The 461373-nt window shown below is 67.9% G+C and carries 402 protein-coding genes, 7 tRNA genes, 19 pseudogenes and 1 riboswitch (2 of these 429 cut by a window edge); of the genes and pseudogenes, 238 read left to right on the forward strand and 190 right to left on the reverse strand.

Going from position 1 to position 461373, the window contains the following annotated elements; genetic code table 11:
• The 6 genes from MVF96_RS05705 to MVF96_RS05730 all read left to right on the forward strand — a co-directional run.
• Positions 1 to 887 carry the 3' portion of an O-antigen ligase family protein gene (locus MVF96_RS05705; protein ID WP_247451615.1) on the forward strand. The gene continues 403 nt to the left of window position 1, outside the view, so the window shows 887 of its 1290 coding nt (coding positions 404–1290); its start codon lies beyond the left edge, outside the window; the stop codon is at positions 885 to 887.
• Entirely contained in the window at positions 868 to 2031 is a 1164-nt protein-coding gene (locus MVF96_RS05710) for a polysaccharide pyruvyl transferase family protein (protein WP_247451616.1), read from the forward strand. Before MVF96_RS05705 ends, MVF96_RS05710 begins: the two co-directional genes overlap by 20 nt.
• A complete protein-coding gene (locus MVF96_RS05715) occupies positions 2028 to 3536 on the forward strand; it encodes a lipopolysaccharide biosynthesis protein (protein WP_247451617.1) in 1509 nt (502 codons plus the stop codon). The genes MVF96_RS05710 and MVF96_RS05715 overlap by 4 nt, the downstream gene beginning before the upstream one ends.
• Positions 3514 to 4509, forward strand: coding sequence for a nitroreductase family protein (locus MVF96_RS05720; protein WP_247451618.1), 996 nt, complete (start codon positions 3514 to 3516; stop codon positions 4507 to 4509). Before MVF96_RS05715 ends, MVF96_RS05720 begins: the two co-directional genes overlap by 23 nt.
• Positions 4510 to 4654: 145 nt before the next feature.
• Positions 4655 to 6133 (forward strand): tyrosine-protein kinase domain-containing protein, encoded by a 1479-nt coding sequence (locus tag MVF96_RS05725; protein ID WP_247451619.1) that lies wholly within the window; start codon positions 4655 to 4657, stop codon positions 6131 to 6133.
• A 259-nt stretch (positions 6134 to 6392) separates the two neighbouring features.
• The gene (locus MVF96_RS05730) at positions 6393 to 6797 is read left to right on the forward strand and encodes an acyltransferase (protein ID WP_247451620.1); all 405 of its coding nucleotides are present in this window, start codon (positions 6393 to 6395) and stop codon (positions 6795 to 6797) included.
• Between the two features lie 92 nt (positions 6798 to 6889).
• Here the strand turns inward: MVF96_RS05730 and MVF96_RS05735 are convergent, their stop codons facing one another.
• Together MVF96_RS05735 and MVF96_RS05740 are read right to left on the reverse strand one after the other, a co-directional pair.
• Positions 6890 to 10423, reverse strand: a complete 3534-nt coding sequence (locus MVF96_RS05735; protein WP_247451621.1) for an Ig-like domain-containing protein — start codon at positions 10421 to 10423, stop codon at positions 6890 to 6892.
• A gap of 628 nt (positions 10424 to 11051) precedes the next feature.
• The gene (locus MVF96_RS05740) at positions 11052 to 11891 is read right to left on the reverse strand and encodes an SGNH/GDSL hydrolase family protein (protein WP_247451622.1); all 840 of its coding nucleotides are present in this window, start codon (positions 11889 to 11891) and stop codon (positions 11052 to 11054) included.
• 232 nt (positions 11892 to 12123) lie between these two features.
• On the opposite strand from MVF96_RS05740, the gene MVF96_RS05745 reads away from it, so the two are divergent.
• The 6 genes from MVF96_RS05745 to MVF96_RS05770 all read left to right on the forward strand — a co-directional run bounded on the left by MVF96_RS05745 (position 12124) and on the right by MVF96_RS05770 (position 17204).
• Complete coding sequence (locus MVF96_RS05745) at positions 12124 to 12789, forward strand: response regulator transcription factor (RefSeq protein ID WP_068971245.1); 666 nt, start codon at positions 12124 to 12126, stop codon at positions 12787 to 12789.
• Entirely contained in the window at positions 12750 to 13574 is an 825-nt protein-coding gene (locus MVF96_RS05750) for a hypothetical protein (RefSeq protein WP_247451623.1), read from the forward strand. Before MVF96_RS05745 ends, MVF96_RS05750 begins: the two co-directional genes overlap by 40 nt.
• The gene (locus MVF96_RS05755) at positions 13571 to 13966 is read left to right on the forward strand and encodes a sensor histidine kinase (protein WP_247451624.1); all 396 of its coding nucleotides are present in this window, start codon (positions 13571 to 13573) and stop codon (positions 13964 to 13966) included. Before MVF96_RS05750 ends, MVF96_RS05755 begins: the two co-directional genes overlap by 4 nt.
• Complete coding sequence (locus MVF96_RS05760) at positions 13966 to 15042, forward strand: hypothetical protein (RefSeq protein ID WP_247451625.1); 1077 nt, start codon at positions 13966 to 13968, stop codon at positions 15040 to 15042. Before MVF96_RS05755 ends, MVF96_RS05760 begins: the two co-directional genes overlap by 1 nt.
• Before the next feature lie 124 nt (positions 15043 to 15166).
• Positions 15167 to 15502, forward strand: coding sequence for a LuxR C-terminal-related transcriptional regulator (locus tag MVF96_RS05765; protein WP_247451626.1), 336 nt, complete (start codon positions 15167 to 15169; stop codon positions 15500 to 15502).
• Between the two features lie 298 nt (positions 15503 to 15800).
• Entirely contained in the window at positions 15801 to 17204 is a 1404-nt protein-coding gene (locus MVF96_RS05770) for a lipase family protein (protein ID WP_247451627.1), read from the forward strand.
• Positions 17205 to 17272: 68 nt separating this feature from the next.
• On the opposite strand, the gene MVF96_RS05775 is transcribed toward MVF96_RS05770, so the two are convergent.
• The 4 genes from MVF96_RS05775 to MVF96_RS05790 all read right to left on the reverse strand — a co-directional run bounded on the left by MVF96_RS05775 (position 17273) and on the right by MVF96_RS05790 (position 22206).
• Positions 17273 to 18112 (reverse strand): SGNH/GDSL hydrolase family protein, encoded by an 840-nt coding sequence (locus MVF96_RS05775; RefSeq protein WP_247451628.1) that lies wholly within the window; start codon positions 18110 to 18112, stop codon positions 17273 to 17275.
• 72 nt (positions 18113 to 18184) lie between these two features.
• Positions 18185 to 19813 (reverse strand): vWA domain-containing protein, encoded by a 1629-nt coding sequence (locus tag MVF96_RS05780; RefSeq protein ID WP_247451629.1) that lies wholly within the window; start codon positions 19811 to 19813, stop codon positions 18185 to 18187.
• A gap of 544 nt (positions 19814 to 20357) precedes the next feature.
• On the reverse strand, positions 20358 to 21260 hold the full coding sequence (locus MVF96_RS05785; RefSeq protein WP_247451630.1) for a site-specific integrase: 903 nt from the start codon (positions 21258 to 21260) through the stop codon (positions 20358 to 20360).
• A 241-nt stretch (positions 21261 to 21501) separates the two neighbouring features.
• The gene (locus tag MVF96_RS05790) at positions 21502 to 22206 is read right to left on the reverse strand and encodes a helix-turn-helix domain-containing protein (RefSeq protein ID WP_247451631.1); all 705 of its coding nucleotides are present in this window, start codon (positions 22204 to 22206) and stop codon (positions 21502 to 21504) included.
• A 129-nt stretch (positions 22207 to 22335) separates the two neighbouring features.
• Between MVF96_RS05790 and MVF96_RS05795 the strand changes: the two genes are divergently transcribed.
• From MVF96_RS05795 to MVF96_RS05855, 13 genes are all read left to right on the forward strand, one after another.
• Complete coding sequence (locus MVF96_RS05795) at positions 22336 to 22506, forward strand: hypothetical protein (RefSeq protein ID WP_247451632.1); 171 nt, start codon at positions 22336 to 22338, stop codon at positions 22504 to 22506.
• Positions 22507 to 22668: 162 nt separating this feature from the next.
• The gene (locus MVF96_RS05800) at positions 22669 to 22863 is read left to right on the forward strand and encodes a hypothetical protein (protein ID WP_247451633.1); all 195 of its coding nucleotides are present in this window, start codon (positions 22669 to 22671) and stop codon (positions 22861 to 22863) included.
• Entirely contained in the window at positions 22860 to 23219 is a 360-nt protein-coding gene (locus tag MVF96_RS05805; protein WP_247451634.1) for a hypothetical protein, read from the forward strand. Before MVF96_RS05800 ends, MVF96_RS05805 begins: the two co-directional genes overlap by 4 nt.
• Positions 23220 to 23612, forward strand: coding sequence for a hypothetical protein (locus MVF96_RS05810; protein ID WP_247451635.1), 393 nt, complete (start codon positions 23220 to 23222; stop codon positions 23610 to 23612). It begins immediately after the preceding gene.
• On the forward strand, positions 23612 to 23938 hold the full coding sequence (locus MVF96_RS05815; protein ID WP_247451636.1) for a DUF2742 domain-containing protein: 327 nt from the start codon (positions 23612 to 23614) through the stop codon (positions 23936 to 23938). The genes MVF96_RS05810 and MVF96_RS05815 overlap by 1 nt, the downstream gene beginning before the upstream one ends.
• Positions 23935 to 25548 carry a hypothetical protein gene (locus MVF96_RS05820; RefSeq protein WP_247451637.1) on the forward strand — a complete coding sequence of 538 codons (1614 nt, stop codon included), beginning with the start codon at positions 23935 to 23937 and terminating at the stop codon, positions 25546 to 25548. Before MVF96_RS05815 ends, MVF96_RS05820 begins: the two co-directional genes overlap by 4 nt.
• On the forward strand, positions 25545 to 25787 hold the full coding sequence (locus MVF96_RS05825; RefSeq protein ID WP_247451638.1) for a hypothetical protein: 243 nt from the start codon (positions 25545 to 25547) through the stop codon (positions 25785 to 25787). Before MVF96_RS05820 ends, MVF96_RS05825 begins: the two co-directional genes overlap by 4 nt.
• Positions 25788 to 25959: 172 nt before the next feature.
• Positions 25960 to 26208: a hypothetical protein gene (locus MVF96_RS05830; RefSeq protein WP_247451639.1), complete on the forward strand. Its 249-nt coding sequence runs from the start codon at positions 25960 to 25962 to the stop codon at positions 26206 to 26208.
• Between the two features lie 367 nt (positions 26209 to 26575).
• The gene (locus MVF96_RS05835) at positions 26576 to 26785 is read left to right on the forward strand and encodes a hypothetical protein (protein ID WP_247451640.1); all 210 of its coding nucleotides are present in this window, start codon (positions 26576 to 26578) and stop codon (positions 26783 to 26785) included.
• Positions 26785 to 27681 carry a hypothetical protein gene (locus MVF96_RS05840; RefSeq protein ID WP_247451641.1) on the forward strand — a complete coding sequence of 299 codons (897 nt, stop codon included), beginning with the start codon at positions 26785 to 26787 and terminating at the stop codon, positions 27679 to 27681. Before MVF96_RS05835 ends, MVF96_RS05840 begins: the two co-directional genes overlap by 1 nt.
• A 164-nt stretch (positions 27682 to 27845) precedes the next feature.
• Positions 27846 to 28160 (forward strand): hypothetical protein, encoded by a 315-nt coding sequence (locus MVF96_RS05845; RefSeq protein WP_247451642.1) that lies wholly within the window; start codon positions 27846 to 27848, stop codon positions 28158 to 28160.
• A gap of 59 nt (positions 28161 to 28219) precedes the next feature.
• On the forward strand, positions 28220 to 28486 hold the full coding sequence (locus tag MVF96_RS05850; RefSeq protein WP_247451643.1) for a hypothetical protein: 267 nt from the start codon (positions 28220 to 28222) through the stop codon (positions 28484 to 28486).
• A 131-nt stretch (positions 28487 to 28617) separates the two neighbouring features.
• Positions 28618 to 33090: an aggregation-promoting factor C-terminal-like domain-containing protein gene (locus MVF96_RS05855; protein ID WP_247451644.1), complete on the forward strand. Its 4473-nt coding sequence runs from the start codon at positions 28618 to 28620 to the stop codon at positions 33088 to 33090.
• A gap of 181 nt (positions 33091 to 33271) precedes the next feature.
• Here the strand turns inward: MVF96_RS05855 and MVF96_RS05860 are convergent.
• Positions 33272 to 33344 (reverse strand) — tRNA-Lys (locus MVF96_RS05860).
• Between the two features lie 182 nt (positions 33345 to 33526).
• Between MVF96_RS05860 and MVF96_RS05865 the strand changes: the two genes are divergently transcribed.
• From MVF96_RS05865 to MVF96_RS05875, 3 genes are all read left to right on the forward strand, one after another.
• A tRNA-Glu gene (locus MVF96_RS05865) sits at positions 33527 to 33599 on the forward strand.
• 47 nt (positions 33600 to 33646) lie between these two features.
• Positions 33647 to 33723, forward strand: a tRNA-Asp gene (locus MVF96_RS05870).
• 33 nt (positions 33724 to 33756) lie between these two features.
• Positions 33757 to 33833, forward strand: a tRNA-Phe gene (locus MVF96_RS05875).
• 605 nt (positions 33834 to 34438) lie between these two features.
• Here the strand turns inward: MVF96_RS05875 and MVF96_RS05880 are convergent.
• Together MVF96_RS05880 and MVF96_RS05885 are read right to left on the reverse strand one after the other, a co-directional pair.
• Positions 34439 to 35923, reverse strand: coding sequence for a PE-PPE domain-containing protein (locus MVF96_RS05880; protein ID WP_247451645.1), 1485 nt, complete (start codon positions 35921 to 35923; stop codon positions 34439 to 34441).
• Positions 35924 to 36079: 156 nt separating this feature from the next.
• Positions 36080 to 37767 (reverse strand): annotated as a pseudogene (locus MVF96_RS05885) (HNH endonuclease signature motif containing protein).
• A gap of 628 nt (positions 37768 to 38395) precedes the next feature.
• On the opposite strand from MVF96_RS05885, the gene MVF96_RS05890 reads away from it, so the two are divergent.
• Both MVF96_RS05890 and MVF96_RS05895 read left to right on the forward strand, forming a co-directional pair.
• Entirely contained in the window at positions 38396 to 39442 is a 1047-nt protein-coding gene (locus MVF96_RS05890) for a hypothetical protein (RefSeq protein ID WP_247452064.1), read from the forward strand.
• Positions 39439 to 40041: an NUDIX hydrolase gene (locus MVF96_RS05895; RefSeq protein WP_065631735.1), complete on the forward strand. Its 603-nt coding sequence runs from the start codon at positions 39439 to 39441 to the stop codon at positions 40039 to 40041. The genes MVF96_RS05890 and MVF96_RS05895 overlap by 4 nt, the downstream gene beginning before the upstream one ends.
• 4 nt (positions 40042 to 40045) lie before the next feature.
• Here the strand turns inward: MVF96_RS05895 and MVF96_RS05900 are convergent, their stop codons facing one another.
• Positions 40046 to 41479, reverse strand: a complete 1434-nt coding sequence (locus tag MVF96_RS05900) for an ATP-binding protein (RefSeq protein WP_247451646.1) — start codon at positions 41477 to 41479, stop codon at positions 40046 to 40048.
• A gap of 98 nt (positions 41480 to 41577) precedes the next feature.
• The gene (locus tag MVF96_RS05905) at positions 41578 to 43332 is read right to left on the reverse strand and encodes an ATP-binding protein (RefSeq protein WP_247451647.1); all 1755 of its coding nucleotides are present in this window, start codon (positions 43330 to 43332) and stop codon (positions 41578 to 41580) included.
• Positions 43333 to 43406: 74 nt separating this feature from the next.
• On the opposite strand from MVF96_RS05905, the gene MVF96_RS05910 reads away from it, so the two are divergent.
• The 6 genes from MVF96_RS05910 (at position 43407) to MVF96_RS05935 (ending at position 48562) form a co-directional block, all read left to right on the forward strand.
• Positions 43407 to 44102 (forward strand): hypothetical protein, encoded by a 696-nt coding sequence (locus MVF96_RS05910; protein WP_247451648.1) that lies wholly within the window; start codon positions 43407 to 43409, stop codon positions 44100 to 44102.
• Positions 44103 to 44227: 125 nt separating this feature from the next.
• Positions 44228 to 44779, forward strand: a complete 552-nt coding sequence (locus MVF96_RS05915) for a YceI family protein (protein WP_065631738.1) — start codon at positions 44228 to 44230, stop codon at positions 44777 to 44779.
• Between the two features lie 306 nt (positions 44780 to 45085).
• Complete coding sequence (locus tag MVF96_RS05920; RefSeq protein WP_058253918.1) at positions 45086 to 46801, forward strand: adenylate/guanylate cyclase domain-containing protein; 1716 nt, start codon at positions 45086 to 45088, stop codon at positions 46799 to 46801.
• A gap of 120 nt (positions 46802 to 46921) precedes the next feature.
• On the forward strand, positions 46922 to 47812 hold the full coding sequence (locus tag MVF96_RS05925) for an oxidoreductase (RefSeq protein ID WP_078113519.1): 891 nt from the start codon (positions 46922 to 46924) through the stop codon (positions 47810 to 47812).
• Positions 47813 to 47906: 94 nt separating this feature from the next.
• A complete protein-coding gene (locus MVF96_RS05930; RefSeq protein WP_078113520.1) occupies positions 47907 to 48242 on the forward strand; it encodes a hypothetical protein in 336 nt (111 codons plus the stop codon).
• Positions 48203 to 48562 carry a hypothetical protein gene (locus tag MVF96_RS05935; RefSeq protein WP_238995029.1) on the forward strand — a complete coding sequence of 120 codons (360 nt, stop codon included), beginning with the start codon at positions 48203 to 48205 and terminating at the stop codon, positions 48560 to 48562. The genes MVF96_RS05930 and MVF96_RS05935 overlap by 40 nt, the downstream gene beginning before the upstream one ends.
• Before the next feature lie 20 nt (positions 48563 to 48582).
• Here MVF96_RS05935 and MVF96_RS05940 read toward each other — a convergent pair.
• The 6 genes and pseudogenes from MVF96_RS05940 to MVF96_RS05965 form a co-directional block, all read right to left on the reverse strand.
• Positions 48583 to 49103 (reverse strand): annotated as a pseudogene (locus MVF96_RS05940) (hypothetical protein).
• A gap of 199 nt (positions 49104 to 49302) precedes the next feature.
• Positions 49303 to 49932, reverse strand: coding sequence for an alpha-ketoglutarate-dependent dioxygenase AlkB (locus MVF96_RS05945; RefSeq protein ID WP_068970695.1), 630 nt, complete (start codon positions 49930 to 49932; stop codon positions 49303 to 49305).
• A 41-nt stretch (positions 49933 to 49973) separates the two neighbouring features.
• Positions 49974 to 50258 carry a GIY-YIG nuclease family protein gene (locus MVF96_RS05950; protein ID WP_065631742.1) on the reverse strand — a complete coding sequence of 95 codons (285 nt, stop codon included), beginning with the start codon at positions 50256 to 50258 and terminating at the stop codon, positions 49974 to 49976.
• Positions 50259 to 50766: 508 nt separating this feature from the next.
• The gene (locus tag MVF96_RS05955) at positions 50767 to 52485 is read right to left on the reverse strand and encodes a GMC family oxidoreductase N-terminal domain-containing protein (protein ID WP_247451649.1); all 1719 of its coding nucleotides are present in this window, start codon (positions 52483 to 52485) and stop codon (positions 50767 to 50769) included.
• Positions 52482 to 54068: a flavin-containing monooxygenase gene (locus MVF96_RS05960; protein ID WP_247451650.1), complete on the reverse strand. Its 1587-nt coding sequence runs from the start codon at positions 54066 to 54068 to the stop codon at positions 52482 to 52484. The genes MVF96_RS05955 and MVF96_RS05960 overlap by 4 nt, the downstream gene beginning before the upstream one ends.
• Positions 54061 to 54642, reverse strand: a complete 582-nt coding sequence (locus tag MVF96_RS05965; protein ID WP_247451651.1) for a TetR/AcrR family transcriptional regulator — start codon at positions 54640 to 54642, stop codon at positions 54061 to 54063. Before MVF96_RS05965 ends, MVF96_RS05960 begins: the two co-directional genes overlap by 8 nt.
• Positions 54643 to 54717: 75 nt before the next feature.
• On the opposite strand from MVF96_RS05965, the gene MVF96_RS05970 reads away from it, so the two are divergent.
• Positions 54718 to 55701 (forward strand): LLM class F420-dependent oxidoreductase, encoded by a 984-nt coding sequence (locus MVF96_RS05970; protein ID WP_247451652.1) that lies wholly within the window; start codon positions 54718 to 54720, stop codon positions 55699 to 55701.
• A gap of 223 nt (positions 55702 to 55924) precedes the next feature.
• Here MVF96_RS05970 and MVF96_RS05975 read toward each other — a convergent pair whose 3' ends face one another.
• Positions 55925 to 57091, reverse strand: coding sequence for a pyridoxal phosphate-dependent aminotransferase (locus tag MVF96_RS05975; RefSeq protein ID WP_247451653.1), 1167 nt, complete (start codon positions 57089 to 57091; stop codon positions 55925 to 55927).
• A gap of 97 nt (positions 57092 to 57188) precedes the next feature.
• On the opposite strand from MVF96_RS05975, the gene MVF96_RS05980 reads away from it, so the two are divergent.
• The 3 genes from MVF96_RS05980 to MVF96_RS05990 all read left to right on the forward strand — a co-directional run bounded on the left by MVF96_RS05980 (position 57189) and on the right by MVF96_RS05990 (position 59677).
• The gene (locus MVF96_RS05980; RefSeq protein WP_247451654.1) at positions 57189 to 58862 is read left to right on the forward strand and encodes a serine/threonine-protein kinase; all 1674 of its coding nucleotides are present in this window, start codon (positions 57189 to 57191) and stop codon (positions 58860 to 58862) included.
• A gap of 141 nt (positions 58863 to 59003) precedes the next feature.
• Positions 59004 to 59276 (forward strand): type II toxin-antitoxin system Phd/YefM family antitoxin, encoded by a 273-nt coding sequence (locus tag MVF96_RS05985; RefSeq protein ID WP_247451655.1) that lies wholly within the window; start codon positions 59004 to 59006, stop codon positions 59274 to 59276.
• Positions 59273 to 59677, forward strand: a complete 405-nt coding sequence (locus MVF96_RS05990) for a type II toxin-antitoxin system VapC family toxin (RefSeq protein ID WP_247451656.1) — start codon at positions 59273 to 59275, stop codon at positions 59675 to 59677. Before MVF96_RS05985 ends, MVF96_RS05990 begins: the two co-directional genes overlap by 4 nt.
• A gap of 1 nt (position 59678) precedes the next feature.
• On the opposite strand, the gene MVF96_RS05995 is transcribed toward MVF96_RS05990, so the two are convergent.
• From MVF96_RS05995 to allB, 4 genes are all read right to left on the reverse strand, one after another.
• A complete protein-coding gene (locus tag MVF96_RS05995; protein WP_321179980.1) occupies positions 59679 to 61346 on the reverse strand; it encodes a DNA repair helicase XPB in 1668 nt (555 codons plus the stop codon).
• A gap of 75 nt (positions 61347 to 61421) precedes the next feature.
• A complete protein-coding gene (locus tag MVF96_RS06000) occupies positions 61422 to 62351 on the reverse strand; it encodes an oxygenase MpaB family protein (protein WP_058251650.1) in 930 nt (309 codons plus the stop codon).
• Between the two features lie 55 nt (positions 62352 to 62406).
• Entirely contained in the window at positions 62407 to 64755 is a 2349-nt protein-coding gene (locus tag MVF96_RS06005; RefSeq protein WP_247451657.1) for a helicase-associated domain-containing protein, read from the reverse strand.
• Between the two features lie 42 nt (positions 64756 to 64797).
• Positions 64798 to 66171 (reverse strand): allantoinase AllB, encoded by a 1374-nt coding sequence (gene allB / locus MVF96_RS06010; protein WP_247451658.1) that lies wholly within the window; start codon positions 66169 to 66171, stop codon positions 64798 to 64800.
• A gap of 246 nt (positions 66172 to 66417) precedes the next feature.
• Between allB and MVF96_RS06015 the strand changes: the two genes are divergently transcribed.
• Positions 66418 to 67929 carry an NCS1 family nucleobase:cation symporter-1 gene (locus MVF96_RS06015; protein WP_247451659.1) on the forward strand — a complete coding sequence of 504 codons (1512 nt, stop codon included), beginning with the start codon at positions 66418 to 66420 and terminating at the stop codon, positions 67927 to 67929.
• 18 nt (positions 67930 to 67947) lie between these two features.
• Positions 67948 to 68670, forward strand: a complete 723-nt coding sequence (locus MVF96_RS06020) for an aspartate/glutamate racemase family protein (protein WP_068970589.1) — start codon at positions 67948 to 67950, stop codon at positions 68668 to 68670.
• On the opposite strand, the gene MVF96_RS06025 is transcribed toward MVF96_RS06020, so the two are convergent.
• A complete protein-coding gene (locus tag MVF96_RS06025; RefSeq protein ID WP_068970588.1) occupies positions 68667 to 69275 on the reverse strand; it encodes a TIGR03086 family metal-binding protein in 609 nt (202 codons plus the stop codon). The genes MVF96_RS06020 and MVF96_RS06025 overlap by 4 nt on opposite strands.
• A gap of 94 nt (positions 69276 to 69369) precedes the next feature.
• On the opposite strand from MVF96_RS06025, the gene MVF96_RS06030 reads away from it, so the two are divergent.
• Positions 69370 to 70134, forward strand: coding sequence for an alpha/beta fold hydrolase (locus MVF96_RS06030; protein WP_068970596.1), 765 nt, complete (start codon positions 69370 to 69372; stop codon positions 70132 to 70134).
• 10 nt (positions 70135 to 70144) lie between these two features.
• Here MVF96_RS06030 and MVF96_RS06035 read toward each other — a convergent pair whose 3' ends face one another.
• Both MVF96_RS06035 and MVF96_RS06040 read right to left on the reverse strand, forming a co-directional pair.
• Positions 70145 to 70555, reverse strand: coding sequence for an STAS domain-containing protein (locus MVF96_RS06035; protein ID WP_137810531.1), 411 nt, complete (start codon positions 70553 to 70555; stop codon positions 70145 to 70147).
• An 87-nt stretch (positions 70556 to 70642) separates the two neighbouring features.
• Complete coding sequence (locus MVF96_RS06040) at positions 70643 to 71098, reverse strand: hypothetical protein (RefSeq protein ID WP_058251642.1); 456 nt, start codon at positions 71096 to 71098, stop codon at positions 70643 to 70645.
• 94 nt (positions 71099 to 71192) lie between these two features.
• On the opposite strand from MVF96_RS06040, the gene MVF96_RS06045 reads away from it, so the two are divergent.
• The 4 genes and pseudogenes from MVF96_RS06045 (at position 71193) to MVF96_RS06060 (ending at position 73845) form a co-directional block, all read left to right on the forward strand.
• A complete protein-coding gene (locus MVF96_RS06045; RefSeq protein WP_058251692.1) occupies positions 71193 to 71585 on the forward strand; it encodes a winged helix-turn-helix transcriptional regulator in 393 nt (130 codons plus the stop codon).
• Between the two features lie 146 nt (positions 71586 to 71731).
• Positions 71732 to 72049: an AraC family transcriptional regulator ligand-binding domain-containing protein gene (locus MVF96_RS06050; protein WP_159370262.1), complete on the forward strand. Its 318-nt coding sequence runs from the start codon at positions 71732 to 71734 to the stop codon at positions 72047 to 72049.
• A gap of 23 nt (positions 72050 to 72072) precedes the next feature.
• Complete coding sequence (locus MVF96_RS06055) at positions 72073 to 72300, forward strand: helix-turn-helix domain-containing protein (RefSeq protein WP_159370263.1); 228 nt, start codon at positions 72073 to 72075, stop codon at positions 72298 to 72300.
• Between the two features lie 151 nt (positions 72301 to 72451).
• Positions 72452 to 73845 (forward strand): annotated as a pseudogene (locus MVF96_RS06060) (HNH endonuclease).
• On the opposite strand, the gene MVF96_RS06065 reads toward MVF96_RS06060, so the two are convergent.
• From MVF96_RS06065 to MVF96_RS06100, 8 genes are all read right to left on the reverse strand, one after another.
• Positions 73846 to 74832 carry an alpha/beta hydrolase gene (locus tag MVF96_RS06065; RefSeq protein ID WP_247451660.1) on the reverse strand — a complete coding sequence of 329 codons (987 nt, stop codon included), beginning with the start codon at positions 74830 to 74832 and terminating at the stop codon, positions 73846 to 73848.
• 4 nt (positions 74833 to 74836) lie between these two features.
• Positions 74837 to 75487 (reverse strand): LGFP repeat-containing protein, encoded by a 651-nt coding sequence (locus MVF96_RS06070; RefSeq protein ID WP_068972653.1) that lies wholly within the window; start codon positions 75485 to 75487, stop codon positions 74837 to 74839.
• Positions 75488 to 75560: 73 nt separating this feature from the next.
• The gene (locus tag MVF96_RS06075) at positions 75561 to 76499 is read right to left on the reverse strand and encodes a TAXI family TRAP transporter solute-binding subunit (protein ID WP_247451661.1); all 939 of its coding nucleotides are present in this window, start codon (positions 76497 to 76499) and stop codon (positions 75561 to 75563) included.
• Between the two features lie 9 nt (positions 76500 to 76508).
• Positions 76509 to 77900: an MFS transporter gene (locus MVF96_RS06080; protein ID WP_226512702.1), complete on the reverse strand. Its 1392-nt coding sequence runs from the start codon at positions 77898 to 77900 to the stop codon at positions 76509 to 76511.
• A 136-nt stretch (positions 77901 to 78036) separates the two neighbouring features.
• Positions 78037 to 79458, reverse strand: coding sequence for a sensor histidine kinase (locus MVF96_RS06085; RefSeq protein ID WP_247451662.1), 1422 nt, complete (start codon positions 79456 to 79458; stop codon positions 78037 to 78039).
• Positions 79459 to 79461: 3 nt separating this feature from the next.
• Complete coding sequence (locus MVF96_RS06090) at positions 79462 to 80124, reverse strand: response regulator transcription factor (RefSeq protein ID WP_068972650.1); 663 nt, start codon at positions 80122 to 80124, stop codon at positions 79462 to 79464.
• Positions 80125 to 80161: 37 nt separating this feature from the next.
• Complete coding sequence (locus MVF96_RS06095; protein WP_247451663.1) at positions 80162 to 80977, reverse strand: bifunctional allantoicase/(S)-ureidoglycine aminohydrolase; 816 nt, start codon at positions 80975 to 80977, stop codon at positions 80162 to 80164.
• Positions 80974 to 82248, reverse strand: a complete 1275-nt coding sequence (locus MVF96_RS06100; protein ID WP_137810525.1) for a DUF6986 family protein — start codon at positions 82246 to 82248, stop codon at positions 80974 to 80976. Before MVF96_RS06100 ends, MVF96_RS06095 begins: the two co-directional genes overlap by 4 nt.
• A 153-nt stretch (positions 82249 to 82401) precedes the next feature.
• Between MVF96_RS06100 and MVF96_RS06105 the strand changes: the two genes are divergently transcribed.
• Positions 82402 to 83160 (forward strand): IclR family transcriptional regulator, encoded by a 759-nt coding sequence (locus MVF96_RS06105; protein WP_065631960.1) that lies wholly within the window; start codon positions 82402 to 82404, stop codon positions 83158 to 83160.
• A gap of 52 nt (positions 83161 to 83212) precedes the next feature.
• Here the strand turns inward: MVF96_RS06105 and MVF96_RS06110 are convergent, their stop codons facing one another.
• Both MVF96_RS06110 and MVF96_RS06115 read right to left on the reverse strand, forming a co-directional pair.
• A complete protein-coding gene (locus MVF96_RS06110; RefSeq protein ID WP_247451664.1) occupies positions 83213 to 85585 on the reverse strand; it encodes a protein kinase domain-containing protein in 2373 nt (790 codons plus the stop codon).
• 126 nt (positions 85586 to 85711) lie between these two features.
• Positions 85712 to 87823 carry an RCC1 domain-containing protein gene (locus MVF96_RS06115; protein WP_247451665.1) on the reverse strand — a complete coding sequence of 704 codons (2112 nt, stop codon included), beginning with the start codon at positions 87821 to 87823 and terminating at the stop codon, positions 85712 to 85714.
• 101 nt (positions 87824 to 87924) lie between these two features.
• On the opposite strand from MVF96_RS06115, the gene MVF96_RS06120 reads away from it, so the two are divergent.
• From MVF96_RS06120 to MVF96_RS06135, 4 genes are read left to right on the forward strand one after another with little or no spacing between them, the layout of a single operon-like run.
• Positions 87925 to 88197 carry a hypothetical protein gene (locus MVF96_RS06120; RefSeq protein WP_058251633.1) on the forward strand — a complete coding sequence of 91 codons (273 nt, stop codon included), beginning with the start codon at positions 87925 to 87927 and terminating at the stop codon, positions 88195 to 88197.
• Between the two features lie 5 nt (positions 88198 to 88202).
• Positions 88203 to 88754 carry a cyclic pyranopterin monophosphate synthase MoaC gene (gene moaC / locus MVF96_RS06125; RefSeq protein WP_058251632.1) on the forward strand — a complete coding sequence of 184 codons (552 nt, stop codon included), beginning with the start codon at positions 88203 to 88205 and terminating at the stop codon, positions 88752 to 88754.
• Positions 88747 to 89238, forward strand: coding sequence for a MogA/MoaB family molybdenum cofactor biosynthesis protein (locus MVF96_RS06130; RefSeq protein ID WP_247451666.1), 492 nt, complete (start codon positions 88747 to 88749; stop codon positions 89236 to 89238). The genes moaC and MVF96_RS06130 overlap by 8 nt, the downstream gene beginning before the upstream one ends.
• Positions 89235 to 89681 carry a molybdenum cofactor biosynthesis protein MoaE gene (locus tag MVF96_RS06135; RefSeq protein WP_065631944.1) on the forward strand — a complete coding sequence of 149 codons (447 nt, stop codon included), beginning with the start codon at positions 89235 to 89237 and terminating at the stop codon, positions 89679 to 89681. The genes MVF96_RS06130 and MVF96_RS06135 overlap by 4 nt, the downstream gene beginning before the upstream one ends.
• Positions 89682 to 89846: 165 nt before the next feature.
• Here the strand turns inward: MVF96_RS06135 and MVF96_RS06140 are convergent, their stop codons facing one another.
• The 5 genes from MVF96_RS06140 to MVF96_RS06160 all read right to left on the reverse strand — a co-directional run bounded on the left by MVF96_RS06140 (position 89847) and on the right by MVF96_RS06160 (position 93038).
• The gene (locus MVF96_RS06140) at positions 89847 to 90467 is read right to left on the reverse strand and encodes a transglycosylase family protein (protein WP_058251629.1); all 621 of its coding nucleotides are present in this window, start codon (positions 90465 to 90467) and stop codon (positions 89847 to 89849) included.
• Positions 90468 to 90473: 6 nt separating this feature from the next.
• Positions 90474 to 90658: riboswitch (cyclic di-AMP (ydaO/yuaA leader) on the reverse strand.
• Between the two features lie 257 nt (positions 90659 to 90915).
• Entirely contained in the window at positions 90916 to 91164 is a 249-nt protein-coding gene (locus tag MVF96_RS06145; protein ID WP_058251628.1) for a tumor necrosis factor receptor family protein, read from the reverse strand.
• Between the two features lie 11 nt (positions 91165 to 91175).
• Positions 91176 to 92264, reverse strand: coding sequence for a GTP 3',8-cyclase MoaA (gene moaA / locus MVF96_RS06150; protein ID WP_247451667.1), 1089 nt, complete (start codon positions 92262 to 92264; stop codon positions 91176 to 91178).
• A gap of 13 nt (positions 92265 to 92277) precedes the next feature.
• Complete coding sequence (locus tag MVF96_RS06155) at positions 92278 to 92823, reverse strand: flavin reductase family protein (RefSeq protein WP_058251687.1); 546 nt, start codon at positions 92821 to 92823, stop codon at positions 92278 to 92280.
• 5 nt (positions 92824 to 92828) lie between these two features.
• Positions 92829 to 93038, reverse strand: a complete 210-nt coding sequence (locus tag MVF96_RS06160; protein ID WP_058251626.1) for a hypothetical protein — start codon at positions 93036 to 93038, stop codon at positions 92829 to 92831.
• 230 nt (positions 93039 to 93268) lie between these two features.
• Here MVF96_RS06160 and MVF96_RS06165 point away from each other — a divergent pair, with 230 nt between their 5' ends.
• A complete protein-coding gene (locus MVF96_RS06165; protein ID WP_004020198.1) occupies positions 93269 to 93682 on the forward strand; it encodes a cold-shock protein in 414 nt (137 codons plus the stop codon).
• 6 nt (positions 93683 to 93688) lie between these two features.
• Here MVF96_RS06165 and MVF96_RS06170 read toward each other — a convergent pair whose 3' ends face one another.
• Entirely contained in the window at positions 93689 to 94201 is a 513-nt protein-coding gene (locus MVF96_RS06170; protein WP_058251625.1) for a DUF2771 family protein, read from the reverse strand.
• Complete coding sequence (locus MVF96_RS06175) at positions 94198 to 96204, reverse strand: MFS transporter (RefSeq protein WP_418930421.1); 2007 nt, start codon at positions 96202 to 96204, stop codon at positions 94198 to 94200. The genes MVF96_RS06170 and MVF96_RS06175 overlap by 4 nt, the downstream gene beginning before the upstream one ends.
• Positions 96205 to 96291: 87 nt before the next feature.
• Between MVF96_RS06175 and MVF96_RS06180 the strand changes: the two genes are divergently transcribed.
• Positions 96292 to 97098 (forward strand): DUF3027 domain-containing protein, encoded by an 807-nt coding sequence (locus MVF96_RS06180; RefSeq protein WP_058251623.1) that lies wholly within the window; start codon positions 96292 to 96294, stop codon positions 97096 to 97098.
• A 17-nt stretch (positions 97099 to 97115) separates the two neighbouring features.
• Positions 97116 to 99932 carry a sacsin N-terminal ATP-binding-like domain-containing protein gene (locus MVF96_RS06185; protein WP_247451668.1) on the forward strand — a complete coding sequence of 939 codons (2817 nt, stop codon included), beginning with the start codon at positions 97116 to 97118 and terminating at the stop codon, positions 99930 to 99932.
• Here MVF96_RS06185 and MVF96_RS06190 read toward each other — a convergent pair.
• Positions 99889 to 100485 (reverse strand): TetR/AcrR family transcriptional regulator, encoded by a 597-nt coding sequence (locus MVF96_RS06190; RefSeq protein ID WP_068971694.1) that lies wholly within the window; start codon positions 100483 to 100485, stop codon positions 99889 to 99891. The two genes, MVF96_RS06185 and MVF96_RS06190, sit on opposite strands and share 44 nt — an antisense overlap.
• Positions 100486 to 100574: 89 nt before the next feature.
• On the opposite strand from MVF96_RS06190, the gene MVF96_RS06195 reads away from it, so the two are divergent.
• Positions 100575 to 101714 (forward strand): acyl-CoA dehydrogenase family protein, encoded by a 1140-nt coding sequence (locus tag MVF96_RS06195; protein WP_247451669.1) that lies wholly within the window; start codon positions 100575 to 100577, stop codon positions 101712 to 101714.
• Between the two features lie 19 nt (positions 101715 to 101733).
• Here MVF96_RS06195 and MVF96_RS06200 read toward each other — a convergent pair whose 3' ends face one another.
• Entirely contained in the window at positions 101734 to 102456 is a 723-nt protein-coding gene (locus MVF96_RS06200; protein WP_247451670.1) for a hemerythrin domain-containing protein, read from the reverse strand.
• 110 nt (positions 102457 to 102566) lie between these two features.
• Between MVF96_RS06200 and MVF96_RS06205 the strand changes: the two genes are divergently transcribed.
• Positions 102567 to 103148, forward strand: a complete 582-nt coding sequence (locus MVF96_RS06205) for a phosphatase PAP2 family protein (RefSeq protein ID WP_247451671.1) — start codon at positions 102567 to 102569, stop codon at positions 103146 to 103148.
• Between the two features lie 271 nt (positions 103149 to 103419).
• Positions 103420 to 103990: pseudogene (locus MVF96_RS06210) on the forward strand (SPASM domain-containing protein); the annotation flags it as partial.
• A 156-nt stretch (positions 103991 to 104146) separates the two neighbouring features.
• On the opposite strand, the gene MVF96_RS06215 reads toward MVF96_RS06210, so the two are convergent.
• Positions 104147 to 105406: an HNH endonuclease signature motif containing protein gene (locus tag MVF96_RS06215; RefSeq protein ID WP_247451672.1), complete on the reverse strand. Its 1260-nt coding sequence runs from the start codon at positions 105404 to 105406 to the stop codon at positions 104147 to 104149.
• 327 nt (positions 105407 to 105733) lie between these two features.
• On the opposite strand from MVF96_RS06215, the gene MVF96_RS06220 reads away from it, so the two are divergent.
• From MVF96_RS06220 to MVF96_RS06235, 4 genes are all read left to right on the forward strand, one after another.
• Complete coding sequence (locus MVF96_RS06220) at positions 105734 to 108319, forward strand: outer membrane protein assembly factor BamB family protein (protein WP_247451673.1); 2586 nt, start codon at positions 105734 to 105736, stop codon at positions 108317 to 108319.
• Positions 108320 to 108389: 70 nt separating this feature from the next.
• A complete protein-coding gene (locus MVF96_RS06225) occupies positions 108390 to 109640 on the forward strand; it encodes an acyl-CoA dehydrogenase family protein (RefSeq protein WP_065631957.1) in 1251 nt (416 codons plus the stop codon).
• 13 nt (positions 109641 to 109653) lie between these two features.
• Positions 109654 to 110724: a phosphotransferase family protein gene (locus tag MVF96_RS06230; protein ID WP_247451674.1), complete on the forward strand. Its 1071-nt coding sequence runs from the start codon at positions 109654 to 109656 to the stop codon at positions 110722 to 110724.
• A 22-nt stretch (positions 110725 to 110746) separates the two neighbouring features.
• The gene (locus MVF96_RS06235; RefSeq protein WP_247451675.1) at positions 110747 to 112258 is read left to right on the forward strand and encodes an APC family permease; all 1512 of its coding nucleotides are present in this window, start codon (positions 110747 to 110749) and stop codon (positions 112256 to 112258) included.
• Here the strand turns inward: MVF96_RS06235 and MVF96_RS06240 are convergent.
• Entirely contained in the window at positions 112255 to 112503 is a 249-nt protein-coding gene (locus tag MVF96_RS06240) for a DUF2530 domain-containing protein (protein ID WP_159370284.1), read from the reverse strand. The two genes, MVF96_RS06235 and MVF96_RS06240, sit on opposite strands and share 4 nt — an antisense overlap.
• 24 nt (positions 112504 to 112527) lie before the next feature.
• Here MVF96_RS06240 and MVF96_RS06245 point away from each other — a divergent pair, with 24 nt between their 5' ends.
• Together MVF96_RS06245 and MVF96_RS06250 are read left to right on the forward strand one after the other, a co-directional pair.
• The gene (locus MVF96_RS06245; RefSeq protein ID WP_247451676.1) at positions 112528 to 114096 is read left to right on the forward strand and encodes an NCS2 family permease; all 1569 of its coding nucleotides are present in this window, start codon (positions 112528 to 112530) and stop codon (positions 114094 to 114096) included.
• Between the two features lie 105 nt (positions 114097 to 114201).
• The gene (locus MVF96_RS06250) at positions 114202 to 114666 is read left to right on the forward strand and encodes a MarR family winged helix-turn-helix transcriptional regulator (protein ID WP_247451677.1); all 465 of its coding nucleotides are present in this window, start codon (positions 114202 to 114204) and stop codon (positions 114664 to 114666) included.
• Position 114667: 1 nt separating this feature from the next.
• On the opposite strand, the gene MVF96_RS06255 is transcribed toward MVF96_RS06250, so the two are convergent.
• Positions 114668 to 115891, reverse strand: coding sequence for a GNAT family N-acetyltransferase (locus MVF96_RS06255; protein WP_247452066.1), 1224 nt, complete (start codon positions 115889 to 115891; stop codon positions 114668 to 114670).
• An 80-nt stretch (positions 115892 to 115971) separates the two neighbouring features.
• On the opposite strand from MVF96_RS06255, the gene MVF96_RS06260 reads away from it, so the two are divergent.
• Both MVF96_RS06260 and MVF96_RS06265 read left to right on the forward strand, forming a co-directional pair.
• The gene (locus MVF96_RS06260) at positions 115972 to 116826 is read left to right on the forward strand and encodes a TrmH family RNA methyltransferase (RefSeq protein WP_211540756.1); all 855 of its coding nucleotides are present in this window, start codon (positions 115972 to 115974) and stop codon (positions 116824 to 116826) included.
• Positions 116823 to 117122 (forward strand): DUF2537 domain-containing protein, encoded by a 300-nt coding sequence (locus tag MVF96_RS06265; RefSeq protein ID WP_058251607.1) that lies wholly within the window; start codon positions 116823 to 116825, stop codon positions 117120 to 117122. Before MVF96_RS06260 ends, MVF96_RS06265 begins: the two co-directional genes overlap by 4 nt.
• Here MVF96_RS06265 and MVF96_RS06270 read toward each other — a convergent pair.
• The 5 genes from MVF96_RS06270 to MVF96_RS06290 form a co-directional block, all read right to left on the reverse strand.
• The gene (locus MVF96_RS06270; RefSeq protein ID WP_247451678.1) at positions 117119 to 117886 is read right to left on the reverse strand and encodes a DUF6928 family protein; all 768 of its coding nucleotides are present in this window, start codon (positions 117884 to 117886) and stop codon (positions 117119 to 117121) included. The genes MVF96_RS06265 and MVF96_RS06270 overlap by 4 nt on opposite strands.
• A complete protein-coding gene (gene sepH / locus MVF96_RS06275) occupies positions 117887 to 118852 on the reverse strand; it encodes a septation protein SepH (RefSeq protein WP_247451679.1) in 966 nt (321 codons plus the stop codon).
• Between the two features lie 233 nt (positions 118853 to 119085).
• Complete coding sequence (serC, locus tag MVF96_RS06280; RefSeq protein ID WP_159370288.1) at positions 119086 to 120231, reverse strand: phosphoserine transaminase; 1146 nt, start codon at positions 120229 to 120231, stop codon at positions 119086 to 119088.
• A 185-nt stretch (positions 120232 to 120416) separates the two neighbouring features.
• Positions 120417 to 121313 carry a hypothetical protein gene (locus MVF96_RS06285; protein ID WP_226512719.1) on the reverse strand — a complete coding sequence of 299 codons (897 nt, stop codon included), beginning with the start codon at positions 121311 to 121313 and terminating at the stop codon, positions 120417 to 120419.
• Positions 121314 to 121488: 175 nt separating this feature from the next.
• On the reverse strand, positions 121489 to 122616 hold the full coding sequence (locus MVF96_RS06290) for a citrate synthase 2 (RefSeq protein WP_065630762.1): 1128 nt from the start codon (positions 122614 to 122616) through the stop codon (positions 121489 to 121491).
• A gap of 167 nt (positions 122617 to 122783) precedes the next feature.
• Here MVF96_RS06290 and pdxH point away from each other — a divergent pair, with 167 nt between their 5' ends.
• The gene (pdxH, locus tag MVF96_RS06295) at positions 122784 to 123479 is read left to right on the forward strand and encodes a pyridoxamine 5'-phosphate oxidase (protein WP_374612790.1); all 696 of its coding nucleotides are present in this window, start codon (positions 122784 to 122786) and stop codon (positions 123477 to 123479) included.
• A gap of 25 nt (positions 123480 to 123504) precedes the next feature.
• Here pdxH and MVF96_RS06300 read toward each other — a convergent pair whose 3' ends face one another.
• The gene (locus MVF96_RS06300) at positions 123505 to 123951 is read right to left on the reverse strand and encodes a hypothetical protein (protein WP_137810790.1); all 447 of its coding nucleotides are present in this window, start codon (positions 123949 to 123951) and stop codon (positions 123505 to 123507) included.
• A gap of 158 nt (positions 123952 to 124109) precedes the next feature.
• On the opposite strand from MVF96_RS06300, the gene MVF96_RS06305 reads away from it, so the two are divergent.
• Positions 124110 to 125378 carry an MFS transporter gene (locus MVF96_RS06305; protein ID WP_247451680.1) on the forward strand — a complete coding sequence of 423 codons (1269 nt, stop codon included), beginning with the start codon at positions 124110 to 124112 and terminating at the stop codon, positions 125376 to 125378.
• Positions 125379 to 125422: 44 nt separating this feature from the next.
• Positions 125423 to 126496 (forward strand): isopenicillin N synthase family dioxygenase, encoded by a 1074-nt coding sequence (locus tag MVF96_RS06310; protein WP_205334258.1) that lies wholly within the window; start codon positions 125423 to 125425, stop codon positions 126494 to 126496.
• A gap of 15 nt (positions 126497 to 126511) precedes the next feature.
• On the opposite strand, the gene MVF96_RS06315 is transcribed toward MVF96_RS06310, so the two are convergent.
• The 6 genes from MVF96_RS06315 to MVF96_RS06340 form a co-directional block, all read right to left on the reverse strand.
• Positions 126512 to 127576, reverse strand: a complete 1065-nt coding sequence (locus MVF96_RS06315) for an oxygenase MpaB family protein (protein WP_247451681.1) — start codon at positions 127574 to 127576, stop codon at positions 126512 to 126514.
• Between the two features lie 54 nt (positions 127577 to 127630).
• Entirely contained in the window at positions 127631 to 127900 is a 270-nt protein-coding gene (locus MVF96_RS06320; protein ID WP_058251595.1) for a DUF4235 domain-containing protein, read from the reverse strand.
• A 65-nt stretch (positions 127901 to 127965) separates the two neighbouring features.
• Positions 127966 to 128223: a DUF3618 domain-containing protein gene (locus MVF96_RS06325; RefSeq protein ID WP_065630768.1), complete on the reverse strand. Its 258-nt coding sequence runs from the start codon at positions 128221 to 128223 to the stop codon at positions 127966 to 127968.
• Entirely contained in the window at positions 128224 to 128619 is a 396-nt protein-coding gene (locus MVF96_RS06330) for a phage holin family protein (protein WP_035718303.1), read from the reverse strand.
• 99 nt (positions 128620 to 128718) lie between these two features.
• On the reverse strand, positions 128719 to 129591 hold the full coding sequence (locus MVF96_RS06335) for a 5-oxoprolinase subunit C family protein (RefSeq protein ID WP_247451682.1): 873 nt from the start codon (positions 129589 to 129591) through the stop codon (positions 128719 to 128721).
• Entirely contained in the window at positions 129588 to 130253 is a 666-nt protein-coding gene (locus MVF96_RS06340) for a 5-oxoprolinase subunit B family protein (protein ID WP_165630393.1), read from the reverse strand. Before MVF96_RS06340 ends, MVF96_RS06335 begins: the two co-directional genes overlap by 4 nt.
• 125 nt (positions 130254 to 130378) lie before the next feature.
• On the opposite strand from MVF96_RS06340, the gene MVF96_RS06345 reads away from it, so the two are divergent.
• From MVF96_RS06345 to MVF96_RS06360, 4 genes are all read left to right on the forward strand, one after another.
• Positions 130379 to 131329 carry a carbohydrate kinase family protein gene (locus MVF96_RS06345; protein ID WP_247451683.1) on the forward strand — a complete coding sequence of 317 codons (951 nt, stop codon included), beginning with the start codon at positions 130379 to 130381 and terminating at the stop codon, positions 131327 to 131329.
• 61 nt (positions 131330 to 131390) lie between these two features.
• Positions 131391 to 132713, forward strand: coding sequence for a citrate synthase (locus MVF96_RS06350; protein WP_078113443.1), 1323 nt, complete (start codon positions 131391 to 131393; stop codon positions 132711 to 132713).
• 56 nt (positions 132714 to 132769) lie between these two features.
• Positions 132770 to 133138: an FKBP-type peptidyl-prolyl cis-trans isomerase gene (locus tag MVF96_RS06355; RefSeq protein ID WP_205334261.1), complete on the forward strand. Its 369-nt coding sequence runs from the start codon at positions 132770 to 132772 to the stop codon at positions 133136 to 133138.
• Positions 133139 to 133152: 14 nt separating this feature from the next.
• A complete protein-coding gene (locus MVF96_RS06360) occupies positions 133153 to 134442 on the forward strand; it encodes a cryptochrome/photolyase family protein (protein WP_272499254.1) in 1290 nt (429 codons plus the stop codon).
• A gap of 22 nt (positions 134443 to 134464) precedes the next feature.
• On the opposite strand, the pseudogene MVF96_RS06365 reads toward MVF96_RS06360, so the two are convergent.
• The 8 genes and pseudogenes from MVF96_RS06365 to MVF96_RS06400 form a co-directional block, all read right to left on the reverse strand.
• Positions 134465 to 135514: pseudogene (locus MVF96_RS06365) on the reverse strand (HNH endonuclease signature motif containing protein); the annotation flags it as partial.
• Positions 135513 to 136813, reverse strand: a protein-coding gene (locus tag MVF96_RS06370; RefSeq protein ID WP_137809017.1) for an IS3 family transposase whose coding sequence is annotated in 2 segments (ribosomal slippage) — positions 135513 to 136540 and positions 136540 to 136813 — 1302 coding nt in all. Because the reading frame shifts where the segments join, the coding sequence is not laid out codon by codon here. The pseudogene MVF96_RS06365 and the gene MVF96_RS06370, both read right to left, overlap by 2 nt.
• Before the next feature lie 53 nt (positions 136814 to 136866).
• Positions 136867 to 137538, reverse strand: a pseudogene (locus MVF96_RS06375) (DUF222 domain-containing protein); the annotation flags it as partial.
• A gap of 485 nt (positions 137539 to 138023) precedes the next feature.
• On the reverse strand, positions 138024 to 139253 hold the full coding sequence (locus MVF96_RS06380; RefSeq protein ID WP_211540088.1) for an ABC transporter permease: 1230 nt from the start codon (positions 139251 to 139253) through the stop codon (positions 138024 to 138026).
• Positions 139250 to 140146 (reverse strand): ABC transporter ATP-binding protein, encoded by an 897-nt coding sequence (locus tag MVF96_RS06385; protein WP_211540090.1) that lies wholly within the window; start codon positions 140144 to 140146, stop codon positions 139250 to 139252. The genes MVF96_RS06380 and MVF96_RS06385 overlap by 4 nt, the downstream gene beginning before the upstream one ends.
• A complete protein-coding gene (locus MVF96_RS06390) occupies positions 140143 to 140757 on the reverse strand; it encodes a hypothetical protein (RefSeq protein ID WP_247451684.1) in 615 nt (204 codons plus the stop codon). The genes MVF96_RS06385 and MVF96_RS06390 overlap by 4 nt, the downstream gene beginning before the upstream one ends.
• The gene (locus tag MVF96_RS06395) at positions 140754 to 141077 is read right to left on the reverse strand and encodes a helix-turn-helix transcriptional regulator (RefSeq protein WP_058251583.1); all 324 of its coding nucleotides are present in this window, start codon (positions 141075 to 141077) and stop codon (positions 140754 to 140756) included. The genes MVF96_RS06390 and MVF96_RS06395 overlap by 4 nt, the downstream gene beginning before the upstream one ends.
• A gap of 46 nt (positions 141078 to 141123) precedes the next feature.
• A complete protein-coding gene (locus tag MVF96_RS06400; protein ID WP_247451685.1) occupies positions 141124 to 142293 on the reverse strand; it encodes an NAD(P)-binding domain-containing protein in 1170 nt (389 codons plus the stop codon).
• 53 nt (positions 142294 to 142346) lie between these two features.
• Between MVF96_RS06400 and MVF96_RS06405 the strand changes: the two genes are divergently transcribed.
• Positions 142347 to 143078, forward strand: coding sequence for an enoyl-CoA hydratase (locus MVF96_RS06405; protein WP_137810982.1), 732 nt, complete (start codon positions 142347 to 142349; stop codon positions 143076 to 143078).
• A 14-nt stretch (positions 143079 to 143092) separates the two neighbouring features.
• Here MVF96_RS06405 and MVF96_RS06410 read toward each other — a convergent pair whose 3' ends face one another.
• From MVF96_RS06410 to MVF96_RS06455, 10 genes and pseudogenes are all read right to left on the reverse strand, one after another.
• Positions 143093 to 144187: an XdhC family protein gene (locus MVF96_RS06410; RefSeq protein WP_247451686.1), complete on the reverse strand. Its 1095-nt coding sequence runs from the start codon at positions 144185 to 144187 to the stop codon at positions 143093 to 143095.
• Between the two features lie 58 nt (positions 144188 to 144245).
• Complete coding sequence (locus tag MVF96_RS06415; RefSeq protein ID WP_247451687.1) at positions 144246 to 145061, reverse strand: IclR family transcriptional regulator; 816 nt, start codon at positions 145059 to 145061, stop codon at positions 144246 to 144248.
• A gap of 107 nt (positions 145062 to 145168) precedes the next feature.
• Positions 145169 to 147625, reverse strand: coding sequence for a GcvT family protein (locus tag MVF96_RS06420; protein ID WP_247451688.1), 2457 nt, complete (start codon positions 147623 to 147625; stop codon positions 145169 to 145171).
• A 45-nt stretch (positions 147626 to 147670) separates the two neighbouring features.
• Positions 147671 to 148519 (reverse strand): formyltetrahydrofolate deformylase, encoded by an 849-nt coding sequence (gene purU / locus MVF96_RS06425; protein ID WP_068972041.1) that lies wholly within the window; start codon positions 148517 to 148519, stop codon positions 147671 to 147673.
• Positions 148520 to 148528: 9 nt separating this feature from the next.
• The gene (locus MVF96_RS06430) at positions 148529 to 149128 is read right to left on the reverse strand and encodes a sarcosine oxidase subunit gamma (protein WP_247451689.1); all 600 of its coding nucleotides are present in this window, start codon (positions 149126 to 149128) and stop codon (positions 148529 to 148531) included.
• Positions 149121 to 151958 (reverse strand): 2Fe-2S iron-sulfur cluster-binding protein, encoded by a 2838-nt coding sequence (locus tag MVF96_RS06435; RefSeq protein WP_247451690.1) that lies wholly within the window; start codon positions 151956 to 151958, stop codon positions 149121 to 149123. Before MVF96_RS06435 ends, MVF96_RS06430 begins: the two co-directional genes overlap by 8 nt.
• Complete coding sequence (locus tag MVF96_RS06440; RefSeq protein WP_247451691.1) at positions 151955 to 152263, reverse strand: sarcosine oxidase subunit delta; 309 nt, start codon at positions 152261 to 152263, stop codon at positions 151955 to 151957. The genes MVF96_RS06435 and MVF96_RS06440 overlap by 4 nt, the downstream gene beginning before the upstream one ends.
• Positions 152264 to 152288: 25 nt before the next feature.
• Positions 152289 to 153548: a sarcosine oxidase subunit beta family protein gene (locus tag MVF96_RS06445; RefSeq protein ID WP_226512729.1), complete on the reverse strand. Its 1260-nt coding sequence runs from the start codon at positions 153546 to 153548 to the stop codon at positions 152289 to 152291.
• Between the two features lie 13 nt (positions 153549 to 153561).
• A pseudogene (locus MVF96_RS06450) lies at positions 153562 to 154634 on the reverse strand (FAD-binding oxidoreductase).
• Positions 154635 to 154642: 8 nt separating this feature from the next.
• Positions 154643 to 155959, reverse strand: a complete 1317-nt coding sequence (locus MVF96_RS06455) for an aromatic ring-hydroxylating oxygenase subunit alpha (RefSeq protein ID WP_247451692.1) — start codon at positions 155957 to 155959, stop codon at positions 154643 to 154645.
• 320 nt (positions 155960 to 156279) lie between these two features.
• Here MVF96_RS06455 and MVF96_RS06460 point away from each other — a divergent pair.
• Positions 156280 to 156612, forward strand: a pseudogene (locus MVF96_RS06460) (L-serine ammonia-lyase, iron-sulfur-dependent, subunit alpha); the annotation flags it as partial.
• 32 nt (positions 156613 to 156644) lie between these two features.
• On the opposite strand, the gene MVF96_RS06465 reads toward MVF96_RS06460, so the two are convergent.
• From MVF96_RS06465 to MVF96_RS06475, 3 genes are read right to left on the reverse strand one after another with little or no spacing between them, the layout of a single operon-like run.
• Complete coding sequence (locus MVF96_RS06465) at positions 156645 to 157967, reverse strand: D-arabinono-1,4-lactone oxidase (protein WP_418930422.1); 1323 nt, start codon at positions 157965 to 157967, stop codon at positions 156645 to 156647.
• The gene (locus MVF96_RS06470; RefSeq protein WP_078113429.1) at positions 157964 to 159250 is read right to left on the reverse strand and encodes an alanine racemase; all 1287 of its coding nucleotides are present in this window, start codon (positions 159248 to 159250) and stop codon (positions 157964 to 157966) included. The genes MVF96_RS06465 and MVF96_RS06470 overlap by 4 nt, the downstream gene beginning before the upstream one ends.
• Entirely contained in the window at positions 159234 to 159857 is a 624-nt protein-coding gene (locus tag MVF96_RS06475; RefSeq protein WP_065630789.1) for a TetR/AcrR family transcriptional regulator, read from the reverse strand. The genes MVF96_RS06470 and MVF96_RS06475 overlap by 17 nt, the downstream gene beginning before the upstream one ends.
• Before the next feature lie 195 nt (positions 159858 to 160052).
• Here MVF96_RS06475 and MVF96_RS06480 point away from each other — a divergent pair.
• The 3 genes and pseudogenes from MVF96_RS06480 (at position 160053) to MVF96_RS06490 (ending at position 164096) form a co-directional block, all read left to right on the forward strand.
• Positions 160053 to 161236: pseudogene (locus MVF96_RS06480) on the forward strand (MBL fold metallo-hydrolase).
• A complete protein-coding gene (locus MVF96_RS06485) occupies positions 161233 to 163746 on the forward strand; it encodes an HAD-IC family P-type ATPase (protein WP_247451693.1) in 2514 nt (837 codons plus the stop codon). The pseudogene MVF96_RS06480 and the gene MVF96_RS06485 overlap by 4 nt, the downstream one beginning before the upstream one ends.
• A gap of 53 nt (positions 163747 to 163799) precedes the next feature.
• Positions 163800 to 164096, forward strand: coding sequence for an antitoxin (locus MVF96_RS06490; RefSeq protein ID WP_058251574.1), 297 nt, complete (start codon positions 163800 to 163802; stop codon positions 164094 to 164096).
• A 12-nt stretch (positions 164097 to 164108) separates the two neighbouring features.
• On the opposite strand, the gene MVF96_RS06495 is transcribed toward MVF96_RS06490, so the two are convergent.
• Complete coding sequence (locus tag MVF96_RS06495; protein ID WP_137810898.1) at positions 164109 to 164729, reverse strand: DNA-3-methyladenine glycosylase; 621 nt, start codon at positions 164727 to 164729, stop codon at positions 164109 to 164111.
• On the opposite strand from MVF96_RS06495, the gene MVF96_RS06500 reads away from it, so the two are divergent.
• The 6 genes from MVF96_RS06500 to MVF96_RS06525 all read left to right on the forward strand — a co-directional run bounded on the left by MVF96_RS06500 (position 164707) and on the right by MVF96_RS06525 (position 170654).
• Complete coding sequence (locus tag MVF96_RS06500; RefSeq protein ID WP_058251681.1) at positions 164707 to 165144, forward strand: type II toxin-antitoxin system Rv0910 family toxin; 438 nt, start codon at positions 164707 to 164709, stop codon at positions 165142 to 165144. The two genes, MVF96_RS06495 and MVF96_RS06500, sit on opposite strands and share 23 nt — an antisense overlap.
• 113 nt (positions 165145 to 165257) lie before the next feature.
• A complete protein-coding gene (locus tag MVF96_RS06505) occupies positions 165258 to 167009 on the forward strand; it encodes a substrate-binding domain-containing protein (RefSeq protein ID WP_159370306.1) in 1752 nt (583 codons plus the stop codon).
• A 65-nt stretch (positions 167010 to 167074) separates the two neighbouring features.
• Complete coding sequence (locus MVF96_RS06510; protein WP_137810899.1) at positions 167075 to 167641, forward strand: FMN-binding protein; 567 nt, start codon at positions 167075 to 167077, stop codon at positions 167639 to 167641.
• Between the two features lie 38 nt (positions 167642 to 167679).
• Positions 167680 to 168525, forward strand: coding sequence for an FAD:protein FMN transferase (locus MVF96_RS06515; RefSeq protein WP_159371845.1), 846 nt, complete (start codon positions 167680 to 167682; stop codon positions 168523 to 168525).
• Complete coding sequence (locus MVF96_RS06520) at positions 168522 to 170096, forward strand: FAD-dependent oxidoreductase (protein WP_065630795.1); 1575 nt, start codon at positions 168522 to 168524, stop codon at positions 170094 to 170096. The genes MVF96_RS06515 and MVF96_RS06520 overlap by 4 nt, the downstream gene beginning before the upstream one ends.
• 9 nt (positions 170097 to 170105) lie before the next feature.
• A complete protein-coding gene (locus tag MVF96_RS06525) occupies positions 170106 to 170654 on the forward strand; it encodes a molybdenum cofactor biosysynthesis protein (protein ID WP_247451694.1) in 549 nt (182 codons plus the stop codon).
• 165 nt (positions 170655 to 170819) lie between these two features.
• Here MVF96_RS06525 and MVF96_RS06530 read toward each other — a convergent pair whose 3' ends face one another.
• The 3 genes from MVF96_RS06530 to pruA form a co-directional block, all read right to left on the reverse strand.
• Complete coding sequence (locus MVF96_RS06530) at positions 170820 to 172079, reverse strand: HNH endonuclease signature motif containing protein (RefSeq protein ID WP_247451695.1); 1260 nt, start codon at positions 172077 to 172079, stop codon at positions 170820 to 170822.
• 352 nt (positions 172080 to 172431) lie between these two features.
• Positions 172432 to 173382, reverse strand: coding sequence for a proline dehydrogenase family protein (locus tag MVF96_RS06535; protein WP_247451696.1), 951 nt, complete (start codon positions 173380 to 173382; stop codon positions 172432 to 172434).
• On the reverse strand, positions 173382 to 175028 hold the full coding sequence (pruA, locus tag MVF96_RS06540; protein WP_247451697.1) for an L-glutamate gamma-semialdehyde dehydrogenase: 1647 nt from the start codon (positions 175026 to 175028) through the stop codon (positions 173382 to 173384). The genes MVF96_RS06535 and pruA overlap by 1 nt, the downstream gene beginning before the upstream one ends.
• A 74-nt stretch (positions 175029 to 175102) precedes the next feature.
• Here pruA and MVF96_RS06545 point away from each other — a divergent pair, with 74 nt between their 5' ends.
• Together MVF96_RS06545 and MVF96_RS06550 are read left to right on the forward strand one after the other, a co-directional pair.
• On the forward strand, positions 175103 to 176701 hold the full coding sequence (locus MVF96_RS06545; protein WP_247451698.1) for a PucR family transcriptional regulator: 1599 nt from the start codon (positions 175103 to 175105) through the stop codon (positions 176699 to 176701).
• Between the two features lie 75 nt (positions 176702 to 176776).
• Positions 176777 to 177655 carry an SDR family NAD(P)-dependent oxidoreductase gene (locus MVF96_RS06550; RefSeq protein WP_247451699.1) on the forward strand — a complete coding sequence of 293 codons (879 nt, stop codon included), beginning with the start codon at positions 176777 to 176779 and terminating at the stop codon, positions 177653 to 177655.
• A 20-nt stretch (positions 177656 to 177675) separates the two neighbouring features.
• Here the strand turns inward: MVF96_RS06550 and MVF96_RS06555 are convergent, their stop codons facing one another.
• From MVF96_RS06555 to MVF96_RS06570, 4 genes and pseudogenes are all read right to left on the reverse strand, one after another.
• Positions 177676 to 178089: a MerR family transcriptional regulator gene (locus tag MVF96_RS06555; protein ID WP_247451700.1), complete on the reverse strand. Its 414-nt coding sequence runs from the start codon at positions 178087 to 178089 to the stop codon at positions 177676 to 177678.
• Between the two features lie 20 nt (positions 178090 to 178109).
• Entirely contained in the window at positions 178110 to 179609 is a 1500-nt protein-coding gene (locus MVF96_RS06560) for a SulP family inorganic anion transporter (protein ID WP_065630823.1), read from the reverse strand.
• A gap of 238 nt (positions 179610 to 179847) precedes the next feature.
• A complete protein-coding gene (locus MVF96_RS06565) occupies positions 179848 to 182019 on the reverse strand; it encodes a glutamine synthetase III family protein (protein ID WP_058251564.1) in 2172 nt (723 codons plus the stop codon).
• Between the two features lie 201 nt (positions 182020 to 182220).
• A pseudogene (locus MVF96_RS06570) lies at positions 182221 to 183431 on the reverse strand (gamma-glutamyltransferase family protein); the annotation flags it as partial.
• Here MVF96_RS06570 and MVF96_RS06575 point away from each other — a divergent pair.
• A pseudogene (locus tag MVF96_RS06575) lies at positions 183429 to 183767 on the forward strand (SRPBCC family protein); the annotation flags it as partial. The pseudogenes MVF96_RS06570 and MVF96_RS06575 sit on opposite strands and share 3 nt — an antisense overlap.
• Here the strand turns inward: MVF96_RS06575 and MVF96_RS06580 are convergent.
• Positions 183764 to 185410, reverse strand: a complete 1647-nt coding sequence (locus MVF96_RS06580) for an MFS transporter (RefSeq protein WP_247451701.1) — start codon at positions 185408 to 185410, stop codon at positions 183764 to 183766. The pseudogene MVF96_RS06575 and the gene MVF96_RS06580 sit on opposite strands and share 4 nt — an antisense overlap.
• Positions 185411 to 185462: 52 nt before the next feature.
• Positions 185463 to 186128, reverse strand: a complete 666-nt coding sequence (locus MVF96_RS06585; protein ID WP_068972455.1) for a TetR/AcrR family transcriptional regulator — start codon at positions 186126 to 186128, stop codon at positions 185463 to 185465.
• A gap of 151 nt (positions 186129 to 186279) precedes the next feature.
• On the opposite strand from MVF96_RS06585, the gene MVF96_RS06590 reads away from it, so the two are divergent.
• Complete coding sequence (locus MVF96_RS06590; protein ID WP_058251559.1) at positions 186280 to 187503, forward strand: oxygenase MpaB family protein; 1224 nt, start codon at positions 186280 to 186282, stop codon at positions 187501 to 187503.
• Positions 187504 to 187510: 7 nt separating this feature from the next.
• Here the strand turns inward: MVF96_RS06590 and MVF96_RS06595 are convergent.
• Positions 187511 to 188844, reverse strand: a pseudogene (locus tag MVF96_RS06595) (acyltransferase).
• Between the two features lie 318 nt (positions 188845 to 189162).
• Here MVF96_RS06595 and MVF96_RS06600 point away from each other — a divergent pair.
• A tRNA-Arg gene (locus MVF96_RS06600) sits at positions 189163 to 189238 on the forward strand.
• A 45-nt stretch (positions 189239 to 189283) separates the two neighbouring features.
• Here the strand turns inward: MVF96_RS06600 and MVF96_RS06605 are convergent.
• Complete coding sequence (locus MVF96_RS06605; protein ID WP_247451702.1) at positions 189284 to 190246, reverse strand: GlxA family transcriptional regulator; 963 nt, start codon at positions 190244 to 190246, stop codon at positions 189284 to 189286.
• A gap of 82 nt (positions 190247 to 190328) precedes the next feature.
• On the opposite strand from MVF96_RS06605, the gene MVF96_RS06610 reads away from it, so the two are divergent.
• The 4 genes from MVF96_RS06610 (at position 190329) to MVF96_RS06625 (ending at position 193702) form a co-directional block, all read left to right on the forward strand.
• Complete coding sequence (locus tag MVF96_RS06610; protein ID WP_058251556.1) at positions 190329 to 190553, forward strand: hypothetical protein; 225 nt, start codon at positions 190329 to 190331, stop codon at positions 190551 to 190553.
• Between the two features lie 30 nt (positions 190554 to 190583).
• On the forward strand, positions 190584 to 191393 hold the full coding sequence (locus tag MVF96_RS06615; RefSeq protein WP_247451703.1) for an SDR family oxidoreductase: 810 nt from the start codon (positions 190584 to 190586) through the stop codon (positions 191391 to 191393).
• 2 nt (positions 191394 to 191395) lie between these two features.
• Positions 191396 to 192157 (forward strand): precorrin-6A synthase (deacetylating), encoded by a 762-nt coding sequence (gene cobF / locus MVF96_RS06620; RefSeq protein ID WP_247451704.1) that lies wholly within the window; start codon positions 191396 to 191398, stop codon positions 192155 to 192157.
• A gap of 156 nt (positions 192158 to 192313) precedes the next feature.
• A complete protein-coding gene (locus MVF96_RS06625) occupies positions 192314 to 193702 on the forward strand; it encodes an IS1380 family transposase (RefSeq protein ID WP_247451705.1) in 1389 nt (462 codons plus the stop codon).
• A gap of 257 nt (positions 193703 to 193959) precedes the next feature.
• Here the strand turns inward: MVF96_RS06625 and MVF96_RS06630 are convergent, their stop codons facing one another.
• Both MVF96_RS06630 and MVF96_RS06635 read right to left on the reverse strand, forming a co-directional pair.
• On the reverse strand, positions 193960 to 194709 hold the full coding sequence (locus MVF96_RS06630; RefSeq protein WP_247451706.1) for an ABC transporter permease: 750 nt from the start codon (positions 194707 to 194709) through the stop codon (positions 193960 to 193962).
• Positions 194710 to 194718: 9 nt separating this feature from the next.
• On the reverse strand, positions 194719 to 195459 hold the full coding sequence (locus tag MVF96_RS06635; RefSeq protein WP_078113407.1) for a 3'(2'),5'-bisphosphate nucleotidase CysQ: 741 nt from the start codon (positions 195457 to 195459) through the stop codon (positions 194719 to 194721).
• A gap of 25 nt (positions 195460 to 195484) precedes the next feature.
• Here MVF96_RS06635 and MVF96_RS06640 point away from each other — a divergent pair, with 25 nt between their 5' ends.
• The 4 genes from MVF96_RS06640 to MVF96_RS06655 all read left to right on the forward strand — a co-directional run bounded on the left by MVF96_RS06640 (position 195485) and on the right by MVF96_RS06655 (position 198328).
• The gene (locus MVF96_RS06640) at positions 195485 to 196375 is read left to right on the forward strand and encodes a DNA-formamidopyrimidine glycosylase family protein (RefSeq protein ID WP_247451707.1); all 891 of its coding nucleotides are present in this window, start codon (positions 195485 to 195487) and stop codon (positions 196373 to 196375) included.
• A gap of 53 nt (positions 196376 to 196428) precedes the next feature.
• Positions 196429 to 197172 (forward strand): SDR family oxidoreductase, encoded by a 744-nt coding sequence (locus MVF96_RS06645; RefSeq protein WP_159370319.1) that lies wholly within the window; start codon positions 196429 to 196431, stop codon positions 197170 to 197172.
• A gap of 66 nt (positions 197173 to 197238) precedes the next feature.
• Positions 197239 to 197775, forward strand: coding sequence for a hypothetical protein (locus MVF96_RS06650; RefSeq protein ID WP_159370320.1), 537 nt, complete (start codon positions 197239 to 197241; stop codon positions 197773 to 197775).
• A 19-nt stretch (positions 197776 to 197794) separates the two neighbouring features.
• A complete protein-coding gene (locus MVF96_RS06655) occupies positions 197795 to 198328 on the forward strand; it encodes a hypothetical protein (RefSeq protein WP_247451708.1) in 534 nt (177 codons plus the stop codon).
• A 47-nt stretch (positions 198329 to 198375) separates the two neighbouring features.
• Here MVF96_RS06655 and pgi read toward each other — a convergent pair whose 3' ends face one another.
• Both pgi and MVF96_RS06665 read right to left on the reverse strand, forming a co-directional pair.
• Complete coding sequence (pgi, locus tag MVF96_RS06660; RefSeq protein ID WP_247451709.1) at positions 198376 to 200073, reverse strand: glucose-6-phosphate isomerase; 1698 nt, start codon at positions 200071 to 200073, stop codon at positions 198376 to 198378.
• 102 nt (positions 200074 to 200175) lie between these two features.
• A complete protein-coding gene (locus MVF96_RS06665; protein WP_033203695.1) occupies positions 200176 to 200535 on the reverse strand; it encodes a chorismate mutase in 360 nt (119 codons plus the stop codon).
• A gap of 98 nt (positions 200536 to 200633) precedes the next feature.
• Here MVF96_RS06665 and MVF96_RS06670 point away from each other — a divergent pair, with 98 nt between their 5' ends.
• Positions 200634 to 202472, forward strand: a complete 1839-nt coding sequence (locus MVF96_RS06670) for a hypothetical protein (protein ID WP_247451710.1) — start codon at positions 200634 to 200636, stop codon at positions 202470 to 202472.
• A gap of 3 nt (positions 202473 to 202475) precedes the next feature.
• On the opposite strand, the gene MVF96_RS06675 is transcribed toward MVF96_RS06670, so the two are convergent.
• Complete coding sequence (locus tag MVF96_RS06675) at positions 202476 to 204032, reverse strand: hypothetical protein (RefSeq protein WP_247451711.1); 1557 nt, start codon at positions 204030 to 204032, stop codon at positions 202476 to 202478.
• 217 nt (positions 204033 to 204249) lie between these two features.
• On the opposite strand from MVF96_RS06675, the gene MVF96_RS06680 reads away from it, so the two are divergent.
• Positions 204250 to 206751, forward strand: a complete 2502-nt coding sequence (locus tag MVF96_RS06680; protein WP_247451712.1) for a UvrD-helicase domain-containing protein — start codon at positions 204250 to 204252, stop codon at positions 206749 to 206751.
• 261 nt (positions 206752 to 207012) lie between these two features.
• Here MVF96_RS06680 and MVF96_RS06685 read toward each other — a convergent pair.
• Positions 207013 to 208186 (reverse strand): annotated as a pseudogene (locus MVF96_RS06685) (M23 family metallopeptidase).
• 437 nt (positions 208187 to 208623) lie between these two features.
• Here MVF96_RS06685 and sucC point away from each other — a divergent pair.
• The 4 genes from sucC to MVF96_RS06705 all read left to right on the forward strand — a co-directional run bounded on the left by sucC (position 208624) and on the right by MVF96_RS06705 (position 212017).
• Positions 208624 to 209787 (forward strand): ADP-forming succinate--CoA ligase subunit beta, encoded by a 1164-nt coding sequence (sucC, locus tag MVF96_RS06690; protein ID WP_004020101.1) that lies wholly within the window; start codon positions 208624 to 208626, stop codon positions 209785 to 209787.
• Positions 209788 to 209801: 14 nt separating this feature from the next.
• Positions 209802 to 210704 carry a succinate--CoA ligase subunit alpha gene (sucD, locus tag MVF96_RS06695; protein ID WP_058251543.1) on the forward strand — a complete coding sequence of 301 codons (903 nt, stop codon included), beginning with the start codon at positions 209802 to 209804 and terminating at the stop codon, positions 210702 to 210704.
• A gap of 93 nt (positions 210705 to 210797) precedes the next feature.
• Positions 210798 to 211508 (forward strand): hypothetical protein, encoded by a 711-nt coding sequence (locus MVF96_RS06700; RefSeq protein ID WP_247451713.1) that lies wholly within the window; start codon positions 210798 to 210800, stop codon positions 211506 to 211508.
• Positions 211505 to 212017, forward strand: a complete 513-nt coding sequence (locus MVF96_RS06705) for an RDD family protein (RefSeq protein ID WP_247451714.1) — start codon at positions 211505 to 211507, stop codon at positions 212015 to 212017. The genes MVF96_RS06700 and MVF96_RS06705 overlap by 4 nt, the downstream gene beginning before the upstream one ends.
• On the opposite strand, the gene MVF96_RS06710 is transcribed toward MVF96_RS06705, so the two are convergent.
• Positions 212001 to 212465, reverse strand: a complete 465-nt coding sequence (locus tag MVF96_RS06710; protein WP_247451715.1) for an SRPBCC family protein — start codon at positions 212463 to 212465, stop codon at positions 212001 to 212003. The genes MVF96_RS06705 and MVF96_RS06710 overlap by 17 nt on opposite strands.
• Positions 212466 to 212624: 159 nt before the next feature.
• On the opposite strand from MVF96_RS06710, the gene MVF96_RS06715 reads away from it, so the two are divergent.
• From MVF96_RS06715 to MVF96_RS06725, 3 genes are all read left to right on the forward strand, one after another.
• On the forward strand, positions 212625 to 214097 hold the full coding sequence (locus tag MVF96_RS06715) for an acetyl-CoA carboxylase carboxyltransferase subunit alpha/beta (RefSeq protein ID WP_247451716.1): 1473 nt from the start codon (positions 212625 to 212627) through the stop codon (positions 214095 to 214097).
• Positions 214094 to 214504: an NUDIX hydrolase gene (locus MVF96_RS06720; protein ID WP_247451717.1), complete on the forward strand. Its 411-nt coding sequence runs from the start codon at positions 214094 to 214096 to the stop codon at positions 214502 to 214504. The genes MVF96_RS06715 and MVF96_RS06720 overlap by 4 nt, the downstream gene beginning before the upstream one ends.
• A gap of 73 nt (positions 214505 to 214577) precedes the next feature.
• On the forward strand, positions 214578 to 215198 hold the full coding sequence (locus MVF96_RS06725) for a nitroreductase family protein (protein ID WP_137808939.1): 621 nt from the start codon (positions 214578 to 214580) through the stop codon (positions 215196 to 215198).
• Positions 215199 to 215213: 15 nt separating this feature from the next.
• Here the strand turns inward: MVF96_RS06725 and MVF96_RS06730 are convergent, their stop codons facing one another.
• Positions 215214 to 215867 carry a TetR/AcrR family transcriptional regulator gene (locus MVF96_RS06730; RefSeq protein ID WP_247451718.1) on the reverse strand — a complete coding sequence of 218 codons (654 nt, stop codon included), beginning with the start codon at positions 215865 to 215867 and terminating at the stop codon, positions 215214 to 215216.
• 219 nt (positions 215868 to 216086) lie between these two features.
• On the opposite strand from MVF96_RS06730, the gene MVF96_RS06735 reads away from it, so the two are divergent.
• On the forward strand, positions 216087 to 216752 hold the full coding sequence (locus MVF96_RS06735; protein WP_247451720.1) for a DUF5336 domain-containing protein: 666 nt from the start codon (positions 216087 to 216089) through the stop codon (positions 216750 to 216752).
• Entirely contained in the window at positions 216733 to 217533 is an 801-nt protein-coding gene (locus MVF96_RS06740; RefSeq protein WP_247451721.1) for a N5-glutamine methyltransferase family protein, read from the forward strand. The genes MVF96_RS06735 and MVF96_RS06740 overlap by 20 nt, the downstream gene beginning before the upstream one ends.
• Positions 217534 to 217633: 100 nt before the next feature.
• Here the strand turns inward: MVF96_RS06740 and MVF96_RS06745 are convergent, their stop codons facing one another.
• Positions 217634 to 221206, reverse strand: a complete 3573-nt coding sequence (locus MVF96_RS06745; protein WP_247451722.1) for an indolepyruvate ferredoxin oxidoreductase family protein — start codon at positions 221204 to 221206, stop codon at positions 217634 to 217636.
• Positions 221207 to 221430: 224 nt separating this feature from the next.
• Between MVF96_RS06745 and MVF96_RS06750 the strand changes: the two genes are divergently transcribed.
• From MVF96_RS06750 to MVF96_RS06805, 12 genes are all read left to right on the forward strand, one after another.
• Entirely contained in the window at positions 221431 to 223008 is a 1578-nt protein-coding gene (locus tag MVF96_RS06750; RefSeq protein ID WP_065631772.1) for a carboxyl transferase domain-containing protein, read from the forward strand.
• Positions 223009 to 223052: 44 nt separating this feature from the next.
• Complete coding sequence (locus MVF96_RS06755; protein WP_247451723.1) at positions 223053 to 225089, forward strand: acetyl/propionyl/methylcrotonyl-CoA carboxylase subunit alpha; 2037 nt, start codon at positions 223053 to 223055, stop codon at positions 225087 to 225089.
• Positions 225090 to 225206: 117 nt separating this feature from the next.
• Positions 225207 to 226352 (forward strand): acyl-CoA dehydrogenase family protein, encoded by a 1146-nt coding sequence (locus tag MVF96_RS06760; protein WP_058251531.1) that lies wholly within the window; start codon positions 225207 to 225209, stop codon positions 226350 to 226352.
• Positions 226349 to 226843 carry a MaoC family dehydratase gene (locus tag MVF96_RS06765; RefSeq protein ID WP_065631769.1) on the forward strand — a complete coding sequence of 165 codons (495 nt, stop codon included), beginning with the start codon at positions 226349 to 226351 and terminating at the stop codon, positions 226841 to 226843. Before MVF96_RS06760 ends, MVF96_RS06765 begins: the two co-directional genes overlap by 4 nt.
• Positions 226844 to 226848: 5 nt before the next feature.
• Positions 226849 to 227763 (forward strand): HpcH/HpaI aldolase/citrate lyase family protein, encoded by a 915-nt coding sequence (locus MVF96_RS06770; protein ID WP_078113460.1) that lies wholly within the window; start codon positions 226849 to 226851, stop codon positions 227761 to 227763.
• 54 nt (positions 227764 to 227817) lie between these two features.
• Positions 227818 to 229461, forward strand: a complete 1644-nt coding sequence (locus MVF96_RS06775) for an AMP-binding protein (protein WP_078113395.1) — start codon at positions 227818 to 227820, stop codon at positions 229459 to 229461.
• Positions 229462 to 229499: 38 nt separating this feature from the next.
• A complete protein-coding gene (locus MVF96_RS06780) occupies positions 229500 to 231452 on the forward strand; it encodes an acetoacetate--CoA ligase (RefSeq protein ID WP_396275654.1) in 1953 nt (650 codons plus the stop codon).
• A gap of 171 nt (positions 231453 to 231623) precedes the next feature.
• Positions 231624 to 232808 (forward strand): DUF5336 domain-containing protein, encoded by a 1185-nt coding sequence (locus MVF96_RS06785; RefSeq protein WP_247452068.1) that lies wholly within the window; start codon positions 231624 to 231626, stop codon positions 232806 to 232808.
• A gap of 144 nt (positions 232809 to 232952) precedes the next feature.
• Positions 232953 to 234569 (forward strand): cell division protein PerM, encoded by a 1617-nt coding sequence (locus MVF96_RS06790; protein WP_247451725.1) that lies wholly within the window; start codon positions 232953 to 232955, stop codon positions 234567 to 234569.
• Between the two features lie 77 nt (positions 234570 to 234646).
• Positions 234647 to 235270 (forward strand): phosphoribosylglycinamide formyltransferase, encoded by a 624-nt coding sequence (gene purN / locus MVF96_RS06795; RefSeq protein WP_058251526.1) that lies wholly within the window; start codon positions 234647 to 234649, stop codon positions 235268 to 235270.
• A complete protein-coding gene (gene purH / locus MVF96_RS06800; RefSeq protein ID WP_247451727.1) occupies positions 235267 to 236841 on the forward strand; it encodes a bifunctional phosphoribosylaminoimidazolecarboxamide formyltransferase/IMP cyclohydrolase in 1575 nt (524 codons plus the stop codon). The genes purN and purH overlap by 4 nt, the downstream gene beginning before the upstream one ends.
• Positions 236828 to 237571 (forward strand): sulfite exporter TauE/SafE family protein, encoded by a 744-nt coding sequence (locus tag MVF96_RS06805; protein ID WP_247452069.1) that lies wholly within the window; start codon positions 236828 to 236830, stop codon positions 237569 to 237571. Before purH ends, MVF96_RS06805 begins: the two co-directional genes overlap by 14 nt.
• A 750-nt stretch (positions 237572 to 238321) precedes the next feature.
• On the opposite strand, the gene MVF96_RS06810 is transcribed toward MVF96_RS06805, so the two are convergent.
• Positions 238322 to 239581, reverse strand: a complete 1260-nt coding sequence (locus MVF96_RS06810) for an HNH endonuclease (protein ID WP_247451728.1) — start codon at positions 239579 to 239581, stop codon at positions 238322 to 238324.
• Between the two features lie 406 nt (positions 239582 to 239987).
• Positions 239988 to 241064, reverse strand: coding sequence for an IS110 family RNA-guided transposase (locus MVF96_RS06815; RefSeq protein WP_247451729.1), 1077 nt, complete (start codon positions 241062 to 241064; stop codon positions 239988 to 239990).
• Between the two features lie 514 nt (positions 241065 to 241578).
• On the opposite strand from MVF96_RS06815, the gene MVF96_RS06820 reads away from it, so the two are divergent.
• The 10 genes from MVF96_RS06820 (at position 241579) to MVF96_RS06865 (ending at position 251635) form a co-directional block, all read left to right on the forward strand.
• A complete protein-coding gene (locus MVF96_RS06820) occupies positions 241579 to 242211 on the forward strand; it encodes a hypothetical protein (protein WP_247451730.1) in 633 nt (210 codons plus the stop codon).
• A 138-nt stretch (positions 242212 to 242349) separates the two neighbouring features.
• Positions 242350 to 243216, forward strand: coding sequence for an ABC transporter permease (locus MVF96_RS06825; RefSeq protein ID WP_078112196.1), 867 nt, complete (start codon positions 242350 to 242352; stop codon positions 243214 to 243216).
• A 5-nt stretch (positions 243217 to 243221) separates the two neighbouring features.
• Positions 243222 to 244295: a taurine ABC transporter substrate-binding protein gene (locus MVF96_RS06830; protein ID WP_247451731.1), complete on the forward strand. Its 1074-nt coding sequence runs from the start codon at positions 243222 to 243224 to the stop codon at positions 244293 to 244295.
• On the forward strand, positions 244276 to 245118 hold the full coding sequence (locus tag MVF96_RS06835; RefSeq protein ID WP_078112195.1) for an ABC transporter ATP-binding protein: 843 nt from the start codon (positions 244276 to 244278) through the stop codon (positions 245116 to 245118). The genes MVF96_RS06830 and MVF96_RS06835 overlap by 20 nt, the downstream gene beginning before the upstream one ends.
• A gap of 335 nt (positions 245119 to 245453) precedes the next feature.
• Positions 245454 to 246359, forward strand: a complete 906-nt coding sequence (locus MVF96_RS06840; protein ID WP_058251518.1) for a TauD/TfdA dioxygenase family protein — start codon at positions 245454 to 245456, stop codon at positions 246357 to 246359.
• 176 nt (positions 246360 to 246535) lie between these two features.
• Positions 246536 to 246931 (forward strand): ArsR/SmtB family transcription factor, encoded by a 396-nt coding sequence (locus MVF96_RS06845; protein ID WP_058251517.1) that lies wholly within the window; start codon positions 246536 to 246538, stop codon positions 246929 to 246931.
• Complete coding sequence (locus MVF96_RS06850; protein WP_247451732.1) at positions 246928 to 247422, forward strand: SRPBCC domain-containing protein; 495 nt, start codon at positions 246928 to 246930, stop codon at positions 247420 to 247422. Before MVF96_RS06845 ends, MVF96_RS06850 begins: the two co-directional genes overlap by 4 nt.
• Positions 247423 to 247433: 11 nt before the next feature.
• On the forward strand, positions 247434 to 248042 hold the full coding sequence (locus MVF96_RS06855) for a DinB family protein (RefSeq protein WP_058251671.1): 609 nt from the start codon (positions 247434 to 247436) through the stop codon (positions 248040 to 248042).
• The gene (locus MVF96_RS06860) at positions 248011 to 249489 is read left to right on the forward strand and encodes a sigma 54-interacting transcriptional regulator (protein WP_058251515.1); all 1479 of its coding nucleotides are present in this window, start codon (positions 248011 to 248013) and stop codon (positions 249487 to 249489) included. The genes MVF96_RS06855 and MVF96_RS06860 overlap by 32 nt, the downstream gene beginning before the upstream one ends.
• A 142-nt stretch (positions 249490 to 249631) precedes the next feature.
• On the forward strand, positions 249632 to 251635 hold the full coding sequence (locus MVF96_RS06865; protein WP_058251514.1) for a VWA domain-containing protein: 2004 nt from the start codon (positions 249632 to 249634) through the stop codon (positions 251633 to 251635).
• 60 nt (positions 251636 to 251695) lie between these two features.
• Here MVF96_RS06865 and MVF96_RS06870 read toward each other — a convergent pair whose 3' ends face one another.
• Positions 251696 to 252394 (reverse strand): hypothetical protein, encoded by a 699-nt coding sequence (locus tag MVF96_RS06870; protein ID WP_058251513.1) that lies wholly within the window; start codon positions 252392 to 252394, stop codon positions 251696 to 251698.
• A 193-nt stretch (positions 252395 to 252587) separates the two neighbouring features.
• Between MVF96_RS06870 and MVF96_RS06875 the strand changes: the two genes are divergently transcribed.
• On the forward strand, positions 252588 to 253226 hold the full coding sequence (locus MVF96_RS06875) for a DUF1707 SHOCT-like domain-containing protein (protein WP_175404315.1): 639 nt from the start codon (positions 252588 to 252590) through the stop codon (positions 253224 to 253226).
• 6 nt (positions 253227 to 253232) lie between these two features.
• On the opposite strand, the gene MVF96_RS06880 is transcribed toward MVF96_RS06875, so the two are convergent.
• Complete coding sequence (locus MVF96_RS06880) at positions 253233 to 254168, reverse strand: AEC family transporter (RefSeq protein ID WP_058251512.1); 936 nt, start codon at positions 254166 to 254168, stop codon at positions 253233 to 253235.
• Between the two features lie 61 nt (positions 254169 to 254229).
• Here MVF96_RS06880 and MVF96_RS06885 point away from each other — a divergent pair, with 61 nt between their 5' ends.
• The 4 genes from MVF96_RS06885 (at position 254230) to MVF96_RS06900 (ending at position 257147) form a co-directional block, all read left to right on the forward strand.
• Positions 254230 to 254964 carry a DUF4190 domain-containing protein gene (locus MVF96_RS06885; RefSeq protein WP_058251511.1) on the forward strand — a complete coding sequence of 245 codons (735 nt, stop codon included), beginning with the start codon at positions 254230 to 254232 and terminating at the stop codon, positions 254962 to 254964.
• 151 nt (positions 254965 to 255115) lie between these two features.
• Positions 255116 to 256066: a DUF4190 domain-containing protein gene (locus MVF96_RS06890; RefSeq protein ID WP_058251510.1), complete on the forward strand. Its 951-nt coding sequence runs from the start codon at positions 255116 to 255118 to the stop codon at positions 256064 to 256066.
• Positions 256067 to 256246: 180 nt separating this feature from the next.
• Positions 256247 to 256420, forward strand: coding sequence for a 50S ribosomal protein L32 (gene rpmF / locus MVF96_RS06895; protein WP_004020060.1), 174 nt, complete (start codon positions 256247 to 256249; stop codon positions 256418 to 256420).
• Between the two features lie 118 nt (positions 256421 to 256538).
• A complete protein-coding gene (locus MVF96_RS06900; RefSeq protein ID WP_247451733.1) occupies positions 256539 to 257147 on the forward strand; it encodes a trimeric intracellular cation channel family protein in 609 nt (202 codons plus the stop codon).
• 63 nt (positions 257148 to 257210) lie between these two features.
• Here the strand turns inward: MVF96_RS06900 and MVF96_RS06905 are convergent, their stop codons facing one another.
• A complete protein-coding gene (locus MVF96_RS06905) occupies positions 257211 to 257708 on the reverse strand; it encodes a hypothetical protein (protein WP_247451734.1) in 498 nt (165 codons plus the stop codon).
• A gap of 193 nt (positions 257709 to 257901) precedes the next feature.
• Between MVF96_RS06905 and MVF96_RS06910 the strand changes: the two genes are divergently transcribed.
• The gene (locus MVF96_RS06910; protein ID WP_247451735.1) at positions 257902 to 258126 is read left to right on the forward strand and encodes a hypothetical protein; all 225 of its coding nucleotides are present in this window, start codon (positions 257902 to 257904) and stop codon (positions 258124 to 258126) included.
• 133 nt (positions 258127 to 258259) lie between these two features.
• Here the strand turns inward: MVF96_RS06910 and MVF96_RS06915 are convergent, their stop codons facing one another.
• Positions 258260 to 259030: an SDR family oxidoreductase gene (locus MVF96_RS06915; RefSeq protein ID WP_159370345.1), complete on the reverse strand. Its 771-nt coding sequence runs from the start codon at positions 259028 to 259030 to the stop codon at positions 258260 to 258262.
• A 193-nt stretch (positions 259031 to 259223) separates the two neighbouring features.
• Here MVF96_RS06915 and MVF96_RS06920 point away from each other — a divergent pair, with 193 nt between their 5' ends.
• From MVF96_RS06920 to MVF96_RS06945, 6 genes are all read left to right on the forward strand, one after another.
• Complete coding sequence (locus MVF96_RS06920; protein ID WP_004020056.1) at positions 259224 to 260147, forward strand: AurF N-oxygenase family protein; 924 nt, start codon at positions 259224 to 259226, stop codon at positions 260145 to 260147.
• Entirely contained in the window at positions 260147 to 261766 is a 1620-nt protein-coding gene (locus MVF96_RS06925) for an FAD-dependent oxidoreductase (protein WP_247451736.1), read from the forward strand. Before MVF96_RS06920 ends, MVF96_RS06925 begins: the two co-directional genes overlap by 1 nt.
• A 79-nt stretch (positions 261767 to 261845) precedes the next feature.
• Positions 261846 to 262196: a DUF2834 domain-containing protein gene (locus MVF96_RS06930; RefSeq protein ID WP_065630220.1), complete on the forward strand. Its 351-nt coding sequence runs from the start codon at positions 261846 to 261848 to the stop codon at positions 262194 to 262196.
• 117 nt (positions 262197 to 262313) lie between these two features.
• The gene (locus MVF96_RS06935; RefSeq protein WP_065630247.1) at positions 262314 to 262661 is read left to right on the forward strand and encodes a molybdopterin oxidoreductase; all 348 of its coding nucleotides are present in this window, start codon (positions 262314 to 262316) and stop codon (positions 262659 to 262661) included.
• Complete coding sequence (nirB, locus tag MVF96_RS06940; protein WP_247451738.1) at positions 262661 to 265168, forward strand: nitrite reductase large subunit NirB; 2508 nt, start codon at positions 262661 to 262663, stop codon at positions 265166 to 265168. Before MVF96_RS06935 ends, nirB begins: the two co-directional genes overlap by 1 nt.
• Complete coding sequence (locus MVF96_RS06945) at positions 265165 to 265533, forward strand: Rieske (2Fe-2S) protein (protein WP_068970435.1); 369 nt, start codon at positions 265165 to 265167, stop codon at positions 265531 to 265533. The genes nirB and MVF96_RS06945 overlap by 4 nt, the downstream gene beginning before the upstream one ends.
• Positions 265534 to 265775: 242 nt before the next feature.
• Here MVF96_RS06945 and MVF96_RS06950 read toward each other — a convergent pair whose 3' ends face one another.
• On the reverse strand, positions 265776 to 266060 hold the full coding sequence (locus tag MVF96_RS06950; protein WP_065630217.1) for a GIY-YIG nuclease family protein: 285 nt from the start codon (positions 266058 to 266060) through the stop codon (positions 265776 to 265778).
• A 390-nt stretch (positions 266061 to 266450) separates the two neighbouring features.
• Positions 266451 to 270567 (reverse strand): annotated as a pseudogene (locus MVF96_RS06955) (molybdopterin-dependent oxidoreductase).
• A 240-nt stretch (positions 270568 to 270807) separates the two neighbouring features.
• Between MVF96_RS06955 and MVF96_RS06960 the strand changes: the two are divergent.
• The 7 genes and pseudogenes from MVF96_RS06960 to MVF96_RS06990 form a co-directional block, all read left to right on the forward strand.
• Complete coding sequence (locus MVF96_RS06960) at positions 270808 to 271494, forward strand: response regulator transcription factor (protein ID WP_058251501.1); 687 nt, start codon at positions 270808 to 270810, stop codon at positions 271492 to 271494.
• Positions 271494 to 273032: a sensor histidine kinase gene (locus MVF96_RS06965; RefSeq protein WP_247451739.1), complete on the forward strand. Its 1539-nt coding sequence runs from the start codon at positions 271494 to 271496 to the stop codon at positions 273030 to 273032. The genes MVF96_RS06960 and MVF96_RS06965 overlap by 1 nt, the downstream gene beginning before the upstream one ends.
• Positions 273033 to 273238: 206 nt before the next feature.
• A complete protein-coding gene (locus MVF96_RS06970; RefSeq protein ID WP_247451740.1) occupies positions 273239 to 274723 on the forward strand; it encodes a S1C family serine protease in 1485 nt (494 codons plus the stop codon).
• 112 nt (positions 274724 to 274835) lie between these two features.
• A complete protein-coding gene (locus MVF96_RS06975; protein ID WP_247451741.1) occupies positions 274836 to 275513 on the forward strand; it encodes a MogA/MoaB family molybdenum cofactor biosynthesis protein in 678 nt (225 codons plus the stop codon).
• Between the two features lie 634 nt (positions 275514 to 276147).
• Positions 276148 to 276798, forward strand: coding sequence for an MspA family porin (locus tag MVF96_RS06980; protein ID WP_247451742.1), 651 nt, complete (start codon positions 276148 to 276150; stop codon positions 276796 to 276798).
• A 70-nt stretch (positions 276799 to 276868) separates the two neighbouring features.
• Entirely contained in the window at positions 276869 to 277525 is a 657-nt protein-coding gene (locus MVF96_RS06985; protein ID WP_247451743.1) for an MspA family porin, read from the forward strand.
• Between the two features lie 521 nt (positions 277526 to 278046).
• Positions 278047 to 279096, forward strand: a pseudogene (locus MVF96_RS06990) (ISL3 family transposase); the annotation flags it as partial.
• Between the two features lie 46 nt (positions 279097 to 279142).
• Here the strand turns inward: MVF96_RS06990 and MVF96_RS06995 are convergent.
• Positions 279143 to 280527, reverse strand: a pseudogene (locus MVF96_RS06995) (IS256 family transposase).
• A 43-nt stretch (positions 280528 to 280570) separates the two neighbouring features.
• Here MVF96_RS06995 and MVF96_RS07000 point away from each other — a divergent pair.
• Together MVF96_RS07000 and MVF96_RS07005 are read left to right on the forward strand one after the other, a co-directional pair.
• Positions 280571 to 280795, forward strand: coding sequence for a transposase (locus MVF96_RS07000; RefSeq protein WP_472924653.1), 225 nt, complete (start codon positions 280571 to 280573; stop codon positions 280793 to 280795).
• An 88-nt stretch (positions 280796 to 280883) separates the two neighbouring features.
• Positions 280884 to 282509, forward strand: a complete 1626-nt coding sequence (locus MVF96_RS07005) for an ABC transporter ATP-binding protein (RefSeq protein ID WP_418930436.1) — start codon at positions 280884 to 280886, stop codon at positions 282507 to 282509.
• On the opposite strand, the gene MVF96_RS07010 is transcribed toward MVF96_RS07005, so the two are convergent.
• The 3 genes from MVF96_RS07010 to MVF96_RS07020 all read right to left on the reverse strand — a co-directional run bounded on the left by MVF96_RS07010 (position 282444) and on the right by MVF96_RS07020 (position 287144).
• Positions 282444 to 283397, reverse strand: coding sequence for an alpha/beta hydrolase (locus MVF96_RS07010; RefSeq protein ID WP_418930437.1), 954 nt, complete (start codon positions 283395 to 283397; stop codon positions 282444 to 282446). The two genes, MVF96_RS07005 and MVF96_RS07010, sit on opposite strands and share 66 nt — an antisense overlap.
• Before the next feature lie 89 nt (positions 283398 to 283486).
• A complete protein-coding gene (locus MVF96_RS07015; protein ID WP_247451747.1) occupies positions 283487 to 285388 on the reverse strand; it encodes an ABC transporter ATP-binding protein in 1902 nt (633 codons plus the stop codon).
• Positions 285381 to 287144 carry an ABC transporter ATP-binding protein gene (locus tag MVF96_RS07020; RefSeq protein ID WP_247451748.1) on the reverse strand — a complete coding sequence of 588 codons (1764 nt, stop codon included), beginning with the start codon at positions 287142 to 287144 and terminating at the stop codon, positions 285381 to 285383. The genes MVF96_RS07015 and MVF96_RS07020 overlap by 8 nt, the downstream gene beginning before the upstream one ends.
• 637 nt (positions 287145 to 287781) lie before the next feature.
• Between MVF96_RS07020 and MVF96_RS07025 the strand changes: the two genes are divergently transcribed.
• Positions 287782 to 288405, forward strand: coding sequence for a hypothetical protein (locus MVF96_RS07025; RefSeq protein WP_065630205.1), 624 nt, complete (start codon positions 287782 to 287784; stop codon positions 288403 to 288405).
• A 703-nt stretch (positions 288406 to 289108) separates the two neighbouring features.
• Here the strand turns inward: MVF96_RS07025 and mscL are convergent.
• Positions 289109 to 289942: a large conductance mechanosensitive channel protein MscL gene (mscL, locus tag MVF96_RS07030; protein WP_247452071.1), complete on the reverse strand. Its 834-nt coding sequence runs from the start codon at positions 289940 to 289942 to the stop codon at positions 289109 to 289111.
• Between the two features lie 177 nt (positions 289943 to 290119).
• Positions 290120 to 290791 carry an SAF domain-containing protein gene (locus MVF96_RS07035; protein ID WP_159370357.1) on the reverse strand — a complete coding sequence of 224 codons (672 nt, stop codon included), beginning with the start codon at positions 290789 to 290791 and terminating at the stop codon, positions 290120 to 290122.
• A 229-nt stretch (positions 290792 to 291020) separates the two neighbouring features.
• Here MVF96_RS07035 and nhaA point away from each other — a divergent pair, with 229 nt between their 5' ends.
• On the forward strand, positions 291021 to 292280 hold the full coding sequence (gene nhaA / locus MVF96_RS07040; RefSeq protein ID WP_247451750.1) for a Na+/H+ antiporter NhaA: 1260 nt from the start codon (positions 291021 to 291023) through the stop codon (positions 292278 to 292280).
• A gap of 57 nt (positions 292281 to 292337) precedes the next feature.
• Here the strand turns inward: nhaA and MVF96_RS07045 are convergent, their stop codons facing one another.
• The gene (locus MVF96_RS07045) at positions 292338 to 293888 is read right to left on the reverse strand and encodes an alanine/glycine:cation symporter family protein (RefSeq protein ID WP_165630333.1); all 1551 of its coding nucleotides are present in this window, start codon (positions 293886 to 293888) and stop codon (positions 292338 to 292340) included.
• Between the two features lie 224 nt (positions 293889 to 294112).
• On the opposite strand from MVF96_RS07045, the gene MVF96_RS07050 reads away from it, so the two are divergent.
• Positions 294113 to 294442: an FmdB family zinc ribbon protein gene (locus MVF96_RS07050; RefSeq protein WP_247451751.1), complete on the forward strand. Its 330-nt coding sequence runs from the start codon at positions 294113 to 294115 to the stop codon at positions 294440 to 294442.
• Positions 294443 to 294524: 82 nt separating this feature from the next.
• Here the strand turns inward: MVF96_RS07050 and MVF96_RS07055 are convergent, their stop codons facing one another.
• A complete protein-coding gene (locus MVF96_RS07055; RefSeq protein WP_247451752.1) occupies positions 294525 to 295103 on the reverse strand; it encodes a 5-formyltetrahydrofolate cyclo-ligase in 579 nt (192 codons plus the stop codon).
• Between the two features lie 163 nt (positions 295104 to 295266).
• Between MVF96_RS07055 and MVF96_RS07060 the strand changes: the two genes are divergently transcribed.
• The 3 genes and pseudogenes from MVF96_RS07060 to MVF96_RS07070 all read left to right on the forward strand — a co-directional run bounded on the left by MVF96_RS07060 (position 295267) and on the right by MVF96_RS07070 (position 298533).
• Entirely contained in the window at positions 295267 to 296211 is a 945-nt protein-coding gene (locus MVF96_RS07060) for a UTP--glucose-1-phosphate uridylyltransferase (protein ID WP_247451753.1), read from the forward strand.
• Between the two features lie 159 nt (positions 296212 to 296370).
• Positions 296371 to 297674: pseudogene (gene glp, locus MVF96_RS07065) on the forward strand (molybdotransferase-like divisome protein Glp).
• Between the two features lie 202 nt (positions 297675 to 297876).
• Positions 297877 to 298533, forward strand: a complete 657-nt coding sequence (locus MVF96_RS07070) for a GNAT family N-acetyltransferase (protein WP_065630199.1) — start codon at positions 297877 to 297879, stop codon at positions 298531 to 298533.
• A 44-nt stretch (positions 298534 to 298577) separates the two neighbouring features.
• Here MVF96_RS07070 and MVF96_RS07075 read toward each other — a convergent pair whose 3' ends face one another.
• Positions 298578 to 299348, reverse strand: coding sequence for an ankyrin repeat domain-containing protein (locus tag MVF96_RS07075; protein ID WP_065630198.1), 771 nt, complete (start codon positions 299346 to 299348; stop codon positions 298578 to 298580).
• 89 nt (positions 299349 to 299437) lie between these two features.
• On the opposite strand from MVF96_RS07075, the gene MVF96_RS07080 reads away from it, so the two are divergent.
• Together MVF96_RS07080 and sepX are read left to right on the forward strand one after the other, a co-directional pair.
• Positions 299438 to 300103, forward strand: coding sequence for an SIMPL domain-containing protein (locus tag MVF96_RS07080; protein WP_247451754.1), 666 nt, complete (start codon positions 299438 to 299440; stop codon positions 300101 to 300103).
• 148 nt (positions 300104 to 300251) lie between these two features.
• Positions 300252 to 301540, forward strand: a pseudogene (gene sepX, locus MVF96_RS07085) (divisome protein SepX/GlpR).
• An 80-nt stretch (positions 301541 to 301620) separates the two neighbouring features.
• Here the strand turns inward: sepX and MVF96_RS07090 are convergent.
• A complete protein-coding gene (locus MVF96_RS07090) occupies positions 301621 to 302364 on the reverse strand; it encodes a hypothetical protein (RefSeq protein WP_065630195.1) in 744 nt (247 codons plus the stop codon).
• Positions 302365 to 302439: 75 nt separating this feature from the next.
• On the opposite strand from MVF96_RS07090, the gene MVF96_RS07095 reads away from it, so the two are divergent.
• The 6 genes from MVF96_RS07095 (at position 302440) to MVF96_RS07120 (ending at position 306733) form a co-directional block, all read left to right on the forward strand.
• Positions 302440 to 302512 (forward strand) — tRNA-Ala (locus MVF96_RS07095).
• Positions 302513 to 302612: 100 nt separating this feature from the next.
• Positions 302613 to 302918: a nucleotidyltransferase family protein gene (locus tag MVF96_RS07100; protein WP_247451755.1), complete on the forward strand. Its 306-nt coding sequence runs from the start codon at positions 302613 to 302615 to the stop codon at positions 302916 to 302918.
• 476 nt (positions 302919 to 303394) lie between these two features.
• Positions 303395 to 303883, forward strand: coding sequence for a DUF5994 family protein (locus tag MVF96_RS07105; protein ID WP_242696991.1), 489 nt, complete (start codon positions 303395 to 303397; stop codon positions 303881 to 303883).
• Positions 303884 to 303892: 9 nt separating this feature from the next.
• Positions 303893 to 304336: a hypothetical protein gene (locus MVF96_RS07110; protein ID WP_247451756.1), complete on the forward strand. Its 444-nt coding sequence runs from the start codon at positions 303893 to 303895 to the stop codon at positions 304334 to 304336.
• Positions 304337 to 304445: 109 nt separating this feature from the next.
• On the forward strand, positions 304446 to 305390 hold the full coding sequence (locus MVF96_RS07115) for an esterase/lipase family protein (RefSeq protein ID WP_247451757.1): 945 nt from the start codon (positions 304446 to 304448) through the stop codon (positions 305388 to 305390).
• A 59-nt stretch (positions 305391 to 305449) separates the two neighbouring features.
• Positions 305450 to 306733: a family 1 glycosylhydrolase gene (locus MVF96_RS07120; protein WP_247452072.1), complete on the forward strand. Its 1284-nt coding sequence runs from the start codon at positions 305450 to 305452 to the stop codon at positions 306731 to 306733.
• 15 nt (positions 306734 to 306748) lie between these two features.
• Here MVF96_RS07120 and MVF96_RS07125 read toward each other — a convergent pair whose 3' ends face one another.
• Both MVF96_RS07125 and MVF96_RS07130 read right to left on the reverse strand, forming a co-directional pair.
• Complete coding sequence (locus MVF96_RS07125; protein WP_065630192.1) at positions 306749 to 307072, reverse strand: AzlD domain-containing protein; 324 nt, start codon at positions 307070 to 307072, stop codon at positions 306749 to 306751.
• Positions 307069 to 307851: an AzlC family ABC transporter permease gene (locus tag MVF96_RS07130; RefSeq protein ID WP_247451758.1), complete on the reverse strand. Its 783-nt coding sequence runs from the start codon at positions 307849 to 307851 to the stop codon at positions 307069 to 307071. Before MVF96_RS07130 ends, MVF96_RS07125 begins: the two co-directional genes overlap by 4 nt.
• A gap of 57 nt (positions 307852 to 307908) precedes the next feature.
• On the opposite strand from MVF96_RS07130, the gene MVF96_RS07135 reads away from it, so the two are divergent.
• Together MVF96_RS07135 and MVF96_RS07140 are read left to right on the forward strand one after the other, a co-directional pair.
• Positions 307909 to 308472 (forward strand): helix-turn-helix domain-containing protein, encoded by a 564-nt coding sequence (locus MVF96_RS07135; protein ID WP_247451759.1) that lies wholly within the window; start codon positions 307909 to 307911, stop codon positions 308470 to 308472.
• 411 nt (positions 308473 to 308883) lie between these two features.
• The gene (locus MVF96_RS07140) at positions 308884 to 310509 is read left to right on the forward strand and encodes a DEAD/DEAH box helicase (protein WP_247451761.1); all 1626 of its coding nucleotides are present in this window, start codon (positions 308884 to 308886) and stop codon (positions 310507 to 310509) included.
• 364 nt (positions 310510 to 310873) lie between these two features.
• Here the strand turns inward: MVF96_RS07140 and MVF96_RS07145 are convergent, their stop codons facing one another.
• The 5 genes from MVF96_RS07145 to MVF96_RS07165 all read right to left on the reverse strand — a co-directional run bounded on the left by MVF96_RS07145 (position 310874) and on the right by MVF96_RS07165 (position 315938).
• On the reverse strand, positions 310874 to 311671 hold the full coding sequence (locus MVF96_RS07145) for a maleylpyruvate isomerase N-terminal domain-containing protein (protein ID WP_247451762.1): 798 nt from the start codon (positions 311669 to 311671) through the stop codon (positions 310874 to 310876).
• A 147-nt stretch (positions 311672 to 311818) separates the two neighbouring features.
• Complete coding sequence (locus MVF96_RS07150) at positions 311819 to 312781, reverse strand: EamA family transporter (protein WP_247451763.1); 963 nt, start codon at positions 312779 to 312781, stop codon at positions 311819 to 311821.
• Positions 312778 to 313263: a hypothetical protein gene (locus MVF96_RS07155; RefSeq protein WP_247451764.1), complete on the reverse strand. Its 486-nt coding sequence runs from the start codon at positions 313261 to 313263 to the stop codon at positions 312778 to 312780. The genes MVF96_RS07150 and MVF96_RS07155 overlap by 4 nt, the downstream gene beginning before the upstream one ends.
• A 25-nt stretch (positions 313264 to 313288) precedes the next feature.
• The gene (locus tag MVF96_RS07160) at positions 313289 to 314869 is read right to left on the reverse strand and encodes a 4Fe-4S binding protein (protein ID WP_247451765.1); all 1581 of its coding nucleotides are present in this window, start codon (positions 314867 to 314869) and stop codon (positions 313289 to 313291) included.
• Between the two features lie 34 nt (positions 314870 to 314903).
• On the reverse strand, positions 314904 to 315938 hold the full coding sequence (locus tag MVF96_RS07165) for an AurF N-oxygenase family protein (protein ID WP_247451766.1): 1035 nt from the start codon (positions 315936 to 315938) through the stop codon (positions 314904 to 314906).
• Positions 315939 to 316273: 335 nt separating this feature from the next.
• Here MVF96_RS07165 and MVF96_RS07170 point away from each other — a divergent pair, with 335 nt between their 5' ends.
• From MVF96_RS07170 to MVF96_RS07190, 5 genes are read left to right on the forward strand one after another with little or no spacing between them, the layout of a single operon-like run.
• A complete protein-coding gene (locus MVF96_RS07170; protein WP_418930423.1) occupies positions 316274 to 318103 on the forward strand; it encodes an FAD/NAD(P)-binding protein in 1830 nt (609 codons plus the stop codon).
• A 1-nt stretch (position 318104) separates the two neighbouring features.
• Positions 318105 to 318554: a hypothetical protein gene (locus MVF96_RS07175; protein ID WP_065630183.1), complete on the forward strand. Its 450-nt coding sequence runs from the start codon at positions 318105 to 318107 to the stop codon at positions 318552 to 318554.
• Positions 318551 to 320059, forward strand: coding sequence for an FHA domain-containing protein (locus tag MVF96_RS07180; RefSeq protein WP_247451767.1), 1509 nt, complete (start codon positions 318551 to 318553; stop codon positions 320057 to 320059). The genes MVF96_RS07175 and MVF96_RS07180 overlap by 4 nt, the downstream gene beginning before the upstream one ends.
• Positions 320060 to 320075: 16 nt before the next feature.
• Positions 320076 to 322202 carry a cation:proton antiporter gene (locus MVF96_RS07185; protein WP_247451768.1) on the forward strand — a complete coding sequence of 709 codons (2127 nt, stop codon included), beginning with the start codon at positions 320076 to 320078 and terminating at the stop codon, positions 322200 to 322202.
• A 1-nt stretch (position 322203) separates the two neighbouring features.
• Complete coding sequence (locus MVF96_RS07190; RefSeq protein WP_247451769.1) at positions 322204 to 323016, forward strand: protein kinase domain-containing protein; 813 nt, start codon at positions 322204 to 322206, stop codon at positions 323014 to 323016.
• Between the two features lie 77 nt (positions 323017 to 323093).
• Here MVF96_RS07190 and MVF96_RS07195 read toward each other — a convergent pair whose 3' ends face one another.
• A complete protein-coding gene (locus MVF96_RS07195) occupies positions 323094 to 324668 on the reverse strand; it encodes a serine/threonine protein kinase (protein WP_247451770.1) in 1575 nt (524 codons plus the stop codon).
• Between the two features lie 90 nt (positions 324669 to 324758).
• Positions 324759 to 325064 carry a hypothetical protein gene (locus MVF96_RS07200; protein ID WP_058251465.1) on the reverse strand — a complete coding sequence of 102 codons (306 nt, stop codon included), beginning with the start codon at positions 325062 to 325064 and terminating at the stop codon, positions 324759 to 324761.
• A gap of 203 nt (positions 325065 to 325267) precedes the next feature.
• Here MVF96_RS07200 and MVF96_RS07205 point away from each other — a divergent pair, with 203 nt between their 5' ends.
• The 7 genes from MVF96_RS07205 to MVF96_RS07235 all read left to right on the forward strand — a co-directional run bounded on the left by MVF96_RS07205 (position 325268) and on the right by MVF96_RS07235 (position 332448).
• Positions 325268 to 326131: a universal stress protein gene (locus tag MVF96_RS07205; RefSeq protein ID WP_247451771.1), complete on the forward strand. Its 864-nt coding sequence runs from the start codon at positions 325268 to 325270 to the stop codon at positions 326129 to 326131.
• Positions 326132 to 326207: 76 nt separating this feature from the next.
• A complete protein-coding gene (gene soxR / locus MVF96_RS07210; protein WP_065630178.1) occupies positions 326208 to 326657 on the forward strand; it encodes a redox-sensitive transcriptional activator SoxR in 450 nt (149 codons plus the stop codon).
• 56 nt (positions 326658 to 326713) lie between these two features.
• The gene (locus MVF96_RS07215; protein WP_247451772.1) at positions 326714 to 327742 is read left to right on the forward strand and encodes a patatin-like phospholipase family protein; all 1029 of its coding nucleotides are present in this window, start codon (positions 326714 to 326716) and stop codon (positions 327740 to 327742) included.
• Positions 327739 to 328968, forward strand: a complete 1230-nt coding sequence (locus tag MVF96_RS07220) for an MFS transporter (protein WP_058251462.1) — start codon at positions 327739 to 327741, stop codon at positions 328966 to 328968. The genes MVF96_RS07215 and MVF96_RS07220 overlap by 4 nt, the downstream gene beginning before the upstream one ends.
• Before the next feature lie 34 nt (positions 328969 to 329002).
• Positions 329003 to 330235 (forward strand): arginine deiminase, encoded by a 1233-nt coding sequence (locus tag MVF96_RS07225; RefSeq protein ID WP_247451773.1) that lies wholly within the window; start codon positions 329003 to 329005, stop codon positions 330233 to 330235.
• Between the two features lie 13 nt (positions 330236 to 330248).
• Positions 330249 to 330635 (forward strand): GntR family transcriptional regulator, encoded by a 387-nt coding sequence (locus MVF96_RS07230; protein ID WP_065630240.1) that lies wholly within the window; start codon positions 330249 to 330251, stop codon positions 330633 to 330635.
• Between the two features lie 31 nt (positions 330636 to 330666).
• Entirely contained in the window at positions 330667 to 332448 is a 1782-nt protein-coding gene (locus MVF96_RS07235; protein WP_176455887.1) for a BCCT family transporter, read from the forward strand.
• Between the two features lie 62 nt (positions 332449 to 332510).
• Here MVF96_RS07235 and MVF96_RS07240 read toward each other — a convergent pair whose 3' ends face one another.
• On the reverse strand, positions 332511 to 333824 hold the full coding sequence (locus tag MVF96_RS07240) for an aminotransferase class I/II-fold pyridoxal phosphate-dependent enzyme (protein ID WP_078112218.1): 1314 nt from the start codon (positions 333822 to 333824) through the stop codon (positions 332511 to 332513).
• Between the two features lie 91 nt (positions 333825 to 333915).
• On the opposite strand from MVF96_RS07240, the gene MVF96_RS07245 reads away from it, so the two are divergent.
• The gene (locus tag MVF96_RS07245; RefSeq protein WP_068972385.1) at positions 333916 to 334332 is read left to right on the forward strand and encodes a DUF5313 domain-containing protein; all 417 of its coding nucleotides are present in this window, start codon (positions 333916 to 333918) and stop codon (positions 334330 to 334332) included.
• Positions 334333 to 334356: 24 nt separating this feature from the next.
• Here the strand turns inward: MVF96_RS07245 and MVF96_RS07250 are convergent, their stop codons facing one another.
• Complete coding sequence (locus tag MVF96_RS07250; protein ID WP_418930438.1) at positions 334357 to 335886, reverse strand: dolichyl-phosphate-mannose--protein mannosyltransferase; 1530 nt, start codon at positions 335884 to 335886, stop codon at positions 334357 to 334359.
• Between the two features lie 29 nt (positions 335887 to 335915).
• Between MVF96_RS07250 and rsmI the strand changes: the two genes are divergently transcribed.
• Positions 335916 to 336860 carry a 16S rRNA (cytidine(1402)-2'-O)-methyltransferase gene (gene rsmI / locus MVF96_RS07255; protein ID WP_272499046.1) on the forward strand — a complete coding sequence of 315 codons (945 nt, stop codon included), beginning with the start codon at positions 335916 to 335918 and terminating at the stop codon, positions 336858 to 336860.
• Here the strand turns inward: rsmI and MVF96_RS07260 are convergent.
• The 7 genes from MVF96_RS07260 to MVF96_RS07290 all read right to left on the reverse strand — a co-directional run bounded on the left by MVF96_RS07260 (position 336784) and on the right by MVF96_RS07290 (position 345859).
• Positions 336784 to 338031 carry a helix-turn-helix domain-containing protein gene (locus MVF96_RS07260; protein WP_247451775.1) on the reverse strand — a complete coding sequence of 416 codons (1248 nt, stop codon included), beginning with the start codon at positions 338029 to 338031 and terminating at the stop codon, positions 336784 to 336786. The two genes, rsmI and MVF96_RS07260, sit on opposite strands and share 77 nt — an antisense overlap.
• 29 nt (positions 338032 to 338060) lie before the next feature.
• On the reverse strand, positions 338061 to 339284 hold the full coding sequence (locus tag MVF96_RS07265; RefSeq protein ID WP_159370381.1) for an aminodeoxychorismate synthase component I: 1224 nt from the start codon (positions 339282 to 339284) through the stop codon (positions 338061 to 338063).
• A gap of 15 nt (positions 339285 to 339299) precedes the next feature.
• Positions 339300 to 340874 (reverse strand): methionine--tRNA ligase, encoded by a 1575-nt coding sequence (gene metG, locus MVF96_RS07270; RefSeq protein WP_247451776.1) that lies wholly within the window; start codon positions 340872 to 340874, stop codon positions 339300 to 339302.
• A gap of 155 nt (positions 340875 to 341029) precedes the next feature.
• Entirely contained in the window at positions 341030 to 342019 is a 990-nt protein-coding gene (locus tag MVF96_RS07275) for a HEAT repeat domain-containing protein (RefSeq protein ID WP_247451777.1), read from the reverse strand.
• Positions 342020 to 342021: 2 nt separating this feature from the next.
• The gene (locus tag MVF96_RS07280) at positions 342022 to 342717 is read right to left on the reverse strand and encodes a HEAT repeat domain-containing protein (RefSeq protein WP_247451778.1); all 696 of its coding nucleotides are present in this window, start codon (positions 342715 to 342717) and stop codon (positions 342022 to 342024) included.
• A gap of 65 nt (positions 342718 to 342782) precedes the next feature.
• Complete coding sequence (locus MVF96_RS07285) at positions 342783 to 345140, reverse strand: glycoside hydrolase family 65 protein (protein WP_058251451.1); 2358 nt, start codon at positions 345138 to 345140, stop codon at positions 342783 to 342785.
• Complete coding sequence (locus MVF96_RS07290; protein WP_058251450.1) at positions 345137 to 345859, reverse strand: HAD family hydrolase; 723 nt, start codon at positions 345857 to 345859, stop codon at positions 345137 to 345139. The genes MVF96_RS07285 and MVF96_RS07290 overlap by 4 nt, the downstream gene beginning before the upstream one ends.
• A gap of 180 nt (positions 345860 to 346039) precedes the next feature.
• Here MVF96_RS07290 and MVF96_RS07295 point away from each other — a divergent pair, with 180 nt between their 5' ends.
• From MVF96_RS07295 to MVF96_RS07315, 5 genes are all read left to right on the forward strand, one after another.
• Positions 346040 to 346873, forward strand: coding sequence for a PhzF family phenazine biosynthesis protein (locus tag MVF96_RS07295; RefSeq protein WP_247451779.1), 834 nt, complete (start codon positions 346040 to 346042; stop codon positions 346871 to 346873).
• A 215-nt stretch (positions 346874 to 347088) separates the two neighbouring features.
• Positions 347089 to 348006, forward strand: coding sequence for a TatD family hydrolase (locus MVF96_RS07300; protein ID WP_247451780.1), 918 nt, complete (start codon positions 347089 to 347091; stop codon positions 348004 to 348006).
• A 136-nt stretch (positions 348007 to 348142) separates the two neighbouring features.
• Complete coding sequence (locus MVF96_RS07305) at positions 348143 to 349294, forward strand: resuscitation-promoting factor (RefSeq protein WP_247452073.1); 1152 nt, start codon at positions 348143 to 348145, stop codon at positions 349292 to 349294.
• Positions 349258 to 350184 (forward strand): 16S rRNA (adenine(1518)-N(6)/adenine(1519)-N(6))-dimethyltransferase RsmA, encoded by a 927-nt coding sequence (gene rsmA / locus MVF96_RS07310; protein ID WP_247451781.1) that lies wholly within the window; start codon positions 349258 to 349260, stop codon positions 350182 to 350184. Before MVF96_RS07305 ends, rsmA begins: the two co-directional genes overlap by 37 nt.
• A 130-nt stretch (positions 350185 to 350314) precedes the next feature.
• Positions 350315 to 350932 carry a GNAT family N-acetyltransferase gene (locus MVF96_RS07315; RefSeq protein ID WP_247451782.1) on the forward strand — a complete coding sequence of 206 codons (618 nt, stop codon included), beginning with the start codon at positions 350315 to 350317 and terminating at the stop codon, positions 350930 to 350932.
• Here the strand turns inward: MVF96_RS07315 and MVF96_RS07320 are convergent.
• Complete coding sequence (locus MVF96_RS07320) at positions 350900 to 351892, reverse strand: LLM class F420-dependent oxidoreductase (protein WP_058251659.1); 993 nt, start codon at positions 351890 to 351892, stop codon at positions 350900 to 350902. The two genes, MVF96_RS07315 and MVF96_RS07320, sit on opposite strands and share 33 nt — an antisense overlap.
• A 141-nt stretch (positions 351893 to 352033) precedes the next feature.
• Here MVF96_RS07320 and MVF96_RS07325 point away from each other — a divergent pair, with 141 nt between their 5' ends.
• From MVF96_RS07325 to MVF96_RS07335, 3 genes and pseudogenes are all read left to right on the forward strand, one after another.
• A complete protein-coding gene (locus MVF96_RS07325; RefSeq protein WP_247451783.1) occupies positions 352034 to 352702 on the forward strand; it encodes an HAD family hydrolase in 669 nt (222 codons plus the stop codon).
• Between the two features lie 76 nt (positions 352703 to 352778).
• Entirely contained in the window at positions 352779 to 353744 is a 966-nt protein-coding gene (locus MVF96_RS07330; RefSeq protein ID WP_247451784.1) for a 4-(cytidine 5'-diphospho)-2-C-methyl-D-erythritol kinase, read from the forward strand.
• Between the two features lie 17 nt (positions 353745 to 353761).
• Positions 353762 to 354917, forward strand: a pseudogene (locus MVF96_RS07335) (lipase family protein).
• Between the two features lie 30 nt (positions 354918 to 354947).
• On the opposite strand, the gene MVF96_RS07340 reads toward MVF96_RS07335, so the two are convergent.
• Together MVF96_RS07340 and MVF96_RS07345 are read right to left on the reverse strand one after the other, a co-directional pair.
• Positions 354948 to 356774, reverse strand: a complete 1827-nt coding sequence (locus MVF96_RS07340) for an ABC-F family ATP-binding cassette domain-containing protein (protein WP_247451785.1) — start codon at positions 356772 to 356774, stop codon at positions 354948 to 354950.
• A 32-nt stretch (positions 356775 to 356806) separates the two neighbouring features.
• Positions 356807 to 357619 carry an SGNH/GDSL hydrolase family protein gene (locus tag MVF96_RS07345; protein WP_418930439.1) on the reverse strand — a complete coding sequence of 271 codons (813 nt, stop codon included), beginning with the start codon at positions 357617 to 357619 and terminating at the stop codon, positions 356807 to 356809.
• A 227-nt stretch (positions 357620 to 357846) separates the two neighbouring features.
• Here MVF96_RS07345 and MVF96_RS07350 point away from each other — a divergent pair, with 227 nt between their 5' ends.
• The gene (locus tag MVF96_RS07350) at positions 357847 to 358239 is read left to right on the forward strand and encodes a type IV toxin-antitoxin system AbiEi family antitoxin domain-containing protein (RefSeq protein ID WP_247451786.1); all 393 of its coding nucleotides are present in this window, start codon (positions 357847 to 357849) and stop codon (positions 358237 to 358239) included.
• Positions 358240 to 358622: 383 nt separating this feature from the next.
• Here the strand turns inward: MVF96_RS07350 and MVF96_RS07355 are convergent, their stop codons facing one another.
• Together MVF96_RS07355 and MVF96_RS07360 are read right to left on the reverse strand one after the other, a co-directional pair.
• Positions 358623 to 359780, reverse strand: coding sequence for an acyl-CoA dehydrogenase family protein (locus tag MVF96_RS07355; protein WP_247451787.1), 1158 nt, complete (start codon positions 359778 to 359780; stop codon positions 358623 to 358625).
• Positions 359781 to 359835: 55 nt separating this feature from the next.
• Positions 359836 to 361032 carry an acyl-CoA dehydrogenase family protein gene (locus tag MVF96_RS07360; RefSeq protein WP_247451788.1) on the reverse strand — a complete coding sequence of 399 codons (1197 nt, stop codon included), beginning with the start codon at positions 361030 to 361032 and terminating at the stop codon, positions 359836 to 359838.
• Positions 361033 to 361396: 364 nt separating this feature from the next.
• On the opposite strand from MVF96_RS07360, the gene MVF96_RS07365 reads away from it, so the two are divergent.
• The 4 genes from MVF96_RS07365 (at position 361397) to MVF96_RS07380 (ending at position 366872) form a co-directional block, all read left to right on the forward strand.
• Entirely contained in the window at positions 361397 to 362821 is a 1425-nt protein-coding gene (locus MVF96_RS07365; protein ID WP_065630895.1) for an MFS transporter, read from the forward strand.
• A 161-nt stretch (positions 362822 to 362982) separates the two neighbouring features.
• Complete coding sequence (locus MVF96_RS07370) at positions 362983 to 364116, forward strand: thiolase family protein (protein ID WP_065630896.1); 1134 nt, start codon at positions 362983 to 362985, stop codon at positions 364114 to 364116.
• A 283-nt stretch (positions 364117 to 364399) separates the two neighbouring features.
• Complete coding sequence (locus tag MVF96_RS07375; RefSeq protein WP_247451789.1) at positions 364400 to 365164, forward strand: SDR family NAD(P)-dependent oxidoreductase; 765 nt, start codon at positions 364400 to 364402, stop codon at positions 365162 to 365164.
• Positions 365165 to 365225: 61 nt separating this feature from the next.
• Positions 365226 to 366872: a class I adenylate-forming enzyme family protein gene (locus MVF96_RS07380; RefSeq protein ID WP_247451790.1), complete on the forward strand. Its 1647-nt coding sequence runs from the start codon at positions 365226 to 365228 to the stop codon at positions 366870 to 366872.
• A 45-nt stretch (positions 366873 to 366917) separates the two neighbouring features.
• Here MVF96_RS07380 and MVF96_RS07385 read toward each other — a convergent pair whose 3' ends face one another.
• The gene (locus MVF96_RS07385; protein ID WP_247451791.1) at positions 366918 to 368108 is read right to left on the reverse strand and encodes an acyl-CoA dehydrogenase family protein; all 1191 of its coding nucleotides are present in this window, start codon (positions 368106 to 368108) and stop codon (positions 366918 to 366920) included.
• Between the two features lie 200 nt (positions 368109 to 368308).
• Here MVF96_RS07385 and fabG (MVF96_RS07390) point away from each other — a divergent pair, with 200 nt between their 5' ends.
• Entirely contained in the window at positions 368309 to 369070 is a 762-nt protein-coding gene (fabG, locus tag MVF96_RS07390; protein ID WP_078112146.1) for a 3-oxoacyl-ACP reductase FabG, read from the forward strand.
• Positions 369071 to 369115: 45 nt separating this feature from the next.
• Positions 369116 to 370375 (forward strand): acetyl-CoA C-acetyltransferase, encoded by a 1260-nt coding sequence (locus MVF96_RS07395; RefSeq protein WP_247451792.1) that lies wholly within the window; start codon positions 369116 to 369118, stop codon positions 370373 to 370375.
• A gap of 58 nt (positions 370376 to 370433) precedes the next feature.
• Here MVF96_RS07395 and MVF96_RS07400 read toward each other — a convergent pair whose 3' ends face one another.
• The 6 genes from MVF96_RS07400 to MVF96_RS07425 form a co-directional block, all read right to left on the reverse strand.
• Positions 370434 to 371306, reverse strand: coding sequence for a LysR family transcriptional regulator (locus MVF96_RS07400; RefSeq protein ID WP_159370401.1), 873 nt, complete (start codon positions 371304 to 371306; stop codon positions 370434 to 370436).
• 6 nt (positions 371307 to 371312) lie between these two features.
• Complete coding sequence (locus tag MVF96_RS07405) at positions 371313 to 372215, reverse strand: LysR family transcriptional regulator (protein ID WP_247451793.1); 903 nt, start codon at positions 372213 to 372215, stop codon at positions 371313 to 371315.
• A gap of 102 nt (positions 372216 to 372317) precedes the next feature.
• Positions 372318 to 373079: a crotonase/enoyl-CoA hydratase family protein gene (locus tag MVF96_RS07410; RefSeq protein ID WP_211538215.1), complete on the reverse strand. Its 762-nt coding sequence runs from the start codon at positions 373077 to 373079 to the stop codon at positions 372318 to 372320.
• A 34-nt stretch (positions 373080 to 373113) separates the two neighbouring features.
• The gene (locus MVF96_RS07415) at positions 373114 to 374238 is read right to left on the reverse strand and encodes an MBL fold metallo-hydrolase (protein WP_247452075.1); all 1125 of its coding nucleotides are present in this window, start codon (positions 374236 to 374238) and stop codon (positions 373114 to 373116) included.
• Positions 374239 to 374364: 126 nt separating this feature from the next.
• Positions 374365 to 375150 (reverse strand): alpha/beta fold hydrolase, encoded by a 786-nt coding sequence (locus tag MVF96_RS07420; RefSeq protein WP_165630294.1) that lies wholly within the window; start codon positions 375148 to 375150, stop codon positions 374365 to 374367.
• 56 nt (positions 375151 to 375206) lie between these two features.
• Positions 375207 to 376811 (reverse strand): ABC-F family ATP-binding cassette domain-containing protein, encoded by a 1605-nt coding sequence (locus tag MVF96_RS07425; protein ID WP_240198837.1) that lies wholly within the window; start codon positions 376809 to 376811, stop codon positions 375207 to 375209.
• Between the two features lie 213 nt (positions 376812 to 377024).
• Between MVF96_RS07425 and MVF96_RS07430 the strand changes: the two genes are divergently transcribed.
• Entirely contained in the window at positions 377025 to 378035 is a 1011-nt protein-coding gene (locus MVF96_RS07430) for an enoyl-CoA hydratase/isomerase family protein (protein ID WP_165630293.1), read from the forward strand.
• A 230-nt stretch (positions 378036 to 378265) separates the two neighbouring features.
• Here MVF96_RS07430 and MVF96_RS07435 read toward each other — a convergent pair whose 3' ends face one another.
• Positions 378266 to 378994 carry a hypothetical protein gene (locus tag MVF96_RS07435; RefSeq protein ID WP_242696990.1) on the reverse strand — a complete coding sequence of 243 codons (729 nt, stop codon included), beginning with the start codon at positions 378992 to 378994 and terminating at the stop codon, positions 378266 to 378268.
• Between the two features lie 28 nt (positions 378995 to 379022).
• Positions 379023 to 380633: a peptide chain release factor 3 gene (locus tag MVF96_RS07440; RefSeq protein WP_247451794.1), complete on the reverse strand. Its 1611-nt coding sequence runs from the start codon at positions 380631 to 380633 to the stop codon at positions 379023 to 379025.
• Between the two features lie 142 nt (positions 380634 to 380775).
• Between MVF96_RS07440 and MVF96_RS07445 the strand changes: the two genes are divergently transcribed.
• Positions 380776 to 381663, forward strand: coding sequence for a DUF559 domain-containing protein (locus tag MVF96_RS07445; protein ID WP_247452076.1), 888 nt, complete (start codon positions 380776 to 380778; stop codon positions 381661 to 381663).
• 63 nt (positions 381664 to 381726) lie between these two features.
• Here the strand turns inward: MVF96_RS07445 and MVF96_RS07450 are convergent, their stop codons facing one another.
• Complete coding sequence (locus MVF96_RS07450; RefSeq protein WP_137808847.1) at positions 381727 to 382743, reverse strand: beta-ketoacyl-ACP synthase III; 1017 nt, start codon at positions 382741 to 382743, stop codon at positions 381727 to 381729.
• 102 nt (positions 382744 to 382845) lie between these two features.
• Positions 382846 to 382992: a hypothetical protein gene (locus tag MVF96_RS07455; RefSeq protein WP_171011540.1), complete on the reverse strand. Its 147-nt coding sequence runs from the start codon at positions 382990 to 382992 to the stop codon at positions 382846 to 382848.
• A gap of 42 nt (positions 382993 to 383034) precedes the next feature.
• Here MVF96_RS07455 and MVF96_RS07460 point away from each other — a divergent pair, with 42 nt between their 5' ends.
• Positions 383035 to 384102: an ATP-binding cassette domain-containing protein gene (locus tag MVF96_RS07460; protein ID WP_247451795.1), complete on the forward strand. Its 1068-nt coding sequence runs from the start codon at positions 383035 to 383037 to the stop codon at positions 384100 to 384102.
• A complete protein-coding gene (locus MVF96_RS07465) occupies positions 384099 to 384863 on the forward strand; it encodes an ABC transporter permease (protein ID WP_058250851.1) in 765 nt (254 codons plus the stop codon). The genes MVF96_RS07460 and MVF96_RS07465 overlap by 4 nt, the downstream gene beginning before the upstream one ends.
• 159 nt (positions 384864 to 385022) lie before the next feature.
• Here the strand turns inward: MVF96_RS07465 and MVF96_RS07470 are convergent, their stop codons facing one another.
• The 3 genes from MVF96_RS07470 to MVF96_RS07480 form a co-directional block, all read right to left on the reverse strand.
• Positions 385023 to 386042 carry a beta-ketoacyl-ACP synthase 3 gene (locus tag MVF96_RS07470; RefSeq protein WP_247452077.1) on the reverse strand — a complete coding sequence of 340 codons (1020 nt, stop codon included), beginning with the start codon at positions 386040 to 386042 and terminating at the stop codon, positions 385023 to 385025.
• A 111-nt stretch (positions 386043 to 386153) separates the two neighbouring features.
• Complete coding sequence (gene pth, locus MVF96_RS07475; protein ID WP_058250849.1) at positions 386154 to 386720, reverse strand: aminoacyl-tRNA hydrolase; 567 nt, start codon at positions 386718 to 386720, stop codon at positions 386154 to 386156.
• A 45-nt stretch (positions 386721 to 386765) separates the two neighbouring features.
• Complete coding sequence (locus MVF96_RS07480; protein ID WP_137808845.1) at positions 386766 to 387413, reverse strand: 50S ribosomal protein L25/general stress protein Ctc; 648 nt, start codon at positions 387411 to 387413, stop codon at positions 386766 to 386768.
• Between the two features lie 238 nt (positions 387414 to 387651).
• On the opposite strand from MVF96_RS07480, the gene MVF96_RS07485 reads away from it, so the two are divergent.
• On the forward strand, positions 387652 to 388098 hold the full coding sequence (locus tag MVF96_RS07485; protein WP_247451796.1) for a limonene-1,2-epoxide hydrolase family protein: 447 nt from the start codon (positions 387652 to 387654) through the stop codon (positions 388096 to 388098).
• 24 nt (positions 388099 to 388122) lie between these two features.
• On the opposite strand, the gene arsC is transcribed toward MVF96_RS07485, so the two are convergent.
• From arsC to glmU, 3 genes are all read right to left on the reverse strand, one after another.
• Positions 388123 to 388464 (reverse strand): arsenate reductase (glutaredoxin), encoded by a 342-nt coding sequence (gene arsC / locus MVF96_RS07490; protein WP_137808843.1) that lies wholly within the window; start codon positions 388462 to 388464, stop codon positions 388123 to 388125.
• Between the two features lie 191 nt (positions 388465 to 388655).
• Positions 388656 to 389633 carry a ribose-phosphate diphosphokinase gene (locus MVF96_RS07495; RefSeq protein WP_004022643.1) on the reverse strand — a complete coding sequence of 326 codons (978 nt, stop codon included), beginning with the start codon at positions 389631 to 389633 and terminating at the stop codon, positions 388656 to 388658.
• Between the two features lie 57 nt (positions 389634 to 389690).
• A complete protein-coding gene (glmU, locus tag MVF96_RS07500) occupies positions 389691 to 391151 on the reverse strand; it encodes a bifunctional UDP-N-acetylglucosamine diphosphorylase/glucosamine-1-phosphate N-acetyltransferase GlmU (RefSeq protein ID WP_068971934.1) in 1461 nt (486 codons plus the stop codon).
• 316 nt (positions 391152 to 391467) lie between these two features.
• Here glmU and fabG (MVF96_RS07505) point away from each other — a divergent pair, with 316 nt between their 5' ends.
• Positions 391468 to 392223 carry a 3-oxoacyl-ACP reductase FabG gene (gene fabG / locus MVF96_RS07505; RefSeq protein WP_101819216.1) on the forward strand — a complete coding sequence of 252 codons (756 nt, stop codon included), beginning with the start codon at positions 391468 to 391470 and terminating at the stop codon, positions 392221 to 392223.
• A 112-nt stretch (positions 392224 to 392335) separates the two neighbouring features.
• Positions 392336 to 392407, forward strand: a tRNA-Gln gene (locus MVF96_RS07510).
• Between the two features lie 66 nt (positions 392408 to 392473).
• Here MVF96_RS07510 and MVF96_RS07515 read toward each other — a convergent pair.
• Both MVF96_RS07515 and MVF96_RS07520 read right to left on the reverse strand, forming a co-directional pair.
• Positions 392474 to 393814 (reverse strand): NtaA/DmoA family FMN-dependent monooxygenase, encoded by a 1341-nt coding sequence (locus MVF96_RS07515; protein ID WP_247451797.1) that lies wholly within the window; start codon positions 393812 to 393814, stop codon positions 392474 to 392476.
• A complete protein-coding gene (locus MVF96_RS07520; protein WP_247451798.1) occupies positions 393811 to 394983 on the reverse strand; it encodes an LLM class flavin-dependent oxidoreductase in 1173 nt (390 codons plus the stop codon). The genes MVF96_RS07515 and MVF96_RS07520 overlap by 4 nt, the downstream gene beginning before the upstream one ends.
• A 187-nt stretch (positions 394984 to 395170) precedes the next feature.
• On the opposite strand from MVF96_RS07520, the gene MVF96_RS07525 reads away from it, so the two are divergent.
• From MVF96_RS07525 to MVF96_RS07535, 3 genes are all read left to right on the forward strand, one after another.
• Positions 395171 to 396313: an LLM class flavin-dependent oxidoreductase gene (locus tag MVF96_RS07525; RefSeq protein ID WP_247451799.1), complete on the forward strand. Its 1143-nt coding sequence runs from the start codon at positions 395171 to 395173 to the stop codon at positions 396311 to 396313.
• Position 396314: 1 nt separating this feature from the next.
• The gene (locus MVF96_RS07530) at positions 396315 to 396509 is read left to right on the forward strand and encodes a hypothetical protein (protein ID WP_247451800.1); all 195 of its coding nucleotides are present in this window, start codon (positions 396315 to 396317) and stop codon (positions 396507 to 396509) included.
• Positions 396510 to 396584: 75 nt separating this feature from the next.
• On the forward strand, positions 396585 to 397094 hold the full coding sequence (locus MVF96_RS07535) for a pyridoxamine 5'-phosphate oxidase family protein (protein ID WP_068971917.1): 510 nt from the start codon (positions 396585 to 396587) through the stop codon (positions 397092 to 397094).
• A gap of 14 nt (positions 397095 to 397108) precedes the next feature.
• Here MVF96_RS07535 and MVF96_RS07540 read toward each other — a convergent pair whose 3' ends face one another.
• The 4 genes from MVF96_RS07540 to MVF96_RS07555 all read right to left on the reverse strand — a co-directional run bounded on the left by MVF96_RS07540 (position 397109) and on the right by MVF96_RS07555 (position 400909).
• Positions 397109 to 398044 (reverse strand): glycine betaine ABC transporter substrate-binding protein, encoded by a 936-nt coding sequence (locus MVF96_RS07540; protein ID WP_418930440.1) that lies wholly within the window; start codon positions 398042 to 398044, stop codon positions 397109 to 397111.
• Between the two features lie 74 nt (positions 398045 to 398118).
• Positions 398119 to 398937 (reverse strand): ABC transporter permease, encoded by an 819-nt coding sequence (locus MVF96_RS07545; RefSeq protein WP_068971916.1) that lies wholly within the window; start codon positions 398935 to 398937, stop codon positions 398119 to 398121.
• Positions 398934 to 400268: an ATP-binding cassette domain-containing protein gene (locus MVF96_RS07550; protein ID WP_247451802.1), complete on the reverse strand. Its 1335-nt coding sequence runs from the start codon at positions 400266 to 400268 to the stop codon at positions 398934 to 398936. Before MVF96_RS07550 ends, MVF96_RS07545 begins: the two co-directional genes overlap by 4 nt.
• Entirely contained in the window at positions 400265 to 400909 is a 645-nt protein-coding gene (locus MVF96_RS07555) for an ABC transporter permease (RefSeq protein ID WP_058250824.1), read from the reverse strand. The genes MVF96_RS07550 and MVF96_RS07555 overlap by 4 nt, the downstream gene beginning before the upstream one ends.
• Before the next feature lie 149 nt (positions 400910 to 401058).
• Between MVF96_RS07555 and MVF96_RS07560 the strand changes: the two genes are divergently transcribed.
• The 3 genes from MVF96_RS07560 (at position 401059) to MVF96_RS07570 (ending at position 404220) form a co-directional block, all read left to right on the forward strand.
• Positions 401059 to 401709 (forward strand): vitamin K epoxide reductase family protein, encoded by a 651-nt coding sequence (locus MVF96_RS07560; protein ID WP_247451803.1) that lies wholly within the window; start codon positions 401059 to 401061, stop codon positions 401707 to 401709.
• 56 nt (positions 401710 to 401765) lie between these two features.
• The gene (locus tag MVF96_RS07565; protein WP_068971913.1) at positions 401766 to 402467 is read left to right on the forward strand and encodes a TetR/AcrR family transcriptional regulator; all 702 of its coding nucleotides are present in this window, start codon (positions 401766 to 401768) and stop codon (positions 402465 to 402467) included.
• A gap of 169 nt (positions 402468 to 402636) precedes the next feature.
• Complete coding sequence (locus MVF96_RS07570; protein ID WP_159370414.1) at positions 402637 to 404220, forward strand: cation:proton antiporter family protein; 1584 nt, start codon at positions 402637 to 402639, stop codon at positions 404218 to 404220.
• A 34-nt stretch (positions 404221 to 404254) separates the two neighbouring features.
• On the opposite strand, the gene MVF96_RS07575 is transcribed toward MVF96_RS07570, so the two are convergent.
• Positions 404255 to 404827 carry a GNAT family N-acetyltransferase gene (locus MVF96_RS07575; RefSeq protein WP_247451804.1) on the reverse strand — a complete coding sequence of 191 codons (573 nt, stop codon included), beginning with the start codon at positions 404825 to 404827 and terminating at the stop codon, positions 404255 to 404257.
• A 102-nt stretch (positions 404828 to 404929) separates the two neighbouring features.
• On the opposite strand from MVF96_RS07575, the gene mfd reads away from it, so the two are divergent.
• A complete protein-coding gene (gene mfd / locus MVF96_RS07580; RefSeq protein ID WP_247451805.1) occupies positions 404930 to 408508 on the forward strand; it encodes a transcription-repair coupling factor in 3579 nt (1192 codons plus the stop codon).
• Between the two features lie 94 nt (positions 408509 to 408602).
• On the forward strand, positions 408603 to 409511 hold the full coding sequence (locus MVF96_RS07585) for a nucleoside triphosphate pyrophosphohydrolase (RefSeq protein WP_247451806.1): 909 nt from the start codon (positions 408603 to 408605) through the stop codon (positions 409509 to 409511).
• 94 nt (positions 409512 to 409605) lie between these two features.
• Here MVF96_RS07585 and MVF96_RS07590 read toward each other — a convergent pair whose 3' ends face one another.
• The 3 genes from MVF96_RS07590 to MVF96_RS07600 are packed head-to-tail and all read right to left on the reverse strand — an operon-like array spanning position 409606 to position 413160.
• Positions 409606 to 410943 (reverse strand): amidohydrolase family protein, encoded by a 1338-nt coding sequence (locus tag MVF96_RS07590; RefSeq protein ID WP_238995042.1) that lies wholly within the window; start codon positions 410941 to 410943, stop codon positions 409606 to 409608.
• A complete protein-coding gene (locus MVF96_RS07595; protein ID WP_159370418.1) occupies positions 410940 to 411953 on the reverse strand; it encodes an isopenicillin N synthase family dioxygenase in 1014 nt (337 codons plus the stop codon). Before MVF96_RS07595 ends, MVF96_RS07590 begins: the two co-directional genes overlap by 4 nt.
• Before the next feature lie 40 nt (positions 411954 to 411993).
• Positions 411994 to 413160 carry a nitrate ABC transporter substrate-binding protein gene (locus MVF96_RS07600; protein WP_137810728.1) on the reverse strand — a complete coding sequence of 389 codons (1167 nt, stop codon included), beginning with the start codon at positions 413158 to 413160 and terminating at the stop codon, positions 411994 to 411996.
• A 58-nt stretch (positions 413161 to 413218) separates the two neighbouring features.
• Here MVF96_RS07600 and MVF96_RS07605 point away from each other — a divergent pair, with 58 nt between their 5' ends.
• The 15 genes from MVF96_RS07605 to MVF96_RS07675 all read left to right on the forward strand — a co-directional run bounded on the left by MVF96_RS07605 (position 413219) and on the right by MVF96_RS07675 (position 427862).
• Positions 413219 to 413998 (forward strand): ABC transporter ATP-binding protein, encoded by a 780-nt coding sequence (locus MVF96_RS07605; protein WP_065630925.1) that lies wholly within the window; start codon positions 413219 to 413221, stop codon positions 413996 to 413998.
• Entirely contained in the window at positions 413995 to 414882 is an 888-nt protein-coding gene (locus tag MVF96_RS07610; RefSeq protein WP_247451807.1) for an ABC transporter permease, read from the forward strand. The genes MVF96_RS07605 and MVF96_RS07610 overlap by 4 nt, the downstream gene beginning before the upstream one ends.
• A gap of 51 nt (positions 414883 to 414933) precedes the next feature.
• A complete protein-coding gene (locus tag MVF96_RS07615) occupies positions 414934 to 415965 on the forward strand; it encodes an isopenicillin N synthase family dioxygenase (RefSeq protein ID WP_247451808.1) in 1032 nt (343 codons plus the stop codon).
• A gap of 34 nt (positions 415966 to 415999) precedes the next feature.
• Complete coding sequence (locus MVF96_RS07620; RefSeq protein WP_247451809.1) at positions 416000 to 416650, forward strand: GntR family transcriptional regulator; 651 nt, start codon at positions 416000 to 416002, stop codon at positions 416648 to 416650.
• A 145-nt stretch (positions 416651 to 416795) separates the two neighbouring features.
• Positions 416796 to 418202: a sulfatase family protein gene (locus MVF96_RS07625; protein ID WP_247451810.1), complete on the forward strand. Its 1407-nt coding sequence runs from the start codon at positions 416796 to 416798 to the stop codon at positions 418200 to 418202.
• A 140-nt stretch (positions 418203 to 418342) separates the two neighbouring features.
• The gene (gene stf0 / locus MVF96_RS07630; protein ID WP_058250810.1) at positions 418343 to 419152 is read left to right on the forward strand and encodes a trehalose 2-sulfotransferase; all 810 of its coding nucleotides are present in this window, start codon (positions 418343 to 418345) and stop codon (positions 419150 to 419152) included.
• Positions 419149 to 420138 carry a sulfate adenylyltransferase subunit CysD gene (gene cysD / locus MVF96_RS07635; RefSeq protein ID WP_264186743.1) on the forward strand — a complete coding sequence of 330 codons (990 nt, stop codon included), beginning with the start codon at positions 419149 to 419151 and terminating at the stop codon, positions 420136 to 420138. Before stf0 ends, cysD begins: the two co-directional genes overlap by 4 nt.
• A complete protein-coding gene (gene cysC, locus MVF96_RS07640; RefSeq protein ID WP_247451811.1) occupies positions 420138 to 422060 on the forward strand; it encodes an adenylyl-sulfate kinase in 1923 nt (640 codons plus the stop codon). The genes cysD and cysC overlap by 1 nt, the downstream gene beginning before the upstream one ends.
• Positions 422057 to 422986, forward strand: a complete 930-nt coding sequence (locus tag MVF96_RS07645; protein ID WP_418930424.1) for a formylglycine-generating enzyme family protein — start codon at positions 422057 to 422059, stop codon at positions 422984 to 422986. The genes cysC and MVF96_RS07645 overlap by 4 nt, the downstream gene beginning before the upstream one ends.
• Before the next feature lie 248 nt (positions 422987 to 423234).
• Entirely contained in the window at positions 423235 to 424023 is a 789-nt protein-coding gene (locus tag MVF96_RS07650) for a lytic transglycosylase domain-containing protein (RefSeq protein ID WP_065631991.1), read from the forward strand.
• A gap of 184 nt (positions 424024 to 424207) precedes the next feature.
• Complete coding sequence (eno, locus tag MVF96_RS07655; protein WP_058250807.1) at positions 424208 to 425491, forward strand: phosphopyruvate hydratase; 1284 nt, start codon at positions 424208 to 424210, stop codon at positions 425489 to 425491.
• 12 nt (positions 425492 to 425503) lie between these two features.
• The gene (locus tag MVF96_RS07660) at positions 425504 to 426178 is read left to right on the forward strand and encodes a septum formation initiator family protein (RefSeq protein WP_247451812.1); all 675 of its coding nucleotides are present in this window, start codon (positions 425504 to 425506) and stop codon (positions 426176 to 426178) included.
• On the forward strand, positions 426175 to 426711 hold the full coding sequence (locus MVF96_RS07665) for a DUF501 domain-containing protein (protein ID WP_165630283.1): 537 nt from the start codon (positions 426175 to 426177) through the stop codon (positions 426709 to 426711). Before MVF96_RS07660 ends, MVF96_RS07665 begins: the two co-directional genes overlap by 4 nt.
• Positions 426708 to 427655, forward strand: coding sequence for a Ppx/GppA phosphatase family protein (locus tag MVF96_RS07670; RefSeq protein WP_165630282.1), 948 nt, complete (start codon positions 426708 to 426710; stop codon positions 427653 to 427655). The genes MVF96_RS07665 and MVF96_RS07670 overlap by 4 nt, the downstream gene beginning before the upstream one ends.
• A 30-nt stretch (positions 427656 to 427685) precedes the next feature.
• Entirely contained in the window at positions 427686 to 427862 is a 177-nt protein-coding gene (locus tag MVF96_RS07675) for a hypothetical protein (protein WP_171011688.1), read from the forward strand.
• An 11-nt stretch (positions 427863 to 427873) separates the two neighbouring features.
• Here MVF96_RS07675 and MVF96_RS07680 read toward each other — a convergent pair whose 3' ends face one another.
• The 4 genes from MVF96_RS07680 to MVF96_RS07695 all read right to left on the reverse strand — a co-directional run bounded on the left by MVF96_RS07680 (position 427874) and on the right by MVF96_RS07695 (position 431453).
• Positions 427874 to 428371 (reverse strand): DUF4395 domain-containing protein, encoded by a 498-nt coding sequence (locus MVF96_RS07680; protein WP_205333102.1) that lies wholly within the window; start codon positions 428369 to 428371, stop codon positions 427874 to 427876.
• Between the two features lie 101 nt (positions 428372 to 428472).
• The gene (locus tag MVF96_RS07685) at positions 428473 to 428964 is read right to left on the reverse strand and encodes a hypothetical protein (protein WP_205333103.1); all 492 of its coding nucleotides are present in this window, start codon (positions 428962 to 428964) and stop codon (positions 428473 to 428475) included.
• A gap of 89 nt (positions 428965 to 429053) precedes the next feature.
• Positions 429054 to 430268 carry a fatty acid desaturase family protein gene (locus MVF96_RS07690; RefSeq protein ID WP_205333104.1) on the reverse strand — a complete coding sequence of 405 codons (1215 nt, stop codon included), beginning with the start codon at positions 430266 to 430268 and terminating at the stop codon, positions 429054 to 429056.
• A 69-nt stretch (positions 430269 to 430337) separates the two neighbouring features.
• Entirely contained in the window at positions 430338 to 431453 is a 1116-nt protein-coding gene (locus MVF96_RS07695) for a ferredoxin reductase (protein WP_205333105.1), read from the reverse strand.
• 161 nt (positions 431454 to 431614) lie between these two features.
• Here MVF96_RS07695 and MVF96_RS07700 point away from each other — a divergent pair, with 161 nt between their 5' ends.
• Positions 431615 to 432277 (forward strand): TetR family transcriptional regulator, encoded by a 663-nt coding sequence (locus MVF96_RS07700; RefSeq protein ID WP_058250799.1) that lies wholly within the window; start codon positions 431615 to 431617, stop codon positions 432275 to 432277.
• Positions 432278 to 432311: 34 nt separating this feature from the next.
• Here the strand turns inward: MVF96_RS07700 and MVF96_RS07705 are convergent, their stop codons facing one another.
• Positions 432312 to 432695 (reverse strand): Lrp/AsnC family transcriptional regulator, encoded by a 384-nt coding sequence (locus tag MVF96_RS07705; protein WP_247451813.1) that lies wholly within the window; start codon positions 432693 to 432695, stop codon positions 432312 to 432314.
• Positions 432696 to 432713: 18 nt separating this feature from the next.
• On the opposite strand from MVF96_RS07705, the gene MVF96_RS07710 reads away from it, so the two are divergent.
• From MVF96_RS07710 to MVF96_RS07725, 4 genes are all read left to right on the forward strand, one after another.
• On the forward strand, positions 432714 to 433052 hold the full coding sequence (locus tag MVF96_RS07710; protein ID WP_247451814.1) for a rhodanese-like domain-containing protein: 339 nt from the start codon (positions 432714 to 432716) through the stop codon (positions 433050 to 433052).
• Between the two features lie 199 nt (positions 433053 to 433251).
• Positions 433252 to 434430 carry an LLM class flavin-dependent oxidoreductase gene (locus tag MVF96_RS07715; RefSeq protein WP_078112211.1) on the forward strand — a complete coding sequence of 393 codons (1179 nt, stop codon included), beginning with the start codon at positions 433252 to 433254 and terminating at the stop codon, positions 434428 to 434430.
• 67 nt (positions 434431 to 434497) lie between these two features.
• Positions 434498 to 435625: a dimethylsulfone monooxygenase SfnG gene (gene sfnG, locus MVF96_RS07720; protein ID WP_247451815.1), complete on the forward strand. Its 1128-nt coding sequence runs from the start codon at positions 434498 to 434500 to the stop codon at positions 435623 to 435625.
• The gene (locus MVF96_RS07725; protein WP_247451816.1) at positions 435622 to 436872 is read left to right on the forward strand and encodes an SfnB family sulfur acquisition oxidoreductase; all 1251 of its coding nucleotides are present in this window, start codon (positions 435622 to 435624) and stop codon (positions 436870 to 436872) included. The genes sfnG and MVF96_RS07725 overlap by 4 nt, the downstream gene beginning before the upstream one ends.
• 23 nt (positions 436873 to 436895) lie before the next feature.
• Here MVF96_RS07725 and MVF96_RS07730 read toward each other — a convergent pair whose 3' ends face one another.
• Positions 436896 to 438110: a TerD family protein gene (locus MVF96_RS07730; protein WP_247451817.1), complete on the reverse strand. Its 1215-nt coding sequence runs from the start codon at positions 438108 to 438110 to the stop codon at positions 436896 to 436898.
• 306 nt (positions 438111 to 438416) lie between these two features.
• On the opposite strand from MVF96_RS07730, the gene MVF96_RS07735 reads away from it, so the two are divergent.
• Positions 438417 to 439262, forward strand: a complete 846-nt coding sequence (locus tag MVF96_RS07735) for a hypothetical protein (RefSeq protein ID WP_176455889.1) — start codon at positions 438417 to 438419, stop codon at positions 439260 to 439262.
• Between the two features lie 15 nt (positions 439263 to 439277).
• On the opposite strand, the gene MVF96_RS07740 is transcribed toward MVF96_RS07735, so the two are convergent.
• The 5 genes from MVF96_RS07740 to MVF96_RS07760 all read right to left on the reverse strand — a co-directional run bounded on the left by MVF96_RS07740 (position 439278) and on the right by MVF96_RS07760 (position 445043).
• On the reverse strand, positions 439278 to 440615 hold the full coding sequence (locus MVF96_RS07740; RefSeq protein ID WP_078112113.1) for a YibE/F family protein: 1338 nt from the start codon (positions 440613 to 440615) through the stop codon (positions 439278 to 439280).
• 83 nt (positions 440616 to 440698) lie between these two features.
• Positions 440699 to 441637, reverse strand: a complete 939-nt coding sequence (locus MVF96_RS07745) for a MetQ/NlpA family ABC transporter substrate-binding protein (RefSeq protein ID WP_058250790.1) — start codon at positions 441635 to 441637, stop codon at positions 440699 to 440701.
• An 87-nt stretch (positions 441638 to 441724) separates the two neighbouring features.
• Complete coding sequence (locus MVF96_RS07750; protein WP_078112112.1) at positions 441725 to 442432, reverse strand: methionine ABC transporter permease; 708 nt, start codon at positions 442430 to 442432, stop codon at positions 441725 to 441727.
• A complete protein-coding gene (locus MVF96_RS07755) occupies positions 442429 to 443472 on the reverse strand; it encodes a methionine ABC transporter ATP-binding protein (protein WP_078112111.1) in 1044 nt (347 codons plus the stop codon). The genes MVF96_RS07750 and MVF96_RS07755 overlap by 4 nt, the downstream gene beginning before the upstream one ends.
• Positions 443469 to 445043 (reverse strand): LLM class flavin-dependent oxidoreductase, encoded by a 1575-nt coding sequence (locus tag MVF96_RS07760; protein ID WP_217700279.1) that lies wholly within the window; start codon positions 445041 to 445043, stop codon positions 443469 to 443471. Before MVF96_RS07760 ends, MVF96_RS07755 begins: the two co-directional genes overlap by 4 nt.
• 69 nt (positions 445044 to 445112) lie before the next feature.
• Here MVF96_RS07760 and MVF96_RS07765 point away from each other — a divergent pair, with 69 nt between their 5' ends.
• Positions 445113 to 445616, forward strand: coding sequence for a mycothiol transferase (locus MVF96_RS07765; RefSeq protein ID WP_078112110.1), 504 nt, complete (start codon positions 445113 to 445115; stop codon positions 445614 to 445616).
• Positions 445617 to 445739: 123 nt separating this feature from the next.
• On the opposite strand, the gene MVF96_RS07770 is transcribed toward MVF96_RS07765, so the two are convergent.
• Complete coding sequence (locus MVF96_RS07770; protein ID WP_247451818.1) at positions 445740 to 446153, reverse strand: hypothetical protein; 414 nt, start codon at positions 446151 to 446153, stop codon at positions 445740 to 445742.
• Between the two features lie 129 nt (positions 446154 to 446282).
• Between MVF96_RS07770 and MVF96_RS07775 the strand changes: the two genes are divergently transcribed.
• The 3 genes from MVF96_RS07775 (at position 446283) to MVF96_RS07785 (ending at position 448850) form a co-directional block, all read left to right on the forward strand.
• Positions 446283 to 447212, forward strand: a complete 930-nt coding sequence (locus MVF96_RS07775; RefSeq protein WP_247451819.1) for an LLM class F420-dependent oxidoreductase — start codon at positions 446283 to 446285, stop codon at positions 447210 to 447212.
• A 390-nt stretch (positions 447213 to 447602) separates the two neighbouring features.
• Entirely contained in the window at positions 447603 to 447992 is a 390-nt protein-coding gene (locus MVF96_RS07780; protein WP_078112108.1) for a hypothetical protein, read from the forward strand.
• Between the two features lie 21 nt (positions 447993 to 448013).
• Positions 448014 to 448850, forward strand: coding sequence for an alpha/beta hydrolase (locus MVF96_RS07785; RefSeq protein ID WP_078112107.1), 837 nt, complete (start codon positions 448014 to 448016; stop codon positions 448848 to 448850).
• Positions 448851 to 448865: 15 nt separating this feature from the next.
• On the opposite strand, the gene MVF96_RS07790 is transcribed toward MVF96_RS07785, so the two are convergent.
• From MVF96_RS07790 to MVF96_RS07810, 5 genes are all read right to left on the reverse strand, one after another.
• Positions 448866 to 449312, reverse strand: coding sequence for a hypothetical protein (locus MVF96_RS07790; protein WP_078112106.1), 447 nt, complete (start codon positions 449310 to 449312; stop codon positions 448866 to 448868).
• Positions 449313 to 449422: 110 nt separating this feature from the next.
• Positions 449423 to 450904, reverse strand: a complete 1482-nt coding sequence (locus tag MVF96_RS07795) for an alpha/beta hydrolase (protein ID WP_247451820.1) — start codon at positions 450902 to 450904, stop codon at positions 449423 to 449425.
• A gap of 75 nt (positions 450905 to 450979) precedes the next feature.
• Positions 450980 to 451789 carry an alpha/beta fold hydrolase gene (locus MVF96_RS07800; RefSeq protein ID WP_068971046.1) on the reverse strand — a complete coding sequence of 270 codons (810 nt, stop codon included), beginning with the start codon at positions 451787 to 451789 and terminating at the stop codon, positions 450980 to 450982.
• Positions 451790 to 451833: 44 nt separating this feature from the next.
• Positions 451834 to 452766, reverse strand: a complete 933-nt coding sequence (locus MVF96_RS07805) for an alpha/beta hydrolase (protein WP_418930441.1) — start codon at positions 452764 to 452766, stop codon at positions 451834 to 451836.
• Between the two features lie 290 nt (positions 452767 to 453056).
• Positions 453057 to 454481 carry an aldehyde dehydrogenase family protein gene (locus MVF96_RS07810; protein ID WP_068971039.1) on the reverse strand — a complete coding sequence of 475 codons (1425 nt, stop codon included), beginning with the start codon at positions 454479 to 454481 and terminating at the stop codon, positions 453057 to 453059.
• A 184-nt stretch (positions 454482 to 454665) separates the two neighbouring features.
• Here MVF96_RS07810 and MVF96_RS07815 point away from each other — a divergent pair, with 184 nt between their 5' ends.
• Positions 454666 to 454986, forward strand: coding sequence for a putative quinol monooxygenase (locus MVF96_RS07815; protein ID WP_068971038.1), 321 nt, complete (start codon positions 454666 to 454668; stop codon positions 454984 to 454986).
• A 6-nt stretch (positions 454987 to 454992) separates the two neighbouring features.
• Here MVF96_RS07815 and MVF96_RS07820 read toward each other — a convergent pair whose 3' ends face one another.
• The 3 genes from MVF96_RS07820 to MVF96_RS07830 all read right to left on the reverse strand — a co-directional run bounded on the left by MVF96_RS07820 (position 454993) and on the right by MVF96_RS07830 (position 459135).
• Complete coding sequence (locus tag MVF96_RS07820) at positions 454993 to 457356, reverse strand: MMPL family transporter (RefSeq protein WP_137809269.1); 2364 nt, start codon at positions 457354 to 457356, stop codon at positions 454993 to 454995.
• Between the two features lies 1 nt (position 457357).
• A complete protein-coding gene (locus tag MVF96_RS07825) occupies positions 457358 to 458017 on the reverse strand; it encodes a TetR/AcrR family transcriptional regulator (protein ID WP_247451822.1) in 660 nt (219 codons plus the stop codon).
• Between the two features lie 104 nt (positions 458018 to 458121).
• Positions 458122 to 459135 carry a LacI family DNA-binding transcriptional regulator gene (locus tag MVF96_RS07830; RefSeq protein ID WP_247451823.1) on the reverse strand — a complete coding sequence of 338 codons (1014 nt, stop codon included), beginning with the start codon at positions 459133 to 459135 and terminating at the stop codon, positions 458122 to 458124.
• A gap of 119 nt (positions 459136 to 459254) precedes the next feature.
• On the opposite strand from MVF96_RS07830, the gene MVF96_RS07835 reads away from it, so the two are divergent.
• Positions 459255 to 460712, forward strand: coding sequence for an MFS transporter (locus tag MVF96_RS07835; RefSeq protein WP_055474929.1), 1458 nt, complete (start codon positions 459255 to 459257; stop codon positions 460710 to 460712).
• A 40-nt stretch (positions 460713 to 460752) separates the two neighbouring features.
• On the opposite strand, the gene MVF96_RS07840 is transcribed toward MVF96_RS07835, so the two are convergent.
• On the reverse strand, positions 460753 to 461373 hold the 3' portion of the coding sequence (locus tag MVF96_RS07840) for an alpha-hydroxy acid oxidase (RefSeq protein WP_058250776.1). Its footprint extends 615 nt past the window's final position; the window shows 621 of its 1236 coding nt (coding positions 616–1236); its start codon lies beyond the right edge, outside the window — the gene reads right to left on this strand; the stop codon is at positions 460753 to 460755.

Consider the following 461373-nt stretch of genomic DNA (forward strand, 5'->3'; position numbering starts at 1 on the left):
TCGCCCCGGCCCTCATCGCGCTCACCGTCGTGAACACGGCCTCCGTGAGACAACTCGACCTGTTCGTCGTCATCCTGCTGGCCCGCTACGCGCTGTACTTCGTGCTCGCGTTCTCCAGCGACCTGAGCCTCAGCAGTCTCACGGCCATCAGCTGGTCGTCGTCGAGCTCACCGTTCGAATCGTCCTTCGCCCACGACCTGCTGATCATCGAGGCGTACTTCGTCTTCCGGAACCGGAAGGTCCTCGCGCTCATCAGCGCCGGTATGACCATGCTGTCGCTCAAGCGCGCCTCGTTTCTGCTGGCGCCTGCGCTGCTCATCGGATCGCGATGGTTGCGCTCGGAGAAGCCGGCCTCTCGTCGCTACCTCTACGCGCTGGCGGCTCTCGGTCTGGCGAGTCCGTTCATGGTGATGCACGCCTACTCGCCCGGCTTCGTCGGGTACATGTCCGACCGGTTCGGCATCGACGTGAACACGATCACCACCGGTCGGCTCGAGATTTATCAGGTCGTGACGGGGATCCTGCCCGAGACAACAGGATTCGGGTCGCTGAACCAGATGCTGACGATGTTCGTGGACAGCCAGTTCGGAACCTCGTGGAACTCGCTGTTACACAACGACACCCTGCGGGTCTACCTCGAGGTCGGCATCATCGGATTCGCCGCGTACATGTGCGCGCTGGTCTACCTCGGTCGGAGTTCGCGAATCGCGGCGCTCCTCATCACCTACACCGTCTTCGTGCTGATCACCTCCCGGCTGATCACCCACACCTCCTACTGGGTGGTTCTGTTCCTCGTCCTCGCTCTCATCGAACGCTGGATCCATGAACGCAAGGTCGCAGACAAGCAGGAAAGGAGCGACGTCGATCATGTACTCCAATCGCGGTAAGCCCCGTGTCGGCATCGTCACTCTGACCCAGTCCGAGAACTACGGCACGGTCCTGCAGGCCTACGCCACGCACAAACTCCTGTCCGAGTGCGCACCGGACATCGATTTCGAGCTGGTGCCAACAGATGTGGGCGCTGTGCGACGACGACGAGTGATGTCCATCGTCAACCCGGCCAACCCAACTTTCGGTGTGTCTCGAGCGATGAACTTCGTGTCCATGCGTCGATTCATCCGGCCCGTCCTCCCGCGGGGCACGTCTCGCTGGGTCAACATCGAGGACAGGGTTTCGGCGATCGAGTTCTTGGCGAATCGTTACGACGGATACATCACCGGGTCGGACGAGGTGTGGAACCTCGCGCACATCGGGATCGACAGCATCTACTACCTTCCGAGTGAGCTTTCCGGCCCCAAAGCCAGTTTCGCCACCTCTGCAAACCGGCTGGATCCCAGCTCGCTGCAGCCCTCCGACCGAAGCAAGCTGAAAGACTCGCTCGAGGGCTACTCGTACATCACCGTCCGCGACGGCACCACGCGTCGGCTCGTTGACGAGCTGACATCGCGGACGGTGCCGGAGATCATCGATCCCACTCTGCAGTGCCGGTCGCTGACGCCGGCAGGCGAGCCGGTGACAGTTCCCAAGCAATCGAACGCCCGGCCGCGAATCCTGCTGATGATCAGAAATCGCAGTGTCGGAAAGCAGATCTCACGGCGCTTCGCACACCGCGCCGACGTGTACTCCTGCTTCATCCGGCAGGACGACACCCGGTTCATTCGCATGAGTCCGCACCAATTCGCGGGCGCATTCGCCGAGTTCGATTGCGTGGTGACCGACTTCTTTCATGGGACGTGCATGAGCATCCGTTCGGCTGCCCGATTCGTGTCCTTCGATACCGAGGCGACTTATGGGCGCTACGAGAGCAAGATCAAGAACGTCCTCACCAAACTCGAGTGCCAAGAACGGTACTTCGATCTCACGACCGTCAGCCCCGACCGTGTCGAGGCGATGATGGGCACCGTCGAGCAGCTGGCATTCAGCGGTTCCTGCGACGCCGACGAGAAGATCGCTGCGAATCTGGAACGCGAACGTGCGCACGCGACCCTCATCACCAAAGAGATGGTGGAATCTCTTCGGGGCGGTCTATGACCACAAATGTTCGTCCCGCGGTGGCGAGGAACTCGACGATCTACATCGCCGCTTCGCTGCTGCAGAAGTTGTCTGCAGCGATCTTGCTGCCCGTGTACACGCGCCTGCTCACCCCGGATGAGTATGGCTACTTCAGCATGCTCGTCACAGCAACGCTGTTGATGTCTACCGTCGCGACACTCGGACTCGACTTCGGCGTGATGCGGTACTGCCACCTCGGTGTCACCGAGCGAGAGGACGCCGCCGCCCTCCGTCGGCGGCGGGTGGCGCTGTCAGCGGTGGTGAGTGTGCTCCTGGCGACCGGTGGACTGTTGGCCCTGGTCTTGCTGGTAGCTGCACCGCTGTACGGAGCAGCTGTCTTTCCAGGCCTCGACTTCTATCCGGCGGTTGCGCTGGCTGTCGTCGCCGTCGCCTTCCAGCCCATCACGCTGGTCTATCTGTCCTTCCTGCAGACATCCGAGGCGCCGAACCGATTGGTCGTCTGCTCGGTCGGCTACTTCCTCCTGAATGCGACGTTCACGATTGTGTTCGTTGGCCCAGCCCAAATGAGCGTCACGGGAACTACTTTGGCGCTCCTCTGCGCGAACGGCGTGACCGCGCTGCTATGCATTGCCGACGCCATGCGGACAGGCGCACTGTGGGCGAGATTCCGCGCAACGGACGTACGTGAGATCCTGGCCTACTCGCTGCCTATGGTTCCGCATTCGGTCTCTCTGCAGGCCACGGCGTTCGCCACTCGGTTGATCATCCTGCGAATACTCGATGCCGCCGCTGTGGGTCTGTTCAATATTGCGATGTATGTGGTCAACGTGATCGACGCTGTACAGACTGCGATGCACCGTGCGTTCATGCCGTTCTACTTCAGTGAGGCAAAACGTGCGGCTCCCGGTTGGCGGTCTCGGATGCGGGACCTGATCGCAGGATTCGTGGCTGTGAACATGGTCATCGCGGGGGCGGCGGCGATCTTCAGTCCAGAACTTCTGGCGATACTCACACCCGCTCCTTTTCACGATGCAGCCACGATCGTGCCTGTTCTCGCGTTGTCGATGATGGTCAAGTCTGTGTACTACCCCTCGTTGACCGAGCTCCTGTTCCTCGAACGGGGGACCCGACCCGCAATGGTGGTCTCCACCAGTTCGAGCGTTCTGTCGCTCGCCGCTGCAATTCCGCTGTGTTACTGGTGGGGATTGATGGGTGTCGCGGTCGCGCAACTGATCCAGAGGCTAGCGATGAGCGGCCTGGCATGCCGGCTGGCCCTGCGATCGGAGGGCGTCGGAATCCCCTGGGCCCGTGTGCTTCGCCTGCAGTTCATCGGGTGCGTGAGTATCGGGTTCGCCCTGCTGCTGCAGATTCCGGCGATCACCGACTCGCTGGGAACTGTCTGGACGCTGGCGCTCAAGACAGCGTTCTTCCTCCTCTTTTCGCTCGCCGTGATGGCGAGCGAACCGTCGATATTCAAGCTCATTCGAGAGAAGGTGACCAATGAATCTGAACGCGCGCCTTAAGAAAATGCAGGGTCTTCGCCGGGCCGTGAAGAGGGCCAAGGTCTACAAGGAGTATTTCGCCGACGCGACGTTCATGAGTCGCCATCTGCTTGATGGCGGCCCCGATCCTGAACACGAGCAGTACCGCATCATGATTCTCTCGCACTCGTTGGAGAAGGGGCTCTCGTACCGCAACGCGCGTGTGTTCGGTCGTAGCAAGGCCGAGGATCTGATGGCTCGCCTGGAGAAGTCATCCGACAGCACGCGCCTCTCGTCGGCGTATTCCATCGGGGTCGAGGTCCTGCGGTCCTGGACCGATTTCATCAAGGCCCGCGAGGTCGACGACGTGCAGGCCGCCTCGATCCGCGGCCGGCTCGACGCCCTCTTCGAGACGTCGGTACCGAGAGACTGCGGGTTCCGTGCAGGCGTTGCGACTGCAACGCATCTCGACGCCGCATCGTGGGAGAACCTGCCGTTCGAGGATTTCGTGCGGGGACGACACTCGACTCGGCGCTTCACGGATGTGCCGGTGTCCGACGATGACCTCCAACTGTGTATCGAACTGGCGATGCGCTCGCCGTCGGCGTGCAACCGGCAGATGGTTGGGTTGCGAGTCTTCGACGATCCGAGTTCGAAAGAACTGCTGTACAAGACACTTCATGGAACGGGTGGGGTCGATTTCGACACCTGCCGGCTGGCAGTCGTCACCTTCGATGCGCGCAGCCTGGACTTCTACGGTGAGCGCAATCAGGGCTACCTCAACGCCGGGTTGTTCGCCATGACTCTGGTCTACGCCCTGCAATGGAAAGGGATCGGCTCTTGTCTGCTGCAGTTCGGCAACACCTTCGCCGAAGAGCGAACTCTGGCCGAAGGGCTGTCGCTGCAACCCGGCGAACGGATCGCCGTGGGTATCGCGTTCGGTGTTCCCGAGCCTGACGGTGTCGTACCGGCGAGTGTCCGGCGAGAGGTCTCGGAGGTGTTCAGCGTTCGATGAGTCTCAGAACGTGGGCCAGGACGGCCTGTTTATTGGTAATTCCCCGGCCTGAGCAGGTGGCCGATCCGACGGTTTCACAAGGAGCGCAACAATGACTGCGGTATTCAATGGGTCGGCCCCACTTCACTCGTCACCCGATTCACACTTGCCGGGAGCCGCCGCCGGCACGGCACAAAAACGGCTACGCCGGGTTCGTGCCATCGTGTTGCGGCGGTGGTGGGTTGTTGTCACCTGCATCCTCATCGGCGCATTGGCCGGCTTCGGCGTGAGCCTGATGACCACGCCGACCTACGAGTCGCAGGCGACGCTGTATGCCACGTCGGCAACCGACACCAATGCTCAGAGCGCCTACCAGGGTTCGCTCGCGTCGCAGCAACGCATGGTGTCCTATGCCGAGCTGGCACAGTCGGACGTGATCCTGGGTCGCGCAATCGCAGATTCGGCACTTCCGCTGACGATTTCGGAGGCGCGCGCACAGACGTCGGTGACCAGTAAGCCGGGCACTGTGTTGCTCACCATCGCCGCCGTCGACGCGAACAGCGACGAGGCCGCGAATCTCGCCAATGCAGTGGCGAACTCGATGGTGGGGTATGTGGCGTCGCTCGAGCGGCCGATCGACGGGGGCAGGCCTGTGGCTGCGCTGACCGTCATCACGCCGGCTTCCGCAAGCGCTGATGTCGTGTCCCCGAACACGCCGTTCAACATCGTGTTGGGCGCGCTCGGCGGCCTGCTCGTAGCTGCTGCCCTGATGCTCGGCTTCTATCGGCTCGACACTCGCATCCGTACCGAGGAGGATCTCTCGACCAACGGGCTGGGTCCGGTTCTGGCGACCATCCCGAGCTCTGACGAGCTGGACGCCGACCGCACCGCCGACTTCGCCGGCGGCGCATCGCCGACCGCCGAGTCGTACCGTCGTCTGCGCACCAACTTGAAGTTCGTGTCGGTCAAGTCGACCTGCCCGCGAATTCTCGTGACGAGTCCGACCCCGGGTGATGGAAAAACCACGACAGCGGTGAATCTCAGTCTCGCGCTGGCCGAACTCGGCAAGAAGGTGGTGCTCGTCGGCGCCGATCTGCGTAAACCCGGTCTGGGGAGTCGCGTCCGCGTCGACGGCGCGGTGGGCCTGACGGACTTCCTCAGAGGCGACGCGGAAATGCAGGATGTGCTGCAGGCGAGTGGGCATCGGAATCTCGATATCGTCGCATCCGGTCCCATCCCGCCGAACGCAGGTGAATTGCTGGCTTCCGAACGTGCCGGTGAGGGTTTCGACGAGTTGGCTTCGTTGTACGACTTCGTGATAGTCGACACACCTCCGGTGCTCCCGGTGGCCGACGCAGTCGCTGTGGGGCAGTGGATGGATGGTGTCCTACTGGTTGCCCGTTCGGGCAGTACCACTCGGCCCCAGCTCGACCAGGTGGCCGCGCAGCTCCAGTTGGCCCAGTTGAAGGTTCTCGGTTGTGTACTCAACGGCGCCGCGGGTCGTGACACCGAGTACAGCTACGCCTACTACGGCGCAGACATTCCGGAGAAGGCCGGCGCCAGTTCAGACCACAAGGTGAGCCTGGACACCGCTGCGCCAACCCGCTCGACGACATCGAGAATGGCGGAGTCGTCGCGCATGTGACGCTTCAGTCGTGCCGGGCGTCCCGAGTGGGCGCCCGGTTCTCGGTCGCAGATCACTGATCGCGACGGCGACGTCGGGGCATCTCTCGCCGTCAAATTCGTCCGATCGGCGGACACCGCAGAATTCGGAATATTCGGGCGGCATCGAAGATGATGTCTGGGTGGGAGGATTCAGACGCAGCTCTGACGGGGGTCGGCGCGGCCAACCAGCCAGGAAATTCTCGGCATTTCGGCTCGTGCCGCGTGCGATGCGGTGGCGAGTGCTCCGCGCGGCCGGTCTCAGCATCGCGCGCAGCTCGATCGGGGACCGTGTGGTAATCGATGGTCGGGATGTCTTCGTCAGTGAAGGGGTCGACCTCGGCGCAGATGTATTTATCGACGCCACCGCCCCGGTCTACCTCGGGGCCGGGGTGCGTGTAGGTCCCGGCGCGAAGATCCTCACGTCTGTCGATTTTGCCCACAATGCCGTCGAAGGGGATGACGGAGTTGCGGCCAAACCGGTGCTCATCGGCGAAGGCGCTCAGATCGGCGCGCGAGTTGTCGTCTTCCCTGGTGTCACCATCGGCGAACGAGCGGTTATCAGCGATGACTCCGAAGTCCGCGAGAACTGCAGACCCGATGCGACCTACGCGGGCGCTCCGGCCCGGCTTGTGGGCGAGTTCTGATCCATGACATGACCGAGGGCTGTCGGCCGCCGATCCGACGGGCGTCTGTCGACCGAAGATCCTGGGTTGCCCCCGTGCAATGTCCGTTGGACTTAGAACGGCCACCAGTCACGAGCGTTCGCGGGTTGCTCCAGAGCCCCTTGGAACGCGTCTCGAAAGTTTTCGTTCAAGCTGAGCTCTGCTCCGATGGACAACCCGAGTCCGATCGCGGTGCCGGCGATCGCACCGATGTTCAATCCGACCAGTGCTGCGCCTGGGCCTCCGATCACGCCCAGCAGAACTGCACCGGTAGCCGCCATCACTGCTGGAGTCGCGGCACTGAGTAGTTCGATCTGCGCGAGCAGTTCCTCGTTCGGTGTATCCGCGTCGTTGAGCTGTGCGGTGGCGATACCGAGACTCAGCAGAGTTCCGACCGGGCCGATCGTTTTGAAGACATACTTCGAGTACTTGAGGATGGGGGCGTCGTCCGAGACCGTTTCGAGTTTGCTGAGCTGGTCGCTCAGCTTGGCTGCGAAGTCTTCGAAGTCGTCGTAGGCGAGCATCGTCGACCACACTTCGCCGAGGTTGTGTATGAAGTCGAACGATCCGAGTAGTTCGAGTAGGAAGTTGTCGACGTCTCCGGCAGAAGCAGGTTCATCATCGGCGTCGTACCCCGGAAGTTCGTATTCGCCGTCGCCTGGAATCCAAGGGCCTGGTTCACCCCAGTCGGGCCCCTCGGGTTCGGGCTCTGGGGCGTTGAGGGCGTCCTCGTACGCCTGCAGCATCTGTCGGTAATCGCCGAACTCCCCAGCAATTGAGGAGTTCTCGAGTTCCTCGACGAAGGCACGAGCCTGTTCGTAATCGTAGGGGTAGACAACGACGCGCTCTCCGTGACGCTCGAGAGGAGTGTCCGGGTAGGTCATATCGAACTCGGTGAAGACCAGGACCTCGCCTCTGCCTTCGTCCACCCACACGACGTTCGTCGTGTTCATCACGCGCACTGTTCTTGAAGTCGTGTATGTGCCACCGTGCCCGTCGTCGCCGACGACGGTGATTCTGTCGGCGTAGTACGCATCTCCAATCCCGGGATTGGGCGTGTAGTGGAGGACCCCATCGACGATGGTGATGGTTGCCCCCCGTTCCGATGTAGCGGACACGATCGTGACGGTGTCGTTCTCGTCATCGAACGTGGTGATCTCGTAGGTCCCGGTGCCCGATCCGACACCGCCGGAGGGATCGTGAAGATAGACATACGGGTTGGTGTTGTAGAACGGCACGTGGACCGTGATCGTCTCAGAAACGGTTCCGCCATGGCCGTCGTCGAAGGTGACGGTGAATTCGTCGTCGTAGGCACTTTCGTGCGCGCGGACAAGGTCGGGCTCGTAGGTCACGACGAACTGGCCTGGGACCACGGTGTAGGCACCGCTGATGGGGTCGACGTCGCCGTTGACCGGTGTCACTGTGATCACGCCGTAAGTCGGGCGATCGAAGCCGTCGATGCCGATGGGATCACCGTCGGGATCGCTGACCACGAAATGCCAGCCACCACCGCCGAGGTCGTTGACACCACCAACGACCGACTCGATGGCCGGTGCCTCGTTTACGTTTGCGAAGCCGTAGTAGACGAACGCCGGCGCCAGTGCGGTACCGCCGCGCCCGTCTGAGATCTGAATCAAGAATTGGTCGTCGACGAACCCCTCATGGAGATCGTCGGGATCGGTTGGGGTGTACGTGAAGGTGCCGTCACCGTTGTCTGTCAGCGTGCCTCGGGACGGAGGAGTGTGAATGCTGAAAGTCAGTGTGTCGCCGTTAATGTCGAATCCCTCGACCGAATACACCCGCTCGCGTTGATCGGCGGGCTTCGGCTGCGCGACCACTTCACCAGTGGGAGCGTGATTCTCCGGTAGGGGAGTATGTCGTAGCGGGATTGCCGGGTAGCCGTCGTACGGCGCGGTGCCGGTGATGGTTCCGTCGAATGGGGACTTCATGACTCCGCCGAGCAGTACCGGTTTACCGTCGGCGCCTCGTTCGGCTTGGACCGACACCATCGCGTAACCGCCGGGCACCGAGCCGTATACCTTCGACTCGCCCGGTGCCAAAATGTCGAACCCGAGCAATTGTCCGCCCGGTGTACTTTGCATGACGGCAATAGCCCCGGTGCCGTCGTTGTGGATCCGGATGGTGTCGTCGTCGACCACGGAGTAGGTGACGCCGGCGGTCTCGGGGTTGCCGTACGACGGCTCGAGGGCGCTGCCGGGCGCCAGATAGTCGCTCGGATCGAGGAATCGGTCGCCGGGATCGATGCCGTCGGTATCGATCGGCGCCGTTCCCCTCAGCGGGAGCCATCGGCTCTGGTCGGGATGGCCTTCCGCCGCGGGCGCAACCAGGACCTGGCCACCCGCCGTGATCACCTGCGCAATGACCACCGATCGACCGTCCTGGCGCTCGCCCTGAACCCAGTACGCGTTGAAACCCAGAGGGTTGGTTGCAGTTTCCGAGATGGTGTAGCTCTGCCCGGGTCGGAGCACCGCCAGACCCTGATCAGACCACACTCCGTGGTAGGGGCTGATGACCGCGATGTCGACGTCGCTGTCGTTGTGGATCGTGACCGATCCGTCTTCGCCGACGCTGTAGCTTGTCCCCGGTGGAGGCGTGGCGTCGACGTCGGTGGACCATCCGGTCCCCCAATCCGAGTCGGACGGATCGAGGAAGCGATTGTCGGGATCATCTCCGTCGGTGCTGGACACTGCAACCAGTGCGCGGTCGAAGAATTGCGTGAGGGTGGACGACGTCAGATTTTCTGAGTCTGCTTCCTCGTTCCATGCGTGCTTGCCGAGCGAACCCTCGGCGACGACTCGAGCCGGGAGGAAGCGGCTCTCACCGGGTCCCAGGAGCGCGGCGTAGTCCTGTCCGTTGCTGCGGCCGCGTCGGCTGAGGACTCCCAACATCATCGCGCTCTGGTTGAAGAGGATCAGGCCTTCTGTGCCGGTCCCGTGCGTGAGCTGATAGAGGATCGACCCCTCGTCGTTCGCTGCCACGATCGGTTCGGCGGCTGAGATGACTGGATTCGATGACGGTATTGCGTCAGCGGCGTCGAGCGTGATCTGGAACGCGGGCGGAGCGGTGTGGTCGACGAGCGGGCCTGGTGCCGGTGTGTGGGTGTCGACCGAGTTGTCTGAGGTGCCGTCGGTAGGCGCGTCTTCATCGACGTATTCGACAACGTCCTCTGCGGGCACCTCGGGTAACGGGAAGTTCGGGTACTGCGTCGGCGCAACCGGTTCGACCGGATCGGGAGAATCCGACGACCCGGCGGGCGCAGGCTCCGGTGTCGTGGACGAGTCACCAGGGGACTCGGGGGCGATCGCGCCGTCGGTAGGGTCGCTGTCCTGGTCGGCAGTGGTTTCGACGTCGGTGCTGAATTCGGCGTCCTCCACGCCCGCATCTGAGCCGGGGGAGTTGTCGCCGTCCTCCGCGTCGCCCTCTGCTGTGGAGACGCCGGTACTCGTCGACGAGTCGGACGTCGTGCTCGTCCCATCGTCGGCGGCCGCGACCGCGACGGGGCCGGCGACGAACAGGGCGGCGGCAATGCCCGACGACGCGACGACGCGACGCGTCAGGGTGAACCTCTTGATTGATGACGCAGACATGCAGTGGCTCTCCCCAGTCGTGGTCCGATGTGGACGAATCGGACATGACGAATCTAGTTGGTGCACAACCGACATGCCATGCCTCGGCTGTCACCCGTTCAGGTGAACTTCGTGCTCGAGCCTCACAGTGCGGAGCCGAGGTAGCCGGCTGCGACATAGGACGCGTGGTCATCGAGTGCCTGGCGTCCACGGTCATATGTGTTCAACGTGGTCGAGAGTTCAGCGTGACGCGCAGAAAGTTGCACCGTTCGTGGGGGAACCCTGCGTCGAGTGCCAGAACCACGAAGGTGTGCCGCAGGGTGTGGGGTGACACGGTGATTGCGGTAATCCGTGCGGCTTTCGCACACCGCTTCACCACCCTGTCAGCGGATCGCCTGGTCATGCGCGATCCGTCACGCCTCTGAACAACGGGGCCTGAGGTGCGCCCGGCTATCGCGGCGTCGACGGCACGCTGGACCGCGGGCGGCATCGGGACCATGGCCGAAGTTATGAGCGGTTCGTTACCCGCCGGCGCGGTCGGGCGCGCCCCGGTGTGCGCTGGCAGGCGTCGGCGTGGCTCACTCAACGCGCCGGGCATAACGTGCGTCGGCGACCGTAATCGGCGCGAGTCCGAACACGGACCGCTTGGTCAGAGTGCTCGCGCGATCAGGCTCGCGATCGCACGGCTGCCGAGTGGCGTCGGGTGGCGGGGTTGGGTCTGGGACTGCGAGGCGTTCCCTTCGAACCAGCGGGCTGCGCCGGCGCATGCGTCGTGCCCGACGGCGGCGGAGGCGACGTCGACGAAAGTCATCGATCGTGTGACGGCGGCGGTTCGGAGGATGGCGTCGAATCGTTTGAAGAAGCTCTGGAGGTACGCGGCGTCGGCGTTGCTGATGTTCGCCTGGCCGGGGCAGCCGGTTCGACCGTAGTAGCCACCGTGTCCGACGAGGACCACGCGGGCGAGGGGTGCGCGGGCGGCGATGGTGCTCAGAGTTGCGCCGATCTTCGGTGCGACTGCGGTGAGGGCCGAGGTCATCCGGTCGGCCATGACTCGATCGTGTCGACACCGGGCATCTTGGCCGAACCTGGGCGTGAAGCAGGAGGAGACGATCGACCACCAGCGGAGGTCGTTGCCGCCAATCGAGAGAGTCACGAGGCGTGTGGACCACGACAGTGCGTTGATCTGGACGGGCCGGGCGCCGAATGATGTCGTCTGTCGGCGGGTCGTGACGTCTGCCGTGGTGGCGTTCACACAGGCAACGGAGGTGTAGCTCATCCGGAGCTGGGAGGCGAGGTGCGTCGGGTAGGCGTCGCGGGTACGTCCGCACCCGTCCGGATGTTGCGCCGAGGTCAGCGTCGGCGCTGCGGCGCGTGAGTCTCCCAAGGCGACGTATGCGGGTGCCGCCGGCACGGCGAGAACCGACGGTACCGACACGCAGCTGATCGCGATGGCGAGAACGGCGACGAGTGCGAGGCGGAATCGGGTCACGGCAGGAGTATCCCAGCAGTGTCGTCGAACGTTACGAGGGGTCTGGGCACCGTCTGACAGGCCCGTCCGATGGCGCCCGGTGGCCGACTGAGAACAGCCCGTTCAGTCGATACAGAGCTTCGAGTCGACGGGCTAGCGTCGGTGATGTCAACACGCGTTCCCCGAGGCGCGAACGGATGTGATCCGTGCAACTTTGCCACCGTGGTCGAGGGGCGTCGGTCATGATTGCGCCATGGTGGTGCGACGGGGCGAGCGCGCGCGGATCGGAGTCGTCGATGATCACCCGTCGATCGTCGCCGGGCTGCGGGCGATTCTCGGGGACCAGCCGGACCTGGAGTTCACCGCCGGCGCAGCGACAGTGTCGAAGTTGCTGACAGAGACCCGAGATCTCGATTTGGTCGTCCTCGATCTGCGGTTGGAGGATGGGAGTTCACCGCAGATCAACGTCGACCGTCTCGCTGAACTCGACATCCCGGCTGTTGCCTACACCTCCGGAGACGAACCCTATCTGGTCCGGTTGGCAGCCAGTGCGGGGGTGAAGGCGGTGTTGCGCAAGAACGTTGACGACGACGTACTTCTGGCCGCTATCCGAGCGGTGCTCTCGGGCGAGGAGACTCCGACGGTGGATTGGGCGGCTGCGATCGATGCCGACGACGACTTCGTCGACCTACCACCACAGCTGCGACGTGTGCTCGAGCTGTATGCCGCAGGTGAATCCACTGCCGGAGTTGCCAAATCCATGAACCTGTCCCCAGACACGGTCAGTGACTACGTCGGTCGGATCAGAACGAAGTACGCCGCAGTGGGGCGACCCGCGCCGACTCGGCAGCATTTGATGTTTCGAGCGATAGAGGACGGATGGCTACCGATACCGCGGCGGCTGCGACGGCGGAGTTAGCGGCTGATCGCGACGTCGCACTCGACGAGTCCGCGGGTCAGCGGATTCTGCGGCAGTTCGCTGTCTTCATCGCCTGTGGCTACCTGGTGTACCTGGTGCTCACGGGACCGGCTATCGCCGCGTCGTTGGGAGTGATGCACACGTGGTGGACGGTCCCCGCGCTGGCTGCCGTGTTCGGTCCCGGGCTCGCACTGGGGCCGCTCGCGTGGCGAGGGTCGGCTCGAGCGCTACGGGTGTGTGCGGCGGTTGCTGCCGGCGGATATCTGATGGCGGTGGCCACCTGGGGTTTCGGCTGGAACGGCGCGCATCTTTCCGGAACCACCGACATATGGTTCTTCTATTTCTGTGGATTGGCGGCGATTGCTGCCGCGTTGGCCATGCGTCCGACCTACGCCTTCGTCGTGCTTGTGGTGGTGGTGGTTTCGGCCGTCACGATCAACTACGTGGTCCGTGACGTTGCGCGCAGCGGCCTATATGTCGCGGACATGGCGTGGGCGTTCGCATTCTCGCTCGTGTACTTCGCCGCCGCCGTCATGGGGATGCGTACCGCAGCCGTTCTCGATGACACGCGGGCGCAGGCGTACCGAACGGCGGCGGCCGCCGCGGCGTCGCAGGCTCGTGCCAACGAGCGGCAACGGTTCAATCAACTCACCCACGACGGCGTCATGGCGACCTTGCTGGTCGCTGCTCGCCGAGGAACTCCACGCAGTTGGCAGCTCAAGCCCAGGCCACCTTGCGCGCGCTCGATCGGATCCGAGGCGACACCGACACCGACGGCACGATGACCGTCGACGTTGTTTTGACGCATCTCAGCGAGGTGACGGTCACGGTGGACCCCACCCGGCGTTTCGAGGTTCGCCGGACAATCGACAGCTCAGACGCCGGCTATCCCGCCACGGTGGTCCATACGATCGCGGCAGCGGCAGGGGAGGCAGTGCGCAACAGCGGCCGTCACGCGCGGGCGTCGAAGACGATTGTCTCGGTGGAGATCACAGATGACCGGCTTCAGGTAGAAGTAGCCGACGACGGGCAAGGTTTCGAACCGTCGACGGTGCCGGCCGACCGACTCGGAATCGCCATCAGCATCCGTGAACGGATGTCGCAGATCGGTGGTTCCGCCACCATCGAGTCGGCGCCGATGCGCGGTACTCGTGTGTGCTTGGAGTGGGAGCGGTGATGCTGACCCCGACCGGTGGGCGCGAGGACATTCGCGACTTGCTCGGAATGCGAACGCGCGGTGCATGGCTCATCATCGGCAGCTACCTCATCGCGATGGTCATCGTGACCGTGGCCACGGTCAACAGTTACACCACTCCCTGGGTGGCGGCACTGGGACCGGTCATCCTGATAGCTGCGACGCTCGCGCTCGTCCTCGTCCCCGGCGATCCGCTCCCGTTCGGGACGACGCTGATGCTGACCGCCTCGGGGCCGGTGGCCTGTGCGATTGTGTTGTCGGCGACCCCCGCGGTTCTCAGTTCACCTCTGCAGACCTGGATACACGGCGGCGGGACGTCGATCTACTGCTTCATGAATGTCCGCGGCCGGCGGATCGCGCCCTGGATCGGCTTACTCGGAATGGTGCTTGTGTTCGCAGTGTGGGCCGTCGCTGATGGTCGGGGCGCTGCGTACGGCATCAGTTTTGTTGCCATCGACGCAGCCCCCCTGGCAATGGCGACTCTCCTGTCGTTCACTCTTCGGCCCACGGCGAAGGCGGTGTTCTCGCTGCGGGCGCAGACAACCGAACGCGTCGCCGAACTGGCTGCGCAAACCGCCGGTGCCGATGAGCGTGAGAAGCAATCGAGCCACCTCGATCGCCTAGCCCGTCCGATGATCGAGAAGATCGCGTCAGGCGAGACCCTCACGAGAGCAGAGCAAGCAGAGTGCGCTCTGCTCGAGGCCCACCTGCGCGACCGGCTGAGAGCGCCGATTCTGTCCACCCTCGAACTCGACGAAGCCGCGTACAGCGCGCGACAGCGGGGCGTGGAGGTCATCTTTCTCGACGACTCCGGTACGCCGGAACAGGACCCCGCCGTCATAGCGTCAGTGCGTGACGCCGCCGCACACGCCCTGCAGGAGGCGGCCGGCGGGCGCGTATGCGTACGCATGTGGCCATCCGGCCGGGAAACCGTGGCCTCGGTACTCGTGACCGATGCCGCCGGCACACGACGCACCGAGATCACCGCCGATGAGGTAGAGGAGCTTCCTCGTCTCGGAACCCAGGCCGTCTCACGTACGGGCAGACCGTTCGCTTGACTATCTATGCCCCCCGGGGCGGTGGCACCATCGCGGGTGCCCCCGCAAGATCGGTCTGTCGCCGACACCGCGACCGTCTTAACGTCACTCCCATCAGCCACAGCAGACCAGCAGGAGTGCAACGATGACGATTCAGGCTCTTGATTCGGTAGGGCGGCCTGCCCTCAGCAAGCGCGAGATCGAGGTGCTGACCGTGTGGCTCGCGTGTGATTCCAAGCAGCAAGCCGCCCGACGACTCTTCGTCGGTGAATCCACGGTGCATACTCACCTCACTCGGATCCGCGACAAGTACCGAGTCGTGGGCCGACCCGCGCCGTCAAAGATCGCCCTGCTCATCAGGGCCATCGAAGACGGAATCTGCACCCTCGAACAGATAGCCAGCCTTACTGCGTTTTTTGACAAGGCAACTGAAGCGCAACGCAGGCAACAACATCCGAGTAACGGTCGGAACCTCGCCTGAAGAGACTCCGCGATGACTGAAGGTCCTCTGAGCGTGTTCAGGATCAAATTGCGATTGCTCTACTTCCGAGCGGCGTCGGACGCCACGTCGACGAAGGTCATCGATCGGGTGACGGCGGCCGATCGGAGGATCGCGTCGAACAGTCCGAACGGCGGTCCGGCGTCGGACAGTCAACAGGGCCGTTGCCGACCGTTAACGCCAACCCTTTACCATGACGGGGTTCGATTTCGATGCGAGAAGTGGCTGACCAGCGGGGTGTTCCAGTCCGGGATTGCTTGTGTGACAAGGAGTATCGGCGATGCTGGCATGGTGTAACCTGCGGGGCTGGGCGCTGCGCGCAGCGATTTCTGCAGTGATTGCGACGGGGATGACGATCGGTGCGATCGGAGGAACTGCGGAGGTGTCGGCCGAGCCGCCGAATCTCGGTCCGGCGCCTGCCGCGGTTCCCGAGGCCATCGACGCCGCTGTGCCGGCACCGCCGGTGAAGAGGTTGCACCGGATACCTGCGCGCTCGGTGACCCCCGGCGCCTCCCACGAGCTGCAGGAACTTCGCGAGACGGTCATGCCCTCGCCGAGCGGCGACCGGTTCTTCGATCAATGGCCGGCCGACCTCGCACGCCGTGCTGCCGGAGATGTGATCGCCACTCGCGATGTCATGCGCACGGCGCAGTTGCTGATGACGGTTCCGCTGCAATCGGCTCGGCAGATCAAGTTCCGGAGCGTCGACGCCGGCGATCAGCCGATCTTCGGTACCGCGACCCTCCTCGTCCCCGCCAAGGCGTGGAAGGGACCGCGGTCGCGTCCGGTGCTGGTTCACAATTCGCCGATCGTCGCGCTCGGGACGAAGTGCACGCCCGGTTACACGCTTGCTCACGGCTACCACGCCGACACCAACACCACCGACCTCATCCCGCCGTTCGCGCAGTTGGCCTTGGACCGCGGCTACGCGGTGATCATGCCCGACCACACCGGACCCCGGATGGCGTACGCCGAACCGTACGTCGCAGCGCACGTGATCATGGACTCGCTGCGGGCGGCAGGCCGGCTCGACCCCGACAACTTCGCCACCGGACCGATCGCCATGCACGGATACTCCGGTGGCGCGATTGCCACGAATGCCGCGGCGAAGCTTGCCGATTCCTACGCCCCGGAGCAGGCCGGGCGGATCGTCGGCGCGGCGTACGGCGGCGTACCGGCCGACTACCGCTCCCTGGCCGGGGCCATGAACGCCAACCTCGGTTCCGGGGTGTTCCACGCCGCCATGCTCGGTGTCGCACGGGAACGTCCCCAAGTCCTTGCGATGGCAAACAACGCGGCACGCTGGTTGGCCACGTCTCCGATGCGGGACCTGTGTACCAGTGGGATGGGTGCCCTGGGTGTGTCGCACATACCCACTCAGGTTCTGTCGGCCGACCCCGATCCTTACCGTTCACCCGTCGCCGAGCGTCTTTTCGCGATCACCTCGATGAAAGATCACCGGGCGACGATGCCGCTGCGGATCTACCACGGAACCTACGAGTGGTGGATACCGGCGAGTCAGGCTCGCGCCCTGTTCGCCGAGCAGTGCGCGCTCGGGGCGTCCGCGTCGTACCGCGAGTACCCGGCCGAACACATGACCGGGATCTTCGCCGGCCTGCCCGACACGTTGACGTGGCTCGACGATCGTCTGCGCGGGAAACCCGCGCGGAGTGAGTGCCGCTGACAGGACGACCTGGGGTGGCTCTGACTCGACGCCTCGCTCCGCTGGAGTCGGCGCAACCACGGGTCGGGTCAGAGCGCCGCGACGACCAGGTCTGCGATGGCCTTGCTGCCGAGCGGGGTGGGGTGGCGTACCTGGGTTGCCGACCGCGAGATGTTCCCCTCGAACCATCGAGCTGAACCTGCGCATGCGTCATGTCCGGCGGCAGGCCCGGCCACGTCGACGAAAACAACCGAGTGTGCTCGAGCGGAGTGTCGGAGCACTGCGTTGAAGCGCTCGAAGAACCGTAGGACGAATGCAGCGTCAGCGGTGCTGATGTTCGCCTGACCTGGGCAGCCGGTTTGACCGTAGTAGCCGCCGTGGCCGACGAGAACGACGCGTGCGTTGGGAGCGCGCTGTCCTATCCGGGTCAGCGTGGCGTCGATCTTGGGTGCGAGTGAGACCAGACCGGAGTTGATTCGTCTTGTCACCGAGGCGTTGTCGCGGCAGCGCGCATCGCGGCCGAACTTCCTCGTTAAGCAGGACGACACCAGGGACCACCACTGCAGGTCGATACCGCCGATCGACAGAGTGACCAGCCGCGTCGACCGCGACAGCGCGTGTGTTTGAACGAGGCGCGGACCGTACAGCGTCAGCTGTGGCGTCGTCGTGACATTGGCGGTGGTGGCGTTGACGCAGGCGACGGACCGCAGGCTCAGTCCGAGGCGCGCGGCCACATGTACGGGGTAGCCGTCATCTGTGCGCCCGCATCCGTCTGGGCGCAGGCTGGAGCCGTTCGTTGGCGCGGCAGCGCGCGAGTCGCCCAACGCGACGTATTCGGGGCCACTCGGGGTCGCTGTCGCGGGCACCGCCAGGACGGTGCTGAGCAGACAGACGAGGGCTGCGAAAGTCGCGGCTCGGACGCGGGACATCAGGGAGCTGTGGCCGTCGAGCATGATAATGTTCCGGTTTCTCTTGCGGGACGAGGGGGCGCGTTGCCTTCTTCAGCAGAAGGCCTTCAGGTTCTGTTTCGAGTTGAACTCCGTCAAAGTGACCGAGCCGCTGTCGGCAGCCTCAGATAGTTGAGCTCCTTCCCATCGAAGCGCCTCGGCGGGAAACTGCTGGGCGAGTTCACCAAGTCTCGCAACGGCTTCCAGACCACCCGATGGGCCGCGAGAGTTGATGAGATTCCTGGTGCGGTAGAGGTCAGAGACCTTTTGCCAGGCGTCGCAGACCTGCTGCTTCGTCGGGGCCGTGTTCTCCGTCGAAGCGCCTCTCGGTTCCTCGACCGTGACCTGTGCGCCGTCGGGTCGGGTGCACCGGATGACCGGCTCGCCCGCCTCGATTTCCGCGGCGCCGAGGATGTTGCATCCCCACGAATCGAGTTGCGCGCCGCGATCACCGCGTTGGGTGCGGGGATCGTCGACGTAGCGTTCGACGAGCCGGAGCGCGGTCTGGCAGTCAACACCTCTGGCGACGACCCGAAGCTTCGGGAAATCGGCTGTGGGCCCGCAGTTGTCGGCCTCGTCCTGTGAAGCCGGTTTCGGCAGGCACGTGCACAGGGTGAGAGTCTTGACGGTACCGCTGGCGACATCGCCGTCGTAGGAAACCTTGAGCGCGATACCGCGGGGTTCATCTGCGGCGAAATATGCTGTGGACGTGGCCTTGTCGTCACGAACCGGCTTGCCGAACAGTTCGACGACGCGACTCATCGGAGTGCCGACCGTCACCCCGTCGACTGTCGTGACCGCCGATCCGAGCGGGCGGATCTCGACCAGGACGCCGTCGGCGAATACCCACTCGCAGTCCCGCCAGCGCACGACTACGCGGTCGCCGTCCACGGTTCCCGTGGACAGCTCCGGGAAGCCAGGTGTCGTCGCTCGGATCTCGTCGGCCCGAGACCCCAGGTTGACCCCGGCCAGGCCGGTGTTGGTCAGCTTCGTCGACGCCGAGTCGGCGTCACGGGCGGCGGCAATCCGTGCGGCGAGCTGTTGCGAGTTGTCTGCCGTGATGTACACACCGCCGCCCTCGCGGGCGATGCACTCCAGCTGGATGTTCGTCGCACGGAAGCCGATGGTGCTGATCGTGACGTCGGGGTAGCGAGCGCGCAGCTGCTGGGCCGTGTCGCAGGGATCGGGCGGGCAGTTTGCCTCTCCGTCGGAGACCAGAACGACGGACCCTCCGCTGCCCGCCAGCAGCTCGACACCTTGGGTGAGAGCCTTCGATAGCGGGGTCCATCCCTGGGCCTCGACACCGGCGATGGCTTCGGTTGCTGCCCCCTTGTCGATGGGTGCCAGATCCATGATCGTCGTGACGTCCTGGCAGCCGGCCGCCTGGCGCGTCGTTTTCGCGCTGAGCGTGTTCCCGTAGGCGACGAGTCCGAACGGTGTGCCGTCGGGGAGGCCCGTCGCAAAATCCGTCACGGCGGCGCGTGCAGCGTCGATGCGGGGGCCGGGAGCGTCGGCAGTCAGCATCGACTCTGATCCGTCGAGCACGACCACGACAGGGGAGGTGTCGGCGGACGCGGTCGTGCTCTCCGACGGGGAGCTCGGGCTGCCGTCGCCCGACGTGCTACATGCGGCCACAAGGAGACAGAGGATGGCCAGAGAGCCCAACCGGGCGGATAGCGTCACCTGAGAATCGTAGTCAGGCACCGTCGTTCCACGAGCCCCGTGAAGACAGAGTTCGTCCGATCAGGTGACACCGAGTCTCGCTGTGCTCCAGGCGAGTTCGCACATTTCCCGGCGAAGGGCCAGACTGAATCCGCGCCGACTCGGGCGCGAAGGCAGGCGGTCGTGCCTCCGGTTCAGAACGGCCGCGCGGGCAGAACTACTGGTCTGCCATCGGGACGGTATTCGGCATATCTGAACTGCGGTTCTGGGCGGCAAGCAGAATCTGATTGTGTCCGGAAGCCCGTCGGGTACGCCGACGAGCGTCCTGGTGGTACCGCAGCGGGAATCGACGCTCACCTCGGCACTGGACCTCTTCGGATCGTCATGATGGTGCCCCCACCAGGGCTCGAACCTGGGACCTGCGGATTAGCGAACCGAGTTCACGTGAGTTGTCCTGGGTCTCGTATCATGTAGCCGCAGCACGCATCTCGCCGGATTTGCGTGTACGACGGTTCGTGTGCATACACCGTCGTCTACCACCATTTTCGATGAATAAGCGATGGATTCAGCGCACGATCCTGTCGATCGCTGCGGCCACCTCGGCGTGGACGACGCCCCGTTTCCAGTACACATCCTGGGTCATCGAGGGCCGTGCATGCCCGAGCTGGTCGGCGCCGACGCGGGCTGAGAGACCGGCCTCGTCGATCACAGTCGCCAGCGTCTTCCGCCAGGAGTGAGACGTCACAGACTCGAGATCGAACAGGCCACGCGCTCGCCGCCACTGCTTGTTGAAGTTGTCAGGGTCCCGCAACGTACCTGCCGACGACGGGAACACCCACACGTCCGACGACCGCCGCTTCCGCCGCTCAGCTAGCGCGTCGACGACGAACGTCGGCAACGGCACCGTCCGGCCTGGGGCGCCACTCTTCGTCGCAGAGAGCCACACCAGGCCGTCCGCCTTGACCCTGACGACCCGGCCCGCGATGGTCGCTGTCCTAGCCTCCAGGTCTACGTCCGTCCACCGGATGCCCAACACCTCACTGCGCCGCACGCCCGTCCCCATGAGCGTCAGCACCGGGTCGCGGAGATCCGCCCGCCGGCAATACGCAGACGTCCTCACCCGCTTGAAGGCCCGCAACACCTCGGCGGGGTCCAGAGCCGGCGCACCCTTCGGCCCGTCGCCGCGACGTCGCACCTTTCCGAGCTCCCTCATCGGATTAGAGTCGATCGCCTTCGCCATCACCGCCCTGGTCAGCACAGCGTTCAGGACAGCGCGCACAGCCCGTTCCCGATCGCCGTGGGCACGCCGAATCCCCGCCAGCAAATCCTGCAAGAGAGCCGGGTCCAGGTCGGACACTTTCAGTCCAGCCATCCGGGGACGAACCGCGGCGACGGCGCGGTCGTAGACGTCGATCGAGACGGGGGACAGGTCGCCGTCCGCGCGTAGACGCTCGATGTGGGCCGTCATCAAATCGACCACGAGGGTGGATGCCGACACGTCGGCGCTCGGTGGGCGACGCCCGTCTAGTGCTGCGACTAGCTCGGCCTCGGCCTTGGCGCCGTACTTGTCCACGCCGCCCGCAGGAGACCTGCGCTCGACGAGTCTTGTCACCCCGTCACGGTCTCGGAATCGACACCGCGCCAACCAGATCCCGTCGCCCAGATCTTTCCGGGTGATCTTCCCGTGCTGCCCGATCCGCAGCGGTGGTCTACCCGCCATCGCTGCCCCTCGTGAGGTCCTCGCCGCGGTCTAGTGCTTCCTCGAACAGGTCCAGATCACTGTCGGCGTGGTACCGAACGATCGTCCTGACTGCCTCCGCGATCTGATCGGGGTATCGACCGAGATCGATGCTCAAGCCGCTCAGTATCGCCAGTGCGATACGGCCGGCAAGCGCTTGGCGCCGCGTCTTTTCGAGCGTCTGTGCTAGCGCGACTTCGGGATCGGGAGCGTTGTCTGTTCTCGACTTGTCGACTTGCTCAACCGCCCGCAGCCAGTTCTGATGATCGGCTTCAATCCGGCGCGCGTCGCTGATCGGTAGGTCGGTAGTCAGCGCGTCGGTCAACCAATCCCGCTTGCCGTTGTAGCGCAGTCCACCTTCACCTGAGAACCACTGCGCCGCATCGATCGACCGGACTTGGGTCCCCGGCCACACCTCAACTTTGCCGTCGGGTTGGTCCGGGTAGATTAACCCGAGCGGCGGGACGTCAAGTGCCCGAGCCAACACGATCAGTTCGGCCAAATCGAATGAGCTACGGCCCTTTTCGATCTTCGACAGTGTCGTGCGGTGGATCGGTAGACCTAGCTTCTCGCACTTGGTAGACAGCTCGACCGCGCTCATCTCACCCCGAGCGGACTTCACCGCTTCGCCCACCCTCTTCGCCAGTGCGCGCTGCCAATTCTCGTGTTGCTCCATGTCGACATCGTACGCATGAATGTGTGCTTGTCGTTGACACGTTCGAGAGCGTGTGGGAAAGTCGCTTCAGGGCGACAATTCACCCATTCAAATGTCGCTCAGGGGAAATACCTAGAGGAGGTCCGACGAGTGAACGACTGGGAAGCGACGTCATCGCGGCTCGGTGGGATCAGCAGATCCACCGTGTTCGCGCTCTGGGCGTCGAAACAGCTCGGGTCGGTGAAAATCGGCAAACTGCGCTTCAGCACCGACAGGCAGATCGAGGAGTACATCGAGCGTCTTGAATCCGGCGCCGCCTGATGGACCGGTACTCCGACATCCGCGACCGCGAAGACCTGGGGGGCATCGAGATGTTCCCCGACCACACTGACGATCTCGTCGGTGCTCAAAAAATGGCCCGGAACCGGCTGCAACCAGTTCCGAGCCCGAAGTCCATACCCACGCCAGTGAGGAGAACTACCAATGACCATAGTGCACACCCCCGACAGGACGCGAGTCCCCGTCGACCCAGCAGCCGACATGTTGCGCACGCTGCTCGCCGACATCACGCCGCGCAACATGGACGACCTGCTCGACCTGGCCGGTCTCGTCGGTGAGGTCGATGGCGGGCACATGACGGCTCAGACCATCGTCACCACCACGGCGGTGACCCAGTGAGCCACTACAACGCCACTGAGGACTTCCTGATCGCACTCGAGAAGTTCCCCACGCTGCCCAACGGGGAGCGTGGGGAGTGGGTGCACGTCGTCGCGTCACGGTGGATCGACGGTGTCTTCTGGCGCGACCGCCAGGACCCGAACGTCATCGTCGAGCTGTGCCGGATGGCGAACAACCAGACGGAGTTCGACGCGCCGGTGATCTCCTACGAAGTCCGGGTGCCGTTCGCCGGCGGTGAGCTGACTATGTCGCCGGACGCCGCGCTGTACCTCGGTAGGCATCTCGTCGAGATCGGTGCCTTCGGGGTCCGCGACCGAGCACGGCACGCCTCGTTCCTCTCCGGCGAGGAGGTCTAGATGTCCAGGACAGCCTTCCACGAACAGGCGTGGTGCGAAACCTGTCAGGCCGCTGACCGCTCGTGCTCGGGCGAACACAACTCCGCACCGATGAGCACGCCGCTGACCGGAGCCGGATGGCACGACACCGACTACGGTGCCGAGCTTCCTCGGATCGACGTGTTCACCATTTGGGCAGAGTACGAGGAAGACCATGGTGTGCCAGCAATTTACGTTGCGGCGGTCTCACCACGGGGGTTGCACAACGAAGACGATCGGCTGATCCAGGGCTACCTGCCATTGGATCTCGCTGAGCACCTTCGGGACTCACTGACCACGGCGATCGACAATGCGCGGCTGACGTTGTCGGCCAACCATCACCTGCTGTGCGACTGCGGAGACGAGCGCGACTGATGTCCTACGGCGTCAACTGGGGGGCGGTGCGCGACTTCGTGTGCCGCCTCCCGGCGCGTCCCAAAACCACCATCATCGCGGGCAGCCCGGAGTGGTGCGCCCTCGACGACGACGACCCCGCTAAGCTCGCTGCCCTCATCACCGCCGGATCTCGGTGGGTCCTGGAGACCGAGTGCACCGAGATCCAGAACCGCCGAGACGCCGAGAAAGCCGCGGCCGTCGACCTCGCACAAGCACGTGACTGGGCAGCGGTCGCCCAACGAATCCGAGATCGAGACACCGCACTGCGCAACGGCGCCTACATCGCAAGGAAAGCAGCATCGTGAAACCCGACGAATTCTTCGACGCCACACCACAACTGCAGACCATCCGACAATGGGCGAGAGCGCGCTACGCCGCACCCTGGGCAGTGTTCGGTGCCGTCCTGCTCCGCGTCGCCGCCAGCACCGGACCCGAGGTACAGCTACCCGGCATCATCGGTGGCCGCGCCAGCCTCAACCTGCTCGCCGCGTTCGTCAGCCCATCCGGCGGAGGCAAGGGCATCTCCGACAAGGTCGCTCGACTGGCTTGGCCCGCAACAATCATCGAACGGCCCATCGGCTCCGGCGAAGGCATCGCAGCAACATTCATGCCGCCCAAGAAGGAGGGCCAAGAGCCGATCAGCCGCGCGATCGTCTCCGTCCCCGAGATCGACACCCTCGCCGGCCTAGCAGCCCGACAAGGCTCCGTCCTACTCGCTCAGCTCAAGTCCGCGGCCATGGGCGAACAGCTCGGCCAGTCGAACGCGTCGGAGGCGACCACGCGGATCATCGAACCGCACACCTACCGGCTGTGCATGAGCGTCGGCGCCCAACCGGCACACACCGGGGTCCTGTTCAACGACACCACCGGCGGCACCCCGCAGAGGTTCCTGTGGTTCCTGACGATCGACCCGGACATGCCTGGCGACGTCATCGAGGACCCCGAACCCCTCGACACTCGTCTGCCGTTCTGGACCCCCGGCGACGACGGCGTGGTGCAGATCGAATACGGCCCCGAGGAGATCGCGGAGACAGTCCGGACGGCGCACCTGGCGCGGCAACGCGGCGACGCTGACGCCCTCGACGGACACGCGATGCTCACCCGCTGCAAGGTCGCCGCCACGCTCGCAGTCCTGCATCACCGCTCGGTGGTCTCCGGCCTCGACTGGCAACTGTCCGAGACCGTCATGGCCGAATCCACCCGAGTCCGAGACTGGATCGTCGCCGAGTCACGCAAGGCCGAACGGAAGAAGAACAATGCCCGCGCAGTGACTCGTGCCGACGCCGAGGAGGTCTACGAGCAACGGCGCATGGACCAGATCCGGAGCCGAGTGCTGGGCATGTTGAAGCGCGACGGTGAACAGACGATGAGTGGTCTCCGCAAGCGGTTCGGCACCAAGGAAAAGCGGCTCATGTTCGACGCTGTCTCGACGGCGCTGGAAGACGAGGGAGTCATCGTTCTGACGCCAGGGGCATCGAGGGGTACCGCGGGTTATCGAGTCCGTTTGGCCGACTCAGAAGCTGGTCACCCTTTGAATTCTGGTCACCCTATAGAAACCGCAGGTCAGGACACATTTTCAACTGGTCACCCTTTAGACGGTGACCCAAAGGGTGACCAACAAAAGCCCAGGTCAGAAAAGGGTGACCAGGGTGACCAGGGTGACCAGCCCATTCCGGCGCAAACACCGCCGAAACCGGCGTCGGTGCCCCGACAAGGCACCTGCCCCGGGTGCTTCGTCGTCATGCCCCTCGACCCCGAAACCGGGCGCTGCGAAGAGTGTGACGACCCCGCCCACAAGGTCCCCGAGCGTGCTCCAGAGAGGCCAATGGCCGTCGTCCATTCCGGGGCCACCCGGACCGATAACGAGAACCTGCGGCTGCTCGCAGCAACCATCCTCCCGAAGGAGACAGCATGACTGACAACTACACAGTGATCGACGACGTGACTCGCGGACGTTTTATCTCCGAGATCGTCGCGAACGCGGGCCCCGAGGGCATGTCGGACGAGGACCTCAACGCCGCGCTGGCGGAGTTCATCGAGATGCACATCACCGCTGCCGCCCTCGAACTCTGGAACCAACACCGAATGCGCATCGCGTGGAGGGACGGCCAGATGCTCTGGCGGTCGGCGGCCAACGAAGGGACGAACCGATGACCGCCCACGTCTGCCAGAAGTGTTCAGGCCCGTGCCGAGTCCACGCCGGTAGCGCCCACGGTTGGACCTGCCGAGCTTGCTTGCAGGACTACATCGATCGGCAGCGCGACGCCACCCCGCAACGGATCAACACCGTCGCCCGCCAAGCCCAAACCACCGAGGAGAACCGACCATGAGCTACCAGTACAGCGACGCCGACAAACGCGCCATCGGACACGTCGCCGACCTACTCGCCGCAGCATCCCGACAAGACGACCCCACACCCGTCATCGCAGACATCGACGCCGCCGACGCCGCCGCGGTCATCGCCGTCCTCACAACCAGCGCTTGGAACTGGCTCCTCGAAGCGTCCCGCAACGACTACGACACCGCAGCACTGAAAGTCGAGGCACTGCGACGGTTCGGGAGCCGCCGCCGATGACTGCCCGCGCGCTGGGTGGCGTCGTCCAGATCGAGGGCGACGTCCACCTTCGCGCGCTCGTGGTCGCTCTCTCCGCAGCGAAGAACGCCTACCGGCTCGACGGCCGATCATCCGGCCCACAGTTCGACGACATCGTCGCCGCAGCCTCACAAGCCATGTCCGCCAACGGACTTACGGACGTCCGCACCACCCCTGTTCCGGCAGTGTCCCTTACAGACCCGATTGGGGTCGACGAGGCAGCCAACATCCTCGGATGCAGCACCCGCCACATCCGACGGATCGCGACCACCCTCGACGGCCGGAAGGTCTCCAGACACTGGAGTTTCGAGCGCCACACAGTGCTCGACTACCGAGACAGGGAACGCGAATGCCAGACCTCAACCCCACCGAAGTCGAGGAATACCTAGCCAACCTCGACGACGATGAGTACACCGACCTCGCCCGCCGAGCCCGAGCGATCGACCGCACCGCCTCCGGTATCGACCTCGCCCTCGAAGTCGCCCGCAGCCGGGGATGGAACGCCACGCCAGGAACACCCGGACATGCCGGCGTCATTCCCTCGAAGCGGGGCAACTGATGTCCATCTCATTCCGCAGCATCACGAAAGCGTGCAGCACCAACCCCCACCTCGACCGTGCAGTCCGCACACTCGACGGATTCGCCACCGCCATCAGCGTGCAGCAGCAAGCCACCGAACGGCTCAGGGGCCTGGTATCAACCAAGGCAACCGTGGAGTTCGAGCCCATGCTTTCCGGTGACATCACCGATAAGTGGCTCGACACCGCTGTCCGCGACCGAGTCCAGGCCCGCGACACCGACATCCGGATCGAGCTGCTCGAGAACCTGCGCATCGCCGCCGAATCCGACGCCGCCAACATCGTCGAGCTCGGCGCCGACACCGTCCTCGCCGCCCTCGACACCGAGCTGCAGACCCTCGTCGCCAACGCATCCGATGCCGCGCAACTCCTGTCCGGCGCAACCACCGCCACCGAAGCCATCAGCCGCGGCGCACACGCAGCGTGGGCAGAACTCACCAAGTGGGCCGAGCAGTACGCCGACCTCCGTATCGCGCAACGCCACATCATCACGTCGATGAGCCCGGACCTCGTCATTGCCAGCCAGACCGGCAACCAGCCCGACGCACACGCCTCCGACCTGTTCATCGGCAACCTCGACGAGCTGTGGCCCAATTGGCGGCGGCCCGAGGCGTACGGGCACGCCGGATACAGCGGCGACAACGGTTACGGAAACACGACACCGTGGCCCAACGAACCCGTCGAACAACTCGTCTGGATGGTCACCCACAACGCGCAACTGTGGATACCAACCATGGCCAAGCTCGAACAGCTGCACACCAGTCGCCGAGCTGTACCCGTCCGATCCGAAGGCGTGACCGTGCCCGCCGCCGAACAAGGCCAGACCAAACGCCGGATCGACGCCGCCATCGAACTCGCCCACCAGTACGCAGAGTGAGACGGACTCCGACGATGACGACAACACCCAGGGGCACCACCCCCTCCCGCCCCACCAGACGGAAGCCGCAACGCTCTGTGGAAACCGCCACGCGCAATGCGTGGGAAATCCCCGGATTGGGGGGTCTGATGGCTGGTTTGCGTAGGTCGGCGGAGGCTCGTCGGGTGCTCGATGCGTTGGAAACGCGCAGGCAGCAGCTCGAAGACGAGCTGAATTTGCCGTACGAGTGGGACGAGCGGGAGCAGGTTGTGATCCGCCTGTTGGGGGACCAAATCGACCGTCGTGAGGCGCTGAAACGTCAGTTTGCGGATGTGGAGAAGCCGTCTCAGGGCGCGAAGCTGTCGGCGGAGTTGCGGCAGTTGGAACGGTCGATCACTGACCTGTTGGGGCGCCTGGATCTTGAGGGTGCGGGTGCGGTGAAGTCGCGTCAGCATCAGCGGGCGGCGAACACTCGGTGGCAGCGGAGGGCAGCGCAGTGAGAGTTGCTGGTGGTGCCCGTGCCCGGTCTGCGGGCCTGTACCGGTTTCTGGGGGAGCTGATGGTCTCCCGGTCGCAGCATCATTGCGCGGTCCGCGCCTCCCTCGCTGAGGGTCGTGGAGTTCTCCTCGGCACCAGCTACACGCAGGGTGTGGCCGAGGCGTTCGAGGCGGGTCGGCCGATTCGTGTGCCGGCGTGGATGTTCAACGGTCATTCGATGCGTGAGGCGGGGATTCGTAACCCGTTGCCGAAGGACCGTGTGCAGCGCGCGCGTACGTACCTGGTGTCACCGGATGACAGTGTCCAGCCGATCGAGGGAGACCGGTAAGAGCCGGGTTGAGTTTCACAACTTCATAGCTTTCGACGCCTATCACCCCACCGTGTAGCTCCGGCTGCAAGGGCCTTGAGCCCAGGGCGTCACTCAGGTTGGCCGTCTGCGGGATTCGTGGATGGTCCTCAGTGACAGGACGAGTGGGGATGGCTGTTTACAGCGCAGGTAGTGCGAAGGTCGACATCGAACCGAACATGGCGGGTTTTGCCCGTGAGGTTCGGTCGACGTTGGAGCGGATGGCTGTCGAGTACGACATCGACGTCGGCGCCGACCTCACTCGGCTCCGGGCGCAGCTTCGCGCATTGCGGGACGAATCAGTCGACATCCGGATCGATCTCGATGGGGCATCGCAGGCCGAGATCGAGTCGACTGCACGGTCGTTGCGGGACCTGTCGCAGGAGATGTCCCGGATCAAGGCCATCGGTGACGTGAACGCCACGAACCGAGTCACGTTCTCTAGCAACCTGTCCACGGCCGAGCTCGAGACCACGTCTCGTGCGTTGCGGGACCTGGCCGCTGCCGTCACCCGGTTGCAGGCCGTCGGCAACGTCCGGACGGTTGTCGACGTCGATGTCCGTGGCATCCAGAACATCCTGCTGCTTCAGTCCCTCCTGGCGGGTCTCGATCGTCGGATCAACATCGACGTGAACACGACCAGTCTCGGCCGTGTGTCGGGTCAGGCGAACTCGGCGCACAACTCGCTGCGGTCGATGTCGATGGTCAAGTTCGGCGCCCTCGCCGCGGGTATCACCGCGTTGGTGCCGGCGCTTGCCGGTGTCGCGGGCGCTGCAGGTGGAGCTGCCGCCGCCCTCGGCGCTATGGGAGCGGTCGGCATCGTCGGCGGTGTCGGCATCGGTGACGCTTTCTCGGCTCTCAGCGAGCAGACCGCGAACGCCGGATCAGCAGCACAAGAGCTGGCCGACAGTCAGGACGCCGTCGCTGACGCGATGCGGGGCGTGGAAGACGCGCAGCAGGGTGTCACCGACGCCCAACGCGCCGCCGCCGACGCACAACGCGATCTCAACGACTCCTACGAGGAAGCGTCCCGGTACCTGCGGGACATGAACGACGAGCTCGTGTCGGCCGAGATCGCGCAGGAGCGAGCCGAGATCAGCCTGGCGCGTGCACGGCAACGGCAGATCGAGGTCAACAACGATCCGCGGTCGACACGTCTGGATCGGGCCGACGCCGCGGTCGATGTCCGTGACGCCGAGCAACGGTTGCGCGAGTCGAAGTCCAAGACCGCCGACCAACGCGTCGACACCTCTCGAGCCAATCAGGCGGGTATCGGTGGCTCCGACATCGTGCAGCAGGCCAAGCAGCGCAGCGACGCCGCGAACCGGGCTGTGGTGGACGCTCAGACCCAACTGGCCGAGGCCACACGCCAGTTGGCCGACGCGCAGAATCAGGCCACGACGTCGGCCGCTGGTGGGGTGGACAAGTTCGCTCAGGCGATGGCGCGTCTTGCGCCGGCCGCGCAAGACTTCGTGCTGCAGATGCGTGCCCTCGGACCGGCGTGGACTGAGCTGCGTAAAGCTACCCAGCAGGCCATGTTTGATGGTCTCGGCGACTCGGTCACCCAGTTCGCGAACCAAAACATGGGCGGGTTCCGGACGGTGATGGTGGACATCGCCGGGTTCATCAACACCACCTTCAAAGACACCCTGTCGCAACTGTCCGATGTGTTCGCCCGGCTGTCGGCGAACGGCGGGATGCAAGCGTTCCTGTCCGGTACGCAGGCGATGATGTCCGGCCTCGCACCCATGATCGCCGGCATCACCGAGGGATTCATCCAGATGGGTGCCGCCGCCGGCCCCGGTATGGGAATCCTGTTCGAGTCGATCGGCCAACTCGTCGCCACGACAGGTCCGTTCCTCGGGCAACTCGGCAACATTCTCGCGCAGTCGCTGGCGAGCATCATGCCCACCCTCGGAGAGTTCATCAACGCCGTCGCGGTCGGCCTCGGACCTGTCCTGCCCGTACTCGCGGACCTAATCTCGGGTCTCGGCCAGGCACTCCTGCCCGTCCTGCCGCCACTGGGTGAACTACTTTCCACCCTTGGGCAGGCGCTGACACCCTTGCTCGCACCACTCGGCGAAGCGCTCGCACAGCTAGGCCCGCCTTTGTCGGCTCTCGTCGCCGCCGCGGGCGATCTACTCCTCGCGTTCGCCCCCATGTTGCCGCTCATGGCCGACCTGGTCGCGCAGATCCTGACCCCCCTGGCCAGTGCTCTCGGTACCGCGTTCCAGGCGCTGCAGCCGTTCGTCGCGCAGTGGGCCGAACAGCTAGCACCATTGCTGCAGACACTCGCACCGGCTTTCACGGAGATCGGCACGATCTTGTCCGGGGCGCTGGTGCAGGCGGTGCAGGCGTTGATGCCGCATCTGGTGACCATCGCTCAGGCGCAGATGGATTGGTACATGGCGATTGTGCCGCTCCTGCCTCAGTTGACGGAGCTGGCCCTGTCGCTTCTGCCGGTCATGATTCAGTTCCTCGAGATCGCGCTACCCGTGATCGCGACTGTCATCAACGTGTTCGCCCAGCTTGCGACGAACGTGGTGCCAAGGGTTGTTGATGCGCTCGGTTTCGTTGTCGGCGCTATCCAGCGGGTGACGGAGACGGCGCAGTGGTTCGTTGACCTCTGGGGCGACATCTGGGCGACCGTGACGAACACCCTCACGGGCAAGAAGGACGAGATCGTCGGCACAGCAGGCGAACTCGTCCGCTTCTTCCAGGACATGCCCGCTCGAGTCCGCAACGCTGTCGCCGGAATCTGGGACCCGCTCAAGGACACCTTCAAGGGCGCCTTGAACTGGATCATCGACGCCTGGAACAACTTCAACATCTCGATGAAGGTCCCCGACCACATCCCGTGGATCGGCGGTAAGGGCTTCACGATCGAGACTCCGAACATCAACCCCCTCGCGGCCGGTGGCCCCGTGTCGGGTCCCGGTGGTCCTCGAGACGACGTGATCCCGGCGATGCTGTCCAACGGCGAATACGTCGTCAACGCAGCATCGGTCGGAAAGTACGGCGTCGGGTTCATGGACCAGATCAACGCCGGCAAGTTCGCCGACGGAGGCCTGGTCGGCACCTACGGGTTGCCGTCGCACTCAGATCCATTCCCGCAGTGGGTCAACGACCTCGGCGCCAAGTACAACGTCGAACCGTCCACCTACGCAGGCCACCAGTCGGATGACCGAGCAGAAGCCGGTTTTGCACCCAACCCGCAAGGTCTCAACCGCGGCATCGACTGGGGTGGCGCGGTCGACGCCATGCAAGGCTTCGCCGAATACCTGTTCAGCATCGCCCCGACATCACCCGAGGTCGAGCAGATCATCTGGATGAACCCTGCGACCGGGCAAAAGATCGGCTGGGCCGGGCGGTCAGACGTGTCCAACACCGGCTACTACGACGCCAACTATGGCGGTCACCAGGATCACGTGCACTCGCGGTTCAGCGGGCCCGTCGGTGTGGCACCACGCCCGAACCCCTACGAGGCGAACCCGCTGGGGCAGCAAACCCCCGACACGGTGCCGTCGTTCAACAACCAGGACGGTCGCAGCGACGCACCGAAGTACGCTCCCGAACCGGACACCACCACGACAAAGACGACGACGCCCGAAAAGGCGTACCCGACATCGTTCTCCGGGTGGGCCGAGCTCGGTGCATCCAGCTTCATCGGCGGACAGCTGAAGTCGCTGTTCGGGGTCCTCGGGATCAACGACTCACCCGCGTTCCTCACGGCCGGAAAGATGTTCCAGGAGAACATCTACAACGTCGAGGACCGCAAGCGCGAGCAAGACCAGCAGGAGATGGAACGTCAGCGTCAGCTCCGAGCTGGGCAGTCACCGACGACACCCCCGGCCACCACGACAACGCCACCGAGCAGCGTCACGCCGCCGGCCACGCCTGCACCGGCCCCGGCACCTGCAGGCCCGGCGATGCTCACCAACACACCCGAGGGTGGCATCGCCGACGGTTCCCCCGGCGCGAAGCAAGCGTTCTGGAACGAGTGGGCTAACTACCCCGGCTGGCAAGTTGGCGAGCAGTGGCTCGACACCCTGCGCCTGTTCCATGAGGAGTCCGGGTGGAATGCCACCGCGCAGAACCCGTCCTCGACAGCGTTCGGTGTGGGCCAGTTCCTTGACCAGACGTGGGCAACCGTGGGGGAGACCAAGTCGTCCGATCCGGTCGTCCAGGCCCGTGCGACCGGCAAGTACATTGCGCAGCGCCAGGACTACGGCAACCCCTCAGCGGCATGGGATCTGTGGCAGTCCCGCTCCCCGCACTGGTACGCCGACGGCGGCCCCGTCATCGGTCCGGGCGGACCGCGCGACGACCTGATTCCCGCGTTCCTGTCCAACGGCGAGTACGTGGTGAACGCGATGGCCGCACGGAACAACATGCCGCTGCTCGAGACGATCAACGCCCGCCGGCCGATGCCCTCGGTGACGCCCAAGCAGGTCGGTGGGCCGGCCACTGCGCAGCGGTACCGGGACCACATCGAGTTCCATGTCCAGGCATCCCCGATGGACGCCATCCAGGCGGCACGACGGGAAGAGGACCGACGCTCGGCGGCACAGCTCGCCGGTTTCTGAGATCACCCAGGGCTGGAAGGGTCGCACCCGAAATGCGACCCTTCCAGCGCCTGGCGGCCACAGGTTCAAGACGAACCTGGCTGCAGCGGAACCGGATACGCGATAGCCATAAACGGTGAATAAACGATGGATCGACCCGTGCTGAGCAGCGGGCCGATCCTCGTTTTGCCTGGTAAAGCGGTGCCCCCACCAGGGCTCGAACCTGGGACCTGCGGATTAAAAGTCCGTAGCTCTACCAACTGAGCTATAGGGGCAGGGCCCCGGCGAGCCGGGGCGTCGATGAGTTTACAACGTGTGCAAACGGTGCGAACGTGACCCTCGGTGTGCGTGTCGTCGAGCTGGTCGCGATGCTTCGTTTATGGGGCTGACCAGTCGATTTGTGGTTTGCGCGAGACCTGTCATAAGCTATGCGAGCTCCCAACGGAGAACACGACCGGCCCCCTTCGTCTAGCGGCCTAGGACGCCGCCCTTTCAAGGCGGTAGCGCGGGTTCGAATCCCGTAGGGGGTACGCCTGCGCGGCACTCGGTAACGAGGTCCGCGCAGATAATTTAACAAGGCCCTGTGGCGCAGTTGGTTAGCGCGCCGCCCTGTCACGGCGGAGGTCGCGGGTTCGAGTCCCGTCAGGGTCGCCAAAGGTTTCGGTTCATCGTCAACCGGTACCTTCCGGCCAGGTAGCTCAGTTGGTACGAGCGTCCGCCTGAAAAGCGGAAGGTCGTCGGTTCGATCCCGACTCTGGCCACCACAAAAATCCCCAGCAGTCCGAGACTGCTGGGGATTTTTTGTTCAAGCGAACCCCGGACGTGTGAGATACGGGGGTTCGAGCCGTGATTATGGTCCAAATCGCAACGGCCACAACGGATTCACCCGATCGTACGACGCACGCGAGGTGCGGAATCTCCGTGACGCGGGCATGATGGTCCGGTGAACGCGATACCGGGGGGTACGCCGCGTCTACCCTCACATGACCAATTCCCGGAACAGTCCGACAATCGGTCGGCACGACGTGCTGCCGCCGTGAACTCCAGCCCACCGACATACAGGTACGAGTACAAAGACCCGTACGCGCCCATGTCGACCGCCAAACAGGTGATGCTCGGGTGCGCGATCTCGTTGGTGCTCATCGCCTTTGCGGTGGCGGCGTTCCTCATCGGACAGGGGTGATGGGGTCGTCGCAAGGCGCGGCTCTGATCGACGAATAGAGCCCGGCGCGGGGCCGAGGGGGTGAGTTGACTCGGCCCCGCGCCGGGACTCGTAGCCGCTCCCTCCGGAGGCTGGGGGAGCGGCGATACCGCCAGAGTGGTCTCTTCGGTGACTCCGAACGTTGCGTCGCGGAGTGGGTGTCAGCTGTCAGGCTGCTGCGCTGGACTCGCCGTCACTCGAGTCGGAAGACGAATCGCTCTCGGTCTCCGTGTTCGACACGTCCGACGAGTCCTCCTCCGATGTGGACGTGTCGGTGGAATCTGCGTCGGCAGAATCGGTGTCAGCGGCATCGGTGTCGGCTGCGTGCCGCCCGCTGCCCGTGAGGCGATGCCGGCCGCCCTCTGACGGGGTCGCCTCGGGGGTTGATGTGTCAGCGTCGGCAGTCTCAGGCGCGCGATGACGACCGCCCGACGAGACTTCGGTGTCTGAGGCAGGGACGTCGGCGCCAACAGTGGGCGCCGGCGCCGGCGATTCGGCCGGCGGATCTTCGGGGTCGGCAGAGTCCACAAGACGGGCGACGGCTGGTGGGTCGTACTCAGACGACGACTCCACCGGCACCGCGGCGTTCGACTCTGTCGGCGTGACCAGCGGGTAGAAGGCGTTGTTGACCGCGTCCCATCGCTCGAGATCGTCTTCACTCGGCTCGATACCCACCGCGTCGTTGAGGATCATCGCGACCAACGTGAGCGGGTGGTGTTTCGGTTGATAGACGACGTACGTCGTATTGCCGTCGCGGCTTTTCATCGTCGTCGGCGCTGTGGTGTAGTCGATGAGATTGCCGTAGTTCTCTTCGCCCAGGCCCGAATGGATCGCGATGAATCCGGCCGCGTTCACGAGCAGCGAACTCACCGGCCGGAGTGTTCGCCACTGGAAGTTGGCAACCGGGTCGCCGACCACGATGACGGACACCACGGGGAGGTCGTCGCCGGTGGCACCGGGATCGCGGGCGCCGTTGCTCTCGGCGCCGAACAGCTCGAACACCGAACCGACGACGTTGTTGTCGGCCCACGCCTTCAGGCCCCACGGGCTCCGCGGATCGGAGATGAGCAGGATCATCGAGTTGTCGACGTCGATCCCGTTAGGCTGACCGACAGCGACCTCCGCAGCATTGCCCAGAGCTTCAGCTCCCTGCGAGTAGCCGGTGTAGACGATGTAGGGCTGCCCGTCGGTCTGCTGTGCAAACGCCCGCATTACTTTGAGGTTGTTGTCGACGGCGACGTCCCGAGAGGCGTCGTAACTCGGTGCGAAGAACGGCAGGATTGCGCCGGAGCGGCCAGAAATCAACGGGCCGAGTGCTTCTGGATAGTCGATGACCAGCGTCTGACGGCCCGCACGAAGACCCCTGATGCGCGGATACATGGAGCCGTCGTCGGTTCCTGGGGTCACCACCACGATTGTGTCACCGTTGACGTGCGGGAATGTCGTCGACAACCAGTCAGGACCGAGCCCGTCGTCGGGTTCTGCTGGGCGGAACACACCCTCGCCGTTCAGCTCGTCGATGGTGTCGAGCGTCTCGGCCGAAAGGGCCGGTGCGGCCGCAGCGGTCGCGGGCAGGGCCATCGGGACGACCATGCCGAGGCACAGCGCACAACCCACCGTGGACGCGCGCAGCGTCCGTCGAAAACCGTTCATGTGTTCCGCCCCACTGGCAGTTCGCCTCCTGGCCACTGGCCTCGACAAGCTTGATTTGATTCCAAGGATCATGAAACCCGGCTAAGTGTCCATGGCCGCGCGACGCCCCAGCAACTTACCGACCGGTTTTCACCCGTTCAGGGGAACGGCATGTCTTCAGAAGGGTGGTGGGTCGAGGCGGTCGAGTTCTTCGCGGGCTCGTTTGTTGCGGGCGCGTTCTTGTCGCCGGCGGGCCAGTTTGGCGTCCAGTCGGCTGGTTGTGCGCTCCGGGTTGTCGGAGGCGATGACCCGTGGTGTGGGTGGGGCTTGGGCGGCTTGTTCGAACCGGATCCGCCGAAGGTTGGGGAAGGTGTCTTCGAGGGTTTCGGCGTCGCCGGGCAGGGTGACCCCTTCGGGGGTTTCGTATTCGGTGACCAGGCGGCCGTCGTCGTCGCGGTATTGCACATCGACCCAGTCCCCGTGGGTTTTGAACAGGTGACTAGGTCGGCATTTGGCGTTGAGGTTCTCACTCGACGTTGCCCCACCGCGGGCGGGGTCGGTGTGGTCGTATTCGGTGACGTGGTCGAGATCGCACGCGAACGCTGAACGGGTGCAGCCGGGTTCGGTGCAGTAGCCGTCGCGTACGCGTACGAAGTCAGCGCACGACGTGGTGGGCCGGTACCCGTTGCCGGGATGGGTCGCTGGATACACCACCGCGACACTCGCGGTGGTCTCGACGGGTCGATCGGGTTCGGCTGCGTCCGTTCCGTCTTCACCGTGTGCGCCGGTCGTGGCGTCGTCGGCACGGATGTCCTCGGCCGGCGCCGGGCGCTGCGCGCTCCGCCGCTGGTCATCGTCGTTGCCACTGCCGGCCACATAGGTGGGCGCGGTGCGGGCTGGGGTGACTGGGGTGAGGGTGGCGTCGGGGCGGGCGGCGAGGTCACGGACATGTTCGTCGCTGATGATGCCGTGTTCGTCGAGGAACCCGACCCCGGGTGCCCCGGCCAGGGTCGCGGCATCGGTCACCACATGGATCACGATCTCGGCGTGGATCGCGTCGAGGACGCTCTGCGGGTCGGGGATGTCGGCGGTGCACGGCTGTTCGTCGTCGCACTGGCAGTCGAAGCTGGTGCGGGTCAACAGCGCGAACATCGCATCGGATCGTCGTATCCCTGGGTGCGGCCGTCTCGCTTACAGACGGAGTCGGCGAGGATGGCGACGGCTTTGGCGGAGATCCGCACGTTTTCCGCCGACATGACGGCGGTGAGTTCGGCGGTGCCGTCGGGCAGTTCGTGGGTCCATACCCCACGCTGATCCATCGCGTCTTTGCGGCGTTGACGTACTGCGTCGGGGTCGTGGCGGAAGACGAGGCGGTCGACCATGTCCCGCAACCGCGCCCGATCCCACACACCCTTACGGCGGCGCACCGTGTCGGCGATCTCGGCATCCAACGCGGGGGTGATGGGGTCATCGGTGGGGATCAGTTCGGTGCGGGAGATGACCAACCGGATCTGCCATTGCGACAGGACCCCGTCACGCAGCGTGTCCGCTACCTCGGGGAGCCGATCCCGTAGTGCGAGGGCCTCGTCGATGAGGGTTTCGGCGTGCCGGCGGGACACCCCGGCTTGGCGGGCGATGCGGGCGGCGCAGTCGGCGTGGCCGTCCATCACGAACCCGGACGCGCTGGTGGTGATCAGGCGGTCGGTCATCGCCGCGATCGTCTGATAGCGGTGCCAGGCGAGGTAGGACTCGCCGCGTCGTGTGGCGTCGAGGCCGGCCATCAACATCACCATGTCGGTCTCGGCGGCGTGGGCAGGATCGACCCCGGCGATGTACTCGCTCGGTAGATCGGTCCACGCCTTCACAACGCCCCCGACGCTTGTTTCGTCACCCCGGTGACCGGGGCGTGTTCTGTTACAGACCAATCTAAACCCGACCACCGACAATTCCGGATGAGCCTCCACAGCGCATCATCGTCGTTGACGAAATAATCCCTGCGAGTAGCGATATGGTGCCGTCCGGGTGGGCGGCGGCTGAGTTCCTTGGGTCGCCAGGTGGTTTCGACACGGCGCCTCGCTTCGCTCGGGGCCGGCTCAACCAGCGGGGGTGGGCGCCTCGCTTCGCTCGTTGCCGGCTCAACCAGCGGGGGTGGGCGACTCGCCCAGCGGCTCGTTGCCGGCTCAACCAGCGGGGGTGGGCGACTCGCCTGGCGGCTCGTTGCCGGCTCAGCCAGCGGGGGAAGAGGTGGTCGCCAGGTGGTTTCGACACGGCGACTCGCCTAGCGGCTCGTTGCCGGCTCAACCAGCGGGGGTGGGCGACTCGCCCAGCGGCTCGGTGCCGGCTCAACCAGCGGGGGTGGGCGACTCGCCTAGCGGCTCGGGGCCGGCTCAACCAGCGGAGGGGTGCCGGCTCGACCAGCGGCAACGGCGCAATCGTGCCGCTTCCGTTCGTCGGACCGGCCATACTCATTCGATGAGAACTCGCACGACCAGGGTGGTCGTCCGCAGCGTGTACGGTACCGCCGCCGTCGAGTGGTTCTTGATCCTCGCGATCGCGACGATCATCGTCACGCGCCTGTATCTGCACCTCACCGGGTATCCGCAGGTCGGAAGCGGAACACTGCACATCGCGCACGCGCTGTGGGGTGGCGCGCTGATGATGCTGGCGCTCATCACCGGATGGTTGTTCCTCGGGGCGACGGCGCGGATCATCGCGATCGTGCTGGGCGGTATAGGTTTCGGGTTGTTTCTCGACGAGGTCGGCAAGTTCGTCACCCGCTCCAACGACTACTTCTATGGGCCGTCGGCGGAGATCATGTACGTGCTCGTCGTGATGATCCTGTTGATCAGCCGCGTCGTCCGGGATGTCAAGCGGCCCACCGGCGCCGAGGCGCTCGCCAACGCGGCGGTCATCGCGGCCGACGGTGTCGCGCACGGGCTTCCGGAACGTCGTCGACGCCAGGCCGAAGAGTTTCTCGTGGTGGCCGAGAGCAAGGGGCTCGACGCCGAGACGATCGGACACATCCGAGCGCTCCTCGAATCCAGCGAGGGTACGCCGGATCGGCTGATGCGACTCCGCGACCGGGCGGTCGCCCTGATCCCGGACTTCTTCCGCAGTCCCCGATGGATTCCGGTCGTCGGTTGGGGGTTGGTCATCGCGTCCGCACTCACCGTCATCGTCGGCGTGCTGAGCTTCTACTTCTCCGGAGACCGCAGCGAAGAACTCGACATCTACATCGAACTCGCCGGCAGCACGCCCGCCACCTGGATTCTGTTGATCAGCGGGATCGCGACACTCGCCCTGGCGCTTCCGGCGATGGTCGCGCGCCGGCGCGGTGTGGAGCCGGCCGGGCCGCTACGAGGGCTGCGTATCGCCGCCCTGGTGTTCATGCTGTCGAACGCTCTCGTCGACTTCGCGCTCGAGGGCTTCGGCGCCCTGTTCAATCTCGCCCTGGGTTTGTTCGCCCTCAGCATCGTGAGTTACCACCTCGCGCAGGCGTCCGTCGCGTCGGACGGCAGTCGTGATCAACTGAGGGTGTGACTCATCTCGATCGGACTGTGGCTGCCGCGCGTGTCGAGGGCTTCGACCGGCGGACCGCGGACGTCCCGGGCGCACGGGCCGCCTCGGTCGTCCTCGCGGTAGCGGAGAAGGACGGCCGTCAGGGGATCTGGCTGTGCAAGCGTCCCACGACGATGCGACGCCACGCCGCCCAATTCGCACTCCCCGGTGGCCGGCTCGACCCCGGTGAGGACCATGTCACGGCCGGCCTACGCGAACTCGACGAAGAACTCGGCATCCAGCTGCCGCCGAGCTCGGTGCTCGGGGCGCTCGACGACTATCCGACGCGCTCGGGTTTCGTGATCACCCCGATCGTCTGCTGGGCCGAGGAATACCAGGAGCCGACGCCCAATCCCGACGAGGTGGCGCTGCTGTTCTTCGTCACCTTCGAGGAACTGCTCGTCGAACCGCGGTTCCTCACGATCCCGCAGTCGGATCTCCCGGTCATCCAGTTGCCCATCGTCGGGTCCCTCGTCCACGCGCCGACCGCCGCGGTGATCTACCAGTTCGCCGAGGTGGTCCTGCGGAACCGGCAGACACGGGTCGACGGCTTCGAGCAGCCGGTCTTCGCCTGGAAATAGCCGCTCAGCCGGTGACGAGTCGCTGCTCGGCCCGACGCACGTAGGGCCGGGCTCCCGTGTCGCGGGCCACCCGGACGGCATCCTGCAGGTCGGCGGTTCCATCCAGCCCGACGACCTCGCGCGCGGTTCCGCGGTACAGCGTCGCGGGTCCCAGACACACGAGTCCGGGCCATTGCACCACCAGGCCCGACGACCAGTCGGCGGTGAACGGCTCGATGCGGCGGCAGATCTCACCAGCGGCGTCGCGGTGACGGGAATCGCGTGAGACCGCGTAGAGCGTCTCGACGAGCAGTGGAACGCGCGCCACCACGCGCGAACCGGCCCACTGGTCGGCGTCCGCGGTCAGCTCCGTCGCGAGTTCGAGGGCACGGTCGAGGTCGCCGCTCTCGGCGGCGCCCAGTGCGATCACCAGGGTGAAATCCTCGTCCACCTCTTCCGCGAGCGCATCGAACGGCGGCAACGCCGAGGCGAGCTCGCCGCGGTGCCACGCGGCGATCGACGCGCTGGTCGCCATCGACGACTCGGCGAGAAGTCGTGCACGGTCGGACAGCCCGCCGACCGTCGCAGCGAACCTCTGGGTCAGTGCCGTGCTGGTGTCGTAGTCGCCGTGCAACAGCGCGATCATCACCTGCCACCACACCTGCATCGTCTCGACATCGGTGCCGCCGATACGTCCGGCGAGCCGGGTGAACTCGGTGGACAGGCGTCGCGCCAGACGCAGATCAGCCGCCTCCAACGCGCAGACGCGTTGCAGATGCAGCGCGGTGGCGCGTTTGTGGAGGTCGCCGGCCGACAGTTCGTACAGCTCCCGGGCGATCTTGCGTCGATCCGCCAGACGGTCGGGAACCCACCGGACGAGGAACTCGGCGAGGTCGATCTCGAAATCCACGGCACCGCTGTCGTGGACGACACGTGCGGCACCGAGATGGTCGTCGGCGCCCGGCAAGCCGAGGACGGTCAACCGGGCTGCTTCCGACGCATGAAGGCGCGCAACCACTTCGGGGTCCAGGGCCTCGCCGTGTGTCAGTGCCTCGCGGGCGAGCGCGGCATGGTCGGTCTGGACGACGCCGTAACCGGACCAGTAGCCCGCGACCCCGTTCGGTGCCGACAGCAGTGCGGTCTCGGCGAGCGCGGGCCAATCCCGCGTCAGCCGACTCACCGTCGCCGCCGATTCGAAAGAGTCCGCAGCCGAATCGAACTCCCCGATGCGCAGCGCGGCGGTGCCGGCGATCCGGCGCAATTCGACGGTCGAGTCGGGGTCGAGTCCGGGCAGACCGAGCCCACGTCGTGCCAGGTCGAGCGCACGATGATCGGCCGTTGCCGAGAGTGCGCGGTGAGCCGCCCCGATGCATGTGCGAGCGGCGACGGCGGTCGAGTCCTCGTCGACGGCGCACTCGACGCGGTGCACGGCCAGTGACTCGAGATCGTCGGGACGCACCGCTTCAAACGCAGCGGCGAGCCGCGCGTGCGCCTCGATCCGTTGCTCGCGCGAGAGGTTGTCGGCGAGCCCCTTCGTGACGCTCGCAAGCTCGCTCCTCAGGGGCTGGTGGTGATGCTCGCAAGCTCGCTCCTCAGGGGGCTGGTGGTGATGCTCGCTAGCTCGCTCCTCAGGGGGCTGGTGGTGATGCTCGCTAGCTCGCTCCTCAGGGGGCTGATGAGCCCGCTGCGGACTGCCTCGTCGGCCACGCCCTGACCGAGGGTGCGGGCCACCTCGGTGAACACATCGTCGGGGAGATCGCCGCCTGCGATCGTCACGGCCGTGACGAGCGCACGAGCGGCAGGGGAGAGATCGTCGAACCGCGTCGAGTACATCGATCGGGCGGGATGGTCCCGGTCCGGCGGCGCCCCGGTCCAGGCGATGGCGCACAGTTGTTGCGCCACAGCAGGATTGCCGAATGACTGCGCGACCAGCGCGTCAGCGTCGACCCGGTCCGTGTCACCGAGCTGCTCGAGACGCCGAACGATCAACGCGCGCATGTCGTCGGAGCCGAGTTCGGTCAGACGCACCTCGGCGACCGGCCCGTGCCGGTTCAGTGTCGACCGGAGGATCTCGACGGGCTCGGCGTCGGGGTCGCGGCAGGTGACCAGGACCGTCATCGGTGCCTGTCCGATACCTGCAAGCACGCGTCCCAGCACAAGAGCCGAGTCGGCGTCGAGCCACTGGGCGTCGTCGACAAGTAACACCGATAGCCCGTGCTCGGCGACGTCGGACCAGATGCGGGCGGTGAGGTCGGCGACGATTCGCGTCGTCGGTACGGAGACCGGGGACTCGCCGAAGAGTTCCTCGAGGCCGCCAAACGTCGGTCCGGGCGGGCCGGGTCGGCCGATGAAACGGCGGGCCGCGGCACTGTGCCGTGCGATGAGGTGCTCGACCAGCGCGGTCTTCCCGATGCCCGACGGGCCGATGAGGACCACACCCGCGGGACGGTCCGCGCCGGTTTGCCAGACCTGTTCGAGCACTGCGTGTTCGGCGACTCGGCCGATGAGTTCGCGTACCGGCTGCGGCGTGGCGGAGGTGGCGGAGAGCGGCGAGACCGCGGGAGACGGGTCGAGCAGGTCGTCTTCCAGCGCGACCGTGTCGGGATGCGGATCGAGACCCAGGTCGTCACGGAGGGCCTGCCGGAGTCGGCGCAGTACGCCGAGGGCGTCGACCGTGCGTCCGTCGTCGTGCAGCGCACGAGCGAGGGTCCGCGCGGCGCCCTCGCGGTAGGGGTCCCGTTGACACAGCGGCGTCAGCAACGCGACCGAGCGACGGTACTCGCCGACCGTGCGCAGCGCGTCGGCTGCGGTCTCGGTGAACTCGGCACGTATCTCCGCGAGCCGGACGAGTTCGGGTGCGATGTCGGCGATGTCGGCGATCTCCGGAAGCGGTTCGCCCCGCCATAGTTCGAGCGCTCGGCACAACACCTCTGCGCCGGCCCGGGGGTCGGACCGGACGAGCTGCAATCCCTCCTGGCCGAACTGGTCCAGCAGATCGAGGTCGGTGACTGCGCCGTCGCAGTGCAGTAGGTATCCCGCGGGGACGGTGTCGATGCGGACGACGCCGGTCGGGGCGAGCGAGCGTCGAAGCCGGGACACATACCCGTGCAGCGTGCTCGCCGCCGACGCCGGTGGACGACCACGCCACAGGAGCTCGGTCACCCGCTCAGGCGAGCACGCGGTCCGTTCCGCGGCGAGGATGGCAAGCAGCTCGGCGTGCTTGCGGGCTGTCATCGGGATCGGCGACCCGTCGGCAGCCGTGACCGACAGTGGACCCAGGACCCGGATCGCCAGATGTGGTTCAGAAGCCAACTCACGCGCCGTTCGTCGGGTCGCACCAGTCGCGCACAAGGCTAACACCAGCGCGGGTTGTCAGCGTTGCCGTCATGACAACCACTGCACACACCCAGAACCAGAACCACGACGCGTCGGATGGCGACACACCCGGCCCGTTTCGCAGCCCGAGCTGGCCGGTCCTACGCCGTCTCAGCGGCGGAGCCCTGACCCTCGGCGGAGTCGCCTGCATCGCCGGCGGGACGTTGCATCCCATCGTCGACGGCGAGGCCCACTCCGTGGAGGCGCTTCAAGCGGCGGGCTCACCGTGGGCGCAGATCCTGCTCGCCGTCGGCACGACGCTGCTACTGCTCGGCCTGCCCGGGATGTACGCGTGGCTGGCACCCCGGAACGGGATCGCCGGGCTGATAGGCCTCGTCGCCTACGCGGTCGGCAATCTCGTCACCGCGACCGGGCACCTCATCGTCGAGCTGTTCGTCGCGTACCCGTTCGCGAATGACCCGGACAAGGCCGCGCTCATCGCCGCCGACGACTCGATGCTGGGCACCACCGCGTTCGAGCTACTCAACACGGTCGGCGGGCTCGTGATGCTGGTCGGTATGGGGATGTTCGGCGCCAGCCTCATTTGCAACCGAGCGGTCCCGCTCTGGATCGGCATCCTCACCGTCGTCGGCATGGTCGGTTTCATGCTGCCGATTCCCGCGGTCGCCGGAATCTCGGGATTCATCTACGAGGCGCCGCGTGGAATCGCCATCGCCGCGATCGGAGCACTGATGGTTCGACGGTGATGTAGATCACAAAGCCGGTGGGGATGAAATCGGACCGCGGTCCGGTTAGTGCTTGGTGATGGGTCGCGAAGGCCCACCAGCCATCGATCGAGACCCGAACCGAAAATTTCTGGAAGGACCACGACATGACCTCCGCCACCACCGTCAAGGCACCCATCCCCGCCGGCACCTGGACCATCGACACCGTGCACTCCGCGGTGAACTTCTCCGTGAAGCACCTCATGGTCAGCAAGGTCCGCGGCAGCTTCGACACCTTCTCCGGCACCATCACCGTCGACGAGAACGGCACCCCCGCCGTCCAGGCCGAGATCGACGTCACCTCGATCAACACCCGCAACGAGCAGCGCGACGGCCACATCAAGTCCGCTGACTTCTTCGACGCCGAGAAGTACCCGAAGGCCACCTTCGTCTCCACCGGCGTCCGCCAGAACGGCGACGACTACCTCCTCGACGGCGACTTCACCCTCAAGGGCGTCACCAAGCCCGTCACGCTCGAGCTCGAGTTCGAGGGCACCAACCCCGGCATGGGCCAGGGCGCCGTCGCCGGCTTCGAGGCGAAGGTCGTCATCAACCGCAAGGACTTCGGCATCGACATCGAGATGCCGCTCGAGGGCGGTGGCGTCGTCGTCGGCGACAAGATCACCATCACGCTCGAGATTGAGGCCCTGCAGGCCTGATCCGCACGATCCCCGATGGACCGGCACCGTGAGGTGCCGGTCCATTTGTGGTTTCGACACGCCGCGTGGCCGCTTCGCGTCCGCGTGGCGGCTCAACCAGCGGGGGATGGCCGCGTGGCCGCTTCGCGTCCGCGTGGCGGCTCAACCAGCGGGGATGGCTGCGTGGCCGCTTCGCGTCCGCGTGGCGGCTCAACCAGCGGGGGATGGTCGTGTGGCCGCTTCGCGTCCGCGTGGCGGCTCAACCAGCGGGATGGTCGGCTCTCCCTTGGGTAGGCTGCGGGGAACGCCGTCAGGCAGGAGAAGCCGATGGGACGACCACGCCGGACCCGTCGTGGTGTGCCGTGGACACGTCTGCGCCGACGCACCGCGGGTTTCTTGTGGGGCACCTCGACGGTTCCGAGCCCCCGGGGATGGGCCCGGATCGGCCCGCCCATGCGCAGCAAGATCGCCCTGCACGCCACCGTCACCGCGATGACCGCCGTGATCGCCAGCAATACGGTGATCGGCGTCGAGACCTTCTTGCTCGTCCAACTCGCCTTCAACGGCGGCCAACTCACCTTCGACGAGACGCTGGGCGCGCCGAATTTTCCCGTGGTCGTGGGTGCGATCATCGTCGGCATCCTGACGAATCTGCTGCTGGGGATGCTGGCCGTCCGGCCCCAGCTGCGCTGGTTCATCAGCTGCCAACCCGCCGACCATGCCCGTCGACGCGCCGTACAGCGGATACCGATCGTGCAGCTCGGAGTCACGGTCGTCTCGTGGAGCGCGGCGGCGCTGTTCTACGTGTTCATCGCCGAAGAGCTCACGACCGCGACCGTCGCCGGCGTCGCGGTCGCATTCGCGCTGGCCGGTATGTCGAGTGCCTGTCTCACCTATCTGTTCGCCGAACGCGCCGCCCGCCCCCTGGCCGTCGTCGTCCTCGAGGACTTCCCCACGAACCACGTCATGAACGGTGTGCGCGTGCGGATGCTGGCCGTGTGGGCGGTGAGCTCGGCGGTGCCGATGGTCGGTTTGTTGACGGTCAACGCGGGGCGCTGGACCGGTCTGCTGCCCGATGTCTACGGCGCGGTCGACTGGACGACCGTGATCCTCTGCCTGGTGGGCCTCGCATCCGGAGCCCGTGTCATCGCGCTTGTGGGACAGGCGATCACCGATCCGCTGACGGAGATGCGCCGGGCGGTGCACCGCGTGGACCACGGCGACTACAAGGCTCGCGTGCCCGTGTACGACTCCTCGGAACTCGGTGTGCTGCAACACGGTTTCAACAGGATGGTCGAAGGTCTCGCCGAACGGGACCGCATGCGTGAGATATTCGCGCGACACGTCGGCGACACCGTGGCCGAGCTCGCGATCTCCGACGGTGTCGGCATGCACGGCACCAACACTCGCGTCGGTGTCCTGTTCGTCGACATCGTCGGCTCGACGGGGCTGGCGCAGCAGCGTAGTCCCGACGACACCGCCGCCCTGCTCAATGCCTTCTTCAGCATCGTCGCCGACGTCGTCGATCAACATTCGGGCTTCGTCAACAAATTCGAGGGCGACGCCGCGCTCGCCGTCTTCGGCGCGCCCGTCGAGATCGACGACCCGGCGGGCGCCGCGCTCGGCGCCGCCCGCGACCTCGCCGACCGGCTGGCCAGCAGCCTCGACATCCGTTGGGGGATCGGCGTTTCCTACGGGGAAGCGTTCGCCGGCAACATCGGCGCCGAACGACGCTACGAGTACACCGTCATCGGCGACCCGGTCAACGAGTGCGCACGCCTGTCCGACATGGCCAAGACCGGACGCATCCCGGCTCTGGCCAGCGGCGCGGCGATCGACGCCGCCGGCGAGGAAGCGCAGGAGTGGAAGCTGCTCGGCACGCGGATCATGCGCGGCCGCTCCGAGCCCACCGCCTTCCATGCGCCGATCGAACTCGTCGAGCGGTTGGGGACGTCGACCAACCTCATCGCGGAATTGCTACGGCCCGCACGTCGCATCGTCGGCGCCAACCCGTTGCGGCTGACCACATTCTTCGGCGGGTGAAGGCTTCGCTGCGCTCGGCGGAAGAGATGAATCGTTGACGCCGTCCCTATGCGTCAATAGCGTGGGCCGCACGGTCCCGGTTAGGTTGCCGGGCATGACGACGCATCCCAGGGGGTCGCGATGAGTGGTTGGACGACAGCGGACGTGACGGACCAGACGGGCCGGACGTTCGTGGTGACCGGTGCCAACAGCGGACTCGGGTATCAGACCGCGAAGGTGCTCGTCCGCGCCGGTGCCGAGGTGGTGCTGGCGTGCCGCAACACTGCCAAGGCCGATGCCGTGGCGTCGGAGCTGGGGCCGAAGGCGACCGTCGCCAAACTGGACCTCGCCGACCTCGAATCCGTGCGCGCCTTCGCCGCCGGGGTGACCGGCGCCGACGTGCTGATCAACAATGCGGGACTGATGGCGGTCCCATTCCGACGCACCACCGACGGTTTCGAGATGCAGATCGGCACCAATCATCTCGGCCATTTCGCCCTCACGGCGCTGCTGCTGCCGAAGATCACCGAACGGGTGGTCACCGTGTCGTCGACGATGCACCAGATCGGCGACATCCAGCTCGACGACCTGAACTGGGAACAACGCCGCTACCGGCGCTGGCGGGCCTACGGCGACTCCAAGATGGCCAACCTGATGTTCGGCAAGGAGCTCGCCGCACGGCTGGCGGCGGCCGGGTCGTCGAAGAAGTCGTTGATCGCCCATCCGGGTTACGCCTCAACGGAATTGCAGGGCAGAAGCGAGAACTTCTCCGACTTCTTCGCGAAGCTGGGCAACAAGCTGCCGATCGCCCAGCCGGCGGCCGACGGGGCGCTGCCCCAGCTGTACGCGGCGACCCTGCCGGATGCGAGATCCGGGACGTTCTACGGGCCGACGCAGTTCTTCGGGATGCGCGGCGCCCCCGGACGCAGCGATTACAAGAAAGCTGCCGACGACGTCGAGTTCCGGACCGCGCTCTGGGAGGAATCGGAGCGGCTCACGGGGGAGAAGTTCGACGTCGGGGCCGTCGGCTGACGATCGGAGGCACCGCCTCGTCCGTTCCCATGATCGGACGAATCATGTTCGAGATAGAGAACTTCGGACGCTTGCGTGCCTTAGATTTCTCGGCATGACTCTCTCGAAACGTTCCTTGCGCATCGTCCTGGCCGGAGCGGCATGCGTTGCCGGCGCGACCTTCTCCACCGTCGCGGCCCCGTCGGCCTCGGCCGAACCCACCGGTTGCGTCGCCGGGGCGGCCGTCGTCGTCGCCGCGTCCTACTGCAGTGGTGGTACGGGGGAGCATCGGGTGCAGGCTGCATGTCTGGACTCGACCATGGTCGCGACACTCACCAACGCAAACGGCCCCTGGCGCGCACCGGGGCAGCTGTCGGTCGTGACCATCGGCGCTCAGACGAACGTCGGGAAGTGCATACTCCCGGTCATCGCGATCACCGGCGTGCGGTGATCCTGGCGCGCACCCTGGTTGTCGGCGCCCTGTGCGTCGGCAGTGCTGCGCTGTCGGCGGTGTCCGCGTCCTCGGCATCGGCCGAACCCACCGGTTGCGTGGCGGGGTCGGCGATCGTCGTCTCGGCGTCGTACTGCAGTGGTGGCACCGGTGAGCACCGGGTGGAGGCGGGCTGCATCGTTCCGGCGCTCTACGCCACGACCTTCGAAGCGTATGGGCCCTGGAGAAGCCCGGGGCAACTGTCGGTCGTGACCACCGGAGCGCCGACGAGAGCGGGGGAGTGCATTCTCCCCATCCAGGTCTTCGTCGGGGTGCGCTGAACCGGTTGAAAAAGGCCCGACTACTGGACGCTGAACGCGATGCTGTTCGACGCGCCCGAGATGGTGTCGGTGACGCGGATCGTGAAATCGCCTGCGCCCTTGAAGAAGTAGGACTTCACCGCGGTGCAGTCCTGGGTCTTGAACAGCGAGGCCTGCTTGGGGACCTTCGGTCCGGACAGGCGGACCTCCATGCGGCACTCGTTGCCGTCGACGATCGGCCCGGCGTCGATGATCGAGTTCCAGCGCACGCCCAGACGCGAGTTCTTCGGATAGGTGTTGGGCACGACGGCCGCGGTGTTGTTCGGTGTGTACACCCAGACGTTGATCGACTTGATGCCGTTCGGTGCGCCGGGGCGGCCGAGCTTGCCGTAGTGCGTGACCTTGTCGCCGCCGGACGAGCCGAGCGCGGCGCTGCCGGAGTCGAGGCTGCCGCGCTCGCGCTTCCGAAGAGTGTGTCGAGCGGGTTGGCGGTCGCCGGTGCGACGGGCAGTGCCAGTGCGGCGGTGGCGAGCAGGGCGGCGGCGATACGGGTGCGCTTCATCGACTTCTCTCGGTCCTCACGTTTATAACGAAATGATTAAAGCACGAGGATCGGCGTGTGCGTAGACAACTGCCCCTGCTGGTTGAACCGGCTCCGAGCGGAGCGAGGCGCCGTGTCGAAGCCACTTGGTGACCTCGACGGGCGCGGCGTTCTCGCTGCGCTCGGTCGACGCTGCTCGGCCAGCGGAGGGCGGCCCAGGTCACCACACCCCGGGCGGCCGCAGTTGAATGCTGATCCGGGCACCGACGCCGCGCACCTTGGGAACCGCGTGCTCCCAGGTGCGCTGACAACTGCCGCCCATGACGAGTAGGTCGCCCGACGACAGCGTGAATTTCAGTGACCGCCCGCCACCGCGGGGTCTGAGCATCAGTGGCCGAGGTGAACCGAGCGAGATGATGGCGACCATCGTGTCGTGTGTGGATGCCCGGCCGATGCGATCGCCGTGCCACGCAACCGAGTCATTGCCGTCGCGATAGAGGCTGATCCCGGCAGTCGCGAATCCCTCCGGCAGTTCGGCGCGGTAGTGCTCGGTCAATGCGGCGCGTGCGCCGGTGATGATCGGGTCGGGGAATCGGTCATCGGCCTGGTGGATCGAGACGAGCCGCGGGACCTCGACCACCCGCTCGTACATACGACGACGCTCGGCCCGCCAGGGGACGCACTCGCGGAGGCGGTCGAAGAGCTCGTCGGCACCACTGATCCAACCGGGACACAGGTCGACCCACGCCCCCTCGGTCAGCGGACGGCGCGAGATCGATGTCGACAGGTCGCCGAGCGTCGGCTCTGCAGCCTGCTCGGAGAACAAAGAGCCCTGGGTGCCGAGAGACATGACTTCAGGCTACACCCAGGTCGCACGTGTGTTCGAGCGCCTTATCCAGGATTCGTGCGCGACAGTTCCGGAAGCAGGTCGAACCGTCCTGCGACGAGGGCGGACCGTTTCGCGCGAGACCAGCCGTGGACACGGCGCTCGGCCGCGTAAGCCTCGCCGATGTTGGGAAACTCCTGCTGGAATACGAGCCGGACCGGCCGACGAGGACGCGTGTAGCGCGAGCCGTTTCCGGTCTGGTGCTGGTCGACTCGATGCTCGACGTTCCGAGTGCTCCCGACGTACAGCGTGCCGTCGGAACATTCGAGGATGTAGAGAAAGCCACTCATGGTGTGACTGTCGAGGATTGCTGCGACAAATCGGTCGATGCCTCCACAGCCAGCGGATCGTGGTGAGTCTGTCCACAGGGTCGTTGGCAGGTTTCGCAGATCGGTCGCCAAGTGGCTTCGACTCGGCGCCTCGCTTCGCTCGGTGCCGGCTCAACCAGCGGGGGTTGGCCGAGCGTCGCGGGGAGGTCGCGTGCGTTGAGGTCACTTCGCATGATCGGTCGCCAAGTGGCTTCGACTCACGGCGCCTCGCTTCGCTCGGTGCCGGCTCAACCAGCGGGGGTTGGCCGAGCGTCGCGGGGAGGTCGCGTGCGTTGAGGTCACCTCGCATGATCGGTCGCCAGGTGGTTTCGACTCGGCGCCTCGCTTCGCTCGGTGCCGGCTCAACCAGCGGGGGTGGGCTCTGCTCGCCAAGTGGCTTCGACTCGGCGCCTCGACCTCGACGCGCTCCTTTGTCGCTTGCTCGGCCCGGCGGCTTCGCTCGGTGCCGGCTCAACCCGCGGGGGTCGGGTCAGCCGGCGCGAGTGGCGTCGGAGACCGGCGTGATCGGGAGGCGCAGCGCGCCGGGCGCGTGGGCGGGGACCGTCGGGTGGTGGGGCTCCACCGGCTGGACGGGCCGGTACGCCGCACCGAGCTCGGGCCGCGGGTCGGCCTCGCCGGCATTGGGCCACATCGCCAGGGCGCGTTCGGCCTGCGCGGTGATGGTCAGCGACGGGTTGACGCCGAGGTTGGCCGAGACGGTCGCGCCGTCGACAATGTGCAGCCCCGGGTGGTTGAACACCCGGTGGTACGGGTCCACCACGCCGTCGGCCGCCGAGCGTCCGATCGAGCAGCCGCCCAGGAAGTGGGCCGTCATCGGGATGTTCAGCAGGTCGACGATGGAACCGCCGGCGTCGCCGTCGATCTCGCGTGCGACGGCGCGCACCGCCTCGTGTCCCTCCGGGATCCACGTCGGCGGGGGATCGCCCTCGCCCTGCCGGCTGCGCAGCATCGGGCCGAAACGACCTCGGCGCGAGAACAACTCGAGCGAGTTGTCGGCGGTCTGCATGACGAGTGCGATGATGGTGCGCTCCGACCAGCGTCGTACCGAGAGTCCGCGCAGCGTGATCACCGGGTGACGGACCATCTCGATCAGCGCCTGCAGCAGTCGCGGCAGCGGACCGCCACCGTCGACGAGAATGGCCTGCAACATGCCGATGAGGTTGCTGCCCTTGCCATATCGCACGGGTTCGATGTGCGTGTGGTCGTTGGGGTGGAACGACGACGTGATCGCGACACCCTCGGTGTAGTCGATGTCGAGGTCGCGTGCGGTGGCGGCCAGGACCGCCTCGGAGTTGGTGCGGACCACCTTGCCCAGGCGCGACGACAGCCCGGGCAGGTGGCCGCCCTGCTGCATGTCCAGCAGCAGCTTGTTGGTGCCGTACGTCCCGGCGGCGAACACCACGTGATCGGCGGTGAAGGTGCGGCGCCCGCGGCGCGACCAGCGTCGGCCCGACCGGTGCGACTCCACGACGTACCCGCCGCCCGAACGCGGCCGGACGGTGTCCACGGTCGTCATCGGAATGATCTCGGCACCGGCCTGTTCGGCCAGGTAGAGGTAGTTCTTGACGAGCGTGTTCTTCGCTCCCACCGGACATCCCGTCATGCAGGCGCCGCAGTCGGTGCACCCGGTGCGTGCCGGGCCGGCGCCGCCGAAGAACGGGTCGTCGACCGTCTTGCCCGCCTCGCCGAAGAACACGCCGACCGGGGTGTGGACGAAGGTGTCGCCGACTCCCATCTCCTCGGCGACCTTGCGGATCACGCGGTCGGCGGGCGTCACCTTCGGATACGTGGTCACGCCGAGCATGCGTGAGGCCTGGTCGTAGTACGGGTCGAGCTCGGATGCCCAGTCGGTGATCGATCCCCAATGCGGGTCGTCGAAGAACGCCGGCAGCGGACGGTACAGGGTGTTCGCGTAGTTCAGCGATCCACCGCCGACGCCCGCACCGGCCATCACGAGCACGTCGCGCAGCAGGTGCATGCGCTGCACCCCGAACAGTCCGAGCGCGGGTGCCCAGACGTAGTCCTTGAGGCGCCAGCTCGTCTTGGGCAGCTCGCCGTCGGAGAAACGCCGACCGGACTCGATGACCGCGACGCGGTAGCCCTTCTCGGTGAGTCGCAGGGCCGCAACCGATCCGCCGAAACCGGAGCCGATGACGATGGCGTCGTAATGGTCAGGGGTGGAACTCACGGTGCGACGGTCCTCTCGGTGTCGGATTCGGTGGCGTCGGATGCGGCGTCTGATCCGGTGGTGACTGCCTGGTCGACGGGTGCGGCGGGGATCGCGGCGTCGAAGCGGTGGTCGGTGGGTTCGAAGGACGACATCATCCGGCGGAAGTCGCTCGTGAACTTCGGCCACATCACCGAGTTGCGACCGGTGGAGTCGAGGTACCAGCTCGAGCAGCCACCCGAATTCCAGACGGTGCGTTCGAGTTCGGGATCGAGTTCGGAGTTGTAGCGGTCCTGTGCATCCTCGGTGACCTCGAAGGTCGACCGGCCGCTACGCGAGAGTTCGGCGAGTGCCTTGCTCATGTAGTACGCCTGCGGCTCCAGCATCAGCACGATCGAGCTGTGACCGAGATTGGTGTTGGGGCCGTACAGGAAGAACAGATTGGGGAAGCCGTGGACCTCGACCCCGCGGTAGGCGCGCGGTGAACCCTTCCACGCGTGGGCCAGCGTGCGGCCGTCGCGCCCGGTGATCGCCGACGCGATGGGCGGCTCGGTGGGGGTGAACCCGGTCGCGAAGACGACCGTGTCGACCTCGTGCTCGCGACCCTGGTCGTCGACGGCACCGCGTGCGGTGAGGCGGGTGATTGCTCCAGTGACGGTCGCGTTGTCGCGCTGGAGGGCGGGGAACCACTTGTTGGTCAACAACATCCGCTTGCAGCCGATGGTGTAGTCGGGGGTGAGCCGACGGCGTAGCGCACGGTCGCGGACCTGGACACGCAGCTGGGCCAGCGCGATGGTCTTCGCGATCGGCAGCAGCTTGGGATTGCGGGCCATCATGAGGACGTAGGCCTCGCGATAGGTCCACACCATCCGCCGGACCAGTCGGTGGATACCGGGAACCCGACGATAGAGCGCGCGTTCGAGGGTGCCGATGTTGCGGTCCAGACGCGGGACGACCCAGGCGGGGGTGCGCTGGAAGACCGTGAGATGCCCGACCTCGTCCACGATCTCGGGCACGATCTGGATCGCCGACGCGCCGGTGCCGACGACCGCGACGCGTCGACCGTGCAGGTCGTGGGAATGATCCCAGTCGGCGGAGTGGAACATCGTGCCGGTGAACTCGTCGGCGCCGGGGACGGTCGGCAGGCCGGGTTCGGACAGGGCGCCGGGCGCGGCGACCAGGTAGCGGCACCGGATCTCACCGTCGGTGGTGTCGACGACCCACTCCTGCATGCCACCGTCCCAGCGCGCCGACGTCAGCGCGCAGTTGTATCGGATCTGATCGGCGAAATCGACTGCGACCGAGCGTAGATACCGATGGATCTCGTCGCGACGCCCGTAGGTGTGCGACCACTCTGGGTTGGGTGCGAACGACAACGAGTACAAGGACGTCGGGACGTCGCAGGCCGCGCCCGGGTAGTCGTTCTCGCGCCAGACACCACCCGCGCCGTCGCCGCGCTCGATCGCCAGGGTCTGCAGCTGCGGATGGTCCTTTCGCAGACGATGCAGGGCGGCGAGGCCGCCGAATCCGACACCGACGACGAGGACGTCGACGCGCCGGGGCAGCGTGTTCTGCTGCGCGAGGGTCGGACTGGGTTCAGTCATGAGACAGGAGTTCCTTCCATACGGGCAGGAGTCGGTCGAGCAGCGCGCGGTCGGCGTCGGGCGAGCGCAGGATGCGCGACACCGCGAGTCCGCGTGCGAGTTCGATGGAGAGTTCGAGTTCCGCGGCGGTGTATCGGTCGCCGAACAACTCGGCACAACCGACGGCGAGGGCGTCGGAGACCTGTTGTTCGAGCGGGATGATCGCGGTTCGTAGCCCGACGTCGCAGCGGGCGGCGACCCACAACTCGAGAGCGGCGTCGAACAGCGGGCCGCTGAACGCCTCGACGAGGATCTCGAGTCCCTCGTCGCCCGTGCGGGGCCGCGACAGGATCTCTGCCAGCCGGCGTTCGACGAGGTGCCCGACCGCGGCGACCACCAGCGATTCCCGGGTGGGGAAGTGATGCAGCAGGGCGCCGCGCGAGATGCCCGCGCGGCGGTTCACCTCCTGCGTGGTGGTGGCTGCGTAGCCGACGTCGACGAGGGCGTCGACGGCCGCGTCGAGGATGAGCGCACGGGTGGTCGCGGTGCGTTCGGCCTGCGTACGACGACGCGGGGCGCGGGTGGGGTCGGTCACATCAGTGACGATAGCACAAACAGTCCGGACTGCTTGTAAGTTTGTGAAGAGTTTTCCACCGGTACGTTGGACCTCATGCGATTCGGACTCTTCATTCCCCAGGGCTGGCGTCTCGATCTCGTGGGTGTGGAACCCGCGGACCAGTGGGGGGTGATGTCGTCGGTCGCCGACCGCGCCGAGTCGGGCGGCTGGGACTCGATCTGGGTGTACGACCACTTCCACACCGTCCCGCTGCCCACCGACGAGGCCACGCATGAGGCGTGGACTCTCGTGGCCGCCCTGGCCGCCACCACGAGTCGGGTCGAGATCGGCCAGATGTGCACCGCGATGGGTTATCGCAACCCGATGTACCTCGCGAAGGTCGCCGCCACCGCGGACCTGATCTCCGGCGGTCGCGTGCAGATGGGCATCGGTGGCGGCTGGTACGAACACGAATGGCGTGCATACGGTTACGGATTCCCGTCGGCGGGTGAGCGGCTGGCGCGGCTCGACGAGGGAGTGCAGATCATGAAGCAGGCCTGGGAGACCGGACGGGCGACGCTCGACGGCAAGCACTACACCGTCGACGACGCCATCTGCGCCCCGCAGCCCACGGCCGGACGGCTGCCACTATGGATCGCCGGCGGCGGGGAGAAGAAGACGTTGCGGATCGCGGCGAAGTACGCCGACTACACCAACTTCGACGGCACGCCGGACGGGTTCGCGCACAAATCGTCGGTCCTGCAACAACATTGCGCCGACCTCGGACGCGACTTCGAGTCGATCACCCGCTCGGCCAATTACAACGTGATGCTCGGCGAGACCGAGGCCGACGTGGAGCGCAAGCTCACCGACCTCGAAGCCCGGCTGAGCAAGATCGTCGGGCCCGACGCGGCGTCCGGCAGCATGGGCGCGTTTCGGGGTATGCCTGCGGTCGGGACACCCGAGCAGGTCGCCGAGAACCTTCGCGGGCTCGCCGACGCCGGGATGTCCTACGGGATCTGCTACTTCCCGAACATCGCCGTCGATCGCGAGGACCTCGAGATGTTCGAGCAGCGGGTGATCCCGGCGTTGCGCTGAGCCGCATTGCCCCGCCCGCTGGCCGAGCCTCCTTCCGCTGGCCGAGCTTGTCGAGGTCACCAAGTGGCTTCGACTCGGCGCCTCGCTGCGCTCGGGGCCGGCTCAACCAGCGGGGGTGGTCACCAAGTGGCTTCGACTCGGCGCCTCGACCTCGACGCGCTCCTTCGTCGCTTGCTCGGCCCGGCGGCTGCGCTCGGGGCCGGCTCAACCAGCGGGGGTGGAGTCACAACCGGCGCAACCGCTCGGCGGCCTCGGCGATCACGTCGTCGCGTTTGGCGAACGCGAACCGGAGCATGTGGTGCCAGGGTTCGCGGTCGTCGGTGAACACACTGACCGGTACCGCGGCCACGCCGATGCGTTCGGGCAGCGTTCGGCAGAACTCGATGCCGTCGTCGACGCCGAGGGGACGAGGGTCGGCACAGACGAAATAGGTTGCCTCGCTACGGTGTACGACGAAACCGGCGTCGGACAGCGCGGTCGAGATCAGGTCGCGTTTGGCCTGCAGCCCCCGCGCCGACTCGCGGACCCAGTCCAACTCGTGCTCCAGCGCGTGTGCCACCGCGGGTTGGAACGGCCCGGAGCCGACATAGGACATGTATTGCTTCGCCGTCCGCGCCGCGCCGACGAGCTCGGGCGGACCGCTCACCCAGCCGACCTTCCAGCCGGTGCAGTTGAAGGTCTTGCCGGAGCTGGAGATACGCAGCGTGCGTTCCCGCATACCCGGTAGCGCCGCGAGCGGGGTGTGCGTCCGTCCGTCGAAGACGAGGTATTCGTAGACCTCGTCGGTGACGGCGATGACGTCGTGCTCGACGCACAGCCGTGCGATCTCGGCGAGGTCGTCGGTCGACAGCACGGTCCCCGTCGGATTGTGCGGGCTGTTCACCACCACCATCGACGTCTTCGGCCCGAAGGCCGCGGCGAGCCGCTCGCGATCAAGACGGAAGCCGTCGCCGTCGGGGACCAGCGGCACGACGCGCCGCACACCCCCGGCCATCGCGACAGCGGCGGCGTAGGCGTCGTAGTAGGGCTCGATCATGATGACCTCGTCACCCGGCTCCACCAGACCGACGACGGCACCGGCGATCGCCTCGGTCGCGCCGACCGTGATCAACACCTCGCGGTCGGGGTCGTAGTCCAGGCCGTACCGGTCACGCTGCTGCCGCGCGACCGCGTGCCGCAACTCCGGCACACCGATACCCGGCGGGTACTGATTGCGACCGTCACTGATGGCTTCGCGCGCGGCATCGAGCATCGATGCCGGCCCGTCGGTGTCGGGAAAGCCCTGTCCGAGGTTCACGGCGTCGTGCTCGACGGCCAGCGCCGACATCTCGGCGAAGATCGTCGTGGTGAACGGACGCAGGCGGTCGACTGTCCGGTTCGCGGATGACATGTTCCCACAGTGGCACAGGTCCTCTCTTCAACGGTCGCGGTGGGCGCTGCGGGGGTGACAGACTGACCCCAGTCGCCGACACGGGTGAGGAGGAGCGATGCCGCGCAATCCCGGCGAGCACTTCGCCGGCTACACCATCATCCGACTCGTCGGCCGGGGTGGCATGGGCGAGATCTACCTCGCGCGGCATCCCCACCTGCCGCGGAACGAGGCACTGAAGGTGTTGCCCGCCGATCTCAGTCGCGACCCGATGTACCGGCAGCGGTTCGTCAAAGAGGCCGAGCACGCGTCGAGCGTCGTCCACCCGTCGATCGTGACGATCTTCAATTCCGGTGAGTACGACGGCCACCTGTGGATCGCGATGGAGTACATCGACGGCATCGATGCGCTGAAGCTGCTTCGGCAGAACCCGCGGGGACTCGACACCGCGACGGTGATCGCGATCGTGCGTGCGGTGGGCGCCGCGCTCGACCGGGCCCACGCGACGGGGCTGCTTCATCGCGACGTCAAGCCGGCCAACATCCTGCTGCAGGGCGCGGGTGGTCCGGAGCCGCGCGTGTTGCTCGCGGACTTCGGGATCGCCAAGTCGGAGCAGGACGTCAGTCATCTCACCTGGACCAACGTCTTCCTCGGCACCGTCGCGTATGCCTCACCCGAACAGTTGCTCGGCGATCCGGTCGACGGTCGCGCCGACCAGTACGCGCTCGCGGCCACCGTCTTCGAACTGCTCACCGGGCGGCCGCCGTTCCAGGGTGCCGGCACCGCCTCGATCATCGCCGGCCACCTGCAGGCGATGCCGCCGCGACCGTCCACCCTGCGTCCGGGTATTTCGGGCGATGTCGACGCGGTGTTCGGTCGCGCCCTCGCGAAAGAGCCGGACCGCCGGTACGGGTCGTGCCGCGACTTCGCCGTCGACCTCGAACGCGCGCTCACCGTTCCTCAGCTGTCCAAGGAGCCGACGGTGCGCGCGCCGTCGCCCGTGCCGCCGGTTCCGGCGGCCCCGCCCGTTCCGGTGAACCCCGTGTCCTATTCCCAAGGGCCGCAGCAGTATTCGCCGTATCAGTCGCAGCCGGGGACCTACCCCGGCGGGTTCCCCTCGCAGGGTGGCTACGCGCCACCACCGAAGAAGCGGTCCGGGCTGCTGATCGCACTGGGGTCGCTCGCGGCCGTCCTCGTGCTCGCGATCGCGGCCGGGGTCGTCTACGTCGTGACGCAGGTGTCGAGCGCCCCCACCGCGAGCGACACCTCGACGTCGCGGTCCACCACAGCCGCTGGGCCGCAGACCCCGACATCCGCCGCCGGCACGTCTGCGCCCCGCACCACCGACTCCTCGACGTCGCCGGTCAACGGACCGGGTGACGTGCAGGTCGGCGAGTGCATCGGCATCGCGACCGACGCCGCGTCGTCAACGAGCGTGAACGCGTCGAAGGTCGACTGCGACTCGGCCGGTCTCAACTTCTACACCGCGTCGAAGATCGCCGCGGCGTCGTCGTGCGCGAGCCCGCAGAACTCGACGCTCACCTTCCCGGGAAGTTCCGACAAGGTCTGTCTCACACCGAATTTCTACGAGGACCTGTGTTACCTGGTGCCGCTGTCGGGCGGCTCCCTGGCCGACTACCGGGAAGCCCCCTGTACGAGCGCCGCAACGGCGCAGACCGTCCTCGCCCGTGTCACGACGCGGTCGGATGCGTCGGTGACTTGCCCGGGCGGGGAGACGACATGGGTCTTCTACGAGCCGGAGTCGATCGGGTATTGCCTCGTAGAGATCTGACCCTTCGTGACGCGCCCTCCGCAGGCTCCGGGCGCTCCTCAGGGAGCAGGGGGCAGGTCGTTCTTCCGGATCAGGGAGCGGAAGGTGAGGCTCCTCCGGAAGCACGGGGTCAAGTAGCACTTCAGGTGCTACCCTGCAGGAATGAGGACGATCGGTATCCGCGAGCTCAGGCAGCACGCCTCGCAGTATCTGGCGCAAGTCGAGGCCGGGGAAGAGTTGGCCATCACCAACCGAGGCCGCACGGTTGCGCGGTTGGTCCCGGTGTCTGCCGGGGAACGCAGCAGAGACGCGCTCATCGAGGCCGGGATACTCGTGCCGGCCCGCCGTGCGGGCGGCATAACCGGGCTGCACCCCGAGACGTTGCCGACGCGCGCGCTCACCGAAGTCCTCGAGCAGGTTCGCGAGGATCGTTGATCTATCTCGACACCTCGGCGATGGTGAAACTCGTGGTGCGCGAGGCGGAGACCGCACCGCTGATCGAGTGGCTCGGGAAGTATCCCGGGGTCCCGATCGTGACGAGTGCGCTGGGACGGGTCGAATTGATGCGCACGGCCTTGCATGATGGCAGTCCGGGCCTTCAGGAGCGAGCGCGTGATCTTCTCGATTCTCTGGACGTCGTCCCGCTCAGCGACGCCGTCATCGACATCGCCGAATCGATCGGCCCGTCTTCGCTCCGTTCGCTCGACGCGTTGCATCTGGCCTCTGCCAGCGTGATTCGCGCTGAGATGAGCGCATTTGTGGCCTACGACCATCGACTCATCGCAGGCGCGTCCGCGCTCGGCTATCCGACCGTCGCTCCGGGCGCCGAGTTGTGATTCAGCCGGCTGAACCCTCACCGATCGTCGGGCCCAGGAGGTCGTCGGCGTCGGTGATCCGGTAGGCGTATCCCTGTTCGGCGAGGAACCGCTGGCGGTGGGCCGCGTAGTCGGCGTCGAGGGTGTCGCGCGACACCACCGAGTAGAAATGTGCCTGTCCGCCATCGCGTTTCGGTCGCAGCAACCGGCCGAGGCGCTGGGCCTCCTCCTGGCGTGACCCGAACGTCCCCGACACCTGCACCGCGACCGACGCCTCGGGAAGGTCGATGGAGAAGTTCGCCACCTTCGACACGACGAGGGTCTGCAACTCGCCGGAGCGGAACCGGTCGAACAGGACCTCGCGTTCCTTGTTCTTCGTCGATCCCTGGATCACCGGGGCATCGAGTTCGCGGCCCAGTTCCTCGAGCTGGTCGATGTAGGCGCCGATGATCAGGGTCTGCTGACCCCGGTGCTTGTCGAGGATCGCCTTGACCACGTTGACCTTCGTGTGGGCCGTCGAGCAGAGCTTGTACTTCTCCTCGGGCTCGGCGACCGCGTACTGCAGGCGTTCCTCGTCGGTCAGGGTCACCCGGACCTCGACGCAGTCGGCCGGCGCGATCCAGCCCTGTGCCTCGATGTCCTTCCACGGGGCGTCGTAGCGCTTGGGTCCGATGAGGCTGAAGACGTCGCCCTCGCGGCCGTCCTCGCGGACCAGGGTCGCGGTGAGGCCGAGTCGACGACGCGATTGCAGGTCGGCGGTCATCCGGAAGACGGGGGCGGGGAGGAGGTGGACCTCGTCGTAGATGATCAGGCCCCAGTCGCGGGAGTCGAACAGGTCGAGATTCTTGTACTCGCCCTTCGACTTCCGCGTCATCACCTGGTACGTGGCGATGGTGACGGGACGGATCTCCTTGCGCTCGCCGGAGTACTCGCCGATCTCCTCCTCGGTGAGCGTCGTGCGCGCGATGAGTTCACGTTTCCACTGGCGGCCGGCGACCGTGTTGGTCACCAGGATCAGCGTCGTCGCGCCGGCCTTGGCCATCGCCGCCGCACCGACCATCGTCTTGCCGGCACCACAGGGGAGCACCACCACACCCGAGCCGCCGGCCCAGAACGAGTCGGCTGCCATCTCCTGGTAGTCACGCAGCTGCCAGTCGTCCTGGGCGAGGTCGATGGCGTGGGCCTCACCGTCGACGTACCCGGCGAGGTCCTCGGCCGGCCAGCCGACCTTCAGCAGCACCTGCTTGAGGCGGCCCCGCTCGGACGGGTGCACGATGACCGTGTCGTCGTCGATGCGCGCACCCAGCATCGGGGCGACCTTCTTGTTGCGCATCACCTCGATGAGGACGGCCTGGTCGAGGCTGACGAGGGTCAACCCGTGCGCCGGATGCTTGACCAGTTGCAGGCGACCGAACCGGCCCATGGTGTCGACGACGTCCATCAGCAGCGGCTGGGGCACCGCGTACCGCGAGTACGTCACGAGTGCATCGACGACCTGTTCGGCGTCGTGACCTGCGGCGCGGGCGTTCCACAGTGCGAGCGGGGTGACCCGGTAGGTGTGGACGTGCTCGGGGGCGCGTTCGAGTTCGGCGAAGGGTGCGATCGCCGCGCGCGCCGCCGCGGCGTCGGGGTGATCCACCTCGAGCAGCAGCGTCTTGTCGGATTGCACGATCAGGGGTCCATCGGTCACCCGCTCCATTGTCCAGATCGCACCGACGATTGTCAGCGTCGGGCCTGCGCTGTGACGAGAGTGACCTCGGCGAAGTCAGAAGACGGGGATACCGAGCTTGCGGCGCACCCGCAGATCGATGATGTTGAGCCGGAAGATCCCGCGCAGTACGGGTGCCACCAGTGGGTCGACGCGGCGGAAGCCGGCGAGCGCCCGCTGATAGCGGCGTTCGTCGCGTTCGGTCCACCGCCACCGCATCATCGTGCGGAACTCCGGCGGCAGCCCGGCCTTGATCGCGTACGCGAGCGACGGCCCGATCGTGGCATGGAGCAGCGTGCCGAGCTTTCCGACGCGGTACTCCAGGAAGGACAGGTCGGCGAGGCTGCGGAGCTCGTCGCGCACCGGGTCGTCGATGCGCAGCGAGGACAGTTCGGCGTTCCAGTAGACGAGCAGATCGTCGTAGGTCGCCGGCCACTTGTCCCGGGGAACGTTGAGTGCGGTTCCCAGCGGGTGCGCCTCGGTGAGCACCATCTGCTTCTCCTCGGCGCTCAGCGGACCGTAGAGCAGTTCGTACTGGTCGATGAAGTACTTGAGCAGACACACCGCGACCCACAGCTGCAGACGCGAGTCGTTCCCGCTGTAGCGGACGGGACTCGACTGGGTGGAGTACACCTCGTCGTGGATGCGGCCGACGGCTTCGTGGATGTAGGCCTTGTCGTCGTCGGAGCCCATCAGTGCGACGGCGAGGAACGTGCCGGTGGTGCGCCCCCGTTTGATGGGCCGCTTGATCGCGTTGCCCGACGGCACGCGGCTCTCGTGGACGCCGTACCCGACCTTCGGGTTGGCGAGCTGCATGATCACGTTGGTGCCGGCGAGAGAAGGCCCGATGGCGGTGACCAGATCGGCGGGTCGGGTCACCCGGGGGCGCTTGCGCGAGGGTTTCATCCGGGTGACGAGGTCGTGCTGATACGTGTCAGCCACGCCGCCGGGTGGTTGTCCTGCGGAGATCTCGCGTGCCGCGGTCATACCCGAGGGTACCAAGGATGAGACGTCTTTCACATGATGTCTCTACCCGCTGGACTCAGGCGTCGAGCAGCTCGACGCTGGTGAGGCGGTGCAGCGAGAACCGTTGCTCGTCATCACTGCCCTCCTCGACGGCCACGAGCTGGCCGGCGCCGAGGATCTTCGGGGTCACCACATGCCGGCTCGCCGATCCCTGTGCGTCGACGTATCCCACGCGCAGCCTGCGGTTGGCGCGCAGTGCGAGCTGGATGAGCGCGGTGGCGGATTCGCCCGCACCGGTGGCCCGGACCGGGGTCGTCGTGGCGGTGCTCCGAACAGGTGTCGCCGCGGCTGCGCGATCGGTCGAGCGAATCCGGGTGACCACCGACCGCAATTGGGCCTCCGATGGCGCGTTCCGGCGCGGTTGGCTCTGTCGTCGTGCCCGCGACACCGTGACCCGGCTGCCGCGTTCGCGGAGGTCGACCAGGGCTCCGGACGAGTCTTCGCCCGCCGGAGCGAATCCCGCCGCCCGCAGCTGATCGATGACGTCGCGGACCTCCGACGGCGACACCGCGACCGTGGGGGCCAGTGCGCGAAGCGCGAGCGGTTCGGCGGCTGCGCTGCGCAGCACGGCGGCCAGCACCGTCGGGTCCTCGCAGCGGATGAACGCCGACGCGACGCCCACGCGCAACTGGCCGTGGCGTCGTGCGACGTCGTCGATGAGATACGTGAGTGACTGTGGCACCGGGGTTCTCGAGTGTTTCGTGAACATCGAGAGCAATTCGTTGCTGCTGCGGCCCGCGTCGAGCGCACGGCGCACGCTCTCCGGTGAGACCCGATAGACCGACGCCGCACCGCCCGATTCCAGATCGGCGACGAGCTCCACCTGTTCGGCGAGTTCGGGTGTCATCGGGCCGGGGACGGTCAGCGTCAGATCGGCCTGGGTCAGGAAGTGGTCCACCGGTTCGGGCAGGGCCTTGCGCATCGCGGCGAGCACCGCTGCGTCGACGTCGGCGGGGTCGGAGTCCGGCGACTCCTCCACTGTGTACGCGCGACCGACGGTGGTCAGGGCATCGTGCGCGACCAGGCCCAATTCCCGTGCCTCACGCAAGGTCTCGGCGACGACGCGGCGGCTGAAGCGCCGGATCTGACGGGGGCGGTGCCAGTGCAGGTTCGCGAGGAGGGTGTCGGCGGGGACGCCCACCGCGGGGTCGGCGTGGGCGAGGGTGGACAGGATGAGCTGACGCTGCACCGGGGCGTAGGCGTCGTGGAGGTCGGAGCCGAGCGTCGGCAGCGCGTTGCCGTCCCGATCGGGTTCGCCGACCTGCCAGGCGCGGCGCGGCATGTGCATCCAGGCGTCGGCCAGCGCGAGCCACTGGCGCTCGCGCGGCTGGTGCAGCCAGGTGTCGGCGGTGGAGGTGGGCGCGAAGGACTGTTCGCCGGAATCGTTGGGCGGCGGGGGATCCGGGAAGCCCGCGTCGATGAGCCGGAGATAGGCGGCGAGTTCGACGAGGAACGCCACCCGCTGTGTCTCGAGACCGGTCAGCTTACCCAGACGACGGAGCTCGCGGACGCCGAGCGCGCCGGAGCGGAGCACCGCCGCCGGCGTCGCGCCGAGGACCGCGATCAGCTGGGTGAGGTGACGGATGAGTTCGAGTGCCTCGCCGCCGGCGGCCGCGTCGACCGCCTTGGCCCCGAAACGGGGCTTGGCGCCGGGTTCGTGGAGCGGTGGCGGCTCCAACACGTCTGTGCGCCAAGCAGGTTCCTCGCGGAGCACGGCGCCCACCATCGGCGGTAGCTCGACGGTCTGATCGTCGATGCGCGCGAGGAGGCCCGACGAGATCAGTCGGGCGACCGGGGAGGACGGGTCGGCGTCGTGGGCCGCATCGCGACTGCGGCCCAGGGCCGGACCGCGGGCGAGGGTGTGCAGCAGACCGAGGGGTCGCTCGTCGAGATCGGCGATCATCGCCGCGATCTCCTCGCCCGACAGTCCGACGAGCGGACCGCTGAGGTGCTTGGCCTTCCACGGCATCGCGGAGTCGACGTGTTCACCGGCGCCGAGGGAGGAGTCCTCGCCCCAGAGGATCGCGCGGCGTCGGAGGAGATCGAGACGGGCGCGCACCTCGGCCGCATCGGCGCGGCCGGACAGGGTCTTGACGATCGTGGTGACCGACGGACGCCGCGACTTCTTCGGGCTGCGGCTGTGGCGGGCGGCAACCTCTTCCAGAACCGCGACGGCAAGGACGTCGAGATCCTCGCCGGCCAGGGCCAACGACGCCGCCGACAGGGCCCGTTGCGCCAGTACCCGCGTCCCCGACGGCGTCGGTGAGGCGAGGTCGGGGCGCTCGAGGAGGAGCTCGGTCAGCGCGTCGTCGGAACGCGCCGCCAACTCATCGGCCAGGCCGGTGTGCTGGTCATCCGAACTCATTCGGCCCAGCTTACCGGGGGCTCAGGCAGCGGGGACCGGGGCTCAGACGTCGCCGCGGCGGAGCATGCGACCGCGGGCGGTCTCGAAGTCCACCCTCTGCCCGCGAACCCAGGTGCCCCTGACCACGCCGGCGAGCGCACGGCCGTCGTACGGGCTCACCGGATTCTTGTGGTGGAGGCGGTTGACGTCGACGATCTGCGCGGACTCCGGCTCGAAGATCGCGAAGTCGGCGTCGCAACCGAGGGCGATGCGGCCCTTCGTCGGCAGACCGGCGAGGTCGGCGGGCTTCGACGCCATCCACTCGATGACCTGCGGCAGATCGATGCCGCGCTTCTTGGCCTCCGACCAGATGAGCGACAATCCCAGCTGCAACGACGCCACGCCACCCCAGGCGACCCCGAAGTCGCCGTTCTCGGGATCCTTCAGGTCGACGGTCGACGGGGAGTGGTCGGAGACGATGCAGTCGATGGTGCCGGCCAGCAATCCCTCCCACAGCAGTTCACGGTTGCCGGCCTCGCGGATGGGCGGGCAGCATTTGAAGGCCGTCGCGCCGTTGGGCACCTCCTCGGCCAGCAAAGTGAGGTAGTGCGGGCAGGTCTCGACGGTGATCTTTACCCCGTCGCGCTTCGCGCTGGCGAGCATCGGCAGGGCATCCGACGACGACAGGTGGAGCACGTGGGCGCGCACGCCGGTCCAGCGCGCCCGCTCGATCACCTCGGCGATCGCCAGGTTCTCGGCGCCGCGCGGGCGCGAGGCGAGGAAGCGGGTGTACTCATCGCCCTCCGGGGAGGGTGCCTTGTCGATGGCGCGCGAGTCCTCGGCGTGGACGATCATCAGCGAGTCGAACTCGGCGAGCTTCGCCATGTCGGCTTCCATCTCGTCGGCCGTCAGGTGTGGGAACTCGTCCACACCCGAGTGCAGCAGGAAGCACTTGAAGCCGAACACGCCGGCGTCGTGCAGGCCGCGCAGGTCGTCTTCGTTACCCGGGATGGCGCCACCCCAGAAGCCGACGTCGATGTGTGTCTTTCCCTGCGCCGCAGCCCGCTTCTCGGCCAACGCGTCGACGTTGACGGTCGGCGGGATCGAGTTGAGTGGCATGTCGATGAGGGTGGTGACGCCACCGGCTGCGGCTGCCCGGGTGGCCGAGTCGAAACCCTCCCACTCGGTGCGTCCGGGCTCGTTGACGTGTACGTGGGTGTCCACGAGTCCGGGGATCATGACCTGATCGTCGGCGAGCTCGATGACCTCGGCCCCGGTCAGTCCGCTGCCGAGGGGCTCGATCGCGACGATCCGACCGTCGCGGATACCGATCTCGCGGGCCACGATGCCGGCCGTGGTGAGAGTCTGTTCACCCCGCACGACCAGGTCGAACGGTGCGTCGGAAGTAGCGGCCGGGGCATCGGGTGTTGCGGTCATGGGGCGGGACTCCTTGCTGGTGCCGTGTCCGGTGTCGTTCCAGAGACTAACCCAGGTTATTCCTCATCATGGAATGAAGCTGCGTCATTTCGGAACTCAACTCGCGAGTAGGCCGGTGTCGTGCTATTGACAACGGCCTCGATCGTCAGGCTAACTGTCACGAACGCGGAAAATTCATTCCACATCACGGAACTCCGCGAGTGTAGGAGCGCGGTCATCGATGACCGTCCGACCGAAAGTGCAGACATGAGCACTGAGCAGCACACAGCCCCCGTCGACGGACCGGTTTCGGAGGTCACCGGCACCGTCCCGGCCGGGCTGAGTCCGAAGCTGTACAACGACGACCTGGCACCGACCAGCCGCGTCGGACGACGCTGGAACACCTACAACATCTTCACGTTGTGGGCCAACGACGTACACAGTCTCGGCAACTACGCCTTCGCCATCGGTCTGTTCGCGCTCGGGCTCGGCGGGTGGCAGATCCTGACCGCCCTGGTGCTGGGTGGGGTGTTCCTCTTCCTGCTGCTGAATCTCTCCGGCTTCATGGGGGAGAAGACGGGCGTGCCGTTCCCGGTCATGAGCCGCATCTCGTTCGGGTTCCGCGGCGCCCAGATCCCCGCCCTCATCCGCGGTGGGGTGGCGATCGCGTGGTTCGGCATCCAGACCTACCTCGCGTCGGTCGTCCTGCGAATCATGCTGGTGGCGCTGTTCCCCGGCGCCGCCGACCTGGACACCAATCGTTTCCTCGGGCTCTCCACCCTGGGCTGGATCTCGTTCGTCTCGCTGTGGGTGATCCAGGTGATCATCGTCAGTTACGGCATGGAGATGATCCGTCGCTACGAGGCCTTCGCCGGTCCGGTCATCCTGGTCACCATGGTCGCCCTGGCCGTCTGGATGCTGAGCAACGCCGACTGGACCATCGCGTGGTCGACGCCCTATTCGCTGACCGGCGTGGACATGTGGCTCCAGATCATCGGCGGCGCGAGCCTGTGGGTGGCGATCTACGGGACCTTCGTCCTCAACTTCTGTGACTTCACCCGCAACGCGGAATCGCGAAAAGCGATCGTGCGCGGGAACTTCTGGGGCATCCCGCTGAACATGCTGCTCTTCGGCGCCATCGTGATCACCCTCGCCGGAGCGCAGTTCCGCATCAACGGCACAGTCATCGAGTCGCCGTCGGACATCGTCCAGACCGTTCCCAACACGTTCCTGCTGGTGCTGGCCTGCCTCGCGCTGCTGATCCTCACTGTCGCCGTGAACCTCATGGCCAACTTCGTCGCGCCGATCTACGCGCTGTCCAACCTGTTCCCGCGCCACCTCGACTTCCGGCGCGCGGCGCTCGTCGCCGCGATCATCGGCTTGGTCATCCTGCCGTGGAACCTCTACAACTCGCCGGCGGTGATCAACTACTTCCTCGGCGGACTCGGTGCCCTTCTCGGCCCGCTGTTCGGTATCGTCATGGCCGATTACTGGCTCGTCCGCCGTTCGCGAATCGACGTGCCCGCGTTGTTCACCGAGGCACCGGGCGCCGCCTACCACTACCGGAACGGGGTCAACATGCGGGCGATCCTCGCGCTCGTCCCGACTGCGGCCATCGCCCTGGTGATGGCCTTCGTCCCGGCCTTCGAGGTGATCTCGGAGTTCTCCTGGTTCATCGGCGCCGGTCTCGGTGCGATCGTGTACCTGGCGGTCGCCGACCGTCGCGGTCCGTTCGCCGAGGTGTCGGGCGAGTCGATCTCCGTCGCCAGCACTCACTGACCCACAAAGGACATCACCGTGCGCATCCTGGTCGCCAACGTCAACACCACCGTGTCGATGACCGAGGCCATCGCCGACTCGGCCCGCTCGGTCGCCTCCCCGGGGACCGAGATCGTGGGGATCACACCGCGTTTCGGCGCCGACTCGTGTGAGGGGAATTTCGAGTCCTACCTCGCCGCGATCGCCGTGATGGACGCGATCCTCGCCTACCCCGAACCGTATGACGCGGTCATCCAGGCCGGTTACGGCGAACACGGCCGAGAGGGACTCCAGGAGCTCCTCGAGGTGCCGGTCGTCGACATCACCGAGGCCGCGGCGTCGACGGCGATGTATCTGGGACACCGCTTCTCGGTGGTGACGACCCTGGACCGGACGGTCCCGCTCATCGAGGACCGGCTCAAGCTCGCCGGCCTCGACCAGCGGTGCGCATCGGTGCGGGCGTCGGGACTCGGTGTGCTGGAACTCGAGTCGGACCCGGAGCGGGCCGTGAAGGCGATCGTGGAACAGTCCACGCGTGCGGTCAGCGACGACCACGCCGAGGTGATCTGCCTCGGGTGCGGCGGCATGGCCGAACTCGAGGAGCAGGTTCGTGAGGCGACCGGAGTGCCGATCGTCGACGGTGTGCGGGCGGCGGTCACGATCGCCGAAGGTCTTGTCCGAATGGGGCTCTCGACGTCGAAGATACGGACCTACGCCCCGCCGCGGGAGAAGAAGATCACCGGCTGGCCGTTCAACCGCTAGTCCGCCTTCGCCGCCTGCGGCCACCGGGGATCCCGTCCGGTCAAGGCGGCGAGGCGGTCGACGAGGGGTGCGTCGTCGGGTACCTCGACCACCGGCCCGAACATGCCGTCGCGCTCTTCCTGCGGTTGGGGTGGGTAGTGGAGGTCGAAGACGACCTGGAGGATGTCGTCGGAGATGTCGAACGGGATGCCCATGGCACGTGCGATGTCCCATCCGTGCAGCACGAGTTCCGACAGCGCCACGAGTCCCATGATCTCGGCCGGCAGTTCGACACCGCCCGCCCGGGTCATGCCGTCCCAGGCGGCGGGGTCATCCCAGGAGTCGGCGAGGTCGTGGACGTGGCGACGCAGGTCGTCGCGCCACTGCGTCGAGAGCTGACTCTGCGCTGGGTCCGGCGGCGTCGAGGTCAGCGGTCCGAAGTCCTTCCGCGCCGCGGCCGCGAAGGCCTGGGACAGGCCGTCGACGTGGGCGACCAGCGCGGCGAGGTCCATGTCGCCGCAGGGGGTCGGACGGCCCAGGTCGGCGTCGGCGACTGTGGCGGTCAGAGCGAGCATGTGATCGGCGGCCGCCGATATCGATCGTGCCTGCGTGGTGTCGGTGGGCATGGGACTCCCTCTCGTCGTGTGTGCACTCAACAAGGCTGACCCGCTCGACGCCGGTTTCTCATCGGCCGCACCGATGCCCCCGTACGGTGGTCACGTGACCTCTCCGATCCGCGAGTACACGACCATCAGTCATCCGACGCCGAATACCCGTGTCTGGCACGAGATCCAGGGCGCCGGGCAGCCGCTCGTGCTGCTCCACGGCGCCTTCTCGGGTGCATCGTCGTGGGGCGGGCAGGTGCCGGCCCTTGTGGACGCGGGGTGGAAGGTGTTCTGTCCGGAGCGTCACGGTCACGGACACAGCCCGGACGTGACCGACGAGTTCCACTACGCGGACATGGCCGAGGAGACGATCGCCTACCTCGACGAGGTGGTCGGTGGTCCCGCCGAGATCGTCGGGTGGAGCGATGGCGCGGTGGTGGGTGTGCTGGTCGCGCTGCGCCGGCCCGACCTGGTCCGGCATCTGGTACTGATCGGCCAGTACTACAACAGTTCGGGCCGGGCGGTCGGCGGCATCCTCGACGCGCTCGATTCCGCCGATGACGAGCTGATGAAGTTCTTCGCTGCGGACTACGCGTCCGAATCCCCGGACGGGGCAGAACATTTCCAGGTCATCTTCGACAAGACGATGGCCATGATCAACTCCGAACCCGAAATCGATCTCCGTGATCTGGCCGCGATCACCGCACCGACGCTGGTCATGCAGGGTGACCGCGACGAGGTGACGCTCGAGCACAGCCGCGACGTCGTCGCCGCCATTCCGGGTGCCCGGCTGGCCGTGATCCCCGGGACGCACCTCATCCCGATCGAGGCGCCGCAGGCGGTGAACGCGGTCCTCGTCCAGTTTCTCGGCGCGGAGTGAGCCGGCGCCCTCAGTCCGGGACCATCGCCGAGAACGCGTCGGCCAGGGTGGGGTAGAGGTCGAGAGTGTCATCCAGGCCCGTCAGCCGCAGGGGCCGAGTGATGGCGGGATGCCCGCCGACGACGCCGAACCGGCCGCCGGCCGGGGTGACGGCCGCGTGCGCGGCGAGGAGCGCGGCGATGCCGGACGACGCGAGGAAGTCGGTGGCGGTGAGGTCGACGATCAGCCCCCGGGGTCGCTCGCTCACTGCTTCCAGCACGGCCGCACCCAACTGCGGGACGGTGAGCAGGTCGATGCTGCCGTGCACAGTCAGGATTATGAGTTGATCGCGCTGCGTCGAGATCACTGCCAGCGCGCGACCTGCCCGGGACGCGTCCTGGTCATCGTCGACGACCACCGGTTCGAAGCTGTCTGCCCTCATGTAGCCCTGCCTCCCTGTTCGCTCGAAGTCGCCCGTCCGTGAGATGGCAGCGCCTCGAGGTCCGCCTGGTGGCGTCGGCAGTTGGCTTCACCGGTGCCTTGGTGTGTCCTCGATATGACGTTCGGCGCCGTCGAAGACGCGGATGGCTGCGTGCCCCTCCCCGAGCACCGCGACATACCCGGCGACAGCTACTGCGCTGATGAGGAGCAGGTACCAGCCGGCAGCGTGATCGAAGGCCAGCAGGTAGAGCGCGGTCAGTGTCGCGGCGCAGATCGCCGCGGCCGGCAGTGCCGGAAGCCATCGTCTGTCTCGCAGGACGAGTATCGCCGCCTGACACTGCACGGCGATCTGCATCAGGGCCAGGAGCGCCCCGGCGCCGGCCATCCCGAGCAACCCCGGCAGTGTTCCGGTGTCGGAGAGGGCCGCAGTCGCGACGGTCGCGAGAATCGCGACCGAGCCGAGGGCTGCTCCGACCGTCGGGGAGGTGAAGCGCGCGAAGTCCTGGTCTACAGAGGTCTCGGGGTTGTCGACGGAAAGGTGCATGACTTCTGTCTAACGCCTGATGCACTTCGGCGGTAGTATGCACAATATTGTCCATATGGACGAGGATGTCCACGCCGACGGCAGGGGTCTGACGATGGAGAACGAGGGCGAGTCCGTTCTGCGCGACCCGGTTCGACGTGCCTACGAGGTGTGCCCCGTCGAGGTGAGCGTCGCCGTGCTCGGCGGTTCCTGGAAGATGACCATCGTCAAGAACCTTCTCGAGGGGCCGTTGCGATACGGCGCCCTCGGGCGGGCAGTCGGTCCGGTCACGCCACGAGTGCTCACCCGCCAGCTACGTGAACTCGAATGCGACGGCATCGTGCAGCGCACGGCCTATCCCGAAGTCCCTCCGAGAGTTGAGTATTCGCTCACCGAACAGGGACGGGCGCTGCGCCCCTTCGTCACCGCCCTCAACGAGTGGGGGAAGACCTACGCGACCGAGGTGATCGAACCCAAGGTCGCGCAGCGGGAGAGTGCGGCGAGCTGAGTCGAGGTCGGAGTTGGTCCGAGGAGGTGTCAACACAGCGGACCTCCCGGCGACTGCGGCAACCGCCGCGCCGGCGACCTCCGAGCCACCGAGTCATTGAGCCCTTCGCTCCACGTCACCGTACGAAGCGTCGGGTCTCAGAAGGAATGACCGCTGGGACGAAAGCCGAATCCGGGCTACAACCGGCCGATCTGGAGGACGACGATCTCGAGGTCGAGGCGGTTCAAGAGTTGGCCGTTGCGCGCAACCTCGTCGAAACCTGCGGCGTTCGACCCGGTCTCGGCACCGAGATGGCGACGCGCCTCTCGCTCACCAACTTCGGTTTGCTCGGATTCGCAATGCTCAGCAGTGCGAATGCAAGGGAGGCGCTTTGGGTCGCCCCGCAGGCGCTACAGATAGGCAACCGGTTCGTCGACATCAGCGTCGACATGAGTCAGTCGGTCGGACATATCGAGTTGCTTTGACGAGACACCCTGCCCGTCTGAACATGGGCCGCCGAACACTGCATCGACGCCTCGAACAGGAGGGGACAACCTTTCGGGTCCTGACCGAGGAGGTTCGTCATGAGGTCGCGGTCGACTTACTCGGCGTCCTCGGCGTCCTCGGCCTCACCGTTCAGGAGGCCGCCTCGCGTCTGGGCTACTCGATTGCCGCGGCCTCCAGCCGATCCTTCACCCGGTGGACGGGCAACCCTCCCAGTACTTATAGAAGGTGATCCCGAAGTGTTCCGCGGAACACTCTCGACCTCGGGTTGAGGCTCGAGGAATTGTCGGTGCCTGGCGATACCTTGTTCCTGTACTTCTCGCTCGGTTCAGGGGGTTGCGTTGGGGTTCAGTGCTTTTCGTTGCGGTGGAGATGCGTCGTCGATGTTCGATGGTGCGGATCCTGAGTCGCTGACGGATGAGGTGCTCGAGGCGCGGGTGCTGGGTATGCCGCTCGGATCACGGCTTTGACAGCGGACTTCCTTGAACTGGTGGCAGAACTGGATGGGCGGGAGTCGTGGCGGGGGCCGGGGATTCATTCGCTGGCGCACTGGTTGTCGTGGAAGGCGGGCATCGCACCGCGAACGGCGCATGAGCAGTTGAGGGTCGCCAAGGCGATACGGGAATTGCCGGTGATCCGCACGGCGTTTCGCGAGGGTCGGCTGACGTATTCGAAGGTCCGCGCCCTGACACGGGTGGCTACGCCGGAGCGGGAGGCGGAGTTGGTGAATCTGGCGTTGTCGTGCACGGCGAGTCAGTTGGATCGGGCGGTACGGGCGATGGGCCAGGTCGACCGCAACTGTGGCGTCGAAGAGGAAAGCCGGCCACCGGTGGAGTCGACGGGCCGGTGGAAGTGGAACGATGACGGGTCGTTGTCGGTGTCGCTGCGGTTGAGTCCGTTGGATGGGGCGCGGTTTTTGGCCGGGACGGTGCGTGCGGAGTATGAACGCACCCGGACCTGCGATGATCCGGATCTACCGTCGGCTGAGAGTGTTCCGCGGAACACTGACGCCGGTTCGGCACCTGAGGATTCGGAGGTGGTTCCGTCTCGGCGTCGGGATCTGTGGCGGCAGGTGCCGTCGAATGTTGCGCCGGCGGTGGTGGCGATGGCCGACATGGTGCATGACGGGATCGCGATGCCCGATCTTGCGCCGGGTGCGGAGATCCTGATTCATGCCGGTGACGGGGTGGAGTCGGCTCATCTCGATGACGGTCCGGCGTTGTCGGAGGTTGAGGTGGCCGAAGCTCGGTGTGGGGCGTCGACGCGGGAGGTGGTGAGCCGCGGGGTGCCTGGGCGGCCGGGGAAGTTGGCGTTGTTGGGGGTGGGTCGTCGGAAGCGGGCGCCGAACAAGGCGTTGGTGCGGGCGTTGTTCGTGCGGGATCGGTGTTGTCAGGTGCCGGGGTGTGGGCGGACGCGTCATCTGCATGCCCATCATGTGGTGTTCTGGTCGGCGGGTGGGCGGACGGATCCGGACAATCTGATCTTGTTGTGTGGGTCGTGTCATCGGTCGTTGCATCGGGGCGAGTTCGCGATCACCGCGCATGGGTTGCAGCGGTTCAGCTTTCATCGGCCGGACGGGACGGAGATCGAGGTGGCGCCACCGACTTCGAGGCCGGGCGGGTGGCGACCCGATCAACGGATCGGGGTAGATGCGACGGTGCCGATCGGTGGGGGTCGGATGGATTTGGGTTACACCACCGAGGTGCTCTACGCGGTGTGGGAATGGAAGCAGCGCAACGAGACTCGCTCAGCACCAGTCGTCCGAGAGGCGGCGTAGCTATTCGTCGCGCAGCTCATCGATGTCGGTCCGCGTGATCTCGGTGAGCCGGTCGAGGATTCGGGTGTAGGACGGGGACTGGCGGTGGACGAGGGAGGTGTGGGTCTCGCCGTCGAACATGTGCAGCTCGGCCGAGCCGCCGGCGGCGTCAAGGGCGGTCGCGTAGCGGCGGGAGTTGGTCGGGTCGACATCGTCGTCGGCCAGTCCGTGGAACAAGGTGACCGGTAGCGCCGGATCGAGATTGCGGATGGGGTCGACCGAGTCATAGCGCGCGGGGACCTGTCGTGGTGTGCCACCCAGGACATGGGTGATCACCCGGTTGTTGCCGTGGTCGACGGCGTAGCGCATGTCCAGCGGGCCGGAGATGGACACCGCCCGGGATGGAACGAAGGCCGGACGCGAACCCACTTCGTCATCGGTGAGGCGATGGCGCGTGCCGCCCCACACGGCCAATTGCGCACCGGCGCTGTGACCGACCACCAGCTCGTCGTCGATTCGCAACTGCGGGTAGGTCTCGGCCATCGCGGGCACATGGTCGAGTGCTCGGGCCACGTCGTGGAAGGTCGTGGGCCACCCTCCGCCGGTGCCCAGACGTCGGTACTCCACGTTGTAGACGGCCAACCCCCGGTCGGCGAGGTCTCTGGCCATCTCGTCGAATTGCTCTGCACCGGCCCGGCTTTCCCAACCGCCACCGTGGATGATCGTCACCAGCGGCAGCGAGTCGTCGTCGCGGGCGCCCGCAGGCAGGTACAGATCGGCCCAGTTCTCGGCGGGGTCGGCATCGTCGGAATCGAGATACTCGACGCGGACGACGTCGAAGGATTCGGTCCCCGCGGGGACCGGGGGAGCCGTCGCGGGTCCGTGCGCAGCCGATGGCGTACCGAAAGACGTTGATGGCGTTGACGACTGCTGGTCCGGCGGAGTCGAGCAACCACCGGCCACGAGCGCGATCACGCTGACAGCCACCGCGACAATCCGACGTCTCATCGCCTCACCGCAAACCGGAGGGCACGATCTTGCCGTTGACCGTGACGGTCACCTCGCCGGTCTCGGTGTTCTCGGAGATCTCGCCGTGCTCGAAGGTGACCACCTCGAGGTCACCGTCGACCGTCACGTCGCTCGTGGGCACACCGAGCGGCCCGGCCGAGCCGTTGGTGCCGAGGAGCAACGGGGTGCCGTCCGGAGCGCGCTCGGTGTTCCAGGCGTCCCGGATCTTGCCGGAGGTGACGATGTACCCGGGCGTTGCGGGGTCGCTGTCCCTCGCGATGATCACGCCACCGCGGAACTGTTGGTAGACAACGCCACTCTCTCGTGTCCCCGCGTTGTGATCCCCGGTCAACGGCTTGCCCAGGGCGGCCCGCTGTGCCTCGGTCGCCGACGCGTACTTCGTTGCGATCGGACCGGTGAGGGTCACCTCGACATCGTCCTCGCCCATGACCGTCGTCTCGGTGGGCTTCGCGTTTTCCACGACAGGAACGGGGCCCGTCGTGTCGCCGGCCGCTGAGGTCGTCGTCGAACCCCCGGTCGTCGAGGCTCCGGAGGGTGACTCGTCGGCGTCTGACGTGCCGCAACCGGCGGCGATCAGTGTGATCGCGAACAATCCGGCGACCAACTCGGAGCGGCGGGATGCCACCAGTTTCATGTGATCCTCTCGACCCTCGACTCGTCGGCCTAGGTGTATCACGGACCGCGACCCGTCGCCGAGCGGCTGCGGTTCACCCGTGCCGACGGCGGTACTCGCCCGCGGCACCCGGATGCAGGGGGATGGGTCCGGTGAGGATCAACGACTGCGCGTCGAGGAACTGGCTGCCGATCGCCTGGGCGGGCACGAGGTGAGCAGCCTGGTCGAGCAGGACGTCGGCGATGGCCGCGGCGGTCGCATCCGGTACATCCCGACGGGCGAGCAGGAGATTCGCGATCCCGACGGTGGTGACCGCGGGGTGCCGGCCGTAGATGTCGGCCGGGATGCGTACGGGCTCGTATGCGGGTCCGAACCGCTGTCGTAGGCCCGCGACTACGCCACCGAGGTCGAGCAGGACGATCGGCACGCGCAAGTCGGTGAACGCCGGGGTCGGCAGACCGCCCGCCCACATGACGGCGTCGACCTCTCCCGCGGCAAGGGCGGCGCCAGCGTCGGCCATCGTCTGCTGGACCGGGCGGATGTCGCGGCCGGCATCGAGGCCGGCTGCGGCGAGTACCCGCTCGGAGAGTCCGGCGGCGCCGGACCCCGGTGCTCCGACACTCACCGACCGCCCGCGCAGGTCGGCGACCGTCGCGATCCCGGACCCGGTGCGGACCGCCACCTGAAAGTAGTTCTCGTACACGCATCCGAGCGCCGTCAGCTGTGGGCCCGCGCGCTCGATGGCCGTGTCGCTGAGACTGATGGCGAGTTCCGCGGAACCGTCCGCCAGGGCGTCGAGGTTCTCAGCAGAGCCGCCGGATTGCCGCGGGCGGATCTCCGGCGCGCCGGACCGGTCCGCCGCCGCGGCGAGAAGACCGGCGAACTCCCAGAAGAACCCGCCGGGCTCTCCCGCCGCGAGGCGGACCGGTGCGCCGCGTTCGGTTCCGCACGCGGTCAGGAGAAGCAGCGCGCCCAGGCCGGTGGCCCCGCGGAGCATAGTCCGCCGGTCCACCGGCCCGCGCGCGAACGACATGATGACACCTTAGGCCCGCCGGGCAACGGCCTCTGCGTCGAGGAATGCCCGCCCCTGCTCGCGATCGAGCGGGGTCTCCGCCTTGTTGCGCAAGACGAAGATGTAGACCATCAGCGACACCGCGATCACGACGGTGACGTAGGCGATGAACCACGGGACATGACCGCCGTTCTTCGCGGCCTGGTAGATCAGCGGTGCGGTGCCGCCGAACGCCGAGTTCGCGAGCGCGTAGCCCAGACCCACTCCCAGCGCGCGGACGTGAGAGGGGAAGAGCTCCGCCTTCACGATCGCGTTGATGGAGGTGTAGCCGGTGAGGATGATGTAGCCGATGGCGAGCAGGGTCAACGACGTTGCCACCGAGGTTGTTTGGGGCAGGTAGGTGATCAGGACGTAGGTGTACAGGACACCGCCGACGCCGAAGAAGATGAGGACGGGTTTGCGTCCGACCTTGTCGCTGATCATTCCGCCGATCGGCTGCAACACCATCAGGAAGATCAAACCGATGAGGTTGATCCAGGTCCCGGTGCGACCGTGGTCCTCGTAGGCGGTCTTGACGATGGCCGGTGCGTTGACGCTGTAGGTGTAGAAGGCGATGGTGCCGCCGATGGTGACCAGGAAGCAGACCAGCAGGGGTCGCCAGTAGTTCAGGACGAGTTCGCGGATCGAGCCGGACTCGGAGTCGGCCCCGCTGCGGACGGCCTCCAACTGCTCCGGGGTGAGCGACTCGTCCATGCTGCGGCGCAGCCAGAAGACGACCACGGCGGCCACGCCGCCGATGAGAAACGCGATGCGCCAACCGAAGTCGGAGATCTGGTCCTTGTCGAGGAAGCCCTGCATCACCAGCAGGGTGAGCTGCGCCAGTACGTGTCCGCCGATGAGTGTGACGTACTGGAACGACGAGAAGAAGCCGCGACGCTCGCGGGTGGCCGCCTCGGACATGTAGGTGGCCGACGCGCCGTACTCACCGCCGGTCGCGAACCCCTGTACCAGTCGACAGAGCACCAGGACGACCGCCGCCCACACGCCGATCGACTCGCGACCCGGTGTCAGCGCGATGACGAGGGAGCACGCCGCCATCAACGACACGCTGAACGTCAGCGCCGCCCGGCGGCCCCGACGGTCCGCGTACCGACCGAAGAACCAGGAGCCGACCGGCCGCATCAGGAAGGTGACGGCGAAGATGGCATACACGTAGACGGTCGAGTTCTTGTCGGCCGAGTCGAAGAACTGGCTCTCGAAGTACGTCGCGAAGACGGTGTAGACGTAGACGTCGTACCACTCGACGAGGTTGCCGGAGGACCCGCGCAGGGTGTTGAGCACGGCACGACGCGTCGCCGCGGCCGACGACGTCGGCGGTGCGCTCCGGGCGTTCGCGGGCTGCCGGGTGGGCGAGTCGGTCATCAGGGTCCTCCAGGTCGTCGAACGTGCACCCGACCCGGTCCGGCGTCGGTGCCCCTAACACTGTGAACGCAGTCACAGGCGGAACGGAAGCCGATCGCCGTTTCCTAACAGTCCCTTAGGACAGGTCGTCCACGGCCTAGTGGAATGGGACGTCGGCCGCCGGGATCCAGAGGTCCACCCGCAGTCCCGCGGGGCGTCCGGCGGTCACCTCCAGTTCGCCGCCGGCTCCTTCGACAAGGGCCGCGGCGATGGCCAATCCGAGTCCGGAGCCCGGCCCGCTGCCGGACGACGCGCGGAAGAACCGCTCCGTGATCCGTGGCAAGTCGTCGGCCGTCACGCCCTGTCCGGTGTCGGCGACCCAGACCCGGATACGCGCTCCCTCGGATCGACAGCCCAGCTCTACGTGGGCACCTTCCCCGGCGTGGTTGACCGCGTTGCTCATCAGGACGTCCATCGCCCGGATGAGGTCGTCCTCGTCGAGCGCGGCGATCACCGACCCGGGCCGGGGCGGCGAAGTGATCGACGCCGACATCCCCGCGTCGGCGAGCGCGTCCGCCCAGAAATCGTGGCGCTCGACCAGCACGGCGGCGACGTCGCAGACCCCTGTGGTGGAACCGGCGGGCCGCGACTCGGCGGTGGCGAGGACGAGTAGGTCGTCGACGATGCGGTCGAGCCGGTCGATCTCCACGATGGTCTTCTGATGCGATTCCAGCGAGCGGCCGGTCAATCCGAGGCCGAGGGTGTCGAGGCGAAAGCGGACCGCTGCCAAGGGATTACGAAGTGCGTGCGCGGTGTCGGCGACCAGGCGGCGTTGGGCGGCGGTGGCGTTCTCGACGTCGTCCGCCATCGCGTCGAAGATCCGGGCCAGCTCGCGGACCTCCGGTGGGCCGGTGTGCCGTTGACCGGGCGGCCCACCCGGGGGCGTGTCGTGCGCTGACGGGCCGCTGTCGATGATCGAGGCGCGCAGCGAGCGCACCCGTGCCGACAACGCCGTGAGTGGGCGAACCGTCCACCGCGACAACGCAACCGCGATCATCGACCCGATCACGAGCATCGCGAGGGCCCCGGCGGCGATCACTGCCCACGTTCCGACGACATCGCGTTTCGCCGCCGTCGTCGATGCCTCGATGACGACCGCGCCGTCGACCTGGGTGCCCGTGCCGATCGGCATGGCCACGAGTACCGAGTCGGGCGACCAGGGTGTCAACCCCGACGCGATCCGGGTGCGTTGATTGCGCAGTGCCTCGGAGACGGCCTCGGCGACCTCGGGTGACCGGGCCGAGAGGCCGGCCGAGGCGCGCGTCGTGCCGGCTCGATCGACCACCAGGACACCTTCGTCGTAGAGGTCGCGGTAGCGCTCGGCGGCCCGCTGGAGTTCCGTACCCCGCATCTCCGGGTCTCGATCCGCGAGGTCGGTGAAATAGACCGCGGACGCGGTCCGGCTCTCGGTGAACCGTTGCAGCCGTTCACGACTCGCCGTCGTCGCGAGAGGTACCGCCAGGCCCAGGACCACGATCGCCGAATAGACGACGAGCACGAGCAGTACGCGGCGCCACATCGTTCAGGAACCCCAGCGGTAGCCGTACCCGCGGATCGTCTCGATCACGCCCGGCCTGCCGAGCTTGGCCCGGAGCGCGGTCATGTGGACGTCGAGGCTGCGCGAGATGGCGACGTAGGCGTCGCCCCAGATCGCGTCCATCAACTGTTCGCGGCTCACCGCCTCCCCCCGGCGGGTGACGAGGTGCGCGAGGAGTTCGAACTCCTTGGGAGTGAGGGCGACGTCGGTGCCGGCCACGGTCACCAGTCGCGCGTCGAGATCGACGACGATGTCGCCGGTGGCGATCTGTCGCGCCGCGGGTGGAGGTGCGTCGGCGGTGCGCCGACGGGCGGCCACCTCCAGGCGGGCCATCAGCTCGCCGAGGCGCGCCGGTTTCACCACATAGTCGTCGGCGCCCCCGCGCAGCGCACGCACCACCGACCTCTCGTCCTGCCGCGCGGTGAGCACCACGACCGGCATCTCACTCACCGCCCGCAGCCTGCGCAGCACGGTCAGCCCGTCCTCGTCGGGCAGCCCCAGGTCGAGAAGCGCGAGGTCGAAGTCCCGGTGACCCAGGAGGAGATCGGCGCCGCGGCGCATGCGACGGGGCTCGTGCCCGACCTCGTTCAGGGCGTCGACGAGTGCGTCACCGACCCCGTCGTCGTCTTCCACCACCGCGATACGCATCGTCTCTCACGGTACGACAGGAACCGGAGGCGACCTCTCAGAGCACGATCTGCCGATTCACGTCCTTGTATAGGAGGTACCGGAAGTTCGACGGCCCGCCGGCGTAGCAGGCCTGCGGGCAGAAGGCGCGCAGGGACATGTAGTCGCCCTCCTGGACCTCCACCCAGTCCTCGTTGAGCCGGTAGACGGCTTTGCCCTCCAGGACGTAGAGGCCGTGTTCCATCACGTGGGTCTCGGCGAAGGGGATCGACGCGCCGGGCTCGAAGGTCACGATGTTGACGTGCATGTCGTAGGCGAGGTCCTGGGGATCGAGCATTCTCGTTGTGCGCCACGCGCCGTCGGTGTCGGGCATCGGGGAGGGCTCGATGTCGCGCTCGTTGCCGAACTTCGGGGCCGGCTCGTGGCCCGCGATGGGCTCGTAGCGCTTTCGGATCCAGTGGAAGGAGACGGGGACATCGCCGCGGTTGTGTGCCGACCACGGTGTGCCCGCGGGCAGGTAGCCGAAGCCGCCGTCGGTCAGGACGTGTTCCTCGCCCGCGATGGTCACGGTCAGCGATCCGGCGGTGACGAAGACGAAACCCTCGACCTCCGACTGCGGTTCGGGCGCAGCCGATCCGCCGCCCGGGGCGACCTCGACGATGGTCTGGGCGAAGGTCTGCGCGCCACCGGGTACCGGGCGGTTGAGCACCCAGGCGCGGGTGTCGGTCCACTCCGGGAAGACCGAGGTGACGATGTCGCGGAGCACGCCGCGCGGGATCACCGTGTACGCCTCGGTGACGACCGCGCGGTCGCTCAGCAGGTCGGTCTGCGGCGGGAGTCCACCGGCGGGGGTGTAGTACGGCGTCGCGTTCATCGGGTTGTCCTTTGTGAGTGGGGGAGTGCGAAGTCGCGCACCTTCTCGATGGGCAGATCGGTCGCGGTCTCGACCTCGTCGACGGTCAGTGCGCCGCACACCTCGCCGCGTCGGATGAAGCCGGCGAGTGCGCGGGCCGTCGCCGGTTCGTCGAGCACCGACGACTCGAGCTTGTGCGCGTAGTTGCGCAGACGCACTGCGGCGGAATCGAATCCGTCGCGATAGAAGGCGTATGTGGCCAGGAAGCGGGTGACGAGCTGCGCGGGGTGGAGGTCCCACCCCTGATAGAAGCCGCGCTCGAGGTGGCGCCGGACCAGTCGCGCGTGCAACGCCCAGCCGGCTTCGACGGCCTCGGCGTCTCCGACGGGGAGGATGTTCGTCGATCCGTCCGACAACCGCACACCGGTGCCGGCCGCGGCGAGTTGCATCACGGCCTTCGCGTGGTCGGCGACGGGATGTTCCATCGACTGATACGCCGCGGCGATGCCGAGGGATGCCGAATAGTCGTAGGTTCCGTAGTGCAGTGCGGTCACCCGGCCCTCGCCGGCCTGGATCATCGCCGCCACGGCCGCGGTGCCGTCGGCGCTCATCACCGACTGCGGGGTCTCCACCTGGATCTCGAAACCGATGCGACCCTGCGGAAGTCCGTGAACCCGCTCGAGTTCGCGGGCGACGGCGACCATCGCGACGACCTGGTCGGTCGAGGTGACCTTGGGCAGCGTGAGCGTCAGACCCGCCGGGAGGTCCCCGGTGTCCGCCAGGCCGGCGACGAACAGATCGAGGGTGCGCAGGCCGCGGGCGCGGACGTCGGCCTCGAAACACTTGAAGCGGATGCCGAGGAACGGCGGTGAGGCGTCGCCGGCCGCCCGGATCGCGGCGACGGCGGCGCTGACGTGCGCGTCCTCCTCGTCATCGGCGCGGACACCGTAACCGTCCTCGAAGTCGATGCGCAGATCCTCGATGGGCTCGGTGCGCAGCTTGTTCTCGACGAGATCCGCGAGCGCGGTGGCCGCCGAGTCGGTCCGGGCGACGGTCGAGCGGGCGATCGCGGCGAGGCCGCCGTGGTCGGCGGCTGCCTCCAGGGCGGAATGGCCCCACTCCCGGGCGAGCTCGGCGGTGTACCGGTCGGCGGGAACGTAGACCGTGTGGACCGGCTGCCGGCTCCCGTCGTCGCCCGGATACCGATCGGATAGCACCGCGTCCGACGGTGCGAGGGCGGCCTCGATCTCAGCGAGGAAGGTCGCGCCGAGGCGACCGGGTTGCACGCTCATGGCGCCCCTTCGTGTCGGATCAATGGAAATCAAATTCCGCAGAGCGGAGTTTACTCCAGAACTGTCGGATGCGACCACCCGTGTGCGCAGACGGACCCTGATTGTGGTTTCACATCATGGAACGTAGCGTGATGCCGGACTGTGGAGGTGGCGATGGCGGGGAACTCCGGCGGTGTGCAATCCGTCGAGCGCGCATTCGAACTGCTCGAGCTCATCGGGCGCGCCGGCGGCGAGTGCTCACTGAGCCATCTGTCGGCGGAATCCCCGCTTCCGCCCCCGACCATCCACCGGCTGCTGCGAACACTCGTGGGAATCGGGTATGTCCGGCAGCTCCCGAACCGGTCGTACGCCCTGGGCCCCCGGCTCATCCGACTCGGCGAGGTGGCCAACCGGCAGCTCGGCGCGGTCGCCGCACCCGTCCTCGCCTCCCTGGTCGGCGAACTCAGCGAGACCGCAAGTCTCGCCGTCCTCGACGGCGACATGGTCATCTACGTGGCGCAGGTTCCGTCCCCGCACAGCATGCGCACCAACAACGAGGTCGGCCGTCGGGTCACGATGCACAACACCGCGGTCGGCAAGGCCGTGCTCGCCGAACTCGACGATGCGCGCATCCTCAAACACGTCACGCAGGCCGGGCTCACCCCCGCCACCCAATGGAGCGTCACGTCGCTGTCGGGTGTGTTCGCGGCCGTCGAGCAGGTACGGGCGAGCGGGGTCGCCACCGACGAACAGGAACACGAGGTCGGCGTCTGCGGGATGGCGGTCGCCGTCCCCGGTGCGCCCACGCCCATGGCGGTCGGGATCTCCGGGCCGGTCGCCCGATTCGACGACGGGCTCCGGGCCCGCGCGGTCGGGGCGCTCCGCACGGCCGCGGAGACCGTGTCCGAGGCACTGATCGGGTCGCGCGAGTAGGCCTTCGGCAAGCTCAGGCGGCAGGGGTGCGGCTCAGGCGGCGGCAAAAGAGCTAGATGGTCAGTTTCGTGGGCGTCGTGCGGTTGGCGCCGTCGCCGCTGGAACCATCGCCGACCTGACCGTCGTTGTTGAATCCCCAGCAGTACACCGACTTGGCCGCCATCGCGCACGACGTCCCGTTGCCGGTCGAGATCGAGGTGACGTCGGTCAGCGTCGAGACCTCGCGGGGGATCTTCACCGACCCGCCGGACGAGCCGAGCTGGCTGCGGTCGTCGTCTCCCCAGCAGAAGGCCCGGTTGTCGGAGACCGCGCAGGTGGTGCCCCAGTCGGTGGAGATGGCCGAGACGCCGCTCAGATTGCCGACCTGAACGGGGGCCTGGCGGGTCTCGGTGGTGCCGTCGCCGATCTGGCCGTAGGCGTTGGAACCCCAGCACCACGCGTCGCCACCGGCGACCGCACAGGTCGTCTGGAAGTACGTGCTGGTGTTGGTGTTCGGATCGTCGTCGTCGGATGCCTCGTGGTAGCCGCCGACGGTGATGTCGGTGACGTCGGTCAGCGCGCCGACCTTCACCGGCGCCGAGCGCGCCGTCGTGCTGCCGTCACCGATCTGCCCGTTGTCGTTGGCGCCCCAGCAGAACGCCGAGCCGTCCGACACCGCGCAGGTGGTGCCGTAGGCGGTGGTGATGTCGGTGACGACGCCGAGTCCGGGGACCTTGGTCGGCGCCGAGACCGGGTCGGTGCCGCCGCCGGTGCCGAGCTGGCCGTATTCGTTGTTCCCCCAGCAGTAGGCGTCGGTGCCGGCGACCGCGCAGGTGGTGCCCCAGCCGGTGGAGATCGCCTTGACGTCGGAGATGGCGCCGACCTTGGTCGCGGAGTCCACGGTCGAACCGCTGGAACCGTTGCCGACTTCGCCGTAATGGTTGTTGCCCCAACAGAATGCGTCGCCGGCGGCGATGGCGCAGGCCGTCGAGACGTAGGCGTTCTCGCCGGTGAGGTAGCCGCCGGTGGTGACCGCGGTCGCGTTGGCGACCCCGGTCACCGCCACCGGTCGGGTGTGCGGCGTCGTGGAACCGTCGCCGAGCTGACCGGAGTCGTTGTCGCCCCAGCAGTGCACGCTGCCGTTGACCACTGCGCAGCTGCTGCCGAAGTTCGTGCTCACCACCGGCTGCGCGACGGTCGCCTTCTCCGGGTCGGCGACGGTACTGCCCAGGACGGCGAGTCCCACGACGGCGGCGACCACCAGCAGCAACACGGCGCCGAGGACGCCGGCGACGATGAGGCCGGTCCGCTTCTTCTTTTTCGGCGGGACCGGCGGCATACCCGGGTAGCCGACCTGGGGATGCCCGGGCTGCGCGTGCGGGCCCGAGAGGTGAGGGGCCGAGGAGTACATCGGCTGGGGCCCCGACGGCTTGTTCATCAGCGGCTGCGGGCCCGACGGTCCGGTCATCGTCGGCTGCGGCGGCGGGGTGTATTGGCCATGGGGTGGGCCGAACTGCTGCTGGGGTGCCGAGGGGTGACCCGTGGACGGGCCGCCGGTGCCACCGCCGACGAGGGTGGGCGGCGGAACCGAACCCGCGATCATCGTGTTGCCCTGTGCAGCAGGGGATTCGAGCGCCGACTTCAAGGCGGCCGCGAAACTGCGGCAGTCGGGATAGCGGGATGCGGGATTCTTCGACAGGGCGCGCTGGAACACCGGGTCGAGGTGCGCGAGGTCGCCGCGCAGCTGGCCGATGTGGGGGACCGGGCGCTGGATGTGGCCCAGCATCACCGACGGTTCGGACTGTCCGACGAAGGGCGGCTGCCCCGCGAGCATCGCGTAGGCCGTGCAGGCCAGCGAGTACTGGTCCGACCGGGCCGTGGCGTCGGCGCCCTCGAGTGTCTCCGGGGCCGAGAAGGCGACCGTCCCGATGAACGAATGGGTGCCGGTCAGGTTGGCCGAGCCGGCGAGCTTGGCGATGCCGAAGTCGAGCACGAGGGCGCGTTCGACGGCGTTCGTCGCCGGATCGCGCGTGACCAGGATGTTGGCGGGCTTGATGTCCCGGTGCACCACGTGGTGGCGGTGCGCGTAGTCGAGGGCATCGGCCACCTGTCCGACGACCGTCGACACCTCCGCCGGCGTCAGACGTTCCTCGGTGAGGTCCTTGCCCTCGACGTAACTCATCGAGAACCAGGGCGAGCCGTCCTCGATGCCGTACTGGTGGATGGTGATGATGCTGCGGTGGTCGAGCTTCGCGGTGGTGCGGGCCTCGTTGGTGAAGCGCTGGTTGAACCCGGGCTGGGCACTGACCGCCGTGGAGATGACCTTCAGGGCCTCCCGCCGCTCGAGTTGCAGGTTCTCGACGAGGTACACCTCGCCCATACCGCCCGCGCCGAGCTGGGAGACCACGCGATAACCGGCGATGTGGGTGCCGGGACTCAACGGCACGGCGTCACCTCTTTCTGGCTTGGCGGGAGAGCGGCTGCCAAATGGCTGCTCTCGCAGACGTATGCAGGGACGATACCGAACCGGGAAAGGTCCGGGGCACCCTTCAACCGGATGACGGAGCCGACGCTAGAACGTGACCTGAGTGGGGGTCAGACGGTCGTCGGTGCCCCCGATGCCGAGCTGTCCGGTGGCGTTGAAACCCCAGCACCACAGGTATGACGACGCAAGCGCGCACGTGGTTCGTTCGCCGGTGGACACCGCGCCGACATCGGACAATCCGTTCACCCGGGTGGGCGCCGGCCGGTCGGTCAGGGTGCCGTCGCCGACCGAGCCCCAGGCGTTGGCGCCCCAGCAGTACGCGACCCCGGCCGCGAGTGCGCAGGTGGTGTTCGACGTGCCGGTGCTGATGGCCTCGACTCCGTCCAGGCCGGACACCGGCGTCGCCGTGCGTCGGCCGTAGGTGGTGCCGTCGCCGAGTTGGCCGAACGCGTTGTCGCCCCAGCAATATGCACTCGCCCCGGCGATCGCGCAGGCGGTCGCGGCGCCCGCGGAGACCGACGTCGCGCCGTCCAGGTCGGCGACCCGGGTCGGGCGGGCCCGGTTGGTGGTCGTGCCGTCGCCGACCTGTCCGTTGTCGTTGAGCCCCCAGCAGTAGGCGTCACCGGTCGCGACGGCACACGTGAAGTTCACGCCGACGCTGATGGCGGTCACGTCGTCGAGCCCGGCAACCCGGACCGGCCGGTACTGATTCGCGGTCGAACCGTCGCCGAGCTGGTCGAAGTCGTTGGTGCCCCAGCAGTACGCCGAGCCCGCCGAGATCGCGCACGTGGCCCAGTTGGCGGTCGAGATGGCGGTGACATCGGCGAGACCGGCGACCCGGGTCGGCGTCAGCCGCGCGTCGGTCGTGCCGTCGCCGATCTGCCCGTAGTCGTTGTTCCCCCAGCAGTACGCGAGTCCCTCGGCGATCGCACAGCTGTTGGGTCCACCGGTGCTGATCGCGGTGACGCCGCTGAGATCGGCGACCGGCGTGGGCGTCTGGCGCGCCTCGGTCGTGCCGTCGCCGAGTTGACCGGCCGCGTTGTCGCCCCAGCAATAGGCGGTCCCGTCCCGGATCGAACACGTGGCACCGAGCCCGGCGCTGAGCTGGGCGCCGGCATCGGCCGCCGCGATCGGCGACGACGGGGCGCCGGAAGTGTCCCCGCCATCGCCGCCGAGGGTGAGGACCCCGATCGCGACGACGACGGCCAGCACCGCGACCACGGCGACCGCGGCGAGGGCGAGCGGCCACCGTCGCCGGCGGGTGTGCGTCGGGGGCGCGGGGGATGGGGCGACCCACGGTTGGGTCGGCTTCGCCGGTGGAGGCGGGGTGATGACCTGGGTCGCAGCCACGGGCGCGGGTGGCCGGTTGTCGGAGTGGGTTCGCCCCAGCGCGGCGCCCAGATCCGCGGCGAACGCACCGCAGGTGGGGTAGCGGTCGAGGGGGCCGCGCGCGAGCGCACGGTCGAAGACGGGATCGAGGGCGGCGAGCTCGGGGCGGTGGGTGCTGATCGGCGCCGGGCGTGTCGTGAGCTTGGCGACGATGTGACGGGTCTGCGTGTCGGCATCGAACGGGGTTGCGCCGGAGAGCAATTCGTAGGCGGTGCAGGCCAGCGCGTACTGATCCGATGCGGGGCCCGCGGGTTTGCCGTCGAGGATCTCCGGCGCGGCGTAGACGAGGGTGCCCACGAACGACGACGGCGCCGTCAGAGTGGTCGCGGTGGTGAGCTTCGCGATCCCGAAGTCGAGCACGACGACGCGGTCGAGGGCGTCGTCCATCGCGCGGCGCGTGACCATGATGTTGCCCGGTTTGATGTCGCGGTGGATCACGCCGTGCTCGTGTGCGTAGTCGAGGGCGTCGGCGACGCGGGAGACGACGGCCACCACCTCGTCGGGGCGGAGCGAGGCGCGTCGGAGGTCACGGCCGTCGAGGTAGGCCATCGTGAACCAGGGGTCGCCGTCGGCGACGCCGTAGTGGTAGATCGTGACGATCGAAGGATGGTCGAGGGCTGCCGCGGTCTGTGCTTCGCGACTGAACCGGCGGGCGAACTCCTCGTCGACGGTCTCGGCGATCGAGATCACCTTGAGGGCCTCGCGCCGACGTAGCTGCGGATTCTCGACCAGGTAGACGGTGCCCATTCCGCCGCTCCCCAGCCGCGTGATCACCCGGTAGCCGGCGACCTGGACCGGTTGGGCGACCATGGGCGCCTCCTGGGGGCGTGACCTGTGTTGCGACGACCATAGCCCCGGCACGGGACTTCCGCCCCGGACACGGCTCTTGTTCATTCGAACGGCATGGCACAATGCACGACGTGGCAAACAAATCTGGCGCTGAAACACCCTCCTCCGGCGAAGCGGGGGCCGGCACCGGCAAGGTCGTCGAATCTGCCAAGGGCAAGAAGCACTACGTCGACAACGGCTGGCCGCAGGACGAGAACGGCGACGCCGCCGAGCACGCGGTCTCCGAACTCGCGACCCACATCTCGGGTGCGTTGTCGCCGTTCGGCGACACGGAGTTCCCGCTTCCGGTCGACGACCTGCCGTTCGTGCAGTCGAAGACCATCGTCAACCGCTGACGTCGATGCCGCCCACCGGGACTGACGAAGGTGGGTCGGACGCCCGGGACACCGGGCCGGCCGGCGGCTCCCGGCTGAGTCATCTGGACGAGTCCGGAACGGCCCGCATGGTCGACGTCGGCGCCAAGCCGACGACGAAGCGTCGCGCCGTCGCCGCTGGCACGTTCCACACCACCGCCGAGGTGATCGGTCTCCTGAGCGAGTCGCGGCTGCCCAAAGGAGATGTGCTGGCCACGGCGCGCATCGCCGGGATCATGGCGGCCAAACGCACCGACGAGCTGATCCCGCTGTGCCATCAGTTGGCGTTGTCGTCGGTGGAGGTCGACTTCGCGATCGGCGCCGACACCATCGAGGTCACCGCGACCGTGGCCACCTCCGGCCAGACGGGTGTGGAGATGGAGGCGTTGACCGCGGTCGCAGTCGCCGGGCTGACACTCCACGACATGGTCAAGGCCGTCGACCGACGGGCGCAGATGGACGGCATCCGCCTGCTCGCCAAGACCGGCGGCAAATCCGGCGACTGGTACCGCGAACCGTCTGACCCGGCTCATGACTGACCGGAATTCTTCCCGTGTCGCGCGCGTCGTCGTCGCGTCGAACCGCGCCAGCAGCGGTGTCTACGAAGACCGGTCCGGACCGATCATCGAGGCCTGGCTGGTCGAGCAGGGCTTCACCGTCGACGAGTGCGACGTCGTCGCCGACGGCCCGCCGGTCGGCGAGGCCCTCCGCGCCGCGATCTGCGCCGAGGTCGACCTCGTCATCACCACGGGCGGAACGGGTTTGACGCCCACGGACCGGACTCCGGAACAGACCCGCCCGCTCCTCGACGTCGAGATCCCGGGTCTGGCCGACGTCATCCGCTCGGCTGGGCTGCCGACGGTGCCCACCGCGGTCCTCTCACGCGGACTCGCCGGAATCGCCGGGACGACCCTCGTCGTGAACCTGCCCGGTTCGACCGGCGGGGTCCGCGACGGGCTCGGCGTCCTCGCCGGGGTCGTCCACCACGCGCTCGATCAGATCCGCGGAGGCGACCACCGATGACCCGAGAGGCCGGCTCGCACGTGGTGCACACCGCGGTCGTCGACGAGCCGATCACGCTGGCCGACCACGAGGCGATGGTCATCGACGCCGCCGACGGCAAAGCCGGTGCGGTGGTCGGGTTCGTGGGCGCGGTCCGCGACCACGACGGCGGCCGCACCGTGACCGCGCTGCATTACTCGGGGCATCCCACGGCGACGAAGGTCCTGGCCGAGGTCGTCGCGGAGGTCTCCGCGGTCGACGGGGTGCGCGCGGTCGCGGTGTCCCACCGGGTCGGCGACCTCGTCATCGGCGACATCGCGTTCGTGGTCGCGGTGGCGGCCGACCATCGTCGGGCGGCGTTCGATACCTGCTCGCGCCTCGTCGACGAGGTCAAGGCCCGCCTGCCGGTCTGGAAACACCAGTTCTTCGACGACGGCACCGACGAATGGGTCAACTCGGCCTGACCCCGCCCCACTGGTTGAGCTGACCCCGCTGGTTGAGCTGACCCCGCTGGTTGAGCTGACCCCCCGCTGGTTGAGCTTGTCGAAACCAATGGAAAAGGGCCCCGCACGGATGGTTCATCGTGCGGGGCCCTTCGTCTGGGTCCCAGATCAGGCGTCGAGCGGCGATCAGGGGTTGGGCAGCAGGTGCTTGTTGTCGTTGAACAGCTTGATCTGATCCTGGTTCAGCGTGACGCCGCTGTCCTTGGCCGCCTGCCAGAGGTTCTTGATCTCGGGGCTGACGCCGGCCTCGGTGAGGGCGTCGGTGACCTGGTTGGCGACGTCCTCGGTGGTCTTCGCCAGATCGACGCTGCCGTTGCCGCCGGGGAGCACCGGGGCGATCTCACGCGGGGTGTCGGTCGGCGCGCTGCGCGGGGTCGAGCCCGACAGGCCGGTGCCACAGGTGGGCCAGGCGCCCTTGCCCTGCGAACCGAGCACACGCTCGGCGACGACGATCTGCTCCTCGCGCGAGGCCTGATCCGCGGTCGGGGCGAACTCGCCGCCGCCGTGGCCGGTCCAGGTGCTCGGGGAGAACTGCAGGCCGCCGTGGTAGCCGTTGCCGGTCGCGATGGCCCAGTTGCCACCGGATTCGCACTGCGCGACCTGGTTCCACTCGGCGTCGGTGGCCGCATTGGCGGTACCGGTGCCCAGGAGGGCTGCTCCGCCGCCGAGGACCGCGCCGGTGAGGGCGACCTTGGTGATGGTCTTGGCGGCCGTGCTGGTCGTCTGCTTGCGATGACGTCCGGACATGTCTGTGTTTCCTCTCTCCACGCGCCTACGAGGTCAGCTGTCGGGTTCGAGCGAGAGGTGCTCGGTCCCGGGTCGTCGTGGTGGTCGCCGCGACTTCCGGGACTTAACCCCGAGGACACCTGGTGTGGTGCCCGGTCTCAGGGGATGAGGTTGGGTCCCCCGTCCTCGTTCCTAGATTGCTTGTCGTTCCCACCGGCGGAACGAGGCTCGGCGCGGCCGGTGGGACGTTATGTCTTGGTTGCTGTGTCGTGACCTCCGAGGAGGACGCTTCGAACAGTACGTCGTTCGTTGGACTGAATCACCTGCTTGGACGCAAGCGATTTTCGGCCTGGATCCGGGTCTTCCGACCCACTTCGGCCGTCATCCCAGTTCAACGGGTTAGTAGCCGTCCCGTGCCCATCCTGTTACCGCACCGTGATGTGACTAAGGTCACAGGCCGGGTGTGGCGTCAGCCACCGGCAAACGGGGGGAGGACGTCGAGTGTCGTGCACGTGCCGAGCGCACGCGTCCGATCGGAGAACGCGATCTCGTCGCGCAGATACGAGCAGCGTTCGAGAACCGTGGCGAGGGAGGGGTTTCCGGCGGCGAGGATGCCCTCGAGGGCGCCGAGCGGGGTCGACGGGTCGACGTCGATCACCTTCTCCTCGGCACCGGCCGCGGCGCGCGCGGCCGCGAAGAAGCGAACTGTGAGCTGCATCGGACGCGAGCCTAGCCGCCGATCGCCGACATCGGCCGATCCGGTTGGGTGAAGCCCGCCGCGTTCACTTCGTGGCCCGCCGCTTTCGCCCACATGTTCGCGCGCCACAGGCGCGCGAGGGCGGCGTCGATCTCGTCGTCGGGGAGGGTGCGCAACGCGTGCCGCACGTCGGTTTCCGACGTCGCGAACAGGCAGTTGCGCAGTGATCCGTCCGCGGTGAGCCGGGTGCGGTCGCAGTCCCCGCAGAACGGCCGGGTGACCGACGCGATCACCCCGACGCGTGCCGGGCCGTGCGCGCCGCGGTGGCCGTCGACGAGCCACGTGGCGGCGGGCGCGCTCCCACGTGGCGCAGGGTCGGGCAGCAGGGTGAACCGCTTCCGCAGGGTCGCGAGGATCTCCTGTGCGGTCACCATCTGTGCTCGCTGCCACGCATGGTCGGCGTCGAGTGGCATCTGTTCGATGATGCGCAGCTCGTAACCGTGCTCGAGACAGTAGGCGAGCAGGTCGGGGACTCCGGGCAGGTCGCTGCGGTCGGGTACCACGGCGTTGACCTTGACCGGGTCGAGCCCGGCGCGGCGGGCCGCCGCCAGGCCGTCGAGCACATCGGACAGACGGTCCCGGCGCGTGATCTCGGCGAAGCGGGCCGGGTCGATGGTGTCCAGCGAGATGTTGATACGGCCGAGGCCGGCGTCGACCAGACCGCCGACCCGCCGGGTCAGTCCGAGTCCGTTCGTCGTCATCGCGATCTCGGGCGACTGCGGGAGGCCCGCGACGGCGGCGATGACGTCCTCGAGGTCGCGGCGCAGCAGTGGTTCGCCGCCGGTGAACCGGATGCGCTCGATTCCCAGGTCGCGCACGGCGACGGTGAGTACCCGGATCAGTTCGTCGGTGGAGAGCACCTGGTCGGTGGGCATCCAGTCGAGGCCCTCGGCCGGCATGCAGTACGAGCACCGCAGATTGCAGCGGTCGGTGACCGAGACCCGGAGATCCTTCGCGACCCGACCGAAGGTGTCGAGCAACGGCCCGTCGGTGGGCGCGTCGGAGGTCGCTGCTTCCCGCGGGGAGCGGGGCAGCGGCAGTCCGAGGCCGACCGTGCTCATGGTGCTGGGCGACTCACTTCCGGGTCGGGTCCGTGCGCGCCTCCAGGGCGCGGAAGGTGCTGGCGTGGAAGACCAGGGGCTCGATGTCGGGATCGGCGCGCAAGGTCTCGATCTCCAGCAACACGACGGTGTGGTCGCCGGCCTGGATCTCGTTGTGGATCGTGCACGACAGGTGGGCGGCCGCGTCGGGCACGAAGACCGCCCCGCGATCGGTGCTCAGCGGCGTGATGCCGTCGAACCGGTGCTCCGACGACCCGGCGAGCTGCTTGCAGAGTTCGATCTGGTCGCCGGCGAACACGCTGACCCCGATGGCCGGTGCGGTACGGATCCGCGGCCAGGTCGTCGAGGTGTTCTGGACGCAGACCGAGACGAGCGGCGGGTCGAGCGACACGGTGGTGAACGAGCTCGCGGCCATTCCGATCAATGTGGTCGAATCCCCGTCACGCTGTTCGCAACACACCGCCACGACGCCCGACGGGAAACAGCTGTACGCGTCGCGCAGCGCCCGCCCGTCGGAGACGGGGGAGAGATCGGGGGTGGTGTCGATGGTTGTGGTCACGGTCCTCACCTGGCTCGGCGTCCGGCACGGAGTGCGTACACCAGGCCCAGGACGAAGCCCAGCGGTGCGCACATGGTCAGCAGATAGACGGCGGTCGGCGCGGTGTCGCCGCCGGTCACCAACGGTGTCAGGAACAACGCCACGATCGCCAGAATTCCGATCATGAACACGACCCCGGCAGCCTGCAGCAACCGCGGGGAGGATGTCTTCTGCATACCCGCCACGGTAGTGCAACGCCGGCCGGTGCGACGCCGCGCGATCCGTGCCCGCCGGGTAATGGTGTGACCGCGCGGCGGGGCGTTGGCTAAGATGGTCCGAAGCAGGCGCCTTGCATCCGTCTGGGCTCGCACGGTCTTCCGCCGTCCGGGCCGCGAGATGGGTGACGGCGTCTTTTGTCGTGACGGGTCGTTTTTCGACAGATCTAGAACAGATGAGGGTGAGCACAGTGCCGACCGGCAAGGTGAAGTGGTACGACGCGGACAAGGGCTTCGGCTTCCTCTCCCAGGAGAGCGGTGAGGACGTCTACGTCCGTTCGGCAGCGTTGCCCGACGGAGTCGAGGCGCTCAAGCCGGGCCAGCGCGTCGAGTTCGGCATGGCCGCCGGTCGTCGCGGCCCGCAGGCGTTGAGCGTGAAAGTGCTCGAACCCGCACCCAGCGTCTCCAAGAACGTGCGCGAAGCCGCCCGCAAGGACGTGAAGCGGCACACCCCCGACGAACTGCACGGGATGGTCGCCGACCTCATCACCCTGCTCGAGGGCAAGGTCCAGCCGGACCTGCGCAAGGGGCGTTACCCCGACCGCAAGACCGCACAGCGGATCTCCGAAGTCGTGCGTGCCGTCGCGCGGGAGCTCGACTCCTAGGGCCGATTACGCGGCGGGCGCGGTCTGAACCGCGAGCTCGCCGCGCGGCAGGACGTCGTCGGCGGGGGTGAGCCGCGCCGACGCCGAGATCACGGTGAACCCGACCAGCACGCGGTCCGGTTCCGACCGGAGCGTCAGGGTGAAGGTGTCGTCCGCACCCTGCTGCTGCTCGTCCTCGACGATCCCGCGCGGAGTCCGATAGACCGCCGCGAGGTTCCACGGACCCTGCGCGATCTCGCTCGAGACCGTCAGCATGATCGTCGAACCCACCGGCACCGGTACGGTTGCGGTCTCGTTCGGCGCGGTGATCTCGGGATCGCACGCGGTCAGCATCAGGTCGCACCACCAGCGCGGATCGACGGTGTGCAACTCATCGCCGACCGCGACGTGCAGGTAGGGCTGATCGTCGTGCGCCGCGTTGCGGGTCAGCAGGAACACCGACGTCCCCACCACCGCGACGAACAGCACGACGACGATCGCGATGATCGACAGAGCCTTCTTCTCACCACTGCTGATCACTGACGACGTTGTCCTGTCTGGTTGGGCGGCGGGTGATCGCCGGGGCTGTACGGGCGCTCACCCCGGGTCTCGAACGGGGCGGTCGACGGGGTCCGGGTGGGCATGCGGGCGGTCGAGGGCCGCGCGGCGTGCGGTCGGGTGTCGGCGTCCGCCGGACCGGTCCGGGTGGCCGATCGGGCATCTGCCGCGCGGAAGGCGACGGTGGGCGCGGCGTGGTTGGGGCGTCGACCGCCCAGACCGGGGACCAGTGACTTGCCGCGGGTGGTCATCACCGTCTGCAGCAGCCCGAGGCCGAGCAGTACCGAGACGACCGTGAACCCGATCCACAGGGTCGGCGGCAGCAGCACCCCGAGCGAGGCGCCGAAGACCCACGACAGCTGCAGCACCGTCTCCGACCGGCCGAACGCCGAGGCGCGGGACTCGTCGGGCAGGTCGTCCTGGATGGACGAGTCGAGGCACACCTTCCCGATCGCGCTGGTGCCGGAGGCGACCAGGGCTGCCACGGCGGCCGCGGCGATGTTGCCGAAGATGGCGGCCAGGACCGCGACGACGAAGCAGGCGGCGGTCGCGCCGACGACGATGTTCGGCGGGTTCTTCAGCTCAAGGCGGGTGCCGACGCCGTTGCCGATCATGTTGCCGACGCCGGCGGCGGCGCCGACCGCGCCGAGGAGGAGCAGCTGGGTCCAGTCCGAGGCGTCGCCCTGCTGGGCCTTGGCGTAGAACGCCACGAACAGCGTCAGGAAGCCGGTCAGGATGCGGATCGTGCCGTTGCCCCACAACCCGGCGACGACCTTGCGTCCGAGTGGCTGGCGCATCTTCGCCGCGATCATCTTCGCGCCGTCGCGAGCGCTCGTCGGCTGCTCGGAGTCGCCGGGGGCCGATCGCGCGGGCTCGCCGTGGTAGGTGAGGGTCGTCGGGATCTCGCCCTCGGTGGACTCGACCCACGCCGGGATGCGCATGCACAGGTAGGCGCCGGCGGCGGCGACGACGGCCAGCCACACCATCGCGCCGGGCAGATGCAGTGGGAGCAGCTGGCCGAGGAGGAACTCGATGGCTGCGGCGACCGCGCCGCCCACGATCGTGCCGCCGATGAGGCCGAAGGTGGTCAGCCGTGAATTGACCCGGGGGAGGTCGATGGTCGGCGGCACCACACGCGGCGTGACGGCCGACTTGAGGACGCCGAACGACTTGGACAGCACCAGCAGACCGAGGGCACAGGGATAGAGCACCCATGGGTCGTATTCCAGCTGCTGGGTCACGTCGTTCCACTGGACGTTGGTCATGATCAGCAGGGCCAGGACGACGCGCAGTCCGAAGGTCGTGGCCATGGCGATCCGTCGGCCGCGCTGCAGTCGGTCGAGGAGCGGGCCGATGAGCGGAGCGATGAGGGCGAACGGCGCGATGGTCAGTGCCAGGTACAAGGCCACATTGGTCTTCGACTCACCGGTCGCGGCGGCGAAGAACAGCGTGTTCGCGAGCGCGACGGCCATCGCGGCGTCGGCGGCGAAGTTGGCGATCACCGGCAGCGTCAGCGCGGTCAGGCCCGACTGGTCGGCGCCGTCGGCGGTGGCCGCCCGGTGGATCTTGCCGATCCCCCTGCCGGTCAGCTCGCGACTCCGCATCGCCGCGACCCGCATCACCGTCAGCTTCTTGGGTGTACGGCTTCCACCGTTCTGGGGCCCGTGGTCGGTCGGCATCGCCCGGGTCGCCTCGTCGGCCGGCGGACGGGCGCGGTCGTCGAGCGGCGGGAGATGCGGATTGTGGGTCGGCGGGGGGAGGTAGGCGTTGCGGCCGGGACCCGGCCCGGACGGCGGCTCTCCCCATCCCGGCGCCGGTCGCCGGGTCCGCATCTGCCGCGTCTCGTCGGCCGGATAGTTCGTCGAACCGGGGTGCTGCGCGGCGCGTCGTGCGCGACCGTCGGGTGGCGGTTGCCGAGGGTGCTGGTCGGCGGGACCCCTGGGGGCCCCGCGCCCCTCGTCGTGTCGGGAACTCCGTGGGATCACGCAGACGATTGTTCCTCATCTCCGACTGTGGTCGCTTGAAGCGGGTCGGTTGTGTGGCACACGTCGGCGGTATTGCACACTGGAGCGGTGACTCAGGTTGGTGACGGCGAACGGCACGGTGACACCGAACGGCTGCTGGCAGCCGTCGACATCGCGCGGTCCGCGCTGCTCGATGAAGGTCAGCGGCCCGGAGCGCACCGGCGCAGTGTCGCCGAGGGCGACTGGGCCGCCGCGCACTACTTCGATGCCGAGCTGACGGGCTACCGGGGCTGGCAGTGGTGCGTCGTGCTGGCGGGCTCCCCGGGCAGCGACGAGATCACGCTCAGCGAGGTCGTGCTGCTTCCGGGTGACGGCTCGCTGCTCGCGCCGCCGTGGGTGCCGTGGTCGGAGCGGGTCGCGTCGGGCGATCTCGCACCGGGCGATCTGCTCGCCGCCGAACCTGACGACCCGCGTCTCGTCCCGAACCAGATCGACACCGGCGACGAGTTCCGATTCGAGTCCGAGTCCGTGGAACCCGACGACATCGGTCAGGTCGCGGGCGAGCTGGGCCTCGGCCGCAAGAGACTCCTGAGCCCGGAGGGACGCGCCGAGGCTGCGCAGCGCTGGTACGACGGCGACTTCGGTCCCGGCTCGGAGATGGCGCAGGCCGCGCCGTACTCGTGCTGTACCTGTGGTTTCTACGTCCCGCTCGCGGGTGCGCTGCGCGCCGGATTCGGCGCCTGCACCAACGAACTGGCCGCCGACGGGCGCGTGGTGTCGGCCGAATACGGATGCGGTGCGCACTCGGACGTGCAGGGCCCCAAGGGGAACGGATCGCCCGCGTACGACGCCTACGACGACGGCGCGATCGAGGTCGTCGAGATCTCCCGGGACGCGGAACCGGCCCGGACCTGATCCGGCGCGAATCGACCGTGACCGACGATCCGTTCGGCACCGCGACATTGCGGTCGTCGACCCTGGATGCGTGGGCGGCGTCGCCGACCCGGTTGGCCGAGGACGCGGCCGCCGAAGCGGATCTGGTGACCGTCGGCTACCGGGATCGACTGCTGACCGAACTGGCCGCGAACGCCGCCGACGCGGCCGCGGCGGCCGGTGTCGAGGGCCGGCTGGCGGTCTGGGTGGACGGCACCGAGTTACATGTCGCCAACACCGGCGCCCCGCTGACCGATGCGGGGGTGCGTTCACTCGCCGCGTTGCGGGTGTCGGCGAAGACCGCGGACGACTCGGGCGCCCGGCAGATCGGGCGGTTCGGGGTCGGCTTCACCGCCACCGCGACGGTCGCCGATCGCATCGAGATCCGTTCGCGCAGTGGGTCGGTGGTCTTCGACCGAGCGGACGCGATGGACGCCGCGCGCGCTGCCGGGATCTCCGTCGACGGGCCCGCCGATGTGCCGGTGCTGCGGCTGGTGTGGCCGACGGATCAGACGCCGACTGATGGCTTCGACACCGAGGTGGTCCTGCACCTCCGCGAGGAACCCGGCCCGCTCCTCGACGCCATGCTCGGCCAGGCGCCGGACCTGGTCGTCGAACTGACTGCGCTGCAACGGATCAGCGTCGGTGATGTCGAGGTGTCGGCCGAACGGTCGGCGGGGCCGGACGTCGACGACGATGACGCGCGCGCGGTCGTGACGACGGTGTCCGTCGTCGGTGCGCCGGACGCGACCGACCTGCCGTCGACGCGCCGATGGCTCGAGGTCGCCCGGGGCGGCACCCGCTGGCTCGTCGACGCCGACGGTGAGCCCGCGGCGGCTGGCGAGGTCCTGCGCGCCCCGACGCCCACCGACATCGAACTCAGCCTGCCATGCCGGTGCATCACCGACCTGGCACTCACGCCGGATCGACGGCACCTCCATCCACGTGCCGAGATCGGCGATGCAGCAGCGGGTTACGTCGATCTCGTGCGGCTCGTCGAACCGGTGCGCAGGGTCGAGCTGGTACCCGAACTGCATCTCGCGCGTAATCCCGACGACGCGCGCCTGATCGAGGCGGTTCGTCGCGAACTGCGGGATGTCGCGTGGCTTCCGGCGGCGGCCGGTGCCGACCTGGTGCCACCGCGCGGGGTGATGCTCGTGGGTCTGACCGATCGGCTCGCGGAGATCCTCGGCGACCTGTTCGGTGACCTGATCCACCCGGATCTGTCGCTGACACAACATCTCCCGACGCTGGGCCGGCTGGGTGTGTCGGAGCTCGGGCTCGCGGAGCTCGCCGAACGTCTCGTCGGCGTCGACCGTGAACCGTCGTGGTGGCACGACCTGTACGACGCCCTGTCGCCCCTGGTGTCGACCGGCCGCGAGGTGGAGGAACTCGGCGCCCTGCCGATCCCGAGATCGGACGGACGGACGGCGATCGGGGTGCGCGGACTCTTTGTCAGTGACCGGATCTCGACCCCCATGCGGTGGATCCCCACCGTGCATCCCGAGGCGCGCCACGAACTGCTGACCCGACTCGGCGTCGCGGATCTGACGGTCGCGCAGGCAGTCTCGGACCCGGCGCTGCGCAGCCTCGTCGACGATGTCGACTTCGATTCGGCCGGCCCCGACGATGACCGGCTCGCCGTCGAGGTGTGTGCGGTGTTGCGGGCCGATCCGGAAGCACCGGTGCCGTCGTGGCTCTCGGCGCTCGCGCTCCCCGACGCCGACGGCGAGTTGCGGCCGGCCGACGAACTCCTGCTGCCGGGCAGCCCGCTGCTCGAGGTCTTGGTCGACGATCACCCGTTCGGTGTGGTCGACGCCGAGGTGGTCGCCGAGTGCGGCGTCGAGGAACTGCGGCGGATCGGCGTCGGCTGGGGTTTCGTGACCGTCGACGACGACCTGCCCGTCGCGCCCGAGCATGACCTGCCCGACGAGGAGGACTGGTGGGCCACCCTCCCGGACGCGCCCGAGAAGCTCAGTGCGGTGCGGGATCTCGACTTGATCGAGGACGGGCGCTGGCCGGAGGCGTTGACCATGATGGCCACCGACGAACGCATCCGGCCGCTGCTCGCCGACCGGACGGGCTACACCGCGTGGTGGTTACGACGCCATGCGGAGATCGACGGTCTGCTGCTGGGGGAGTACCGGTCGCCATCGGATGACGTTCTCGAGAACATCATCGATCCCCTCGACCACCCGTATGCCGACGAGCTCGCCGGCACCCTCGCCCGGCTGGAACCCGACTCCGCCGACGACGCGACGCTGCTGCTGACCCGGCTCGGCGATCGGGAACGTGTGATCAGTGCGGGCGCAACGGTGTCCGTGCATGCCGCCGTCGTCGCGGCGTGCCGGAGCGGCACCGTCGATGCGCACGACGTCGAGGTGCCCGAGCGGGTGCGCACCCTCGCCGGCACAACCGCCGACCGCGCGGTGGTCGTCGACCGGCCGTGGTTCCTGCAGGCGCTGGCCGACGATGAGGCGGTGCTCGCCGGACCCACCGTGGTCTCGGCCGACGCCGACCTGCTGGGCACGCTGCTCGACCTGCCGCTCGCGAGCGAGGAGTATTCGGCGACGGTGTCCGCGCCGGGGGAGGCAGTCGGCTGGGCGCACCCGGCGGTGGTGCGCTTCGGGGCGTCGCGGGGGATCGAGATCCCGCACGGCGATGTCCGGCTACACGACGAACTGTGGATCGCGTTGCGCAGCAACGACGGCGGAGACGGCCCCGATGTCGCACGGGAAGTGCGGGTCGACTGGTGGGTCGACGACGCGGGTGTCACCCACCTCGAGCGTCCGGGCCGGCGTCGATCCCCGCGGTGAGGATCGACGCGAGCTGGCGGTAGGCGGCCGCGTCGTCGAGTCCGGTCGCGGCCCACACCTCGCGACGCTGGATCCGGCTCATCATCGATGAGGCGAGGTCGGCGGCGAACGCGGCGTCGACGTTGCGGAACTCGCCGGCCGACACCCCGTCGGCGATGAGCGCTTGAACCCGGGACGATGCCGCCGCGGTGTTGCGCTCGTACAGCGCGCGTGCCGGTTCGAACGCGTCGAGATCGCGCATGAACGCCTCCGAGGCCGGCGCCAGCGCCTCACCCACCGCCACCAGATAGACGATGACCCGTTCGCGCGGACTGGACGACGCCGCGACACGTGACTCGACTTGTTCGGTCGCGCTGCGGAAGAAGTGCGTCACGGTGGCGGTGACCAGTTGTTCCTTGCTGGCGGCGAGGGTGTACAACGTCGACTTCGAGCAACGGAGTTCGGCCGCGATGGAACCGATCGACAGGTGTGCGAACCCCTCGCGCAGGATCAGCTCGAGAAGGGCGTCGAACAGCGCGGCACGTCGGCGGGTGGCGAAACCCTGGGTGGCCATGCGTGCTCCCTTCCGGCTGTACGTACGCTGCCTGAAATAGTACTGTGAAGAAGACCTGAGTACTAGTTTCGTAACCCTGGAGGTCTGGAATGCCGGTCGATCGCCTGCTCCCCAACGACGAGGCGCGCGACCTGATCGCGCTGGTCCGCGACATCGCCGACAAGCGCATGGCGCCGATCGTCGACCAGCACGAGAAGGACCGCCAGTACCCGGACGGGTTGTTCGCCGAACTGGGTGAGGCGGGATTGCTCGGGCTGCCGTACCCGACGGAGTGGGACGGCGGCGGCCAGCCGTATGAGGTCTACCTGCAGGTGCTCGAGGAGCTCGGCGCGCGCTGGGCTGCGGTCGCCGTGGCGGTCAGCGTGCACGGGCTGGCCTGCCATCCGCTGTTCAACTTCGGCACCGACGAGCAGAAGCAGCAGTGGCTGCCGGACCTGTTGAACGGCAAGCTGATCGGGGCCTACAGCCTGAGCGAACCCCAGGCCGGCTCCGACGCCGCGGCCCTCGCGTGCCGCGCGGTATCGACCGACGGCGGCTACTCGATGACGGGTTCGAAAGCCTGGATCACGCACGGCGGCATCGCCGATGTGTACAACGTCTTCGCCCGCACGGGTGAGGGTTCCAAGGGGGTGTCCTGCTTCTTCGTCGCCCGGGACACCGAGGGGCTCAGCTTCGGCAAGCCGGAGGACAAGATGGGCCTGCATGCGGTCCCGACGACCGGCGCCACCTACGACGACGCGTTCGTCGAGGAGGGACGCCGGCTGGGGGCGGAGGGGCAGGGGCTGCAGATCGCCTTCTCCGCGCTCGATTCCGGACGCCTGGGCATCGCTGCGGTGGCCACCGGCCTGGCGCAGGCGGCGCTCGACGCCGCCGTCGACTACGCGCAGGAACGAGCCGCGTTCGGCCGCAAGATCATCGACCACCAGGGGCTGTCGTTCGTGCTGGCCGACATGGCCGCCGCGGTCGACTCGGCCCGCGCGACCTACCTCGACGCCGCTCGACGCCGCGACGCCGGCATCGACTACACGCGGGCGGCGGCGACCGCCAAACTGGTGGCCACCGACGCCGCGATGAAGGTCACCACCGATGCGGTCCAGGTGTTCGGCGGTTACGGCTTCACCCGCGACTTCCCGGTCGAGCGCTACATGCGCGAGGCGAAGATCACCCAGATCTTCGAGGGCACCAACCAGATCCAGCGGTTGGTGATCGGTCGGTCGCTGGCGCGGTGAGTTCGCCGGCCGTCGGTGTTCAGCGCGGGTTGTAGTAGAACGCGCGGTCGTCGAGGCGCCGGAACTTCGGTCCGCCGAGGCTGATCATCAGCCGCAGGATGGCGGGGATGCGGGCGTAGACCGCGTCGCGGTCGGGACCGGTCAGCCCTTTCGCCATCAGCGGGCACGTCCGCAGGGTCTCTGCCAGACCCGCGCGCTTGCTCATCTTCTCCTCGAAGGCGTCCCAGTCCTGCGGCGTCAGGCGGCGCTGCACGATGGCGATGGCGTCGGTCTCCTCATGGGCCAGGTGCCTGCCGAGGACCTCCTGGGCGCGGTGCAGCGCGTCCGCGAGGGTGGCTCGGGTCTGTTCGTCGGCGCGTTCGGCCATCCGCGCGAAGCCGGCCGCGCACTCCTCGAGCAGCGGATCGATCTCGTCGTGCTCGTCCTCCATCGCCTGCAGGATCTCCGCCTCGGCGTTGTCGCACCGCTCGAGCAGCAGCGGCCACAGTTCCAGGTCCTCGCCGGTGTGGTGGTGGTGCAGCGCATGGGCGAACATCGCCCATCGACGGGATAGCGCACGCCAGGTCCCCGCGTCGTCGACGGGGGTGACCGGAACGGTGGCGGCGAAGTCGGCGAGGTCTCGCCGGAATCCGTGGTGCAGGACGTACATCATGAACGGGTCGAGCGGTCCGTCGGGCGCGGCCGCCTGGCCGGGGAGCCGGAGTTGGATCGGGTGAGCGGTGCGGGCGGGGTGGGTCGTCATCGTGCGGGTCCTCATCGATAGGGGTCGGGCGGGTTCGAGGACCACACTGGGCGGTGACGCTTGCGGCGTACTTGAGGGCGACTTGAGCGACGCCTGGATAGGGTGGCGGGATGTTCCCCTCTCCGACGACGATCGACGAGAACATCCTGAACTGGGTGGTCGAGAACCGTTCGGAGCCGTGGGTCTCGATCGCCGAAGTGGTGACGGTGCTCGGCAACACGGTGACGATGTTGGTGCTGACATGTGCGGTCGTGGTGACACTCGCCGTGACCCGGCACCGGGTCGACGCGGTCTTCGTCGGCGCCGGAGTGCTTTTCGGATACGGTCTGATGCAGGCACTCAAGTACTCGTTCGCGCGGGACCGGCCACCCGTCGAAGACCGTCTACTGAACATCGACACCTTCTCGTTCCCCTCCGGGCACGCGATGATGACGATGGTCGTGTTCGGGCTGTTCGCTGTCACGGCGTTTCGCTGCTCGCCCTGGGTGCGGGCGCATCGCTGGATCCTCGTGATCGCCCCCGTGCTGTCGATCCTCGTCGGCCTCACCCGAATACAACTCGCCGTGCACTGGGCCACGGACGTCGTGGCCGGATGGTTGTTCGGGGCGATCTGGGTGGTGTTCTGTACCTGGATACTGCTCCGGTACGAATCACGCCGCGGCTCCGGCGTTCTCGTCGGGAACCGGCAATAGGTCACGCGTTCACCCGGACCATCCGCCGCGACATCTCCGGAAGCGGGGGCAGTTTGGTTCGACATGCGACTCATATTGCCCCCTGCTTGTGCGAGGATTTCGGGCCCAGGGGTTGGCAGACATGTTCTTCCTACTCATTGATCCATACATGGAGACCAGTTGGCTCTCATGGAGACGGGGCGCCGGTTCTGACGACGGCGCGCCCCGTGGTGTTCCGCGGGCGATCTACCGCGCGGCGGGGTGAACCCGGCGAGCGGGTTCTCGTCACAGGATTTGGTGGGACGCGACCGTCACCGAGGCGCAGCGCCGCGCCAAGAAGCGGCTGCCCAAATCGGTGTACTCGTCGCTGGTCGCCGGCACGCAGGCCGGTGTCACCGTCGACGACAACGTCCGCGCGTTCTCCGAACTGGGCTGGGCGCCGCATGCCGTCGGTGCGCAGTCCGATCGCGAGATGACGACAACGGTGATGGGAGAGGAGATCTCGTTCCATCTGTCGGCGTTCGGTTCCGATTCCAGCGGCGGCCTCCCCGGCCTCAATCTGTGTGGTGCGGGACGCGTGGTCTGCCTCATCGACCCGGTCGGCGACGTGTACGCGTGCCCGTTCGCGATCCACGAGAACTTCCTCGCCGGGAACATCCTGTCCGACGGCGGACCTGTTCACCGAATTGCGCGAACCGCACGCCGGCGCCTGCACTAAGTGTGCGCATTTCGACGCCGGCCGCGGCGGCTGCATGGCCGCGAAGTTCTTCACCGGCCTCCCGCTCGCCGGCCCCGACCCGGAGTGCGTGCAGGGTTATGGCGAGGAACTCCTCGCCGGCGACCGCACGAAACCGACCGCCAACCCGCCTAGCTTTTCGACCCGGGTCCGGCCTGGTTGCGAGCGGGGTGAATTCGACTGGGGTGTCACTGTGGAGTTGTCAAGGGACTGATGCGGTCCCGGGTGTGGCCCGGGTGCGGAAGGTGCTACGCGAAAGTCTGGTGGTCTGTGGCGGCAGCGGTCAGGCGGCGTCGTCGAGTCGCATGGTGCGTCTGTTGTAAGCGGGTAGTGGTCGGCGCTGCGGATCGATGGTCGCGGGTGGGACAAGCCAGGGATGACGGTCGAAACCCATCACGATGTCCCAGCCGTGGTGGTGGACCTGCGTATGGCAGCGCTGACACAGCAAACAGCCGTTGTCGAGGTCGGTGGGTCCACCGTCGGCCCACGACTTGATGTGGTGGACCTGGGTATATGACGGTGGTGCACCACATTTGATGCAGCAGGCGTCGCGGACGATGATTGCCTTGCGGAGGTGTGCCGGATACAACCGACGGGTGTGACCCATCTGCAGCGGTACGCCCTCACTGTCGAGGACGATCTCGGTCAGGGATCCGTCGCAGGAGACCTGTTTCGCGATGGCATGGCTGACCGTCCCGGTCCACGGCAGCGTTGCGAGTTCTCCGGTGGCGGGGATGGTCAGCATCAGTTGCGTGCGTGGACTTCCGACGGTATCGATGGTCGCGCCGATCGCGGCTTGGTCGAGGATCAACTCGAAAGCGTCGGCACGGCGCTGCTCGGCGGTGCGACGATCTTCGGCGCCGTCGGGTTCGGGCCGTGGACGCGATCGTTCGTCGATCATGGCCTGGAACTTCTCGCCGACGATCTGGGTGAGGTCGGCCCGGATTTCGACGCGGCCGTCGTCGGTGGTGTGGGCGTTCACCGAGTTCAGCGATGGGTCGGCGGCGGCGGGGACTCCGGTATCGGAAGCGTCGGCAAGGCCGTTGGCGACGGCTCGGGCGAACTTGAGCACTTCTGCCGGTGTCGCGCCCGACAGTGCTTGGGCGATGAGCTCGATCTCGTACTCGGAGCGCTCGTCATCGGAAATGCCGTCGGCGCAGCACTTCTCGATCTGGTTCATTCCACGAATGATGGCATCGACGATCTCGCTGGACACCCGCCCGTCGGCGGCGTGACGCGCCAGGGCCGGCAACGTCGGCAGGGCATCGACACTCCGCATGGTGCGAAGAGCGGCGGCCGGCGCATGGCCTGACTCGATCAGCAGCTTCTTGGTGGTGCTGCCGGCTTTCTGGGCGATACGGAGTTCGTCGAGTTGCGATGTGTGGGTGACGATCTGGTGGTCGACGGTGTTGCGGATCAGGCGCAGCGTCTCGAGTGCGTCGAACGTCGCTCTGCCCGTGGGGTCATCGGCGGGTGGTGTGGTTTCGATGAGCTGATCGAGGAGAGTGGCGAGCTCTGGCATGACTCCAAGGTACAGGAACATACATTCGTGGATCTCGAGGTTTCTCCACAGGCTCGAGATCCCGAAATTGTCGACTGTGCAGTCGATTTCGTTGAATGCGCGTTGATCGTTGACAGTTATGAACTTCAGTCACACCCGTTTCGATTTCCGGTCGAAAAGTGGTGGGTTTGTCACGAACAAAGGCCTCGACGGTCGCTCGGGGTCGCTCGGCGGGCGCGAGCTATTCAGCCGGGGCGCACCCGGGCTCGCTGTGCAGATGCGGGAACTGCTCGGTCGGTGTGAGCGGCCGCCGAAATTCCCCCGGGTGGGGGACAGTCGAACCGCGTCGGACTGGGATTCACTGGACGGATGTCGAATGCGGGGCCACCCGACGATGACGCGACCGTGCCCGGACCAGCCGACCGGGACGAGTCGCCGACGACGATCCAACCTGCCCGCCCGACGGTGGTCCCGGGGGTGTCGCTGAACAAGGCCCCGGCGCCGGACCCCTACGCCGCCACGCAGACGGGCCCGACGCCGCAGTACCCACCGCCGTATCAACAACCGCCGACTGGCTATCCGCCGCCACCCGGACAGCCCCAGTACGGCTACCCGCCGCCGGGCTACCCACCGCCGGGTTACCCACGACCGGGGTACCCCCAGCCCGGATATCCCCAGCCCGGGTACCCGCGCAGGTCCAATCGGCGCGCGTACCTGATCACGGGCGTCGCGTTGGTCTGTGTCCTCGCGCTGGTCCTCGGGGGCGTCGTGTGGTGGAAGGCGTCCTCGTCGAGTGGCAATTCCGACGACACGCCGGACCTCGTCGCCGGTCAGCTCACCGGTTCGTTCCCGACCGCGCCGAGTCCAGCCTGGAGCGTCGACGCGAGTTCGTTGGGTGGTACGGGGTACGTCTCCGGTCTGCCGCTCGAGGCGACGTACAGGACTCAGGGTGCGGTCTACGACGACCACACATTGGTGACGCTCGTGCAGGTAGGTGACTCCACGAACGGCCCGGCACTGCGGCCCATCGGGATAGACGCCGAGTCCGGCCGGGCGTGGTCGTTCGACGAACCCGTGTCCGGGTGCTCGGACTCCATCGTGGACAGCACCATCGCCTGCCTGGGTCGGGGCGCCGCGTATTTCATCGACGTCCGGACAGGTCGCGAGATCGGCCGTGCTCCCGCTCCGCCGCAGGCGTTCGGGATCGCGTTCAACGGGAAGGCGGCGTTCGTCCGCGATTTCAGTGGTGGCAACGAACGCCAGGTCGTGTTCCACAAGGTCACACCAGGAGGCGTGGAGTGGCACCGCACGATCGACCTGCCCGAAGCGCTTCCGAGCGGGGACGCCTCGCAGTTCATCGCCACCGACGAGCTCGTCGCGAGCGCCGACGGCGTGGTCGCCGTCATCTCGGCCGACGACGGCCGGGAGATCTTCACGAGTCCGGGCCGTACCGGGATGGTGCCGCGCCCGGACGGATCGGTCCTCGTGGTGACGGGCAGCATGACAAGCGGCGCCCCGACGAATGGTCCGGTCGTCGTGGTCCGGCCGGACGGCACCACCAGCGACTTGGCGGGTATGAGCGTGGAGTCCGCTGCTGTCATGACTCCGACCCAGAGCGGGCGTGTGCTCATCGACGGTGCATACACCGACGTCGCGGACGGGGCGCGGATCTGGACGACGACTGATCTCCCGGCCCACACCTCGCCGACCGTCGTGCTGGCCGATGACCGTGAAGTCGTGTGGACGACGCACGACGCTGTCACTGCAGTCGATGCCATCTCCGGCCAGACGTTGTGGACGACTCCGACCGGGCCGGTCTACGGGTCGACCGGCCACGCCGTCACCGACGGCGAACGCCTCATCGCGCCCATGGCCGACGGCGGCGTGACCGCCCTGGATCTGGTGGGCGGTGCGCCGGTGTGGTCGGTGCCCCCGTCCACGATCGGCAACACCCCCGCCGCGGGTGTCACCGAACCGCGTCCGGCATTGACGTTCGCCGTCGGCGACCGCCTGGTCACGATGACCGCGACCACGATCACCGGCTTCGCGCCCACCGGTCCGGAGGCCATCGTTCCGGGCACGACTCGCGAGGCCGGCACCGCCGACGGCGGCGAACCCGAGTACGTCACGCCGTGCGGGGCGCCCCCGGTGTTCACGCCGCAGTCGTTCCGCACGTCGGCGGGTGGGCTGGGCGTGACGATGAAGGTCACCGCGAAGTGTCCGGGCGGCGACGTCCTGTACGGGCCGCAGACACGCATCACCATCTCCGACGGCAGCGGCATCGTCGCGTCGGGCAACTTCGACTTCCAGCGGGCACCGGTCGCGGTGCCCTCGCTCGACGGGGCGGGCGAGGCGCTGACGATGGAACTCACCTATCCGCCCGGGAGCTTCTTCCGGCTGCCGGACACGCTCGGTGCCCAGGGGAGTGCGGCCGGCGACGGCCGCTACCTCGTCGACTGCGACAAGGGCCCGACCTCCGGGGCCGCGCCGAAGCTCGCGACTCCGCAGTCGGGAACGGCCGCGTCGTCGACCGCCACCGGGGTGTCGTTCCCGGCCGGAGCCGACGTGACGGCGAGCAGCGTCAGCGCCCTCCGTCTGCAGGCCGACGCGGATCGGGCCTTCATCGTGGCGAACCTGAACAACCGGTGGGTGGCGCAGCTGAGCTCCAAACGGCCGGGTCTCGTCGCCGAGGGGCGGACCTGGACCGACCAGGCCATCCTCGACGAGTTCCTGGCACTCCGGTTGCGGTTCAACGACGTTCGGCTCCTGTGGAGTGACGAGTGGCCGGTGTTCTCGTACCGCGGCTGGTGGGTGACGGTGGCCGCGGCGACCTTCCCGGGCCCGGTCGAGGCCAACAACTGGTGTCGCGCCCAGGGATTCGGCCCGGACAACTGCTTCGCGAAACTGGTGAGCACCACGGCCGGACCGGAGCGGACGACCCTCTACTGGAAGTGACGGTGCCCGACGCCGCGCCGGTTTGCTCGGAACGATGACGAGTAATCGGTTCATCGCGATACGGTCGGGTATGGATTTCTCTCCGTCAGCGCGGTCGGCCGAACTCACCGAACGCGTGCGCACCTTCGTGACCACCGAGATCGAGCCGGTCGAACCCGAGATCCATCGGGACATCAAGACCCGCCGCGACGAGAACGGCAACCCGTGGACGCCGTCGCCGATCATCGCCGAACTGCAGAAGAAGGCCCGCTCGGAGGGGCTGTGGAACCTTTTCCTGCCCGCCGAGCACGCCGGCCGCTACGCCGCCGACTTCGGCACCGACGGCGGCGCCGGGTTGACCAACTCCGAGTACGCGCCGATCGCGGAGGCGATGGGATCGTCCGGGCTCGCGCCGGTGATCTTCAACTGCAACGCCCCCGACACCGGCAACATGGAGGTGTTGCTGCGCTACGGCACCGACGAGCAGCGCAAACAGTGGCTCGAACCCCTTCTGACCGCGGAGATCCGCAGCGCCTTCTGCATGACCGAGCCGGCCGTCGCGTCGTCGGACGCCACCAACATGGCCGCGACCGCCGTGCTCGACGGCGATGACGTCGTCATCAACGGGACCAAGTGGTTCTCCACCGGTGTCGGCCATCCGGACTGCAAGGTCCTCATCTTCATGGGCGTCACCGACGCCGAGGCCGACCGGAAGTCGCGGCACACGATGGTGCTCATCCCGATCGACGCCCCCGGGGTCACGATCGACCGGATGCTCACCACCATGGGCTACTTCGACGAGCCGTTCGGCCACGGCGAGGTCAGCTTCGACAACGTGCGCGTCCCGGCGTCGAACATCCTGCTCGGACCCGGCCGCGCCTTCGAGATCGCCCAGGGCCGGCTCGGTCCGGGTCGCGTGCACCACTGCATGCGGGCGATCGGACTCGCCGAGCGCGCGCTGGAACTCGGTGTGCGTCGCGCACTCTCGCGGGAGGCGTTCGGCAAGCAACTCGCCCGGCTCGGCGGCAACAGCGAGCGCATCGCCGACGCCCGCATCGCGATCAACCGGTCGCGGCTCCTCGTCCACCACGCGGCCTGGTTGCTCGACCAGGGCATGTCCCGCGAAGCCCTGTCGGCGGTCAGCGAGATCAAGGTCGAGGTACCCAACATGGCACTCGACGTCATCGACCTCGCCATCCAGTTGCACGGCGGCGCCGGTCTCACCGACGACTTCCCGCTCGCGCAGGCCTGGGTGGGCGCGCGGTCGCTCCGACTCGCCGACGGCCCGGACGAGGTGCACCGCAACGTGGTTGCGCGCATCGAGTTCGGCAAGTACCGCTGATCGGGGGACGAGGATGATAAACGAGGTGGCCGGTGCGGGCGAGGTCCGCACCGAGGATGCATTCGACGTCGAGGCGATGGCCAAGTGGCTGGAGGCCAACGCCGCGGACCCGACCGGTCTCGACGCCGTGCCGGAGGTCCGTCAATTCGGCGGTGGCGCTTCGAATCTCACGTACCTGCTGCGCTATCCGTCCAAGGACCTGATCCTGCGCCGGGCGCCCCGGGGTACCAAGGCGCGGGGCGCGCACGACATGGCACGCGAGTACCGGATCCAGTCCGAACTCGCGACCGCCATCCGCTACATCGCGCCGATGATCGCCTTCTGCGACGACGAGTCGGTCCTGGGCGCGGACTTCTACGTGATGGGCCGCATCGACGGTGTCATCCCGCGGACCGAGTGGCCCGCCGACGTCCCGCTCGACGCCGAGCAGGCACGCCGGCTCTGTCTGAACTTCATCGACACCCTGGTCGAGGTCCACTCGGTCGATCCGAGCACGACCGGACTCGCTGATCTCGGCAAGGGGCCGGGTTATGTGCGACGGCAGGTCGAGGGCTGGTCGGCGCGATTCCGCAACGCGCACACCGATGACGTGCCCGACTTCGAGTCGACGATGACGTGGCTGGCCGACAACCAGCCCGACGACGTCGCCAACTGCGTCATCCACAACGACTTCAAGCTCGACAACGTCGTCCTCGACAAAGACGATCCCACCCGGGTGATCGGCATCCTGGACTGGGAGATGGCGACCCTCGGCGATCCCCTGATGGATGTCGCGGGTTCGATGGCCTACTGGATCCAGGCCGACGACCCGGATGCCATGCAGCTCATGCGACGTGTCCCGACGCACCTGTCCGGCATGCTCAGTCGTGCTGAGTTCGTCGAGAACTATTGCGAGCGCATGGGATTCGACATGACACCGGAACGCTGGCGCTGGTATGAGGTGTTCGGACTGTTCCGGGCGGGGGTGATCGCCCAACAGATCTACTACCGCTACTACCACGGCCAGACCACCAACAAGGCGTTCGAACGTCTCGGATACGCGGTCGGGATCATCGCGCAACGGCTGGACGACCTGCTCGTGTAACCACCCGACGAAAGGGACCGCCATGGCGGAGGACGTGGTCACCCCGGCGGGTGCCGGCAGCGGATCACCCGACGAGATCCGCATCAGCGGCTACCGTCCGGAGCTGCGCCGGACGCTCGGCGGGTTCGCGGTGTTCGCGATCTCCTTCGCGTTCATCTCCGTCGCGGTCGGAATCTTCGCCACCTACGGCAGCGTGCTCACCACGGCGGGTCCGGTCGGGATCTGGTTGTGGATCGTCGCCGCAGTCGGCCAGACCCTGATCGCGCTGGTCGTCGCCCAATTCGCCGCCCGGATCGCACTGAGCGGGTCGTCGTATCAGTGGGCGTCGAGGCTGGCGAACCCGAAGATCGGCTGGTTCTTCGGCTGGCTGAGCTTCTGGTACCTGGCGATCGGCGTGGTCGCCATGGACAACGCGCTGGCCAGTCAGGCGCTGATGCCGCTCGCCGGGATGGCCGAGGACGAGGACGTCGCCCGCGTCATCACGCTCGTCGTGCTCGTCATCCAGGCCGTGCTGGTGATCGCGTCGACCCGCTTGCTCGGCCTGTTCACCTCCGGCGCGGTCGCGGTCGAGTTGGCGATCGTGGCGATCCTGATCCTGGTGCTCGCGGCGGTGATGGTGTTCAGCGGAAGCGGTCACCCGGGCAACCTGGTGTCCGAGGGAGTGGCCGCCGGTGCGCCGGACTATTGGGCGATCGGTGGCGGGGTGATGGCCGCGATGGTCATGGGACTCACCACCCTGGTCGGGTTCGATTCCGCGGCCAACCTCGCCGAGGAGGCGAAGGATCCGTTCCGCAGCGTGCCCCGGGCGATCGTCGGATCGGTGGTGGCCGCCGCGGTCCTGGGACTGGTCTTCCTCATCGTCCTGACCACGGCGATCGAGGACGTCCAGGCGGTCACGGCCGACGGGTCGCCGGTCGCCGCGATCATCCGGGAACAACTCGGGCCGGTCGCCGAGCGAATCCTGCTCGCCTGCATCGTCTTCGCGATGTTCGGCGCCGGCATGGTGGTGATGGCGGCCTGCGCCCGGCAGGTCTTCGCGATGGCCCGCGACCGGCGCTTCCCGGCGCACCGGCTGATGGCCAGGGTCAACCCCCGGACCCAGACCCCGGTACCGGCGACGCTGCTCATCCTCGGCGTCGGAGTGGTGCTGATGCTGGCCCTGCCCGGGGCTGCGCTGATCGAGCTGATCATCGCGTCGACGATCCTGCCCGCGCTCATCTACGGCGGGACCGTCGTGCTGTACCTGGTCGTCCGAAAGCGCCTGGAGCGCAAGTCCGGTGGGTTCAGTCTCGGACGCCTCGAGATGCCGGTCGCGGTCGCCGCGCTGATCTGGGTGGGGGTCGCCCTGTTCGTGCTCGTCACGCCCGACGACGCGCGGGTGCCGACCCTGATCGTGCTCGGGCTGATCGCGGCGGGCGGCATCTACTTCGTCGCCCTGCTTTTCGGGCCCGGTCGCGTCCTCGAACACGAACCCGGTGTCGACGAATTCGCCGCGGCCGCAGAACCGGACGGGGCTGAACCGGACAGAAGCTAGTCGAGACCTTCCTGCGCACCTCGATCACCGCGTCGGACACCGGCGCGCTGGACGAGGACGATCGTCGTCCCGAGCAGACCGACGGCCAGGCCCACCAGGCACACCGGCAGCGCGCGGTCGCCACCGAGATCGGTGACCGCGACGATCACGGTCGCCACCACCCACCCGATCATCCCGACCACGATCACCGGCTCCGGGGCGCGCAACGCGCGGGGGAGTTCGGGGATCTCGAGTGTCGTGGACATGGACAACAGGGTAGCTTTCGGAACGTGCCACACGATGAGCCGAGTGAGTCTCGCGATCTGAGGTCCTCCGACACCCCGGGTGCGGACATGTCGAAGGGGAACCTCCCCACCGAGCCCGACTTTCCCGCGACCACCCCGGGGCCGGATTCTGCGGTCCCGCGCGGCCCGCTCGACCGGTTCTTCAAGATCTCCGAACGCGGTTCGACGATCAACCGCGAGTTCCGCGGTGGCCTGGTCACGTTCTTCACGATGGCCTACATCGTGGTGCTCAACCCGATCATCATCGGCGGTATCCCGGGCGGGGACAAGAACACCGACGTCCTGGGCGACGTCCTGCCGCTGGCGCAGGTCGCCGCGGTCACCGCGCTCGTCGCGGGCGTGATGTCGATCCTGTTCGGCCTGGTCGCCAACTATCCGTTCGCGATCGCGGCGGGTCTCGGCATCAACAGCCTGCTGGCGGTGTCCATCGCGCCGCAGGTGACCTGGCCCGAGGCAATGGGTCTGGTGGTCGTCGACGGCATCATCATCGTCCTGCTGGCCGTCACCGGATTCCGCACCGCGGTGTTCAACGCGGTGCCCCCCGAACTGAAAGCCGCGATCGCGGCGGGGATCGGTCTGTTCATCGCCTTCATCGGTTTCGTCGACGCGGGATTCGTCAAGCGCATCCCCGATGCCGCCGGCACCACCGTCCCGGTGCAGCTGGGCAGCGACAACTCGATCTCCACGATCCCCACACTGATCTTCGCGGTCGGGGTGCTGCTGATGGGCGTCCTGGTGGTGCGTCGGGTCCCCGGTGGCCTGTTGATCGGTATCGCCATCACGACGCTGCTGTCGATCGTGCTGGAGCGGATCTTCGATTACGGGTCCAGCGTCGACAACCCCTCCGGCTGGGGTCTCAGCGTGCCCGACATCCCCAGCGCCCTCGGCGGTCTGCCCGATCTCAGCCTGGTCGGTGACGTCGACCTGTTCGGCGCGTTCACCCGGATCGGTGTGCTCGCGGCATCGGTGCTGGTCTTCGCGCTGGTGCTCTCCAACTTCTTCGACGCCATGGGCACGATGACCGGCCTCGGCAAGGAGGCCGGACTCGCCGACGAGAAGGGCAACCTGCCCGGTATCGGCCGAGCGCTCGTCGTCGAGGGGACCGGCGCCATCGCCGGCGGTGCCGCCTCGGCGTCGTCGAACACAGTGTTCGTCGAGTCTGCGTCCGGTATCGCCGAAGGTGCGCGCACCGGCCTCGCCAACGTGGTGACCGGAATCCTGTTCCTGGTGGCGATGTTCCTGACACCGCTCTACGAGGTGATCCCGCTCGAGGCGGTCGCCCCCGCGCTGGTGGTCGTCGGCGCCATGATGATCGGCCAGCTCACGTCCATCGATTTCAAACGGCTCGACTACGCGCTGCCGGCCTTCCTGACGGTCGTCTCGATGCCGTTCACGTACTCGATCGCCAACGGTATCGGCATCGGCTTCATCAGCTGGGTCGTGATGGCGACCGCGGCGGGCAAGGCCCGCACTGTGCATCCGTTGCTCTGGTTCGTCGCCGCGATCTTCGTCGCCTACTTCGCGCGCGGACCGATCTCCGACCTCATCGGCTGACGGACTTGGTCGTCTGTCCGGGTTTGCCCGTTTCGGTGTCGTCCACCCGGTTCAATTTCGTCGCGGACGGGCAGCGAGGCCGATTTCCTGGCCTACGATTTGGCAATGCATGCACCTTATGGTGACGGAAGTCTGTCCGGCGACCTGTCCCTCGCCGTGGTGCGCCTGGCGCGCCGACTCCGAGGTCGGCGGGAGAACAAGCTGGTCTCGCTCACTCAGCTGTCCGCCCTCAACACGCTGCACCACGAGGGCCCGATGACACCAGGTGCGCTCGCGGCCGCCGAGCGGGTTCGCCCGCCGTCGATGACCAGGGTCATCGCCTCGCTGTCGGATCTCGGGATGATCAAGCGCGAACCCCATCCCACCGACGGCCGTCAGGCCATCGTGACGTTGTCCCCGGAAGGCGTCGACGTCGTGACCGACGAACTCGCCGCCCGCAAGGCATGGTTGAGCGACCGCCTCGCGGAACTGTCCGCCGAGGAGCGGGACATCCTGCGCGAGGCCGTGCGCATCGCCAACAAGATCCTCGGGCAGGCCGACACCGACGTCCCGCGCTCACGCGCGATCTGACTCAGAAGAACGTGCCCGAGAACGGGGCGCGGTCGGTCATGAACGCGTGGTCCAGCGCGCGCAGCGTCGCCGGGGAGTCGACGCGCAGGCGTCCCGCCGCCGCGAAGGCCGAGGGCCGGATCCCGCCGAGATAGATGCTCGACAACACCGAGATGTCGAGCGAGACGGTGGGCGTCGCTCCCGACTTCGCCGGCGCGACGATCGCCCCGCCCTCGCGTACCGAGATGTCGAAAACGCCTCCGTGCCCGCGGAATTCGTCGGTCACCTCGATCACGGCGTCCAGGTCGGCGGCATAGTGTCGGGCGCCGAGGGCGGCCGGGACGTCGAGGATGCGCAGCCACATCGTGTCGGCGGTCCCGGTGACCGACACCGACCGCGGATTCACGAGTTTCTGTGACAGCGGGTCGTCGACCGGGATGGTCGCGGTGAGCGAGGGGATGAGGTCGAGGCTGATCAGGACGCGCCACAGATCGGTGTGTGCGTCGTCGGTGACCGCGAAGACCTCGTTGACCTCGCCGCGCACCGCGCCGGTCTCGTCCTTGTAGATGCGGTAGCTCGCGTAGCCGTCGGCGTGCAGCAGGTAGTGCAGACCGCTCGCCGACAGCGGCCGCTCCGACGCCCGGTCGGCCAGGATGGGATTCCACCAGGCGGGGGTGCGGGTGAGCGCGCCCGGGGTGGTCAGCGTCCACCGTGCGTGGAGGTCGGGGATCGCGGCGGCCACCGCGTCGGCGTCGGCATACCGGACGGTGGCATCGTCGGGCTGGGCCGCGCGCATCTGGGCGCCCGGGCTCAGCGACACCGAGTTCGCGAAGCATGCCGGTCCGAAGCCGAAGCGTTCGTAGATGGTGCCCTCACTCGCGGTGAGGATTCCGAAGGTGTACTTCTCCGATTCCCACTGCTCGACGAGTTCGGTGAGCATGCGGCGGAGGATGCCACGCCGCCGGTGGGTCGACGCCACCGAGACCCACGACAGTCCGGCCGCGTCGGACACGCCACCGCCGGGCAGTGACATCGACATCCGGTAGAACATCGCCACCCCGACGAGGGGCCGCCTGTCCAACCCGGTGTCGCGCACCAGTACGACGTCGTCGTCGGCGACCTTGCCGCGCAGATCGGCGACCTCGTCGTCGGGCAGCGGGTTGCGCATGGCGAACGCGCGGGCATCGGTGGTGATGATGTCGGCCCAGTCCGCGTCGGTGGCGCGGGCGAGGGACAGACGTGACATCGGAGTCGAATCGCTGGTCACGCCCTCCACAGTTTCACACCCGTGCGCTGCCGGTTTCGTCCGGGTGGCAGACTGTTGCGGTGCCCGGGCTCGCAGTGAACGTGATCGACATCGACGACCCGGAGGACCCGCGCGTCGACGACTTCCGCGACCTCAACTCCGTCGACCGCCGGCCCGATCTCCCGGTTCTGCCCGGCGGGCGCCCGGGCCGCGGTCTGGTCATCGCCGAAGGTGTTCTCGTCGCCCAGCGGATGATCGCGTCACGGTTCGCGACCCACGCCTTCCTCGGTGTCGCGAAACGCCTCGACGAGCTCGACGCCGATCTCCGTGATCCCGGGCTGGCCGGTGTCCCGTTCTTCCGCGCCACCGCCGAGGTCATGGCCGAGATCGTCGGCTTCCACCTCAACCGCGGCGTGCTCGCCGTGTCGCGCCGACCGCCCGTGCTCACGGTGCCGGAGGTCCTCGAGAGCGCGCGGACCGTTGCGATCCTCGAAGGTGTGAACGACCACGAGAACATCGGGTCGATCTTCCGCAACGCCGCCGGATTGGGTGTCGACGCAGTGCTTTTCGGTCAGGGTTGCGCCGACCCGCTGTACCGCCGATGCGTGCGGGTGTCGATGGGCCATGCACTGCTCGTGCCGTTCGCGAGATTCGACGACTGGCCGCGCGGCCTGGACGTGGTGCGGGAACGCGACTTCCAGCTGGTCTCGTTGACGCCCGATCCCGCCGCCGTGACCCTGGCCGAAGCCGTCACCGCCGAGAAGGTCGGCTTCCTGGTCGGTGCGGAGGGCCCCGGTCTCACCGCGTCGGCGATGGCGGCCACCGACGTGAAGGCGCGCATCCCGATGAGCCGGGGCACCGACTCGCTGAACGTGGCGACCGCTGCGGCCGTTGCGTTCTACGAGCGCGCCCGGTCGGGCACCATGGGATCGTGACCGTCGAGCGGGAGGGTGTCGAACCGACGCCGTGGGCCCTGGGGCTGATCGTCGGTGCCTCGTGCGCGCTGTTCGCCGCATTCGTCTTGGTCGGCGTCTACCTGCTCATCGGCGAGATCCTGCGGTTCCTCGGGATCGCCGCCGTATTGGTCGTCGCGGGCGGACTCGGATGGACCCTCTGGGAGTTCCGGGCGCGGCCCGTGTGGCGGTGGGTCGTGTGGGGACTGCTTCTCGGCTTCCTCGCCGGGGTCGCGTCGTCGATCGCGTTGCTCGCGCTGGGACGTCCCGCACCCTAGAACCCGAAGTACTCGCGGATGCGCCCGCGCTTGCGAGCGTCCTGACCTGGCGATCCCGTCCGCTCCCGGGCGCGCGAAGCCGTTGCGGCGCGGTAGTTCTCGTAGTCGGCCGCGGTCGGTTCGTATTCGGCCGGATGCAACGCGAAGCAGGTGACGGTGATCTGGGCCGGGTCGAGATCGGACTCCGCGAGCGGGTGGGTGTAGCGGAACCCGAGCCACGCACGGTTCGATTCCTCGGCGAGGTGCGCGGGATGGAAGGGGAGCGACATGGGTGCGGTGGGCACGCCCTCGGCGTGGCTGAGCGGGTGTTCGCCACCCCAGAACGGCTTCTCGAACGTGAACGGCAGGCCGTGGTCCTCGTGGATGGTGACCGGGTCGGCGGCGAAGGAGCGTCGGAGCGTCCCCGACTCCCACCGGGCGAACACTCCGAGTGAGGAGTCGGGCTCGGTGTAGAGGAGGGTCGTGGTCGCGCTGGGGCGGATCCGTGCGAGCGCGCGGGTCAGCGTCGACGGCGTGGTCGTCTCGAACAGCGAACACGACACGACGGCGAGCGAACCGTAGAACCCGGCGTAGACGTGGGTGTCGCGGACCGCGGCAGCGGACGCGAGGTCGGTGTCGACGAGCGGGACCAGGACGCTGTCACCGAAGACGGTCGTCGCAACCTGCTGGGCGTGTTGGGAGTCGTTGGCCGGACGCGAGCGGAGAATCGCGGCCGGGTCGTCGGTGTCGATGAACCAGACCGTGGCCGCGCGCGCGGAGGACACTCAGCTGTTCCCGTTGCTGCGCACGCCGAGCAGGACATCCTCCCACGCCGGGACCGCCGGTTTACGTGTCTTCTTGCGGCGCGGACGTTCGGGGCCGGACGACGGTGCGGGAACCGAGTCGTCGGCCTCGGCGTCGTCGGCGTTGGAAGTGGCCGCCGCGTCGTCCGTGTCCGAGGCTTCGGCGGTGTCGGCGGACGGCTCGTCGTCGAATCCGAAGTCGAACGGCACGGCGCCGTCGTCCTCGGCCGCGGTGCGGCGGTCGTGCCGGGCGCGCTGCGCACCGATGATCGAGGCCGCGTCGATGGTGACCTCTTCGCGACCGTCCGGGGTCGTCTCGACGGCGACTTCGGGGGTGGCGACCGGGGTCAGCCGACGACGGGGCGCGATGGTCTCGGGATGGGTGAGCTCGTCGGCCAGGTCGTCGAGCGGGTCGACGCTGCCACCGTGCGATCCCGGCTGGTAGCGCCAGTGCGCCAGGTTGTCGGTGCGTCCGACGCTCCACGCGACCTGGACCACCCAGTACCCGTCGTCGCCCTTCCATGCGTCCCAGTCGGCGTCGTTGGGATTCTGGCCGTAGGCGAGGAGTCCCTCGGCGACCGACTCGACCAGGGTCGCCACTGCCGGGCCGTCATGGCGGATGGGATGCGCGGCGCCGGCGAGTTCGGTGGCGCGGCTGCGTTCGAGGAGGACCGGGTGGGCGAAACGTTCGATCTTGTCCACACCCACCCCGGCTGCGGCCGCCACCTCGGCGACGGTTGCACCCGCTCGGATTCGTGCCTGGATTTCGCGTGGCCGCAATGCACTCTCCATCTCGATCTCGATCTGTCCCAGTCGTGAGATGTCGCCGCGGGCGGCGGCGCGGAGGCGTTCGTCGGAGGCGATGCGGAATTTCTCGCCCGATTGCGGGTCCTGGCAGATGACATGGGAGCCGTCGGTTTCCACCCCGACGACGCGGAGCTCACGCATCTGCTCCTCCTCCGGTCGGTGCACGCATTGGGGTCACATTAACTCACCGATCTGCCGGTTCACTGTGGGACACGCGGCAAAACCGCAGTTCAGCACGCGTGGGGCGCAAGCGACGCCAGCGATCGATGCGTCATATGTGGTCTGTGGGAACCAGGCTACCGGTTCGGTGAAGCACCACCGGCGCGCCGCAACGATCTGTGCGGCGCGCCGGCGACGAGGTGTCGAGCAGGGGATCAGAGGCGCTCGACGATGTAGTCGATGCACTGGGTGAGCTTGCTGACGTCCTCCGGCTCGATGGCCGGGAACATGCCGATGCGCAGCTGGTTCCGGCCGAGCTTGCGGTACGGCTCGGTGTCGACGACCCCGTGCGCGCGAAGGATCTTCGCGACGGCCGCGGCGTCGACATCGTCGTGGAAATCGATGGTGCCGACGACCTGGCTGCGGTTGGTCGCCTCGGTGACGAACGGCGTCGCGAACTCGCTCGCCTCGGCCCACTGGTAGAGACGCGAGCTGGAATCGGCGGTGCGCGAGACGCACCAGTCGAGGCCGCCGTTGTTGTTCATCCACTCGATCTGGTTGGCGAACAGCAGCAGCGATCCGACGGCCGGGGTGTTGTAGGTCTGGTTCTTGCTGCTGTTGTCGACGGCGGTCGGCAGCGACAAGAACTCCGGGCACCAGCGATCGGTCTCGGCGATCTCGGCGATGCGTGCGAGCGCGCGCGGGCTCATCAGCGCGACCCAGAGCCCGCCGTCGGCGGCGAAGCACTTCTGCGGCGCGAAGTAGTAGACGTCGGCGTCGGCGACGTTGACGGGCAGACCGCCCGCGCCCGAGGTGGCGTCGATGGCGATGAGCGCGTCATCCGAACCGGCGGGACGGACGACGGGCACCGCGACGCCCGTCGAGGTCTCGTTGTGTGCCCAGCCGATGAGGTCGACGCCGCCGAAGTCGTCGACGGTCAGCGCGGCCGGGTCGGGCGCGGTGCCGGGGTCGGTCGAGATGACCGCGGGCGAGTCGAGGAAGGGGGCCTTCTTCGAGACCGTCGCGAACTTCGACGAGAACTCGCCATAGGTGAGGTGCAGCGAACGCTGCTTGATCAGGCCGAACGCCGCGGCGTCCCAGAATGCCGTGGTGCCGCCGTTGGAGATCACGACCTCGTAGCCCTCGGGCAGCGAGAACAGGTTCGACAGCCCCTCGCGGATCGAGCCGACGACGTTCTTCACCGGTGCCTGACGGTGGCTGGTGCCGAACACCGACGCGCCGGTGTCGACGAGGGACTGCAACTGCTCGGGGCGAACCTTCGACGGCCCGCAACCGAAGCGGCCGTCCGACGGCAGCAGGTCGGCGGGCAGGGTGATGGATGCGGTGGCGGCTTCGCTCATGACGGCAATTCTAGGGAGTGGCCCTCGCCACCTGTGGGGGCGCCTCGGGTTAGGTGTCGGCAGCCGGGTGGTGCAGCGGCGATCTCTGCGCCGGTGGCCCCATGCAGAATCGCTGTTTCATCGAAAGGTGCGCTACCTGGAAGTAGCGCACCTCTGGGTCGAGTAGGGCTTCTGGGGCGGGCACGTCAGACGAGTCCCGCATCGCGGAGGGCACCTGTGATGAGGCCACGGAAGTGATGCGGGTCCAGGAGGTCCTGCCACGTCCACCGCACGACGAGCCGCCCCGTTCGCCGGATGGCGTCCTCACGTCGTTTCTCGTCGACCACCGTTTCCGACGCGGGCGTGCCGAACTGTCCCGAGTACTTGACCTTGCCGTCGAACTCGCCGATGACCTTGTCGTCCCAGCCGAAGTCGCCGCGGGCAACGAACCTGCCGTCGCCGTCGAGGATGGTCACCTGGAGGTCGGGGAGCGGGAGTCCGACGGCGATCATCGTTGCGCGGCTGAAGGATTCGCCTACGCTTTCGGATCGTGCGTCGGCCATCGAGAGCGCCTGACGCAGTTGTCGGATGCCCTTCATCTTGATGCTCGACGCCACGACGGCCTGGATCTCGGCGTGTGTGATGCCGGAGCGGAGACCACTGTCGAGGCAGCAGACTGCCTGTTCGAACGTCCCCAGGCGGGCCACGTCGGCGACCGTGCGGGCCGGCGTCGTCACCCGGACGTTGTCGACGGACATCACCTGCTCGTCCGGCAGGTTGTCGCGGTGTATGTGGATCTTGTCCCCGGTACGACCGGTCTTGGACGAGGTGAAGTGGACTGTGGTCATGTCCGGTCGGAGGAGGGGGATGCCGTGGAGCGCGGCGGCGGACTCGTGGCTGACCACGCGTCCGTTCCCGCCGACGGCCACGGCGCCGCGGATCTTCAGGCGATAGCGTTCGAGCTCGTCGTCGGGCGCGGGTCCGAGGTGCACCGCACCTCGCCATACGCTCCGCAGCGCGCCAGTCTCCTGACGCAACCGGATCTCGTCCTCGCCGAGACGGGCTGCGAGAGCGGACCGTCGGATCACGTGATTGTCGGGCATGCGCTCGATGGTGAGGCCGCCCCGGTCCGATTGCGGGTGCCTCGGCGTCCCTGTGGAATTCACTCAGACGTTGTCCACAGCCGATTGGCCTCCACAGGGTCGCTACCTCGACCACAGATTCGCTATCTGTGAATAGCGAATCTGTGGGGGAAGTAGCGATTCTGGTGGAACGGACCTACAGGCCCGGCTTCACGACGTCACCCCAGCCCTCGACGTCCTCGGGGCGACGGGGGCTCGGGCCGGTGTAGATCGCGGCCGGGCGGACCAGCTTGCCGAGGCGCTTCTGCTCGAGGATGTGCGCACACCAGCCGGCGGTCCGGCCGCAGGTGAACATCGCCGGCATCATGTGCGTCGGCACCTCGGCGAAGTCGAGGATGACCGCCGCCCAGAACTCGACGTTGGTCTCGATGGCGCGGTCGGGGCGTCGTTCCCGGAGTTCGGTGAGCGCGGCCTGCTCGAGTGCGGCGGCGATCTCGAAGCGGGGGACGCCCAATTCCTGGGCGGTGCGGCGGAGCACGCGGGCACGCGGGTCCTCGGCGCGGTAGACGCGGTGCCCGAAGCCCATGAGCTTCTCCTTGCGGTCGAGGATCCCCTTCACGAGTCCACGTGCGTCGCCGGTGTTCTCGACCTCTTCGATCATCGGCAGCACGCGTGCGGGGGCGCCGCCGTGGAGGGGGCCGGACATGGCGCCGATCGCACCCGACAGCGAGGCCGCGACATCGGCTCCGGTGGAGGCGATCACCCGTGCGGTGAACGTCGACGCGTTCATGCCGTGCTCGGCGGCGCTGACCCAGTAGGCGTCGATCGCGGCGATGTGCCGGGGATCGGGGTCGCCCTTCCAGCGGGTCATGAAACGTGCGGTGACGGTGTCGCATTCGTCGATGACGTGCTGGGGGACCGCGGGCTGGTGGATGCCGCGCGCGGACTGCGCCACGTACGACAACGCCATCACCGACGCGCGGGCGAGGTTGTCGCGGGCGGTTTCGTCGTCGATGTCGAGCAGCGGCTGGTAGCCCCAGATCGGGGCGAGCATGGCGAGCGCGGCCTGGACGTCGACGCGCACGTCACCGGTGTGGATCGGCAGCGGAAACGGTTCGGCCGGCGGCAGGCCGTCGCCGAACTTGCCGTCGACCAGGAGGGCCCACACGTCGGCGAAGGTCACCTTGTTCTCGACCAGGTCCTCGATGTCGACGCCGCGGTAGCGGAGGTTGCCGCCGTTCTTGTCCGGTTCGGCGATGTCGGTCGTGAAGGCCACCACGCCCTCGAGTCCGGCGACGAAATCCTCGGGAACAGTGTTGGCCATGGCAACCCACCTCACTCGACGTCCGTGTCGTGCATCCACGAGGATGCAATCCACGACGAACTGTAGATCAGCACGACGCCCCGCGTGTACCCCGGAGTAACGAGCACGGTCGGAGTAGCGTCAGGAAAGTGCTGGACGAGTCGCGCGACCCCATCGACCTGCCGAACATGCGCGTCGGATATGGCGGCGGCATCCCACCGAACATCGGCGAGGGCGACCGCGCCGCCGGTGCCGACGGCATCCGCGAGAACCTCGACCCGAGCTGGCTGCGGGGCGACCCGCCGTGGCTCGACCTCTTCCACGTCTGGCTCCGCGAAGCCGTCGACGCTCGGATCGCCGAGCCCAACGCGATGGTCCTCGGCACCGCCGACGCCGAGGGCAGGCCGTCGACCCGCACCGTCCTGTGCAAGGGGGTCGACGCGAACGGCGTTGTCTTCTTCACCGGGTACGACTCCGACAAAGGCCGACACCTGGCCGCGAATCCGTATGCCTCGGTGACGTTTCCCTGGATCGCGCTGGAACGGCAGGTGCACTTCCGCGGACCGGTCGAACACGTCAGCGCCCTAGAGATCCAGGCGTACTGGGAGCTTCGACCCCGCGGGTCGCAGCTCTCGGCGGCCGCGTCCGAGCAATCACGGCCCATCGGCAGCCGCGTCGAACTCGAGCAGAAGGCCGCCGAACTCGCCGAGGCCTACGGCGGGTTCGACGAGGGTGCCGAGGTCCCGGTCCCGTCCGATTGGGGTGGGTACCGCATCGTCCCGGTCGAGGTCGAGTTCTGGCAGGGGCGAGCGAACCGCCTGCACAACCGGGTTCGGCTGACCCACGTCGATCACTCCTGGCGGGCCGAACGGCTGCAGCCCTGAGCGTCGACACCCGTTCTGCGGGCCGTCAGCGGTAGTCGAGGCGGTTCGGGTCGAGTCTGGCGATACCGCACTGCGCCTGGGCGAAGATCGGTGCCCGGTACACATGGTGCGCGACGCGTACGCCGTTCACCCAGATCGTGCAGCGGGCATAACCGCCCCACGACGTGATGTTCGCGGCTGTCTGCTGTCGCTGCTTGTGTGAGGTGAAAGTGGTTGTGGTCGACCACAACCGGGTCTTCGGATCGTAGTCGCGCAGGCTCATGCCCACGCGGCCCCCGCGAGGCGACATCCGGTTGTGACCGTCGACCCACCAGAAGCCGTACGCGCTCTGCTGATCCGACGCGACCTGCACCGTGATGCGATCGCCGGCCGTCGGATACCGCGGACCGGCCTGTGCCGTCCCCGGAACCGCGAGGCCGAGTACGACGGCCACCGCGACCGTCACCACCGTCATCCAGCGTCGAACACCCATGTGCATCCCCTTCTCCGAGCCCCGACCAAGGTGCGAGGTGCGCCTCGGGCGGAATGACCATAGCGGAGGGCAGCGACCATGCGACGGCACTGTCCACAGGCGGCCTTGTGGAGTGCCTGCGTGGCCGGACGTCGGCGGGCGGTCCTAGCATCATCGAAATGCCCCGCCTCCTCGCCGACACCGCGCCGCTGCGCAACCAGTACTTCCGGCGACTGTGGCTGGCGAACATCGTCACCGTCATCGGCGCGCAGTTGAGTATGGTCGCGGTGCCAGCCCAGATCTACGAGGTCACCGGTAGCTCTGCATACGTCGGACTGACCGGTGTCTTCGGCCTGGTGCCGCTCGTCGTGTTCGGGCTGTGGGGTGGGGCGCTGGCCGACGTCGTCGACCGCCGGACCCTGCTGATCATCACGACCGTCGGCCTCATCGTCTGCAGCGCCCTGTTCTGGGCGCAGGCCGCGGCGGGCGGGCAGAACGTGTGGATCGTGTTGGTGCTCTTCGCCGTTCAGCAGGCGTTCTTCGCCGTGAACCAGCCGACGCGGACGGCGGTGCTACCGCGGCTGCTCGACGCCAAGGACCTGCCCGCCGCGCTGTCGCTGAACATGACGGTCATGCAGGCCGGCGCCATCGCCGGGCCACTCGTCGGCGGCGCCCTGATCCCCGTCCTCGGCTATTCGCTGTTGTATTTCGTGGACACGATCTTCCTGCTGCCGACGCTCATCGCCGTCGCGATGCTGCCGTCGCTGCGGCCGGAGAGCGATGCCGCGCCCAAGGTGGCCGGCCTGCGTTCGGTCCTCGAAGGGCTGCGGTATCTCGCCGGGCACAAGATCCTCCTGGCGTCGTTCCTGGTCGACCTGATCGCCATGATCTTCGGCATGCCGCGGGCGCTCTTCCCGCAGATGGCCCACGAGAACTTCGGCGGCCCCGAGGGCGGCGGCATCGCCTTCGCCCTGCTGTTCACGGCGATCTCCGCGGGAGCCGTCGTCGGTGGGATCTTCTCGGGCTGGGTCGCCCGCGTGCAGCGCCAGGGCCTGGCGGTCATCGTGTGCATCATCATCTGGGGTCTGGCGATCACCGGAACCGGGATCGCGGTGTCGTTCGCCGACGGCACAGCCATGCCGATGCTCCTCGTCGCGGTGGTGTTGCTGATGATCGGCGGTGCGGCCGACATGGCGTCGGCGGCGTTCCGGCAGTCGATCCTGCTCACCGCCGCGACCGACGAGGTCCGCGGCCGACTCCAGGGCGTGTTCATCGTCGTGGTCGCCGGCGGGCCCCGGATCGCCGACGTCGCCCACGGCGCCGCGGCCGCCTCGATCGGGGTCGCCGCCGCGACCGCGTTCGGCGGTATCGCGGTCGTCGTCGCGACCATCATCGCGGCGTTGCTGATCCCCGCCTTCGTGCACTACCGCGCCGGTCAGCGCACCTGAGAACGGGTTCCGCCGACCAGCGCGGTCTCGCGATCGGTGCCACCATGGACGCCATGACCGCCGCCGCCACCGGATTCGACGTACCGCTCATCGACATCTCGCCGTACACGCGGAACGGTGACCCGGCCGATCGGGCCGTGGTGGCGGCCAGGTTCGACGACGCGGCGAGTTCGGTCGGCTTCATCCAGGTCGTCGGACACGAGATCCCCGCCGCCGTCATCGACGAGTTCACCGCCGCCATGGACGTCTTCTTCGCGCTGCCACTGGAGCTGAAGAAGACCTACCGCACGCCGCCGGAGATCAATCGGGGATACGCGCCCCCGAAGTCGGAATCCCTGTCGTTGTCGCTGGGGGTCGAGTCCGCGGCACGCATGAACGACTTCTTCGAGGCCTTCAACGTCGGCGTGGAGGCGACGCAGTACCCGGAACTCGATCTACCCGCCGACCACTACGCGACGAACACGTGGCCGGCCGTCGAGCATTTCCAGGCGGCGGTGTCGGCATACTTCAACGAGGCACGACGCGTCGCCCACACGCTCACCAGGATCTTCGCCGATGCCCTCGACCTACCCGCCGACTTCTTCGAGGGATTCACCGACCATTCGCTCGACGTGCTCCGGATGAACAACTATGCGCTGCCGCCCGGTGAGATCGAGCTGGACGGCGACCCCACCGGCATGGGGGAGCACACCGACTACGGCATCGTGACCGTGTTGTGGGCCGACCAGGTCAAGGGTCTGCAAGTTCTCGACCAGCACGGTGACTGGCACGACGTGAGTCCCGCCGACGGTGCGTTGCTGATCAACCTGGGTGATCTGATGGCGCGCTGGACCAACGAGCGGTGGATGTCCACCTTGCACCGGGTGAAGCCGCCCGTCGTCGACGGAACGGTGGAGCGGCGTCGTTCGGCTGCCTATTTCCACGACGGCAACCTCGACGCGATGATCTCGACCCTGCCGTCGTGCGTGGGGGCGGGCAGCCGCTATTCGCCGATCACCGTGGGCGAACACATCGGTGCGAAGCTCGCCGGCTCCCGAGCGGGCCGTCCGAACCCGCACGCCCCTCGGGAGGCCGGACGTGTCCGGCAGGCGATGCGCCGAAGCCAGGGGCAGCAGTAGTCGTTCGGGCGTATGTCAGTCCGCGGTGAGCACACCCGGGTACGACGCCCGCCGTGCCGCGGTCACCGGGCAATAGTGCATCGGGTTGCCGCGCTCGCTCTGCGGCGGGAGATTGCGCGTCGGCGTGTGCACGATCGGTGCATCCACGGCGACCTTGCCGTGCACGCGATCCCACGCATCGCGCGGTCGGGGGTGGCGCAGCGCTCGCTTGGGTAGGAGCTTGTGCATCACGAGGTTGATGCCCTTACCCACCAGACGGAATAGACGTTCGTCCTTGTCGGTCCACTCGAGCCCGAGGATCTCGCGGATCGGCTCGTCGTAGAACCCGGTGGTCAGCCACATGAACAGTTTCTGGTTCTGCGGCACTAGGTACCGGTCCCACAGCCACGTCGGGATGAAGCTCAGGAACGGCGGGGGCGGCAGCTGGGTGATGTCGAGGACCGTGCGGACCGATACGTGATCACGAAGCACGTTGCGGCACATGTGGTCCCAATACTCCAGGAAGTCCTCGTAGGTCTCCGGGACGGGACGCATGGAGACGCCGTACTGGGCGTACCAGGCTTTGGACTCCTCGAAGAGCTGCCGCTTCTGGTCCTCGGTGAGGAAGGGTCCGAAGCGTTCGCACAGTCGGACGTTGCCGTACCAGAACGTGGCGTGGGCCCAGTAGAAGACGTCGGGATCCAATGCGTGATAGCGGGACCCGTCCTCCATGGTGCCCTTGACGGCGAGGTGGTAGTCGCGCACCTCTTCCCCCGTCCGGGCACCCGGGATGACGGAATCGAAGACGACGCCGCTGATCGGGTACAGGGAGCGCATCAGGCGCTGCCACCGTTCGCCGAAGAAGTCCGAATGGTCCCACACCGCCGCACCCAGCTTGGGATGCATGTTCTGGATCGACCCGGCCCACAAGCCCTGGAACATCCCCGTCCAGGTCCCCCAGATCTGCCAGGTCAGCGAATCCGGGCCAAGGGGTTCGTACCCGTGTGTCGCCGACGACGCCGCGCCGGCCGGGCAGGTGGCCTCGGCCGACGCGGCGTCGACGGGACAGGTGTCCTGGGAAGCGTGCAGAACCTCGGCCATGAGACGAAACGATAGGTTCGTCTCACTCGGGTGTCAACCGAGGTCTACCGAGAGTCACTCCGGATTCTCGTGGGTCACCGCCCGGTACCCGCGCGCTCCGGCGCGGTCGACGGCGGCGCGAACGAGACCGAACACGAGTCCTTGCAGCGCGGCGGCCACGAGAACCTCTGTGTTGCTGCGCTCGAGATCCTTGGGATCGGGCGCCGACTCGTCGTCGGAGATCCGCTTCCAGATCTGCCCGAACACCGCGCCCGCGGCGATACCGCCGAGCACGCTGGTCGCGAGGGACATCGGTTTGTACATCGCCTTCGATACGGCACTCATGACAGCTCCTTGCTCTTGGCTCGACTACAACCGCCCGACGGCGGCCTCTCAGCGACGACGGCCGGTCAGCGACGACGGCGGCGGATCACGATGAACGCGCCCAGCGCCACCACCGCGGCGACGGCCGCACCGATCAACACGGTCTGGTTCTCCTGGGCCTTCACCTGCGCGGTATGCGCGGTTTTCGACGCCGCCTCGTTCACCCGTGCCGGGACATCCAGCTTGGCCGCGAGAGCGTCGACCGTCTCGGCCAGCTCCTCCCGCTGTTGTTCGATCGGCGGCGGATCGTCGGTCGGATTCTGGTCGGGATGTGTCTCACTCATCTACAGGTGCTCCTTCACAGTCGCCACGTCACGCTGGACACTCTCGACGGTTCGCTCCGGTGCCGGGGGCACAGCGGATTTGGCGCGCTTGGCGCCGATCGCCGCGGCGGCCCCGCCGATGACCAGCAGCACGACGCCGACGATCACCGCTGCCAGCCACGCCGGCACGGCGTTCGCCAGTCCGAGCACGGCCGCCGCGACCAGCGTGCCGAGCCCGAACAACACCAGCAGCGTGCCCGCGCCGGAAATCCCCGCACCCACCCCGATGCGGGTGCCCTTACCCTTCATCTCCGCGACGGCGTGCTGTAGTTCGGTCTTCACCAGGGTCGTCGTCTGCTGTTGCAGACGTTCGACGAGTTGCACGGTCGACAAGTCGTTCACAGACGGATCACTCACGCTCGTACCTCCTATCGGGACGCTCGTATGCGTTCCCGCGGCGGTCGAAGGCGAAACATCGTGTCCGCGCGATCAGCACTGACGAAATCGGATCTCCGATCAGCACCGACGAAATCGGATCTCCGATCCGGGCACCAGCTGCGCGGCCAGGTCCACCGCGCCCGCGGCGAGGACCGCCACCACGGGGTAGCCGCCGGTGACCGGGTGATCGGCGAGGAAGATCACCGGACGGCCGCTGGGCGGGACCTGGACCGACCCGTGGGCGATCCCCTCCGAACGGAGCTCGGCGGCGCCGGCGCGATGGGCGAGGAGCGGCTGCGCCGACCCCTCCGCGCGGTCGATCCGCACCCCGACCCGATTGCTGTCGGACCCGACCAGCCACGTTCCGACGAACAGATCGGACGGCGACTCGAGATGCCCGGCCCGCGGACCCTCGTGGCACTCCAGCGCGACGACAGGAGGGTGGTCGCGGTCTGCGGGGGCGGACAACGCGGTGGGCCAATCGCCCGCCGCATGGCCCACGGGCAGACGGTCGTCCGTGCCGAGAGGTGGCGGTCCGAGCCCGGACAGCGTATCGGTCGACCGGGAACCCAGTACGGGCTCGACGTCGATCCCACCCCGCACGGCGATGTAGTTGCGCAACCCCCAACCGGGGGTGTCGAGGGCCAGCTCGTCACCGGCGCGCAGCACCAGTGCCGCGGCGAGCCCCGCGGGGACCCCGTTGTGGCGCACCACGGTATCCGCCCCGGTGACCGCGACCAGGACGTCGGCGTCGACGCGTGCCCGGAACCCGCCCATCGTCGTCTCGACGACTGCCGCCCACTCCGCGTTGCCCACAAGGCGATTGGCCAGCGCGAGGGCCCCACGATCAGCACCGCCGGAACCGGGGACACCGAGATCGGCGTAGCCGGGTCGGCCGTGGTCCTGAACAGTCGCGAGGGGTCCCGTCGCGAGAACGGTCAGCGAGGTCATGTGTCGTCGCGTCCGGCGTCGACGAAGCGGACCACCCGGCCCGCAGCGAGCCGGGCGGGGGGATCGGCACCGGCATCCCACAGCCGAACATGGGTGCGGCCCAGCAACTGCCACCCGCCGGGACTCGACCTCGGGTACACCGCGCTGTACCCGGCGGCAATCGCGACCGACCCCTCCGGAACATTCGTGCGGGCCTCCCGGCGTCGGCCGACGGCGTCGAACGGATGCGCTGCCTCGTCGTCGGCGACGAGATACCCGAAACCCGGTGCGAAGCCCATGAACTGGACGCGCCATCGGGTGCGACAGTGCAGCCCGATCACCTCGTCGGTCGTCATCTCCAGTGCCGCAGCGACATCCGGGAGGTCGGCGCCGTCGTACGCGACCGGGATGACGATCTCGTCGGTGCTGTGGGTGTCGGGATCGGCCGCGCTCTTCCGACGCCGGAGCGCCCGGCGGACACCGAGTTCATCCAGCCCGCGGCCGGGACGGGCCTGGACCAGGACGGTGTGCGCGCTGGGCACGAGGTCGGTGACCTCGGGGAGTTCACCACCCCGGATCGCTTCGCGGAGCGCCGCGACCGCGCTGAGTACCGCGGCCGACGGTGAGTCGTCGGCCGAGAAGTCGAGGACCACCGCGTCGGGGCCCGCCGGCAGCTCGTGCATCCAACGAACTTACCCCGCGCGACACGGTGTCCCACCGATTGAACTCGGGCGGAGGGGCCTGCGTCCGGTGGCAGACTCAGAGAGGACGGGCGCGGGATGGCCGACGCGGAACGTGAGGAGAGACAGTGAGAGAGATCGTCGTCTGCGGTGAGGCGCTCGTCGATGTCGTACAGCAGGGCGGTGGCCGGCACGACGCGACCGCCGGCGGTCTCGCGCCGCTCCAGCCGGCACTGGGTGGCGGCCCGTTCAACGTCGCAATTACGCTGGGACGGTTGGGGAGTGCGGTCTCACTGCTGTCCGCGGTGTCCACCGACACCTATGGCGATGCGGTCCTCGACGCACTCCGGGCCGCCGGCGTGGGAACCGCGTTGGTCCAGCGTCGTGACGAGCCCACCTCGTTGGCCCTGGCGACCATCGCCGACGACGGTTCGGCGCACTACTCCTTCTATGTGGAGGGCACCGCGGATCGCGCGATCGGCGATCCCGGCGCACTGCCGCCGACGGTCGCGGCGGTGACCTTCGGAACCCTCTCGCTGGTCCTGGAACCCGGTGCCACGGTGTACGAGAACCTGATGCGCAGATGCCGGGCCGAGGGCCGAGTCGTGGTGTTGGACCCGAACATCCGGCCCGCGGTCATCGCCGACCCCGAGGCCTATCGACGGCGCTTCCGGAGCTGGATGTCGTCGGTGGACGTGGTCAAACTGTCCGACGAGGACGCGGCCTGGCTCAACAAGGGGTCCGCGGGGAGTTCGACGACAGACTGGCTGGCCGACGGCGTCGCCGCGGTGGTCACCACGGCGGGAGCCGCGGGCATCACCGTTCGCACCGCGGCCGGTGAGGTGACCGCACCGGCTCCGGCCGTCGATGTCGTCGACACGATCGGCGCCGGGGACAGCGTGCTCGGGGGCCTCGTCAACCACCTGGATCGGCGTGGTCGACTCACGCCCGGAGCAGTGCGTTCCCTGACCCTCCAGCAGTGGCGGGAAGCGGCTGAATTCGCAGCTCACGTGGCTGCGGTGACGGTCTCGAGGCCCGGCGCCGACCCTCCGTGGGCGGGCGAGCTGAGAAGCGACTAGGTTGTACCTGTGTGTCCTACCCGGTCACTGTAAAAATCTCTGATCTGAATAAGGGGTTCGTGTGTCTGCTGAAACAGTCCCAGCCGACCAGGCGTCCGACACGGCCTCAGCGACCTTCACCTACCCCGGTGGACAGCTGGAGCTCCCGATCCTGAAGGCCACCGAGGGCACCGACTCGGTCGCGCTCGGCAAATTCCTGGCCGAGACCAATCTGACCACCTTCGACGGTGGCTTCGTGAACACCGCGTCGACCAAGTCGGCCATCACCTACATCGACGGTGACGCCGGCATCCTGCGCTACCGCGGAATCCCGATCGACCAGCTGGCCGAGAAGTCGACCTTCATCGAGGTGAGCTACCTGCTCATCTACGGGGAGCTCCCGACTCCGTCGCAGCTCGAGGACTTCACCACCAAGATCCAGCGCCACACCCTCCTGCACGAGGATCTCAAGCGCTTCTTCGACGGATTCCCCCGCAACGCGCACCCGATGCCGGTGCTGTCGAGTGCGGTCAACGCGCTGTCGGCCTACTACCAGGACTCGCTCGATCCCAAGGACGACGAGCAGGTCGAGCTGTCGACGATCCGCCTCCTCGCGAAGCTGCCGACCATCGCGGCGTACGCGTACAAGAAGTCGGCGGGACAGCCGTTCCTGTATCCCGACAACTCGCTGAGCCTCGTCGAGAACTTCCTGCGGATGACCTTCGGCTTCCCCGCGGAGCCCTACGAGGTCAACCCCGAGGTCGCCAAGGCCCTCGACATGCTGTTCATCCTGCATGCCGATCACGAGCAGAACTGTTCCACCTCGACCGTCCGCCTGGTGGGCTCGTCGCAGGCCAACCTGTTCACGTCGATCTCCGGCGGCATCAACGCGCTCTGGGGCCCGCTGCACGGCGGCGCCAACCAGGCCGTGCTCGAGATGCTCGACGACATCCGGGCCGACGGTGGCGACACCAAGGACTTCATGAAGCGGGTGAAGAACAAGGAGGCCGGCGTCAAGCTGATGGGCTTCGGTCACCGCGTCTACAAGAACTACGACCCGCGCGCCGCCATCGTGAAGAAGACCGCCGACACGATCCTGGAATCGCTTGGCGTGCAGGACGACCTGCTCGACATCGCCAAGGGTCTCGAAGAGGTCGCCCTCAACGACGACTACTTCATCGAGCGCAAGCTGTACCCGAACGTGGATTTCTACACCGGTGTCATCTACCGTGCGATGGGCTTCCCGACGCGCATGTTCACCGTGCTGTTCGCGCTGGGACGCCTGCCGGGATGGATCGCGCACTGGCGCGAGATGCACGAGGACCCGACCACCAAGATCGGCCGTCCGCGTCAGCTCTACACCGGCTACACCGAACGCGACTACGTGCAGATGGGCGATCGCTGAGCGACCGTTCCGACGCACCGCCTGACCGCCGAACACCCGACTCAAAGGAGAGTCCAGTGACCAGCACCGAGAAGCCAGTGGTCGAGTTCCAGGCGGGACCCCCGCCGACCGACCTCACCATCTCCGACCTCATCGTCGGCGAGGGCGAGGAAGCCGCTCGCGGCGGCATCGTCGACGTCCACTACGTCGGGGTCGACTACGAGACGGGCGAAGAGTTCGATTCGTCGTGGGATCGCGGCCAGTCGGCCAACTTCCCGCTGGACCGGTTGATCCCGGGCTGGCAGGAAGGCATCCCCGGGATGAAGGTCGGCGGACGCCGCCAGCTGACGGTTCCGCCCGAGCTGGCCTACGGCTCGGCCGGTGCCGGACACCGTCTCTCGGGACGGACCCTCGTGTTCGTCATCGACCTGCTCGGAGTGGGCTGACGTCCGCCACCGAACTGGTCTGGCTCAGGCGCGATCTACGCCTGAGTGACCTCCCGCCGCTCGCCGCGGCCGCCTCGAGGACCGATTCGTCGGTCCTCGTGTGCTTCGTGGTGGACCCGCGGCTGGAGAAGTCCGCGGGCGAGCGGCGGCTCGCGTTCCTGTTCGACTCCCTGCGGGAACTGGACGACAAGCTCGACGGCAAGCTGCTCGTCGTGCGGGGCCGACCCGAGGTCGAGATCCCGAAGCTGGCCCGGGCGGTCGACGCCGAACGGGTGCACATCTCCGAGGACTTCGCCCCGTTCGGCCGCCGACGCGACGAGGCCGTCGCCGACGCGCTCGGCGACATCGAGCTCGTGGCCACCGGGTCGCCGTACCTCGTCTCACCCGGTCGTGTCACCAAAGACGACGGCGAGCCGTACAAGGTCTTCACCCCGTACTTCAAGCGGTGGCGTGACCACGGCTGGCGTGCGCCCGCCGACTCGTCGGTGCCTGCGAAGAAGATCGTCGATCCGTCCGAGCTGACGAAGACCGGGCGCATCAAGATACCGAAGTCGCCGACCGGGTTGTCGTTGCCCGCCGGTGAGGACGCGGCGCTCGAGCGGTGGGCCGAGTACGTCGACGACGGTCTCGCCGACTACGACTCCGGCCGCAACGATCCCGCGGGTGACAGCACCAGCCGGATGTCGGCGTATCTCAAGTACGGCAACATCCATCCCCGCACGATGGTCGCCGATCTCGGCAAGGGTAAGGGGCCGCAAGCGTATCTACGCGAACTCGCCTTCCGCGACTTCTACGCCGACGTGCTGTTCCACTGGCCACATAGCTTGTGGCACAACTGGAATCGACAGTTCGACGGCATCGACCTCGACACCGACAAGAAGGCCTACGAGCGTTTCGACGCATGGAAGGCAGGGCGTACCGGTTTTCCGCTCGTCGACGCCGGGATGCGTCAGCTCGCGGAGACCGGGTACATGCACAATCGGGTGCGCATGGTGACCGCGTCCTTCCTCGTCAAGGACCTGCACCTGCCGTGGTGGTGGGGAGCGGAATGGTTCCTCGAGCAGCTCATCGACGGTGACATGGCGTCGAACAACCACGGCTGGCAGTGGGCCGCCGGTACGGGAACCGATGCGGCGCCGTACTTCCGGGTGTTCAACCCCGAGGCGCAGGCCAAGAAGTTCGATCCCGACGGCGAGTACGTCCGACGCTGGGTCGGTGACGTCGACGCCGACGACTATCCCGAGCCGATGGTCGATCACAAGGCCGAGCGCGAGGAAGCGCTCCGGCGTTTCGGCCAGATCTAGCTGATCTCAGAGGACGAGTCCGTCAGAATGGTGGCGGGTTCTCGAGGAAGTCGCGACGGTCGGCTTCGAGTTCGGCCTCGCGTCGTTTCTTGTTTCGGGCGCGTTCTTGTCGCCGGCGGGCCAGTTTGGCGTCCAGTCGGCTGTGTGTGCGCTCTGGGTTGTCGGTGGTGATCACCCGCGGGGTGGGTGGGGCTTGGGCGGCTTGGTCGAACCGGATCCGCCGCAGGTTGGGGAAGGTGTCTTCCAGCGTTTCGGCATCCCCGGGCAGGGTGACCCCTTCGGGGGTCTCGTAGTCGGTGACCAGGCGTCCGTCGTCGTCGCGGTACTGCACATCGACCCAGTCCCCGTGGGTTTTCAACAGGTGACCGGGGCGGCATTTGGCGTTGAGGTTCTCACTCGACGTCGCCCCACCGCGGGCGGGGTCGGTGTGGTCGTATTTGGTGACGTGGTCGAGATCGCACGCGAACGCTGAACGGGTGCAGCCGGGTTCGGTGCAGTATCCGTCCCGCACGCGTACGAAGTCGGCGCACGACGTGGTCGGCCGGTACCCGTTGCCGGGGTGCGTAGCCGGATACACCACCGCGACACTCGCGGTGGTCTCGACGGGTCGATCGGGTTCGGCTGCGTCCGTCTCGTTTTCGCCGTGTGCGCCGGTCGTGTCATCGTCGGCGCGGGTGTCCTCGGTTGGTGCCGGGCGCTGGGCGCTCCGCCGCTGGTCATCGTCATTGTTGCTGCCGGTCACGTAGGTGGGTTGGGTGCGGGCGGGGGTGACCGGGGACAGCGTGGCGTCGGGGCGGGCGGCGAGGTCACGGACATGCTCATCGCTGATGATGCCGTGCTCGTCGAGGAACCCCACCCCGGGCGCCCCGGCCAGGGTGGCGGCATCGGTCACCACATGAATCACGACCTCGGCGCGGATCGCGTCGAGCACACTCTGCGGATCCGGGATGTCGGCGGTGCACGGCTGTTCGTTGTCGCATTGGCACTCGAATGGCGTGCGGGTCAGCAGGGCGAACATCGCATCGGATCGTCGTATCCCCTGGGTGCGGCCGTCTCGCTTACAGACTGAATCACCCTAGGTTTTGTGCCGCCTCCAATGTGGGCTGGTCCTCGGGGCCGAGGCCAGCGTAGTGAAGCGTTTCGAGCTCGGTCGGGGGGATCTGGCCGATACTCGAGTGCAGCCTGCTGTTGTTGTACCAGTCGACCCAACCAGCGGTCGCGAACTCGACGTCGGAGACTGTCTTGTACGGACCGGAGTGGAAGATCGTGGTCCGGATGCACTCGGTCTTGTACAAGCCGTTCACCGACTCGGCCAGCGCGTTGTCGTAGGCGTCCCCGACCGTTCCGATCGACGCGGCGATGTCTTCGAGTCGCAGACGTTCAGTCAGTGTAACCGATGTGTACTGACTTCCCGCATCCGAATGATGAATCAGCTCAGCAGCTTTCACCGGATGCCCTTCCCGCTTGCGCTGCCACAGCGCCATCCGAAGCGGGACCGTCACCAGCTCGACTGTCTTCGATGTCGATGCGTGCCACGCCACGATTCGACGGGAGAACACGTCGATGATGAACACCACGTACACCCACCCAGCCCAGGTCCGGCAGTAGGTGAAATCGGTCACCCAGACCCGGTTCGGTTCGGCGGCACTGAACTGTCGGTTCAGCAAATCCTCCGCGCGTACACCGTCAGCGGAGCGGACGGTCGTGCGGACCCCTTTGGATCTTCGAATTCCGTTGTGGCCTAGCATTTTCATTGCTCGATCAACAGCACCATACGACACCCCCGGCAGCATTGTGCGGTGCAGATGGGCGCGCATCTTCACCCGCCCGTAGAGGCCCTCGGGAGTCATCTTCCGTCGGCCGTCGTCATCGGTGCGCCAGACGACATTGCGCACCGCATCGACGACGTGAGCGTCGGAGACGGTACGAGCAGCAGGCATTCGTGTTCGCCATGCCCGGTAGGTTCGTGCGGCAACCATGCAGCCCTGCTCACGCAGGACCCGGCAGATCGACTCGACCGCAAAACCGTTGCTGCGCATCTGATCTATGAACGCCACGATCATCGGTTGCGGGGGTCGAGTTCCCCCGCGAAGAAAGTCGTCGCTGCTTTCAGAATGGCAACGTCTTCTCGCAGCTGCTTGTTCTCCGCCTTGAGGTGCTTGATCTCGGCGGACTCCTTCGAGGTGGTCCCGGAGCGGGCGCCGGCATCGACTTGGGCCTGCACGGCCCAGCGGCGTACCGTCTCCCCGCCGACACCGACTTGCTTGGCGATCGCTTCGGCAGCGGCAGTCAACGACGTGTACTCGCCGCCGTGGGCCTCCAGCAGCCGCAAGGCCCTCGAACGGACCTCTGGGTCGATTTTCTTAGGCATGTGCTCATCCTTCCTGACTCAGAAGGAAGCGGCATCAAACCTGGGGTGATTCAGACGGAGTCGGCGAGGATGGCGACGGCTTTGGCCGAGATCCGCACGTTTTCCGCCGACATCACCGCGGTGAGTTCGGCGGTGCCGTCGGGCAGTTCGTGGGTCCACACCCCACGCTGATCCATCGCGTCTTTACGGCGTTCCCGCACCGCGTCGGGGTCGTGGCGGAACACGAGGCGGTCGACCATGTCCCGCAACCGGGCCCGATCCCACACACCTGTCCGGCGGCGCACCGTGTCGGCGATCTCGGCATCCAACGCGGGGGTGATCGGGTCATCGGCGGGGATCAACTCGGTGCGGGAGATGACCAACCGGATCTGCCACTGCGACAGGATCCCGTCACGCAACGTGTCGGCAACCTCGGGGAGCCGGTCGCGTAGTGCGATGGCCTCGTCGATCAGTGTTTCGGCGTGCCGGCGGGACACCCCGGCTTGGCGGGCGATGCGGGCGGCGCAGTCGGCGTGGCCGTCCATGACGAACCCCTGCGCGCTGGTGGTGATCAGGCGGTCGGTCATCACCGCGATCGTCTGATAGCGGTGCCAGGCGAGGTAGGACTCTCCTCGTCGGGTGGCGTCGAGGCCGGCCATCAACAACACCATGTCGGTCTCGGCGGCGTGGGCAGGATCGACCCCGGCGACGTACTCGCCCGGTAGATCGGTCCACGCCTTCACCACGCCCCCCGACGCCTGTCCGACCCACCCCTTTTCCGGGGTGTGTTCTGTTACCAACCAATCTAAACCCGACCACCGACAGAAACCGGAGGGTCGACTCGCTGGTCGGTCTGGTAGTCAGAAGTATTGGTGTGCAGACCGATTCGTGGGATTTGGCCTGGAGCGGCTCGGTTCGTCTGGTCGCCAGGTGGTTTCGACTCGGCGCCTCGCTCCGCTCGGGGCCGGCTCAACCAGCGGGGGTGGGCGACTCGCCTAGCGGCTCGTTGCCGGCTCAACCAGCGGAGGGGGTGCCGGCTCAACCAGCGGAGGGGGTGCCGGCTCAACCAGCGGAGGGGGTATCGGCTCAAACAGCGGAGGGGGGTATCGGCTCAACCAGCGGAGGGCGCGGCGAAGGGTCCTGTCACGCATCGCAACAGGACCCTTCGTGACGCTCGCAAGCTCGCTCCTCAGGGATCGGAGGGTGACGCTCGCAAGCTCGCTCCTCAGGCTCAGCGAGCGAGCTTGAGCACCTCGCCCCAGCCGATCCGCGAGCCGGTGCGCAGGATGGACCGCTGGTAGATCCGCGCGGCGATCCAGGTGGCGGCCGCGCACGCGGCGCCCATCAGGCCGAAGGTGACGATGATCTGGACGGCATCGGTGTCACCGGTCGCGATGCGCATCGGCATGAGTGCCGCGCTGAACGGCGGTATCCAGCTGAGCACCTCGATCAACGTCGAATCCATTGCCTGCACACCGAAGATGCCGGAGTACAGCACCGCGACCGCGAGGAATGTCAGCGGCGCGGACGACGAGTTCAGCTCCTCCTGCCGGGAGACGATGGCCCCGGTTGCCGCGTAGAGCGAGGAGAAGAACAGGAAGCCGAGGAGGAACCAGGCGATCACCGCCGCGAACATCCCGATGGCGGCGCCCGGAAGGGTGAGGATTCCGGTCGCGGTGCCCGCGATCAGCGCGGTGGCACCGAGCAGCACCACCTGCCCGAGGGCGACCACACCGATGCCGATGATCTTGCCCCACAGCAGATGCAGCGGCTTGATGGTCGCCAGGAGCAGTTCCACGACGCGCGACGTCTTCTCCTCGACGACGCCGACGGCGACCATCGTGCCGCCCATCATGATCGCGGTGACGAGCAGCACCACCCCGACCATCGCGATGAGCAGGCGCTGTCCCTCGTCGGGGTTGTCCGGTTCGGTCTGCGAGACCGAGATGTCCACGGTCGGCAGGGTGGCGGAATCGACACCGCGTTCGGCCAGTGCCGCAGAGAGATTCGCCTGCGACACCGCGGTGCGGATCGGGCCCTCCACAGCCGGTTCGAGGCTGTCCTTGGTGATGATCACATACGATCCCGGCGTCTCTCCGGGCACCAGCGCGGCCTTCACGTCGCCGCTGTTGACCCGATCGCGTGCCTGTTCGACGGTGTCGGCCGGCTCGGTGGCGATCGTCGTGCCGGAGGCCTCACCGATGGAGACGATGGATTCGGTGACGGCGGCCGGCTGACCCACGACGGCGACCTTCTCGACGTCGTCGCCGCCGGAGAACAGGTTGATGATGATGGACCCGGCGACGATCACGATCATCAGCAGCGCGGTACTGACGACGAAGGACTTGGTCTTGGCGCGCGTGGTGATCTCGCGGCCGGCGACGAGTCGGATCGCCTGTGCGGCAGATGCTCTCGGATCGGAACCGGTGGTTGCCACCGGGGTGTCGGGTAGCGTGGTCATGCGGAAACCACCTCTCGGAACAGGTCGGTCAGGGACGGGGTCGAGGTCGCGAACCGGTGCACCGGCCCGTTCCGGAGGGCGGTCGCCAGGATCAGCTGATCGTCGGCGATATCCGGGTCGATCAGCAGGCGGGTCGTCTCGCCGTAGTCGACGCCGCGGACACCGGGCAGGGAGTCGGCCCACGCGACATCGGCACGCGGCCCGGTGATCTCGAGGGTGATGCCCTCGCGTGCACGCAGGTCGTCGACCGTGCCGAGGGCGCGCATCTCACCGCGCGCGATGATGCCGACACGGTTGCAGAGCCGCTGGACGAGGTCGAGTTGGTGCGAGGAGAAGATCACCGGGATGCCCTCGGCTGCCTTCTCTTTGAGCACGTCGCTCATCACGTCGACCGCGACGGGGTCCAGGCCGGAGAAGGGCTCGTCGAGTACCAGGACGCTGGGATCGTGGACCAGGGCGGCGGCGAGCTGGACCCGCTGCTGGTTGCCGAGGCTCAGGTCGGCGACGTTGTCGTCGTGGCGGGCGCCCACGCCGAGGCGGTCGGTCCACCGCTTGACGGAGTCCTGCGCCTCGGCCGCCGACATCCCGTGCAGCCGTGCGAGAAAGGTCAGCTGTTCGCCGACTTTCATCTTGGGGTACAGGCCTCGCTCCTCGGGCATGTACCCGATTCGACGACGCAGATCGAGGTCGATCGGCTGGGTGCCGAGGCGAACCTCTCCGGCATCGGCGGCCAGCACGCCGAGGATGATGCGCATGGTGGTGGACTTGCCGGCGCCGTTGCTGCCGACGAACCCGAAGATCTCACCCGGGTCGACGGAAAAGGTCATGTCGCGCAGCGCGATGAGGTCTCCATACCGTTTGTGGAGCCCGTCGACGATCAGTGGTGCGGTCATTGCGCACTCTCCTCACTGGGAATGGTTGTCGTATCCGATGGCAGTGCTTCGAGATCCTCGGGGTCCGGATCCGCCATCCACCAGGCGGTGAGCATGGTCGGTACGCAGATCGCGGCCAGGACGAGCGTGATGAGCAGGATGGCCGATCCGTAGACCGCCTGGCCGGACACCTGGTCGTCGAAGCTGAGGACGACCAGCACCGCGTACGGGATGAACATCAGGCTGTACAGAACGGTGAAACCGATGGAACGCGCCGAATTGCGTTGCGCCACCTGGATCTCGTCGAGAGCGGTGACCGGCGTGTCGGCGATCGACCCGGTGACGATCCGCGTCAGGTACAGGGTCGTGATGATGCCGGCGAGTCCGATCAGGAAGGGCGCGAGGAAGATACCGGTGTCGAAGAACGCGAGAATCGAGCTGAGGATCAGCAGGATGGCGAAGAACGCCTGCACGAGCACGAGTCGTCGATAGGTTCGCCGGGTGCGCCACGAGGTGAGGCGGTGTGCGTTCTTGTCGTTGAACTCCTGGTGCCGGCGGCCCCGCCACTCCTCGTAGCGGCGCCAGAGGGCGGGTGTGGCCTCCTCGGGGATGGCCGAATTGGGGTCGTTCATCGTTCACCTCCGGACTCGTCGGTGTGGGTGGCTGGGTGCAGTTCTTGACGGGGCGACGATTGGCGCCGGTACAGCGCCGACGACATCGCCTCGAACTCGTGCCGGCTGAACACCGCCTCCACCGGTAAATCGAAGACGTCGCAGATGCGGAACGCCAGGTCGAGGCTGGGGTAGTTGTCGCCGCGCTCGAGTGCGCCCACCGATTGGACGTTGATGCCGACGACTGCGGCGAGTTCGGCCCGCGACATCCGACGCTCCGCCCGCAGCACGCCGATGCGGTTGTAGATGGGGAGCTTTTCCCCACGGCGTATTGGACTCACCTGACTCAGTGTTGTGAAAACACAACACCTTGTCAAGTGGTGACAACTACGCGGTGTTCCCAGAAGAGCGTAAGGGCACCCCGAGCAGCTCGGCCGCGACCCGTGCCGCCTCCCGCCCGGCGCGATTGGCCCCGATCGTCGAGGCCGACGGGCCGTAGCCGAGCAGTTGGATCCGGGGATCGGCGTCGACGACCGTCGCGAGGCGGCCGGCCATCGTGATGCCGCCACCCGGCGCGCGCAGGCGTAACGGGGCGAGATGGTCGATGGCGCTGCGAAAACCGGTGTTCCAGAAGATGACGTCGACATCCAGGTGCTCCGGGACGTCCGGGTGATCGGGGGAGTCGCCGGATGGTCCGTCGCAGTCCCAGCACACCCCGGTCTCGGTGATGCGTGTGAACATCGGGCGCCACGCGAGGATTCCGTCGCGCTGCGCGGCCGCGATCGCGGGGGTGAGTGCCAGCCCGGTGACCGACACCACCGAGGTGGGTGGGAGCCCGGCGCGCACCCGCCGTTCGACGCGGGCGACGGCCTCGCGCCCCTGCTCGGGGGTGAACGGTTCCGGGTTGAAGACGGGCTCGCGCCGGGAACACCAGAACGTCTCGCTGCCGGGCGCCTCCCGGGCGATCTCGATCAACAATTGGATGGCGGAGATGCCCGCGCCGACGACCAGGACCCGCTTGCCCTCGAACTCCGCGGGCGAGGTGTAGTCGTGCGTGTGCAGCTGCCGGCCGCGGAAATCGGCGGCCCCGGGGATATGTGGGATGAACGGACGGTCCCAGGTGCCGGTGGCGTTGACGATGAGTTTCGAGGTGACCGACCCGCCGTCGCCCAGCTCGGCGCGGAAGCCGTCGTCCTCGCGGCGCACGGCGCGCACGTGCACGGGTCTATGCACGGTCAGACCGAACTTCTCCTCGTACCGCCCGAAGTACTCGGGGACGGCGGTGGCCGCCGGGAGCTCGTCACAGTCCAGGCCGAGAGCCTCGACGAGGCCCCACCCCGGCAGGTCGTGGACGCGGTTGGCGGTGGCGAGGGTGAGCGTCGGCCACCGGAACTGCCAGGCCCCGCCGGGCCCGGGGGCGTGGTCGAGGATCTGGTAGCGAGCGCCGAGGCCGAACCGCCCGAGAAAATAGGCCGCCGACAGTGCGGCCTGTCCGCCGCCGATGATCAACACATCCGAGTGCGGTGCGGGCGCTGCGCCGGCCGGGGAAATCTGCACGTCCCCACCTTGTCACGACGTGTCGAATGGGTGCGGTGGGTAGGTTGGGGCCCATGATTCACTCCACCACCGACGGGGCGGTCGTCACGATCGAGCTGGACCGGGCCGACAAGCGCAACGCCCTGAACGACGAGATGCTCGCGGGCCTGTCCGATGCGTTCGACGCCGCACTCGGGTCCGGCGCACGCGCCATCGTGGTGACCGGGCGGGGGCCGGTGTTCAGTGCCGGCGCCGACCTGTCCGGTCCCGTGTACGAGAAGGGCTTCCTCGACACCCTCGTCGGGACGCTGAAGAAGATCGAGTCATCCCCGGTGCCCGTGCTCGCGGCGCTGAACGGCTCTGCGATCGGCGCAGGATTGCAGCTGGCGATGGCCGCCGACCTCCGGGTGATGGCGCCGGATGCGATCGCGGGCATACCGGCGGCGAAACTCGGTGTCGCCGTTGACGAATGGACCATCCGACGCCTGGTGTCGCTGGTGGGGGCGGGGCAGGCCCGGGGGATGTTGATCGGGTGCGATCCGCTGACCGCCGACCGTGCGCACGCACTCGGGTTCGCCAACCGCATCGGCGACCTCGCCGACGCGCAGCACTGGGCGGAGACGATCGCCGGCCTCGCCCCGTTGACGCTGCAGCATTACAAGCTCGTCCTGAACGGCGACGGTGCGCGCGACGCCGCGCCCGAGGATCGGGCGGCGGCGATGATGCGTGCGTGGGAGAGCGACGACCTGCGGGAGGGCCGCGCGGCCCGGGCCGAGAAGCGTCCGCCGCGGTTCACCGGGTCCTGACCCGGAGGCCGACGCTACCGGCGGTGGATCGGTCCGTCGCCGGCGTGCAGCGGTGCGCCGGTGGCGCAGTGCCGCTCGGCGATGAGTTGCGCCGCGATGGCGACTGCGACCTCGCCCGGGGTGTGCCCGCCGAGATCGAGGCCCAGGGGTGAGCGCAGCCGGTCGAGTTGGATGTCGTCGACGCCCGCCTCGCGGAGGCGTTGGTCGCGATCGGCGACCGTCCGCCGCGACCCGAGTGCACCGACGAAGCCGAGTTGCCGGCAGCCGAGTGCCACCTGCAGGGTCGGTACGTCGAATTTCGGGTCGTGCGTCATCACGCAGACCGCCGTCGACGGACCCGCCCGGCCGTCCCGGATCTGTTCCGCCAGATAGCGATCCGGCCAGGAGACGACGACCTCGTCGGCGTCGGGGAAGCGTTCGGGGGTGGCGAACACCGGTCGTGCGTCGACGACCGTCACCCGCATGCCGAGACCGGCCCCGATCGAACTGAGTGCACGCACGAAGTCGTTGGCGCCGACCAGGATCAACCGGGCCGGCGGCCCGAAGGTCTGCACGAAGGTCCGGGGACGTTCGTCGGACGGGGCATCGCAGTCGTCGATGCCGATGAGGCCGCTCCGGCCGGTGGCGAGGAGGTCGGCGACGTCGCGGTCGAGGCGGCGCCACGGCTGCTGTGAGGCGGCGGTGGCGAAGTACCAGTCGGTCTCGTCGGTGAGGGTCGTGGCCCACGAGACGGGTTCGCCGGCATCGATCGCCGCCGCGAGTCGGTCGAGCTGGCCGCGCCGACCGCTGCTCGGTGCGACACGTTCGACGAGAACTTCGATCTGCCCGCCGCAGGTCAGACCCGGCGCGGGACTGTCGGGATCGTCGACGCCGTACTGTTCGACGATCGCGACCCCGCCGGTGAGGACGTCGCGGGCGGTGTGCACGAGAGCTGATTCGACGCAGCCACCGGAGACCGAACCGATCACGGTGTCGTCCTCGGTCACGATCATGGCCGCGCCGAGCTCGCGGGGTGCCGATCCCGACGCGCCGACGACCCGGCAGAGTGCCACCGGACGCGCGTCGTCGCCGTCGAGGAGTTCGGTCAGGGACCGCAGGACGTCGCGCATGTACTCCAGTGGACCAGATCTCCCCGACTGCGGCCACGTGGGCGGTGGCCGACCGACGTCACGACTTCTCGATGATCCCGGGGGCGCTGGCCGAACCCGCCGCACGGTAGCCGAACATGCGGCTGAGATCGGCGGCCGCCGAGACGACGGTCGCGGTCAGCTTTTTCGTGTCGTCCGGGTCGAGCCGATAGCGCGGGCCGGAGACGCTCAGGGCCCACACAATGGTGCCCGTGTGATCGCGTACCGGTGCGGCAATCGCCACCAGGCCGACCTCGAGTTCCTCCACCGCCATCGCCCAACCCCGGCGCTCGACCTCGCGCAGGTCGGCGACGAGGTCGTCGATGTCGACGACCGTGTGGTCGGTGAACCTGGTCAACCCGCCCGCGAAGGTCTCGCGCACCTCGTCTTCGGACAGACCGGCGAGCAGGACCTTCCCCGAGGACGTCGCGTGAGCGGGGGAGGCCTGGCCCACCCAGGTGCGGAGGGCGACCGCGGACGGTCCTTTGGCCTCGACGACGTTGATGGCCTGCGACTCGGCGAGGACGGCGAGATTGGTGGTCTCACCGGTCTGCGCGGCCAGCGCGTCACAGGTGTCCTGCCCACATCTGGTCATGTCGAGGGTTGCCATCGTCGACCCGGCGAGGCGGACCACCGTGAGGCCGATCCGGTACTTGCGACCGTCCGGTACCTGCTCGACGAAACTGCGTGCCTCGAGTGACGAGACGATTCGGGAGACGGTGGATTTGTGGACGCCGAGCTCGACGGCGAGTTCGGTGATGCCGGCCGACCCGGCGGACCCGATGAGCTCCAACACCTGCAGTGCCCGATCGACCGCGCCCCCCGGACGTTCGGTCTCCGCACTCTGCTCAGTCATCGCAGCGCCCAGGGTACCGGTCGGGGCGGGTGGGACCGGAACCGCGTCGCGAACCGCGGCAAGCCGTCCCGGGCGGGTCACGGGCGTCGGTGGGTACCCGGAACCGCTCATCTCCGGATCCGGGTCATCTGGGGATCGACCACCGGGTCGGCGATGACGACGGCCGTGTGATGGGTGGTCTGGTAGGCGACGTCGACCGAGGTGTCGTCGGGGAGATCGGCGGGCAACCAGGCGTAGGCCAGGCACGCGCCGACCGTCGCCGACCACCCGGCGCTGGTGACGTAGCCGACGACCAGGCCGCCCACCGATACCGGCTCCTTGCCCAGGACGACCGCCGCCGGATCGGTGAAACGCAGGGTGCGCAGCGTGTTCGGCGCATCACGCTCGGCCAGGGCGGCGCGGCCGAGGAAGTCGTCCGCGGTCTTGCGGATGGCGAAACCGAGCCCGGCAGCAGCGGGCGTGTGCTCGGTGGTCATGTCGGAACCGGCCGCCCGGTAACCCTTCTCGATCCGCAGGCTGTTGAAGGCGATCCGGCCGGCCGCGATGATGCCGTGGGGATCGCCCGCCGCTGCCACCGCGTCCCACAGCGCCGGTCCGTCGGCCGCGGAAGTGTAGATCTCCCAACCGAGTTCGCCCACGTACGAGACACGCATCAGGGTCATCGGGATTCCGGCGACGGTGGTGGTGAGCGCACGGAAGTAGCGGAGGCCGCCGTTGGTGAGGTCGGCCGGCGTGAGCGGTGCCAGCACGTCGCGCGCCAGCGGGCCCCAGAGACCGAGACAGCAGGTGGCCGTGGTGATGTCGCGCATGACGACCGAGCCGTCCGCCGGGAGGTGCCGGCTGATCCAGTCGAAGTCCAGCGGACCGTTGGCGCCCACCTGGAACACGTCGTCGGCGAGCCGGGCGACGGTCAGATCCGAACGGATGCCGCCCTTCTCGTCGAGCATCAGCGTGTAGGTCACCGAACCGACGGACTTGTCCATCTTGTTGGTGGTGAGGTGTTGGAGAAGGGCGAGCGCACCCGGACCCGACAGCTCGAACCGGGTCAGCGGGGTCATGTCGTACATCGCGACGTGGCTGCGGGTGTGCGCCGCCTCGGCGACGGAGACAGGCGACCAGTGCCGGGCCGACCAGCTGTCGCGCTCCGGTATGACGAGCCCGTCGGCGAGCTTCTGATCGAGCAGCGGACGGTTGGCCTCGTACCAGGCGGGTCGTTCCCAGAGCCCGCTCTCCCAGAACTCGGCGCCGAGTGCGGCCTCGCGGTCGTGGAACGGGCTGAGACGCACGTTGCGCGGGGCCTTGCGCTGATCGTGCGGGTGGATGATGTCGTAGACCTCCACGAAGGCCTGCGAACTCGTGGTCAGGATGAAGTCATCGGTGAGGGCCTCGTCTTCGAAGCGGTACAGGTCGGTCTCGTGGACGTCGATACCGGGAGTGCCGTCGATCATCCACTCCGCCATCGTCTTCGCGACGCCCGCCGAGTGGGTCACCCACACGGCCTCGGCGACCCAGAAACCGGCCAGGTCGCGATGTTCGCCCATGACCGAATGGCCGTCGGGGGTGAACGAGAAGATCCCGTTGAAGCCCTCCTCGACCTTGCCGTTGCCGAGTTCGGGTAGAAGGGCCACCGAGTGCTGCCACGCGTCGTCGAAGTCCTCCGGGGTGAACATGAGCTTGGAGGGCATGTCCGCCAACGTGATCGCGGTGTCGTGGTCCAGATCGCCCACGTCCGAGGGCATCGGCCGGTGACCGTAATAGCCGATGCCGATCCGGTCGCCGTGTTCGCGGTAGTACAGGTCGCGGTCCTGGTGGCGCAGGATCGGCAACGTCGCCTCGGCCAAAGCGGAGTTGACGCCCCTGCGAGAGGCGACGGAGGTGGTGATCGCGTATTGATGGGCCATCGGTACCAACGGGATGGTCAGTCCCACCCGGCGGCCGAATTCGCGGCCCCAGAAACCGGTGCAGCACACCACGATGTCGGCGTCGACGACTCCGGTCGAGGTGCGCACCCCGCGCACCTCGCCGTTGGCCTCGACCACGTCGATGACCTCTTGTCCGCCACGGAACTCGGCGCCGCGCGCCATCGCGCGGCGGGCCTGGGCCTCGACCGCGCGCAGCGCTTTCGCGAGGCCGTCGTTCGGCGTGTGCAAGCCGCCGAGGACGGCATCGCGTTCGAGGAGCGGATGCATCGCAGCGCATTCCGCGGGGTCGACGAGTCGGTGTTCGATGCCACGAGCGGCCGCCCACCCGGCCTTGCGATGCAGGTCCTCCCACCGTTCCGGGGTGGTGGCCACTTCCAGTCCGCCCACCGGGTTGAAGCACCAGCCGTCGGGATGAGTGAGCGCGGAGAACTTCTCGATCGTGTAGGAGGCGAGCGCGGTCATCGTCTTGGACGGTGTCGTCGCGAAGACGAGGCCCGGCGCATGCGAGGTCGACCCGCCGGTGGCGAAGAGCGGGCCGCGGTCGAGGACGGTGACGTCGGTCCAACCGCGCTCGGTGAGCTCGTCGGCGAGTGAGGTACCGACGATGCCGGCGCCGACAATCACGACTTTCGGTGCAGCCATGGGGAACAATCCTTTTCGGGCTGGTGTGGGGTCTGTAGGGGCCGGTCAGGTGAAGACGACGGTGCTGGTCCCGTTCATCAACACTCGGTACTCGCTGTGCCACCGCACGGCGCGCGACAGGGCCAGCGCCTCGGCGTCGCTGCCGACAGTGGCGAGTCGGCGCGGATCGTGGGTGTGGTCGATGCGGATGACCTCCTGCTCGATGATCGGGCCCTCGTCGAGGTCGGGGGTCACGTAGTGCGCGGTCGCGCCGACGTACTTGACTCCGCGCTGATGTGCCTGGTGATACGGCTTGGCGCCCTTGAAGCCCGGCAGGAACGAGTGGTGGATGTTGATGGCCCGGCCGCGCAGTGCCGAACAGGTCTCGTCGGAGATGATCTGCATGTACCGGGCGAGGACGACCAGATCGACGTCGTAGGACGACACCAGGTCGAGCATCGCGTTCTCGGCCGCCGGCTTGGTCTCCGGGGAGACCGGTAGATGGTGAAACGGAAGGCCGGCCGATTCGGTCATCGGGGCCAGATCGGCGTGGTTGGAGGCGACGGCGACCAGCTCACCGCCGAGGGTGCCCGAACGCCAGCGGAAGATCAGGTCGTTGAGGCAGTGCCCCAGTCGAGAGACCATCACCAGGATCCGCTGCGGTGTCTGGTCGTTGATCGAGTATTCGGCGCCCAGACCGGTGGCGAGATGATCGAAAGCCGCCGACAGCTGCTGCGAGCCGGACTCGTGGGCGGACGCGAATTCGGTACGTACGAAGAGGGTGTGGGTCATCGGGTCGTCGTACTGCTGATGGTCGAGCACCTCGCAACCGTGGCTGTAGAGGAACGAGCTGATCGCGTGCGTGACGCCGCTGCGCGACGGGCATCGCAGGGTGAGGGTGAATCGATGAGACATGGGGTTCCTCTACGGCAGCGGGGAAGGAGCGGGCACGATGGCGTACTCGGTGGCGGCGTCGACGAGCCACGCGGCGAGGTAGTCGGCGTAGGAGCTGCGGACGAGGACGGCGAATCCGTCCGGAACGCGATGCACGATCACCGCGGCCTGGGCCAGCAGTGTCTGGGCCACGTCGTCGGGCCCGAAGCTCCTCGGCGACAGATCGATCGCGCAACCATGGGCGAGGATCGTCTCGGCGTGCGGGCCGCCGAGGACCAGGCGGGTGCGCTGGCCGGAGGCATCGGCGACATACGCGCCGCCCTGCGCACGGTCGGCCATCGCCGCGGCGAACTCGTGCGGTGCGATGCTGGCCGCGTAGGCGAGATACTCGTCAGGACCCAGCCAGACGACCGTGGTGTCCCCGTCGCGCGTCATCCGGCAGGCGCCGGGCAGGTCGAGCCGCTCCGCCGCGGCGGGTTCAGTCGGTCGGATCACCGTCTGCGCCACCGGGGTCGGGCGCAGTAGTACGGCCGGGGCCAGTTCGGCGAATCGCGCCAACCAGTTCTGCAACGGTGGGACCGGTTCGAGCGCGCCGGTGTCCGGCAGAGAGTGCACGGTGGTGTCAGCCATCGCGTCGGGCTCCTTCCGCGTCGACGAAAACGGTTGTGGTGATCTCGACTTCGCACAGCGTGTCCCCGATGGGGACATCGAGCCGGCTGCCGATGAGGTCGCGACCGCCCTTCACCAGCGCAAGGGCGAACGGGCGGTCCAGCTCGGCGCTGCGATAGCTCGACGTCACGTGCCCCAGCATCGGCACCGGCGGCGGTGGCAGGGTGCGGTCGACGCGGTGGGAGATGATCTGCGAACCCTCGGGGAGCCGGGTGCTGCCGTCGACCGGCAGCAGTCCGACGAGGTGCTTGCGGTCGGGTGCCGTCGCGGATTCACGCGCGAATGATCGCTTGCCGATGAAGTCCGGCTTCTTCTTCGAGACCGCCCAGCTCATCCCGAGGTCGTGGGGCGTGACGGTGCCGTCGGTGTCCTGGCCGATGATGGGATAGCCCTTCTCGGCGCGCAGGACGTGCATCGTCTCGGTCCCGTAGGGGGTGATGGCGTGCGGTTCACCGGCGTCGATGAGTGTCTGCCACACCGCCTGGGCATAACCGGCCCCGACGTTCACCTCGTAGGCGAGTTCCCCGGAGAAGCTGATCCGCCCGATCCGCACGGGCACGCCGCGAAAGGTGGTGTCCCGCCACGTCATGAACCCGAACGCATCGTTCGAGACGTCCAGATCGGGGAACACGGTGCCCACCACGTCGCGCGAGCGTGGGCCGACCACCGGGAACGTGGCCACCTGGTCGGTCAGCGAGGTCATCCACACCCGGAGGTCCGGCCATTCGGTCTGATGCCATTCCTCCATCCAGTCGAGGACGGCCGCGGCGTTGCCGGTCGTGGTGTACAGGGTGTAGCGGTCGTCGGCGATCCGCATCACGGTGCCGTCGTCGAACACCATGCCGTCCGCGCCGCACATGACGCCGTAGCGGACCTTGCCGACTGCGAGGGTGCTCATCATGTTGGTGTAGAGCAGGTCGAGGAAGGCCGGGGCGTCGGGCCCGGCGACATCGATCACGCCGAGGGTCGAGCCGTCGAGGATGCCCACTCCCGTTCGTACGGAGGCACATTCGCGGAGGACCGCGTCGTGCATGTCCTCGCCGCCACGAGGGTAGTACCGCGGCCGTTTCCACTGGCCGACGTCTTCGAAGACGGCGCCGCGCTCGACGTGCCAGTCGTGGATCGGGGTCCGCCGCACCGGGTCGTACCGTTGGCCGCGATCACGTCCGGCGAGCGCGGCGAAGGTCACCGGGGTGTAGGGAGGACGGAAGGTGGTGGTGCCGGCGTCGTTCACGGCGATGCCGAGCATCTCCGCGACGATGCCGGAGGTGACGATGCCCGAGGTCTTGCCCTGGTCGTGCCCGGTGCCGATGGTGGTGTAGCGCTTGACGTGTTCCACCGATCGCATCCCGGCACCCAGCGCCCGGGCGATGTCGGCGACGGTCGCGTCGCGCTGGAGGTCGACGAACGAGCGGGTGTCGTCGTCGGGACTGCCGGGCACGTACCAGCAGACGGCCGGCGCGGCCGGAATCCGCTCGGTGACGCGCGGGATGGCGCGCAACTCGGGTGGCGCCATACCGAGTCCGGCGAGGGTCGCCACCGCACCGCGTCGACCGTCGGCCAGGCAGTCACCCAGTGTGGTCGAACCCGCTGCGGCACCGACGATCTCGGTCTCTGACACGGTTCCCGTGGGCAGGAAGGTCGCGGCTCGGTCGTCGAAGGCGATGGTTCCGCGCAGTTGACTCCAGAGGTGTACCGCCGGATTCCAACCGCCACTGACCAGGACGGTGTCGCAGACCAGGGACGAGCCGTCGCTGAGGTCGATCCCGGTGACCGCATCGGTGCCGTGCGCTCGGATCACGGTCGTACCCGCGAGGATCGGGATGCCGCGCCGGCGGGCCTTCTCGCCCAGGTCCGCGCTGACGGCCGGGCGGACGTCGACGACGGCGGGAACCGAGACCCCGGCATCGACGAGCGCGAAGGCCGCGGTGTAGGCGGAATCGCATGCGGTGAAGACCACGGCCGTCCGGCCGACCCGGACGCCGTAGCGGCTGAGGTAGTCACCGCCGGCGCCGGCCAGCATGACCCCGGGCACGTCGTTGCCGGCGAAGACGATCGGTCGCTCGTGGGCGCCGGTGGCGAGAACGAGACGACGAGCCCGGATACGGTGCACCCGTTGCCGGGAGAGGTGTGCGGGGGCGTCGCTGCCGAGGTGGTCGGTGCGGTGCTGGACGGCCAGGACGAAACCGTCGTCGTAGGCACCGAACGCAGTCGTACGGGTCAGGCGCCTGACGTGCGGGTGCGAATCGAGTTCGGCGACGGCTTCGGCCACCCAGCCGACGCCGGGAGTACGGCCACCGGGTTCGCTGCGCTCGTCGACCAGGAGAACGTGGGCTCCGCCACGGGCGCAATTGAGGGCCGCCATCAGGCCCGCGGCGCCCGCACCGACGACGAGCACGTCCGGATGGTGGTGCAGCGAGTCGTATCGGGCGTCGTCGACGGTGCTGCTCAGCTTTCCCCAGCCCGGTACCCCGTGGGCGACGAGGCCGGGACACAGGGCGACGGTGGTGGCCGGCACCATCGGTTCCACGAACGGGGCGTCGATGCCGACCTGCGCGGTGGCGTCCTCGGCCCAGGCTCCGGTGACGCCGCGCGGGCGCCCGAGGTTGACGCTGGTGGTGACCACCCGCACCCCGTTGGCGAGCAGGGCCGACGCGAGGGTGTCGCCCGCGTAGCCACGGTAGGTGACCCCGTCGAAGACGAAGTCGATCGGGGTGCTCCGGTCGATGCGTCCACCGGCTCCGGTCCGGAACGGCTGAGCGGGAGTGGATTTCGGGTCGGTGGTGCTCATCGGGCTGCTCCGGATGCGGGTTCGGTGGGGGATGCGGTGGCGGGCGACCGCGAGGGCACCGTCTCGCCGGTGAAGGCGTGCGTGCGTGTGTCGCGCTCGACGGTGAACCACTGGCGGCACCCGGTGGTGTGGCACCACCGTTCGGTCATCGACCCCTTGGGATTGGGCCGGAAGAACAAGTAGTGTGCCCACGCGGTGTCGTCGAGGTCGGCGGGTCGCTCGGGATAGGCGACACCGGCCGCGGCACCGTAGTGGAACTCGGTTTCCTCGCGGGGCCCGCAGTGCGGGCAGCGGATCATCTGCATCGTGGTGTCCTCGGCGGTGGCGGGTTCAGTGGGCGACGGCGGCCGCGCCGTGCTCGTCGATGAGGCGGCCGGTGACGAACCGGTCGAGGGTGAACGGTGCGTTGACGGCGTGCGGGCTGCCGGTGGCGATCGTGTGCGCCAGCGCCCAACCGACGCCCGGGGTCGCCTTGAATCCGCCGGTGCCCCAGCCACAGTTGAGGTAGAGGTTCTCGTACGGGGTGGCACCGACGATGGGTGAGGCGTCGGGGGTGACGTCGACGATCCCGCCCCAGGTCCGCAGGAGGCGGGCCCGCCCGAACACCGGGAACAGCTCCACCGCGGCAGCCATCTGACGCTCGATGATGTGGAAGGCGCCGCGCTGCCCGTATCCGTTGTAGGAGTCGACCCCGGCGCCCATCACCAGTTCACCCTTGTGGGCCTGGGACACGTAGACGTGCACCGCGTTCGACATCACCACGGTCGGGTGGATGGGCTCGAGGAGTTCGGACACCAGGGCCTGCAGCGGATGACTCTGGATCGGAACCCGGAAACCGAGCTGGTCGGTGAGCGTCGAGGTGTGTCCGGCGGCGCACAGCGCGACGGTGCCCGCAGCGATGCGGCCGCGGGTGGTCTCGACGCCGACCACCCGGTCGCCGTCGGTGACGAACCCGGTGACCTCGCAGTTCTGGATGATGTCGACGCCCGCATCGCTGGCGCTGCGGGCGAAACCCCAGGCGACGTAGTCGTGTTTGGCAATGCCGCCACGGGGTTGAAAGGTCGCGCCCAGCACCGGATAACGGATGTCGGAGGAGGTGTTGACGATCGGGCACACCTCCGCGACCTGCTTGGGATCCAGCCATTCGGCATCGATGCCGTTCAGCCGATTGGCCTCCACCCGCCGGATGCTGTCGCGCACATCCTGTTCGGTGTGGGCGAGGTTGAGTACGCCGCGCTGGCTGAAGAGGATGGGGTATCCGAGCTCGTCCTCGAGACCCTCCCACAGCTTCAGCGAGTGCTCGTAGATCCCGGCGCTCTCGTCCCAGAGATAGTTGGATCGGATCAGGGTGGTGTTGCGCGCCATGTTGCCGCCGGCCAGCCAACCCCGTTCCAGGACGGCGACATCGGTGATGCCGTGGACGCGGGCGAGGTAGTGGGCCGTGGCGAGACCGTGGCCGCCGCCTCCCACGATGACGACATCGTAGGAGGACTTGGGTTCTGGTGCGCGCCAGAGGAACTCGGGGTGGTGGGGGAGGTGGGCGCCCGGGGGCGCCGTGCCCGCGGGACGCGGTGTCTTCTGGCTTGTCATCGTCGGGTCTCCCTCAGAAATCGATCACGACCGGGGACAGGGGTTCGGCGCAGCAGAGCAGGATCTTGCCCTGCGCGATCTCTCGTGGGCGGATACCGCCCTGGTGGTTCATGACCACGTCGCCGGAGATCTTGCGGACCTTGCAGGAACCGCACAGGCCCACACCACACGTCGATGGCAGGGTGACGCCCGCTTTGGCGGCGGCGGCGAGGATCGTGGTGCCGGGACCCACGGTGACCCGCCGGGCGCGTCGGGAGAAAGCGACGACCACGCCGGTGTCGGACTCCGACTCGTCATCGGTGGGCAGGCTGAACCCGAAGCTCTCCTCGTGGATCCGAGCGAGAGCCGAGCCGGCCGACACCAGTGCGCCGCGCACCTCGCTGCGAAAACGCCCGGGCCCGCAGAGAAACACCTCGCGGTCACCGAGGTCGGGGCAGACCCGTTCGAGCATCGCGCGGTCGATGCGCCCGCGGTGTCCGGTCCAGTCGGGGAAGTCGCCGGCGGCCATGCGCGTCGCCGCGAACGCCAGTGTCACGTTCGGATGCCGACGGGCGAGTTCCTCGAGTTCGTCCCGGAATGGGATGTCGTCGACATTGCGCGCACTGTGCACGAAGGCGATGTCGAGCGGGGACTCGCTGTCGGTGACCGATCGGAGCATGGACATCACCGGCGTGATGCCACTCCCGGCCGAGACGAACAGGTACTTCTCGGCCGGACGGGCGGTGTAGGTGAATCGACCCAGCGGTCCGGAGGCGGTGATCGCCATGCCTTCGACCATGTTGTCGTGCAACCAGTTCGAGACGTGACCCCCGGCCACGCGTTTCACCGAGATCGACAGGCCCCCGGCCGGGTCGGGGGTGAGGAGATGCTGTAGCAGCGCTGGACGGGCCGGCCGTCGATCTCCACGGTCATCGCCAGGAACTGACCGGGGGCGAAGACGAAGGTCCGGTGGTCGTCCGGGTCGCCGGCCGGATCCCCGGCAGCGGAGCGCGACGGCGACCCGCCCGCGACCCGGAAGGTGAACGTCGCCATGTCCCGGGTGGTGTCGGTGCGGGACACGCACTGGAGGAAAATGTTGTCGGCCATGGTCGCTCTCAGGCTCCCGCCGCGTCGAAAGGGCCGTCGGCGGCCGGGATGTCGAGTCGGCGGCGCAGCATCGTGACATACCAGTTGACGAAGGCCTCGACCTGGATCTCCGACGTACTGTAAGGGCCGGGAACGTAAGCGGGATCGCTGATGCCGCTGTGCGCGAGCGCAACGAGGTCGGCGTCCTGCTGATTCGTCTTCTCCCAGACCCCGGTGAGCTGGTCGAGGTCATAGTCGACGCCCTCCACGGCGTCACGATGGACGAGCCAGGTGGTGCGCACCAGGGTCTGATCGGCGGAGACCGGGATGACCGCGAAGAGCACGGCGTGGTCGCTCGTCACGTGCAGCCACATGTTGGGCTGCAGGTGCATCGACAGCCGGCCGAGTCGCGCGTCGGGGATGTCGGTGAGGAGGCGGCCGCAGGCCGCGGAGCCGTCGAGGGTGAACGACTCGCCGGCGAGGTCGAGTGCGTCGCGCTCGATGTGGAACCCTGTTGCGCGCGTGTCGAGTTCTACGACCCGGGTGTGGGGTAGGCCATGCCGGTCCCAGATCTCGGTCTGTTCCGCGTTGGCGCGGTGGAACCGGTCGAACGCCGGCGCCAACCGGCTGGGGATGGCGTCGGTGTCGCTGTATCCCCAGGTCGGGAAGAACACGTTGAGGAGTTCCGGATGGCCACCGCAGTGGTAGCACTCGCGGTTGTTCTCCATCGTCAGTTTCCAGTTGCCGTCTTCGACGATGTCGACCTGTTTGGCCACCTTGGCCTCGGCGAGACGGTGCGGCGTCAGATAGGGCTCGACGACGGCGGCGACCTCGTCGATGTCGGCCGGCGGGTCGTCGGCCAGGCAGATGAACACCAGGCCGCCGATCGTGCGGACATGTACCGAGCGCAGCGAGTAACAGGACTTGTCGAAGCCGGGCGCCTGGTCATCGGCGAACTCGAGGCGCCCGTCCATCCCGTAGGTCCACGAGTGGTAGGTGCACACCAGGGTCCCGGTCGAACCGCTGGGCTCGGTGAGCAGGCGGGCCCCTCGATGCCGGCACACGTTGTGGTGGGCCCGGACCCGGCCGTCGTCGTCTCGGACGACGATGACCGACCGGGTCGAGAAGGTGATGGTGACATAGTCACCGGGATCGGTGATCTCGGCTTCGGTGGCCACGAAAATCCATGACCGAGAGAAGATCTCGTCGACATCGAGGTCGAAGAACTCCCGGCTCACATAGAACTCCGCCGGCAGGCTCTCGCCTGCGCGGCGGTCGGCGATCAGAGCGCGGGTGCCGGTTTCCGGTGCCCTGGTGGCGGCATGCGCGACGAATGGTGCAGTCATCAGCAGTGCGGGCCTCTCTGCACGGTCGGTGACGGATCTGTCGGGATGGCGGTTACATCGAGATCAACTGCATTGCAGTCGATCTCGAGACAGTCGGACGGCACGTGGATTCGGCCGGGCCAAGCTGGGGGACTGTTGACTTGTTGCGTCATACGCAACGACGCGCATGCTATGCAACAAGTGTGCGTCTCGGGTCTTGCGGTGTCAAGCGGGACGTGCGACCGTTTCTCCACGAGCCACACAGGCGTCGAGGGACCGTCGCGAGCCAGGCTCGGCCGCTCTACCCGACAGGGGTCGCATCATGACCGTGCGCGAACGACATCGGTTGCCATCCGCGGGTCATCCGTCCGCGGCACCCGAACGCGATGGAACTGCGGGCATCCACCCGGGGCGGTGCGCGACTGCCTGCTGAACGGTATTACTCGGTCGGCGGCGGTTTCGTCGTGACCGACGCGAGTCCGACAATCCGTCGGTTGGTACGGACGTACCATTCGGCAACGGCTCCCGACGACGTGACCGTCCGGTTCCTGTTGGCCGCGGGTGCGATCGGCGGGCTCATCAAATCGGGGGCGTCGATCTCGGGTGCCGACGTGGGTTGCCAGGGCGAGGTGGGTTCCGCGGCGGCGATGGCCGCCGGTGCACTGGCCGAGATCCGCTCAGCGTGGTGGAGTGCTGAAGCCGGACGCTAGTCGCCCAGCACCCGCCGCAGGTAGTCGTTGGCGAACACGCGGGACGGGTCGTATCGGTCCCGGACGGAACGGAATTCGTCGAACCGTGGATAGACGCCGCGTAGATACTCGGCGTCTCGGGCGTGCATCTTTCCCCAGTGGGGCCGGCCGCCGAGACCGGTGAGGATGGCTTCGACGTCGGCGAAGTAGGCATCGGAGTCGGCGGGATCGTCGCGGTGATAACGGTGTACGGCGATGTAGCCGCTGGTGCGTCCGGAGGCGGTGGAGAGCATGAGGTCATCGGCCGCGGCGGCGCGGACCTCGATGGGGAAGCTGACGAGGTGGTCGCGCCGGTCGAGGAGGGCGCGGATCTCGCGCAGCGCCTCCGGCACGGCCTCGAGGTCGACGGCGTACTCCATCTCGCGGAACCGGACGTCGCGGTCGGAGACGAAGACCCCGGTGGAGGAGTCGGTGAACTCTCGTGCGGAGAGCGCGCGACCGGTGACCCCGTTGATCGTCGGCACCAAACGCGGCGCGCGCGCACCGATCTCGCACAGCAGACGAAGGGCCTTGTTGCTCAACAGTTCGTCGTCGATGTAGCGCTTGACGCGCGACGGCCCGGTGACCGGGGCGTCGGGACCGACCCGCGTGTTCGTCTTCACCAGAGCGCAATTGGTGTGCGGGAACAGGTAGAACTCGTGGTGGTCGGTGGTCGCGACGCGCTCCTGGAAGGCGGCGATCGCCGCATCGGCCGTCTCGGGACCCTCGACCGCGTGCAGCCGGAACTCGTCGACACAGTCGATGGTCAGTTCCACAACGACTCCGAGCGCGCCGAGGCCGAGTGCGACGGCCTGCATGTCGGCGTCGTCGGCGGTCACGGTGACGATCTCGCCGGAGCCGGTGACGATGGTCGCGCCGACGATCTGGGTGCTGATGCCGCCGAAGGCGAGCCCGGTGCCGTGGGTTCCGGTCGAGGTGGCGCCGGCGATCGTCTGACGATCGACGTCGCCGAGATTGGTCATCGCGAGTCCGAAAGGTGCCAGGATCCCCGGGATCTCGTGCAGGTGTGTGCCGGCGCGCACGGTCACTCGGTGGCCGTCGACCGCGACCAGACCACGCAGGCGCGACAGGTCGAGTTGCACGTCGTCGGCCACGGCGATGGGGGAGAAGCTGTGTCCCGCGCCGACGGTCTTCACCGTGCCGCCGCGAGCGGCCGTCTCCCGGACGATGGCGGCGATCTCGGCGGCACTCGCCGGGTGCAGCACCTGGTTCGGCGTGCAGGCCGCGGTGCCGCCCCAGTTGCGCCAGCCGGGCGCCGAACGCGCAGCGGTCCTGCTCACAGGAAGCACCTGCCCTCTCCTCGGTAGGTCGGTACGACCTCATCGACCACCGCGTGCCCGGCGTCGTCGCGGCCGACGATCGCGACCTCGCGCGCTCGTTCGCACACCTCGCCGGACTTGGTGTGCCGGAACCACACCCGACTCCCGACGGCGATCTCGTCCGCGACCGCACCTCGCAGTGGGGTCTGCACCTCGCCGGCGGCCTCGGTACCGACGTAGGTGAGTCCGTGCGGCCACACGGGTGTGGGCAACCGGTCGGCAGCGGGCGGGCCGGACGCGATCCAACCGCCGCCCGCGCAGGTCACGACGCCGGGCGCCGGGCGGCGGACGACGTCGAGACCGAAGGACAGCGCGGGGGCGGGACGGAACCGCGCGTACCCGTCGAACAGATGGCCGCCGAACAGACCGCTGCCCGCGGCGATGTCGGTGACCGAGCGGTCGCGCGCGGTCTCCTCCAGGGAACCGGTGCCGCCTCCGTTGACGAACTCCAGGTCGGCGATCCGGCGCACGTCGTCGATCACCTTGCCGCGGCGACGGCGCAATTCGGCCATCGAATGTCGTTGCATCGCGCGAATGGCCCGGTTGGCCAACGCCTTACCGGGCGCCGCATCGGCCACCCCGGCCACCTGCGCTTCGTAGGACATGACCCCGACGAGATCGAAGCCGGGCCGTGCCACGATGATCCGTGCCAGCTCGAGTGCGTCACGACGGGAGTGCACCGGCGAGCGGCGAACCCCGATGTGCACCCGCCCGCCCAGTAGACGGTATGACGCGTCGAGGTCGATCGCGACGCGGATCGGCGGCCGGGCGGACGGAGGCACGACGGCGTCGATGAGGTCGAGTTGGTCGACGGAATCGACGAGCACACTCACCCGACGGGTCGCGACCTCGTCGGCGGCCAAGGCCGCCAGCGCATCCCGCCGCACACTGGGGTATCCCATCAGCACGTCGTCGATCCCCGAGGTCGTGGCGAGCCAGTGTGCCTCGGCCACGTCGTAGGCGAGCACCCCCGCGAAACCGGCGCGCGCGGTGATGTCGTCGATGACCGAGCGGACACGGACGGATTTCGTGGCCAGGCGGATCGGGACACCCGCCGACCGACGGGTGAGATCGGCGACGTTGTGCTCCAGGGCGGCCCGGTCGAGTGCGAGGACCGGTGCGTCGAGTCCCGCATCGGCGACCGCTTGATCAATTGCCGCCCAATAGGATTCGGGATCACTCAGCCACGGCGCGGGCGTCGGCGTCACCGGTGCCGCGTCGGGCGCCTCACCCGAAGCTGACATGGGTCATGAGCTGATCGGTGATCGAGCGGATGATCGCGTCGACGACCTTGTCGTCGGCGGTGCTGAGGTAGACGAGTGTGATCGAGTTCGTCGCCGCGATGATCAGCGGACCGAGGTCCTCGACCGGCGTGGTCCACTCCATGGGCGTCAGGTCGGCCATCGACCGCAGCCCGGCCGAGGCCACCCGGTAGAGCTGCTCGTACATGTGCTTGCCGACCTGCTGCAGCTCCGGGTGATTGTGCGCATAGATGCCGAGCGCGATGGTCGCCTGCATCCGGCCGGGATCGGCTTTGAGCAGGTCGTAGAACGCGTGGAACTGGCTCACCATGCTCGACCGCATCGTCTCCACGCCCGGCTCGGGTCCGTAGTCGGCGGCGGGCAGCACCGCGTGCAGCATGCGCTCGATGTCGGTGGGGACCGCCGTCTCCATGACCGCGCACAACAGTGCGGTGCGACTCTCGAAGGCATAGTGGAAACTTGCGAGCGGCATGCCGGCGTGGGCGCAGATGCGACGCGTGGTCGCGCCCTCGACCCCATGGTCGGCGATCACACGGTACGCCGATTCGAGAAGCGCGCTTCGACGTTGGTCGACGGACATCCGTGCCACTGCGGTATCTTCCTGACCACATGCGCCGGCGCATGCTCGGGTGGACAATATCGCCGCAGCCTATCAGTGCCGGTGAGGCGCACAATGCCGTTCACCCGGAAGAAATCGCAGATCACACCGGGGACACTCGGGAGGCGTGCACCGCACGGCGCGACCGCCGTCTGCCCAAGGTGACGCCACCGAACCCACTACTGTGTGAACGTGACCTCCACGACCGGTAGAAAAGGCACCAACGACCTGCGCCGCGACGTCCTCGCGCGTGCGGGTTCGGCGGGAGTGGCGGTGGCCGACGCCGTCGTGGCGCGGCTCGCCGCCGAGGGACTCGGTCCCGCCCGCGCGCTGGGCGCCTCCCGCGACCAGATAGCGCCGCACGTGCGGCGGAGCCCGCATCTGCGGAACGGCGCCTTCGTCAACCCGGAACCCCCGTCGATCGCCGATCCGAGCCTGCAGGTCCTCACCGACATGGCCCGGCGGCCCGGCCGGCCGCGCCGACCGGTCATGGTGACGGTCCCACGCTTCGAGGCCCCCGGCGACCTCGCCGTCACCTGGCTCGGCCACGCCACCGCCGTCGTCGACATCGACGGCGCGCGGGTCATCACCGATCCGGTCCTCAGCCGCCGCTGCTCGCCCAGCCAACTCGTCGGGCCCGGACGCATGCACTCCGCCCCACTGGCGCCGTCACAGTTGCCGCCACTCGACGTCGTCCTGATCAGTCACGACCACTACGACCATCTCGACATGGACACCGTCGTCACGATCGCCGACACCCAGCCCGACGCGGTGTTCGTCACGACGATCGGGGTCGGCGCGCACCTGGCCTCCTGGGGGATCGCGGAAGATCGCATCCGGCAGGCGGATTGGTGGGATGAGGTGGTGGTGCCGACCGGCGCGGGCGAGCTGCGGTTCACCTGCGGTCCGGCGCGACACTTCTCGGGCCGGTGGCTGGAGCGGAATCTCACCCAGTGGGGCAGCTGGGCGATCACCGGACGGGAGCACAAGGTCTTCTTCTCCGGGGACACCGGCCACAGCGAGCGCTTCGCCGATGTCGGCGACCGACTCGGCCCGTTCGACCTCACCCTCATCGCCGTCGGAGCCTACGACGTGATGTGGCCGGACATCCACGTGAACCCCGAGGAGGCCCTGTCGATCCACCGGATGGTCTCGCCCGGTACCGGATCCGACTCGGTCTTCATCCCGATCCACTGGGGCACGTTCAACCTCGCGCGCCATCCCTGGGGGAGCCCATCGCGCGGTTACAGGCGGACGCCGGGCCGGACAAGCCGACGATCCTGGTGCCGCAACCGGGCGGTTCGATCGACCTGATGACGCGGACCGGCAGCGGTGTGGCACAACCCAATTGGTGGGAGGCTTCGGCGTGAGCTCGCCGACGGAGATCGCGGACGCCGGCCTGACCGCGGCCGAGGTGGCGCAGCGGGTCGCGGCCGGCCAGGTCAACGCGCTGCCCGACCGGTCCGGCCGCAGTGTGGCCGACATCGTCCGCGCGAATGTCTTCACCCGGATCAACGCGATCCTCGGGGTGCTGTTCGCGATCGTGGTGTTCACCGGATCACTCATCAACGGCCTGTTCGGACTGCTGATCATCGCCAATTCCGGGATCGGCATCATCCAGGAGGTCCGGGCCAAGCGGACACTCGACAAGCTCGCGATCGTCGGCCAGACCCGTCCCCGGGTCCGGCGCGATGGCGAGGTCACCGAGGTACCGCCGGACGAGGTGGTGCTCGACGACATCATCGAGATCGGTGCCGGCGATCAGATCGTCGTCGACGGCGAGGTCGTCGAGGCCATCGCACTCGACGTCGACGAGTCACTGCTCACCGGCGAGGCCGACCCGATCGACAAGGACCCGGGAGACGCGGTGCTGTCGGGCAGCTTCGTGGTCGCCGGCGGTGGCGCGTACCGCGCCACCAAGGTCGGCGCCGATGCCTACGCGGCCCAGCTCGCGGCCGAGGCGTCGAAGTTCACGCTGGTCTCCTCCGAGTTGCGCTCCGGCATCGATCAGATCCTGCGGGTGATCACCTGGTTGCTGATCCCGGCCGGTGTCCTGACCATCGTCAACCAACTCTTCGTCAGCGACAACGGGTTGCGGCGGTCCCTGCTCGGCATGGTCGCCGCGCTGGTGCCGATGGTGCCCGAGGGGCTCGTCCTGATGACCTCGATCGCCTTCGCGGTGGGTGTGGTGCGGCTCGGTCAGCGGCAGTGTCTGGTGAACGAACTCCCGGCCATCGAAGGGCTCGCGCGCGTCAATGTGGTCTGTGCGGACAAGACCGGCACCCTGACGGAGAACGGGATGCGGCTGGCCGAGGTGCGTTCCCTCGGGACGGTGCCCGCCGAGACCGCGGGACAGGTGCTGGCCGCGCTCGCCGCCCTCGATCCGCGGCCCAACGCCAGCATGATCGCGATCGCCGAGGCACATCCGATCCCACCCGACTGGTCGGTGGCGGCCATCAAACCGTTCACCTCGGCCACCAAGTGGAGCGGGATGTCGTTCCGCGGGAGCGGGTCCGGCCCGACCGCCGGCACCGACGACGGTCACTGGCTCATCGGTGCGCCCGACGTCCTGCTGGACCCGGAGGGCGAGACGGCCCGCCTCGCCTCCGACATCGGCGCCGCCGGACTCCGCGTGCTGCTGCTGGCCTGCACCGACGTGGCCGTGGACACCGAACCCGCGCCGGGTCAGGTCGCTCCGGGAACCGTCTCGCCGGTGGCCCTCGTGGTCCTCGAACAGCGGGTCCGGCCCGATGCGCGCGACACGATCGACTACTTCGGACAGCAGCACGTCGCGGTGAAGGTCATCTCCGGAGACAACGCCCGGTCGGTGGGGGCGGTCGCCGCGTCGCTGGGCCTCGGATCGGCCGAGTCCTCGGTCGACGCGCGCGAGTTGCCCTCGGAGACGGGCGAACTCGCCGACGTCGTCGAACGGGGCGTCACGTTCGGGCGGGTCCGGCCGGATCAGAAGCGGGCCATGGTGAAGGCGCTGCAATCGCGGGACAACACCGTCGCGATGACCGGCGACGGAGTCAACGACGTCCTCGCGCTCAAGGACGCCGACATCGGCGTGGCGATGGGCTCGGGCAGCTCGGCCGCCCGGTCGGTGGCGCAGATCGTGTTGCTGGACAACAAGTTCGCGACCCTGCCGTATGTGGTGGGCGAAGGTCGGCGTGTGATCGGCAACATCGAGCGCGTCTCCAATCTGTTCCTGACCAAGACCGTGTACGCGGTGTTGCTCGCACTGTTCGTCGGCGTCGGCGGACTTCTCGGCGCACTGTTCGGGTCCGACCCGCTCAGTTATCCGTTCCAGCCGATCCACGTGACGATCTCGGCCTGGTTCACCATCGGCATCCCGGCGTTCGTCTTGTCGCTGGCCCCCAACAACGAGCGGGCCCGGCGTGGTTTCGTACGGCGGGTGCTGCTCAGCGCCGTGCCCAACGGCATCATCGTCGGCCTGTGCACCTTCGTGACCTACGTGATCGTCAACCCCGGCGGCGCCGGCGTCGAGGTGGGTGGTGACGCCGTCGAACTCTCGCAGCCTCAGACGCAGGCCGCCACCGCGGCGCTGATGACGCTGATCGCGATCGCGGTCTACGTCCTCGCCGTGGTCGCCCGTCCGTACAACTGGTGGAAGGCGGTGCTCCTCGCGGTCTCCGCCGCCGCATACGTGCTGATCTTCGCGTGGCCGTTCACCCAGGACCTGTTCCGGCTCGACTCGTCGAACTGGGGGATGAACACGGTGGCCCTGCTCTCGGCGGCGGTCGGCATCGCGTGTGTCGAGGTCGTCTCGCGGGTGGCGCCCCGATGGGTCGCCACGCATGACAACGATCAGCACGGGGACGAAGCGCAGGTCAGCGGGGTGCTCACGTCCGACCGATAGAATCTGCGGCAAGTGGCCGGAAGGTGTCCGGCACGTCGATCAGAGGAGACGTCATGGATCTCAAGGGACTCGTCAACAAGGCCAGGGCCACGCTGCAGAAGAATCCGAGCCTGATCGAGAAGGGCGGCGACGCCATCGACAAGGTCACCAAGAACAAGTACTCGGGTCAGGTGGACAAGGCGCAGGACGCCGTGCGCAAGGCCGTCGGCGCGCCGGGACAGGGAAACCCGGGACAGACTCCGCCGACCAATCCCACCAACCCCGGGGAGCCGCTACCGGGTCAGCAGAGCCCGCAGCCCCAGAATCCCCGGCCGCAGAACCCCCAGCAGCCGCAGCACCCGCAGCGGTAGTCCGAGTAGTTTTCAGAGCTGCGCCCGCGGATGTCGGCGATACGCCGACACCGTGGGATCGGCGTCGATCCAGAACCGCCACGCCAGGTCGGCAGCGCGGCGGACCCCGACCCGAGGCCCCGCGACGACGCGTTCCCCCGGACGCGGTGCCCCGGGGTCGAGGGTGACCGGGGTCGACGGGTCGGCGAGATCGGTGTCGAGGTCGGCCATCGTGAGCCCGAGGGCACGGCACAGGTTGCCCGGCCCGCTGGCGAGCTTGGCGTCGGGGACCGGCCCCGAGCGCGTCGCACCGCGCCGGGCGCGTGCGAGGTCGACGCCGTCGACCACCGCGCCCGCGCGCAGCAACACCGCAGCAGCGGGTCCCGGCCCGGCGACGACGACGTTCGCGCAATGGTGGCCGTGGATGCGATAGACGTACAACCGTCCCGGGGGCCCGTACATGATCTCCGAGCGGGCGGTTCGGGTGTAGGCATGCGACGCCGGGTCGTCGGGACCGGCGTACGCCTCGACCTCGGTCAGCCGGATCGTCACCCCGTGCCCGGTCACCTGCGAGCCCAGCAGCGAACGTGCCTGTTCGGCGGCGGAGGCGGGGGCACTACTCTCTTGGGTCATGGCGAAGACGAGTGACTCCATCGGCGTTGATCTGTCACCGGAAGATACCTGGGCCGCGGCATCGGATCTCTCGCGGTACAGCGAATGGCTGGTGATCCACGAGACGTGGCGCAGCCCGATCCCAGCGTCCGCCGACCTTCGCAAGGGCACCGAGGTCTCCTCGATCGTGCGGGTCAAAGGCACCCGCGTCCGCTTCGACTGGGTGGTCGAGAAGTTCGAGCCGGTCTCGCACGTCCGCCTCAAGGGCAACGGCAAAGGCGGGGTCAAGGCGAAGCTGGATCTGGGCATCGCTCCCACTTCCAGCGGATCGGAAGTAACCTTCACTGTTGATCTGGGTGGGCTGCCGCTGATCGGGCCCGTGGGTAAGACCGCGGCCATGGCGGTGTCGGGGGATCTGCGTAAGTCGCTGCTGAAATTCCGCGAGGTGTTCGGCTGAGCCACGCGTGAACACGCGGGCCGCGACCGCCGATGCGTCGATGCGTCGTGCGGCGACCACGCGAGAGGCGGGTCTGCAGACCGCCGCCGTACGAGGGGAACGGGAAAAGAACAATGGGGCGTCACAGCTCCGGCGCCGATCGCGCCGGAAACGAGTGGAACGGGAACGACCGGTCGGGTGGGGCGGTTCCGCCACGCGCCCAGACTTCATCGGACAGAGGCAGGTCGAACGATGCCCGGTCGGGAAGCGATGACGACTTCGGCTTCGAGCACCGCAACACCGATGGGGGCCGCCGCGGGGGATGGCTGTGGGCGGGTGCGGTCCTGCTGGTCGTCGTAGCCCTGGTCACCGGCGTCATCATCTGGCAGACGGGTGCGGGTGGCTGCGGGGACCGGACCCGGGTCGCCGTCGCGTCGGACTCGGCGATGACCGGTCCGCTGCGCGAGGTGGCGCGGCAGGCGTCCGCGGACTCGTGTTTCGACTACGACGTGCAGACGGCCGCGGGTGCGGATGTGCCCGGCCTGCTCACCCAGGGTGCAGCGGCTCCGGACCTCTGGGTCGCGGACTCGCAGGTGCAGGCCCGCCGGGTGACGACCCAGGTGCGTCGTGACCTCGATATGGTGTCGCCGTCGATCGCGTCGACCCCGACCGTCGTCGCCGGCACCGACGTACCCGAGCTGGGCACCTGGGTCGAGGTCATGAAGTTGCCTGATCTGCGAACCGGCAGCCCGGTGGACACCAGCACGGGCGACGCCCCGATCATCGGCGCTCTCGCCGCGGTCGACTCCGGCGAGCTCGCCGACGAGGACTTCACCGAGGCGATGACCATCCTCGCCATCCAGCAGAACAATGCGCGCCTGGCCAACGACAACGAGGGCACACGTCTGAACCTCGCCAACACCTCGGGCGTCCCGGTGGTCACCACCGAGCAACAGTTCGATCTGTTCATGCGCACGCACCAGGGTTCGCAGTTGACGTCGACGATCCCCGCGGCGGGCACGGTCATGCTCGACTATCCGCTGGTCAACACGGCTCCTGCGGCGCGCCAGCAGGCGGCCGCCGACGCCGGGGCGGCCCTCGTCACCGCGCTGAACACCGATGCCGGGCGCGCAGCGCTGGCCGACTCGGGATACCGCGACGCCGACGGAAACGGCGTCGGTCAGCCGGTCAAGGAACTGGAGCTGCGCGACCCGTCGTCCGTCGACAAGGCATTGCGGCAGTGGCAGGTACTGGGTGTGCCGATCCGCTCGCTGATCGTCCAGGACACCTCCGGCTCGATGGAGACACCGGCCGGCGGCACCACCCGGGCGGGCCTGCTCATCGACGCCTCTCAGACCGGACTCAAGCTCTTCCCGAACAACACGATGATCGGCGGCTGGGCGTTCAGCGTGAACAAAGGCGGGCCCGGACAGGACTGGGAGGAGCTCGCCCCGATCCGCCGCCTCGATGCCCGTTCGGGGAGCGGTACGCATCGGGACGCGCTCGGTCGGGCCGTCGAAGAGGGGTTGTCGGACCTCGGGGGCGGGACGGGTCTCTACGACACGACCCTCGCCGCATTCAAGAAGGTGCAGGACACCTACGACCCGAACTACTCCAACAGTGTCATCATCATGACCGACGGACAGAACGAGGACCCCGACAGCATCACGCTCGACAATCTGCTCGCCGAACTGAAGCGCCTGGAGGATCCGGCACGACCGGTGCTGGTGCTGACGATCGGTATCTCCGACGACGCCGACTCCGATGCGCTGAAGCAGATCGCCGAGGCCACGGGTGGCACCACCTACGTCGCGGAGAACGCGGCCGACATCCGCACCGTCTTCGTCGACGCCATCCAGGCGAGGGTCGCAGCCGCGGGACGCTGAGACAGTTCGGAACGCCCCGCGGCCGTCGCCGGGACCAATGGCCGCGCAATCGGCACAATTGGTGCATGACGCACACCCCAGAGCCCACCGAGACCCTCGACCCGAGCACGATCGCCGAACCCGGCCCCCGTTCTTCGCGCCCGTCCCGCAGCCCGCGGGGATCGTCCGTCCTCGCCCGCACCGGCGGGGTGGTCGCGGCGATGGCGGTGGTCGGACTCGTGGCGGGCGCATGCTCGTCCGAGGACTCCGGGTCGGACGACTCGGCCACCGGCACGACGACCGGCGCCGCGACGGGCAGCTCCGCTGCCACCGAGGCCGCCGACGCGGGCTCCGGCGAGTACGAGGACGGCGAGTACACGGCGCGCGGTGAGTACATCTCGCCGGGTGGTCCGCAGAGCGTCGGGGTCACCGTCACGTTGTCGAACTCGGTCATCACCGCCGTGTCGGTGGACACCAGCCAGACCAAGGGCCCGTCGCTCGAGTACCAGGGCAAGTTCGCCGGCGGCATCTCCGACGTCGTGGTGGGCAAGAACATCGACGAGATCGAGGTCGACAAGGTGTCCGGCTCGTCGCTCACCTCCGGCGGTTTCAACGAGGCGATCGAACAGATCAAACAGGAGGCGCAGGCCTGACCTCCGTCGGCACCGGGCACCACTGGGCGTTCGAGGCGATCGGCACCCGGTGGACGATCAGCACCCCGGAACCACTCCCCGCCGATGTCGTCGACGCGGTGAACACCGAGATCGACCGGATCGACCGGGCCTGGTCACGGTTCCGGGACGATTCGACGGTCGCGCAGATGGCCAGGGAGGCGGGGCGATACCCGATCGCCGACTCCGACCAGGCGCTGGTCGACTGGTACCGCCGTCTGTACGGCCTCACCGGCGGCGCGGTGTCGCCGTTGGTGGGGCGCACGCTCGCCGAGGCCGGTTACGACGCGGCGTACACGCTCCGCGCGTCGGCGCCGGTGCCGACGGCGCCGGCCTGGGAGGCGGTGATCGGTGAGCATGTCGGTGCGCTGGAGATTCGCGAACCGGCTCTGCTCGACGTGGGTGCGGCCGGAAAGGGATTCGCGGTCGACCGGGTGGCGGAGATCGTCGGCGGCCACGTCGACGACTTCGTGGTCGACGCAGGTGGGGACATGGTGATATCGCCGCGTTCCCGCGGACTGCGGGTGGCGCTGGAGCATCCGCTGGACACGACGAAGGCGATCGGCGTCGTGTCCGTTGCCGGCGGCGCGATCTGCGCCTCGGCGAGCAATCGGCGGGTGTGGGCCGACTGGCACCACATCGTCGATCCGCGTACCGCCTCGCCCGCGCGGGAGGTGCTGGCGACCTGGGTGATCGCGCCGTCGGCGATGGAGGCCGACGGCTTGGCGACGGCGCTGTTCTTCACGCCCGCGGCGTTCCTGCGCGGCGATTTCGACCATCACCGTGAGGGCTTTCATCACGTGACCATCCGACGCAACGGGAGTGTCGAACACACCGCCATCCCCGGATTGGAGTTGTTCCTGTGACAACGCTTCTGCCGCAGCTGCTCTCGCCGATCGACGCGGCCCGGCGGCACCTGACCCCGTATCGGGCGGTGCTCTGCGGGCTGGTGGTGCTGTCCGCAGTCGCTTTCGTCGTTTCGGCGACCGATGCCGACTTCGGTTACGGTCCGGATGAATTGGCGGTGTGGCTGGTCGTCGCGGTCGGGTTCAGCGGGGTCGTGAGCTACGTCTGCGCCGGCGTGCTGCGGGTGCCGCCGAACTCGGATTCGTGGCTGATCACGGGACTGATCCTGTTCTTCGTCCTGCCCGGCGGCTCGGAGGACACCGCCGTCGCCACCGTCGCGGTGGGCGCCGCCATCGCCGCGGCGTCGAAATATGTTCTCGCATGGCGTCGTCGGCTGATCGTCAATCCCGCGGTCGCGGGTGCGGTCGGTTGTTACGCGCTGGCATACGCCGGTGTCGAGGGCATCAGCTTCCCGTTCTGGTGGGTGGCCGCCGATCCGCTGTTCGTCCCGATGGTCGTGATCGGTGCGGTGGTCGTGACGTTGATCCGCGAGTGGCGACTGGCCCTGGTGTTCATCGGCGCCTCCCTTGTCACGATCGGGGTCGTCGAACTGGTACGCGGCGGCCAGGATCTGTCCACATGGGTGGTGTCGAGTCCGATGCTGTTCGTGGCGGCGATCATGCTGCCCGAGCCGCTGACGTCGCCGGCCACCGAGCTGCACCGACTGGTGTATGCGGCGTTGGTCGGTGTGCTCATGCACTGCCAGTACACGATTGCGATCACCGACGCGTACACGTTGGCGTTCGTGCCCGAGGTGGCGTTGCTCGTCGGATGCCTGTACGCGTTCCTCGTCCGACTGGTGTCGGGCACTGCGCGCCGGGTGCCGCTCGACGTCGTCACCGTCCCGGTGGCCGACCGAACCTACGTGGTGCGCGGTGAACCGGTCGGTGGCGCAGCGGTGTTCCGGGCGGGGCAGTGGTCGAGTGTCAGTGTGCCGCGGTGGTCGGCGCCGGTGTGGTCGGGTTCGCGGCGGGTCTTCTCGTTCGTGTCCGCGCCCCGGCAGCAACCGGTGGAGTTCGGCTTCACCGTCGCCGCGGCGCTGTCGACCTACAAGGCAGCGCTGGTCGACGGCAGCGTACGCCGGGTCTACGTCGACGAGATCGGTGGGGACTTCGTGCTGCCGCGGTCGTTTCCGGCGACCGGATCGGTGGTGTTGATCGCCTCCGGGATCGGGATCACTCCGTTCGTGTCGATGGTGCGGGAGCTGGTGCAGTCGGGCCACGATCTCTCCGGCCTGACCATCGCGCACGTGCTGCGAGATCAGGGGCGTGCCGTGTACGCCGATGACCTGGAGCGCGCCCGGGCCGCGAACGCGCGCATTGCGACCGTCGAGGCGCCGGAACTCGCCGACGGGATCGACGATCCCGCCCGGCTCGCCGAACTCATCGGTCCCAGCGCTGCGGGCGCACACTACTACGTGTCAGGTACGCCTGCGTTCGTCGAACGGACGTCGGCGGCGGTCCGCCGCCTCGACGGTTCGACGCGGTCCCGGCCGTGGCGTGTCCACACCGACTCGTTCTCCGGATACTGAACGCGTCTGATGGAGTTCGAATACCACTGCGAGATAATCACCTTCGTCGTCTCGCCGAAGCACGCCTACTTCGGTAGGCCGAAGGACGGCCCGGCCGACGAGGTCGAGACCCGCACCCCAGACTCGGTGGAGATCGTCGCCGACAAGGGGATTCGTGGTGATCGCTTCTACGGAATCCGGGCCCACACCGAGGCGGCCATGACGTTTCTGGCGCTCGAAGCATGGATGGCGGCGGCGGCTGACGCCGATCCGGTTCTGGCCCGCCGCAACGTCGTCGTGCGTGGTGTCGAGCTCGATCCGTTGCGGGGACGCGAGTTCGAGCTGGACACCGGGTCGGGTCCGATCCGGTTCCGCGGCGGACGCCCTGCTCATCCGTGTTCGTGGATGGACACCGTTGCCGGGGACGGGGTGCGCAAAGCCCTGATCGGACGTGGTGGACTTCGGACGCAACCGCTGACGTCGGGGACGCTGAGCGTCGGTCCCGCGGTCTTGCGCACCGACGTCGAACTCGACGCCGCCCGCGCCGCCGACCAGGTGCGGCGGGCGCAGCCGATGTAGCGAGGGGCGACGATGGTCTGCCCCGCGGACTCCGTTCCCCTCTACATGTGGAGGGGAACGGAGCCGACTGCTATGTCTCTGTGGAGTTGTCAAGGGACGGATGCGGTCCCGGGGTGTGGCCCGGGTTCGGAAGGTGCTACGCGAAAGTGTGTGTCGGACGGCCGGTCAGGCGGCGTCGTCGAGTCGCATGGTGCGGCGGTTGTAGGCCGGTAGCGGTCGGCGGTGCGGGTCGATATTGGCGGGCGGGACGAGCCACGGGTGGCGGTCGAAACCCATGACAATGTCCCAGCCGTGATGGTGGACCTGGGTGTGGCAGCGTTGGCAGAGCAGGCAGCCGTTGTCGAGGTCGGTGGGTCCACCCTCGGCCCACGACTTGATGTGATGCACCTGCGTATGGGACGGCGGTGCACCACATTTGACGCAGCACGCGTCGCGGACGATGATCGCTTTGCGTAGGTGTGACGGATACAACCGGCGGGTGTGACCCATCTGTAGTGGTACGCCCTCACTATCGAGGATGATCTCCGTGAGCGAGCCGTCGCACGAGACCTGTTTCGCGGTGGCATGGCTGACCGATCCGGTCCACGGCAGCGTTGCGAGGTCTCCGGTCGCGGGGATGGTCAGCATCAATTGAGTGCGCGGGGAACCAACGGTATCGAGGGTAGCGCCGATCGCGGCTTGGTCGAGGATCAACTCGAAGGCGTCGGCGCGGCGTTGCTCGGCGGTGCGTCGATCTTCGGCGCCGTCGGGTTCGGGCCTGGGGCACGAGCGCTCATCGATCATCGTCAGGAACTTCTCGCCGACCACCTGGGTGAGCTCGGCGCGGACTTCGACGCGGCCGTCGTCGGTGGTGTGTGCGTTCACCGAGTTCAAGCTTGCATCGTCCGACGCTCGGATTCCTGCGCCACAAGCATCGGCGAGAGCGTTGCCGATGACGTGAGCATGCTTGAGCACCTCAGTCGGTGTTGCACCGGATAGTGCTTGGGCGATGAGTTCGATCTCAAACCGCGAGCGCTCGTCGCCGGAAAGCGCCTCACCACAACGTCTATCGAGCTCGTTCATGCCGCGGACGATGGCATCGACGACCTCGCCGGACTGCCGCCCATCGGCGGTATGACGCGCCAAAGCGGGCAGGTTGGGCAGCGCGTCGACACTCCGCATGGTGCGGAGGGCGGAGGCCGGCGCATGTCCAGACTCGATCAGCAGCTTCTTGGTGGTGCTACCGGTCTTCTGTGCGACTCCGAGGGCGTCGAGTTGCGCTGCGTGCGCGGCGATCTGGTGGTCTGCGAGGTTGCGGATCAGGCGCCACGTGTCGAGGGCGTCGAATGTTGCTCTGCCCGTTGGGTCGTCGGTGGGTGGGGTGGTTCCGATGAGTTGATCGAGGAGAGTGGCTAGCTCTGGCATGACTCCAAGGTACAGGAACATTCGTTCGATTTCGAGGGTTTTCCACAAGCCGAGAACCGCGAATTCGTCCGCTGTGCAGTGTTTTTGGTTGACAGTGCGTCGATTCGCGTTGACTGTCGGGACTATCTCGCGTATCTGCCCGAATTGTGACCGACAGACTTCAACTCGACTCCCAGACCTCGATCGAAGTCTGCCGGTCGAGTTGAAGTCTGGCGGTCGCCGGCCCACCGCCCTCTGGTAGTTGCTGTGCTCGACCCCGCGGGCGGCTTTCAGCGCTCCGGCAACCGCAGATCCAGCGTTTCGGATCCGGAAGCAGTGGCCCAGTGCCGCACAGTCAACGAAAACCGACGCACAGTCGACTGGTCGGGGGGCCTCATCCGGCCAGCGCGCGCAGAAAGAACCCCAGGTTCGCCGGACGTTCGGCCAGGCGTCGGACCAGGTACCCGTACCACTGCTCGCCGTAGGGGATGTAGACCCGGACGCGTGCGCCGGCGGCTGCCAACCGGCGCTGCTCGTCGGCCCGTATTCCGTACAGCATCTGGTGTTCCCAGCTGTCCGGCGCGCGACCGAATTCGTCGGCGAGGATTCTCGCGGCGTCGATCATCCTGGGGTCGTGGCTGGCGACCATCGGATAACCGGAGCCCTTCATCAGTATCCGGAGGCACCGCTGATAGCTGTCGTCGACCTGGCGGCGGTCGGTGAACGCGACCGCGGGCGGTTCGGCATAAGCGCCTTTACACAACCGGATTCGGGCGCCCGACGCCGCGAATTCGGCGCAGTCGTCCTCGGTGCGGCGCAGGCAGGCCTGCAGCACGGTCCCGGTCTCCGGGAACTCGGAGCGCAACGACCGCACGATCGCCAGCCGCTGGTCGACGGTGGTGTGATCCTCGGCGTCCACGGTGACCACGACGTCCAGGCCATCGGCCGCCTCGACGATCGTGCGCGCGTTCTCCTCGGCGATCTTCGCGCCGTGCTCCGGCAGTGCGAGACCGAGCGCGGTCAGCTTCAGCGACACCTCCAACGACCCGGCAGGTGCCGGACGGCGTCCCGACAGAGACTCGAGCAGAGCCAGATACGCGGTCACCGTGGCGTCCGCCTGGGATTCGTCGAGGGTGTCCTCGCCCAGGAAGTCGACCGAGACGGAGAGTCCGTCGGCGAGTTCGGCCCCGACGGCGGCCATGGCGGCGTCGAGCGACTCGCCCGGCACGAATCGGCGGACCACTCGTCCGGTGACCGGCCACCGCTGGGACGCGTCCTTGATCCGCTCGCTGCGCGATGCCGCGACGATCGCGGGCCGCAGCACGGTGTCGAAGACGGACCCCATCACAGCGCCGTCCAGTCGGCGACCATGTGCGGGTACGACGAGGTGGTGGGAGGTGAGAAGGTCTCCTTGATCGTGCGGGTCGAGGTCCAGCGCATCAGGTTCTGCTTCGACCCGGCTTTATCGTTGGTTCCCGACGCCCGGCCGCCGCCGAAGGGTTGCTGCCCGACCACGGCGCCGGTCGGCTTGTCATTGACGTAGAAGTTGCCCGCCGCGTTCCGCAGCCGGTCGGAGGCGAGCGCGACCGCGGCGACATCGGTCGCCATGACCGACCCCGTCAGTGCGTACTGCGCCGTCGAATCGACCAGGCCGAGAATGGTCTCGTAGTCGGCGTCGTCGTAGACGTGAACCGCGAGGATCGGACCGAAGTACTCTATGGCGAACGCCTCGTCGGTCGGGTCGTCGGACACCAAGACCGTGGGTCGGACGAAGTACCCCTCGGTGTCATCGCAGACGCCGCCGACCGCGACGGTCAGCGACGCCGACGACTTGGCCCGGTCGATGGCCGCGACCTGCTTGTCGAACGCGCGCCGATCGATCATCGCACCACCGAAGTTCGTCAGATCTCGGACGTCGCCATAGGCGAGTTCGTCGGCCTCGCCGAGGAACTCGTCACCCATCCGCTCCCACACCGACCTGGCGACATACGCGCGCGACGCCGCCGAACACTTCTGTCCCTGGTACTCGAAAGCGCCGCGCGTCAACGCCGTTCGCAACGCATGAGGTTCGGCCGAGGCGTGCGCGACGATGAAGTCCTTGCCACCGGTCTCGCCGACGAGGCGCGGGTAGTTCCGGTAGTGCTCGATGTTGGCACCGACCTCACGCCACAGATGACGGAACGTCCTCGTCGACCCGGTGAAATGGATCCCGGCCAGATCCTCATCGGCGAGAACGACATCCGAGACCGCGGCACCGTCGCCGTGGACGAGGTTGATCACCCCGGGCGGCAATCCGGCGGCCTCGAGCAGCGCCATGGTCAGCTGCGCGGAGTACGCCTGGGTGGGGGAGGGTTTCCAGACGACGGTGTTGCCCATCAACACGGGGGCGGTGGGCAGATTGGCGGCGATGGCGGTGAAGTTGAACGGGGTCACGGCGTAGACGAACCCGTCCAGTGGACGGTGGTCGAGCCGGTTCCACACCCCGGGCGACGACTCCGGTTGCTCGGCGAGGATCTCACGCGCGAAGGCGACGTTGAACCGCCAGAAGTCGACGAGCTCGCAAGGGGCGTCGATCTCGGCCTGCTGCACCGACTTCGACTGACCGAGCATCGTCGCCGCCGCGATCCGCTCGCGCCACGGCCCGGCCAGCAGCTCGGCGGCGCGCAGGATCACGGCCGCGCGGTCGTCGAAGCTCGTGTGAGCCCAGTCGGGGGCGGCGGCGCGAGCGGCGTCCACCGCGGCGCGGGCGTCGTCGTGGGTGGCGTTGGTGATGAAGCCGAGTACCTCGCGGTGTGCGTGGGGCTGGACGACGTCGATCTCCTCACCCGCCCCGAGGCTCAGGTGGCCGCCGATGATGTGCGGGAACTCGCGGCGGCCGGCATGCGACTGTCGCGCCAGCTCGTCGACGATGCGCGCACGCTCGGGCGAACCGGGGGCATAGCTGTGGACGGGTTCGTTCGACGGTCGAGGGGGAGTGGTGATGGCATCCATGACCTCAGTCCACCGTCCCTTTCGACGTCGCGATATGGCCGATCAGCCGAGGTGGGTCTCGTAGTCTTGTCCGTATGGACAAGACGGCCGGTATCGCGCTCGGGCGGTTGGTCCTCGCCCTTGACCAGACCGTCGCGACCCTGGTCTCGTCGCCCCGCGGTCTCGACGCGCCGGTGTCGACGATGGCGATGGTCGACGCCGACGACGTGCACTACGGGCTCGGGCACGCCGCCCGACCCGCCGACCTGTTCCTCCTGGTCGGACTCGCCGACGACGTCGTCGTGGAGTGGCTCGGCGGCCTCGGCGCGCACCGCCCGGTCGCCGTACTGGCCAAGAACCCCGCACAGACCCTGGTCGGCCTCGCCGATCGACTGGGCATCGCGGTCATCGCCATCGATCCGCACGCCCGCTGGGAACGCATCTACAACCTCGTCACCCGGGTGCTCGACGCCGCACGCGGCGCGGTCGGGAGCGGCGAGTCCATGGAGTCGGGAAGCACCGGCGACCTGTTCGAGCTCGCCGCGGAGGTCGCCCGCCGGACCGGTGGTCTGGTGAGCATCGAGAACGAGCACGCGCACGTCCTCGCCTACAGCTCGGCTGGCGAGGAGGCCGACGAGTTGCGCAGACTGTCGATCCTGGGCCGCGAGGGGCCGCCGGAGATGCTGGCCTGGTTGCGGGAGTGGGGCGTGATGGACGCGGTCCGGAAGTCGTCCGGAGTCGTGATGGTCGACGCACGCACCGATCTCGGACTTCGGCCGCGTCGCGCGGTCGCCATCCGTCCGGCGTCGGGCCCACACAGCGATCGCTCCGACGTCCTGATGGGGGTCGTCTGGCTGCAGGAGGGGTCGCGCCCGCCGGCCCGCGACACCGACGAGGTACTCGTCGGCGCCGCAGCTGTGGCGGCCCGGGTGATCTCGCGACGGCGTTCGGCAGGCTCCGACCACGATCAGCGGGTCCGGCGACTCCTCGGTGTCGGCGGAGTCCCGGTCGACACAGACCACCTCGCCGCCCAGCTCGGCATCGCGCCGACCGCCACGGTGACGGTCGTGGGGTTCACGGCCCCCGACGGCATCCGCGCCGGGCAGGTCTCGGCACTCATGCTGCACGCCAGCGCTTTCAGTCGGCTGTCGGTCACGGTCACGATCGGTGACCGCGCGTACGTCGTGCTCCCAGGCGTCCCGCTCGACGACGCCGTCACGTGGGCGCGGATCTCCGTCGATGCCGCCGACCGCCAGTTCGCCGTGTCGGCACGCGCAGTCGTCGCCGGCCCCGACACCATCGCCGCCGCAACCGATCTGCGCTCTGCGATCGATCGTGTCCTCGACGCCGCCGGTCGCGACGCCGACCTGATCGACGACGTCACCACCGTCGAGCGATCCCGCACCGGGGTGCTGCTCGCCGAGATCATCGGATTGCTCTCGGAGAACCCCGATCTCGTCGACAGTCGAGTCGCCGGGCTCGCGGAGCTCGACGCTCGCAGCGGCAGCGAGTTCACCGCGTCGTTGCGCGCCTACCTCGACCATTTCGGTGACGTCCGCGCGGCGGCGGCGGCGCTGCACGTCCATCCGAACACCTTGCGCTACCGCATCCGTCGAGTGCAGACCCTGACCGGGATTGATCTCGACGACCCGGCGACGCGTCTCGTCGTGGCACTGTCCCTGCGTGTCCGGTGAGAGTCGCTGCGCCCCCGAGTCCCACCCCGACCGAGTGCCACCGCGCCCGGCCGGCCGCTGGGTACCGTGGCGCCCATGCCCTCATCGTCGAAGTCCCTGTCCGACCTGACCGGCTCGCGGGTCGTCGTCACCGGTGCGACGAACGGTATCGGGATGGCCACCGCCCGCGCGCTGGCCCGGGCCGGTGTGCAGGTGGTCCTGGCCGTCCGCGACACCGATCTCGGCGCCCGGCGCGCACGGGAATTCGGCGGTGACTGCGAGGTGATCCGGCTCGATCTCGCCGACCTCGCCTCGGTGCGGACCTTCGCCGAGGAACTCGACGGTCCGGTCGATGTGCTGGTCAACAACGCCGGCATGTTCCCGCATCAGCATCGGACGACGCGGGACGGTTTCGAACTCGGCATGGGCACCAATTTCCTCGGGCCGTTCGCCCTGACCAATCTGCTCCTGCCGCGCATCAGGCGGCAGATCGTGTCGGTGGGTTCGGAGGGGCATCGCCGCGCCCGCATCGACCCCGCCGACCTGGACCTCCGACGCACACGGTGGTCGTCGCCGCGGGCCTACACCGGGTCGAAACTCGCGGTGATGCTGTGGGGCCTCGAACTCGACCGACGGTTGCGCGACGTCGGGTCGCCGGTGACCTCGATGCTCACCGATCCCGGCTGGGCCGCGTCGAACATCTCGAACAAGCCGGGCCTGGGCGTTCTGCACCGCGCGGCGCAGGGCCTGGCGGGTGTCGTCGGCAACGATCTCGACGCCGGCGCGGCACCCACCCTGCACTGCCTGGCCGAGCCGATCCCGCCGGGCAGCTACGTGGGGGTCGACGGACCGTGGGGACTGCGCGGCCGACCGGTGCTGTCGGGCCGATCGCTCACGGCGTGCGACTACGAGCTGGCCGGTCGACTCTGGACCGAGGCCGAGGCCCGCACCGGTACCCGGTGGCCGCTGGGGTAGGGCCCACGTGCCCTGCCGGATCACGCCGGATCGGTCAGTCGATCCGACAGCTGAGCGGTGAGTTCGTGCGCATATTCCAGTTGCCGCTCGAGCTTTTCGCACGCCAATCGTGCGCGCTGCCGGAACTCCGCGACCTCCTCGAGTGCCGTCCGCCGGTCCGCCGGCGCCGCGTCGGAGTCGTCGAGGACACTCTCGGCGTGCAGGAGTGCGCGCATGTCGTCGAGGGTGAAACCGAGAGGCTTCATCCGCCGGATCACGAACAGCCGATCGATGTCGGCCCGGGTGTACAGCCGGAAGCCCCCGGCCGAGCGGGCGGACGGGACGACCAGACCGACCTCGTCGTAGTGGCGGATCGTCTTGATGGACAACCCGGTTTCCGTTGCCACCGTGCCGATCTGCAGGTGCTCGGCGGTGTCGGTCCCGTCGTCGGTCACGACCTGTCCTCTCTACCCGGTCAGCCCTCGCCGCCGAGCTGTCCGCTGAGGCGTCGATGACGCTCGGCGCTGTGGTCGTCGAGGCCGACGATGGTGGCGGTCTTGCCCTTGGCTGCGTACTTGGTGGTGACGGCATCGAGCGTAGCGACCGTCGACGCGTCCCAGATGTGTGCGCCGCTCATGTCGATGACGACGTCGTCCGGGTCGCCGACATAGTCGAACTGGTACACGAGGTCGTTGCTGGACGCGAAGAACAACTCGCCCCGCACCGCGTAGACGCGGGTTCCGGGTTCGGGATCGGCGACATCGACCACCTCCGTGAAGTGGGCGACCCGGCGCGCGAACAGGACCATCGCCGTCAGGACGCCCACGATCACCCCGTACGCGAGATTGTGGGTGGCCACGGTGACGACGACGGTCGCGAGCATCACGGCCATCTCGCTCTTCGGCATGCGCCGCAAGGTCTTCGGGTTGACGCTGTGCCAATCCAGGGTGCCGACCGACACCATGATCATGACGGCGACGAGCGCGGCCATCGGGATCAGCGCGACGATGTCACCCAGCCCGACGACCAGGATGAGCAGGAAGAGTCCGGCCAGAAACGTCGAGATGCGGGTGCGGGCCCGGGACTCCTTGACGTTGATCATGGTCTGGCCGATCATCGCGCATCCGCCCATGCCGCCGAAGAGACCGGTCACGATGTTGGCGATGCCCTGACCGGTGGCTTCACGCGTCTTGTCGGAGTGGGTGTCCGTGAGGTCGTCGACGAGCTTGGCGGTCATCAGCGATTCGAGGAGGCCGACGAGTGCCATGGTGAAGGCGTAGGGCGCGATGACCGTCAACGTGTCCCAGGTCGACGGAACGTCGGGGATGAACAGGCTGGGCAGACTGTCGGGCAGGTCGCCCTCGTCGCCGACGTCGGGGACGGAGAACCCGACCGCGAGTGTGACCGCAGTGAGCAGCACGATCGCGACGAGTGGTGATGGGATCGCCGTGGTGAGCCGCGGCAGACCGACGATGATCGCAAGCCCCGCCGCGACGAGGGGATAGACCAGCCACGGCACCCCCAGCAGGTGGGGGAGTTGAGCCGTGAAGATGAGGATGGCCAGTGCGTTGACGAATCCGACCATCACGCTGCGCGGGATGAACCGCATCAGACGGGCGACACCCACTGCGCCGAGGACGATCTGGATGACCCCGGCGAGGAGCACCGCGGCGATCAGGTGATCCAGGCCGTGACTGGCGACCAGGGGCGCCACCACCAGCGCCACCGCCCCGGTGGCGGCGGAGATCATCGCCGGACGGCCGCCGACGATGGCGATCGTCACCGCCATCGTGAACGAGGCGAACAGGCCCACCCGCGGGTCGACCCCGGCGATGATCGAGAACGAGATGGCCTCGGGGATGAGCGCGAGCGCGACCACGAGACCGGCGAGGACCTCGGTACGCAGGCGCCGCGGGGAGCGCAGGGTCGCCAGCACCGACTGTTGTCGGGCAGGAGTCAGCACCTCGGCCGTCATCGGCGTCTCGACTTTCGTGAGGTAACGGAAACGTCTGTCGCGGAGGGGGTCACCCACCCTCGCGGGCGTCGGGCGATTCCGACGGCCGACGCCGCCCCGCAGGACGGACCAACTCTACCCTCAAGGGAGGGTAGAGATGCTAATGCGGGTGCGCGGATGGGCGTCACGCCACACAACTCCAGGCGCGCAACAACACGCCCCCTGCGCGATGCGCAAGGGGCGTGTCGACGATGCGGGATCAGAGAATCGTGAGCATCTCGTTGTAGGTCGGCAGCGGCCACAGATCGTCGGCGACGATGGACTCGAGGGTGTCGGCGACCTCGCGGACCGCGGCCATGGCCGGGACCAGTTTCTCCAGCGCGTACTTCGACTCCTCGAAGGTGGACTCGCCGTGCATGCCGGCGATACCGGCATCAAGGGCCGTCAACCCGTCGTGCAACGTGCTGATCAGTCCGGTCAGTTCCTCGAGCAGCGGTGTGGGAGCCTCGATTCCGGCCATCTTGAGCGACGCCGCCGTCCCGGCGAGCTCACCCTGGTACCGGATCGCGGCCGGCATGATCATCGTCTTGGCGATCTCCGCGGTCTCCTTGGCCTCGACGAGGAGGGTGAGCGCGTAGTACTCGAAGATGACGTCCTCGCGGGCCTCGAGCTCGCGGGCCGACAGCACGCCGTACTTCTCGAAGATCTCGACGACCTCCGGCGAGGTGTACTCCGTCACCGCGTCGACCGTCGTCCGCAGGTTCTTCAGTCCGCGGGCGGCGGCCTCTTCCTGCCATTCGTCGGAGTAGCCGTTGCCGTTGAAGATGACCGAGCCGTGGGCATTGACGATCTCCTGCAACACCTTCTGGACGGCGTCCGCGAGTTCGAGACCGTCGGCGAGGAGCTTCTCGAGGTCCGAGGCGATGAAGTCGATGGAGTCGGCGAGGATCGTGTTGATGGCGACCATGGGATCGGAGATCGACTGATTGGAACCCGGTGCGCGGTACTCGAACCGGTTGCCGGTGAACGCGAAGGGGCTGGTGCGGTTGCGATCCCCCGGATCGGCTTTGAGGGGCGGCAGGGTGTCGACCCCGAGTTCGATGACCCCCGCGGCCTTGGAACCGGTGGCGCCGCCCTTGGCGATCTGCTCGAAGACGTCCATCAGCTGGTCGCCGAGGAAGATCGAGATGATCGCCGGCGGAGCCTCATTGGCGCCGAGACGATGATCGTTCGACGCCGAGGCGACCGCCGCGCGGAGGAGCCCGCCGTAGAGGTGCACCGAGCGGATGATCGCGCCGCAGAAGGTCAGGAACTGCATGTTCTCGTGCGGGGTGTCGCCGGGATTGAGCAGGTTGCCCTGATTGGCGTTGCCGAGCGAGAAGTTGACGTGCTTGCCCGAACCGTTGACGCCGGAGAACGGCTTCTCGTGCAGCAGGCATTTCATGCCGTACTTCTCGGCGACGGCCTTCATCGTGGTCATCATCAGCTGCTGATGGTCGTGGGCGAGGACCGACCGCTCGAAGACCGGTGCGATCTCGAACTGGCCGGGCGCGACCTCGTTGTGCCGGGTCTTCGCCGGGATCCCCTGCTTGAACAGCTCGCGGTCGAGTTCGATCATGAACGACAGCACGCGTTCCGGGATGGCACCGAAGTAGTGGTCGTCGAACTCCTGGCCCTTCGACGGCGGTGCGCCGAACAGGGTTCGGTTGCAGGTCATGAGATCTGGTCGCGCATAGAAGAAGTGCTCGTCGATCAGGAAGTACTCCTGCTCGGCGCCGGCGTAGGAGACGACGGTGTCGACGTCGTCGTGGCCGAAGAGGCGGAGCAACCGCATGGCCTGCTTGCTCATGGCCTGTTGGCTGCGCAGGAGCGGGGTCTTCTTGTCGAGGGCCTCGCCGGTCCACGAGATGAAGATCGTCGGGATGCAGAGGGTGTTGCCGTTCGGGTTCTCCAGGATGTACGCCGGGCTGGTGACGTCCCAGCCCGTGTAACCGCGGGCTTCGAAGGTGCCGCGCAGACCGCCGTTGGGGAAGCTCGACGCGTCGGGCTCGCCCTGCAGCAGCGTCTTGCCCGCGAACTCGGCGAGCGATGCACCGGTGGAGTCGGGTTCGAGGAATGAGTCGTGTTTCTCGGCCGTGAAACCGGTGAGCGGGTAGAAGACGTGGGCGTAGTGGGTGGCGCCCTTCTCGATGGCCCAGTCCTTCATGGCCACCGCGACGTAATCGGCGAGGGTGGGGTCGAGCGCGCAGCCGGTGTCGACGGTTGCGGCGACCGCCTTGAAGACGTGCTTGGGCAGCCGCTTCTTCATGACCGACAGGCTGAACACATTGCGCCCGAACGTGTCTGCGAGGGGTTCGGTGAACCCCGGCGCCGACACGTCGTAGGTCGTCACGGCCTCGATCGCCTGTCGGCGGGACATGCTGCCACTCATGGATACTCCTGGATGATCTGGGCCCCCCTGTGCGCGGGGGCGCACGACGACGTCGCTACGCCGTTTGTCGCAATTGCGAGCGCTTCGACGCTATGAGCTGGGTGTATGCGCCCGATTGCCCCTGTGTGACGCCGAGGAAAACTAGTGCCCCTCGGAACCGATCGGGGCAACGCCGTTTTCGAGAACCCGTGGCGCGACGGTCTACCGCAGCGTCGCGTTGTCGCCCATCACCGCGCCCTCGCGGCGCGGATCGGCGCCGCCGATCCAGCCGCCGCCGTGTCGCAGCAGTGCGCTGAGCCCGCTCGACTGTTCCTCGACCGACACCTCGGCTCCGCGTTCCCGGAGGCCGCGGACCAACGGATCGTGTGCGCCGTCGTCCGTGGTGTCGACGAGCGGGTGTTCGCCGCCGACGTTGGAGGTCGGGGTGTTGGCCGAGCCGAAGTCGATCATCGACACGGCCTGCTGGGGATCGAGGCCCCAGTCCAGCATCCCGACGATCGTCTTGATGACGAACTGGATGATCACCGACCCGCCGGGGGAACCCAGGGCCGCGACCACCTCGGCCGGCGCTCCGTCGGCGCCGGGCTGCAGAACGAGTGTGGGCGCCATCGATGAGCGCGGCCGCTTGCCCGGCGAGACCCGGTTGGCGAGCAGCGTCCCGTCGTCGTCGCGGGGTTCGGCGGAGAAGTCGGTCAACTCGTTGTTGAGTAGGAACCCGTCGACCATGTGGTAACTGCCGAAGGCGGATTCGATGGTCGTCGTCATCGTGGCGACGTTGCCGTACCGGTCGGCGACGGTGATGTGACTGGTTCCGTGTTCGGTGCCCGGGTGCGACCCCAGGGGCACCGGTCCGAGGTCACCCGCCGGCGCCTCGCCGAGCGAGGAGTCGGGTGAGATGAGCGCTGCCCGAGACCGCAGATAGGCCGGATCGAGGATGGTCGCGACCCCGCGCCCGGGCAGCGGGACGAAGTCCGGGTCGGCCAATACTTGTCGCGATCGGCGTAGGCGAGGCGTTCGGCCTCGGTGACGAGGTGCACGGCGGCTGGGTCGGGACGCCCGCCGTCGGCGTCGAGATCGGACGGCGGCATCGACGGCAGATCGAAGTTCGCCAGGATGCCCAGCGCCGACGCGACGGCGATCCCGCCGGACGACGGTCCGGGCATGGCCACGATCTGTCGCCCCCGATAGGTGGTGACCACCGGCTCCCGGGCGATGGCACGGTAGTCGCGTAGATCCTGCTCGGTCATCAGGCTCGGTGTCATGCCGCCCGCGGTGCTGCCCGCCTCGGCGACGATGGCTCGGGCGAGCGGCCCGTCGTACATCGCGCCCGCGCCGTCGGCGGCGAGGGCGCCGAGCGTCTTGGCGTACGCGGGGTTGACGAGCCGCGTGCCCGCCGGCTTCGCGGCACCGTCACCCGGTTCGAGCTGACGACGGAGAAGACCAGCGGACTCGGCGCGAAGTTCGCGGTCTCGATGGACGTCGGGCCGAAGACACTGAAGTCGGTGGTCGAGTGCACCGAGTACGTCGAGAACGAGCTCATCGAGTTGAAGGCCGTCGAGGGTTTCGACGCGAACACGACGTGGCGGTTCGCCGACGCGGACGGTGGATCGGGCACCGAACTCGACGTCGAGATCAACTACAACCTCCCCGGCGGTATGGCGGGCAAGCTCCTCGGCAAGGTCGTGGGACCGTTCGCCGCTCAGGCGGTGCGGCACACGGAAGCGACGATCAGGAAGAAGATCGGCTAGGAGCCGGATTTCGGCTCGGGCTCGGCAGACTTCCGTTCGAGCGCCGGACCGGGTTCCGGTATCCGGTTGGGCAGGTGCCGCGAGAACAGCAACGCCAGCACGAGCAGGCCGAAGACGACGAACAGCGACTGCTGCAGGGCTGCGATCTGCGAATCCGAATAGGCCTGTGACACCGCCTGTGCGGACTCCTCCGAGCCGCCCGCATCGAGGACGAGGGTGCGCGCCTCGTCGGCGGAGATGATCGGCACTCCCTGGTCGTCGACGGCGGCGATGATGCGTTGCTGGTCGGTGGGGGAGAGGTTCTCGGCGTCGTTGACCGCCGACACGAAGCCCGACGACAGCATGAGCAGGAAGACCGATCCCGCGACCGCGGTGCCGAACGACGACCCCAGGTTCTGGAAGGTGCCCTGCAGGCCGCCGACCTCCGAGGTGTCCTTCTCCTCGACGGCGGACATGTTGACGTTGCCGAGTTGTGAAGCGAGCAGACCGAAGCCGGCGCCGACCACGAACATGCCCGCGGCGAAGGCGGCGTTGCGCAGATCGATTCCCACCGAGGCGATGACGAGGAGTGTCCCCAGCGCCATCGTGATCTGTCCGCCGCGGGCGATGAACCGTGCGGAACGCCGTGCGGTGAGCCAGGATCCGAGGATCGAGAACAGGACGAGCCCGACCGAGAGCGGCAGGATCTTCACCCCGGTCTGCAGTGCGTCGCGTCCGAGCATTGTCTGCAGGTACACGGGGACCACGAAGAAGAGGGCGGCGATCGCGAAGTACTGGGCGAGGAATCCGCCGAGTCCGCTTCGGAGAGCAGCGATGCGGAAGAGTTCGACACGCAGCAGCGGTTGGCGGCCGGACGTCGCCAGGGTGCGCTGCCGCAGGACGAACAACCAGAGCACGACGACCCCGGCGAGCAACAGGTATGCCACGGGGGAGACGCCCAGCGGGGCGATCTCGTCCCCGCCGATCTCCGGCGGATGCTGCGGCTTCAGCCAACCCCACGTCTTCGACTGCAGGACGCCGTAGACGATCAGCGACAGGCCGCCGGCGGATGCCACGACGCTGAGGGGGTCGATGCGTACCTCCGGGTCGCGGGGTACGTCACGAATCAGCCTGGCCGCGAACAGGACCGCCACCATCACGACGGTCTCGGCGACGAACACGTAGCGCCACGACAGATAGGTGGTCATCACGCCGCCGAGCAGCGGGCCGACGGCGGCGGCCAGCCCGGTGACCGCGCCGAGGATCGAGAATGCGGTGACCCGGGCCTTGCCCGTGTAGTTGATGGCGGCCAGCGATGCGATCGCGGGGATGACGAGCACCGCGCCCAGCCCCTCGACGAGTGACCAGCCGATGAGCAGGACGGTCAGGTTGGGACTCAGCGCCGTGGTCAGCGAGCCGATGCCATAGATGACCGCACCGATCTTGAATGCTCTTGCGCGCCCCATCAAGTCGCCGAGCTTGCCTCCGGTCAGCATGAAGGCGGCCATCGTCAGCGCATAGAAGGTGATCGCGGCCTGCATGCCGGTGATCGAGGTCCCGAGGTCGTCGGCCACGACCGAGATGGACACGTTCATCACGGTGCTGTCGAGCACCATCACGAACTGTGAGACGGCCAGGATGATGATCACAGACCAAGAGCGCATCGTCAGTCTCCTCAGATGTGGTGAGCGCTCTGATCTTTACAGGTTCGGCGGTTTACTGCGCGGGATTGAGCATCGGTACGAGGAACTGGCGCGCCACCGTGGCGAGCTGCGCGTCGTCGGTGATGTCGACGACGCGGCTGGGCACGGTGAGGAACGACGCGGAGATGCGGACCATCATCTCGGCCACGAGATCGACGTCGAGTTCGTCGGAGATGTTGCCCGCCAGCTGTTCCCGGCGCAGCTGGGCGGCGACGAAGTGCTGGACCGTCGCGAGCAGCATGCCGTCGCCGCCGATCATCGATTCGATCAGCATGCTGGGCTCGGCGTCGCTGATCTCACCGATCAGGGGGTTGCCGGAGATCGCCCGCAGCGAACCGACGAACCCGACGACGACGCGGTCGGCCACGGTGTCGGCGCGGGGGATCTCCGCGCGGAACCGGTCGAAGTACCGGCGGAACTCGCGGAGCACCACCTGGTCGACCAGGGCGTCCTTGGTGGCGAACTTGCGATACAGGGTGACCCTCGTGACGCCGGCGCTCTTCGCCACCTTCTCCATCGGCGTCCGTTGCACACCCAGTCGGCAGAAGAGTTCGAAGGCCGCGTCGAGCAGACGTTCGGCGGTGGGATCGGCGGCCTCGTCGGACTGAGCCGCGGATTCGAGAAACGCCCGCTGGAGAAGCGAGCTGGACAGCGAAGCGCCGGACGGCTGCGTGGTCACTCGCCTCACCCCCTTCCTCACATCATGACCGCATGAGCTTCCATGATCGCAAAATTCGCGAAAGAGGTGTGTTCTGGACCACGCGGTGGTAACAATGATACAAGGATACGTTGTTTGTCACATTGATACATGGAAGTGATGGGACGGGGTCATGGAAGATCTGAACAGGCGGAACCTGATACGCGCGGGCGGTGTCGTCGGCGCCGCCGGTGCGGTCGCGGCGCTCTCGCAGACGACGCCGTGGACGTGGTCGCCGGCGAACTCGGTGCCCGGCCGCGGGCGCGGCGCGGATCCGCGGCAGCTGTGGGACGACGAGGCCGACCCGGTGATCGCCAAGGTCATCGACAGCGGGCAGGTGCGCAACGTCAATCGCCTGCTGCGCACGTGGCATCGTAACTCGCAGCCGCTGCCCGCCGGTCTGCCCTCGGAACTGCGCGACTTCATGGAGCACGCTCGTCAGCTGCCCGCGTGGGCCGACCAGGCCAAGCTGGCCGACGCGGTCCGATTCAACCAGAAGCGCGGAACCTACCTCGGCGTCCTGTACGGCTTCGCCAGCGGCATGATGAGCACCGTCATCCCGCGCGAGGCCCGGTCGGTCTACTACTCCAAGGGCGGATGGGACCTCAAGGACCGCATCACCAAGACCGCGAAGCTCGGATACGACATCGGATCGCTCAACGCCTATCAGCCCGGCGGCGAGATGATCGTGACCTGCGTGAAGACCCGTATGGCGCACGCCGGCGTGCGCCACCTCCTGCCGCAGTCGCCGCACTGGGTGCACGGCGCGACGGAGAAGAAGCCGATCAGTCAGGCCGACATCATGGTCACCTGGCACAGCCTGCCGACGACCGTCATGCGCAACTTCGACAAGTGGAACGTCCCGATCGCGGCCGACGAATCCGCCGGATTCCTGCATTCGTGGCAGATCACCGCTCGCCTGCTGGGCGTCCAGGACGAGTACATCCCCGCCTCCTGGGCCGCCGCCGACTCGCAGGCGCAGCAGGTCCTCGACCCGATCCTGGCGCCGACCCCCGAGGGTCGCAAGCTCGCCGACATGCTGCTCGACCTCGGCATGAACCTCGACCTCTCGCTGATCTCGCGCGGCGTCCTGGGGGCGCTCACGCGATTCGTGCTCGGTGACAAGGTCGCCAACTGGTATCAGATCCCGCGGGAGCCCGTGTGGAGCCCGCTGCTCGAGACGGCGTGGGGTCCGTACGTACAGATCCGCGAGGGCCTGCTCAACGTCGGCATGCCGCGTGAGGCGTACTGGCTGTTCGACGAGTTCCTCCGCCAGTTCGTGCTCTTCTACATGTCCGAACTGCGGATGCCGATCAACATCGAGATCCCGGTGATCAACAACCCGAAGTACAACTAGCCAGAAACTAGCCGGCGGACTCCTTCTCAGCCCCCGCCGACTGACCGACTTCCACCGCCCGGTCCTGCTTCTTCTTGTTCCGCTTCGGCAACAGGGGGATGCGGGGCCGGGCGGTGAGCCATTTGCTGAACGGTAGGCGTAGGAGGACGTCGACGAGCGCCAGCGAGGCCGTCAGTACCAGCACGACCAAGATGATCGAGCGCAGGATCGCCGAATGCGGGAACCAGTCGAAGAGGCCGCTGAGGAATCCGACGCGTCCGAGGACGTCCAGGATCAGCGGGTGTACCGCGAAGACCCCGAAAGCGCGCAGGGTCGCCTGGGAGACCAGTTTTCCGCCGGCGGGCCGGCCGGCGGCGCGTCGGTCATCCCAGACGAGGCCGATCAGCCACAGCAGGACGAAGCCGCCGATGAACCAGGGGAGCGACACCGGGTTCCAGGCGGTGTTGGCCTTCCACGGCACGTTGCCCGGCGATGTCGCCAACAGGTATCCGGCAACGGGAAGGCCGCGCAGCCCGCCGCGACCAGGACGACCGTCGCCATGTGGTCGCGGAGCCAACGATCGACCGCCTCGCGATGCTGCGCGGCCAGCACGCCCATGGTGATGAAGAGCGCGTACATCGGCAGCGTCTTCCACAGGTGCTGGTAGGCGACGTCCCACACCTGACCCGACGGTCGGGGCAGGTACTGGTAGATGACGAACACCAGCAGCTGGATCGCGGTCCCGCCGGCCAGCATCAGCCACGGTCGGCTGCGGCCCCGCTCGAACAGCCACGAGATCAGCGGGAAGAACAGGTAGATCTGCATCGAGATCAGCAGGAAGTACAGCTGATACTTGCCCTCGCCGACGAGGAGGTCGTGCGCGAGGCGCGGCGCCATCTCACTGATCGGCGGGAACGGATTGTCGGCGATGATGATGTGGTCGGTGATCGTGTAGATCAGCGTCCATGCCAGGTAGGGCCCGACGACGAGCCCGAAACGACGCCGCCAGAACTGCCACGGCGACATCTCCCGACCCTGCATGCTCAGCACGAGGACGTAGAGGGTCACCGCCACGAAGCCGTATCGCGTCAGGTGGCACAGGGTGCCGACGAGATTCGCGCCCCTGATCTCGTCGGCACCGCCGTTGATGGCGTTGATGCTGTGCGCGACGACCACGAAGGTGAACAGGACGACCCGGACGAAGTCGGCGGTGTGCGCCCGACCGCGGGGCTTGGTCGTGGGCGCGGGAGGGGCCGACTCGGCGGGACGGGGTGCCACGGTGGCGGAGTCCGGCGACTCGACAGCGGTGGCCGTGGTCTCGTCGTCGTCGGCGGTGCGCGCCGATCCTGATGCCGCGTGCACCAACGAAAAGACCTCCCCGGGTGAAACGGTAGAACGTATGCGGTAGGCAGTGTACGGACACAGGCTGGCAGGAACCTCAACGCCGGGGTGTCCTCAGTGGTGACGATCACAGCCGGAAATGTCCGGTTCGCGTCGGGGTTGATTGTACCGGTGCTCGCATTCCGACGCCGGGCGTCACATATCGTCGTGGGTGTTCCCGGCGACGGGGGGCGAGCTACACGATCTTCACAATCTGAGGTGTGTGGTGTGGCCGGGTGAGGTCGCTCGCGTAGACTCCCGCTGTCGGGGAGCCGCGCCACCGTGGGCTCTTCGCGGTCCGCCTTCGTAGCTCAGGGGATAGAGCAACCCTCTCCTAAAGGGTAGGTCGTAGGTTCGAATCCTACCGAGGGCACCAGTCTGGCCGTTCCGCTGCGCGAGTGCCGTCTCGCGGGGTTTCGGCCTACGAACTCGCGCCGGATTTCGCGAACCGCCGACGGTAGACGAGTGGCGAGACGCCGACACTCGCGGCGAAATGGTGTCGCAGCAGCGTCGCCGACGTGAAGCCGACCTGGCGTGCCACCTCGTCGACGCTGGCGGTGGTCGTCTCGAGCAGGTTCTTCGCCGACAGCACTCGCTGTTCGGTCAGCCAGCGGCGAGGCGAGATGCCGACCTCGTCGACGAAGCGACGCGCAAAGGTACGTCCGGACATGTGCATCCGGGACGCCATGTCGTCGATGCTGATGTCGCGGTCGAGGTTGGCCGTCATCCAGGCCAAGAGCGACCCGAAGCCCTCGTCGGTGCACGCCGGCATCGGGGCCTCGACGAACTGGCGTTGTCCGCCGTCGCGGTGTGGCGGCACGACCATGCGCCGCGCGATGCGGTTGGCGACGGCCGGTCCCCAGGATTCGCGGACCAGATGCAACGACGCGTCGATCCCGGCGGCTGTGCCGGCGCTCGTGGTCACGGGTCCGTCGTCGACGAAGAGGACGTCGGTGTCGACCTGCGCCTGGGGGAACATGCGCGCGAGATGGTCGCCGTAGCGCCAGTGGGTGGTGCACCGACGGCCGTCGAGGAGTCCGGCCGCGCCGGCGACGAACGCGCCCGAGCAGACGGTGAGGACACGTCCGCCGTTGTCGACGACCGCACGGATGGTGTCCAGGATCTCGACGGGGTAGTCGCCGCTGATGCTTCCGCCGGGGATGACGACGAGATCGACGTCGCGGCACTCGTCCAGGGTGTGCGAGACCTGGATCGACACCCCGTTGCCGACGGCCAGCGCGGTATCGGGATCCGGTGTGGCGACCCGGAAGTCGAAGGCGGGGACGTCGTCGTCGGTGCGGTCGAGGCCGAACACCTCGTGGACGACACCGAATTCGAAGAGCGCGACGTGTCCGTACAGGAGGACACCAACCGAATGCAGCACCTGACCAGTATGGCAGATAATTTGCGAACATCGACTGAACTGCCACTGGTGGCCGAAATGATGTGGGCGGAGGATTACTGCCATGACACTCCTCTTCGTTCTCGCCCTTGTCGTGGTCGCCTCGGTCGTCGGTGCAGCCGGCCTACTGAGTCTCACCGCGCGACGTACCCCCGTCGGCCAGCGGACGCCGGGCCAGCGGATTGCCGACTGGTTCACCCGGAATCCGCGGCGCCCCTACGGTCCCGACACTGAGCGCGTGGCAGCAGAACTGAGCATCCTCACCCGCCGGTACGACAAGCTCATCTGACCCGTCGGCCGCTGCGCTACCGTTGCGGTCGTGAGTTCACAGACAGTCCTCGTGACCGGCGCGACCAGTGGCATCGGGGCCGAGGTCGCCCGCCAGTTCGTCGCGAGGGGACACCGGGTCTACGGCACCACCCGCAATCCGGATTCCGTACGCAACCCGATCCAGGGCGTCACCTACGTCCGGCTCGACAACGCCGACTACGAATCCGCCGAGTCCTGCGCGGCCCTCGTCGGCGACGTGGACATCCTGATCAACAACGCCGGCGAGTCCCAGGCCGGTGCGCTCGAGGACACCTCGATGGCGGCCGTCGAGGATCTGTTCCGGGTCAACGTCTTCGGGCCGATCGCGCTGACCAAAGCGGTGTTGCCCGGCATGCGTCTCCGGCGCCGGGGCACGGTCGTGATGGTCGGGTCGATGTTGTCCAGCTTCCCGGTCGCCTTCCGGTCCAATTACGCCGCGACCAAGTCGGCGCTGAAGGCCTTCGCGCTCGCGTCGCGACGCGAGTTGGCGCCGTACGGGATACGGATGATCAGTGTCGAACCCGGCACGATCGCCACCGGCATCGGTGATCGCCGGAGCATCCACATCGGCGACGACTCGCCCTATCGCGCCGAGTACGAGACGCTCGCCGCCGCCACCCGGCGCAACGAGGACGCGGGCATCAGTGCGGTGAGCATGGCCAACCAGATCGTCGACGCCGCGCTGGCCGAGCATCCGAAGCCGTTCTACGCCAAGGGCAATCAGGCGGGAGTGGTCTTCCTGCTCCGGCGTCTCGCGCCGCGACAGCTGATCCTGGACATGACCGCGCGCAAGCACGGACTCTCGAAGGTGAAGATCTGACCGTGCGACTCACCTTGCGAGTCATCGGGATCGGGCCCGGCGGACCGCGTCAGATCACGCTGCAGGCGATCGACGCGATGGCCGACGTCGATGCCTTCCTCGCGCTGGAGAAGGGCACGGCGAAGAGCGGCCTCCTCGACGCACGCCGCGCCATCCTCGACGAGTATGCGCGCGAGGGGCATTCGCTGGTGGAGATCCCCGATCCGCCACGCGACCGGGAACCGGCCGACTACGACGCCGAGGTCCGGCGCTGGCACGCCGCGCGCGCCGAGCTGATCGCCGGCGCACTGCGCGACGAGGTCGGCGACGGGGGAGTGGCCGCGTTCCTCGTCTGGGGTGACCCCGCCCTCTACGACAGCACGCTGCGGATCGTCGACGATCTCGCCGCCCGCGACGACCTCGAACTCGCTGTCGAGGTCATCCCCGGCGTGACCAGCGCGAGCGCGCTCACGGCGGCCCACCGCATCGTCGCCAATCGCGTCGGCGAACCGATCCACACGACCACGGGCCGACGCCTCGCGGAGACGCCCGCGGGCGCCGACGCGAATCAGATCGTGATGCTCGACGCCGACCTCACCTTCCGGAACACCGCCGACCCGGAGGATCACATCTGGTGGGGCGCCTACGTCGGCACCGAGGACGAGATCCTGATCAGCGGCAAGGTCGGTGAGGTGACGGACCGGATCGTCGAAGCTCGCGCCGAGGCCCGGGACCGGATCGGCTGGATCATGGACATCTATCTGCTGCGGAAGAGTCGCCAGTAGCCGGACCCTTCGTGACGCGCCCTCCGCAGGCTCCGGGCGCTCCTCAGCCTGGATCCGTGGACGGGTGCGGGGTGTCGATAACGTGAAAATGCCCTCTGAGCTGGAATGATTGGTGGTGTTGAGACAACAAAACAAACCAGTCAAAAGGCATTTTCAGTGAAAGTATCGCACACGTTCTCCGCCGAGTCCGCGGTCTTCGACGACGATAACCTGGTGTCGCACGCCGGGCTGGTACCGGTCATGAGAGTGGCCGAGTCGACCGGGTTGGCGTCCCTGCTGGGCGAACGGGTCGATCTCGGCACCACCCAGGTCGCCTCCGCCGGGGCCAACCTCGAGGCGAAACTGTTGACCGTGATCGCCGGATTGTGTTGCGGCGCTGACAGTATCGACGACCTCGGAAGGGTCCGCAGTGGTGGGCACACCCGCCTGTTCGACCGCGTGTACGCCCCAGCCACGATCGGACAAACGCTGCGCGAGTTCACCCCCGGACATGCCCGGCAACTCAACGCGGTGATGACCCACACATTGCCGGCGATGTGCGCCACGGCGGGTCTGCTGCCCACCGACGGGTCCCAGGTATTTGTCGACATTGACTCACTACTACGCCCGGTCTACGGCTACCAGAAAGAAGGCGGCTCCTACGGGCACGCCAAAATCGCCGGGCGTGAACTCCTGCGCAAAGGGTTGTCCCCACTAATCGCCACCCTGTCCGCAGCCGGGCATGCCCCGGTGATCGCCAACGCCTGGCTACGCGCCGGGCGCACCGCTTCCGGGAACGGGGCAGCGAGAATGATCGCTGAAACCCTGACCACCGCACGCCGGTGTGGGGCGAGCGGGGAGATCACCGTGCGCGGCGACGCCGCCTATGGCACCGCTGCGGTGATGCGTACCTGTCAACGCCTCGGAGCGACGTTCTCGCTGGTCCTGCGCACCAATACCGCGATCACCCGCGCCATCACCGCGATCGGAGACGACGCCTGGACCCCGGTGCACTATCCCGGGGCGGTCACCGACCCCGACACCGGCGAACTGATCTCTGACGCCGAAGTCGCCGAAACCACCTACACCGTGCAACCGGACTCCGCCCAGCCGGTCACCGCGCGACTGATCGTGCGTCGGGTCACAGCCCACCACCCCGCCGGCACCGACACATTGATGCCCGCGTGGCGGTACCACTCGTTTTTCACCAACACCACCGACGACACCGTCACCGCCGACCTCATCCACCGCCGCCACGCCATCATCGAAACCGTGTTCGCCGACCTCATCGACGGACCACTGGCGCATCTGCCCTCCGGACGGTTCGGCGCCAACGCCGCCTGGCTGGCCCTGACCGCGATCAGCCACAACCTGATGCGCACCCTCGCCGCACTCACCAACACCCCCACACTGCGAGCCGCGCGGGGCGCTACGCTGCGCCGCACCCTCATCGCGATACCCGCCCGACTAGCCCGACCAGCACGAACACCGGTCCTGCACCTACCCCGACACTGGCCCACCCAACACGCCTTCACCACCCTGTGGGCCGCGGCCAACACCACCTGACCTGACGTCGCCACCCGCCCACCCACCACCAAGGAACCCCAGTGAAAAGGCTGACACAGGTCAGCGAATACCACACGCCCACAACACAATCAGGCGATCACGCGCCCCAACCCCACCCCACCTGAACTCCTTCCACGGATCCAGGCTCAGGGAACGGAGGGGCTGCGCTCGCTTCCTCGCACCTCGGGGCCCACCCCGCTCCCTGAGGAGCGAGCTTGCGAGCGTCACGAAGGGTCCTGGTGAGATGCGTCGCCAGATCACAGGTGCTCTCGCGCCACCAGTTCCACCGTCACGAGCATCGCGATGGAACTCACCGCGAGCAAGGCGATCAGCACGAACATCTGCATCGCCGCGGCCGCCCACACCGACGCCCCGCCGAGGACCATGCCGACGAACGCGCCGGGGATCGTGACGAGTCCCACCGACTTCGTCTGATCGAGGCCGGGGACGAGCGCGGTCGCCGAGGGCGGGCCGGCGATCTCCATCCGAGCGTCCCGCGGGTCGAAGCCGAGCGACAGCGCGGCTTCCACCTCGCCGCGACGGACCGACAGCTCGTCATGCGCCCGGCGTCCGGCGAGCGAGGCGGTGACCATCGCGCCGCCGAGCATGATGCCGGCAGTGGGGATCACAGCGATGCCGCGGGCAGGAAGCACACCGACTGTCACCAGAGCGGTGACGATCGCGATCGTCGGCGCCGCCACCGGCCCGGCACACCAGGCGGTTCCCGCCAGGCGGGGACCCCCCGGTCGCACTCGTCGGGCCGAGGTCCAGGACGCGGCGGTCGCCATCACCGCGACGAACAGCGCCGAGGCCCACAGGTGGGGGATGACGGCGGCGAGCACGGCAGCCAGCGCCGCGAGTTGCGCGCCGGCCCGGAGCGCGGCGACGACGGTCTCCCGGGCCAATCCGCTCCGACGGTTCACCAGCACGGCGACCACGGCCAGCAGTACGACGGCCACCACCAGTGCGGGCCCGATGCGCACCACCGCGTCGCCGATGCCGTTCACCGGTTCAGTTCACCAGATCTGACGCAGCGCGCCGAGCATCTCCTCGCGGATCTCGCTGCGGCAGATGACGAAGTCCGGCATGTACGGATGCCGGTTGTTGTATACGATCTCCGACCCGTCGAGGCGACTGCAGTGCAGTCCGGCCGCCAGGGCGACCCCCACCGGCGCTGCGTTGTCCCACTCGTACTGACCGCCGGCGTGGACATAGGCATCGGCATCCCCGCGGACGACGGCCATCGCCTTCGCGCCGGCCGAACCGACCGGCACCATCTGCAGACCCAGCCGGTTCGCCACGTAGCTGGTCTCATACGAGCCGCCCCACCGGGAGGTGACGAGACGCCGGGTCAGTTCGCCGGTGGTCTCCGCGACGGTGTCGGAACGGAACAGTTCACCCGTCGCGGGCAGGGACACCGACGCCTCGGTGACGATCCCGCTCTCGGTCAGCGCGACGTGTACGGCCCAGTCCGGCGAGCCGCCGGCGAATTCCCTTGTGCCGTCCAGGGGGTCGATGATCCACACGCGCGACGCGGTGGCCCGGTCGCCGACGTCGGCGGCTTCCTCGGACAACACCGCATCGCGTGGCCGGTGTTTGCGGAGCACCGTCGAGATCCAAGCCTGCGCAAGCGCATCGCCCACATCGCCGAGCATCGCGCCGCCGAGCAGGTCGCCCGAACGGATTCCGAGGAGTACTTCGCCGGCTCCCTGCGCGATCCGGGCGGCCAGCTCGGCGTCGGAAAGTCGGGAGTTCATCCCACAACTAGAGCACACTGGTGGCATGCCTGAGCTCCCAGAGGTGGCCGCCATCGCCGACTACGTCGACGGCCGTGCGGCCGGACTGCCGATCCGCCGGGTCGACGTCGCGTCGTTGTCGGTCCTGAAGACCGCCGACCCGCCCTACACGGCGCTGATGGACCGGATCGTCGAATCCGTCGGCCGGGTGGGGAAGTACCTGGTCATCCGTACCATTCCCGGTTCGGCGGCCACTGCGTCAGAGCCGTTGCTGCAGCTGGTCATCCATCTGTCGCGGGCGGGCTGGGTGCGGTGGAGCGAGGACCTGTCGCCCAAACCCCTGCGGCCGGGCGGGAAGAGCCCGATCGCCCTGCGCGTGCACTGCGGCCTACCCGGTGAGGGGTTCGACGTCACCGAGGCCGGGACGCAGAAACGACTCGCGGTGTGGCTGGTCCGCGACCTCGCCGACGTCGAACGGATCGCCGGTCTGGGACCCGACGCGCTCGAGCTGACGTCCGAACAGTTCGCCGAGATCCTCGCCGGCACCACCGGCCGGATCAAGAACGTGCTCACCGACCAGCACACCATCGCCGGGATCGGCAACGCCTACTCCGACGAGATCCTGCACACCGCACACCTGTCGCCGTTCGCGTCGTCGAAAACACTGAAGGCCGACCAGGTCGCGACCCTCTACGACGCCATGCGCGGCGTGCTCACCGACGCGACCGGGCGTCTGGAGGGGCAGGCCGTCGCGCGGCTGAAGTCCGAGAAGCGCACCGGTCTGCGCGTGCACGCCCGCACCGGCCTGCCCTGTCCGGTGTGCGGCGACATCGTCCGCGAGGTGTCGTTCGCGGACCGGTCCTTCCAGTACTGCGCCACGTGCCAGACGGGCGGGAAGGTGCTGGCGGACCGTCGGATGTCGCGGTTGCTGAAGTAGGTCGCGCCGGGCGACCGGGAAGGCAGAACTTACCGGCCGGTAGCCTGGTCCTCGTGACGACACGGCAGAGGATTCTCATCACGGGTGCGAGTTCGGGGCTCGGGGAAGGCATGGCCCGACGATTCGCCGCCCAGGGACGTTCGCTCGCCCTCGCGGCGCGCCGCCGCGAGAAGCTGGACGCGCTGGCCGGCGAACTGCGGCCCACCGCCGCACAGGTCGAGGTCGCGACGCTGGACGTCACCGACGTCGACGCCGTCCCCGAGGTCTTCGGGAGGCTGGCCGACGGTCTGGGCGGTCTCGACCGGGTCATCGTCAACGCCGGACTCGGCAAGGGCGCACCCCTCGGCACCGGCAAGGCCGCCGCGAACATCGAGACGGTGCAGACCAATCTCGTCGGCGCGCTGGCCCAGGCCGAGGCGGCGCTGGAGATCTTCCGCGCGCAGAACGCCGGGCACCTCGTGCTGATCAGCTCCATCTCGGGTGTTCGCGGCATGCCCAAGTCGCAGGCCGCCTATTCGGCGTCGAAAGCCGGGCTGACGGCGCTGGGGCAGGGACTCCAGGCCGAGTTCGCGTCGTCGCCGATCACGGTGTCGGTGGTCGCGCCGGGCTACATCGAGACCGATATCAACCGAGGCGTGCAGACGTCCCTGATGGTCGAGACCGACAGGGGCGTCGACGCGCTCGTCAAGGCGATCGAGGCGGAGAAGGACTGGGCCCCGGTGCCCGCGTGGCCCTGGACACCCATCGCGGCCGCGCTGAAGTTCCTGCCGGCGTCGGTCAGCCGCCGACTGGTCTGACTTGTGTAGTTCGTTCAGACAGTGGATGTTTCGCGTTCGACTCCGGCGACGGGCTACCGTTACGGGATGGGTGTTCATCGGTTCGAGCGGCTGATGGCCGTCCTCGCCGCGTGCGCCGCGGGGTCTGGCGTTCTCGCGGGTTGTGCGCCTGCGGCACCGCACGATCGCGATCCGATCCCCTCGCCTCCGGCGTCGACGTCAGCGCCGCCGCCCTCCACCAAGATCGTGACCGCCGGCCCACAGCGTGACGAGGGGCCGGTGATCAGACGGTTTCCGCTCCTGCAGGGTTCGGTGATCGAGGGTTGGACGGCCGGCACCCTCGGTGGCAACTCGTCGGACAGGGTCCCCGGACCATCCACGTACTGGTTCGACGCGGTCGTGAACGTCGGTACCGAGCGCGCGGCAGCATGGGCGGGGCAGTACGACGCCGATCCGGTGGCCCCGCCTGACTCGGTGGCGGGCGCGTTGCGCGACCTGGTGCCGCCCGGCGGCTTTGTCGGCGGGCCCGCCCTCGACCGTGCGTTTTCGTCACCGGAGTGGCGCGCGACGGTGTACCTGTCGCTGACGACGGGTCGCGTGGTCGTCCTGGGTATCGACGACTGACCTGCGTAAGGTGGCCGTCGTGGCGAACAAGCAGGGACAAGTGGTGGCCTCGGGCGCGTTTCAGGTGTTCGGCGCTCGACAGCGGGATCAGGTCGGCGAACTGCTCGGCGAGATCTTCGACCGCACGGACATCGCGGCCTTGGGCTCCGACTGGCGGGGCATCGTCTACTTCACCCTCTCCGACGACGAGACCACCGCCGCCGACACGGTTTTCGGCTTCGACCCGTCGAGCGGGACCTCGGGTGAGCTGGCCACCGTCGACGAGGTGTCCGAGGCCGTCCGGACCGGTGAAGTCGCCGAGGCCGTCGACGTGGCGAGCTTCGATGCGTGGCGGGAGGCGACCGGTACCCGCGCCCTGGACATGGGTGCCTGCGTGCCACCCGCCCTGTATGAATTCCTCGGCGGTGATCCCGCCGAACGAGACGTCGAGCCAACCGATCTCGTCACCTACGTGGCGACCGCGGCCGCCATCATGGGCCGCATCCAGTCGCTCGGCGTCGAACCCGGGGACGAGATCCCCGATGCGGTCTTCGACGAGGAGTACTGGACCTAACCGCCGGTTGAGCCGCCCTTGTGCCGGTTGAGCTTGTCGAAACCCCCTCAGACCGCGCGGCCCCGTCGTTCCCGGTACCACGTGACGAGGGCGTCGGTCGACGAATCGTCGTGTGTGTCAGGGGCTTCGGGTCGGGTGATGGTGCCGAGTAGTTCCTTGGCCTGGGTCTTGCCGAGTTCGACGCCCCACTGGTCGAAGGGGTTGATGCCCCAGATGGCGCCTTCGACGAAGACCTGGTGCTCGTAGAGCGCCACGAGCTGGCCGATCACCGAGGGGGTGAGCTGCGGGGCGAGGATCGAGGTGGTGGGGCGGTTGCCCGGCATCACCTTGTGGGCCACGACATGTGCGGGCACGCCCTCGGCGGCGATCTCGTCGGCGGTCTTGCCGAAGGCGAGCACCTTGGTCTGGGCGAAGTAGTTGCTCATCAGCAGGTCGTGCATAAAACCTGAGCCGTCGGGAGCGGTCGGCAGGTCGTCAGTGGGTTCGGCGAAGCCGATGAAGTCCGCGGGCACCATCCGCGTGCCCTGGTGCAGCAGTTGGTAGAAGGCGTGCTGGCCGTTGGTTCCCGGTTCGCCCCAGAAGATCTCGCCGGTGTCGGTGGTGACGTGGTGGCCGCCGGCGGTGACCGACTTGCCGTTGGATTCCATCGTCAGCTGCTGCAGGTAGGCGGCGAAGCGGGCCATGTCGTTGCTGTAGGGCAGGACCGCGCGAACGCCGACATCCCAGAAGTTGTTGTACCAGAGGCCGATCAGGCCGAGGATGACCGGCGCATTGCGTTCGAGGGGCTGGGTGCGGAAATGCTCGTCGACCAGGTGGAAACCGTCGAGGAACTCGGCGAAGCGTTCCTTGCCGATCGCGGCCATCACCGACAGCCCGATCGCGGAGTCCACCGAGTACCGGCCGCCGACCCAGTCCCAGAAGCCGAACATGTTGTCGGTGTCGATGCCGAACTCGGCCACTTCGGCGGCGTTGGTGCTGACGGCGACGAAATGCTTTGCCACGGCGTCGGTGTCGGCGTCGAGCGCCTGCAGGAGCCAGGTGCGTGCGGCGGCGGCGTTGGTGAGTGTCTCGAGAGTGGTGAAGGTCTTCGAGGCGATGATGAACAGTGTCGTCTCGGCGTCGAGGTCGGCGAGGGTGCCGACCAGGTCCGCGGGGTCGACGTTGGAGACGAAGTGGCAGCGGATCCCGGCGTCGACGTAGTGGCGCAGCGCCTGATAGACCATCACCGGACCGAGGTCGGAGCCGCCGATGCCGATGTTGACGACGTCGGTGATGGGTTTTCCGGTGTGTCCCTTCCACTCTCCACTGCGGAGGCGGTCGGTGAACTCGCCCATCCGGGTGAGGACCTCGTGCACGTCGGCGACGACGTCCTGGCCGTCGACGGTCAGTGTCGCATCGGCCGGCAGGCGCAGCGCGGTGTGCAGGACGGCGCGGTCCTCGGAGGTGTTGATGTGGGCGCCGGCGAACATGTCGTCGCGGATCTCCTCGAGACCGACCTCGCGGGCCAGGCTCATCAGGAGTTCGAGCGTCTCGCGCAGCACCCGGTGCTTGGAGTAGTCGATGTGCAGATCGCCGACGTCGACGGTGAGTTCGCGCCCGCGCGCGGGATCGATCGCGAACACCTCACGCAGGTGCATGGCGTACACATGCGGCTGATGAGCCGCGAGCGCTTGCCAGGACTGCGTCGCGGTGATGTCGCCGTGGTCGGTGCCGGTGAAGTCGCTGCCAGGTGCCTGGGTGCTCATGACCACCAACCTTATGTGCTCGTCGTCGTGGCCGCGACGGTCGTCACACGTGGCGCGCAGGCCTCACCGGATCACCGCGTCGGGGTGCGAGGGGCCGGCAGGTCAGCGGCCCAGTGGTCCGCGCCCCAGACGCAGCAGCAGCATCGCGAGGGTGTGCCCCTCCTGGCCGAGATCCTGGAAGCGCTCGAGCACCTTCACCTCGCGGCTGTGGACCAGACGAGGGCCGCCGGAGGCCATGCGTGCGGCACCGATCTTCTTCGACACCGCCGACCTGCGCTTGATCGCGGCGAGGATCACGGCGTCGAGCCGGTCGATCTCGAGCCGCAGCTGGTCGATGTCGTCGGGCAGGTCGCCGACCTCGGACGAGAGCTCGTACTTGTCGAGGTCGATCGAGTGCTCGAACGACGTGCCGCCGGACGGGCGGGGGTCCTGAGCGCCGGGGCTGGGGCTGCGGTCGGTCACGCGCCCGATTTTGCCACGACGCCCCGCGACGACCCGCATGCGGCCGAGTCACCCGACCCGACCACGACGCCGCTCGCGGCACATGGAAACTGGAGCGCATGCCCAATGCTCGGATGGTGTCCCTCGTCGCCCTGTCCCTGATCGTGGGTCAGCTGATCATCCGGGGCTGGCTCGTCGCGACGGGCAACTTCTACTGGGACGATCTGGTCCTCGTGGCACGCGCGTCGTCGAACCCGATCCTGTCCTGGGAGTACCTGGGCCACAGTCACGACGGGCACTTCATGCCGGCGGCGTTCCTGCTCGCCGGGGTGGCCACGTGGCTGGCACCGCTGAACTGGGCGCTGCCGGCGCTGATGCTCGTGGCGATGCAGGCGATCGCGTCGGTGGCGGTGTGGCGGATGGTGCGGGTCCTCGCGCCGCGCGCCCGCATCGGTGCACTCGTCGCGCTCGCGTTCTATCTGTTCAGTCCGATGACGGTGCCCGCCTTCGCCTGGTGGGCGGCCGGCCTCAACACCCTGCCCCTGCAGGCGGCGATGGCGTGGATCGTCGCCGACGCGGTCCGCCTCGCGCGCGGTGACGTCGACGACGCGCGACGCCGGCTGGTGTGGATCCGCTCGACGATCGTCTTCCTGATCGCGCTGGCGTTCTTCGAGAAGTCGTTGTTCATCCTCCCGGTGGCGCTGGTGGCCGCGGTCCTCGCGAACGGCGGTCCCCGCGCGACGACGGCGACGCTGCGGGCCGCCCGGGAGCTGTGGCTGGCGCTGACCGTCGTCGCCGCGTCGTGGGTGGCGGTGTACTTCATCACCACCGACCCGACGTCGGGTGAGCATTCGGTGGCGCAGACCGCGCGCCTGGTCTGGCGGTCGGTGACCGATGCGATCGTGCCGTCGCTCGTCGGCGGGCCGTGGGAATGGGAGCGGTGGACGCCGAGTCCGCCGACCGGCTTCCCACAGATGTGGATGATCGTCGGCGGCTGGCTGGTGCTGGCCGCGGTGACCTGGTGGGCGGTGGCCCGCAGACGCGGCGGCGCGGCGATCGTCGTGTCCGCGTTGATCTACGCCGTGGCCGCTCAGATCCCGGTGATGTGGAACCGGTCGAGTCCGCAGACGGCGATCGAACTCGCCCAGCACATGCGCTATCTCCCGGACACGGCGCTGGTGTTCACCATCGCTCTGGCCCTGCTGTGCGCCGCGCCGGCCCGGTCCACCGACGTGGGCGGACGGCATGCGCGCACGTCCGACGCCGAAGCCGGGCGAGATGAGGAGCGGTCGGCCGCGCTGCCCGCGTTCGCGTCCGTCGTCGGTGCGCTCGTCGTGGTGTCCGCGCTGGTGTCGCTGGTCTCGTTCTCGTCGTCGTGGCGGGACAACCCGACCGGTGACTACCTCGAGACCGCGACCGCGTCGCTGCACGACGCCGCGATGCAGGGGCCGAATGGCGTGACCATGCTCGACCAGTCCGTGCCCCTGGAGATCCTGCAACCCTTCGTCTACCCCGACAACCAGGTCAGCCGCATCTTCGGCCGCGTCGAACCCCGCCCCGACTTCGGGGTGGCCACCGACCGGTTGTTCGTGCTCGACACCGCGGGAAATCTCGTGCCCGGCGGCGTGACGCAGCGTCGCACCATCTACGCGGGGGCGGGGACCTGCCGGACCCCGGAGGTCGACGGACCCACCCGACTGCGACTCGACGGTCCGCTCTTCTCCTGGCCCTGGACGATCGCGCTCAGCTACTGCGCGACCCGGGACGGCGAGATCGAGATCGCGCTCGCGGACGGGGAAGCGGTCCGGGCACCGGTTCGCGCGGGACTGGGGTCGGTGTATGTCCGGATCAACGGTGGCGGCGACCACGTCGATCTGCGGCCCCTGACGCCGGGGCTGCGGCTGCACACCGGCGCCGGCCGGGTGGGCGAGGCCGCCGAGGCGCGCTTCGCGGGCTGAGTTCTAGTCGTAGTAGAACGCGGAGATGTTGTCGCTCTGGTTCTCCGCGGCGATGAGGGCTCGCAGCGCCGACGCGGTCTCCTCCTCGGCGACGAAGTAGACGACCTGCGCGTCGCCCGCCGCGGCGACCTGCTGCTCCATCTGCTTGCGGAGCACCTCGGTGCCCTCCCAGGACGGATCGAAGGTCCCGCCGACGATGTGGTCCTGGTACCCCTCACCGAAGGTGATGTGCATGTTGCCGTCGGTGCCGATGCCGTCGAAGACGTAGTCGCCGCGCTTGATCGCGTAGTAGCTCGGCAGGCCGGTCACACCGGAACCGAACCGGGCCTGTGCCGGTTCCTTGTTCCCGGTGCGGACGTAGACGATCTCGGTGTTGGTCTGCTTCTCGTTGTTGTCGATGAGATCGTTCAGTTCGTCTGTGGTCGCGTCGATGAACGCGAGATAGGTGAAGGTGTACCGCGACGCGATGTTGGTGTCCGGCGGGAGGTTGGTCGCCGCGCAGCGGGTGGTTCCGTTGCGTCCGAAGTCGACGCGCAGGACCACCTTGCACTCACCGCCGACGGCGCCGGGCGGGCGGTTGCCGACCGCGAAGTTCAGCGTCAGGCCGTAGTTGAAGTGGCCGCGGACGTCGTCGGCGTATGGGCTGCCCTGCACGGTGTAGTCGAAGGCGCAGGACGAGGTGGTGCATGCACCCGTCTGGCGCGAGGACACCACCGGTTGCTCCATCCAGAGGCCGGGGGCGGGCACCGACAGCAGGTCCGAGACGAGTGCACGCTGGTTGGCGAACACCTTCTGGGCCTGGTCGGCCGGCTGCAGGCTCACCGCGGCGTCGATGTCGTAGGTGACCGGGCCCTGCACGCTCTGACCCTTGACGTTCGTGACGTTCTTCGTCTCCGGGTCGAAGGTGACCTCCCACGCCCCGATCTTCACCTTGTCGTCGCCGACGAACTCGATCGGCGGGTCGGTGGTGGGCCAGCGCCGGGCGTCGGGGGTGCCCTTGTTGGGCGCCGGGAGTTCCGCCCCGAGCTGCGGCGCGTCGCCGTTCTCGATGTTGCCGATGTCGCCGGCGAGGTTGTCCGGGCCGAGGATCGTGCCCAGGCGCGGCAGACTCGTGAAGCGGGTGGAGGCCCACTTGTTGTCGAGCGGTGCGGCGTCGAGATTCGTCTTCTCGGCGTCGACGAGGAGTTCGTCCCACAGAGCACTGGGGGCGCTGAGGAACGGGCTGTTGCCGATCTGCCGGTACTCGCCCTGTTGCGAGCCCAGGGTGATCGTGCCCTCGGCGGTGTTCGACGTGGTGACGATCAGGTCGTCGAACTCGACCGTTCCCTCGCCGCGCTCGTCGTCGTATTTGTAGGTGACCTTGCCGGTGAACTTCGCCGCCGGGCTCGTCGCCATCTTGAACAGCACCTCGTCCAGGCTCTTCTGCGCACGGAAGGCGGGGGTGGGCTCCACGGTGCCGGCGCTGCTGAACGGGACGAACGACAGGACGAGCGCGATGACGAGGGCCAGTGCTCCGACACCGAGGGCGATGGCGGCGGGGACGATGGACGGTCTCTTCATGGCGCCTCTTCCTGCTCGCCGGGGCGTCGTCGCCGCGTGCGAGTTGTTCGCAGACAGGGCACCCCGAGCCGGTGATACCGCGTCATATTAGCCGCGGGACACGGCGATCGGGGCCTCAACCCACGGGGCCGGTCGGCTGTTCGGTCGACCACGTGCCGGGGTGGAGCGGACCGGCCGACGGGGGTCTGTCGGCGGTGGCGGGTAACCTGGACAACCGATGAACAGCTCTTCTTCTGCCCCTCTTCTCGCCGGTCGCGCGGGCGCCGCTCCCTCGGGTGCGGCCGCCGACGACCGGGTCACGCGCCTGCTCGACGGTCTCAACCCGCAACAGCGCGCCGCGGTGCTCCACGCCGGCGCGCCGTTGCTGATCGTGGCGGGCGCGGGCTCGGGCAAGACGGCGGTGCTGACCCGCCGGATCGCCTACCTGCTCGCCGCGCGGGGCGTCACGCCCGGGCAGATCCTGGCCATCACGTTCACCAACAAGGCCGCCGCGGAGATGCGCGAGCGGGTCATCGACCTCGTCGGCCCCCGCGCCGCCTACATGTGGGTCTCGACCTTTCACTCCACATGCGTGCGCATCCTCCGGGCCCAGTCGGGGTTGCTGGAGAAGATGAACTCCAACTTCTCCATCTACGACGCCGACGACTCGAAGCGGTTGTTCGGCATGGTCATCCGTGATCTCGACCTCGACCCCAAGAAGTTCAGCCCACGCGGGGTGTCGGTGGCCGTGTCGAACTTCAAGAACGAACTGATCTCGCCCGACGAAGCGCTGTCCGCCGCACCCGAGGACGACCCGACCTCGACGACGATCGCGCAGATCTACGCCGAGTACCAGCGCCGTCTGCGCGCCGCGAACGCCTTCGACTTCGACGATCTGATCGGGGAGACCGTCGCGCTGCTGCATCGGCATCCCCAGGTCGCGGAGTATTACCGGCGCCGGTTCCGTCACGTCCTCGTCGACGAGTACCAGGACACCAACCACGCGCAGTACGTGCTCATCCGCGAACTGGTGGGGGAGCAGACCACCGCGAGTGGTCTCGAGCCGTCGGAGCTGTGCGTCGTCGGCGACGCCGACCAGTCCATCTACGCCTTCCGCGGTGCCACCATTCGCAACATCGAGGAGTTCGAGCGGGACTTCCCGTCCGCCGAAACCGTTCTGCTCGAACAGAACTACCGGTCGACACAGACGATTTTGTCCGCAGCCAACGCCGTCATCGCGCGCAACTCGAACCGGCGCGAGAAGAAGTTGTGGACCGACTCCGGGGACGGCGAACTCATCGTCGGCTACGTCGCCGACTCCGACCGCGACGAGTCGACGTTCATCGCCAAGGAGATCGAGGAGCTCACCGACTACTCGATCGGCGGGTCGTCGAGTCACAAATACTCCGACATCGCGGTGTTCTACCGCACCAACACCGGCTCGCGTGCGATCGAGGAGGTGTTCGTCCGGCACGGGATTCCGTACAAGGTCGTCGGCGGCACCAAGTTCTACGAGCGCAAAGAGGTGCGGGATGTGGTGGCCTACCTGCGGGTGGTCGCCAACCCCGACGACTCGGTCAGCCTGCGCCGGATTCTCAACACGCCTCGGCGCGGTATCGGTGATCGCGCGGAAGCCTGCGTCGCCGTGCATTCGGAGAACACCGGGCGGAGCTTCTACGAGTCGCTGATGGACGCGGCCGAGGGCAAGGTCGCACTGCTCAACACCCGGGCGGTCAAGCAGATCGGCGGGTTCGTCGAACTCATCGAAGGGCTCCGGTCGGACTTCCTGACCCACTTCGGCGAGGCCGGCACGGAGGACGCGGATGTGGCCTTCCTCGATGCCACCGAGGAGTCGGCCGACATCGGTGAGCTCGTCGACGCGATCGTCGAGCGCACCGGTTACCGCGCCGAACTCGAGGCGTCGAACGATCCGCAGGACGGCGCACGCCTTGACAACATCAACGAACTCGTTGCCGTCGCACGGGAATTCAGTGCCGACGCCGCGCAGGTCGACGCCGATGCCGACGACCCCGAGGTCGAGGTGGACCGCGAGGGCGAGCCCGAACCCGGTTCGCTCGCAGCGTTTCTCGAGCGGGTCTCACTCGTCGCCGATGCCGATCAGGTGCCCGACGAGGGGGAGGGCGTGGTCACGATGATGACCCTGCACACCGCCAAGGGCCTCGAGTTCCCGGTCGTCTTCGTCACGGGTTGGGAAGACGGTCATTTCCCGCACATGCGTGCGCTCGGCGATCCGGCGGAGCTCAGCGAGGAACGGCGCCTGGCCTACGTCGGGATCACACGCGCCAAGCAGCGTCTGTACCTCACCCGGTCGGTCACCCGCGCCTCCTGGGGGCAGCCGGTGTCGAATCCGGAATCCCGTTTCCTGCAAGAGATCCCGCAACACCTGGTCGACTGGCGCCGAACCGAACCCAAGCGCTCGATGCGCGGCTTCAGCGGATCGTCGGGCGGCGTGTTCGGCCGCGACGGGGCATTCTCCGGTTCGGGCGGTTCGTCGATGGGCCGTGGCCGGTCGTCGTACTCGTCGGATCCGGCACGTGGACGCAACAAGCAGGTTCAGCTCGACATCGGCGACCGACACAACCATCCGAAGTACGGCATGGGCAAGGTCGTGGCCAAGGAGGGCAGCGGCGCCACCGAACGCGTCACCATCGACTACGGCGGCAGCGCGGGACGCGTCACGCTTCTCACCGCGGGCGGGATTCCCGGGGACAAGCTCTAAAGGCGGGCCAGACCCTTCGTGACGCTCGCAAGCTCGCTCCTCAGGGAGCAGAGATTGACGCTCGCCAGCTCATTCCCCGGTTCGATTGGAAATTCTCGTCCCCCTCAGCATGGTCGAAGGGCAATGTGCCCTTCAATCATGCTGAGATGGACGAGAATTTACGTCAGTTCGCAATCCGGCCAGGTATCACTACGGATGCGCAGCGTGAGCACGCTGGAATGGCGCCACCAAGCAACAGGAGGTGACCTGTGGGGCCTTCTGCTACCCGGTGTAGCCGGAGAGCTTCACGCCCTTGGCGGCGAGCCAGGGCACGGGGTCGATCTTGGTGTTGCCGTTCTTCCACACCTCGAAGTGCAGGTGCGGGCCGAACGAAAAGCCCTCGTTGCCCACCAGGGCGATGACGTCGCCGGCGGTGACGCGCTGGCCTTCGGTGACCAGGACGCCCGAGGAGGCCATGTGGCCGTACATGGTGACCGTGCCGTCGGCGGCCTGGATCTGAACCCAGTGGCCGTATCCCGACGCGGGCTCGGCCTTGATCACGACACCGTCGGTGGCGGCGTGGATCGGGGTTCCGAGGGGAGCGGCCATGTCGATGCCGCCGTGCATGGTGCCCCAGCGCATCGCGAAGGCGGAGGTGAAGTCGTAGCTGCCGAGGGGGATCGGCGAGGTGAAGAGCGGGCGCCGGGCCAGGGCCTCGCGACGATCCTGGTCGGCCGCCATCTTGGCGCCCACACCCAGCTGGTTGGTGAAGGTAGACGTTCATCTGGTCGGTGTGTGCGGTCGCAGCAGCGACGCCGGGGCCCAGTTCCACGGGTGCGGCGCCCGGAGCGGTGGCGTCGTTGACGGCCGCGGCGTTCACGGGTGCGGGCGCCTCGTCGTTCGTGCCGACCTGAGCGACCGCGGCGACGGCCGCGCCGGCGGCCATGGCGATGAGGGCTGCGCGTCCGCCCTTGAGGGCGTTCGGCGGCGCCGCGATGCGGTGCTTGCCGCCACGTCGGACCCGTTGTCCGGCCGGATTCGTCCGAAAGGGGCGATGCTCGGTGTCGTCGTCGAGATCATCGTCGTCGAGCGAACGGAGTTCGCCCCCGTCGAAGCTGTCGAGCTCGGCGCCCTCGACGTCGAACGGCGCGTCATGCTCGTACTGATCGAACTCGTGCTCGGGGATCAGGATGTCCTGAGTGATCTCCGAACGGGTGGGACGGTAGTAGCCCTGCCACGACGACGGCGTCCAGCCGGCGTCGGAGTGCTCGCGAGTGGAGGTGTCGGAGTCTGCGAAGTCGAACTCGTAGTCGGTGAGGTCGTACCCGGCCGCGTCGTCGGTGTCGACGATGGGGATGATCGTGGTCATCTCTTCCGCTGTGACGTCATCGATCAACCCGCCCGATCGGACGCGGCCCGATCCGCGTGAGACACCGAGTCCCGCCAAATCGTCCACCTCATCTCTCGCTACCGCATCTCGTCGCCGGCGGATCGAAGTCACCGTTCGTAATCCTTCTGTGACCACCGCTGAGAGCCGACGGTAACGAAATGATTGCGGCAAGTCCAACCGTAGAAAGCGACAAACCGGCATATTGTGAGCTGAGTCACATGACTGGTCGCCGAGTATAGAAATTGGCGGATTTTCTGTTCACTACAGCAAATTCAACCTGTGAAGACCGCGTGCCGATAGATTCTGCGGTCGTCGCAGTTCATGGGGTCGGACCGACGCTGTGGACCTCACGTCACGACGTCAATACTGTGAGAACCGACCGAGCGAGTGATCTGTCGCACAAGCGCAGGGTGCGCGCGGGGTGGCGATTTCCGACAGGTTTAAAGTCCGATATGGCCCGCATTACACCCTTGCGCGGGCAAATCTACGAGATGGTGAGCTGAATGGATCTCTTCGAATACCAGGCGAAGGAACTGTTCGCCAAGCACGGGGTTCCCACCACACCCGGTCGGGTGACCGATGATGCCGCCGATGCGCGGGCGATCGCCGAGGAAATCGGCAAGCCCGTGATGATCAAGGCGCAGGTCAAGACCGGCGGGCGTGGCAAGGCAGGCGGCGTCAAGTACGCCGCGACCCCGGACGACGCGCAGTCCCACGCTTCCAACATCCTTGGCCTCGACATCAAGGGCCACGTCGTCAAGAAGCTGCTGGTCGCCGAGGCCAGCGACATCGCGGAGGAGTACTACATCTCCTTCCTGCTCGATCGCACCAACCGCTCCTACCTGGCCATGTGCTCGGTCGAGGGCGGCATGGAGATCGAAGAGGTCGCCGCGACCAAGCCCGAGCGCCTCGCGCGGGTCGCCGTCGACGCCGTGAAGGGTGTCGATCTGGAAACCGCGCGCTCGATCGCCGAGCAGGGCCATCTGCCTGCCGAGGTGCTCGACGCCGCAGCGGTCACCATCTCGAAGCTCTGGGAGGTCTTCGTCAAGGAGGACGCCACCCTGGTCGAGGTCAACCCTCTCGTCCGCACCCCGGATGATCAGATCCTCGCCCTCGACGGCAAGGTCACCCTCGATGCCAACGCCGACTTCCGTCAGCCCGGCCACGAGGAGTTCGAGGATCGCGACGCCACCGATCCCCTGGAGCTCAAGGCCAAGGAGAACGACCTCAACTACGTCAAGCTCGACGGCGAGGTCGGCATCATCGGCAACGGCGCGGGCCTGGTCATGTCGACCCTCGACGTGGTCGCCTACGCCGGTGAGAAGCACAACAACGTGAAGCCCGCGAACTTCCTCGACATCGGCGGCGGCGCCTCGGCCGAGGTCATGGCCGCCGGCCTCGACGTCATCCTCGGCGACGAGCAGGTCAAGAGCGTCTTCGTCAACGTCTTCGGTGGCATCACCGCATGTGACGCCGTCGCCAACGGCATCGTCGGTGCTCTCGAGAAGCTGGGGTCCGACGCCAACAAGCCGCTGGTCGTCCGCCTCGACGGCAACAAGGTCGACGAAGGCCGCAAGATCCTGGCCGATGCGAACCACCCGTTGGTCACGCTCGCCGAAACCATGGACTCGGGCGCCGACAAGGCCGCCGAGCTGGCGAGCAAGTAAGGGAGCCACGGAATATGTCGATCTTTCTGAACAAAGACAACAAGGTCATCGTCCAGGGCATCACCGGCGGTGAGGGCACCAAGCACACCGCCCTGATGCTCAAGGCCGGCACCAACATCGTCGGCGGTGTCAACGCGCGCAAGGCCGGCACCACGGTGTCGCACGTCGACGCCGACGGCAACAACGTCGAGCTGCCGGTGTTTGCATCGGTCGCCGAGGCCATGAAGGAGACCGGGGCCGACACCTCGATCGCCTTCGTGCCGCCGAAGTTCTCCAAGGACGCCATCATCGAGGCCATCGACGCGGAGATCCCGCTGCTCGTGGTCATCACCGAGGGCATCCCGGTGCAGGACTCCGCCTACGCCTGGGCCTACAACGTGGAGAAGGGCGAGAAAACCCGCATCATCGGCCCCAACTGCCCCGGCATCATCACCCCGGGTGAGGCGCTGGTGGGCATCACGCCGAACAACATCACCGGCAAGGGTCCGATCGGTCTGGTCTCCAAGTCGGGCACCCTGACTTACCAGATGATGTACGAGCTGCGCGATCTCGGCTTCTCGACCGCCATCGGCATCGGCGGCGACCCGGTCATCGGCACCACCCACATCGACGCCATCGAGGCGTTCGAGAAGGACCCCGAGACCAAGCTCATCGTGATGATCGGTGAGATCGGCGGCGACGCCGAGGAGAAGGCCGGCGAGTACATCAAGGCCAACGTGACCAAGCCGGTCGTCGGCTACGTCGCGGGCTTCACCGCCCCCGAGGGCAAGACCATGGGCCACGCCGGCGCCATCGTCTCCGGCGGTGCGGGCACCGCGCAGGGCAAGAAGGAAGCCCTCGAGGCTGCGGGCGTCAAGGTCGGCAAGACGCCGTCCGAGACCGCCGCGCTGGCGCGGGAGCTCTACGAGGCACTGTAAGTACTCGCGAGAACCGAAGAACCCGAGCGGGTCTGCCCGCTCGGGTTTTTTCGTGGGCCGACCGACCGGATCGTCGCGTGCGATAATTCGTCGGTGAACTCCCCGGCGCGGCGCGGCGCGATCTCCCAGCTGGCAGGGGAGTCGATGCGATTCGCCGGGGTGGTGGTCGACGTCGCGGAACGTCTACCCCTCGCGGGCGGGGTCATCGGGTCCGTCCGTGCTCGGCTGGCCGAAGCCGCCGACACCGCTGTCACCGTGGTGGTCTCGACGACGCGAGCCGTTCTGGGAGTCGTCATCCGTGAGGTCGTCGACGCATTGGTCGAGGAGGTCGACCTCACCGACCTCGTCCTCACCCACGTCGACCTGAAACGCCTCATCAGCGAGGTCCTCGCACTCATCGACATCGACGAGGTGATCACCACGGTCGATCTCGATCGCGCTGTCGCACAGGTGGATCTGATGGCGGCGATCGATCTGGTGGACCTCGACAGGGTGATCGGCAAGGTCGATCTCGACTCCGTCGCCACCCGGATCGACATCGACGCGATCGCGGCCCGGATCGACATCGACGCCATCCTCGGGCGCGTCGACCTGATCGGACTCGCCGAAGAGATCATCGACGGTGTCGACCTCCCCGACATCATCCGGGAGGCGAGCACCTCGGTGACCGCCGATGTGATGACCGACGTGCGCAGCACCAGCGAACGTGCCGACGACGCGGTGGCCAACGCGGTCAATCGATTTCTGCGTCGCCGCGGTGCCGCGGCCATCGAGGCCGCTCCCGATGAGGAGGGGCCACGATGACCGCGGAACCGAAACCGACAGAGCCGCTGCAGAACTCGTCTCCGACGACGCCCGGTCTGCCACCCGTGCACAAGGCCCATGCGGTGCAGGACCGGGACAAGAACGCGGGCATCGTGAGCCGGGGTGTCGCCTCGTTCCTCGACCTCCTCGTCGTGTGGACGATCCTCGGTGCCGTCTACGCGGGCCTGTCCCTGATGAAGTTCGTGCTCTCGGTCAGCGAATTCTCGCTGCCGGAGGTCAATCTAGTCTTCACGACGACCGGTTTCGTGCTGGTGGCGGTGCTCTACCTCGCGACGTGCTGGGAGGTCTCCGGACGCACCCTCGGTTCGGTCGTGATGGGCCTGCGGGTGGTCAATTCGGAGGGTGCCCGCATCCGGCCGACCATCGCGGTGCTGCGCGCCCTGCTCTGTACGTTCTTCGCGATCGGTCTGGTGTGGGTGGTCGTCGACCGGCGTCGGCGGTCGGTGGCCGATGTCCTCCTGCGCACCCGGGTCATCTACTCTCGCTGACCGCCTTGAGCTGAGCCAGTCCCTTCTCGAAGTCCTTGCCCAGCATCTTGTCGAAGATGCCGAAGAACCCTGCCACGCGGCTGAACAAGGTCTGTGCGCCGACCATCGTCCAGGACACCCGCGTGGCCTGACCTTCCGGCGCGAGTTCGAAGGTGACGGTGTTGGTGGCCTTCATCGGCTTCTCGAAGGCCAGGCGCACCTCGACCTCGCGCGGCTCGTCGACGCGCGTGATCTCCATGGCGCCGCGTCCGGCCTTCTTGTTGCCCGACCACGCGTACTTCGCGCCGACACCGGATTCCGGACCGGAGTAGTCGCGCGTCATGTCGGGGTCGACGCCCTCCCACGGCGACCAGTGCACCCACTGGTGGAAGTCGACCAGGTACGGCAGCACAGAAGTGGGCGGCGCGTCGACGATGGTGGATCGGGTGATGCGGAAGGTGTCGGACATGCGGGCCTCCGGAAGAGCTCGGTCGGATGGTACGGAACGGGTGTCGGGCTGACGAAAGTATGACACCGGGCGCCGACGGAAATCATCGCGTCGGGACGTCGCGGAGGGTGTCGACTTCAGGCCCGAGCCACCCGGGTCCGTCGGGATACGGTGTCAGGCATGGGTGAGCGGGCACGGCTGACGGCAACAGACCTGCGCGAGATGATCATCGACGACGATACGTGGGAACCGTGGGATGCTCCGGTCGGTGAGCCGGCGACGACGTCCGATGGTGCGGACGACACCTATGCCGTCGAGCTCGAACGGGCGCGTCGAAGAAGCGGTTCGGACGAATCGGTCACCACGGGCGCCGGCGCGATCGGTGGCCGGCGAGTGGCGATCGTGCTGAGTGAGTTCGAGTTCCTCGGCGGGTCGATCGGGCGCGATGCGGGGGCCCGGATCGTCGCAGCGGTCCGACGCGCGACACGCGAACGACTTCCGCTGCTGGCGTTTCCCGCTTCCGGGGGCACCCGGATGCAGGAGGGGACCGCGGCGTTCCTGCAGATGGTCGCCATCACGGGTGCCGTGACCGACCACAAGGCCGCCGGCCTGCCCTACCTGGTGTACCTGCGTCATCCGACCACGGGCGGGGTATTCGCGTCGTGGGGTTCGCTCGGCCACATCACGTGGGCGGAACCCGGAGCGCTCATCGGTTTTCTCGGGCCGCGCGTCTACGAAGGCCTGTACGGGGAGCCCTTTCCGGCCGATGTCCAGACCGCGGAGAATCTGGTCCGCGCAACGGTTGTCGACGACGTGGTCGATCCCGTCGATCTGCCGGCCCGCCTCGCCGCGGTGCTGCGACTGCTCGACGCGCGTGACCGGCCGTCGTCGGACGACTCGGCGACGGTACGGCCGGAGCGCACGCAGTCGAGGGAGCCGGAGGACACCTGGGCCTGTGTGCTCGCCACCCGCGAGGCCGGACGCGCGGGCCTGGTCGAGTTCCTGGCCGGTGGGGAGTCGGCGCCACTGTCGGATGCCGGGCCACTGCGCTTCTCGCTCAGCGACTTCGACGGTCGGGTCGCCCTGGTCGTCGGCTACGACCGGACGTCACAGGCGGCGGGGGACCTCCCGGGGCCGCGACATCTGCGCGAGGCGAGGCGGGCGATCATGGCGGCCGGCGACCTCGGACTCCCGGTGGTCACCGTGATCGACACCCCGGGCGCGGAACTGTCGGTCGTCGCCGAGGAGGGTGGCCTCGCGGCGCAGATAGCGCGCTGCACAGTCGAATTGCTCAGTGTGCGCGTGCCGACGGTCTCGGTCCTCCTCGGGCAGGGTGCGGGCGGCGCCGCGCTCGCGCTGTTCCCCGCCGACGTCCGGGTCGCGCGCGCCGATGCCTGGCTGTCGCCGTTGCCGCCCGAGGGAGCGAGTCTCATCGTGCACCGTGATCTCGATCATGCCGGTGAGATGGCTTCGCGGCAGGGCATTCTCGCCGGGCGCATGGCCGCGCAGGGCATGATCGACCACGTCGTCGACGCCGGTTCGGACGACGAAGCGCTGTCGGCGATCCGCGACTTGATCGGCCGGTACCTCGCGGGATCGCCGGTTCCGGACGAGGAGGCACGAACGCGCGTGCCGGTGAAAGACGCGCGATGAGCGCGCGTATCGTCGCCGTCGGAGCGCTCATCACCGACGAGTCGGGGCGGATTCTGTTGATCCTGAGGCGAAACGAGCCGTCGGCCGGCCACTGGAGCCTCCCCGGCGGCCGGGTCGAACCCGGGGAGTCGCTGGAGCAGGCGGTGATCCGCGAGGTCGAGGAGGAAACCGGTTTGCGGGTGACGGTCGGCGAACCGGCCATCCAACTCGAGATCCCGGTCGGCGACGGACGGGTGTACGAGGTCCACGACTTCCGTGCCGAGATCCGTTCCGGGGAACTACGTCCAGGTGACGACGCCGCGGACGCGGCGTACTTCACACCGGCCGAGGTCCGTCGGGCGAAGGTCACGAACCGCTTGGTGGACTACCTGGAGCAGGCCGGTGTGTTGCCGCCGGAGTCGCACTGACGGCTCGCCGCCGACGGTCCCGGTACAGCGGACCGACGTGGTGCACGGACGTGGTTTTGTGCAGGATGGGGGGATGACCGATCTACTGCCCCTGGACCCTGACCAACTCCTCACCACCACGCGCTCGGTGCGCAAGCGTCTCGACTTCGAGCGTCCCGTGCCGCTCGACGTGGTCAAGGAGGCGCTCGAGGTGGCGTTGCAGGCACCGACCGGCAGCAACAGCCAGACCTGGCACTGGATCGTGCTCACCGATCCCGAGCTGAAGCAGAAGGTCGCGGATTACTACGCACAGTCGTTCGCCAAGTACTACACCGGCCAGGCTCCGCGGGACGAGACCGGCAAGCGCGTCGCGTCCAGTGCTCAGTACCTCGCCGACACGATGGGGCAGGTCCCGGTGCTCGTGATCGGCGCCATCTACACCGGTGGCGACCTGCCGGCGGGTAACCAGGCCGGCGTCTGGGGCTCGTTGCTGCCGGGTGCCTGGAGCCTGCAATTGGCGTTGCGTGCCCGCGGCCTCGGGTCGGCGTGGACGACTCTTCATCTGAACTACGAGAAGGAGGTCGCCGAGCTCCTCGGCATCCCGGCCAACATCCATCAGGGTGTGTTGCTGCCGGTGGCCTACAGCAAGGGCACCGATTTCAAGCCCGCGCCGCGCAAGCCTCTCGACTCGGTCCTCCACATCGACGGCTGGTGAGGGCGGGGTGCCGCGTCACGGCTGATCAGGCACCTCACATCGGAGTGCCGCCAGCGCCATCGCGGTGAGGAGGCGGCGCAGTCCGTGCTGGTCGAACGCGGGCAGGCGGGGCGACGAGTTGAGCAACCCGAACATCGCGTGTACCCGCACGCGGGCTTCCTCGCGGGCGAGTGTGCCCCCGTTCTCGTCGATCACCGCGAGGAGCACGTCCACCCACCGCTCCACGTAACGGCGCTGCAGCAGCCGGACCCGGTGATTGGCGTCCGGGGTCATCGACGGCAGGTCCCGATCCTGCACCGTGATGAGGTCGGGACGGGTGACGAGGACGTCGATGTGAAAGCCGATGAGCGCCACCAGGGTTTCCGACGGTGAGCCGCCGCGGTCGGCGACCTCGCTGCCGCCGTCGTGCAGTCGCTGACTGATGTCGATGAGCATCTCGTCGAGAAGCTCGGTCTTGGAGGAGAAGTGGCGGTACATGGCCGGGCCGCTCACCCCGACGGCTCGTCCGATGTCCTCCAGTCGCACGCCGGCGAATCCGCGCTCGGCCATCTGGTGGGCGGCGGCGGACAGCAATTCGGCACGACGGGCCGCCTTGGCCTGGGTTCGGCGCGTCGGCGGACGATTCGTGATCTCCGATTCGTCCTCGCGCGGTTCATGCGTCGCGGACATCGATCCCGAACTCTACGCGTTCGCCCGTGCGGGCGAGATGCAGCGTGTCCGACGTCGGCGCGCGGGGTGGGTGACCCGGTCGAATGAAAACTGCACCGGCCGGTGCCAACGAGGCCGGGAAGGGCTTAGTCTTGCGCATGATCGCGCGCCGGACGGCGGGCGCAGAACAGCCCGAGAGGGCGGCGGGCCGAGTCCCGCAGCAGCGACGAGGAGCGGATCGTGAATCCAGGCGAACCTCAGCACCCCGGCGGTCAGTGGTCAGGCGTTCCGCAGGGCCCGCCGCAGACCGGGGGCTTCGCCGGCAACCAGGATCAGACGGCCCACGTCCAGCACCCCGGCACCGGGAGTCTTCCCCCTCAGCAGTGGAACACCGGCGCGCAGTACCCGCCTCCCGGTCCCGGCTGGGGACAGCCGGCGCGCGGGCCACGTGCCGACCTGTCGGTGATCTTCGCGCTGGCCTCCGCGGTCGCGGGGGTGGTCACCTACTTCATGGGGTTCCTCGGGTGGGTCTCGGTCGGGGTCGGCGCCGAGGAGGAACTCAACCGTTGGGGAACGGATTTCGAGGAAGGTCAGGGCGGCATACCCGCGTACTTCTCCTACGAGATCGTCCTGAACCCCGGCAAGTTCTTCATCCTGCTCGGGGTCGTCGGCATCGCGGCGACGTTCGTGCTGGTTCCGAGCTACCGCAAGGCACTGCCGTTCCTGGCGGTCGTCGGAGTCGCCGCGTGGCTGGCCCTCTTCGCCGCGGCACTGATCACGCCGCCGTTCCTCGACCTCGGCGCCGGTGCGATCGTCGGGCTGATCCTGGGATTCCTGCAGGTGGCGCTGCTCATCGCGGCGGCCTTCTTATACGGTTTGAAGAAGGATGACTCGCCCAACCGGTGATGACGTCCCCGACGATCCGGTCGTCGGCCTCCTACGTCGTGCGGGATGTGTCTTCGCCGAAGAAGAAGCCGCGCTGCTTCGCGAACACGCCGCCGACGCAACCGAACTCGACGAGCTCTGTGCGCGGCGCGTCGCCGGCGAGCCGATCGAGCATCTGGTCGGTTGGGTCCGGTTCGGTGACCTACGGCTGGCGGTCGGACGGGGCGTCTTCGTGCCGCGGCAGCGCTCGCTGTTGTTGGCGCGCACCGCGGTCGACGCCGTGCGTGCGCGACGTTCGCCGACCATGCTCGAGGCGTTCTGCGGGGTCGCGCCCATCGCCGCGAGTGTTGCGACCGCGGTGCCCGGCGTCGAACTGCATGTCGTCGATGCCGACGACACCGCGCTCGGCTTCGCGCGCCGAAACCTGCCGGGCGGGACCGGGATTCACCTCGGTGCCGGGCTCGTCCCGCTGCCGGAAGCACTACGCGGCCGTCTGGACGTGATCGCCGCAGTACCTCCCTATGTGCCCGAGCCGGCGCTCGGACTGCTGGCGCCGGAGGCGCGGGATCACGAACCGCGCGGCGCGCTGCTCGGCGGCCCGGACGGCCTCGACCACATCACGGCCTTGATCGCCGACGCCCGGAGATGGCTCGCCGTCGGTGGCGAGTTGCTGATCGAGATGAACACCGCCCAGTACGACCTGGTCGCCGTCGCCCCGACGACCAGAGCACACTACGAGTGCGAGGTCGTCTCGGGCGACGACGGCCAGACCGCCGTGGCGCGTCTTCGGCGGGCGCGCTGAGGCCGGCCGGCTGAAAACCACCCTCCAGCGGTGGCCCGATGCCTCATGGGCGTCGGGTGCGCTGTGTCGGGCGGTTTTCAGTTGCGCTAGCTCGAAAGCCTCAGATCCCCAGCACCTCCCGCTGCCGTGCGACCGCTTCCCGGTAGCTCGCGACGTTGGCCATCTTGATCCCCTCGTAGCCCCGGACCATGTCCGGTAGTTCCGCGAGGTCGACGACCGCGGGTAGCTGGTCCGCGCCGATGCGTCCACTCGCGAACGCGTCGAGCGCGGCGTCGACGAGTTCCCGGTAATCGATGATCAGCGCACGTTCGGTGCGACGGATCTCGCTGCGGCCGAACGGGTCCAGTCGGGTTCCCCGGAGCCGCTTCATCTTCGCGAGCGCGCTCAGCGGGGTGTCGGCCCACGATCCCAGCGCCAGCTTCTCGCGCATCCCCATACTCCGCAGGGTCGGCGGATGGAGCCGCACCGCGACCTCGGCGTCGGCGCCGAACTCGTCGGCGATGCGCGCGGCGAACGCCGGGTCCTGCGTGAGCCGGGCGACCTCGTACTCGTCCTTGTAGGCCATCAGCTTGAACAGGTTCCGGGCGACGGCGGCGGTGAGCGAGGGGTCCGATGCGACGCGTCGGACGCGGTCGACCGTGTCGAGGTAGGTTCGCGCGTATCTCTCGTCGGAGTGGGCGGTCAGCTCGTCGTACCGGATCGCGATGGTGCGCCGGAGGTCGGCGTCGATATCCCCGAGCGCGCTGACCACCGCGAGGGCGTGGCGGCTCGGTTCGATCTCGGCGACCCCGCGACCGTGCAGTCCGTCGATGGTGCCGGACACGGAGTCGGGATCGGCCACGACCTGCCGCCCGCGCCGGAACGCCTGGACGTTCGCGTCCACGGCCACGCCGTTGAGCTCGATCGCCCGCTCGATGGATTCCGCCGAGATGGCCAGCGCCCCGGCTTGATACGCAGCACCGACCATCAGCATGTTGGCGTACTGCTCGTCGCCGAACAAGGCTGTCGACACCGCTCCCGAATCGAGGTACACAGTCCGCGCGACCCGGGAGTCGACCGCGGAGTGGACGGCGGAGTCCGCCGGGAACCCGACCGAGGTGTCGATGACCATCAACCCGGTCGGCACCTGGGTGGTCGAGACGATCGCGACCGTCTTCTCGGGAGCGGTGACCTTGAGGTTGACCGGGTCGGTACCGACCAGCGGGTCGCACACGAGGTACAGGTCGCAGTCCTCGGACGCCACCTTCGCCGCCTGCTCCAGCGGATGCGGGGCCACCTTGATGTCGCTGACCACGGCGCCGCCCTTCTGCGCGAGCCCGGTCATGTCGACGGTCCGGGCCGAGTGGCCGTCGAGGACGGCAGCGGTGGCCAGGACCTGGGACACGGTCACCACGCCGGTACCGCCGATACCCGTGATGCGCAGGGAGAAGGTGTCGCGGATGGCGGGGACCGCGGGCATCGGCAACACGGTGTCCGCCAGATCGGCTGCGCGCGTGCGGATGCGGTCGGTGCCCGGGGTGACCGTGACGAACGACGGGCAGTCGCCCTTGAGGCAGGAGAGGTCGAGGTTGCACGAACTCTGGTCGATGCGCGTCTTGCGTCCGAACTCGGTCTGGACCGGGTGCACCGAGAGGCAGTTCGACTTCTCGCCGCAGTCGCCGCACCCCTCGCAGATGCGTTCGTTGATCACGACGCGACGAGTGGGGGTGGGCATGGCGCCGCGCTTGCGCTTGCGGCGCTTCTCGGCGGCGCAGTGCTGATCGTGGACGAGCACCGAGACGCCCGCGACGCCCGCGAGTTCGGTTTGTACCCCGAGCAGGTCATCGCGGTGGCGAACCTCGACGGTGTCGGGGAGTCCCAGCGTACGAACGTGTTTCGGGTCGTCGGAGGTGACCACGACCCGGCTGACGCCTTCGTCGAGCAACAGTGACGTCAACCGCGGCAGGGTCATCCCGCCCACCGGATCCTGTCCACCGGTCATCGCGACGGTGCCGTTGTAGAGCAGCTTGTAGGTGATGTTCGCGCCCGACGCCACGGCGGCCCGCAACGCCAGCGACCCCGAGTGCGAGAAGGTTCCGTCGCCGATGTTCTGCACGAAGTGGTCCGCGGACACGAACGGGGCCATGCCGATCCACTGCGCGCCCTCGCCGCCCATCTGGGTGACCCCGGCGATGTCGCCGACCTGCCGGGGATCCATCAGCAACACCATCGCGTGACAACCGATGCCGGCGCCGACCAGGGTGTTCTCGGCGACCTTCGTCGAACTGTTGTGGGGGCAGCCGGAGCAGAAGTACGGCGTGCGCACCGCCAACGGGAGTTCGATGCGGGTGCGGCGAGCGGCTTTGCGGTCGAGCCAGATCCGCGCGGCGTCGACCCCGTGGCGGGCGAGACGGTCGGCGAGTCCTCGGGTCACCGCGTCGACGTCGAGTTCGCCGAAGCGGGAGAACAAGGTCGATCCGTCTTCATGCACCTTCCCCACGATGCGCGGGGCCCGCGGGTGGCGGAACAGGATGTCGCGCATCATCGTCTCGATGAAGTCGCGCTTCTCCTCGACCACGATGACCTCGTCGAGATCGCCGGTGGCGGTGTCGAACATGAAGCGATTCAGGATCTCTCGCTCGATCGGGTAGACCATGCCGAGCTTGAGGATGCGGATTCCGAGCCGGCGCAGATCCTCGTCGTCGATCCGCATCAGTCGCAGTGCTTCCCGGAGATCGAGGTAGGTCTTTCCCGCGGCGACGATGCCGATGCGGTCGTCGGGACTCGAGACCACGATCCGGTTGAGGCCGTTGAGCCGTGCGTACTCCTGCGCACGCGGGAGCCGGGTGGTCAGCTGATTCTGTTCGAGTTCCATGAGGTGGGCGCCGAGCAGTCGTCCGCTGGGCACGTGGGGGCTCGTCCCGAGGTCGCCGTAGACGGGCACTATGCGGTCCGGGTCGACGCGTGCGGTCGACGCGCCGTCCGCGACGTGCGCGGAGATCTTGAGCGAGGTCCAGACCCCGCTGGTGCGACTCATGAGCGCCGCATGGACACCGAGATCCAGGATGTCCTGGGAATCGGCCGGATAGAGGATCGGGATGTAGAGGTCGGCCAGCGCCATCTCCGACGCGCACGGGACCGTCGAGGATTTCGCGCCCGGGTCGTCACCGACGAGCGCGACGGCGCCACCGGCGGAATGGGTTCCGATGAGGTTCGCGTGCCGCAGGGCGTCCGTCGCGCGATCGAGACCGGGCGCCTTGCCGTACCAGTATCCGACGACGCCGTCGCGGGGGAGCCCGTCCGCGGACGGCGTCAATTCGGCACCGCCGATGACCTGTGCGGCGAGCTGTGAACCCATCACCGAGGTCGCGGCGAGCTCTTCGTTGAGACCGGGCCGGTGGATGACGTCGTACGGGGCGAGATGCTCGTGCCGTCGGGCGAGTTCGAGATCGTAACCGGCGAGGGGAGAGCCCTCGTAGCCGGAGATGAACGAGGCGGTCCGGAGGCCGGAACGGCGGTCGACGCGAGCGCGGTCGCGGACCATGCGTACCAGGGCCTGGATGCCGGTGAGGTAGATGTCGCCGGACTCGCGGGTGTAGCGGTCGTCGAGCGAGAACCCGGTGGCTGCCGTCTCGGGCGGCGTGCCGGGGGTCGGGACGTGCTCGGAGCGAGCGCGGTCGTCTGCGAGGGTCATGGGGTCACCTGGCCTTCTATGTGCGGTGGCCGGTCCGGGGTTCCGGGGTGTCGGCGCATCGGTTGTGTCGGCCCGGGGTGGTGGGCCTGCCACAACAGTACGAGAAGACGTGATGCGCGTCACGTAGGTCATGTCGACGCAGTGGACGAACCCGGGGCGTGACATGGGCCACTTCATCGCGTACGATCACTTTCAGTTAATCATTACTAACTGAAGGGTCGACGGTGACCAGCACGCTCGACGGCTTCCGGGCCGCACACCAGCGCAATCTCGACCTGCTCGACGAACGCCTGCGAGAGGTGTCCGCCGGCGGCGGCGCGAAGGCTCGTGATCGCCACGTCGCTCGCGGAAAGTTGCTCCCGCGGGACCGGGTCGACGGGCTGCTCGACGTCGGGTCGCCGTTCATCGAGGTGGCCCCGCTCGCGGCCTTCGGGATGTACGGCGGCAAGGTGCCCGCCGCCGGGGTCATCGCCGGCGTGGGGCGTGTCGCGGGTCGCGAGTGCATGATCGTCGCCAACGACGCCACGGTCTCCGGCGGCACGTACTACCCGGTCACGGTCAAGAAGCATCTGCGTGCGCAGGAGATCGCGGCGGCCAACCGGCTCCCGTGCATCTACCTCGTCGACTCGGGCGGCGCGATGTTGCTCCAGCAGGACGAGGTGTTCCCCGACCGGGATCACTTCGGACGGATCTTCTTCAATCAGGCGACCATGAGCGCCGCCGGCATCCCGCAGATCGCCGCGGTCCTCGGGTCGTCGACCGCCGGCGGGGCCTACGTCCCGGCGATGAGCGACGAGACGGTGATCGTGCGCAATCAGGGCACCATCTTCCTCGCGGGTCCGCCGCTGGTGAAGGCGGCGACCGGAGAGGACGTCTCCGCCGAGGACCTGGGCGGTGGTGCGATGCACTCGTCGGTCTCCGGTGTCACCGACCACCTCGTCGACAACGACCAGCAGGCGCTCGCCAAGGTCCGCGAGATCGTCGCGACCCTCGGGCCCCGTGAGGCGCCACAGTGGGAGACGATCCCGGTCCGTGAGCCGGTGCGGCCGCAGACCGACATCTACGACGTGGTGCCCACCGACCCGCGAACTCCGTACGACGTCCGGTCGGTCATCGAGATCCTGTGCGACGGAGGGGAATACAACGAGTTCAAGGCGAACTACGGCACCAGTCTGGTGACGGCGTTCGCGCACCTGCACGGTCACCCGGTGGGGATCGTCGCCAACAACGGTGTCCTGTTCAGCGAATCCGCGCTGAAGGGAGCTCATTTCATCGAACTGTGCGACCAGCGTCGCATCCCGTTGCTGTTCCTGCAGAACATCACGGGCTTCATGGTCGGCAAGGCCTACGAGCAGGGCGGCATCGCCAAGAACGGGGCCAAGATGGTCAACGCCGTGGCGTGCGCACGCGTGCCCAAGTTCACCGTCATGGTCGGCGGCTCCTTCGGCGCGGGCAACTACTCGATGTGCGGACGCGCCTACTCGCCCAGATTCCTCTGGATGTGGCCCAACGCCCGCATCTCGGTCATGGGCGGACCGCAGGCCGCCGACACCCTCGGAACGGTGCGACGCAACCAGATCGAGCGATCCGGCGCGGAATGGTCCACCGAGGACGAGGAAGCGTTCAAGGCCCCGATCCGCGAACAGTTCGAACAACAATCGGATGCCTACTACTCGACGGCCCGGCTGTGGGACGACGGCATCGTCGACCCCGCGCAGACCCGGACACTGCTCGGCCTCGCTCTCGAGACCGCCCGCTACGCACCGCTCGCCGATCCGCGCTACGGCGTCTTCCGGATGTGACCGCCGATGCCGACGCCGCTCCGCCTACCCCGAGGACTTCGACCGTGAGTACCAGACCCATCCGCAGTGTCCTGGTGGCCAACCGTGGTGAGATCGCCTGCCGGGTGATCGACACCCTGCGCCACATGGGAATCCGCAGTATCGCAGTCTATTCCGACGCCGACGCGCAGGCGCGCCACGTCCGGGAGGCCGACGTCGCGGTGCACATCGGCCCGGCCGCCGCCACCCAGAGCTACCTCGACATCGCAAAAGTGGTCGACGCGGCACGCAAGACCGGTGCCGACGCCGTCCACCCGGGCTACGGATTCCTCTCGGAGAACCAGAAGTTCGCGGCCGCTCTGGCGGAGGCGGGCATCGTCTTCATCGGGCCGCCCGCGGAGGCGATCGCGACGATGGGAGACAAGATCACGGCCCGGGCCGCCGTCACCGCTCGCGACGTGCCGGTGGTGCCGGGTCTGTCGCGCCCCGGCCTGACCGACGACGACCTCATCGCCGCCGCACCCGACATCGGGTTCCCGGTTCTCATCAAGCCCAGTGCGGGTGGTGGTGGCAAGGGGATGCACCGGGTGGCCGAGGCGTCGGAGCTGCCGGCCGCGCTGGAGCGGGCCCGCCGTGAGGCCGCCGCCGCGTTCGGCGACGACGCGTTGTTCCTCGAGCACTTCGTCGACACCCCGCGCCACATCGAGGTGCAGGTCCTCGCCGATCAGCACGGGAACGTCATTCACCTCGGCGAGCGCGAGTGCTCATTGCAGCGGCGGCACCAGAAGGTGATCGAGGAGGCGCCGTCGGCGCTGCTCGACGCCGAGACCCGTGCTCGCATCGGTGAGGCCGCGTGCGATGCCGCGCGCAGTGTCGGCTACACCGGGGCGGGCACGGTCGAGTTCATCGTGTCGGCGCACCGGCCCGACGAGTTCTTCTTCATGGAGATGAACACCCGACTGCAGGTCGAGCACCCGGTGACCGAGCTCGTCACCGGAGTCGACCTCGTGGAACAACAGATCCGCGTCGCCCGCGGAGAAGTCCTGGGTTTGACGCAGGACACGATCACCCTCAGCGGCCACGCGATCGAGGCACGCGTGTACGCCGAGGACCCGGCCCGCGGTTTCCTGCCGACCGGCGGGACGATCGAGCATCTCGTCCATCCCGACACCTCGGCCGGCGGCGGCATCCGCGTCGACTCGGCCATGCTCGACGGATTGCGCGTCGGCAGTGACTACGACCCGATGCTCGCGAAGATCATCGCGTACGGTGCCGACCGGGAGGAGGCGCTCGAACGTCTCGACCAGGCACTGGCCCACACCCGCGTGCTGGGCGTGGTCACCAACATCGACTTCTGCCGCTTCGTCCTGCGTCAGCAGGCGGTCGTGGACGCCGACCTCGACACCGAACTGTTGGACCGCCTCGTCATTGATTACGCTGCGCCGGAGCCCATTCCCGAGGCACAGGTGCTCGTGGGTCTGGCGCGGATCGGCGCTCGCGATGCCGACGACGTCTGGTCCTCGGCGGTCGGATGGCGGGTCGGTCGATCCGCTCCGGTCCGCACCCGCCTCGTCGCCGGCGGACGGCATTCGACGGTGGCCATCCAGGTCGATGCCGCAGACGAATGGTCCGTCTCGGGAACCGCCACCGTCACCTTCGACGACGACGCCGAGGCGTCGTGGACCGGGCACGTGGTCTACCAGCCGGCGCAGCCCGGCGACGGTCGCGGCTCGGACCGCCTGGTCGTCGACGGGGTGACGCAGTCGTGGTCGAGTGTTCGCGTCGGAGAGAGCTGGTGGGTGGGAGGGCCGTCGGGCACCTGGGTCCTCGAACTCGCGAAGCCCCTGCTCGACGAGGCCGCCGACGAGCACGCCGGCGAGATCACCAGCCCGATGCCGGGCACCGTGGTCGCCGTCGCCGCCGAGATCGGGGCCGACGTCACCGCCGGCCAGTCGGTCGTCGTCGTCGAGGCGATGAAGATGGAGCATGCGCTCACCGCGCCGGTGGACGGCACCGTCGACATCTCCGTGAAGGTGGGGGACAAGGTCGACGCGGGACAGATCCTCGCCGTCGTCACCGCCGGCGATCCCCTTGATCTCTGAGGTGCGAGGAGCGAAAGCGACGAGCCTTTACTGATCCCTGAGGTGCGAGGAGCGAAAGCGACGAGCCACGAAGGGCCCTGAACCACCCGTCGACAACCTTCCCAGGAGAACACTCACATGGAACTCACCCAGGAGTACACCGACCTCATCGCGACGGTCCGCGACTTCGCGCAGACCGTGGTGGCGCCGGTGGCCGCGAAACACGATGCCGAGCACAGCTTTCCGTATGACGTCGTCGCCCAGATGGGCAAGATGGGACTGTTCGGGCTTCCCTTTGACGAGAAGTACGGCGGCATGGGCGGCGACTACTTCGCCCTGTCGCTCGCGCTGGAGGAACTCGGCAAGGTCGACCAGTCCGTCGCCATCACCCTCGAGGCCGGGGTGAGTCTGGGCGCCATGCCGATCTACCGATTCGGCAGCGAGGAGCAGAAAGAGCAGTACCTCCCCGAACTCACCGCGGGCACGGCGCTCGCCGGCTTCGGGTTGACCGAACCCGGGGCGGGCTCGGATGCCGGAGCCACCGCGACCACGGCCCGGGACGACGGTGACTCGTGGATCATCAACGGCGGCAAGCAGTTCATCACCAATTCGGGGACCGACATCACCTCACTGGTGACGGTGACCGCGGTGACCGGGGTGAAGGAGAACGGCAAGAAGGAGATCTCCACCATCATCGTGCCGTCCGGCACGCCGGGTTTCACCGCCGAGCCGGCGTACAACAAGGTCGGGTGGAATGCCTCGGACACCCATCCGCTGACCTTCACCGACGTACGCGTTCCCAAGGAGAACCTGCTCGGTGTCCGCGGCCGCGGATACGCCAACTTCCTGTCCATCCTCGACGAGGGGCGGATCGCCATCGCAGCCCTCGCCACCGGCGTCGCCCAGGGGTGCGTCGACGAGAGCGTGAAGTACGCCAAGGAGCGACAATCCTTCGGCAAGGCGATCGGTGAGTACCAGTCGGTGTCCTTCGCGATCGCCCGGATGGAGGCGCGCGCCCACGTCGCGCGGACCGCCTACTACGACGCGGCGGCGAAGATGTTGGCGGGCAAGCCTTTCAAGAAGGAGGCGTCGATCGCCAAGATGATCGCCAGTGAGGCGGCGATGGACAACGCCCGGATGGCCACGCAGATCCACGGTGGGTACGGCTTCATGAACGAATATCCCGTCGCCCGGCACTACCGCGATTCGAAGATCCTCGAGATCGGTGAGGGCACGACCGAGGTGCAGCTCATGCTGATCGCGCGCGAGCTGGGGTTCGCATGAGCGACACCACCGGCGGGCGTCGAATCGTACAGCGCGGGTTGTGGTTCGAGGAGTTCGAGGAGGGCACCATCTACGAACATCGGCCCGGACGCACTGTCACCGAGGCCGACAACGTGCTGTTCACGACGCTGACCATGAACACGCAGGCGCTCCACCTCGACGCCGCCTGGTCGGCCGAGCAGCCGGGTTTCGGCGGGCAACGGCTGATCAACTCCATGTTCACCCTGTCGACGATCGTGGGATTGTCGGTCTCCCAACTTACCCAGGGCACCCTGGTGGCGAACCTGGGCTTCAGCGAGGTCGCCTTCCCGGCGCCGTTGTTCGCCGGCGACACCCTGTACGCGGAGACCGAGTGCACCGGTAAACGCGAATCGCGGTCGCGTCCGGGTGAGGGCGTGGTGAACTTGACCCACATCGGACGCAACCAGCACGGCGAGGTCGTCGCCCGCGCCGCACGAGCAACGCTGGTGCGCAGGCAACGGACGGAGTGACGACGATGTTCTTCGAGGACTCACCCGGCGGCCCGGTCGCGGGTTCCGGGTTGTCGGGGCAGCTCACCAACGCGTGGCTGCCGCCCGGGCCGGCGATGTTGTTCTGCCCGGCGGACCGTCCCGAGCGATACCAGAAGGCCCTCGACCGGGCCGATGTCGTCATCCTCGACCTCGAGGACGCGGTGTCGCCGACGAACCGCGCCGCAGCCCGGGAGGCTCTCGTCGCCAATCCGATCGATCCGGACCGCACCATCGTGCGGATCAACCCGGCCGGTACCGGCGACTACCGGCGCGATCTCGCCGCCGTCTCGGAGACGAACTACCGGGTGGTCATGCAGGCCAAGGCCGAGGACGTGTCCTCGATCCTGGACACCGCGTTCCAGACGATCGCACTGATCGAGACGCCGCTCGGCGCGACCCGCGCCCGCGACATCGCCGCCACCTCCAACTGCATCGGACTGATGTGGGGGGCAGAGGATCTCGTCGCGGGCCTCGGCGGCACGTCGAGCCGGTTCGGTCCGGGTGAACCCCGGCCGGGTGAGTACCGGGACGTCGCGAGTTGGGTCCGGTCGATGGTCCGCATCGCGGCCGCCGCGTACGGAAAGTTCGCCGTCGACTCGGTGCACCTCGACATCGCCGACGTCGACGGACTCGTCGCCGAGGTCCGCGACGCGGTGGCCCTGGGTTACACCGCGACCGCATGCATCCATCCGTCCCAGGTCGATCACATCCGGAACGGTTACCGCCCGTCGGACGAGGCGGTCGAGTGGGCGCGCAAGGTCCTCGACGGTGCGGCCGAACACGCGGGCGGGGTGTTCAGCCTCGACGGTCAGATGATCGACGGGCCGGTCCTGCGCCAGGCGGAGGTCGTCCTGTCCCGTGTGAGCGGTACGCGTACCGATCCCGCCCCCGAGAACTGACGAAGCCCCCGACCATCCGGGCATCCACCCCCGAGAACAGACCGGAGCAAGAACATGAGCACCGAGGCTCACCCGAAGCCTGCACACACGCGCGGTGAGGAGACACCGGCACTGCTCACCGAGACCATCGGAGCCACCCTGGCCCGAACCGTCGCGGACCACGGCGAGCGAACCGCGTTGATCGACGCCGCCGCAAGGCGGGAATGGCGATACACCGAGTTCCACCGTGACGTACGCGCGCTCGCGGCCGGACTGCTACGACTCGGCGTGTCGGTCGGCGACCGCGTCGGGCTGTGGTCGCCGAACCGGTTCGAATGGGTGTTGACCCAGTACGCCGCGGCCGAGATCGGCGCCGTGCTGGTCAATCTCAATCCCGCGTACCGGCAGAACGAGATCGAGTACGCGCTGCAGCAGTCCGGGACGAGCGTCGTCCTGGCCGCCGAGAGCTTCAAGGACTCGGCCTATTCGACGATGCTCGAACAGGCCCGGCCACAGTGCCCGGAGCTGCGCGAAGTGGTCCTGTTCGAATCCCCTGGCTGGGATGCGCTGTGTGTCGAGCCGAGCGCCGACGAGCTCACACGCGTCGACGAGATCGCTGCGTCGCTCTCACCCGACGACCCGATCAACATCCAGTACACCTCGGGTACAACGGGTTTCCCGAAGGGTGCGACGCTGTCGCACCGGAACATCGGGAACAACGGGTACCTCGTCGGCGAACTGCTGAACTACACCGCCGACGACCGGATCTGCCTACCCGTGCCCTTCTACCACTGCTTCGGCATGGTGATGGGTAACCTCGCGGCGACGAGTCACGGTGCGGCGATGGTGATTCCGGCGCCGGCCTTCGACCCGCGGGCCACCCTCGAGGCGGTCGCGGAGTACCGCTGCACCAGCCTCTACGGCGTGCCCACCATGTTCATCGCCGAACTCGGCCTGCTCGACGACGGGCTCGACATCGACCTGTCGAGCCTGCGCACCGGCATCATGGCGGGGTCGCCGTGCCCCGAGTACGTCATGCGGCAGGTCGTCGACCGCATGCACATGCGTGAGGTGTCGATCTGTTACGGCATGACCGAGACGTCGCCGGTGTCGACGCAGACGCGGGTCGACGATCCCCTCGAGTTGCGCGTGACCACCGTCGGGCGGGTCGGCCCACATCTGGAGATCAAGGTCGTCGATCCCGGAACCGGGGAGACCTCGGCGCGCGGCGAGACGGGCGAATTGTGTACGCGCGGTTACTCGGTGATGACCGGATACTGGAACGACCCGGAGAAGACGGCCGAGGCCATCGACGCCGACGGCTGGATGCACACCGGCGACCTCGCCGACATGGACGAGAACGGTTACGTCCGGATCACCGGGCGCATCAAGGACATGGTGATCCGCGGCGGGGAGAACATCTACCCGCGCGAGATCGAGGAGTTCCTCTACACCCATCCCGACATCCTCGACGCCCAGGTGATCGGGGTACCCGACGTGAAATACGGCGAGGAGCTGATGGCCTGGGTCCGGTTGCGCGACACCGCAACCGAATTCACCGCCGACGACCTGCGCGAGTTCGCGACCGGCAAGATCGCTCGACACAAGATCCCGCGGTACGTCCATGTGGTCGAAGAGTTCCCGATGACCGTCACCGGGAAGGTCCGCAAGGTGGCGATGCGCGACGAGGCGGTCTCGATCCTCGAGCAGTTGCGATGAGCACGTCGAGGACTGCGGAGCGGGTCACGAGCACCCAGATGGACCGGTTCGGCCGCTTCGTCGCCGAGCGTTTCGAGACCGGGCGGTTCGAGACCGACACAGACGATTACGGCGATCTGTGGGCGTGGTCGGTGGAACACCCGTCCCGGTTCTGGCGTGCCGTCTGGGAATTCTTCGACCTCGACGCCCTCGCCGCGGAACCGCTCGGGCCCGGGGACGAGGCGGTGCTCGCCGACGACCGGATGCCCGGTGCGGTCTGGTTCCCCGGGATCCGGCTGAACTACGTCGATCAGATCCTGCGGCACGCCGCCCTGCCCGGCGCCGCGATCGTGGGCATCGACGAGGCCGGTGACCGTTCCGAGATCGCGTGGGCGGAACTGCCGGCGCAGGTCGCGGGCCTGGCCGCGACCCTGCGTGCGCGCGGAGTGGGGTCGGGGGACGTGGTGGCCGCCTACCTCCCCGACATCCCCGAGGCCGTCATTGCCTTCCTGGCCACCGCATCCCTGGGCGCGATCTGGTCCGGATGTGGCCAGGACTATGCCCCGCAGGGGGCAGCCGGCCGACTCGGCCAACTCGCACCCAAGGTCCTGTTCACCGCCGCCGGATATCGCTACAACGGCAATGTCGTCGACAAGCGCGCCGACAGCGCCGAGCTCGCCGGGCTACTGCCGGACCTGGTCGCGCACATCACGATCGGCGCGACCGAGGAGTCTTCGTCGGCCCTCGACTATGCCGACGCCGTCACCCGCGACCCCGGCGACTTCCACCCCGTCAAGGTGCCCTTCGATCATCCGCTCTGGGTGCTGTTCAGTTCCGGCACCACCGGACGCCCCAAAGGCATCGTGCACGGACACGGGGGAGTCCTGCTGGAGCACCTGAAAGCCGGTGCCCTGCACGGCGATCTGTCCGCAGACGACGTGTTCTTCTGGCAGACCGCGCTCAGCTGGATGATGTGGAACTATCAGGTCGCCGGACTTCTCTGCGGTTCGCGGATCGTCTGTTACAGCGGTTCGCCCCTGTACCCCGACGCCGACCGCCTGTGGCAGGTCGTCGACGACGAGCACGTCACCTACTTCGGCACGAGTCCCGGTCAGCTGCAGGCCTCGCGGAAGGCGGGTCTGGAACCGGGCCGCCGGCACGACCTCGGTCGGTTGCGCACTCTCGGGAGTACCGGATCATCGCTCGCCGCAGATCTTTTCACCTGGGTCGACGACCACGTCGGGTCCGGACTGCCCATCTCGTCGATCAGCGGCGGCACCGACATCGTGTCCGCGTTCGCCGGCGGCTCCACCGGTGTACCGGTCGTCCCGGGGGAGCTGTCGGTGCGCTACCTCGGTGTGGCACTGGAGAGTTGGTCGCCCGACGCCCGCCCGCTGGTGGGGGAGGTGGGTGAACTCGTCGTCACCGCGCCGATGCCGTCGATGCCCGTGAGCTTCTGGGACGATCCCGACGGTGCGCGCTACCGCGCGGCTTATTTCGCCCACGAATGGGAGGGCGGTGCGTCGAATCCGGAGAAACCGGTCTGGCGGCACGGCGACTGGGTGACGGTGACCGAACGTGGGTCGCTCGTGATCCACGGCCGCAGCGACGCGACGTTGAACCGCCACGGGATCCGGATGGGATCGGCCGACATCTACGAGGTCGTCGAAGCGCTCGACGAGATCGCCGAGGCCTTCGTGCTCGGTGTCGACGGACCGGACGGCGCCTACTGGATGCCGCTGTTCGTCACCCTGGTCCCCGGCGCGACGCTCGACGACGCGCTGATCGGCCGGATCGCGGGCGCGGTCCGCGACCGCCTCTCCAAACGCCATGTGCCCGACGAGGTCATCGAGGCCCCCGGGATTCCACACACCCGGACCGGAAAGAAGCTCGAGGTTCCGGTCACCGCGATTCTGGCGGGCCGTTCCGAGGTCAACATCGACCCCAAGGCGGTCGACGACTACGCGCTGATCAACTGGTACGCCGAGCAAGGGCGCGCGCATCGCTGGTGAGCGGGATTCGTGGCCCGGCGGGGCGACCCCGATGTGCAAGGGTCATGGGACCCGGCTGGTATGTGTACTAGCGTGGTCGACAGTTCTGCGCTCGTGGGGGGCGACGGCCGGACGCCGTCACCTCGACGCGACCCGCTGATCCTGACCGACCGACCCGACCAGGAGATCGTCATGACCTACCCACCCGGCGGCTACGGGCAGCAGCAGCCCGAGTCCGGCCAGTCCTACGGCCAGTACGGCAATCAATCCGGATATCCCCAGTCCGGCGCGCACAACACGGGTCCGCAGGCGGGCCCCGCGCCCGGTTCCGATCAGTACGGTCAGGCCCAGCAGTACGGGGGCCAGCAGTACGGTCAGAGCGGACAGTCCTACGGCCAGGGGCAACCGGGCTACGGCCAGAGCCCCGCGCAGGGATATGGCCAGCAGGGATACGGCCAGCAGGGGTACGGCCAACCCGGATACGGCCAGGACCAGCAGGGCCAGCAGGGCTACGGCCAGTATGGGTATTCCCCGCAGCCGACCAAGGCGCCGAGTCAGGGACTGCCGGCCATCACCCCGGTTCTCCTCGCCGCCGCGATCGGCGCCTTCGGCCTCATCGTCCTCTTCAGCGGGTTCCTGTCCGCCGCCGAGACCTATGACTTCGCGCTCAAGCTGTTCCAGACCCAGTACAACGCGCCGTACACGCTGATCAGCGTTGCCGGGATCCTGGCGCTCATCTCGCTGATCCCGGGCATCAAGGTGCCTGCGGCGCCGATCGTGGCGTCGCTGGCGATCACCTCGTTCCTGATCACGCTGTTCCAGTTCCTCAACATCGACGACAACGGTGCCGGGGCGATCGTGCTGCTGATCTTCACCCTCCTGTCCGCGGTTCTCGCAGTCGTGTGGTTGCTCGTCGACGCCGGCGTCATCAAGGTGGCGCCCGCGGTGGGCTCGGCGACCGCCGCGGTAGCCCCCGGCTCGTCGGCCGCGCAGTCCGACACCGGCGCTCACCAGCAGACCGGTGGCTACGGTGAGGCGCAGACCACCGCCTACGGCACCGGCAGCGCGCAGGCTCAGTACGGCCAGCAGTCGTCGGCGAACTACGACCCGTCGGCCTACTCGCAGTCGTCGGGCGCGTCGACCGCCGGTCAGAGCGGTTACTCCGGCGGTGCGAGCGAATCGTCGGCATCGGCCTCCGGTCACGGCGAGTCGGGCTACGGGGACTACCGTCCCGGCCAGTACGCGGCCGGCGCCTCGGGCGCATCCCCGGCCGCGCCCGGTGGATCCGCTGGCCCCTCGGGCACCGACACCCCGGCCGGAGACCACTCGACCACGGTCTTCCAGAAGCCGGAGCCGCCCACCGGCAGCGGCAACTGACAGAACCCCCACAGTGCCCCGTCGACCATCGGTCGGCGGGGCACTGTCGTCGTGCGGACGGTCCAGCGGTGAGCTGACTCCCTTTCGCAGGCCGCTCGGCGCGTCTACGACGGCGTCGGCCGGGACCGTGTCAGGCTCATGACGATGCCCTCCCTCAAGTCGGACCCGACCACGGACAATCTGGCGTCGCAGCTGCGTAACCTGCGGCGATCACGTCGTGCGCAGCGCACGGCGGCCGAGGGCTCGGCCCGGCAGCTCGCGGTTGTCGCGTTCACCGTTCCCGCGATAGCACTGGTGACGCTGATCGTCGTGATGCTCTCGGTGCTGCTGCTGGCCGGCAGCGGCCTGACCGGACTGCCGAGTGCGATCGCCTCGGGCTGGCTGGCCGTCCACCAGATGCCGGTCACGATCAGCGGGGTCACCGTAGGTGTGCTGCCGCTGTTGCCGACGCTGGCGGTCGCCGCCGGCACTGCCTGGCTGACGGCCCGGGCCGTCGCCGGTGGCACGAACTCGAACGAACGCGATCGGCACGACCTGTTCGACCTCGGCGCCGTCGTGTTCTCGGCGGTGATCGGCCCCGTTCTCATCACCGCGATGTCCCTGGCGGTCGTCATGGACGGCGGGTCGGTCCTGCCGGTACAGACGCCCAACGCACTGCTCGCGTTCCTCTACACCCTCGGCGTACACGGCGGTGCGGCGGTCGCCGGTGTCGTGTGGAGCCGACGACGCGACTTCGCCGTCCGCGGGGGCGTGACCCACGCCGATCGTCGCGGTTTCCGGTACGGGCTGGTGGCGGCGCTGCTGCTACTGGTGGCCGGAGCCGTGCTGGTGTGTCTGCGAATGTTGATGAGGCACGGGCAGATCGGTGAACTGATCGAAACCGGTTACGACTTCGACGGGTTCCTGGGACTCACCCTGCTGTCGATGCTCTACCTCCCGAACGTGATGGTCGCCGCGATGGCGGTGCTCGTGGGTTCCGACGTCCAGATCGGTGCGACGACGGTCGACCTGTTCACGGTCCGCGGTGACGCCGTCCCGCCCGTCCCGGTTCTCGCGGTCCTTCCCGACGGGCCGGGTGCCGGGGCATGGGGATTCGTCGGACTGCTCGTGCCGGCCGGTGTCGCCGCGTTCGTCGGCTGGCGATGCCGCGACCTCGATCCCATGGCCCACGTGCGTTCGGTGGGTGTCGCCGCGGCGGTCGCGGCTTCGGTGGTCGCCGTTCTCACCGTCTCGGCGGGTGGAACGCTGGGGGAGTTCGGCGAGGTCGTCGTGACGGTGTCGGCGGCCGGGGTCTTCACACTGGGTTGGATCGCGGTCGTCGGCCTGCTCATCGTGCTCGTCTACGCCTTCCTGCCGTCGACCCGAGCGGCACGTCTCGCTGTCGGCGAGGAGTACTTCGAGGATCCACTCGACCTCGGTTACGAGGACGAATACGTCATCGTCACCGATCTGGACGAGGACGACGAGTACGCCGAGTACTCAGAGGTCGAGGACGGCGAATTCGAGGACGGCGAGTACGAGGACTCGGACTACGACGACGGTGAGTTCGACGACGGTGAATTCGGGGACGCTGACCTCGCGGACGACGACGCGGAGAACGTCGCCGCGTCGGACCCGGACGACTCCGATCTCGACACCGCATCCGGGCGCGCGCCGGCGAAGAACCGCGTGTACGACGACGATCTCGACGTGGCGGATCTCGCCGTCGACGTGGATCACGACCTCCATCCCGGTTCGCACGGGGCCTCACGGCAACGCTGACAGCGCGCTTCCCGGGCGTGCCCCGGCGGCGCCACCCGGCGCGGGCGGCCCAACGTGCGGCGATTAGTCTCGACGACGTGACATCCCCGACGGCACCTGGTCGCACCCCGCTGGTGGTGATGGCGTCGGGCACCGGTTCGCTGCTGGAATCGCTGATCGCGCGCGCCGGTGACGAGGATGCCCCGTTCCGTGTCGCGGCGATCGTGGTCGACCGCTCGTGCCGGGCGCAAGAGGTCGCGCAGCGCCACGACATCCCGCTCATCACCTGCCGTGTCGCCGACCACGCCGACCGTGCGACGTGGGATCGTGCGCTGACCGACGAGGTCGCCGCGATCGAGCCGGAGTGGGTGGTGACCGCCGGTTTCATGAAGATCCTCGGCCCGGCTTTTCTCGGCCGGTTCGGCGGTCGCGTCGTCAACAGTCATCCAGCGCTGCTACCCGCGTTCCCGGGCGCCCACGGTGTCGTCGAGGCGCTCGACTACGGCGTCAAGGTCACGGGCGCGACGGTGCATCTGGTCGACGAAGGCGTCGACACCGGCCCGATCCTCGCGCAACGAGTGGTCACCGTCGACGACGACGACACGGTCGACACCCTGCACGAACGCATCAAGACGGTTGAGCGTGTGTTGCTCGCCGACGTGGTGACCGCACTGGTCACCCGAGGAGTAGTCATCGATGGACGAAAGGCCCGCATCCCGTGAACGCACCCAGCTCTGACAGCTCTCGTCGACCGATTCGGCGCGCGCTGGTGAGTGTCTACGACAAGAGCGGTCTCGCCGACCTCGCGACGGCACTACACGCGGCCGGAGTGGAGATCGTGTCCACCGGGTCCACCGCGAAGACCATCGCCGGCGCGGGCGTGCCGGTCGTGGAGGTGTCCACGCTGACGGGCTTCCCCGAGTGCCTCGACGGCCGCGTCAAGACCCTGCACCCCAAGGTGCACGCGGGCATCCTCGCCGATACCCGTAAGTCCGATGATGTGGCTCAGCTCGACGAACTGGGCGTCGCCGCATTCGATCTCGTCGTCGTCAATCTCTATCCGTTCACCGAGACGGTGGCGTCCGGTGCGACTCCGGACGAGTGCATCGAGCAAATCGACATCGGCGGCCCGTCGATGGTGCGTGGGGCCGCGAAGAACCACCCGTCGGTCGCCGTCGTGGTCGATCCCGATGACTACTCGCTGGTGACCGAGGCCCTCACGGCCGACGGGTTCTCGCTCGTCGACCGGAAGAAGCTTGCGGCAAAGGCTTTCCGGCACACCGCGGACTATGACGTCGCGGTCGCGTCGTGGATGTCGAGTGTGGTTGCGCCCGAGGACGAGTCGCAGTTCCCGGCGTGGGCCGGTGCGACCTGGACCCGCTCCGCGGTGCTGCGTTACGGCGAGAACCCGCACCAGCCGGCCGCACTGTATGTCGGTAACGCCGGGGCCGGCGGGGTTGCGACCGCCGAGCAGCTCCACGGCAAGGAGATGAGTTACAACAACTACACCGACGCCGATGCCGCGTGGCGCGCCGCCTACGACTTCGATGCCCCGGCGGTCGCGATCATCAAGCACGCCAACCCGTGTGGCATCGCCATCGGCGCCGACATCGCGGAGGCGCATCGCAAGGCGCACGCGTGCGATCCGGTCAGCGCCTACGGCGGCGTGATCGCGGCGAATCGTGAGATCACCGTGGCGATGGCCGAGCAGGTCGCCGAGATCTTCACCGAGGTGATCGTCGCGCCCGGCTTCGCCGACGGTGCGCTCTCGGTGCTGACCCGTAAGAAGAACATCCGCGTCCTGGTGGCCACCCCGCCGGCGGCGACCGGGATCGAGACGAAGCCGGTGTCGGGCGGACTGCTGATGCAGCAGCGCGACGTCCTCGACGCCGACGGCGACAATCCGGCCAACTGGAACCTCGTGGCGGGTCCGCCGGCCGACAACCAGACCCTTGCCGACCTCGAGTTCGCCTGGCGTGCGTGCCGTTCGGTCAAGTCCAACGCCATCCTGCTGGCGTCCGACGGTGCGTCGGTCGGCGTCGGTATGGGCCAGGTCAATCGCGTCGACTCCGCGCACCTGGCCGTGCAACGCGCCGGTGACCGTGCAGCGGGGAGCGTCGGGGCGTCGGACGCGTTCTTCCCCTTTCCGGACGGACTGCAGGTACTGCTGTCGGCCGGGGTGAAAGCCGTTGCGCAGCCGGGCGGTTCGATTCGCGACAACGAGGTGATCGAGGCGGCCGACGAGGCGGGCGTGACGCTCTACCTCACCGGGGCGCGTCATTTCGCTCACTGAGCTCGCTCTACTGGTCGTCGCCGGTTTCGGCGCCGGCCTGATCGGCTACATCACCGGGCTGGCGTCGATCGTCAGCTATCCCGCACTGCTCGCCGTCGGACTCAGTCCGATCGCGGCCAATGTCACGAACACGGTCGCGCTGGTCGCCGTCGGGGTGGGCAGTACCGCACAGTCGGGACGCTCCCTCCTCGACGGTGACCGCAGGCGGCTGACCATCGGCGCGATCGCCGCGCTCATCGGCGGCACGGTCGGGGCGGTGCTGTTGTTGTCGACGCCGGCCGAGGCGTTCGAGACCGTCGTGCCGTTCCTGGTGGCGATCGCCGCGATCGCCCTGCTGGCGCAACCGGTTCTGCGGCGGTGGGCCACCTCGCACGCCGAGCGTCCCTGGGTGTTCATCCTGGGCCTGACGCTGATCTCGGTGTACGGCGGGTACTTCGGGGCGGGCGCCGGCATCATGATTCTCGCGCTCATGCTCGTGGTGACCAGCGAACCATTGTGGCGCGCAGCGTTGTCCAAGTCGTTGTTCCTCGGCATCGCCAACACGATCGCCGCCATCGGCTTCATGATCTGGGGTCCCGTCGACTGGTGGGCGGCGCTCGCCATGGCCGTCGGCTGTCTTGCCGGCGGGTGGTGCGGCCCGCCTGTCGTGAAACGGCTGCCGCCCGGGCCGCTCCGGATCGTGGTCGGGGTGTGCGGGCTCGGACTCGCGGCGTGGCTCGCGGTCAGCTGACGTCGGCGTGATGAGCAGGCGGTTGTCGTCGGTGTGCCCGCGGCAGCCCCTGCTCCCTGAGGTGCGTCCGGAGCTTGCGGAGGGCGCGTCAGCCCCTGCTCCCTGAGGTGCGAGGAGCGCAGCGACGAGCCACGAAGGGTCCGGCGACCGGCAAACTTCAACTCGACCGGCAGACTTCGATCGAGGTCTGGGAGTCGAGTTGCAGTCTGTCGGTCACAAGTCGGGGCAGGTATGCGAGACAGTCCCGCCGGTCGAGGTCGACTGCGCTCCTCGGTTGAGCCTTGCGGCCGGGGGTGAGGCAACCGCGCTCCTCGGATCGGTTGCGCATGTATTCAGTAGCGCACGTTCGGCCGAAGGAGCGCTTCAATGTCGGGGGCACGGGCATACAGCGATGCCGGTCTTTCCATTGGGCGCAGTTGTCTAAGAGAAACTTCGGCCTGCAGGTGAAGCTGCCCAACAGGGTGCGCTACCGGACATCGATTTGCCGCAGTCGGAAGTATCGCGGCCCACTGACGGGGCGGCAGCCCATTCGGCAGTTCACGGCGGCCGTCAGCCCGCATGTGGTCCAGGTGCAAGGGCGGGGTAGCGGCGAGGGTTTCACAGTACGGCCCCGTTCCCGGTCCACGATCCGACCAGGAACGGAGCCGACTGCAGTGTCGCTGTGGAGTTGTCAAGGGACGGATGCGGTCCCGGGCGGGCGCCGGGAGCGAGGCTGCTACGCGAAAGTCTGGTGGTCTGTGGCGGCAGCGGTCAGGCGGCGTCGTCGAGTCGCATGGTGCGTCGGTTGTAGGCGGGTAGTGGTCGGCGCCGCGGATCGATGGTCGCGGGTGGGACAAGCCAGGGATGACGGTCGAAACCCATCACGATGTCCCAGCCGTGGTGGTGGACTTGCGTATGGCAGCGCTGACACAGCAAACAGCCGTTGTCGAGGTCGGTGGGTCCACCGTCGGCCCATGGCTGGATGTGGTGGACCTGGGTATATGACGGTGGTGCACCACATTTGATACAGCAGGCGTCGCGGACGATGATTGCTTTGCGGAGGTGTGCCGGATACAACCGACGGGTGTGGCCCATCTGCAGCGGTACGCCCTCACTGTCGAGGACGATCTCGATCAGGGATCCGTCGCAGGAGACCTGTTTCGCGGTGGCATGGCTGACCGTCCCGGTCCACGGCAGCGTTGCGAGTTCTCCGGTGGCGGGGATGGTCAGCATCAGTTGCGTGCGTGGGCTTCCGACGGTGTCGATGGTCGCGCCGATCGCTGCTTGGTCGAGGATCAGTTCGAAAGCGTCGGCACGGCGCTGCTCGGCGGTTCGTCGATCTTCGGCTCCGTCGGGTTCGGGCCGTGGACACGATCGTTCGTCGATCATGGCCAGGAACTTCTCGCCGACGATCTGGGTGAGGTCGGCCCGGATTTCGACGCGGCCGTCGTCGGTGGTGTGGGCGTTGACCGCGTTCAGCGATGGGTCGTCGGCGGCCGGTACGCTGGTGTCGGAGGCGTCCGCCAGAGTGTTGACGATGGCTCGGGCATGCTTGAGTACTTGCGGCGGCGTCGCACCGGACAGTGCTTGGGCGATGAGTTCGAGCTCATACCGTGAGCGCTTGTCGTCGGAAAGCGCCTCACCACAACGCTTGTCGATCTGGTGCATGCCTCGGACGATGGCGTCGACGATCTCGCTGGACAGCCGCCCGTCGGCCGCGTGACTCGCCAGGGCCGGCAACGTCGGCAGGGCATCGACACTCCGCATGGTGCGAAGAGCGGCGACCGGGGCATGGCCTGACTCGATCAGCAGTTTCTTGGTGGTGCTGCCCGCTTTCTGGGCGACACGGAGGTCGTCGAGTTGCGCTGTGTGGGTGACGATCTGGTGGTCGACGGTGTTGCGGATCAAGCGCAGCGTCTCGAGGGCGTCGAACGTCGCTCTGCCCGTGGGGTCATCGGCGGGTGGTGTGGTTTCGATGAGCTGATCGAGGAGAGTGGCGAGCTCTGGCATGACTCCAAGGTACAGGAACATTCGTTCGATTTCGAGAAAATTCCACAGGCCGAGAACCACGAATTCATCGACTGTGCAGCATATTTCGTCGTCTGTGCGTCGATTCGCGTTGGGTGGGCGTGGATTGTTGACAAGGTGTACTCCAGTCACACTCGTCCCGCATTTCGGTTCACGTTCGATCGGCCTGATTGCGAGCGGTTTTGAGTTCGGCCTGGGGTGTAGACCCCTTCGAGGCTCGTCGCTTGCGCTCGTCGCGCCTCGGGGGACGGAGGGGGTCGGTGCTTGCGCTTCTCCCGTCTCGGGGAGCGGGGGAGGGTTCGTTTCTTGCACCTCAGTAGGTACGGCCTGGCGGCCGTTGTGGACTACGAAAAACACTCGTGAGCGTCCAGACTTCTGCATGCTGAGGTGCGAGCGAAGCGAGAGGGTCCTATAGCTTGTCAAGTGCTCCGAGGTCGGTGGTGAGGTCGCGGAACACTTCGCGGGCGATGTATCGCTTGAGGCAGCGGAGGATGTCTTTCTTCGTTTTGTGTTCGGCGGAGCGGCGTTCGACGTAGGCGCGGGTGGGGGCGTGGGATTTCATGCGTCCGACCGCGATCATGTGCAGAGCGCTGTTGGCTTGCCGGTCCCCGCCCCGGTTGAGTCGGTGGCGGCTGGTTTTGCCTGAGGATGCCGGTAACGGGGCGGCGCCGACGAGTTTGGCGAACCGTGCCTCGGTGCCCATCCGCTCGACGTTGTCACCGGCGGTGATCACCAGGCGGGCGGCGGTGATCGGCCCGATCTGCGGGCGCGAGAGCAGGGTGGGTACCAGCTTGCTCAGCAGTCGTGTGAGTTCGCGGGCCAAGGACCGGGCTTGTTGTTGGGCGAGTCGGTGTCGGTCGAGCAGCGACCGCGCCGCGCGCACGAACGCCGCGGCCGGCGCGGACAGACCAGCTTTCTCGGCTGGTACCGGCAAGTCTGTGATGAATGCTGCCCGCTTGGCGATGGTGCGGGCCTGGCGCGCTTGATCGGCGTGCTCGGCTGGTGCGGTGGTACACAGGTCACGGATCTGGTTACCGATCCGGGTGGCCTCTGCGACGGCCGAAGCCCTTGCCACGGTGAGCATCCGAACAGATTCGACCGCGCCGCGGGTGTCTTTGGCCACCGCGGTGGCGCGGCCGGTGATGACGGCCATCGCCGCGGCGTAGGCATCGAGTTGATCGGTCTTACCGTGGGCGTAGCGGCGCGGCAGATCGGGGGTGTTGACCTCGATCACTCGCACCCCTTCAGCGGTGAGCATGCGGGTCAACCCGGCCCCATAGGAGGCGCTCGATTCCACCGCGGCATCCTCGACGCGGCCGAAGCCACACGCCCACTGCCACAACTGGGTGTAGCCGGCGGTGGTGGTCGGGAACTCGCGATCGGCCAGCGGGCGGCCGTCGGTGGCGACGATCGCGGCGTGATGGGTCTGTTGATGGGTGTCGACTCCGAGTACGACCACTTGCGTGGTCACTGCTGTCTCAGCCATTCTGGCGGTGTCTCCTTCACTGCGGTGTGGGATGACCTCACCGGGGCGGGTGGACAGGACAGTGAAGAGTCACGGCCTACCAGCCAGACAGGGTCCTAATCAGGTCACACCCGCCCCGGCCCTCAAGGTCACTTGGTGCAGGTGATCGACCGAAGTTCTGGGCCGACACATCTCGCCCATGACAGCACCGTCAGCCACGAAGTAAGTCAGACCCAAACCCGGTCAACCACCCACACCCATTCTCACTGCCACGAAGGGCTCGCAAGGTGCCTCATCAGGGCCCTTCGTGGCTCGTCGACCTCGACGCGCTCCTTCGTCGCTTGCTCGGCCCGGCGGCTTGCGCTCCTCGCACCTCAGGGACCAGGGGTTTGCGGTTCTTTCGGATCAGGAAGCATGCGTACGCTTCCCGCACCTCGGACGCGCAGGCGTCTTGTCGTGCACCTCGGTCGCAAGGGTTTGTCGCTTAGGGCGGCTGGATGTGTGAGAGATGCTCACCGATCGGGGGTGTGAAGAGATGACGAACAGCAACACAGCGCGGTCGGGTGGCGATGACGCCGGTGACGAGACACCGTTGAGACTCTTCGGTTTCGAGTACGACGGGGCCGGCCACCGCGCGGAGGTCCTCGACTACTCCGGATGTGATGTGACGACGGTGATCTCGGACGCCGATTACTTCTTCACCGATCAGGGCAAGTTGTGGTCGCTCGCTGTCGTCGTCGACGATCGAGCCGACCATGAGCGATTGGTGTGGCTGTCGGGGTACGACTATCGGGAGCCCGCTCGAACACGGGTCGAGCGGGCAGGGCGAGCCGAGATGCAACTGCGATATCTTGCCTCCCGCTCCGCAGAGTCACGACCGGTGGTGCTTCCCGACGGCCTGCGGCTCATCCGCATGTTTCCCGAGTGGGGCGCCGGACCACTCTGGGAGAACTTCACCGAGAACTACCCCGCCGACCCATTGCGCCTGGGCCTCGACCCCGAGCTGGCAGCGGAGCTCACCGAGTGGAACGACGTGTGGAACGCGCGTCCACACGACGCCGACCTCGACGACGAACCCGGATGGACAGCCGCCGGAGTCGCGCTACACGCTCGCGTCCAGTCCGCGCTGGCCGGCGTCGCCGAGGTGACCGCGCAGTTCGTGTTCTAGGCAACGCCCACGCGGACGCGACCAGCGAAACCCCACGCCACAAGCACATCGCTCCGGATCCGTATGCATCCGGCGGGAGTTTTCCTCTCGGAGAGGAAAACTCTGGCCGCCGGGGTTCGCGATGTCTAGACATGCACGGTGACCTTGTTTGTGGACATCACCCCGGACGAAGCGGGTGGTGGGGCGGAGCGCACGTCGCCCGGCGGTTCGTCTCGCGCGCGATCGCTGTTGACCCGGGTGGGACTCCCGTTGCTCTCGGTGGTGCTGTTCGCCGCCGTGTGGCAGGTCGTCGCCGTCAGCGGGATCTGGAGTGAGACCTTCGTGCCGCGCCTGGGCACCGTGTGGCAGGCCTTTGTCGACATGTCCACGACGCACGACGGAGTCCGCGGCTATGCCGACTATTACTGGTGGGAACACCTGTACATGACGCTGCGCCGGGTCTTCGCAGGTGTGGCGATCGGCGTGATCCTCGGCGTGCTGCTTGGTCTGGCGATGGGAACGGTGGGGTGGTTCCGACGCCTGCTGGAACCGTGGCTCACGTTCCTGCGCGCTCTACCGCCGCTGGCCTACTTCTTCCTGTTGGTCATCTGGCTCGGCATCGACGAGGCGCCGAAGATCACGCTGCTGGCATTGGCCGCGCTACCGCCCGCGGCGGTGGCGACCACCGCCGCCGTCAGTGCCGCGCCGGTGAGTCTCATCGAGGCGGCGCGCGCGCTCGGGGCCTCGCGGTCCGAGGTGATCCGCGACGTCGTCGTACCGTCGGCGCTGCCCGAGACCTTCACCGGCGTAAGGCTTTCGGTCGGCATCGCGTATTCCTCCGTGGTCGCGGCCGAGCTGTTCAACGGCATCCCCGGAATCGGTGGCGTGGTCAAGGACGCCAGCAACTACAACAACACCCCCGTCGTCCTGGTCGGCATCATCGCCATCGGTCTGTCCGGACTGATCATCGACGGGCTCCTACGAACAATCGAGCACCGAGTGGTGCCGTGGCGCGGAAAGGCCTGAAAGACATGACAATCACACGCAAGAGGGCCGGTTCGTACCGGCTGCGCCGGTCGCGCTTCGGTGCGGTGCTCGGGATGATCGCCGCAGTGGCGCTGGTGCTCGCCGGTTGCTCGGTCGACAACTCCGGGGACGACAGCAAGCCGACGATCCGGCTCGCCTACCAGTCGTTCCCGAGCGGCGACCTGATCGTCAAGAACAACGGGTGGCTCGAAGAAGCGCTGCCGGACTACAACATCAAGTGGACCAAGTTCGACTCCGGTGCCGACATCAACACCGCGTTCGTCGCCAAAGAGGTCGACTTCGCCGCCATCGGCTCCAGCCCCGTGGCCCGTGGACTGTCCGCGCCGCTGAACATCCCGTACCAGGTGGCTTTCGTGCTCGACGTCGCCGGCGACAACGAGGCCCTTGTCGCGCGCAACGGAACCGGCATCGAGACCGTCGCCGATCTCAAGGGCAAGCGGATGGCGACAGCGTTCGCCTCGACCGCCCACTACAGCCTGCTGGCCGCGCTGAACCAGGCCGGCGTGAACCCGAAGGACGTGAACCTGATCGATCTGCAGCCGCAGGCCTCGCTGGCGGCCTGGCAGCGCGGCGACGTCGACGCGGTCTACACCTGGCTGCCCACGCTCGACGAATTGCGCCAGGACGGAACGACTCTCATCGCCAGCCGGCAATTGGCCACCGCTGGCAAGCCCACGCTCGACCTCGGTGTGGTCTCCAGTGAATTCGCGACGGCGAACCCTGAGGTCGTGAACACCTGGCGGCAGGTCCAGGCCCGCGCGCTCACCCTCATCAAGGACGACCCGCAGGCCGCTGCCGACGCCGTCGCCGCACAGCTGGGCACGACCCCGGAGGATGCGGCCAACCAGTTGAAGCAGGGCACCTTCCTCACCGTCGCGGAGCTGACCAGTCCGACGTGGCTCGGTACCCAGGGCAACCCGGGCAATCTCTCCGAGAACCTACACAGCGCGGCGGTGTTCCTCGCCGAGCAGCAGCAGATCCCGGCCGCACCGCCGATCGAGACCTTCCGCGAGGCCATCTACACAGAGGGATTGCCGGGTGTCCTCGAACAGCAGTAGTCCGCCGGACCGACCCGAGGGGCGACGCGTCTCGATCCGTCTGCACAACGTGTCCCAGAGGTACGGGACAGGTGCGGACGCCGTGACCGCGGTCGGCCCGGTCGACCTGGACGTCCCGCCGGGCGAGTTCCTGGTGCTGGTGGGTGCGTCCGGATGCGGCAAGTCCACCCTCCTGCGACTCATCGCCGGGTTCGAACCCGCGACGGTGGGGAGGGTGGAGGTGTCGGGAGGCGCCCCGGTACCCGGGGTGACCTCCGGAGTCGTCTTCCAGCAACCGCGCCTGTTCCCGTGGAAGACGGTGGGCGGCAACGTCGATCTCGCGCTCAAGTACGCGAAGGTCCCCAAATCCGAACGGGTGGCACGCCGCGCCGAACTCCTCGAACGCGTCGGTCTGGACGACACCGCCGGCCGGCGCATCTGGGAGATCTCCGGCGGGCAACAGCAGCGGGTGGCCATCGCCCGTGCGCTGGCGGCCGATACGCCGTTGCTGCTGCTCGACGAGCCGTTCGCGGCGCTGGACGCCCTCACGCGGGAACGGTTGCAGGAGGATGTGCGGGCGGTGAGCGCGGACAGCGGACGCACCAACGTCTTCGTCACCCACAGCGCCGACGAGGCAGCGTTCCTGGGAAGTCGGATCATCGTGCTCACCAAACGACCGGGACAGGTCGCACTGGACCTCACCTCGACGTTGCCGCGCACCGGCGTCGAACCCGACGAACTACGCGGTTCACCCGAATACGCCGCCCTGCGCGCCGAGATCGGTGCCGCGGTGAAGGAGGCCGCCGTGAAAGATGCTGAGGTGAAGGATGCCGCGGTCGCATGAGCGGCCGGGCCTTTTCCTCAGCGTGGGCTCAACCCTGTGCGGTGGCGCGGCGTCCGGTTAGGAAGTGGGGGTGTCCTCCGTTCCAGCGTCGTCCGCCACCGCAGTGGCTTCGACTCGGCTCGTCGACCTCGACGCGCTCCTTCGTCGCTTGCTCGGCCCGGCGGCTCCGCTCCTCGCCGGCTCAACCAGCGGAAATACGCGAGGCGCGTTCGGCTCGATCAGCGCACACCAGGGCACCCTCCACTCGATGAACTGGGCGGACGGATCGCACCACGGTTCGCCGCCGGCGCACCCCGCTCCGACCCCCGCCTTCATCGACCTGGAGAACAATCCTCATGACCACCACCTCTCACCCCGTCGCCACCACGCACCGTCCTGACGCCGGAACCATCTCCGGCGGAGTCGAATTCGACATCGACGAGTTCGGCCCGAGTTTCGGTGCCGAGATCCGCGGCGTCGATGTCGCATCCGCCACCGACGCACAGGTGTCCGCGTTGCGCCGGGCGCTGATCGACTACAAGGTCATCGTCCTGCGCGATCAGCACCTCGACGACGAGGCGCACATCCGGTTCGGAAATCGGCTGGGAGACCTGACCTTCGGGCATCCGGTGTGGAACAGCGGCGACGTCCCCGGCGAGGTCTACTCGCTCGACAGCGCCGACAACGGCTTCGCCGACGTGTGGCACACCGATGTCACCTTCATGCCGCGTCCGCCGATGGGCTCGATCCTGCGTCCGGTTGTGTTGCCGCGCAACGGCGGTGACACCAACTGGGCGGACGCCGAGCTCGCGTACCAGTCGCTGTCGGAACCGGTTCGGCGGATGATCGACGGACTCAGCGCGGTACACGACGGCAACCGCGAATTCGGTTACTACCTCAAGCAACGACGCAACGGCCGCGGCAACACCTGGGACGGTGAGGAGGTCACCGAGCTGGTGCCGGTCACCCATCCGGTGGTGCGCATCCATCCCGAGACGGGCCGGAAGTCGTTGTTCGTCAATCCCGGTTTCACGTCGCACATCGACGGCGTCTCCGAGGCGGAGAGCCGCGGCATCCTGGACCTGCTCTACGCACACCTCACCAAGCCCGAACACATCGTCCGGCACCGTTGGCGTCTCGGCGATCTCGTCCTCTGGGACAACCGGAACACGCTGCACTACGCGAACCGCGACTACGGTGACGCCCGCCGGGTGATGCACCGGATCACCCTGCGCGGCGAGGCGCCCATCGGACCTGCCTGACCGCGACGTCCCGACGATCCCGAACTCCCACCATCGGCCACCCGGCCGGCGGTGGGAGTTCTCGATGCCGCTCAGTGCGTCGTACACGAGCCGGGACCAGCTTATTCAACCGAGGGGTTGACAAGGTCGACGATCCGGCGCACCATCGTATTCAACCAAACGGTTGAGGAGGTCGGATGGCAGACGAGTTGTCCAAGGTGTTCGCCGCACTCGCGGACCCGACGCGGCGCGACATGGTTGCGCGGCTGGCGGTCTCGGATGCGACGGTCAGCCAACTCGCCGAACCGTACGACGTCAGCATCCAGGCCGTCTCGAAGCACCTGAAGGTGCTGCAGGACGCCGGCCTGGTGACCCGAACCCGGGAGGCCCAAACCCGTCCGGTCCATCTGGAAGCAGAGGTGTTCGACCTCATGACCAAATGGATCGAGCGGTACCGGAAGCGGGCGGAGGAGCGCTACCAGCGCCTCGACGCGTTGCTCGCCGAGATGAACGACGGCCCCGAGGCCCAGCATCCGACGGTGTCGGACCCCGAGGTCGAACAACCACTCCACAAGGAAGGAAAGGTGTCATGACCGCAACGCAGACCCGCTATCCCGAGGCCGCCATCGAGGCCGACAAAGAGGTCCCCCTCATCCGGATCACCCGCGACTTCCGCGGAACTCCCGCCCAGCTGATTAAGGGCCACACCGACCCCGAACTCTTCGTCCGGTGGGTCGGGCCGGACGCGATCAGCAGCCGGGTCATCGAGTGGGACGTCCGCGACGGCGGCAGCTGGAGCTATGTCTCCACCCACGAGGGGCAGGAGTTCGGATTCCGCGGGTGCTTCCACACCGTGGGCGAAGACAAGATCGTGCAGACGTTCACCTTCCTCGGCATGCCCGATGCGGTGTCGCTGGAGACCCTGTGGTTCGAGGATCTGGGCGACGGCACGACGCGGCTCCACGCCCAATCCCTGTGCGACAGCTTCGAAGCGCGCGACGGTTGGCTCGCCTCGGGCATGGAGGTCGGCGTGAACGAGGGATACGCCGCACTCGACCGCATGCTCACCGAGGGCGAGATCTGATCGTGTCCGGCGTGACCCTGCCGGAACTGGATGCATCGTCGCGTCACCGAGAGGTGGCCTCCGACTTCGCGGAGGCCATCGCCGACGTCCGCGACTGGGAGGTGCCGACGCCGGTCGACGGGTGGGTGGCACGCGACGTCGTGGCCCACCTCGTCGACTGGTTCACCGGCTTCCTCGCCGCCGGTGGGGTGGCCCTGCCCGCGGGACCCGCTGTCGCCGACGACCCGGCCGGGGCGTGGTCACAGCACGCCGCCTCGGTGCAGGCACTCCTCGACGGACCGACCGCCGAGGACACGTTCACCCACCCGATGGCGGGCGAGCATCGACTCGTCGAGGCAATCGACCGGTTCTACACCGCCGACGTGTACATGCACACGTGGGATCTCGCCCGATCCCAGGGCGTCACCCCCGACCTCGACCCCGGATTCGCCGGACAACTGCTCGAGGGCATGGCGTCCATCGACGACATCCTCCGCAGTTCGGGTCAGTACGGTCCGAAGGTCGAGGTGGACGCCGATGCCGACCCGGTGAGTCGCCTCATGGGATTCATCGGCCGGGACCCGCGGTGGACGCCGGCGACGAGGAGCGATGACGAGCACGCGCTCGACAACGCGGAGTAGCCTCGATGAGGTGCCAGACGACAACTTCACCACGCATGGCTCCCAGTCGACCGAAACCCGGCATCCGTCACCCCGAACCCTGGGTGAACTGCGTGCCAGCGGTCACGTGCAGCGCAGTGTGCGCGACGAGATCCGCAACAACCTCCTGTCCGCACTCCGCGAGGGGCGCGACCCCTGGCCGGGCATCGTGGGCTTCGAGGCGACGGTCATCCCGCAGTTGGAACGGGCCCTGATCGCCGGCCACGACGTCGTCATGCTCGGCGAGCGCGGCCAGGGCAAGACCCGCATCCTGCGCACCCTCGTCGGGCTCCTCGACGAGTGGACGCCGGTCATCGCGGGTTCCGAGCTGGCCGAGCATCCCTACGAACCCATCACCCCCGGGTCGATTCGGAAGGCCGCCAACCTGCTCGATGATCTGCCGATCGAGTGGCGTCACCGTTCGCAGCGCTACAGCGAGAAGCTGGCCACGCCGGACACCTCCGTGGCCGACCTCGTCGGTGACATCGACCCGATGAAGGTCGCCGAGGGTCGCAGCCTCGGCGACCCGGAGACGATCCACTTCGGGCTCATCCCGCGCTCGCACCGCGGCATCGTGGCCATCAACGAGCTGCCCGACCTCGCCGAGCGCATCCAGGTGTCGATGCTGAACGTGATGGAGGAGCGCGACATCCAGGTCCGCGGGTACACCCTGCGACTGCCGCTCGACGTCCTGGTGATGGCCAGTGCCAACCCCGAGGACTACACCAACCGCGGCCGGATCATCACCCCGCTCAAGGATCGCTTCGGCGCCGAGATCCGGACGCACTACCCGCTCGAGCTCGACGACGAGGTGTCGGTGATCGAGCAGGAGGCGGATCTGACCGCCAGCGTCCCGACCTTCATCACCGAGATCCTGGCGCGGTTCACCCGCTACGCCCGTGACCACCCGTCGATCGACCAGCGATCGGGAGTTTCCGCCCGCTTCTCGATCGCCGGTGCCGAAACCGTTGCGGCCGCGGCGCTTCACCGGGCGACGGTGACGGGCGAGGACCAGGCGGTGGCACGCGTGGTCGATCTCGAGTCGGTGATCGAGGTGCTGCGCGGCAAGATCGAGTTCGAGTCCGGCGAAGAGGGCCGGGAACTCGAGATCCTCGAGCACCTGATGCGCAAGTCCATCGCCGACGCGGTGCGTGCCCACCTCGGCGGCGTCGACATGGCGCCGCTCGTCGCCGCCCTCGAGAACGGCGAGCCGGTGGTCACCGGTGACCGGGTGCGTGCCGACGACCTGCTGGGTTCCATCCCGTCGCCGGACACCACCTCCGGCGTTCTGGACCAGATCGCCGAGCGCCTCGAAGCGGACTCGGACGGGGAGCGTGCCAGTGCGGTCGAGCTCGCGCTCGAGGGACTCTTCCTCGCCCGTCGGATCGGCAAGGAGGCCGACGAGACCGGGCAGACCATCTACGGGTGACCCTTCGTGGCTCGCTTCGCTCGCACCTCAGGGGGCAGGGGCTCGCTGCGAGAGCGAGAGTGCAGGAACCGCCTTTGCTCCCTGAGGTGCGAGGAGCGTTAGCGACGAGCCACGAAGGGTTCGCGACAAACGAGGAGAACACATGGCGCGCAAGAGCTTCCACCGTTCGCGCTACCAGCGGTACAGCGGCGGACCCGATCCGCTCGCGCCGCCGGTCGATCTGCGCGAGGCGTTGGAGACGATCGGCGACGATGTCATGGCCGGCGCGTCGCCGCAGCGGGCGCTCCGAGAGATGCTGCGTCGCGGGACACCGAACATGCGCGGACTCGACAAGTTGCGCGAGCAGATCAACCGTCGCCGGCAGGAACTGCTGAAGAAGCGCAACCTCGACGGCACCTTCGCCGAGATCCGTGAACTCCTCGACCGTGCGGTACTCGAGGAGCGCAAGCAACTCGCCCGCGATCTCGACGACGACGCCCGCTTCGCCGAGATGCAGATCGGAAGTCTGCCGCCGTCGACCGCCCAGGCCGTCGAAGAGCTGTCGGAGTACAACTGGCGCAGTCCGCAGGCGCGTGAGGACTACGACAAGATCAAGGACCTGCTCGGCCGGGAGTTGCTCGACCAGCGCTTCGCCGGCATGAAGGAAGCGCTCGAGGGGGCGAACGAGCAGGATCGGCAACGGATCTCGGAGATGCTCGGCGACCTCAACGAGCTCCTCGCCGCGCACAACCGGGGCGAGGACACCACCGAGGCATTCGACGAGTTCATGGCCAAGCACGGTGAGTTCTTCCCGGAGAACCCGCGCAACACCGAGGAACTCATCGATTCCCTCGCCCAGCGCGCGGCCGCGGCCCAACAGTTCTACAACTCGCTGACCCCTGAGCAGCGCGCCGAGCTCGACCAGCTGGCGCAGCAGGCGTTCGGGTCGCCGGACCTCATGAACCAACTGGCGCAGATGGATTCGCAGCTCCGGGCGGCTCGACCGGGTCTGGACTGGGACGACGCGCAGTCGTTCTCCGGCGACCAGCCGATGGGACTGGGCGAGGGGGCCGCGGCACTACGCGACATCTCCGAACTCGAGGCGCTCTCCGAGCAGCTGTCACAGCAGTATGCCGGCGCGCAGATGGACGACATCGATCTCGACGCGCTCGCCCGGCAGCTCGGCGACGACGCGGCGGTCGACGCGAGAATGCTGGCCGAGCTCGAGAAGGCGCTGTCCGAGCAAGGCTTCTTCGACCGCACCGCAGACGGTCAGCTCCGGCTGAGTCCGAAAGCGATGCGCCAGCTCGGTCAGTCGATCTTCCGCGACATCGCCGAGCAGCTGTCGGGCCGCCGGGGCGATCGCCAGACCCGCCAGACCGGACTGCTCGGCGAGCCTACCGGCGCTTCCCGGGAGTGGGAATTCGGCGACACCGACCCCTGGGACGTCACCCGGACCGTGTCGAATGCGGTGCTGCGCACCGTGTCCGAGACACACGAACCGTCGCTCGCGACGTCGGAGATGGCGCGATCGGGAGTGCGTATCGACGTCCGCGACGTCGAGGTCTCGGAGACCGAGAGCCGTACGCAGGCAGCGGTGGTCCTGCTCGTGGACACGTCCTTCTCGATGGAGATGGAGGGCCGGTGGACGCCGATGAAGCGCACCGCGATCGCCCTGAATCATCTGATCTCCACGCGCTTCCGCAGCGACGAACTCCACCTCATCGCGTTCGGAAGATACGCGCGGTCGATCGACATCGCCGAGCTCACCGGTCTGCAACCGCGGATGGAGCAGGGGACCAACCTGCATCACGCACTGTTGCTCGCCCAGCGGCACCTCCGGCGGTTCCCGAATGCGCAGCCGGTGGTCCTGGTGGTCACCGACGGAGAGCCGACCGCGCATCTCGATCCGAGTGGGGAACCGTTCTTCTTCTATCCGCCGCACCCGCAGACCATCGCGCTGACGGTTCGGGAACTCGACCATGTCGCGCGAATCGGCGCCCAGGTCACGTTCTTCCGTCTCGGCGAGGATCCCGGGCTGGCCCACTTCATGGATCAGATCGCCCGCCGGATCGGCGGACGCGTGGTGGCGCCGGACGTCGACGGTCTCGGTGCCGCCGTGGTCGGCGACTATCTGCGGGCCCGGAAGGGGCGTCGGCGCGGCTGATCGACGCCCCGTCGATGAGCGCCGCGGCGACGTCGGCGCGAATGTGTCGGCGCGAGAATGTCAGACGGTCTTCGGCTTTCGGCCGGCGATGATCCAGAGCACGATGCCCACCAGTGCGAGCAGGCCGCCGAAACCGCCGCCGACAACGGCCAGCAGCACGCCGCCGACGCCGCGGAGGATGCCGGACGCGTCGATGGATGCGACGACGGCCGGCGAATCGCACTGGAACGAGTAGGTGCCGGATTCCACGACCTCGAACGAATCGAACGATTCGACCCCGGAACCGTCGAAGGTGAACTCGGTCGTCGAGTTCGTACCCGACGCCAGCGCAGCGGGACCGGTGATCTCGCAGGCGGGTACGCCGTTCGTGCTGCTGCTGCTGAACAACTGGAACTCGTCACCGGCGTCGTAGTACTGCTCGGCGGTGGGGTTGACCTCGAACGCCTTGTCGGCCACGTTCCCGATACCGGCGATCGCCATGACCACCCCGACGGTGACCGACAGGACCAGGATCAGCACACCGAGCAGGGTCAGGATCTTGCCCCACCGTCGCATCCCGGCGCGGTCCTTGCGCGGGGGAGGGGGCGGTGGATACCCGCCGTACGCGGCGGGTTGTCCGAAGCCGCCCGACGGCGCGTACCCGCTGTCCGGGTAGGGCGGCTGCTGGGGATGCGATTGGCCGTACGGCGACTGGTAACCCGAGGGCGTCGGTCCCGGTCGGCCGTCGCCGGGCTGCCCGGGATCGTAGGGCTGGCTCATCTTCGCCTCCGATGTACGCCGGTCGGCCGTCCCGCCCGGACTCGTTGAATTATGCCGCTCGGCCGGGTCTTTCGTCGGGCAGTTGGCCAGAGGGGTCGTCGATGCGAGGTACCGGCCCGACGACTCCTCGGGGTCGTCTCCGGGGAAAGATCAGGGTGGTCGTGCCGGACTCGGGCAACTAGGGTTTCCAGACGTGACCCAACCCGGCGATTCACCGATGCCCGACGACCGGCGTGCCCGACTCCGCGCCGCGGATGCGGACCGCGAACTGGTCCACGAGATCCTCTCCGCCGCCATGGCGCACGGCAGCCTGTCCCCGGTCGAGTACGAGGAGCGGGCCGGAAAAGCGGTCCTCGCGAAGACCTTTGGTGACCTCGACGCCCTGACCGACGACCTCCCGGTGGCACAACTCGGCGTCGCGATGCCTGCGGCCAGCCTGTCTCCGGGCCCGCGGGTGACGGGCGGCAGCGCGGACACGGCCGTCCGCCACCGGTTGGCCATCATGTCCGGGAGCGAGCTGTCCGGGACGGCGGTGGTCGCCGATCAACTCACCGCCACCGCCATCATGGGCGGGGTCGAACTGGACCTTCGCGAGGTGGAGTTCACCGCGCCGGTGCTGACGGTCCAGTGCGTGGCGATCATGGGCGGGGTCGAGATCAAGATGCCCGACGGAGTGACCGTCGAGATCGGGGGACTGGGCATCATGGGCGGATTCAGCGGCCGGTCGCGAAAGGCGTCCCGGCCCGGCGCGCCAGTGGTACGGGTGACCGGACTGGCGCTGATGGGCGGCGTCGACGTCAAGTACGTGCCCCGGGAGGAGCCCGACGACTGAGGAAGTTCAGGCGAGCAGCAGGGCGATGATCATGATGGTGGGTATCGACGTGAGCGTCGTGATCAGTGCCGTGTCCCGGGCGAGGATCTGGCCGCGCCGGTAACGGGTCGCGTACACCAGGACATTCTGCGCGGTCGGCAACGCCGCGATGATCACCTGCGCGAACAACGCCTCACCGGTCTGCCCGAATCCCCAACGGGCGATGGCGTAGACGGCCAGCGGCATGACGATCATCTTCAGCACGCTTGCCAGTGCGATGTCGCGGCGGGGGCTCGCACCCTTCTTGAACACCGCGACGCCGGTGAGCGACAGGCCGAATGCCAGCAGCGCCGCCGGCACGGAGGCGTCACCGAGCATCTTCACCGGGGACATCACGGCCGCGGGCGGGCTCCAGCCGATCAGCGAGACCGACAGACCGGCGAGTCCGCCGACGACGATCGGATTGGTGATCGGCGCGACGAGCGAGTCCCGCAGCAGCGATCTTCCCGAATCCCGGTCCAGCGCGGTGAGATCCAGCGCGAGCAACGCGATCGGTGAGTAGATCAGGATCTGGAACAGCAGCAGCGGCGCGATGAACGACGCGTCGTCGAGAACGAAGATCGCGATCGGAAGACCCAGATTGACGCTGTTGACATACGACGACGACAGGCCGCCGATCACGAGTTCGGGAACCGCGCGTCGAAACCACAGTTTGGCGACGACGACGTACAGCGCACCGATCAGAAACGCGCTGCCGCCCGCGATCACCAGCGTCGACGAGAAGACAACCGACAGATCGGAGGTGACCATGGAGTGGAACAGCAGCGCCGGTGTGAAGACGAAGAACACCAGGCGGGAAAGGACTTCGTGGGCGTGGTCGCCGATGACACGCGTGCGCCCGAGGAGATATCCCACCCCGACTACAATGAAGATCACCGTGAAGCCGGAGATGACGCCAGACACCGGTTGAGTCTAATCGTTAGGCTGGTGAACACATCGTGTCGGATCTACATGGGGGTTGTGCGTGAGTTATCCACCGGGACAGGGCTCGGGCCAGGGCCAGGACGACTGGGGTACGGTGCCGAGCTCGGGGTCCTCGGGCAACTCGGGTCCCAACCTCTCCAAGGGTGACCAGGGCCAGGGTGCCGCACCCGAGTACGCGCCGACCGAGTACGGCCAGACCTACCAGCCGGGTCCGTCGTCGGACCCCTACGGCCAGAACGTCTACGGGCAGAACCCGTATGGTCAGGAGCAGTACGGCCAGAGTCCGTACGGATCGCCGGCCGGCAACCAGGGCTACGGGACGCCGAGCCAGGATCCCTACGCACAGCCGCCGGGTGGGTCCTACGGTCAGGTCAACGATCCCTACCAGGCGCCGGCGTACGGCGGCGCGTACGGGTCGCAGAACCCCTACGGCGCGGCACCCTACGGCGGCGGTTACGGATACGCGCCGCCGCAGAAGACCAACGGCAAGGCGATCGCGGCCTTGATCTGTGGCATCGTCGGCGTCGTCTCGCTGATCGCCTGCTTGTTCTTCTCGTTCTTCCTGTCGATACCGGTCGGCATCGCGGCCGTCGTGCTGGGGTTCATGGCGCGACGTGACATCGAACAGTCCGGTGGCACGCAGAGTGGTTCGGGGATGGGCCTGGCGGGGATCATCACCGGCGCGCTCGCCATCGTCGGTGGCGTGGTGTGGACCGTTCTGTTCATCGTCCTGATCGTCGCCGGCGACACGAGCTCCTCCACCTACTACTACTGAACGAATTTCGGGCCGATCCGGGGTCGTGTTCATCGACTCCGGCCCAGTTCGGAGCCCTTTCTCACTAAGCTGTGCGTGATGCACGGCCGGTTGGTCGTGCACGCATCTCCCCGCGTTGTCCCGCTGCGGCACAGCTTGTGAAAGGCATCCGATGACCACTCCGACCGGGGGTAGCGATCCGACGGATCCGGCCCAGGCACCGCAATCCCCACCGTCCGGCCCACCTTCGGACACCTCGGCAACCGACCCGTCGCCGTGGGAACCGACCCAGAAGGCGGCGGTCCCCGACGAGGTGCCGGACTCGGTGCCGGTGACCTCGACACCCGGGACCGGACCGGATGACACGGAGATTCCCGAGTCGCACAGTCCGGCCGACGGTGTCACCCGGGTCATCCGCACCGGTGGACCGTCGAATCCGTCCGCTGCACAGCCGGTTCCGCCGCCACCCGCGCCCAGTGGCCCCGGGGACCCGGGTCCGGGTGGCCCGGCCCCGTCCGGTTACGACGCCACGCGCGTGATCTCGACGCGGTCCCCGGCGGGACCGCCACCGGGACAAGCCCCACCACCTCCCCGGCCGGGCTTCGGTCAGCAGCAGGGATACGGACAGCAGGGATACGGACAGCAGGGATACGGACAGCCGCAGGGTTACGGACCGCCGGGTCAGGGGCAACCCGGACCCGGCCGGCCGGGATATGGACCCCCGCCGGGGTACGGTCAGCCTCCGCAGGGTCCGCCCCCGGGTCGGTCCGGGCAACCGTTCGCCACGCTCGGTGATGCCCGATCCGCGGAATCGGCCTCCGCCGACTCCCGCCCCGCAGGCGGCCGGCCCGTCGACGCCGATGGCCCGTCGACCAACAAACTGGCCGTGGCCGCCCTGGCGGCCTCACTGCTGGGTCTCCTGTGCGTCGGGGTCGGCGGCATCGTCGGGCTGGTGCTCGGCATCGTCGCGCGGAGACAGATCGCGGCGTCGGGTGGCAGGCAGACCGGTGATGGGGTGGCGCTCACCGCGGTCATCATCGGGGCGTTCATCATCGTCGTGTGGGTTGCATACTGGGTGGCCATCGCGTTGACCGACCTCCGATCGCCGTGGGGCTACCTCTGAAGTAGGCGACCCCGGGCGCGTGCGGATCGGCCATTTTGGAATCGGGCGTCCTCGCCAGGTAGTCTGGTCGGGTTGTGTGCCGCGGCCGCGCCGGGTCGAGGGGTGCACTGATGGGGCCGATCCAGTGATGCCAGGCGTCACCACCGGCCACGCAGACCACAGTAGGAGAAGGGCTCAACCATGGCTGTACCGAAGCGCCGGATGTCGCGGGCGAACACCCGTAGCCGTCGTTCGCAGTGGAAGGCGGAAAACCCCGCACTGCAAGAAGAGAAGGTGAACGGCGTCCCCGTGCGGATTCCGCGTCGCCTGGTCAAGGCGGCTCGCGCCGGTCTCATCGACCTGGATCGTCGCTAGCCTCGTTCGGTCGCCGTACCGGCGCCGCACTGTCATACCGATGACCGCCCCTGGCTCGCCCGGGGCGGTCATTCGCGTGCTGACCGACTGGCCTGTCCCTGGATATTGAGGTGATCTCGTGGTGTTCGACGTGCTCAACTTCGCGGGTATCGCGGTGTTCGCGGCGTCGGGGGCGATGCTCGGGGTCCGCAAGGACTTCGACATGTGGGGGATCATCACCGTCGGCGTGCTCACCGGGGTCGGCGGCGGCGTATTGCGCGACGTCCTGCTGGGGATCACCCCGCCCGCGTCGATCAGCGGGTGGGGTCCCATCGTCACCGCAACTGTCGCCGGCCTCGTCGTCTTCTTCTTCCATCCCGCCTTCACGGCACTGCACCGGTCGATACTCGTGCTTGACGCATTCGGGATGGGGCTCTTCGCGGCCACGGGTGCGAGCATCGCCCTCGACGTCGGGGCGAGCCCGTTCGCCGCGACGACCGTCGGGCTCCTCACCGCGGTGGGTGGCGGCGTGCTCCGCGACATGATCTCGAACGAGATCCCGCTCCTCCTCACACCCGCCGACCTCTACGCCGTACCCGCGGTACTCGGTGCCGCCATCGTCGCGGTCGGCGGGACGTACACCTCGGCGGCGCACTGGATCTGGCTCGTCGTCGGATCTGTCCTCGCGACCGCGCTGCGCCTGGTGAGCCTCCGGTTCGCGCTGCGGCTCCCGACCGCACGACGCTGACCTTGCCGCAAACCCACCCGGTCCGAGCGCGGCGGATCTACGGAAAAGGGGTGGGTTTGCGAGTCACTCGACGCCGCCGAGTCGAAGTGCCTTCTTGATCTGCGCGTAGAAGCGCGCCTTGTCGGCGAGGTCCGGCCATGTCCACCGCACGACGGTGTACCCCTGCGCGCGCAGCCTGTCCTCACGCGCCTTCTCTTCGACCACCGTCTGCCACGCGGGCTCGTCGCCGAGGCCGCCGCTGTACTTGATCATGCCGTCGAATTCGCCTATCACCCTGTTCGCCAGCAGGAAGTCGACGCGAGCGATGAACACGCCGTGGTCGTCGAAGATCTTGACCTGCTGTCGTGGTATCGGCAGGTCGGGGAACTCGAGCATGACTGCGCGACTGAGGGATTCGCCGATGCTCTCCGACGATGCGTTCGCGTGTGCCAGCGCGCGGCGGAGCATCTCGACACCCTTGAATCCTCGGCACGAGTCGAGGATCTGTCTCATCTGGTCCGGATCGGCGTCACGTCGAAGCGCGGCGTCGAGCACCGCAAGGGCCTGCCGGTTGGTTCCCACTCGCGCGACATCACATGCAGTGCGCAGATGGATGTCACCGTGACCCCGTCGATGACGTCGATGTCCTGCGGCTTGACGGTGGCCTGATGTCTGACGATGTGCTTGGCCCGTTCCCGACTTTCGGCGACGTCACATGGACCTGCGACAGGTCGGGCCACAGCATCGGCAACCTGTGCATGGCAGCTGACGAAGCGTGACTGAAGATCCGACCGGGTCGTCCGGCCCTTGCCGCAGCGATGACGGTCAAGCGGTGCTTCTCGACTGCCTGGAGTTCGCTGACCGCGGTGAAGTCAGCCAACGCGCCTGGCCGGAGCCGCACGAGGGTCTTGTTGCCGACCAAGTGCTGCAACTGTTCATCGCTGATGTGGGTGCCGGCGGCTTCTTTGCGGAGAATCAGGCCATGCGGATCGGTGGGTAGGTCCATACGAATCAGACGCATGAATGCGCCGTCCGGGCCCACCTTCCGACAAACCCACCCCTTCTCCGTAGACCCACCTGGTTCGAGCGCGGTGGATCTACGGAAAAGGGGTGGGTTTGCGAGTGGGGGTGGACTACTGCGCGATGTACTTGTTGACCGCGCGGTTCAGGAAGTTCGGGATGAACTTGGCGGCGTTCTGCAGGAACAGGGTCTGCGCGCCGACGGAGTAGCTGGTGCGGTGGAGCAGTTTGTCCTGACGGGTCGGGTGCACCGACTCCCAGATCTTCTCGGCGACCTGTTCGGGAGTGATCCGGATGCCCAGGGTCTTCGTCGACTTGGCGCCGCCGGTGGCGAGGGCGGTCTTCGCCCACAGGGGCCAGATGCTGACGACGCGGATGTCGTCGTGCTCCCATTCCAGTTCGAGCGCCTCGGTCAGGCCCGCCACGAAGAACTTGGTCGCCGAGTAGACCGCGATGCCGGGCTGACCGTAGATCGCCGACGCCGATCCGATGTTCACCAGGTGCGCGCCCGGCGTCTTCTTCAGGTACGGGTATGCGGCCTGGGCGCCGAGCGCGACGCCGAGGGCGTCGATGTCGATCTGCCGCTTGATCTGGTCCGGCGTGATGTGGTCGATCTGGCCCTCGTGGAGGATGCCGGCATTGTTGTCGAGGACGTCGAGTGTGCCGCCGGTGCGCGAGGTGAACTCGGCGAGAGCTTCGGCCCACTGCTCCGGCTCGCGGACGTCGAGGGTGCCGGTGATGAAGTCGGGATGGTCGGCCTTCACCTTCGCCAGCGCGTCGGCATCGACGTCGTAGACGCCGACTGTCCACCCGTCGCGGCCGAAACGCTCCGCGGTGGCGAGACCGATTCCGGCAGCGCCGCCGGTGATGAAGATGGAGGGCATGGAGAACTCCTTGCAACTGAACGGACGGCTTCGACGCCGCTGACCTGCGAGGACGATCCTCGGCGCTGAACTTACCGGTGAGTATATTCGTCGATTCGTTTACTCGGTCACACGGCGGTGCTATCTTGACAACACGCATTGTCATTACATCGATCATTGTCACGATCGACGACGACCGGGAAGTGAGTTCTCCATGACCGCCGCGATGGAACGATCCGAGAATGTCATCAGTCTCCGGGACCAGGGCACCGAAGAGGTCTCGGCACGGCTGTTGGCATCGGCCGCCCGGCTGTCGCGCAACGCGATGACCGAGATCGACTGGTCGAAGCCGATGGACCCCACCAAGTACGGGTGCAGTCCGGAATGGTCGTCGCTGTACGGGACCGCGTACTGGGACGAGCTCACCGAGGAACAGCGGATCTCGGTGACGCGCCACGAGTTCGCCTCGATCATGAACATCGGGATCTGGTTCGAGATGATCCTGCAGGAGATGGTCATCCGCGACCAGTACCTCGGCGACTACCACGGTTCGGAGTTCCAATTCGCGCTCACCGAGGTCGCCGACGAGTGCCGGCACTCGTTGATGTTCGCCAAGGCGTCGGAGAAGATGGTCGGCGCCTCCTACCATCCGTCGAAGAAGGTCTCGCGCCTCGGCAAGATCTTCATGCAGACCGCGAAGAACGAGGTCGCCTACGCCGGCATCCTGGTCGCCGAAGAGGTCCTGGACGTCTTCCAGCGCGGCTGCATGCGCGACGACCGCGTGCTCGACTTCATCCGCACGGTCAACGAGATCCATGTGCTCGAGGAATCGCGCCACATGAAGTTCGCGCGCGAAGAGGTGCGTGACTCGCTGGAGGGTGTCAGCTGGGCGCGCCGCCAGTTCAGTGCGTTCGCGGTCGCCGTCGGCGCCTACTTCATCGTGACGAGTCTGGTGCAGCCCAAGGCCTTTGCCGACGCCGGGCTCGACGTCGACCGCGCGGTCCGGGAGATGCGCAGCAACTCGCACTTTCACTCGATGATCCGCAGCAGCTGCGCGCACCTCATGGAATTCCTCGACGAGGTCGGACTGTTGACCAAGCCCGCCATGCGGTACTACCGGAAAGCGCACATGCTCTGATGTTCGTCATCACCCAATCGTGTTGCAGTGACGCAGCATGCGTGGCCGTGTGCCCGGTCAACTGCATCCATCCGACACCGGAGGAGCGCGGCTTCGGCAGCTCCGACATCCTGCACATCGACCCCGAGGCGTGTATCGATTGCGGCGCATGCGCCGACGCCTGCCCCGTCGACGCCATCTACCCGGCGGACAAACTCGGCACCCGCGACAAGGTCTTCATCGACATCAACGCGGACTACTACAAGACCAACCCGGAGGTTCGCTCGGGCTGGGCGCCCATCGGTGACGACTCCGCGTCGTCGATCACTTATCCGGACGTGCCGAAACTGCCTGCGGGACTTCGGGTCGCGCTGGTCGGAACGGGTCCCTCCGGTGGGTACGCCCTGCGCACGCTGCTCGACCGCACCGAGGCGCAGGTCACCGTCATCGACAAACTCCCCACTCCCGGTGGGCTCGTGCGCGCCGGTGTCGCCCCGGACCACCCGGGCACCAAGGGCGTGCTCCGCGGGTTCGACCTGCTTTACCGCGACCCGCGCGTCACGATGCTGACCAACGTGACCATCGGGGACGGGCCCGACCAGGTGACGCCGGCCGAACTGGCCGAGCATTTCGACGCGGTGTTCTACGCGGTCGGTGCCAGTGAGTCACGGCGCCTGGGAATTCCGGGTGAGGACCTTCCGGGTTCGACGTCGGCCACCGATCTGGTCGCTTGGTACAACGGCGTGCCCGGTGTCGATGCCGGGCCACCGCTGCGCCGCGGAACCGCCGACGACCCGGCGACGGGTCGAGCGGTCGTGGTCGGTACGGGCAACGTGGCCCTCGATGTCGCGCGAATCCTCGTGTCCCCGCCGGATTTGTTGGCCACCACCGACATCGCCGACCGTGCGCTCGAACTGCTCGCCGAGCAGAATGTCCACGAAGTGGTGCTGCTGGGCCGTCGCGACCAAGCGTCCGCGGCCTACACCGCGGCCGAATACCGCGCGCTGTCGGAGATCCCGGGTGTCGAGGTCGAGGTGATCGAGGACGCCGAATGTGCCGATCTCGCCCGGTTCCGTCATCCCGCCGACCCGAAGCGCCGGCGGATCGTGTTCCTGTTCCACAGCAGTCCCGAAGAGATCACCGGTGATTCGCAGGTCGAGTCGATCACGGTGCGCACGGGGGAGGGGCGTCACCACGTCGCCACCGATCTCGTGGTGCGCTCGATCGGCTATCGCTCCACCCCGATCCCGGGTCTCACCTTCGACGACGCGCGCGGCGTCTTCAGCAACGTCGACGGCCGCCTCGTCGACGAGACAGGTGCGATCGTGCCGGGCGGATATGTGCTCGGCTGGGCCAAGCGCGGACCCAGCGGCGGCATCGGCGCCAACAAGATGTGCGCGACGCGGACCGTCGAGGACTTCATCGCCGACGCCGCGGCGGGCCGGCTGCCGCGGACCGAACGCGAGCCCGGAGCCTTCGGTGCGTTGGTGCGCACACGCGTCCGGACGGTGATCGGCTACCGCGGGATGCGGGCCATCGACCGTCGCGAACGGCGTCGCGGCCTCGAACAGGGCCGGCCCCGTGTGAAGTTCACCCAGGTCGCCGAGATGGTGGGCGCCGCGGGATGGCGTCGGACCTGACGGCCACCGCTCCGGTTTCGGGCCGGGGTGCCGCTCTGCCGTGCCACCATCGAGGTTCCGACGCGTCGAGGAGGGCCTGATGACGACCGATTCCGACCAGAAGTGGCGAGAGCGATCATTGTTCCTCGTCTTCCTGTCCGCGCTGGTCACGCAGAACGCCATCGCGATCCCCTACGTACGACAGAACGGGCCGGGGTCGGTCAAGGACTTCTTCGTGGGGGACATCCTGAAGACGACGCCCGGACGGTTCGCGATGGTCGACCTGACGTTCGTCGTCATCGGCTTCCACGTGTGGGCGCTCGCGGAGGCCCGCCGCCTGCGCATCCTGCCGTGGTGGCTGGCGTCGGTCGTGCTGACCTTCGGCGTCGGCATCGCCACCGCGATCCCGTTCTTCTTCCTCGCCCGGGAGCGTGCGCTGGGGTCGCGGTAGCGGCGTCGCGCGCGCCCGCTGGCGCTCTCGCGGGCGGGCCGGGCCGGTGAGAACCAGACAACGTCGCCGTAACACCGAGGCAAGTCGCATTTCATGCGCCTCGCGGATAGTGGCGGCATGTCGAGCACTCCACAATTCCTGCAGGGTGTCTACGCGTTCTCCGGGTCGGGCCTGTCGAAGCCGGGACCGATCGATGCGTCGCTGACCTTCGTCGTCCCGCCCGGGATGACGGCTCAGCCGTTGTACTTTCGCGGCGGCAACAGCTGCGACGAACTCATCTGTGTGACCCTGGTTCGCGACGGCACGCCGATGCGGATGTTCCCGATGGGCGCGAGGTCGTCGGTCAACGTGCCGTTGCGGGTCGTCGAAGACGTGGAACCCGACACCACGCTGGAGCTCCTCCTCGCCGCGCCGGAGGGCGCGAGCGGTGAGGTCGTCGTCGACTTCGGGATGGTCATCTTCTGATGGGGGACGAGCACGTGACGCCGCCGGTTCCCACGCGTCGGTTGGTCGTGGTCGGCAACGGCATGGCCGGCGCGCGCACCGTGGAGGAGATCATCTCCCGCGGCGGCCGGGAACAGTTCGCCATCACCATGATCGGCGACGAGCCGTACGGGAACTACAACCGGATCATGCTCAGCCACGTGCTGGCCGGGGAGACCGCGGTCGACGACGACGACCTCATGCTCAACCCGATGGCGTGGTACCGGGAGAACGACGTCACGCTCCACTCCGGTGATCGCGCCGAGTCGATCGATCGGTTCGCCAAGACGGTGACCTGCGCGAGCGGACGGGTCATCGAATTCGACGTGCTGATCATCGCGACCGGGTCCCACACGTTCTTCCCCAACATGGACGGACTCCGCGAGTCCGACGGCCGGCTCGCACGCGGCGTGTTCGGCTTCCGCACCATCGAGGACACGAACGGCATGCTGCAGATGGCCGAGTCTCGCGACAACGTGCGCGCGGTGATGATCGGCGGCGGGTTGCTCGGACTCGAAGCCGCCTACGGACTGCAAACCCAGGGTGTGGCCGTCGACGTCGTGCACTCGCCCGGGCACCTGATGAACCAGCAACTCGACGAGCGCGGCGGCAAGGTGCTGCGCAACCAGATCGAGGCGCTGGGGGTCGGTGTCCACACCGGCAAGCGGACGACGGCGGTGTTGCGCAACGACGACGGGACCGTCGCGGGAGTCGGTTTCACCGACGGCGATTCGCTGCCCGCCGACATGATCGTGGTGACGGCCGGCATTCGTCCCAACGTCGAGATCGCCCGCGGCGCAGGTCTGGTCGTCGAGCGCGGCATCGTCGTCGACGACCAGATGCGTTGCGAGGACGAGGCCTTCATCTACGCGGTCGGGGAGTGCGCGCAGCACCGCAGTGAGGTGTACGGTCTCGTCGCACCGCTGTGGGAGCAGGCAGTCGTGCTCGCCGACGTCCTCACCGGCGCGAATCCGGCTGCCGAATACCATGGTTCGCGACTGACCACCAAGTTGAAGGTCGCCGGTGTCGACGTCGCGGCCATGGGGGTCAAGGGACCGGAACGCGAGGACGACGAATTCGTCCAGTTCTACGAACCACGCAACGGCGTCTACAAGAGCGTCGTGGTCCGTGACAACAAGCTAATCGGAGCGATGCTGCTGGGCGACATCTCGAAGGTCAACTTCCTCACGCAGGCCTTCGACGACAAGGTACCGCTTCCCGACGAACGAATCTCGATGCTGTTCGACCTGGGCACCCCCAGCGCCGAGACCGGGGCGGCCGAGCTCGCCGACGACGTGCAGGTGTGCAACTGCAACGGGGTCACCAAGGGCGACATCGTGGCCTGCGTGGCATCGGGATGCACGAGCGTCGGCGAGGTGTGCGCGAAGACCCGCGCCGGCAAGGGATGTGGTTCCTGCAAGGGGCTTGTCGCCGACATCGTCGAACTCGCAGCGGGGGACGAGCTCACCGCCGACGCGTCCGCCGATTGGTACGTCCCGGCCATCCCGCTGACGAAACCCGAACTGATAGATGCCATCCGACGGCAGGACCTGCGGTCGGTCAGCGAGGTGTTCGACAAACTCGCACCCGGCGGCGAGGACGCGACGGCGAAGATGCCGCTCGCCTCGCTGTTGCGGATCATCTGGGGCTCGGAGTGGAAACGCGAACCCGGTGCATTGTTCGTCAACGACCGGGTGCACGCGAACATCCAGCGTGACGGCACCTTCTCGGTGGTGCCCCAGATGAAGGGCGGGGTGACGTCACCCGAGCAGTTGCGCAAGATCGCCGACGTCGCGGAGAAGTACTCGATCCCGATGATCAAGGCGACCGGTGGGCAGCGACTCGATCTGCTCGGCGTGAAGAAGGAAGACCTGCCGAAGGTCTGGGAAGATCTCGGCATGCCGTCGGGGTACGCGTACGGCAAGAGCTTCCGGACGGTCAAAACCTGTGTCGGCACCGACTATTGCCGATTCGGTCTCGGCGACTCGACGCAGCTCGGCATCGACATCGAGACGCGCTACCAGGGTCTGGAGTCGCCGGCGAAGCTCAAGCTCGCGGTGACCGGGTGTCCGCGCAACTGCGCCGAGGCGCTGTGCAAGGACTTCGGCGTGGTCGCGATCGGTGACGGCAAGTGGGAGATCTACGTCGGTGGCGCCGCCGGCGCGCACATCCGCAAGGGCGACCTACTGGCCACCGTGGATTCGGCCGACGAGGTGATCCGGTTGTGCGGCATCTTCATCCAGTACTACCGGGAGCAGGGCAAGTGGCTCGAGCGGACGTACGCATTCGTACCGCGCATCGGCATCGAGGAACTCCGCGCGATCATCGTCGACGACCGTGACGGACTGGTCGCCGGGTTGCAGGAGGGGATCGACGCCGCGGTCGAGGCCTACGTCGATCCCTGGCTGGACCGCGCCGAACCCAAATCGCCCGCGCAGTTCACCTCGGCGCTTCCGCTGCTGCCGCTGCCCCGGGTGCCGGTCCGATGACCAGCGTGTCGGCGGACGCCGGCGTCGTCGTGGGACAAATGGACGACCTGCAGATCGGCGAGAGCCGAGCATATGCGTTGCAAGACAGGCAGATCGCGGTGTTCCGCCTGACCGACGGGACCCTGCGCGCCACCGACGCCGTCTGCCCGCACCGCGGGGGACCGCTCGCCGACGGTCAGTTCGATCTGGGCAAGGTCGTCTGTCCGTTGCACCAGTACGCCTTCGAACTGGCCGATGGCCGATGCACCTCGGACGGTATCGACTCCATCGGCGTCTACCGCGTCGAGGATCGGGACGGGGACATCGTCGTCTGGTTGGGTGCTCCTGCGGGCGTTGGTGACAAACGAATGCTCCCTGAGGTGTGAGGAGCGATAGCGACGAGCCACGAAGGGCCTGGTGAGACGCGTTGCGGTGCCCTTCGTGGCTCGCTTCGCTCGCACCTCAGGGAACATGAGTTCAGTCGCCCAGGAGTGGTCTTTCGTGGCCCACGACGGCCGTCAGGCCGGAGACCCTGATCTGTGAGGAGCGATAGCTACGAGCCACGGGGGGCTGGTGACGGCACTGGAAGCTCTCTCCTGCACAACTGTTCACAAGCCTCGTGTCAATGTCAGCGTGGGCGACCGCCCCTGCGCCCTGCCCGGGCGCGAAGTAGATCGATATCGCCGTCGATCAGTGCCTTCTTCTTCGCACGAGACCAGCCGTGAATTCGTCGCTCGATCGCGTAGGCGTCGTCCAGTGACAGTTCAACCGACCACGCCAGCCTCACCGGCTGGCGGTGAGCAGTGAAACCAACCTGCGCCGAGCTGTGTTGGCGTAACCGATTGTCGAGGTCGCGCGTGCTTCCGACGTAGTACTTCCCGTCCGCGCACTCGAGGATATACACCCATGCCATCGCAGTATCGTCGAGGATTCTGGCAGCCCGTGGAACGTATGTACCCCTGCCTGTGGAGAGTTCGCGGCAGCTCGCGTCGCCTGGGTACTCCGACTTGCGTTGCCCTTCGTGGCTCGTCGCTTGCGCTCCTCGCACCTCAGGGAGCATAGGGAAGCGTCGCACCTCAGGGAGCATAGGGAAGCGTCGCACCTCAGGGAGCATAGGGAAGCGTCGCACCTCAGGGAGCATAGGGAAGCGTCGCACCTCAGGGAGCATAGGGAAGCGTCGCACCTCAGGGAGCATAAGGAAGCGTCGCACCTCAGGGAGCATAGGGAAGCGTCGAACCTCAGGGTGCCATAGGGTAGCGCCGCAGCTCAGATCTGCGGCCAGGCGCCGTAAGGGGCTCGCCCTTCAGTACACGTCCCGCACATAGCGTTTGTCGGCGGCGAGTGCCTTGACGTACGACTCCGCGCTCGCGGGGGATCGGCGACCATGCTGCGCGACAATGCCTTTCAGTGTCGCGTCGACGTCCTTGGCCATCCGTGTCGCATCGCCGCAGACGTAGACGTGAGCGCCGTCGTGCAGCCACTGGTAGAGCTCCTCGCCGTGTTCGCGCATCCGGTCCTGGACGTAGATCTTGCGATCCTGATCGCGCGAGAACGCGACGTCGAGGCGGGTGAGCAGTCCGTCGCCGAGCATGGTCGTCAACTCGTCGCGATAGTAGAAATCGGTCGCCGAGTACTGCTCGCCGAAGAACAGCCAGTTCTTCCCGGTGTGCCCCAGGGCCTCGCGTTCGCGAAGGAAACCGCGGAACGGGGCGATGCCGGTGCCGGGGCCGATCATGATCATCGGGGTGTCGGGATCGGCCGGCGGCCGGAAGTGGCTCGTGGAGGTGACGAACACGCCGATCTCGTCGTCGGCGCGGTCGGCCAGGAAGGTCGAGCAGACACCACCGCGCGGCGTGCCGAACAGGTTGTAGCGCACGGCCGACACCGTCAGTTGGATCTCGTCAGGACTCTCCAGGGGACTCGATGAGATCGAATACGACCGGGGGACCATCGGTTTGAGGACCTGCATCCACTCCGAGGCGTCGGCGGTGACGGGATGATCGGCCAGCACGTCGACCGACTGTCGCCCCCATGCCCAGTCGTTGAACTGCTGTTTGTTCCCCGGTGCGATGAGCGTCCTGAGATCGGCGGAACCGGTACGGTCGGCGACGAAACGAATGAGATCCGATGTCACACGAGCGAATTCGATGCGGTCGCGCAGGGCGATGTGCAACGCGACCTCATCGCCGCCCACGGTCACCGACGCGTCGGCGTCGAGGCCGGTGCGGTCGAGGAACTCCTCGACGAGCGTCGGGTCGTTGCGCGGCCAGACCCCCAGCGCGTCCCCGGCCTGGTACGACATCGTGCCGGCGGGCAGGTGGAACCCGAAGTTGCGCACGTCCTTACCGGACCCCTCGGAGTTGTAGCTTGACGTTCCGCACGAGCGAGGTGAGCAGCGGCTTCTTCCGCGAATAGGCCGGCGCGGAACGTACCGAGGGTGCCGCCGCGGAGTCGGCCGGTTCACTGACCACGGTCACCCGGTCGCCGGTCACCCCCGAGGTGGGTGCCCGGTTCGACATGCTGATCGCCCGGATGACCTCGGTCAGCCAGCCGCCCGCCGTCTCCTCGAAGTCGGGTTCGCAGTCGACGCGATCAAGCAGGCGGCGACCACCCAGTTCACCGATGCGGGTGTCGAGTTTGCGTCCGTGGCCGCAGAAGTCGTCGTAGTTGGAGTCGCCGAGCGCCAGCACCGCGTAGTCGACGCCGGACAGGTCGGGTGCGTCCTCGGAGTTCAGCGCGTCCCAGAACGACGTACCGTTGTCCGGCGGATCGCCGTCCCCGGTGGTCGAGGTGACGAACAGGGCCGTGCCCTTCAGTTCGCCGACCTCGACATCGTCCATCGACCGGGCGTCGACCCGGAGGCCACTGGCCTTGACGCGCTCGGCTGCTTCTGCGGCGAGCTCCTCGGCGTTGCCCATCTGCGAGGCCCAGAGCACCGTCACCGTGTCGGTGTCCGGTTCCGACGACGATGAGTCCGACCGGGGGACAGCGGGATCGGGTGCGGCGGCCGCGCGGGAGTACAGGCCGGCGAGAACACCTGACACCCAGACGCGGAGCTCGGCACCCAGCGGCGCATCGGCCGGGAGCACTGGACTGCCCGCGGGTGAGTCGCCCACGCCGGCCACTAGACCGGCCAGGTAGAGGCGCTCGGCGGGGGTCATCGCAGGCGCCTTGACACCCGAGACCCCCAGTGCCTCAGCAAGTTTAGGTGAACCCGCGGCGACGACCGGCGCATCGTCGACGTCACCGCGCGAACCGGGCACCCGGATCAGGGTCACCGCACACACTTTCAGCTCCGGCTGCTGCGACAACGGATCCACCGCGTCGGAGGTGACGGCATTGATCGCCAGGTGTTCGCCGAAGACGTCGTTCCAGTGAAACGGTACGAAGCAGTTGCCGGGTCGCACGCGGTCGGAGATCCGCGCCGGCAACACCGCCCGGCCGCGACGGGACGCCACCTCGACCTTGTCCGCGGCGGTGATGCCCAACCGGTCGGCATCGTCGGGATGTATCTCGACGAAGGGCTCCGGGTTGAGTTTGTTGAGCTTGGCCACCCGGCCGGTCTTGGTCATGGTGTGCCACTGATGGGGCAATCGGCCCGTGTTCAGCAGGAAGGGGTAGTCGTCGTCGGGCATCTCGGCCGGGTCGAGGTGGGGACGGGCGAAGAACTGGGCGCGGCGGCTGGGGGTGGCGAACGCGAGGCGCGGCGTCGACCCGTCGTCGAGGCGGTGGAGCGTCTGACTGCGACCGTCGTTGAGATACCGGATCGGGTTGCGGGCACCGGTGTCCACCGGATCGGGCTCGCCGTCTTCGGCCGGCGGGCACGGCCATTGCATCGGCGTGCGGCGGAGCCGGTCGTAGGTCACCCCGCGCAAGTCGTAGCCGGTGTTCGGGTTCGCGAACCGTTTGATCTCCTCGAACACCTCCTCGGCGCTCGCATAGTCGAAGGCGTCGGCGTACCCCATCTCGGCGGCGATGCGCGCGATGAGCTGCCAGTCCGGGATCGCCTGTCCGGGGGCATCGAGCGCGGGTTCGAACAGGGTGAGGTTGCGTTCGGAGTTGACCATCACACCGGTCGACTCCGACCACAGCGTCGCGGGCAGCACCACGTCGGCGTACTGGTTGGTCTCGGTGTCGACGAAGGTGTCCTGGGTGATCACGAGCTCGGCGCGTTCGAGTCCCTCGATGACGGTCTTGCGATTCGCCACCGAGGCAACGGGATTGGTGCAGATGATCCAGCATGCCTTGATCTCGCCATCGGCCATCCGACGGAACATGTCGATGGTGCCGCCGCCCACGTCGGTGCGCAGGGTCCCGGCCGGAACACCCCAGACGCCCTCCACGTACTCACGGTCCGCCGCGGACACGACAGCGCGCTGGCCGGGCAGTCCCGGGCCCATGTAACCCATCTCGCGTCCGCCCATGGCGTTCGGCTGTCCGGTCAGTGAGAACGGTCCGCTGCCGAGCCGGCAGATCGCGCCGGTGGCGAGGTGGAGGTTGACGAGCGCGTTGGTGTTCCAGGTCCCGTGGGTGGACTGGTTGAGGCCCATCGTCCAGCAACTCATCCAGTTGGCTGCGTTGCCGATGAGTTCGGCCGCGGCCCGCAGGTCCGACGCCGCGATCCCGGTGATCGATTCGACGACATCCGGCGGGTACTGGGCGGCGAAGTCGGGGATCTGGTCGAAGCCGTCGGTGAACGACTCGATGAACTCGGTGTCGGTGTGGCCGTTCTCGATGAGCAGGTGCAGCAGGCCGTTGAGGAAGGCGAGGTCGGTCCCGGATCGGATCTGCAGGAACAGGTCCGCCTTGTCGGCCGTCGCCGTGCGTCGAGGATCGACGACGATCAGCTTCGCCCCGGCCTTGACCCGGTCCATCATGCGCAGGAACAGGATCGGGTGACAGTCGGCCATGTTGGCGCCGATGACCAGGAAGACGTCGGCGTGGTCGAAGTCCTGATACGACCCGGGCGGCCCGTCGGAGCCGAGCGACAGTTTGTATCCGGTCCCGGCGCTCGCCATGCACAGTCGCGAGTTCGACTCGATCTGGTTGGTGCGCAGGAATCCCTTGGCCAGTTTGTTCGCCAGGTACTGCGCCTCCAGCGACATCTGGCCCGACACATACAGGGCCACCGCGTCGGGCCCGTGCTCGTCGACGATGTCGCGCAGGTGTCGCGCGGTGTCGGTGACGACGGCGTCGAGTGCGTCGGGCCGGAGCTGGCCGCCCCGGTCGTCTCGGACCAGCGCGGTGGACAGGCGCCCGCCGGCGGCGAGCATGTCCGCGGTGGTGGACCCCTTGGTGCACAGTCGCCCGAAGTTCGTCGGATGATCGGGCCGGCCGATCGTCTTGGTGACGCGGTCGGAATCGTCGTCGAGCTTCATCTCCATGCCGCAACCGACACCGCAATAGGCGCACAGCGACATCACCGATCGGGACACGACAGATCGAGTCGGGGCAGACAGGGTCACGGGTTCCAGCGTCGGAGGTCGATGTTTCGCGACCCGAAGCCCGGCGTTACGCATCCATCAACTTGACCTCACAGAACTCGGTCCCCGATGTGAAAGGCCGCCGGAACCGCAGGTGAACGCCGACTCCGTCACTTGAACGGGTGGGTTTCGGCGTTGCTCAGCCGGATCTCAGCCGGGGTGGATAAGACTGTAGCCATGCGCATCCTCGTGGTCGATGACGATCGGGCCGTCCGGGAGTCGTTGCGACGGTCGCTCACCTTCAACGGTTACAGCGTCGAGACCGCGGGCGACGGCATCGAGGCACTCGAGAAGATCCTGGCCGACCGGCCGGACGTGGCGATCCTCGACGTGATGATGCCCAGGCTCGACGGCCTCGAGGTGTGCCGCCGACTCCGCTCCGCCGGTGACGACCTCCCCATCCTGGTGCTGACCGCACGCGACTCGGTGTCCGAGCGGGTGTCCGGGCTCGACGCCGGAGCCGACGACTACCTGCCCAAGCCGTTCGCCCTCGAGGAACTCCTCGCCCGGTTGCGGGCGCTGTTGCGCCGTGCCTCGCCGGACGAGGACGCGGATTCGGAGACCCTGACGTTCGCGGATCTGTCGCTCGATCCCGTCACCCGCGATGTCACCCGCGGCGAGCGCTCGATCAGTCTGACGCGCACCGAGTTCGCCCTGCTCGAGATGCTCATGGCCAATCCGCGCCGGGTGTTGTCGCGCAGCCGCATCCTCGAAGAGGTCTGGGGCTACGACTTCCCGACGTCGGGTAATGCGCTCGAGGTGTACGTCGGCTATCTCCGGCGCAAGACCGAGGCCGACGGCGAACCCCGACTGATCCACACCGTGCGCGGGGTCGGGTACGTCCTGCGGGAGACGCCGCCCTAGTGATCGGCAAGTCGTCGAACTCGACGTCGCGACACCCGAAGACCCGGGATCTCCTCCGCGACCGCCTCACCCGGGCGATCACGGGGAACACCACCGGTGTCGGGTCGGACGAGAAGGAGATGCGGGCGCCGATGCCGCTGATGCGCGCGGTGTCGCTGCGTACCCGCGTGACGATCCTGTCGGCGACCGTCGTGCTGGTCTCGGTGAGTCTGATGGCCGCGGCCGCGTATTTCGTCGTGTATCGCGCGATGTACAACGATGTCGACCAGCAGCTCGAGAGTCGCGCCGACGGGATGGCCGCGCTCGCCCGCGCGGGGGTCCTGCGTACGCAACCCGAGCAACTGGTGGCCGGAACGGTGTTCTCCACCAACATCTCCATCGCGCTGGTGACCCCCAGCGGCGAGACGTATCTCATCGGTCAGGTGCCGTTCGACGACGTCGAACGCGGCATCGTCCGGTCGCCGTCCGTACCCGGTTCCACGCAGCAGAGCCTGCGCACCACGCGCAATCAGCGTGTCCTGACCCGCAAACTCGACGACGGCAACACCCTCGTGCTCGCACAGAGCCTCATCCAGACCGACCGGGTGCTCAAGCGTCTGGCCTGGGTGCTCTTCGTCGTCGGTTGCGGCGGGGTCGCCCTCGCCGCCCTGGCCGGGACGACGGTGGCGCGCGCCGGGTTGCGGCCGGTCTCGCGTCTCAACCGCGCCGTGGAGCGGGTCGCGCGGACCAACGACCTGACGCCCATCCCGGTGACCGGCAACGACGAACTCGCCAAGCTCACGGTCAGTTTCAACGCCATGCTGCGCGCCCTCGACGAGTCCCGGGATCGGCAGGCACGTCTGGTCGCCGACGCCGGACACGAGCTGCGGACCCCGTTGACCTCGTTGCGGACCAATCTGGAGTTGCTGATCGCCGCGAGTCGTCCCGGGGCGCGGGCGGTACCGGAGGAGGACATGGTCGATCTCCGTGCCGACGTGATGGCGCAGATCGAGGAATTGTCCACGCTCGTGGGCGATCTCGTCGACCTCGCCCGCGAGGACGCGCCGGAGGTGGTCTACGAGGAGGTCGATCTCGCCGAAATCGTGGAGCAGGCCCTCGAACGAGTTCGACGCCGCCGCAACGACGTCGAGTTCGAGGTGGACGTCGCCCCATGGTTCGTGTTCGGCGAGGCACATGGACTGTCGCGGGCGGTGCTGAACGTGCTCGACAACGCGGCGAAGTGGAGTCCCCCGGGCCGTACGGTGCGCGTCGGCCTGACCCAGGTCGGGATGTCGACCGCGGAGCTCACCGTTGCCGATGCCGGTCCCGGAATCCCCGAGGAGGACCGAGGTCTCGTCTTCGAGCGGTTCTATCGGTCGACGCAGTCGCGGTCGATGCCGGGATCGGGTCTGGGACTGGCGATCGTGCGTCAGGTGGTCGAACGACACGGCGGCACCGTGGTCGCCGACACGTCGCCGCTCGGGGGAGCGCTGATCCGGATGACCCTGCCGGGCCGGGCAACTGCGGCGGAACCATCCCCGCAGGTGATTCGTCAGTAGAGGAGAAGCGGGTGGCGCCGGGCCGACGACTCGGTTGTCGACGACTGCGAACAGCCTTGAACTCGCCCGGTGTGACCTGGTCTCGGATCACCTAGGGTTGACCGAAGGCGCAGTTCGGGTACGACGATGCCGAGGTGTTGCGGTCCCGGCCCGGCCACTGACAACAAGCACCGGCGCATGGCCGGGCCGACGAGGAAGAGACGAAGATGACGACTGGCGGTTCGCACGGTGACAGCTCCTACGGGGGCGGTCAGCACGGCGGTGGTCAACACGGCGGTGGTCAGCACGGTGGGGGCCAACCGGGCGGGGGTCACCGCGCGGCGTCGGGCAACGAGGCGTCGGGACAGGGCGGTCCGTTCGGTCCGCCGTCGGGCTCCTTCCCCGCACCGGGCGGCCAGGGCTACCCGGGTACCAACGCGCCGACATCGTCGTACGGCAGGCCCGGGACGAGTCCGTTCCCGCCACAGGGCAACTACGGTCCGGGTCCCGCGTACGGACAGTCGGGCCAGCCGCCGTTCGGCTCCCAGCCCGGCTTCGGGAACCAGGGCCCGGACGGTCCCTCGGCCGTACCCGCCAAGAAGAAGAGTGGCGGTCGCCTCGTGGCGCTGGGGGTGGCTGGACTCGTCCTGGCATTGGTCGCGGGCGGTGTGGGTGGCGTGGCCGGATACAACCTCGCCGAGTCCGACGGTGGTTCCAGCTCCAGCAACGGTCCGCTGGGCGGCGATCCCGGCAACGACAACACGACGCCGGTCGCCGCGCCGGCCGGTTCCGTGCAGGAAGTCGCGGCCCGGGTCACCCCGTCGGTGGTCTCCATCGAGGTCGCGTCCGGCGGGGCGATGGGTTCCGGCTCGGGCGTCGTCCTCAGCGAGGACGGCGTCATCATGACGAACAACCACGTCGTCAGTGCCGGCGGCAACGGCCCGGCGTCGAGGGTCGCGGTCAACTTCGCCGACGGTTCGCGGGCCGAGGCCCGTGTCCTGGGCGCTGACCCGATCTCCGACATCGCGGTCATCAAGGTCGACCGCGACGACGTCACACCGATCACCGTCGGCAACTCGAACAACCTCGCCGTGGGGCAGGACGTGATCGCGATCGGTTCGCCCCTGGGACTCGCGGGCACCGTCACCACCGGCATCATCAGCGCGCTCAACCGTCCCGTGCTGACCTCGCGTGACCCCGGGACCAACACCACCTCGGTCATCGACGCCATCCAGACGGACGCGGCGATCAACCCGGGCAACTCCGGCGGTGCCCTGGTGAACGCCCGGGGCGCGCTGATCGGGATCAACACCGCGATCGCCACCCTCGGTGGGGGTGAACAACAGGCCGGTGGCAGCATCGGACTCGGGTTCGCGATCCCGATCGATCAGGCCATCCGGGTGGCCAGGGAACTCGAGGCCACCGGCAAGGCCAGCCACGCCAACATCGGTGTGTCGGTACGGCCGAGCGGCGCGTCCGACGCACCCGGGGCCGTCGTCACCGCGGTGACGCCCGGCGGTCCGGCTGCGAATGCGGGCATCCCCGAGGACGCGGTCATCACGAAGGTCGACGACCGCGTCATCTCCTCCGGGGACGCCCTCGTCGCCGCGGTCCGATCGCACGCACCGGGCGACACGGTCACCGTGACCTACGTGGACAACGGTGCCACCAAGACCGCCCAGGTGAAGCTCGGCACGCTCGCGGCCGGCTGACCGACCACCACAACTGCATCGAGGAGGCTGTTCCGGCGCCCACCGCGGGCGCCGGCGCAGCGCAGCACGAACGACCGTTTCGACGGTCCCACCCATCAAGAAAGGGCCTGTCATGTCCGACGCTGCTCCGCGCAACCCGGGTACCACCGCCGTCTCCGCCGAGACCGATCTCGACGAGAACTCATTGGACGTCCGCCTCGCGGGCGGGCCGGGCCGGGTCCGGTCGACCCCGCCCGCCGACGTGGTCGCGGCCGACGCCGCGGCACGGGAATTCGTCGCGCGCCACGAACAGGCCGCTCACCGCCCCCAGGGCGAAGAGATCGGCCGTGCGCTGGTCGTCGTCGTCGACGACGAGGCGGCCCACGGTGAGGACCAGCGCCTGCTCGGGCCGCTCGTGAGCGAACTGCTGGCCGAGGCGGGGTTCCACGTCGACGCCGCCGTGGTCGTCTCCGGGGACGAGGTGGAGATCCGCAATGCGCTCAACACCGCGGTGATCGGCGGAGTGGACCTCGTGGTCTCGGTGGGCGGCGTCGGCGTCGGCGCCCGGGATGTGACGCCCGAGGCCACCGAACCCCTTCTGGATCGGCGTCTGCGGGGTATAGAAGAGGCCGTCCGCAGCTCCGGTCTGGCGGCGGGAGCCACCGACGGCGGACTTTCGCGCGGGCTGGCTGGAATCTCCGGGCAGACACTCGTGGTGAACCTGGCCAACTCGCGGGCTGCGGTGCGCGACGGCATGGCGACCGCCGCACCCCTCGCCAAATACGTGATCGAGTCGATCAGCGAGTTCTGAGCCGGTCGCTCCGCGAGACCTCCGAGCGACCCTGAAATCGGGAACAGAGTCTTCAGAACCCCGGAAATTGCCGATGAGCAGCAATGATGACGACGCGCAGCACCGAGCTGCGCGGCGTCGTCGTCTCGATGCGGTGTTCGGAAACACCCTTCCTGAACTGACTTCAGACGAGAGTGACGAACATCACACAGGGCGCTCTAAGGATTGGTACGAGGCGCAGCGGCCGCCGCATCACGAGTGATTTCGCTCTTTACGCACGTAGTCACATCAGCGTGTTTTCCTGTCGTTAACTTTCGCCGTTCTATCGTTGGCGAATCCGAGATTCACGCTGGTGCGTGGCCTCTTCGTGACACGCTCGAGTCCTCCTGTTGCCCGACTTGAGACCGCTCCGATAACGTTCGGCTCGACGACACGCCGGTCCCCAGCGTCGGGGACCGGGGGGAGTCCTGCGATCTGTCGCGAGTGACGACGCAGCAGTGACCAGGAATTCGATGGATTCTTAACGACGGCTAAGACATGCGTAAGAGCAGGCTTAGTGGTAACTGTGTGGGAGCCCATCGAACGTCGTGGGTCATGACTTGCGGGTGTGAGTGCATTCCGCGGGGTAACAGCCGAATCCTGTGAGAGGGAACGAATGAGCAAGTTCAGCAAGCTTGGGCTGCGCCGCGCCGCGGGCGCGGTCGCGATCGCCTCGGCCGCGGTCGTGGGCCTGGCCGGCATGGGCGTCGGTGAAGCGGCAGGTGCGCCGCTGCCGAACGGATACAAGAAGGCTGCCGGAATTGACGGCGAGTCGATTCAGACCTGGCGGACCGGTGAGAACGCGTATCCGATCGCCACAGTCGCGAACAATCCCGCGGCTCGCGGATTCGTCCTGTCGGGTACTTACACTGCGAAGGCTTCGCCCGGAGTCGGCGGCAACCTGGCCGTGAAGTACATCGTGGGCTGCCAGGTAGACGTCGGTGGCGTGGATTTGTCGGTCGGCGGGGCGCTTGAGATGGGTGCGAGTACGACCGTGGGGCTTTCCGGTGGGCTGACGCTCGGTCTCGCGCCCGGTCAGGTTGCCATCGTGAGTGTTACCGACAAGGACCTGTCCGACTCCGGCGTGGCGTCGGTTCAGCTGTCGCAGATTTCCTTCAACCTGAACAACTGCGGTGGTTTCGCCTCGGCTCGCTCGGCAGTCAAGGTCATCGGCGCCAAGGGCTACAGCACCGATGACGGCAAGCTGAGCGGCGAAGGCACTCTCATTCAGTCCACTCTGTACGGCAAGCCCTTCAGCATCGGTTGATTCGGGCGCAGATAACCAGCTTTTCCTGACTGTCTGCCCTGAGCAGATCGACATTCCACGAAGGGGAATCATGAAGAAGAACATCACGCGTCGCGTGGTCGCGGCGGCCGGTCTCGCCGGTGCCGTCGCGATGGGCCTCACCAGCCTCGGCGCCGGTGGCGCCACCGCCGGCCCGCTGCCGGGCGGCACCATCACCAAGACCTTGGTCGACGGCACCCCCGTCACCGTCCAGCTGTTCGACGAGTACGTCAACGTCCAGCGTCCGATCAGCAACGTCCCCACTACGCGTGAGGTCTGGCTGTCGGGCAAGGTCCGCGTAACTGTTGGTGGCAAGGCCGAGGGTGGCTCGATCAAGGTCGGTTACGACGTGGGCTGCCAGGTTCATTTCGGGGGCGGCGAACTCGGTACCAGTGTCGGTGTTGAGCAGTCGGCTGACACCACGACCACTGTCGAGCCCGAGGGCAGTCTCTCGCTGGGCCCCGGCGAAGTCAGCCGCGTCTGGCTGGTCAATGAGACCTCTGGTGACAACACCGCCTACAAGGACTACGAGCTGAACGCGTACACCTTCGAGGGGCAAAAGGGCGGCGTCGCATACAGCCAGGAGCAGTTCAAGGTCGAGAGCTGCGCCGGTTACGCCGCCGCTCGCGCCTTCGTCCAGGTGACGGTCAGCACCGACGCCGTCAAGGGTGTCGTGGTGCTCAACGGAAAGCACTTCAGCCTCGGCTGATCGCCTCTTCCACCACGCCGCGGGGCGGGAATCCGAACGGATTCCCGCCCCGCGGTCGTTGTTGTGGGGTCGGTTCGGTGTTGCTGTGAGTCCCCTGTAACCGGCTGTCTCGCAGCGGGTTTGATCAGTCTCCGGTCGTAGTCTCGGTCTCGGCGGTGTCCATCCCGCCGGTGAGGAGCCATCGACATGCTCACAGCCACCGACTCGAGACCGGTCGACGAGTCGCGTACGGGCGAAGCGGAGCCACGCGTCCCGGCGGTTGACGCCCGACCGGCCACACTCTCGGTATCGGCGACCATTCGCCGTTTCGCGCCTCTGGTCGAAGGTCTGCGGTGGCGTCTCACGCTCGCCGTCATCTGTCATCTGGTGCAGGTCGGTACCACCGTCGTCACCGTTGCATTGTTCGCGCACATTGGCTCTTCTGACGTCAAAGTGGGTGCCTTCTCGCGAGCCTAACGCACGCAACGCCCAGTCTCACTTAGGTTTTGATTTGCGAAGAACAAGACCAAAGGGAGTGGGCGTTGCGCACTGTCAGAGTACTGCAGAAGTTGCTGGGAATCGAGCGTGCCCGTGTCGTGGGTGTCAGGTTCGATGAGGATGATCGTGGGCAGGTCATCGTGGTGACATTGGAACTGCACAAGAACGCACGATCACGGTGCCCGCAGTGTAAGAAGCGTTGCCCTGGATACGATCAGCCGCCGGCACCGCGACGGTGGCGACATCTCGACATGGGTGGCTGGCGATGCTTCCTCGAGTTGCCCGCCAAGCGCGTGGAGTGTCCTCGCCATGGTATGAAGACTGAGTTGGTTCCGTGGGCACGTCCGGAAGTGAAGATGACCAGGGCGTTTGACGACACCGCCGCGTGGCTGTGTGCGCACGCCCCGATGACCGCGGTGAGTGCCTATCTGCGGGTTTCCTGGCGGACGGTGTCTCGTATCGTCGAGCGTGTGGTCGACGATCATGTCGGACTCACCAAACGCTTGAACGGGTTGCGGCGCATCGGTATCGATGAGATCGCCTATCGCAAGGGCCGCCGGTACTTGGTCGTCGTGGTCAACCATGACACAGGGCAACTGGTGTGGGCTGGTGAGGGCGCCAAGAAGGAGACCATTGAGCGATTCTTCGACGAACTGGGTGATGTGCGAGCACGCAAGATCACCCACATCAGTGCTGATGGCGCCGAGTACATCGGTGCGGTCCTCGCCGAGCGGGCGCCGGGAGCGTACTGGTGTATGGACCCATTTCATGTGCTGCAGTGGGTCAATCAGGCGCTGGATCGATGCCGGTCTCGGGTGATGAGCCGGATAGCTGGCTTGTCAAAGGTGGAACGCGGCCGATTGAGGTGGGCGTTGTTGAAGAATCCTGACAGCCTCACCGAGAGTCAAGAGCGGCTGCAGTCCATCGTGGTCGCCGATGCCAACAGTGTGCTGGCCCGTGCGTATCAGATGAAAGAAGAGATAAGGCACATACTTTCAGGTGCGTACTCCTCATGTTGGGCGCCGTTGCGGCGCTGGTTGAGGAAGGCAGAGGCCTGCGATATACCCGAGATTCGCAGAGCTTGTCAAGATGTCTGTGTAAGAACGTGACTCCTGGGTTTCGTGTGGTTGCTGGTTGGGTCTAGTTGAGGTGGGGTTCGATGCGGTCGGGGTAGGCCAGGGCTAGTTGCCCGAGGGCCTGTTTCCAGTTCGTCACGACTTGGCCCTCGACGAGCCTGCCGGGGGCTCTGCGCGTGGCGGCGGGCTTGCCGCGTTCCTTCTCGCGTTGCCGGGCACGTTTGTCCTCGATGTCGCAGATCGCCAGCCACAGCAGTTTGCGCGCCGCGAGATCGTTGGGGAAGTGTCCCCGGTTCTTGATGACCTTGCGGAGCTGGTAGTTCAGCGACTCGATCGAGTTGGTGGTGTAGATGACTTTGCGGAGCTCGGGCGGGAACGCCAAGAACGGAATGAACCGGTCCCACGCTCGATCGAAAGCTGCTGCGGCACTCGGGTATTTGGTCCCCAGTTCCGAGTCTCGGAAGGCTTCCCATTCGCGGCGGGCGGTCTCGGCGTCGGGGGCGGTGTAGATCGGTTTGATCGCCCGCGCGACCTCTTTGCGGTCCTTGTAGTTCACGAACCGCATCGAGTTGCGGATCAGATGCACCACACACGTTTGCACCGTGGCCAATGGCCAGGTCGCCTCGATCGCCTCGGGGAACCCGGTCAACCCGTCGCAGCACACGATGAGCACGTCCTTGACGCCGCGGTTGGCCAGATTCGCACACACCCCGGCCCAGAACTTCGCGCCTTCCTCGGCTTGTATCCAGATGCCCAGCACATGCTTGACGCCGGCCATATCGACGCCAATAGCGATGTGGGCGTGTCTGTTTCGGACGTGACCGCCGTCTTTGACCTTCACCACCAGGGCGTCGAGGTAGATGACGGGATACAAGGCTTCCAGCGGCCGGTTCTGCCATTCATCGACCGCGTCGACGACCTCGTCGCAGATCTTCGAGATCGTCTCATGCGACAGATCGGTGCCGATCGTCGAGGCCAGATGATGCTGAATGTCGCGCAACGTCATGCCGCCGGCATACAGCGAGATGATCATGTCATCGAGCCCGCCGAGCCGGCGGGAACCCTTCGGTACCAGGCGTGGGGTGAAGTGCCCTCACGGTCACGAGGAACGTTCAACTCGACCGGCCCGGCCGCGGAGTCCACCGTTTTCGGGCTCGACCCGTTGCGGGCGTTGGGCAGTTGCCGACCGGCCGGATCGCCCTTGGCATAGCCGAGATGATCGGTCAGCTCGGCCTTCAGGCCGCGTTCGAGAGCGAGTTTGATCAGACCCGGGATCAGGCCGCCGTCGCCGGTGATCTGGACCTGGCCGGTATCGATCTGGGCCAACAACTCATCGACCATGCCCGAGGCCTCCAGCGCCTCGGCCACCTCCGCGGTCGAACGCGGCTCAGCCAACTCAGGCAGCTGCTGACCGTCGTCGTGCTGCTTATCGTCTAACGCCATGCTCATAGATTGTCCTCTCACTGATGAGCACTGGACTTACACGGACCATCTGACACCCCCGATTCGCACCTTGGCGCCGAGTATCCGTAAACGTGAGGTGCAAATCTACAACGCGGTCACGTGTCAGATGAGCAACGCTCGAGTCGAGGCGACGAACTGCCATCTGCGGTCATTGACGAAGCGGTCATACGGATTTCACACTCCCGGTGCTTTGATCGCGATGGCCAACCTCACCAGGGGCGGCGCATGCCCGGAACTCCCACATCGAAACTGACTGAAAAACGCCCACTTTCAGGTCAGGAGATCCGCACATCGTCGACGACGTGCTCGTGACCGGTGATCTGAGCGCGCTGTGGACCCCGATGACGATCTGGGTGACCATCTCGTCGGTCGGCGCCGTGTCGTCGTATGCCGGCGGAATCCTCACCGCCGGCGTGACGGAGACGGTGCTGCTGCGCCTCCGGGATGAGGTCTACGCGCACATCCAGCGACTCGCGCCGCACACGCGGGACCGGTTCGGTGACGGAGACCTGGTGTCGCGCACCACCGCCGACGTCGAGGCGGTCGACAGTCTCGTGTCGTCGGGTGTGGTCTCCGGCGTCGTAGCCACCGTGAGCCTCCTCGTCTACGGTGGCGCCGCCTTCGCGACCAACTGGCAGTTGGCCCTTGTCGCCGCCGTTCTCGCGCCGCTGCTCTGGGTGACGGCCCGCCGATTCGGCGCTGTGGTCAAACGTGCGTCGCGTCGCGAGCGGCAAGCTGCCGGCCGAATCGCTGCACTGGTCGCCGAGGGGATCGGCAACATGGTGGCGTTGCAGGCCGACAACCAGACCTCGCACCACCGAGCCCGGGTCCTGGAGCAGAACCGCCGATGGCGGGAGGCCCGGATGGCGGAGTCGCGCGCCGGGGCCGCGTTCGCCGAGGCGGTCACGGTCGTCGAAGTGCTCTGCATGATCGGCGTCATCGCCTTCGGGGCGTGGCTCATCGCCGGCGGTGATGCGCAACTGGGCACGCTCATCGCCCTGACCGGATATCTCGGGTACCTCTACCCGCAGATCCAGGTACTCGGCGGTCTGCTCGTCGAGGTCACGTCCGCGACCGCGAGCGCCGAACGGGTGGCCGAGGTCCTCGACGCACCGGCTGGTGTCGCCGAACCGATTGCGCCCGAATCGGATGCATCCGAATCGGTTGCGTCCGAACCAGCGGCCATCGACCCGACTCCGGCGCGTCGTCCGGTCACGCCCGCTCCGGTGAATCTGTCGTTGACCGGGGTGTCGTTCGCATACCCGGACCACGGGTCCCGAGTTCTCGAGGACGCCCACCTGGAGATCCGCGCGGGCGAGACAGTGGCGGTCACGGGTCCCAGTGGGGCCGGCAAGAGCACCCTGACCCGTCTGCTGCTGCGTCTGTACGACCCCGACGCGGGGTCGATCCGGCTGAACGGCACCGACATTCGCCACCTCGACGTGAGCGATCTGAGAGAGCACCTGTCGGTGCTGCATCAACGGCCGGCGTTGATGCGTGGCACGATCGCGGACAACATCCGTTTCGGCTGCACCGCGGCGACCAGAGCAGACATCGCAGCTGCCGCGCGGGCCGCAGGTGCCGCCGAATTCATCTCGCGGATGAACGGCGGCCTCGACGCCGAGGTCGTCGAACGTGGGGAGAACCTGTCCGGTGGTCAGCAGCAGCGAATCGCGCTGGCGCGCACGGTCCTTCGGAACCGCCCGGTACTCGTCCTCGACGAACCGACCACGGGCCTCGACGACGAGACCGTCAGCGGGATCCTCGAACCACTCGCCAGGGTCGCGTCACTGCGGACCACGATTCTCATCACCCATGATCCGCGTGTGCTCGAGCTCGCCGACCGGACAGTCGAATTGCGCGACGGACGGTTCGCCGATGCGGCTCCGGTGGCGCCGCGGTCAGGCGAGGGCGCGCTCGTAGAACGACCACGAACGGTGCAGCTGGTCCTGCCAGTACAGCCATGAATGGGTTCCCGCCGGCGGGAGGTCCACCGTCGCCGGGATGTTCAACTGCCCGAGGCGATTCAGGAGCTGGACGGTGCAGCCCAGGGTGGCGCCCTCGATGACTCCGCCCACGACGATCTGGTCGGCCAGGGTGTCCAGGTCCTTCACGTAGCGAGGATTGTCGTACTGCCCGGGCAGACCGCCGGCGTTGGAGATGTAGAGCTTCTGGCCACGCAGCTTGGCGGCGTTGACCACGGGATCGTGGGCGCGCCAGCCGGAGCCGCCGTATGGACCCCACATGTTGGTGGCGTCGCCGTCCCCGCGAATCTCCACGACGAGTCGGATGTACTCCTGACCGAACGGGTCGGACGTCGTCGGACATCCGCTGTAGGAGCCGACGGCCTGGTAGAGATCGGGATGTTCGATGGCGAGATTCAGCACCGACGTCGCCGACGAGGAGATCCCGCCGATGGCGTTGCGCCCTGAGGTGTTGTAGGTGGCATTGACGACCGCGGGGAGTTCCTTGCCCAGGAAAGTCGACCACTTGTGCACGCCGAGAACCGGATCGGGCTTCTGCCAGTCGGTGTAGTAGCTGTACTGGCCGGCGTTGGGGATGACCACGTAGAGGTTCTTGTTGCGCGTGAACTCGACGATGTCGGTCTTCTCCAGCCAGTTGGCGCGATCCTCGCCGCCGCCGGCACCGTTGAGGAGGTAGAGCACCCCGCGCGGCTTGGACTCGTCGGCCGGCTTGATCACGGTCAGCGGTACATCACGGTTCATGGCGTCGGAATGCACGACGATGTCGGTCACGCGCCCGGGCGATCCGGCGTCGACGAGTCGTGGTGCGGCGCTCGCCCCGCCGGTCATCGGAGCGACGAGGGAGACACTGAGGGCGACCGCCGCTGCCATCCCGAGTTTGCGCAAACCTCTGTACACGTTTCCTCCTGATCGGGAGACGGCGGGCCGGTGGTCCGACTCGCGCTGGCTCCTGCCTTCTGTCACGGGTCCGACCTCGCGTCCGGACCGCTGGGACTGCTGCCGCTCACACTCTCGTCGTCGCCGGCCGTGGCGTCCGCCGGCGGCAGTCCGCACCGTCGGGCGTAGATCCCGCCCGCGGCGAGCAACTCCTGGTGGGTCCCTGCCTCGGCAATCACCCTATCGTCGAGGACGACGATCTCGTCGGCCAACGCCGCGGTCGCCATGCGGTGGGTGATGAGCAGGGTGGTGGTCCCCGCACGCAGACGGTGCAGGGCACGTTGCACGAGCAACTCGGTGCGGGGGTCGGCGGCGCTGGTCGCCTCGTCGAGAATGAGGATCTTGGGCGACGCGGCAATCGCGCGCGCGACGGTGACCAGCTGTTTCTCGCCGGCGCTGAGATTCTCGGATTCCTGGCCGATCACGGTGTCGATGCCTTCGGGTAGTGCGGCGACGATCTGCGCGACGTGGCTGTCCGTGAGAGCCGCATCGACCGCATGGCCGTCCTCGATGCCGAAGGCGATGTTCTCGCGGACTGTCCCGGTGAACAGCCACGGTTCCTGGGTGACGACGGCCATGTTCGCCCGTACCCGGTGCGGTCCGAGTTCGACGAGATCGACGCCGTCGATGGTGATCGAGCCCCGGCTGGGTGCGTAGAACGCCTGCAGGAGATTGGTCAGCGTGGTCTTGCCCGACCCGGTGGTCCCCACCACGGCGGTGGTCGTGCCGGGCGCCATCCGGAAGCTCACCGAGTCGAGAACGGGGTTGTCCTCCTCGTAGGCGAAGCCCACGTCGTCGAAGACGATCTCGGGTGGGAGCTGGTGCCGGCCGGACGAGACGGGCACCGGCTGGCCGGTGTCGGCGCCGGCGTCCTCGGGTGCTTCGAGCACCTCGCGGACCTTGCTCGCCGACACGGTGCCGGACTGCACCTTGGTGACGAACCCGGCGAGTTCGCGAACCGCGCTCGTCAGCTGCTGGGCGAACACCACCACAACCTGAGCCGCCCCGAGACTGAGGTGCCCGTCGACCACCATGATCCCGCCGAGGACCGCCAGGATCAGGAACACCAGGGCGTTGACCGCGGTGAGGACCGAGGGCAGGGAACCGCCGATCCACTGGGCAGAGCGGACCGAGGAGAAGAGTTTGTCGTTGAGGTCGTCGAAGCGGCGCGCGGCGGTCGGTTCGGCGTTGTACGCCTGCAACATCCGGCGCGCGCTGAGTTCCTCTTCGATGTGCCCCGTGAGGGCGGCCGTGGTCGTCCAGCGGGACTCGAGGTGCGGTCGTGCCCGGCGGGCGAGCAGGACCGCGGCCAGCGCCGACACGGGTGCTGCGACCAGGGCGACACAAGCCAGCACCGGGGAGATGACGAACAGGACGGCGGTGACGACGACAAGCGTCAAGGCATTCGTCGGAACGGTCACCAGCACCGGTGCGATCACCGTCGCGGCGTTGTCGGTGTGGGCTGTCAGCTTGCTCACCAACACACCGCGTGTGGTGTTCTCGAAGTAGCGCAACGGAAGACGGTGGATCTTGTCCTCGATGCGTGCGCGCAATCCGGCCACCGACCGCTGCACGGCGACGGTCAGCAACTGGCCCTGGGCGAGGCTGCAGACCGCGGCCGCCACGAACACCCCGACCTGGATCGCCAGCAGCGTCCAGAGCAGTCCCCAGTTCATCGTCGCGTCGCCGACCGTGCCGTCGACGATCACGTTGGTGACCGCACCGAACAGGATCGGCGCGACGACGCCGCCGACCGCGGCGAGGATCGCGAAGAGGGAGATGGCAAACCCGCGTCCTCTGCTCAGGTCGAGTTGCCGGACGATCCAGCGCAGCGATCCATCGTGCCGTCGAGCCGTCGGCTGGGTCGCCGGCTTCTGGGTCTTTCTCGGCCCGGCCGCCGGCGCCTGCGATCTCTGGTCAAGCATTGGTCACCGCCTGCGCGTAGGCGATCTCCCGATAGATGTCGCTGCGGGACCGCAACTCCGAATCGGTTCCGAGGCCGACGATCCGTCCCGCGTCGAGCACCGCGATGACGTCCGCGTGCTGGACCGATGACACACGCTGCGCGGCGATCAGGACCGTCGCATCCGGATCGGTCCGGCGCAATCGTTCGATGATCTGGGCCTCGGTGTCGACGTCGAGAGCGCTGAACGGGTCGTCGAGGACGTACAGCGCGGGCCGGCGGAGCACGGCACGCGCGAGTGCGAGCCGTTGGCGCTGACCACCGGAGAAGTTGCGTCCCTCCTGCGCCACCGTGGCGTCGAGAGCGCCGGGGCGAGCCGAGACGAAGTCGGCCGCGGCTGCGACGTCCAGGGCGTCCCACAGCTCGTCGTCGGTGGCGGTCGGTCGGGCGATCCGGAGGTTGTCGGCGACCGTCCCGGTGATGAGCTCGGCACCCTGACCCACGAAGGCACTGCGTGCGCGAACCCAGGCGGGCGCTAGAGCGGTCACGTCGGCGGCATCCCATCGGAGCACGCCCGACGTGGGGTCGGCGAACCGCAGGGGTAGGGACAGCAGCGTCGACTTGCCGCTTCCGGTTCCGCCGAGGACGCCGGTCACCGTGCCGGGTGCGCAGAACAGGGAGACCTGGTCGACGGTGGGGGACTCGGCGCCCGGATAGGCGACCGACACCGCGTCGAAGACGATCGTGGGCGGTGCGGGCGCCCGGCCGTCACCGGGGTCGCCGGGGTCGAGCGGCTCGGTGTCGAGTACCGCGGTGATTCGTCCGGCGCTGGTCACCGCACGCGGGATGACCCCGGCGATCATGGTCAGCAGCGACACCGCCAGCAGGATCTGGGCGAGATAGCCGACTGTCGCGGTGATCTGGCCGATCTGCATCTCCCCGCGGTCGACGAAGATCGCACCCAGTGCGGTCACCGCGACCACGGCGAGGTTCGAGACCACGGTGACCAACGGCAGCATCAGGACCTGCAGACGGCCGAGGTGCAGGGCCACGTGGGTGAGCTCGTCGTTCTCCACCGCGAACCGGGCGCGTTCCCGGTCCTCTCGCCGAAAGGTGCGGATGATCGCGATCCCACGTAGCTGCTCGCGCAGCACCCGGTTGACGACGTCGAGACGACGCTGCAACTGCGCAGCCCACGGCACCAGACGCCGGACGAGGACGGCGACGAGGACGACCAGCACCGCCCCGGCGACCACCAGCACGGGCGCCATCCGCCAGCCCTGCGCCAGCGACAGCACCAGCGCGCCGAACAGCATCAACGGCGCGGTCACCACGACGGTCAGGCTGATGAAGAGGAATCCCTGGATTTGGCCCACATCTCCGGTGGAGCGCGTCAGCAGGCTCGACAGTCCGATGGAGTGGACCTGCGGATCGCTGAAGGCGCTGATCCGACCGTGTACGCGCGTGCGGAGGTCGCGCGCCGCGGTCGCCGAGATATGGGAGGCCAGGAATGTGGCACCGATCGACACCACCAGGTTGACCACGGCCACCACGACCATGAGCACCCCGACGCGCTTGATGGTCGCCACGTCACCGCGCAGGATTCCGTCGTCGATGATCGCGGCGTTGAGAGCGGGCTGGGCGAGCGTGGTGAACACCGACGCGAGCTGGAAGACGACGAAACCGGCGCAGGCCCAACGGGTTGTCCGGAGCGCGTCGAACAGGAGCGCGAGCAACGCGCGTACCTCATCCTTGCTCATCGAGCGGGTGACGGGCATCTGGTGAGGCTACTCCGGGTCGTCGTGACGCTGGCGCGGTGGTTTGCTCGGTGACGGAAGCCGCTCACGCCGGTTCCAGCGCAGTCTATGCAATTGATCCATGTGGCAAGCTCTTACCAGGAATGCTGATCAACAATGTGTCTCAAACGATTGTTAAATGGAGTGGTCAGCGATCAATTCGAGGAGCTCCAGAGACGAAGAAAGCCGCTCCGCAGTTGACCACGGAGCGGCTCAGTATTCGGGTCGTTCAGGCGGGTGCGTCTTCAGAACCCGATTCGATCGAGCCGGTGACGAGTTCGACGATAGCGTCGGAAATTGCGCCCTGAATCACTTCTGCCATGAGATCTCCTTCGTCGGTGGTGGTGCATACGTGCTCGCACGCACTTCGATTGGCGAGCACGTCGCAGACAGTACGTTATTCGATTACAGGAGAGCTAGCATTTCGTGCGGGGTCGATAAATAGGGTTGACCGCAAGAGTTCGGCGTTCGGTCATCTCTCGGTCATCGTCGTGATGGTGAGGGGACAATCACTAGAAGAGTTCTCGCAACCCCGTATGGTTCAGCTTTCCGAATGCCAAGACCGGGGTTGTTGCTGACCGGTGGCGCGTACAGGCAATCGATGTGCTGATATGAACCGATGACGCATCGCGTACAAGTGGGCGGCACGACGACCCGACATTTGGTCGAATCGGATCAAGATGCCGCCCTCGATCTGCTCGAACACGGCCTGCGCGAGGTCCCGGTGTACCGATGGCTGATCGGGCGGGACTCGCCAGTCGAGGCGTACCGCTGGTACGGAGAAATCTTGTTCGTCGAGTACCTGCGAGGCCTACACGGAGTCTTCGACGAGTGGGGTGACCTCATTGCGCTGATCGCGGTCTCGGCCCCCGGTGACGAGGCCGGGCGGATCGACGAGGACATGAAGGCGCGCACCAAGCATCAGGTGCATGTCATAGACGGCTTCATCCACCGCTTCACCGAGTTGCAGCGGAAATCGGAGGAAGCGCAGGTCGCGGAGAATCCGATCCGGGTGATCTTCGCGCTCGTCCATCCGGATCATCGGCGAGGCGGGACCCTCGCCGGGCTGGTCGACCCGGTCATCGAGCGCGGCCGTCGCGAAGGCCTGCCGGTCACGTGCAGCACGAGTGACGAACGACTGTCGGCCCTCTACGCGCGCCGGTGGGACGCGCAGGTCCGGGCTCAGTTCACCCTGACCGACGGGCCGACCGTCTGGGTGCAGCGCGTCGATCCGCCGGCGTGAACTGGCACTGCCCCTGAGGTGCCCTCCCCATGCTCCCTGAGGTGTGAGCGAAGCGCCCTCCCCATGCTCCCTGAGGTGCGAGCGAAGCGTCCTCCCCATGCTCCCTGAGGTGTGAGCGAAGCGAGCCACGAAGGGCTGACGAGGTAAGTCGCCAAACCCTTCGTGGCTCGTCGCTTGCGCTCCTCGCACCTCAGGGAGCAGAGGGGGCGTAGCATGCGCTCCTCGCACCTCAGGGAGCAGAGGGGGCGTAGCTTGCGCTCCTCGCACCTCAGGGAGCAGAGGGCAGTGGCCTACGCTTCTCGCACCTCAAGGAGCAGAGGGAGCGTAGATTGCGCTCCTCGCACCTCAGGGAGCAGAGGGCAGTGGCCTGCGCTCCTCGCACCTCAGGGGGCAGGAATTGTGCAGACTTTCGGATTGGGAGCGGGGTTACTCAGCTACCGAAGAACCACGGGAACGTCCTGGGGCGGGCCTGCGCACGCGGTTGGGTGCGCTGCTGCGGACGCGCCGGACGCCGGTTCTGGGTCTGCGACTGACGGTTCGGTGCGGGCTTGTTCGGCATTCGTTCATCCTGTTCTCGTTCGGTCGCACCGGCTTTCAGGTCCGGTGCGGTCGCACGTTCCGGCGACGAATCCCAAAGTAGGGGGCCGACCTTCGGGTTCGGATGGCTCCCGCTGTCAGCTTCCTGGGAGACGGGGCCCGCGTGTCAGCGCGAGTGACGCCCCGGCGCGTCCGGGTCCTCGCCCGGGAAGTCGCCTGGGTATTGCTCACCGGGATAACCGCTTCCGGGGCCGGGAGGCGGGTAGTTGCCCGGGCCGGGGTAGTTCCCGGGCGGCGGGTAGCTACCGGGTGCCGGCTGCGGCGTCGGATACGGCTGGCCCGAAGGGCTTCCGGGCGGCGGGCCCTGCGGCGGACGATTCTGCGGGACGGACTGGGACGGAACGTTCTGCGGCGGAACCGATTGCGGGGGAGTGGGTTGCGACGGCGGGCCCTGTGGTGTCGGCGGAGTCGAGATGCGTTGCGTCGTACCGGCTCCGGCGGGTGCTTCGTACGGGGCGAAGGAGCCCGACGGCGGACCGTAGGAGTCGCCGACCGGACCGGACGGATCGGAGAGATGCGCCGGCAGATCACTCTCGGCCTCCGCCTTGGCCTTCGAGGCGCCGTCGGGGTCCAGCAGATCACGGATCTCGGACAGCAGCGCGATCTCGGTGACCTCCGCCTTCTTGCCGAAACCGCCCAGCTCGGCCAGCTTGTTGTACGGCAGGATGATGATGAAGTACACCACTGCGGCGATGATCAGGAAGTTGATCACCGCGGTGATGACACTGCCGAGGTCGACGAATGTCGATGGGTTGTCGGTGATCTGGAAGCCGAGTCCCTGCGCCGCGTCGGAGCCGACGGGGATCGAGTTGATGATCGGCTGGACGATGCCATCCGTGAACGCGGTGACGATCGCGGTGAACGCGGCGCCGATGATGACCGCTGTCGCCAACTCGACGACATTGCCCTTGAGTATGAAGTCCCTGAATCCCTTGAGCACGGTGTGCGGCCTCTTTTCGGTGATGTCCTGCTCTTGTCCGGCGATTCTGTGCACGATCGGAGCAAATCCGACATGCAGCTTGGCGAGCTCGTACTACCCTATCCACGATCGCGAACGAACCGATCCATTTGACTTGATTTCCCCGGCTGTGTCGTGATGCCGTGACCCGCCCGTTCGTCAGTGCAGGACCACCGCGAGCGCCGTATCGAGCCCCGCCGCCGCGACCCGATGGGCGGATGCGGCGTCCATCGCGAGCAGCACCGGGGTGGCCGCGGTCCCGCCGGGAGCGATACCACCCGACTGTGATTCGGCAGCGTGAAGTGCGACGACGGCGCGGCGGGCCAGCACTTCCGCCTCTTCGGTCAACACGTCGACAACGTCGCCGGGTCGCAGCAGCGCGGTCACGGCCTCGTCCGACAGTCGTATCGGTACGAGCCGGGCATCGTCGTCCCCGGTCAGGTCGGCGGGTAGACGTGACGACAGCAGGCGGGCATCGGTGAGGATTTCTCCTCCGCGGACACGCCCGGTCACGGTTCGCCCGAGTGCGGGTGCCGCCTCGGTGAGGACACCGTCGGGAACCGTGGCTTCCGCGACGCTCCGCGGCGCCAGATCGTCTATCTCGACCACCTGTCCCGGCAGCAGGTCATGCGCGGCAACCATGACCTCGACGTCGCCGTCGGCGCGTGTTCCGGCAACCCCCACCACCACGGCCGCGACGACCAGTCCTGTCGCGGCGACACGTCGGATCAGGACGCTGCGCGTCCACCCCGGTCGCAGCGCCGAACTCACCCGGTCACGAATTCGAGGCCCGAGTGAGGCTTTCGACGGAAGCTTCGACGGGGGAGACATGTGACGAAGGCTAGGTCCGTCTGCCCGGGTGATCGGCCCGTGGAACTCGTCTGTGGACAACATCAATCGGGCCGTCGACCGGTGTGGACAGCGGTCCGGCCGTGGGCCCGGAATGGCCCGCGGCATTGCGGTGGGGGAGAATCGATGTTCTGTGCCGGGAAGTCTGGTCGGCCGCTCGTCGCGCGGGCGGCGTCCGGCGCACCGCGTGCGATCGAGCAGAGGAGAGCCTATGGCCGACGAGCAACCGACAGCAGACAGCGCACGCAAGGCCGATCGCATCCGGCGCTGGGCGGCGCTAGACACGACCAGTGGGGCGCTGCTTCTGGTGGCCGCCGCTGTTGCAGTGTTCTGGGCGAACTCGCCGTGGCGGGAGGCCTACGATTCTCTGCTCCATGTCGAGGTGGGGCCTGAGGCGCTGCACCTACATCTGTCGCTGGCGCACTGGGCGTCCGACGGGCTGTTGGCGATCTTCTTCTTCGTCGTCGGAGTCGAACTGAAACACGAGTTCGTGGCCGGAAGCCTCCGGGATCTCAAACTCGCCGGTGTTCCCATTGCGGCCGCGGTGGGTGGCATGGTCACGCCCGCGCTCTGTTACGTCGTCGTGGTGGCGATCGGCGACCCGGACGGGCTGCACGGCTGGGCGATCCCCACCGCCACCGACATCGCCTTCGCTCTCGCAGTTCTCGCGATCTTCGGCCGCGGTCTCCCGCTCGCCCTGCGGACGTTCCTGCTGACGCTCGCAGTGGTCGACGACCTGCTCGGGATCATCGTCATCGCGACGTTCTACACCGAGAAGATCGACTTCGTCATGCTGGTGGCCGCCCTTGCCGCGGTGGCGCTCTTCGCCGTGCTGGTGCGGCAGGCGTGGCGGTGGTGGCCGGTCCTCATCCCGGTCGCCGTCGTCGCGTGGGGTCTGATGCACGCGTCCGGGGTGCACGCGACCGTTGCGGGCGTACTCCTCGGGTTCGTGGTGCCGGCCGTTGCGATCCGTGGTGAGGAGGAGCCGCGCACCGAGCGACTCGACGACGCGGTCCGCCCGTACTCCTCGGCGCTCGCCCTGCCGGTGTTCGCCTTCGCGGCCGCGGGCGTCACCGTCGTGGGTGGTGATGGTTCGATCGTCCAACCGGTGTCGATCGGAATCGTCGTCGGTCTCGTCGTCGGCAAGGTCGTGGGTGTGATGGGTTCGACGTGGCTGATGACCCGGTTCACGCCGTTGCGCCTACCAGACGCGATCGGCATCCGCGATCTGCTGCCCGTCGGATTCCTCACCGGAGTCGGTTTCACCGTGGCGCTGCTCATCGCGGAACTGAGCTTCGAGGCCGGCTCCGACGACCATGCCGCCGCGGCCAAGGCGGCCATCCTCGTCGGATCTGTCGTCTCGGCAGTGCTCGCCGCGTTCCTGCTGCGGTGGGACGCTCGACAGGCCCGCGATCCGGACATGAACCGCGACAACATCCCCGACATCGACAAGGACGTCATCGGGGGGTAGACACGCCCCGCCGCCGCCGCCCGCGGTTCCCGGTGACGGGAACCGCGGGCGGTCGGCTCACTTCTTGGACAGGGTGACTTCTTCGGGGCGGTCGTCGGCCCGGCCGTAGGACTCCCAGAACGTCGCCCCGACGATTCCGAGAGCGATCGGGTCGAAGATCGGATCCTTGCCTTCCTTCTTCTGCTTCTCGTAGTCGCGCAGCGCTTTGAACGCGGGTTGCTGCAGGATGATGATGCCGACGATGTTCAGCCACGCCATCAGCCCGACTCCGATGTCGCCGAGGGTCCACGCCTCGCTGGCGGTCGAGACGCATCCGATGGCCACCGATACGAGGATCAGTGCCTGCAGGAGCATCGTGAGGTTCGAGCCCAGCGTGCTGCGCAGCGGACCGATGTAGATGGTCGCCGCCTTCCCCATCAGGAACCGCAGGTTGGTCTCGGCCATGTAGTAGTAGGCGATGATCGTGGTCAGGCAGAAGAACATCAGAGACACCGCGACGAAGGTCGAACCGGCGCCGCTCCACATGCTGTCGAAGCCGATCTGGACGAAGGTGGGTCCGACGTCGGTGGCCGTCGGCAGCAGTCCGCCGTCGGCGATCACCGCGCCGTCGGCACTCTCGCCCTCGAACACCCGGTACGCACCGGTCGAGATGATGAGGAAGCCGGTGGCCGAGCACACGAAGAGGGTGTCGATGTAGACGGCGAAGGCCTGCACGAAGCCCTGCTTCGCCGGATGCGAGACCTCGGCGGCCGCGGCTGCGTGCGGTCCGGTGCCCTGGCCGGCTTCATTGGAGTAGATGCCGCGCTTGACGCCCCACATGACCGCAGCGCCGACCACCGAACCGAAGACGGAGTCGATCCCGAAGGCGCTGGCGAAGATCATCCGGAGGACTTCGGGAATCTCGGACGCGTTGAGGAACACCACCACCAGCGCGAAGAGGATGTAGAGGACCGCCATGAACGGCACGACAACGGTGGCGAAGGTAGCGATGCGCTTGACCCCGCCGATGATGACGAAGGCGAGCACGATGACGACGCCGATCGCGACGGCCCAGTCCGCGATACCCCACGCCTGGTTCATCGCCAGGGCCATGGAGTTGGACTGCACGCTCGGGAGCAGCAGCCCGCAGGCGAGGACGGTCACGGCGGCGAAGATGAGCCCGTAGACCTTGAAGAACGGGGCCGCCTTGGTGTGGGCCAGCGCCTTGCTGAAGTAGTAGGCCGGGCCGCCGCGATACTCGTTCGTCAGCGGATCGCGGGTCTTGTAGATCTGGCCGAGCGTGCACTCGACGAACGAGGTCGAGGCCCCGAGGAACGCCATCGCCCACATCCAGAACAGTGCACCCGGACCGCCGAACGCGATCGCCGTCGCCACACCGGCGATGTTCCCGGTGCCGACGCGACCGGCCAGCGAGATCATCAACGCCTGGAAGGACGAGACGCCATCGGGCGAACTCTGACCGTGGCGCATCACCCGGATCATCTCCGGTATGTGCCGGATCTGCAGGAACCGCGAGCGGATGGAGAAGTACACCCCCACTCCGAGGCATAGGTACACCAACGGATTGCTCCAGATGATGCTGTTCAGGTCGTTGAGGAAGTCGGTCATGGCGGCTCCAGCGATGGTGGGATCGGCCGCTCGTGGCGGTCCGACCCGGTGATCGAGCGGTGAACTGGTTGCTTCAGCTAGGGGAACACTTTGCACGACGGCACGCGGCGGTGCGCGACAAGGTGCGAAATCCGCCGGTCGGAACTCGCGCTTAGCACTCGGAATGAGGGAGTGCCAAAGTCGGTTACACTGGTCATCGTTTACTGACATTCGGAGGTTTCGCGGTGCCCACCTACTCGTATGCCTGCACGGAGTGCGACAACAAGTTCGACATCGTCCAGTCCTTCTCCGACGACTCGCTGACCGAGTGCCCGCAGTGCGCAGGCCGCCTGCGCAAGCTGTTCAACTCGGTCGGCATCGTGTTCAAGGGCAGCGGTTTCTACCGCACGGACTCGCGTCCCGGCTCGTCCTCGGACACCTCGACGCTCTCGTCGGACAGCTCGTCGTCGTCGAGCTCCTCGTCGTCGGACAGCTCGTCGAGCAGCTCCAAGTCGGACTCCGCGAGCTCGTCGTCGTCGACCAAGAGCGAGGCCAAGGCCGCGACTCCCGCCTGACCGGCGTCCCGCCACGACGACGTCATAGGCCGAACCCGGGCCGGTGTCCCCCGACACCGCCCGGGTTTCGCTGTACCCCGGGTCAGCCGAGTCGGCGGAACCCGTCTCCGGGAGTGAGAGTCCAACCGACCGGGACATCGTGGTCACCGGACGGCAGTGAGTCGACGACCTCGTCGTCATAGACCACGCCGACGAGGTCGGCCGACAAACCGTGCAAGGTCCGGTCGTAGTATCCGGCGCCGCGTCCGAGCCGCACACCGCTCTTGTCGATAGCGAGCGCCGGGACCAGGATCACCGACGCCGCGCGGATCGCGGTCACCCCGACGCGGTCGGTGGTCGGTTCGAGAAGTCCCCAGCGTCCGGGAGCCAGCGAGTCCCGCCCCGTGTACGGCGCCCAGTCCATCGGTGCGGGATCGCCGTCGGGGACCACCGGGACCAGAACCGACACGCCTCGGTCGACAAGCGCGTCGAGCATCGAATTCGAGCCGGGTTCGGTGCCGACGGGGACATGCGCGGCGACCGTGACGTCGTATTCGAGCCGGAACGGGCATGAGTACATCCATTCGGCGAGGGCCGCGGCAGACCGGTCCCGCTCGTCGGCGGACCGACGCGATCGTCGATCCTCGATCTCTTGTCGCAGTTGCTGTTTCAGCGTTGTCAAGACCCGACCGTCCTTCGCGTCGTCTCGAGACCGGTGGCATGTGCACCCCGGCCGGGACAGCCGGGACGCCCGCACTGTATCCGACCGTCGGAACGAGCGTGGTGAGGTCCCGGTCACCGCCGTCTGTCCGGCCGAGAACCGGCACCTGTCCTAGGGTGGATTCATGAGTGCGACGGATAAAGCTGGTTTCAGTGAGTACGAAGGTGTACCCAACACTCCGCCGATCCCGCGTACCGCGGTCGTCCCGGCAGCCGGGTTGGGAACGAGGTTCCTGCCGGCGACCAAGACGGTGCCCAAGGAGTTGCTGCCGGTGGTCGACACCCCCGGCATCGAGCTGGTCGCCGAAGAGGCCAAGGCGGCCGGCGCCGAGCGTCTGCTCATCGTGACCTCGCCGGGCAAGGACGGCGTGGTCGCCCACTTCGTCGAGGACCTCGTGCTCGAGAACACCCTCGCCACGCGTGGCAAGGAGTCGATGCTGGCCAAGGTGCGCAAGGCGCCCAACCTGCTCGAGGTCGCGTCGGTCGTGCAGGAGAAGCCGCTCGGCCTCGGGCACGCGGTCGGTTGCGTCGAGAGCTACCTCGACGACGACGAGGACGCCGTGGCAGTTCTGCTGCCCGACGACCTGGTGCTACCCGGAGGTGTCCTGGAGGTCATGGCGCGCACCCGTCAGCGCCGGGGCGGCTCGGTGCTGTGTGCCATCGAGGTCCCCGAAGATCGCATCAGCGCCTACGGCGTCTTCGACGTCGAGCCGCTTCCCGATGCCAACAACCCGAACGTCATGCGCCTCAAGGGCATGGTCGAGAAGCCCGAACCGCAGGATGCGCCGTCGAATCTGGCCGCCGCGGGTCGCTACATCCTCGACCGCAAGATCTTCGACGCGCTGCGCCGTATCGAACCCGGCGCCGGTGGCGAACTGCAGCTCACCGACGCCATCGCGCTCCTCATCGAGGAGGGCGAGCCGGTCCACGTCGTCGTCCACCACGGCACCCGACACGATCTCGGCAACCCCGGCGGCTATCTCAAGGCCGCCGTCGACTTCGCGCTCGACCGCGACGACTACGGTCCCGATCTGCGCGAATGGCTCGAGAAGCGTCTCGCCGACGGCTGATTCCGCACGGGTGATCACCGGTCGCATCCGCGCGCCTCGCACGCTGTCGTGGGCGCGCTCGATAACGTTCTCCTGTGTTGTATCGAGTGCACGACGTGCCGAGCGCTGTCGGCCGCACGTCCCGGTGCACTGACCGGTTGAGACGGGGAGAGCGGTGAGATGCGGTCTGTCGAAGATCATCTGACGCTGGTGACCGCGGCGGCAGTGGCGCCGCGTCCGGTGCGCGTCGCGATCTCCGAGGCGCAGGGCCTGATGTGCGCCGAGGAGGTCGTCACCGAGCACCCGATGCCCGGCTTCGACCAGGCGGCCATCGACGGCTACGCGGTGCGTGCGGTCGACGTCGGTCTGGCCGGGGTGCTCGCACCCGAAGACCTGGAGGACTTCGACGCCAACGGCGCCGAGCTCGTCGACCTCGAACCGGGCGAACCGATGATCGTGTCCCTGCCGGTGGTCGGCGAGGTCGGGCCGGGCTCGCGGACACCGACGCGGCTGCAACCGCGTCAGGCGGTGCGCGTCGAGACCGGGGCCCCGATGCCGACGCTCGCCGACGCCGTGGTCCCGTTGCGCTGGACCGACGGTGGCGACCAGAAGGTCAAGATCGGACACGGCGTCGAGAGCGGCAACTACGTCCGGCGGGTCGGCGACGACGTGCAGCCGGGCGATGTCGCGGTCCGCGCGGGCTCGATCATCGGCCCGGCCCAGGTCGGGCTGCTCGCCGCGGTCGGTCAGGCACGCGTGATGGTGCACCCGCGCCCGCGCCTGTCGGTCATCTCGGTGGGCAGTGAGCTCGTCGACATCGACCGCACACCCGGTCCCGGTCAGATCTACGACGTCAACAGCTACGCGCTGGCCGCTGCCGCCCGCGACGCCGGCGCCGACGTGAACCGCGTCGGCATCGCCGAGCGCGAGGCGTCGCGGATGCGGGAGGTCGTCGAGGCGCAGCTCATCCGCTCCGAGATCGTGGTCATCTGCGGTGCGGTGGGGGAAGTGCGTCGACCGCTGTTGCCGACGCCCTCGCCGACCTCGGCGACCTGGAGATCGTGCGCGTGGCGATGCACCCCGGGTCGGTCCAGGGCTTCGGGCGCCTCGGACGCGACGAGGTGCCGACGTTCCTGCTCCCCGCCAACCCGGTGAGCGCTCTGGTGACCTTCGAGGTGATGGTCCGGCCGCTCATCCGGATCGCGCTGGGCAAAAGGCAACCGATGCGGCGGATCATCAAGGCGCGCACCATCGGACCGATCGCGTCGGTGCGCGGCCGCAAGGGTTACCTGCGTGGGCAGCTGATGCGGGACGAACGGTCGGGGGACTACCTGGTGCAGGTGCTCGGCGCCTCACCGACCGGGTCGTCGCACCTGCTCGCCGAACTCGCCGAGGCGAACTGCCTGATCATGGTCGACCCCGATGTCGAGGAGATGGGCACGGGCGACGAGGTCGAAGTGGCGTTCCTCGCACAGCGCGGGTGACCCCTGCTGAGCAAGCAACGAACGAGCGCGTCGAGGTCGAGGCGCCCACCTCCGCTGGTTGAGCCGGCACCGAGCGGAGCGAGGCCGCACCCCCGCTGGTTGAGCCGGCACCGAGCGTAGCGAGGAGCCGAGTCGAAGCCACCCTCGTTCGAGATACAGGTCTCATGCCGACTCGGGTGTGACAGCGCATAAACTTCTTCTCGTGTTCAGGTGGTTGAGCGGCAGTCAGGGAAGTCCGGGATGGCCGGCCACCCTCGGGCCGCTGCGCACCCGGACCGGCACGGTCACCCTGCGGCCCGTGAAGGTGCGGGATGCCAGGACGTGGAGCGAGTTGCGGATCCGCAACCAGAACGCCCTGTTGCCCTGGGAACCGACGGGTGTCGGAAGCTGGGCTGAACGCCATCAGCCCGGGTCGTGGCCGCCGCTGTTCGCGGTGCTGAAGTCGGAGGCCAAACGAGGTGCGCTGCTCCCGTTCGTGATCGAACTCGACGGCCGCTACGTCGGGCAGCTGACGGTCGGCAACATCCAACGCGGCGCGGTGCGGACCGCGTGGATCGGCTACTGGGTCGACTCGGCCGTCGCCGGCAACGGCATCGCGACCGCCGCGGTGGCACTCGGGGTCGACCACTGCTTCGGGGCCGTCGGCCTGCACCGGCTCGACGCGACGGTCCAGCCCGCCAACGAGGCATCGCAGAAGGTGTTGACCAACATCGGATTCCGGCAAGAAGGTCTGCTGCAGCGGTACATGGACGTCAACAAACGCTGGCGTGACCACATGCTGTTCGCGCTCACGGCCGAGGAGGTCGTCGGCAGTGCCGCCGAGGCGCTCGTCCGGGCGGGTCGTGCGTCGTTCCACTGACCCTCCGCTGGCGATACGGCGGTCGCCCTGAGTTCGCGGCGGCGTCACCGCCCGGTTTCGACCGGGAAATCCCGTGCGCGCATTTCGGTTTCGATCGCGGCGCGCGTCCGGAGGTACGAACTCGTCCGTATCGAGTCGTCGGCGGTGTACAGCGACGGCATGAAGGTCGCACCTCGCTGATCACGATGTGCACCATCGGCTCCCGCCTGTAGCAGGGCGAGGCAGTGGTCGATGTTGAGTACGTCGGCCGCGGTGAACAGCGGTGTCCGGCCGGCCAGGGGCTGCACGGAGTCGAGGTCGGCGCCGCGGTCGATCAGCAGGCGCAACGCATCGTCGCGACGATGGCGCACCGCGGTGTGGACCACGTTGCCGCCGATCCGGTCGGATGCCTCGACCAGTCCCGCGTCGAACTCGATCAGGGTGCGGAAGGCAGCGAAACGGTCGAGCAACACGCTGTAGGCAACTGCGTTGTATCGGCCGGCGCCGGGGAGATGCGGGTCGGCGCCCGCCTGCAGCAATGCCGCCACCGCGCCCGGTGGTTCGAACTCCACTGCCCACTGCAGCGGCGCTATGTCCACGCGGCGCGGGTCGGTGTCCGGATCACCGCCGTGTTCGTGGAGGTCAGCGCCCTGTGCGAGAAGGGATTCGATCTGCGCCCGGTCGTCCCGCCGGGCGGCGTCGAGTAATCGAACGGTGGGGGCGGTGAAGTAGTCGGCCGCGTCCACGCGCGTCGAGACGACCTCGGCGATCCACCCGCACCCGGCGACCGCGCACGCCGACATCGCTGTCGCGAACAACGCAATCAGTCTTCTCATCCGCACCACGATCGTCCCTTCACGGCACTTGAACGATGTCCGATTTGTACGATAGTCCGCGCCGGCTCGCCGACGCATAGGCTCTTCGCATGACCGAGCACACCGACCATCTCGAGATCGTCGTCCGTGGCTCCGCCCGCGGGCGCTACCGGCCCGAACGCGGGATCATCCACCTCGCCGTGCGAGTGGAGGGTGCGGACAAGTCGGCCGTCTACACGCGGGCGGTCGAGGTCCACGCAGACCTGACGCGCGCGCTGACCGATCACGAGACGGCCGGCGCGGTGGCCCGCTGGTCCGCCGATTCGGTCCGGGTGTACTCGTACCGCCCGTACTCGGAGACCGGCGATCTACGAGACCCGGTCTACAACACGCGTATTCGCGTCGAAGCGGAGTTCGTCGACTTCGAGCGGCTGTCGGAGTTCATCGACGTCTGGGCGTCGGTCGACGCCGTCGAGATCGGTGACGTCGACTGGGACCTCCGCGCGGAGACCCGGCGGGACCGCGAACGGGAGCTGCGTCGTGCCGCGGTCGACGACGCGATCGTCAAGGCACAGGCCTACTCCGACGCGGTGGGCCGGGGGCCGGTGACTCCCGTCCTCCTGTCCGATCCGGACATGGCGCCGCGGGTGCCGCAGGCATCTCGCCGGGCCATGCCGATGGCGGTCGCGGCCGGCCCGCCCCCGCCGTCACTGGAACTGCGGACCGACGACATCGAGATCGGCGTCGCGGTCGACGCGCGCTTCCGCACGGCCTGACCCGCTTCTGCTGCCGGTGTTGCTGAGAGGCGCGTGTGAAACCACGCCGATTCGGTTGTCCCACGGCGCGTCTACCCGGGCGTGACTGCTCGCAGCCCTAGATTGTGGAGTGGCCTCGTGTGACCAGAGTGAATGAAGGGAGAGTCGCATGCCCAACTCCGTACTGTGGGTCTGTCTCGTCGCGGTCTGGCTCTTCGTGCTGGTCCCGATGGTCATCAAGGGACGCCCGCAGATCCTGAAGTCCACCGATGCGGCACGGAAGACGCGACTGCTGCATCGCGGAGGATCGCGTGCCACGACCGCGACGAAGAACCGCCGCCGGTCGTCGGCGCGTCACCCGCACGATCCGTCCTGGAAGTCCTCGCGCCGCAGCGCCACCGCGACGCTCGAGGCCGACGCCGACGCCGAGAACGATGTCGACGCCGAGAAGGCCAAGCCTTCGACCCGACGTGCCGGCAGCGCGAAGGTCGAGAAGCCGACGGTCGAATCCTTGGAGGACACCGACTTCGAGACGGTGGACGCGGCTTCAGACGACGACTCGGTGAACGGTGACATCTCCGCCGACGCCGACGCGGACACCGACCGGGACCTCGATGCGGAGTCCGACGACGAGGCGACCGCCGACGCAGAAACGGACAGCACCACCGCCGCCGAGGTCGATGACACCGACGAGCTCGACAACGAGTACGAGGACGACTTCGCCGACGTCGACGGAGAAGTCGAGAACGGCGAGCTCGAGGACGCCGAGTTCGAAGACGCCGAATACGACGACGACGCCGAATACGGGGACGACTCCGAATACGAGGACGCGACAGACCAACTCGACGAGGACGAGTACGACGACTACGCCCGCGGGTCGCGTCACACCGAATCGTCGTCGGCTCCAGTCGCGGAGTCCGAGGAGGATGCCGCCGACGACGCCGCCGACACCGACCTCGACGAGGTGGCCGACAGCCGCCCGGCGGCGCGGACGGCGAGCAGCCGGCGGACGGGGCGCAGTGTCTACTCGTCGGAGAAGGAACGCGAGCTCAAATACCGCGAACGCCAACGGGTCACGGTGGGTCTGTTCGTGCTGGTGCTGTTGTCGGTCGTGGCCGGCGTCGTCGTCGGGACGCCCGGCTGGGTGGCCACCGGCGTCCTCGGCCTGCTACTGGTCGGCTACCTCGCGTACCTGCGGCGCGCGGTGAAGACGGAGCAGCAGATCCGGGCACAGCGACTCGCCCGTGCCAAGCGGTCGGCGCGCGCCGAGGAGGAGCGTCGTCGACGCGCCGCCGCGGTTCCGGAGTTCGCCGCCGCCCCGCCCCTCCGCGACTTCGGCGACCAGGTGGCGCAACGGTTCTCGAGATCGACGACGAAGATCCCGTGTTCGATCACATCCCGCCGTTCCAGCGTCGACGGATGGACCGCGAGGACCTGCAGTACCGCCGCGTCGGCTGACTCGTCGAGAGCACTTCGGCAGCAGATCCGTTCAGCAGTGGGTGTCGCCCGGCGACACCCACTGCTGACGCGTTGGGGGCCTACTTGGTGAGTGCCGGCTTGCCATGCGCATCGAGCCACGCCTGACCGGCTTTCGCGGCCCGCGACAGTGCGAAACGTTCGCCGAGGTACGTCGCCGGGGCCCCGATCACGGGGATGTAGGCCAGCATGCGGAAAAAGGCCATCGGTTGCGGACGCTTCTCGAACTCGTCGTCGACGGCGCGAAGCAACTTCGCCGCATCCCAGATCGCGGCGAACAGCGACTTCTCCCGCTCCTTGGGTTCGGACGGTAGGGATTTGCCGGACTCGGCGGTGACATCGGGGTTCGTGAGGTCCCGTTTGCACAGCACCGACGCCAGCAACTGCACCTGTCGCTTGCGATCGGTGACGTCGTACTCCCGGGCGATCGCGACCAGCACCATGGCCTGATTGGCGAACCCGAGATAGGGCGTGATCGGCAGACGCTTCGCCCACACCCCGAAGACGCCCGGGAACGCCACGGCGCCGGTGTTCAGGGTGCCGATCCGGGTCACCCACCAGCTCGCGCGCTTGTGCATCGACCGCTCGGACCAGCCCTTCGTGCCGGGCCACTCCGCGACGTCGAGCAGCTTCGACGCAGCGTGCTGAGCCTGCTGCAGGCGCGAGTCGGAATGGTCGTCATCGTGGAAGGTGTGGCCCTTCAAACCGAGCGGATCGCGCTCGGCGAGGGCATCGAGCACCGGGTTGATCACCCCCACGACATTGTCGAGAACACCGGCCAACTGCTGATCAGACATCTGAGGCACCCGACCAGCCTAGCCGTTTGGGAGTCGGCGGCCCCGGGCTGATAAAGTGGCTCGCGGTTGGTCGCAAGGCCTCCCGGGGCTATGGCGCAGTTGGTAGCGCGACTCGTTCGCATCGAGTAGGTCTGGGGTTCGATTCCCCATAGCTCCACCGCACGAGAGGCCCCGTACACCCGAGTAGGTGTACGGGGCCTCTCGTTCTGACGCGCTGGTCGTCGAGCCATGGCCAACAATCTGAGAGACTGGTGAACATGATCACCGCGATCCCGCTCGACGTCGATGCGATCGGTGCGGTGTGTGCGCGTTTCGGCGTTGCCAGGTTACGAGTCTTTGGTTCGGTACTCACCGAGAGTTTCGATCCCAGCAGCGACGTCGACTTTCTCGTGGAGTTCAGGGGGGATCGTGACAACGTCTTCCATGACTACTTCGACCTTGAGGCGGCGCTCGCACAGATCGTGGGGCGCGACGTCGACCTGGTGATGGCCAACGCGGTGAAGAATCCGTTCGTGGCGAAGTCGATACTCGACAATGCCGAAGATGTCTATGCGGCCAGGTGAGAGCCACGCGTAGGGTCCGCACTCTCGCCTGCAGGCGGTAGCGCGACACGTTCGCATCGAGTAGGTCTGGGGTTCGATTCCCCATAGCTCCACCGCACGAGAACCCCGTACGCCCAAGCAGCAGGCGTACGGGGTTCTCGTCGTCTGATGTGCTGGTGATCCAGCCACGGCCCAGAATCCGAGAGACCGGTCAGCTGATCTTAGCGATCCCGGTCGAACAGACCGTGGGGTGCGACGTCGACCTGGTCACGGTTGAGAAGGCCTGACGGTCCCCACCGACAGCCGCGGCGGTGTTCACAGGTTTCGCGCCGGGCGTACACTTCGAGCAACTGGATCGAACATCTGACAGACCCCTGTCGGCGTCGCCGGGGTCAGATGATCGCCCGCGGGTGATCAAGACAGGTGGCAATGGTGATGGTTGTTCCGCGCGTCATGTGTGTTCGCCCACGAGTCTCGTCAACCACCAGGCGAACACGGTGAAGCCGCTGCTCGGCCCGGTCCGAGTGCGATTCGGCGTCGATCCCGCAGCCGCGGTGGCCGGTGCGTGGTATCCGTACACACTTCAACTCGCCGACGAACTACCCGGGATGCTCACGACTGTGCGGGCGATGGTCGGTGACGTCAGCGGAATCGACGTGAACTGGAGCAGCTTTCGCCGTCTTCCCGGCCTGGACTCGCCGGACTCGCCGGAGACGCCTCCCTTGATGACACTCACCACGCCCGCGCGGTCGGTGACCCTGTTGGTCATCCCGCCTCGGACGGTGTCCTCGCTCGCGGCGATCCTGCTGCGACAAGCGAGTGGCACTGTCGTTGCGGATGGGCGGTGTCATTCGTTGGAGTTCCGTCGCGCCGAACGAATCCTGGTGCGTGCCGGTCTGGCGGCCACCAGTTGTCGCATTGACGCTCAAACCTCCAGTGCCACTCACGAGGTCGCTTCCAGGATTGTGCCGGGCCCTGCGGTGTAGATTTCGCACATGACCGCCGCGATGCTGACGTTCGCCGGAACGCTGCTCGTCGCTATGATCGGCGCGGTCATCGCGCGGCTCGACGCCAACGACCGGCACCAGAAGCTGTCGCAGAAGGTCGACATCCTGGCGAAGCTGCCGCACGACTCGGCGGCACATGCGCGGATGAGCGGAATCGTCCTCGACGCCATCGACGAACTCGCGGAGTACGAACACCGGCGGCGGAGCGCGGTCTTCCAGCGTCGGGCACTCACCATGGCGTTGCTGGCCTGGCTCGTGGTGGTCGGCCTGCGCATCGCGGCCGAGCAATTCGACGTCGGACACGACGAGCAGATCATGCACTACGTCGCGGTCACGCTTCTCGTACTGGGATTCGTGCTCGTTTTCGCCTCGGTGGTGGCCACCATCCGCGACATCCGGCACCGTCACGACGAGGAACCTGCGTCCGACTGACGACGTTCCGCTCCCGGAAGGCGAGGTCTGTCGCGCTGGGATCCGCCATTTCACAGTGGGTCCTGTGAAACCCACGTCGTGCCGTGAGACGGTTTGTTAGTTTCCGTCCATGAGATCGCCGAGGATCGTGTGGGGCCTGGTCGTCGCCGTGATCGGGGTGCTGGTCGTGACCGTGGCACCGGCGCGCGCCGACCCGCTGCCCGTCACCTACAACTTCCTGGCCGGGATACCGAACGAGCTCGCGAAACCCGGGGGCTCGCTGCCCGGGTCGAACGACTGGAACTGCAAGCCGTCGGCGCGCCATCCCAACCCGGTCATCCTCGTGCACGGGACCGGCGGATCGCAGCAGACCAACTGGGGCACCTACGTCCCCCTGCTGAAGAACGAGGGGTACTGCGTGTTCGCGCTGACCTATGGCGCGGTGAAGGGAACCCCGTGGCCGATCAGCGCGATCGGCGGCATGGGTGAGATGTCCGCCAGCGCCGCCCAGTTCGGTGCATTCGTGGACAGGGTCCGCCGGACGACCGGCGCGTCCAAGGTCGACATCGTGGGCCACTCCCAGGGGACGGTGGTGCCCGCGTACTACGCGAAGTACCTCGGCGGACGGGACGCCATCGACAACTATGTGTCGCTGGCGCCGGCGTGGCGGGGCTCCGGGGTCGGCGGGAACGACGTGATCATGCCGATCGTCCGGTCTCTCGGGTTGCGGCCCGAGCAGGTGCCGTTCTGTCAGGCCTGCGCCCAGCTCGATCCCGGCGCGGCGGTGCTGCGCAAGATCGCCGCCGGGGGCTACTACCTGCCGTCGATCCGGTACACCAACATCGCCACCCGCTACGACGAGCTCGTGGTGCCGTACACGCTGGGATTGCCACCGGGCGGATCAAACGTGCGCAACATCGTTGTGCAGGACGGGTGTTCGGTCGACTACACCGAGCATGCCGGGATCGCCGGGTCGCGTCGCGCGGCGTTCTTCGTGCTCAACGCGCTCGACCCGGCGAATCCACGACCGGTTCCGTGCGATCGCGCCGCACCCATCACCGGGAGCCCGTTCTGAACGTGAGCAGGCGACGTCTCGGTGGTGGCCGTCGGCGGGTGCGGGCCGGCGTCGTGGCCATGTCGTGCGCCGCGATGCTGCTCGCGATCTGCGGTCTCGGCGGTGTCGGAACCGCCTCGGCATCCGTTCCGCCGCTCGGCCCCGCCTTCGAATTCGGTGTCGCCCAGTCCGGTTTCCAGTCCGAGGGGTACAACCGTGACTCCAACTGGGTCCGTTACGGAAACCAGGGCCGGGTCGCCCACCGTGTCGGCAACGCCGTCGACTTCTACCATCGCTACGCCGAGGACATCGCCCGCGCGAAGAGTCTGGGCGTGGGCATCTATCGGACCTCGGTCGAGTGGTCGCGGGTGGAACCGTCGCGCGGCCGGGATGATCCGGCGGGGTGGGCGTTCTACGATCGGGTGATCCGCTCGGTCGTCGACGCCGGGATGCGACCCATGATCACCCTCAACCACTGGGTGCACCCGGGCTGGGCGGTCGACCTCGGCGGTTGGAACCGTCCGCAGATGTCCGCGGACCTCGTGCGTTTCGCCGAGCGGGTGGTCGACCGGTACTCCTGGGCCGACCCGCTGTGGATCACCTTCAACGAACCCACCGAATACGTTCGGCGCGAACTGATGTACGGGGGAGTGGCACCGCAGAACGTGGGTCTCATGGCCGACGGGATCGCCGCGCACCGGGCGGTCCACCGACACATCCACCGCGTGCAGCCGGGCGCCCAGGTGTCGTCGAACATGGCGTACTACCCGATCGCCGGCCTGCAGACATGGCTGGAATCGGTCTTCCCGCAGCGAATGCGCGACACGCTCGACTTCGTGGGCGTCGACCACTACTACTCGTTCTCGGTCACCGACGCCTCCGTCGCCAACGGTGCCTCCGGTGAGTTCTGGAAGAGCTCGCAGGCACCGGAGAGCATCCACTACGTGCTACGTCATGTCGCGCAACAGTTCCCGGGTAAGCAGATCCGGGTGATCGAGAACGGACTGGCCACCGACCCGCAGGGCCGGCGGCCCGACGGTTACCGCCGGGCCGATCACCTTCGCGACACCGTCTACTGGTTGCAGCGCGCCCGACAGGACGGCATCGACGTGGCGTCCTACAACTACTGGAGTCTCACCGACAACTACGAATGGGGCGACTTCGATTCGCGCTTCGGCCTGTACACCGTCGATGCGGAGCGTGACCCGACTCTGACCCGTCACCCGACCGATGCAGTCGCCGCCTACCGTGAGATCACTCGCGACAACGGCGTTCGCCCGGGGTACCGCCCGACGCGGATGCCGGTGACGTGTTCGCTCGTGGCGGTGCCGGACAGTTGCGCGAATCCGGCTGTCGTGCGGTGACTTTCTCGCCGTCACTCACGCGACGCCGAGGGCCCGCAGGCCGGCGGCGGTGGCCGCGGCGAGGATGACCACGACCGCGAGGGGTGCCCTCAACAGCGCCGCGATCACCCCGACCGTCACGCCGGCGGGCCGCGCCCAGCCGGCGAAGTCGTGGTCGATGAAGAACGCGCCGGTCAGCGCGACGGCGACGAGCAGGACAACGGTCGCCCGATCCATCAGCTTCTCGACCCCGTCCGAGACCGAGATGCGGTTTCGCAGAACGGGTCCGGCGGCGCGCATCGCATAGGTGCCGAGCGCGAGAACCGTGATGCCGACGGCGAGGGAGATGCCGGTGCTCATCGACAGCCCGGAGCGCTGTTGTGCTGGAGCGCCTCTCGCGACGATGCGGTCTCGTTCACGGTGTCCGTCCTCGTGCCGGGTAGGGCCGGTGCGCTCGGTGGGGTCCGCCGAAGCCGGCGGAGTGACTCCACGGCGGCGAAGCCCACAAGCGCTCCCATGATGGGCAACCCGGCCGGTAGGAACGGCGTCGAGGCCACGGCCACCGCCGCGCCGACGGTCACGGCCGCCCAGGTGGCGCCGTCGCGCAGGGCCGGGATGGCCAGCGCGGCGAGCAGAGCGGGGAAGGCAGCGTCCAGCCCGAGGCTCGCGGGATCGGCGACCACACCGCCGAGCGTGGCACCCAGTGCTGCGCCGACGGGCCACGAGACCAGAACGCCGAGTCCGCACAACAGGAAAGCGGCCCGTGCCCGACGCGGGTCGGATTCGGCGGTCGCCAACGCAGCCGTCTCGTCGTTGATGAGGTGGGCGCCGAGGACGATCTCGGGGGTGCCGCGCAGGTGCTTCCCGACGGCGAGGCCGTACCCGAAGTTGCGGGTGTTGACCAACAGGCCCGCCAGCGCGGCGAGGATCGGCGCCCCGCCGGCGGCCAGGATGCCGACGAAGACGAACTCCGACGATCCGGCGAGGACGACCGTGGCGATCACAACGATCTGCCAGAGGGCGAGACCCGCGCCGTGCGCGGCCACCCCGTACGACGTCCCGATGACGAGAACGGACAGGGACATCACCACGACGGCGCGCAGGGTCGCCGTGTCGAGTGTTCTCCAAGCCGAACGCATGACTATCATAGTGAACAAGAGAAGTGTGTTCGTCAAGATGGACGATCGGACGGTTTGATGAACGATGCTCGGTCGGTGAACCCCAAAGAGCTGGTCGCCGCGTCGTTGAAGAGGGAACGCACACGAGCGGGTCTGTCGCTGACCGAGCTCGCGCGTCGTGCCGGGATCGGGAAGTCGACACTGTCCCAGCTCGAATCGGGGGAGGGGAATCCCAGTGTCGAGACGCTGTGGGCGCTCTCCACGGCGCTCGGTGTGCAGTTCTCGGCGTTGCTGGACTCACCCATACCGACCGTCGAGGTCATCCGGTTCGGTGAGGGGCCGGTGATCCCCGCCGCGGACGCCGACTACTCGGCAACCCTGTTGTCCACCGCGTCGCCGGGGTCGCGGCGCGACATGTATGTCATCCGCGCCGAACCGGGCAAGCCCAGGGTGTCGGCACCACATGCGCGCGGGATCATCGAGCACGTCGTGATCAGTTGCGGCCGAGCACGTCTCGGTCCCACCGATGCCACCGAGGTGCTGTCGGCCGGTGACTACATCTCGTACCCCGGCGATGTCGAGCACGTCTTCGACGCACTCGAGCCCGGCACTGTCGCCGTGATGCTCAGCGAGGCGTTCTGAGGTTGCGGGACACAACCTTTCAAGTTCGTGCAGGCCTGGGAAGCGCCGGTGAAAACCGCCCTCGGGCGGCGCAGCGTCGACCGCATGCCCTCGTGAGCACCGTCCTGGGCGGTCTTCGGTCGGATTTTCGACGACCCTGCCGGTGTGGGCGAAACGCGACGTGCATCACAGCGATTCGCGGTATCGATCACCGACGCGTACTGTTGCCAGAAGTGATGCGCCCGTACAGGCCGCGTCTAGCGTCGTAGAACGCCTCTCTCGCAGGTCCGGACATCCGACACCGGTCGGCCACCTGCCATTGACTTCATACGGCGAACGAGCTCGCGCACCCGCGTGTTCGCCACCGGCACCGCCCTAGCACGTCAGTCGTGCTGTTCGCGTGCCAAGCACAGGAAGAAACCTGCACACCACATGACTGCTGTCCTCGAAAACCCGGCCACCTCCACCGATGCTGCTGCGTCGGCGCCTGGTGTGTCGTTCGAATCCCTCGGTGTCCCAACCGAACTCGTCAAGGTTCTCGCCTCTCAGGGCAAGACCGACGCCTTCCCGATCCAGAAGGACACCCTCCCCGACACCCTCGACGGCAAGGACGTCCTGGGCCGCGGCAAGACCGGCTCGGGCAAGACCCTCGCCTTCTCCATCCCGCTCGTCGCCGGCCTGGCCGAGATGCAGGTCAAGCGCTACGTGGGGGCACCCACGGGGCTGATCCTGGCGCCGACCCGCGAACTCGCGACCCAGATCGCCGCGGTCGTCGAGCCGCTCGCCGCCTCCGTGGGACTCACCGTCACCACCGTGTTCGGCGGCGTCAAGCAGACCCGCCAGGAGCAGGCGTTCCGGCGCGGTGTCGACATCGTCGTCGCGTGCCCCGGACGTCTCGAGGACCTGATGCGTCAGGGCATCGTCCGGCTCGACGAGGTCGAGATCACCGTGATCGACGAGGCCGACCACATGGCCGACCTCGGCTTCCTGCCCGTCGTGACCAAGATCCTCGCCGCGACCCCCGCCGACGGTCAGCGGATGCTGTTCTCGGCGACGCTGGACAACGGCGTCGACAAGCTCGCCAAGCGGTTCCTCGACAACCCGGTGCTCCACTCGGTGGATTCGGCGGAGTCGCCGGTGGCCGCGATGACCCACCACGTCTTCGAGGTCTCCTCGGCAGACAAGCAGGATCTCGTCGCCGAGCTCGCCTCCGGCACCGGTCGACGCATACTGTTCATGCGCACCAAGCACCAGGCCAAGAAGCTCGCCAAGAAGCTGACCGAGGCCGGGATCCCGGCCGTCGACCTGCACGGCAATCTCAGCCAGGCGCAGCGCGACCGCAACCTGGCCGCATTCGGCGAGGGTGACGTCCGCGTCCTCGTCGCCACCGACGTCGCCGCCCGTGGCGTGCACGTCGACGGCATCGAACTCGTCGTGCATGTCGATCCGCCGGCCGAGCACAAGGCGTACCTGCACCGCTCGGGCCGCACCGCCCGTGCCGGGTCGGCCGGCGACGTCGTGACCGTCTGCCTGCACGAGCAGCGTCGTGAGGTCGCACAGCTACTGCGCAAGGCCAAGATCAAGGTGACACCCATCGCTGTCGACGCATCGTCGGCAGCCGTCGACGAACTCGTCGGCGAGCGCGCCCCCCGCGTGTCCGCGGCGGCACGCGCTGCTGCCGAAGCCGCTCGTGGCGGCGGTGCACAGGGTCGGTCCCAGGGCGGTCGTGCCCAGGGCGGTCGTTCGCAAGGGAGTCGACGCGGCGGTCGTGGTCGAGGCCAGGGCGGCAACGGCGGCGCTCGTGGCGAGAGCCGGAGCGCCGGAACCGGCGGCGGCCGGAACGCCACCGGCGGTGACTCGCGCGGTACTCGCGGCGAGGGCCGCGGCCGTCCGGCTCGGAGCGACTCGCGCGCCGGCGGTTCGCGATCGTCGGACGCACGCACCGGAGGCCAGGGACGCGGCGCCGGGCAGTCGCGCGGCGGCGACCAGCAGCGGGCGGGCGCCCGCGGGCAGGGACGCCGGGCGAGCCGTCCGGCGGGTTCGCCGACCGGTCGCTGACCGAGGCTCAGACGCGAAACAACTGAAGAACGATGTCGAGCCTCGAGGGGCCGGTGACCACGGTTGCCGCCCTTCGAGGCTCGTCGCTTTCGCTCCTCGCACCTCAGGGGGCAGGGGCGCTCGACGTTATTGCGCGCCCGGAGTATCTGAGGCCTGGCGGCGCCGTTTGGACTACGAAAGAACACCCGTGAGCGTCCAGATTCATGCTCCCTGAGGTGCGAGCGAAGCGAGCCACGAAGGGCGAGGTGCAACGCTCGCCAGCCCTTCGTGGCTCGTCGCTTTCGCTCCTCGCACCTCAGGGGGCAATGGTTGTGTTGTTTTCTCGGATCAGGGAGCTGGGTGGTCGCGCGCTCTGCGGCGGCGATCAGGCAGGCAGGAACCGCTGGGCGAGTCGCGGTGCGAGCCACGGCCGGGCACCCCAGGCGATGCCCTTCCCGGTGAGTCCGACCCACCCCGGGGACAGGCGACCGTAACCGGCGAGGAGAGCGGTCGCGGGGTCCACGCTGATGTGGACGTCGGGCCGGCGTGGCTCCGGCGGATCGATCTGCAGCTCGCCGTCGGTGAACTCGTAGACGTGCCGTTCGCCGCACCCGCGGAGCCGGATGTCGTAGGTGCCGGAGTGCCCGGCGGCGTGCACCGGATCGACCCAACTGGGCAGGATGTGTTGGCGTGCCCGGATGATCATCAGCACCACGTCCGGTTCGACCCACCAGCGGGCCCCGACAGCGCGTGCGATGTCGCGGGCGTGCACCACGAACTCGCCGATCAGCAGGCCGAGAGCGGCGTCGGCCCGGATGACGCGGTCGCCGTCGAAGTGCATCTTCGGGACCTGCGCGTGGAAATGCGACACCTCGTCGACGAGTTCGCGGAGGTCGTCGGTCAATCGTCGGCAGAGCACTGTCACGTCGCGCGTCGGCAGGTTGGCGATCTGCTTGGCATTGAAGTCGGGTACGTCGACCGCCGAACAGCACCACTCACCTTCGCCGCGCGCGAGTTCGAGAAAGCGCGACGGCGCCATCGCGACATGGCCAACACAATCGGTCAGCGTCCAGGCGGGGGCGTCGGGAAGCCGGGTGTCGGGGTCGCCGACGCCGAGCACGAGATCGGTGAACCGATCCGCAGTCGTGAGCGCGGCGTCGATGTAGTCAAACCTCGAGAACATCCTCGTCGCGCGTGGTTCCTCCCCCCACATGGGGCACGAGATTACCCCGGCCCGTTGCGACGTGCGACACATTCCGTGCCGACACGTCGAACCTGTGGACAGATGTGCAAGGTGCGCAACATTATTCACAAACGCGCACGGTGATTCTCAGTCACGCGACACCGCCGGGGCGGCTTCGCCGAGCCGTACGCAGACGACGCCGAGCACGATGAGCAGGCCGCCGGCGAGTTGAATCGGTGCCGGCAGTTCGTCGAGCACGAGCCAGGCGAAGACCACCGCGAACAGCACCTCGGACAACGCCACGAACGACATCACCCGGGCCCCGAGCAGCCGGCCGCCCGCGATGCCGGAGCCGTAGGCCATGGCGGCCGAGACCACACCCAGCAGCACGAGCGGGATCCACCAGGCCACCTCGAGCGCACCGACCTCGACCGGGTCCGTGGTCATGGTCATCGGCAGGATCCCGGTCAGCCCCGCGACGACGAGGGCCAGTGCGCCGATGAGCAGGCCACCCGCGGCCAGGCTCAGGGGCGGCCAGCCCGTGCGGTCGTCGGCGGAGATCACGAAGTAGGCGGCGGCCCCGACCATCGCGGCGAGCGCCCACAGCACCCCGATCGCGCTGATCGGGACGTCGCCGGTGAGGTCGAGGACGAGCGCGAGTCCCCCGATCGCGAGTGCCGCGCCGAGCACGGTGACGCGACCCGGACGCTGCCCGTGGCGCAGCCACATCCACACCAGCACGGCGACCGGGGCGGTGTATTCGATGAGCAGCGCGACGCCGACCTGCAGGTAGGTCACGGCATAGAAGTAGGCCAGCTGACAGCCGGCCACCGCGAGGAGTCCGTAGGCGACGAGCACCGTCCAGGACCGTCGGCCCGGCTGCTCGGGCAGCGGCTGCCGACGGTCGCGAAAGGCGAGGAAGCCGGGAATGGCCAGGACCAGACCGCCTAGTGCGATGCGGACGGTGACGGTCGCACCGGCCGTCCATCCCGCCTCGATCATGGCCCGGGCGAGCACCCCCGAGATGCCGAAACAGGCCGACGAGATCAGCGCGAGTGTGAGACCCAGCGCGGGTCGCGAGAGCGGCGCAGTGCGGTCCGCGGTCCTCACGGATTCTTGGCGGCGACGATGGCCGAGCGAACGGCCTCCCGGCATTCCGTGCCCGCCGGCTCACCCGTTCCGAGGTAGAAGCTGCCCGGGCGCCCTTCATGACCGGCGAAGCCGGTCACCGAGAATCCGTCGGATTCCGGGACATACGGGGTCGACGACATCGACGCGGCGGCGAGCGGACACGACAGCGCCGACACCCCACGTTCGGCCCCGGACACCACGACGATCAGGTGGGTCGGATGCAGCACGATGAGCGTCTGGTGCTCGGAATCGGGGTCGACGGGGTTGCTGCGTCGTCCGAAGAGCTTGCCGAAGAACGTGGTCGACGGCGGGTTGATGCTCCGGGTGATCCACGCCGGCAGGTCGTCGGTGACGGTGAGCTGTGTCGAGTCGGCATGGTCGCGCAGCGTGGCGGCGACGTCGGCAGGTAGATCGGACAGATCGGCGCGCACGGTGGTGCGCTGGTACGCGGGGAGCCCCATGGCTGAAATCTAGCGCAGCAGTCCGTCAATCGAGGCCGGCGACGGACGACGCGACGCCGAGGCGTCGGCCGAGCAACCGACGGCGACGCGGTGCCGAGGCCTCGGTCGCGTTCGACTCGAGGTCGTCGAGCAATGAGGCGACGGTCTGCGCCGAGTCGGTCTTGTTGGTGCCGATGAAGCCCGACGGACCGCGCTTGATCCAACCGGTCACATACATCCCGGGTACGGGCTCGGTCCCGTCGAGCACGCGGCCGTCGAGGTGCGGGATGATCCCGGCCGCGTCGTCGAACGGGAGACCCGGGACCGCGACACCGCGGTAACCGACCGAGGTGAGGACGAGCCCGGTTTCGAGCCCCACCGTCTCGCCGGTGGGTTCGATGCCGACCGCGGCTCCGGAGTCGTCGACGACCGGACGGTTGCGGCCGGCGGTCAACGTGCGCGCGCGGCCGTCCGCACCGGCGGTCACCTCCATCGGAGAGGCGAAGAACGCCAATCGGATTCGACGGCCCTCGGGTTCGGGGCGGGCGGCGCACTCGGCCAGGAGATCGAGCTTGGCACGAATCGTGGTGTCCAGGTCGGCGGGTGCGGGCAGCGCTTCGAGGTCGGCGGCGTCGACGGTGACCGGGACCCCCGAATCGACCAGTCCGATGAGTTCGGGCAGGGTGAAGGCCGCGTGCGCGGGTCCGCGACGGCCCATCACCACCACCTCGCGGACCGACGAGGACCGCAGCTTCGCCAGTGCCGGACGGGAGATGTCGGTGGCGGCGAGAGTGCCCGGGTCGGCGACGAGGATGCGTGCGACGTCGAGGGCGACGTTGCCGTTGCCCACGACCACGACGCGCTCGGTGTCGAGATCGACGTCGAGGTCGGCGAAGTCGGGATGGCCGTTGTACCAACCCACGAAGGATGTCGCGCTGGACACTCCGGGGAGATCGAATCCCGGCAGCGCGAGTTGCCGGTCGGTGGGTGCCCCGCCCGCCCAGATCACGCCCTGGTGACGGGCGCGCAGGTCGGCCAGGGTGAGGTCCCGCCCGACCTCGGTGTTCAGCAGGATCTCCAGTCGGGGGTTGCGCGCGATGTCGTCGAACAGCTCCATCACCTTGCGGGTGTGCAGGTGATCGGGCGCGACGCCGAACCGTGCCAGCCCGAACGGCCGGTCGAGACGTTCGTACATGGTGACCGAGACCTGTGGCTGCCGCAGCAGCTCGTCGGCCGCGTACATCGCCGACGGGCCCGAACCCACGATGCCGATCGAGATCGAGGTGTCGACGGCCAGCTGCCGCGGACGATCGATGGGCGCGAGGGGTAGCCGACGGGCCGGGTCGACGGGGAAGCGCGCGGCTCCGTCGGCCGGATCGTGGTACTGGGTCGCGTTGACCTCGACGAACCGTTCCTGCCCAGCCGGCAGGCGATGTCCCGGGACGATGGCGCCGACCGGGCACGCACTGACACATGCGCCGCAGTCGACGCAGGTCGCGGGATCGATGTACAGCATCTCGGCGATGCCGAAATCGGGCTCTTCAGGTGTGGGGTGGATGCAGTTGACGGGACATGCGTACACGCACGACGCGTCGCCGCAGCACGCCTGGGTGACGACGTGGGGCATGGTCTCGGGTTCTACCTGCGTTCGGGGTTCGGGTTCAGGCCGCGGTGTAGGTGGGCTCGCTGCGGAACCGTGACGGGCGGCCGCTGATGCCGAGCGCGCGCCACAGCAGGCGCGAGACCGGGTTCATCAGTCCGCTCTGCTCGCCGAGCATGCGGACGTCACCGAAGACGTTGCGCAGGAATCGCTTCGACTCCGGCGACCGCCAGAAGATGTCCTTCATGACCGCGTCGGGCACGTCGAACCGCTTGGCGAAGCTCCGCGGGGGCACCACGATGGCGCCGCAGAGGATGCGCATGGTCAGCGGGAGCATCAGCGACAACAGGAAACGCTGGACGCGTCCGCGCTGCGGCACCTGCTCGCGGATCAGGTGGTGGGCGAAGGAGATGTGGCGTGCTTCCTCGGCGACGTGCAGCTGCATCACCGCGGCCATCGTCGGGTGCAGGCTCGCGCGGGTTCGCAGGAAGTCCTTCTGGATGTGGTCGATCGGCTCCTCGCCGCCGAGCACACCGAAGAAGAAGACGGTGGGGAAGACCGTCGAGACCAGCGGAACGAGAGGAGAGATGAGGCGATAGCCCAGCTTGGCCCCGGGAACGTCCATGCCGGTTCGATTGACGAACTCCTGGAACATCAGGGTGTGGTTGCACTCCTCCTTGGATTCGTGCGTGGTGTACCGGAATTCGCGGGCGCCGTTGGGGAGTTTGAAGCTGTACTGCATCAGGCCGCGGATCAGAACCGACTCGAACTGCAGGCCGACCTTGGCGACATTGGCCTGGCGCCACATGCCGATCTCGATCTGCTTCTCCTGCGGCAACTGCTGGTACCACGGGTGGCGGCCGATCGGGTCGACCTCGTAGGACAGAATCCACCGCGGATCGTTCTCGACGATCGCCATGTCCGGCGCGTCCCAGTCGATGTCGACGTACGGGTCGAAGTTGCGATGGACCGACGCGGCGGACAGGTCGTCGAGGACCTGGGCGAAGTCGTGGTCGCCGCCGGTCTTGTCGTGCTGCGGCACGTAGCGGGCGGGCGCCTCGTGCTCCCGGTCGGTCCGGGTCAGTGCTTTCGTCATCGTCGCATCCCTTCGGCGTGGGCGGCTCGGTCGGTGAAACAGACCACAGCGGATGACTCGAACGTATTTCGACGGGCCGCTATTTGTCAACACTCGATGTCACGTTCGATACCGGCACAATGCACCGGTGCGTTCACCGGCAGGCCTGCCCGACTCCCGTGCAGTTCAGGGGCTGACCTGGTGCGACGGGTGTAATTCGTTCGGGTTATATAACCCCGTCGCGAGCATCGCCGCGGGTTAGAGTTACCGCACCATCCGTGCCCGCGTCTGCTCACCTGGAGGAGCGATGTCCCGTCGTGTTCCGCACGCGTCCCGGCGTTCTAGGGACGCGACGCATGCCGCCCGCGTCGGTCGACGCGGCCTGCCGGCGGTACCACGCACCCGGGTCCGGTCGTGACCCAGCCGCCGCACGGTCCGACGCGTGTCGTCCCCAACCCCGGCGGGCCCCTGCCGGGCGCGCCGGGTCCGCGGCCACCGGGGCCCGCCCCGCGTCGCCCGGGACCCCCACCGCCCGTTCCGCCTCGTCCCGGACCGATGCCCGGCCAGGCGCCCCCGCGCCGCGGCCGGGCCCTGGGCCTGTTCCGGCGCCCGGACGAGGCGCTCCCGGGCCCGCGGGCGCCGTCGGCGATCTGACACCGGGGCTGGTCGACACCGACATCTGGACCGATGCGATGGTCGAGGCCGCGGGCATCCCGATCGTCGACGTCCCGTTCGTCACGGTCGGCTCGGGCATCGGGTCATTCGTGACCGTCGACTACCTGCGCATCTGCGGGGTGCCGCTGGACCGGATCGCGGTGCTCGGCCCCCAGGACGTGCCCTGGCACAGCTACGAGTACCTGACCCGGGTGTCGCAGATCCCGCGCACGGAGCGCCTGCGTTCGGATTCGGCGTCGACCCCGGACAACATCTGGGGTTTCCCGTCGTACGCGGTGCGGGAGGCCTGGGCGGACAAGAAGCTCAAGCCGCTGTGGAATGTGCTGGTGGAGCCCGTCTTCGCGAACTTCTACACGCCGAGGGCCGGGCAGGCGTTCGAGTCGATGCAGAAGGAATGCGAACGGATCGGCTACCTGAAGTGCCTGCACCGTGGTCAGGTCCGGATGATCCGACGCCGCGCCGCCGGTGGCTACTTCACGATTCTCACACCGCCGCAGGGGACTTCGCCCACCAAGCGGGTGGCCTTCCGCAGCCAGTGGGTCCATGTCGCGATCGGATACCCGGGCATCAAGCTCCTGCCCGATCTCCAGGCGTTCCGCGAGACCTACCGCGACGCCAGCAAGGTCGTCAACGCCTACGAGTCGCACGAGCACATCTACCAGTCGCTGCAACGCAAACCCGGCACCGTGGTGATCCGCGGTGCGGGGATCGTCGCGTCGCGGGTCCTGCAGCGGCTCATCGACGATCGCGACGCGTACGGGCTCCAGACGCAGATCGTGCACCTCTTCCGCACGTACTACGACAAACCCCACGGCCCGCACATCTTCATGCGGCGCAAGGGCAAAGACGGTTGGGCCTACCAGGGCTTCAACTATCCGAAGTCGGTCTGGGGCGGGCAGCTCAAGGCCCGCATGCGCAAGCTCGAGGGGCACGAGCGGGCGGAGGCGTACAAGCAGATGGGCGGGACCAACACTCCGGTCCGCGACGACTGGCAGGAGCAGTTGGCCCGCGGGCGGCGCGAGGGCTGGTACCGCGTCGCCGTCGGCAAGGCGGAGAGTCTGTTGCCGGCTGCGGGCGGGCAGGGGGTGGTGACCACCGTGCGGGTCGACCCGCACGCACCGATCCGGCAGGACCACCGGCCCGACGGCACCTTCGAGATCTACGCCGACTACGTGATCGACTGCACCGGACTCGAAGCCGACGTCCGCGAGCACCGCCTGCTGCGTGATCTGCTGGACCACACCGGCGCCGGCATCAACCCGGTCGGTCGCATGGACGTCGAACGCGACTTCGAGCTGAAGGGGACACGCAGCGGGAACGGCAAGCTGTACGCCTCGGGCAGCGCGACGCTCGGCGGTTACTTTCCCGGCGTCGACACCTTCCTCGGTCTGCAGATCGCCGCCCTCGAGATCGTCGACGACCTTGCCCGCCAGGGGTTCTGTCGACGACTGACGCCCTGGCGATCGACCGCCCAGTGGTGGCGCTGGATGAACAACAAGGGAGTCGACTGACATGTTGCCCACCCTGTGGGGGCGAATCCAGACCCGCGTGCTGGTGCTCGGCATCCTCGGCGGCCTGTGGACCATCGTGCTCGTCCCGTTCCTGTGGCTCATCTCCTCGGGGGACCCGTCGATCCTCGACGTCTACCGGGTCGCCTTCACCGTGCTCGTCACCGTCATCGTCCTCGGGGTGCTCTGGGAATTCCTGTACCACTTCCTGCAGCAGTTCCGTTGGGAAAAGGACTGGCCGACGCTCTTCGGGCTCCTCACGGCGATCAACGAGGGCATCCTGGTGTGGATCGTGATCGATGGCACCGGACTGATCCCGGAGCCGCTGCAACCGTCGCCCGTCGTGTTCACCGTCCAGTTCGTCACCACCTGGTTGCTGGTGTGGGTGGCGGTCAACGGTCCACTACGCGCCGTCTTCCCCCACTGGCGATTCCAGGGAGGACGATTCCTGTGACCGGTCCGGGCGACATCCCGAGCGTCACGCCGACGGTGACGCTGATCCCCGGGGCGGGGATCGTGATCCGCACCCCGGCGTTTCTGTGCCTGATGAACGACGCGGTGCCCGCGTCCTTCCTCACCGATCTGCTCGACATCGAATCTGCGGTGGCCGTGCCGGATTCGGCACCGCGGCGGGGCCGGCACCTGGTTCGGGCGCTGGCTCAGCTGGTGGCCACCGCCGACGACCCGGTCGACATCGCCTTCGCGGCTCCCGACAATGCCGGCATCGCGATCTTCCTCGCGGGCCGGGTGTACGGGGAGACCGACGGCAAGCGGATCGAGCCGCCTGCGGGCGACTCCTATGACCGCGCCGTGCCGTGGCCGTTCGAGGGTTTCGGGCTCTACCTCGCCGGCACGAAGCCCGCGGAGGTCGGTGACGAGCGCTTCGACCTGGTCCAGGGCACGGTGCCCGCCGCGGGCGCGCTGCTGCACACCCCACTGGGGTTGCGCGGCACCGAATTCCACTCCCTGGCCGAGCGCCCGCCGCAGCCGCGGCCGGAACCGGCGGCGGCGCGGCCGGAACCGGCCGTCGAACCGTCCCGACCCGACCCGGACGCGGGTCCACCGACCGAGGCACTGGACGATCTCGACAAGCCGGCACCCGGGGCGCCGGAACCCCCGGCGCCCAAGCCCATCCGGAAACGGTCACCCTTCGACGATCTGCCGCCGGAGCCGGGCCCGATGGGCACGACCGAGCGGATGGCGCCCGGCGCCGATGGTGGTACCGACCTGCCGGCACCCGATCAGTTGCCGTTCACCTCGACTCCGCTGGGCGGTCCGTTCGGGTCGGAACCGTTGTCCCCGAATGTTTCCCACCCACCTGAGCGGCCGCCGCGGGACGCCACCCCGCCGAGCGGTCGGCCTCGCGTCGAGTCGGCTCCCGCGCCGAATCCGTTCGCCGAACCGCTCGAACCGCGCGCGCCGCTGCCCAAGGAGGAGCATCAGAAACCCGCGACCGAGGTCGTCAAGATCGAGGCGTCGCGGGCCATGGTGCACGGCATCCGTTGTTCGCGAGGCCATCTGAACCATCCGCAGTCGTGGCTGTGCGGGGTCTGCGGAATCCGGATGGACCAGTTGACGACGTTCCTCGTCGAGGGCGAACGGCCCCCGCTGGGCTGGTTGCTGCTCGACAACGGGTTCACCTTCCTCCTCGACGAGGACCTGGTGATCGGCCGGGAACCGGGATCGGCCGGCGGTGGACCGGCGGGTTCGCCCAAACCGATTCGCGTGCAGGACGAGACAGGTCAGCTCTCGCGCCGCCACGTGGAGATCCGGCTGGTGGAGTGGACGGTGCAGCTGGTCGACCTCGGGTCGGCGAACGGCACCTTCGTCACCGATCCGAGCAGCGGCAACCGGGAGACCCGGCTGCTCCCGCATCGTGCCCACGTGCTTGTGCCGGGGTCGCATGTCCGGATCGGCGGGCGCCACTTCATCTTCGAGTCACACCACGCCCGTATCTGAGAACGGATCCGAGGTCATGGACAAACACACGGTCGCCCCCTTCCTGCTGCTCGACGTCGCGATCGTCATCGCCGCCGCCCGGGTGGGTGGGATGATCGCGCGTGCCTGCCGTCAGCCGGCCGTGGTGGGCGAGATCGCCGCCGGGATCGCGTTGGGTCCCAGCCTGCTCGGGCTCCTGCCCGGCAATCCCGACCAGTGGCTCTTCCCCGACGACGTCCGGCCGCTGCTCGGTGCGCTGGCCCAGATCGGCCTCGTGCTCTTCATGTTCATCGTCGGTCTCGAACTGGACATGCGGCTGACCAAAGGGCGTGAACGCGCGGCGGCCAGCATCTCGGCATTCTCGATCGCGCTGCCGTTCGCCCTCGGCGCGGCCCTCGGCCTGCTGCTCTATCCCTCGCACAACATGGTCGGGGGAATGGAGATCGAGCGGCTGGGGATGGTGCTGTTCATGGGTGTCGCGATGTCCATCACCGCCTTCCCGGTGCTGGCGCGGATCCTCACCGACCGCGGGATGATGAGAACGATTCCCGGGGTGTTCAGCCTGGCCGCGGCCGCCATCGACGACATCCTCGCGTGGACACTGCTGGCGTTCATCATCGCCATCATCCAGGGCGGCAGTCCGCTCGAGGTCGCCAAGATCGTCGGACTCACGCTCGTCTACGCCGCGGTGATGTTCGGTGTCGTCCGTCCGCTGCTGGCGAAGCTGATCGCCTGGCGCGACAGCGCCGGCCGGCTCACGCCGGACATCCTGGCGGTCATCCTGATCGGACTCTTCCTGTCGGCGACGGCCACCGACGTCATCGGCATCCATCAGATCTTCGGCGCCTTCGTGTTCGGCGCGGTGATGCCGAAGGTGGGAGCCGAACAGCTGCACCGGGAGATCCTCGAACGGCTCGAGCAGGCGAGCGTGCTGCTCCTGCTGCCGATGTTCTTCGTCGTCACCGGCCTCAACGTCGACCTCACCCAGATCGGCGTCGCGGGCATGGGGCAGCTGCTGCTGGTCCTGCTCGTCGCGATCGCGGGCAAGTTCCTCGGCGCCTATGCGGGCGCGCGGGCGAGCGCCATCCCCACCAGACAGAGCGCGGCCATCGCGGTGCTCATGAACACGCGGGGACTCACCGAGCTGGTGATCCTGGCCGCGGGGCGCGAACTCGGTGTGCTGAGTGACGAACTGTTCGCGATGCTCGTGGTGATGGCGCTCGTGACCACGATCTTGACCGAACCCCTGCTGCGCGTGGTGTATCCGGACAAGGTGGTGGCCAATGACATCGCCGCCGCCGAACGTCGCGCCCTGGCCACCGCCACTGCCCCGCGGGTTCTGGTGCTGATGCGTGATCCCGTCGGCACGACCGCCGACCTGCGGGCGCGGCATCGGCGAATGCTGGACTGCACCACGGGATTCGACGTCGTCCTGGCCGGGTTGCTCACCGCCCCGGACCGGTCCGTGCGTCCGCTCGAGGTCGGGATTCCGGTCGTACCGGACTTCGCGGCGATCGCATCGGCCGTCGAGCGGCTCAACGAGCTGGGCGCGTCGCTGACCGGCGCGGGTGCGGTGTCGGTGCTGTGCCGGTTCAGCGCCGATCCGGCTGCCGACCTCGAGGCCATGTCGGAGAACGCCAATGCCGACCTCGTCCTCGTGGACAGTGACGACCGGCCCCTGGGGGAGTCGCTGCGATCGGCTCCGGTGGCCGTCGTCGACGAGACCGCCGACGAGACCGTGGCACCGAGTCGTAGCACCATCACCTGTATCGCCGCGGACGATCGCAGTGGGCGGACCGCTGCGCTGATGGCCGCGGGTCTGGCGCTCTTCGGGTCGCGGTCGCTGACCGTCGTCGCATCCGGCTCTCGGCGTCGGTGGCTGGCCGACCTCAACGCTGTTGCCGAACAGGGGGTTTCGGTGTCGGTGCAGGATCCGCGCAGGCACCGCGACGACGCCGTGTCGTTCACCGTCGCCGGAGCGGACGAGGGCGATCCGACCGTGCCCGTTCCGGTCACCGTCGTCGACAACACCGAGACGAGCGAGGAATCGCTGGGCGACCGCGTCGCGATGCTCTACCCGTCTCCGGCCGCACCATCCGCACCCACGAGGGCGGCCGACGATCCGTCCAGTCCGAACATCGGTTCATCATCGGAGAGGCACTGACATGCCAGAAGTCGAGATCCCGCAGCAGCTGGCGGATTTCACGGTGCTCGAGAAGCTCGGCATGGGGGGCAACGGCACGTTCTATCTCGCCGTACCCCCCGCGCGACTGGGCCTGGCCACCGACCGCGTCGTGGTGAAGGTCTTCAGCGGCGTCTGCAGCGACGACGCCTACCGCCGCGGGGTACGCGAATTGCGGGCGTTCGCCGCCGTCGTGTCGCCCTACCTCGCCGGGCTCTACGACGCCGTGCTGCAAGGCCAGTTCATGTATGCGATGGAGTATTTCCCGCTCGGCTCGCTGGGTAGTCCGGCGCGCGAGCTCAGTCGAGACGAGAAGCTGGCGGCGATCGCGGACGCGGCGCGCGGCGTGGACGCCTTGCACGAAGCCGGTATCGCGCACGCCAACGTCACGCCGTCGAGCATCATGGTCACCGAGACCGGCGGCAAGATCTCCGATCTCGGTCTGGCCCGGGTGCTGGCGGCCGACGAGCCCATCACGAGCTTCGCCCAGCCCGGGGCGGTGCAGTACATGGACCCCGCATTGTTGGCCGGCGATGTGCCGTCGCGGGCGACCGACATCTGGTCGCTCGGGGCGTGTCTGCACCGTGCCCTCACCGGCGACGGGGTGTACGGGGAGGTGCCGGACACCCAGCCGCTGCTGGCGATCCGGGCGGCGCTGTCGACGCCGCCGGCACTCTCGGAGAACCTGGACCGCGACGAGCGCACCCTCATCGCCAACTGTCTCGCCCTCGCCGGCTCCCGTCCCTCGACCGCGATGGAGGTCGCCGTCCGGATCGACGGGCTGCGCGGGCGCTGACGACAGACGTCATCGGGCGGTTCGCGCCCCCTGCTCCCTGCGTCACGAAGGGTCGACCTTCGTCTCGGTCACGGTCGTCAGCCGAGGGGCGCCGTGCGCCACCAGTCGTCGAGGATGTCGCGGCCGGTGTGTCCGGGCCACGTCGTCACCAGCGTGTACTGCGCATGCGCTGGCCCGCTGAAGTTGGTGACGACCCAACCGTCGACGACGCTGTCCCGGCTCGCCGACGCCGGACCGTCGCGCCAGCTGATCTCATTCCCGGGGTAGCCCTTGAGGCCGGTGGTGACGGCAGCGCGTGATGGTGATGTCGGCGTGTGCCACACCACGAATCCGACGTTCGCGACGTCGGTGCACGAGATCCCGTCGATGCCGTCGCGGACGACGGGCTCACAGTCGGCATCTCCCCACCCCGGCGCCTCGGGCGTCTCCGGCAGGAGTTGCGGGAAGGCGGCGGCGATAGGGGCGACGCCCGCCGGCCACGGCGGCGGTGTGGTGCGCGCGCCGAGCAGCATCACCGTTCCGACGACGACCGCGACGATCGCCGTGGCGACGAAGAACGGCGCGATCAGCCGTCGTCGACGCATCGACGGGGAGGCCGTCGGCGGGGGCGCCAACGGTGGGGGTGTCGGCGGCCGGTTCACCGGCCCGGCCCCCCGCGGCCGGTCGGTGACGACCTCGGTCGGCCGATCCGGATGACCGGCGGGCTGGAACACGCGCGGGACGCCGGCGGCCGGCCCCGCGTCCACGACCTCCGTCGTGTCGGAATCGGTTGCGGCGGACTCATACTCGGATTCAGGGTGGCTGGCGGGGATGATCTCGGTCGGCGGTTCGCCGTCGGAGTGGGTGAGGTGCAGGGCGAGCTCGGCCGCTCGGACGAATTCCGCGCAGGTGCGGTATCGGTGTTCTGAATCGGCGTCGAGCGCCCGTGCCAGCACGGCGTAGAACGCCGGCGACACTGCACCCGACACCCGGTGCCGAGCGACCGAGCTTGTGCCGGTCACATTCGGCCCGCTCGCTTCGCTCCCGGCGCCGGTGAGCATTTCGACGAGGGTACGTCCCAACGAGGCGACATCGGCTGCCGGGTGCGGCATCTCGTCGCCCGCTATCGGTGCGGTGAGGCCGAAACCGGTGAGCGTGACGGCACCGGGCACCGACGCCCCGGCGACGGTCGGGTCTGCGGAGCCGTTGAGCAGGATGTCGGCGGGGGAGACGTTGCCGTGGACCAGGCGCCGGCGATGGGCCGCGTCGAGCGCCTCGCCGACGACGGTGACAACGCGCACCGCCAGAGCGATGTCGATGCCGTCGGGGTGGCGCCGGATCAGCAGGGCGGCGTCGGAGGCGGGCACGGGAGCCACGGCAACCCAGGCGCGTCCGTCGACGATGCCGTGTCCGGTGATGCGCGCGATCCCGGGATGCGCCATCGCGGAAGCCTTTTCGATCGCATCCCGGAACCAGTTGCCGTACGCGGGAGTAATCGAGGCGGCCCGGTCCACGACGGTGAGCAGCACGCGCTCGGCGGGCGCCCCCGGATATGGGGCCGTCGCCAGGTAGTCGGCGCCGGCGACGCGTCTGCGCAGGAGGCGCTCGATGCGGTGACGCCCGACGAGAGCGCCCGGAGGAAGTGGTTCGTCGTGGGTCGGACCGACGGACACGGCGCCTCCCTCACCTCACGTGAAAGGACCGACTCTACCGGTCAGAGGGCGTCCACCGGCGCGAACAGGCGCCGGGCGACCCCGCCCGGGTCATTCGAAGAGGACCGGCGCGGAGTTGAACAGCATGACGATGAAGAAGAACAACAGGAACCACGCCGCCCCCTGCCACACCTGCCAGCGACCGTTGCGTTTCCAGACCCGGTACGTGCGGTACAGCATGGTGCTCGCGCCCAGGAGAACCACGACGGGAGAGGCGACGACCAACACGGTCTGGAGGGGATCCGACGACGCATGCGCGAAGAACAGCAGGCCGAGTCCGAGTGCGACGGTGATCCCGATGTGGATCATGATTGCGCGAAAGTCGTTGGTGCCGTTCTGCGGAAGGGGTGACGTCATGGTGTCCGCCAGGTTACACGGCGCCCGAATCGTGGAGAAAGCGACGGTGGTCGGGACCTCGTACTCATTGCCGCGGCAACGGCGCCGGGGCAGGATGGGGGCCGGGGCCGATACCGGGCCGTCCGGGGCGAGCCCGGGCCGACCCGCGGCCGAACCGAAGACCCCGCCAGGGGCCGTCGCGATCAGAGGAGATGAGCCACAACATGAATGCGATACTCGTCGGCGTGGACGGGTCGGACGCGGCCACGGGCGCGGTGCGCTGGGCGGCGCGGGCGGCCGCTGCCGAAGGTCTCGACCTCAAGGTCGTCGGTGCGTACGACGCCAGCACGAGTGACTACGCCCCCGGCCTGATCATCCCGCAGGACGTCGTCGACGCCATCCGCCAGGACGCCTCCGACGCGGTCCATGCGGCCGCCGACGCCGCCAAAGAAGCGGCACCCGGCGTGACGGTCGCCACCTCGATCGTCGACGGCGACGCCGCGCGCGTGCTGCTCGAGCTGGGCAAGGACGCCGCGATGATCGTCGTCGGCACGCGCCGTCTCGGCAGCGTCAAGGGCCTCTTCCTGGGTTCGGTGAGCACCAGTGTCGCCGCTCACGCACACGGCCGGGTCACGGTCGTCGCCGCCGAGGGCAACCCCGACGGACCGGTGGTCGTGGGGGTCGACGGTTCACCGGTCAGCGATGCCGCGGTCGCCGAGGCGTTCCGGCAGGCCTCGCTGCGCAACGTGCCGCTCCGCGCGGTACACACCTGGACCCCGCTCGACGCGGACGCGCTCCACGGGTACGGCATCGGCGCCGACGAGGTGGCACGGATGACCCAGGACGCGGTCGAGGTACTCGCCGAGCGCCTCGCCGGATACGCCCAGGACTACCCGGACGTGACGATCGAACGATCAGTCCTGCCCGAGGAGCCGGCGAAGGCGCTGCTCGACGAGGCGGGCGCGGACGCATCGCTGCTCGTGGTCGGCAGTCGCGGCCGCGGTGGCTTCCGCGGACTCCTGCTGGGCTCGACCAGCCAGAAGGTGATGCACCACGCCGACTGCCCGGTGATGATCGTCCGCACCTGACCCCACGGTGAGCGCTGCCCGTCGTCCCCGGTCGCGCACCGGGGACGACGCCGTCGGTGGCGCATACCATCGACCCATGACGCTGAAGAAGCTGGAGCTCTCGGTCGGCGAGCTGGCCCAGCGAGCTGGGATCGCCCCGTCGGCGGTCCGCTTCTACGAGGACCAGGGCCTGATCTTCAGCCGGCGCACCTCCGGGAACCAGCGCCGGTATCACCGGGCGATGCTGCGGCGCGTCGCATTCATCCGCGCGTCGCAGGTCGCCGGGATTCCGCTGTCGGTCATCGGCGAGGTGCTCGCCGAACTGGGCGACCACGAGTCGCCCCCGAAGTCGATGTGGGAAGCGGCGTCCAAACGCTGGATGGACGACATCAACCAACGCATCGCACTGCTCGAGAACATGCGGGACATGATCGGGTCCTGCGTGGGTTGCGGTTGCCTGTCGCTCGGGGAGTGCCATCTCCTCAACCCCGGCGACGAACTGAACAAACTCGGCCCGGGGCCGCGGCGACTCCTCACCGAGCAGTAGCCGTCTCCGCCAGTTGCGATGTCGGGGAGCAGAACAGGCGGCGGTACTGTTGGCCCATGGCTCGACCGTCGCGCGTGGCGCTGGCTCTGGGAAGTGGCGGCGCCCGCGGTTACGCGCACATCGGGGTGATCGCCGAACTCGAGGCGCGGGGGTTCGAGATCGTCACCGTCGCCGGCTCGTCGATGGGTGCTCTCGTCGGCGGGTTGTATTGCGCGGGGAAACTCGACGACTACGTGGACTGGATCTCGGGTCTGTCCCAGCTCGACGTCGTCCGGTTGCTCGACGTCTCGCTGACCAAGCCGGGCGTCATCGGGGCCGAGCGGATCCTGCTGCGGGTGCGGGAGATCCTCGGAGACACCGCGATCGAGGACCTGCCCGTCCCGTTCACCGCGGTCGCCACCGATCTGAACGCCGGCCGCGCGGTCTGGTTCCAGCGCGGTGTCCTCGCCGACGCCCTGCGTGCGTCGATCGCGATCCCGGGCGTCATCAGCCCGCACGAGCACGGTGGGCGGCTGCTGGCCGACGGCGGGATTCTCGACCCGCTGCCGGTGGCGCCCACCTCGACGGTGCCCAGCGATGTGACCATCGGCGTCATCATCGGTTCCGACGGTGGCCCGGAAGCGGGCGCCACGCGCGAACAGAAGGCCAGGGGACTGCTGCGGCGCAACGTGGCGCCGATCCTCGACAACGAGTTCATCCGCGCGGTCCGCGACCGGCTCGGCCACGAGATGCCCTCGGAGGAGGCAGCGGCGTCCGATGCGGCGGTGGCCGCCACCGGTGGCGGCGCCGTCGCGGTCGATGCCGCGGCCGAGCCCGGCTCCGTCCCGTCTGCCGAACGGGTGGCGCCCGCGTTCGGCGTCGACGAACCGGCCCGGATGGGACGCGTGGAGGTGCTGAGCCGGTCGCTCGACATCATGCAGGAGGCCCTGACCCGCTACCAGGTCGCCGGCTATCCGCCCGACGTGCTGATCCGGGTACCCCGCCGGACGGTCCGCACGCTCGACTTCCACAAGGCCTCGGAGATGATCGAGCTCGGCCGGACCCTCACCGCGCGGGCCCTCGACGACCTCCCCGAGCTGCCATGAGGCAGATCCCCCGCGGCATCTGGGTGCTGCTGTCGGCGAACGTCGTCATCGCACTCGGATACGGGTTCATCGCGCCCGCGCTGCCGACCTTCGCCCGCACCTTCAACGTCTCGTTCACCGCCGCGACCGCGGTCATCTCGGCGTTCGCGGTGATGCGCCTGGCGTTCGCGCCCGCAACGGGACGGTTGGTCACCGTCTTCGGCGAGCGGCGCATCTACCTGACCGGTCTGCTGATCGTCGCGGCCAGCACTCTGGCGTGCGCGTTCGCCCAGTCCTACTGGCAGCTGCTGATCTTCCGCGGTCTCGGCGGCATCGGGTCGACGATGTTCAGCATCTCGGCGATGGCCTTGCTGATCCGTATGGCGCCGAGCGACATTCGCGGTCGCGTGTCGGGCTTCTTCTCGGCGGGGTTCCTCATCGGCAGCATCACCGGTCCGCTCATCGGGGCGGCGCTGGTCGGCTTCGGACTCCGGGTCCCGTTCGTGGTGTACGCGGTCGCGCTGCTCGTCGCGTCGACGGTGGTGGCCACCCAGTTGCGGGAAGTGATCGCACCGGATCAGGCCGACGGCCCGACGGGCGGGCTGATCGGTTTCCGGACCGCCTTGCGCGACAGCGCCTACCGGGCGATCCTCGCGTCCAACTTCACCCAGGGCTGGGCGTCGATGGGGGTCCGGGTCGCGGTGGTGCCGCTGTTCATCACCGAGAGTCTCGGTGCCGGAGCGGGAATGGCGGGAATCGTGCTGGCGATCTACGCCGCGGGCAACGTACTGGCGATCCTGATCGCGGGCCGTCTGTCGGACCGGTTCGGACGGCGACCCATCATGCTGCCCGGACTCGTCATCACCGTCGTCGCCACCATCGCGCTCGGGTTCTCGCCGAACGTGGGCGTCGCACTGGCGTTGTCGGTGGTCGCCGGGGTGGGCTCGGGACTGTTCGCACCCACCCATCAAGCCGCTCTCGCCGACGTCCTCGGCAACCGTCAGCAAGGCGGTTCGGCGCTGGCCGCCTACGGCATGTCGTCGGACCTCGGTGCCGTCACCGGTCCGGTCATCGTCGGATTCGTCGCCGATCGGGTCGGCTTCGGGCCGGCGTTCGTGCTGACCGGGGTGGTGGCCGCGGTGGCGCTGGTCCTGTGGATCTTCGCGCGCGAGACCGCGCCGGTGATCGTGGGCGACGGTCCGACGATGACTCCGACCGACACGAAGGCCCGCGCAGACGATGAGTGATGTGCGCGGGCGGACGACGAATTACGGTTGAGCGATGACCGCGCCCGCCTACGACTACGCCCTCGGCGCCGACTCGGAGGTCGGCACCCTGCGAGCGGTCATGTTGCACCGCCCGGGCGACGAGTTGCGCCGGCTCACCCCGCGTAACAGCGACCAGCTCTTGTTCGACGGGCTGCCGTGGGTCGGGCGTGCGCAGGAGGAGCACGACGCCTTCGCAGAGGTGCTGCGCGAGCGGGAAATCGACGTCTATCTCCTCGGTGACCTGCTCGCCGAGACCATCGCCCACAGCGGTGCGGCCCGCATCCAGGGCATCGCCGCGGCGGTGAGCGCGCGGCGGCTGGGCACACACCTCGCGGAAGACCTCGCGACCCATCTGCGGGGTTTGTCGCCGACCGACCTCGCGTACGTGCTGACGGCCGGGATGACGTTCGACGAGCTGCCGATCACGCCCTCTGCCGAGCGGTCCTCGCTCGTGCGTCGGATGCACCACGGACCCGAGTTCGCGATCGAACCGCTGCCGAATCTGCTGTTCACCCGCGACAGTTCGTTCTGGATCGGCGGACGGTTCGCGATCACCTCGCTCGCGCTTCCCGCTCGCGCGCGGGAGACGTCGCTCACCGATCTCATCTACGCCCACCACCCGCGGTTCACCGGCGCCCGGCGCGCCTACGAGTCGCAGGTCGCGCCCGTCGAGGGTGGCGACGTGCTGCTGCTCGCCGCCGGTGTGGTGGCCGTCGGGGTCGGCGAGCGCACCACGCCCGCCGGGGCAGAAGCGCTGGCGCGCAGTCTGTTCGACGACCACCTGGCGCACACCGTGCTGGCGGTGCCGATCGAGCAGTCGCGCGCCTTCATGCACCTCGACACCGTCTGCACGATGGTCGACACCGACGCCGTGGTGATGTATCCCAACATCCGCGACACCATGTCCGCATTCACCCTCGTGCACGACGCCGCGACCGACGCGGTCCGGATCACCGGGGAGCGGCCCTTCGTCGACGCCGCCGCCGAGGCGATGGGCATCACCAAACTGCGTGTCATCGACACCGGGCTCGATCCGGTGACAGCCGAGCGGGAGCAGTGGGACGACGGCAACAACACCCTCGCCCTCGCACCCGGGGTGGTGGTGTCCTACAACCGGAACGTGGAGACCAACCGGCGACTCCGGGACTCGGGCATCGAGGTCATCGAGATCGAGGGTCGGGAACTGGGATCGGGCCGCGGTGGGCCGCGGTGCATGTCGTGTCCGTTGGCCCGTGATCCCCGGTGAGGAGGAGTATCCGGTGACCCCCGACACCCCGGCGGCGCTCGACGCACTGCAGATCGACCCGGCCTCCGACCGGCCGCCCTTCGAGCAAGTACGAGTCGGCATCATCGAGCTCATCGAGTCCGGCGAACTGCTCAGCGGCGAGCGTCTGCCGACGGTCCGGGCGCTCGCCTCGCGGCTCGGCGTGGCCGCCAACACGGTCGCGCGGAGCTATCGGGAACTCGAGGCGGCCGGCGTCATCGAGACCCGCGGGCGGCAGGGCTCGTTCATCAAGGCGGGTCGCCACGATGCGCTCGACGCGGGTTTCGCGGCTGCCAAGCAGTACGTCGAAACCGCTCGCGAGCTGGGCCTGGACGATCCCGTGATCGTTGAGATACTCAACCGTGCGCTCGGGCGAACTTGAATACCTGAACCGAGATTGATTGGCTTGACGAATGACAAGTGAACAGGATGTGATCACCGGGCGTCCGAAGCAGACACTGGACCCGGTGGTCTTCACGGTCACCGCGGTACTGGTCATCGCGTTCGTGATCTGGGGGATCGGGGACAAGGAGAGTCTCAACACGACGACCACCGAGGTGCTGGGTTGGATCACCAAGAACCTCGGCTGGCTGTTCATCCTCTCCGCCACCGGCTTCGTGATCTTCGCGGTGTTCCTCGCCGTGTCCAAGTACGGCCGGATTCCGCTCGGCCGCACCGGGGAGAAGCCGCAGTTCCGCACCGTGAGCTGGATCGCCATGATGTTCAGTGCCGGCATGGGCATCGGCCTCATGTTCTTCGGTGCCTACGAGCCGCTCTACCACTTCGCCAGTCCGCCACCGGAGATCGGCTCCGACGACATCCGCGCGGCCATGGCGACGACGATGTTCCACTGGGGCTTCCACCCGTGGGCCATGTACGCGGTCGTCGGGCTGGCGCTGGCCTACAGCACGTACCGGCTGGGCCGGACCCAGTTGATGAGCGCGGTGTTCACCCGGCTCCTCGGACCGCGGGTGGCCAACGGCCCGGGCGGGAAGATCATCGACATCCTCGCGATCTTCGCGACGCTGTTCGGGACGGTGGCATCACTCGGCCTCGGCGCGCTGCAGATCGGATCGGGACTCGACACCCTCGGTTGGGTCAACGAGCCGACGAAGATGCTGCTGGTCGCGATCATCGCCATCCTCACCGCCGCGTTCGTCGCGTCGGCCGTGTCGGGGATCGCGCGCGGCATCCAGTGGCTGTCCAACATCAACATGGTGCTCGCCATCGTGCTGGCACTGTTCGTGTTCGTCGTCGGACCGACTATCTTCATCCTGAACCTGCTGCCGACGACCCTCGGCGCCTACTTCACCGATCTGACGAGCTTCGCAGCCCGCTCGGACGCCACGATCATGACCGAGGAGGGTCATCAGTGGCTGGCGGACTGGACGATCTTCTACTGGGCGTGGTGGGTGTCCTGGACCCCGTTCGTGGGTCTGTTCCTCGCGAAGATCAGCCGCGGCCGCACCATCCGCGAGTTCGTGATCGGTGTGATGGTGGTACCCACGACGGTCTCGCTGGTCTGGTTCTGCGTCTTCGGCGGTACCGCGATCCATCAGGACATCGAGGGCACCCTGGCGTTCGATCCGGCCACCGCGGCCAGTGAGAGCACGCTGTTCGACGTGCTCGCCCACCTGCCGTGGACCGGGGTGGCCTCGGCGCTGGTGATGATCCTGGTCGGCATCTTCTTCGTCTCCGGCGCCGACTCCGCGTCCCTCGTGATGGGCACTCTCTCGCAGCGCGGCGTCGAACACCCGTCGCGTCCCCTCACCGTGTTCTGGGGTGTGCTGACCGGTGTCGTGGCTGCGCTGCTGCTGGCCATCAGCGGCGACGACGCCCTCGACGGCATCAAGACGATGGCGATCATCGCCGCGTTGCCGTTCGTCGTGGTGATGATCGGCATGTGTCTGTCGCTCTATCTCGACCTCCGACACGATCCGCTGATCGTCTCCCGCCACGTGCTGACCGCTCAGGTCGACGAGCATGTCCGGGACCAGGCCAACGCCATCGCGACCGGGGAGCTCGAGGCGATCGATGCCGACGCGATACGACACCTCGAGAAGATCGACCCCGACTACGTCGACCAGGCAAACGGATCGGCGCCCGCCGAGCCGACGGTCGACCCGGGGCCGGACGACGAGCCTCGGGACAAAGGCACTCACGGCACCGACCGGTTGACCGGACCGACGGTGTGACAACCCCCACCGGGGTCGGCAACCGATCCCGGTGGGTGAGTCGTCGTCGGGTCGGTGGGTCCTCAGCCCTGTCCGACCGCCCCGGCGAGCGCTGTGCCGAAGGTCTTCGCGGTCGCCCGGTCGAGCCGGGAGGTGGTGACGCGCAGACCATTTCGCTGCTCGGCCCCGTCGACGGCGAATACCGTCCCGGGTTGCACGGCCCACCCCAGGCGCGCCAGTTCGACGCCGACCCGCTCCGCGGGCACCTCGGGCGGAAGATCGACCCACACGTTGATCCCGTCGGGCGGTCCCATGGTCGACGCCACCCCCCGGGCATCGAGCACGTCGATGAGAAGTCGTGTGCGACGGGCGTATTCGAGGCGTGCGGTGGCGATGAGCTCGGTCGTCGCCGGATCGGTGAGCAGGTGCGCCGCGGTGGTCTGCAGCAGGTGGCTGACCCAGGGGCGGCCGGAACGCAGCCGGGCGTCGAGCGCGGCGGCCGTGGTCGGGTCGGCATCGACGAGCGCGACCCGCAGATCCGGACCCAGGAATTTCGCGACGGACCGGACGACCGCCCAGTGTCGGCTGTTGTCCGGGATCACCCGCTGATAGTCGCGAACCGACAGGAGTGAGAAGTGGTCGTCTTCGATGACGAGCACCTCGGGGTATCGCTCGAGAACCGTGCGTAGTTCATCGGCACGAGCCGCGGAGAGGGCGATCCCGCCGGGGTTGTGACCGCGGCAGGTGACGATGACCGCTCGGGCGCCCGCACCGAGCGCCCGCGCCAGATGATCGGGGCGCATGCCGTGCTCGTCGAGCTCCATGGGGAGCGCGCGGTACCCGTTGACGCGGATCGTGCCGACGCTGGCGAGGAAGCACGGATTCTCCACTGCGACGCAGTCGCCGCGGACGAGGTGGGTGTTCAGCAGCCGCTCCATCGCGTCGACGGCTCCGTGGGTCGCGATGAGTTCCCCCCGTTGCGGGTGCTCCCCGAACAGCACCGACGCCGCCTCCCGCAGTGCCGGCGCCACCGCGGCGGTTCCGTACATCGTCGGTCGGTAGGGGGCCGCGGCGATCGCGGCGCGCAGGTCGGGCAGGAGATCGGGATCGGGATTGCCATCGGCGAGGTCGATGGTGTCCGCGGGAGCGGCGAGTTCACTGCCGGGGTGGAGCCGGTCGGCGACCACCGTTCCGCCCCGGCCGCGGGTGTCGGCGGCGCCCACCGAGACGAGCTGCCGGTACGCAGCGGCCACGGTGTTGCGGTTGACTCCCAACTCGGCTGCGAGTTCACGGATCGGCGGCAATGAGTCGCCCGGTCGCAGACGGCCGGAGACGATGGCGTCTCGCACGCTCTGGACGATGGCCTGCACCGTCTGCCCGGTGATCACGACGCTCACCACGACCTCCCTGCTGATCAAGATCACGTTCTTTTGTCCTAGGACAAATGCTACGGTGGTCGCACGGCACCGAGATCAGGAGTTGTGCGCCATGAACCGAAGTCCCGAATCCGCCCGTCCGACCTGGGGTCGCCAGGTTGCCTACTGGTACGGCGGGCGACTGCCCGCCTCGATGACGGAATGGGTCGGCAACGACCTCGCCGGTCCCGGTGCGTCCGTGCGGATGGTCGCCCGGTGGTCGATACCGTGCATCCTGCTCCTGCTGCCGATGTTGTTCGTCCCCGCCCCGTGGGGAGTGCGGATCACCATGACGATGCCGATCCTGCTGTCGTACCTGTTCTTCTCCATCGCCCTGAACCGGGTCTACCGTCGCTACCGACTGGTCCAGCACGGACTGGACCCCGAGCTCGTCAACGCCGTCGATCGTGTGAAGAACGCCGACCTGTACGCCGAGTACCACCGGAAATACCGCGGCGAGAACGGCCGGCCGGTGTCCGTCTCCCGGTAGGGGACCAGGCCGCGTCACGGTTGCTCAGCCCCAGCTCGGCAGCCAGATCTGCTGCCGCCACAGGCCGGGCGGGATCGGGGAAGCGGTGAGGATCGGCCACAACCACACGAAGTTGGTGACGACCAGACCCACGTAGATCGCCACCACCATGATCGCGAGGGCCCGACGCTCGGGCCGAGCGCGGGCGGTCGCCGCGGCCGAACGCAGCAGGTCGCCGCAGCACAGCGCGAGGCCCATCACGAGGAACGGCGCCAGCACGGTCGCATAGAAGAAGTACATCTGCCGGTCCAGGGCGAGGAACCACGGCAGGATCCCGGCTAGGTAGCCGACCAGGACCGCCGCGTACCGCCAGTCACGCCGCACGATCCACGACCACAGTCCCCACAGCAGCATCGGCAAGGCCAGCCACCAGAGAGCCGGTGACCCGATCAGCATCTGCGCGCGCACGCACTCGCCCGCGCCGCACTGGTCGGGACCGTTCTCGAGCGCGTAGAGCATGGGGCGCAGGCTCATCGGCCACGTCCACGGCTTGGACTCCCACGGATGTTGGTTGCCCGCCGAATTGGTCAGCCCCGAATGGAATTCGAGGATTCCCGACTCGTAGTACCACAGCGATCGCCAGGCGCCCGGCACCCAGGCGAACGGTCCGTCGGAGCCGATCGTGTTGCCCACCTGATAGCGGTAGACGGCCGTCTCGCTGTTGAACCAGGGCAGGTAGGTCAGGAAGTAGATGACGACCGGCATCACCGCGAGGCTCGCGCCGCTCGGCACGACGTCGCGCACCAGGGTGCCCACCCAGGGGCGTTGCACGTGGTACGCCCGGCGGGCGGCCACATCGAGGCCGATCGCCAGTGCGGTGAAGAAGATGACGTAGTAGATGCCCGACCACTTGGTGCCGCAGTTGAGCCCCAGCATCACGCCGGCGACGAACCGGTACCACCGGAAGCCGAGGCGCGGCCCGAAGGGACTGTCGGCGATGCGGCCCTCGCGGTACACGCGGTCCATACGCTCCCGCACCTGGTCGCGGTCGGCGACGAGCGCGGCGAAGGTGGCCACGATGAACAGCGTCTGGAAGATGTCGAGCATGCCCATCCGGGACTGCACGAACAGCACGCCGTCGCAGATCGCGAACACACCCGCGATCGCTCCGACGAGCGTCGAACGCGTGAGCCGCCGAACCGCACAGTAGATCAACACGATGATGAGGACGCCCGAGATGGCCGGTGCGACGCGCCATCCGAGCGGGCCGTAACCGAAGACCGCCTCCGAGGCGGCCAGCATCCACTTGCCGACCGGCGGATGCACGACGAGGCCGTACGCCGGGTTGTCCTCGATCCAGTTGCCGCCGGTCAGCACCTGCCAGCCCTGCGGGACGTAGTGCTTCTCGTCGAAGACCGGCGTGCCCTTGTCGGTGGGGTGGGTCAGGGCCCAGAAGCGGGTGATGGTGGCCAGCAATGCGATGACCACGCCGACGAGGAGTCCACGCCCGCGGTCGGGGGCACCGAAGAGCGGTGCGGGCACGTCCGGGCCCAGGCGAGGTGGCACCCGATCGATCCTAGTGGTCCCTCGTAAGCTGGCTGTCGATGAACGCCGCCCAGTCCGACTCGCCCCAGCTCGACGACGATACGACCGTGTCTCGTGACGCCACCGGGGACGCCGATCCCGGTCCAGCTCACTCGTCGGACGCGCGCGGCCGGCTGGTGTTGGCGGCCACCCCGATGGGACAGGTCGACGACGCCTCGCCGCGTCTGCGTGCGGCGCTGCGGACCGCGGACATCGTCGCCGCCGAGGACACCCGTCGCGCCCGTGCGCTGGCCGCGGCGCTCGATGTCGAGATCGGCGGGCGGTTGGTCAGCTATTACGACCAGGTCGAGGCCGCCCGTACGCCGGGTCTCGTCAGCGCGATCGCCGAGGGGCAGACCGTACTGCTCATCACCGACGCCGGGATGCCGTCGGTCAGCGATCCCGGATACCGCGTCGTCGTGGCATGCGCGGACGCCGGACTACCGGTCACGGCACTGCCCGGGCCGTCGGCGGTGACGACGGCCCTCGCGGTGTCGGCCTTGCCCTCCGAGCGGTTCTGTTTCGAGGGGTTCGCTCCCCGCAAGCCCGGCCCACGGGCCGCGTGGCTGCGTGAACTGGTGTCCCAGCCCCGGACCGCGGTCTTCTTCGAATCACCGCACCGGCTCGCCGACACGCTGGCGGCCGCGGCCGAGATCCTCGGTCCGGACCGTCGCGCGGCGGTGTGCCGTGAGATGACCAAGACCTACGAGGAGGTCCGGCGCGGCGGACTCGCCGAACTCGCGGAATGGGCGAGTGGGGGCGTCCGCGGCGAGATCACCGTCGTGATCGCGGGTGCCGTCGCGGCCGAACCCGACATCGACGACCTCGCCGATCGAGCCGAGGAACTCGTAGCCGGCGGCATGCGCCTCAAAGACGCCTGCGCCGCGGTCACGCAGGGTTCCGCTGCCTCTCGACGCGACGTCTACCAGCAGGTGCTCGAAAGACGTCGAGCTGATCCGGGCTGACGCGCAACTCCACCCGCGGCGCGAGGCGGTAGGGGCGGCTCGAGACGAGCGCGCCGACCACCCGGCGCAGCCGCGACAGTTCGGCGCGCACGCTCACCGTGTGGCTGTCGTCGCCGAAGAGCAGCTGGCTCAACCGCTGTGAGGTGAGGCCCTGCTCGCCGGCGTCGGCGAGCAACAGCAGGATCTGGGCGTGGCGACCGGTCAGGACGGTGCGCCACGGTTCACCGTCGCCGGTCACCGTGACCGTCGGCTCACCGTCGAGGGAGAGCGCGGCCAGGACCGGGCCGGACGGACCCGCCGGACGGACCAGCCATCCGCGGCCGAGACGTTCGACCACACAGATCCCCAGTCCCGGCACGAACTGACGCATGTCGTCTGTCGGCACCGCGACGCGCACGGGCGGGGTGCAGCCGCGTCCTTCGGCCACCCACCCGTCGTCGTCGATGAGCAGTCCCGGTCCGTGCAGGCCGGCCAACTGCGCCTGGCCGGAGAACCGGAGTTCGGCGAGCTCTCGCTGGTGGGCGAGGGTGATCTCGTGTTCGCCGAGTGCGGCCAGCGCCGAGGTGAACGCCGATGCCGCCGGCTGCATCTCCATGGCCGGGCCCGCCAGGCCGGCGATGGCGATCATGTCGCCGGTGCGGTGGTCGTGCACCGGCACCGCGGTGCAGAAGAGTCCGTGCAGCGAACTGTAGTAGTGCTCGGCGCCGAACAGCCGGGTCGGGCGCTGGAGATGAACCGCGAGGCCCACGGCCGTGGTCGCGGTGGAGTTCTCGTCCCAGCGGCTGCCCTCGACGAGGTCGAGTCGATCGGCCTCCGGGAGAACGGACGCGGAACCTCCCCGCCACAGCAGCACGCCGTCCGCGTCGAACACGCCCAGGGTCATCGACGCGTCGTCCGCGGACTGGGCGAACAGACGCTGCAGCGGCTGCACCGCGTCCCGGAGCGGGTGCGTGGCCCGGCGCGTCTCGAGTTCGTCGTCAGAGATGTGACCCGGATTGTGCGTGTCGACGGTGGACCGGTGTCGACCCGACCGGACACGACCCCATGATTCGACGACATCCCCCGGGACCTCGGCACGCGGGGTGCCGCCGGACATGAAGGCATCGTGGTCACGGCGCAGATCGCGATCGAGCACCGCGAGATCGGTGGACGACCGGATGGGCACAGTCATGGCGGAATCGTACCCAAAGCGGCACTCGATCATGCCGATCCGCGCGACCCCACGATGCTCGCGGCCTTGTCGAGGCACTCCTGCCATTCCCGAGCCGGGTCGGAGTCGATGGTGATCCCACCGCCGACACCGAGCGCGAGGGCCCCGTCGGGTGCGATCTCCACGGTCCGGATGGCGACGTTGAGGTCGAGGGCGCGGTCGGGTCCGGCCATGCCGATGGCCCCGCAGTACACGCCGCGGGCATCGGCCTCCCAGTCGTCGAGCAACTCCATCGCCCGCAGCTTCGGGGTGCCGGTGACCGACGCCGGCGGGAACGTCGCCGCGAGAACGGCGTCGTTGCCCGTGCCCGGTGCCACGATGGCCTCCACCCGCGAGACGAGGTGCCAGACGCCCGGGGCGGGCACGACCGACAGGAGCTCGGGTACCCGCACGCTGCCGGTCACCGCGATCCGTCCCAGATCATTGCGGACCAGGTCGACGATCATGATGTTCTCGGCGATGTCCTTGGCCGACGCTGCCAACGCGTCGGGGTCGGCGTGTGCGGGCAGGGTGCCCTTGATCGGCGACGACGTGATGATGTTGCCGGTCCGGCGCAGGAACGTCTCCGGCGACAGGCTCGCCACTGTTCCCCAGTCTCCTTGTAGGAAAGCGGCTTTCGCCGGTGCGGTGGCGCCCGCGAGTTCGGTGAAGAAGTCGACGGGGTCGCCGCTGAGCGTGCCGGTGAAACGGGTGCACACACAGGCCTGGTAGACCTCGCCGTCCCGGATCGCGTCGAGACACCTCTCGATGGCGGCGAGGTGCGGAACCCGCTCCGGGGCATGCCATTCCGTCGCCGACGATGGGGTGGTGGCGCTCGGCCGGGCCGAGGAACGGTCGCCGGCGGCACGGACGGTCGCCATCGCCCAGTCTGGGATGCCGGTCCCGACGCACTCCCATCGGCCGTCGCGGAGCACGAGCACGCCGTCGGTGTGCCCGCCGACGTTCGCCGGCAACGACGCCTCGTCCGGCCGCACCGGGAACCCGAGGTAGCCGAACCAGAACCGGTCGGGATCGTCGGGTGGGAGGCAGCCGGGCGTCAGTGCGACCGACGGTGCGATGACCGCGTCGGCGTCGTACCAGTCACCGATCAGCGCGGCCGGCGGCGGCAGGCGACGGGCGGCGGTCTCGGCGTGCAGGGCGCGGAGCACGTCGAGCGCAGGCGCTGCCGCGACCGGGCCGGGCAACGCAGATCCCACCCCGTTCGACGCGACCATACGGTGTGTGCGAGGTCAGTTCTCGTATCGCGGGAACACCGGAGTCGGCTTCGGCAGCACGGTTCCGGGTTCCAGCCGGCTCGCGACCGCGGTGAACTGACGATCGACGTCGGCGACGAGCAGATCGAGGATCTTGTTGGACGACTCCGGCATGACCGGCTGGCTCAGGAGTGCGACGATGCGCACGACCTCGGCGCAGACATAGAGAACCGTGCCGGTGCGCTCGAGATCGGTCTTGGCCAGCTTCCACGGCTCCTGTGCCGAGATGTACCGGTTGGTCTCGGCCAGCGTCGCCCACAAGGTCTCCAGCGCCAGGTGGATGGCCTGGTTGTCGATGTGGGCTCGCACGGCGTCGAGCAGGGAGTCGGCACGCGCGAGAAGCGCGGTGTCGACGTCGGTGAGTTCGCCCGGTGCCGGCAGGGTGCCGTCGAAGTACTTGCCGATCATCGACAAGGTGCGCTGGGTCAGGTTGCCGAACTCGTTGGCGAGGTCGGCGTTGATACGCGACACGATCGCCTCGGCGGAGTACGAACCGTCCTGTCCGTAGGACACCTCGCGGAGGAAGAAGAACCGCACCGGGTCGAGCCCGAACTCGTCGATGAGGTTCTCCGGGTCGACGACGTTGCCGACCGATTTGCTCATCTTCTCGCCCTTGTTGAACAGGAATCCGTGCGCGAACACCCGCTTCGGCAGTTCGACGCCGGCGCTCATGAGGAACGCGGGCCAGTAGACACAGTGGAACCGGATGATGTCCTTGCCGATGATGTGCAGGTCGGCCGGCCAGAAGCGTGCGAAGGCGTCCGGGTCGTCGACGAATCCGACGCCCGTGAGGTAGTTGGTCAGGGCGTCGACCCACACGTACATGACGTGTTCGGGATGGCCGGGCACCGGGACGCCCCAGTCGAAGGTCGTGCGCGACACCGACAGATCGGTGAGACCGCCCTTGACGAAACTGATGACCTCGTTGCGCCGGACGTCGGGGCCGACGAAGTCCGGCTGGGACTCGTAGAGCTCCAACAGTTTGTCCTGGTATGCCGAGAGTCGGAAGAAGTAGGTCTCCTCCTCGGTCCAGGTGAGCACGTGTCCGGTGTCGGTCGCGACACGGTCGCCGGACTCGTCGACCCGGGTGTCCGCCTCGGCGTAGAAGGTCTCGTCCCGGACGTCGTACCAGCCCGAGTACTTGTCCAGGTAGATGTCGCCGCGGTCGCTCATCCGCTTCCACAGTTCCTCCGACGCCCGCTTGTGGTCCTCGTCGGAGGTGCGGATGAAGCGCTCGAAGCTTGACCCGAGGCGTTCTTGCAGGGCCTGGAATCGGTCGGAGTTCCGCTTGGCCAGTTCCGCGGTGGGGATGCCCTCCGCAGCGGCGGTCTGCTGCATCTTCTGCCCGTGGACGTCGGTACCTGTCAAGAACCGGACGTCGAAGCCGTCGAGCCGCTTGAACCGCGCGAGCGCGTCGGCGGAGATGTACTCGTAGGCGTGCCCGATGTGCGGAGCGCCGTTGGGGTAGGCGATCGCGGTGGTGATGTAGTACGGGCGTCCGCCGCCGTGGGACGCGCCGGACGGATCAGGGCTGGTCAGATCGGGTGCCATAGTGCCCAACAGACTACCGACCGCGCGCGACCGGACCCAATTCCGGTCCGGCCGATTCGTCGGTTCACACCCACCCCTTTTCGGTGAACCCACGGCCCGGTGTGGACGTGGGTTTACGGAAATGGAGTGGGTTTGCGGCTCATGAAACCTGGCGCTCAGTCCACCGGCCGCTGGTCCAGAATCACGACCGCTGTCCGGGCGACCATGTCGTCGGCATCATGGATGTACACCTGTAGCGCCGAAGTCGATGCGGTACCGGGGATTTCGGCGAGCGCCTGCACCAGCCTCGATCGGACGGCCGCGTCGGGGTCGGCGCCCAGGCGGTCGACGAGCAGGTCGACGATCCGTTCTCGATGTGCCTCGTGGCCGGCGAGGATCTCGGCGGCCTCGACGTCCCGGTCGCCGGCTGCGATGAGCTCGACCAGTGCATCGACCGCAGCGGCGACGCCGCGACGCCCGAGGGTCAGGGCGGCGATGCGTCGGACCACGGTGTCGGGGTCGTCGAGCAGGCCGCGCAACACCGTGGCGACCTCCGGGGTCTCGTCCATGGCGGCGAGGGCGGTGACCGCTCGGCGTCGGATCGACGGGTCGGGGTCCGACGCGCCGGTGGCGAGACGCTCGACGCCGCCCGGCCGCTGCGCGAGGGCCCAGCGCAGCGCGCCGGCGACGTTGGGATCGGTCTCGGCCAGCAGCGCGTCGGCCAGCGAATCCCCGGACACGCCCACCTCCCCGGCGAGCAGAGCGGCCTGCTGACGAAGGGCCGCGTGTTCGGACTGGACTGCACGGAGCAGACCGATCACGCCCAGCACCGACGACCAGTCGGTGGCGCCCGTTGCCCGGACATGTTGCAGGCGCTCGAGGAGCTGCGCGTCGGCGGCCATCCTCGCCTTCGTGTCGTCGACGAGCCGGTCCATGAGCGAGTCCGGCGCGAACTCCGGGTCGTCGAGCGCGAGTCCCACCTCCCGCAGCGACAGTCCGAGCGAGCGGAGACTCTCGACATGCATGAGCCGCTCGAGGTCGGCGTCGGAGTATTCGCGATAACCGCCCGACGTCCGGCCCGTGGGCCGGACGAGGCCGAGCGAGTCATAGTGGCGCAGCATCCGGTTGCTCAGACCGGTATGCCGCGCCACCTCGCCGATCAGCACCGCTACGTACCGTCCTCTGGCCCGATCGCCGACGAATCCTCAGCCGCGGCATCGCTGTTCACCAACCGTGTCGCGTACTCCAACGCAGCGGCGAAGTCGCTGTCCGGGTCGTCGATCAACCGCTCGGTGGCGGCCACGTGTGCCCGTACCGTCAGATCACCGCGCCTCTTCGCGGCGGTCAATGGTCCGGCGGCGAAGCCTCCGAGCCCGGCCAGGGCACGGCTGAGACTCCGCTGCACGTCCGTGCTCCCGCGGCCGAGTTCGCCGGCCAGTTCGTTCGCGAGCCAGGTCTCCCGCCCGGACGGAACCAGGCCGACGGCGGTCCGCCACGCGGCGCGCGCCACCTCGTCGTCCGTGTCGTGCAGGAGCGCGACGGTGATCGACGTCCACGCCGATCGATCCCCGATCTTCGACAGGGTGTGCAGGGCCTGGGCCCGCGCCTGTGGGGACGCCGACCCCAGCTCGGTCACGAGTCCGGGAACCGTGAGATCGGCTGGCAACCGCGTGAGGGCCCAGGTCAGCATGTCCCGCACGAAGAAATCCGGCTCGACGCCGCAGCGTCGGATCAGCTCCTCGGCGTAGCCGGGATGCGGGTTGCTGCCCGCCGCCATCGCGGCACGCAGCCTCGTCGAGGCGTCGTCGGCGGCGAGCGCCGCCAGCAGGGCAGGGTCGGGCGCGTGGGTTGTCTGGTCGGTCATCGTCGACCACCTCCTTCGCCACCCATCTGAGCGCTTGACACAGTGAGAAGGTCAAGCACCGAGAGCTAGATCTCCCGGCGATACGGTTCGCACCCCGGCGGGGCCTTCGGCGGTTCGCGGTATTCCAGCTCCGGAATGTGCATGGTCATCGGCGCGGACTCGAGTGTGAACTTCTCGCCGTGGTGCGCCAGGTCGATCGGCGGACCCGACAACAACCGGTACGTCGCATTGTCCTTGTCGACGGCCACCACGATCTTCGAGTCCCGGATGATCATGCGGAAGGACATGTAGGTCAACCGCTTCGGCAGCCGCGGTGCGAACGTGATGTTCCCGCCGAAGTCGCGCATACCGCCGAAACCCGCCACGCAGTCGGTCCAGGCACCGGCGAGAGCCGCAATGTGCAGGCCACTGCTGACGTTGTTGTGCAGGTCGTGCAGGTCGGTGAACACGGACTCGGCGAGCAGGTCGTAGGCGAGATCGGGGTAACCGACCTCGGCGGCGGTGACCGCCTCGCAGCAGGCCGACAGCGACGAGTCACGAACGGTCAGTGGGTAGTAGTAGTCGAAGTTGCGCAGCTTCTGCTCGGGCGTGAAGGCGTCGCCGAACAGGTAGGTCGCGAAGACCAGGTCGGCCTGCTTGACCACCTGCTTGCGGTAGAGGTCGTAGTACGGGTAGTTCAACAGCAGCGGATAGCGTCCCACCGACGACTCGAAGTCCCAGGCGCCCAACAACGTGAACGACTCACACTGCTGGTGCACGCCGAGCGCATCGTCGAAGGGGATCGTCATGTCGTCGGCGCACGCTTCCCAGTGCGCTGCCTCGGCGGTCGTGACCCCGAATTGCTCGGCGAGATCCGGACGGCGATGCACCGCCGCCACGGCGTCGCGCAGATTCTGTTGCGCCGCCAGGTTGGTGAAGGTGTTGTTGTTCACGACGGCGGTGTACTCGTCGGGACCGGTGACCCCGTCGATGCGGAACTTACCGTTCACATCGTGGTGCCCGAGACCGGCGAACAGTCGGGCGGTCTCGACGAGAAGTTCGACGCCGCATTCGGTTTCGAACTGTTCGTCGTTGGTGGCCCGCAGGTAGCGCGCGGTGGCGTTGGCGATGTCGGCGGAGACGTGGACGCCCGCGGTGCCCGCGGGCCAGTACCCCGAACACTCGTCGCCGTTGATCGAGCGCCACGGGAACATCGCCCCGCGTTGCCCCAGTTCGGCGGCCCGGGACTTCGCCTTGTCCATGGTGGAGTGGCGCCATCGCAATTCCTCGCCGGCGGCGGCGGGCACGGTGTAGGTGAGCATCGGGAGGATGAAACTCTCGGTGTCCCAGAAGGTGTGACCGTCGTAGCCGGGGCCGGTGAGACCCTTGGCCGGGATCGCGCGGGACTGACCGCGCGCGCCGGCCTGCAGGACATGGAACAACGCGAAGCGAACCGCCTGCTGCAGTTCGGGATCGCCGTCGAGTTCGACGTCGGCGTCGCGCCAGAAGTCCTCGAGGTACCGGACTTGGTCGGCCTTGAGCGAATCCCAACCGGTCTCCATCGCCATCGCGAGGGCCGCGTCGACCTGGGCGCGCAGCGCCGGCACCGAGCGTCGGGCCGACCAGCCGTACCCCATGTACTTGGTGAGGGTGAGACTCTTGCCCTTCGGCACGTTGGCCGCGATGGTGAGCCGGGCCAGGTCGCCGTCGGCGCGGATGAAGGTGTCGGCCTTGTCGGGGAAATAGATCTCGTGGTCCATGCCGGCCGCCATGTGCAGGCCGGACTTCTTGGTGTGGTGGACCAGCATGCCCCAGTAGTTGCGGCAGGTGGCGAGGTCGGAGACCAGCGGGGCGTCGAGCGCCGCCGCCAAACGCGGGTCGTTGCCCGGTGCCGGAACCGGCTCGTTGGCCAGGAGATCGGACTGCAGAACGAGTTTCATGTCCTCGTCGACCGGCTCGACCTCGTACCGGATCGCGGCGATCGTGCGTTTGGTGAAGGACACGAGGCGTTCGGACTTGATGCGGACCTTCCGGCCGGTGGGTGAGGTCCACACCGTGTGACGACGCAGGGTGCCGGTCCGGAAGTCCAGCGTCCGCTCGTGCTCCTCGGTACGCCCGTACCGAAGGTCCATCGGCTCGTCCTCGACCAGCAGCCGGATGATCTTGCCGTCGGTCACGTTGACGACGGTCTGTCCGGATTCGGGATATCCGTAACCGCTCTCGGCATAGGGCAGGCCGCGCAACTCGTAGAAGCCGTTGAGGTACGTGCCGGGATGATCGACCGGCTCACCCTCTTCGAAGGACCCGCGTAAACCGATGTGCCCGTTGGACAGTGCAAAGAGCGTCTCGGTTCGGCCCAGCATGTCCAGATCGACGCCGCCGCGCCACTTCAGCTGCCACGGATGGATCTCGAAGCCGAAGTCGTGGCCGTGCTCGGCGGTCATGCGGGGAGCAATTCGACGAGGTCGTTCACGACGATGTCGGCGCCGGCGGCACGCATCGCCTCGGCCTGGCCGCCACCGACCCGGTCGATGCCGACGACGTAACCGAAGGCTCCCGCGCTGCCGGCCGCGATGCCGGAGATGGCGTCTTCGAAGACGACCGCCGCGGCGGGCTCGACGCCCATCAGTTCGGCGCCCAGGAGAAACGAGTCGGGTGCGGGTTTGCCCTTCAGCCCTTTCGACACGATGTCGAGTCCGTCCACCCGGACCTCGACGAATTTCGACAGGTCTGCCGCATCCAGCACTGCTGCTCCGTTCTTCGAGGAGGTCACCACGGCGATCCGGAGACCGGCGTCGCGCGCCGCCTCGAGATATCGCACGGACCCCGGATAGGCCTGCCCGCCGTCCTCGGCCAGGCTGACCAGGAACATGTCGTTCTTCCCGTCTCCGATCGCGGTCACGGTCTGCGCGTCGACATCGTCGATTCCGCGAGAGGCGAGGAAGGCCCGGACGCCGTCCTCACGGGGACGTCCGTCGACGTAGTCCAGATAGTCCTGATCGGTGAACTCGACGAAATCGGCGTGGTCTGCGCCGCCCGCACGGGCGGCGAGAAAGGCGTCGAACGCCTTCTTCCACGCCTTGCGGTGCAGCACCGCGGTCTCGGTGAGAACCCCGTCGAGGTCGAACAGTGCGACGGTGATCGAATCTGGCAATCCCAACACGCTTCGCCACGCTACCCGTCCCGGGCGACTCCGGCGCGATTTGCGTGGCCACCCCGGGCGTTTTCTGCCGGCCGCGGGCGCGCGATCGCACGCGTCGTCCCGGACAGCGTTCGTCCGGCGACGCCTGCGCGCCCGAAAAGGCTTTGACCGGGCGACAACTGGAGGTGAGACGATGGTCCGATGACTCGACGATTCGCTCAGATCGATGTGTTCTCCGCTACCGGGACCGGTGGTAACCCGGTTGCCGTGGTGCTCGATGCCACCGACATCCCCGACGACCGGATGGCCGCGTTCGCGCGCTGGACGAACCTGTCGGAGACGACCTTCGTGCTGCCGCCGACCGACCCTGCCGCCGATTACCGTCTGCGCATCTTCACCCCGGACGGCGAGTTGCCGTTCGCCGGGCATCCCACCCTCGGCTCGGCACATGCCTGGCTGACGACGGGCGGCCGGCCTGCGGGGGACGACATCGTGCAGGAGTGCGGCGTCGGCCTGGTGCGACTGCGGCGCGCTGGTGCACGGCTGGCCTTCGCGGCGCCGCCGTTGCGGCGGTCCGGACCCGTCGACGCCGCCGTCGTCACCGAGGTCGCCGCGGCGCTGCGGGTCGACACGGCCGAGGTCCGCGCGGCCGAGTGGGTCGACAACGGGCCGGAATGGATGGTGTTGCAACTCGAATCGGGCGAGCGGGTGCTCGAGGTGACCCCGGACATCCCTGCCCTCGGCGATCACAAGGTCGGATTGTTCGGGCGGTACGGCTCGGGAGACGGAGAGGTCTTCGGCGAGGTGCGCGCGTTCGTGCCGGGCATCGGGGTCCCCGAGGACCCGGTGACGGGCAGTCTCAACGCCGGCATCGCCATGTGGTTGCGGGCCACCGGGCAGGCGCCGGCGTCCTACGTCGCCGCGCAGGGTGCGGCGCTCGGTCGGGCCGGCCGCATCCACGTCCACGACGACGGCGAGCACATCTGGGTCGGCGGCGACACGACGACGGTGATCGAGGGGACCGTGACGCTCTAGTGGTGTGTCTCGGAAATAAGCGACTGGTCTCCGGCGCTCGATCGGCGCCTGGCTGCGTTGTCGTCGGTCGAGATAGCTCAGCTATCCCTCCCTCCTCCGCCTTGCCAGACCACCGATCGCTCCACCGGATACCGGCCACCTATTTCCGAGACACACCACTAGCGATGTCGCGACCGCACCGGATGGTGTCGGCGCGCTGTGCCAAGGTGGGTGCCATGAGCGACGCCCCTGGCGACCCGGACAAGGGTGATCCCGAGACGAGTGGCGGCGAGACCCTGAGCAACAAGGCCGGCAAGAAGCGACGTCGACGCGAACCGCCACCGGACCCGGCGCCGCTGCCCGGCCTCGTCGACGCGCACACCCACCTCGCTGCATGCGGCGGACGCGACGCCGAGACGGTCCGCGCGATCTGCGACCACGCGCAGGGCGTCGGCGTCGGCCATGTGGTCACCGTCGCCGACGACATGGTCGATGCACGGTGGGCGGTCGCCGCCGCGGAGTGGGACGATCGCGTCTACGCGGCGGTGGCCCTGCACCCGATGCATGCCGGCGATCTGAATGACGAGACCGCCGCCGAGCTCGAGCACATGGTGCGTCACCCGCGAGTCGTCGCGGTGGGCGAGACCGGGCTCGACTATTACTGGCCCGGAAAGTCCGACGACTGTGCGTCGCCCGAGGTGCAGCACGAGACGTTCCGCTGGCACATCGACCTCGCGAAGCGGGTCGGCAAGCCGCTGATGATCCACAACCGCGAGGCCGACCGGGATCTACTCGACGTCCTGGCCGCGGAGGGCGCCCCGGGATCCGTGATCATGCACTGCTTCTCCGGTGACCGAAATGTTGCACGCGAATGTGTCGAGCGTGGGTTCATGCTCAGTTTCGCCGGCACTGTGAGCTTCGCCAACGCCGATGAGCTCCGGGTCGCGGCCGAGTTGGTCCCCGACGACCAGATCCTCGTCGAGACCGACGCGCCGTTCCTGACCCCGCATCCCTACCGTGGCCAGCCCAATCAGTCCTATTGTCTGCCGTACACAGCCCGGGCCCTCGCGGCCGTGCGTGGCGTGGCGGACGAGGAGATGGCTCGCATCCTCGGGGCGAACGCACGGCGCGTCTACGGCATCCCTTTGCCATAATCTGGCCGGTTCGTTATCGTACTGTGATCCAGCTGGCCGATGTGCTGATCCACTCGGCCGGCGTGGTGCCAGTGTTGCCTATCAGGATGTCGTGCCCTTGTCTTCTCTGCCCAACCCAGAGCTGCAAAACCCCGAACTGTCGAACCCGGAGCCGTCCGCTCCGACATCGTCGGGTTCGGTGTTCGCCAAGATCAACGGCTCGAAGTCGTTGCGTGTCCGCGTCGCCGTCGGCGCCGTGTGCGCCACCGTCGCGGCCGGCGGGGTCATGGGCGTCAGCATGCACAAGAACGTCGCGATCGACGTGGACGGCGACATCCGGCACGTGTCCACCATGGCGATGTCCGTCGAGAGTCTCCTCGAGTCGGAGGGGCTGGCGCCCGCCGACGGTGACAAGGTGAGCCCGGCACCCGACTCGGGCTTCGGCGACGGCCAGACCATCAAGGTCAACAAGCTCAAGGAACTCACCCTCGACATCGAGGGCAAGCGCGAGACCATCGTCACCAACGCCTCGACCGTGGACCAGTTGATGGCCGAACGCGGACTGACCCACGCCGCCGAGGAGACCGCCTTCGGCGAAAAACTGCCGGTCGACGGCGGTCAGATCGAGGTCGCGCTGCCCAAGCCGGTGAACCTCGTCGACGGACCGGCCCGCAAGCGCCCGACCGTCGCCGCGCATACCGTCAAGGATCTGCTCGAGTCGCTCGGCACCCCGCTGGGCGCCGAAGACAAGGTCACCCCGGCCGCCGACACCAAGATCACCCCGAACCTCAAGATCGTCGTCACCCGGATCAAGACCGAGGACGTCACGCTCACGGAACCGGTCGCCCCGCCGGAGGTCAAGAAAGAGGACCCGACCCTCGTCCGCGACCGCAAGGTCGTGGAGAAGAAGGGCACGCCCGGCGAGGCGCGTGTCACCTACAAGGTGACCACCGTGAACGGCCGGGTCGTCAAGCGCGACAAGCTGACCAGCGAGGTGCTCAGCGAGCCCGTCGCGGCCACCGTTCGCATCGGCACCAAGCCGGGTGCGCCGTTCGTGCCGCCGGGGTCGGTGTGGGACGCGCTCGCCGCGTGCGAGGCGACCGGCAACTGGGCGATCAACACCGGCAACGGCTTCTACGGCGGCGTCCAGTTCGACCAGAACACCTGGGAACGCTGGGGCGGACTCGAGTACGCGCCGCGCGCCGACCTCGCCACCCGCGAAGAACAGATCGCCATCGCGAAGAAGACCCAGGCGGTCCAGGGCTGGGGCGCATGGCCGTCCTGCTCGTCCAAGCTGGGCCTGCGCTGATCAGCGACTCGACAGCGGGTTCACCCGACAGCGCGCCCGACGAGGCTCCGCGTCTCCTCGGGCCGGCACAGATCAGGGAGCTCGCGGCGGAGGTCGGCGTCCGGCCGACCAAGACTCTCGGACAGAACTTCGTCCACGACGCGAACACCGTGCGAAGGATCGTCGCGGCATCGGGGGTCGGGCCTGACGACACCGTCCTCGAGGTCGGTCCGGGCTTGGGCTCACTGACCCTCGCTCTCCTCGGGGCGGCGGGCAGGGTCGTCGCCATCGAGATCGATCCGGTGCTCGCAGAACGTCTTCCGGCGACGATCGCGGAGTATGCCCCGAGTCGGCAGGGCAACTTCGAGGTCATCCTCGCCGACGCGTTACAGGTGACGCGCGACGACCTGCCGGTGGTCCCCACCGCTCTGGTCGCGAACCTGCCGTACAACGTGTCGGTGCCGGTCCTGTTGCACCTGCTCGGACTCTTCCCGGAGATCACCACCGCCCTCGTGATGGTGCAGGCCGAGGTCGCCGACCGCCTCGCCGCCGGCCCGGGCAGCCGCACCTACGGGGTGCCGAGCGTCAAGGCGCGCTACCACGGTCGCGTGAGCCGGGCCGGTGCGGTGGGGCGCAACGTCTTCTGGCCCGAACCCAAGGTGGAGTCGGGTCTCGTCCGCATCGAACGAACCGACGACCACTCGACCGATCCCGTTGTGCGGCAACAGGTGTTCGCCGCGATCGACGCCGCATTCGCCCAGCGACGCAAGACGATGCGATCAGCGCTGGCCGGCTGGGCCGGTTCGGCGGCCGAGGCCGAACGCCGGCTCCGTGAGGCCGGTATCGATCCGGGTGTGCGGGGCGAGAAGCTCGACGTCGACGACTTCGTCCGCCTCGCGCGCACGACCTGATTTCGACGCCGGGTCGCTGATCGCGGGAGGCCGCGGCTCGTCGTGGGGGCCGGACGCAAAACCACTCGCCGTCGGCGGGGAGAGGCTCGTACCGTGTTGTGCATCCGCAGCATCGACGATGAGGTCCGACATGGCTCCACCACAGACTCTGACGACGCCGAGGCTGCGGCTGCGCGCACCCGCCGACCGTGACGTCGAACCGATCTTCCGTGCCTGCCAGGACCCGGACATCCAGCGCTTCACACTGGTCCCGGTCCCGTATACGCGTGCGCACGCCGAACATTTCGTCCGCGACATCGCTCCGGCCGCCGGGTCGTCGGTGTGGACGATCGAGATCCGCGGCGGTGAACTCGTCGGCACCATCGGACTGCGAACCGTCGACAAAGGCGTTGCGTCACTGGGCTATTGGTGCGCGCCGTCGCATCGGGGCCATCGCTACCTCACCGAGGCGCTCGCCGCGGTCCTCGACCACGCCTTCGCCGGCCCCGCCGACGGCGGAGCCGGGTTCGATCGCGTGATCTGGCGGGCGCTGGTCGACAACGTGGCCTCGGCGCGGCTGGCGGCGTCGGCGGGCTTCCGCTACACCGGCCGACGCCCCGAGGACGAGATCGATCAGCTCCCGCCGGGTCGCCACGTCGGCGATGTGCACACCGCCGTGCTGCGGGCAGGCGAGGACCGTACCCCGCAGTCCTGGGACCTCGATGCGCAATCGGACTCAGTTCGACGCGGCGCGCAGTTTCTCCAGTAGCTCGGGAGCGGCGTCGCGCAGGAACGCGTCCTGGGTGTCGCCCCCGATCTGCACCAGCGCGATGTCGGTGAACCCCGCCTCCCAGAAGGGTTTCACGGCCTCGACGATCTGGTCGAGGTCCGGGCCGCAGGGGATGTTGCCGGCGACGTCGTCCGGCGTGACGAACTGCGTCGCCGCGGCGAAGCCCGCGGTGGTGCGCAGGTCGGCGTTGACATCCCACCCGCCGGCGAACCACCGGAACTGATCGTGGGCGCGCTCGATCGCCTTGTCACGGTCGGGATCCCAGCTGATGGGGATCTGCCCGATCGCGCGGGAGCGCTGGCCGTCGACGGTCGGGGTCGACGAATGTTCGTTCCAGGCCTTGATGAAGTCGGCGTCGGGTTCGACGGCGATCAGGTGGTCGGCCAATGGCCCGAACGTCTCGATACCCGCATTGCCCGCCACTGCGACGCCGATCGGGACGGGCTGGTCGGGCAGATCCCAGATCCGGGCGGCGTCGACCTGGAAGAACTCGCCGCGGAAGTCGACGAGCTCACCGGTGTGCAGTTTGCGGATGATCTCGATCGCCTCGGCGAGCATGTCCTGGCGGTCGGCGACCGAGGGCCAGCCCTCGCCGACGACGTGCTCGTTCAGGTTCTCGCCCGAGCCGAGGCCGAGAGTGAAGCGACCGTCGGCGAGGATCTGCAGCGTCGCAGCCTTCTGCGCGATGATCGCCGGGTGGTAGCGGATCGTCGGGCACGTCACGTAGGTCATCAGGTCGACCCGCTCGGTCGCGTGGGCCACGGCTCCCAGGACCGTCCACGCGTACGGGGCGTGTCCCTGGGCCGAGAGCCACGGGAAGTAGTGGTCGCTCGACACCTCGAAGTCGAAGCCGGCGTCTTCGGCGCCGACGGCGTACCGCACCAGCTCTTTCGGGCCTGCCTGCTCGGTCATCAGGGTGTAGCCGAAACGTGTTGCCATGGAGGTCTCCTCTGCGAGATGGGTCGCTTCGGTGTAGCCATGAGTCATGGGTCCGAAACCCGGGACGCTCGAGACGGTGGTGCCCGGACGACGGACGTTCGACGACGGGGCGCGGTTCTCGACCCCGGAAACGAGGCGCAGATGCCAGACCGGAAAGCGGATGGGTCGATCGACACCGTGCTGCTCGATGTCGACGGTACGCTCGTCGACTCCACCTACCTCCACGCATTGGCGTGGATGCGGGCCTTCGCTGCCCACGACCTGATCCCGCAGTGGTGGCAGGTGCACCGGGCGATCGGCATGGGCGGCGACCGTCTCGTCGGCGAGCTGCTCGGCGACGACGTGGAGGAATCACTCGGTGACACCTTGCGCGACGAGTGGGAGGACGCCTATCGCGATCTGCTGCCCGACGTGCGGCCCCTGCCCGGCGCGGCCGATCTGGTGAGGGGACTGCTGGACGGCGGCTACCGGGTGGCGCTCGCGTCGTCGGGCAAGTCGGAGTTCACCGACGCCGCGCTCGAGTCGATGGGATTGTCGCGCAACGACTTCGCCGCCGTGACCACCTCGGACGACGCCGATTCGTCCAAACCGGCGCCCGACATCCTGTCGGTCGCCCTGGACGAGGCCGGCGGCGGTAAGGCCGTCGTCGTCGGCGACACCGTGTGGGACGTGGCGTCGGCGCATCGCCTGCCGGCGGAGTGCGTGGCGGTACGGTCCGGTGGATTCGCGGAGGGTGAGTTGCGCGACGCGGGCGCGGTGCTGGTCGTCGAGCACGTCGGACAACTCGTCGACCGCGGCTGGCGCCCCTGATCGACGGCGGCTGGAGCGCCGGACCGACCGCATCGGTGGGCGCGGGGCCGACGCCGGGGCGCTAGGCTGGATCATTGTGTCGCGAACGTCGCTGTCGGTGGTGTCGGACTCCGTCACCGCGCGGGCTCCGTCGAAGGTCAATATGCACCTCGGGGTCGGTCCGCGCCGCGAGGACGGCTACCACGACCTCGTGACCGTCTTCCAGGCGCTGTCCCTCCACGACGACATCCGGGTCGCCCGGGCCAACGAGATGAGCATCACGGTTCGTGGCGAAGGCGCCGGGTCGGTCCCGACGGACGAGTCCAACCTGGCGGTCCGGGCCGCGCTGGCACTGGCCGAGTGGGCGGACCGTCCCGGCAAGGTCGCGATCGACATCGACAAGACGATCCCGGTGGCCGGGGGCATGGCCGGTGGCAGCGCGGATGCCGCCGGGGCGCTGGTCGCACTCGCCGCCCTGTGGAAGCTCGACATCGGCCGCGACGACCTCGCCGCCATCGCGGCGGACCTGGGCAGCGACGTCCCGTTCGCGTTACACGGCAACACCGCCCTGGGCACCGGACGCGGCGAGCGGCTGATGCAGGTCCTCTCCCGCGGTGACTTCCACTGGGTGCTCGCGCTCGCACGCGACGGCCTGTCCACGCCCGCGGTGTACCGCGAACTGGATCGGCTGCGCGACAGCCGTTCCGGAGAATGCGCCACCGACGACGAGCGCGACCTCCTCCGCCGCCCCGACGAACTCATGCAGGCCCTGGCGTCCGGTGACCCGCATGCGGTGGCGCCCCTGCTGCACAACGATCTACAACCGGCGGCGCTGTCGCTGCAACCCACCCTCCGCCGGACCCTGCGTGCCGGAATCGATGCCGGAGCACTGGGCGGCATCGTGTCCGGCTCTGGCCCGACATGCGCCTTCCTGTGCGCCGACGAGACCGGCGCGGTGAACGTCGCCGCCGAACTGTCCGGCGCCGGCGTCGCCCGGTCGGTCCGCACCGCGAGCGGTCCCGCCGCCGGTACGCGCGTCCTCGGAGCCGACGTCCGCCACTGATCGCCTACGGTTGCCTGATGTCCCGCAGACCCGCCGCAGTCGTCGCCCCACTGCTCGCGGTCAGCGCCGTCGTCACTCTGCTGCTCGCGCTCTGCATCGTGACGGCCGGCCCGTCGACGGCCGCCGCACCCGCCGACGGTTTCGTCTTCACCACCTCCGAGGTTCCCGACGACGAACTCCCATCGGCGGCCGGCTCGGGCACCCGCCTGACCTATGCGACGCGATCAGAACGGCCGCCCGGCGATGTCGAGCGGCGTGTACTGGGTGCCGAAGGGTACGCCGCCCGCCGGTGGCTGGCCCGTCGTGTCCTGGGCACACGGGACGGTGGGCCTGGCCGACGAGTGCGCGCCGACCCTGCACCGGCTGGGCGACGGTGTCGAGGCCCCGGTGCGCGCGGCGCTCGACGCCGGGTTCGCGGTCACGGCAACCGATTACGCGGGGCTCGGGTCGGCGGGGGAGACCGAATACCTCGGCGGTCGCGCGGCGGCTCACTCGGTGATCGACATGATCCGCGCGGCGCGGTCGGTCGACGCCTCGCTCGGATCACGCTGGGTGTCGACCGGGCATTCGCAGGGCGGCCACGCCGCGCTGCACGCGGGCCGCCTCGCCGCGGAATTCGCACCGGAACTGCCGGTCGCCGGCGTCGTCGCGATCGCCCCGGTCTCGTCGCTGGAGAACCTGTTCGGTCTGTTCGGACCCCGCGTGCCCGGCCTCGGCGCACTCAATGTGCTGAGTGCGCCGTTCCTGTTCACCCTCGCCGGCCTCGACCACGCGAATCCAGAACTCCGCGTCGCCGATTCCCTGACCTCCGACGGGAAGCGTTTCCTCGACCGCGCGCGTGCCCGGTGCAACGGGGATCTCGTGGATGCGTTGCGGTCGGTGCCGCCGGGCTCACTCGTGGCGTCGTCGTTCACTGCGGAGCAGGACTTCCGGGACGCCCTGCGGGAGTACGCCGAGGTGCCCGTCTCTGGCTACCCGGTGAAAGTCACGCTCGCACATGGTCTTCTCGATCCCGTGCTGCCGTACCCGCTGAGTCGTTCGCTGCGGTCCGCGATGCGCGACGCCGGCACGGATGTGGACCTCAAGACCTACGCGCGGGCCGATCACAGCGGCGTCGTCGACGAGTCGCTGCCGGACGTGCTGGCCGCGATCCGGGAGTCGTTCGGCCGTTGAGGTCGGGCCGACCGGTTCTCGCGGAGTCGATCACTCGACGCTCTCGCCGAGTTCCATCCAGCGTTCCTCGAGTTCCTCGAGTTCGGTTTCCATGCTGCGGATGCTCTCCGTCTCCGCGGCAAGGCCTTGGTAGTCGGACTGATCATGGTCGGCCAGCGCGGTCCGGGCAGCATCGATCTTGCTGTGCAGCTTGTCGATCCGACGCTCGAGCGAGGCGAGCTCCTTGTTGGCCGCGCGCAGCTCGGCGCCGCTGAGGGTCGAGCCCGACACGCCGCCGTTCCCCGAAGCTGTGGCGCTCGTACCGGATCCGCCCGATGTCGATCCGGAACCCGACGTCTTCGCCTGTGCCGAGCGGAGTCTCAAGAACTCGTCGACGCCGCCGGGGAGGTGGCGGAGCCCGCCGTCGAGGACGGCGAACTGCTGATCGGTGACCCGCTCCAGGAAGTACCGGTCGTGCGAGACGACGATCAGCGTGCCGGGCCACGAGTCCAGCAGGTCCTCGAGCGCGGCGAGCATGTCGGTGTCGAGGTCGTTGGTCGGCTCGTCGAGGATCAGCACGTTCGGCGCGTCGAGCAGGATGAGCAGCAACTGCAGCCGCCGCTTCTGCCCGCCCGAGAGGTCGCGGACCGGGGTCGAGAGCTGCGCGCCGTCGAAGCCGAGCCGCTCGAGCAACTGCGACGGCGACAGTTCCTGTGCCTTCGACCCGGAACCGAAGGTGTACGTGGTCTGCAACTGCGCGATGACCACCCGCACCGGGTCGTCGAGGTACCGGTCGAGGTCGTCGAGGCGTTGGGTCAGGGTGGCGACCTTGACCGTCTTGCCGCGTTTGACCCGGCCGCCGGTCGGTTCCACGGTTCCGGCGATGAGGCCGAGCAGCGTCGACTTGCCCGCGCCGTTGACCCCGAGTATGCCGGTGCGCTCACCGGGCGCCAGCCGCCACTCGACGCCGTCGAGGACGGTGCGGTCACCGTAGGAGACCGACACGTCGAGCAGGTCGACGACGTCCTTGCCCAGACGAGCGGTGGCCAGTGACTGCAGGGCGACCGTGTCGCGGACCGGTGGGACATCGGCGATGAGGGCATTGGCCGCGTCGATGCGGAACTTCGGCTTCGACGTCCGGGCCGGCGCGCCGCGGCGGAGCCAGGCCAGTTCCTTGCGGGCGAGATTCTGTCGTCGTGCCTCGATCGCGGCGGCCTGCCGGTCCCGTTCCACCCGCTGCAGGATGTACGCCGCGTAGCCACCCTCGAAGGGTTCGACGATGCGGTCGTGGACCTCCCAGGTGACCGTGCACACCTCGTCGAGGAACCACCGGTCGTGGGTGACCACCAGCAGTCCGCCGGCGTTGGCCGGCCAGCGTCGCTTCAGGTGGTCGGCGAGCCAGGTGATGGCCTCGACGTCGAGGTGGTTGGTCGGCTCGTCGAGCGCGAGGACGTCATGCTCGCCCGCGAGGAGTCGTGCCAGCGACACGCGGCGGCGCTGACCACCCGACAACGAACTGGTGGGCGCTGTCCATTCGACGTCGCCGAGCAACCCGCCGATGACGTCGCGGACCTTCGCGTCGCCCGCCCATTCGTGTTCGGGACGGTCGCCGACGACGGCGTGCCCGACGGTCTCGTCGTCGTCGAAGACGTCGACCTGGTCCAGCACGCCGATGCGGACGCCGCCGCGGACGGTGACGCGACCGGAATCGGGTTGCATCCGTCCGGCGAGCATCGCCAGCAGGCTCGACTTACCGTCGCCGTTTCGGCCCACGATGCCGATCCGGTCGCCCTCGTTGACCCCGAGGGACACCGACTCGAAGACCTTGGTGGTCGGGTATTCGAGGCCTAGGGTTTCCGCGCCGAGTAGATGAGCCACCCGACAAACGCTAGTGGGTGACCGGTCTCGGCCTAACGGCGGATGGCCCCGTTGATCATGGCCGCGAACGCGACGGCGCCGGCCTGGTTGACGTGGAAGGGCAGCGCGATCCGATTCGACAGCGCGCTCTCGTACCAGGGATTGATGAGGTTGCAGGCATCGTGTCCCGCCGATCCTCGGTTGGCGTCGATGAAGGTGCCGCCGACCTCGGTCGACGCCCGCCAGAGCGCGCCGTTGGCGCGGTTGAAGACCTCGCGCATCCACCGGGCGTCGGGGTCACTCAGCGGGACCAGCGGCCAGCACCCGGTGAACCCGATGAAGCCGCCCAGACCGACGACGATGATCTGGGCGTGCGGCGCCTTGTTCCGGATCGCGCGCAGAGCGGGGGTGACGCGGTTCTCCATGAGTTCGATCCGCCACCGGACCTCGTTCTCGAGGGCACGGTTGTGGCGGCAGCGCCGGTCGGTGAACGCCGGGGTCCGGCACTGGCCGAAGATCGCGCCCCACCGCATGTCGTTGCCGCCGATGCTCACGGTGATCAGCTGAGCGTCGCGCGGAACCAGGTGCAGCTGAATGGGTTTCGTGCCACCGCTGGTGTGCTGCGGGGCCCGGTGCAGGTGTGCCGACTGCGCGCCCGCACACGAGGCGTCGATGAAGCGTCGCGGCAGGGTCGCGGCGGCGACGAGGGTGGGGTAGTTGAACGCCGACCGCTTGCATCCGCCGAAGTAGGCGGGCGTCGGGGTGTAGAAGCTGCCGGACGCACGCGAATCACCGAGAGCGACGTAGGTACCGCCGGTGTAGCGCGTCGGGGCCGCCTGCGCGGGCGCGGCCACCGCCGCCATCATCGACACCACGAACGCGGTGACCAGCACCGTCGCCAAGATCTGGACCCCGCCCCGAAACCTGCCTACCACCGAACACCGCTTCCACTGCCCACCGAGTTTGCTCAGGGAATCGTAAGGCACGACCTCGGGTCCGACGACAGAGTGCGGGATCCGTATTGGAAACCGGCACGAATCCCGCACTGTGCGGGAAGTGGAACCGGCGCGACGGGGGATGCGTCTACAACTGCATGGCCACTGCACCCGAATTGCGGACCTTTGTCCTCACGCGCGACGGCGTGATCACTGCGGCGCAGGCCCGCGAGCACGGTCTCAGTCGTGCCTCGGTGGCCCGGCGGGTGAAGTCCGGTGAGTGGGTACGTGCGAGTTCCGGCGTCTACCGCCTGGCCGATCATCCGGTGACCGCACGGACCCGGACCCGACTGGCGACCCTGCAGGTCTCCGCGGACGCCGTTCTCAGCGGACTCGCGGCGGCGTGGTGGCATGGCCTCGTGACCAAACGGCCGACGACGATCACCGTCACCGCTCCCCGAAGCTGGCACGGTTCGCCGGAGAAGGGGACGGTGGTCATCCGGAGATCCTCGACGCGGCCGACGTCGTGGTCGAGAAGGGACTCACGGTGACCGCGGTGCCGTTGTCCGTCCTCGAAGGCGCCGTTGAAGGAAAGATGGACGTACTCGACCGGGCACTTCAGAACAAGAAGGTCACGGTTGACGCTCTCCTCGAGACCTACCAGCGGCGACGCCGCTGCCGTGGTGCAACCGAGATGGCGAAGATGCTCGTGCTCGTCGGTTCTGGTGCCCGTTCGGCTGCCGAACGGCTGACCGTGAAACTGTTCGCCGAGCACGACATAGCGGGTTGGGTCGCCAACCACCCGGTGTCCGGTTACGAAATCGACTTCGCCTTCGTCGGGAGGAAGGTGGCGGTCCCATCACCCCTCCGCAAAGTGCGGGATTCGTACTGGAAACCGTTACGAATCCCGCACTTTGGAAGAGCTCTGGACCACTTACAGGCCGAGATCCTTGGCGATGATCGTCTTCATGACCTCGCTGGTGCCGCCGTAGATCCGCGTGACGCGGGTGTCGGCGTAGAGCCGGGCGATGGGGTACTCCAGGACATAGCCGTACCCACCGTGCAACTGCAGGCACTTGTCGATGACCTTGCCGGCGGTCTCGGTGGCGAACAGTTTCGCGCGGGCCGCATCGGGGACGGTGAGCTCACCCTCGTTGTGGAGTTCGAGTGCGCGGTCGACGAACTGCCGGATGGCCTCGACCTCGGCGGAGCACTCGGCGAGGACGAACTTGGTGTTCTGGAACGCCGCAACGGGTTTGCCGAAGACGTCGCGCTCCTTGGTGTAGGCGATCGCGTGCTGAACGGCCGCGGCGGCGGTGGCCGACGCCCCGATGGCGATGGTGAGTCGTTCCTGCGCGAGATTGTGCGCCAGGTACGAGAAGCCGGCACCCTCCTCGCCGAGCCGGTCCTCGACCGGCACCTTGACCGAGCTGAACGAGAGCTCGGCGGTGTCGGAGGCCTTGAGGCCGATCTTCTCGATCTTGCGTCCGACGGCGAAACCCTCCGACGAGGTGTCGACCACCAGGATCGACAGGCCCGCACGACGATTCGACTCGTCGAACGGTGCGGTCCGGGCGACGACCAGGATGCGGTCGGCCAAGGCGCCGCCGGTGATGAACGTCTTCGCGCCGTCGAGTACGTAGTGCGACCCGTCCTCGGACAGCTTGGCGGTGGTCGAGATGTTGGCGAGGTCCGACCCGGTGCCGGGTTCGGTCATGGCGATCGCGAACATGAGTTCGCCGGAACAGAATCCGGGCAACCACCGCTGCTTCTGCTCGTCGGTGGCGTACTCGACGAGGTAGGGGAGGATCAGGTTCGAGTGCACCGAGTAACTGCCGAAGGTGACACCGGCCGCCGATGTCTCCTCCGCGATCACCATCGAATAGGTGAAGTCCGAGACGCCACCGCCCCCGAACTCTTCGGGTGCCTCGATGCCCAGGACGCCGAGTTCGCCCAGCCTGTTGTAGAACTCGCGCGGCGGATGGCCCTGCTTCTCCCAATCGTGGTACACCGGCGCGACCTCTTTGGCGATGAAGTCACGGATGGTCTTGCGGAAGGGCTCATGGTCCTCGGTGAAGATGCGACGCTGCATTGGTCCCTCGAAACTGTTGTGGGCGGACGGGTCTGACGACATTCACCTCAAGTGGTCATCGCTCCTGATATTCGCGTAGGAGCCCCTTGGAGATGATCTGTTTCTGGATCTCGCTGGTGCCCTCGCCGATCAGCAGGAAGGGCGCGTCGCGCATGAGGCGCTCGATCTCGAATTCCTTCGAGTAGCCGTAACCGCCGTGGATGCGGAAGCTGGCCTGGGTGACCTCGGCGCAGTACTCACTGCACAGGTACTTGGCCATCCCGGCGGCGACGTCGTTGCGCTCGCCGGAGTCTTTCAGTCGTGCCGCATTGACCATCATCAGGTGTGCCGCCTCGACCTTCGTCGCCATCTCGGTTAGCGAGAACGCAACGGCCTGGTGCTCGGCGATGGGTTTGCCGAAGGTGGACCGCTGCTGCGCGTACTTCACCGCGAGTTCGAAGGCGCGCTGGGCGATTCCGCAGGCGCGGGCCGACACGTTGACGCGCCCGACCTCGACGCCGTCCATCATGTGCGCGAAGCCGCGGCCCGGTTCGCCCCCGAGGATGTCGGTGGCGGGCGCGCGGTAACCGTCGAAGATCAGCTCGGTGGTGTCGATGCCCTTGTAGCCCATCTTGTCCAGCTTGCGCGGGATGGTCAGGCCTGGGAGTACCTCGCCGAAGCCGGCCGGCTTCTCCACCAGGAACGTCGTGAGGTTCTTGTGCGGCTTCTCGTTGCCCTCCTCGGTACGGACAAGAGCGGCAACGAGAGTCGACGACCCGCCGTTGGTCAGCCACATCTTCTGACCGTTGATGACGTATCCGTCGTCTCCGTCCCGCTTCGCGCTGGTCTTGATCGCCGCGACGTCGGACCCCAGTTCCGGTTCGGACATCGAGAACGCGCCGCGCACCTCGCCCGTCGCCATGCGGGGGAGGAAGCGCTGTTTCTGCTCGTCGGTCCCGTGCTGGCGGATCATGTACGCCACGATGAAATGGGTGTTGATCACGCCCGACACGCTCATCCATCCACGTGCCAGTTCTTCAACGCACAACGCGTAGGTCAGCAGGGACTCGCCGAGTCCGCCGTACTCCTCGGGGATCATCAGGCCGAACAGGCCCATCTCGGCCATGCCGTCGACGATGGCCTGCGGATACTCGTCGGCGTGCTCGAGTTCCTGTGCGGTGGGGATGATCTGCTTGTCGACGAACGAACGGACGTTGGCCAGGATCTCCGTCTGGATCTCGGTGAGGCCCAGGGTCTGCGCGAGGCGGGTCATGGTGGCTGGTCTCCGAAGTCGGTCGGGGTGCGCTCGCACCGTCGGGCGGACGTGGTGCGCGACCGGCACGCGTCCGTCTCACAGCATGCCCGGCGGCGGCCCGGCGAAGTAGTCGCGGTGAACTAAGGGAGCGATAGCGCGAGCCAATGGCTCTCGGCCACCGGCGCCTATCGGTCCGATAGCCATCGCCGATGACCCCGCTCGCAACTCCGTGTCCTCGACACATAGGCAGCGACAGTCAGGTCGTTCGCCGAGCGAACGTTGTCACATGGGTTCGACCCTGGTTTGAATCGGAACGGATGTGAGCCATAACACTGACGGAGCGCATCGCAACCCAGATCACTCGGCTGGAAGAGGTAATGCCATGACGGTCTCCACCGCCTCCGGATCAGGAGCCGGCGACAAGCCCGGGTCAGCGGCGCGCACGGGACCCGCTGGTCCCGCCCACACCGTCGACTTCGAAGCGGCCCAGACGCCGCGAGGTCTCGGCCCACGCGGCGAATCACGCGCGGGCGCCTGGGGTCTCACGGCTCTGCTGGTCAGCCTCTACGTCATCAACTACGCCGACAAGGCAGTGCTGGGCATCATCGCGCAACCGCTCCGCGAGGAGCTGGGCCTGAGCTCCTCGCAGATCGGTCTCGTCGGCAGCCTGTTCTTCCTGACGTTCACGATCGGCGGATTCTTCGCGGGACTGCTCAACCGCTGGATGACCCTGCGCTGGTCGCTGGTCCTGCTGGCCCTGTGCTGGGCCGCGGCCATGCTCCCCATGGTGGTGGTGGCGTCGTTCGCGGTCCTCGTCCTCAGCCGGCTGTTCCTCGGTCTCGCCGAAGGTCCGAGTTCGGCGCTCCTGCACACGGCGGCCTACTCCTGGCATCCGCCGGCCCGGCGCGCCTTGCCCGGTGCCCTCCTCGCCGGTGCCGCGTCGATCTCGAAGATCGCGATCGCTCCGCTGCTCGCCGTGATCACAGTGAGCTTCGGGTGGCGCTGGGCACTGATCTCCCTTGCCGCCGGTGGCCTCGTCTGGTGTGTCGTCTGGCTGTCGACCTGGCGCAACGGCCCGTACATCGCGAGTGGGAAGACGTCGAAGGACGCGCCGACCGCGAGTGCCGGCGCCGAACCCGCGACGCCGTGGATCTCGATCTTCCGCTCACGCACGTTCGTCACCGGCGCGCTCGTCGTGATGAGCGTTTATGCGCTGGTCAGTGTCGTGCTCACGTGGTTGCCGTCGTACTTCGAAGAGGGGCTGGGGTACAGCCGCCTGCAGTCCGGGTCGATGTTCGCGTTCCCCTCGATCGTCGGCCTGGTCCTGATGGTGCTGAGTTCGATCACGAGTGACCGGATGATCTCGAAAGGGGCGACCTCGCGGATGCTGCGCATCGTCGTGCCGTCGGTCGGGGTTCTCGTCTCCGGCGTCCTGCTGTTCCTGCTGCCCTCGGTTGGCACACCGATCGTCGCGGTCGCGATCCTGTCGATCGGTTATGGCTTCGCGGCCACGGTGTTCCCGCTGTTCAACGCGGCCGTCGCCGAGATCTGCCCGCCCCGGCAGACCGCCGGAACGCTAGGTGTCTTCCTGGCGATCATGGCGATCGGCGGTCTCGTCGCGCCGTACGCGACGGGTGTCATCGTCGACGCGGCCGCCACGCCGGCCGAGGGTTACGCCACCGCGTTCCAGGTGCTCGGAATCGTCGCCGCGGTGTGCGCGGTGCTCGCGCTGGTCTTCGCCGATCCCGAGCGCGATCGTGCTCGGTTGCGTCCGCACGCGCCGACCGTCGAAGGCGCCACCTCGTGACTTGCGCGTCCCATAGGTAGGGCCTCATCGACTGTGAGTGTGAATCGACTTGTCTGCCAAGCGCCCCGGTGGTCGGCTCGTCACAGCGGGCGATCGGCGTCCGCCGGCGTGGTGCACGTCGGACACAACTTCATCCCTTGCCCTGACATCGAGGAGTCCCCATGCGTGATGCAGTGATCGTCGACGCGGTCCGCGCGCCCATCGGCCGCCGCCGCGGCGCCCTGTCCGGTATCCATCCCGCCGACCTGTCCGCCCACGTACTGGAGGCGCTCGTCGAGCGGACCGGCATCGATCCGGCCGTCGTCGACGACGTCGTCTGGGGATGTGTCAGCCAAGCCGCCGAGCAGGCGGGCAATGTCGCGCGGACGGCCGTGCTCGCCGCCGGCTGGCCCGAGAGCGTCCCCGGAACCACCGTGACGCGCGCCTGCGGGTCCAGCCAGCAGGCGGTCAGCATGGCGGCCGCGGCGGTGGTGTCCGGCCAGCAGGATGTCGTGATAGCCGGCGGGGTCGAGTCGATGAGTCGTGTCCCGATGGGCAGCGCCGCACCGAATGGCGAGCATCAGCCGCCCACGGTCCTCGACCGTTACGGCGTCGACAAGTTCAGCCAGGGGATCGGCGCCGAGATGGTCGCCGCGAAATGGGGATTGGACCGCACCCGCCTCGACGGGTACTCGCTGCGCTCGCACGAACTCGCTGCGCAGGCGGCCGACCGTGGTGCGTTCGACGCCCAGTTGGCGCCGATCCCGGGGGTGCTCGAGGGTGACGAGGGCATCCGCCGCGGTGGGACGCTCGAATCGCTCGCCAAGCTCAAGCCGGCCTTCAGCGAGGACGGCGTGATCCACGCCGGCAACTCCTCGCAGATCTCCGACGGGTCGGGTGCCCTGCTGATCATGGCCGGCGAGACCGCGAAGTCGCACAGTCTCACGCCGATCGCCCGCATCCACACCGCGGTCGTCGCCGCCGATGACCCGGTGATCATGCTGACCGGACCGATCCCGGCCACGGCCAAGGCGCTCAAGCGATCCGGGCTGTCGATCGACGACATCGGGGCTTTCGAGATCAACGAGGCGTTCGCCCCGGTTCCGCTGGCCTGGCAGGCCGAGACGGGTGCCGACATCGAGCGGCTCAACCCGCTCGGCGGAGCGATCGCCGTCGGCCACCCGCTCGGCGGTTCAGGCGCCATCCTCATGACTCGGCTTGTCCATCACATGCGTGACAACGGCATTCGCTACGGACTGCAGTCGATGTGCGAAGCCGGTGGCATGGCCAACACCACCATCCTCGAACTGCTCTGACCGCGTTCCCTCCGCCCCCTGGTTCGAGAGAAGAGCAGAAGCCCTGGACCCCTGCTCCCGGACATGCGAACGAGCGCAGGCGGCCCTCTCTGCTCCCTGAGGTGCGAGCGAAGCGAGCCTCGAAGGGCGACGTGAGATGCTCACCCGCCCTTCGTGGCTCGTCGCTATCGCTCCTCGCACCTCAGGGAGCAGGGGTTATGCGGCTATTTCGGATCAGGGGTTGGCCCCCGGGCTCGCTCCTCAGGGATCAGCAACGATCTCATACGAAAGGTATTGGTAAACAATGGAACTAAGAGGACTGTCGGTCGCGATCACCGGCGGCGCATCCGGTCTCGGGCTCGCGACTGCTCAGCGCGTCGTCGACGCCGGTGGCCTGGTCACCCTGATCGATCTGCCGACCTCGGACGGTCAGGCCGTGGCCGACGGACTCGGTGCCGCAGCGTCGTTCGCGGCCGCCGACATCACCGACCGCGAACAGTTCGCCGCCGCACTCGATGTCGCCGACGACCGAGGTGGCCTGCGCGGACTCGTGCACTGTGCCGGGGCGGGCCGGCGCATGCGCATCCTGGACAAGGAGGGCAAGGCGGGTTCGGTGGAGGACTTCGAGTTCGTCATCAAGCTCAACCTCGTCGGGTCGTTCCATGCGCTCTCGCTCGGCGCGGAACGTATCGCGCGACAGGAGCCCGTCGACGGGGAGCGGGGCGCCATCATCATGACCGCGTCGGTCGCGGCGTACGAGGGACAGATCGGCCAGATCAACTACTCGGCGTCGAAGGCGGGCATCGTCGGGATGACGCTGGTCGCCGCACGGGACCTGGCCAGCAAGCTCATCCGCGTCAACACCATCGCGCCGGGCACGATGGACACGCCGTTGCTCGCCCGGCTGCGCGACGACGTGCGCGATGCGCTTGCCGCGAGCATTCCCAATCCGGCGCGGCTCGGTAGGCCGGAGGAGTTCGGTCAACTGGCCGCGTCGATCCTGGAGAACACCTATCTCAACGGCGAGACCATTCGCCTCGACGGGGCGATCCGGATGGCACCGCGGTAACCCGAATCCCGGCACGTCCGTTCTGCGTCCCCCACAACGCCTTTCGAGAGGATTCATCGCGATGTCTGCCACGGCGCCCACCACTCTCAGCTATCCCGACGCCACGATGGCGGTGCTGCCCGCGAGTATGGCCGCCCTCTACGGCGAGCGCGCGGCCGTCGTCGACGGCGCGATGACGCTCACGTTCACCGAGCTCGACGTGCGCTCGGCCGCCGTGGCGTCGGCGTTGCGTGCGGCCGGAGTGAGCGATCGCGATGTGGTCCTGCTGTACTTGACCAACAGCGTCGAGTTCGTCGTCGCCTACTACGGATCACTCCGGGCCGGTGCAGCGGTGACCCTGGTCAATCCGTTGCAGCCCGTACCGGGTCTGCGACGTCAGATCGCGGAAACCGCTGCGGTGGTGGGTTTCACGCAGGTCGAGCAGTCCGCGCGTCTCCTGTCCGCCGCCGTCGGCACGGCGTTGACGACGGTGGTGACGGTGGACGGGACCGCGGATGCGCCGGAGGGCATCGACACCGTCCCCCTCGCGGAGTTCGTCGTCGGGCACGAGGCGGCCCCGCCGGTCTCGACCACGAGCGACGACGTCGCGCACCTCGCCTTCACCGGCGGCACCACGGGTGTCTCGAAGGGCGTTCGGGTCCTGCACCGCAACGTGCTCGGCAACGTCACGCAGATGATCGCCTGGCGGGCAGGTCATTCCGTGGCGGTGGGAACCGACGGTCTCCTGACCCTCACTCCCCGGTCGTCGGAGAACCCGGGGGTGGTCCCCGGGCATGCGGCGACGGTCGTCGTGTCCCCGCTGTTCCACGCGCACGCCCTCATCAACATGTCGTTTCTCCTGCTGTGCGGTGCCACGCACGTCTTCGCCGGCCGTTTCGAGCCCGGGCGGATGCTGGCTCTCATCGAGGCGCATCGGGCGTCGTATGTGACCGGGAGTCCCGCGATGTGGCATGCGCTCGCCGTGCACCCCGACGTCTCCACACGGGACCTGACCTCGGTGCGGGTGGTCTCCTCCGGCGCGGCGCCGATCGATCACGTGACCCTGGAGCAGCTCGAGAAGGCGTTCCCGGCAGCGGCGATCGTGGAGGGATACGGCCTCACCGAGGCGACGTGCCTGGTGTCGTCGGCGCCCCTGACGTCCGGGGGTCGATACCGGCTCGGGAGTGTGGGTCTGCCGACGTTCGACACCCAGATCGAGATCCGCGCCGTCGACGATCCGGCCGTGGTCCTCGCGCCGGGGGAGAAGGGACAGTTGTGGGTGCGCGGCCCGCAGGTCACCGACGGCTATCTCGATCACCCTGAGAAGACGGCCGAGCAGTTCGTCGACGGGTGGCTCGACACCGGTGACATCGCCTACCGCGACGCCGACGGGTACCTCTACATCTGCGACCGTGCGAAGGACATGCTGATCTACAAGGGCTACAACGTGTATCCGCGCGAGCTCGAGGAGATCCTGGTGACGCATCCGGACGTCGGTGCGGCGGCGGTCGTCGCCCGGGAGGCGGGTGCGGTGGGGCAGGAGCCGGTGGCCTTTCTCGTCGCCCGGGACGGTCACGTCATCGACGCGGATGCGGTGTCGGACTTCGTCGCCGCGCAGGTGTTGCCCTACAAGAAGATCCGGGACGTGTACGTGGTCGACGAGCTGCCCACCTCGGCGGCCGGCAAGGTCCAGAAGGTGGCGTTGCGGGAGCGCCTGGCGAACGCCTGACAGGGTCAGTGCCGGCGCCCGAGGCGCCGGCGCACGCGCGTGTGGTCAGCGCTGCGCGCGCTTGACCAGGTTGCGCCCGATGATGAGTCGCTGGATCTCGCTGGTGCCCTCGTACAGTCGGAGCAGCCGCACCTCGCGGTAGATGCGCTCCACCGGGACGTCGCGCATGTAGCCGCTGCCGCCGTGGATCTGCACGGCGAGATCGGCGACCTTGCCGACCATCTCGGTGCAGAACAGCTTGGCGGCGGACGGGGCGATACGCCGATCGGTGTCGTCCACCCAGGCGCGGGCTGCCTCGCGCACCAGTGCGCGCCCGGCCATCACCCCGGACTGCTGGTCGGCGAGCATGGCCTGGACCAGTTGGAACTCGCCGATCGCCGTGCCGCCCTGGGTCGCGGTCGCGGCCCACGAGACCGACTCGTCGAGTGCGCGCTGTGCGGTGCCCACCGAGAGGGCCGCGATGTGCACCCGGCCACGGGCCAGACTCATCATCGCGGCCTTGTAACCCACGTCCTCGCTGCCGCCGACCAGTGCCGACGCCGGCACCCGCACGCCGTCGAAGTGCACGTCGGCGGTCCAGGCGCCCTCCTGGCCCATCTTGCGGTCCTTGGCGCCGACGCTGAGTCCGGCGGCGTCGGCGGGGACGAGGAACACCGCGATGCCGGTGCCCGCCTCGTCGGCCGGGCGGGTACGTGCGAACACGACGAACAGATCGGCCAGCGGGGCGTTGGTGATGAACCGCTTCTCGCCCGTGATCACCCAGTCGTCACCGTCGCGGACGGCCTTCGTGCGCAGTCCGGCCGGATCGGACCCGGCCCCCGGTTCGGTCAGCGCGAACGAGGCGACCACCTCGCCGGACGCGATCTTCTCCAGCCACGCCGACTTCTGCTCATCGGTGCCGAAGTGGACGAGGACCTGGCCGGCGATGCCGTTGTTGGTGCCGAACATCGAGCGCAGCGCCAGGGAGGTGTACCCGAGCTCCATCGCGAGTTCGACGTCCTGGGTCAGATCGAGGCCGAGACCGCCCCACTCCTGCGGGATGGCGTAGCCGAAAAGGCCCATGCTCGTCGCCGTCTGGCGGATGTCGTCGGGGATGGCGTCGGTGTCGAGGATCTCCTGCTCCCGCGGGACCACCACCTCGCGGACGAACTCGCGCGTCGCGGCGAGGATGTCGACGAAGTCCTCGTCGCCCACCTCGGAGGAGGTCGTCCGCGCTGAATGCATCACTCCGGTCATGCTGTCACTCTCGCGGCCGGCGGGCGAGGGGTCCAATACGAAACCGGGATCGCTGCGATAGCCGTTGCGTATGAGCGCGGAGGGGTCGATCGGGGCGGAACCTCGATAGATTTGTCCCCGCGGCACTCACCACGGGCCGGCGCTTCGCGACCGGTTGCCCGACGACCGTCACCCCGCCGCCCTCGAAAGGACTCCGATACATGTCATCGCACCCGCCCGCCGCCGCGTTGCTGGAGGGTCGTACCGCCGTCGTGACCGGCGGAGCCCAGGGCATCGGTTTCGAGATCGCCCGCTCGTTCGTCGACGCCGGCGCGCGAGTCGTGCTCGGTGACCTCAGCCTCGACGCCGCGCAGGCGGCCGCGGACGAACTCGGCGGCCGCGACGTGGCCCGCGCGGTGAGGTGCGACGTCGTCGACGCGGGCGAGGTCGACGCGCTGCTCGCGGCCGCGGTCGACGGGTTCGGGTCACTCGATGTGCTGGTGAACAACGCCGGGATCACCCGGGACGCGACGATGCGCACCATGACCGAAGACGATTTCGATCAGGTCATCTCGGTGCATCTCAAAGGCACCTGGAACGGCACACGCAAGGCGGCGGCGATCATGCGCGAGGCCAAGCGTGGTGCGATCGTGAACATCTCGTCGCTGTCGGGCAAGGTCGGCATGGTCGGGCAGACCAACTACTCGGCCGCCAAGGCGGGCATCGTCGGCCTCACCAAGGCCGCGGCCAAGGAGATGGCCCATCACGGCGTGCGGGTCAACGCGATCCAGCCCGGCCTCATCCGGTCGGCGATGACCGAGGCGATGCCGCAGAAAGCGTGGGACCAGAAGATGGCGGAGATCCCGATGCGGCGCGCCGGCGAGGTCGGTGAGGTCGCGAGCGTCGCGCTGTTCCTGGCGTGTGACATGTCGTCGTACATGACGGGCACCGTCCTCGAGGTGACCGGCGGCCGTTTCATGTGACCGCCGGCCCTGCTCCACGCCTCCTCTGACACCGAAAGGTCACCCATGCGCGACGTCGTCATCTGCGAACCGGTCCGTACCCCGATCGGCCGTTACGGCGGGATGTTCAAGAATCTCACCGCCGTTGATCTCGGGGTCGCCGCGCTGACGGGGATGCTCGACCGGACCGGACTCGACCCGGAGAAGGTCGAGGACGTCATCCTCGGTCACTGCAACGGGAACAGCGAGGCGCCCGCCCTGGGACGAGTCATCGCACTCGATGCCGGGTTGCCGATCACAGTGGGCGGCATGCACATCGATCGTCGTTGCGGGTCGGGACTACAGGCCGTCATCCAGGCCGCCTACCAGGTGTCATCGGGGGACAACGACGTCGTGGTCGCCGGCGGTGCCGAGTCGATGAGCAACGCGTCGTTCTACTCGGTGGACATGCGGTGGGGCGGGGCCCGGACCGGAATTGCCATGCACGACAGCCTCGTCCGGGCGCGCTCGACCGCCGGCGGCAAGAACTACCCGGTGCCCGGCGGAATGATCGAGACGGCCGAGAACCTGCGCAAGGACTACGAGATCTCCCGGGAAGAACAGGACGAACTGGCTGTGGCATCGCACGAACGAGCGGTGCGGGCCCAGAAGGATGGCGTACTGGCCGAGGAGATCATCCCGGTCACCGTGGCTTCCGGTGCGAGTGGGCCCGCTCGCTCCGCTCCCGGCGCCCGGTCTGGTGACCGGGTCATCGACACCGACGAGCATCCACGCCCGGATGTCTCGGTCGAATCGCTGTCGAAGCTGAAGCCGATCATGGGCAAGACCGACCCGGACGCGACCGTGACGGCGGGCAACGCCAGCGGTCAGAACGACGCCGCGTCGATGGCGATCGTGACCACACCCGAGGTCGCGGAGAAGCTGGGTCTACGCCCGCTGGTGAAGCTGGTGTCATGGGGTCTGGCGGGGGTACCGCCGCGCACCATGGGGATCGGGCCGGTCCCCGCGACCGAGAAGGCCCTGGCAAAGGCCGGACTGACACTCGCCGACATCGATGTCATCGAGTTGAACGAGGCATTCGCGGCCCAGGCACTCGCGGTCACCCGCGAGTGGGGTTTCGGCCGGTTCGGTGCCGGCGGCGATTTCGACCGCACCAACGTCCACGGCTCGGGCATCTCGCTGGGCCACCCGGTCGGCGCCACCGGCGGACGCATGCTGGCCTCCCTGGCGCGTGAACTGCACCGGCGCGAGGCCCGCTACGGCCTGGAGACCATGTGCATCGGCGGTGGCCAGGGCCTCGCCGCGGTCTTCGAACGCGTCAGCTGACCCCGAGACTCACCGGGCCCCACCTGATCCGCACCGGTGGGGCCCGGTGTTCCACCCGTCACCCCGCAGTTTCGCGGACGAGGTCGACGAAGGCCTGACCGACGGCCGACAGCGACGGCGGGTGGAATGCGATGGCAAAGGGTCGCACCACATTCGGTTCGATCTCACGGATCACGACCGGTTCGTCGGCCGACTCCGCCACCGATCGTTCGAGTAGAGTGCCGCCGATTCCGGACTCCACCATCGGGAGCCGTTCCTCGCGGATCTCCGACAGCACGGCCAGCGGCGGGCGGACGCCCCCGACGCGGATCGCCTCCTCGAACTCGTCGGCCACCGAGTAGCCGCGCGGCACGAACACCATCGGGATCGCCGGCAGATTGTTCAGCGGGATCGGGCCCACGGGTACATCGGTGCCCTGCGGGTAGACGAGCACGTGTTCGTGTTCGCCGATCACGATCACCTCGAGGTCGTCGCCGGCGATGGGTAGGTGGGCGACGGCGAACTCGCAATGACCGTCCTCGATGGCCGACGCGGCCCTGGTCTCGTCGCGTAACTCGCCGAGTCGCACCGAAACCCGCGGATAGGCGGCCCGGAACCGGGCGACCAGATCGACGACGGGCCCGACCGCGGTCGCGGCGAAGGCCAGGATCTCGAGGTGGCCGGTGAGTTCGTCCGCCGAGGCGGAGAGCAGATCGTCGACGGCGTCCATGTCGCGCACGATCTGTCGCGCGGGACCGACCATCGTGCGCCCGGCCGCCGACAGGACCATCCCGCGACCGATGCGGTGGAACAGCTGGACTCCGAGTTCGCGTTCGAGCGCCCGGAGTGCTTGGGACACGGTGGGTTGCGCGACACCGAGAGCCGACGCGGCCCCGCCGATGCCCTTGTTCTCGACCACCGCCAGGAAGTACTCGACCTGTCGCAATTCCATGGCGTGTCACCAATCCCGTGGTTCGGCGGGGTCCGGCGCGATCCCGCAGTGGACCTTCGCCGCGGAGATGAAGGCGAGGGCGGCCGGCGAGGGGAGCCCGGATCGCAGCACGAGACCCCATGGTCGGGTGAGCGGTGGGTCGAGCGCGATCCGGCGGAGTCCCGCAAGCTGTCGGTCGGCCACGGTGCGTGGGAGAACCGTTGCGCCCGTGCCCTTCTTGACCAGACTCCACACCGCGGACGGTAACTGGCAGTCGACCACCACGTTCTTGGCGTTGTCGTCGAGGAGTCCGCCGAGGAGTTCCGCGCTGATCGGGTCGCTGTGATCGACGACGAGTGGCAGCGAGCGCACCGCCGACTGCGGTATCGGTTCGGGCAGACCGTCGGCGAGCGTCGTCGGCGCCGCGACGATGAGTTCCTGCTCGGCCATCGGGATGGCGGTGAAGGTCGCGTGCTCGGCGGCCGAGTCCATGATCCCGATCTCGGCGTCCCCGGATCGCAACGCCGACAACACCCCGGTGGGACTGTCGGCGGAGACGACTCGAACCGACAAGCGTGGGAACCGTTCCCGGAACAGTCGGACGATGTTGACCACCGGGTCCACACTGAACGCCGCGTAGGTCACGATGTCGACGCGACCGGCGCGCAGTTCCCGAACCGCGTCGACCTTGGCCTTGGCGCGGTCGACGTCGGCCAGGATGCGCCGGGCGGCTACGTCGAGTTTGCGTCCGGCCTCGGTGAGTTCGAGGCGTCGTCCGGTGCGGTCGAACAGGGTGACGCCGAGACGTCTCTCGAGCGTGCGGATCGCCTGGGACAGCGACGGCTGTGAGATGTAGAGCGACTGGGCGGCCTTCGTGATGCCGCCGTGGTCGACCACGGCGACGAAGTAGGTCACGAGGTGCAGGTCCACCCCGGTCACTCTATCCGGCGCCGGGAGCGGACCGAGCGGGCCGAATCAGCCCGGCGCCGGGAGCGGAGCGAGCGGGCCGAATGAGTACTGCGCCCGGATCTGTCACTTGCCGGTCCAGCGCGGCGCGCGTTTCTCGGCGAAGGCGACCGCACCTTCCTTGGCGTCGTCGGAGACGAACACCGGACCGAGGAAGTCCCACTGCTTCTTGATGAGTTCGGGATCGGTGTAGCCGATCGCCATGGAGGTGACCTGTTTGGTGGCGCGGACGGCGAGGGGGCCGTTGGCGGCGATGACGGCGGCCAGTTCGCGGGCCCCGGCGAGTGCCTCGCCGGGTTCGGTGATCCGGTTGACCAGGCCGAACTGGTGGGCGCGTGCCGCGGTGAGCGGGTCGCCGGTGAGCGCGAGTTCCATGGCGAGCTGGTAGGGGAGGATCTTCGGGAGGCGTAGGAGGCCACCGGCGGCGGCGGCGAGTCCGCGCTTGACCTCGGGGATGCCGAACTTGGAGTCGTTTGCCGCGACGACGAGGTCCGCCGACAACGCGAGTTCGCATCCGCCGGCCAGCGCCCAGCCCTCGACGGCGGCGATGAGGGGCTTGGTCGGCGGGGCCTCGGTGAGGCCGCCGAACCCGCGTCCGTCCAGCGCGACCTTCTCGCCGCGAGCGAAGGCCTTGAGGTCCATCCCGGCGCAGAACGTGCCACCGGCACCGGTGATGATGCCGATGGTGAGGTCGTCGCGCGAATCGAGTTCGTCGATCGCGGCGGCGATACCCTCCGACACCTCGAGATTCACGGCGTTCTTCGCCTCGGGGCGGTTGATCGTGATGACGGCGACGCCGTCGGCGAACTCGGTGAGCACGGCACTCATGGGGACTCCTGGAGTTGGTGGACGGGACGGGCGGTCAGGTGTTCTCGGATGTGGAGATCTGTTGCGGCTCAGCCGGTGTGGGCTCGCCGGCGGCAAACCAGCGGATCGGCTCCGGGGTGGTCGGATCGGTCGCCGTCTCATCGGGAACGCGGGCGTCGAGGACGCCGCGTTCCTGCAGGACGACGAGATGGGCGTGGGTCTCCCGCAACGCGAGTCGGCTGAGGGTGAGGGACAGCTCCTCGAACGGACGCGACCACGTCACCGACCGGGTGATCTCCCAGGCCGTGCTCTCCGGATACCGGGTCACGGTCGAGGCGATCTCATCGAGCCGCTCCTGGTGATGCGTGAGGAGACCGGTGACGCGGTCGCCGAGGCCTCGGAACCGGTACTCGTGGGACGGCAGCGCCTCGTGGTCACGCATCTTCTCGGTGTTGGCCAGCGAGATCAGGTAGTCGGCGAGGGGACTGTCGGTCTGCATGGGATTGGTCGAGATGTTCGGACTGATCCGCGGCAGCAGGTGGTCGCCGGTGAAGACGATGCCGGCGGTGTCGTCGGCGAAGCAGAGGTGCCCCGCGGTGTGGCCCGGGGTCCAGACGGCGCGGAGATCCCAGCCGGGGATGTCGAGCGGGGCGTCCCCGGTCAGCTCGCGGTCGACGGTCCGCCCGTCGGGCAGGCGGATGAAACCGACCAGCCCCTCGTCGGCGACCTCGGTCGGTGCGCCGAGAGCGCGGAGTTCGGATCGCGCCTGGCCGAGTTGGGTCTCCACCTCGGTATCGGAGTAGTGGCGCAGGTACCGGGAATCGTTGCGATGCATCCACAGCTCGGCGTCCACGTGCTCGAGTAGACGCGGCACGAGCCCGAAATGGTCGGGGTGCAGATGGGTCACGCCGATGGACCTGATGTCGGCGAGGTCGTGGCCGGTGGAGCGGATGCCTGCGACGAGGATGTCCCACGACTTGTCGGACGGCCAGCCGGCGTCGATCAGTGCGAGACCGCCGTCGGGCAATCCGAGGGCGTAGACCAGGACGTATCGCAACGGATTGGATCCCATGGGGACCGGGATCGACCACAGCTGCGGCCGGACCTCCTCGACCGGGGGCAACACCTTGTCGGCCCAGGCCTGCTTCTGCAGCGTGCCGGTGACCTCGATCGTGCCCATCCAGCCTCCCGCCGGGTCCGTCGCGTGGTGATACCGCTGATGATCGTTGCAGTGATCAACAGTCATCCGATCACGAGAGGCGATCGCGCTCAAGCTGTGGGCGGCTCAGACATCCTGAGGTAGGACCTATGGATCCAGGTCGGCGAGTCCGGCCGCGGCGCCGTCGCAGCTCGCCGCGACGTCGTGAACCAGTCGCCCGGTGAGTTCCGGTTGGATGAGCGGGAAGAGATGGCTCGCCCCGGGGACGATGGTCAGCGACGCGTGCTGTGCTGCCTCGACGAAACGTTGTTCGTGGACCCGGAACTGGTCTCGGCTACCGTTGACGAACATCGTTCGGCCGGGGTAGCGCCGGACCTCGCCGAGCGCGTCGAACCGCTTGATCTCGGCGACGACGTCGGCGATCGACCCCAGTGCCAGTCCGCCGATCTCCATGTCGGCGGACACCTGACGTCCCACGGCGAGGCGGGTGGCCACCTGACTGATGATCGCCGCCTGACGCGGCAGGAACGCGGTGACCGCACCGAACGTCTCGAACGGCGCGGCCAGCAGCGGACTGGGCTGCGCGGTCGCGCACATCGGGACGAGGGCCGCGACGGCTTCCGGATGGCGTCCGGCGACCGCCATCGCCACGTAGCCGCCCATCGACATCCCGGCCACGACCGCCGGCCGGCCGAACCCGCTGATCTCGGCGAGCACGGCGTCCACCGCGCCGGACATCGTGAACGTCTCGTCGCGGCGCTGCCCGTGGCCAGGGAGGTCGGGGGTGGCGACCGCGCGCCTCGGGTCGGGACCGGCCACAGCCGCCGCGACCCGGTGCAGGGTCCCGCCGCTCACGCGCAAACCGTGGACGAGGACGACGGGCGTGGGTTCGACCACCGGCGCGTCGACGGGAACGGGTGCGGGCTCGGCCATCGCACGCAGTATGCCGCCGAACGGTTCTCGACGCCGCCGGCGTCACCGACTGTTCGTCAGCGGTCTGCTTCGACGTCGGTTTGTTCGGCACCGGTCTGCCCCGGCGTTCCCGCCGGTTCGCCCGGTGGGGGCACCGGTGACACGCGCCGACCGATGCCGATGCGGTCGAGGAACCCGGCATCGTGGGAGACGACCAGCAACGCACCGGTCCAGGCCTCGAGTGCGTCCACGAGTTGCGTGACGGTGTCGAGATCGAGGTTGTTCGTCGGCTCGTCGAGGATCAGCAGCTTGGGTGTCGGGTCACCGAGCAGTGCGTCGGCCAGTGCGACGCGCAGCCGTTCGCCGCCGGACAGTTCGGCGAGTGCGCGATCGGCGCGCGCACCCCGGAACAGGAACCGCGCGAGATGCGCCCGCACCTCCTGCGTCGAGATGTCCGGGTGGGTCCGCGCGAGGTGCTCGGCGATCGAGACGGTCGGGTCGGGGAAGGTGATCTGCTGCGGCACGAAGGCGAACGGTACGACGACGGATTCGGAGACGATCAACTCCGCGATCAGTGTCGATTTCCCGGAACCGTTGGGCCCCACCAGAGCCACCCGCTCGGGTCCGTCCATGCGCAGGCGGTCGTCGACGGCGATCTGGGCGCGCGGGGCCACTTCCGGCGTCGGCACGACGATCCGCGCGGTGCGGTCGGTGCGGATGTCCTCGCGGGCCTCGTCGAGACGTGTTGCCGCAGAGGCCACGTCGTCACGATGGGCGTTGCGCAGTTTGCCCGCCGACACCTGCGCCTCGCTCCGGCGGTTGTGTGCCACGATCTTCGGCACCCGCTTCTCCCGCTCGGCTGTCGCGCCCGTCCGGGCCCGCCGATCGAGTTTGATCAACGCCTCGGTCATCTCGCGGCGCTGCTTGCGCAGATCGCCGGCCGCGGTGGCAACCGCTGCCTCGGCGGCGTCTTGTTCGGCGTCGATGATCTCGCGGTACCGGGAGTAGGGGCCGCCGAACAGCCGCACCCGACCTCGGTACAGCTCGACTGTCGTATCGACACGTTCGAGGAGTTCGAGGTCGTGACTGACCACGACCACCGTGCCAGGGAACGACTCGATGGCGTCGAAAAGCCGGGCGCGGGAGTCGATGTCGAGGTTGTTGGTCGGTTCGTCGAGGAGCAGGATCGTCGGGTCGGCGATGAGTGCGGCGACGATCGCCAGCAGGGTCGCCTCCCCGCCGGACATGGCGCCGACCGTGCGGTCGAGGTCGGGCGGCAGTCCCATCTGCTCGAGGAGTCCGATGGCACGCTCCTCGACGCCCCAGTCGTCCCCAACTGCGTCGAAGTCCTGCGGATCTACCGAACCGCTCTCGATTCGTCGTATCGCACAACGAATCTCGTCGATGCCGAGGGCGTGCGCCACGGTCGACGACGGGTCGGACTGCGGGTCCTGCACGACCACAGCGACATCGGTCGTCGACGTGTCGCCTGCGATCGTGATGCTGCCCGACGCCGGGCGTGATCGACCGGCGATCAGGCCGAGGAGGGTGGACTTGCCCGCACCGTTCGCGCCGATGAGGGAGTAGGTCTCGGCGCCCAGGGCGAGGTCGAGGTGTTCGAAGACGACTGTCCCGTCGGGCCAGGCGAACGAGACGTCGGACAGCACGATGGAAGACGGCATGAGCGCTCCTGAAGTGGGTCGGGTACACCGACAGGGCGTCGGTGGGGTCCGTCGGCGGTGCCGACGGCCGGGGCCACTTCAGTTCTTCATCGCGGTGGATCACTCCTGGCGGGTCTGGGGGCAAGTGGTGACCACCGTAGCGGACGCGCTCGGAGTTGCCAACGGAATTAACCGCCGACGAGTCGGTTCCGGGCTCACCGCTACGGTTGGGGTATGTCATTTCTCCGCACCTCGGTGTCCAACGGCGTCGGCGAGATCGTCCTGGACCGGCCCAAGGCTCTCAATGCGTTGGACCAGAGCATGATCGACGACATGTACGTCACGCTCGGCGAATGGGGTGACGACGACGCGATCGACACCGTCCTGGTCACCTCGGCGAGCGACCGGGCGTTCTGCGCCGGAGGCGACATCCGTGCGATCCGCGAGCACGCCATCGACGGCGACCACGCCTCGATCAGCCGCTACTTCGCCGGCGAGTACCGGCTCGATCAGCTCGTCGCCGACTACCCGAAGCCCTACATCAGCCTGATCGACGGGGCGGCCATGGGCGGGGGTCTCGGGATCAGCGTGCACGGCGAGATCAGGGTCGTCACCGAGAAGGCGATGATCGCCATGCCCGAGACCGCGATCGGGTTCTTCCCCGACATCGGTTCGACCTACTTCCTGCCGCGGCTCCCGGAGGGCGTGGGCATGTGGCTCGGACTCACCGGCGCCCGGATCCGCGGTGTGGACGCGGTCGCCGTCGGACTGGCAACGCATTTCGTGTCCTCCGCCGACCTGCCGGCGGTCGCCGACAGCATCCGTTCCGGTGCCCCGCTGGCCGACGCGCTGGCCACGTCGGGGACCGAGGACACCAGCGACGTGCCGTTGCGCAAGATCGGCGAGTACTTCGCCGACGACAACGTCAACGCCATCCTCGGCGGCCTGCGCGGCGCGGTCGGCGACGACTGGGCCCAGGAGATGGTCGGTCTGCTCGAGGGTGCCTCACCCACCAGTCTGTGGGTCACCGCGGCGATGATCAGCGCCGGGGCGAGGTCGGGGATCGACGAGTGCTTCGACCGGGAACTGCATGCCGCAGAGGAGATCACGAAGACCCACGACTTCCGCGAGGGGGTGCGGGCCGTGCTCGTCGACAAGGATCGCAATCCCGAATTCGATCCGGCGCGCATCGACGACGTCGATCCCGCCGTCGTGGCCCGGATCGTCGGTGCCAACGCTGGTTGAGGTGCCGCCCCGCTGGTTGAGTCGCCGCCCCGCTGGTTGAGTCGCCTCCCCGCTGGTTGAGTCGCCTCCCCGCTGGTTGAGCTTGTCGAAGCCACTGGTCGGGTTTGCGAGGTCGGTTGCCGAGGTGGCCTCGACGGACGCGGCGTCCTCGCTACGCTCGGTCGACGCTGCTCGACCAGCGGGGGTGGCGTCCTTACCACGCTCGGTCGACGCTGCTCGACCGGCAGATCTCAGGGCGTGAGCTGAAACCACCCCGACAACGACACGCTGTCGGTCGAGTTGCCCTCGGACTCCGGCTGTTTCGTGGCCGACGACTCGTCGAGGTCGTAGCGGACGTCGTCGTCGGGTGCGAGCGGGTTGGCCTCGACCCGTGTCGCCGTCGGGCAGGTGAACGAGCCGGCCGCGAGTGAGCCCGACATGCCGCTCACGCTGAGCTGGCACGCGGACGAGTGGTGGTAGTCGCCGTTGATCGAGACCCCGATCTGGGCGTTGATCGGTCGTGTCAACGGCCCGACGGTCGGACGCGTCGCGCCCACCGGTGGCAACAGGCCGCCGGTCAGTTCGCTGATCAGGAACTCGATCTGCGCGCCGCCGGTGCCGGCGTCCTTGAACACGAAGAGCAGCGAGTCCGGCGGCACGTCGGGCCGCGCCGGGCCCCACCGGTCGAACTCATAGCAGTTGGGCTCGTCGGCGGGGGTGGCGCCCACCGCGGGTCCGCGTCGGGAGTCCGCCGGCGTGTCCGCTACCGCGATTCTGATGTTGCCGTGACGGAACTCGAAGTTCTGGCCACTGCGGTCGACGTTGCCCTGCGGTGGTTTCTCGGTGCAGAGCGTCGAGTCGACCGGGCGTGCGGTCGGCACCGGCGTCGAGGTGGTGGGCGTGGACTGGTGCGGGGCGTCGGAGCCACAGGCGGTGACGAGCGACGCCACCGCCGCGCACATCAGCACGGCGGCGCGCACCGGCCGGCGCCGTGTGCTCGTCGACCGGTCAGTCCGCTGCCGCGACAAGGGGTTCGAGAGTGAGGTCGGGGTGTTCCTTCTCGATGTACTGCAGGCGCCACTTGTCGCTGAAGAGCGCGAGAACGGCGCCGTCGGTGCGGGTGAAGACCTCGACGCCGCGTTGCCGATTCAGTTCGGGCGCGCTGTCGGCATCCGTGCGACGGGCGAGGGTGTAACCGAGCGGCTCGATGATGGTGTCGACGTTGTACTCGGCCTTCATCCGCGCGGTCACGACCTCGAACTGCATCGGTCCGACGGCGGCGAGCACCGGCGACGCATCACCGCGGGTGTCGTTGCGCAGGACCTGGACCACGCCTTCGCTCTCGAGCTGGTCCATGCCCTTGCGGAACTGCTTGTACTTGTCTGCGGTGGTGGCACGCAGGGTCGAGAAGTGTTCGGGCGCAAAGGACGGGATCGGCGGGAACTGCACCTTGGGGCCGTCGTAGAGAGTGTCGCCGGGAGCGAGCGCGGTCGCGTTCACCAGCCCGACCACGTCACCGGGGTAGGCGGTGTCGACCGTCGAGCGGTCGCGGCCGAAGACGGCCTGGGCATACTTGGTGGCGAACGGCTTTCCGGTCTGCGCATGGGTCACGACCATGCCGCGTTCGAACTCGCCGGACACGATCCGCATGTACGCCAGGCGATCCCGGTGGCTGGAGTCCATCCCGGCCTGCACCTTGAAGACCACCGCGCTGAACGGGTCGGTCACCGGCCGTGGATTGCCCTCGACGTCGGCCCACGGCCCGGGCGGGGGAGCGAGCTCCACGAGGACCTCGAGGAGTTGCCGCACACCGAAGTTCAGCATCGCGGACGCGAAGATCATCGGCGAGGTCTGCCCGGCGAGGAACAATTCCTGATCGTGGTCCTGGCCCATCTCGGTGAGCAGTTCGCTCTCCTCGAGTGCCGAGGTCCACTCGTCGCCCTCGCGAGCCAGCGCGTCGTCGGCGGACATGATCTCCTCGGGCGCGATCTTCGCGCCGCCCGCGGTACGGGTGAAGTGCACGTACTCGCCGGTGCGCCGGTCGAGGAGACCACGGAAGTCGCCGGCGATGCCGACCGGGAAGAACAGCGGGGTCGGGGTGAGGCCGATGCGCTCGGTGATCTCGTCGATCAGTTCGAGGGGGCTCTGACCCGGCCGGTCCCACTTGTTGATCACCGTGATGACCGGGATGCCCCGGTGGCGGCACACCTGAAAGAGTTTGAGGGTCTGCGGCTCGAGTCCCTTGGCGGCGTCGATGAGCATCACCGCGGCGTCGACCGCGGTCAGCACGCGGTAGGTGTCCTCGGAGAAGTCGGCGTGACCCGGGGTGTCGACGAGGTTGATGACGCTCGGGATCTCGGGGTCGGCCTGGGCTGCGGCCGAGTAGTTGAACTGCAGCGCCGTCGAACTGACGGAGATGCCGCGCGCCTTCTCCATCTCCATCCAGTCGGAGACGGTCGACTTACGTCCGGCCTTGCCGTGGACGGCGCCGGCCTCGCTGATCATCCGCGCGTGCAGCGCCAACGCCTCGGTCATCGTCGACTTGCCGGCATCGGGGTGGGAGATGATGGCGAAGGTACGACGACGCGTCACTTCGCGACTGATCACCTCGGAACTCACGAGGTTCCAGGCTACCGGGCGTGCAGGGGGCGGCCAAACTCGCTCGCGGCGGAGTGCCGGGGCAGGTTGTGCCGGTATGCGGCACCTTGTGCCCCCGCCCAAAAACTGGGAACCCGTCACCGTTGCTGTGCGTCTGATGGTCGTGCAGCTTCCACCGGGCCTTCGGCGCCGCGTTCTCGCCCGTGACGGGGTACTGACCATGGCGGATGCGCTCGAATTCGGCCTCACGCGGTCCGCGGTCCGGCGTCGAGTCGATTGCGGAGACTGGATGCCGCACACGCGCGGGGTGTATTCGCTCGCTGATCATCCGACGACGCCGGCCACCCGTGCGCGACTGGCAGTCGCGAGCGTGGGCCGCGGTGCGGCGCTGTCCGGAGCGGGAGCGGCGTGGTGGCACGGGCTCCTCGACGAGCCGCCGAAGAAGTTCACGGTCACCGCACCGCGATCGCGGCATGGCTCTCCGGTCGAGGGCGTTCGGGTCCGGCGCCGCTGCCTCGCGGACGCGGAGGTGGTGACCCGCAAGGAGTTGCTCGTGACAGCCTTGCCGCTGTCCGTGCTGGAAGCCGCACTCGAGCGCGACAGCGGAGTCCTCGACAACGCGCTGCTCGTTCGCAAGGTCTCGCTGCGTCAGCTGCGCGTCGCCGCTGATCGTCGACGTGGCAAGGAGGATGGACCCGCGATTGCGGCCCTCGTCGACGGCGTCGAATCCGGCGCGCGCTCGGTGGCGGAGCGGCTGGCTGTCGACGTGTTGAGCGCCGGAGGTGTGAGCGGTTGGTCGTGCGGTCACCCGGCCGGCGGGTACTTCATCGACCTCGCGTTCCCGGATCGGCTGTTGGCGGTGGAGATCGACGGGATGGCGTTCCACCGCGACGCGGAGACGTTCCAGCGAGACCGCCGACGCCGAAACGACCTCATCGCATTGGGTTGGACCGTCCTCAACTTCACGTGGAGTGATCTGCGGGAGCGGCCCGACGACGTCGTGGCGCGTGTCCGCCAGGCGCTCGGCTTGCAGCGCGACCGGCCGGCATGACCAATCCGGGGGCATCATGAGCCGCTGAGCGGATCAAATTGCCCCCGGACTCGATACGGCGCCCTACTCGAACGGAACCGGCGGCATGGTGACGACCTGCGCGGCGTAGGAGAGTCCGGCGCCGAAGCCGAGGAGCAGTGCGGTCTGGCCGGGCTGTGCCTTGCCGGTGGACAGCAGGTCTTCCATGGCGAGCGGGATCGAGGCGGCGCTGGTGTTGCCGGTGTACTCGATGTCCTTGGCGACGACCGCGTCGTCGCGGAGTTTGAGGTTCTTGGCGAGCAGTTCGTTGATACGGGCGTTCGCCTGATGCGGCACGAAGACGTCGAGGTCCTCGGAGCCGAGCTTCGCGGCCTCGAGGGCGCGGTGGGCGACCTTGCCCATCTCGAAGGCGGCCCAGCGGAACACCGCGGTGCCCTCCATGCGCAGGTAGGGACGCTGGGTGCGGTCGCTGTCGAGGAAGGTGACCCAGTCGAAGTCCTGGCGGATCGCGTTGAACTGGGAGCCGTCCGAGCCCCAGATCACCGGGCCGAGCTGCTGCTGCTCGGTGGGTCCGACGACGACCGCGCCGGCGCCGTCGCCGAAGATGAAACAGTTGGTGCGGTCGGTCATGTCCATGGTCACCGAGAGTTGCTCGGCGCCGATGACCAGCACGTGGGTGGCGCTGCCGCCGCGGATCATGTCGGAGGCGAGTGCCATGCCGTAGCCGAAGCCGGCGCAGCCGACGGTGACGTCGAAGGCGGGCACGCCGTTGCAGCCCAGTTCGGTCGCGACCTTGGTCGCGCCCGCCGGGGTCAGCAGCAGGTGGGTGTTGGTGGCGAGGATGACGGCGTCGATGTCGGACCCCTGCAGCAGCGCGTTGGCGATCGCCTTGCGTCCGGCGTTGACCGACATCTCCATGACGTTCTCGTCGCGACGCGCGAACCGGCGGGTCTTGATCCCCGTACGGGTGTAGATCCACTCGTCGGAGGAGTCGATGTGCTGACAGATCTCCTCGTTGGTGACGACGCGTTCGGGGCGGTACGCGCCGATGCCGAGCATGCCGATGTTGTTGATGCCAGTGGTGTCTGCGATGACCGCCATGGTGAACCCTTCCCAAAACGTGCCCGGCGAATATGTGACCCGACATACGACGGTACTCACACCGCCTCTTACTGGGAAGTAGCGGGACCCCGCCCCTAATCGTTACGGGGTCGCGGAACGCGGACCGAAGTCGTCCTCGATGAGCGGGATGCTGGTCCGCAGGTCGATCGAACACCGCCGGGGCGTCGGAAAGCGGCCCGCGGTCACGACGATCAGCACACGATGACGTGCGCGCAGCGCCGAACGCACGAGTCAGTACACCATTCGACGACATCGAGAAGGGGAGTCCGCATGATCCACGCACGCGGTTTGGTCCAGGTGTTCAGCACCGGGAAGGGAAAGAAAAAGCGCGAGGTGAGGGCCGTCGACGGCGTCGACCTCGACATCGCCGAGGGGGAGGTGGTCGGGTTCCTCGGGCCCAACGGCGCGGGCAAGACCACCACGCTGCGCATGCTGACGACCCTCCTGCGGCCGACGGCGGGAACCGCAACGGTCAACGGCTACGACGTCGTGGCCGACCCGGTCTCGGTCCGCCGCAGCATCGGTTACGTCTCGCAGGCCGGCGGCACCTTCAGCCAGGCCCAGGCCGGCGATGAGATCGTCGATCACGGCATGCTCTACGGGCTGTCCCGGGCCGAGGCGACCCGCCGCGGCCACGCCTTGTTCTCCCAGCTCCAGCTCGACGGCCTGTGGGAACGCCAGCCCAAGAACATGTCCGGCGGGCAGAAACGGCGACTCGACATCGTGATGGGATTGGTCCACGAACCGTCCCTGGTCTTTCTCGACGAGCCGACCACCGGGCTCGACCCGCAGGCGAGGGCCAATCTCTGGGACCACATCCGGCGCCTGCGCACCGAACGCGGCGCGACGGTCTTCCTGACGACGCACTACCTCGACGAGGCCGACGAACTGTCCGATCGGATCATGATCATCGACAACGGCCGGATCGTCGCCGCGGACACCGCCGACAACCTCAAGGCGCAGGTGTCCGGCGACCTGGTGGCACTCGAGGTCGCCGACTCCGCGGCCGTGTCCACCGCCGCGGAGAAACTGGCCTCGGTCACCGGTGGCCGCGCGGACGACCGGATCGAGATCGACGGCCGGCACGTCCGGAGCCGGGTGCCGCGGGCGGGCCGGGCCGTCCCCGGACTGCTGCGTGACCTCGACGCCGCGGGCATCACCCTCGACTCCATCGAGGTCATCCGCCCGACCCTCGACGACGTCTTCCTCACCCTCACCGGTCGGTCGCTGCGTGACGCCGAGACCGAGCGGGGCAACGAGATCCATTCGGAAACAACCGATTCGACGAACGCCGACGCCCAGTCGGCCGAACTCCGTCAGCAGGGAGCCAACCGATGACCACGTTCCTCCGCGAGAGCACCATCGTGTTCCGCCGACAGATCCGCATGAACCTGCGCAACCCGGCCTGGGTCCTCATCGGGGTGATGCAACCGGTCCTCTACCTCGTCCTCTTCGGGCCGCTGCTGAAGCCCCTCGTCGCGCAGTTCCCGGGCGGCGCCGACAATCCGTACACGTTCCTGGTCCCCGGTCTGCTCGTGCAGCTCGGTCTGTTCGGCGCGTTGTTCGCCGGATTCAGCCTGATCGGGGAATGGCGCGAGGGTGTGATCGAGGCCGAACGGGTGACCCCGGCCAGCCGCACCGCCCTGCTCACCGGTCGACTCATGCGCGACATGCTGCAACTTCTCGTGCAGGCGCTGATCCTGGTGGTGCTGGGCTATCTGATGGGCATGCGCGGTTCGGTGATCGGCGTGATCCTCGGCATCATCATCACGATGCTGATCGGTGGCGCGTGCGCCGCGGCGTCGAACGCCCTGGCGCTGACCACCAAGAGCGAGGATGTGATGGCGCCGCTCATCAACATGGTGATGATGCCGGTCCTGTTGCTGTCGGGCATCCTGCTTCCGATGACCCTCGGGCCGTCATGGCTTCAGAGTCTCAGCGACTTCATGCCGTTCCGGTGGATCGTCGACGCGGTGCGCGACACCTTCTCCGGCGACCTCGCCAGTGCTCAGGTCCTCTGGGGCGTCCTCGCGTCGCTCATCCTGGCCGGACTCGGAACCCTGTGGGGCACTTCGGTGTTCCGCAAGGAGAACGCCTGAGGCGCGAGCCCGCCCCCTGCTCCCTGAGGAGCGAGCTTGCGAGCGTCACGAAGGGTCCTGGTGAGATTCGTCGCCAAGCCCTTCGTGGCTCGTCGCTAACGCTCCTCGCACCTCAGGGAGCAATGGCTATGTCGTTCCTTCGGATTAAGGGGGCGGGGGTCAGTCGAAACTGGTGATCGCGGGGGCCGGGGGAAGGCTGACGACCGCGCCCGCGTAGCTCAGGCCGGCGCCGAAGCCGAGGAGCAGCGCGGTCTGTCCGCCCCTGGCCTTGCCGGTGGCGAGCATCTCCTCCATGGCGAGCGGGATGGAGGCCGCCGAGGTGTTCCCGGTGTTCTCGATGTCGTTCGCCATCGGCAGGTCGTCGGGGAAGCCGAGGTTCTTCTTCATCAGGTCGTTGATGCGGGCGTTGGCCTGGTGGGGCACGAAGACCTCGATGTCCTCCACGCCGACGCCGGAGGTCTCCAGCACGGTGGCGAGGGCCCGGGGCAGGGTGACGGCCGCCCAGCGGAACACCTTCGGTCCCGCCATCGTCACCACCATGCGACCGACCGGGTCGGTCTCGGGGTCCTTGTCCTGGTAGGCCTGCGCGCGGTCCATGTACTCGGGGATGTCCCAGTTCTGGCCGATCGCCTTGGCGTTCTCGCCGTCGCTGCCCCAGACGGTCGGAGAGATGCCGTTGTCCTCACTCGGCCCGACGACCACGGCCCCGGCTCCGTCGCCGAAGATGAACGCGGTGTTGCGGTCGGTGGGATCCATGACCACCGACATGGTCTCGACGCCGACGAGCAGGACGTACTCGGCGCTGCCGGCGCGGACGGTGTCGGCGGCGACGCCGAGTCCGTAGCCGAAGCCGCCGCAGCCGGCGGCGACGTCGTAGGCGGGGATGCCGTTGAGCCCGATGTCGGAGGCGACGATCGGGCCACCGTGCGGGATCTTGGTCTTCCAACTGTTGGTGGCGAGAATCAGCGCACCGATCTTCTCCTTCGCCACCCCGGAGTTCGCGATGGCCCGCTCGGCGGCCGCGGCGGCCATCGAACGCGCCGACTCGTCGCCGCTGATCCATCGGCGGTTGCGGATACCGCTCCGCTCGAAGATCCACTCGTCGGAGGAATCGAGGACCTGGCAGACCTCGTCGTTGCTGACCAGGCGTCGCGGACGGTAGGCGCCGATGCCGAGCATCGAGACGTTCTGGTGTCCGGTCTTCACCGAGAGGTTGACCACTGTTGCCGATCCCTTCGCATTGCCCGCCGCAGCGATTCTACGGCCGCGCGGCCGCCGAATTCGGTGTCCTCACCAGGCGTGCACGGTGTTCTGCGCGGACTCCAGATCCTGTCCGAGCAATAGTTCGACGGCGTCGCAACCGTTGGCGATGAGGAGTTCGACCTCGCTCCGAGCCGAGGACGGAAACGGTTTCAACACGAAATCGGCGGGATCCTGCCGGCCGGGTGGCCGGCCGATGCCGATGCGCACGCGCAGATAGTCGCGCGTACCGAGTGCCTGACTGAGCGACCGCAGCCCGTTGTGGCCGCCCTCGCCGCCGCCCCGTTTGAGACGGACGGCGCCGAAGTCGATGTCGAGTTCGTCGTGGACGACGATCAGGTCGTCAGTCGTGACCGAGTAGAACTTGGCGAGCGGGCCGATCTGACGGCCGGACTCGTTCATGTAGGTGCGGGGTTTGGCCACGAGTACCGACTGGCCGCCGAGGCGTACCTCGGCGACCTCGGCGCCGGACTTCTTGTGCACCTTCCAGCGCTCGCCGGCCGAGGCGACGAGGCCGTCGGCGACCATCGCGCCGACGTTGTGCCTCGTCTTCTCGTACTTGGACCCGGGGTTGCCGAGTCCGACAATGAGTTTCACCACTTACGCAGTTTCACCACCCGAGCCGGGCAGTCCGGGGTCGGATTACTCCGACTCCTCGGCGGCTTCCTCGGTCGCCTCGCCCTCGGCGTCGCCTTCGGCCGCGGCGTCTGCCGAGCCGTCGGCGTCGGACTCGGTGGCGGCGAGCTGCGCCTCGGTGACCGACACGATGAGGGTCTCGGGATCGGCGGTGAGGGTCACACCCTCGGGCAGGTCCAGATCAGAGGCGTGCACGGACAGGCCGATCTCGGCACCCTCCACGCTGACGACGATCTGCTCGGGGATCGACAGGGCGTCGGCCTCGACCTCGACGACGCTGGCGTCCTGGACGACGAGGGTGCCCGGGGCGGCGTCGCCCTCGACGATGATCGCGATCTCGACGGTGACCTTCTCGCCACGACGGACGATCAGCAGATCGGCGTGCTCGATGTAGTTGCGGATCGGGTGGACGTCGACCTGCTTGGTCAGTGCGAGCTGGCTGCTGCCCTCGATGTCGAGGTCGATGACGGCGTTGAGGCCGCTGTTACGCAGGATGGCGGCGAACTCGCGGGCCGGGAGGTGCAGGTGCTGCGGGTCGGTGCCGTGGCCGTACAGCACGGCGGGGACCTTGCCCTCGCGACGCGCGCGGCGGGCTGCGCCCTTGCCCTTCTCGGTACGTGTGCTGACGGACAGCTTGCTGGTCTGGGTGGCCATGACGGTCTCCTCGCGATCGGTGGGTACGTTCTGTCGGCGTCGCGACGAGCAACACCGGGCACGAGCTCCGACCGCGGGCATCCACCTGCCCCGAGGGCGTGAGGAGTACTGCGATGGCCGCGCCGATCACGGTGACTGGGTCACCCTCGCCGAGACAACGGCGACCAGAGTAGTCGATGACCAGCCGGGATGTCACATCGCCCGCTACCGACGCCGCGCTCGGGGATACTGGTCTGCCATGACCTCACAGACGCCGATCGAGATCGTGACGACCCTGCTGACCGAGTTCGCGCGGGGCGATGTCCCCGCAGCACTGGAGACCATCGACGACGACATCGCCTACACGAACGTCTCGCTGCCGACGATCCGCGGCAAGCGAAAGGTGGCCGGTGTCCTGGGCGGGGTGGCGCGCAAGGACTCGGTGGGATTCAACTACCGGATGATCAACGTGTCCGCCGACGACACCGGCGTGGTGCTGACCGAGCGCGTCGACGAACTCCGGTTCGGGCGGCTGCATCTCCAGTTCTGGGTCTGCGGCCGGTTCGAGGTACGGGAGGGCCGGATCACGGTGTGGCGCGACTACTTCGACTACTTCGACATGACCAAGGCGCTCGCGCGGGGCGTCGCGGCACTGGCCGTGCCGTCGGTGCAGCGGCCGCTGCCCGCGCCGGCCCTGTCGGCCTGACCTGAGCGCTGCCGCGCCTCGGAGTCAGAGGATCTCGTCGAGCTTCTCGATCGGCCGGGGGATGCGAGTGCCCTTGTCGGTCACCACGATCGGACGTTCGACGAGGATCGGGTGCTCGACCATGGCGTCGAGGATCTGCTCGTCGGTGGCCGATGCGAGATCGAGCTCCTTGTAGAGGGCCTCGCGTTTGCGGACGGCCTGCGCAGGTGTGATCCCGGCGTCGGCGAACAGTTCGACGAGTTGTTCGCGGCTGTACGGCTCGTCGAGATACTTCACGACTGCCGGCTCGATCCCGGCGTCGCGCAGGGCCTGCAACGCCTTCCGCGAGGTCGAACACTTCGGGTTGTGATAGATCGTCGCGTCCACGGGTGACACGGTACTCGGCGGATCTCCGCCTGCTTCCTGAGGAGCGCGAATCCCCCCGCTTCCTGAGGAGCGTCAATCCCTCTGCTCCCTGAGGTGTGAGGAGCGCAAGCGACGAGCCTCGAAGGGCGGGCAACTCGTGCTACGGAGCCCTTCGAGGCTCGCTTCGCTCGCACCTCAGGGAGCGGGGGCGGTCAGGCGATGCCGTCGAAAAGGCTTGTGACAGAACCGTTCTCGAAGACCTCGCGGATCGTCTGCGCGAGCAGCGGTGCGATGGAGAGGACGGTGAGGTTCTCGAAGCGCTTCTCGGCCGGGATCGGCAGGGTGTCGGTGGCGATGACCTCCTTGGCGCCGCAGGACGCGAGACGCTCGGCCGCGGGATCGGAGAACACGCCGTGAGTGGTGGCGATGATGACGTCGCCCGCGCCGGCGTCCTTGAGGACCCGCACGGCGCCGGCGATGGTGCCGCCGGTGTCGATCATGTCGTCGATGAGGATGCAGGTGCGTCCCTCGACCTCGCCCACCACGCGATTGGACTTGACCTGGTTGGGCACGAGCGGGTCACGCGTCTTGTGGATGAACGCCAGCGGCGCGCCACCGAGGGTGTCGGCCCACTTCTCGGCGACACGCACGCGACCGGAGTCGGGGGAGACCACGGCGATGTTGTCGGTGCCGTACTTGCCCCGGATGTACTCGGCGAGCTGTCCCTGAGCGTGCATGTGATCGACAGGGCCGTCGAAGAAGCCCTGGATCTGGTCGGTGTGCAGGTCGACGGTGATGATCCGGTCGGCGCCCGCGGTCTTGAGCAGATCGGCGATGAGGCGGGCCGAGATCGGCTCACGTCCGCGGTGCTTCTTGTCCTGGCGGGCGTAGGGGTAGAACGGCAGGATCACGCTGATGCGCTTCGCCGAGCCGCGCTTGAGGGCGTCGATCATGATGAGCGCCTCCATGACCCACTGGTTCAGCGGGTACGGGCAGCTCTGCAGGACGAAGGCGTCCGAACCGCGGACCGAGTCCTCGAAACGAACGAACAGTTCGCCGTTGGCGAAGTCGCGGGCGGTCTGCGGGGTGACCTTGATGCCCAGTTCATCGGCGACTGCTTCGGCGAGTTCGGGATGGGCACGACCAGAGAACAGCATCAGGTTCTTCTGGTTGTCAGTGGTCCAGGTCATGAAAACTCTTCTGTTCGTGTTGTTTCGGATCTGCAGGGTCGAGCGCGGGTCGGGGTGTCAGGCCGTCCCGGGGTTCTTGTCGCGTGCCTCGAGGGCCGCGCGCGCCGCCGCGGTGTCGGGCCGCTTGCGCACGACCCAGTCCTCGATGACGCGTTGTTCGCCTGCCGAGACCGCGAGGGCTCCCGGCGGTACATCTTGCCGCACCACGGTTCCGGCGCCGGTGTATGCCCCGTCGCCGACGCTGACCGGCGCGACGAACATGTTGTCCGAGCCGGTGCGGCAGTGGTCGCCGATCACGGTGCGGTGCTTGGCAACCCCGTCGTAGTTGACGAAGACGCTCGACGCGCCGATGTTGGAGTGCTCGCCGATGGTGGCGTCGCCGACGTAGGTGAGGTGCGGGATCTTGGACCCGGCACCGATGGTCGCGTTCTTGGTCTCGACGAAGGTGCCGATCTTGCCCGCGTCTCCGAGGGCCGTGCCCGGTCGCAGGTAGGCGAAGGGCCCGACGGTGGCCTCGGCGCCGATGACCGCGTCACTGCCGTGCGTGCGGATCACCTGCGCGCCGCGTCCGACGGTGACGTCGGTGAGAGTGGTGTCGGGTCCGATCACGGCGTCGGCGGCGATGTGCGTGCGCCCGTGCAGCTGTGTGCCGGGCGCGATGTGCGCGTCGGGCTCGATGGTGACGTCGGTGTCGATCCAGGTGGTGGCGGGGTCGACGACGGTCACCCCGTCGAGCTGATGACGACGGATGATGCGGCGGTTGAGTTCGGCGCCCAGGGCGGCGAGTTGGGCACGGTCGTTGCAGCCGGCCACGAGCACCGGATCGGCGACGGTGTGTCCGCGGACGGCCCGCCCCTCGCCGCGGGCGATCTCGACGATGTCGGTGAGGTAGTACTCGCCCTGCACGTTGTCCGTCGACAGCTTCGACAACCCGTCGCGCAGCGCAGCGGCGTCGAAGGCGTACACGCCGGCGTTGACCTCGGTGATCGCGCGCTGCTCCGGGGAGGCGTCCTTGTGTTCGACGATCGCGGTGACGGCGTCCCCGTCGCGGATGATGCGTCCGTATCCGGTCGGGTCGTCGGCGACGAAGCTCGTCAGCGTGACCGCGGCCCCGCCGTCGGCGAGATGGGTGTCGATGAGCGCGCGGAGGGTGTCGGCGTCGAGGAGGGGGACGTCGGCAGCGGTGACGACGACGGTGCCGTCGAAGTCGTCGGGGAGTCCGCCGAGGCCCACCCGGGCGGCATCACCGGTCCCGCGGGGCGCGTCCTGTTCGGCGATCCCGATCACGACGCCGAGGCCTGCCCCGATCTCGCCGATGGCAGCCGAGACCCGTTCGCGTTCGTGGCTGACGACGGCGATGAGATGCTCGGGGTCGATGCCCGCGGTCCCGTGGAGCGCGTGGCCGACGAGCGAGCGGCCGCCGATGGTGTGCAGGATCTTCGGGGTCTTGGACTTCATACGGGTACCGGCACCCGCGGCCAGGACGATCACGGCGACGGACGGCGACGTTCCCGTCATCGAATGCCCACCCTCTTCCTGATCGGTGACTGCCACGATCATGTCTGTCCGACGGCGCCGGCGGGGGTCGCTGACCGGGTTCGCGGTCGCACGTCGGGTGCGATCCTACGCATCGGTACCCGATGGCAGAAATGCAGCGCGCTGTTTGTGGCGAAACCTCGCGACCGGGCCTGATAGAACACATAGGGACCGCAACGCCGAGCGATCAATCGGTAGATCATTGCCGTTGTCGCTGACGGAACAGGGTGGGTGCGGGGGAACCAACCATGCGCGCCGGAGTTGTCCGGCTCGCGAAACGACCACACGGAGGTAGTGAATGAGCACGCAGAAGACGGCGATCGTCACCGGGGCCGCACGGGGGATCGGCGCGGCCGTGGCCAAGCGTCTGGCCGACGACGGACTGGCGGTGGCCGTCCTGGATCTCGACGCCGACGCCTGCGCCGACACCGTCAAGGCCATCACCGACGGCGGTGGCAAGGCCATCGCGGTGGGTGCCGACGTCGCCGACGAGGCCTCGGTGAACGCCGCGGTCGAGAAGGTCGTCGCCGAACTCGGCAAGCCGACGGTGGTCGTCAACAACGCGGGCATCACCCGTGACAACCTCCTGTTCAAGATGACTGTCGACGACTGGGACGCGGTCATGGCGGTTCACCTTCGCGGCGCGTTCAACGTCACCAAGGCTGCTCAGAAGTACATGGTCGAGGCGGAGTGGGGACGCATCGTGAACCTGTCGAGCACCTCGGCCCTGGGCAACCGCGGCCAGGTCAACTACTCGGCGGCGAAGGCGGGCATGCAGGGATTCACCAAGACCCTCGCGATCGAGCTCGGCCGGTTCGGCGTGACCGCCAACGCCATCGCACCCGGATTCATCGAGACCGAGATGACCGCGGCGACCGCCGAGCGCGTCGGTGTGCCCTTCGAGGACTTCAAGCGCGCCGCAGCGGGCCAGATCCCGGTCAACCGTGTCGGTGTGCCCGAGGACATCGCGCACACCGCGTCGTTCTTCATCAGTGAGGGTGCGGGCTTCGTGTCCGGCCAGGTCGTCTATGTGGCCGGCGGCCCCAAGGACTGATCGGTCTCAGGCCTCGTTTCGACGACGCGATCCCGACCGGAGGCGCGTCGTCGAAACGAGGTCGCGCCGACGTGAGTGCCGCGGTGCTGTGGCACAATCGTCAGCGCAGTGATCCGCCATGGTGTAATCGGCAACACTCCTGATTTTGGTTCAGGCATTCTAGGTTCGAGTCCTGGTGGCGGAGCTCATGAGTCGAGGCGCGCTGGAGCCGTCCTGAGGTGCCCGGCAAGCGACGGGGTCCTGACGAGCCTCAGCCCGTCGGATGCGCCAGCCCCAGATTGTCCCGCAGCGTGGTGCCCTCGTAGTCGGTGCGATACACGCCGAGTTCTTGCAGGACCGGCACCACCTCGTCGACGAACCGGTCGAGCCCGCCGGGCACGATGTGGGGCACGAGGATGAAGCCGTCCGCGACGTCGGCCTGCACGAAGTCGTTGATCGTGTGCGCGACGGTCAGCGGCGAGCCGACGAATGACTGGCGGCCGGTGACCTCGATGATGAGTTCACGCGTCGTCAGGTTCTTCGCCTCGGCGAGGTCGCGCCACTCGCGGGCGACGGCGACCGGGTCGCGGTGCATACGCACGCTCGCTCGTCCCTTCGCGACCGTGTTCTCGCCCGGGACCGGATCCTCCTGCGGGAGCGGGCCGTCGGGGTCGTGGGCGGAGAGATCGCGGTTCCACAACTGCTCCAAGAACTTGATCGCAGTCTGCCCGCTGACCTGCTGCAGGCGCACCTCGTGGGCGAGTTCGGCGGCCTGCGCGTCGGTGTCGCCGACGACGAACGTGGCGGCGGGCAGCACCAGGAGTTCCTCGGGACGCCGGCCGTGGGAGGCGAGCCGCCGCTTGACGTCGGCGTAGAAGGCTCGGCCCGCGTCGTAGGTGGCGTGCCGGGAGAAGATGGCGTCGGCGGTCGCGGCCGCGAACTCCCGTCCCTCATCGGAGTCCCCGGCCTGGAAGATGACCGGCCTACCCTGCGGCGGACGAGGGGTCGGAAAGTGCCCGTGGATGTCGAATTGCGAACTCGTGACGTCGAATTCGCCGGCATCCTCACGAGCCAGGAATCGGCCGCTCGAGGTGTCGGCGAGCACGTCATCGTCGCGCCACGAGTCCCACAGCGTCGCCGCGGCGGTGAGGAATTCCTTGGCGCGTGCATAGCGCTGGTCCTCGGGCAGATAGCCCCCGCGACGGAAGTTCTCGCCGGTGAACTCGTCCCACGAGGTCACCACATTCCAGGCCGCGCGTCCGGCGGACAGATGGTCGAGGGTGGCGAATTGCCGTGCGACGTCGACGGGTTCGTTGAAGGTCGAGTTGATGGTGCCGGTCAGGCCGAGGTGGGTGGTCACCGCGGCCAGGGCGGACAGGACGGTGAACGTGTCCGGTCGCCCGACCACGTCGAGGTCGTAGATCAGCCCGTTCTGCTCGCGGAGTCGCAGGCCTTCGGCGAGGAAGAAGAAGTCGAACTTCCCGCGCTCGGCGGTCTGGGCGAGATGGACGAATGAGTCGAACTCTATCTGGCTGCCCGACGCCGGGTCGCTCCACACCGTGGTGTTGTTGACCCCGGGGAAGTGTGCGGCGAGATGCACCTGCTTGGTCATGCGACACCGGCCTTTGCAGTGGCGAATCGGTTGGACGGGCGGTCGAGGCCGAGGTGTCCGCGCAGCGTCGACTCGGTGTATCCGGAACGAAAGAGGTTGCGGCGTTGCAGTTCCGGTACGAGCCCTTGCGTGATCGCGCGTAGGTCCTCGGACAAGGCGGCCGGGTGCAGCCGGATACCGCTGATTCCCGCCACCGCCGCCCAGCGTTCGATCTCGTCGGCGAGTCCGGTCGGTGTACCGGTGAACGCAGCACTGTCGGGTGTGAACGGTTCACCGGCCCAGTCGTCCAGTTGAGCCCGACGCCCTTCCGCCTCCTCGTCCGACGCGGCCAGCACCACGGACAGGTCGACGAACAACAGTGCGGGATCGTCGATCTCACGACCGGCGTCCGAATGGGCGGCACCCACGGCGTCCACCGCGCGCACGGCGTCGTCGACATCGCGGGGGCTGATGAACCCGACATCGGCACCCCGCCCGATCACCTGTAGGTCGGTGGGATGTGCGCCGGTCGCGGCGACGACCGGCCGCCCCTGCGGCGGGCGCGGGGTGATGGCGGGGCCCCGCACCGAGAAATGGTCCCCGGCGAAGTCGATGTAGTGCAGCTTGTCTCGGTCGATGAAGCGGCCGGTCGCGACGTCGCGGATCTCGGCGTCGTCCTCCCACGAATCCCAGAGCAGTCCGAGCACGGTCGCGAAGTCGAGGGCCTCGGACGCGAGATCGGCGAGCACCGCCGGATCGTCGGGAAATCGTCGTCGGCCGAACAGCGCGGCCTCGTCCGGGTCCGCGGTCGTACGCAGGAGGACCCCGGCGCGACCCCGACTCACATAGTCGAGGGTCGCGATCGCCTTCGAGACGTGGAACGGCTCGGTGTGGGTGGCGGTCGCCGTCGGGATCAGCCCGATCGAACGGGTCGTGGGAGCGAGACGGGAGGCGAGTAGTACCGAATCGAGTCCTCCCGTCGCCCGGTCGGTGCGGGGATGCCCGCGATGCAGGGCGAAGGTATCCGCGAGGGTGACGAAGTCCAGGAGCCCGGCTTCGGCCTCGCCGACCAGTTGCTGCCAGTGCGCCGCTGTCGTGAGCGCGTTTGCCCGGGCCCCGGGCGCACGCCACGCACCCGGATGCGACCCGCAACCGTCCAGCGCCACGGCGACGCGTACGTGTTCGGTCATCGAGTCTCCCCTCGAGTCGTGTCGTCGATGTGTGTCTCCGTCTCGAACAGAGGCGGCATGACACGGGATTCCAGGACCAGGCCATCGGATCGGCGTGGGCCTAACCCTTCCGATGTCCCGCCGATGCCGCTTCGCTGATCAGGATGAGGTGTGTTCGGCACAGGACTCGAGACGGTCGGGGAGCGGTATGACGGGAGATAAACCCATACCGCTGTCCGTGCTCGACCTCGCGCCGGTCACGGAGGGGAGTGACGCGGCGACGGCGGTGCGCCGCAGCGTTGCCTTGGCCCGGCACGCCGAACGTCTGGGATATCACCGCTTCTGGCTCGCCGAGCATCACTTCGTGGCAGTGGCCAGCTCGTCGACGACCACGCTCATCGGACTCATCGCCGGCGCGACCGAGTCCATCCGCGTGGGATCGGCGGCGGTCCAGAGTGGCCTGCACACCCCGGTGTCGATCGTGGAGGCCTTCGGGACCATCGACGCGCTTCACCCCGGCCGACTGGACCTGGGTCTCGGTCGTTCCGCGCAGCGTCGCACCGAGTTGGCGACCGCCGACCGGAGATCCGCACCCCGCGAGCCCGCACCCCGACAGCCCGACGAGGTCGTCGACGGCCTGCTCATTCCGTCGCCGTTCCCCGTCGAGTCGATCCTGAACGCACCGCGGGTCGTCGCCGCGTTCGCGGCCTCGCAGTTCGACGGTGCGTCGCCGCCGGACTTCGACGACGCCGTCGGTGATGTCCTGGCGCTCCTGACGGGCGGGTTCAGTCACCGCGACGTCGAACTGACCGCGGTGCCGGGGCGGGGCGCTGACGTGGCGGTCTGGATCTTCGGGAGCAGCAAGGGGCAGAGTGCCCAGACCGCAGGTGCGCGCGGGTTGCCGTTCGTCGCCAATTATCACGTCAGCCCGAGCACGGTCCTGGAGGCCGTCGAGGCGTACCGAAGTGCGTTCCGGCCGTCGCCGGTCCTGGCCGAGCCGTATGTGGTCGTCTCCGCGGATGTCGTTGTCGCCGCGGATGAATCGACGGCACGGCACCGTGCATCCACCTACGGACACTGGGTGTACGGCATCCGTAGCGGAGCCGGCGCGCAACCGTACCCGAACCCTGACACGTCGCGTCCGCTCGACGATGACGCGCTCCCGCTGGTCGACGATCGCGTGCGCACCCAGTTCGTCGGCGACCCCGACACCGTGGTGGACGGGCTGCGCACACTCGCGCGGGTGACCGGCGCCGACGAGCTGCTCGTCACCAGCGTCACCCACGACTTCGACCATCGGCTGGCGTCGCATGAGTTGCTGGCGGCCGCATGGGGATTGCGAGGGAAGTGAGATGACCGGCTACGCGGCAGAGGGTTTCGGACGACGCGCCGGTGTGCGGTCGTCGTTGAGGGCCCTGTTCACCGGCATCCGGCGTCGCGTCGACGTGGACCTTCTCGCCGTGTGTGCGGCGCTGCATCCGGAGGCACCGCCCCTGGGTCTCCCGCTGGAGTCAGCAAGAACGGTCGGCCGCGAAAAGGTCTCATAACCGGGTCCCGGTGGCACCATGAGGTTCTCCGGTGACGACGGTCGTCGCCGACGAGCAGCCACGAGGACGCCCACCATGTACGAGACCCCGGATGAACTACACGAACTGCAGACCCTTCTCGACGCGTCCCTGTCCCGATCGACAGATCATCTGCGGTCCATCATCAGCAGCGAGAACACGGTCGACGCACCGCAATTGGTTGACATCCTGACGGGCATGCGTGTTCTCGCGCTCTCGACCGTGACCGCGGCGGGCGAGCCGAGGATCAGCGCCGTCGACGGGCATTTCCTCCACGGGAAGTGGATCTTCGGCACGGCGCGCACAGCTGCGAAGGCTCGGCACCTCGCCGCCCGTCCGGCCGCCAGCGCGGCTCACATCCAGGGCGAGGAACTCGGGGTGTTCACGCACGGGACGGTCGAGATCCTCAACCCGCTCGACGGCGACCGCGCCGATGACTGGCCCGAGTTGGTGGCCCACTTCAAGAAGATCTACGGCGATGATGCGTTCGACTGGGACGTCGAGGTCATCTACTTTCGCCTGCACCCGCATTGGATGACGGTCTACGCACCGAGCCAGTCTCATTGACTGTGAGTCGACGGTCAGTCGACCGGGACGATGAAGCCTTCTTTCACGAGCCAGTCGTAGGCGACGTCGGAGGGGTCGGCACCATCGATGTCGATGAGTCCGTTGAGTTCCTGCATGAGCTCGTCGGTGAGTTTCGCCGACACCGGAGCCATGAGTTCGGCGATCTCCGGGTTCGCGTCGTTGACGCCGGTGCTCACCACGAGGCAGCCGCTGTAGGGCAGGAAGAACTTTTTGTCGTCTTCCAGGACGACCAGGTCGAGGTTCTTGATCCGGCCGTCGGTGGAGTAGACCATGCCGAAGTTGCAGGGTTCGCTCCGTGCGGTCGAGGTGTAGACGACGCCGGAGTCCATGGTCGTCACGTTGCTCTTGGGCACGCCGCCGGGGGCGTCGAGCGGGATGCCGTAGGCCTCCAGCATGGGGATGAAACCGTCCGCGCGCGAGAGGAACTCGTCGTTGATGCAGAACGTCCGCTCGGATTCGGGCAGCTTCGCGATGTCGGACATCTTGGTGACGTTCAACCGTTCGGCCGTCGGTGCCGAGGCGGCGAAGGCGTAGGTGTTGTTGAACGACGAAGGCGGTAGCCACTCGACACCGTTGGCGCGTTCGGCGTCACGGACGCGCTCGTACAGCTGCTGCGGATCCGCGATGGTCTCCGTCTCACCGAGATAGGTCTGCCAGGCGGTGCCCGTGTACTCCCACACGATGTCGGCGTCACCGTTGAGAACCGCTTGCCGCGAGGACATCGATCCCGGTGCGTTGGTGAGGTCGTCGACGTCGGCCCCGGCCGCTGCCAGATAGGTCGCGGTGATCTTGCCGAGCAGGACCTGTTCGGTGAAGTTCTTCGACGTCACGGCCACCGACGTGCCCTCCAGCGGACGTTCGCCGCCGGGAAGGGAAGCGGGACGGAAGGTTCCGGACGAACTCACCAGACCACACGCCGACAGCGTCATCACGAGGGCCGCCGACGCGGCCAGGATTGCGAGTGCCCGGGAGCGCAGCGAGCGGGCCGACTGCGACCGTGTCATCATGCGATCCCCCGAGGTGTCGCGACGAGTTCGACGAGGCGGCCGAGCCAGTCGATCGTCATGGCGAGCAGGGCGACCAGGATCGCGCCCGAGACCAGCAGCTTGGGCAGGAACAGCGTGATGCCGGTGGTGATGAGCGTGCCCAGGCTGTTCGCGCCGATGAACGTGCTGAGGGTGGCGGTGCCGACCAGGATCACCAGTGCGGTCCGCACCCCGTTGAGGATGACGGGTACGGCGAGCGGGAGTTCGACCTGGACGAGGGTGCGGACGGCGGACAGGCCGATGCCCCGGGATGCCTCGACGGTCCGTTGATCGACCTGACGCAGTCCGACGATGGTGTTCTGCAGGATCGGGAGTACCGCGTAGACGACCAGGCCGACGACGGCGGTGTTGAAACCGGTGCCGAGCCAGAAGGTGAACAGCACCAGCAGACCGATCGCCGGCGCCGCCTGCCCGATGTTGGCGATGTTCACCGCGATCGGGTTCAGCCACCGGAGCGACGGTCGGGTGAGTGCGATACCCAGTGGGATCGCGATCACGACGACGATGACGGTGGCGACGAGAGTCAGCTGGATGTGATCGAGGATGGTGGTGCGCAGCGCGGCCCATGACATCGACGCGCTCTCGGTGGTGGTGAACGTGGTGTTCGCGTACCAGATGGCGAAACCCACGCCGACGACCACGATCACGAGCGGTTCGAACCACACGTCGATGGGGATACGGGAGAGCCGTCGTCGAAAGCCGCTCGGGACCGACTCCGGGGCAGGCGGTTTCGCGGTCTCGGTGATCCTCGCCTCTTCGGCGATGAAACCCGTCACCGCTCGGCGCTCGTCTCGGGCGTGCCCACCGGCGCTGTCGCGGAACCGGCGCCTGCGGCCGGTTCCAGGCCGGGCTCGTCGTCGGCCGCGACGACCGGGGTCTCGACGGGAGCCGAACCCTCGGCGTGGTCGAGATAGCCGCCGTGGTCGTCGTCTTCCCGCACCGTCGCGAGCTGACCGCGGATCGCTTCCATCACCGAGGCGATGTTCAGCGCACCGACGACCGCGCCGCGTCCGTCGGTGACGAGCACGCCACCCTGGCTCGTCGCGAGCATCGAGTCGAGAGCGTCGTTCAGCGTCGAGGACTTGGCGACGACCGGGAGGCGATGGTCGAGGTAGTCGGAGACCTCCGGCTTGGCGCGGATCTCCTCGACCGACGGCCATGCGCGTGGGCGGCCGTGTTGGTCGACGACGGCGACCCAGTCCTCGCCGGCCGCCTTGGCGCGGGTCACCACGGCACCGGACGGTTCTCCGACCCGGGCGGTGAGCACCTCTTTGAAGTCGACATCGCGGACGCGGGTGAGGGTCAGGTGGGCGAGAGTCGCGCCCGATCCCACGAACTCCTCGACGAACGGGCTCGCCGGATTGGCCAGGATCTCCTCCGGCGGCGCGAACTGTTCGATGTGACCGCCCTCGGAGAGGATCAACACCTTGTCGCCGAGTTTCGTCGCCTCCTCGAAGTCGTGGGTGACGATGACGATGGTCTTGGCCAGCTCGTGCTGGATCGCGATCAGCTTGTCCTGCAGGCGTGTTCGGGTGATCGGATCGACGGCGCCGAACGGCTCGTCCATCAGCAGCACCGGGGGATCGGCGGCGAGGGCGCGTGCGACGCCGACCCGCTGCTGCTGGCCGCCGGACATGTCCTTGGGGAGCCGGTCGGCGAAGGTCGCGGCGTCGAGTCCGACGAGGTCGAGCAGGTACTCGGTGCGCTCGGCGATACGTTTCTTGTCCCAGTTGAGGATTCGCGGGATGGCGCCGATGTTCTTGCTCACCGACCAGTGCGGGAAGAGTCCGCCGGACTGGATGACGTAGCCGATGGACTGCCGCAGCTTGTCCGGGTTCTCCGCGGTGACATCGCGTCCACCGATGTAGATGCGACCCTCGGTGGGTTCGATGAGGCGGTTGATCATCTTCAGCGTCGTCGTCTTGCCACATCCGGACGGGCCGACGAAGGCGACGATGTCACCGGCGTCGATCTCCAGGTCGAGACGGGCGACGGCCGGCGTGGTGGCTCCGCGGTAACGTTTGGCCACGCCGTCGAGCCGGATGGACTCGCCGGTGACGTTGCGGTTGTTGCCGTTCGGCGCGGACGAGGTGGCGGAGTCGGTCATGAGAGTCCCTTGGAGATGGTGAGTCGGCCGAGCAGAACCAGGAGAGCGTCGAAGACGAGGGCGATGATGACGATCAGGATCGTTCCGGCGAGCGCCATTTCGAGTGCATTGGCACCACCGAGGCGGGAAAGCCCGTTGAAGATCAGCGATCCCAGGCCGGGGCCGAGGACGTAGGCGACGATCGCGGCGACACCGACGATCATCTGGGTCGACACGCGGATGCCGGTCAGGATCACCGGCCAGGCGATCGGCAACTCGACGGTGAGCAGGATGCGCCATCTCGAAAGCCCGATGCCGCGGGCGGATTCGACCACGGCCGGCGGCACGGACCGTAGGCCGACGACCGCGTTGCCGATCACCGGCAGCGTGGCGAAGAAGGCCAGCATCAGAAACGACGGCGTCACACCGAGTCCGAACGGCACGATCAACAGGGCCAGGAGGGCAAGCGACGGAATGGTCAGCGCCACACGGCTCGACGTCAGCGTCAGCGCGCTGGCGAGCGGGAGGCGATAGACCACGGCGGCGATGAGGATCGCCACGGCCGTACCCACGAGCACTGTCTGAAATGACAGCGAGGCGTGTTGATAGGTCAGAAAAGTGAGTGATCGGGCGTTCTCGCTGAGGTAATCCCACAATTGCACTGTCGGTGTCCCATCCCCGGTGTCCCACCCCCGGTGTCTGCGTCGACATTACGCAGAGTTGAACGAGACTGCCGACATTTGGACCGATCCAGTGTGACTTTCACGCGGCGTGGGTCGATCTCCGCTCGACGCGGTGCCATCCTGGATGGGTGAGTGAGACTGCGCTGACCAGCTCGGAGGTCGGACCCGACGACGATCGGGCCCACCTGGCCGAGGCCGTGCGTTCCTGGACGCGCATCGTCGCCTGGGTGCTGAGTGTCGGCGGGGCCATCGGCTTCGTCGCGGCGTTCGTGCTGACCGTGGAACGATTCGAACTGGCCGCCGACCCCGACTACGTGCCGTCCTGCAACTTCAATCCGGTGCTGAGCTGCGGTTCGGTGATGGCGCAGCCGCAGGCGGCGCTCTTCGGGTTCCCCAATCCGCTGCTCGGGATCGCCGGTTTCGCGGTCGCGATCACCACCGGGATGGCCTTGCTGGCCGGGGCGCGCCTCGCCGGCTGGTACTGGGCGGGGCTACAGGTCGGGGTCACCGCGGCGATGGTCTTCATCGGGTGGCTGGTCTATTCGAGCCTCTATTCGATCGGGGCGCTGTGTCCCTACTGCATGGTCGTCTGGGCGGTCACACTGCCGATCTTCGTCCTGGTCAGCGTGCGCAACGCGCACGCGAGCGGGCTCACCTCGCGGTCCCGTGTCGCGCTCGCCCTGGCCCGCAACCACGCGCCCATCCTCGTCGCGGCGGTCGGCCTCGTGATCGTGCTGATCGCGGTGCGGTTCTGGTCGTACTGGTCCAGCCTGTACTGAACCCGACCTCGCGCGACCGCTCGGAATCTCCCGAGATGCACCACTACGCTGGGCCCATGGCTATCGGGCGTCCATCGGAGGGTTCGGCGGAGGTGCAGCGCGCGCCGCGGGCGCGGATGACCGGCGCGCAACGGCGATTGCAGCTCATCGAGGTGGCGCGCGGACTGTTCGCCGAACGAGGTTTCGAGGGCACGTCGATCGAAGAGATCGCGCAGCGTGCCGGTGTCTCGAAACCGATCGTCTACGAGCACTTCGGCGGCAAAGAAGGTCTGTACGCGGTGGTCGTCGACCGTGAGATGGAGACCCTGCTGGAGATGGTGACCTCGTCGCTGTCGAAGAACCGCTCGCTCTATCGCATCCAGCAGGTCGCACTCGCGCTGCTGACGTACATGGAGGAGCGCACCGACGGCTTCCGCATCCTGGTCCGCGGCGACAGCACCGCGAGCACGGACGAGACGGCGACCTACTCGAGTCTCCTGAACGACGCGATCAGTCAGGTCGAGCACATCCTGGCCGGGGACTTCGAACGACGCGGCTTCGATCCCGCCCTCGCACCGCTCTACGCCCAGGCGCTCGTCGGGATGGTGTCGGTGACGGCGCAGTGGTGGCTCGACGTCCGCGAACCGTCGAAGGAGGTCGTGGCGGCGCACCTGGTCAACCTGTGCTGGAACGGGCTCACCCGACTCGAACCCGATCCCGAACTCGTCGGGCCCGACTACGTCGAATCGCGCAAGCGGACCACCGTCGACGACGCCTGACCGGGGGCCGCTCGCGACCCGGCCCACACCCGACCCGAGGTGCCCGGCACGGGGCCCGGACCGCGTCTATTGTTGATTCACTCTGCGTCCCCCGGCCGGAAGGATCAACCGATGTCGACCCCGCACGGCGCCGGCCGGCCGGCCGTCGCATCCCGCTGAGGCGCCGCGCGTGGAGACCGTCGGCATCTACCTGGTCGTCATCTTCGCGTGCGGGTTCCTCGCACGTGTGGCCCGCCTGCCGACCCTCGTCGGCTACCTCGCCGCCGGGTTCATCCTGCACGCACCGGGAATCGACGAACTGCCGATCATCGACACGATGGCCGAACTGGGCGTCACGATCCTGCTGTTCACCATCGGGCTCAAGCTCGACGTGCGGATGCTGCTCCGGCGCGAGGTCGTCATCACCACGGCGGCGAACCTGCTCGTCATCCTCGGTCTCACAATGGGTTTCCTCGGCGTCCTGGGTGCCATCGGGGTGCGGCTGCTCGCCGGCGAGGGCTGGGAGACGGTGGCGCTGTTGGGATTTGCGCTGTCCTTCTCGAGCACGGTGTTCGTCGTCCAGGTACTCGACGAGCGGTCGGAGTCGCATTCCCTCTACGGCCGGATCGCCATCGGCGTCCTCGTGCTGCAGGACATCGTCGCCGTCGTCTATCTGACCGCCATGCAGGGCGAGCCGCCGAGCCCCTGGGCGCTGGCCCTGGTGTTGCTGATCCCCGGCGCGTGGATCGTCCGCCGGTTGTGGAACACCCTCGGCCACGGCGAGTTGCAGACGTTGTTCGGGATCGTCATGGCGCTCGTGCCCGGCTACTGGCTCTTCGAATCCGTGGGTGTCAAGGGTGATTTTGGCGCGATGATCATCGGCGTCCTCCTCGCTTCTCACCCCCGTGCGGGGGAGCTGTCGCGGACGTTGTTCGGTTTGCGTGAGCTGCTGCTGGTCGGGTTCTTCGTGTCGATCGGGCTGCACGTCACGCCGACGACCGAGACCGTGCTGCTCGGTCTGCTCCTGCTCATCCTGCTGCCGCTCGAGGGAGCGGTGTACACGCTGGTCCTCTCGCTGTTCGGCCTGCGTCGCCGGACGTCGATCCTCACCGGACTCGCTCTGGCCAACTTCTCGGAATTCGGGCTCATCGTGATCGCGACCGGTGTGGGGGCAGGCATCATCGGCGAGGACTGGCTGGTGGTGACATCGGTCGCGGTGGCGGGGAGCTTCGTGTTCTCCACCCTCGTCAACCGTCGCGGCACGGGCCTGGTGACCCGGCTCTCGGCGTTCGTCCCGACTACGGCCGCCGCCCGGGCGCACCCCGACGACGCGCCGATCGTCCTGGCACCGGCGCGCGTTCTCGTCCTCGGGATGGGTCGCGTCGGCCACTCGGTCTACGACCGGCTGGTCGACGAATACGGCCTACCCGTGATCGGCGTGGAGAACGACCCGCTCAAGGCGAGCGAACTGGCCGAGCAGGGTGTCCGGGTACTCGACGCCGACGCCACCGAGACCGACTTCTGGGACCGGGCCGTCGGCGTCGGCGAGCTCGAACTGCTCGTCCTGGCCATGCCCTTCCACGGCTCGAATCTCGTGGCTCTCGAACGGATCGAGGAGCTCGGCGTCACCGGGACCATCGCCGTCGTCGCGCAGTACGACGACGAACGCGACGAGTTACTCCAGCGAGGGGCCGACGTGGCGTTCCACATCTACGAGGGCACCGGCGTCGGACTGGCCGACGCGGCCGCCGAGGCCGCGGGTCTGGAACGCTGAGCGACGGTTCACCCCGACCCGGTGGCCAGGCCGGTCAGCTGCCCGCGCCGAGAGTGTCGTCCCCGTTCCAGAGGTCCTTCTGCATGTAGACGCAGTCGATCCACTGCTCGGCCTTGTGACCGATGGCGCGCAGGCGACCCACCTCGTCGAATCCGAACCGCCGGTGCAGAGCGATCGAGCCCTCACCCCCGGTCGCGGCGATGACCGCGACGATCTGGCGGACGTTGTCCGGGTCGGCGCGGGCGAGCAGCGCGGACATCAACGCGGTGCCGATCCCGCGCCCCCCGTGACCGGGCCGCACGTAGATCGAGTCCTCGGTCGACAGGTCGTACGCGGGCATCGTCCGGAACGTCCCCAGGTAGGCGTATCCGACGACGTGCTCGACCCCGTCGTCGACCGCGCAGGCCACCACGAACGGCCGGCCCGCAGCGGTGATCGCGGCGTGCTTGGCATGCCACTGCGAGACCGACGGAACCAGGTAGTCGAAGGTCGCGACGGTGTGCTGCACGTAGTGTGCGTAGATGTCCGCGACGGCCTCGCAATCGTCGATCGTCGCGTCTGACACGCGGATCGGGGGCGAGGTCGCGCCGGAGGTGCGGTCGCTCATGCCGATGAGGGTAGGGCAGGGGCGCCGACGGCGAGAACTCCGTCGGGACGAGTGCGCCGACCGGGCAGGGCGGGCCGATCGGCGACCCATACAATCGACGGAGTGTCGACGCTGTCTGCCCTGTCCGGTCTGGCCACACTCGCGTGTGCGGACAAGTCCTTCCGCGAGGTGCACAAGCACCGCGACGAGCGCCGACTGGACATCACCGCGCCGGATGCCGCGCGCCCCTTCCTCGTCTCGTGCCTGGTCACCGATGCGCAGGCGCCGCTGTTGGTCGTGTCGGCCAACGGCCGCGAGGCCGACGATCTGACGGCGGAGCTGGGCGAACTCCTCGACGACGCCGGGGCCGTCGCACAGTTCCCGTCCTGGGAGACGCTGCCGCACGAGCGGCTCTCCCCGAGTGCAGACACCGTCGGACAGCGACTGGCCGTGCTGCACCGCCTGGCGAACCCCGGCGACACCCCGCTGCGGGTCGTCGTGACCACTGTTCGCTCGCTCGTCCAGCCGATGGCACCGGGCCTCGCCGACGTCGCCACGGTGACCCTGCGTGAGGGCATCGAGGTCGACTTCGACGCACTGCTGTCCCAGTTGGTCGAGATGGCCTACGAGCGCGTCGACATGGTCGGCCGACGCGGCGAGTTCGCGGTACGCGGCGGCATCCTCGACGTCTTTCCGACGACCGCCGATCATCCGGTGCGCGTGGAGTTCTGGGGCGACGAGATCACCGAGATGCGTGCGTTCTCGGTGGCCGACCAGCGCAGCCAGCCCGAGGTCGAGACCAGCGAGGTGCGGATTCACCCGTGCCGTGAACTGCTCCTGACCGAGAAGGTCCGTGCGCGGGCCGCCGATCTCGCGGCCGCCGATCCGGGCGACACGACCATGACCGAGATGTTGGGCAAACTCGCCGAGGGCATCCCGGTGGAGGGGATGGAGGCGCTGATCCCCGCGCTCGTCGACGGCGACATGCAGTTGCTGACCGAGGTGATCCCCGACGGCACACGGGTCCTCATCCTCGACCCGGAGAAGGTGCGGACCCGGGCCTCCGATCTGTCGAAGACGGGTGCGGAATTCCTCGAGGCGTCGTGGACCGCCGCCGCCATGGGCGCCTCGGCGCCGATCGACGGCCGGTCGTCGGAGAGCCTCGGCATCGACCTGCAGGCCAGCGCGTACCGCTCTCTCGACGAGGTGCGGAAGGCGACGCTCGCCGCCGGCCGGCCCTGGTGGACCCTGAGTCCACTCGCGACCGGCAGCGGTGACGAACTCGAACTGGACCTGGCTCCCGGCCCGGCGCCACGGGGCGACGACCGCGAGATCGCGGCGACGTTCGCGCAGTTGCGCGCCCACGTCTCCGACGGCAAGACGGCGGCGATCGTGGTGGCGGGCAAGGGCACCGCGCAGCGTGTCGGCGAACGACTGTCCGACGCCGAGGTGCCCTACGTGATCGCCGAACCCGGGCATCGGCCGCAGCCCGGCGAGGTGACCGTCTTCTGCGCGCCGCTGCGTGCCGGGATCGTCTGTCCCGACGCGGGTCTCGTGGTGGTCGCCGAGGCCGACCTCACCGGCACACGGGTCGCGAACGTCCGGGACGGCCGCCGGCTGCCGGCCAAGCGGCGCAACCAGGTCGACCCGCTCGCCCTGGCCGCCGGCGACCTGGTGGTGCACGACCAGCACGGCATCGGCCGGTTCGTCGAGATGATCGAGCGGACCGTCTCGGGTGCCCGGCGCGAGTACCTCGTCCTGGAGTACGCCTCGAGCAAACGCGGCCAGCCGGCCGATCGGTTGTATGTCCCGATGGACGCACTCGACCAGCTCTCGCGGTACGTCGGCGGCGAACAACCGTCGCTGTCGAAACTCGGCGGGTCGGACTGGCAGAACACGAAACGCAAGGCGCGCAAGGCTGTTCGCGAGATCGCCGGCGAGCTCGTACAGCTCTATGCCGCCCGCCACGCCGCGCCCGGACACGCATTCGGTCCCGACACCCCGTGGCAGCAGGAAATGGAAGACGCCTTCGACTTCACCGAGACCGTGGATCAGCTCACGGTCATCGCCGAGGTCAAGGCCGACATGGAACGTGCGGTGCCGATGGACCGCGTCGTGGTCGGCGACGTCGGTTACGGCAAGACCGAGATCGCCGTCCGTGCCGCCTTCAAGGCCGTGCAGGACGGCAAGCAGGTCGCTGTCCTCGTCCCGACGACCATTCTGGCGCAACAACATCTGCAGACCTTCACCGAGCGGATGAGCGGATTCCCGGTGCGGGTGCGCGGCCTGTCCCGGTTCACCGACGCCAAGGAATCCCGCGAGATCGCCCAGGCGATGTCCAAGGGCGAGGTGGATGTCGTCATCGGTACCCACCGCCTCCTGCAGACCGGGATCGTCTGGAAAGACCTCGGACTCGTCATTGTCGACGAAGAGCAGCGCTTCGGTGTGGAGCACAAGGAGCACATCAAGTCGCTGCGCACCCACGTCGACGTGCTGACGATGTCGGCGACCCCGATCCCGCGCACACTCGAGATGTCGATGGCCGGCATCCGGGAGATGTCGACGATCCTCACCCCGCCCGAGGAGCGGCATCCGGTCCTGACCTACGTCGGCGCCTATGCGCCCAAACAGGTCGCCGCCGCCATCCGCCGCGAACTGCTGCGCGACGGCCAGGTGTTCTACGTGCACAACCGCGTCTCGACCATCGACAAGATGGCCAAGGACATCGCCGCGATGGTTCCGGAGGCGAGAGTCGTCGTCGCACATGGTCAGATGGGCGAGGACCAGCTCGAACGAACGGTGTCGGGGTTCTGGAATCGCGAGTACGACGTGCTGGTCTGCACGACGATCATCGAGACGGGCCTGGACATCTCGAACGCCAACACCCTGATCGTCGACCGTGCCGAGAACCTCGGTCTCTCGCAGCTACATCAGCTGCGCGGTCGCGTCGGCCGAAGTCGTGAACGTGGGTACGCGTACCTGCTCTACAGTCCCGACCGGCCGCTCACGGAGACCGCGTACGACCGGCTCGCGACGATCGCGCAGAACAACGAGCTCGGCGCGGGCATGGCGGTGGCACTGAAGGATCTCGAGTTGCGCGGTGCCGGAAATGTGTTGGGCGCCGAGCAGTCCGGACACGTGGCCGGTGTCGGGTTCGATCTCTACGTTCGTCTGGTCGGCGAGGCGGTGGAGGCGTATCGCGCTGCCGCGGACGGGAAACCGGTCGAATCGCGCGAGACGGGAGAGGTGCGCATCGATCTGCCCGTCGACGCGCACATCCCGGTCGAGTACGTCGACTCCGATCGCCTGCGCCTCGAGGCGTACCGCAAGCTCGCGTCGGCGACCGACGACGCCGCGGTGGACTCGGTTCTCGTCGAACTCAATGACCGGTACGGTCCGCCGCCGGTGGAGACCACTCGCCTCGCGTCGATCGCCCGGCTGCGGTTGCGGTGCCGGGAGCGGGGGATCACCGAGATCGGTCTCGCCGGACAGGGAATGAAGATCTCGCCGCTGTCGCTGCTCGACAGCGAGCAGGTGCGTCTACGTCGCCTGTACTCGTCGGCCACCTACCGGGCGACGACGTCGGTGGTCACGCTGCCCATCCCGCGCACCGGAGGCGTGGGGTCGGCGCGCCTGCGCGACGACGAGCTGATCGAGTACCTGACGACCTTCCTCACCCAACTGCGGCCGGACCCTTCGTGACGCGCCCTCCGCAGGCTCCGGGCGCTCCTCAGGGAGCGGGGGTAGCGCGCCCTCCGCAGGCTCCGGGCGCTCCTCAGGGAAGGGCGTACGACGAATGACGGTGGTGCTGCTGGACCCGGCACGGCCAGATCTGATCCCCCTTCGGGCACGCTCATGTCTCGCCGGGCCGGTGCAGGTCACCGAGGACGTGCCCGCGGCGATGCTGTGGGAGTTCGACCACGTCGAACCCGTCTTCGACGACGCACCCGTTGATCCGGGATCGGTGCTCGTCAGTACCGATCCCGAACATCCGCTGGTGCAGGCGCGAATCGCGCGCGGGGAAGACGTCATCGCGGCGCAGGCGGTCTCCGGCATGGCGCTTCTCGAGTCCGTGGCGTTGATGGACACATTGCGTCGGAATGGCCCGTGGGAGAGCACCCAGACGCACCACTCGTTGCGGCGTTACCTGCTCGAAGAAGTCTACGAGTTGCTCGACGCCATCGAGGCCGGTGACCCCGTGGAGCTCCGTGAAGAACTCGGCGACCTCCTGCTGCAGGTGCTGTTCCACGCGCGCATCGCCGCCGACGACCCGGAGTCGCCGTTCGACATCGACGACGTCGCACGGAGTTTCACGTCGAAGGTGACCGGCCGGACCCCGGGCGTGCTGTCCGGCGCCCACTCGGATCTGGAGACCCAGATCCGGGAATGGGAGGAACGCAAGGCGGCCGAGAAGCGCCGCGGCTCGGTGTTCGACGGCGTCGCCACGACCCAGCCCGCTCTCGCCCTGGTGCAGAAGGTCCTCGAACGGCTCACCGCGGCCGGTTATCCCGTCGACACCATCCCCGCGGAGACCCTGACCGTGACGGTCGTCGCCGGCGGCGACAGCGTCGAGGCGCAGGCCCGGGACCGAGCGCTCGCGTTGATGGCCGACGTGCGCGCGGCAGAAGCGCGTGCGGCCGAGCGAGACGTCACCCTCGACTCGCCCGAGGCGTGGTCGGCCGTACTGGGCGAGAACCCGGCCTGATCATCAAGCGGCGCAGTTGTCGCGTTTCGTTGCGATCCGCGCAACGAAACGCGACCACTGTCGCGGGGTTTGGGGAGATGAACCGGATCGAGGCTCAGACGGACAGTGCGGCCAGCTGTTTCGTGAACTCCCCCTCGTCGATTCGCGTGTGGCGTCCGTCCTCGACGACGATCTCGCCGCCGACCATCACCGTGTCGACGATGGACCGTGATCCGGTGGTGAGCAGCGACGCGCCGGGATCGCGGACGGGGAGGGTGGCGTAGTCGCGGTCGAACCGCACCAGCGTGAGGTCCGCGGGCGACCCGACTGTCACACCGCCGGTCACCGGCGACAGACCGAGCGCGTAGTTGGCGCCGCCGCAGGCGATGTCGAGCATCTGGGGGAACCCGAGCAGGTCCGCACGCCGGTGGACGGCACGTTGCAGGTAAGCGGCGATGCGCAGCGTCGCCAGCATGTCCTGGGTGTCGTTGCTGGCGGCGCCGTCCACGCCCAGCCCGACCGCCAGGCCGCGCTCCAGCATCGCCGGGATCGGGGCCACCCCGCTGCCGAGACGCATGTTCGACAATGGATTGTGCGACACCGCCACCTTCCGGGCGGCGAGGGTGCGCTGGCCGGCGTCGTCGAGCTCGACGCAGTGGACGGCGAGCACGCGGTCCCACAGGAAGCCGTTGCGGTCGAGGTGGTCGACGGCCCCGAAGCCGGTGTGCTGCCGACACATCTGCTCGTCGGTGCCGGTCTCGAGCAGGTGGATGGAGACCGGCAGTCCACGTTCCTGCGCGAAGTCGCGGATCGTCCGCATCCCGGCGTCGGTGACCGAGCGCGGATTGGGTACCGCCAGGGCCATCGAGATCGCTGACCCGGCAACCTCGTTGCGGAGATGGTCGACGTGGTCGAGGACCTCGCCGAGGGGTTGCATCAGCCGCGGTTCGAACCCCCACTTGCGGCTCGGGTCGGTGCGGTCGGCGACCCCGCGGCCGAGGATCGCCCGGATTCCGGTGTCGCGCAGTGCCCGCACGACGGCGTCATGGATCTCGTGCGACGGGTGCGGCCACATGTGTTCGACCACGGTCGTCGTGCCCGATCGCAACAGTTCGAGGCAGGCCGAGACAGCGGCGAGGTAGGCCCGCTCGGGTGTGATCGCCACCGATTCCTCGCCCACGGCCAGCAACCATTCGAGCAACGGTGTGCATTCGGCGATTCCCCGCATGAGCGACTGCTGGAGGTGCGTGTGGGTGTTGACGAACCCGGGGATGACGTAACCGTTACCGGTTCCACCGCCCGGACGGGCGGTGGGTGCGATCGCGGTGACGATCCCGTCGACGACATGGACGTCGTGATGGGCTTTCCACTGCCCGGCCGTGTAGACGGTGACGTCGCGAAAGGCCGGGGCCGCCGCGGTGACGGCGGCCCCGGGCAATGATGTGTCGGTCACTTCGCGAAGTTCGCGGCGATGCGCTGGGCGAGGTAGTCGGCGGCGGTGATCGGCGGGTAGGTGCCGCCCGCGCTCTCGATCAGCACGTCGGAGTTCGCCTGGGCGAAGTACGCGAGCGTGTAGCGCGGACCGGTGTACTCGCCCCGTCGGGGAGCCCGGACCCGATGGAAGTTCGACGGCAGTCGGTCGTCGGACCAGCGCATCAGCATGTCGCCGATGTTGCAGGTGATGGCGTCGTCGGACGGCTCGACCGACGTCCAGGCCTGACCGTCGGCCTCGGCTCCCGGTAGCACCTGCAGGCCTCCCTGACCGGACCGCTGGAACAGCAGGGTCAGTGCGTCGAAGTCGGTGTGTGCGCCGGCGCGCCAACTGTTCTCGGAGTCGATCAGTTCGTCGGGGAACGCGTAGTAGTGCAGCAGCCGCAGGGTGCTCTGGTAGGTGTCCGCCGTCGGGTCGTGCGCCCGGGTGAAGAAGTCGCGGTCGAGACCCAGACGCTCGGCGAAACAGCTGAGCAGGGTCATGGCCACCGACCAGCACCGGTGCTCGAAATCCTCGATGGTGGAGCGGAATCCGGCGAGCTCGCGCTCACTCGGCCACAGTCCGTCCATGCGGGGCCGGGTGAACTGGTAGGACTCCTTCTGGTCCGGTGTGCCGATCGACGGGCGTACCTGGGTGCGGTACTCCCAGCCCGCGTTCTGGCCCTTCTTGAGCGGATACTGCTCCTTGATCGAACGGGGGAGCGCGAAGAACCGGGCGGACATCTCGAACGCGTGGTCCACCGCGGCCAGGTCGATGCCGTGGTCGATCACCTGGAAGAAGCCGATGTCGGTTGCGGCCGACCAGAGTTGGTCGGCGATCTCGTCGCGGCGGTTGTCCAGATCGGCCAGACTGATCCGGCGGATCTCGCGGTCGGTGGTCTCGGTCCCCAGCCCGCCCATCCGGCGTTCCCGGTCGAGCTCGGTCAGGCCGGCCGAGGCGGCCGGCGACGGGGGTGTGGTGGTCTCTGTCATCGTGTGTCTCTCTGTGGTCGGGGAAGACGTGGGCGTCGGGTCAGCGGATCTGCTCATCGATGAACTGGGTCGTGAACAGCTGGTCGGCGGGCAATGCGGCCGGCAGGTCGGCGCCTCCGCCGTTCAGGATCGGCACGAGGTCGTTGATCACGTTCTGCGCCTTCACCATGTCGTAGCTGCCGTAGACACCGTCCGCGCCCGGGGCGATGACCGCGCGATCCTTCAGCAAGCCCGCCGAGTACGCCGCCTCGCCGGCTGAATACGGGGTGAAGGACACGTCCTGGGACACCCAGTCGACGATGGTGGCGTTGACCGCGTCGGGCGAGGCCACGTAGTCCTTACCGGTCTGCTGGATCATCGGGACCAGCTTCTCCAGACACGGCGACATCTCCTCGACGTCACCGGCGCGGACCGAGACGTTCGACGCGTAGACGTCGTACCCGGCGTCCTTGACCATCGCGTAGGCGACCGGCTTGTTCCACGACGGGGTCTCGTTCTCGTAGGTGTAGGGCTCGGAGTTGGCGAACCCCTGCTGGGTGATCGACGGGTCGCCGACGAAACGTGCCGGGGCGCCGTCGTAACTGGTGTCGAGCTGATCCTGCTGCAGCAGCCCCTTCGCGACCAGCCACTGCGGGAAGATCTGATCCTTCGACACCACCACGCTGGCGTCGGATCGGCCGATGTCGGCGATCGTCTTCACGTCCGGGTGGGTTGCGGGGTCCCACATGATGATCGAGGGGTTGTACTGCAGCAGGGGCGTCACACCGACCACGCGTTGGTCCTTGGCGGCGGAGATCATCTGGTCGCCGTGGACGAGACCGAGGTGGATGGAGTCGTCGGAGTACATGGCCGAGGGCACCGACTGGAATCCGATGGCCGGGCCGCCGGCGCGCAGCGTGATGTCGACGCCGGTGTCCATGCCGTCGAAGACGAGCGGTCCGGAGACCGACTTGTTGTCGGTGTCGACGGTGTACCCGGGTCCGAGAAGTCCGATGACCCCGGCCATGTCCGACTGCGGTTGCCACTGCAGTTGAACCACCACGTTGTCGGGGCAGGTTCCGGCGAGGGTGGATTCGGCCGGCGCCGAGGGGAGGCTCGACGACGCGGTGTCGTCGGACCCGGAACTCGAGCAGCCGGCGAGAACCGCTGCGCAGATCGTCGCCGCCGTGGCGGCCACGGCCAGACGCGACGTGCGGAGGCGGGTCATCTAATAGCAGAAAGACTGCAACAGTTACATGTAGACATGCACAGGGCGGGAAGGCCGGATGAAACTCTACGACACGGTGAGGGATGTGGATGCGCGTCATCTCACCAAAGATGTGGTCGCGTCCGTCTCCGGGGTGACGAAGCGATTCGAGTCCGGGACCCAGGCGCTGGACCGGGTGGACCTCGACGTGCGCGCCGGCGACTTCGTGGCCGTCGTCGGACCGTCGGGTTGTGGTAAGTCGACCCTGCTCCGGATGGCCGCCGGTCTCGAGAAGCCCACAGAGGGAAGCGTGGCACTGTCCACGGAGTCGGTCGGGTTCATCTTCCAGGAACCGACCCTCCTCGCCTGGCGCAGTGTGCGGGGCAATGTCGAACTCTGCGCCGAGATCGCCCGGCTGCCGCGGGGTGAACGACGACGCCGGGCGCAGGCCGCCATCGACGCGGTCGGTCTCACCGGGTTCGAGTCGCAATTGCCGCGCATGCTGTCCGGTGGCATGAAGATGCGTGCCTCGCTGGCCCGCGCGTTGACCTCCGAGCCCGAATTGTTGCTCCTCGACGAGCCTTTCGGCGCTCTCGACGAGATGACCCGGCTCGACATGCAATCCGAGCTGCAACGGCTCTACGCCGAACGCCGGTTCACCGCGATGTTCATCACGCATTCGGTGTCCGAAGCGGTCTTCCTCGCCAACCGGGTGATCGTGATGTCCGCACGCCCCGGGCGGATCGTCGCTGACATCGGCATCGACTTCGCTCACCCACGCCACCCGGATCTGCGCTACGACAGCCGTTTCACCGACCACGTCGCCGAGATCTCCGAGACCCTCCGAGGTGCACGATGACCACCGCCGCCCGATCTCGTCCCGCCGCCGGCGAGCACCACGGACCGGTTTCCGCGCCGCAGCCCGAGCCCACACGGGGCGAGCGGTCGTCGCGGAAGAGTGGCGCCCGCCGTGTCACGGCAGCCGTGCTGAGGTACGGAGCACCTCCGGTCCTCTCCCTCGCCGTGGGAATCGCCGCCTGGTACGCAGTCAGCTATCTCATCCTCACTCCGGAGCGGCGTTTCCTGCTCCCGCCGCCGCACACCGTGCTGTTCGAGTCGCTGCTGGACCCGGACAGCGTCGGCCCCATGCTCGACGCGCTGTGGGTCACCGCGAAGGTCTGTCTCGTGGGCTTCGCCTTCGCCGCGCTGATCGGGGTCGCCATCGGCGTCCTGATGAGCCGGGGGTCCTTCCTCGAACGCGCGATCTACCCCTGGGCCGTTGTGCTGCAGGTGATCCCGGTGCTCGCGATCGTTCCGCTGATCGGGCTCTGGTTCGGCTACGGGATGGTCGCCCGCACGATCGTGTGCGTGATCATCGCGATCTTCCCCATCATCGCCAACACGCATTTCGGGCTCGTCTCGGTCGACAAGTCCTCACAGGAGCTGTTCACCCTGTCGAAGGCCTCACCGGTGCAACGCCTGCTGATGCTCGAGTTCCCGTCGGCGCTCCCGTCGATGATGACCGGCTTCCGGACGGCCTCGGGGCTGGTCGTGGTAGGCGCCATCATCGGTGACATGTTCTTCGCCAAGGGCGAACCCGGTATCGGGACCCTGCTCGACATCTATCGGGCTCGCCTCCAGTCCGACGACCTCATCGCGGCGATCGTCCTGGCCTCGGTGTTCGGCATCCTCGTCTTCGGCGCCTTCAGCATTCTCAACGCCGCCGTGAACCGTCGTCGCTGAGGACATCTCCGCGCTCGCAACCACCTCGACCCGAACCCATCCGGAGGATTCATGTTCACCGTTCCCACCATCGACATCTCGCCCTACCTCGACCCGGACAGCTCGGCCGCGGCCCGGGACGGCGTGGCGCGCGCCCTCGACGACGCCTGTGGCTGCGTCGGTTTCGTCCAGGTCGTCGGTCATGGGATCGCACCCGGCGTCATCGACGGACTGACCGCGGCGCTCGACGAGTTCTACGCGCTGCCCCTCGAGGTGAAGAAGCAATACGCCCGGCCGGGGCAGAATCGCGGCTACAGCCCGCCGAAGAGTGAGTCGCTGAGCATGAGTCTCGGTGTGGCCGCGGCGAATCAGATGAACGACTTCTACGAGGCGTTCACCGTCGGCTCGGAGGGTTCCTGGTTCCCGGGCCTCGACCTGCCGGAGTCCAGCTACCCGACGAACACGTGGCCGGACGCGGCGCCGGGATTCCGCCCGGCGGTCGAATCCTGGTTCGACGCGGCGCGGGGCCTCTCGCGAGTTCTGCTCACCGCCTTCACCGATGCGCTCGGTCTGCCGCCCGGTTACTTCGACGGGATGACCGATCACTCCATCGACGCGCTGAAGCTCAACAACTACACCCTCCCCGAAGGCGAGATCGAACTCGCCGGGGAGCTGACCGGGATGGGTGCGCACACCGACTTCGGCATCCTCACCGTGCTGTGGGCCGACCAGGTGCCCGGGCTCCAGGTGCTCGATCACGAGGGGCGGTGGCACGACGTGGCACCCGCCGACGGCGCGCTGCTGGTCAACCTCGGCGACGCCATGGCGCGGTGGACGAACGACCGGTGGCGATCGACTGTCCACCGCGTCGACCCGCCCGTCGTCGACGGCCGGATCCTGCGTCGTCGGTCGGCAGCGTTCTTCTTCGACGGCAACGCCGATGCCGTCATCGAGACGCTGCCCGGGTGCGCGCGTACCGACCACCCGGGATATCCGCCGATCACCGTCGCCGAGAACATTGATGCGAAACTCGCCGGGATGAAGAGCGGAATCGCACCCGTCGGCGCCGAGCGCGAGGCGCAGCGCGTGATGGCCGCGGGATGAGGTCGGGGCATCGGCCCTCTACGCTGGGACGGTCATGACGGGAAACGGACACGACGGCGCGCTGCTGATGCAGTCGGTCCTGCGCCGGATACGCGACGAGATCTTCGACGGCACGCTCGAACCCGGTGCGTCGCTCTCGGTTCCGGGTCTGGCCGCCCGACTGGACGTGTCCCGCAGCCCGGTGCGCGAGGCGGTCCAACAACTCGTCATGGACGGGCTGGCGGTCTACACGCCTCGTGTCGGTGCGAAGGTGGCTGTCCTCGACGACGAGATGCTGCGGCACGTCTTCGAGGTTCGTGAGGTCCTCGACGGACTCGCCGCGCGCCAGGCCACCATCCGGGTGACCCGTGCCGAGCTGACCGGGCTCTGGGATCGGGTGCGTGAGCAGGAGCGTCTGCTGGAGACCGAGCCCGATCACCGACGCGACGCCGAACTCGATCTCGACTTCCACACCGCGGTCCGGTCGCTGTCGGGAAACGCCCCGCTGTGCGACGCACTGCTGAAGCTCGACACCCAGTCACATCTCTACCGATCCGACATGTGGTCGCACGAGGACAACCGTCGGCACGCCGTGACCGAGCACCGCCGGATCATCGCGGCACTGGAGGCCGGTGACGCCGACGAAGCCGACCGGGCCGCGCGCGCCCACGCCGCCGGCGTGCTCGTCCGGCTGCTCCGTACCTGATCCGGTGCGCGATCGCCGTGACCCCGGCCACCGGACTTTCGCCCACGCTGATTTGATCTCGTCAGGCGGTGCGGCGGCGGGAGAGAGCGCATCCGCCGCCCCGGGTGGGCCCCGGCAGGGGAATCGTCTGCGCCATCATGGGTGGATGGTCTCTTCACCCGATGCCGCGCGCCGCGACAACGTGATCCTGGTGCACTGGCACGATCTCGGTCGCCATCTGCGGTGTTACGGCGCCGATGGCGTCGAGAGTCCCGTCCTCGACGACCTCGCGGCCGCCGGCATCCGGTTCGCCGACGCACACGCCACGGCGCCGCTGTGCTCACCGGCCCGCGGTTCCCTGTTCACGGGGCGCTATCCGCACGGCAACGGGCTCGTCGGCCTGGCCCACCACGGGTTCGAGTACTTCCCGGACGTGCAGACCCTGCCGGCTCTCCTCGCGGGTGCGGGCTACCGCTCGGCACTCTTCGGGATGCAGCACGAGAGCGCGGACCCCGGCCGGCTCGGTTTCGACTCGGTGGATGTGTCCGACTCGCGTTGCGACTACGTGGTGGACCGGTCCCAGGACTGGTTGCGACGACATGCGCACGACGATCGGCCGTTCTTCCTGACGGCGGGCTTCTTCGAAACGCATCGGCCCTACCCTGCCGACGAGTACAAGCCGGCAGACACCAGCACGATCTCGGTCCCCGGGTTCCTGCCGGACACCGACGACGTGCGCGACGATCTGGCGGGTCTGCACGGCTCGATCACGAAGGCCGACTCGGCCGTGGGCCGGCTCCTCGACACCGTCGCCGAACTCGGTCTCGACGATTCCACCTGGATCGTGTTCGTCACCGATCACGGTCTGGCGTTCCCACGGGCGAAATCGACGCTGTACGCCGAGGGCACCGGGATCGCATTGATCATGCGCCCGCCGTCGCGGCTGGGGATCACGCCGACGGTCTACGACGATCTGTTCTCGGGGGTCGATCTCACGCCGACGCTGCTCGACCTGGTGGGTGTCGACATCCCGGACACGGTGGACGGTGACTCGCACGCCCCCGCGCTGGTGGGAACGGAAGACGCAGCCGTCCGCACCGAGGTGTTCACCGAGAAGACCTATCACGACGCCTTCGACCCGATCCGTGCCGTTCGGACCAAGGAGTTCAGTTACATCGAGAACTACGCGGCGCGGCCGGCGTTGTTGCTCCCGCTCGACATCGCCGACAGTTTGTCGGCGCGGTCGCTGGATCGGCAAGAGGTGCAACAAGATCGGTCGAGGGTCGAGCTCTACGACCTGCGTTCCGATCCGCATGAGCGCAACAACCTCGCCGACGACCCGTCGTATGCGCACGTCCGGGACGAGCTCGCGCGGGCGTTGGCCGACTGGCGCGAGCGCACCCATGACGACTTGCCCGATGAAGCGGCCGGCACGGCGACGGCGGAGGCCTTCATGGACGCATTCCACACCAAGGCGGCGCAGGTCGAGGCCGAGGAGGAGGCATTGCCGTCCCGGCGTCCGCTGGGTGCCCGTCGCGAGTTGGCCGGGGACCTCACGTCGGGCGAGCGCTGAGGGGCGTCGGCGCGAAAGCGTCATCTCGGACACGCGATCTCACGCCACCCACAGCGCGGTCTCGGTGTCAATGGTTTCGACCCGGCTGCGCGTAAAAGGCCAGCTTGCGGTGCTTTTCCCGCTCGCTAGACTCGTCTTTCATGTCAGCGAAGTCCTCGTCGGGACCGGCAAATTATCTGGTGTGTGCCAGCCAGCGCAGCGGCAGCACGCTGCTGGTGGAGTCGCTCGCCGCGACCGGCGTCGCGGGTCGTCCGGAGGAGTTCTTCCAGTACTTCTCGGATTCCTCGGCGGCTCCGCAGCCGCGTGAATGGTTCGCCGGTGTCAGCGATCCCACCATCCTCGAGCTCCTGGAGCCACTCGATCCCGGGGTGGTGGACACCCGCGATTCGGCCACCTGGCGCTCGGATGTGCGGGCGGCGGGTCGCACGCCGAACGGGGTGTGGGGCGGCAAGCTCATGTGGAACCAGACTCCGCTGCTGATCTCGCGCAGCCGGGTCGCGTCGGGTTCGTTGCGCGGCGCCGTCCGCTGGCTGTTCGACGGAGCCGATCCGCTCTACGTGCACGTCCATCGAGAAGATGTTGTGCCGCAAGCGGTGTCGATGTGGCGCGCGGTGCAGACCCGCGTGTGGCGGCACGACGGCTCGGACACCGACGAGCACGACGAGGCGGTGTATCACGCCGGCGGTATCGCCCATCTCGCCGGCATCTTGAGCGACCAGGAACGACAGTGGCGCAACTGGTTCGCCGCCGAGGGGATCGAACCGCTCGAGATCGGGTTCCGGGACCTGGTCACCGATCCCACGAAGGCGACCGCACTGGTGCTGGAGAAGATCGGGCAGGACCCGGAGCTGGCGCCGCCGCCACCGCTGAAGCCACAGTCCAATTCGCGGTCCAAGGAGTGGGCCCGACGCTATCGAGAAGACGCCGAACGAAACGGATACCCACTGTGACCGCTGTAGACGAGACCTCGCTCGACCGGGCGACCGGCGACCGGGCCCGGCCCGGGGACGCCGACGACTTCGACCATGTGACCGCCATCCGGGTGTTGGAGGCCGAGGCGGTGCACATCATCCGCGAGGTGGTGGCGGAACTGGAGCGGCCGGTGCTGCTGTTCTCCGGCGGCAAGGACTCCATCGTCCTGCTCCGGTTGGCCGAGAAGGCATTTCGGCCCGCGCCCCTGCCCTTCCCGATCATGCACGTCGACACCGGCCACAATTTCGACGAGGTGATCGAATTCCGTGACCGACGGGTCGCGCCGACCGCCGAGAATCCCGAGGGCATCGAACTCATCGTGGCCTCGGTCCAGGAGTCCATCGACTCCGGACGAGTCGCCGAGTCCACCGACCCGTCGGGTTCGCGGAACCGCCTGCAGACCCGCACCCTGCTCGATGCGCTGGAGGAGGGCGGATTCGACGCCGCGTTCGGCGGCGCCCGCCGCGACGAGGAGCGTGCCCGCGCCAAGGAGCGCATCTTCAGCTTCCGCGACGAGTTCGGGCAATGGGATCCCCGCGCCCAACGACCCGAACCGTGGTCGCTGTACAACGGGCGGATCCGTCGTGGGGAGTCGGTGCGTGTGTTCCCGCTCTCGAACTGGACCGAGACCGACATCTGGCGCTACATCGAGCTCGAGGGCCTCGAGCTGCCCTCCATCTATTTCGCCGCCGAGCGGGAGGTCTTCGACCGGGACGGCATCCTGCTCTCGGTCTCGGAGTACTCACGGCCCCGCGACGGTGAAGAGGTACGGACCGAGTGGGTGCGCTACCGCACCGTCGGTGACCTGACCATCACCGGGGCGGTTCGCTCGCGGGCCACCACGATCGCCGAGATCATCGCCGAGATCAGCGAATCCACCGTCTCCGAACGCGGGGAGACCCGCGCCGACGACCGCACGTCCAGCGCCGCCATGGAAGACCGCAAGCGCGAAGGATACTTCTGATGACTCTCACCTCGCCACAGCCGGTCGTCCCCGCCGGTGACGAAACAAGCACGTCCGCAAGGCAATTCCTGCGGATCGCGACCGCGGGCAGTGTCGACGACGGCAAGTCCACGCTCATCGGCCGGATTCTGCACGACACCGGCAGTCTGCCGACCGATCATCTCGCCGCGGTCACCGACGGCGACGGTGATGTCGACCTGGCCGCCCTCTCCGACGGCTTGCGCGCCGAACGCGAACAGGGCATCACGATCGATGTCGCCTATCGCTTCTTCTCCACGCCCACACGGAGTTACGTCCTCGCCGACACCCCCGGACACGAGCGGTACACCCGCAACATGTTCACCGGGGCGTCGAACGCGCACGTGGCGATCCTGCTCGTCGACGCCCGGCACGGCCTGCTGCGGCAGACCCGACGCCACGCCCGGATCGCAACTCTCGTGGGCGTGCCGCACGTGATCGCGGCGGTCAACAAGATCGACCTCGTCGATTACTCCGAGCACCGTTTCGACGAGATCCGGGCCGACCTCGCCGAACTCGCGGTGCAACTCGGGATCGGGGAGATCCCGGCGATCCCGGTGGCCGCCAAGCACGGGGACAACGTCGTGCACCGCTCGTCGAACACCCCGTGGTACTCCGGGACAACGCTGTTGGAGTACCTCGAGGACGTCGAGCTCCACGCGCCCGCGCCGGTGACCGAGGAACTGCGCCTTCCGATCCAGTGGGTGTCGCGTCCCAGCGAGTCGAACCGGCGTACCTACACCGGCCGGCTCGCCTCCGGGACACTGCGCGTCGGTGACGAGATCGTCGTGCTGCCGTCGGGAAGCCGGTCGACCGTCACGGCGCTCGATACCCTCGATCCCACGAGAGACGTTGCGGTGGCGCCTCTCTCGGTAGGAGTCCAGGTCGCCGACGACATCGACATCGGTCGCGGCGACGTCATCGTGAGCGGTGCGGACGGAGCGCATGTACCGGTCCTGGCCCGCGAGATCGATGCGCACGTGTGCTGGTTGTCGAATTCGCCGCTGCGGGCCGGTGACCGCGTCGCCCTCAAGCACGGCCCGTCGACGGTCCGCGCCACCGTCCAGTCCCTCGAGCGGCGCCTCGACCCGGACACCCTCATCGAGCATGTCGCCCCCGGTGAGCTCGTGCTCAACGACATCGGCACCGTCACGCTGCGGACGTCGTCGGTGGTGCCGGCCGACCCCTATGCGAGCAACCGCGACACCGGCGCGTTCATCCTCATCGACGAGGCCTCGAACGACACGGTCGGCGCGGGGACGATCCTCGAGCCGCGCGAGGTCATCCCGGGTAAGGCGACGCGCAACGACATCAAATGGCATCCGAGTTCGCTGGCGCGTGCGGAACGATGGGCGCACACCCAGCAGCGCGGAGCGACGGTGTGGCTCACCGGTCTACCGGCGTCGGGCAAGTCCACCGTCGCCGTCGCGCTCGAGCGGGCCGTCGTCAGCCGCGGGCGCGTCGCCTACCTCCTCGACGGCGACAACATCCGGCACGGGATCTCCGACGACCTCGGCTTCTCCGCCGGTGACCGCGCGGAGAACATCCGCCGTGTCGGCCACGTTGCCCGACTCTTCGCCGACGCCGGGGTCATCGCGATCGCGTCGATGGTCTCGCCGCTGCGTTCCGACCGGGAGATCGCGCGTGAACTGCACCGCGCCGCCGACCTCGACTTCATCGAGGTCCACGTCTCCACGCCGGTCACCGAATGCGAACGCCGTGACCCCAAGGGCCTCTACGAACGCGCGCGTCGCGGCGAACTCCGCGGGCTGACCGGCATCGATGCGCCCTACGAGAGTCCGGAGAGCCCCGATCTGCGATTCGACACCACCGGCGCGGACATCGACCGGCTGGCGTCGCTCATCCTCGGTGCGCTGATGGATCGCGGCATCATGGCGGGGTGAGTTGCTGTCATCCCCCGGGACCCGCGCACGGCGGCCCGGGTGCGCCGTTCCCGCCGGCCGAGCACGCCGGTGGCGGTCCCGGAGTGCACCCGATCGAGACGGTGGACATCCCGGCCGGGGGCTTCGCCATGGGCGACGCCTTCGACGAGGGGTACCGCACCGATGGTGAGCGACCGGTGCACGACGTCGAGCTCGGTGCGTACTCGATCGACGCGACGACGGTGACCAACGCCGCGTTCGCCACGTTCGTCGCGGCGACCGGACACCGGACCGATGCCGAGCGATTCGGTGGTTCCGCGGTGTTCCACACCTACGCCACCGCGCCGGGCGAACCCGTGCCGGGAACGCCGTGGTGGCTCGCCGTCGAAGGTGCGTCGTGGCGCCACCCGGCGGGTCCCGGAAGCAGCGTCGACGGTCTGGCCGACCACCCCGTCGTCCATGTCAGTCACCGTGATGCGCAGGCTTATTGCGCCTGGGCCGGACGTGTCCTGCCCACCGAAGCGCAGTGGGAGTACGCGGCGCGGGGTGGGTTGCGCGGGGCCCGATACCCCTGGGGGAATGAACCACCCACCGCAGAAGCGCCCCGCTGCAACATCTTTCGCGGCGAGTTCCCGGATGCGCCGACCGCCCGGGTCGGTACCGTGCCCGTGCGGGACTTCGAGCCCAACGGCTTCGGCCTGTACCAGTGCGCCGGCAACGTCTGGGAGTGGTGCGCCGACACGTTCAGCGCCCGGTACTACCGCGTGTCCGACCGCAGCAACCCGCTGGGGCCGGGCCGGGGAAGCGCTCGCGTCCTGAGGGGCGGCAGCCATCTCTGCCACGACTCGTACTGTCATCGCTACCGGGTCGCCGCGCGATCGCACAACACGCCGGAGTCGACGGCGAGCAACATCGGGTTCCGGACCGTCGGTCCCGCGGCCGGCTGACACCCGTCCGGCCGACAACCCGTCCGCAAGTCCCGGGACACAGGGCCCGCTCGCTGCGCTCCCGGCGCCCGGGACACAGGGCCCGCTCGCTGCGCTCCCGGCGCCCGGGAACCGAACTCCGCCGTGGTCAGTTGGATCAGCAGACTGTGTGTCGATTTCCGGGAGACCCGATCGGCTGTGCGATCGTGGTTCCCCTCGGGCGGTGTCCGCCCGAAAGTCGTCGGACCGGAGAGGGGAGTAGGGCAGGAATGCGTGTGGAGGGCCGGGATGCGGTGCGTCGGGAGTCGAGGCGGCCGAACCCGTGGAGGAACGGCCTCATGGCCTCGGCCGTGGCGGTCGCGTCGTCGGTGCTGCTGGCCGGCTGCATCGACCTGCCGTCGCTGACCAGGCCGGACATCCCGGAGGGCATCCCGCCGGGGGCAGGCGTGCCCCAGCCCTACATCGACATCAACGCACCCGGGCGTACCGCGGACAGGATGCACGACTGGGCCGTGCCCATCGCGGAGTCCACCGGTATCCCGGTCGTCTCGCTCCAGGCCTACGGCAACGCCGCCGAGATCCAGCGCCAGCAACACCCCGAGTGCGGGCTGAACTGGACCACGCTGGCGGGGATCGCCGGCGTCGAGAGCAAACACGGCCACTACCGCGGCTCCGACGTGGCCGACAACGGCGACGTCAACCCGCCCATCCGGGGCGTCAAACTCGACGGCACCCGCGGCAACATGGAGATCCTCGACACCGACGGCGGCGCACTCGACGGCGACGCCACCCACGATCGAGCGATGGGGCCGTTCCAGTTCATCCCGGAGACGTGGAAGCGCTACGGCGTCGACGCCAACGGTGACGGCGTCCCCGACCCCGACAACATCGACGACGCCGCCCTCTCGGCGGCCCGCTATCTGTGTGTCTCCGCCGGCAACGACATGACGACGCCGGAAGGGTGGGAGAAGGCCGTCCGGACCTACAACAACTCGATGGCCTACGTCCTCGACGTGCGCGATCACGCCAACGCCTACTCGATCAACGTCCGCTTCTGAACCCTGCCGGGAAGGGCTTCAGCGCTTGCGTCGACCTTGTCACGTGCGGCTTCGGCGCAGCCACTAGGCTCTTGCCTATCGGCCGGCACCAGAACCGGCCGTCGTCGGCGTAGGCGGCCCCGTCGGAGGACACATCTCCTGGGATCACGCCGACGAACTCGTCCACCGAGATTGGGGTGCAACCGTGGCAATCATCGAGCAGGTAGGTGCGCGTGAGATTCTCGATTCGCGGGGCAACCCGACGGTCGAGGTCGAGGTCGTCCTGGATGACGGCACCTTCACCCGGGCCGCCGTGCCGTCCGGGGCGTCGACCGGCGAACACGAGGCCGTCGAACTGCGCGACGGTGGCGACCGGTACCTGGGCAAGGGCGTCACCAAGGCCGTCGAGGGTGTCCTCGGGGAACTGGCCCCGGCCGTGATCGGGATCGAGGCCGAGGAACAGCGCCTCGTCGACCAGGCACTGCTCGACTGCGACGGCACCCCCGACAAGAGCCGTATCGGCGCCAACGCGCTGCTCGGTGTCTCGCTCGCGGTCGCCAAGGGCGCGGCCGAATCGGCCGGGCTGCCGCTGTTCCGTTACATCGGCGGACCCAACGCCCACATCCTGCCGGTGCCGATGATGAACATCATCAACGGTGGCGAGCACGCCGACAACGGCATCGACTTCCAGGAATTCATGATCGCCCCGGTCGGCGCGCCGACCTTCAAGGAGGCGCTGCGGTGCGGTGCCGAGGTCTACCACGCCCTCAAGGGCGTCCTGAGCAAGCAGGGCATGAGCACCGCACTCGGCGACGAGGGTGGCTTCGCCCCCGACCTGCCCAACACCGAGGCGGCCATCGCGGTCATCGGTGAGGCGGTCGGCAAGGCCGGCTACAACTTCGGCCGCGACGTCGTCATCGCGCTCGACGCCGCAGCGACCGAGTTCTTCTCGAACGGTGCCTACAAGCTCGAGGGCAAGGAACTCGGCGCCGACGAGATGGTGTCGTTTTACGAGAAGCTCATCAGCGACTTCCCGATCGTCTCGATCGAGGACGGTCTGTCCGAGGACGACTGGGACGGCTGGGCCAAGCTGACCGAGTCGATCGGCGATCGGGTGCAGCTCGTCGGTGACGACCTGTTCGTCACCAACCCCGAGCGTCTCGAGGAGGGGATCTCCAAGGGCATCGCCAACGCACTGCTCGTGAAGGTGAACCAGATCGGCACCCTGACCGAGACCCTCGACGCCGTCGCACTCGCGCACAACAACGGCTACAAGACGATGATGAGTCACCGGTCCGGTGAGACCGAGGACACCACCATCGCCGACCTCGCCGTCGCCTGCAGCTGTGGACAGATCAAGACCGGCGCCCCGGCCCGCTCCGAGCGCGTCGCCAAGTACAACCAGCTGCTGCGGATCGAGGAAGGACTCGGCGACGCGGCACGGTACGCGGGCGACCTCGCCTTCCCGCGTTTCTCGTTTGGTTCGTGATTAGCTGTCTGCATGGCTTCGCAGCGACGTCACCGCGGTGACGGGCGTCAGCGTGGGCGCGATGGTCGGGTAGACGCGCGCTCACGCGAACGTGCCCGTCGCACGCGGCGGCACGCTCGTCCTGCGTCGTCGACGGTGCCCGAGGAAGCGGTCGAGGCGGCTGGGCACGAGCTTCCCGCCGATCTCGACGCACCGGTCGCCGACGACACCTCGGATTCCGGGTTTCGTCGGGTGGCGCCGGAGCGCGTGCCTCGAACCCGCCGACGTCCGGCCCGCGCCGGCATCGGCGCCCGCCTGCGTGGTGTCGAGATGACCCCGGCCGGCCTTGCGACGCTCGTCATCACCGTCGTGGTGGTGTGCGTGGTGGCACTGACCCTCGCGATGCCGCTGCGGACGTACTTCAGTCAGCGTTCGGAATTCCGCCAGCTGACCGCGTCGAACGAGCAGCTGCAACGCGAGGTCGCGGACTATCAGCAGAAGGTCAACGAGCAGAACGATCCCGCCTACATCGAGGCCCAGGCGCGGACGCGTCTGCAGTTCGTCAAACCAGGAGAGATCCCGCTCGTGATGTTGTTCCCCGCCGACGAGGCACGGCGCGAGGCCGCCGAACGTGCCGAAGAGCGCGCCCGCGCACCGTGGTACGGAAATCTCTGGGACACGCTGTCGACCCCTCCCGGCGTGCAGTGAGCTCCTCCTCCGGCCACGGTGTCTCCGCGGAGGATCTCGCCACGGTTGCCGCCCAGCTCGGACGCGAACCGCGCGGGGTCCTCGAGATCAGCTACCGCACACCTGACGGGAAGCCCGCGGTCGTCAAGACCGCGCCCCGGCTGCCCGACGGCACACCGTTCCCGACGTTGTACTACCTGACCGATCCGCGGCTGACCGCCGAGGCGAGCCGCCAGGAGTCGGCCGGCGTCATGAAGGGCATGACCGCGCGCCTGCACGACGACGCCGAACTCGCCGCGGCGTACCGCCGTGCGCACGAGGACTATCTCGCCGAACGCGACGCGATCGAACCCCTCGGCACCGATTTCACCGGTGGCGGTATGCCGGACCGGGTGAAGTGCCTGCACGTCCTGATTGCGCACTCCCTCGCCAAGGGTCCGGGACTCAATCCGCTCGGTGACGAGGCGGTGGCGCTCGCGGCCGCGAACGGGTTGCGCGGCACCGCGATTCCGGAGGACTGGCCCGAGGCGTCGGACGCGGGGACCGACGAGTGACCGTCGTCGGAGCCGTGGACTGCGGCACCAACTCGATCCGCCTGCTCGTGGCGAAGCCGGGCCCGGACGGGCGACTCGTCGATCTCCATCGTGAGATGCGTGTGGTCCGACTGGGTTACGGCGTCGACGCGACCGGGATGTTCGCCGCGGAATCGATCGGGCGGACGCGCGTCGCCCTCAGCGACTATGTCGACACGATGGAAGCGCTCGGCGTCGAGAGAGTGCGGATGGTCGCCACCTCCGCGACCCGTGACGCGTCGAATCGCGACGAGTTCTTCGCCATGACCGCCGATCTGCTCGGGTGCGTGTCCGCCGGCGCGATCGCCGAGGTCATCACCGGCGACGAGGAGGCGCGGCTGTCGTTCCGCGGGGCAGTCGGCGAATTGGATTCGGCGGATGGGCCGTTCGTGGTCACCGACCTCGGCGGCGGTTCGACGGAAGTCGTCCTGGGCGATGCGGACGGGGTGACCGCGGCGTACTCGGCCGACATCGGGTGTGTTCGGCTGACCGAGCGTGCTCTGCCGTCCGACCCGCCCACGCCGGCCGAACTGGCCGCGGCGACCGAGTTCGCGCGCGAACGTCTCGCTGAGGCGTTCGCCGCGGTGCCGGTTCAGTCCGCTCGCACCTGGGTGGGCGTCGCCGGCACGATGACGACGCTCGCCGCGCTCGGTGCCGGCCTCCCCGAGTACGACTCGGACGCGATCCATCTGTCGACGATCTCGCTGCCCGAACTCGACCGGGTCTGCCGAAACCTGATCGGTATGACACGCGCCGACCGCGCGGCGCTCGGACCGATGCACCCCGGGCGCGTCGACGTCATCGGCGGCGGATCACTGATCACCCTCGAGCTCGCGAGAGTGCTGTCGGAAAGTGCCGGTATCGACGAACTAGTCGTGAGCGAACACGACATCCTCGACGGGATCGCGTTGGGAATACTCGACTGAGCGGTGCTCGATCCAGTTACCATGCGTCGCATGGCATACAACCTGCGTTGTCCCTGCGGTGAGTCCATCACGGCCCTCGAAGCCGACTTCGTGCCGTCGGTCCAGGCCCACCTCGCCGCCGAACATCCCGGCCGCGACTACAGCGAGACCGAGATCATGATGATGGCCATGACCGTTCCCGACCGTTCGGTGAAGTCCGACGGCTGAGCGGCGTCGGATCAGACGGCAGCCGGATCGCGCAGCGAGATGTTGTTGCACGCCTCGCAGACCGACTCGGGGATGACACCGCGGCGCTGCAGGAATCCGAAGATCGTGCAGCCCAGGCAGAAGCCGAAGACGGCCTCGAGAGTAGCGGCGGCGATCAGCACGCCCGTGGCGAGTTGGGCGGCGAGCCCGTAGCCGAGCAGGGTGAGCACGAAGGCGGTCCCGCTGACGACGAGGCCGATGGTCTGGGCGAACCGCTTGGGCGGCCCGGGGACCAGCTTCTCCTTGCGGATGATCTTCGGCACGAGGAAGCGCACCGAGAGTTGCCCGAAAGGCGACAGGGTCGGTCCCGATGCCACACGCAGCGCAAACCCCAGGGCGAGGATGCCGTAGAGCACGGGGGTGTTCACCGACACCGCGATGATCGCGAGGACGACGACCAACCCGGCGGTACTGCGCGCGGCGTAGTCGTTGACCGGGTTCGGGAACGTGAGGACAGAGCGCACCGACATCGGGCAACAACCTCCGGAGAGCGGGGACAATCGCCGACCAAGGTACGTGCGACGGCCCCATCGGGCAACGATTGCGCCCAGGGTGAATCGATCGGTGCCGGTCAGGACCCTGCGGTCGGGTCCATTCGCGGCTCGGACGCGGCGATGTCCCGCGGGTCGTCGACGTCCGGTTCGTCCTTGTCGGTCTCGCCGCCGTCGGAGGCGAGTTCAGCCTCGCGGGAGACCTCGCCCTCCTGGTCGATACCGGTCTGCTCACCGACGTCGATGCGGTCTGGCAGTTCGTCCATGTCCACTCCGGTCGCCTCTCTGGCCTGTTCGGATTCGGCGTACGGGGCCGAGGTGTCCACCTCGGACGATGCGTCCGCGAACTCGGCGTCGATGATGCCGCTCGCGTCGTATCGCGGGTGGGCGTCGGCTTTGGCCTTGCGGGCGGCCTCGCGCATCTCGAACCCGTCGGTCACGATCTCACCGATCTCGCGGGTCACGCCCGCGACGGCTCCGGTGATGATGGTCGCTATCCGGCCGACATGGGTGGCCGTGGACTCGATCAATTCCTGGAACAGATCCTTGTTGCGTTCGATGCTGTCGACCATCGCTTCGGGAATCCCCTGCAGTTGGTTGCGGCTGGAGCCTGATCGGTGTGCCCAGAGCCTACCCCCGGGGCACACCGATCAAACCGGCGTCAGGCGACCGAGGCGGGCTTCTCGCGCTCGACGATGACGGTCAGATCGTTGTCGTCGCGCGTCATCCAGTTGGGCAACGACAGCTTCGCGATCTTCTTCCAGGTCGACGCGAGCTGGTGGCTCAGCGAGCCGGTGTTGTACGGCAGTCCGTAGCGTTCGCAGATCTCCCGGACCTCCGCGGACATCTCGGGGTAGCGACTGGCCGGGATGTCGGGGAAGAGGTGGTGCTCGATCTGGTGCGAGAGGTTGCCGCTCATCACATGGAACAACGGGCTGCCGGTGATGTTGGCCGAACCGAGCATCTGCCGCAGGTACCACTGGCCCCGCGTCTCGTTCTGGCATTCCTCGGACGTGAATGTCTGTGCACCGCTGGGGAAGTGGCCGCAGAAGATGATCGAGTAGGTCCACACGTTGCGCACCAGGTTGGCGGTCGCGTTACCGATGAGGGTCGGAACGAAGAGCGGGCCCGTGAGCGCGGGGAAGACGACGTAGTCCTTGAGGACCTGACGACCGGCCTTGCGCCACATGCCTTTCACCAGGCCCTTGATGTCACTCCACTTGCGCTTGCCGGCGATGACGTTCTCGGCTTCGAGGTCGTGCAGCATGACGCCCCACTCGAAGAGCAGCATGAGTGCGGTCGCGTAGCCGAGGTTGCCCAGGTAGTAGGGGTTCCACTTCTGATCGCGGTCCATTCGCAGGATGCCGTAACCGATGTCGCGGTCCTCACCCAGGATGTTGGTGAAGGTGTGGTGCAGGTAGTTGTGGCTGTGCTTCCACTGATCGGCCGGACAGACGGTGTCCCACTCGAACTCGCGGGAGTTGTAGGTGTCCTCGCGCATCCAGTCGTACTGACCGTGCATGACGTTGTGGCCGATCTCCATGTTGTCGAGGATCTTCGACACCGAGAGGGCGCCTACCGCGGCGATCCATGCGGGCGGGAAGAACCCGAGGTACATGAGTGCGCGTCCGCCGATCTCGAAACCGCGCTGGGCGCGGATCACCGAGTAGAGGTAGTCGCGGTCCTTCTGGCCCAGGTCGGCGACGATCCGGGCCCGCAGGGCGTCGAGGTCCCGCCCGAGCGCCTCGACCTGCGCGTAGGACATGACGACGGTGTTGGGGTCGTCCGCGACCTTCTGGTCGGCGCCGACGCGGTGCAGCGCGGGCAGGTTGTCGTCGATGGTGGTCTCGACGTCACGGCTGATGTCGATGGTCATGGCATTGCCTCCTTCTCGGAGAGGAGATGTGGCTGGGAAGGGTGGATCTGGGGGATCAGCTCGCGGGCATCAGATGTCGATGTCGACCGAGCCGACCGGCGCGCTGATGCACAGCTGGATCTGGGTGTCGGACTCGTCGTCGATCTCGCCGGTCAGGACGTTGCGGGTGCACCCCGACTTCTTCGTCGCGACGCAGGAGAAGCAGATCCCCATCCGGCACCCGGATTCGGGCGTGAGCCCGGCCGTTTCGGCCTGGTCCAGGATCGGACGGCCGTCGTTGGCCGCCGACGTCCCCGACGAGGAGAACGTGACCTCGCCCTCGACGGAGTCGGGGTCGACGGCGGGGATGATCGGCGCGAAGGCCTCGCTGTGCAACGGCTGGCTGATGGCGAGTTCGGCATGGACCCGTGCGACCTCGTCCATGAGGGCGGCGGGGCCGCAGACGAACACGTCGGCGTCGGACAATCCCGGGATTCCCTCGAGGTGGTCGGCGCTGAAGTGTCCGTCGTCGCGCGTGTGGTAGAGGCGCAGGTCGAACCGGGGATGGCTGTCCGCGAGCTGACGCAACTCGTCGCGGTAGGCGACGTCGGCCGGGGTGCGCGCATAGTGCACGAACGTGATCGGTCCCGCGTACTGTCGGGCGACGAGTGTTCGCGCCATTGAGAGTACAGGTGTAATCCCGCTGCCGCCGCTGACGAAGACCGCCGACGTCGGGTCGGTGTCGGGAAGCACGAACTCGCCGTCGGCGGCGGACAGCCCGACGACGTCCCCGGCGCGGGCGTGCTCACGAAGGTGGGTGGACACGAAGCCGTCGTCGTGTGCGGTGATGGTCAGCTCGATCTCGCCGTGCGGGCCCGCGGCGGCGTTGGCCGGCGAGAAGCAGCGGGTGTGCCGAACGCCGTCGATGACGACCTTGAGCTGCACGAACTGGCCGGCCTCGTGGCCTCGCCACTGACGGGTCGGACGAATGGTGAGGCGGACGGTGCGCGCCGTGGGACGCTCGACATGGGTGATCTCGCCGCGCAGATCGCGCCAGGTGATCATCGGATCGAGCAACTCGAGGTAACGGTCGACCGGATGCGGCGACAGCGCTGCCTCCACGATCGAACCGACCAGACGGCTCCACCGGCCGGGCTCGGCGCCGGTGCCGGCGCGGGTCTGGTCCTGGGGTGTGCGGATGCTCATGGGCTGGGCTCCGTTCGGTCCGTTTCGGTGTACATGTGTACGCCGACAAGTGTGACACAGCGCGATGGTCGATCGTCAAGTGTTCGCTGATGTGACTGCCGTCACGACACCGCCTGTGCCTCTCCGCCGCGTCGGCTGACCCGACGCATAGACTCGGGTGCGTGACACGCACGCGAGAGCCGAGCCGGCGCGATGCGCAGACCCGTGCGGACCGCAAGAACCAGACGCGACAGGCGTTGCTGGACACCACGCGGTCACTGGTCGGCGAGCGCAGTTTCGGCAGCATCAGCCTCCGTGAGGTCGCCCGTGGCGCCGGGATCGTGCCGACCGCCTTCTATCGCCACTTCGCATCGATGGAGGATCTCGGGGTCACCGTCGTCGAGGACTCGATGCGCGTCCTGCGACGGGCGCTGCGTGAGGGACGACGCGACCTGGCGGCGCGTGACGCCTTGCCCACCGCACAGAACTCGCTGGCCATCCTGCTGCGGCACGTCCGCGAGAACGAGTCGCAATTCCGGTTCCTGGTGCGCGAGCAGCGGGGCGGCATCGCCGAGATCCGTCGCGCGATCGACACCGAACTCCGGTTGTTCTCCAAGGAACTCGCGATCGATCTCGCCCGGATCCCGGACCTGGCACGGTGGCAGTCCGACGACCTCGAACTGGCAGCGGAGCTGATCGTCATCATCATGCTCACCGCGGTGGCCGATCTGCTCGACGGTGAGTATCGCGGACGTTCCGCCGAGCAGGAGATCGTCGAGCGCACCGAGCGACAACTCGTGATGGTCTTCCTCGGTATGGGTCAATGGCGCCCGTCGACCGATTGAGCGGCGGGGATCGGACGTCCTGGTAGTTGCCGGCCTACAGCTTGTCGGCGCTCTCGGTGAGTCCCGACCCGCTGGGCGGGAGTAGCGGGCGAGGTGGCAGCGGGGAGGAGTAGACCACGTTGGTCGTGACGCTGCCGAGGGTTCCGACCATGCCGCTGACCCGTTCCAGGTGCTTCATGTCGGTGGCGACGACCTTCATGATGAAGCAGTCGTCGCCGGTAACGTGATGCGCCTCGATGACTTCGGGTAGCCCTGCGAGCAGGGTGTGCAACGGCTCGTACCTGCTGCTGGGATACCGCAGCCGTAGGAAGGCCAGGATCGCGAACCCGAGCCGCTCGGGGTCGACGCTGGCGCTGTAGCCGCTGATCACCCCGGATTCTTCGAGGCGGGCTTCGAGACCGATGCGTCCGACGTGCACGCCGATCAGGAACGCGGTGTGAACTTCGTCTTGATCGACTCACGAGGTGAGGCGGCGTGGGCGCAGGGGCGCATCGTCGGAGCCGTGCACATGCCGACGTTCCAGATCGCCGCGCGCGCCGTCGACGAGATAGCAACGAGCACACCGGTTGTGACGTACTGCTGGGGGCCCGGATGCAATGGTTCGACGCGGGCCGCGCTGGAGTTCGCCAAGCTGGGTTACCGGGTCAAGGAGATGATCGGCGGTTACGAGTACTGGGCGCGCGAGGGCTACCCCGTCGAGAATGATCACAGCCGGATCATCCGGTCCAAAGACCCGCTCACCGTGCCACTGGACTCGGTGGTCTGTGACTGCTGAAACAGTCGTATCCGCCGACGCCTAGCGGCCGGGCCCCGCGGTTGTCGATTTGCCCCCAGGGCGATTTCAACTGTGGTCCGTCGACGCGATGGTGCCGGACACTGGGCCGAGGCACCGCGCCGGCCCACTCGCCTTGAGGCGGGAGTCGAGGCGGTGTCGTGCTCGTCACGTGCCGACCCGACCGAAAGGTGCCCTCGCGGTGTCTCTGCATTTCCACTGGTTCCTGCCCACCTACGGCGACTCGCGCAATCTGATCGCGGGCGGACACGGCAGCCAGATGACAGGGGACCGGCCGGCCGATCTGCGGTACCTCAAACAGCTCGCCGGCGCCGCCGAGGCCAACGGCTTCGAAGCCGTCCTGACCCCGGCAGGTCTCTGGTGCGAGGACGCCTGGCTGACCACCGCCGCTCTGATCGACGCCACCGAGAGCCTCAAATTCCTGGTGGCGTTCCGCCCCGGGCTCATCTCGCCGACGCTGGCCGCCCAGATGGCCGCCACGTTCCAGTGGCATTCGCAGGGCCGCCTTCTGGTCAACGTCGTCACCGGCGGCGAGTCGAGTGAACAGCGCGCCTTCGGCGACTTCCTGGCGAAGAACGCGCGGTACGAGCGTTGCGACGAGTACCTGGAGATCATCCGGCGGCTCTGGACCGAGGAAGAACCCGTCGACGTGGTGGGGAAGTACCTGCGCGTCGAGGGTGCGCAGCTCGGACGCCGTCCCGATCCGACGCCGGAGATCTTCTTCGGCGGATCGTCGCCGGCCGCCGGTGACGTCGCCGCCAAGCACGCCGACACCTACCTCACCTGGGGCGAACGTCCGGACGCGGTGGCCGAGAAGATCGCGTGGGTCAACGGCCTCGCGGCCGCGCAGGGCCGGGAACTCTCGCACGGCATCCGTTTTCACGTGATCGCCCGCGAGACGTCGGAGCAGGCCTGGGCCGAGGCGGCCCGTCTGCTCGGTGCGCTCGATCCGGCGCAGGTCGCGACCGCCCAGCAGAATCTGGCGCGCTCGGAGTCCGAGGGTCAGCGACGTATGTCCGAACTCCACGGTCGTGGAGCTGGTTTCGCCGACCACAACGATCCGCACTCGCTGGAGATCCACCCCGGCGTGTGGGCCGGGGTCGGACTCGTCCGTGGTGGTGCGGGTACGGCGCTGGTCGGCTCCTACGACGAAGTGGCCGCACTCATCGCCGAGTACGCCGCGCTCGGACTCGACCACTTCATCCTGTCGGGCTATCCGCATCTCGAAGAGGCGTACCACTTCGGAGACGGGGTCCGGCCCGCTCTCGCCCGGCTCGGACTGCTCGACCCGGCGTCGGCCGGCCCGTCCGTGGCCGTGCGCACCGCGTTCCTGCCGCGTCTGCAGGCCGCATCATCCTGATCGACAACACTTTTCACCTTCACCACGTCCCTTCTCGCCATGTAACCGACACCTCGCGGAGGTAGCCATGTCCACCGAGTCCATCGCGGACCAGATCAAGTTCGCCTACTGGGTGCCCAACGTCAGCGGTGGCCTGGTCACCAGCACCATCGAGCAACGCACCGGCTGGGACTACGACTACAACGTCAAACTCGCGCAGACCGCCGAGAACAACGGTTTCGAGTACGCGCTGTCGCAGGTGCGGTACGAGGCGAGCTACGGAGCCGAATACCAGCACGAATCCACCAGTTTCAGCCTCGCACTCCTGCTCGCCACGCAGCGGCTGAAGGTGATCGCGGCGGTGCACCCGGGGCTCTGGCATCCGGCCGTCCTGGCCAAGCTCGGCGCCACCGCCGACCATCTGTCCAAGGGTCGCTTCGCGATCAACGTCGTCAGCGGCTGGTTCAAGGACGAGTTCACCCACCTCGGCGAGCCGTGGCTCGAGCACGACGAGCGGTACCGGCGCAGCGGAGAGTTCCTCGAGGTGATCCGCAAGATCTGGACCGAGGACGAGGTCGATTACCGCGGCGACTTCTACCGCATCCACGACTTCACGCTGAAGCCCAAGCCGCTCAACACCGTCGAGCGTCCGAACCCCGAGCTGTTCCAGGGCGGGAACTCCTCGGCCGCCCGCAACAACGGCGGACGCTACGCGGACTGGTACTTCTCCAACGGCAAGGACTTCGACGGCGTGACCGAGCAGCTCGACGACCTCCGCGCCGTCGCACGTGCCCACGAGCGCGAGGTGAAATTCGGGCTCAACGGCTTCATCATCGCGCGGGACACCGAGAAAGAGGCCCGCGACACTCTGCGCGAGATCGTCGAGAAGGCGAATCGCCCTGCGGTGGAGGGCTTCCGGGACGCCGTCCAGCAGGCCGGGAACTCGACAGGCGACAAGAAGGGCATGTGGGCCGACTCGTCGTTCGAGGACCTCGTCCAGTACAACGACGGCTTCCGGACCCAGCTGATCGGCACCCCGGAGCAGGTGGCCGAACGCATCGTCGCCTACAAGCGTCTGGGCATCGACCTGATCCTCGGCGGCTTCCTGCACTTCCAGGAGGAGATCGAGTACTTCGGTGAGAAGGTGCTGCCTCTGGTGCGCGAGATCGAGGGCGCCCAGAGCGACACCGCCCCGACGCCTGCGGGAGTGGCGTGACCGCAGTGAGCCAGGCGCGGGTCCGGTCCGCCGTGCGGATCGGGTCCGAGGCCGAGGCGCTGTCGATGGCGCGCGAATTGGCCGCCGAATTCGCGGTCGGAGCGGCCGAGCGCGACCGCGAACGTCGGTTGCCCCATGCCGAGATCGACCGTCTGTCGCAGTCGGGGCTGCTGGCACTCACCGTCCCGGCTCGGTTCGGTGGTCTCGACCTGCGTCCCAGTGCGCTCGCCGAGGTGGTGTCCATCCTGGCCGCCGCGGACGCGAGCATCGCGCAGATCCCGCACAGCCACTTCGTCTACCTCAACCTCGTCCGCCTGTCCGCGGGAGAAGTGTTGCAGGAGCGCATCTTCGCCGACGTCCTCGCCGGCGGACGGGTGGCCAACGCGCAGTCCGAGCGGGGCGGCAAGACCATCGCCGACATCTCGACACGGTTGAGTCCGGTGGCCGATCGAGCATCGACGCTATTCGTCCTCGACGGTGAGAAGTTCTATTGCACCGGTTCGTTGTTCGCGGACACCCTCGCCGTCCTCGCGCGGTTGGACGTCGCCGTCGGCGACGTCGCGCCCGGGGAGTACGTGGCGTTCGTCCCGGCCGATGCCGACGGCGTGGAGATCGTCGACGACTGGGATGCGGTGGGACAGCGCACGACCGGCTCGGGGACCGTCCGGTTCAGCGGGGTCGGCGTGGGTCTCGCGGATCTGGTGGCGCGTGCACCGGCAACGTCTGCGCCCACCGGTTACGGCGCCTTCGCCCAGCTGCTCCACGTGGCGATCGACGTCGGTATCGCCCGCGGTGCGCTGCGCGCGGCGTCGGAGTTCGTGCGTACGAAGTCGCGACCGTGGTTCGAGGCGAATGTCGAACGAGCAGTGGATGATCCGCTGTTGGTGCAGCGCTTCGGCGAGTTGGAGGTCGAGGTCGCGACCGCCGAGGCGACCCTCGCCGCGGCCGGTCGAAGAGTCGACGCGGCGGTGGGAGGTACCCCGGAATCGCCCTCGCGCGAGTTGGTCGCGGAGGCCTCGATCGCAGTCGCGACGGCGAAGGTGGTGGCCGACCGGGTGGCCCCCTCGGTGGCGTCGGCCCTGTTCGAGGTGAGCGGGACCCGCAGTGCCGCCGGTGGCGGGGGTCTGGATCGCTTCTGGCGCGACGCCCGGACGCACACGCTGCACGACCCCGTGCGATGGAAGTACCAGCACATCGGGCGCTGGGTTCTGCGCGGCGAGGAGCCGCCCCTGCACGGCGTGATCTGACCGGGGGGCGTCCGGCGTCGGCGTCAGAGGTAGCGGCCGACGAGCGGCACGGCCTTCTTTGGGGTTTTCGCGTTGAAACCGTCGCCGATCGCACGCAGTTTCCACTCGCCGCCGTCGCGGGAGATGACCGCCATCGCGACCGCGGTGAACGGCATCCCGCCCTTGAGGGTGTAACGGGCCAGCTCGGCGGAGGTCGTCTCGTCGACGAGCCGGCAGTAGGCGTTCTCGATCTTCTCGAACGTGTGGCCCCGGTACGACGTGACGATGAACATCAACGCGTCGATCTGGGGTGGGACCGACTGCAGCGCAACGCGGATGACCTCGTCGTCGCCCTCGCCTTCACCGGTGAGGTTGTCGCCGGAGTGCAGGATCGAACGGTTCTTGCTGTTGAGGTGACCGTAGTAGACGGTCTCGACGCATTTCCCGCCCGATAACATGAGCACCGAGGCGTCGAGGTCGATCGAGCCCCCGCGCCCGAATCCGCCGCGCACCGGATCCCACCCGAGTCCCATCTGGATGTCGGTGAGTGCCACGCCACCCTCCTTGCGGAGGGTGACCTTCTGGCCTTTCGCCAAGCTCACCGGGGCGCCCTTGCGCATACTGACTTCCGCGGGCTGCGCGGGTGCCGGGGGCGCGGGAGTGGGCGGCGCCGCCGCCGGGGGCGCGGGTGCCGGGGGAGTCGGCGCCGACGGCCGCGAGTAGCTGATCGGCGTGGGCGGGGCGGGCGTCGGTTGCGGCTCGTCGTCGACGCTCACCCCGTGGTCGCGGACCAGGTCGGCGAAACCGCCCGCGTATCCCTGACCGACGGCACGTACCTTCCACTCGCCGTTGCGCCGGTACACCTCGAGGGCGATGACCACCGACTCGCTGGTGAGGCCGGTGACGGTGAAGTCGTACAGCGCCCGGCCCGCTTCGTCGGTGACGTGAGCGACCGGCGGTGCGAAACGGCCGAAGGTCGACGACGCGTCGTCGAGCGTGATGACCGCGCGGACCGCGTCGATGTCTGCAGGTACTCGAGCGGTCGAGATGTGCAGTCGCGCAGAACCTGCGGCGGCCTGTTCCAGCCGGACGCCGGGCCCGGTCGGCTGGTTGTAGAAGACGAAGTCGTCGTCGGTACGCACCACCCCCCGGTCGGTGACCAGCAGGGCCGACAGGTCGGCGGCGGTCGCGAGGTCCACCGTGACGATGACATCGGGGGTCGGCAACGGGCCGTTCTGGCCTTTGGTCAGAGCAGACATCTCCGGGCGATTCCTCATTTCAGTCGGGCCGAATACGCACAGCGTAGTCATGTGAGGCGGCGACCCGCGTCTGAAGACCACCCGACCGAGAGGGGGCGACGACAATACGATGTTGGCTCTTTCGTGGAGGGTGGTTTTCAGCGCCAGGTTGGTCAGTGGGTGTGACCCCGGTCCCAGCAAGGTTCCGATTGGGTATACAGCCTGGTCCCTGGTGCGTAACCGTCCTAGTCTCATGTGTCTGAAGTGACTCAGGAGACAGATGTGAAAGTTGTGACCAGGATCGGCGTGGTGTTCTGCGCGGTGGCGATGTCGATGGTGATCGGCACGGGCTCGGCGACGGCGATACCGCTCCCCGTGCTGCCGCCGCTGCCGGAGCCCTTCGCCACGTGGTTCAAGCCACCGGAACCACTCGACAAGAAGCTCACGAAGAGCTATGCCGCACTGACGAAGTCGATGCGCAAGTCCTTGCCCGGCCAACTCGGGATCGCGATCGTGCCCGTCGGCGGGGACGAGGTCATCTCCCTCGGGTCGCTCAAATCGGGACGTGCATGGTCGACGATGAAGGTTCCGGTGTCGCTCGCCGCGCAGCGCGAGCGCGGTCCGGCGGTCGCCGCGATGGAGGACAAGGCGATCACGTTCTCCGACAACGATGCAGCCGGCGAATTGTGGGGGGTGCTCGGCGGCGGACATGCGTCCGTCGACGCTGTCAGTGCGGTTCTCCGTGAGGGCCACGACGTCCGGACGCACGTGTCCTCCGAGGTCGACAACCCCCCGTCGTACCCCGGTCACACCGCCTGGGCGCTGCGCGACCAGGCGATCTTCGGCGCCCACCTGCCGTGTCTGCCCGACAGCGAACACCTCATCCGGCTGATGAGCGCCGTCGCCCCGAATCAGCAGTGGGGTATCGCGAAGGTGGGGCGCAGTCAGGGAGCGGTGACCGCGGTCAAGGGTGGCTGGGGTCCGGCGACGTCGAAGTCGTCGGCGCACCTGGTGCGGCAACTGGGCATCATCACCACGACCAGCGGCCAGGTCGCGGTGTCGATGGCGGCGATCCCGCGGAGTGGATCGTTCACCGACGGGACCAAGATGCTGACCCGGCTCGGCAATTGGCTCGGAAAGAACCTGGCCGACCTCCCCAAAGGTCGATGCTGATCGCGGGCCGTGACCTCAGGCCGCGGCGTGCGCGGCCGGTGTACGTCCCGCGCCCGCCGGGGTCGTGAGCGCGGCGGCGATCGCCGTCGTGAGCGGAACCGACAGCGCGATCGCGATACCGCCGACGAACGAGCGGGCCAACTCCACCGCGACGACGTCGGTGGTGAGCAGTCCGCCCAACGGCTGCTGGGCCACGGAGAACAACAGCATCAGCGGCAGCGCACTGCCCGCGTAGGCGAAGACGAGGGTGTACACCGTGCTCGCGATGTGGTCGCGGCCCACGCGCATCGCGGCGCGGAAGGTCGCGAGCCGTGACGGTTCGCCGGCCGCGGCCAGCTCGAAGGCCGCCGAGGCCTGGGTGATCGTGACATCGTTCAGAACACCGAGGGTGCCGATGATGAACCCGGCGAGCAGGAGACCGCTGACCGAGATGTTGCCCTGATACACCTGCAGATTGGTGGTCTGATCCCCCGAGAGCCCCGTGAGATTCATGGTCCGGATGGCGAGCCAGCTCAGGAATCCCGCGAGCAGGAGGGAGGTCAGCGTCCCGAGCAGAGCCGAACTGGTCCGGAGACTGACACCGTGCGCGAGGTAGAGGACCACGAACAGGATCACCGCCGACGACACGACCGCCACCGCAACAGGGGACGACCCGTCGAGGATGGCCGGCAGCGTGAACACGGTGAGTATCCCGAAGGCGATCGCCAGCCCGATGATCGAGCGGAACCCGCGCCACGCCGCCACCAGCACGATCGCGGCGATGAACAGCACGGCCCAGAAGATGATCGCCGGTCCGCGCTGGAAGTCGAAGAAGCTGTACCGGTTGCTGCCGTCGGGGCCGGGAACGGTCGCGAGCCGGATGCCGTCCCCGACGTTCAACGTCGGCTGGCCGGCCTGGGGGTCGTCGAGCGTGCCGGCGGCGGGGGCCACGGTGTCGGGCCCGGATCCGGCCTGTGCCCGGTTGGTCGGGATCTCCAGGACGGTGTACTGGCCGGCCACGTCGCCGGAGGTGAACCGGCCCGCGTTGAGGATGCACGGCCCACCCGGCACCGGATTCACCGGTATGTCGGCGGTCTCGAGCACTGATCCCGCCACCGAGTTGAGGCAATTCGCATGGAACTGGTCCACGATCTCGCCGTCGACCGTGGTGATCGGCCCGCCGTCGGCGGACCGGAACTGGGTGGGGATCGGGTGTTCGGACTCCGACGGCCACAGGACGACCATGCCGACCGCGACCGCGACCGCGGTCACTGCGAGCGTGCCGATGACGAACCACCGGGCGATCGGCGACAGCGTGTGGCTGATGTCGGACAGCGAGTGCGCATGACCGTGCCCGTGATGTGTGCGGCTCACGCGGTGAGCCTATGCGCACCGCACCCGGGTCGCGATGGGCGACCCGGGTGCGGTGCTGGGGTGTGCAGCAGTGCCGACGCTGGTCACAGGGGCAGCAGGATGCCCTTGACCCGCGGATCGGTCCGCAGGAATTCCTGCACGGCAGGGTCTTTGAACGCGGCGACCAGGTTCTTGATGTTCTCGGTGTCCTTCCACTGCGTCCCGATGGTCAGCTGCCCGGCGAACTCGTCGGGAGCGGGCGGAGCGTAGATCTGCTTGGCGATGTCGATGTTCGCGGCGAGGTAGTACTCGGTGTAGCCCACGGTGGCGTCGAGGTCGGCGAGCGAGCGCGACTGGGCGGCGAAGTCGAGCAGGACGAACTGCAGGTTCCGCGGATTCGTGGCGATGTCCTTCTGGGTCGCCTTCCACTTGTCCACGCCTGGTTTCAGCGTGATGAGTCCGGCGCGTTCGAGCAGCCAGAGTCCCTGGGCTTCATTCGCGGGATCGGAGTAGAGGGAGACGCGGGCGTTCTGCGGCAGGTCGGCGACGTCGCGGTACTTGTCCGACCAGATGCCGAATCCCCAGCGGAACACCGGCGTCGCGGCTTCCTCCTGGAAGTCCGGGTTCGCCTCGAGGACCTGCGACAGCCACAGCTTGTGCTGATAGACGGTGCCCGCGACCTCCCCGTCGCTGACCGCACGGTTCAGCGTCGTGGAGTCGGACAGGCCCTTGAATGCGACCTTGATGTCGTACCGGGGTGCGACCTCGTCGGCGATGAACTCGACCAGTGCCTGCTCGGAGGCGTTGCCCTCGGCGGTGACGACGGTCAGTGTCGCACCGGCGGTCTCGTTGGGCGACGTCGAGTCGGACCCGAGGAAGCGCCAGCCGACGACGGCGGCGATCACGGCGACCACGACCAGCGCGCCGACGATCAGCGGCCAGCGGCGACGTGTCGAGATCTCGATTCCGGAACTGCCGGGCGGAGAGGGAGTCTCGCCGGATTTCGATGAGGTGCCGGTGGTGGAACCGGTGTCCTGTGTCATGGGGTGCCTTTCGGGTGTGGCTGGGTGATGCGGTGACGGGCGCTCCGCCGCTCAGGGAGCAGAGCCGGCCGGCGGTTTTGTGGTTCTTCAGTGGTTGACCCGGCGGGACGTGACCGGGTTGAGGCTACGGGCGAGGGCGTCGCCGGCGACCTGGATCACGGCCACCGTCACGATGAGCACGATGATGGTGGCGACCATGACTCCCTGATCGAATCGCTGGTAGCCGTAGGTCACGGCCACGTATCCGAGTCCGCCGGCGCCGATGGTGCCGGCGATCGTGGAGTACTCGATCATCGCGATGGTGTTGATCGTCAGTCCGCCGATTATGCTCGGCAGCGCCTCGGGAACTTGTGCCTTCCAGATGATCTGGGCGTTCGATCCGCCGGACGCACGTGCCACGTCGATCGTCGAGGCCGGGACCGACCGCAGCGAGTTCTCGACGATGCGTGTGAAGAAGGCGATGCCGGCGATCGACATCGGTACCACCGCCGCGGCGATGCCGATGTTCGTGCCCGTGACCAGGCGGGTGAACGGGATGATCGCCGTCATCAGCACCAGGAAGGGCAACGACCGACCGATGCTGATCACCCACGACAGGGGGGTGTGCAACGAGCGTCGTGCGAAAAGCCCGCCGGGAGCGAGGTTGTGGATGAGTGCGCCCAGCGGGACTCCCACCACCAGGACGACGACCATCACGATGCTCACCATCAGGACCGTGTCGATGGCCGCCGGGATGAGCAGGTCGGGGATCTCGTCGAGCGGCACCGTGATGTTCGCCGAATACGTGGTGCTCACGCGGCCACCTCGGAGCCGGTGACGGTCTCGACGGCGGTACCGCCCGCGGTCGCGGTGGCGTCGAGAAGGCGCGCGGCCAGGCCTAGTTCACCCGCGGCGCCGATGAATGCCGACGCGTGTCCGATCGGCACCGACACGGTGAGATCGCCGAAGACGGTGCCGTCGATGGTCTGCACGTTGGCGCCCAGCACCGAGATCGAGATGTCGAGTCGCCTGCCCAGCTGGGTCAACCAGTCCGCGGGGACCGTCGCGGAGTGGTAGACCACCGAGATCGGGGTTTCGGCCGAGGCCGGTTGCGCACTTGGCCCGCGCGGCCGGAGTGCCCGTCCCAGAACCGAATCCGGTTCCAGGACCACCTGTTCCAGTCTTCCGTACTCGACGATGCGGCCGCGTTCGAGACGGCCGACGGTGTCGGCGACCCGCACGACCGTGTCCATCTCGTGGGTGATGAACACCACCGCGAGATCCAGTTCGTCCCGAACGTCGGTGAGGAGCCGTAAGAAGGTGTCCGTGGCCGCGGGATCCAGACCCGAGGTGGCTTCGTCGGACAGCAGGACGGAAGGCTTGAGTGCGAGGGCCCGAGCGATGCCGACGCGCTGCCGCTGACCGCCGGACAGCTGATGCGGATACAGGTCCGCTTTGTCGGCGAGGCCGACCAGATCGAGAAGTTCGCCGACGCGAGCCGTGGTCGATCGCTTTGTCGCACCCAGATATTCGAGAGGCAAAGCGACATTCTGCGCCGCGGTTCGCCGGGACAGCAGACTCGCCGACTGGAACACGGTGCCGATCCGGCGCCGGGCGTCGCGAAGGCCCGACGTGCCCAGTGCGGTGAGATCCTCCCCGTTGACCACGACCTTGCCCGACGTCGGACGTTCCAGCAGATTCAGACACCGGGCCAGCGTGCTCTTGCCGGCGCCGGACGGGCCGACGACGGCGAAGATCTCACCGGCGTCGACAGTGAAGTCGACCTCGTCGAGCACCGTCGTCGGGTCGGGCGAACCCACACCGAACACCTTCGTCAGCCCCACCACCTCGATCACCGGAGGTCCCCGTTCGCGCCGGTGGCTGCCAATTGCGGCCCGCTCGCTTCGCTCCCGGCGCCGGTGGTCGATCGCGGCCCGCTCGCTTCGCTCCCGGCGCCGGTGGTCGATCGCGGCCCGCTCGCTTCGCTCCCGGCGCCGGTGAGCTGAGCGGCTTGCCTGATCGAATCGTCGATGGTCGAGTTGCTCCCGCCGACCCGGTACGTGGACCCGCGATGGTTCTCCGGCAGTTGATCGCCACGCCCGAAGAGCTTGTGGCGCAGGGTTCCCGGGACGTAATCCCGATCGTAGAGTCCGCGCTTCTCGAGGGCGGGCACCACGTGGGTGATGATGTCCTCGAACGATCCGGGGGTGACCGCGTAGGCGACATTGAAGCCATCGACGTCGGTCTCGGTCACCCAGTCCTGCAAGGCTTCTGCCACCTCATCACCGGAGCCGATCAGGACCGGACCCATTCCGCCGATGCCGCCCCACGCCGCGATGTCCCGCACGCGCCTTTCCTCCCCGGTGTCGCTCGCCTGCTGGAAAGCGGCCACCGCGGACTGGATCGCGTTGCTGTGCACGTTGCCGATCGGTTCGTCGATCTCGTAACTCGCGAGGTCGATGCCCATCCAGCCCGACATGAAGACCAGCGCACCCTCGGTGCTGGCGTAGGACTGGTACTCCGCGGCTTTCGCGCGGGCGGCCTCCGGAGTCGAGTCGGTGATGATCGTCAGCAGCGTGTAGATCTTCGCGTCGTACGGGTCGCGTCCGGCCAGGATCAGCTCGTCGCGCACCTTGCTCACCACATCACGCAGGATGGCCTTGGTCGGCGCGGCGACGAAGATGGCCTCCGCGTTCTCCGCGGCGAAACGCCGGCCGCGAGGCGAGGCCCCGGCCTGGTAGATGACCGGTGAACCCTGCGGCGACGGCTCGGCGAGGTGAATGCCGGGCACGGTGAAGTGGGTGCCGCGGTGCCCGATGTGATGGACCCGGGCCGGGTCGGCGAAGATGCCCGCCTCGCGATCGCGGAGGACCGCGTCGCGTTCCCACGAACCCTCCCAGAGCTTGTACAGCACGGTGAGGTACTCATCGGCCTGGTTGTAGCGTTCGTCGTGCTCGAGTTGATCGTCGGCGCCCATGTTGCGGGCTGCCGCAGGCAGGTATCCCGTCACCACGTTCCAGCCGATCCGGCCACGGGTGAGGTGGTCCAGCGTCGACAGACGCCGTGCGAAGGGGTAGGGATGCTCGAAACCCGTACCGGTGGTGACCCCGAAGCCGAGGTGTTCGGTGGCGTGCGCCATCGCCGAGACGAGCAACAGCGGGTCGTTCACGGGGATCTGCGCACCCTGGCGGATGGCGGCTTCGTCGTTGCCGGCGTACACGTCGTAGGTGCCCAGGACGTCGGCGATGAACAGACCGTCGAATCCGCCGGTCTCCAGCAAGCGGGCGAGGTCGACCCAGTAGTCGATGGTGTTGTAGTCCCACGACCGGTCGTCGGGGTGGCGCCATAGACCCGGTGACTGGTGCGCAACGCAATTCATGTCGAAGGCGTTGAATCGGATCTTACGTGGGGCATTCGGTTCTGACACCGGAGGAATGATGCTGACGGATCGTCGGAGTGGCCATCGTTGTGCCCACCGCGAACCTAAACTTGTGCCATGCGATCTACAGATGTGTTGCTCGACGGTCTCGGTCGAGTCGTTGAGAACGTTCACGCCGTCCTGGACGACATCTCCACCGAGGAATTGAACCGGGCTCCCGCGCCCGGTGCCAACACGATCGCCTGGCTCGTGTGGCATCTGACGCGCGTGCAGGACTCGCACGTCGCCGACGTCGCCGGAACCGACGAGGTGTGGGTGACCGGGGGATGGGTCGAACGGTTCGGTCTGCCGTTCGACCCCGGGGAGAGCGGGTACGGGCAGTCTGCCGACGAGGCGGCGCGGGTCGTCGTCGACGACCCGGACCTGTTGCGTGGCTACTACGACGCCACGCACGCGGTCAGCGTCGACTACATTGGCGCGCTGTCGGATTCAGATCTCGACCGCGTCGTCGACGAGAACTGGGACCCGCCGGTCACGTTGGGCGTACGACTGCTCAGCGTGATCGACGACGACACCCAGCACATCGGTCAGGCGGCATACGTCCGGGGCCTGTTGTCCTGATGTTCTGGTCCCGCAAACCCACCCCTTTTCCGTAAACCCACAGCGCTCGGACCGGGTGGGTTCACGGAAAAGGGGTGGGTTTGACGGACGGTTGGTTCGAAATCGCGGTCGGGATCTAGACGATCAGGAGAGGCAGCCCTTGAAGGTCTGGAAGTCGCCCGCGAACGCCGGCCCCTTACAGGTCGGCCCGTTCTTTCCGTCGACGACGACCTCGCCGCCGGGTCCGGCGATACCGATGGCCAGGCCGGGACGAATGCCGTCCATGGTGACCGTCGCTCCGGGACCGAGGGCGATGGCCGCGGGTCCGGCGAAGTTGTCGGCGGTGACGTTGGCTTCGCCGCCGTTGTCGGTGATGGCCAGCGAGAGTCCGGTCGGGCCGGAGTCGGCGCTACACGAGGCCGCAGAGGCGGACTGGCCGGGAAGTGCCGGACATACGGTGGGCGCGGCGCCGGCGGACGGCGCGGCGGCGAGCGATACTGCGGTCGCACCTGCGGCGGCGGCGACGAAACCCAGAGCTGTGCGCGTGACCGTCTTCATGTTGGGACTCCTTTGTCGAGGAACGGTGTCGTGCGTGGAGCGATTCGGAATGGCCGCCGGGCCGGATGGGGTCCGCTTCGCACGCCGCCTCGCCACCGGTCGTGTGCCCAGCGCGCGTAGGTTGAAAACGTGCAACTGCGAATCTTCACCGAGCCCCAGCAGGGTGCGACCTACGACGACCTGCTCACCGTCGCCAAGGCGACCGAGGACCTGGGCTTCGATGCCTTCTTCCGTTCCGACCATTTCGCCGGAATGGGCGGCGACGGCCTCCCCGGGCCGACCGACGCGTGGATCACGTTGGCGGGCTTGGCGCGCGAGACCTCGCGAATCCGGCTGGGGACGCTCGTCTCGTCGGCCACTTTCCGGCTACCCGGGCCGTTCTCGATCGCAGTCGCCCAGGTCGATCAGATGAGCGGTGGCCGTATCGAATTGGGAATCGGAACGGGCTGGCACGAGGGTGAGCACGAGGCGTACGGAATCCCGTTCCCGCCGTTGAGGGAACGGTTCGACCGCCTCGAGGAGAACCTCGAGATCATCACCGGGTTGTGGCAGACCCCGCTGGGCGAGGAGTTCGACTACGAGGGCACGCACTTTCGCCTCTCGAAGTCCCCGGCCCTGCCCAAACCCGTGCAGCACCCGCGCCCGCCGATCATCATCGGGGGCAGTGGCAGGAAGCGGACGCCCGCGCTGGCCGCGCGTTTCGCCGACGAGTTCAATGTCGTGTTCCAACCACTCGACGTCGCCGGGGATCTCATCGGGCGCGTCCGCACGGCGTGCGTCGACACCGGTCGCGACCCGGAGTCGCTGACCTACTCCGCCGCGCTCGTATTGTGTTGCGGCCGCGACGAAGCCGAGTTCCGACGCCGGGCCGAGGCCATCGGCCGGGAACCGGACGAGTTGCGCGAGAACGGGGCTGCCGGAACCCCGGACGAGGTCGCCGCAAAAATCGCGACCTACGGCGAGCTGGGCGTCACGCGCATGTATCTGCAGACCCTCGATCTGTCGGATCTCGATCACCTCGAGCTCGTCGCGTCGAAGGTCGCCCCGCAGTTGGCGTGAGCGCCCGCGGGCACCCCGTCTGCTGGGTGCGGCGTTCGTAAAGCTTGCTCCGAAGTGTCAGCGGCCCGGCGGCCGTCGTGGACCATGAAAGGCACCCGCCCACGAGTATGAGTGGCTAGATCCCATGCTCCCTGAGGTGCGAGCGAAGCGAGCCACGAAGGGTGTTGCAACGTGTCTCGCCAGGCCCTTCGTGGCTCGTCGCTTGCGCTCCTCACACCTCAGGGACCAGAGGTTTTGTGGTTCTTTCGGATTCGGGAGCAGGGGTTATGCGCCTCTTTCGGCACAGGGACCAGGGGTTTTGTGGTTCTGTCGGATTAGACAGTCGAGTGTCCTCGAAGGGTTCCCCCGACCCGGCACCCGGGCCGACCAGGATGGGCCATAATCCACCTCATGGCCGACAGGGGCGAGCACACATCATCGAGACCGCCGGAACGTCAACGGATCAAGAAGCTGGCGCAGGCCGCGCTCAACGCCGACGTGACCGTCGAGCAACTCGAGGGCATCATCGCCGACATGGGGGAGACCCTCGACGGACTCGGCCCCACCCTGGACGGGCTGAACTCGACGATCGCGAAACTCGACGTGACGCTGGTGCGACTCTCCGGAACCCTCGACCAGGTCGACGCCACCGTCGACCGCATGTCCGACATCGTCGGGCGGCTCGAACGGGTGGTCGGGCGGGTCGAGGCACTCGTCGGTATCGGCGAGGCCGCCTTCCGTCCGCTCGGCGCCCTCGAGTCGGCAGGCAAGTCGGTCGCTGCCCGACTCGGCTGGCACTGAACACCGAAACGAGATCAGGGAATGACACCGGAAGAACACAGTTTTCGCGGCCGGCACGGGCACACCATCGTCTACGACGTCCACCGGCCCGCGGACAGCCCGCGCGGCGTGGTCGTCGTGGTGCACGGACTCGCCGAACACGGACGACGGTATCTGCATGTGGCCCGTCGGCTCGTCGACGACGGTTACCTCGTCGCGATACCGGACCACGTCGGTCACGGCCGCTCGGGTGGCAAGCGACTCCGGTTGCGCCGGTTCGGTGACTTCACCGACGACCTCGACACCGTGCTCGCCCATGTCGCCGACGGCAGCGTCCCGACGTTCCTGATCGGGCACAGCATGGGCGGGTGCATCGCTCTCGACTATGCGCTCGACCACCAGGACAAGCTCGACGGACTGATCCTGTCGGGAGCGGCCGTGCTGCCCGGTGACGACCTGCCCGATCTGGCCGTCCGATTCGCGCCGCTGATCGGCCGGATCGCACCGGGATTGCCCACCACCGAGTTGAGTTCGTCGAGCATCTCCCGGGATCCGGACGTCGTGGCCGCCTACGACGCCGACCCGCTGGTGACGCGCGGCAAGATCCCGGCCGGGCTGGGCGGGGCGATGATCGGCACCATGCGGTCGTTTCCTGAGCGCCTGCCGTCACTGCAACTACCCATCCTGGTGATGCACGGCAGCGAGGACGCGCTCACCGACCCGCGCGGCAGCGAACTCGTCGAGCGGCTCGCCGGGTCGGCGGACAAAACGCTCGTGATCTACGACGACCTGTTCCACGAAATCTTCAACGAACCCGAGCAGGCGGTGGTGCTCGACGCGGTGATCACCTGGCTGCGCGGTCACACCGCGCGCCCGTGACCATCGCGCGACCACTCACGTCAGTCGCACCACTACCCCGGCCAGCAGGACCAGCACGCCGCCGATCTCGCCCACGATGAGCGCGAGCATGAACAGGTAGGTGCCGGGAGTCGGGTCGACGAACTGATTCGTGGTGTCCCGCAGGGCGCCGTGGATGCAATACGCGGCGATCGCCGCGACGAAGAAGACGATCGGGACCGCCGCGGCGATCGCGTTGACGGTCGTCGGGAAGGCGCTGAGCTCGACCAGCGCGGCGAGCACCAGGGTGGCGAACGAGTACATCAGCGCGGCCCGGTGCGCGATGTCGACATACACATGGGCCGTCCGGTCCGGTGAGGTGCGGATGCCGTGGTACTTCCACACGCCCAAGGCGAGTGCCCAGATGAGGATCACACCGGACGCCACGACCACGACGATGGTGTCGACGCCGACGAGGTCGGCGAGATCGGGGTCGGCGGTCATGGCTGAACGCTAGCAGCAGGTGAGTCGACGGGATCGGTCCCTCACACGGTCCGTTCCCGCTCACACCTCTTCCGGTGAGCGGGAACGGAAACCGTGAGCGGGAGAGCCGGTCAGCGGGACGGGACCGGGGTGCTGCTCGAGTTACCGGGTGTGACGGGCCCCGTCGGGGCGAGCTGGGGCACGGTCGGCGTGCTCGTCTCGGAACTGGTGGCCGATTCCGGGACGGAAGCGTCCACCGACTCCGAGCCCGACACCGCGGACGGTGCGAGGTCGGCCGAGGACGACCCGGAGGCCGACGACTCCGCTGCGGACGACTCGGCGGACGAGGAGGCCGACTGAGAGGCGGACTCGGTCTCATCCGAACCACGGGCCGACAGACCCGACAGGTCGAGCGCCGGCGATTCCTCGGCCGCCTTCTTCGCCGCCAGGGTCACCTTCGCGGGGCCGTCGGGATCGGGGCTGCCCGAGGCGGAGACGACGGTCGTCTTCGTGGTCACCGGCGGGTTGTTGCGCAGTGTGGTCAGCACGTGCTCCTTGCCGTCACCGAGCGCACGTCCCCAGTTCTCCCACGTGTGGCCGCCGTAGTTCGGCAACGAGATCACCGACACGCCGGCCTGCTTGGCCTGCAACTGCATGAGCACGGTCGACACCGCGGACAGGATCTCCAGGGCCATCGCACTGAGCTGGTCCTGCGGCGACAGCTTGGCCATCTCCGACGGCGTCAGGAAACCGTTGCCCGAGGAGATGATGAGAACCTGGCCGTTGTCGGCCAGCTGCGTCAGGTTCTTCGACGGGTCGTTGTCGGTCCAGCGGGTGCCGCCCGGCGCGCCCCACATGTTGACGACGCCGTTGACGTAGTTGGACACCATGGTCTGCGTGGCGAACACGCCGAGGGCGCCGACCGGGTTGTCGGTCTGGTAGTAGCCCGACATCGCCTGCACGACCTTGAACTGCTCGGGGTGGCGCTCGGCGAGGGTCACCGCGGGCCCGCCGGACATCGACAGTCCGATGATCGCGTTGTTGTTGCGGGCCACACCGAACTCGCGCTCGAGGTAGCCGGGCAGCTCCGAGGTCAGGAAGGTCTCCTGCTTGATGACCGTGTTCTTGTCACCGGCGCCGCCGTCCCAGTCGGTGTAGAACGACGATGCGCCGCCCACCGGCATGACCAGGGTGGTGTCGGCCTTGGCGTCGTAGACCTTGGCGGCCTGCACGTCGGTGGTCCATGCCGAGCGGGTTTCGCTGGCACGCATGCCGTCGAGCAGGTAGACGCCGCTGTCGCTGCCGCTCGAGGCGCGGATCTGCACGATCACGTGGCGTTTCTGCGACTCGGACCAGACCTTGCAGTTCTGGACGTAGTTCCCGGAGGAGTCCCACGTGCAGCCCGGCCGCAGCACTTCGGGATGCCCACGCAGAGCGCTGGCGGTGTTCGACGAGTTGATCAGCGTGCTCGCGCCGAACAGGCCGAGCGTGAGGATCGCGACCACCGAGATGCCGGTGAGGAGTCGGCGACGAGGTGAGGGTCGGCGTGGCGACTCGGGCGTCTGGCCCGCGGGGGTGGAGGGGACGGGCGGTTCGCTGTGCGAGTGCGACATGGAGCTCCTGACATACGCGGCCACCCGACTACACGGTGCCGATGTCAGGGATGTCGTTCGGAGAGTGGACCGGCGTTACCGGGCTAGTGCATTTTTCCGGACGACCTCGGCGGTCTCGTCCGGACGTTCCCACCAGAACATGTGTCCGACACCGGACCAGCGCGCCAGGGTGGCCTGCGGGATGAGGTCGGCGAGCCGCTCGCCCTCGGCGACCGCGATCATCTCGTCGACGTCGCCGTGGATGACCGCCGTCGGCATGTCGAGTGAGCCGATCCGGTCGCGGGTGTCGTGTGCCGCACAGGCGCCCGCCTGCCACGCGACGACTGCCGACGGAACGCGGCGCTGCCTCGACAGCGAGACGAAATGGTCGAAGGCGCCGGCGCGGGCGATGAACTCGGGAGACAGATTGACCTCGAACGCGATGCGTGCGACGCGGTCGGCGTCGCGCGACGAGATCGCCTCGACGAGGCGGGCGGCGCCGGACGAGCCGGGCGCACCGATGGCCCCGGGGCCGCCCGCGGTGGTGCAGCCGAGGACGAGACTGCGCACCCGGTCCGGCGAGTTCAGGGCGAGTTCCTGTGCGATCATGCCGCCCATCGACGTGCCCAGCACGTGAGCGGAGTCCCAGCCGAGGCCGTCGAGGATTCCGCGGGCGTCGGCGGCCAGGTCGGCGATGGTGAACGGTCCCTCGGCCCGACTGCTCGTGCCGATGCCGCGATGGTCGTAGGCGGCCACCGAGAAGTGCGGGGTGAGGGCCTCGAGGAGCTCATCGGTCCACATCCCGCGGTGTGCGGACATGCCGCCGATGAGCAGCAGCGGTTCGCCCTCGCCGAACACCTCGGTGTCGAGGACGGGACCGGTATCGGACGCGACGGGGATCTGCATGCGGAGATGGTAGCCAGGCGGATGACCGGATTCCGTGATTCGCCTCAGAGCGCCGGCGAGATCGCCGCCCACATGTTGGGGAGTTCCTTCTCCCAGTAGTACCAATGGTGGGTTCCGACCTCCTGCAACGCGTCGGTGAACGGCAGACCCGCACCGCGCAACAACCCGGCGAACCGGCGCGAACAGTCGCTGGTCGCGATCTCGAACGCCGACGATGCGGCGAGTACCACCTGGTAGAGGCCTTCCTCGGGCGTAACGTTCCGCTTGAGGTCGGCGGGACCGAGCCGGCCGGCACCGGAGTACAGGTACAGGGCCTTGCCGCGGAGACGGTCGAGATGCAGCGCCGGGTCGTGGTCCCGCCATCCGGCCGAACCGACCGGCCCCCAGAGGTTGTCGGCGTTCGCCCCACCCCGGGCGAGGGTGGCCCGCACGTACGACTCTCCCTGCGGCGAGGACACCGGAGGACATCCGCTGATCGAGGCCACCGCGCGGTACAGCGACGGGGCCCGTGACGCGAGCGTGAACGCCGCCTGCCCGCCCATCGAGACGCCCGCGATCCCGCGCGAACCGTTCGACTCGAAGCGGGCGTCGATGAGGGGCGGGAGTTCCCTGGTCAGGAACGTCTCCCACATCGGTTGACCGACGTGCGGATCCCGGCGCTGCCAGTCGGCGTACTGGCTGCCGTACGCACCCGTCGGGAGTACGACGTTCACGTCCTTGTCGGCGAAGAACTCGTCAGCATTGCCGGCTCCGCGCCACCCACTGTCGTTGCCGCGCGAACCCGCCCCGTCCAGGAGGTAGAGCGTTGGCCGGGGTCCGGTCTTCGTTCGTGGCGTGAGGACGAAGAGCTTGATGTTCTTGGCCATCGCCGCCGAGTAGACCCAGACCGCGGCGCGGGTGGGGGACTCCTGCACGACCGACACCACCCGCGGCGCCACGGGCGCTGCGGCCGCCGGCGCGGCGGCCAGACACAGCATCACCAGACATGCGGCACAGACCGCACGAAGAATCACTCGAAGCACCGTTCCCCCATGTGCGCCGCGCGGGCGCTCTTCCCCCGAAGAATGTGGATTCGATCGGTAGGCGGCCGGGCCGCCGGATCGAAGTCGTTCGGCAAGCGTAGGACGTTCGCGCAGTCCTGTCCGGGCCTTGCGAAATCCCGGGGTACCGCGATGGGCGCGACTCCGCGGCCTCGACGAACGACGCCGCCGGGCACATCCGTTGGGGATGCGCCCGGCGGCGTCGGGAGAGGGAACGGGCTGGGTTGTCAGGCCCCGAAACCGAGCAGCGACTTCACCTCGAGGAACTCGTCGAAGGCGTAGTCACTCCACTCGCGGCCGTTGCCGCTCTTCTTGTATCCGCCGAACGGTGCGCTCGGGTCGAGCTGGGCGCCGTTGAGCGAGATCGAACCCGCACGGATCTGTGATCCGATGCGGCGGACCTCGTCGACGTCCTTGCCGGAGACGTAGCCGGCGAGGCCGTACTCGGTGTCGTTGGCGACCTTGATCGCTTCGTCGATCGAGTCGTAACCGATGACGACGAGGACCGGGCCGAACACCTCGGTGCGGGCGATCTCCATGTCGTTGGTGACGTTGGTGAACACGGTCGGCTTCACGTAGTAGCCGGTCTCGAGACCCTCGGGGCGCCCGGGACCTCCCACGACCGCGGTCGCGCCGTCGGCGACGGCACGCTCGATGAGACCCTGGATCTTGTCGAACTGCGCCTCGGACACGACCGGGCCGAGCTTCACGTCGGTGGTGGGATCGCCGACGGTGAGCTCGGCGGCGACCCCCTTGGCGATCTCGGCGACCTCGTCGACGCGGCCGGCCGGGACCAGCATGCGGCTCGGGGCGTTGCAGGACTGGCCCGAGTTCATCATCATCGTCGCGATGCCGCCGGCGACGTTCTTCGCGAAGTCGTCGTCGTCGAGGATGATGTTCGGGCTCTTGCCGCCGAGTTCCTGGGCGACGCGCTTCACGGTCGGCGCGGCACTCTTGGCGACCTCGATGCCGGCGCGGGTGGACCCGGTGAACGAGATCATGTCGATGCCCTCGTGGCTCGACAGCGCGGCGCCGACGCCGGGGCCGTCACCGTTGACGAGGTTGAACACGCCTGCGGGTACGCCGGCGGCGTCGAAGATCTCGGCGACGATCGCCGCGCTGAACGGCGCGACCTCGGAGGGCTTGAGGACCATGGTGCAACCGGTGGCGAGTGCCGGGGCGACCTTGCACATGACCTGGTTGAGCGGCCAGTTCCACGGAGTGATGAAGCCGCACACGCCGATCGGCTCCTTGGCGATGCGCGAGCTGCCGCGGTCCTCGACGAACTTGAAGTCGGGGAGTTGCGCGGCGGCGGTCATCAGGTGGCCGAGACCGATCGGCACCTGGGCGGCGTTCGTGAGGCCGACCGGCGAACCCATCTCCTCGGTGACCGCGGCGGCGAGGTCTCCCATGCGGTTCTGGTACTCGGCGATGATCCGGTTGAGGACTTCGAGACGTTCGGAGACGGTCGTCTGTCCCCAGGTGACGAATGCGCGACGGGCGGCGTCGACCGCTGCGTCGACGTCGGCCGCGCTGCCGATGGCGACCTGTCCGGCCGACTTCTCGGTGGCCGGGTTGATGACGTCGATGAGGTTGAGCTCGGCGGGCTCGACCCACTGACCGTCGATGTAGAACTTGGTGATGTCCGGCATGGTGCCTCCGTTGCAGCCTGAAGTGAGGACAATTGTTGTCTGTTTCACACTGTAGGCGCTGCCGCGACCGGGGTCTCGCGAATCCCGGCGTTCCGGGGGCGACACTTTGTGACCGGTTCTGGAACAGCCGTCCCAGTCGCATTCTGCGACGCTCGGCCCGGCCGCGAACGACTAGGGTCGAATCATGATCCTCATCGTCGTGAAGTTCCCCATCAAGCCCGAATTCGCCGACGAGTGGCCCGAGTTGTCGCGCGAGTTCACGGAGGCGACCCGCGCCGAACCGGGTAACAAGTGGTTCGACTGGTCGCGATCGCTCGAGGACCCCAACACCTACGTCCTGGTCGAGGCGTTCGACGACGATGCCGCGGAGGCACATGTCACCGCCCCGCACTTCAAGCAGGCCCAGCAGGAACTCCCCAAGTACCTCCAGCGCACACCCGACGTCATCAACACGACGATCGAGGGCGACACCTGGTCCGAACTCGGGGAGTTCCGGGTCGACTGAGCTCTCTCAGCGGCCGGCGCGGACCTCGGAGTCCGTGTCGGCCCCCGCCGGGTCCGCCGGTCGCGCCGCGTCGTCGCCGATGCCGAGCTTCTCGCCCTCGATGTCCACGTCGGGCAGGATGCGGTCGAGCCAGCGCGGGATCCACCACGCCTTGTCGCCGAGGACGGTGAGCACCGCCGGCATCAGGGTCATCCGGACGACGAAGGCGTCCAGGAACACCGCGGCGGCCAGGGCGAAGCCCATCACCATGATGAAGGCCATGTCCTGCAGCATGAATGCGGCGAAGACCGAGATCATGATGGCCGCGGCCGCCGCCACGACGCGGGCGCTGTGGCGATATCCCTCCACCACCGCGGTCTTCGCGTCGGCGCCGTGCACGTACGCCTCTCGCATCCTGGTCACCAGGAACACCTGATAGTCCATGGCGAGTCCGAACACGATGCCCACCAACATGATCGGCAGGAACGACACCAGCGGTTGCGGGTTGTCGACGATCCCCAGGGCGCCGTCGGTGAAGAGGGCGACGGTCACACCGAAGGTCGCGGCGACGCTGAGCAGGAAGCCGAGCGCGGCGGTCAGCGGCACGAGGATCGAGCGGAACACGATGATCAGCAGGATGAAGGCGAGACCCACCACGACCAGGAGGTAGGGGATCAGCGAACTCGACAGTCGGTCGGAGATGTCGAGTTCGATCGCGGTCTGCCCGGTCACCCCGTAGGAGATGCCCGTCGTGCCCTGCACCCGGGACTCCATCTCGCGGAGCGATTCCACGAGTACGGGTGTCGCCTCGTCGGCCGGCGCGGTCGACGGGATGATGGTGATCTTCGCGGTGTCCTGGGCCTCGTTGAGCCCGCCGGCACCGATCTGCGCCACCTCGACGTTGTCGATGCGACCCAGGTCGTCGACGAGTGAGTCGAAGGCGCGCAGGCGCTCCCCGGTGTCCTGGATCTCGCGACCGTCCGCGACGACGACCAGCGGTCCGTTCACGCCGGGGCCGTAACCCTCGGCGACCATGTCGTAGGCCCGGCGCTGCGTCTCCGACGGCTCGGCGGTCCCGTCGTTGGGTAGCGCGAGCTTGAGCCCGGCCATCGGGATGGCGAGGACGACGAGGATGCCGACGATCGCGACCGTCACGGTGCGCGGCCGGGCCACGATGCGCTGGACCCAGCGCTGGCCGTTGTGCAACCGCTCCGCATCGTGCGGTCCGACATCGGGAGCGTTGAGGCGCGGTACGCGTCCGGCGAACGCCTTGCCGCCGAACAGGCCGAGGATGGCCGGCAGAAGGGTGAGCGCGACCAGCACGGCAGCCACCACGGTGCCCGCGGCGGCGATACCCATCGCGGTGAGGAACGGGATGTTCACGATGGCCAGTGCGGCCAGCGCGATGACGACGGTGCTGCCGGCGAAGACGACCGCCGAACCCGCGGTGCCGACCGCCCGCCCCGCCGCGTCGGCGCGGTTCGCCGACCGATGGATCTCGTGGCGGTAGCGGGACACGATGAACAGCGCGTAGTCGATGCCGACCGCGAGGCCGATCATCGTCGCGAGAATCGGTGTCTCGTTGCTGAGGTCGAAGAAGTGGGTGCCCATCTGCACGCCGAGCATCCCGATGGCCACGCCGACGATCGCGGTGATGATCGGCATGCCCCACGCGACCAGGGAGGCGAAGGTCAGGATGAGGATCAGCGCGCCGACCCCGATGCCGATCAGCTCAGAGGTGATCCCGAGCTCGAATTGCTGTGTGGCCGAACCCTTCATCTCGACGGTGAGGCCGGCGGCCCGCGCGTCGTCGGCGATGGCGTCCATTTGTTCGCGCATGGTCTCGGTGACGTCCGAGGATGCCTCGACGTCGAAGGAGGCGCCGAGCTGCGCAACGGTGCCCGCTGCGTTGATCGGCGAAGTGGCCTGCGCGTCGGCGGCGGCCTCGTCCGCGCTCTTGCCGAAGGTCTCCCGCTGGAAGGTCGCCGAGAGTTCACGGAGCTGACCGGGGGATTGCTCGGTGCCGTACGAGACGAACGGGTTGGCGATCGAATCGGGGCTCTTCACGTTCTCGACGGTCTTGAGGCCGGCCACCATCGAGTCGATGGCGCTCTGGAACCGGGGCTCGCTCAGCGTCGAACCCTCCGGTGCGCGGACGACATACGTGACACCGATGTCGGAACCGAACGTCGCTTCCCCGGGGAAGCGTTCGATCATCAGGTCCTGGGCGCGCTCCGACGGGATGCCCGGGATCGAGAACGACTCCGAGGTCGGTTTGGCCAGCAGGCTCGCGCCGATGCCCAGCCCGATCAGGACCAGAACCCAGATCGCGATGGTCTTGAGGCGGTTCTCGTACGCCCATCGCCCTAGTCGGTACAGGTGTGTTGCCACGTCAGTGCTCCTCGAGGGATGGGTCGGCGAGTTCGTTCAACGGTGGGATGGGTTGTGCGAGCCCGGACGCCAACTGGTCGAAGGCGGACTCCAGCACGGTGGCCAGGTCGGCAGCGGTGCCCGGGGTGTCGTCGTGATGGGTCACCCAGAATTCGAGGGCGACGCGGATGGTGGTGATCGCGTTGTGCAGGACGAGGCGCGGATACAGGGTGTGTGCCGGCTGCCCGCGCTGCGCGCACAGTTCGGCGAGACGCGCTTCGACGGTGTCGCCCAACTCCATGTCGCGGGACCTGGCCGTCAGCCCCGGATCCGTGTCGAGGAGGCGCAGGAGCGCGACGATCTCGGCGGGTTCGCCGACGTCGGGCGAGGTGGCGGCCTCGATGAGGGCGGTCCGGACCGAGCAGAAGAAGTTCTCGTCCGTCGGTCGGGCCTCGATCCGCTCAACGATCGTGTCGAACAGCGACGACACGAAGTGCAGCGGCGCATCCTCTTTGCCACTGAAGTAGTTGTGGAACGTGCGGACCGAGACGTTCGCCTCCGCCGCGACGGCGTCGATCGTCACGTGATCCATCCCGGCGCTGGTGGACAACCGCAGCACAGCGCGGGCGAGCGCCGAACGGGTCGCCGCCTTCTTCGCCTCGCGGAGTCCGGGGGAGTTCACCTCACCCACGGTACGGAACTTGCAGAACCCTGCAAACTTGCAGGACTACGCAATATTAGGAGAGTCCTCACACCGTCTACCCGGCGATGGCGTGCGTCACACCATCAGCCCAGTGTCGATGCGCGGGCGACCAACTCGGGCTGGAACACGAGGTTCGACGGGACGTGGCGTTCGGCGGGATCGTCGGCCGCGCTCATCAGCAGATCGACCGCGGTGACGCCGATGCGGGAGGTCGGCTGCCGGATCGACGACAACGGGACGACGGCCGAGCGGGCGAAATCGATGTCGTCGTAACCGATCAGCGCGATGTCGTCGGGAACGCGGACGTCGCCGCCGAGCATCGTCAACGCCTGCAGGACCCCGATCGCGAGGAGGTCGTTGGCGCAGAACACCGCATCCGGTCGGTCGCGGGGGGCCCTGGCCAGCAGGGCCTGTCCCGCCTCGCGTCCGGCCAGCACACTCAGGTTCGTCGTCTGCACGACCTCGAGCGTGGCGTCGTCGACGGCGTCGACCGCCTCCTGCGCGCCCCGCCGGCGGTCCGCGACCTGCCGCAGGCCGGGCGGTCCGCCCACGAAGACGATGCGGCGACGACCGGTCTCGCACAGGTGCGACACCGCGAGCCGCCCGCCCGCGATGTCGTCGACGGCGACGGAATCGAAGGGCGAGCCGCCGGCGTCGCGGTCGACGAGGATCACCGGGGTACCGCGACGGCGCAGCGAGTCGAACCGTCGCAGATCGTCGCCGATCGGCGAGACGAGCAGACCGAACACCCGCTGCTCGTCGAAGGTGTCGAGATAGGCCTGTTCGCGCGATTCGTCGTCGTCGGAGGTGCCGAGCAGCACGGTGAGGTCGTGCTCGCCGGCCCGTTGTTCGGCGGCGCGGGCGATGTCGGTGAAGAAGGGGTTGCCCACGTCGAGCACCACCATGCCGACGCAACGCGATCGGCCCGCACGGAGTTGGCGCGCGGCGTCGTTGCGTACGAAACCCAGCTGGTCGATCGCCGCCTGGACCCGCGCGACGGTCGCGGGCGAGACCTTTCCGGGCGAGTTGAGCACGTTCGAGACCGTGCCCACCGACACCGAGGCCGCCGCCGCGACATCCCGCATGCTCACACCCATGTGTCCATCTCACCAGATGCGATGCCGGTACCCGCGTTTCGCGGACTCGGGAGGGTCGCCCATCTCGCGAGCTGATTGACTACGAACACCCGCGGTACCCCCTGTAGGAAAGGCGCTTCATGTCGACTCCGGCCAGCCCGTTCTCCGCGGACTACGAACCCGATCCGCGACGCTGGAAGGCGCTCGCGGTGTGCCTGGTGGTCGGTTTCATGACCCTTCTCGACGTCTCGATCGTCAACGTCGCGCTCCCGTCCATCGAATCCGGACTCGGCGCGAACTCGGCCGACCTGTCGTGGGTCGTGTCCGGCTACGCCCTCGCCTTCGGACTCGTCCTGGTCCCGGCCGGCCGGGTCGGGGACGCGCGCGGCCGCAAGGTGACCTTCCTCATCGGGCTGTCCCTGTTCGTGCTGGCGTCGGCGGCATGTGGGTTCGCCCAGGGCCCGACGCAACTCGTCGTCTTCCGCCTGATCCAGGGCGTTGCGGGCGGCATTCTCGCGCCGCAGGTCTCTGGCCTCATCCAGCTGCTGTTCCGCGGGGCCGAGCGTGGCCGGGCCTTCGGCATGTTCGCCGCGACCATCGGGATCTCGACCGCGGTCGGGCCGCTGCTCGGTGGGGTCCTCATCCAGCTGGGCGGGTCCGCCGACGGGTGGCGCTGGATCTTCTTCGTGAACGTGCCGATCGGCATCGCGGCCTTCGTCGCCGCGATACGGTTGATCCCCGCTCGGCCCGAGGAACTCAAACAACCACTGCGGGGGAGTTTCGATCCCGTTGGCGTCGTGCTCCTGGGTACCGGGGTGTTCGCACTGATGCTGCCCATGGTCCAGGAACAGGAATGGCCCGGCGGGCGTAAATGGTTGTTGCTCGTCCTCGCGGCCGTGCTGATCGGCGCGTTCGTCCTGTGGGAACGCCGGCAGGGCCGCGTCGGCCGCCAGCAACTCGTCGACCTCTCGTTGTTCTCCATGCGGTCGTACACACTGGGGTGCATCATCGCGATGGTCTACTTCGCCGGTTTCACCACGGTGTTCTTCATCTACACGCTGTTCGTCCAGCAGGGCCTGGGCTATTCGGCACTGCAGGCCGGTCTGGCGGTGACCCCGTTCGCGCTCGGTTCGGCGGTGTCGGCCAGCGTCGGCGGCAACATCGTCAACCGGGTCGGGCGCTCGCTGGTGTTGCTGGGTCTGGGCCTGGTGGTCGTGGGGATGATCGCGACGATCGTCGCCGTCGCGTTCGTGTCCGGTCCCGGTGTCGGGTACGCCGCCGCGCTGCCGCTGCTGGTGGCGGGTATCGGTTCCGGTCTCGTGATCTCGCCCAACCTCACGCTCAGCCTCGACCAGGTGCCGGTCACCAAGGCGGGCATCGCCGGTGGCGTCCTGCAGACCGGTCAGCGCATCGGGGCCGCCGCGGGGATCGCGCTCGTCGGTGCGGTGTTCTTCGCCCAGGTCGCGAACACCGGCGGCGACTGGGCGCGGGCGTTCCAGATCGGACTGGCGACGGCCGCGGTCCTGGTGCTGATCGCGCTGGTGGTGGGCCTCGTGGATCACTTCGCCCACCGCCGCGAGGACGCGGAGGTCGCGTAGGCGGCCGGTCTGATGCCCACGCGACCTCGGCAGTCGAGCCTCAGGAACGCGCCCGGGGCACCAGCCGCTCGAGCTGGGTCACGTGCGCGGGGGTCAGCTCGTCGAGCGAGGCAACACCGAGCAGCCGCATCGTGCGTGCGATCTGCTCGCCGAGGATCTCGATCATCCGGTCCACCCCGGCCTCCCCGCCGGCCATCAGGCCGTACAGGTAGGCCCGGCCGACGAGCGTGAACCGCGCGCCGAGGGCGACCGACGCCACGATGTCGGCACCGCTCATGATGCCGGTGTCGAGCATGACATCGGTGTCCGCGCCGACCTCGCGGGCCACCTCGGGCAGGAGGTGGAACGGGATCGGTGCGCGGTCGAGTTGGCGCCCACCGTGATTCGACAATACGATGCCGTCGGCGCCGAGGGCAGTGACGGCCTTGGCGTCGTCGACGGTCTGGATGCCCTTGACCACCAGCTTGCCCGGCCACTGCGACTTGATCCACGCCAGATCGTCGAAGGTGACGGTGGGGTCGAACATCGTGTCCAGCAGTTCGGCCACCGTTCCTGACCATCGATCGAGCGAGGCGAACGCCAGGGGCTCGGTGGTGAGGAAGTCGATCCACCACTGCGGGCGCGGGATGGCGTTGAGCACGGTCTTGGCGGTCAGCGCCGG

Source organism: Gordonia hongkongensis (assembly GCF_023078355.1).
GTDB classification, from domain to species: Bacteria; Actinomycetota; Actinomycetes; order Mycobacteriales; family Mycobacteriaceae; genus Gordonia; species Gordonia hongkongensis.

Coding starts and splice junctions, on each gene's coding strand:
- MVF96_RS07605 (WP_065630925.1), top strand. CDS start 413,219: ATGAAACTCTACGACACGGTGAGGGATGTGGATGCGCGTCATCTCACC.
- MVF96_RS07220 (WP_058251462.1), top strand. CDS start 327,739: ATGAGGCAGATCCCCCGCGGCATCTGGGTGCTGCTGTCGGCGAACGTC.
- MVF96_RS07410 (WP_211538215.1), bottom strand. CDS start 373,079: ATGAGTGCCGTGCTCACCGAGTTCGCCGACGGCGTCGCCGTCATCACG.
- nhaA (WP_247451750.1), top strand. CDS start 291,021: ATGGCCGACGAGCAACCGACAGCAGACAGCGCACGCAAGGCCGATCGC.
- MVF96_RS06390 (WP_247451684.1), bottom strand. CDS start 140,757: ATGAACGACCCCAATTCGGCCATCCCCGAGGAGGCCACACCCGCCCTC.
- MVF96_RS06250 (WP_247451677.1), top strand. CDS start 114,202: ATGCATGCACCTTATGGTGACGGAAGTCTGTCCGGCGACCTGTCCCTC.
- MVF96_RS07215 (WP_247451772.1), top strand. CDS start 326,714: ATGGCTCGACCGTCGCGCGTGGCGCTGGCTCTGGGAAGTGGCGGCGCC.
- stf0 (WP_058250810.1), top strand. CDS start 418,343: ATGTCAGCGAAGTCCTCGTCGGGACCGGCAAATTATCTGGTGTGTGCC.
- MVF96_RS06145 (WP_058251628.1), bottom strand. CDS start 91,164: ATGCAGCTCACAGTTCGCTTCTTCGCGGCCGCGCGCGCCGCGGCCGGT.
- MVF96_RS06865 (WP_058251514.1), top strand. CDS start 249,632: ATGGCGCGCAAGAGCTTCCACCGTTCGCGCTACCAGCGGTACAGCGGC.
- MVF96_RS06635 (WP_078113407.1), bottom strand. CDS start 195,459: ATGAACTCCCGACTTTCCGACGCCGAGCTGGCCGCCCGGATCGCGCAG.
- MVF96_RS06915 (WP_159370345.1), bottom strand. CDS start 259,030: ATGCCCTCCATCTTCATCACCGGCGGCGCTGCCGGAATCGGTCTCGCC.
- MVF96_RS06535 (WP_247451696.1), bottom strand. CDS start 173,382: ATGGGGTCCGTCTTCGACACCGTGCTGCGGCCCGCGATCGTCGCGGCA.
- MVF96_RS06950 (WP_065630217.1), bottom strand. CDS start 266,060: ATGGCATGGGTGTATATCCTCGAGTGCGCGGACGGGAAGTACTACGTC.
- MVF96_RS07355 (WP_247451787.1), bottom strand. CDS start 359,780: ATGCAGCGTCGCATCTTCACCGAGGACCATGAGCCCTTCCGCAAGACC.
- MVF96_RS06000 (WP_058251650.1), bottom strand. CDS start 62,351: ATGACCGCGGCACGCGAGATCTCCGCAGGACAACCACCCGGCGGCGTG.
- MVF96_RS07190 (WP_247451769.1), top strand. CDS start 322,204: ATGCCAGAAGTCGAGATCCCGCAGCAGCTGGCGGATTTCACGGTGCTC.
- MVF96_RS07140 (WP_247451761.1), top strand. CDS start 308,884: ATGACTGCTGTCCTCGAAAACCCGGCCACCTCCACCGATGCTGCTGCG.
- MVF96_RS07160 (WP_247451765.1), bottom strand. CDS start 314,869: ATGCCCCACGTCGTCACCCAGGCGTGCTGCGGCGACGCGTCGTGCGTG.
- MVF96_RS07185 (WP_247451768.1), top strand. CDS start 320,076: ATGGACAAACACACGGTCGCCCCCTTCCTGCTGCTCGACGTCGCGATC.
- MVF96_RS07120 (WP_247452072.1), top strand. CDS start 305,450: ATGTCGTGCGCCGCGATGCTGCTCGCGATCTGCGGTCTCGGCGGTGTC.
- MVF96_RS07660 (WP_247451812.1), top strand. CDS start 425,504: ATGGCTTCGCAGCGACGTCACCGCGGTGACGGGCGTCAGCGTGGGCGC.
- MVF96_RS06935 (WP_065630247.1), top strand. CDS start 262,314: ATGTCGAGCACTCCACAATTCCTGCAGGGTGTCTACGCGTTCTCCGGG.
- MVF96_RS05790 (WP_247451631.1), bottom strand. CDS start 22,206: ATGGAGCAACACGAGAATTGGCAGCGCGCACTGGCGAAGAGGGTGGGC.
- pgi (WP_247451709.1), bottom strand. CDS start 200,073: ATGAGCACCCAGGCACCTGGCAGCGACTTCACCGGCACCGACCACGGC.
- MVF96_RS07025 (WP_065630205.1), top strand. CDS start 287,782: ATGACGCATCGCGTACAAGTGGGCGGCACGACGACCCGACATTTGGTC.
- purU (WP_068972041.1), bottom strand. CDS start 148,519: ATGTCTCATCGATTCACCCTCACCCTGCGATGCCCGTCGCGCAGCGGC.
- MVF96_RS07280 (WP_247451778.1), bottom strand. CDS start 342,717: ATGACCGACCAGACAACCCACGCGCCCGACCCTGCCCTGCTGGCGGCG.
- MVF96_RS07100 (WP_247451755.1), top strand. CDS start 302,613: ATGATCACCGCGATCCCGCTCGACGTCGATGCGATCGGTGCGGTGTGT.
- MVF96_RS06285 (WP_226512719.1), bottom strand. CDS start 121,313: ATGCCCGACAATCACGTGATCCGACGGTCCGCTCTCGCAGCCCGTCTC.
- MVF96_RS06075 (WP_247451661.1), bottom strand. CDS start 76,499: ATGTCGTTCGCGCGCGGGCCGGTGGACCGGCGGACTATGCTCCGCGGG.
- MVF96_RS06230 (WP_247451674.1), top strand. CDS start 109,654: ATGATAAACGAGGTGGCCGGTGCGGGCGAGGTCCGCACCGAGGATGCA.
- MVF96_RS05770 (WP_247451627.1), top strand. CDS start 15,801: ATGCTGGCATGGTGTAACCTGCGGGGCTGGGCGCTGCGCGCAGCGATT.
- MVF96_RS06650 (WP_159370320.1), top strand. CDS start 197,239: ATGGGTGTTCATCGGTTCGAGCGGCTGATGGCCGTCCTCGCCGCGTGC.
- metG (WP_247451776.1), bottom strand. CDS start 340,874: ATGGCACCCGATCTGACCAGCCCTGATCCGTCCGGCGCGTCCCACGGC.
- MVF96_RS05925 (WP_078113519.1), top strand. CDS start 46,922: ATGAGTGGTTGGACGACAGCGGACGTGACGGACCAGACGGGCCGGACG.
- MVF96_RS07110 (WP_247451756.1), top strand. CDS start 303,893: ATGACCGCCGCGATGCTGACGTTCGCCGGAACGCTGCTCGTCGCTATG.
- MVF96_RS05980 (WP_247451654.1), top strand. CDS start 57,189: ATGCCGCGCAATCCCGGCGAGCACTTCGCCGGCTACACCATCATCCGA.
- MVF96_RS07815 (WP_068971038.1), top strand. CDS start 454,666: ATGATCCTCATCGTCGTGAAGTTCCCCATCAAGCCCGAATTCGCCGAC.
- MVF96_RS07325 (WP_247451783.1), top strand. CDS start 352,034: ATGCCAGACCGGAAAGCGGATGGGTCGATCGACACCGTGCTGCTCGAT.
- MVF96_RS06490 (WP_058251574.1), top strand. CDS start 163,800: ATGGATCTCAAGGGACTCGTCAACAAGGCCAGGGCCACGCTGCAGAAG.
- MVF96_RS06560 (WP_065630823.1), bottom strand. CDS start 179,609: ATGACGGCCGAGGTGCTGACTCCTGCCCGACAACAGTCGGTGCTGGCG.
- MVF96_RS06775 (WP_078113395.1), top strand. CDS start 227,818: ATGAGCACCGAGGCTCACCCGAAGCCTGCACACACGCGCGGTGAGGAG.
- MVF96_RS07265 (WP_159370381.1), bottom strand. CDS start 339,284: ATGGTCGCGTCGAACGGGGTGGGATCTGCGTTGCCCGGCCCGGTCGCG.
- MVF96_RS06160 (WP_058251626.1), bottom strand. CDS start 93,038: ATGCAGAAGACATCCTCCCCGCGGTTGCTGCAGGCTGCCGGGGTCGTG.
- MVF96_RS07225 (WP_247451773.1), top strand. CDS start 329,003: ATGACCGCGCCCGCCTACGACTACGCCCTCGGCGCCGACTCGGAGGTC.
- rpmF (WP_004020060.1), top strand. CDS start 256,247: ATGGCTGTACCGAAGCGCCGGATGTCGCGGGCGAACACCCGTAGCCGT.
- MVF96_RS07830 (WP_247451823.1), bottom strand. CDS start 459,135: ATGGGTGTGAGCATGCGGGATGTCGCGGCGGCGGCCTCGGTGTCGGTG.
- MVF96_RS07360 (WP_247451788.1), bottom strand. CDS start 361,032: ATGACCCGCCTCGCGCAGACCCTGGGCCTCACCGAGATCCAGACGGAG.
- MVF96_RS06255 (WP_247452066.1), bottom strand. CDS start 115,891: ATGTCACGTCTGTCCCTCGCCCGCGCCACCGACGCGGACTGGGCCGAC.
- MVF96_RS06005 (WP_247451657.1), bottom strand. CDS start 64,755: ATGAGTTCGGATGACCAGCACACCGGCCTGGCCGATGAGTTGGCGGCG.
- MVF96_RS07135 (WP_247451759.1), top strand. CDS start 307,909: ATGAACGATGCTCGGTCGGTGAACCCCAAAGAGCTGGTCGCCGCGTCG.
- MVF96_RS06040 (WP_058251642.1), bottom strand. CDS start 71,098: ATGCACCTTTCCGTCGACAACCCCGAGACCTCTGTAGACCAGGACTTC.
- MVF96_RS06195 (WP_247451669.1), top strand. CDS start 100,575: ATGCCGGTCGATCGCCTGCTCCCCAACGACGAGGCGCGCGACCTGATC.
- MVF96_RS06045 (WP_058251692.1), top strand. CDS start 71,193: ATGGAGAACGAGGGCGAGTCCGTTCTGCGCGACCCGGTTCGACGTGCC.
- MVF96_RS07680 (WP_205333102.1), bottom strand. CDS start 428,371: ATGTCGGTGCGCTCTGTCCTCACGTTCCCGAACCCGGTCAACGACTAC.
- MVF96_RS07205 (WP_247451771.1), top strand. CDS start 325,268: ATGAATGCGATACTCGTCGGCGTGGACGGGTCGGACGCGGCCACGGGC.
- MVF96_RS05715 (WP_247451617.1), top strand. CDS start 2,028: ATGACCACAAATGTTCGTCCCGCGGTGGCGAGGAACTCGACGATCTAC.
- MVF96_RS06080 (WP_226512702.1), bottom strand. CDS start 77,900: ATGACCGACTCGCCCACCCGGCAGCCCGCGAACGCCCGGAGCGCACCG.
- MVF96_RS06130 (WP_247451666.1), top strand. CDS start 88,747: ATGACTGACCGGAATTCTTCCCGTGTCGCGCGCGTCGTCGTCGCGTCG.
- MVF96_RS07370 (WP_065630896.1), top strand. CDS start 362,983: ATGCGTGATGCAGTGATCGTCGACGCGGTCCGCGCGCCCATCGGCCGC.
- MVF96_RS06470 (WP_078113429.1), bottom strand. CDS start 159,250: ATGTCAGCTTCGGGTGAGGCGCCCGACGCGGCACCGGTGACGCCGACG.
- MVF96_RS06215 (WP_247451672.1), bottom strand. CDS start 105,406: ATGTTCCTGTACCTTGGAGTCATGCCAGAGCTCGCCACTCTCCTCGAT.
- MVF96_RS07790 (WP_078112106.1), bottom strand. CDS start 449,312: ATGACCGCCGACCCCGATCTCGCCGACCTCGTCGGCGTCGACACCATC.
- MVF96_RS06500 (WP_058251681.1), top strand. CDS start 164,707: ATGGCGAAGACGAGTGACTCCATCGGCGTTGATCTGTCACCGGAAGAT.
- MVF96_RS07155 (WP_247451764.1), bottom strand. CDS start 313,263: ATGGGGCTCCCCGCGTACCAGCGCACCACCGTGCGCGCCGATCTGTCC.
- MVF96_RS05710 (WP_247451616.1), top strand. CDS start 868: ATGTACTCCAATCGCGGTAAGCCCCGTGTCGGCATCGTCACTCTGACC.
- MVF96_RS07810 (WP_068971039.1), bottom strand. CDS start 454,481: ATGCCGGACATCACCAAGTTCTACATCGACGGTCAGTGGGTCGAGCCC.
- MVF96_RS07690 (WP_205333104.1), bottom strand. CDS start 430,268: ATGACCATCGACATCAGCCGTGACGTCGAGACCACCATCGACGACAAC.
- MVF96_RS06710 (WP_247451715.1), bottom strand. CDS start 212,465: ATGTCCGACACCTTCCGCATCACCCGATCCACCATCGTCGACGCGCCG.
- MVF96_RS07320 (WP_058251659.1), bottom strand. CDS start 351,892: ATGGCAACACGTTTCGGCTACACCCTGATGACCGAGCAGGCAGGCCCG.
- MVF96_RS06810 (WP_247451728.1), bottom strand. CDS start 239,581: ATGTTCCTGTACCTTGGAGTCATGCCAGAGCTCGCCACTCTCCTCGAT.
- MVF96_RS07015 (WP_247451747.1), bottom strand. CDS start 285,388: ATGCTTGACCAGAGATCGCAGGCGCCGGCGGCCGGGCCGAGAAAGACC.
- MVF96_RS06135 (WP_065631944.1), top strand. CDS start 89,235: ATGACCCGAGAGGCCGGCTCGCACGTGGTGCACACCGCGGTCGTCGAC.
- MVF96_RS06205 (WP_247451671.1), top strand. CDS start 102,567: ATGTTCCCCTCTCCGACGACGATCGACGAGAACATCCTGAACTGGGTG.
- MVF96_RS07420 (WP_165630294.1), bottom strand. CDS start 375,150: ATGGCCGAGCCCGCACCCGTTCCCGTCGACGCGCCGGTGGTCGAACCC.
- MVF96_RS06720 (WP_247451717.1), top strand. CDS start 214,094: ATGAGCGCGCGTATCGTCGCCGTCGGAGCGCTCATCACCGACGAGTCG.
- MVF96_RS06705 (WP_247451714.1), top strand. CDS start 211,505: ATGACCGCGGAACCGAAACCGACAGAGCCGCTGCAGAACTCGTCTCCG.
- fabG (WP_078112146.1), top strand. CDS start 368,309: ATGTCATCGCACCCGCCCGCCGCCGCGTTGCTGGAGGGTCGTACCGCC.
- MVF96_RS06925 (WP_247451736.1), top strand. CDS start 260,147: ATGTTCGTCATCACCCAATCGTGTTGCAGTGACGCAGCATGCGTGGCC.
- MVF96_RS06025 (WP_068970588.1), bottom strand. CDS start 69,275: ATGCCCACCGACACCACGCAGGCACGATCGATATCGGCGGCCGCCGAT.
- MVF96_RS07235 (WP_176455887.1), top strand. CDS start 330,667: ATGACAAGTGAACAGGATGTGATCACCGGGCGTCCGAAGCAGACACTG.
- MVF96_RS06225 (WP_065631957.1), top strand. CDS start 108,390: ATGGATTTCTCTCCGTCAGCGCGGTCGGCCGAACTCACCGAACGCGTG.
- MVF96_RS07295 (WP_247451779.1), top strand. CDS start 346,040: ATGACTCGACGATTCGCTCAGATCGATGTGTTCTCCGCTACCGGGACC.
- MVF96_RS06945 (WP_068970435.1), top strand. CDS start 265,165: ATGACCAGCGTGTCGGCGGACGCCGGCGTCGTCGTGGGACAAATGGAC.
- MVF96_RS07800 (WP_068971046.1), bottom strand. CDS start 451,789: ATGCAGATCCCCGTCGCGTCCGATACCGGTCCCGTCCTCGACACCGAG.
- allB (WP_247451658.1), bottom strand. CDS start 66,171: ATGACCGCAACACCCGATGCCCCGGCCGCTACTTCCGACGCACCGTTC.
- MVF96_RS06200 (WP_247451670.1), bottom strand. CDS start 102,456: ATGACGACCCACCCCGCCCGCACCGCTCACCCGATCCAACTCCGGCTC.
- MVF96_RS06790 (WP_247451725.1), top strand. CDS start 232,953: ATGCCCTCCCTCAAGTCGGACCCGACCACGGACAATCTGGCGTCGCAG.
- MVF96_RS07565 (WP_068971913.1), top strand. CDS start 401,766: ATGGCTATCGGGCGTCCATCGGAGGGTTCGGCGGAGGTGCAGCGCGCG.
- MVF96_RS06235 (WP_247451675.1), top strand. CDS start 110,747: ATGGCGGAGGACGTGGTCACCCCGGCGGGTGCCGGCAGCGGATCACCC.
- MVF96_RS06970 (WP_247451740.1), top strand. CDS start 273,239: ATGACGACTGGCGGTTCGCACGGTGACAGCTCCTACGGGGGCGGTCAG.
- MVF96_RS05825 (WP_247451638.1), top strand. CDS start 25,545: ATGACTGACAACTACACAGTGATCGACGACGTGACTCGCGGACGTTTT.
- MVF96_RS07125 (WP_065630192.1), bottom strand. CDS start 307,072: ATGAGCACCGGCATCTCCCTCGCCGTCGGCATCACGGTTCTCGCGCTC.
- MVF96_RS07770 (WP_247451818.1), bottom strand. CDS start 446,153: ATGAAGACGGTCACGCGCACAGCTCTGGGTTTCGTCGCCGCCGCCGCA.
- MVF96_RS06325 (WP_065630768.1), bottom strand. CDS start 128,223: ATGAGTGAGACACATCCCGACCAGAATCCGACCGACGATCCGCCGCCG.
- MVF96_RS06815 (WP_247451729.1), bottom strand. CDS start 241,064: ATGGCTGAGACAGCAGTGACCACGCAAGTGGTCGTACTCGGAGTCGAC.
- MVF96_RS07010 (WP_418930437.1), bottom strand. CDS start 283,397: ATGGCAGCGGCGGTCGCCCTCAGTGTCTCCCTCGTCGCTCCGATGACC.
- MVF96_RS07060 (WP_247451753.1), top strand. CDS start 295,267: ATGAGTGCGACGGATAAAGCTGGTTTCAGTGAGTACGAAGGTGTACCC.
- MVF96_RS06095 (WP_247451663.1), bottom strand. CDS start 80,977: ATGAACGCGACGCCGTACTACACCCCCGCCGGTGGACTCCCGCCGCAG.
- MVF96_RS07005 (WP_418930436.1), top strand. CDS start 280,884: ATGACGATCTGGGTGACCATCTCGTCGGTCGGCGCCGTGTCGTCGTAT.
- MVF96_RS06830 (WP_247451731.1), top strand. CDS start 243,222: ATGACAATCACACGCAAGAGGGCCGGTTCGTACCGGCTGCGCCGGTCG.
- MVF96_RS06085 (WP_247451662.1), bottom strand. CDS start 79,458: ATGTGGCGCCGCGTACTGCTCGTGCTCGTCGTCTATTCGGCGATCGTG.
- MVF96_RS07315 (WP_247451782.1), top strand. CDS start 350,315: ATGGCTCCACCACAGACTCTGACGACGCCGAGGCTGCGGCTGCGCGCA.
- MVF96_RS07575 (WP_247451804.1), bottom strand. CDS start 404,827: ATGAGCGACCGCACCTCCGGCGCGACCTCGCCCCCGATCCGCGTGTCA.
- MVF96_RS06745 (WP_247451722.1), bottom strand. CDS start 221,206: ATGACCCTCGCAGACGACCGCGCTCGCTCCGAGCACGTCCCGACCCCC.
- MVF96_RS07385 (WP_247451791.1), bottom strand. CDS start 368,108: ATGACCGGAGTGATGCATTCAGCGCGGACGACCTCCTCCGAGGTGGGC.
- MVF96_RS06065 (WP_247451660.1), bottom strand. CDS start 74,832: ATGAGACGTCGGATTGTCGCGGTGGCTGTCAGCGTGATCGCGCTCGTG.
- rsmI (WP_272499046.1), top strand. CDS start 335,916: ATGAACGCCGCCCAGTCCGACTCGCCCCAGCTCGACGACGATACGACC.
- MVF96_RS06930 (WP_065630220.1), top strand. CDS start 261,846: ATGACGACCGATTCCGACCAGAAGTGGCGAGAGCGATCATTGTTCCTC.
- MVF96_RS07765 (WP_078112110.1), top strand. CDS start 445,113: ATGCGATCTACAGATGTGTTGCTCGACGGTCTCGGTCGAGTCGTTGAG.
- MVF96_RS06580 (WP_247451701.1), bottom strand. CDS start 185,410: ATGCGCTCTTGGTCTGTGATCATCATCCTGGCCGTCTCACAGTTCGTG.
- MVF96_RS07835 (WP_055474929.1), top strand. CDS start 459,255: ATGTCGACTCCGGCCAGCCCGTTCTCCGCGGACTACGAACCCGATCCG.
- MVF96_RS07350 (WP_247451786.1), top strand. CDS start 357,847: ATGGCCACTGCACCCGAATTGCGGACCTTTGTCCTCACGCGCGACGGC.
- MVF96_RS06730 (WP_247451718.1), bottom strand. CDS start 215,867: ATGTCCGCGACGCATGAACCGCGCGAGGACGAATCGGAGATCACGAAT.
- MVF96_RS07695 (WP_205333105.1), bottom strand. CDS start 431,453: ATGAGCATCCGCACACCCCAGGACCAGACCCGCGCCGGCACCGGCGCC.
- MVF96_RS06440 (WP_247451691.1), bottom strand. CDS start 152,263: ATGCAGATGATCCGCTGCCCGCACTGCGGGCCCCGCGAGGAAACCGAG.
- MVF96_RS06100 (WP_137810525.1), bottom strand. CDS start 82,248: ATGAGCGTGCAACCCGGTCGCCTCGGCGCGACCTTCCTCGCTGAGATC.
- MVF96_RS07620 (WP_247451809.1), top strand. CDS start 416,000: ATGACGGGAAACGGACACGACGGCGCGCTGCTGATGCAGTCGGTCCTG.
- MVF96_RS06315 (WP_247451681.1), bottom strand. CDS start 127,576: ATGGCCGAGGTTCTGCACGCTTCCCAGGACACCTGTCCCGTCGACGCC.
- MVF96_RS06870 (WP_058251513.1), bottom strand. CDS start 252,394: ATGAGCCAGCCCTACGATCCCGGGCAGCCCGGCGACGGCCGACCGGGA.
- MVF96_RS06190 (WP_068971694.1), bottom strand. CDS start 100,485: ATGGCCACCCAGGGTTTCGCCACCCGCCGACGTGCCGCGCTGTTCGAC.
- MVF96_RS07525 (WP_247451799.1), top strand. CDS start 395,171: ATGACGGGAGATAAACCCATACCGCTGTCCGTGCTCGACCTCGCGCCG.
- MVF96_RS06410 (WP_247451686.1), bottom strand. CDS start 144,187: ATGCGCGACGTCCTGCGGTCCCTGACCGAACTCCTCGACGGCGACGAC.
- MVF96_RS07380 (WP_247451790.1), top strand. CDS start 365,226: ATGTCTGCCACGGCGCCCACCACTCTCAGCTATCCCGACGCCACGATG.
- MVF96_RS05775 (WP_247451628.1), bottom strand. CDS start 18,112: ATGTCCCGCGTCCGAGCCGCGACTTTCGCAGCCCTCGTCTGTCTGCTC.
- MVF96_RS07805 (WP_418930441.1), bottom strand. CDS start 452,766: ATGCTGTGTCTGGCCGCCGCGCCGGCGGCCGCAGCGCCCGTGGCGCCG.
- MVF96_RS07600 (WP_137810728.1), bottom strand. CDS start 413,160: ATGACCCGCCTCCGCACGTCGCGTCTGGCCGTGGCCGCCACGGCGGCG.
- MVF96_RS06115 (WP_247451665.1), bottom strand. CDS start 87,823: ATGGTCGCCCAACCGGTCCAGGTCGCCGGCTACCGGGTGATCACGCGG.
- MVF96_RS07495 (WP_004022643.1), bottom strand. CDS start 389,633: ATGACCTGGACCACTGACAACCAGAAGAACCTGATGCTGTTCTCTGGT.
- MVF96_RS06715 (WP_247451716.1), top strand. CDS start 212,625: ATGGGTGAGCGGGCACGGCTGACGGCAACAGACCTGCGCGAGATGATC.
- MVF96_RS06765 (WP_065631769.1), top strand. CDS start 226,349: ATGAGCGACACCACCGGCGGGCGTCGAATCGTACAGCGCGGGTTGTGG.
- serC (WP_159370288.1), bottom strand. CDS start 120,231: ATGAGCGAAGCCGCCACCGCATCCATCACCCTGCCCGCCGACCTGCTG.
- MVF96_RS06985 (WP_247451743.1), top strand. CDS start 276,869: ATGAAGAAGAACATCACGCGTCGCGTGGTCGCGGCGGCCGGTCTCGCC.
- MVF96_RS05920 (WP_058253918.1), top strand. CDS start 45,086: ATGGGACGACCACGCCGGACCCGTCGTGGTGTGCCGTGGACACGTCTG.
- MVF96_RS06545 (WP_247451698.1), top strand. CDS start 175,103: ATGGACAAGACGGCCGGTATCGCGCTCGGGCGGTTGGTCCTCGCCCTT.
- MVF96_RS06310 (WP_205334258.1), top strand. CDS start 125,423: ATGGACGCCATGACCGCCGCCGCCACCGGATTCGACGTACCGCTCATC.
- MVF96_RS07685 (WP_205333103.1), bottom strand. CDS start 428,964: ATGGTCGACAGCATCGAACGCAACAAGGATCTGTTCCAGGAATTGATC.
- MVF96_RS07585 (WP_247451806.1), top strand. CDS start 408,603: ATGACGGTGGTGCTGCTGGACCCGGCACGGCCAGATCTGATCCCCCTT.
- MVF96_RS06725 (WP_137808939.1), top strand. CDS start 214,578: ATGACCGATCTACTGCCCCTGGACCCTGACCAACTCCTCACCACCACG.
- MVF96_RS05915 (WP_065631738.1), top strand. CDS start 44,228: ATGACCTCCGCCACCACCGTCAAGGCACCCATCCCCGCCGGCACCTGG.
- MVF96_RS07465 (WP_058250851.1), top strand. CDS start 384,099: ATGACCACGTTCCTCCGCGAGAGCACCATCGTGTTCCGCCGACAGATC.
- MVF96_RS05720 (WP_247451618.1), top strand. CDS start 3,514: ATGAATCTGAACGCGCGCCTTAAGAAAATGCAGGGTCTTCGCCGGGCC.
- MVF96_RS05815 (WP_247451636.1), top strand. CDS start 23,612: ATGTCCTACGGCGTCAACTGGGGGGCGGTGCGCGACTTCGTGTGCCGC.
- MVF96_RS07285 (WP_058251451.1), bottom strand. CDS start 345,140: ATGACCGCCGAGCACGGCCACGACTTCGGCTTCGAGATCCATCCGTGG.
- MVF96_RS07430 (WP_165630293.1), top strand. CDS start 377,025: ATGTCATTTCTCCGCACCTCGGTGTCCAACGGCGTCGGCGAGATCGTC.
- MVF96_RS05735 (WP_247451621.1), bottom strand. CDS start 10,423: ATGTCTGCGTCATCAATCAAGAGGTTCACCCTGACGCGTCGCGTCGTC.
- sepH (WP_247451679.1), bottom strand. CDS start 118,852: ATGCGTGAGCTCCGCGTCGTCGGGGTGGAAACCGACGGCTCCCATGTC.
- MVF96_RS06850 (WP_247451732.1), top strand. CDS start 246,928: ATGACCGCAACGCAGACCCGCTATCCCGAGGCCGCCATCGAGGCCGAC.
- MVF96_RS07200 (WP_058251465.1), bottom strand. CDS start 325,064: ATGACGTCACCCCTTCCGCAGAACGGCACCAACGACTTTCGCGCAATC.
- MVF96_RS07460 (WP_247451795.1), top strand. CDS start 383,035: ATGATCCACGCACGCGGTTTGGTCCAGGTGTTCAGCACCGGGAAGGGA.
- MVF96_RS07795 (WP_247451820.1), bottom strand. CDS start 450,904: ATGTCGCACTCGCACAGCGAACCGCCCGTCCCCTCCACCCCCGCGGGC.
- MVF96_RS07260 (WP_247451775.1), bottom strand. CDS start 338,031: ATGACTGTGCCCATCCGGTCGTCCACCGATCTCGCGGTGCTCGATCGC.
- MVF96_RS07520 (WP_247451798.1), bottom strand. CDS start 394,983: ATGACCGAACACGTACGCGTCGCCGTGGCGCTGGACGGTTGCGGGTCG.
- MVF96_RS07345 (WP_418930439.1), bottom strand. CDS start 357,619: ATGATGGCGGCGGTGGCCGCGCCCGCGCAGGCGGCCCCGACGCGCTAC.
- MVF96_RS06890 (WP_058251510.1), top strand. CDS start 255,116: ATGACCACTCCGACCGGGGGTAGCGATCCGACGGATCCGGCCCAGGCA.
- MVF96_RS06680 (WP_247451712.1), top strand. CDS start 204,250: ATGAACAGCTCTTCTTCTGCCCCTCTTCTCGCCGGTCGCGCGGGCGCC.
- MVF96_RS06290 (WP_065630762.1), bottom strand. CDS start 122,616: ATGGCCAACACTGTTCCCGAGGATTTCGTCGCCGGACTCGAGGGCGTG.
- MVF96_RS05765 (WP_247451626.1), top strand. CDS start 15,167: ATGACGATTCAGGCTCTTGATTCGGTAGGGCGGCCTGCCCTCAGCAAG.
- MVF96_RS05985 (WP_247451655.1), top strand. CDS start 59,004: ATGAGGACGATCGGTATCCGCGAGCTCAGGCAGCACGCCTCGCAGTAT.
- MVF96_RS06445 (WP_226512729.1), bottom strand. CDS start 153,548: ATGACAAGCCAGAAGACACCGCGTCCCGCGGGCACGGCGCCCCCGGGC.
- MVF96_RS06055 (WP_159370263.1), top strand. CDS start 72,073: ATGGGCCGCCGAACACTGCATCGACGCCTCGAACAGGAGGGGACAACC.
- MVF96_RS05910 (WP_247451648.1), top strand. CDS start 43,407: ATGACAACCACTGCACACACCCAGAACCAGAACCACGACGCGTCGGAT.
- MVF96_RS06845 (WP_058251517.1), top strand. CDS start 246,536: ATGGCAGACGAGTTGTCCAAGGTGTTCGCCGCACTCGCGGACCCGACG.
- MVF96_RS07375 (WP_247451789.1), top strand. CDS start 364,400: ATGGAACTAAGAGGACTGTCGGTCGCGATCACCGGCGGCGCATCCGGT.
- MVF96_RS06525 (WP_247451694.1), top strand. CDS start 170,106: ATGGAGTTCGAATACCACTGCGAGATAATCACCTTCGTCGTCTCGCCG.
- MVF96_RS06495 (WP_137810898.1), bottom strand. CDS start 164,729: ATGGAGTCACTCGTCTTCGCCATGACCCAAGAGAGTAGTGCCCCCGCC.
- MVF96_RS07615 (WP_247451808.1), top strand. CDS start 414,934: ATGTTCACCGTTCCCACCATCGACATCTCGCCCTACCTCGACCCGGAC.
- sucD (WP_058251543.1), top strand. CDS start 209,802: ATGTCGATCTTTCTGAACAAAGACAACAAGGTCATCGTCCAGGGCATC.
- MVF96_RS05830 (WP_247451639.1), top strand. CDS start 25,960: ATGAGCTACCAGTACAGCGACGCCGACAAACGCGCCATCGGACACGTC.
- MVF96_RS07170 (WP_418930423.1), top strand. CDS start 316,274: ATGCCGCCCGCGTCGGTCGACGCGGCCTGCCGGCGGTACCACGCACCC.
- MVF96_RS07595 (WP_159370418.1), bottom strand. CDS start 411,953: ATGACAGAGACCACCACACCCCCGTCGCCGGCCGCCTCGGCCGGCCTG.
- moaA (WP_247451667.1), bottom strand. CDS start 92,264: ATGAGCACGGTCGGCCTCGGACTGCCGCTGCCCCGCTCCCCGCGGGAA.
- MVF96_RS06140 (WP_058251629.1), bottom strand. CDS start 90,467: ATGTCCGGACGTCATCGCAAGCAGACGACCAGCACGGCCGCCAAGACC.
- MVF96_RS06305 (WP_247451680.1), top strand. CDS start 124,110: ATGCCCCGCCTCCTCGCCGACACCGCGCCGCTGCGCAACCAGTACTTC.
- MVF96_RS06670 (WP_247451710.1), top strand. CDS start 200,634: ATGCCCAATGCTCGGATGGTGTCCCTCGTCGCCCTGTCCCTGATCGTG.
- MVF96_RS06035 (WP_137810531.1), bottom strand. CDS start 70,555: ATGAGGGCAGACAGCTTCGAACCGGTGGTCGTCGACGATGACCAGGAC.
- MVF96_RS06860 (WP_058251515.1), top strand. CDS start 248,011: ATGACGAGCACGCGCTCGACAACGCGGAGTAGCCTCGATGAGGTGCCA.
- MVF96_RS07425 (WP_240198837.1), bottom strand. CDS start 376,811: ATGCCGTCTTCCATCGTGCTGTCCGACGTCTCGTTCGCCTGGCCCGAC.
- MVF96_RS05755 (WP_247451624.1), top strand. CDS start 13,571: ATGACCGTCGACGTTGTTTTGACGCATCTCAGCGAGGTGACGGTCACG.
- MVF96_RS05850 (WP_247451643.1), top strand. CDS start 28,220: ATGGTCTCCCGGTCGCAGCATCATTGCGCGGTCCGCGCCTCCCTCGCT.
- MVF96_RS06335 (WP_247451682.1), bottom strand. CDS start 129,591: ATGACCTCGCTGACCGTTCTCGCGACGGGACCCCTCGCGACTGTTCAG.
- MVF96_RS05970 (WP_247451652.1), top strand. CDS start 54,718: ATGCGATTCGGACTCTTCATTCCCCAGGGCTGGCGTCTCGATCTCGTG.
- MVF96_RS07745 (WP_058250790.1), bottom strand. CDS start 441,637: ATGACACAGGACACCGGTTCCACCACCGGCACCTCATCGAAATCCGGC.
- MVF96_RS07530 (WP_247451800.1), top strand. CDS start 396,315: ATGACCGGCTACGCGGCAGAGGGTTTCGGACGACGCGCCGGTGTGCGG.
- MVF96_RS06675 (WP_247451711.1), bottom strand. CDS start 204,032: ATGAAGAGACCGTCCATCGTCCCCGCCGCCATCGCCCTCGGTGTCGGA.
- MVF96_RS06565 (WP_058251564.1), bottom strand. CDS start 182,019: ATGAGTGGCAGCATGTCCCGCCGACAGGCGATCGAGGCCGTGACGACC.
- MVF96_RS05950 (WP_065631742.1), bottom strand. CDS start 50,258: ATGAGTGGCTTTCTCTACATCCTCGAATGTTCCGACGGCACGCTGTAC.
- MVF96_RS07035 (WP_159370357.1), bottom strand. CDS start 290,791: ATGTCTCCCCCGTCGAAGCTTCCGTCGAAAGCCTCACTCGGGCCTCGA.
- MVF96_RS07045 (WP_165630333.1), bottom strand. CDS start 293,888: ATGACCGACTTCCTCAACGACCTGAACAGCATCATCTGGAGCAATCCG.
- MVF96_RS07780 (WP_078112108.1), top strand. CDS start 447,603: ATGGCCGACAGGGGCGAGCACACATCATCGAGACCGCCGGAACGTCAA.
- MVF96_RS06455 (WP_247451692.1), bottom strand. CDS start 155,959: ATGACTGCACCATTCGTCGCGCATGCCGCCACCAGGGCACCGGAAACC.
- MVF96_RS06960 (WP_058251501.1), top strand. CDS start 270,808: ATGCGCATCCTCGTGGTCGATGACGATCGGGCCGTCCGGGAGTCGTTG.
- soxR (WP_065630178.1), top strand. CDS start 326,208: ATGACGCTGAAGAAGCTGGAGCTCTCGGTCGGCGAGCTGGCCCAGCGA.
- MVF96_RS06090 (WP_068972650.1), bottom strand. CDS start 80,124: ATGCGTATCGCGGTGGTGGAAGACGACGACGGGGTCGGTGACGCACTC.
- MVF96_RS07515 (WP_247451797.1), bottom strand. CDS start 393,814: ATGACCAAGCAGGTGCATCTCGCCGCACACTTCCCCGGGGTCAACAAC.
- MVF96_RS05835 (WP_247451640.1), top strand. CDS start 26,576: ATGCCAGACCTCAACCCCACCGAAGTCGAGGAATACCTAGCCAACCTC.
- MVF96_RS05800 (WP_247451633.1), top strand. CDS start 22,669: ATGACCATAGTGCACACCCCCGACAGGACGCGAGTCCCCGTCGACCCA.
- MVF96_RS07550 (WP_247451802.1), bottom strand. CDS start 400,268: ATGACCGACTCCGCCACCTCGTCCGCGCCGAACGGCAACAACCGCAAC.
- MVF96_RS06435 (WP_247451690.1), bottom strand. CDS start 151,958: ATGAGCACCACCGACCCGAAATCCACTCCCGCTCAGCCGTTCCGGACC.
- MVF96_RS06610 (WP_058251556.1), top strand. CDS start 190,329: ATGACACTCCTCTTCGTTCTCGCCCTTGTCGTGGTCGCCTCGGTCGTC.
- MVF96_RS06980 (WP_247451742.1), top strand. CDS start 276,148: ATGAGCAAGTTCAGCAAGCTTGGGCTGCGCCGCGCCGCGGGCGCGGTC.
- MVF96_RS07395 (WP_247451792.1), top strand. CDS start 369,116: ATGCGCGACGTCGTCATCTGCGAACCGGTCCGTACCCCGATCGGCCGT.
- MVF96_RS06380 (WP_211540088.1), bottom strand. CDS start 139,253: ATGACCACGCTACCCGACACCCCGGTGGCAACCACCGGTTCCGATCCG.
- MVF96_RS06640 (WP_247451707.1), top strand. CDS start 195,485: ATGCCTGAGCTCCCAGAGGTGGCCGCCATCGCCGACTACGTCGACGGC.
- MVF96_RS05810 (WP_247451635.1), top strand. CDS start 23,220: ATGTCCAGGACAGCCTTCCACGAACAGGCGTGGTGCGAAACCTGTCAG.
- MVF96_RS06760 (WP_058251531.1), top strand. CDS start 225,207: ATGGAACTCACCCAGGAGTACACCGACCTCATCGCGACGGTCCGCGAC.
- MVF96_RS07450 (WP_137808847.1), bottom strand. CDS start 382,743: ATGGCGGTCATCGCAGACACCACTGGCATCAACAACATCGGCATGCTC.
- MVF96_RS07145 (WP_247451762.1), bottom strand. CDS start 311,671: ATGTTCTCGAGGTTTGACTACATCGACGCCGCGCTCACGACTGCGGAT.
- rsmA (WP_247451781.1), top strand. CDS start 349,258: ATGGCCGTCCTGCTCGTCCAAGCTGGGCCTGCGCTGATCAGCGACTCG.
- MVF96_RS05760 (WP_247451625.1), top strand. CDS start 13,966: ATGCTGACCCCGACCGGTGGGCGCGAGGACATTCGCGACTTGCTCGGA.
- MVF96_RS07470 (WP_247452077.1), bottom strand. CDS start 386,042: ATGCTCGGCATCGGCGCCTACCGTCCGCGACGCCTGGTCAGCAACGAC.
- MVF96_RS06320 (WP_058251595.1), bottom strand. CDS start 127,900: ATGAGTGCCGTATCGAAGGCGATGTACAAACCGATGTCCCTCGCGACC.
- MVF96_RS07735 (WP_176455889.1), top strand. CDS start 438,417: ATGTCGATGGTGATCGGCACGGGCTCGGCGACGGCGATACCGCTCCCC.
- pruA (WP_247451697.1), bottom strand. CDS start 175,028: ATGGATGCCATCACCACTCCCCCTCGACCGTCGAACGAACCCGTCCAC.
- MVF96_RS06340 (WP_165630393.1), bottom strand. CDS start 130,253: ATGCACGAGCTGCCGGCGGGCCCCGACGCGGTGGTCCTCGACTTCTCG.
- MVF96_RS06220 (WP_247451673.1), top strand. CDS start 105,734: ATGTCGAATGCGGGGCCACCCGACGATGACGCGACCGTGCCCGGACCA.
- MVF96_RS06740 (WP_247451721.1), top strand. CDS start 216,733: ATGACTCGCCCAACCGGTGATGACGTCCCCGACGATCCGGTCGTCGGC.
- MVF96_RS06405 (WP_137810982.1), top strand. CDS start 142,347: ATGATTCACTCCACCACCGACGGGGCGGTCGTCACGATCGAGCTGGAC.
- MVF96_RS05750 (WP_247451623.1), top strand. CDS start 12,750: ATGGCTACCGATACCGCGGCGGCTGCGACGGCGGAGTTAGCGGCTGAT.
- MVF96_RS05745 (WP_068971245.1), top strand. CDS start 12,124: ATGGTGGTGCGACGGGGCGAGCGCGCGCGGATCGGAGTCGTCGATGAT.
- MVF96_RS07730 (WP_247451817.1), bottom strand. CDS start 438,110: ATGTCTGCTCTGACCAAAGGCCAGAACGGCCCGTTGCCGACCCCCGAT.
- MVF96_RS06530 (WP_247451695.1), bottom strand. CDS start 172,079: ATGTTCCTGTACCTTGGAGTCATGCCAGAGCTAGCCACTCTCCTCGAT.
- MVF96_RS05840 (WP_247451641.1), top strand. CDS start 26,785: ATGTCCATCTCATTCCGCAGCATCACGAAAGCGTGCAGCACCAACCCC.
- MVF96_RS06120 (WP_058251633.1), top strand. CDS start 87,925: ATGCACGACGTGGCAAACAAATCTGGCGCTGAAACACCCTCCTCCGGC.
- MVF96_RS07480 (WP_137808845.1), bottom strand. CDS start 387,413: ATGGCCACCCAGACCAGCAAGCTGTCCGTCAGCACACGTACCGAGAAG.
- MVF96_RS07400 (WP_159370401.1), bottom strand. CDS start 371,306: ATGGAATTGCGACAGGTCGAGTACTTCCTGGCGGTGGTCGAGAACAAG.
- MVF96_RS07785 (WP_078112107.1), top strand. CDS start 448,014: ATGACACCGGAAGAACACAGTTTTCGCGGCCGGCACGGGCACACCATC.
- MVF96_RS07130 (WP_247451758.1), bottom strand. CDS start 307,851: ATGCGTTCGGCTTGGAGAACACTCGACACGGCGACCCTGCGCGCCGTC.
- MVF96_RS06385 (WP_211540090.1), bottom strand. CDS start 140,146: ATGACCGCACCACTGATCGTCGACGGGCTCCACAAACGGTATGGAGAC.
- MVF96_RS07075 (WP_065630198.1), bottom strand. CDS start 299,348: ATGAGAAGACTGATTGCGTTGTTCGCGACAGCGATGTCGGCGTGCGCG.
- MVF96_RS06505 (WP_159370306.1), top strand. CDS start 165,258: ATGGGGCGTCACAGCTCCGGCGCCGATCGCGCCGGAAACGAGTGGAAC.
- MVF96_RS07300 (WP_247451780.1), top strand. CDS start 347,089: ATGAGCGACGCCCCTGGCGACCCGGACAAGGGTGATCCCGAGACGAGT.
- moaC (WP_058251632.1), top strand. CDS start 88,203: ATGCCGCCCACCGGGACTGACGAAGGTGGGTCGGACGCCCGGGACACC.
- MVF96_RS05960 (WP_247451650.1), bottom strand. CDS start 54,068: ATGACTGAACCCAGTCCGACCCTCGCGCAGCAGAACACGCTGCCCCGG.
- MVF96_RS06015 (WP_247451659.1), top strand. CDS start 66,418: ATGAGCACTGAGCAGCACACAGCCCCCGTCGACGGACCGGTTTCGGAG.
- MVF96_RS06430 (WP_247451689.1), bottom strand. CDS start 149,128: ATGGCTGACACCACCGTGCACTCTCTGCCGGACACCGGCGCGCTCGAA.
- pdxH (WP_374612790.1), top strand. CDS start 122,784: ATGCGCGTCGGATATGGCGGCGGCATCCCACCGAACATCGGCGAGGGC.
- MVF96_RS06780 (WP_396275654.1), top strand. CDS start 229,500: ATGGACCGGTTCGGCCGCTTCGTCGCCGAGCGTTTCGAGACCGGGCGG.
- MVF96_RS06420 (WP_247451688.1), bottom strand. CDS start 147,625: ATGGCTGCACCGAAAGTCGTGATTGTCGGCGCCGGCATCGTCGGTACC.
- MVF96_RS06240 (WP_159370284.1), bottom strand. CDS start 112,503: ATGTCCACGACACTCGAGATCCCCGAACTCCCCCGCGCGTTGCGCGCC.
- MVF96_RS07365 (WP_065630895.1), top strand. CDS start 361,397: ATGACGGTCTCCACCGCCTCCGGATCAGGAGCCGGCGACAAGCCCGGG.
- MVF96_RS06415 (WP_247451687.1), bottom strand. CDS start 145,061: ATGACTGAGCAGAGTGCGGAGACCGAACGTCCGGGGGGCGCGGTCGAT.
- nirB (WP_247451738.1), top strand. CDS start 262,661: ATGGGGGACGAGCACGTGACGCCGCCGGTTCCCACGCGTCGGTTGGTC.
- MVF96_RS07080 (WP_247451754.1), top strand. CDS start 299,438: ATGACCGAGCACACCGACCATCTCGAGATCGTCGTCCGTGGCTCCGCC.
- MVF96_RS07610 (WP_247451807.1), top strand. CDS start 413,995: ATGACCACCGCCGCCCGATCTCGTCCCGCCGCCGGCGAGCACCACGGA.
- MVF96_RS06590 (WP_058251559.1), top strand. CDS start 186,280: ATGGAAGATCTGAACAGGCGGAACCTGATACGCGCGGGCGGTGTCGTC.
- MVF96_RS05785 (WP_247451630.1), bottom strand. CDS start 21,260: ATGACGGCCCACATCGAGCGTCTACGCGCGGACGGCGACCTGTCCCCC.
- sucC (WP_004020101.1), top strand. CDS start 208,624: ATGGATCTCTTCGAATACCAGGCGAAGGAACTGTTCGCCAAGCACGGG.
- MVF96_RS07415 (WP_247452075.1), bottom strand. CDS start 374,238: ATGGGCACGATCGAGGTCACCGGCACGCTGCAGAAGCAGGCCTGGGCC.
- MVF96_RS07115 (WP_247451757.1), top strand. CDS start 304,446: ATGAGATCGCCGAGGATCGTGTGGGGCCTGGTCGTCGCCGTGATCGGG.
- MVF96_RS07650 (WP_065631991.1), top strand. CDS start 423,235: ATGCGTGTGGAGGGCCGGGATGCGGTGCGTCGGGAGTCGAGGCGGCCG.
- MVF96_RS05975 (WP_247451653.1), bottom strand. CDS start 57,091: ATGTCATCCGCGAACCGGACAGTCGACCGCCTGCGTCCGTTCACCACG.
- MVF96_RS06510 (WP_137810899.1), top strand. CDS start 167,075: ATGACGCACACCCCAGAGCCCACCGAGACCCTCGACCCGAGCACGATC.
- MVF96_RS05930 (WP_078113520.1), top strand. CDS start 47,907: ATGACTCTCTCGAAACGTTCCTTGCGCATCGTCCTGGCCGGAGCGGCA.
- MVF96_RS06975 (WP_247451741.1), top strand. CDS start 274,836: ATGTCCGACGCTGCTCCGCGCAACCCGGGTACCACCGCCGTCTCCGCC.
- MVF96_RS07540 (WP_418930440.1), bottom strand. CDS start 398,044: ATGACGCTGTCGGCGTGTGGTCTGGTGAGTTCGTCCGGAACCTTCCGT.
- MVF96_RS06840 (WP_058251518.1), top strand. CDS start 245,454: ATGACCACCACCTCTCACCCCGTCGCCACCACGCACCGTCCTGACGCC.
- fabG (WP_101819216.1), top strand. CDS start 391,468: ATGAGCACGCAGAAGACGGCGATCGTCACCGGGGCCGCACGGGGGATC.
- MVF96_RS05945 (WP_068970695.1), bottom strand. CDS start 49,932: ATGTCTCTCGGCACCCAGGGCTCTTTGTTCTCCGAGCAGGCTGCAGAG.
- MVF96_RS06920 (WP_004020056.1), top strand. CDS start 259,224: ATGACCGCCGCGATGGAACGATCCGAGAATGTCATCAGTCTCCGGGAC.
- MVF96_RS07175 (WP_065630183.1), top strand. CDS start 318,105: ATGTTGCCCACCCTGTGGGGGCGAATCCAGACCCGCGTGCTGGTGCTC.
- glmU (WP_068971934.1), bottom strand. CDS start 391,151: ATGACGGGAACGTCGCCGTCCGTCGCCGTGATCGTCCTGGCCGCGGGT.
- MVF96_RS07485 (WP_247451796.1), top strand. CDS start 387,652: ATGACCTCACAGACGCCGATCGAGATCGTGACGACCCTGCTGACCGAG.
- MVF96_RS06820 (WP_247451730.1), top strand. CDS start 241,579: ATGACGAACAGCAACACAGCGCGGTCGGGTGGCGATGACGCCGGTGAC.
- MVF96_RS06770 (WP_078113460.1), top strand. CDS start 226,849: ATGTTCTTCGAGGACTCACCCGGCGGCCCGGTCGCGGGTTCCGGGTTG.
- MVF96_RS07675 (WP_171011688.1), top strand. CDS start 427,686: ATGGCATACAACCTGCGTTGTCCCTGCGGTGAGTCCATCACGGCCCTC.
- MVF96_RS07625 (WP_247451810.1), top strand. CDS start 416,796: ATGGTCTCTTCACCCGATGCCGCGCGCCGCGACAACGTGATCCTGGTG.
- MVF96_RS07245 (WP_068972385.1), top strand. CDS start 333,916: ATGAACCGAAGTCCCGAATCCGCCCGTCCGACCTGGGGTCGCCAGGTT.
- MVF96_RS06550 (WP_247451699.1), top strand. CDS start 176,777: ATGCCCTCATCGTCGAAGTCCCTGTCCGACCTGACCGGCTCGCGGGTC.
- MVF96_RS06300 (WP_137810790.1), bottom strand. CDS start 123,951: ATGGGTGTTCGACGCTGGATGACGGTGGTGACGGTCGCGGTGGCCGTC.
- sfnG (WP_247451815.1), top strand. CDS start 434,498: ATGTCCACCGAGTCCATCGCGGACCAGATCAAGTTCGCCTACTGGGTG.
- cysC (WP_247451811.1), top strand. CDS start 420,138: ATGACTCTCACCTCGCCACAGCCGGTCGTCCCCGCCGGTGACGAAACA.
- MVF96_RS06050 (WP_159370262.1), top strand. CDS start 71,732: ATGACCGCTGGGACGAAAGCCGAATCCGGGCTACAACCGGCCGATCTG.
- MVF96_RS07535 (WP_068971917.1), top strand. CDS start 396,585: ATGTACGAGACCCCGGATGAACTACACGAACTGCAGACCCTTCTCGAC.
- MVF96_RS07165 (WP_247451766.1), bottom strand. CDS start 315,938: ATGACGAAAGCACTGACCCGGACCGACCGGGAGCACGAGGCGCCCGCC.
- MVF96_RS05880 (WP_247451645.1), bottom strand. CDS start 35,923: ATGAACGGTTTTCGACGGACGCTGCGCGCGTCCACGGTGGGTTGTGCG.
- MVF96_RS07020 (WP_247451748.1), bottom strand. CDS start 287,144: ATGCCCGTCACCCGCTCGATGAGCAAGGATGAGGTACGCGCGTTGCTC.
- MVF96_RS06105 (WP_065631960.1), top strand. CDS start 82,402: ATGGCGGGGAACTCCGGCGGTGTGCAATCCGTCGAGCGCGCATTCGAA.
- MVF96_RS06785 (WP_247452068.1), top strand. CDS start 231,624: ATGACCTACCCACCCGGCGGCTACGGGCAGCAGCAGCCCGAGTCCGGC.
- MVF96_RS06070 (WP_068972653.1), bottom strand. CDS start 75,487: ATGAAACTGGTGGCATCCCGCCGCTCCGAGTTGGTCGCCGGATTGTTC.